Origin of the sequence: Acidovorax sp. LjRoot66, from assembly GCF_964253305.1 — a bacterium.
Classification (GTDB): domain Bacteria; phylum Pseudomonadota; class Gammaproteobacteria; order Burkholderiales; family Burkholderiaceae_C; genus Acidovorax.
This window is the reverse complement of sequence record NZ_CAXUQU020000001.1, coordinates 1,107,267-1,560,496: the sequence shown is the minus strand read 5'-3', so window position 1 is coordinate 1,560,496 and position 453,230 is coordinate 1,107,267. Positions and strand designations below refer to the sequence as shown.

At 65.9% G+C, this 453,230-nt stretch carries 397 protein-coding genes, 1 tRNA gene, 1 other RNA gene, 2 pseudogenes and 1 riboswitch (2 of these 402 cut by a window edge); of the genes and pseudogenes, 147 read left to right on the top strand and 254 right to left on the bottom strand.

What is annotated here, in order from left to right; all coding sequences use genetic code 11:
* From pilB to ACSQ3Y_RS07230, 6 genes are all read left to right on the top strand, one after another.
* Window positions 1-475: the final stretch of a type IV-A pilus assembly ATPase PilB gene (gene pilB / locus ACSQ3Y_RS07255; protein WP_305741963.1), read on the top strand. The gene continues 1,262 nt to the left of window position 1, outside the view; only the last 475 of its 1,737 coding nucleotides appear in the window; its start codon lies beyond the left edge, outside the window; its stop codon occupies window positions 473-475.
* A 28-nt stretch (window positions 476-503) separates the two neighbouring features.
* The gene (locus ACSQ3Y_RS07250) at window positions 504-1,721 is read left to right on the top strand and encodes a type II secretion system F family protein (protein WP_436176852.1); all 1,218 of its coding nucleotides are present in this window, start codon (window positions 504-506) and stop codon (window positions 1,719-1,721) included.
* Window positions 1,721-2,629, top strand: a complete 909-nt coding sequence (locus tag ACSQ3Y_RS07245) for a prepilin peptidase (protein WP_436176851.1) — start codon at window positions 1,721-1,723, stop codon at window positions 2,627-2,629. The genes ACSQ3Y_RS07250 and ACSQ3Y_RS07245 overlap by 1 nt, the downstream gene beginning before the upstream one ends.
* Window positions 2,630-2,632: 3 nt before the next feature.
* Window positions 2,633-3,232, top strand: coding sequence for a dephospho-CoA kinase (coaE, locus tag ACSQ3Y_RS07240; RefSeq protein ID WP_436176850.1), 600 nt, complete (start codon window positions 2,633-2,635; stop codon window positions 3,230-3,232).
* A gap of 89 nt (window positions 3,233-3,321) precedes the next feature.
* Window positions 3,322-4,077 carry a cell division protein ZapD gene (zapD, locus tag ACSQ3Y_RS07235; RefSeq protein WP_057204989.1) on the top strand — a complete coding sequence of 252 codons (756 nt, stop codon included), beginning with the start codon at window positions 3,322-3,324 and terminating at the stop codon, window positions 4,075-4,077.
* A 14-nt stretch (window positions 4,078-4,091) separates the two neighbouring features.
* The gene (locus ACSQ3Y_RS07230; RefSeq protein WP_057205235.1) at window positions 4,092-4,313 is read left to right on the top strand and encodes a DNA gyrase inhibitor YacG; all 222 of its coding nucleotides are present in this window, start codon (window positions 4,092-4,094) and stop codon (window positions 4,311-4,313) included.
* 23 nt (window positions 4,314-4,336) lie between these two features.
* Here the strand turns inward: ACSQ3Y_RS07230 and ACSQ3Y_RS07225 are convergent, their stop codons facing one another.
* From ACSQ3Y_RS07225 to ACSQ3Y_RS07205, 5 genes are all read right to left on the bottom strand, one after another.
* The gene (locus tag ACSQ3Y_RS07225; protein WP_436176849.1) at window positions 4,337-4,795 is read right to left on the bottom strand and encodes an NUDIX domain-containing protein; all 459 of its coding nucleotides are present in this window, start codon (window positions 4,793-4,795) and stop codon (window positions 4,337-4,339) included.
* Window positions 4,788-5,660 carry an ATP-binding protein gene (locus ACSQ3Y_RS07220; RefSeq protein ID WP_436176848.1) on the bottom strand — a complete coding sequence of 291 codons (873 nt, stop codon included), beginning with the start codon at window positions 5,658-5,660 and terminating at the stop codon, window positions 4,788-4,790. The genes ACSQ3Y_RS07225 and ACSQ3Y_RS07220 overlap by 8 nt, the downstream gene beginning before the upstream one ends.
* A 19-nt stretch (window positions 5,661-5,679) precedes the next feature.
* Window positions 5,680-6,909 carry a bifunctional glutamate N-acetyltransferase/amino-acid acetyltransferase ArgJ gene (gene argJ / locus ACSQ3Y_RS07215; protein ID WP_436176847.1) on the bottom strand — a complete coding sequence of 410 codons (1,230 nt, stop codon included), beginning with the start codon at window positions 6,907-6,909 and terminating at the stop codon, window positions 5,680-5,682.
* Between the two features lie 101 nt (window positions 6,910-7,010).
* A complete protein-coding gene (secA, locus tag ACSQ3Y_RS07210; protein WP_436176846.1) occupies window positions 7,011-9,776 on the bottom strand; it encodes a preprotein translocase subunit SecA in 2,766 nt (921 codons plus the stop codon).
* A gap of 139 nt (window positions 9,777-9,915) precedes the next feature.
* Window positions 9,916-10,896 carry a M23 family metallopeptidase gene (locus ACSQ3Y_RS07205; protein ID WP_179681915.1) on the bottom strand — a complete coding sequence of 327 codons (981 nt, stop codon included), beginning with the start codon at window positions 10,894-10,896 and terminating at the stop codon, window positions 9,916-9,918.
* Window positions 10,897-10,928: 32 nt separating this feature from the next.
* Between ACSQ3Y_RS07205 and ACSQ3Y_RS07200 the strand changes: the two genes are divergently transcribed.
* Window positions 10,929-11,228, top strand: a complete 300-nt coding sequence (locus tag ACSQ3Y_RS07200) for a hypothetical protein (RefSeq protein ID WP_057205002.1) — start codon at window positions 10,929-10,931, stop codon at window positions 11,226-11,228.
* Between the two features lie 56 nt (window positions 11,229-11,284).
* Here ACSQ3Y_RS07200 and ACSQ3Y_RS07195 read toward each other — a convergent pair.
* The 6 genes from ACSQ3Y_RS07195 to petA all read right to left on the bottom strand — a co-directional run bounded on the left by ACSQ3Y_RS07195 (window position 11,285) and on the right by petA (window position 15,516).
* Window positions 11,285-11,360: transfer RNA gene (locus ACSQ3Y_RS07195), tRNA-Thr, on the bottom strand.
* 62 nt (window positions 11,361-11,422) lie between these two features.
* Entirely contained in the window at window positions 11,423-11,962 is a 540-nt protein-coding gene (locus tag ACSQ3Y_RS07190) for a ClpXP protease specificity-enhancing factor (RefSeq protein WP_057205238.1), read from the bottom strand.
* A 41-nt stretch (window positions 11,963-12,003) separates the two neighbouring features.
* Window positions 12,004-12,615, bottom strand: coding sequence for a glutathione S-transferase N-terminal domain-containing protein (locus tag ACSQ3Y_RS07185; protein ID WP_007854512.1), 612 nt, complete (start codon window positions 12,613-12,615; stop codon window positions 12,004-12,006).
* Window positions 12,616-12,719: 104 nt separating this feature from the next.
* The gene (locus ACSQ3Y_RS07180) at window positions 12,720-13,475 is read right to left on the bottom strand and encodes a cytochrome c1 (protein WP_057205004.1); all 756 of its coding nucleotides are present in this window, start codon (window positions 13,473-13,475) and stop codon (window positions 12,720-12,722) included.
* Window positions 13,476-13,491: 16 nt separating this feature from the next.
* Complete coding sequence (locus ACSQ3Y_RS07175) at window positions 13,492-14,907, bottom strand: cytochrome b (RefSeq protein ID WP_057205007.1); 1,416 nt, start codon at window positions 14,905-14,907, stop codon at window positions 13,492-13,494.
* A gap of 12 nt (window positions 14,908-14,919) precedes the next feature.
* A complete protein-coding gene (petA, locus tag ACSQ3Y_RS07170; RefSeq protein ID WP_057205009.1) occupies window positions 14,920-15,516 on the bottom strand; it encodes a ubiquinol-cytochrome c reductase iron-sulfur subunit in 597 nt (198 codons plus the stop codon).
* Window positions 15,517-15,661: 145 nt separating this feature from the next.
* Between petA and mscL the strand changes: the two genes are divergently transcribed.
* The gene (gene mscL, locus ACSQ3Y_RS07165; protein WP_057205012.1) at window positions 15,662-16,099 is read left to right on the top strand and encodes a large conductance mechanosensitive channel protein MscL; all 438 of its coding nucleotides are present in this window, start codon (window positions 15,662-15,664) and stop codon (window positions 16,097-16,099) included.
* A gap of 12 nt (window positions 16,100-16,111) precedes the next feature.
* Here the strand turns inward: mscL and pdxA are convergent, their stop codons facing one another.
* The 3 genes from pdxA to ACSQ3Y_RS07150 are packed head-to-tail and all read right to left on the bottom strand — an operon-like array spanning window position 16,112 to window position 19,267.
* The gene (gene pdxA, locus ACSQ3Y_RS07160; RefSeq protein WP_436176845.1) at window positions 16,112-17,143 is read right to left on the bottom strand and encodes a 4-hydroxythreonine-4-phosphate dehydrogenase PdxA; all 1,032 of its coding nucleotides are present in this window, start codon (window positions 17,141-17,143) and stop codon (window positions 16,112-16,114) included.
* Window positions 17,140-17,898 carry a Nif3-like dinuclear metal center hexameric protein gene (locus ACSQ3Y_RS07155; protein WP_082604372.1) on the bottom strand — a complete coding sequence of 253 codons (759 nt, stop codon included), beginning with the start codon at window positions 17,896-17,898 and terminating at the stop codon, window positions 17,140-17,142. Before ACSQ3Y_RS07155 ends, pdxA begins: the two co-directional genes overlap by 4 nt.
* Before the next feature lie 40 nt (window positions 17,899-17,938).
* Window positions 17,939-19,267: an MFS transporter gene (locus ACSQ3Y_RS07150; protein ID WP_428002410.1), complete on the bottom strand. Its 1,329-nt coding sequence runs from the start codon at window positions 19,265-19,267 to the stop codon at window positions 17,939-17,941.
* A gap of 314 nt (window positions 19,268-19,581) precedes the next feature.
* On the opposite strand from ACSQ3Y_RS07150, the gene ACSQ3Y_RS07145 reads away from it, so the two are divergent.
* Window positions 19,582-20,745 (top strand): Do family serine endopeptidase, encoded by a 1,164-nt coding sequence (locus ACSQ3Y_RS07145; RefSeq protein WP_436176844.1) that lies wholly within the window; start codon window positions 19,582-19,584, stop codon window positions 20,743-20,745.
* Window positions 20,746-20,912: 167 nt separating this feature from the next.
* Here the strand turns inward: ACSQ3Y_RS07145 and tatC are convergent, their stop codons facing one another.
* The 9 genes from tatC to ACSQ3Y_RS07100 all read right to left on the bottom strand — a co-directional run bounded on the left by tatC (window position 20,913) and on the right by ACSQ3Y_RS07100 (window position 27,018).
* On the bottom strand, window positions 20,913-21,713 hold the full coding sequence (tatC, locus tag ACSQ3Y_RS07140; RefSeq protein ID WP_057205022.1) for a twin-arginine translocase subunit TatC: 801 nt from the start codon (window positions 21,711-21,713) through the stop codon (window positions 20,913-20,915).
* 62 nt (window positions 21,714-21,775) lie between these two features.
* A complete protein-coding gene (tatB, locus tag ACSQ3Y_RS07135) occupies window positions 21,776-22,237 on the bottom strand; it encodes a Sec-independent protein translocase protein TatB (RefSeq protein WP_436176843.1) in 462 nt (153 codons plus the stop codon).
* Window positions 22,238-22,259: 22 nt separating this feature from the next.
* The gene (gene tatA, locus ACSQ3Y_RS07130) at window positions 22,260-22,502 is read right to left on the bottom strand and encodes a Sec-independent protein translocase subunit TatA (RefSeq protein ID WP_057205028.1); all 243 of its coding nucleotides are present in this window, start codon (window positions 22,500-22,502) and stop codon (window positions 22,260-22,262) included.
* 106 nt (window positions 22,503-22,608) lie between these two features.
* Entirely contained in the window at window positions 22,609-22,965 is a 357-nt protein-coding gene (locus ACSQ3Y_RS07125) for a histidine triad nucleotide-binding protein (protein ID WP_057205242.1), read from the bottom strand.
* 41 nt (window positions 22,966-23,006) lie between these two features.
* Window positions 23,007-24,047 (bottom strand): patatin-like phospholipase family protein, encoded by a 1,041-nt coding sequence (locus ACSQ3Y_RS07120; protein WP_436176842.1) that lies wholly within the window; start codon window positions 24,045-24,047, stop codon window positions 23,007-23,009.
* On the bottom strand, window positions 24,040-24,426 hold the full coding sequence (locus ACSQ3Y_RS07115; RefSeq protein ID WP_436176841.1) for a DUF4870 family protein: 387 nt from the start codon (window positions 24,424-24,426) through the stop codon (window positions 24,040-24,042). The genes ACSQ3Y_RS07120 and ACSQ3Y_RS07115 overlap by 8 nt, the downstream gene beginning before the upstream one ends.
* A complete protein-coding gene (locus tag ACSQ3Y_RS07110) occupies window positions 24,423-24,800 on the bottom strand; it encodes a phosphoribosyl-ATP diphosphatase (RefSeq protein ID WP_057265158.1) in 378 nt (125 codons plus the stop codon). Before ACSQ3Y_RS07110 ends, ACSQ3Y_RS07115 begins: the two co-directional genes overlap by 4 nt.
* 7 nt (window positions 24,801-24,807) lie before the next feature.
* Complete coding sequence (gene hisI, locus ACSQ3Y_RS07105) at window positions 24,808-25,206, bottom strand: phosphoribosyl-AMP cyclohydrolase (RefSeq protein ID WP_428003736.1); 399 nt, start codon at window positions 25,204-25,206, stop codon at window positions 24,808-24,810.
* 120 nt (window positions 25,207-25,326) lie between these two features.
* Complete coding sequence (locus ACSQ3Y_RS07100) at window positions 25,327-27,018, bottom strand: RCC1 domain-containing protein (RefSeq protein WP_082604373.1); 1,692 nt, start codon at window positions 27,016-27,018, stop codon at window positions 25,327-25,329.
* A 162-nt stretch (window positions 27,019-27,180) separates the two neighbouring features.
* Between ACSQ3Y_RS07100 and ACSQ3Y_RS07095 the strand changes: the two genes are divergently transcribed.
* Together ACSQ3Y_RS07095 and ACSQ3Y_RS07090 are read left to right on the top strand one after the other, a co-directional pair.
* The gene (locus ACSQ3Y_RS07095) at window positions 27,181-27,870 is read left to right on the top strand and encodes a response regulator (RefSeq protein WP_428002418.1); all 690 of its coding nucleotides are present in this window, start codon (window positions 27,181-27,183) and stop codon (window positions 27,868-27,870) included.
* Between the two features lie 37 nt (window positions 27,871-27,907).
* Window positions 27,908-29,914, top strand: coding sequence for a sensor histidine kinase (locus ACSQ3Y_RS07090; RefSeq protein WP_436176840.1), 2,007 nt, complete (start codon window positions 27,908-27,910; stop codon window positions 29,912-29,914).
* 12 nt (window positions 29,915-29,926) lie between these two features.
* Here ACSQ3Y_RS07090 and ACSQ3Y_RS07085 read toward each other — a convergent pair whose 3' ends face one another.
* The 9 genes from ACSQ3Y_RS07085 to ACSQ3Y_RS07045 all read right to left on the bottom strand — a co-directional run bounded on the left by ACSQ3Y_RS07085 (window position 29,927) and on the right by ACSQ3Y_RS07045 (window position 36,790).
* Entirely contained in the window at window positions 29,927-30,448 is a 522-nt protein-coding gene (locus tag ACSQ3Y_RS07085) for a hypothetical protein (RefSeq protein ID WP_436176839.1), read from the bottom strand.
* 56 nt (window positions 30,449-30,504) lie between these two features.
* Window positions 30,505-31,308: an imidazole glycerol phosphate synthase subunit HisF gene (gene hisF / locus ACSQ3Y_RS07080; RefSeq protein ID WP_057205046.1), complete on the bottom strand. Its 804-nt coding sequence runs from the start codon at window positions 31,306-31,308 to the stop codon at window positions 30,505-30,507.
* Between the two features lie 37 nt (window positions 31,309-31,345).
* On the bottom strand, window positions 31,346-32,086 hold the full coding sequence (gene hisA / locus ACSQ3Y_RS07075; protein WP_057205049.1) for a 1-(5-phosphoribosyl)-5-[(5-phosphoribosylamino)methylideneamino]imidazole-4-carboxamide isomerase: 741 nt from the start codon (window positions 32,084-32,086) through the stop codon (window positions 31,346-31,348).
* A 62-nt stretch (window positions 32,087-32,148) separates the two neighbouring features.
* Window positions 32,149-32,817, bottom strand: coding sequence for an imidazole glycerol phosphate synthase subunit HisH (hisH, locus tag ACSQ3Y_RS07070; protein WP_057265166.1), 669 nt, complete (start codon window positions 32,815-32,817; stop codon window positions 32,149-32,151).
* Window positions 32,818-32,871: 54 nt separating this feature from the next.
* Window positions 32,872-33,507, bottom strand: a complete 636-nt coding sequence (gene hisB / locus ACSQ3Y_RS07065) for an imidazoleglycerol-phosphate dehydratase HisB (protein ID WP_057205054.1) — start codon at window positions 33,505-33,507, stop codon at window positions 32,872-32,874.
* A complete protein-coding gene (hisC, locus tag ACSQ3Y_RS07060; protein WP_057205057.1) occupies window positions 33,504-34,616 on the bottom strand; it encodes a histidinol-phosphate transaminase in 1,113 nt (370 codons plus the stop codon). The genes hisB and hisC overlap by 4 nt, the downstream gene beginning before the upstream one ends.
* A complete protein-coding gene (locus tag ACSQ3Y_RS07055; protein ID WP_057265168.1) occupies window positions 34,613-35,068 on the bottom strand; it encodes a PIN domain-containing protein in 456 nt (151 codons plus the stop codon). The genes hisC and ACSQ3Y_RS07055 overlap by 4 nt, the downstream gene beginning before the upstream one ends.
* The gene (locus tag ACSQ3Y_RS07050; RefSeq protein ID WP_057205247.1) at window positions 35,065-35,289 is read right to left on the bottom strand and encodes a hypothetical protein; all 225 of its coding nucleotides are present in this window, start codon (window positions 35,287-35,289) and stop codon (window positions 35,065-35,067) included. The genes ACSQ3Y_RS07055 and ACSQ3Y_RS07050 overlap by 4 nt, the downstream gene beginning before the upstream one ends.
* A gap of 49 nt (window positions 35,290-35,338) precedes the next feature.
* Window positions 35,339-36,790 carry a PLP-dependent aminotransferase family protein gene (locus tag ACSQ3Y_RS07045; RefSeq protein ID WP_057265170.1) on the bottom strand — a complete coding sequence of 484 codons (1,452 nt, stop codon included), beginning with the start codon at window positions 36,788-36,790 and terminating at the stop codon, window positions 35,339-35,341.
* 153 nt (window positions 36,791-36,943) lie between these two features.
* On the opposite strand from ACSQ3Y_RS07045, the gene ACSQ3Y_RS07040 reads away from it, so the two are divergent.
* Window positions 36,944-37,327, top strand: a complete 384-nt coding sequence (locus ACSQ3Y_RS07040; protein WP_436176838.1) for a DUF2917 domain-containing protein — start codon at window positions 36,944-36,946, stop codon at window positions 37,325-37,327.
* Window positions 37,328-37,337: 10 nt separating this feature from the next.
* Here the strand turns inward: ACSQ3Y_RS07040 and hisD are convergent, their stop codons facing one another.
* From hisD to ACSQ3Y_RS06915, 25 genes are all read right to left on the bottom strand, one after another.
* Entirely contained in the window at window positions 37,338-38,720 is a 1,383-nt protein-coding gene (hisD, locus tag ACSQ3Y_RS07035) for a histidinol dehydrogenase (RefSeq protein ID WP_057205069.1), read from the bottom strand.
* A gap of 41 nt (window positions 38,721-38,761) precedes the next feature.
* Window positions 38,762-39,406 carry an ATP phosphoribosyltransferase gene (hisG, locus tag ACSQ3Y_RS07030; RefSeq protein ID WP_369818120.1) on the bottom strand — a complete coding sequence of 215 codons (645 nt, stop codon included), beginning with the start codon at window positions 39,404-39,406 and terminating at the stop codon, window positions 38,762-38,764.
* 43 nt (window positions 39,407-39,449) lie between these two features.
* A complete protein-coding gene (gene murA, locus ACSQ3Y_RS07025; RefSeq protein WP_057265299.1) occupies window positions 39,450-40,742 on the bottom strand; it encodes a UDP-N-acetylglucosamine 1-carboxyvinyltransferase in 1,293 nt (430 codons plus the stop codon).
* Window positions 40,743-40,789: 47 nt separating this feature from the next.
* The gene (locus tag ACSQ3Y_RS07020) at window positions 40,790-41,032 is read right to left on the bottom strand and encodes a BolA family protein (RefSeq protein WP_436176837.1); all 243 of its coding nucleotides are present in this window, start codon (window positions 41,030-41,032) and stop codon (window positions 40,790-40,792) included.
* Between the two features lie 76 nt (window positions 41,033-41,108).
* The gene (locus tag ACSQ3Y_RS07015) at window positions 41,109-41,864 is read right to left on the bottom strand and encodes an ABC transporter permease (RefSeq protein WP_057265180.1); all 756 of its coding nucleotides are present in this window, start codon (window positions 41,862-41,864) and stop codon (window positions 41,109-41,111) included.
* Complete coding sequence (locus ACSQ3Y_RS07010) at window positions 41,861-42,823, bottom strand: ABC transporter ATP-binding protein (protein ID WP_428002427.1); 963 nt, start codon at window positions 42,821-42,823, stop codon at window positions 41,861-41,863. Before ACSQ3Y_RS07010 ends, ACSQ3Y_RS07015 begins: the two co-directional genes overlap by 4 nt.
* A 68-nt stretch (window positions 42,824-42,891) precedes the next feature.
* Complete coding sequence (locus ACSQ3Y_RS07005; protein ID WP_057205081.1) at window positions 42,892-43,203, bottom strand: STAS domain-containing protein; 312 nt, start codon at window positions 43,201-43,203, stop codon at window positions 42,892-42,894.
* Window positions 43,184-43,831, bottom strand: a complete 648-nt coding sequence (locus tag ACSQ3Y_RS07000; RefSeq protein ID WP_057265301.1) for an MlaC/ttg2D family ABC transporter substrate-binding protein — start codon at window positions 43,829-43,831, stop codon at window positions 43,184-43,186. The genes ACSQ3Y_RS07005 and ACSQ3Y_RS07000 overlap by 20 nt, the downstream gene beginning before the upstream one ends.
* 123 nt (window positions 43,832-43,954) lie before the next feature.
* Window positions 43,955-44,722, bottom strand: coding sequence for an MlaA family lipoprotein (locus ACSQ3Y_RS06995; protein WP_436180095.1), 768 nt, complete (start codon window positions 44,720-44,722; stop codon window positions 43,955-43,957).
* Between the two features lie 62 nt (window positions 44,723-44,784).
* Window positions 44,785-45,273 carry an outer membrane lipid asymmetry maintenance protein MlaD gene (gene mlaD, locus ACSQ3Y_RS06990; RefSeq protein WP_057265185.1) on the bottom strand — a complete coding sequence of 163 codons (489 nt, stop codon included), beginning with the start codon at window positions 45,271-45,273 and terminating at the stop codon, window positions 44,785-44,787.
* A gap of 42 nt (window positions 45,274-45,315) precedes the next feature.
* Complete coding sequence (mlaE, locus tag ACSQ3Y_RS06985) at window positions 45,316-46,098, bottom strand: lipid asymmetry maintenance ABC transporter permease subunit MlaE (RefSeq protein ID WP_057265187.1); 783 nt, start codon at window positions 46,096-46,098, stop codon at window positions 45,316-45,318.
* A complete protein-coding gene (locus ACSQ3Y_RS06980; RefSeq protein ID WP_436176836.1) occupies window positions 46,095-46,913 on the bottom strand; it encodes an ABC transporter ATP-binding protein in 819 nt (272 codons plus the stop codon). The genes mlaE and ACSQ3Y_RS06980 overlap by 4 nt, the downstream gene beginning before the upstream one ends.
* Before the next feature lie 309 nt (window positions 46,914-47,222).
* The gene (locus ACSQ3Y_RS06975) at window positions 47,223-48,701 is read right to left on the bottom strand and encodes a glutamate synthase subunit beta (protein WP_428002429.1); all 1,479 of its coding nucleotides are present in this window, start codon (window positions 48,699-48,701) and stop codon (window positions 47,223-47,225) included.
* Between the two features lie 53 nt (window positions 48,702-48,754).
* Complete coding sequence (locus tag ACSQ3Y_RS06970) at window positions 48,755-53,491, bottom strand: glutamate synthase-related protein (protein ID WP_436176835.1); 4,737 nt, start codon at window positions 53,489-53,491, stop codon at window positions 48,755-48,757.
* 179 nt (window positions 53,492-53,670) lie between these two features.
* Window positions 53,671-54,375 (bottom strand): transposase, encoded by a 705-nt coding sequence (locus tag ACSQ3Y_RS06965; RefSeq protein WP_436176834.1) that lies wholly within the window; start codon window positions 54,373-54,375, stop codon window positions 53,671-53,673.
* Window positions 54,376-54,502: 127 nt separating this feature from the next.
* Window positions 54,503-55,447: a class I SAM-dependent methyltransferase gene (locus ACSQ3Y_RS06960; RefSeq protein WP_436176833.1), complete on the bottom strand. Its 945-nt coding sequence runs from the start codon at window positions 55,445-55,447 to the stop codon at window positions 54,503-54,505.
* The gene (locus ACSQ3Y_RS06955) at window positions 55,444-56,076 is read right to left on the bottom strand and encodes a DUF1415 domain-containing protein (RefSeq protein WP_436176832.1); all 633 of its coding nucleotides are present in this window, start codon (window positions 56,074-56,076) and stop codon (window positions 55,444-55,446) included. The genes ACSQ3Y_RS06960 and ACSQ3Y_RS06955 overlap by 4 nt, the downstream gene beginning before the upstream one ends.
* Before the next feature lie 101 nt (window positions 56,077-56,177).
* Window positions 56,178-57,350, bottom strand: coding sequence for a deoxyguanosinetriphosphate triphosphohydrolase (locus ACSQ3Y_RS06950; RefSeq protein WP_436176831.1), 1,173 nt, complete (start codon window positions 57,348-57,350; stop codon window positions 56,178-56,180).
* 66 nt (window positions 57,351-57,416) lie between these two features.
* Window positions 57,417-58,568: a 3-dehydroquinate synthase gene (aroB, locus tag ACSQ3Y_RS06945; RefSeq protein WP_436176830.1), complete on the bottom strand. Its 1,152-nt coding sequence runs from the start codon at window positions 58,566-58,568 to the stop codon at window positions 57,417-57,419.
* Between the two features lie 170 nt (window positions 58,569-58,738).
* Window positions 58,739-60,259 (bottom strand): putative Ig domain-containing protein, encoded by a 1,521-nt coding sequence (locus ACSQ3Y_RS06940; RefSeq protein WP_436176829.1) that lies wholly within the window; start codon window positions 60,257-60,259, stop codon window positions 58,739-58,741.
* 10 nt (window positions 60,260-60,269) lie between these two features.
* The gene (gene pilQ, locus ACSQ3Y_RS06935) at window positions 60,270-62,408 is read right to left on the bottom strand and encodes a type IV pilus secretin PilQ (RefSeq protein WP_436176828.1); all 2,139 of its coding nucleotides are present in this window, start codon (window positions 62,406-62,408) and stop codon (window positions 60,270-60,272) included.
* The gene (locus tag ACSQ3Y_RS06930) at window positions 62,405-62,950 is read right to left on the bottom strand and encodes a pilus assembly protein PilP (RefSeq protein WP_436176827.1); all 546 of its coding nucleotides are present in this window, start codon (window positions 62,948-62,950) and stop codon (window positions 62,405-62,407) included. The genes pilQ and ACSQ3Y_RS06930 overlap by 4 nt, the downstream gene beginning before the upstream one ends.
* Window positions 62,947-63,639 (bottom strand): type 4a pilus biogenesis protein PilO, encoded by a 693-nt coding sequence (locus ACSQ3Y_RS06925; protein ID WP_436176826.1) that lies wholly within the window; start codon window positions 63,637-63,639, stop codon window positions 62,947-62,949. Before ACSQ3Y_RS06925 ends, ACSQ3Y_RS06930 begins: the two co-directional genes overlap by 4 nt.
* 3 nt (window positions 63,640-63,642) lie before the next feature.
* Complete coding sequence (locus tag ACSQ3Y_RS06920; protein ID WP_436176825.1) at window positions 63,643-64,251, bottom strand: PilN domain-containing protein; 609 nt, start codon at window positions 64,249-64,251, stop codon at window positions 63,643-63,645.
* The gene (locus tag ACSQ3Y_RS06915) at window positions 64,248-65,327 is read right to left on the bottom strand and encodes a pilus assembly protein PilM (RefSeq protein WP_057205121.1); all 1,080 of its coding nucleotides are present in this window, start codon (window positions 65,325-65,327) and stop codon (window positions 64,248-64,250) included. Before ACSQ3Y_RS06915 ends, ACSQ3Y_RS06920 begins: the two co-directional genes overlap by 4 nt.
* Before the next feature lie 266 nt (window positions 65,328-65,593).
* On the opposite strand from ACSQ3Y_RS06915, the gene ACSQ3Y_RS06910 reads away from it, so the two are divergent.
* Entirely contained in the window at window positions 65,594-68,005 is a 2,412-nt protein-coding gene (locus ACSQ3Y_RS06910; RefSeq protein ID WP_436176824.1) for a penicillin-binding protein 1A, read from the top strand.
* A gap of 70 nt (window positions 68,006-68,075) precedes the next feature.
* On the opposite strand, the gene cyaY is transcribed toward ACSQ3Y_RS06910, so the two are convergent.
* Window positions 68,076-68,405, bottom strand: coding sequence for an iron donor protein CyaY (gene cyaY, locus ACSQ3Y_RS06905; protein WP_057205126.1), 330 nt, complete (start codon window positions 68,403-68,405; stop codon window positions 68,076-68,078).
* On the opposite strand from cyaY, the gene lptM reads away from it, so the two are divergent.
* Window positions 68,379-68,627 carry an LPS translocon maturation chaperone LptM gene (lptM, locus tag ACSQ3Y_RS06900; RefSeq protein ID WP_436176823.1) on the top strand — a complete coding sequence of 83 codons (249 nt, stop codon included), beginning with the start codon at window positions 68,379-68,381 and terminating at the stop codon, window positions 68,625-68,627. The genes cyaY and lptM overlap by 27 nt on opposite strands.
* A gap of 118 nt (window positions 68,628-68,745) precedes the next feature.
* Complete coding sequence (locus ACSQ3Y_RS06895; RefSeq protein WP_436176822.1) at window positions 68,746-69,570, top strand: MBL fold metallo-hydrolase; 825 nt, start codon at window positions 68,746-68,748, stop codon at window positions 69,568-69,570.
* 5 nt (window positions 69,571-69,575) lie between these two features.
* On the opposite strand, the gene ACSQ3Y_RS06890 is transcribed toward ACSQ3Y_RS06895, so the two are convergent.
* From ACSQ3Y_RS06890 to ACSQ3Y_RS06870, 5 genes are all read right to left on the bottom strand, one after another.
* Complete coding sequence (locus ACSQ3Y_RS06890) at window positions 69,576-70,232, bottom strand: sulfite oxidase heme-binding subunit YedZ (protein WP_436176821.1); 657 nt, start codon at window positions 70,230-70,232, stop codon at window positions 69,576-69,578.
* Between the two features lie 29 nt (window positions 70,233-70,261).
* Window positions 70,262-71,260 carry a protein-methionine-sulfoxide reductase catalytic subunit MsrP gene (msrP, locus tag ACSQ3Y_RS06885; RefSeq protein ID WP_436176820.1) on the bottom strand — a complete coding sequence of 333 codons (999 nt, stop codon included), beginning with the start codon at window positions 71,258-71,260 and terminating at the stop codon, window positions 70,262-70,264.
* Window positions 71,261-71,404: 144 nt separating this feature from the next.
* Window positions 71,405-72,745 carry a c-type cytochrome biogenesis protein CcsB gene (gene ccsB, locus ACSQ3Y_RS06880; protein WP_436176819.1) on the bottom strand — a complete coding sequence of 447 codons (1,341 nt, stop codon included), beginning with the start codon at window positions 72,743-72,745 and terminating at the stop codon, window positions 71,405-71,407.
* Window positions 72,742-74,895, bottom strand: coding sequence for a cytochrome c biogenesis protein ResB (locus ACSQ3Y_RS06875; protein ID WP_436176818.1), 2,154 nt, complete (start codon window positions 74,893-74,895; stop codon window positions 72,742-72,744). Before ACSQ3Y_RS06875 ends, ccsB begins: the two co-directional genes overlap by 4 nt.
* A gap of 154 nt (window positions 74,896-75,049) precedes the next feature.
* Complete coding sequence (locus ACSQ3Y_RS06870) at window positions 75,050-75,691, bottom strand: c-type cytochrome (RefSeq protein ID WP_057265215.1); 642 nt, start codon at window positions 75,689-75,691, stop codon at window positions 75,050-75,052.
* 73 nt (window positions 75,692-75,764) lie between these two features.
* Here ACSQ3Y_RS06870 and yihA point away from each other — a divergent pair, with 73 nt between their 5' ends.
* Both yihA and ACSQ3Y_RS06860 read left to right on the top strand, forming a co-directional pair.
* A complete protein-coding gene (yihA, locus tag ACSQ3Y_RS06865; RefSeq protein WP_436176817.1) occupies window positions 75,765-76,514 on the top strand; it encodes a ribosome biogenesis GTP-binding protein YihA/YsxC in 750 nt (249 codons plus the stop codon).
* 56 nt (window positions 76,515-76,570) lie between these two features.
* Window positions 76,571-77,476 carry an alpha/beta fold hydrolase gene (locus tag ACSQ3Y_RS06860; RefSeq protein ID WP_436176816.1) on the top strand — a complete coding sequence of 302 codons (906 nt, stop codon included), beginning with the start codon at window positions 76,571-76,573 and terminating at the stop codon, window positions 77,474-77,476.
* 14 nt (window positions 77,477-77,490) lie between these two features.
* Here ACSQ3Y_RS06860 and ACSQ3Y_RS06855 read toward each other — a convergent pair whose 3' ends face one another.
* Together ACSQ3Y_RS06855 and ACSQ3Y_RS06850 are read right to left on the bottom strand one after the other, a co-directional pair.
* Window positions 77,491-78,357, bottom strand: a complete 867-nt coding sequence (locus ACSQ3Y_RS06855) for a lysophospholipid acyltransferase family protein (RefSeq protein WP_057205145.1) — start codon at window positions 78,355-78,357, stop codon at window positions 77,491-77,493.
* The gene (locus ACSQ3Y_RS06850; RefSeq protein ID WP_436176815.1) at window positions 78,354-79,223 is read right to left on the bottom strand and encodes a lysophospholipid acyltransferase family protein; all 870 of its coding nucleotides are present in this window, start codon (window positions 79,221-79,223) and stop codon (window positions 78,354-78,356) included. The genes ACSQ3Y_RS06855 and ACSQ3Y_RS06850 overlap by 4 nt, the downstream gene beginning before the upstream one ends.
* Before the next feature lie 132 nt (window positions 79,224-79,355).
* Between ACSQ3Y_RS06850 and metK the strand changes: the two genes are divergently transcribed.
* From metK to ACSQ3Y_RS06835, 3 genes are all read left to right on the top strand, one after another.
* Complete coding sequence (gene metK / locus ACSQ3Y_RS06845; protein WP_305741902.1) at window positions 79,356-80,537, top strand: methionine adenosyltransferase; 1,182 nt, start codon at window positions 79,356-79,358, stop codon at window positions 80,535-80,537.
* A gap of 272 nt (window positions 80,538-80,809) precedes the next feature.
* Window positions 80,810-80,995 (top strand): DUF1328 domain-containing protein, encoded by a 186-nt coding sequence (locus ACSQ3Y_RS06840; RefSeq protein ID WP_305741901.1) that lies wholly within the window; start codon window positions 80,810-80,812, stop codon window positions 80,993-80,995.
* Window positions 80,996-81,032: 37 nt separating this feature from the next.
* Window positions 81,033-81,488, top strand: coding sequence for a hemerythrin domain-containing protein (locus ACSQ3Y_RS06835; protein WP_428002449.1), 456 nt, complete (start codon window positions 81,033-81,035; stop codon window positions 81,486-81,488).
* A 28-nt stretch (window positions 81,489-81,516) separates the two neighbouring features.
* On the opposite strand, the gene ACSQ3Y_RS06830 is transcribed toward ACSQ3Y_RS06835, so the two are convergent.
* Window positions 81,517-82,758 carry a diguanylate cyclase gene (locus ACSQ3Y_RS06830; RefSeq protein WP_428002450.1) on the bottom strand — a complete coding sequence of 414 codons (1,242 nt, stop codon included), beginning with the start codon at window positions 82,756-82,758 and terminating at the stop codon, window positions 81,517-81,519.
* A 331-nt stretch (window positions 82,759-83,089) separates the two neighbouring features.
* Between ACSQ3Y_RS06830 and ACSQ3Y_RS06825 the strand changes: the two genes are divergently transcribed.
* The 4 genes from ACSQ3Y_RS06825 to ACSQ3Y_RS06810 are packed head-to-tail and all read left to right on the top strand — an operon-like array spanning window position 83,090 to window position 87,925.
* Window positions 83,090-83,944, top strand: a complete 855-nt coding sequence (locus ACSQ3Y_RS06825) for a cysteine hydrolase (RefSeq protein WP_428002451.1) — start codon at window positions 83,090-83,092, stop codon at window positions 83,942-83,944.
* A gap of 10 nt (window positions 83,945-83,954) precedes the next feature.
* Window positions 83,955-85,145 carry a nicotinate phosphoribosyltransferase gene (gene pncB, locus ACSQ3Y_RS06820; RefSeq protein WP_436176814.1) on the top strand — a complete coding sequence of 397 codons (1,191 nt, stop codon included), beginning with the start codon at window positions 83,955-83,957 and terminating at the stop codon, window positions 85,143-85,145.
* 19 nt (window positions 85,146-85,164) lie between these two features.
* Window positions 85,165-86,865: an NAD+ synthase gene (locus ACSQ3Y_RS06815; RefSeq protein WP_436176813.1), complete on the top strand. Its 1,701-nt coding sequence runs from the start codon at window positions 85,165-85,167 to the stop codon at window positions 86,863-86,865.
* 13 nt (window positions 86,866-86,878) lie between these two features.
* The gene (locus tag ACSQ3Y_RS06810; RefSeq protein WP_057205167.1) at window positions 86,879-87,925 is read left to right on the top strand and encodes a bifunctional nicotinamide-nucleotide adenylyltransferase/Nudix hydroxylase; all 1,047 of its coding nucleotides are present in this window, start codon (window positions 86,879-86,881) and stop codon (window positions 87,923-87,925) included.
* A gap of 58 nt (window positions 87,926-87,983) precedes the next feature.
* On the opposite strand, the gene ACSQ3Y_RS06805 is transcribed toward ACSQ3Y_RS06810, so the two are convergent.
* The 6 genes from ACSQ3Y_RS06805 to ACSQ3Y_RS06780 form a co-directional block, all read right to left on the bottom strand.
* Entirely contained in the window at window positions 87,984-89,507 is a 1,524-nt protein-coding gene (locus ACSQ3Y_RS06805; protein WP_057265236.1) for a methyl-accepting chemotaxis protein, read from the bottom strand.
* A gap of 250 nt (window positions 89,508-89,757) precedes the next feature.
* Window positions 89,758-91,014 (bottom strand): Zn-dependent hydrolase, encoded by a 1,257-nt coding sequence (locus tag ACSQ3Y_RS06800; RefSeq protein WP_057205173.1) that lies wholly within the window; start codon window positions 91,012-91,014, stop codon window positions 89,758-89,760.
* Window positions 91,015-91,036: 22 nt separating this feature from the next.
* Window positions 91,037-92,488, bottom strand: a complete 1,452-nt coding sequence (gene hydA, locus ACSQ3Y_RS06795) for a dihydropyrimidinase (protein ID WP_057205176.1) — start codon at window positions 92,486-92,488, stop codon at window positions 91,037-91,039.
* An 82-nt stretch (window positions 92,489-92,570) separates the two neighbouring features.
* A complete protein-coding gene (locus tag ACSQ3Y_RS06790) occupies window positions 92,571-94,028 on the bottom strand; it encodes an NCS1 family nucleobase:cation symporter-1 (RefSeq protein WP_057205178.1) in 1,458 nt (485 codons plus the stop codon).
* Between the two features lie 195 nt (window positions 94,029-94,223).
* Window positions 94,224-95,531: an NAD-dependent dihydropyrimidine dehydrogenase subunit PreA gene (preA, locus tag ACSQ3Y_RS06785; RefSeq protein WP_057205180.1), complete on the bottom strand. Its 1,308-nt coding sequence runs from the start codon at window positions 95,529-95,531 to the stop codon at window positions 94,224-94,226.
* 45 nt (window positions 95,532-95,576) lie between these two features.
* Window positions 95,577-96,926 (bottom strand): NAD(P)-dependent oxidoreductase, encoded by a 1,350-nt coding sequence (locus ACSQ3Y_RS06780; protein ID WP_057205182.1) that lies wholly within the window; start codon window positions 96,924-96,926, stop codon window positions 95,577-95,579.
* A 310-nt stretch (window positions 96,927-97,236) separates the two neighbouring features.
* Between ACSQ3Y_RS06780 and ACSQ3Y_RS06775 the strand changes: the two genes are divergently transcribed.
* Complete coding sequence (locus ACSQ3Y_RS06775) at window positions 97,237-97,974, top strand: TetR/AcrR family transcriptional regulator (protein ID WP_057205185.1); 738 nt, start codon at window positions 97,237-97,239, stop codon at window positions 97,972-97,974.
* 9 nt (window positions 97,975-97,983) lie between these two features.
* On the opposite strand, the gene ACSQ3Y_RS06770 is transcribed toward ACSQ3Y_RS06775, so the two are convergent.
* Window positions 97,984-98,700 (bottom strand): Crp/Fnr family transcriptional regulator, encoded by a 717-nt coding sequence (locus tag ACSQ3Y_RS06770; RefSeq protein WP_057205186.1) that lies wholly within the window; start codon window positions 98,698-98,700, stop codon window positions 97,984-97,986.
* A gap of 218 nt (window positions 98,701-98,918) precedes the next feature.
* Here ACSQ3Y_RS06770 and ACSQ3Y_RS06765 point away from each other — a divergent pair, with 218 nt between their 5' ends.
* From ACSQ3Y_RS06765 to ACSQ3Y_RS06735, 7 genes are all read left to right on the top strand, one after another.
* Window positions 98,919-99,443 carry an ester cyclase gene (locus ACSQ3Y_RS06765; protein ID WP_057205188.1) on the top strand — a complete coding sequence of 175 codons (525 nt, stop codon included), beginning with the start codon at window positions 98,919-98,921 and terminating at the stop codon, window positions 99,441-99,443.
* Complete coding sequence (locus ACSQ3Y_RS06760; RefSeq protein ID WP_057205189.1) at window positions 99,440-100,225, top strand: SDR family NAD(P)-dependent oxidoreductase; 786 nt, start codon at window positions 99,440-99,442, stop codon at window positions 100,223-100,225. The genes ACSQ3Y_RS06765 and ACSQ3Y_RS06760 overlap by 4 nt, the downstream gene beginning before the upstream one ends.
* A gap of 11 nt (window positions 100,226-100,236) precedes the next feature.
* Window positions 100,237-101,328: a hypothetical protein gene (locus ACSQ3Y_RS06755; RefSeq protein ID WP_436176812.1), complete on the top strand. Its 1,092-nt coding sequence runs from the start codon at window positions 100,237-100,239 to the stop codon at window positions 101,326-101,328.
* Between the two features lie 50 nt (window positions 101,329-101,378).
* Window positions 101,379-102,716: an MFS transporter gene (locus ACSQ3Y_RS06750; protein WP_436176811.1), complete on the top strand. Its 1,338-nt coding sequence runs from the start codon at window positions 101,379-101,381 to the stop codon at window positions 102,714-102,716.
* Between the two features lie 75 nt (window positions 102,717-102,791).
* On the top strand, window positions 102,792-103,154 hold the full coding sequence (locus ACSQ3Y_RS06745) for a hypothetical protein (RefSeq protein ID WP_436176810.1): 363 nt from the start codon (window positions 102,792-102,794) through the stop codon (window positions 103,152-103,154).
* Between the two features lie 123 nt (window positions 103,155-103,277).
* Entirely contained in the window at window positions 103,278-103,928 is a 651-nt protein-coding gene (locus ACSQ3Y_RS06740; protein ID WP_436176809.1) for an SCO family protein, read from the top strand.
* A gap of 28 nt (window positions 103,929-103,956) precedes the next feature.
* A complete protein-coding gene (locus ACSQ3Y_RS06735) occupies window positions 103,957-104,433 on the top strand; it encodes a copper chaperone PCu(A)C (RefSeq protein WP_057205199.1) in 477 nt (158 codons plus the stop codon).
* A 136-nt stretch (window positions 104,434-104,569) separates the two neighbouring features.
* Here the strand turns inward: ACSQ3Y_RS06735 and ACSQ3Y_RS06730 are convergent, their stop codons facing one another.
* Window positions 104,570-106,069 (bottom strand): RCC1 domain-containing protein, encoded by a 1,500-nt coding sequence (locus tag ACSQ3Y_RS06730; protein ID WP_436176808.1) that lies wholly within the window; start codon window positions 106,067-106,069, stop codon window positions 104,570-104,572.
* Between the two features lie 570 nt (window positions 106,070-106,639).
* Between ACSQ3Y_RS06730 and ACSQ3Y_RS06725 the strand changes: the two genes are divergently transcribed.
* Window positions 106,640-106,930, top strand: coding sequence for a co-chaperone GroES (locus tag ACSQ3Y_RS06725; protein WP_057200209.1), 291 nt, complete (start codon window positions 106,640-106,642; stop codon window positions 106,928-106,930).
* Between the two features lie 167 nt (window positions 106,931-107,097).
* Window positions 107,098-108,750, top strand: coding sequence for a chaperonin GroEL (gene groL / locus ACSQ3Y_RS06720; RefSeq protein WP_007854022.1), 1,653 nt, complete (start codon window positions 107,098-107,100; stop codon window positions 108,748-108,750).
* Between the two features lie 134 nt (window positions 108,751-108,884).
* Here the strand turns inward: groL and ACSQ3Y_RS06715 are convergent, their stop codons facing one another.
* The 3 genes from ACSQ3Y_RS06715 to edd all read right to left on the bottom strand — a co-directional run bounded on the left by ACSQ3Y_RS06715 (window position 108,885) and on the right by edd (window position 111,729).
* On the bottom strand, window positions 108,885-109,184 hold the full coding sequence (locus ACSQ3Y_RS06715; RefSeq protein WP_305741878.1) for a DUF805 domain-containing protein: 300 nt from the start codon (window positions 109,182-109,184) through the stop codon (window positions 108,885-108,887).
* A gap of 128 nt (window positions 109,185-109,312) precedes the next feature.
* Window positions 109,313-109,969, bottom strand: coding sequence for a bifunctional 4-hydroxy-2-oxoglutarate aldolase/2-dehydro-3-deoxy-phosphogluconate aldolase (gene eda / locus ACSQ3Y_RS06710; RefSeq protein WP_436176807.1), 657 nt, complete (start codon window positions 109,967-109,969; stop codon window positions 109,313-109,315).
* Window positions 109,960-111,729 (bottom strand): phosphogluconate dehydratase, encoded by a 1,770-nt coding sequence (gene edd / locus ACSQ3Y_RS06705; RefSeq protein WP_436176806.1) that lies wholly within the window; start codon window positions 111,727-111,729, stop codon window positions 109,960-109,962. The genes eda and edd overlap by 10 nt, the downstream gene beginning before the upstream one ends.
* A gap of 103 nt (window positions 111,730-111,832) precedes the next feature.
* Between edd and ACSQ3Y_RS06700 the strand changes: the two genes are divergently transcribed.
* Window positions 111,833-112,750, top strand: a complete 918-nt coding sequence (locus ACSQ3Y_RS06700) for an SMP-30/gluconolactonase/LRE family protein (RefSeq protein ID WP_436176805.1) — start codon at window positions 111,833-111,835, stop codon at window positions 112,748-112,750.
* Between the two features lie 9 nt (window positions 112,751-112,759).
* Here ACSQ3Y_RS06700 and ACSQ3Y_RS06695 read toward each other — a convergent pair whose 3' ends face one another.
* Both ACSQ3Y_RS06695 and pgi read right to left on the bottom strand, forming a co-directional pair.
* A complete protein-coding gene (locus ACSQ3Y_RS06695) occupies window positions 112,760-113,974 on the bottom strand; it encodes an AGE family epimerase/isomerase (protein WP_057200205.1) in 1,215 nt (404 codons plus the stop codon).
* A gap of 85 nt (window positions 113,975-114,059) precedes the next feature.
* Window positions 114,060-115,619, bottom strand: a complete 1,560-nt coding sequence (pgi, locus tag ACSQ3Y_RS06690) for a glucose-6-phosphate isomerase (protein WP_436176804.1) — start codon at window positions 115,617-115,619, stop codon at window positions 114,060-114,062.
* A gap of 191 nt (window positions 115,620-115,810) precedes the next feature.
* Here pgi and zwf point away from each other — a divergent pair, with 191 nt between their 5' ends.
* Complete coding sequence (zwf, locus tag ACSQ3Y_RS06685) at window positions 115,811-117,265, top strand: glucose-6-phosphate dehydrogenase (protein ID WP_057200203.1); 1,455 nt, start codon at window positions 115,811-115,813, stop codon at window positions 117,263-117,265.
* A gap of 148 nt (window positions 117,266-117,413) precedes the next feature.
* Here zwf and ACSQ3Y_RS06680 read toward each other — a convergent pair whose 3' ends face one another.
* The 9 genes from ACSQ3Y_RS06680 to ACSQ3Y_RS06640 form a co-directional block, all read right to left on the bottom strand.
* Window positions 117,414-117,707, bottom strand: coding sequence for a DUF4148 domain-containing protein (locus tag ACSQ3Y_RS06680; RefSeq protein ID WP_436176803.1), 294 nt, complete (start codon window positions 117,705-117,707; stop codon window positions 117,414-117,416).
* A 63-nt stretch (window positions 117,708-117,770) separates the two neighbouring features.
* Window positions 117,771-118,064: a DUF4148 domain-containing protein gene (locus ACSQ3Y_RS06675; RefSeq protein WP_436176802.1), complete on the bottom strand. Its 294-nt coding sequence runs from the start codon at window positions 118,062-118,064 to the stop codon at window positions 117,771-117,773.
* 257 nt (window positions 118,065-118,321) lie between these two features.
* Entirely contained in the window at window positions 118,322-118,735 is a 414-nt protein-coding gene (gene gloA2, locus ACSQ3Y_RS06670; RefSeq protein ID WP_436176801.1) for an SMU1112c/YaeR family gloxylase I-like metalloprotein, read from the bottom strand.
* A 3-nt stretch (window positions 118,736-118,738) separates the two neighbouring features.
* Window positions 118,739-119,710, bottom strand: coding sequence for a glucokinase (gene glk / locus ACSQ3Y_RS06665; RefSeq protein ID WP_436176800.1), 972 nt, complete (start codon window positions 119,708-119,710; stop codon window positions 118,739-118,741).
* Between the two features lie 172 nt (window positions 119,711-119,882).
* Window positions 119,883-120,944: an ABC transporter ATP-binding protein gene (locus tag ACSQ3Y_RS06660; protein ID WP_057266197.1), complete on the bottom strand. Its 1,062-nt coding sequence runs from the start codon at window positions 120,942-120,944 to the stop codon at window positions 119,883-119,885.
* Window positions 120,945-120,956: 12 nt separating this feature from the next.
* A complete protein-coding gene (locus tag ACSQ3Y_RS06655) occupies window positions 120,957-121,826 on the bottom strand; it encodes a carbohydrate ABC transporter permease (protein WP_057266200.1) in 870 nt (289 codons plus the stop codon).
* A complete protein-coding gene (locus ACSQ3Y_RS06650) occupies window positions 121,816-122,700 on the bottom strand; it encodes a carbohydrate ABC transporter permease (protein ID WP_436176799.1) in 885 nt (294 codons plus the stop codon). Before ACSQ3Y_RS06650 ends, ACSQ3Y_RS06655 begins: the two co-directional genes overlap by 11 nt.
* A gap of 169 nt (window positions 122,701-122,869) precedes the next feature.
* Complete coding sequence (locus ACSQ3Y_RS06645) at window positions 122,870-123,988, bottom strand: carbohydrate porin (RefSeq protein WP_057266204.1); 1,119 nt, start codon at window positions 123,986-123,988, stop codon at window positions 122,870-122,872.
* A 91-nt stretch (window positions 123,989-124,079) separates the two neighbouring features.
* A complete protein-coding gene (locus ACSQ3Y_RS06640) occupies window positions 124,080-125,330 on the bottom strand; it encodes an ABC transporter substrate-binding protein (RefSeq protein ID WP_436176798.1) in 1,251 nt (416 codons plus the stop codon).
* 244 nt (window positions 125,331-125,574) lie between these two features.
* On the opposite strand from ACSQ3Y_RS06640, the gene ACSQ3Y_RS06635 reads away from it, so the two are divergent.
* Both ACSQ3Y_RS06635 and ACSQ3Y_RS06630 read left to right on the top strand, forming a co-directional pair.
* Window positions 125,575-126,303 carry a response regulator transcription factor gene (locus ACSQ3Y_RS06635; RefSeq protein ID WP_057200196.1) on the top strand — a complete coding sequence of 243 codons (729 nt, stop codon included), beginning with the start codon at window positions 125,575-125,577 and terminating at the stop codon, window positions 126,301-126,303.
* Between the two features lie 40 nt (window positions 126,304-126,343).
* Window positions 126,344-127,753 (top strand): sensor histidine kinase, encoded by a 1,410-nt coding sequence (locus ACSQ3Y_RS06630; RefSeq protein ID WP_057266559.1) that lies wholly within the window; start codon window positions 126,344-126,346, stop codon window positions 127,751-127,753.
* A gap of 182 nt (window positions 127,754-127,935) precedes the next feature.
* Here the strand turns inward: ACSQ3Y_RS06630 and tal are convergent, their stop codons facing one another.
* From tal to ACSQ3Y_RS06610, 4 genes are read right to left on the bottom strand one after another with little or no spacing between them, the layout of a single operon-like run.
* Window positions 127,936-128,883, bottom strand: a complete 948-nt coding sequence (tal, locus tag ACSQ3Y_RS06625) for a transaldolase (protein ID WP_436176797.1) — start codon at window positions 128,881-128,883, stop codon at window positions 127,936-127,938.
* Between the two features lie 25 nt (window positions 128,884-128,908).
* Window positions 128,909-129,973: an ABC transporter ATP-binding protein gene (locus ACSQ3Y_RS06620; RefSeq protein WP_436176796.1), complete on the bottom strand. Its 1,065-nt coding sequence runs from the start codon at window positions 129,971-129,973 to the stop codon at window positions 128,909-128,911.
* A 31-nt stretch (window positions 129,974-130,004) separates the two neighbouring features.
* Complete coding sequence (locus ACSQ3Y_RS06615) at window positions 130,005-132,239, bottom strand: ABC transporter permease (RefSeq protein ID WP_436176795.1); 2,235 nt, start codon at window positions 132,237-132,239, stop codon at window positions 130,005-130,007.
* Complete coding sequence (locus ACSQ3Y_RS06610) at window positions 132,239-133,252, bottom strand: ABC transporter substrate-binding protein (protein ID WP_436176794.1); 1,014 nt, start codon at window positions 133,250-133,252, stop codon at window positions 132,239-132,241. Before ACSQ3Y_RS06610 ends, ACSQ3Y_RS06615 begins: the two co-directional genes overlap by 1 nt.
* 270 nt (window positions 133,253-133,522) lie before the next feature.
* Here ACSQ3Y_RS06610 and ACSQ3Y_RS06605 point away from each other — a divergent pair, with 270 nt between their 5' ends.
* Entirely contained in the window at window positions 133,523-134,368 is an 846-nt protein-coding gene (locus ACSQ3Y_RS06605) for a MurR/RpiR family transcriptional regulator (protein ID WP_057200264.1), read from the top strand.
* A gap of 12 nt (window positions 134,369-134,380) precedes the next feature.
* Here the strand turns inward: ACSQ3Y_RS06605 and fabF are convergent, their stop codons facing one another.
* Window positions 134,381-135,706: a beta-ketoacyl-ACP synthase II gene (fabF, locus tag ACSQ3Y_RS06600; RefSeq protein ID WP_200961063.1), complete on the bottom strand. Its 1,326-nt coding sequence runs from the start codon at window positions 135,704-135,706 to the stop codon at window positions 134,381-134,383.
* Window positions 135,707-135,816: 110 nt separating this feature from the next.
* Here fabF and ACSQ3Y_RS06595 point away from each other — a divergent pair, with 110 nt between their 5' ends.
* Complete coding sequence (locus ACSQ3Y_RS06595; protein ID WP_428002490.1) at window positions 135,817-136,422, top strand: TetR/AcrR family transcriptional regulator; 606 nt, start codon at window positions 135,817-135,819, stop codon at window positions 136,420-136,422.
* Window positions 136,423-136,505: 83 nt separating this feature from the next.
* On the opposite strand, the gene ACSQ3Y_RS06590 is transcribed toward ACSQ3Y_RS06595, so the two are convergent.
* The 8 genes from ACSQ3Y_RS06590 to ACSQ3Y_RS06555 form a co-directional block, all read right to left on the bottom strand.
* Window positions 136,506-137,534: an ABC transporter ATP-binding protein gene (locus tag ACSQ3Y_RS06590; RefSeq protein WP_057200191.1), complete on the bottom strand. Its 1,029-nt coding sequence runs from the start codon at window positions 137,532-137,534 to the stop codon at window positions 136,506-136,508.
* Window positions 137,531-138,511 carry an ABC transporter ATP-binding protein gene (locus ACSQ3Y_RS06585; protein ID WP_057200190.1) on the bottom strand — a complete coding sequence of 327 codons (981 nt, stop codon included), beginning with the start codon at window positions 138,509-138,511 and terminating at the stop codon, window positions 137,531-137,533. Before ACSQ3Y_RS06585 ends, ACSQ3Y_RS06590 begins: the two co-directional genes overlap by 4 nt.
* Window positions 138,512-138,538: 27 nt before the next feature.
* A complete protein-coding gene (locus ACSQ3Y_RS06580; RefSeq protein ID WP_007856606.1) occupies window positions 138,539-139,450 on the bottom strand; it encodes an ABC transporter permease in 912 nt (303 codons plus the stop codon).
* A 112-nt stretch (window positions 139,451-139,562) separates the two neighbouring features.
* Window positions 139,563-141,140, bottom strand: coding sequence for an ABC transporter substrate-binding protein (locus tag ACSQ3Y_RS06575; protein WP_057200189.1), 1,578 nt, complete (start codon window positions 141,138-141,140; stop codon window positions 139,563-139,565).
* Between the two features lie 70 nt (window positions 141,141-141,210).
* On the bottom strand, window positions 141,211-142,428 hold the full coding sequence (locus tag ACSQ3Y_RS06570) for a M20 aminoacylase family protein (protein WP_057200188.1): 1,218 nt from the start codon (window positions 142,426-142,428) through the stop codon (window positions 141,211-141,213).
* A gap of 1 nt (window position 142,429) precedes the next feature.
* Window positions 142,430-143,410: an ABC transporter permease gene (locus ACSQ3Y_RS06565; protein WP_057200187.1), complete on the bottom strand. Its 981-nt coding sequence runs from the start codon at window positions 143,408-143,410 to the stop codon at window positions 142,430-142,432.
* Window positions 143,411-143,543: 133 nt separating this feature from the next.
* Window positions 143,544-145,124, bottom strand: a complete 1,581-nt coding sequence (locus ACSQ3Y_RS06560) for an ABC transporter substrate-binding protein (RefSeq protein WP_057266218.1) — start codon at window positions 145,122-145,124, stop codon at window positions 143,544-143,546.
* A 496-nt stretch (window positions 145,125-145,620) separates the two neighbouring features.
* The gene (locus ACSQ3Y_RS06555; RefSeq protein WP_436176793.1) at window positions 145,621-146,673 is read right to left on the bottom strand and encodes a porin; all 1,053 of its coding nucleotides are present in this window, start codon (window positions 146,671-146,673) and stop codon (window positions 145,621-145,623) included.
* Window positions 146,674-147,002: 329 nt separating this feature from the next.
* Here ACSQ3Y_RS06555 and coq7 point away from each other — a divergent pair, with 329 nt between their 5' ends.
* The gene (gene coq7 / locus ACSQ3Y_RS06550) at window positions 147,003-147,620 is read left to right on the top strand and encodes a 2-polyprenyl-3-methyl-6-methoxy-1,4-benzoquinone monooxygenase (RefSeq protein WP_436176792.1); all 618 of its coding nucleotides are present in this window, start codon (window positions 147,003-147,005) and stop codon (window positions 147,618-147,620) included.
* Between the two features lie 36 nt (window positions 147,621-147,656).
* Here coq7 and ACSQ3Y_RS06545 read toward each other — a convergent pair whose 3' ends face one another.
* A complete protein-coding gene (locus tag ACSQ3Y_RS06545) occupies window positions 147,657-148,106 on the bottom strand; it encodes an OsmC family protein (RefSeq protein WP_179682021.1) in 450 nt (149 codons plus the stop codon).
* Between the two features lie 380 nt (window positions 148,107-148,486).
* On the opposite strand from ACSQ3Y_RS06545, the gene ilvA reads away from it, so the two are divergent.
* Genes ilvA through ACSQ3Y_RS06530 form a run of 3 tightly spaced genes read left to right on the top strand, consistent with a single transcriptional unit; the run spans window position 148,487 to window position 151,458 of the window.
* A complete protein-coding gene (gene ilvA, locus ACSQ3Y_RS06540; RefSeq protein WP_179682022.1) occupies window positions 148,487-150,046 on the top strand; it encodes a threonine ammonia-lyase, biosynthetic in 1,560 nt (519 codons plus the stop codon).
* Between the two features lie 28 nt (window positions 150,047-150,074).
* On the top strand, window positions 150,075-150,881 hold the full coding sequence (locus ACSQ3Y_RS06535; protein ID WP_436176791.1) for an adenosylcobinamide-GDP ribazoletransferase: 807 nt from the start codon (window positions 150,075-150,077) through the stop codon (window positions 150,879-150,881).
* 10 nt (window positions 150,882-150,891) lie between these two features.
* Window positions 150,892-151,458, top strand: a complete 567-nt coding sequence (locus tag ACSQ3Y_RS06530; protein WP_436176790.1) for a histidine phosphatase family protein — start codon at window positions 150,892-150,894, stop codon at window positions 151,456-151,458.
* Window positions 151,459-151,721: 263 nt separating this feature from the next.
* On the opposite strand, the gene ACSQ3Y_RS06525 is transcribed toward ACSQ3Y_RS06530, so the two are convergent.
* The gene (locus tag ACSQ3Y_RS06525; protein ID WP_057200182.1) at window positions 151,722-152,177 is read right to left on the bottom strand and encodes a type II secretion system protein N; all 456 of its coding nucleotides are present in this window, start codon (window positions 152,175-152,177) and stop codon (window positions 151,722-151,724) included.
* A 47-nt stretch (window positions 152,178-152,224) separates the two neighbouring features.
* Here ACSQ3Y_RS06525 and gspG point away from each other — a divergent pair, with 47 nt between their 5' ends.
* The 10 genes from gspG to ACSQ3Y_RS06475 all read left to right on the top strand — a co-directional run bounded on the left by gspG (window position 152,225) and on the right by ACSQ3Y_RS06475 (window position 162,307).
* A complete protein-coding gene (gspG, locus tag ACSQ3Y_RS06520) occupies window positions 152,225-152,689 on the top strand; it encodes a type II secretion system major pseudopilin GspG (protein WP_057200181.1) in 465 nt (154 codons plus the stop codon).
* Window positions 152,690-152,967: 278 nt separating this feature from the next.
* Window positions 152,968-153,393, top strand: a complete 426-nt coding sequence (locus tag ACSQ3Y_RS06515; protein WP_057200179.1) for a prepilin-type N-terminal cleavage/methylation domain-containing protein — start codon at window positions 152,968-152,970, stop codon at window positions 153,391-153,393.
* Window positions 153,390-153,764 carry a type II secretion system minor pseudopilin GspI gene (gene gspI, locus ACSQ3Y_RS06510; RefSeq protein WP_436176789.1) on the top strand — a complete coding sequence of 125 codons (375 nt, stop codon included), beginning with the start codon at window positions 153,390-153,392 and terminating at the stop codon, window positions 153,762-153,764. The genes ACSQ3Y_RS06515 and gspI overlap by 4 nt, the downstream gene beginning before the upstream one ends.
* A gap of 17 nt (window positions 153,765-153,781) precedes the next feature.
* Window positions 153,782-154,498, top strand: coding sequence for a prepilin-type N-terminal cleavage/methylation domain-containing protein (locus ACSQ3Y_RS06505; RefSeq protein ID WP_436176788.1), 717 nt, complete (start codon window positions 153,782-153,784; stop codon window positions 154,496-154,498).
* Window positions 154,498-155,496: a type II secretion system minor pseudopilin GspK gene (gspK, locus tag ACSQ3Y_RS06500; RefSeq protein ID WP_436176787.1), complete on the top strand. Its 999-nt coding sequence runs from the start codon at window positions 154,498-154,500 to the stop codon at window positions 155,494-155,496. Before ACSQ3Y_RS06505 ends, gspK begins: the two co-directional genes overlap by 1 nt.
* Before the next feature lie 50 nt (window positions 155,497-155,546).
* Window positions 155,547-156,800, top strand: a complete 1,254-nt coding sequence (gene gspL, locus ACSQ3Y_RS06495) for a type II secretion system protein GspL (RefSeq protein ID WP_057200176.1) — start codon at window positions 155,547-155,549, stop codon at window positions 156,798-156,800.
* The gene (gene gspM / locus ACSQ3Y_RS06490; RefSeq protein ID WP_436176786.1) at window positions 156,797-157,471 is read left to right on the top strand and encodes a type II secretion system protein GspM; all 675 of its coding nucleotides are present in this window, start codon (window positions 156,797-156,799) and stop codon (window positions 157,469-157,471) included. Before gspL ends, gspM begins: the two co-directional genes overlap by 4 nt.
* A 17-nt stretch (window positions 157,472-157,488) precedes the next feature.
* Window positions 157,489-158,307, top strand: coding sequence for a type II secretion system protein N (gene gspN / locus ACSQ3Y_RS06485; protein ID WP_057200258.1), 819 nt, complete (start codon window positions 157,489-157,491; stop codon window positions 158,305-158,307).
* A gap of 4 nt (window positions 158,308-158,311) precedes the next feature.
* Window positions 158,312-160,915, top strand: coding sequence for a type II secretion system secretin GspD (gene gspD, locus ACSQ3Y_RS06480; protein ID WP_436176785.1), 2,604 nt, complete (start codon window positions 158,312-158,314; stop codon window positions 160,913-160,915).
* A 3-nt stretch (window positions 160,916-160,918) separates the two neighbouring features.
* Window positions 160,919-162,307: a GspE/PulE family protein gene (locus ACSQ3Y_RS06475; RefSeq protein ID WP_057200174.1), complete on the top strand. Its 1,389-nt coding sequence runs from the start codon at window positions 160,919-160,921 to the stop codon at window positions 162,305-162,307.
* A gap of 112 nt (window positions 162,308-162,419) precedes the next feature.
* On the opposite strand, the gene ACSQ3Y_RS06470 is transcribed toward ACSQ3Y_RS06475, so the two are convergent.
* The 9 genes from ACSQ3Y_RS06470 to ACSQ3Y_RS06430 all read right to left on the bottom strand — a co-directional run bounded on the left by ACSQ3Y_RS06470 (window position 162,420) and on the right by ACSQ3Y_RS06430 (window position 171,972).
* Window positions 162,420-164,102 carry a methyl-accepting chemotaxis protein gene (locus tag ACSQ3Y_RS06470; protein WP_436176784.1) on the bottom strand — a complete coding sequence of 561 codons (1,683 nt, stop codon included), beginning with the start codon at window positions 164,100-164,102 and terminating at the stop codon, window positions 162,420-162,422.
* Window positions 164,103-164,276: 174 nt separating this feature from the next.
* Window positions 164,277-166,172: a phosphomethylpyrimidine synthase ThiC gene (gene thiC, locus ACSQ3Y_RS06465; protein WP_436176783.1), complete on the bottom strand. Its 1,896-nt coding sequence runs from the start codon at window positions 166,170-166,172 to the stop codon at window positions 164,277-164,279.
* A 115-nt stretch (window positions 166,173-166,287) separates the two neighbouring features.
* Window positions 166,288-166,411: riboswitch (TPP riboswitch) on the bottom strand.
* A 132-nt stretch (window positions 166,412-166,543) separates the two neighbouring features.
* Window positions 166,544-166,717, bottom strand: coding sequence for a hypothetical protein (locus ACSQ3Y_RS06460; RefSeq protein ID WP_164470706.1), 174 nt, complete (start codon window positions 166,715-166,717; stop codon window positions 166,544-166,546).
* A 9-nt stretch (window positions 166,718-166,726) separates the two neighbouring features.
* Entirely contained in the window at window positions 166,727-167,650 is a 924-nt protein-coding gene (gene lpxC, locus ACSQ3Y_RS06455; protein WP_057200171.1) for a UDP-3-O-acyl-N-acetylglucosamine deacetylase, read from the bottom strand.
* Between the two features lie 57 nt (window positions 167,651-167,707).
* The gene (locus ACSQ3Y_RS06450; RefSeq protein WP_436176782.1) at window positions 167,708-168,442 is read right to left on the bottom strand and encodes an anti-sigma factor; all 735 of its coding nucleotides are present in this window, start codon (window positions 168,440-168,442) and stop codon (window positions 167,708-167,710) included.
* Complete coding sequence (locus ACSQ3Y_RS06445; protein WP_436176781.1) at window positions 168,439-169,032, bottom strand: sigma-70 family RNA polymerase sigma factor; 594 nt, start codon at window positions 169,030-169,032, stop codon at window positions 168,439-168,441. Before ACSQ3Y_RS06445 ends, ACSQ3Y_RS06450 begins: the two co-directional genes overlap by 4 nt.
* Window positions 169,029-170,633, bottom strand: coding sequence for a DUF4384 domain-containing protein (locus tag ACSQ3Y_RS06440; protein WP_436176780.1), 1,605 nt, complete (start codon window positions 170,631-170,633; stop codon window positions 169,029-169,031). Before ACSQ3Y_RS06440 ends, ACSQ3Y_RS06445 begins: the two co-directional genes overlap by 4 nt.
* 91 nt (window positions 170,634-170,724) lie before the next feature.
* Window positions 170,725-171,549, bottom strand: coding sequence for a hypothetical protein (locus ACSQ3Y_RS06435; protein ID WP_436176779.1), 825 nt, complete (start codon window positions 171,547-171,549; stop codon window positions 170,725-170,727).
* Between the two features lie 60 nt (window positions 171,550-171,609).
* Window positions 171,610-171,972, bottom strand: coding sequence for a COG4315 family predicted lipoprotein (locus ACSQ3Y_RS06430; RefSeq protein WP_057266246.1), 363 nt, complete (start codon window positions 171,970-171,972; stop codon window positions 171,610-171,612).
* 296 nt (window positions 171,973-172,268) lie between these two features.
* On the opposite strand from ACSQ3Y_RS06430, the gene ACSQ3Y_RS06425 reads away from it, so the two are divergent.
* Window positions 172,269-172,964 (top strand): response regulator, encoded by a 696-nt coding sequence (locus tag ACSQ3Y_RS06425; protein ID WP_436176778.1) that lies wholly within the window; start codon window positions 172,269-172,271, stop codon window positions 172,962-172,964.
* A 13-nt stretch (window positions 172,965-172,977) separates the two neighbouring features.
* The gene (locus ACSQ3Y_RS06420) at window positions 172,978-174,831 is read left to right on the top strand and encodes a sensor histidine kinase (protein ID WP_436176777.1); all 1,854 of its coding nucleotides are present in this window, start codon (window positions 172,978-172,980) and stop codon (window positions 174,829-174,831) included.
* A 77-nt stretch (window positions 174,832-174,908) separates the two neighbouring features.
* Here the strand turns inward: ACSQ3Y_RS06420 and ftsZ are convergent, their stop codons facing one another.
* From ftsZ to lepB, 22 genes are all read right to left on the bottom strand, one after another.
* Window positions 174,909-176,168: a cell division protein FtsZ gene (ftsZ, locus tag ACSQ3Y_RS06415; RefSeq protein ID WP_322595431.1), complete on the bottom strand. Its 1,260-nt coding sequence runs from the start codon at window positions 176,166-176,168 to the stop codon at window positions 174,909-174,911.
* 154 nt (window positions 176,169-176,322) lie between these two features.
* Window positions 176,323-177,552 (bottom strand): cell division protein FtsA, encoded by a 1,230-nt coding sequence (ftsA, locus tag ACSQ3Y_RS06410; RefSeq protein WP_057200162.1) that lies wholly within the window; start codon window positions 177,550-177,552, stop codon window positions 176,323-176,325.
* Between the two features lie 61 nt (window positions 177,553-177,613).
* Entirely contained in the window at window positions 177,614-178,408 is a 795-nt protein-coding gene (locus tag ACSQ3Y_RS06405; protein ID WP_057266254.1) for a cell division protein FtsQ/DivIB, read from the bottom strand.
* Entirely contained in the window at window positions 178,408-179,397 is a 990-nt protein-coding gene (locus tag ACSQ3Y_RS06400; protein WP_057200160.1) for a D-alanine--D-alanine ligase, read from the bottom strand. Before ACSQ3Y_RS06400 ends, ACSQ3Y_RS06405 begins: the two co-directional genes overlap by 1 nt.
* Window positions 179,394-180,836, bottom strand: a complete 1,443-nt coding sequence (gene murC, locus ACSQ3Y_RS06395) for a UDP-N-acetylmuramate--L-alanine ligase (RefSeq protein WP_436176776.1) — start codon at window positions 180,834-180,836, stop codon at window positions 179,394-179,396. The genes ACSQ3Y_RS06400 and murC overlap by 4 nt, the downstream gene beginning before the upstream one ends.
* Window positions 180,833-181,900: an undecaprenyldiphospho-muramoylpentapeptide beta-N-acetylglucosaminyltransferase gene (gene murG / locus ACSQ3Y_RS06390; protein ID WP_436176775.1), complete on the bottom strand. Its 1,068-nt coding sequence runs from the start codon at window positions 181,898-181,900 to the stop codon at window positions 180,833-180,835. The genes murC and murG overlap by 4 nt, the downstream gene beginning before the upstream one ends.
* On the bottom strand, window positions 181,897-183,177 hold the full coding sequence (gene ftsW / locus ACSQ3Y_RS06385) for a putative lipid II flippase FtsW (protein ID WP_057200157.1): 1,281 nt from the start codon (window positions 183,175-183,177) through the stop codon (window positions 181,897-181,899). The genes murG and ftsW overlap by 4 nt, the downstream gene beginning before the upstream one ends.
* Window positions 183,177-185,261 (bottom strand): Mur ligase family protein, encoded by a 2,085-nt coding sequence (locus ACSQ3Y_RS06380; protein WP_436176774.1) that lies wholly within the window; start codon window positions 185,259-185,261, stop codon window positions 183,177-183,179. Before ACSQ3Y_RS06380 ends, ftsW begins: the two co-directional genes overlap by 1 nt.
* A 2-nt stretch (window positions 185,262-185,263) precedes the next feature.
* On the bottom strand, window positions 185,264-186,442 hold the full coding sequence (gene mraY, locus ACSQ3Y_RS06375) for a phospho-N-acetylmuramoyl-pentapeptide-transferase (RefSeq protein ID WP_057200156.1): 1,179 nt from the start codon (window positions 186,440-186,442) through the stop codon (window positions 185,264-185,266).
* 48 nt (window positions 186,443-186,490) lie between these two features.
* Window positions 186,491-187,930 (bottom strand): UDP-N-acetylmuramoyl-tripeptide--D-alanyl-D-alanine ligase, encoded by a 1,440-nt coding sequence (locus ACSQ3Y_RS06370; RefSeq protein ID WP_436176773.1) that lies wholly within the window; start codon window positions 187,928-187,930, stop codon window positions 186,491-186,493.
* Complete coding sequence (locus ACSQ3Y_RS06365; protein WP_436176772.1) at window positions 187,921-189,417, bottom strand: UDP-N-acetylmuramoyl-L-alanyl-D-glutamate--2,6-diaminopimelate ligase; 1,497 nt, start codon at window positions 189,415-189,417, stop codon at window positions 187,921-187,923. Before ACSQ3Y_RS06365 ends, ACSQ3Y_RS06370 begins: the two co-directional genes overlap by 10 nt.
* Window positions 189,417-191,162: a peptidoglycan D,D-transpeptidase FtsI family protein gene (locus ACSQ3Y_RS06360; protein ID WP_436176771.1), complete on the bottom strand. Its 1,746-nt coding sequence runs from the start codon at window positions 191,160-191,162 to the stop codon at window positions 189,417-189,419. Before ACSQ3Y_RS06360 ends, ACSQ3Y_RS06365 begins: the two co-directional genes overlap by 1 nt.
* Window positions 191,159-191,485 (bottom strand): cell division protein FtsL, encoded by a 327-nt coding sequence (gene ftsL, locus ACSQ3Y_RS06355; RefSeq protein WP_305741819.1) that lies wholly within the window; start codon window positions 191,483-191,485, stop codon window positions 191,159-191,161. The genes ACSQ3Y_RS06360 and ftsL overlap by 4 nt, the downstream gene beginning before the upstream one ends.
* A complete protein-coding gene (gene rsmH / locus ACSQ3Y_RS06350; RefSeq protein WP_436176770.1) occupies window positions 191,482-192,411 on the bottom strand; it encodes a 16S rRNA (cytosine(1402)-N(4))-methyltransferase RsmH in 930 nt (309 codons plus the stop codon). Before rsmH ends, ftsL begins: the two co-directional genes overlap by 4 nt.
* Before the next feature lie 9 nt (window positions 192,412-192,420).
* Window positions 192,421-192,849 (bottom strand): division/cell wall cluster transcriptional repressor MraZ, encoded by a 429-nt coding sequence (gene mraZ, locus ACSQ3Y_RS06345; protein ID WP_436176769.1) that lies wholly within the window; start codon window positions 192,847-192,849, stop codon window positions 192,421-192,423.
* A gap of 252 nt (window positions 192,850-193,101) precedes the next feature.
* Entirely contained in the window at window positions 193,102-194,436 is a 1,335-nt protein-coding gene (hslU, locus tag ACSQ3Y_RS06340) for an ATP-dependent protease ATPase subunit HslU (protein WP_436176768.1), read from the bottom strand.
* Between the two features lie 105 nt (window positions 194,437-194,541).
* Window positions 194,542-195,105: an ATP-dependent protease subunit HslV gene (hslV, locus tag ACSQ3Y_RS06335; RefSeq protein WP_057200150.1), complete on the bottom strand. Its 564-nt coding sequence runs from the start codon at window positions 195,103-195,105 to the stop codon at window positions 194,542-194,544.
* Window positions 195,106-195,182: 77 nt separating this feature from the next.
* The gene (locus ACSQ3Y_RS06330; RefSeq protein ID WP_436176767.1) at window positions 195,183-196,904 is read right to left on the bottom strand and encodes an STAS domain-containing protein; all 1,722 of its coding nucleotides are present in this window, start codon (window positions 196,902-196,904) and stop codon (window positions 195,183-195,185) included.
* Between the two features lie 53 nt (window positions 196,905-196,957).
* Window positions 196,958-197,743 carry an RNA polymerase-binding protein DksA gene (dksA, locus tag ACSQ3Y_RS06325; RefSeq protein WP_082604010.1) on the bottom strand — a complete coding sequence of 262 codons (786 nt, stop codon included), beginning with the start codon at window positions 197,741-197,743 and terminating at the stop codon, window positions 196,958-196,960.
* 220 nt (window positions 197,744-197,963) lie between these two features.
* A complete protein-coding gene (locus ACSQ3Y_RS06320; RefSeq protein ID WP_057200148.1) occupies window positions 197,964-199,043 on the bottom strand; it encodes a CobW family GTP-binding protein in 1,080 nt (359 codons plus the stop codon).
* 219 nt (window positions 199,044-199,262) lie between these two features.
* Window positions 199,263-200,498 (bottom strand): class I SAM-dependent rRNA methyltransferase, encoded by a 1,236-nt coding sequence (locus tag ACSQ3Y_RS06315; RefSeq protein ID WP_057200147.1) that lies wholly within the window; start codon window positions 200,496-200,498, stop codon window positions 199,263-199,265.
* Window positions 200,499-200,550: 52 nt separating this feature from the next.
* Window positions 200,551-201,216, bottom strand: coding sequence for a signal peptidase I (gene lepB, locus ACSQ3Y_RS06310; RefSeq protein WP_057200146.1), 666 nt, complete (start codon window positions 201,214-201,216; stop codon window positions 200,551-200,553).
* A 288-nt stretch (window positions 201,217-201,504) separates the two neighbouring features.
* Between lepB and ACSQ3Y_RS06305 the strand changes: the two genes are divergently transcribed.
* Entirely contained in the window at window positions 201,505-203,856 is a 2,352-nt protein-coding gene (locus tag ACSQ3Y_RS06305) for a putative bifunctional diguanylate cyclase/phosphodiesterase (RefSeq protein ID WP_436176766.1), read from the top strand.
* A gap of 16 nt (window positions 203,857-203,872) precedes the next feature.
* Here ACSQ3Y_RS06305 and ACSQ3Y_RS06300 read toward each other — a convergent pair whose 3' ends face one another.
* Genes ACSQ3Y_RS06300 through dapF form a run of 3 tightly spaced genes read right to left on the bottom strand, consistent with a single transcriptional unit; the run spans window position 203,873 to window position 206,466 of the window.
* Window positions 203,873-204,871: a tyrosine recombinase XerC gene (locus ACSQ3Y_RS06300; RefSeq protein WP_436176765.1), complete on the bottom strand. Its 999-nt coding sequence runs from the start codon at window positions 204,869-204,871 to the stop codon at window positions 203,873-203,875.
* A 21-nt stretch (window positions 204,872-204,892) separates the two neighbouring features.
* Complete coding sequence (locus tag ACSQ3Y_RS06295; RefSeq protein WP_436176764.1) at window positions 204,893-205,591, bottom strand: DUF484 family protein; 699 nt, start codon at window positions 205,589-205,591, stop codon at window positions 204,893-204,895.
* Window positions 205,588-206,466 carry a diaminopimelate epimerase gene (gene dapF, locus ACSQ3Y_RS06290; RefSeq protein WP_428002509.1) on the bottom strand — a complete coding sequence of 293 codons (879 nt, stop codon included), beginning with the start codon at window positions 206,464-206,466 and terminating at the stop codon, window positions 205,588-205,590. The genes ACSQ3Y_RS06295 and dapF overlap by 4 nt, the downstream gene beginning before the upstream one ends.
* A 127-nt stretch (window positions 206,467-206,593) precedes the next feature.
* Between dapF and ACSQ3Y_RS06285 the strand changes: the two genes are divergently transcribed.
* On the top strand, window positions 206,594-207,298 hold the full coding sequence (locus ACSQ3Y_RS06285) for a glutathione S-transferase N-terminal domain-containing protein (protein ID WP_428002510.1): 705 nt from the start codon (window positions 206,594-206,596) through the stop codon (window positions 207,296-207,298).
* Between the two features lie 10 nt (window positions 207,299-207,308).
* Here ACSQ3Y_RS06285 and ACSQ3Y_RS06280 read toward each other — a convergent pair whose 3' ends face one another.
* Complete coding sequence (locus tag ACSQ3Y_RS06280; protein WP_057200141.1) at window positions 207,309-208,193, bottom strand: LysR family transcriptional regulator; 885 nt, start codon at window positions 208,191-208,193, stop codon at window positions 207,309-207,311.
* A 114-nt stretch (window positions 208,194-208,307) separates the two neighbouring features.
* Between ACSQ3Y_RS06280 and ACSQ3Y_RS06275 the strand changes: the two genes are divergently transcribed.
* A complete protein-coding gene (locus ACSQ3Y_RS06275; protein WP_057200140.1) occupies window positions 208,308-209,510 on the top strand; it encodes an MFS transporter in 1,203 nt (400 codons plus the stop codon).
* 40 nt (window positions 209,511-209,550) lie between these two features.
* Window positions 209,551-210,363 carry a 2,5-didehydrogluconate reductase DkgB gene (gene dkgB, locus ACSQ3Y_RS06270; protein WP_057200251.1) on the top strand — a complete coding sequence of 271 codons (813 nt, stop codon included), beginning with the start codon at window positions 209,551-209,553 and terminating at the stop codon, window positions 210,361-210,363.
* 9 nt (window positions 210,364-210,372) lie between these two features.
* On the opposite strand, the gene ACSQ3Y_RS06265 is transcribed toward dkgB, so the two are convergent.
* A complete protein-coding gene (locus tag ACSQ3Y_RS06265) occupies window positions 210,373-211,242 on the bottom strand; it encodes a LysR substrate-binding domain-containing protein (protein WP_057200139.1) in 870 nt (289 codons plus the stop codon).
* 99 nt (window positions 211,243-211,341) lie between these two features.
* On the opposite strand from ACSQ3Y_RS06265, the gene ACSQ3Y_RS06260 reads away from it, so the two are divergent.
* From ACSQ3Y_RS06260 to ACSQ3Y_RS06235, 6 genes are all read left to right on the top strand, one after another.
* On the top strand, window positions 211,342-212,304 hold the full coding sequence (locus ACSQ3Y_RS06260) for a Bug family tripartite tricarboxylate transporter substrate binding protein (RefSeq protein ID WP_436176763.1): 963 nt from the start codon (window positions 211,342-211,344) through the stop codon (window positions 212,302-212,304).
* Window positions 212,305-212,397: 93 nt separating this feature from the next.
* Window positions 212,398-213,150 (top strand): maleate cis-trans isomerase family protein, encoded by a 753-nt coding sequence (locus ACSQ3Y_RS06255; protein WP_436176762.1) that lies wholly within the window; start codon window positions 212,398-212,400, stop codon window positions 213,148-213,150.
* Window positions 213,151-213,223: 73 nt separating this feature from the next.
* The gene (locus ACSQ3Y_RS06250) at window positions 213,224-214,891 is read left to right on the top strand and encodes an MBL fold metallo-hydrolase (protein ID WP_436176761.1); all 1,668 of its coding nucleotides are present in this window, start codon (window positions 213,224-213,226) and stop codon (window positions 214,889-214,891) included.
* Complete coding sequence (locus ACSQ3Y_RS06245; protein WP_057200135.1) at window positions 214,884-215,672, top strand: rRNA pseudouridine synthase; 789 nt, start codon at window positions 214,884-214,886, stop codon at window positions 215,670-215,672. The genes ACSQ3Y_RS06250 and ACSQ3Y_RS06245 overlap by 8 nt, the downstream gene beginning before the upstream one ends.
* Window positions 215,673-215,774: 102 nt before the next feature.
* Window positions 215,775-217,040, top strand: a complete 1,266-nt coding sequence (locus ACSQ3Y_RS06240) for a YjgN family protein (protein ID WP_057200134.1) — start codon at window positions 215,775-215,777, stop codon at window positions 217,038-217,040.
* Window positions 217,040-218,275, top strand: coding sequence for a M48 family metallopeptidase (locus ACSQ3Y_RS06235; protein ID WP_436176760.1), 1,236 nt, complete (start codon window positions 217,040-217,042; stop codon window positions 218,273-218,275). The genes ACSQ3Y_RS06240 and ACSQ3Y_RS06235 overlap by 1 nt, the downstream gene beginning before the upstream one ends.
* A 73-nt stretch (window positions 218,276-218,348) precedes the next feature.
* Here ACSQ3Y_RS06235 and rnpB read toward each other — a convergent pair.
* Window positions 218,349-218,785: RNase P RNA component class A (gene rnpB / locus ACSQ3Y_RS06230), an RNA gene on the bottom strand.
* Between the two features lie 10 nt (window positions 218,786-218,795).
* The gene (rtcR, locus tag ACSQ3Y_RS06225; RefSeq protein WP_436176759.1) at window positions 218,796-220,427 is read right to left on the bottom strand and encodes an RNA repair transcriptional activator RtcR; all 1,632 of its coding nucleotides are present in this window, start codon (window positions 220,425-220,427) and stop codon (window positions 218,796-218,798) included.
* 721 nt (window positions 220,428-221,148) lie between these two features.
* Here rtcR and ACSQ3Y_RS06220 point away from each other — a divergent pair.
* The 13 genes from ACSQ3Y_RS06220 to ACSQ3Y_RS06160 all read left to right on the top strand — a co-directional run bounded on the left by ACSQ3Y_RS06220 (window position 221,149) and on the right by ACSQ3Y_RS06160 (window position 234,895).
* Complete coding sequence (locus tag ACSQ3Y_RS06220) at window positions 221,149-222,288, top strand: slipin family protein (protein WP_057200131.1); 1,140 nt, start codon at window positions 221,149-221,151, stop codon at window positions 222,286-222,288.
* A gap of 24 nt (window positions 222,289-222,312) precedes the next feature.
* Complete coding sequence (locus ACSQ3Y_RS06215) at window positions 222,313-223,050, top strand: hypothetical protein (RefSeq protein WP_436176758.1); 738 nt, start codon at window positions 222,313-222,315, stop codon at window positions 223,048-223,050.
* Between the two features lie 49 nt (window positions 223,051-223,099).
* Entirely contained in the window at window positions 223,100-223,912 is an 813-nt protein-coding gene (locus ACSQ3Y_RS06210) for a hypothetical protein (RefSeq protein WP_057200129.1), read from the top strand.
* Window positions 223,913-223,951: 39 nt separating this feature from the next.
* Window positions 223,952-225,169 carry an RtcB family protein gene (locus ACSQ3Y_RS06205; RefSeq protein ID WP_057200128.1) on the top strand — a complete coding sequence of 406 codons (1,218 nt, stop codon included), beginning with the start codon at window positions 223,952-223,954 and terminating at the stop codon, window positions 225,167-225,169.
* 70 nt (window positions 225,170-225,239) lie between these two features.
* The gene (locus ACSQ3Y_RS06200) at window positions 225,240-226,097 is read left to right on the top strand and encodes a nucleotidyltransferase domain-containing protein (RefSeq protein WP_436176757.1); all 858 of its coding nucleotides are present in this window, start codon (window positions 225,240-225,242) and stop codon (window positions 226,095-226,097) included.
* Window positions 226,091-227,143, top strand: a complete 1,053-nt coding sequence (rtcA, locus tag ACSQ3Y_RS06195; protein ID WP_436176756.1) for an RNA 3'-terminal phosphate cyclase — start codon at window positions 226,091-226,093, stop codon at window positions 227,141-227,143. Before ACSQ3Y_RS06200 ends, rtcA begins: the two co-directional genes overlap by 7 nt.
* A gap of 88 nt (window positions 227,144-227,231) precedes the next feature.
* Window positions 227,232-228,149 carry a cysteine synthase A gene (gene cysK, locus ACSQ3Y_RS06190; protein ID WP_057200123.1) on the top strand — a complete coding sequence of 306 codons (918 nt, stop codon included), beginning with the start codon at window positions 227,232-227,234 and terminating at the stop codon, window positions 228,147-228,149.
* 171 nt (window positions 228,150-228,320) lie between these two features.
* Window positions 228,321-229,088, top strand: a complete 768-nt coding sequence (locus ACSQ3Y_RS06185) for an endonuclease/exonuclease/phosphatase family protein (protein ID WP_200961061.1) — start codon at window positions 228,321-228,323, stop codon at window positions 229,086-229,088.
* On the top strand, window positions 229,085-230,314 hold the full coding sequence (clsB, locus tag ACSQ3Y_RS06180; protein ID WP_057200122.1) for a cardiolipin synthase ClsB: 1,230 nt from the start codon (window positions 229,085-229,087) through the stop codon (window positions 230,312-230,314). Before ACSQ3Y_RS06185 ends, clsB begins: the two co-directional genes overlap by 4 nt.
* A 10-nt stretch (window positions 230,315-230,324) precedes the next feature.
* Complete coding sequence (locus ACSQ3Y_RS06175) at window positions 230,325-231,383, top strand: lysylphosphatidylglycerol synthase transmembrane domain-containing protein (protein ID WP_057200121.1); 1,059 nt, start codon at window positions 230,325-230,327, stop codon at window positions 231,381-231,383.
* Window positions 231,384-231,436: 53 nt separating this feature from the next.
* On the top strand, window positions 231,437-232,519 hold the full coding sequence (locus ACSQ3Y_RS06170) for a hypothetical protein (RefSeq protein ID WP_057200120.1): 1,083 nt from the start codon (window positions 231,437-231,439) through the stop codon (window positions 232,517-232,519).
* A gap of 89 nt (window positions 232,520-232,608) precedes the next feature.
* Window positions 232,609-234,339 (top strand): NAD(P)/FAD-dependent oxidoreductase, encoded by a 1,731-nt coding sequence (locus ACSQ3Y_RS06165; protein WP_436176755.1) that lies wholly within the window; start codon window positions 232,609-232,611, stop codon window positions 234,337-234,339.
* A gap of 13 nt (window positions 234,340-234,352) precedes the next feature.
* Window positions 234,353-234,895, top strand: a complete 543-nt coding sequence (locus ACSQ3Y_RS06160; RefSeq protein ID WP_436176754.1) for a VUT family protein — start codon at window positions 234,353-234,355, stop codon at window positions 234,893-234,895.
* 3 nt (window positions 234,896-234,898) lie between these two features.
* Here the strand turns inward: ACSQ3Y_RS06160 and ACSQ3Y_RS06155 are convergent, their stop codons facing one another.
* Window positions 234,899-236,242: an amidohydrolase gene (locus ACSQ3Y_RS06155; RefSeq protein ID WP_436176753.1), complete on the bottom strand. Its 1,344-nt coding sequence runs from the start codon at window positions 236,240-236,242 to the stop codon at window positions 234,899-234,901.
* A 106-nt stretch (window positions 236,243-236,348) separates the two neighbouring features.
* Between ACSQ3Y_RS06155 and ACSQ3Y_RS06150 the strand changes: the two genes are divergently transcribed.
* Window positions 236,349-237,395 carry a GlxA family transcriptional regulator gene (locus tag ACSQ3Y_RS06150; RefSeq protein WP_436176752.1) on the top strand — a complete coding sequence of 349 codons (1,047 nt, stop codon included), beginning with the start codon at window positions 236,349-236,351 and terminating at the stop codon, window positions 237,393-237,395.
* A 31-nt stretch (window positions 237,396-237,426) separates the two neighbouring features.
* On the opposite strand, the gene ACSQ3Y_RS06145 is transcribed toward ACSQ3Y_RS06150, so the two are convergent.
* Entirely contained in the window at window positions 237,427-238,995 is a 1,569-nt protein-coding gene (locus ACSQ3Y_RS06145) for a methyl-accepting chemotaxis protein (protein ID WP_436176751.1), read from the bottom strand.
* Window positions 238,996-239,168: 173 nt separating this feature from the next.
* Window positions 239,169-239,819, bottom strand: coding sequence for a TetR/AcrR family transcriptional regulator (locus tag ACSQ3Y_RS06140; RefSeq protein WP_436176750.1), 651 nt, complete (start codon window positions 239,817-239,819; stop codon window positions 239,169-239,171).
* 13 nt (window positions 239,820-239,832) lie between these two features.
* On the opposite strand from ACSQ3Y_RS06140, the gene ACSQ3Y_RS06135 reads away from it, so the two are divergent.
* Window positions 239,833-240,966 (top strand): thiolase family protein, encoded by a 1,134-nt coding sequence (locus ACSQ3Y_RS06135; protein WP_436176749.1) that lies wholly within the window; start codon window positions 239,833-239,835, stop codon window positions 240,964-240,966.
* Window positions 240,967-241,025: 59 nt separating this feature from the next.
* Window positions 241,026-241,724: an SDR family oxidoreductase gene (locus ACSQ3Y_RS06130; RefSeq protein ID WP_436176748.1), complete on the top strand. Its 699-nt coding sequence runs from the start codon at window positions 241,026-241,028 to the stop codon at window positions 241,722-241,724.
* A gap of 85 nt (window positions 241,725-241,809) precedes the next feature.
* On the opposite strand, the gene htpX is transcribed toward ACSQ3Y_RS06130, so the two are convergent.
* From htpX to ACSQ3Y_RS06105, 5 genes are all read right to left on the bottom strand, one after another.
* On the bottom strand, window positions 241,810-242,682 hold the full coding sequence (htpX, locus tag ACSQ3Y_RS06125) for a protease HtpX (protein ID WP_057266312.1): 873 nt from the start codon (window positions 242,680-242,682) through the stop codon (window positions 241,810-241,812).
* A gap of 319 nt (window positions 242,683-243,001) precedes the next feature.
* Window positions 243,002-243,691, bottom strand: a complete 690-nt coding sequence (locus ACSQ3Y_RS06120) for a DUF3025 domain-containing protein (protein WP_436176747.1) — start codon at window positions 243,689-243,691, stop codon at window positions 243,002-243,004.
* 56 nt (window positions 243,692-243,747) lie between these two features.
* Complete coding sequence (pyrC, locus tag ACSQ3Y_RS06115) at window positions 243,748-244,794, bottom strand: dihydroorotase (protein ID WP_057200109.1); 1,047 nt, start codon at window positions 244,792-244,794, stop codon at window positions 243,748-243,750.
* Between the two features lie 46 nt (window positions 244,795-244,840).
* Window positions 244,841-245,830: a Bug family tripartite tricarboxylate transporter substrate binding protein gene (locus ACSQ3Y_RS06110; RefSeq protein ID WP_436180094.1), complete on the bottom strand. Its 990-nt coding sequence runs from the start codon at window positions 245,828-245,830 to the stop codon at window positions 244,841-244,843.
* A 47-nt stretch (window positions 245,831-245,877) separates the two neighbouring features.
* A complete protein-coding gene (locus ACSQ3Y_RS06105; protein ID WP_436176746.1) occupies window positions 245,878-247,047 on the bottom strand; it encodes a M20 family metallopeptidase in 1,170 nt (389 codons plus the stop codon).
* Window positions 247,048-247,148: 101 nt separating this feature from the next.
* On the opposite strand from ACSQ3Y_RS06105, the gene ACSQ3Y_RS06100 reads away from it, so the two are divergent.
* The gene (locus tag ACSQ3Y_RS06100) at window positions 247,149-248,069 is read left to right on the top strand and encodes a MurR/RpiR family transcriptional regulator (RefSeq protein WP_436176745.1); all 921 of its coding nucleotides are present in this window, start codon (window positions 247,149-247,151) and stop codon (window positions 248,067-248,069) included.
* 171 nt (window positions 248,070-248,240) lie between these two features.
* Here ACSQ3Y_RS06100 and ACSQ3Y_RS06095 read toward each other — a convergent pair whose 3' ends face one another.
* The 6 genes from ACSQ3Y_RS06095 to ACSQ3Y_RS06070 all read right to left on the bottom strand — a co-directional run bounded on the left by ACSQ3Y_RS06095 (window position 248,241) and on the right by ACSQ3Y_RS06070 (window position 253,580).
* Window positions 248,241-248,978 carry an amino acid ABC transporter ATP-binding protein gene (locus ACSQ3Y_RS06095; RefSeq protein ID WP_428002538.1) on the bottom strand — a complete coding sequence of 246 codons (738 nt, stop codon included), beginning with the start codon at window positions 248,976-248,978 and terminating at the stop codon, window positions 248,241-248,243.
* 30 nt (window positions 248,979-249,008) lie between these two features.
* Entirely contained in the window at window positions 249,009-249,674 is a 666-nt protein-coding gene (locus ACSQ3Y_RS06090) for an amino acid ABC transporter permease (protein WP_057200105.1), read from the bottom strand.
* 3 nt (window positions 249,675-249,677) lie between these two features.
* Complete coding sequence (locus ACSQ3Y_RS06085) at window positions 249,678-250,436, bottom strand: amino acid ABC transporter permease (RefSeq protein WP_436176744.1); 759 nt, start codon at window positions 250,434-250,436, stop codon at window positions 249,678-249,680.
* A gap of 109 nt (window positions 250,437-250,545) precedes the next feature.
* Window positions 250,546-251,445, bottom strand: a complete 900-nt coding sequence (locus ACSQ3Y_RS06080) for an amino acid ABC transporter substrate-binding protein (RefSeq protein ID WP_305741771.1) — start codon at window positions 251,443-251,445, stop codon at window positions 250,546-250,548.
* A gap of 111 nt (window positions 251,446-251,556) precedes the next feature.
* Entirely contained in the window at window positions 251,557-252,450 is an 894-nt protein-coding gene (locus ACSQ3Y_RS06075) for an amino acid ABC transporter substrate-binding protein (RefSeq protein ID WP_436176743.1), read from the bottom strand.
* Window positions 252,451-252,653: 203 nt separating this feature from the next.
* Window positions 252,654-253,580, bottom strand: a complete 927-nt coding sequence (locus ACSQ3Y_RS06070; RefSeq protein ID WP_057200101.1) for a LysR family transcriptional regulator — start codon at window positions 253,578-253,580, stop codon at window positions 252,654-252,656.
* A gap of 222 nt (window positions 253,581-253,802) precedes the next feature.
* Between ACSQ3Y_RS06070 and ACSQ3Y_RS06065 the strand changes: the two genes are divergently transcribed.
* The 6 genes from ACSQ3Y_RS06065 (at window position 253,803) to ACSQ3Y_RS06040 (ending at window position 263,067) form a co-directional block, all read left to right on the top strand.
* Entirely contained in the window at window positions 253,803-254,366 is a 564-nt protein-coding gene (locus ACSQ3Y_RS06065; RefSeq protein WP_436176742.1) for a TRAP transporter small permease, read from the top strand.
* A complete protein-coding gene (locus ACSQ3Y_RS06060) occupies window positions 254,363-255,661 on the top strand; it encodes a TRAP transporter large permease (RefSeq protein ID WP_436176741.1) in 1,299 nt (432 codons plus the stop codon). The genes ACSQ3Y_RS06065 and ACSQ3Y_RS06060 overlap by 4 nt, the downstream gene beginning before the upstream one ends.
* A 65-nt stretch (window positions 255,662-255,726) precedes the next feature.
* On the top strand, window positions 255,727-256,764 hold the full coding sequence (locus ACSQ3Y_RS06055) for a DctP family TRAP transporter solute-binding subunit (protein WP_436176740.1): 1,038 nt from the start codon (window positions 255,727-255,729) through the stop codon (window positions 256,762-256,764).
* A 247-nt stretch (window positions 256,765-257,011) separates the two neighbouring features.
* Window positions 257,012-258,307: an efflux RND transporter periplasmic adaptor subunit gene (locus ACSQ3Y_RS06050; protein WP_436176739.1), complete on the top strand. Its 1,296-nt coding sequence runs from the start codon at window positions 257,012-257,014 to the stop codon at window positions 258,305-258,307.
* A gap of 60 nt (window positions 258,308-258,367) precedes the next feature.
* The gene (locus ACSQ3Y_RS06045; RefSeq protein WP_436176738.1) at window positions 258,368-261,538 is read left to right on the top strand and encodes an efflux RND transporter permease subunit; all 3,171 of its coding nucleotides are present in this window, start codon (window positions 258,368-258,370) and stop codon (window positions 261,536-261,538) included.
* A 44-nt stretch (window positions 261,539-261,582) separates the two neighbouring features.
* On the top strand, window positions 261,583-263,067 hold the full coding sequence (locus ACSQ3Y_RS06040) for a TolC family protein (protein ID WP_436180093.1): 1,485 nt from the start codon (window positions 261,583-261,585) through the stop codon (window positions 263,065-263,067).
* Between the two features lie 21 nt (window positions 263,068-263,088).
* On the opposite strand, the gene ACSQ3Y_RS06035 is transcribed toward ACSQ3Y_RS06040, so the two are convergent.
* The 21 genes from ACSQ3Y_RS06035 to ACSQ3Y_RS05935 form a co-directional block, all read right to left on the bottom strand.
* A complete protein-coding gene (locus ACSQ3Y_RS06035) occupies window positions 263,089-264,021 on the bottom strand; it encodes a 2-hydroxyacid dehydrogenase (RefSeq protein ID WP_436176737.1) in 933 nt (310 codons plus the stop codon).
* Between the two features lie 242 nt (window positions 264,022-264,263).
* Window positions 264,264-265,931, bottom strand: coding sequence for a glycosyltransferase (locus ACSQ3Y_RS06030; protein WP_436176736.1), 1,668 nt, complete (start codon window positions 265,929-265,931; stop codon window positions 264,264-264,266).
* Between the two features lie 21 nt (window positions 265,932-265,952).
* On the bottom strand, window positions 265,953-266,399 hold the full coding sequence (locus ACSQ3Y_RS06025; protein WP_436176735.1) for an SPASM domain-containing protein: 447 nt from the start codon (window positions 266,397-266,399) through the stop codon (window positions 265,953-265,955).
* Complete coding sequence (locus ACSQ3Y_RS06020; RefSeq protein WP_436176734.1) at window positions 266,386-268,062, bottom strand: radical SAM protein; 1,677 nt, start codon at window positions 268,060-268,062, stop codon at window positions 266,386-266,388. Before ACSQ3Y_RS06020 ends, ACSQ3Y_RS06025 begins: the two co-directional genes overlap by 14 nt.
* A 189-nt stretch (window positions 268,063-268,251) precedes the next feature.
* Window positions 268,252-270,273 carry a glycosyltransferase family protein gene (locus ACSQ3Y_RS06015; protein WP_436176733.1) on the bottom strand — a complete coding sequence of 674 codons (2,022 nt, stop codon included), beginning with the start codon at window positions 270,271-270,273 and terminating at the stop codon, window positions 268,252-268,254.
* Entirely contained in the window at window positions 270,270-271,592 is a 1,323-nt protein-coding gene (locus ACSQ3Y_RS06010; protein ID WP_436180092.1) for a glycosyltransferase, read from the bottom strand. Before ACSQ3Y_RS06010 ends, ACSQ3Y_RS06015 begins: the two co-directional genes overlap by 4 nt.
* 129 nt (window positions 271,593-271,721) lie before the next feature.
* On the bottom strand, window positions 271,722-273,950 hold the full coding sequence (locus ACSQ3Y_RS06005; protein ID WP_436176732.1) for a hypothetical protein: 2,229 nt from the start codon (window positions 273,948-273,950) through the stop codon (window positions 271,722-271,724).
* A gap of 53 nt (window positions 273,951-274,003) precedes the next feature.
* Complete coding sequence (locus ACSQ3Y_RS06000) at window positions 274,004-275,977, bottom strand: glycosyltransferase (protein ID WP_436176731.1); 1,974 nt, start codon at window positions 275,975-275,977, stop codon at window positions 274,004-274,006.
* Between the two features lie 9 nt (window positions 275,978-275,986).
* A complete protein-coding gene (locus ACSQ3Y_RS05995) occupies window positions 275,987-277,687 on the bottom strand; it encodes a CgeB family protein (RefSeq protein WP_436176730.1) in 1,701 nt (566 codons plus the stop codon).
* Window positions 277,688-277,780: 93 nt separating this feature from the next.
* Window positions 277,781-279,043, bottom strand: a complete 1,263-nt coding sequence (gene wecC / locus ACSQ3Y_RS05990; RefSeq protein ID WP_436176729.1) for a UDP-N-acetyl-D-mannosamine dehydrogenase — start codon at window positions 279,041-279,043, stop codon at window positions 277,781-277,783.
* Window positions 279,044-279,048: 5 nt separating this feature from the next.
* Complete coding sequence (gene wecB, locus ACSQ3Y_RS05985) at window positions 279,049-280,194, bottom strand: non-hydrolyzing UDP-N-acetylglucosamine 2-epimerase (protein WP_436176728.1); 1,146 nt, start codon at window positions 280,192-280,194, stop codon at window positions 279,049-279,051.
* Window positions 280,195-280,208: 14 nt separating this feature from the next.
* Window positions 280,209-281,651, bottom strand: coding sequence for a hypothetical protein (locus ACSQ3Y_RS05980; RefSeq protein WP_436176727.1), 1,443 nt, complete (start codon window positions 281,649-281,651; stop codon window positions 280,209-280,211).
* Between the two features lie 13 nt (window positions 281,652-281,664).
* Window positions 281,665-283,650, bottom strand: a complete 1,986-nt coding sequence (locus ACSQ3Y_RS05975) for a hypothetical protein (RefSeq protein ID WP_436176726.1) — start codon at window positions 283,648-283,650, stop codon at window positions 281,665-281,667.
* A complete protein-coding gene (locus ACSQ3Y_RS05970) occupies window positions 283,622-286,039 on the bottom strand; it encodes a hypothetical protein (protein WP_436176725.1) in 2,418 nt (805 codons plus the stop codon). Before ACSQ3Y_RS05970 ends, ACSQ3Y_RS05975 begins: the two co-directional genes overlap by 29 nt.
* A gap of 27 nt (window positions 286,040-286,066) precedes the next feature.
* Window positions 286,067-287,509 carry a mannose-1-phosphate guanylyltransferase/mannose-6-phosphate isomerase gene (locus ACSQ3Y_RS05965; RefSeq protein ID WP_436176724.1) on the bottom strand — a complete coding sequence of 481 codons (1,443 nt, stop codon included), beginning with the start codon at window positions 287,507-287,509 and terminating at the stop codon, window positions 286,067-286,069.
* A 51-nt stretch (window positions 287,510-287,560) separates the two neighbouring features.
* Entirely contained in the window at window positions 287,561-288,838 is a 1,278-nt protein-coding gene (locus ACSQ3Y_RS05960) for a tetratricopeptide repeat protein (RefSeq protein WP_436176723.1), read from the bottom strand.
* 65 nt (window positions 288,839-288,903) lie between these two features.
* Window positions 288,904-290,025 (bottom strand): glycosyltransferase, encoded by a 1,122-nt coding sequence (locus ACSQ3Y_RS05955; protein WP_436180091.1) that lies wholly within the window; start codon window positions 290,023-290,025, stop codon window positions 288,904-288,906.
* A gap of 85 nt (window positions 290,026-290,110) precedes the next feature.
* Window positions 290,111-292,198 (bottom strand): glycosyltransferase, encoded by a 2,088-nt coding sequence (locus ACSQ3Y_RS05950; protein ID WP_436176722.1) that lies wholly within the window; start codon window positions 292,196-292,198, stop codon window positions 290,111-290,113.
* 80 nt (window positions 292,199-292,278) lie between these two features.
* Entirely contained in the window at window positions 292,279-293,337 is a 1,059-nt protein-coding gene (locus ACSQ3Y_RS05945; protein ID WP_436176721.1) for a hypothetical protein, read from the bottom strand.
* A gap of 193 nt (window positions 293,338-293,530) precedes the next feature.
* Complete coding sequence (locus ACSQ3Y_RS05940; protein WP_436176720.1) at window positions 293,531-294,733, bottom strand: helix-turn-helix transcriptional regulator; 1,203 nt, start codon at window positions 294,731-294,733, stop codon at window positions 293,531-293,533.
* A 174-nt stretch (window positions 294,734-294,907) separates the two neighbouring features.
* Window positions 294,908-296,749: an ABCB family ABC transporter ATP-binding protein/permease gene (locus ACSQ3Y_RS05935; RefSeq protein WP_436176719.1), complete on the bottom strand. Its 1,842-nt coding sequence runs from the start codon at window positions 296,747-296,749 to the stop codon at window positions 294,908-294,910.
* Window positions 296,750-296,877: 128 nt separating this feature from the next.
* Between ACSQ3Y_RS05935 and ACSQ3Y_RS05930 the strand changes: the two genes are divergently transcribed.
* Window positions 296,878-297,321, top strand: a complete 444-nt coding sequence (locus tag ACSQ3Y_RS05930) for an acyl-CoA thioesterase (RefSeq protein WP_057200093.1) — start codon at window positions 296,878-296,880, stop codon at window positions 297,319-297,321.
* A gap of 44 nt (window positions 297,322-297,365) precedes the next feature.
* Here the strand turns inward: ACSQ3Y_RS05930 and ACSQ3Y_RS05925 are convergent, their stop codons facing one another.
* From ACSQ3Y_RS05925 to ACSQ3Y_RS05915, 3 genes and pseudogenes are all read right to left on the bottom strand, one after another.
* Window positions 297,366-297,959, bottom strand: coding sequence for a bactofilin family protein (locus ACSQ3Y_RS05925; protein ID WP_057266322.1), 594 nt, complete (start codon window positions 297,957-297,959; stop codon window positions 297,366-297,368).
* Between the two features lie 157 nt (window positions 297,960-298,116).
* Window positions 298,117-298,602 carry a thioesterase family protein gene (locus ACSQ3Y_RS05920; RefSeq protein ID WP_436176718.1) on the bottom strand — a complete coding sequence of 162 codons (486 nt, stop codon included), beginning with the start codon at window positions 298,600-298,602 and terminating at the stop codon, window positions 298,117-298,119.
* A gap of 104 nt (window positions 298,603-298,706) precedes the next feature.
* A pseudogene (locus ACSQ3Y_RS05915) lies at window positions 298,707-299,503 on the bottom strand (crotonase/enoyl-CoA hydratase family protein).
* 174 nt (window positions 299,504-299,677) lie between these two features.
* On the opposite strand from ACSQ3Y_RS05915, the gene ACSQ3Y_RS05910 reads away from it, so the two are divergent.
* From ACSQ3Y_RS05910 to ACSQ3Y_RS05880, 7 genes are all read left to right on the top strand, one after another.
* A complete protein-coding gene (locus ACSQ3Y_RS05910) occupies window positions 299,678-300,553 on the top strand; it encodes a branched-chain amino acid ABC transporter permease (RefSeq protein WP_057266325.1) in 876 nt (291 codons plus the stop codon).
* Between the two features lie 4 nt (window positions 300,554-300,557).
* Entirely contained in the window at window positions 300,558-301,634 is a 1,077-nt protein-coding gene (locus tag ACSQ3Y_RS05905; protein ID WP_436176717.1) for a branched-chain amino acid ABC transporter permease, read from the top strand.
* A 17-nt stretch (window positions 301,635-301,651) separates the two neighbouring features.
* Window positions 301,652-302,491 (top strand): ABC transporter ATP-binding protein, encoded by an 840-nt coding sequence (locus tag ACSQ3Y_RS05900; RefSeq protein WP_436176716.1) that lies wholly within the window; start codon window positions 301,652-301,654, stop codon window positions 302,489-302,491.
* A complete protein-coding gene (locus ACSQ3Y_RS05895; RefSeq protein WP_436176715.1) occupies window positions 302,488-303,306 on the top strand; it encodes an ABC transporter ATP-binding protein in 819 nt (272 codons plus the stop codon). The genes ACSQ3Y_RS05900 and ACSQ3Y_RS05895 overlap by 4 nt, the downstream gene beginning before the upstream one ends.
* 5 nt (window positions 303,307-303,311) lie before the next feature.
* Complete coding sequence (locus ACSQ3Y_RS05890; RefSeq protein ID WP_436176714.1) at window positions 303,312-305,168, top strand: AMP-dependent synthetase/ligase; 1,857 nt, start codon at window positions 303,312-303,314, stop codon at window positions 305,166-305,168.
* Window positions 305,169-305,264: 96 nt separating this feature from the next.
* Window positions 305,265-306,428, top strand: a complete 1,164-nt coding sequence (locus ACSQ3Y_RS05885; RefSeq protein WP_436176713.1) for an ABC transporter substrate-binding protein — start codon at window positions 305,265-305,267, stop codon at window positions 306,426-306,428.
* Between the two features lie 118 nt (window positions 306,429-306,546).
* A complete protein-coding gene (locus ACSQ3Y_RS05880) occupies window positions 306,547-307,710 on the top strand; it encodes an acyl-CoA dehydrogenase family protein (protein WP_436176712.1) in 1,164 nt (387 codons plus the stop codon).
* Between the two features lie 35 nt (window positions 307,711-307,745).
* Here the strand turns inward: ACSQ3Y_RS05880 and ACSQ3Y_RS05875 are convergent, their stop codons facing one another.
* Complete coding sequence (locus ACSQ3Y_RS05875) at window positions 307,746-308,051, bottom strand: hypothetical protein (RefSeq protein ID WP_057200082.1); 306 nt, start codon at window positions 308,049-308,051, stop codon at window positions 307,746-307,748.
* Window positions 308,052-308,314: 263 nt separating this feature from the next.
* Between ACSQ3Y_RS05875 and ACSQ3Y_RS05870 the strand changes: the two genes are divergently transcribed.
* The 3 genes from ACSQ3Y_RS05870 (at window position 308,315) to ACSQ3Y_RS05860 (ending at window position 312,475) form a co-directional block, all read left to right on the top strand.
* Entirely contained in the window at window positions 308,315-308,938 is a 624-nt protein-coding gene (locus tag ACSQ3Y_RS05870; RefSeq protein ID WP_436176711.1) for an outer membrane beta-barrel protein, read from the top strand.
* A 142-nt stretch (window positions 308,939-309,080) separates the two neighbouring features.
* Window positions 309,081-310,286 (top strand): acetyl-CoA C-acetyltransferase, encoded by a 1,206-nt coding sequence (locus ACSQ3Y_RS05865; protein ID WP_436176710.1) that lies wholly within the window; start codon window positions 309,081-309,083, stop codon window positions 310,284-310,286.
* A 23-nt stretch (window positions 310,287-310,309) separates the two neighbouring features.
* Window positions 310,310-312,475, top strand: a complete 2,166-nt coding sequence (locus ACSQ3Y_RS05860) for a 3-hydroxyacyl-CoA dehydrogenase NAD-binding domain-containing protein (RefSeq protein ID WP_436180090.1) — start codon at window positions 310,310-310,312, stop codon at window positions 312,473-312,475.
* Between the two features lie 787 nt (window positions 312,476-313,262).
* On the opposite strand, the gene ACSQ3Y_RS05855 is transcribed toward ACSQ3Y_RS05860, so the two are convergent.
* The 21 genes from ACSQ3Y_RS05855 to ACSQ3Y_RS05755 form a co-directional block, all read right to left on the bottom strand.
* Window positions 313,263-314,039, bottom strand: a complete 777-nt coding sequence (locus tag ACSQ3Y_RS05855) for an enoyl-CoA hydratase (RefSeq protein WP_436176709.1) — start codon at window positions 314,037-314,039, stop codon at window positions 313,263-313,265.
* An 89-nt stretch (window positions 314,040-314,128) separates the two neighbouring features.
* Window positions 314,129-315,010 (bottom strand): acyl-CoA thioesterase, encoded by an 882-nt coding sequence (locus tag ACSQ3Y_RS05850; RefSeq protein WP_436176708.1) that lies wholly within the window; start codon window positions 315,008-315,010, stop codon window positions 314,129-314,131.
* A gap of 27 nt (window positions 315,011-315,037) precedes the next feature.
* Complete coding sequence (locus ACSQ3Y_RS05845) at window positions 315,038-315,925, bottom strand: alpha/beta hydrolase family protein (RefSeq protein WP_436176707.1); 888 nt, start codon at window positions 315,923-315,925, stop codon at window positions 315,038-315,040.
* Window positions 315,926-316,131: 206 nt separating this feature from the next.
* Window positions 316,132-317,331 (bottom strand): acetyl-CoA C-acyltransferase, encoded by a 1,200-nt coding sequence (locus ACSQ3Y_RS05840; RefSeq protein ID WP_428002555.1) that lies wholly within the window; start codon window positions 317,329-317,331, stop codon window positions 316,132-316,134.
* 15 nt (window positions 317,332-317,346) lie between these two features.
* On the bottom strand, window positions 317,347-317,862 hold the full coding sequence (locus ACSQ3Y_RS05835; protein WP_436176706.1) for a DUF4442 domain-containing protein: 516 nt from the start codon (window positions 317,860-317,862) through the stop codon (window positions 317,347-317,349).
* Between the two features lie 12 nt (window positions 317,863-317,874).
* Complete coding sequence (locus ACSQ3Y_RS05830) at window positions 317,875-320,295, bottom strand: 3-hydroxyacyl-CoA dehydrogenase NAD-binding domain-containing protein (protein WP_436176705.1); 2,421 nt, start codon at window positions 320,293-320,295, stop codon at window positions 317,875-317,877.
* 90 nt (window positions 320,296-320,385) lie between these two features.
* Window positions 320,386-320,826 (bottom strand): DUF2147 domain-containing protein, encoded by a 441-nt coding sequence (locus ACSQ3Y_RS05825; protein WP_436176704.1) that lies wholly within the window; start codon window positions 320,824-320,826, stop codon window positions 320,386-320,388.
* A gap of 47 nt (window positions 320,827-320,873) precedes the next feature.
* Window positions 320,874-322,670 (bottom strand): acyl-CoA dehydrogenase C-terminal domain-containing protein, encoded by a 1,797-nt coding sequence (locus ACSQ3Y_RS05820; protein WP_436176703.1) that lies wholly within the window; start codon window positions 322,668-322,670, stop codon window positions 320,874-320,876.
* 5 nt (window positions 322,671-322,675) lie between these two features.
* Window positions 322,676-323,410, bottom strand: a complete 735-nt coding sequence (locus tag ACSQ3Y_RS05815) for a TetR/AcrR family transcriptional regulator (protein WP_436176702.1) — start codon at window positions 323,408-323,410, stop codon at window positions 322,676-322,678.
* A 136-nt stretch (window positions 323,411-323,546) separates the two neighbouring features.
* Window positions 323,547-324,215 carry a nucleoid occlusion factor SlmA gene (gene slmA / locus ACSQ3Y_RS05810; protein ID WP_436176701.1) on the bottom strand — a complete coding sequence of 223 codons (669 nt, stop codon included), beginning with the start codon at window positions 324,213-324,215 and terminating at the stop codon, window positions 323,547-323,549.
* 178 nt (window positions 324,216-324,393) lie between these two features.
* Window positions 324,394-325,845 (bottom strand): ATP-binding protein, encoded by a 1,452-nt coding sequence (locus tag ACSQ3Y_RS05805; protein ID WP_436180089.1) that lies wholly within the window; start codon window positions 325,843-325,845, stop codon window positions 324,394-324,396.
* Between the two features lie 69 nt (window positions 325,846-325,914).
* Window positions 325,915-326,607: a response regulator transcription factor gene (locus ACSQ3Y_RS05800; RefSeq protein ID WP_057200070.1), complete on the bottom strand. Its 693-nt coding sequence runs from the start codon at window positions 326,605-326,607 to the stop codon at window positions 325,915-325,917.
* Between the two features lie 16 nt (window positions 326,608-326,623).
* A complete protein-coding gene (argB, locus tag ACSQ3Y_RS05795; protein WP_057200069.1) occupies window positions 326,624-327,514 on the bottom strand; it encodes an acetylglutamate kinase in 891 nt (296 codons plus the stop codon).
* A 164-nt stretch (window positions 327,515-327,678) separates the two neighbouring features.
* Entirely contained in the window at window positions 327,679-328,779 is a 1,101-nt protein-coding gene (locus ACSQ3Y_RS05790) for an MraY family glycosyltransferase (protein ID WP_057200068.1), read from the bottom strand.
* Window positions 328,780-328,975: 196 nt separating this feature from the next.
* Window positions 328,976-330,361: a TolC family outer membrane protein gene (locus tag ACSQ3Y_RS05785; RefSeq protein ID WP_436176700.1), complete on the bottom strand. Its 1,386-nt coding sequence runs from the start codon at window positions 330,359-330,361 to the stop codon at window positions 328,976-328,978.
* Between the two features lie 4 nt (window positions 330,362-330,365).
* Window positions 330,366-331,727 carry an HlyD family type I secretion periplasmic adaptor subunit gene (locus ACSQ3Y_RS05780; RefSeq protein ID WP_057266345.1) on the bottom strand — a complete coding sequence of 454 codons (1,362 nt, stop codon included), beginning with the start codon at window positions 331,725-331,727 and terminating at the stop codon, window positions 330,366-330,368.
* A 57-nt stretch (window positions 331,728-331,784) separates the two neighbouring features.
* Window positions 331,785-333,539: a type I secretion system permease/ATPase gene (locus ACSQ3Y_RS05775; RefSeq protein WP_436176699.1), complete on the bottom strand. Its 1,755-nt coding sequence runs from the start codon at window positions 333,537-333,539 to the stop codon at window positions 331,785-331,787.
* A gap of 19 nt (window positions 333,540-333,558) precedes the next feature.
* A complete protein-coding gene (locus ACSQ3Y_RS05770) occupies window positions 333,559-335,319 on the bottom strand; it encodes a type I secretion system permease/ATPase (RefSeq protein WP_428002561.1) in 1,761 nt (586 codons plus the stop codon).
* The gene (locus ACSQ3Y_RS05765) at window positions 335,316-335,924 is read right to left on the bottom strand and encodes a hypothetical protein (RefSeq protein ID WP_057266348.1); all 609 of its coding nucleotides are present in this window, start codon (window positions 335,922-335,924) and stop codon (window positions 335,316-335,318) included. Before ACSQ3Y_RS05765 ends, ACSQ3Y_RS05770 begins: the two co-directional genes overlap by 4 nt.
* 166 nt (window positions 335,925-336,090) lie before the next feature.
* Window positions 336,091-337,407, bottom strand: coding sequence for a M12 family metallo-peptidase (locus tag ACSQ3Y_RS05760; RefSeq protein ID WP_436176698.1), 1,317 nt, complete (start codon window positions 337,405-337,407; stop codon window positions 336,091-336,093).
* Window positions 337,408-338,143: 736 nt separating this feature from the next.
* Window positions 338,144-339,253 carry a carboxypeptidase regulatory-like domain-containing protein gene (locus tag ACSQ3Y_RS05755; RefSeq protein ID WP_057266349.1) on the bottom strand — a complete coding sequence of 370 codons (1,110 nt, stop codon included), beginning with the start codon at window positions 339,251-339,253 and terminating at the stop codon, window positions 338,144-338,146.
* A 313-nt stretch (window positions 339,254-339,566) separates the two neighbouring features.
* Here ACSQ3Y_RS05755 and ACSQ3Y_RS05750 point away from each other — a divergent pair, with 313 nt between their 5' ends.
* Genes ACSQ3Y_RS05750 through ACSQ3Y_RS05715 form a run of 8 tightly spaced genes read left to right on the top strand, consistent with a single transcriptional unit; the run spans window position 339,567 to window position 348,937 of the window.
* Entirely contained in the window at window positions 339,567-340,295 is a 729-nt protein-coding gene (locus ACSQ3Y_RS05750) for a TetR family transcriptional regulator (protein WP_436176697.1), read from the top strand.
* A gap of 3 nt (window positions 340,296-340,298) precedes the next feature.
* Complete coding sequence (locus ACSQ3Y_RS05745; RefSeq protein ID WP_436176696.1) at window positions 340,299-341,210, top strand: SDR family oxidoreductase; 912 nt, start codon at window positions 340,299-340,301, stop codon at window positions 341,208-341,210.
* Window positions 341,207-342,820 (top strand): acyl-CoA carboxylase subunit beta, encoded by a 1,614-nt coding sequence (locus ACSQ3Y_RS05740; RefSeq protein WP_436176695.1) that lies wholly within the window; start codon window positions 341,207-341,209, stop codon window positions 342,818-342,820. The genes ACSQ3Y_RS05745 and ACSQ3Y_RS05740 overlap by 4 nt, the downstream gene beginning before the upstream one ends.
* Window positions 342,821-342,874: 54 nt before the next feature.
* A complete protein-coding gene (locus ACSQ3Y_RS05735) occupies window positions 342,875-344,056 on the top strand; it encodes an acyl-CoA dehydrogenase family protein (RefSeq protein ID WP_436176694.1) in 1,182 nt (393 codons plus the stop codon).
* A gap of 14 nt (window positions 344,057-344,070) precedes the next feature.
* The gene (locus tag ACSQ3Y_RS05730; RefSeq protein ID WP_436176693.1) at window positions 344,071-344,886 is read left to right on the top strand and encodes an enoyl-CoA hydratase/isomerase family protein; all 816 of its coding nucleotides are present in this window, start codon (window positions 344,071-344,073) and stop codon (window positions 344,884-344,886) included.
* On the top strand, window positions 344,876-346,861 hold the full coding sequence (locus ACSQ3Y_RS05725) for a biotin carboxylase N-terminal domain-containing protein (protein WP_436180088.1): 1,986 nt from the start codon (window positions 344,876-344,878) through the stop codon (window positions 346,859-346,861). Before ACSQ3Y_RS05730 ends, ACSQ3Y_RS05725 begins: the two co-directional genes overlap by 11 nt.
* Window positions 346,862-346,865: 4 nt before the next feature.
* Window positions 346,866-348,032: an acyl-CoA dehydrogenase family protein gene (locus ACSQ3Y_RS05720; protein ID WP_436176692.1), complete on the top strand. Its 1,167-nt coding sequence runs from the start codon at window positions 346,866-346,868 to the stop codon at window positions 348,030-348,032.
* An 11-nt stretch (window positions 348,033-348,043) separates the two neighbouring features.
* Complete coding sequence (locus ACSQ3Y_RS05715; protein WP_436176691.1) at window positions 348,044-348,937, top strand: 3-keto-5-aminohexanoate cleavage protein; 894 nt, start codon at window positions 348,044-348,046, stop codon at window positions 348,935-348,937.
* 55 nt (window positions 348,938-348,992) lie between these two features.
* Here ACSQ3Y_RS05715 and ACSQ3Y_RS05710 read toward each other — a convergent pair whose 3' ends face one another.
* The 9 genes from ACSQ3Y_RS05710 to ACSQ3Y_RS05670 form a co-directional block, all read right to left on the bottom strand.
* Entirely contained in the window at window positions 348,993-349,538 is a 546-nt protein-coding gene (locus tag ACSQ3Y_RS05710) for a hypothetical protein (protein ID WP_436176690.1), read from the bottom strand.
* A 165-nt stretch (window positions 349,539-349,703) separates the two neighbouring features.
* Window positions 349,704-351,275 (bottom strand): hypothetical protein, encoded by a 1,572-nt coding sequence (locus tag ACSQ3Y_RS05705; RefSeq protein ID WP_436176689.1) that lies wholly within the window; start codon window positions 351,273-351,275, stop codon window positions 349,704-349,706.
* Between the two features lie 257 nt (window positions 351,276-351,532).
* Window positions 351,533-353,068, bottom strand: coding sequence for a class I SAM-dependent methyltransferase (locus ACSQ3Y_RS05700; protein WP_436176688.1), 1,536 nt, complete (start codon window positions 353,066-353,068; stop codon window positions 351,533-351,535).
* A 91-nt stretch (window positions 353,069-353,159) separates the two neighbouring features.
* Window positions 353,160-355,526 carry a tetratricopeptide repeat protein gene (locus ACSQ3Y_RS05695; RefSeq protein WP_436176687.1) on the bottom strand — a complete coding sequence of 789 codons (2,367 nt, stop codon included), beginning with the start codon at window positions 355,524-355,526 and terminating at the stop codon, window positions 353,160-353,162.
* Between the two features lie 179 nt (window positions 355,527-355,705).
* Window positions 355,706-357,490, bottom strand: a complete 1,785-nt coding sequence (locus ACSQ3Y_RS05690; RefSeq protein ID WP_436176686.1) for a bluetail domain-containing putative surface protein — start codon at window positions 357,488-357,490, stop codon at window positions 355,706-355,708.
* A 491-nt stretch (window positions 357,491-357,981) separates the two neighbouring features.
* Window positions 357,982-359,658: a hypothetical protein gene (locus ACSQ3Y_RS05685; RefSeq protein ID WP_436176685.1), complete on the bottom strand. Its 1,677-nt coding sequence runs from the start codon at window positions 359,656-359,658 to the stop codon at window positions 357,982-357,984.
* Between the two features lie 407 nt (window positions 359,659-360,065).
* Window positions 360,066-361,619, bottom strand: a complete 1,554-nt coding sequence (locus ACSQ3Y_RS05680) for a tetratricopeptide repeat protein (protein WP_436176684.1) — start codon at window positions 361,617-361,619, stop codon at window positions 360,066-360,068.
* Window positions 361,620-361,674: 55 nt separating this feature from the next.
* Entirely contained in the window at window positions 361,675-363,747 is a 2,073-nt protein-coding gene (locus tag ACSQ3Y_RS05675; RefSeq protein ID WP_436176683.1) for a CHASE2 domain-containing protein, read from the bottom strand.
* A 93-nt stretch (window positions 363,748-363,840) separates the two neighbouring features.
* The gene (locus ACSQ3Y_RS05670; RefSeq protein WP_436176682.1) at window positions 363,841-365,289 is read right to left on the bottom strand and encodes a FecR family protein; all 1,449 of its coding nucleotides are present in this window, start codon (window positions 365,287-365,289) and stop codon (window positions 363,841-363,843) included.
* A gap of 319 nt (window positions 365,290-365,608) precedes the next feature.
* On the opposite strand from ACSQ3Y_RS05670, the gene ACSQ3Y_RS05665 reads away from it, so the two are divergent.
* The 9 genes from ACSQ3Y_RS05665 (at window position 365,609) to ACSQ3Y_RS05625 (ending at window position 374,633) form a co-directional block, all read left to right on the top strand.
* Window positions 365,609-366,307, top strand: coding sequence for a Crp/Fnr family transcriptional regulator (locus tag ACSQ3Y_RS05665; RefSeq protein ID WP_162261372.1), 699 nt, complete (start codon window positions 365,609-365,611; stop codon window positions 366,305-366,307).
* 120 nt (window positions 366,308-366,427) lie between these two features.
* Entirely contained in the window at window positions 366,428-367,180 is a 753-nt protein-coding gene (locus ACSQ3Y_RS05660; protein ID WP_436176681.1) for an ABC transporter permease, read from the top strand.
* Window positions 367,170-368,507 carry an ABC transporter ATP-binding protein gene (locus ACSQ3Y_RS05655; protein WP_436176680.1) on the top strand — a complete coding sequence of 446 codons (1,338 nt, stop codon included), beginning with the start codon at window positions 367,170-367,172 and terminating at the stop codon, window positions 368,505-368,507. The genes ACSQ3Y_RS05660 and ACSQ3Y_RS05655 overlap by 11 nt, the downstream gene beginning before the upstream one ends.
* The gene (locus ACSQ3Y_RS05650; protein WP_436176679.1) at window positions 368,504-369,514 is read left to right on the top strand and encodes a hypothetical protein; all 1,011 of its coding nucleotides are present in this window, start codon (window positions 368,504-368,506) and stop codon (window positions 369,512-369,514) included. Before ACSQ3Y_RS05655 ends, ACSQ3Y_RS05650 begins: the two co-directional genes overlap by 4 nt.
* Window positions 369,515-369,591: 77 nt before the next feature.
* Window positions 369,592-370,452, top strand: a complete 861-nt coding sequence (locus ACSQ3Y_RS05645; protein ID WP_436176678.1) for an LpxL/LpxP family acyltransferase — start codon at window positions 369,592-369,594, stop codon at window positions 370,450-370,452.
* Between the two features lie 15 nt (window positions 370,453-370,467).
* Window positions 370,468-371,229 (top strand): hypothetical protein, encoded by a 762-nt coding sequence (locus ACSQ3Y_RS05640; protein WP_436176677.1) that lies wholly within the window; start codon window positions 370,468-370,470, stop codon window positions 371,227-371,229.
* Window positions 371,226-372,410 (top strand): class I SAM-dependent methyltransferase, encoded by a 1,185-nt coding sequence (locus tag ACSQ3Y_RS05635; RefSeq protein ID WP_436176676.1) that lies wholly within the window; start codon window positions 371,226-371,228, stop codon window positions 372,408-372,410. The genes ACSQ3Y_RS05640 and ACSQ3Y_RS05635 overlap by 4 nt, the downstream gene beginning before the upstream one ends.
* Entirely contained in the window at window positions 372,401-373,534 is a 1,134-nt protein-coding gene (locus ACSQ3Y_RS05630; protein ID WP_436176675.1) for a glycosyltransferase family 2 protein, read from the top strand. The genes ACSQ3Y_RS05635 and ACSQ3Y_RS05630 overlap by 10 nt, the downstream gene beginning before the upstream one ends.
* 268 nt (window positions 373,535-373,802) lie before the next feature.
* On the top strand, window positions 373,803-374,633 hold the full coding sequence (locus tag ACSQ3Y_RS05625; RefSeq protein ID WP_436176674.1) for a hypothetical protein: 831 nt from the start codon (window positions 373,803-373,805) through the stop codon (window positions 374,631-374,633).
* A 252-nt stretch (window positions 374,634-374,885) separates the two neighbouring features.
* On the opposite strand, the gene ACSQ3Y_RS05620 is transcribed toward ACSQ3Y_RS05625, so the two are convergent.
* From ACSQ3Y_RS05620 to ACSQ3Y_RS05560, 13 genes are all read right to left on the bottom strand, one after another.
* Window positions 374,886-375,992, bottom strand: a complete 1,107-nt coding sequence (locus tag ACSQ3Y_RS05620; RefSeq protein WP_436176673.1) for a hypothetical protein — start codon at window positions 375,990-375,992, stop codon at window positions 374,886-374,888.
* A 136-nt stretch (window positions 375,993-376,128) separates the two neighbouring features.
* Window positions 376,129-377,301 (bottom strand): hypothetical protein, encoded by a 1,173-nt coding sequence (locus ACSQ3Y_RS05615; RefSeq protein WP_436176672.1) that lies wholly within the window; start codon window positions 377,299-377,301, stop codon window positions 376,129-376,131.
* A gap of 373 nt (window positions 377,302-377,674) precedes the next feature.
* Complete coding sequence (locus tag ACSQ3Y_RS05610) at window positions 377,675-378,190, bottom strand: hypothetical protein (RefSeq protein ID WP_436176671.1); 516 nt, start codon at window positions 378,188-378,190, stop codon at window positions 377,675-377,677.
* A gap of 33 nt (window positions 378,191-378,223) precedes the next feature.
* Window positions 378,224-380,020, bottom strand: coding sequence for a methyltransferase domain-containing protein (locus ACSQ3Y_RS05605; protein ID WP_436176670.1), 1,797 nt, complete (start codon window positions 380,018-380,020; stop codon window positions 378,224-378,226).
* Between the two features lie 57 nt (window positions 380,021-380,077).
* Complete coding sequence (locus ACSQ3Y_RS05600) at window positions 380,078-383,950, bottom strand: glycosyltransferase (RefSeq protein WP_436176669.1); 3,873 nt, start codon at window positions 383,948-383,950, stop codon at window positions 380,078-380,080.
* Window positions 383,951-384,301: 351 nt separating this feature from the next.
* A complete protein-coding gene (locus ACSQ3Y_RS05595) occupies window positions 384,302-385,198 on the bottom strand; it encodes a hypothetical protein (RefSeq protein ID WP_436176668.1) in 897 nt (298 codons plus the stop codon).
* Window positions 385,195-386,310: a DUF1972 domain-containing protein gene (locus ACSQ3Y_RS05590; protein WP_436176667.1), complete on the bottom strand. Its 1,116-nt coding sequence runs from the start codon at window positions 386,308-386,310 to the stop codon at window positions 385,195-385,197. Before ACSQ3Y_RS05590 ends, ACSQ3Y_RS05595 begins: the two co-directional genes overlap by 4 nt.
* The gene (locus tag ACSQ3Y_RS05585) at window positions 386,307-387,278 is read right to left on the bottom strand and encodes a glycosyltransferase (RefSeq protein ID WP_436176666.1); all 972 of its coding nucleotides are present in this window, start codon (window positions 387,276-387,278) and stop codon (window positions 386,307-386,309) included. The genes ACSQ3Y_RS05590 and ACSQ3Y_RS05585 overlap by 4 nt, the downstream gene beginning before the upstream one ends.
* A 32-nt stretch (window positions 387,279-387,310) precedes the next feature.
* Window positions 387,311-387,874, bottom strand: a complete 564-nt coding sequence (gene rfbC / locus ACSQ3Y_RS05580; protein WP_057200028.1) for a dTDP-4-dehydrorhamnose 3,5-epimerase — start codon at window positions 387,872-387,874, stop codon at window positions 387,311-387,313.
* Between the two features lie 18 nt (window positions 387,875-387,892).
* Window positions 387,893-388,777, bottom strand: a complete 885-nt coding sequence (gene rfbA / locus ACSQ3Y_RS05575; protein WP_436176665.1) for a glucose-1-phosphate thymidylyltransferase RfbA — start codon at window positions 388,775-388,777, stop codon at window positions 387,893-387,895.
* Between the two features lie 11 nt (window positions 388,778-388,788).
* A complete protein-coding gene (gene rfbD, locus ACSQ3Y_RS05570) occupies window positions 388,789-389,679 on the bottom strand; it encodes a dTDP-4-dehydrorhamnose reductase (RefSeq protein WP_057200026.1) in 891 nt (296 codons plus the stop codon).
* A complete protein-coding gene (rfbB, locus tag ACSQ3Y_RS05565; protein ID WP_436176664.1) occupies window positions 389,676-390,764 on the bottom strand; it encodes a dTDP-glucose 4,6-dehydratase in 1,089 nt (362 codons plus the stop codon). The genes rfbD and rfbB overlap by 4 nt, the downstream gene beginning before the upstream one ends.
* Window positions 390,765-390,875: 111 nt before the next feature.
* Window positions 390,876-392,861, bottom strand: coding sequence for an SDR family oxidoreductase (locus tag ACSQ3Y_RS05560; RefSeq protein ID WP_057200242.1), 1,986 nt, complete (start codon window positions 392,859-392,861; stop codon window positions 390,876-390,878).
* 206 nt (window positions 392,862-393,067) lie between these two features.
* Here ACSQ3Y_RS05560 and ACSQ3Y_RS05555 point away from each other — a divergent pair, with 206 nt between their 5' ends.
* From ACSQ3Y_RS05555 to ACSQ3Y_RS05545, 3 genes are all read left to right on the top strand, one after another.
* On the top strand, window positions 393,068-393,682 hold the full coding sequence (locus ACSQ3Y_RS05555; RefSeq protein ID WP_057200024.1) for a phasin family protein: 615 nt from the start codon (window positions 393,068-393,070) through the stop codon (window positions 393,680-393,682).
* A gap of 246 nt (window positions 393,683-393,928) precedes the next feature.
* Window positions 393,929-394,591 (top strand): TetR/AcrR family transcriptional regulator, encoded by a 663-nt coding sequence (locus ACSQ3Y_RS05550; RefSeq protein ID WP_057200023.1) that lies wholly within the window; start codon window positions 393,929-393,931, stop codon window positions 394,589-394,591.
* Between the two features lie 59 nt (window positions 394,592-394,650).
* Entirely contained in the window at window positions 394,651-395,424 is a 774-nt protein-coding gene (locus tag ACSQ3Y_RS05545; RefSeq protein ID WP_057200022.1) for a tetratricopeptide repeat protein, read from the top strand.
* A 24-nt stretch (window positions 395,425-395,448) separates the two neighbouring features.
* Here ACSQ3Y_RS05545 and ACSQ3Y_RS05540 read toward each other — a convergent pair whose 3' ends face one another.
* Window positions 395,449-396,216, bottom strand: a complete 768-nt coding sequence (locus tag ACSQ3Y_RS05540; protein WP_057266383.1) for a type III pantothenate kinase — start codon at window positions 396,214-396,216, stop codon at window positions 395,449-395,451.
* A gap of 192 nt (window positions 396,217-396,408) precedes the next feature.
* Here ACSQ3Y_RS05540 and lysM point away from each other — a divergent pair, with 192 nt between their 5' ends.
* Window positions 396,409-396,891, top strand: a complete 483-nt coding sequence (lysM, locus tag ACSQ3Y_RS05535) for a peptidoglycan-binding protein LysM (protein WP_057200020.1) — start codon at window positions 396,409-396,411, stop codon at window positions 396,889-396,891.
* Between the two features lie 63 nt (window positions 396,892-396,954).
* Here lysM and ACSQ3Y_RS05530 read toward each other — a convergent pair whose 3' ends face one another.
* From ACSQ3Y_RS05530 to ACSQ3Y_RS05495, 8 genes and pseudogenes are all read right to left on the bottom strand, one after another.
* Complete coding sequence (locus ACSQ3Y_RS05530; protein ID WP_369818153.1) at window positions 396,955-397,365, bottom strand: rhodanese-like domain-containing protein; 411 nt, start codon at window positions 397,363-397,365, stop codon at window positions 396,955-396,957.
* 201 nt (window positions 397,366-397,566) lie between these two features.
* A pseudogene (locus ACSQ3Y_RS05525) lies at window positions 397,567-398,067 on the bottom strand (MBL fold metallo-hydrolase); the annotation flags it as partial.
* 66 nt (window positions 398,068-398,133) lie between these two features.
* Window positions 398,134-399,078, bottom strand: coding sequence for a YgjP-like metallopeptidase domain-containing protein (locus tag ACSQ3Y_RS05520; RefSeq protein ID WP_436180087.1), 945 nt, complete (start codon window positions 399,076-399,078; stop codon window positions 398,134-398,136).
* Window positions 399,079-399,096: 18 nt separating this feature from the next.
* Entirely contained in the window at window positions 399,097-399,855 is a 759-nt protein-coding gene (locus ACSQ3Y_RS05515) for a lysophospholipid acyltransferase family protein (RefSeq protein WP_057200240.1), read from the bottom strand.
* Between the two features lie 69 nt (window positions 399,856-399,924).
* Window positions 399,925-400,494, bottom strand: coding sequence for a D-glycero-beta-D-manno-heptose 1,7-bisphosphate 7-phosphatase (gene gmhB, locus ACSQ3Y_RS05510; RefSeq protein ID WP_436176663.1), 570 nt, complete (start codon window positions 400,492-400,494; stop codon window positions 399,925-399,927).
* 35 nt (window positions 400,495-400,529) lie between these two features.
* Window positions 400,530-402,662: a glycine--tRNA ligase subunit beta gene (gene glyS / locus ACSQ3Y_RS05505; RefSeq protein WP_436176662.1), complete on the bottom strand. Its 2,133-nt coding sequence runs from the start codon at window positions 402,660-402,662 to the stop codon at window positions 400,530-400,532.
* 23 nt (window positions 402,663-402,685) lie between these two features.
* Window positions 402,686-403,606, bottom strand: coding sequence for a glycine--tRNA ligase subunit alpha (gene glyQ, locus ACSQ3Y_RS05500; RefSeq protein ID WP_057200239.1), 921 nt, complete (start codon window positions 403,604-403,606; stop codon window positions 402,686-402,688).
* Window positions 403,607-403,919: 313 nt separating this feature from the next.
* The gene (locus tag ACSQ3Y_RS05495) at window positions 403,920-404,990 is read right to left on the bottom strand and encodes an asparaginase (RefSeq protein ID WP_057200016.1); all 1,071 of its coding nucleotides are present in this window, start codon (window positions 404,988-404,990) and stop codon (window positions 403,920-403,922) included.
* 154 nt (window positions 404,991-405,144) lie between these two features.
* On the opposite strand from ACSQ3Y_RS05495, the gene ACSQ3Y_RS05490 reads away from it, so the two are divergent.
* A complete protein-coding gene (locus ACSQ3Y_RS05490; RefSeq protein WP_057200015.1) occupies window positions 405,145-406,056 on the top strand; it encodes a LysR family transcriptional regulator in 912 nt (303 codons plus the stop codon).
* 51 nt (window positions 406,057-406,107) lie between these two features.
* On the opposite strand, the gene fabB is transcribed toward ACSQ3Y_RS05490, so the two are convergent.
* The 9 genes from fabB to ACSQ3Y_RS05445 all read right to left on the bottom strand — a co-directional run bounded on the left by fabB (window position 406,108) and on the right by ACSQ3Y_RS05445 (window position 414,865).
* Entirely contained in the window at window positions 406,108-407,322 is a 1,215-nt protein-coding gene (fabB, locus tag ACSQ3Y_RS05485; RefSeq protein WP_057200014.1) for a beta-ketoacyl-ACP synthase I, read from the bottom strand.
* Window positions 407,319-407,849 (bottom strand): 3-hydroxyacyl-[acyl-carrier-protein] dehydratase FabA, encoded by a 531-nt coding sequence (fabA, locus tag ACSQ3Y_RS05480; protein ID WP_057200013.1) that lies wholly within the window; start codon window positions 407,847-407,849, stop codon window positions 407,319-407,321. The genes fabB and fabA overlap by 4 nt, the downstream gene beginning before the upstream one ends.
* A 168-nt stretch (window positions 407,850-408,017) precedes the next feature.
* Window positions 408,018-409,649: an apolipoprotein N-acyltransferase gene (gene lnt, locus ACSQ3Y_RS05475; protein ID WP_436176661.1), complete on the bottom strand. Its 1,632-nt coding sequence runs from the start codon at window positions 409,647-409,649 to the stop codon at window positions 408,018-408,020.
* Window positions 409,649-410,524 (bottom strand): HlyC/CorC family transporter, encoded by an 876-nt coding sequence (locus tag ACSQ3Y_RS05470; RefSeq protein WP_057266387.1) that lies wholly within the window; start codon window positions 410,522-410,524, stop codon window positions 409,649-409,651. The genes lnt and ACSQ3Y_RS05470 overlap by 1 nt, the downstream gene beginning before the upstream one ends.
* A gap of 122 nt (window positions 410,525-410,646) precedes the next feature.
* Entirely contained in the window at window positions 410,647-411,378 is a 732-nt protein-coding gene (locus ACSQ3Y_RS05465; RefSeq protein ID WP_057200010.1) for a GNAT family N-acetyltransferase, read from the bottom strand.
* A gap of 278 nt (window positions 411,379-411,656) precedes the next feature.
* Window positions 411,657-412,613: a hypothetical protein gene (locus ACSQ3Y_RS05460; RefSeq protein ID WP_436176660.1), complete on the bottom strand. Its 957-nt coding sequence runs from the start codon at window positions 412,611-412,613 to the stop codon at window positions 411,657-411,659.
* Window positions 412,610-413,443, bottom strand: coding sequence for a hypothetical protein (locus ACSQ3Y_RS05455; RefSeq protein ID WP_436176659.1), 834 nt, complete (start codon window positions 413,441-413,443; stop codon window positions 412,610-412,612). The genes ACSQ3Y_RS05460 and ACSQ3Y_RS05455 overlap by 4 nt, the downstream gene beginning before the upstream one ends.
* Entirely contained in the window at window positions 413,440-414,339 is a 900-nt protein-coding gene (locus tag ACSQ3Y_RS05450) for an ATP-binding cassette domain-containing protein (RefSeq protein ID WP_436176658.1), read from the bottom strand. The genes ACSQ3Y_RS05455 and ACSQ3Y_RS05450 overlap by 4 nt, the downstream gene beginning before the upstream one ends.
* 43 nt (window positions 414,340-414,382) lie before the next feature.
* Window positions 414,383-414,865, bottom strand: a complete 483-nt coding sequence (locus tag ACSQ3Y_RS05445; RefSeq protein ID WP_057200007.1) for an Lrp/AsnC family transcriptional regulator — start codon at window positions 414,863-414,865, stop codon at window positions 414,383-414,385.
* Between the two features lie 166 nt (window positions 414,866-415,031).
* Here ACSQ3Y_RS05445 and ACSQ3Y_RS05440 point away from each other — a divergent pair, with 166 nt between their 5' ends.
* From ACSQ3Y_RS05440 to ACSQ3Y_RS05430, 3 genes are all read left to right on the top strand, one after another.
* Complete coding sequence (locus ACSQ3Y_RS05440; protein ID WP_428002602.1) at window positions 415,032-415,973, top strand: esterase/lipase family protein; 942 nt, start codon at window positions 415,032-415,034, stop codon at window positions 415,971-415,973.
* Between the two features lie 19 nt (window positions 415,974-415,992).
* Entirely contained in the window at window positions 415,993-416,988 is a 996-nt protein-coding gene (locus ACSQ3Y_RS05435; protein WP_436176657.1) for a lipase secretion chaperone, read from the top strand.
* Window positions 416,989-417,118: 130 nt separating this feature from the next.
* A complete protein-coding gene (locus ACSQ3Y_RS05430; protein WP_057200006.1) occupies window positions 417,119-418,087 on the top strand; it encodes a Bug family tripartite tricarboxylate transporter substrate binding protein in 969 nt (322 codons plus the stop codon).
* A 33-nt stretch (window positions 418,088-418,120) separates the two neighbouring features.
* Here the strand turns inward: ACSQ3Y_RS05430 and ACSQ3Y_RS05425 are convergent, their stop codons facing one another.
* Window positions 418,121-419,017 carry an esterase/lipase family protein gene (locus ACSQ3Y_RS05425; RefSeq protein WP_436176656.1) on the bottom strand — a complete coding sequence of 299 codons (897 nt, stop codon included), beginning with the start codon at window positions 419,015-419,017 and terminating at the stop codon, window positions 418,121-418,123.
* Window positions 419,018-419,117: 100 nt separating this feature from the next.
* Here ACSQ3Y_RS05425 and ACSQ3Y_RS05420 point away from each other — a divergent pair, with 100 nt between their 5' ends.
* The 11 genes from ACSQ3Y_RS05420 (at window position 419,118) to ACSQ3Y_RS05370 (ending at window position 432,360) form a co-directional block, all read left to right on the top strand.
* Window positions 419,118-419,858 (top strand): FFLEELY motif protein, encoded by a 741-nt coding sequence (locus ACSQ3Y_RS05420; RefSeq protein ID WP_057266393.1) that lies wholly within the window; start codon window positions 419,118-419,120, stop codon window positions 419,856-419,858.
* 64 nt (window positions 419,859-419,922) lie between these two features.
* Window positions 419,923-421,611 carry an AMP-binding protein gene (locus tag ACSQ3Y_RS05415; RefSeq protein ID WP_057200003.1) on the top strand — a complete coding sequence of 563 codons (1,689 nt, stop codon included), beginning with the start codon at window positions 419,923-419,925 and terminating at the stop codon, window positions 421,609-421,611.
* Between the two features lie 283 nt (window positions 421,612-421,894).
* A complete protein-coding gene (locus tag ACSQ3Y_RS05410; RefSeq protein WP_436176655.1) occupies window positions 421,895-422,848 on the top strand; it encodes a sugar ABC transporter substrate-binding protein in 954 nt (317 codons plus the stop codon).
* 39 nt (window positions 422,849-422,887) lie between these two features.
* Window positions 422,888-424,486 (top strand): sugar ABC transporter ATP-binding protein, encoded by a 1,599-nt coding sequence (locus tag ACSQ3Y_RS05405; protein WP_436176654.1) that lies wholly within the window; start codon window positions 422,888-422,890, stop codon window positions 424,484-424,486.
* A complete protein-coding gene (locus ACSQ3Y_RS05400; RefSeq protein ID WP_436176653.1) occupies window positions 424,483-425,478 on the top strand; it encodes an ABC transporter permease in 996 nt (331 codons plus the stop codon). The genes ACSQ3Y_RS05405 and ACSQ3Y_RS05400 overlap by 4 nt, the downstream gene beginning before the upstream one ends.
* 43 nt (window positions 425,479-425,521) lie before the next feature.
* The gene (locus ACSQ3Y_RS05395; RefSeq protein WP_057266397.1) at window positions 425,522-426,535 is read left to right on the top strand and encodes a LacI family DNA-binding transcriptional regulator; all 1,014 of its coding nucleotides are present in this window, start codon (window positions 425,522-425,524) and stop codon (window positions 426,533-426,535) included.
* Window positions 426,532-427,485: a ribokinase gene (gene rbsK / locus ACSQ3Y_RS05390; RefSeq protein WP_436176652.1), complete on the top strand. Its 954-nt coding sequence runs from the start codon at window positions 426,532-426,534 to the stop codon at window positions 427,483-427,485. Before ACSQ3Y_RS05395 ends, rbsK begins: the two co-directional genes overlap by 4 nt.
* The gene (rbsD, locus tag ACSQ3Y_RS05385) at window positions 427,482-427,871 is read left to right on the top strand and encodes a D-ribose pyranase (protein ID WP_436176651.1); all 390 of its coding nucleotides are present in this window, start codon (window positions 427,482-427,484) and stop codon (window positions 427,869-427,871) included. The genes rbsK and rbsD overlap by 4 nt, the downstream gene beginning before the upstream one ends.
* A gap of 121 nt (window positions 427,872-427,992) precedes the next feature.
* Window positions 427,993-428,928 carry an MBL fold metallo-hydrolase gene (locus ACSQ3Y_RS05380; RefSeq protein WP_436176650.1) on the top strand — a complete coding sequence of 312 codons (936 nt, stop codon included), beginning with the start codon at window positions 427,993-427,995 and terminating at the stop codon, window positions 428,926-428,928.
* A 328-nt stretch (window positions 428,929-429,256) separates the two neighbouring features.
* A complete protein-coding gene (locus ACSQ3Y_RS05375; RefSeq protein WP_436176649.1) occupies window positions 429,257-431,596 on the top strand; it encodes a catecholate siderophore receptor Fiu in 2,340 nt (779 codons plus the stop codon).
* 86 nt (window positions 431,597-431,682) lie between these two features.
* Window positions 431,683-432,360 (top strand): Fe2+-dependent dioxygenase, encoded by a 678-nt coding sequence (locus ACSQ3Y_RS05370; RefSeq protein WP_057199994.1) that lies wholly within the window; start codon window positions 431,683-431,685, stop codon window positions 432,358-432,360.
* Window positions 432,361-432,390: 30 nt separating this feature from the next.
* Here the strand turns inward: ACSQ3Y_RS05370 and ACSQ3Y_RS05365 are convergent, their stop codons facing one another.
* Window positions 432,391-434,373 (bottom strand): lytic transglycosylase domain-containing protein, encoded by a 1,983-nt coding sequence (locus ACSQ3Y_RS05365; RefSeq protein WP_057199993.1) that lies wholly within the window; start codon window positions 434,371-434,373, stop codon window positions 432,391-432,393.
* 14 nt (window positions 434,374-434,387) lie between these two features.
* On the opposite strand from ACSQ3Y_RS05365, the gene ACSQ3Y_RS05360 reads away from it, so the two are divergent.
* Window positions 434,388-434,960 (top strand): 5-formyltetrahydrofolate cyclo-ligase, encoded by a 573-nt coding sequence (locus tag ACSQ3Y_RS05360; RefSeq protein ID WP_057266404.1) that lies wholly within the window; start codon window positions 434,388-434,390, stop codon window positions 434,958-434,960.
* A gap of 34 nt (window positions 434,961-434,994) precedes the next feature.
* Here ACSQ3Y_RS05360 and ACSQ3Y_RS05355 read toward each other — a convergent pair whose 3' ends face one another.
* Complete coding sequence (locus ACSQ3Y_RS05355) at window positions 434,995-436,179, bottom strand: hypothetical protein (protein WP_436176648.1); 1,185 nt, start codon at window positions 436,177-436,179, stop codon at window positions 434,995-434,997.
* Window positions 436,180-436,292: 113 nt separating this feature from the next.
* A complete protein-coding gene (locus ACSQ3Y_RS05350) occupies window positions 436,293-438,017 on the bottom strand; it encodes a diguanylate cyclase (RefSeq protein WP_235514235.1) in 1,725 nt (574 codons plus the stop codon).
* Window positions 438,018-438,287: 270 nt separating this feature from the next.
* Here ACSQ3Y_RS05350 and ACSQ3Y_RS05345 point away from each other — a divergent pair, with 270 nt between their 5' ends.
* The gene (locus ACSQ3Y_RS05345; RefSeq protein ID WP_057266407.1) at window positions 438,288-438,974 is read left to right on the top strand and encodes a glutathione S-transferase family protein; all 687 of its coding nucleotides are present in this window, start codon (window positions 438,288-438,290) and stop codon (window positions 438,972-438,974) included.
* 10 nt (window positions 438,975-438,984) lie between these two features.
* On the top strand, window positions 438,985-439,293 hold the full coding sequence (locus tag ACSQ3Y_RS05340; RefSeq protein WP_057199988.1) for an NIPSNAP family protein: 309 nt from the start codon (window positions 438,985-438,987) through the stop codon (window positions 439,291-439,293).
* On the opposite strand, the gene ACSQ3Y_RS05335 is transcribed toward ACSQ3Y_RS05340, so the two are convergent.
* A complete protein-coding gene (locus ACSQ3Y_RS05335; RefSeq protein ID WP_057266408.1) occupies window positions 439,290-439,745 on the bottom strand; it encodes a hypothetical protein in 456 nt (151 codons plus the stop codon). The genes ACSQ3Y_RS05340 and ACSQ3Y_RS05335 overlap by 4 nt on opposite strands.
* An 85-nt stretch (window positions 439,746-439,830) precedes the next feature.
* On the opposite strand from ACSQ3Y_RS05335, the gene ACSQ3Y_RS05330 reads away from it, so the two are divergent.
* A complete protein-coding gene (locus ACSQ3Y_RS05330; protein ID WP_436176647.1) occupies window positions 439,831-441,060 on the top strand; it encodes a multifunctional CCA addition/repair protein in 1,230 nt (409 codons plus the stop codon).
* Window positions 441,061-441,069: 9 nt separating this feature from the next.
* Here ACSQ3Y_RS05330 and ACSQ3Y_RS05325 read toward each other — a convergent pair whose 3' ends face one another.
* Both ACSQ3Y_RS05325 and ACSQ3Y_RS05320 read right to left on the bottom strand, forming a co-directional pair.
* Window positions 441,070-441,711 (bottom strand): DUF1109 domain-containing protein, encoded by a 642-nt coding sequence (locus tag ACSQ3Y_RS05325; protein WP_057199985.1) that lies wholly within the window; start codon window positions 441,709-441,711, stop codon window positions 441,070-441,072.
* Window positions 441,708-442,253, bottom strand: a complete 546-nt coding sequence (locus ACSQ3Y_RS05320; protein ID WP_082608005.1) for a sigma-70 family RNA polymerase sigma factor — start codon at window positions 442,251-442,253, stop codon at window positions 441,708-441,710. The genes ACSQ3Y_RS05325 and ACSQ3Y_RS05320 overlap by 4 nt, the downstream gene beginning before the upstream one ends.
* A 205-nt stretch (window positions 442,254-442,458) precedes the next feature.
* On the opposite strand from ACSQ3Y_RS05320, the gene ACSQ3Y_RS05315 reads away from it, so the two are divergent.
* The 4 genes from ACSQ3Y_RS05315 to ACSQ3Y_RS05300 are packed head-to-tail and all read left to right on the top strand — an operon-like array spanning window position 442,459 to window position 444,865.
* Window positions 442,459-442,746 (top strand): BufA1 family periplasmic bufferin-type metallophore, encoded by a 288-nt coding sequence (locus ACSQ3Y_RS05315; RefSeq protein ID WP_057199983.1) that lies wholly within the window; start codon window positions 442,459-442,461, stop codon window positions 442,744-442,746.
* A 27-nt stretch (window positions 442,747-442,773) separates the two neighbouring features.
* Window positions 442,774-443,613, top strand: a complete 840-nt coding sequence (gene bufB, locus ACSQ3Y_RS05310; protein WP_057199982.1) for an MNIO family bufferin maturase — start codon at window positions 442,774-442,776, stop codon at window positions 443,611-443,613.
* A complete protein-coding gene (locus tag ACSQ3Y_RS05305; protein ID WP_436176646.1) occupies window positions 443,604-444,386 on the top strand; it encodes an HvfC/BufC N-terminal domain-containing protein in 783 nt (260 codons plus the stop codon). The genes bufB and ACSQ3Y_RS05305 overlap by 10 nt, the downstream gene beginning before the upstream one ends.
* The gene (locus tag ACSQ3Y_RS05300) at window positions 444,383-444,865 is read left to right on the top strand and encodes a DoxX family protein (RefSeq protein ID WP_057199980.1); all 483 of its coding nucleotides are present in this window, start codon (window positions 444,383-444,385) and stop codon (window positions 444,863-444,865) included. The genes ACSQ3Y_RS05305 and ACSQ3Y_RS05300 overlap by 4 nt, the downstream gene beginning before the upstream one ends.
* Before the next feature lie 24 nt (window positions 444,866-444,889).
* Here ACSQ3Y_RS05300 and trxC read toward each other — a convergent pair whose 3' ends face one another.
* On the bottom strand, window positions 444,890-445,327 hold the full coding sequence (gene trxC, locus ACSQ3Y_RS05295) for a thioredoxin TrxC (protein ID WP_428002616.1): 438 nt from the start codon (window positions 445,325-445,327) through the stop codon (window positions 444,890-444,892).
* 236 nt (window positions 445,328-445,563) lie between these two features.
* Between trxC and otsB the strand changes: the two genes are divergently transcribed.
* The 3 genes from otsB (at window position 445,564) to otsA (ending at window position 449,559) form a co-directional block, all read left to right on the top strand.
* Window positions 445,564-446,301 (top strand): trehalose-phosphatase, encoded by a 738-nt coding sequence (otsB, locus tag ACSQ3Y_RS05290; protein WP_057199978.1) that lies wholly within the window; start codon window positions 445,564-445,566, stop codon window positions 446,299-446,301.
* Window positions 446,298-448,118, top strand: coding sequence for a glycoside hydrolase family 15 protein (locus ACSQ3Y_RS05285; RefSeq protein WP_057199977.1), 1,821 nt, complete (start codon window positions 446,298-446,300; stop codon window positions 448,116-448,118). The genes otsB and ACSQ3Y_RS05285 overlap by 4 nt, the downstream gene beginning before the upstream one ends.
* Window positions 448,119-448,179: 61 nt before the next feature.
* On the top strand, window positions 448,180-449,559 hold the full coding sequence (gene otsA / locus ACSQ3Y_RS05280) for an alpha,alpha-trehalose-phosphate synthase (UDP-forming) (protein WP_057199976.1): 1,380 nt from the start codon (window positions 448,180-448,182) through the stop codon (window positions 449,557-449,559).
* A gap of 6 nt (window positions 449,560-449,565) precedes the next feature.
* Here otsA and ACSQ3Y_RS05275 read toward each other — a convergent pair whose 3' ends face one another.
* The 5 genes in view from ACSQ3Y_RS05275 to ACSQ3Y_RS05255 are tightly spaced (at most 57 nt apart) and all read right to left on the bottom strand, a layout consistent with a single transcriptional unit that may run on beyond the window.
* A complete protein-coding gene (locus ACSQ3Y_RS05275; protein ID WP_057199975.1) occupies window positions 449,566-449,760 on the bottom strand; it encodes a DUF2905 domain-containing protein in 195 nt (64 codons plus the stop codon).
* 30 nt (window positions 449,761-449,790) lie between these two features.
* Complete coding sequence (locus ACSQ3Y_RS05270) at window positions 449,791-450,666, bottom strand: ABC transporter permease (RefSeq protein WP_436176645.1); 876 nt, start codon at window positions 450,664-450,666, stop codon at window positions 449,791-449,793.
* Window positions 450,663-451,676: an ABC transporter ATP-binding protein gene (locus ACSQ3Y_RS05265; RefSeq protein ID WP_436176644.1), complete on the bottom strand. Its 1,014-nt coding sequence runs from the start codon at window positions 451,674-451,676 to the stop codon at window positions 450,663-450,665. Before ACSQ3Y_RS05265 ends, ACSQ3Y_RS05270 begins: the two co-directional genes overlap by 4 nt.
* A 9-nt stretch (window positions 451,677-451,685) precedes the next feature.
* Window positions 451,686-452,726, bottom strand: coding sequence for an ABC transporter substrate-binding protein (locus ACSQ3Y_RS05260; protein WP_057200235.1), 1,041 nt, complete (start codon window positions 452,724-452,726; stop codon window positions 451,686-451,688).
* Window positions 452,727-452,783: 57 nt separating this feature from the next.
* Window positions 452,784-453,230, bottom strand: the 3' portion of a protein-coding gene (locus ACSQ3Y_RS05255; protein WP_436176643.1) for a TauD/TfdA dioxygenase family protein. The gene runs 480 nt beyond the window's last position; only the last 447 of its 927 coding nucleotides appear in the window; its start codon lies beyond the right edge, outside the window; its stop codon occupies window positions 452,784-452,786.

Below are 453,230 nucleotides of genomic sequence, written 5' to 3'. Positions count from 1 at the left end.
CCAAACGGGTCACTTGGTGCTGTCCACGCTGCACACCAACGATGCCCCCACGACGCTCACGCGCATGCGCAACATGGGCATCGCACCTTTCAATATCGCGTCCAGCGTGATCCTGATTACTGCGCAGCGATTGGCACGGCGACTGTGCCCCGTGTGCAAGGTGCCTGCAGACATTCCTCATGAGGCGCTTGTGGATGCGGGCTACTCCGAGGAAGAGCTGGATGGATCCTGGGTCCCCTACCGTCCGGTTGGTTGCTCTGCCTGCAACAACGGATACAAAGGCCGCGTCGGGGTCTACCAGGTGATGCCTATCTCCGAGGAAATCCAGCGCATCATTCTGCGCGACGGCAGCGCCCTGGAGATCGCCGAGCAAGCCAGAGCCGAAGGCGTGCGGTCCCTGCGTGATTCGGCACTCCACAAGGCCAAGCTGGGTCTGACCTCGCTCGAAGAGGTGCTGGCCGTGACCAACGAATAAACATTACAGAATAGCGACGGGGAATACCATGGCGACAGCAGCAGCTAAGGACATCAAGGATTTTGTCTTTGAATGGGAGGGCAAGGACCGCGCCGGCAAGATTGTGCGCGGAGAACTGCGTGCGGGGGGCGAAAACCAGGTCCAGGCCACGCTGCGCCGCCAGGGCGTGTTCCCAACCAAGATCAAGAAACGGCGGATGAAGTCGGGCAAGAGGATCAAGCCCAAGGACATCGCCCTGTTCACGCGCCAGTTGGCCACCATGATGAAGGCCGGTGTGCCCCTGCTGCAGTCGTTCGACATTGTCGGCCGCGGCAACACCAATACCAGCGTGACCAAGCTGCTCAACGACATCCGCACCGACGTGGAAACAGGGACCTCGCTGAATGGGGCGTTCCGCAAACATCCACTGTATTTCGACACCCTCTACTGCAACCTGGTCGAGGCCGGTGAGGCGGCAGGTATTCTGGAAGCCCTGTTGGATCGGCTGGCCACCTATATGGAGAAGACGGAGGCCATCAAGTCCAAGATCAGATCGGCATTGATGTACCCCATTTCCGTGTTGATTGTTGCCTTCGTGGTGGTCACAGTGATCATGATTTTCGTGATCCCGGCCTTCAAGGAAGTATTTACCTCTTTTGGAGCAGATCTGCCCGCCCCTACCCTAATGGTGATGGGTATCAGCGAGGTCTTTGTTAAATGGTGGTGGCTGATTTTTGGTGTCATTGGCGGCGGCTTCTATTTCTTCATGGAGGCATGGCGCCGCAACGAGAAGATGCAGAAATTAATGGACCGCGCCCTGCTGAAGATGCCCATCTTTGGCGCGTTAATTGACAAGTCCTGCGTGGCTCGCTGGACGCGGACATTGGCCACCATGTTTGCCGCCGGCGTTCCGCTGGTGGAAGCCCTCGACTCCGTCGGCGGTGCCTCGGGCAACTCGGTCTACGCAGTTGCCACCGAAAAAATCCAGCAGGAAGTTTCGACCGGCACCAGCCTCACGGCAGCCATGGGCAATGCGAATATCTTTCCTTCGATGGTGATCCAGATGTGCGCGATTGGCGAAGAGTCCGGCTCGATCGACCACATGCTGGGCAAGGCAGCGGACTTCTACGAAGCCGAAGTGGATGAGATGGTGGCCGGACTATCCAGCCTTATGGAGCCCATCATTATCGTGTTCCTAGGCACGCTGATTGGCGGTATCGTGGTGTCGATGTACCTGCCCATCTTCAAGCTCGGCCAGGTCGTTTAATGCTGCTGGATCCGTGGTGGAGCGCCGCGCTGGTCGGCGTCCTGGGCTTGTTGATCGGCAGTTTCCTGAACGTCGTAATTTACCGGTTGCCCAAGATGATGGAGCGGCAGTGGGATGCTGAAGTCACCGCATACGCCGCAGAGCAGACGGCGCGGCAGGCAACTGGCAGCGAGGCGGAAAGAGCCGTCGAAGGACATCAGCCACCCGCAGCAGAGCCATTCAATCTCATGGTTCCCCGGTCACGCTGCCAAGCCTGTGGGCACATGGTCCGGTGGTACGAAAACATTCCCGTCCTGAGCTATCTGTTCCTGCGCGGCAAATGCTCTTCCTGCGGGGCTCGCATCAGTGTGCGCTACCCCTTGGTGGAACTGGGCACCGCAGCCCTGTTTGCCTTCCTGGGCCACTGGGGAGGGTTGTCGGCGCCGACCCTGGTCTGGTGTGTCTTCGCCGCTGCCATGGTGGCGCTTGCCCTGATCGACTGGGATACGACCCTGTTGCCCGATGACATCACCCTGCCCTTGCTCTGGGCTGGACTGATTGCCTCTACCGTGGGGTGGACAGGCATACCGCCTGCGGCCTCGGTGGCAGGTGCCGCTGCCGGCTATCTGTCCCTGTGGCTCGTCTACTGGGGCTTCAAGCTGGTCACCGGCAAGGAAGGCATGGGCTACGGCGACTTCAAGCTGTTCGCCGCACTCGGCGCCTGGTTTGGCTGGCAGGCCCTGGTGCCCATCATCCTCATGGCCTCGGTGATCGGCGCCATCGTGGGCCTGGTCATGAAATTCAGGAACCGCTTGCGCGAAGGTGGCTACATTCCTTTCGGCCCCTTCCTGGTCGGCGCGGGCCTGGTGTCCATGGTGTTCACACCCGAGGCCATCTTCCAGGCGGTGCTGGGCCTGATGGGCCTGTAACCCATGCGCATCGGCCTGACCGGGGGCATCGGCAGCGGCAAGAGCACCTTTGGCCAGTTGCTGGCCTCTCTGGGCGCCGCACTGATCGATGCCGACCAGATAGCGCGCATCGTCACAGGTCCCGGCGGTGCGGCCATCGAAGCGATCCGGCAGACGTTTGGCCCCGACTATGTCGATGCGGCCGGAGCGCTCGACAGGGCCCGCATGCGCGCCCTGGCCTTCTCGGATGGCGATGCGCGGTTGCGGCTGGAATCCATCGTGCACCCCCTGGTGACACAGCGCAGCGCTGAAGAAGCCCGGCAGGCCCTGCAGGACGGCAGGCGGCTGATCGTGCACGACATTCCCTTGCTGGTGGAGTCGGGGCGCTGGGCCCGGCAGCTCGACGCCGTGGTCGTGATCGACTGCCCTCCCGAAACCCAGATCGAGCGCGTGGTGCAGCGCAGCGGGCTCACCGGGGAGGCCGTGCAGGCCATCCTTTCTCACCAGGCGAGCCGCCCGGTGCGCCGCGCGGCGGCGGATATCGTGGTGTTCAACGGCCCGCACTGCACATTGACGCAATTGCAGGCCCAGGCCGCGCAGCTGGGGCAGCTGTTCGGGCTATGATGCACGCGCAGCCTGTTGCGCCCTGTTTCTGCAGAGTGCACGCCAACGGTGCCACAGAATACCCCTGAGAGCCCCGGGAACCCGCCAGCGTGATCCTTTACGAATACCCTTTCAACGAGCGCCTCAGAACGTACCTGCGTCTGGAGCAGCTGTTTCGCCGGCTCGGCGAACTGATCCCGCGCTCCCACGCCCTGGACCACCATTTTGCGCTGGTCACGATCTTCGAAATCATGGATGTGGCCGCCCGGGCCGACCTGAAGTCGGACGTGCTCAAGGACATCGAAAAGCACAAGCACCAGCTCGACAGCTACCGCGGCAACCCCTCCATCTCCGAGGCGGCGCTGGACGCCGTGATCGCGCAGCTCGACCACTGCTTCACCGCCCTGAACACCCAGAACGGCAAGTCAGGCCATGCCCTCACCGAGAACGACTGGCTGATGAGCATCCGCAGTCGCGTCGGGATTCCAGGCGGAACCTGCGGGTTCGATCTGCCTGCCTACTACGCCTGGCAGCACCGGGACGTGGCCTACCGCCAGAACGCCCTGCAGGAATGGGCCTCCACCCTCGCGCCCATGGCCGAATCCATCTACGTGCTGCTCAAGCTGCTGCGCGACTCGGGCGTGCCGCAGAAGGTGGCAGCCGAGCGCGGCCAGTTCCAGCAAAACCTGCCCCAGGGTCGCACCTTCCAGTTGCTGCGCTTGCGCATGGACCCATCGCTGGGGCTCATTCCGGAGATCAGCGGCAACCGCCTGATCGTCTCGGTGCGGCTCATGCGCCAGGAGGCCGATGGCCGCCTGCACTCCTGCGCGGAGGATGCCGCGTTTGAACTGACCCTGTGCGCGTGAAGGAGACGCCCACCATGGCCCCCAAAACACCCCTTGGCAGCACCACTGCCCGCATCGTTGTCTGCCCCACCTGCGGGGGCGACAGCATCTACAGCCCCGCCAACGCCTACCGGCCGTTCTGCAGCGAACGCTGCAAGCAGGTGGACCTGGGCGCCTGGGCCAGCGAAGACTTCCGCATGCCCGCCGAAGCACCGCCAGCAGACGCGCAGTACGGCGACCCCAAGCTACAGCACTGAGCTGCGGGTCGGGGCCCTTGGCCTCAGGCTTTCGGAAGTTCCGGCACCACGAACGCCAGGCCGCGCTCCTCGGACAGCCATTGCAGCACCGGGTAAGCCCCTGGCAACACGGGGCTGACCTCCAGGGGCAACTGCTGCCAGGCCATCTCCTGGCCTTCGCGCATCTCGAATTCCCCGGTCCATGCGTGCACCTTGCACCAGTGCAGCCGCACCAGCGCGTGCGGGTAGTCGTGCTCGGTGACCTTCCAGACCTCAGCGGGCCCGATGGTCACGCCCAGCTCCTCGACCAGCTCGCGCCGCAGTGCCTGCTCCACCGTCTCGCCAGCTTCCAGCTTGCCGCCTGGAAACTCCCAGTATCCCGCATAGGGCTTGCCTGGCGGCCGGGTGGACAGCAGCAGCGCGCCATCCGGCCGCACCAGGATGCCCACCGCTACCTCGGTGTGCTTGCGCACCCCCGCCTCGCCGGCCACGGACTCAGCCACCCTGGCGCCCCGCGTAGTCGCGCGCGAACTGGTAGGCCACGCGGCCGCTGCGCGAGCCCCGCTCCAGCGCCCACACCAGGGCCTGGGGGCGTGCCGCTGCAATCTCCTGGGCATCCACGCCCAGCGACGAGAGCCACTGTGCCACGATGGCCAGGTACTCGTCCTGGCTGAACGGGTAGAAGCTCACCCACAGGCCAAAGCGTTCCGACAGCGAGATCTTCTCCTCGACCACCTCGCCGGGGTGTACCTCGCCGTCCTCACTGTGCGTGTAGGTCAGGTTCTCGGTCATGTACTCGGGCAGCAGGTGGCGGCGGTTGCTGGTGGCATAGATCAGCACGTTCGGCGTGGCTGCGGCCACCGATCCATCGAGGATGGACTTGAGCGCCTTGTAGCCCGGCTCGCCCTCTTCAAAGCTCAGGTCGTCACAGAAGACGATGAACTTCTCTGGCCGTGCCGAGACCACGTCCACGATGTCGGGCAGGTCTGTCAGGTCGGCCTTGTCCACCTCGATCAGGCGCAGGCCCTGTGGCGCGTAGGCATTCAGGCAGGCCTTGATCAGCGAGGACTTGCCCGTGCCGCGCGCGCCCGTGAGCAGCACGTTGTTGGCCGGCTTGCCCTGCACGAACTGGCGCGTGTTGCGCTCGATCTTGTTCTTTTGACCATCGATCTCCTTGAGCTCGGTGAGGGCCATGGCCGCCACATGGCGCACGGGCTCCAGCGTGCCATGGCCGCTGCTGCGCTTGCGGTAGCGCCAGGCGATCGAGGCCGTCCAGTCCGGCGCGGACAGCGGCTGCGGCAAGGCCGCCTCAATGCGGGTGATCAGTTGCTCCGCGCGCGCGATCAGGTGTTCCAGTGCTTGGTTCATGTGCCAGAGGCTCGCGTGTTCAGGAGCGGTAATCCGCGTTGATGGTCACGTACTCGTGGCTGAAATCGCAGGTCCACACGGTGTCGGCCGCATCACCCCGGCCCAGCAGCACGCGCACGGTGATCTCGCTTTGCTTCATCACGCGCTGGCCGTCTTCCTCGCGGTAGGCCGGGTTGCGCCCGCCCTTCACGGCCACGTGCACGTCGTCCAGGTACAGATCGATCCCGGTCTGGTCCAGGTCGTCGATGCCGGCGTAGCCCACTGCCGCCAGGATGCGGCCCAGGTTCGGGTCGCTGGCGAAGAAAGCCGTCTTGACCAGGGGCGAATGGGCGATGGCGTAGGCCACCTTGCGGCACTCGTCGCCGGTCTTGCCGCCTTCGACGCGCACGGTGATGAACTTGGTGGCACCTTCGCCATCGCGCACGATGGCCTGGGCCAGCTTCTGCGCCACATGCAACATAGCGGCCTGCAGGGCCTTGCCTTCGGCACTGGCCAGATCGGTGATTGGAGCGTGCGCCGCCTTGTTCGTGGCCACGACCACAAAGGAATCGTTGGTCGAGGTGTCGCCGTCGATGGTCACACGGTTGAACGAGCCGTCAGCCAGCTCGCGCGCCAACTGCTGCATCACCGAGGGGTGCACGCAGGCATCCGTGGCCATGAAACCCAGCATGGTGGCCATGTTCGGGCGGATCATTCCGGCGCCCTTGCTGATGCCGGTGATGGACACCGTCGTGCCCGCAATCTGCACCTGGGCCGAAAAAGCCTTGGGCAGCGTGTCGGTGGTCATGATGCCTTCAGCGGCGCGCGCCCAGTGGTCGGGCTGCGCATCGGCAATGGCAGCGGGCAGGCCGGCCTCGATGCGGTCAACGGGCAAGGACTCCATGATCACGCCGGTGGAGAACGGCAGCACCTGTTCGGGCGCCACGTCCAGCTGGCGCGCCATGGCCACGCAGGTGGCACGCGCACGCGCAAGACCGTCGGCACCGGTGCCGGCGTTGGCATTGCCGGTGTTGATCAGCATCGCGCGGATGCCCTGCCCGCCGGCCAGGTGCTCGCGCCCGACCTGCACCGGCGCCGCGCAAAAGCGGTTCTGCGTGAACACGCCCGCCACGCTGGCGCCTTCGTCGAGCAGAAACACCGTGAGGTCCTTGCGGTGGGCCTTGCGGACACCGGCTTCGGCGACACCAATGCGGACACCGGCAATCGCATGCAGATCGGCGGCAACGGGGGCAAGAAGATGGACAGGCATGGGAGGAGGCTCTTTCGTGAAAAACTGCGTCCGATTATGCGGAAAACCGTGGCGCGCCAATGAAAACACGGGCCGAAGCCCGTGTTGCAATCGTCAGAAGATCAAGCCAGCTTGCCGTGGCATGCCTTGTATTTTTTGCCGCTGCCGCAAGGGCAGGGGTCGTTGCGCGACACGCGCATGCCTTCGGGCAAAGGCAACTCCTGGGCACCTGCGGCCTGGCGCTGCTCCAACGTGGTTTCCACATCGCCGGTTTCGGTGGGCGCCGTGTAGGTCACGTTGGCAATGCTTTCAGCACGGCTTTCCATGTCCTGGGCGGCCTGGTCCAGCAGGGCCTGCGACTGCACCTGCACGGTCATCAGCACCTTGGTGACTTCGTTCTTGACCTGGTCGATCAACTGGCGGAACAGCTCGAAAGCTTCGCGCTTGTATTCCTGCTTGGGCTGCTTTTGCGCGTAGCCGCGCAGGTGGATGCCCTGGCGCAGGTAATCGAGCGAGCTCAGGTGGTCGCGCCAGTTGGAGTCGAAGTTCTGCAGCAGCACCACGCGTTCGAACTGCGTGAAGTTCTCGCGGCCGACCTGCTCCACCTTGGCGTCGAACGCGGCCTGGGCAGCCTGCACGACCTTTTCCAGGATCTCGTCGTCGGTGATGGCGCTTGAGCCTTCCACCAGTGCCTTGAGGTCGATATCGACCTGCCACTCGTCGGCCAGCACCTTCTGCAGCGTGGGGAGGTCCCACTGCTCTTCCACGGATTCGGCCGGCACGTACTGGCGCACCAGGTCGGTCATGCAATCGTCGCGCATGGCGGCAATCACGTCCGACAGCTCCGAAGCATCGAGGATGTCGTTGCGCTGCTGGTAGATCACCTTGCGCTGGTCGTTGGCCACATCGTCGTATTCCAGCAGCTGCTTGCGGATGTCGAAGTTGCGGGCCTCCACCTTGCGCTGGGCCGACTCGATGCTGCGGGTCACGATGCCCGCCTCGATGGCCTCGCCATCGGGCATCTTCAGTCGGTCCATGATGGCCTTGACGCGGTCGCCTGCGAAGATGCGCATCAGCGAATCGTCCAGGCTCAGGTAAAAGCGCGAGGAACCTGGGTCGCCCTGGCGGCCCGAACGGCCACGCAGCTGGTTGTCGATGCGGCGCGACTCATGGCGCTCGGTGGCGATGATGCGCAGGCCACCCAGGGCCTTGATCTTCTCATGGTCCACGGACCAGTCGGCGCGCACCTGGGCGATCCGGGCTTCGCGCCCGGCTGCGTCCAGCGACTCGTCGGCTTCGACCTCGGCGATCAGCTTTTCGATGTTGCCGCCCAGCACGATATCGGTACCGCGCCCTGCCATGTTGGTGGCGATGGTGATCATGCCGGCACGCCCCGCCTGGGCCACGATGTCGGCCTCACGGGCATGCTGCTTGGCGTTGAGCACCTGGTGCGGCAGGCCTTCCTTGTTGAGCAACTGGTCGATGATTTCGGAGTTCTCGATCGACGTCGTGCCCACCAGCACCGGCTGGCCACGCTCGTGGCATTCGCGGATGTCCTTGATGGCGGCTTCGTACTTTTCGCGCGTGGTCTTGTACACGCGGTCGAGCTGGTCGTCGCGGCGGCTCGGGCGGTTCGGCGGGATCACCGTGGTTTCAAGGCCGTAGATTTCCTGGAACTCGTAGGCTTCGGTGTCGGCCGTACCGGTCATGCCCGCGAGCTTGTTGTACAGGCGGAAGTAGTTCTGGAAGGTGATCGAGGCCAGCGTCTGGTTCTCGGCCTGGATGTTCACGCCTTCCTTGGCTTCCACGGCCTGGTGCAGGCCTTCGCTCCAGCGGCGGCCCGACATCAGGCGGCCGGTGAACTCGTCCACGATCACGATCTCACCGTTTTGCACCACATAGTGCTGGTCGCGGTGGTACAGGTGGTTGGCACGCAGTGCTGCGTACAGGTGGTGCATCAGCGTGATGTTGGCCGGGTCGTACACCGAGGCGCCTTCGGCAATCAGGCCATGGCTGGCCAGGATGCGCTCGGCGCTCTCGTGGCCCTGCTCGGTCAGGAACACCTGGTGGGTCTTCTCGTCGAGCGTGAAGTCGCCTGGCTTGGTCACGCCCTCGCCGGTGCGGGCATCGGCTTCGCCTTCCTGGCGGATCAGCAGCGGCACCACCTTGTTCATGGCGATGTACATGGCCGTGTGGTCCTCGGCCTGGCCGCTGATGATCAGGGGCGTGCGCGCCTCGTCGATCAGGATCGAGTCCACCTCGTCGACGATGGCGAAATTCAGGCCCTGCTGCACGCGGTCTGCGGCCTCGTAGACCATGTTGTCGCGCAGGTAGTCGAAGCCGTATTCGTTGTTCGTGCCGTAGGTGATGTCCGAGCGGTAGGCAGCCTGCTTTTCCTCACGGGGCATGTTGGGCAGGTTGATACCCACCGACAGGCCCAGGAAGTTGTACAGACGGCCCATCCACTGCGCATCGCGGTTGGCCAGGTAGTCGTTCACGGTCACCACGTGAACGCCCTTGTCGGACAGCGCGTTCAGGTACACCGGCAGCGTGGCGGTCAGGGTCTTGCCTTCACCGGTGCGCATTTCGGCGATCTTGCCGAAGTGCAGCGCCATGCCGCCCAGCAGTTGCACGTCGAAGTGGCGCATCTTCATGATGCGCTTGGAGCCTTCGCGCACCACCGCAAACGCCTCGGGCAGGATGTCGTCCAGCGACTCGCCCTTGGCCACCCGGTCCTTGAACTCCTGCGTTTTGGCGCGGAGCTGCTCGTCCGTCAGCTTCTCGTAGTCGGGCTCCATCGCATTGATGTGAGTCACCGTCTTGCGGTATTGCTTGAGAAGCCGGTCATTGCGGCTGCCGAATATTTTGGTAAGGAAGTTGGTGGCCATGCGAACAGGACCGCCTCACCCGCTGCAATCAGCGCGCAAAGCGACCGAAACCCCTAAGATGAATTGTGATCAGGTGGGTCCGCCGCCGGGTATTGCAAGGACTGCACTACCGTGGGCTGCGAACGCCGGACCCGCGATTTTACCTGCCTGCCGCAGGGCTGCCGGAAGCAGCCACCAGGCCCGGCCTTTGCGCCGTGGCAACCTGGCCTCCCGCGACTGCGCTGCCGGCACTGAGAAACTTCTGCGGGTCCTGGAAAACCCCTTGCACCAGCACTTCAAAGTGCAGGTGCGGGCCCGTGGAACGCCCGGTGGTGCCCACCTCGGCAATCTTCTGGCCACGCCGCACGATGTCCCCTTGTTTCACCAGGGTACGCGAGGCGTGGGCATAGCGCGTCACCAACTGGTTGCCATGGTCCACCTCGATCATGTTGCCGTAGGCCGGATGGTATTCCTGCGTCACGACCACACCCCCGGCAGCGGCCAGGATGGCCGTCCCCGTATCGGCCTGGAAGTCCAGCCCCGTGTGCAGTGCCGACTGCCCGGTAATGGGGTCGATGCGCCAGCCAAAGGACGACCCCGGCGCTTTGCCGGCCACAGGCGCATGCGTGGGAACCATCTTCTTGCGGATGTGCTGATCGAACAGGCGCGACTCCATCACCGTCATCAGGTCCACGCGCTGGTTGGTCAGGCGCTCCAGGTCATCGAGCGTGGCCTGCAGCTCTTCCATGCTCAGGTTGTGGGCGCTCACCAGCGCACCGCCACGCCCGTCGCTGCGCAACTCGGTGGCCGGCATGCCTGCCAGGCCCAGCACGCGCTCACCCAGGGACTCCAGTTGCACCATGCGCGCCTGCATTTCGCCGACCCGCCGCGCCATGGCATCCAGGTTGGCGCGCATGAAGCGGTCGCGCTCGGCGAATTCATCCTTCACCACCAGGCGCACCAGGGCGCCGAACACCGGCCAGCCCTCGCGCGCGCCCTTGAGGAAGACCCAGTGGTACAGGCCGGCGGCCGTCACCATGAGTCCGAGGGAAAGAACCAGGCCCGCCAGCAGAAGGCGAACCCCGGAAAGGTGAATGGCGCGGCTGCGCGCCAAACGGGCGTCCGTGATAATCAGGTGCACTACGACATCTCCACGCCCACCGGCGCATCCCCATGACCCGCCGCCACCACGCCGTCACCCTGCAGCAAGCCAGCGCGGAATCTCCCACGCTGCACATGCTCACTGCATTGACACGCGACTCCAGCGAACGGCTCAAGGCCATTGAATTGTTGATACCTGCCGGCCTGCGCCAGTCCGTCCAGGCAGGGCCCATCGATGGGTCCACCTGGTGCCTGCTGGTCAAGAGCAATGCCGCCGCGGCCAAGATCCGGCAACTGCTGCCTGCATTGCAGGCGCACTTGCGCAGCCGGGGGTGGGAGGTTAACTCCATTCGGCTGAAAGTTCAAACCTGAAAAACAGGCGATAGGCCTGACAGGTGCAGCGAATGGACGAAAAAAGAGGCGAAAGATGGTGCCGGTTATCGGAATCGAACTGATGACCTACCGCTTACAAGGCGGGTGCTCTACCAACTGAGCTAAACCGGCGAAGGCTGGATTTTATCCTGCAAAAACAACCCGAAAAATGAACCGGGAAGGTGTGCGCTGGCTTATTTCACCCGCTTGAGCGCGGGGCGGCCACCGCCAGCGGGCGAAGGACGCGGCGGGTTGCCGTCTCCACCATCGGCGGCTGGGGACTCCCCTGGCACCAGATGCACCACCCGGTCGTCCGCAGGCGACGCCGACGGCACGGCCATCGGCACCTGGGACAGCTCGGCGGGAGCCGAGGACGGCAGGATCTGTGGCTGGGCACCGCCCGCCAGGTTGTCCACCGGCGGGGGAAACGCCATGCCCTGCCCGTTCTCGCGGGCGTAGATCGCGATCACCCGGCCTACAGGCACCAGGATCTCGCGCGGCTTGCCGCCAAAACGGGCCTTGAACTCGATGAAGTCATTGCCCAGTTGCAGCGAGCTGGTGGCGTCGTAACTGATGTTCAGCACGATCTCGCCATCGTTCACATACTCGCGCGGCACCTGCACGGAATCGTCCACGCGCACCGCCACGTAGGGCGTGAGCCCGTTGTCCGTGCACCACTCATAGAGAGCGCGGATCAGGTAGGGGCGTGTGGACGTGGATTCCGTGGCATTCATGGGCAAATGGCGATCAGGGACAGGCTAGGGACGCACGCGCATTACTTGCGCATGACCTTTTCGGAGGGCGTCAGCGCTTCGATGTAGGCAGGGCGCGAGAAGATGCGCTCGGCGTACTTGAGCAGCGGGGCGGCATTCTTGCTCAGGTCGATGCCATAGTAGTCCAGGCGCCACAGCAGCGGGGCAATGGCCACGTCCAGCATGGAGAAGTTGTCGCCCAGCATGTACTTGTTCTTGAGGAACACGGGGGCCAGCTGCGTCAGGCGGTCGCGGATGTGGGCCCGCGCCTTTTCCAGCGCCTTCTCGTTGCCCTTGGTCGCACGCGACTCCAGGATGTTCACGTGCACGAACAGTTCCTTCTCGAAGTTGAGCAGGAACAGGCGCACGCGGGCACGGTCCACCGGGTCGCCGGGCATCAGCTGCGGGTGCGGGAAGCGCTCGTCGATGTACTCGTTGATGATGTTCGACTCGTACAGGATCAGGTCGCGCTCGACCAGGATGGGCACCTGGCCGTAGGGGTTCATCACGCTGATGTCTTCGGGCTTGTTGTACAGGTCCACATCGCGGATTTCGAAGTCCATGCCCTTTTCGAACAGGACAAAGCGGCAGCGGTGGGAGAAGGGACAGGTCGTTCCCGAGTAAAGCACCATCATGGTGGGAGGCTCCTAAAAATCAAAAGAGTGGGGGCTAAAAGCACCCACTCTGTAAAGACCCCGCCCCATCCCGGCAAAGGGGTGGGGCATATGGATCTGGCGTGTTATTTGACGTCTTTCCAGAACGACGCGTTCAGTCTCCAGGCAATGACCGTGAACACACCCAGGAAGAGCAGCACCCAGACACCGACACGGATGCGTGTGTTCTGCGCGGGCTCACCCATCCATTGCAGGTAGTTCACGAGATCGCCGATATTCTGTTCGAACTGCAAAGGCGTCACCGTTCCAGGGGTCACCTGCTGCCAGCCCTTGAAGACCTGGGTCTTGTGGCCATGGCTTTCGTGCTCCTCGAAGACCGGGCGGCGGTCGCCCTGCATTTCCCACAGCACGTGGGGCATGCCGACGCTCGGGAAAGCCAGGTTGTTCCAACCCGTGGCCTTGGTCTCGTCGCGGTAGAAAGTGCGCAGGAAGGTGTACAGGTAATCGGCACCGGTGCCGCCATGGCCGGCACGCGAACGCGCGATCACGGTCAGGTCGGGCGGATTGGCGCCGAACCACTCCTTGGCCTGCTTGGGATCGATGGACGCCTTCATGGTCTCGCCGACCTTGTCGGTCGCGAACAACAGGTTGTCCTTGATCTCCTGCTCGGTCAGGCCGATGTCGCGCAGGCGGTTGTAACGCATGAACGCCGCCGAATGGCAGCTCAGGCAGTAATTGACGAAGATCTTGGCACCGTTTTGCAGCGATGCGAGGTCATTGGTCTTGTTGGGCGCCTTGTCCCATGCAATGCCGCCTTCTGCGGCCTGCGCACCCGAAACAATGCCCAGGGCTGCGATCAGCGTGAGAATGAGTTTCTTCATTGTTCTTGTCTCCCGCTCAGTGCGCGGCAAAGGTCACACGGTCAGGCACCGGCTTGGGCGTACCCAGGCGGCTCCACACGGGCATCAGGATGAAGAAGCCGAAGTAGAACAGCGTACCGACCTGCGACACGCGCTCACCGATGGCCGATGGCGGCTGCACGCCCAGGTAACCCAGGATCAGGAAGTTGATCACGAAGATGCCGTACAGGTACTTGTGCCAGTCGGGACGGTAGCGGATCGACTTGACCGGGCTGTAGTCCAGCCATGGCAGAAAGAACAGGATGATCACGGCACCGCCCATCACCACCACACCCCAGAACTTGGCGTCGATGGCCAGCATCAGCGCGGCGACCACCAGGGAGGCCACCACGGCACCGGCCTTGATGAAGCTTGGCAGCTTGAGCTTGACCGAAGCCAGCACGGCACCGCCCACCACGCACAGGATCAGCGCATACATCATCTCGCTGGTGATGGCACGCAGCATCGAGTAGAACGGCGTGAAGTACCAGACCGGCGCAATGTGCGCAGGCGTCTTCAGCGGATCTGCCGGGATGAAGTTGTTGTATTCGAGGAAGTAGCCGCCGAACTCGGGGGCGAAAAAGATCACCGCCGTGAAGGCCATCAGGAACACGCAGACACCGAAGATGTCATGCACCGTGTAGTAAGGGTGGAAGGGCACGCCATCCAGCGGCTTGCCATTGGCATCCTTGGGCGCCTTGGGGCCCTTGATCTCCACGCCGTCGGGGTTGTTCGAGCCCACATCGTGCAGCGCCAGCAAGTGGGCGACCACCAGGCCCAGCAGCACCAGCGGCACCGCGATCACGTGGAAGCTGAAGAAGCGGTTCAGCGTGGCATCGCCCACCACGTAGTCGCCACGGATCAGCAGCGCCAGGTCGGGGCCGACAAAAGGAATCGCGGCGAACAGGTTCACGATCACCTGGGCGCCCCAGTACGACATCTGGCCCCATGGCAGCAGGTATCCCATGAAGGCCTCGGCCATCAGGCACAGGAAGATCGCACAGCCGAACACCCACACCAGCTCACGCGGCTTGCGGTAGCTGCCGTAGATGAGCCCGCGGAACATGTGCAGATAGACCACCACGAAGAAGGCCGAGGCCCCTGTGGAGTGCATGTAGCGGATCAGCCAGCCCCAGGGCACATCGCGCATGATGTACTCGACCGACTCGAAGGCCTTGGCCGCATCGGGCTTGTAATGCATCACCAGGAAGATCCCGGTGACGATCTGGATCACCAGCACCAAGAGCGACAGCGAGCCGAAGATGTACCAGAAGTTGAAGTTCTTCGGAGCGTAGTACTCCGACATGTGCACGCGGTAGGCATCAAACGCGGTCGGAAACCGGTTCTCGAACCAGTTGGTGACCTTCGCGCCTGCCGAGGCGTTGGGGGAGAGTTCCTTGAATTCGTGGGCCATTTTTTATTTCCCTCAAGCCTTGTCTTCACCGATCAGGAGGCGGGTCTCCGACAGGTACATGTGGGGAGGCACTTCCAGGTTATCGGGAGCCGGCTTGTTCTTGAAGACACGGCCCGCCATGTCGAACGTGGAGCCGTGGCAGGGGCACAGGAAACCGCCCTTCCAGTCGTCGGGCAGCGAGGCCTGTGCACCGGTCTGGAACTTGTCCGACGGCGAGCACCCCAGGTGCGAGCAGATGCCCACAGCCACCAGGATTTCGGGCTTGATGGAACGGCCTTCGTTGCGGGCGTATTCGGGGGTCAGCTCCGAGGGCTTGCGCTCGGACTTGGGATCCGCCAGTTGGCCATCGAGCTTGGGCAGTTCGGCGAGCTGCTCCGGCGTGCGCTTGACGATCCAGACAGGCTTGCCACGCCACTCCACGGTGACTTTTTCTCCGGGCTTGAGCGCGGAGATGTCCACCTCGACGGCCGCACCGGCAGCCTTGGCCCGCTCGGAAGGCTGGAAGGTACTCACGAAAGGAACGGCGGTTGCCACGCCGCCCACCGCACCAGCACAGCCGGACGCAATCAGCCACGTCCGCTTGCTGGAGTCGATTGGGGTGTCACTCATGGGGATCCTCGATGTACATCGCTATTGGGGTCAACCGCGAATTGTAGCGGAGTGAAAAGGGTCATTGCAGGCGGACAGTCCGCCTTGACAGGGCACAGACCTGGGCAATACTCGGCTTCTTGTCTATTATCAAGAGGGGTTATCCATGGGCATTGCACAAGAGTTCCGGGAATTTGCGGTCAAGGGCAACGTGATCGACCTTGCCGTGGGGGTCATCATCGGCGGCGCCTTCGGCAAGATCGTGGATTCAGTCGTGTCCGACCTGATCCTGCCCGTGGTGGGGCTGGTGTTTGGCAAGCTCGATTTCTCCAACCTGTTCATCGTGCTGGGCAACGTGCCAGCCGGCACGGCCATGACGCTCGACGCCCTGAAAAAGGCCGGGGTGCCGGTGTTCGCCTACGGCAACTTCATCACCGTGGCGGTGAACTTCATTATCCTCGCGTTCATCATCTTCATGATGATCAAGCAGATCAACCGCTTGAAGCGCGAAACCCCGGCCGCACCCGCTGCGCCCGCCGCACCGCCCGAAGACATCGCACTGCTGCGCGAAATCCGCGACAGCCTGAAGAACCGTCAGCCCTGACCGCCCCTGGCACTACCGCGCCAGCTGCCGCGCCATGCGCACGGCCTCCACCAGACTGGAGGCATCCGCGATGCCCTGGCCGGCGATGTCGAAGGCTGTGCCGTGGTCCGGGCTGGTGCGCACCAGCGGCAGGCCCAGGGTCACGTTCACGCCCTTGTCCACGCCCAGGTACTTCACCGGGATCAGGCCTTGATCGTGGTACATGGCCACCACCACATCGAATTCGCCCGGGTGGCGAGGGGCGTGGCGCGCGCGCATGAAGACCGTATCGGGCGCGAAGGGGCCATGCACATCCATGCCCTGCGCCCTGGCTGCGGCAATCGCCGGGGCGATGGAGTCCATCTCCTCGCGGCCGAACAGGCCACCCTCCCCCGCGTGCGGGTTGAGCCCCGCCACGCCGATGCGCGGCGCACGGCCCAGGGTGCGCCGCAGGGCCGCATGGGTGATCTGCAGCGTCTGCGCCACGTTGGCAGGTGTCACGGCCTCGATCGCATCGCGCAGCGAAACGTGGATGCTGACCAGCACCGTACGCAGTTCGTCGCTGGCCAGCATCATGCGCACCGGCATGGCAGCCAAAGGCACGCCCTGGTGCCGGGCGGACTCGGCCTGCAACAGCTCGGTATGGCCGGGGTAGTCCACACCGGCGGCCGACATCGCCTCCTTGTGCAGGGGGGCCGTCACCAGCGCCGCCACTTCGCCGCGCAGCGCAGCACGCGCCGCCCACACCACGCAGTCCGCCGCGGCGCGACCGGCCTCGGCGCCTATCTGCCCCCAGGGCTGCGGCCCCGGCAGGCCTGGCAACGGCAACACCGGCACACAACGCGCCAGCGCCTGCAGGGCCTGCGCCGGTGTATCGATTACCGCCACCGGCAGGGACGGCATGCCAGGGCGCTCGATGCATTGCGCAGCACGGCGCAGCGTGGCCACGTCACCCACTACGAAGCAGCCGCACAGGTCGTGCGGCGCATCGCGAAAAGCCTTGGCAATGATTTCGGGGCCGATTCCGGAGGGATCGCCCTGGGTAATGGCGATGGCGGTGCTCATGCGGGGTTGTCCACCTCGATGAAGACATGCTCCACACCCGCCTGCTGCGCCACATGCGCGGCCACCGCCGGGGCGCCGTAGCGCTCCGTCGCATGGTGCCCCGCCGCAATGAAACAGACACCCGTCTCACGCGCCAGATGGGCCTGGGGTTCGGAGATCTCGCCCGTGATGAAGGCATCGGCCCCGGCGGCAATGGCCGGCTCGAAATAGCCCTGCGCCCCGCCCGTGCACCAGGCCACGCGGCGGATGGGCCGCCGCAGGACTCCTTCAGGCTGGACCAGGGTCACGGCACGGCCCAGGGCGCCGGCCACATGGTCGGCCAGGGCCTGGCCATCGGCAAACTGCGCGCTGGCCACACAGCCCAGCTCCTGCTCGCCAAAGCGCGCATCGGCCGCCAGGCCCAGCACCCGGCCCAGTTGCGCGTTGTTGCCCAGCTCGGGGTGGGCATCGAGCGGCAAGTGGTACGCAAAGAGGTTGATATCGTGCGCCAGCAGCAGCTGCAGACGCTGCTTCATCCAGCCGACCACGCGGCCGTCCTGCCCACGCCAGAACAGGCCGTGGTGCACGAAGATCGCGTCCGCGCGCGCGTCGATGGCCGCCTCGATCAGGGCCCGGCTGGCCGTCACGCCGCTCACGATGCGGGTGATGGTTTCCTTGCCCTCGACCTGCAGGCCATTGGGACCATAGTCCTTGAAGCGCGCGGGCTGCAGCAGCCCATCCAGAAGGGCCAGGAGTTCTTGTCGCTGAATGCTCATGCCCCGATTGTGCCCAAGGGCAGCGCCGCGTGTCAGGCCTTCAGGCCTTGGCGGGCTGCCACCCCTTGGCAGCCAGGGGCCAGAACAGGCCGATGGCCGCGCCCAGCACCCCCATGGCGGCCACGTAGTGGGCCGGTGCCAGCACATCCGCCTGCTGCCAGGTGGCGACCAGCATGGGTGTGAGACCGCCGAACACGGCATAGGCCATGTTGTAGGCAAAGGAAAGGCCGGTGAAGCGCACGGGCGCAGGGAAGGCGCGCACGCCCACCACGGGCAGCAACGAGATACTGCCGACGAAAAAGCCCACCAGGGCGTAGGACCCGACCAGCGAGGCTTCGGTGCCCGGCAGGCCCATGTAGAACAGATAGGCAGTGGCGGTCATGCCACCCCACCCCAGCACCATGGCCGTGCGCGTGCCGGCCTTGTCGGACAGCCAGCCCCAGAACACACAGCCGATGGTCAACGTCACCGTGGCCACGGCGTTGGCCTTCATGGCGGCTGCGGGCACGATGTGGAACACCTTCTGCAGGTAAGAGGGCGTGAACAGCACCACCACCACCACGGCCGTGGACAACACCCAGGTCATCAGGGCCACGAGCACACAGGCTTCACGGTGGTCGCGCAGGATGGTCTTGAGCGGCATCTCACGGTCTGCGGCCTTGCGGGCCTGCATCTCGCGGAAGATGGGGGTCTCCTCAAGGAATTTGCGCAGGTACACCGACACCAGGCCGAACACGCCGCCCAGGATGAAGGGAATGCGCCAGGCCCAGTCATGCACCTCGGCCTGGCTGTAGGTCGTGTTGAGCCACACGCCCATGATGGAGCCCAGGAAGATACCGCCGGTGATGCCCGAGGTCAGCGTGCCGATGGCAAAGCCGTAGTTCCTGGCTGGCGCGTGTTCGGCCACGAACACCCAGGCGCCGGGCATCTCGCCGCCGATGGCCGCGCCCTGCAGCACGCGCATGGCCAACAACAGCAGCGGCGCAGCGATGCCGATGGTGGCGTAGGTGGGCAGAATGCCGATGACCAGGGTGGGCACCGACATCAGGAAGATGGACAGCGTGAACATCTTCTTGCGGCCCAGCTTGTCGCCATAGTGGGCGATCACGATGCCGCCCAGCGGGCGCGCCAGATAGCCGGCGGCGAAGATGCCCAGGGTCTGCAGCTGGCGCATCCATTCCGGCATGTCGGCCGGAAAGAACAGCGAGCCGATGACGTTGGCGAAGAAGACGAAAACGACGAAGTCGTAGAACTCCAGCGTCCCGCCCAGCGCGGACAGACCGAGGGTCTTGTAATCGCTGCGGTTCAGTGGACGATGGGAGGGACTGGCGGACGCGGACGCGCCGTCCGCCGCGGTGATCGAGGTCATGAGGGGAAAGCTCCAGAAGATGCGTGCACAGGACTGCGGGGTGCGGCGGCAGCGGTGGCGTGCCGCAGGCCATCGTTCGTCGGCAGTTTCCGGATAGGGGAGATTGTCGCGGGTGGCCAGGCGGGTAGCGGGCCACAAGAGAACACAGGCAGCAGGGGCAGTCGTGCACAATTATAGGGTTTTCCCTAGGATTTCGTCAGCGTGCTCCGCGATTCCCCTGCCCGCAAATCCAGGCGCCGAGTGGCCTGCGCGGCGGCGCTTCGCAGGCGATGACGCACAATGGCGGTCTTTGCTGACCCCTTGACTCCCACTCCATGAAACGCATCTGGCTGCTGTTTTCCCAGACCGTGACGGTGCTCGTCGCGGCGTACTTCGTCGTGGCCACCCTGCAGCCCGGCTGGCTGGGGCGCGGCAACGTGCGCTCGGGCGCGGGCATCGCGCTGATCGAAGCGCCCGCCAATACACCCTCCGCCGGCCAGCAGCCGACCGCCGGCAGCTTCAGCGGCGCCGCGCGCAAGGCCGCGCCGGCCGTGGTGAGCATCAACACCAGCAAGGCCGTGCGCCACCCGCGCAGCAATGACCCGTGGTTCCAGTTCTTCTTCGGCGACCAAGGCAACAACAGCCAGCAACAGCAGGCGGGCCTGGGCAGCGGCGTGATCGTCAGCCCCGATGGCTACATCCTCACCAACAACCATGTGGTGGAAGGCGCCGACGAGATCGAGGTCACCCTCACCGACAGCCGGCGCGCCCGCGCCCGCGTGATCGGCACCGATCCCGACACCGACCTGGCCATCCTCAGGATCGAGCTCGACAAGCTGCCCGTGATCGTGCTGGGCAACTCGGACGCCCTGGACGTTGGCGACCAGGTGCTGGCCATCGGCAACCCCTTCGGCGTGGGCCAGACGGTGACCAGCGGCATCGTCAGCGCCCTGGGTCGCACCCAGCTCGGGATCAACACCTTCGAGAACTTCATCCAGACCGACGCGGCCATCAACCCCGGCAACTCCGGTGGGGCCCTGGTGGACGTCAATGGCAACCTCATGGGCATCAACACTGCCATCTACTCCCGCTCGGGCGGCAGCATGGGCATTGGCTTTGCCATCCCGGTCTCCACCGCGCGCCTGGTGCTGGACGGCATCGTCAAGGACGGCCAGGTCACGCGCGGCTGGATCGGCGTGGAGCCCAACGAGCTCTCGCCCGAGCTGGCCGAGACCTTTGGCGTGAAGGCCTCCGAGGGCGTCATCATCACCGGCGTGCTGCAGGACGGCCCCGCCGCCCAGGCCGGCATGCGCCCTGGCGACGTGATCGTCAAGGTGGATGGCAAGAACGTGGGCAATGTCTCCGAACTGCTCACCGCCGTGGCGGCCCTCAAGCCCGGAGCGGCCGCCCCCTTCAACGTGAAGCGCGCCGATGCCCTGGTGGAACTGAACATCACCCCGGGCGTGCGCCCCCGGCCGCAGCGCAACGTGAAGAGATAAGCCCCTGAGGCGCTTCGTGCGCCCAGGGGGCCGCAACCCCCTGGCCTGGCAAATCCTGAATGCCGTTTTCTGAAGGCGCCTTTCGCTGGCGGCCCCATGAAAAAAGCAACTGGCGCTTCGAGCGGCAGTTGCTTTTTTCGCCCTGAGGCTGCAGGTCGGTTTTCTGATCAGGAAGACGACGAGGACGCAGCTTCATCGGCATCTTCCGGCGCCTTGGTGTGCTTGATGAAGATCTGCGCGGCCCAGATGCCCACCTCGTACAGGATGCACATGGGCACGGCCAGCGCGAGCTGCGAGACCACGTCCGGTGGCGTCACGATGGCCGCCACGACAAAGGCCCCCACGACGAAGTAGCCGCGAAAGCTTTTGAGCTTTTCCACGCTGACGATGTTCATGCGGGCCAGCACCACCACCGCGATAGGCACCTCGAATGCCATGCCGAAGGCCAGGAACATCGAGAGCACGAAGCTCAGGTAGGCCTCGATGTCAGGCGCGGCCGTGATGCTCTTGGGCGCAAAGCTCTGGATGAAGGCAAACACCTGCCCGAACACGAAGTAGTAGCAGAACGCCACGCCGATGAAGAACAGCAGCGTGCTGGACACCACCAGCGGCAGCACCAGCTTCTTCTCGTGCGAGTACAGGCCCGGCGCCACGAAGGCCCAGACCTGCCACAGCACGACGGGCAGCGCCAGCAGGAAGGCCGACATCAACAATATCTTGAGCGGCACCATGAAGGGCGAGATCACCGAGGTGGCGATCAGCGTGGCGCCCTTGGGCAGGTGGGCCACCAGGGGCGCCGCCAGGAAGTCATAGAGCGCGCCAGGGCCGGGAAAGAAGAACAGGATTGCCGCCGCGATAGCGATGGCAATGATGGCCTTGACCAGCCGGTCGCGCAGCTCCATCAGGTGCTGCACAAACGGCTGCTCGGTACCGGCCAGCTCGTCTTCTTTGGGGGGAGTTTCGGACATGTTGGATTTTCAGGGGCGTGGGGGCCGCCCATGCAGCGCGCACCAAAGGCTGCGCGGCATCGTCAATGGAATTTCTGGGGCCGGTACCGGGCGACGCGCGCCGCGCCGGACTGCGCCTTGGTGCGCACCCCGCTGCGCGACTTGTACCACTGGGGCGTGGCGCCACGCTTGAGGCGCCAGTTCTTGCCGGGGTTCTTGTAGGCGGGCACCACCACCGAAGTCTCGAAGGACTCGGGGGTGGTCATGTCCGTCGCTGCAGCCCAGTCCTTTTCGAACTCGCTGGCACCGGTCTGGATGGACTGCTGCACGTCGCGCGCGGCGCCTTCCACCGTGTCCTTCATCTTGCGCAGCTCGTCGAGCTCCATGGACCGGTTGACCTCGGACTTGACGTCGGCCACGTAGCGCTGCGCCTTGCCCAGCAATGTGCCCACCGTGCGGGCCACGCGCGGCAGCTTTTCGGGGCCGATGACGATCAGCGCCACGGCGCCGATCAGCGCCATCTTGGACAGGCCAATATCAATCATGAAGCAGGTGTCCGCTCAGCGGTCAGCTCTTTTGCTTGGCTTCGACATCGATGGTGGTCTTGTCGGCCGCCTGGCTGCTGGTCACCTGGCCAGCGGGGGGATTGACAGCACCGCTGTCAGCCGTGGAACCGTCCTTCATGCCGTCCTTGAAGCCCTTGACGGCGCCTCCGAGGTCGGAGCCCATGTTCTTGAGCTTCTTGGTGCCGAACACCATGACGACGATCAGCAGCACGATCAGCCAGTGCCAGATGGAAAAAGAGCCCATGGAATATCTCCTAACGAATTGCAATCATTTTAGACCCCGGCCGTGACCGGAGTTCACACCCCCTGTCGCGAACCAGGGGTCTATCGGCCCCGGACGTCAGCCAGGGTCAGCCTTTGAGCCAAGGACGGGGACCGCCCATCACGTGGATGTGCAGGTGGTGGATTTCCTGGCCGCCTTCAAGCCCCGTGTTTACCACGATGCGAAAGCCGCCTTCCGGGTAGGGGTTGCAGCCCTGCTCCTGGGCCAGCTTCGGCGCCAGCGCCATCATGCGCCCCAGCACCCCGGCATCCGCCTCGGTGACCTGGGCCATGGAAGGGATATGCACCTTGGGCACCATCAGGAAGTGCACCGGGGCCCACGGATGGATGTCATGGAAGACGAACATGTCATCGTCTTCATGGACCTTCTTCGATGGAATCTGGCCCGCGATGATTTTGCAGAAAAGGCAGTTCGGATCGTGCATGGTGAGAAAAAAGGCGGTGTTGTCGTTGCCAGGCGGCACATTCACGCATTGTCTGCGATCTTGATGCTCGGGCGCACGCCCACGTCCTTGCGGTGGGCCTTCATCCAGCTTTTACCCGCCTGGCGCCCCAGCTCGAACAGCTGGCGCACGAAGGCGGTGTCGGCACGTGCCTTGCTGTCCGCACCCAAGGGTGCGAGCACCGCGCCCCCGTCGATGCGGTGCATCAGCACGTTCTTGTAGCGGCGCGCGTCGAGCTTGCCCTCGGCCAGCAGCCGGCGCACGAACTCGATGGCGCGCAGCTCGGCCAGCAGGCTGGCGTTGAAGGTGACCTCGTTCATGCGCTCCACAATTTCATGCGCGCTGTCGGGTACGGAGAGGTGCTCGATCGGGTTGATCTGCACCAGCAGGATGTCCGAGGTTTGGGTCTGGTAGATCAGCGGGTGCAGCGCCGGGTTGCCCGAATATCCACCGTCCCAGTAGTGCTCGCCATCGATCTCCACCGCCTTGAACACCATGGGCAAGCAGGCCGAGGCCATCACGGCGTCGGCACTCAGCCGCGGGCCCGAGAAGATCTCACCGCGCCCCGTGCGCACGTTGGTCGCGCACACGAACACCTGCGGCACCACGCTCTCGATGCTGGAACGGGCCGAGCACAGCAGGCCAAAATCCACCTCGCGCTCCAGTAATTGGCGCAAGGGATTGAACCCGAGCGGGTTGGTCTGGTAGGGCGATAGCCACTGGGCCATCATGCCCACCAGCGGGTTGGCTGCCGACAGCGGCGTGCCCCAGGTCAGGCTGCCCAGAGACCCCACGCCCTCCCACAGCCGGGTGAGCGACTCGCGTGCCAGGGCGCAGCCAGCAAGGCGCGCTTCCTCGGGGTCCTTGTGGGCCTGCGCCGCCTGGGCAAAGCCATGGGCCAGGGCCACGGCGTTCATCGCGCCGGCGCTGGTACCGCTGATGCCGTCGATCTGCCAGCGCCCGTCTTCCAGCAAGGCATCGAGCACGCCCCAGGTCAGCGCGCCGTGCGAGCCCCCGCCCTGCAACGCCAGGTTCAGGCGCCGCAGCGCAGGCGGTTCAGCCATCCACCGCCTGGTTCTTGCTCATGGCCAGCATGCCGCGCACGATGCGGTACAGGAACCACAGCGAGATGATGCCCCAGGCGATCCAGCCGGGCAGCAGGAACAGCAGCCACAGCGGCGCAGTCACCGCGTACAGCGCGCCGGCCCAGAGGACGGAGCGGATGCGCCAGGAAAAATGGTTCTCCTGCCAGGTGCCCTGGGCATCGCCGCGCTTGACCAGGTCGAGCACCAGGGCGATCACCAGCAGCAACGCGCTGGCCTGCGTGCCCGGCAACACGGCGCCCAGGGCCACGATCAGGTGCAGCGCATAGCTGATCCAGCCGATGTTCTTGAGGCTTCCGGCCTTCTGGTCATTGGTTCGCACGTCGATGATGTCGCTCATGGGGATCCTTCTTCGTGGGCTGCACGCGCAACGGCCTTGCGCAGGGCTTTCTCCTCGATGCCGCTGGTACCCTCGCGGCGCTCCAGCTCGGCGATCACGTCGGCGGGCGTCAGGCCATAGTGGGCCAGCGCGATCATGGAGTGGAACCACAGGTCGGCCACCTCGTAGACCAGCTTGCTGGCATGGGCCCCATGGTCCACGTCCTTGGCGGCCATGACCACCTCGGTGGCCTCTTCGCCGATCTTCTTGAGAAAGGCATCAGGCCCCTTGTGCAGCAGGCGCGAGACGTAGCTCTTCTCGGGGTCGCCCCCGTTGGCGGGTTTGCGGCTTTCGATGACGGCCGCCAGGCGCGCCAGGGAGTCATTGGAACTCATGGTCTTGTTACTTGTAGATGGATTCGGGGTCTTTCAAGACCGGATCGACGGCTTTCCATGCACCGTCGCTGAGCACGCTGAAGAAACAGCTGTGTCGGCCCGTGTGGCAGGCGATGCCGGGCTCGTGGCCCAACTGGGTCACCTTGAGCAGCACCACGTCGTTGTCGCAGTCCAGGCGGATCTCGTGCACCGTCTGCACGTGGCCCGACTCCTCGCCCTTGAACCACAGCTTGCCACGCGAGCGGCTGAAGTACACGGCGCGGCCGAGTTCTGCGGTCTTTTCCAGCGCCTCGCGGTTCATCCACGCAAACATCAGCACGTCGCCCGTGCCCTGCTCCTGCGCGATCACGGGCACCAGGCCCTGCGCATCCCATTTCACTTCGTTGAGCCAGTTCATGGCCCGGATTGTCGGCGATTTGAATGACCGACCCCAGGCAGGGCATTGCACGGGCCTCCCGACGCAAGCGGTCCACGCCCGCCCGCACGGATCCGGGCGAAGGCGTGGACCGCGTGGAGGCAGGACCGCTCAGCGCAGTGTCAGCACGTTGGAGAAGCGCCCCGCGCGCAGCATCTCGTTCACGGCGGCCTGGGAATTCACCCCGAGGCCATAGCCCAGGAAGATGCTGCTGCCGACCAGCGCACTCAGGTCCATGCCGTTGATGTTGAGGATGGGCGCCGACACCGGCAGCGCCCCCACGTACAGCGCAGCGGTCGCGAAGGGGTTGTAGGGCACGAAGGTCGACTGCGCCCCGTCCAGCATGAGCACGCGGCCATCCGCCAGCGCCAGAACCACGAAGATCGCGCCCGGCTGGCCCGCGTGCGCCGCAGGCAGGGTCACGCCGGCCCGGGCCGTCAGGTTGTTCAGCGGGCCGCTCTGGGCGGTGCTGAAGGCGGGCTCGGTGCCCGGCGCGGGCGTGCCGGTGCCAGGGCCACCGGTTCCCGGAGTCCCTGGATTGCCGGTGTTGCCAGGGTTGCTGCTGTTGTCCACCCCGGCGTTGAGCGCGATGCGCGTGGGCGTGCTCACGACGCCGTTGGAGGTGGTGACCCCGTTGCCCAGCACACCTCCGTCGGTGCGGCCCCAGGTGTAGACCGCGCCATCGGGCATGAGCGCCGCCGCAGCGAAGGCGCCCGTGAAGACGTACGACACCGGGCCGGGCAGGCCCTGCACCCGCACCGGGCCCGCCTTGGCGTTGGCCGGCACCGAATCCCACTTGGTGGAGGCCGTCGTGCCGTCGCCCAGCAGGCCATTGCTGCCCTGGCCGCAGGCAAACACGCTGCCGGCCCCGTCGACGAACAGCGCGGAGCCCCCGCCTGCAGCGATCTGGCGCAGGTTGGCCAGGTTCTTGATGGTGTAGGGCTGGGCCGCCGTCTGCGCGTTCTCCTGGCCGCAGGTCAGCATGCCGCTGTTGGTGTCGCCCCAGGCCAGCGCCTGGCCGTTCTTGATGCCGTAGTACAGACCGGCCGCGTTGCCCGTGGCCGTCGCGTCAATGAAGGCCAGACCCGTGGGCTTGAGCGCCGTCACGCCCAGGGGATCCGTGGCGGCCGCCACCGCCTGGATGGGGTTGTCGCGCACGGCGTTGCTGCCCCAGCCGATCAGGCTGCCGTCCTGGCGGCGGCCGATCATTTGCGTGCCTGTCACCGCCAGCTGCACGATGCCGGTGGCGCCGGCAACGGGCTGCGGCTGGCCCCGCTGCTGCGGCCCACCGGGGCCCAGGCCCAGGTTGCCGTAGCCATTGTCGTAACCCCAGGCCCAGATCTGGCCATTGCTGTCCGTGGCATAGAGCGAATAGCCGTTGGTGGCGGCGAGCACCGAGACGATGCCCGACAGCCCGGGCACCTGGACGGGCTCGTAGCGGAACTGCCCGCCCGAGGTGTTGGAGCCGATCAGCCCGTCGGAGACATTGCCCCAGACCCAGACGCTGCCGTCGCGCTTCACGGCTGCGGACAGTTGTCCCCCGGCGGTCAGGGCCACCACCTCCGTGCCCAGCGATGCGATCTTCGCGGGCGCGGGGTTGCTGCGGTCGGCCTGGCCACGGCCCAATTGCCCCGAGTCCCCGCGCCCCCAGGAGGTGACGCTGCCGTCCGCGTTGAGCAACAGCATGTGGTAGTCGCCGATGACGACATGCGGAATGGCGGCCAGCGCCGGACAGGCCAGCCCGGCAAGGACGCCTGCCAGCACGAGGGCCCGGCGCAAGAACCTGTTCAAGGAATCAGACATGGAGCAACTCCTGCTAGCAGTGAAGGTGCATGGATTCTTCCGCCACGCGCCGCGCGCGTCTGTCCCTCGAACAAGGGACAAAACGGTTCATATGCAAGCAGCTGTGACAGCAGGCCGCGCGTATCATGAAATCCACCGCCGAGCTTCCAAGGCCCGCCCCCCATGTCCGCTTTGCTCTCCGTGCTCGTGATCGAGGACGACCCCCCGTTCAGGCAGCGCCTGTGCGACAGCATTGCCGCCGCGCCCGACCTGCGCCTGGTGGGTGCCGCCGGTGACGCGGCCTCGGGCCTGGCCCTGCTGGCCCGGCACCAGCCCCAGGTGCTGCTGCTGGACCTGGGCCTGCCCGACCTCAACGGCATCGAGGTGATCGCGCGCAGCGCGGGCATTGCGCCCCACTGCGAGGTGGTGGTGGTCACCGTGTTCGGCGACGAGGCCCATGTCATGCAGGCACTGGCAGCCGGCGCCACGGGCTACGTGCTCAAGGACACACCGGCCCTGGACCTGGCCGAGATGGTGCGCGCCGTGCACGCAGGCGGCAGCCCCATCAGCCCGGTGATCGCCCGGCGCCTGCTGACCCGGCTGGCCCCTGCGGGCAGCTCGCGCCAGCGCGCGCAGGCCAGCCTGCCGGATACCGTCGCCAGCGAGGCCGACGCAGGCCTGCTCAGCGACCGCGAATGCGAGATGCTCGGCCTGGCCGCCAAGGGCTACAGCTACCGCGAGATCGCACAGATGATGGGCGTGAGCCAGCAGACCGTGCTCACCTACGTCAAGCGCAGCTACCGCAAGCTGCAGGTGCACTCCCGCTCCGAGGCGGTCTACGAAGCCCGCAAGCGCGGGCTGATGGGCGACTGACGGCCCCAGCCCAGCCCAGCACTGCACCGGCATTTCCGTGGCCCGCCCCTCCCGCACCCTGCAGCCCGGCACGCCAGCCCCAGGCCGACAGGGTTGGCGCTGGATGGCATCTGCCTGCCTGGCCCTGGCGCACTTGCTGGATTGGGCCCCATCGCTGGCGCATGCAAGCCTGCTGGAACCGGCCACCGACATCACCAATGCCATGGTTTCGCGCGTGGAGCGCTGGGAGCCCGTGCCGGGGTCCGAGCCCTCCATCGGCCCGCCGGGGGAGGGAGCGCAGGGGCAGTGGCACCCTGTCGACCTGCCCCAGGCCATACAGCGCAAGGCCACCACACGGGCAGCCGTCAATCTGCCCCTGCCCACGGTCTGGTACCGCACGGCATGCCCTGTGCCGGCAGCCCAGGAGACGCTGGCCCTGTACCTGCCCCGCGTGAACGGCGGCCCCCTGCAGGTATGGCTGCGCAATGCACAGGCCACGCGCCAGTTGCTGGACAACAGCCCGGCCTGGCCCTCGCAGTGGAACCAGCCCATCCTGCTGCGGCTGCCCAGCGCCGCCGCCCAGCCCCACGGCAGTTGCCTGCTGTTCCTCGCGCTGCCACCGCGCGCCGACGGCAGCTATGCACTGAGCCGTCTGTGGCTGGGCGCGGAGACTGAACTGCAGAGCCTGTGGTCGGCACGCCAGCGCTGGGTCGTCACCGTGCCCCTGGCGGCCAGCACCACGCTCGTCATGCTCGGGCTGTTCTCGCTGGCGTTCTGGTGGCACCGCCGCAAGGACACGGCCTACCTGTACTTCGGCCTGGCATCGCTGGCCTGGTGGCTGCGCAACCTGCACTACGGCATCGAGCTGCCACAGAACCTCGACGCCCTGCGCTGGTTCTGGTGGGCCACCGATGCCTCGATGACCTGGGTCATGCTGCTGGTCTACCTGTTTTCGCTGCGTTTTGCCACGCGTCGCTTTCCGTGGGTAGAGCGCCTGCTGCTGGGCTTTGCGGTCCTGGTATCGGCCATGTCCATGCCGTTCCTGCCCTGGGCTCTGGATACGCCGCTGCTGCTGCATGCCGCCAATACGCTGGTCGCCATGGGCGTGACCCTGCTCATCGCCGGGTCGGCCTGGCGGGGCAGCCGCGAGTTGCGGGTGCTGGCGCTGGCGCTGTGCATCTGCCTGGGCCTGGGCGTGCACGACCTGGCGCTGCTGCAGCTGCGCATATCGCCCGAGAGCCTGTACCTCATGCCTTACGCGATGGTGCTGGTGCTGGGCGCTTTCCTGTACGCCGTGAACCGCCGCTACATCGGCGCGCTGGAGCACGCGGAAGGCGCGGCCCAGGTGCTGCAGGACAAGCTCTCGGAGCAGCAGCGCGCGCTGCAGGGCAATTTCGCCCTGCTGGCCGAGGTGGAAAACGAGCGCGTGCGGCTGACGGAGCGCCAGCGGCTCACGCGCGACATGCACGATGGCCTGGGTGCCATGCTGGTGTCGTCGCTGGGACAGATGGAACAAGGACGCCTGTCGCAGGGCGATGTGGCCCAGGTGCTGCGCGACTGCCTGGAAGACTTGCGCCTGACCATCGATTCGATGGAGCCCATCGACCAGGACCTGACCACCCTGCTGGCAACCCTGCGCCAGCGCGTAGGCCACCGGCTGGCACAGGGCGGCATCACCCTGCACTGGCACATGGACGACCTTCCGCCGCTGCCCTGGCTGGATGCGCCTGCGGCGCTGCACGTGCTGCGCATCGTGCAGGAGGCGCTGGCCAACGTGGTCAAGCACTCCGGGGCGGCCAATGTCACGCTATCGGCCACTGTGGACACGGGGCCGGGGGTCTGCGTTCAGATCGAGGACGATGGCCGCGGGCTGCCCTCCCTGGCAGGCAACACCCCGGGGCGGGGGCTGAACCACATTGACGAACGTGCGCGCCAGTTGGGTGGCCATGCGCGGATACTTCCGGGTCACCTGGGCGGCACGGTGGTGCAGCTGTGGCTGCCGCTAGAAGGCCCGCCGCCCCCTGCCACCGATGGATTCAGGCACTCACGCTGGCCTGCACCCTAGCCACTCAGCCCCTCAGGGCTTTGCCACCGTGAGGAAGACCCGCTTGCGGTCCCAGTTCTTGCGGCCCAGGTACTTGATGGCGATCACGTAGCGGCCGGGAGGCAGAAAGTCCTGCGTCAGCGTCTCTTGCTGCGTGACGACCGGCTGGCCGTTCACGCGCACGCTCTGTTGCGCCACCATTTCAGTCTCGCTCTCCAGATCCTGGCCATCGAGCCCGTAGACCGTGACGTCGGGCTCTTCCTTTTCTTCGCCCACATGGGCCAGGCCCATGGCGTTGGGGCGTGTGAGCACGTCGAGCGCCACCTTGCCGTCCACCGGTTCGCGCACGATCCAGTAGACCTCGCGCACGTTGTCGTTGAGCTCGGCCAGGAGGGCCTTGAGCTTTTCGTACTCGGCCTTGTCGGCAATCACCTGCACCGCCTTGCCGCCGATGGTCGCGTCAAAGCAACGACCGATGCGGTCCACGCAGGGAATGCGGTCGAAATAGCCGCGCGCATAGGACGGCGCCGGCACCTGCTGTGCTGCGGCTGGCATGGCGGCAAAACCGGCTCACAGGGCCATGGCAGCGGCCAGGGCCCGCAAGGAGCCCCTCATAACAGCCGCACCGGGATGCCCCGCCCCGCCATGTGCTGCTTGGACTGGCCCACGGTGTACTCACCATAGTGGAAGATGCTGGCGGCCAGCACCGCGTCGGCGCCGCCGATCTGGATGCCGTCGGCCAGGTGGTCGAGGTTGCCCACGCCGCCCGAGGCGATCACGGGCACGCTCACCGCATCACTCACCGCACGCGTCAGCGCCAGGTCGAAGCCGGCCTTGGTGCCGTCGCGGTCCATGCTGGTGAGCAGGATCTCGCCCGCGCCGCGGCGCGCCATCTCGGTGGCCCAGGCCACGGCGTCCAGGCCGGTGTTCTTGCGCCCACCATGGCTGTACACATCCCAACCCGGGCCCACGGCCTTGCCGTCGGCCCCGGTGCGCTGCGCATCCTCTTCAGAGCGGCGCTTGGCATCGATGGCCACCACGATGCACTGCGCACCGTACCTGTCCGATGCCGCATTGATCACGCCGGGGTCGGCAATCGCGGCCGAGTTGAAGCTGGTCTTGTCCGCGCCCGCATTGAGCAGGCGGCGCACATCGGCCACCGTGCGCACGCCTCCGCCGACGGTGAGCGGAATGAACACCTGGCTGGCCACGGCTTCGATGATGGGCAGGATCAGGTCGCGCCCATCGCTGGTGGCGGTGATGTCGAGAAAGGTCAGCTCGTCGGCGCCCTGCGCGTTGTAGCGCGCGGCGATCTCGACGGGGTCGCCCGCATCGCGCAACTCGACGAAGTTGACGCCCTTGACCACGCGGCCTCCGGTCACGTCCAGGCAGGGGATGATGCGTTTGGCAAGCATGTCAGTCAAAGGTAGTCGTTGGGGCGCGCTTTACGCGTCAGCCATTGAGTTCATCGGCACGCGCCTGCGCTGCCGCGAAATCGAGGTCCCCACTGTAGATGGCGCGCCCGCAGATCACGCCTTCGACGCCCTCACCCTCGACCGCACAGAGCTTCTCTATGTCGGCCATGTTCGACAGGCCGCCCGAGGCGATCACGGGGATGCTCAGCGACTGCGCGAGCTTGACGGTGGCTTCGATGTTAATGCCCGAGAGCATGCCGTCACGGCCGATGTCGGTGTAGATGATGGACTCGACGCCCCAGTCCTCGAACTTCTTGGCCAAATCCACGACCTCGTGGCCGGTGAGCTTGCTCCAGCCATCGGTGGCAACCTTGCCGTCCTTGGCATCGAGGCCGACGATGATGTGGCCGCCGAAGGCACTGCAGGCGTCCTTGAGGAAGCCGGGGTTCTTCACCGCCGCCGTGCCGATGATCACGTAGCGCAGGCCGCCATCGATGTATTTTTCGATGGTGTCCAGGTCGCGGATACCGCCACCGAGCTGCACCGGGATGTCCTCGCCCACTTCCTGCAGGATGGACTTGATCGCGCTGAAGTTCTTGGGCACGCCGGCAAAGGCGCCGTTCAGGTCCACCAGGTGCAGGCGGCGTGCGCCGGCCTCCAGCCACTTGCGCGCCATGGCGGCAGGGTCTTCACCGAAGGTGGTGGATTGGTCCATGTCGCCTTGCTTGAGGCGTACGCAGTGGCCGTCCTTGAGGTCGATGGCGGGAATGAGCAGCATGGTGGGTTCGGGTGAAAAAGGGCGAGGCCGGGCTCGGCCCGAACAGGGTTGGAAATGAAAACTCAGGGGTTCCAGTGCAGGAAATTGCGGTACAGCGCCAGGCCGTGCTCCGCACTTTTCTCGGGGTGGAACTGCGTGGCAAAAATATTATCGCGTGCAATCGCTGCGGCGAACACACCGCCGTAGTCGGCCTCGCCCGCGCAGTGCGCTGCATTCTGCGGCCGGGCATAGAAACTGTGCACGAAATAGAAGTAGCTGCCGTCAGGCACGCCGGACCATACCGGATGTACCGCACCGCCGTGCGCCACCTGGCGCACCTGGTTCCAGCCCATCTGCGGCACCTTGAAACGGCTGCCATCGGGCTGGTTGCGGCCGGCGAGGTCGAACTTTCGCACCTCGCCAGGGATCAGCGACAGGCCGGGCGTGTCGCCCTCGGCGCTGTGGTCCAGCAGCATCTGCATGCCCACGCACACTCCGAACATCGGTTTGCTGGCCGCAGCTTCGAGCACGGACTCCGAGAGGCCCGAGTCGCGCAGCTCGCGCATGCAGTCGGGCATGGCGCCCTGCCCCGGCAGCACGATGCGCTGGGCGGCGCGCACGTCTTCGGGGCGCGAGGTGACGACCACGGTCCAGCCCGAGCCTTCGGCCGCAGCCTGCACGGCCTGCGACACCGAGCGCAGGTTGCCCATGCCGTAATCAACCACGGCGACGGTTTTTGCTTCCATATTCATAGCTATCGGCGCTTGGCGAAAAATCGGTAGCGGCCTTTTTTCAGCGTGTGGGAATCAGAGACTGCCCTTGGTGGACGGAATGGTGCCGGCGGCGCGCGGGTCGCGCGTGAGGGCCGAGCGCAGCGCGCGGGCAAAGGCCTTGAACACTGTTTCGCACTGGTGGTGCGCGTTGATGCCCTTGAGGTTGTCGATGTGCAGCGTCACGCCCGCGTGGTTCACGAAGCCCTGGAAGAATTCGTAGGTGAGCTGCGTGTCGAAGCCGCCGATGCTGCCCGCCGTGAACGGGATGTGCAGGTGCAGCCCGGGGCGGCCCGAGAAATCGACCACCACGCGGCTCAGCGCCTCGTCCAGCGGCACATAGGCATGGCCGTAGCGGGTGATGCCCTTCTTGTCGCCCACGGCGCGCGCGAAGGCCTGGCCCAGGGTGATGCCCACGTCTTCCACCGTGTGGTGGCCGTCGATGTGCAGGTCGCCGTCGCAGTCGACCTCCAGGTCGATCAGGCCGTGGCGGGCGATCTGTTCGAGCATGTGGTCGAAAAAGCCGATGCCGGTGTGCAGCTTGGCCTGGCCGGTGCCGTCGAGGTTGATGCGCACGGTGATGTGCGTCTCGGCGGTGTTGCGGCTGACCTCGGCGGTGCGGTCGGCCTGTGGGTCGGTCGAGGCGGAGGGAACGAGTGCAGAAGAAGTCATAGGGAGGCTTGGAGCGCAGCAAGCATCTGCGCGTTGTCGTCGGCGTTGCCCACCGTGAGGCGCAGGCAGTTCACCAGCATGGGGTGCATTGTAGAAACGTTCTTGACGAGGACCTTGCGCTTTTTCATGCCCTCGCAGGTTGTGGCGGAATCGGCCACACGCACCAGCACCATGTTGGCCTCGCTGTCCCAGCACTTTTCGATGCCCGGCAGGGCCCTGAGGGCCTGCACCAGCAGTGTGCGCTGGGCGCGCAGCTCGGCGGCCTGGTCGGCGAATACGTCGGCATGCTCCAGCGCGAACAGCGCTGCCTCGCAGTTGAGCACGCTCACGTTGTAGGGCGGGCGCACCTTGTCGATCTCGGTGGTCACGGCCGCTGGCGCGATGAGGTAGCCCAGGCGCACCCCGGCCAGGCCGAACTTGCTGAGCGTGCGCATGAGCAGCACATGGCCGTTGCGCGCCGGTTCGGCGCGCATGCGGTCGATCCAGGTGCGGCTGGCGAAGGGCTGGTAGGCCTCGTCCATCACCACGAAGCCGCCCTGTGCGCCCACCGCGTCGATGATGCGCTGCACCGCGCCCTCATCCCACAGCGTGGCCGTGGGGTTGTTGGGGTAGGCGATGTAGGTGATGGCCGGGCGGTGCTGGGCGATGGCGGCCAGCATGGCCGGCTCGTCGAGCTCGAAATCGGCAGTGAGCGGCACGCCCACGAAATCCAGGCCCTGCAGTTGCGCGCTCAGCGGGTACATCACGAAGCCGGGCATGGGCGCCAGCATGGTGGCACGCTCGCCGGGCTGGGCGCAGGCCAGGGCCAGCAGGGTGATGAGTTCGTCGGACCCATTGCCCAGCACGATGCCGTGACCCTCGGGCATGCCGGCGTACTTCGCCAACGCGGCCTTCAGGTCGTTCAGGCGCTCGCCCGGGTAGCGGTTGAGCGCCAGCGCGCCCAGGCGCTGGCCCAGCGCGGCCTGCAGGTGGGCGGGCAGGCGAAACGGGTTTTCCATCGCGTCCATCTTGAGCATGCCGGTGGACGGCTGCACGGCATAGGCATGCATGGCGCGCACGTCGGCACGGATGCGGTTCAGGGCGGCCAGAGGCGGGGCAGTGGTGGTCATTCGGCGGTGTCCAGTTCGTTGGGGGCGACAAGAAAGGGGTTGATGCAGCGCACGGCGTCCAGCACCTGATCGTGCGGCAGCGCCTCGGTGAGCAGGTAGCGGCAGCCCTGCTGGTGGGCCGAGGAGACGATGAGCGCGTCCCAGTAGCCCAGACCATAGCGGTCCTGCAGGTCCCAGGCGCCGTCCACGGTGTAGGCGTCGAGGTGCGGCGGCAGCCACACGCGCAGGCGCCGCACCTGGGCGCGCACCAGGGGCACGGTGCGCGGGCCCTCGAAGCGCTGGATGGCCTGGTTGTACAGCTCGTTGAGCACCTGGGAGCTGATGCGCCCGCTGCGCGTCTGCCAGCAAAAGCCCAGCCACTCGCGGGCCCGCGCCTGGCGCACTGGGTCGCGGTCGTCCACGCTGGCCAGCAGCAGCTCGGTGTCGACGAACAAGGGCACGGTGCTGCTCATCGCTGGAACAGGATTTCGCGCGGCACATAGGGGCCGCTGGAAGCGCCCCAGCTCTCGAAGCCCAGCGCCTCGCGCATGGCCTGGGCGTAGGCGTCTTCCTGGCGCATCTTTTCGGCCAGCCACTCGCCCACCAGGCGCGACACGCTGCTGCCGCGCTTGGCGGCTTCGATGCGCACCCATTCGGCGGCGGCGTCGTCCATGGTGATGGTGACGTTTTTCATGGGATCCATATTACACGAAGTTCGTGCTCCACGAAGTTCGTGTAGAAATTCAGGCGACCTTGCGATCGGTGGCCTGGAGCACGCGGCAGGCCATCTCGCCCACGGTGCGCAGGGCCACCAGGTGTTCCGGGGTCCAGTCGCCCCCCACGCCGATGCGCAGGCAGTTGCGAAAGCGCCCGCTGGCGCTGAACACGGTGCCGGGGGCGATCAGGATGTGTTCGGCCAGGCAGGCTTCATGCAGTTGCACCGAGTCGAGCGCGCGCGGCAGCTCCACCCACAGCAGCATGCCGCCGGGCGGGTCGCTGACCCGCGTGCCCGGCGGAAAGTGCGCGCCGATGGTGTGGCGCACCTCGTCGAGCCGGGCCGCAGCCGCCGCGCGCAGCTGGCGCATGGCGGCCGCATGCCCGCTCTGGTTGATGAGGTCGGCCAGCGCCAGCTCCAGCACGGCCGACTGGCCGCCGGCCTGCATGTCCTTGATGCTGCGCAGTTGCTCGGTCCAGCGCCCGGCCTCGACCCAGCCCAGGCGCAGGCCCGGGGCCAGGGTCTTGGAGAACGAGTCGCAGAGCATCACGTGGCCCGTGGTGTCGTAGGACTTGACGGTGCGGCGCATCTCGTCGGACTCGGCCAGGTCGGCGTAGATCGCGTCCTCGATCACCGCCATGCCGTGGCGCGAGGCCATCTGCGCCAGCCGGCGACGCTCGGGCTGGGGCATGCAGCTGCCCAGCGGGTTGCTCAGCGTGGGCACCACCATCAGGGCCTTCACGGGCTGCGTATCGAGCGCAAGCTGCAGCGCATCGAGCGAGATGCCGTGGCGCGGGTGCGTGGGGATCTCCAGCGCCTTGAGGTGCAGGCCTTGCAGCACTTCGAGGAAGGAAAAGTGCGTGGGCGACTCCAGCGCCACCACGTCGCCCGGCTGGGTGACGGCGCGCAGGCACAGGGCGATGCTGTCCATGCAGCCTCCGGTGATCACGATGTTCTCGGGGTCCAGGCTGCAGCCCAGGCCCACGGCATAGCGCGCCAGGGCGCGCCGCGCCTCCTCCTGCCCGGCCGACGAGGGATAGGTGCACAGCAGCTGACGGTTGCGCTGCACGGAGCGCACCACCGCGCGGCGCACGCGGTCGGGGTTGAGCATGTCGGGCCCCGGGGTGCCGCTGCTGAACGAGAGCATGTCCGCCGGCTGGGCACGGCCCATGATGCGCTGGCCCAGCCAGTCCACCGACACCTCGCGCGGGCGGCGCAGCGGGCGTGGGGTGGTGGGCTCGGGCAGGTTGACAGGGCGCGCCGCCACGAAGAAGCCCGAGCGCGGGCGCGCCGTGATCAGCCGCGCGTCCTCGAGCCAGTGGTAGGCCTGCACCACGGTGCTCTGGGCCACGCCGCGCTGGCGCGCCAGTTCGCGCACCGAAGGCATCTTCTCGCCGCGCGCCAGGGTGCCGTTGCGCACCAGTTCGGCCAGTTGGGCCGCGATCTGCAGGTAGAGGGGGGTGGTTTCCACGGCGTCCATGGCTTCATTCTGTACTGGCAGGGCCAGCGGTGGCCAGTACAGATTGACCCCAGTCAATACGACACAGAGCCCCGCAGCGGGGGATCTGTACTGCACCAGCTCGCGCCGTGCTGTGGCTGGTGGCCCAGGGCGCGGGCGCGCACAGTGCAAGGCATGAACTCACTGCACACCCCCTCCCCCGCTTTGCCCACTGTCCCACCGCTGCGGCCACAGGCCCTGGCGCTGCAGTGGAACCGCCAACCCTTGCCGCCTCTGCAGGCCGTGCAGGCGCTCGAATTCCGCACGGGCGAAACCGGCCTGCTCGAAGTCGAGCAGGGCCGCGTCTGGGTCACCTGCGATGGCCTGCTGGAAGACTATTTCCTCGATGCAGGCCAGCGCCTGTCGTTCGCCGGGCCGGTGCGGCTGCGCGTGAGCGCCGAGGGTGGCCGCCCGGCGCGCCTGAGCTGGGCGCGGCACCGGAATTCGGATGTATTGGACCGTTCAGCGGCGGCCGATGTGCCCGCGCCGGGCGCGTCCATCCGCCTGCAGGCGGCCTGAAAAAAGGCTATCAGCCCCGGGCTGGCGGCACGGGCTTGAGCCGCAGCTCGGCGGCGCGGGCATGGGCCTGCAGGCCCTCGCCATAGGCCAGTTCGGCCGCGATGGTGCCCAAGGCCTGAGCGCCGGCCTCGCTCACCTCGATGAGGCTGCTGCGCTTCTGGAAGTCGTAGACGCCCAGTGGCGAACTGAAGCGTGCCGTGCCGCTGGTGGGCAGCACATGGTTGGGGCCTGCGCAGTAGTCGCCCAGGCTTTCGCTGGTATAGGCCCCGAGGAAGATGGCGCCCGCGTGGCGCAGCAGGGGCTCCCAGCGGTGCGGTTCGTTGCTGCTCACCTCCAGGTGCTCGGGGGCGATGCGGTTGCTGATGGCGCAGGCCTCTTCCATGCTGCGCGTGTGGATCAGGGCGCCCCGGCCGTTCAGGCTCTTGGCGATGATCTCGGCGCGGGGCACGGTGGGCAGCAGGCGGTCGATGGCCTCCTGCACGGCGTCGATGTAGGCCGCGTCGGGGCACAGCAGAATGCTCTGCGCCAGCTCGTCGTGCTCGGCCTGGGAGAACAGATCCATCGCCACCCAGTCGGCCGGGGTGCTGCCGTCGGCCAGCACCAGGATTTCGCTGGGGCCGGCGATCATGTCGATGCCCACGGTACCAAACACGCGCTTCTTGGCGCTGGCCACGTAGGCGTTGCCCGGGCCGGTGATCTTGTCGACCTTGGGCACGGTGTCGGTGCCATAGGCCAGCGCGGCCACGGCCTGCGCCCCGCCGATGGTGAAGGCGCGCGTGACGCCAGCCACGTAGGCCGCCGCCAGCACCAGCTCGTTGCGTTCGCCCTTGGTGGATGCCAGCTGCGCGCCCGAGCCGCCGGTGGCGACGCTGCCGCGAACGGGCGTGGGCACCACCATGATGATCTCCTGCACGCCGGCCACGTGGGCGGGGATGGCGTTCATGAGCAGGCTCGACGGATAGGCCGCCTTGCCGCCGGGCACGTAGATGCCCACGCGGTCGAGCGGGGTGACCTTCTGGCCCAGCAGGGTGCCGTCCTCGTCGCGGTAGCTCCAGCTCTCGCCCGAGGCCTTCTTCTGCGCCTCGTGGTAGCTGCGTACGCGCCTGGCGGCGGCCTGCAGGGCATCGCGCTGGGCCGCGGGAATGGCGTCGAACGCGGCCTTGAAATCGGCCTGCGTGAGTTCGAGCCCGGCCATGGAATCAGCCGCCAGGCCGTCGAAACGCGCCGTGTAGTCGAGCACGGCGGCATCGCCACGCGCCCGCACATCGGCCAGGATGTCGGCCACGCGCTGCTCGATGGCCGCATCCGTGTCGGCGGACCAATGCAGGCGATCGCGGAAGGCGGCTTCGAAATCGGCGCTATCGGTGCTCAGGCGTACGGGCTTGGCTTGCATGGCTTTCGGGTCTCTGTCGCTGTGGGAAATCGGTGATTCGTTCAGGCGCGCGCTGCGGTGGCCGCAGCAAAGGCATCGATGATGCGGCGCAGCGGGGCCTGCTTGAGCTTGAGCGCGGCCTGGTTGACGACCAGGTAGGAGCTGATGTCCATGATGCGCTCGACCTCCACGAGGTGGTTGGCCTTCAGAGTATTGCCCGTGGACACCAGGTCGACGATGGCGTCGGACAGGCCGATCAGCGGCGCCAACTCCATGCTGCCATAGAGTTTGACCATGTCCACGTGCACCCCCTTGGTGGCGAAGAAGTCGCGCGCGATGGAGGTGTACTTGGTGGCCACCTTCAGGCGCGAGCCCTGCTTGACGGCGCGCTCGTAGTCGAAGTCGTTGCGCACGGCGACGCTCACGCGGCATTTGGCGATCTGCAGGTCCAGCGGCTGGTACAGGCCCTGGCCGCCATGCTCGATGAGGGTGTCCTTGCCGGTCACGCCGATGTCGGCGCCGCCGTACTCCACGTAGGTGGGCACGTCGGTGGCGCGCACCAGCACCACGCGCACGTCGGGCTGGTTGGTGGGCAGGATGAGCTTGCGCGATTTTTCGGGGTCTTCGAGCACCTTGATGCCGGCAGCGGCCAGGAGCGGCAGGGTCTCGTCGAAGATGCGGCCCTTGGACAGGGCGAGGGTGATCATGGTCATACGGGTTCTCTGAAAAGGGGCGCGGGCGGTGTGGCGGTCAGGACATCCGCTCGATGTCCGCTCCGATGCCGCGCAGCTTGGCTTCCATGCAATCGTAGCCACGGTCCAGATGGTAGATGCGGTCCACCACGGTCTCGCCGTCGGCCACCAGGCCGGCAATCACCAGGCTGGCCGACGCACGCAGGTCGGTGGCCATCACGGTGGCGCCCGACAGGGGTGGATTCACGGCCTCGGCGTTGCCCAGGCCCTCGATCACGGCCACCTTGCCATCGGTCTGGATGCGGGCACCCAGGCGCACCAGCTCGTCCACATGCATGAAGCGGTTTTCGAAGATGGTCTCCGTCACCGTGGAGGTGCCCTGCGCCACGCAGTTGAGTGCCATGAACTGGGCCTGCATGTCGGTGGGAAAGCCCGGGTATTCGGTGGTGCGGAAACCCTGGGCGCGCAGCTTGCCGGCGCCGGGGCTCTGCACGCGGATGCCGCCATCCACAGCCTGCACCTGCACGCCGGCCTCGCGCAGCTTGTCGATCACGGCATCGAGGTGGTCGGCGCGGCCATGGCGCAGCACCACGTCGCCGCCGGTGGCGGCCACCGCGCACAGGAAGGTGCCGGCCTCGATGCGGTCGGCCACCACACGGTGGGTGCAGCCGTTCAGACGCTCCACGCCCTGGATGCGGATGCGGCTGCTGCCGTGGCCTTCGATCTTCGCGCCCATGGCGATCAGCATCTCGGCCAGGTCGATGATCTCGGGCTCCTGCGCGGCGTTTTCCAGCACCGTCTCACCCTCGGCCAGCGCCGCGGCCATGAGGAAGTTCTCGGTGCCGGTCACCGTGACCATGTCGGTGGTGATGCGCGCGCCCTTCAGGCGCGTGGCGCCGGCGGGCAGCTTGGCGATCATGTAGCCGTGCTCGACCACGATCTCGGCCCCCATGGTGGCCAGGCCCTTGATGTGCTGGTCCACCGGGCGCGAGCCGATGGCGCAGCCGCCGGGCAGCGACACCGTGGCCTCGCCGAAGCGCGCCAGCAGCGGGCCCAGGGCGAGCACCGAGGCGCGCATGGTCTTGACCAGCTCGTACGGGGCCTCGGGCGTGTTCAGGCCACTGGCGTCGATGCGCACGGTGCCGTCGGGTGCACGCTCGGCCGCCACGCCCATGTTGCGGATCAGGGTCAGCATGGTGCTCACGTCCTGCAACTGGGGCACATTGAGCAGGGTGACCGGCTCGGCCGTGAGCAGCGCGGCGCAAAGTTCGGGCAGCGCGGCATTCTTGGCGCCGGAGACCAGCACCTCGCCCTGCAGGGTGCGGCCACCACGGATGAGGAGTTTGTCCATCACGAAACCAGTGAAAAAGTAGTGGGAGGTGCCGGGGTAGCAGCGGCTCAGCGCGGCTGCACTGCCCATTCGGCGGGCGTGAAGGTCTTCATGGACAGGGCATGCACCTCGTCCGTCTGCATGCGCGTGCCCAGCGTGGCGTACACGCGCTGGTGGCGCTGGATGAGGCGCTTGCCCTCGAACTCGGCCGAGACGATGGTGGCGTACCAGTGGCGGCCATCGCCCTGCAGGTCGATGTGCTCGCAGGCCAGGCCGGCGGCGATGAGGTCTTTGAGTTGGTCGGCGGTCATGGGTGGGGCGTGGTTGTCTGCATCCGGGGCGGGCGGCAAGGGTACCGCGAACCGCTCCCGGGCGGTTCAATATCGGTCAATGGCGGATCTTGTAGCCGGTGCGCAGCAGGTGCACGGCCAGCCAGCTGACCGCGAGCCAGGCCAAACCCACGATACCGAGGCTGAGCCAGGGCGAGGTGTCGCTCTGGCCGAAGAAACCGTAGCGGAAACCGTCGATCATGTAGAAGAACGGGTTCAGGTGGCTCACGATCTGCCAGAACGGCGGCAGGGACTGGATGGAGTAGAACACGCCGGACAGGAAGGTCATCGGCACGATCACGAAGTTCTGGAACGCGGCCATCTGGTCGAATTTGTCGGCCCACAGCCCGGCGATGAGCCCGAGCGTGGCCAGAAGGCCCGCCCCCAGCACGGCAAATGCAATGATCCACAACGGCGCTGCGAACTCCGGTCGCGCGAAGGCGACCGTGACGATGAACACCCCCAGCCCCACGGCCAGCCCGCGCACGATGGAGGAGCCCACATAGGCCACGAACCAGGCCCAGTGCGACAGGGGCGTGAGCAGCACGAACACCAGGCTGCCCATGATCTTGCTCTGGATCAGGCTCGACGAGCTGTTGGCGAAGGCGTTCTGCAGCACGCTCATCATCACCAGGCCGGGCACCAGGAAGGCTGTATAGCTGATGCGGTCATAGACCTTCACATGGTCTTCGAGCACGTGGCCAAAGATCAGCAGGTACAGAACGGCGGTGAGCACCGGCGCGGCCACGGTCTGGAAGCCCACCTTCCAGAAGCGCAGCAGTTCCTTGTAGAACAGGGTTTGCCAGCCGGTCATGCGTGGGCTCCCAGGGCTGCGGGAGCGGCAGAGGCCGCAGGCGGCGGGTGCGACGCCGATGTGCCGGCCATCACCTGCAGGAACACATCCTCCAGGTCGGGGCGGCGGATCTCCATGTCATGCACCTCCACACCCGCCACGCGCAGCGCGGCCAGGTGCTCCTCGATCTCGCGCGCGTCGTGCGCCGGCATCTGCACGATGCGGCCGGTGACGCGCGCCAGGCGCGCCAGTGCGGGCGGCAGCTCCACGTCGGCCTTGAACTGCAGCACATTGCCCGAGGCGGCCTTGAGCAGTTCGCTGGTATCGGCCAGGGCCACCACCTGCCCGGTCTTGAGCATGGCAATGCGGTTGCACAAAGCTTCTGCCTCCTCAAGGTAGTGCGTGGTGAGCAGCACGGTGTGCCCTTCCTTGTTCAGGCGGGCGATGAATTGCCACAGGGTCTGGCGCAGCTCCACGTCCACCCCGGCGGTGGGCTCGTCGAGCACGATGATGGGCGGCTTGTGCACCAGGGCCTGGGCCACGAGCACGCGCCGCTTCATGCCACCCGAAAGCTGGCGCATGTTGGCGTTGGCCTTGTCCGTGAGGCCCAGGTGGTGCAGCAACTCGTCGATCCAGGCGTCGTTGTTCTTCACACCGAAGTAGCCTGACTGGATGCGCAGCGCCTCGCGCACGTTGAAGAAGGGGTCGAACACCAGCTCCTGCGGCACCACGCCGAGCTTGCGCCGGGCCTCGGCGAACTGCGCCTGCACGTCGCTGCCCTGCACCAGCACACGGCCGTTGCTGGGCCGGGCCAGGCCGGCGAGGATGCTGATCAGGGTGGTCTTGCCGGCACCATTGGGGCCGAGGAGTCCGAAGAACTCCCCTTCCTCGATGTCCAGGCTGACCTGGTTGAGTGCCTGGAAAGGGCCTTTGGGCGTATCAAAGGTCTTGGAAACGGCTTGGAATGAGACTGCGGGCATGAGCCGCTGATTTTAAGGCCTGGTGCACAAACCTGCTGCGCCGGCCCCGGTAGCCCCTGCCAGACGGGTCAGGCTGCAGGCAGCAGATCTGCAACGCCGTACAGCCCAGCCATGCTGGTCAGCGCTGCGGGCAGTCCCTGTACGGCAAAGGTCTTGCGGTCCGAGAGCGCCTCGCGCCGGCATTCGAGCAGCACCGCCAGCGCGGAGGTGTCGAACACGGACAGCGCCTGGGCATCCACCACCACGCCCGGCTCCTTGTGCACCTTCAGGCCCTGCAGCAGCATGCGCAGGCACGCCGGTGCCTGGCGGTGCGTCAGTTCCTGCGGAAGGACCAGGACAGGCACGGTGGAAGGCCCTGTGTCAGCCCTTGGTGCCGGCATTGGACTTGTTGCGCGCTTCCAGCGAGGCAATCAGGCCATCCACGCCCTTGGCGTTGATTTCCTGCGCGAACTGGCCCTTGTAGGTTTCCACCAGCCACACGCCGAGCACGTTGAGGTTGTAGATCTTCCAGCCGGCGCCATCGCCCGGGGTCTTCTCCAGACGGTAGTCGAGCTGAATCGGGTCGCCGCGGCCCACGATCTCGGTGCGCACCACCACGTCCTTGTCGGCGGGATCGCCGCGCAGGGGCTTGACCTGGATGGTCTGGTCATTCACCTGGGCCAGCGCACCCGCATAGGTGCGCACCAGCAGAATCTTGAATTCGTCCTGCAGGCGCTTTTGCTGCTCAGGCGTGGCCTGGCGCCAGCCCGGGCCCACGGCGGCGGCGGTCATGCGGCGGAAATTCACGTTGGGCATGACCGTCTTGTCCACCAGCGCGATCACCTTGGACAGGTCTCCGCCCTGGATGGCCTTGTCCGCCTTGACGGTGTTCAGCACGTCGGTGGACAGGCGCTTGATCAAGGCGTCGGGGGCTTCATCTGCGGCCAGGGCCGACAGGGGCAGGCCCAGCGTTGCGGTGGCCGCCAGGGCCAGGGCGATATGGCCCACGAGTCGTCGATTCATCATCATGTCATCTGCTTTCATTGGGGCGGGCAAGGCACCCTTGATTTCATTGTGGGCCCGAGGGGCCATCCATATGCTTCGGCCAGGTTGCGGTGTGCAAGCAAGTGCAACACCTACCCGGCGGGAAAATCAGCGCTTCCTGGCGTCCGCAGGGGGCTCCTCGGGCAGCATGCCGTCCTTGGAGTCCTGGGCACCATCATCCTTGTCCTTGTCGTACGGCGCCTCGCCGGCCTGGCTGCGCACCTGCAGGAACACGTCGCGCGTGAAGCTGTACTTGTCGAGCGCAGCACTGTCGAGCACGGAACCCGCACGCAGCAGGTTGGCACGCACATCCACCGCGCGCAAGGCATACAGCGAATTGCGGGCCGAGGTCGGGTCCACGTAGCGCACGGGGTTGCCCATCATGTCGACCGGCAGGGCAAAGGTATCGCGCACCGTGGAGGGCCCGAAAATGGGCAGCACCACATAGGGACCGGTGTCCACGCCCCAGCGGCCCAGCGTGAGGCCGAAGTCCTGGCGGTAACGGTCGATACCCAGCTCGCTGGCGACATCCAGCACGCCCCCCAGGCCGAGGAAGGTGTTCACGTTCACGCGCATGAAGCTGGAAGCGGCACCTTCGAGCCGGAACTGCAGCACGTTGTTCACGAAGGACCAGACGTCGGTCAGGTTGGCGAAGAAGTTGCTCACCCCGGTGCGCACCGGAGCCGGCGTGACTTCCTTGTAGGCCGTGGCCACGGGCTTGAGCACCAGGGCATCGACCTGTTCGTTGAACTTGGTGACCCCGCGGTTGTAGGGTTCCAGCGGGTCGCGCGGGTCGTTGCGGGGGCCGCTCGCGCAGCCGACCAGCAAGGCGAGCCCCAGCACGGCTACCAGGGCCCGGCCGGTGCGCCGCAGCATTGCAGCGCCATTCGCGGGGTGGTTTTCATCGTCGCGGGCCGTGCCCGCTTGCGTCCTGTTCATCATTTTTTGCTACCTGCCCCTGCGGGCTTACTGCCGTCTTCGGCTTTGCTGTAAAGAAATTGTCCAATCAGGTTTTCCAGCACCACGGCGGACTGCGTGGCGGTGATCATGTCGCCCGCCGCGAGGTTCTTCTCATCGCCGCCGGCCTCGATGCCGATGTACTGCTCGCCCAGCAGGCCGCTGGTGAGGATCTTGAGCGAGCTGTCCTTGGGGAACGCATAGCGGTCCTGCATGGCCAGCGTGACGCGCGCCTGGTAGGTCTTGTCATCGAAGGCGATGGACTCGACCCGGCCCACGACCACACCGGCGCTGCGCACGGCAGCCTGTGGCTTGAGGCCCCCAATGTTGTCAAAGCGCGCGGTGAGCTGGTAGCCGCGCTGGAAATTGAGGGTCAGCAGGTTGGCCGACTGCAGGGCCAGGAACACCAGCGCCGCGATGCCCAGCATCACGAACAGGCCTACCCAGACATCATTCTTGGAGCGTTGCATCGTTAAGGTCTCTTTTCTTCGTCTGCCGGTGGTTGCCCGGCATCAGATACTGAACATCAGGGCGGTGAGGAGGAAGTCCAACGCCAACACTGCCAGCGATGCCATCACCACCGTGCGTGTGGTCGCGCGCGACACGCCCTCGGGCGTGGGCTTGGCGGCATAGCCCTGCAGCAGCGCCACGAAGGTGACGGTGACACCGAACACCGCGCTCTTGAGAACGCCGTTGCCGACATCCTTCCACACATCCACCCCGCCCTGCATCTGGCTCCAGAAGGCGCCGGGGTCGATGCCGATGAGCACCACGCCGACCACCCAGCCACCGATCACACCGACGGCGCTGAACACGGCGGCCAACAGCGGCATCGTGATGACACCCGCCCAGAAGCGCGGCGCCAGGATGCGCCGCACCGGGTCCACGGCCATCATCTCCATGGCGCTGAGCTGCTCGCCCGCACGCATGAGGCCGATCTCGGCCGTGAGCGAGGTGCCTGCACGTCCTGCAAACAGCAGCGCCGTGACCACGGGCCCGAGCTCGCGCACCAGCGACAGCGCCACGAGCATGCCCAGTGCCTCGGACGAGCCGTAGCGCTGCAGCGTGTAGTAGCCCTGCAGGCCGAGCACAAAGCCCACGAACAGGCCCGAGACGGCGATGATGGCCAGCGAATAGTTGCCCAGGAAGTGCACCTGGTCGCGCACCAGCGACGGCCGCAAAAAGGTGGCACCGAACAGTCGCACCAGGCGCACGAACAGGTGCGCCGCAGCGCCGATGTCGGCCAGCTGCTGGCGCACGGCCAGGCCCACATCGGAAGGTTGGTACCAGCTCACAGGCCTATCCCCCCGGCAGGGCCGTAGTCCTGCTCCGCCGTCGGCCCCGGGTAATGGAAGGGCACGGGCCCGGTGGGCAGCGCGTGCACGAACTGGTGCACCAGCGGGTCCTTGCTGGCACGCACCTCGTCGGGCGTGCCCTGCGCGGCGACCACGCCTTCGCCGAGGATGATCACGTGGTCGGCCAGGCGGAAGGTCTCCTCCAGGTCGTGCGAGACCACGATGCTGGTGAGCCCCATGGCATCGTTGAGCTGGCGGATGAGCTGGGCGGCAGTGCCCAGCGAAATGGGATCAAGCCCGGCAAAGGGCTCGTCGTACATGACGAGTTCAGGGTCGAGCGCGATGGCGCGGGCCAGCGCCACGCGCCGGGCCATGCCGCCGGATATCTCGCTGGGCATGAGGTCGCGCGCACCGCGCAGGCCCACGGCATTGAGCTTCATGAGCACCACATCGCGCACCAGCGCCTCGGGCAGATCGGTGTGCTCGCGCAGCGGAAAGGCCACGTTCTCGAACACATCGAGGTCGGTGAACAGGGCACCGAACTGGAACAGCATGCCCATGCGCCGCCGCGCTGCATAAAGGCCGGCCGCGTCCATCTTCCCCACATTCTGGCCATCGAACAGCACCTCGCCCTGCTGCGCCTGCTGCTGCCCACCGATGAGGCGCAGCACCGTGGTCTTGCCCCCGCCCGAGGCCCCCATGAGCGCCGTGACCTTGCCGCGCGGCACGGTCAGCGACACGTCGCGCAGGATGGCACGGTCACCGTAGGAGAACGTGACGTTGCGCAATTCGGCAAAGGGCGAGGGCTCAGGCATGCAGAAGAAAAAAGGGGTGGTATGCAGAAACGATGGTCCGCGCGCACGGCAATCCCCGCGCGCAATACAGCAGCGATGGTAGCCGAATCCGCAAACATACATGCATGTATGTTTGCACTTTCCCGATACGGGTTGTGCAGACCTGTCCAGTACACCAGTGTCTGGTATTCCCGGAGAGACATTGCTTCCAATTGTGCCTATATCCAGCGTCGCGCGTGCGCAACGGTCTTTCCTGGATGGGCACCCTGCTGCACGCCATGAAAAACGGCGCCACCAGGGCGCCGCTCTCAGCCGTTGCCTTGCCAGCAATCAGCGCGGCAGATCCGAGTAGCCCATGAGGAACTCATCGACCGAACGCGCGGCCTGGCGGCCTTCGCGGATGGCCCAGACCACCAGGGACTGGCCACGGCGGATGTCGCCTGCGGCAAACACCTTGGGGGCGCTGGTGGCGTAGCCGCCATCGAACTCGGTGGTGGCGCGGGCGTTGCCACGGGCGTCCTTGTCGACACCGAAAGCTTCGAGCACGGCCGCCACGGGGCTCACGAAGCCCATGGCCAGCAGCACCAGGTCGGCCTTGAGGATCTGCTCGGAGCCGGCGACCTCGACCATCTTGCCGTCCTTCCACTCCACGCGCACGGTCTTGAGGCCGGTGACCTTGCCCTTCTCGCCGATGAACTCCTTGGTGGAGATGGCGAATTCGCGCTCGCAGCCTTCTTCATGGCTGGAGCTGGTGCGCAGCTTGATCGGCCAGTAAGGCCAGGTCATGGGGCGGTTCTCGACCTCGGGCGGCTGGGGCATGAGTTCGAACTGCGTGACGCTGACGGCACCATGGCGGTTGCTCGTGCCCACGCAGTCGCTGCCGGTGTCGCCGCCACCGATCACGATGACGTGCTTGCCGTCGGCGCGCAGCTGGTTCTTGAGCTTGTCGCCGGCGTTGACCTTGTTCTGCTGGGGCAGGAACTCCATGGCGAAGTGGATGCCGTCGAGGTCGCGGCCGGGCACGGGCAGGTCGCGGCTCTGCTCGGCGCCGCCGGTGAGCAGCACGGCGTCGAACTCGGCCTGCAGTTGCTCGGGGGTGACGGTTTCCTTGGCCCAGTTGGTGACCTTGGAGCCCTTGCCCAAGCCGTCCTTGGCGGCGCCGACGAAGACGCTGGTGCGGATGGTGACGCCTTCGGCCTTGAGCTGGTCGGCACGGCGGTCGATGTGAGTCTTTTCCATCTTGAAATCGGGGATGCCGTAGCGCAGCAGCCCGCCGATGCGGTCGTTCTTCTCGAACAGGGTCACGTCGTGGCCCACGCGCGCCAGTTGCTGGGCTGCGGCCATGCCGGCCGGGCCGGCGCCGATCACGGCGACCTTCTTGCCGGTCTTGTGCTTGGATGGCAGCGGCTTGACCCAGCCCTCTTCCCAGGCGCGGTCGATGATGGCGTGCTCGATGGACTTGATGCCTACGGCGTCGTCGTTCACGTTGAGCACGCAGGCCGCCTCGCAAGGTGCGGGGCAGATGCGGCCGGTGAACTCGGGGAAGTTGTTCGTGCTGTGCAGCACGGCGATGGCGCTCTTCCAGTCGGCCTGGTAGACCAGGTCGTTGAAGTCCGGAATGATGTTGTTCACAGGGCAGCCGCTGTTGCAGAACGGCGTGCCGCAGTCCATGCAGCGCGCGCCCTGCACCTTGGCCTGGGATTCATCCAGGCCGATGACGAATTCCTTGTAATGCTTCAGGCGCTCGCCGACGGGCTTGTAGCCCTCTTCGATGCGCTCGTACTCCATGAAGCCGGTGGTCTTTCCCATGATTGCGTGTCCTTGTCTATGAATGCTGTGCAGGTGTTCGGTGGGGCAGCGCCTTACTTGGCGGGCACGGCCACGTTCTTGGAGGCCGGGGCCACCGCGGGGGTGGCAGGCTCCTCGAGCACCTTGCGTTCATAAATCTCGGCCAGCGCGCGCTTGTACTCGGTCGGGAAGACCTTGACGAACTTGCTGCGCGATGCCGCCCAGTTGTCGAGCAGTTCGCGCGCGCGCTTGCTGCCCGTCCAGCGGTTGTGGTCTTCCAGCAGCTTCTTGAGCTGGGCTTCGTCGGTCTGGCCGTTGTGCCAGATGGCGCGCGGCACGGTGGATTCCTGCTCGGACGAGGGCAGGATGCGTTCGAGCGTGACCATGGACATGTTGCAACGCGTGTCGAACTGGCCGTCTTCGTCGTAGACGTAGGCCACGCCGCCGCTCATGCCAGCCGCGAAGTTGCGGCCGGTCTTGCCCAGCACCATCACGGTGCCGCCGGTCATGTATTCGCAGCCATGGTCGCCCGTGCCTTCGACGACCGCCGTGGCACCCGACAAGCGCACGGCAAAGCGTTCGCCGGCCACGCCGCTGAAGAAGGCTTCACCCGTGGTGGCGCCGTACATCACCGTGTTGCCCACGATGGTGTTGCGCACCGAATCGCCCCGGAAGTCGATGCTGGGGCGCACGACGACGCGGCCGCCCGACAGGCCCTTGCCGGTGTAATCGTTGGCGTCGCCGATCAGGTACAGCGTGATGCCGCGCGTGAGGAAGGCGCCGAAGGACTGGCCGCCCGTGCCTTCGAGCTGGATGCGGATGGTGTCGTCCGGCAGGCCTTCGGGGTGGGCACGCGTCACGGCCCCCGAGAGCATGGCGCCCACGGAGCGGTTGACGTTGCGCGCCACCTCGATGAACTGCACGCGCTCACCCTTGTCGATGGCCGGGCGGCTGCGCTCGATGAGCTTGCGGTCGAGCGTGTTCTCGATGTTGTGGTCCTGCACGTCCACGTGGAAACGCGGCACGTCGGCGGGCACGTTGGGCTGGGCGAAGAGGCGGCCGAAGTCGAGGCCGCGGGCCTTCCAGTGGGCGATGCCAGAGCGCGTGTCCAGCAGGTCGGAGCGGCCGATCAGGTCATCGAACTTGCGGATGCCGAGTTGGGCCATGATCTGGCGCACTTCTTCGGCGATGAAGAAGAAGTAGTTGACCACGTGCTCGGGCTTGCCCGAGAACTTGGCGCGCAGCGCGGGGTCCTGCGTGGCCACGCCCACCGGGCAGGTGTTCAGGTGGCACTTGCGCATCATGATGCAGCCTTCGACGACCAGAGGCGCCGTTGCAAAGCCGAATTCGTCGGCTCCGAGCAGCGCGCCGATGGCGACGTCGCGGCCGGTCTTCATCTGGCCGTCGGCCTGCACGCGCACGCGGCCGCGCAGGCGGTTGAGCACCAGGGTCTGCTGGGTTTCGGCCAGGCCGATTTCCCAGGGGCCGCCTGCGTGCTTGATGGACGACCAGGGCGATGCACCCGTGCCGCCGTCGTGCCCGGCGATCACGATGTGGTCACTCTTGCACTTGGTGACGCCTGCAGCAATCGTGCCCACACCGACTTCGGACACCAGCTTGGTGCTGATGCTGGCGTGCGGTGCCACGTTCTTCAGGTCGTGGATGAGCTGGGCCAGGTCTTCGATGGAGTAGATGTCATGGTGCGGCGGGGGCGAGATCAGGCCCACGCCGGGCACGCTGTGGCGCAGCTTGCCGATGTAGTTGGAGACCTTGCCGCCGGGCAGCTGGCCGCCTTCGCCAGGCTTGGCACCCTGGGCCATCTTGATCTGGATCTGGTCGGCCGAGGACAGGTACTCGGCCGTGACGCCGAAGCGGCCCGAGGCCACCTGCTTGATGCGGCTGCGCAGGGAGTCGCCATCCTGCAGGGGCAGGTCGACTTCGACGTTCTCGGCGCCGATGACGCTCTTCAAGGTGTCGCCGAGCTTGATCGGGATACCCTTGAGTTCGTTGCGGTAGCGCGCGGCGTCCTCGCCGCCTTCGCCGGTGTTGCTCTTGCCGCCGATGCGGTTCATGGCCACGGCCAGGGTGGCATGCGCCTCGGTGGATATGGAGCCCAGCGACATGGCGCCAGTGGCGAAGCGCTTGACGATCTCCTTGGCAGGCTCGACCTCGTCCACGGGGATGGCCTTGGCAGGGTCGATCTTGAACTCGAACAGGCCGCGCAGCGTCATGTGGCGCTTGCTCTGGTCGTTGATGATCTGCGCGTATTCCTTGTACGTATTCCAGTTGTTGGCACGCGTGGAGTGCTGCAGCTTGGCAATGGCGTCGGGGCTCCACATGTGCTCTTCGCCACGCGCGCGCCAGGCGTATTCGCCGCCGGCGTCGAGCATGGTTTCGAGCACCGGGTCGTCGCCGAAGGCGGCCTTGTGCATGCGGATGGCTTCCTCGGCGATCTCGAACACGCCGATGCCTTCAACGCGGCTGGCGGTGCCCGTGAAGTACTTGCCCACGGTGTCGGTGTTCAGGCCGATGGCCTCGAACAGCTGAGCGCCGCAGTAGCTCATGTAAGTGCTCACGCCCATCTTGGACATGATCTTGGACAGGCCCTTGCCGATGGCCTTGACATAGTTGTAGATGGCCTTGTCCGGCGACAGGTCGCCGGGCATGTTCTTGTGCATCTCGGCCAGGGTTTCCATCGCGAGGTAGGGGTGCACGGCTTCGGCGCCGTAGCCGCCCAGCACGGCAAAGTGGTGCACTTCGCGCGCAGTACCGGTCTCGACCACCAGGCCGGCCGTGGTGCGCAGGCCAGCGCCCACCAGATGCTGGTGGATGGCCGACAGGGCAAGCAGTGCGGGGATGGCCACCTGGGTAGCACTCACGGCGCGGTCGCTGACGATCAGGATGTTGGCGCCGCCCTTGATGGCGTCCACGGCCTGCGCGCACAGCGAGGCAAGCTTGGCTTCCACGCCCTCACGGCCCCAGTCCAGCGGGTAGGTGATGTCGATGGTGGCGCTCTTGAACTTGCCCTGCGTGTACTTTTCGATGTCGCGCAGCTTGGCCATGTCGGCGAAGTCGAGCACGGGCTGGCTCACTTCGAGCCGCATGGGCGGGTTGACCTGGTTGATGTCCAGCAGGTTGGGCTTGGGGCCGATGAAGCTGTTGAGCGACATCACGATGGCTTCGCGGATCGGGTCGATCGGCGGGTTGGTCACCTGGGCGAACAGCTGCTTGAAGTAGTTGAACAGCGGCTTGTTCTTGCCCGAGAGCACGGCCAGCGGGCTGTCGTTGCCCATGGAGCCGATGCCCTCCTCGCCATTGCGGGCCATGGGGGCCATCAGGAACTTGATGTCCTCCTGCGTGTAGCCGAAGGCCTGCTGGCGGTCAAGCAGTGGCAGCGTGGAGGCTTCGGGCGCAGGCGCGTCGGCTGCGGCGTCGATGCTGTCGAGCTTGATGCGCAGGTTTTCGATCCACTGCTTGTAGGGCTTGGTGTTGACGACGTTGGCCTTGAGCTCCTCGTCGTCGATCATGCGGCCCTGCTCCAGGTCGATCAGGAACATCTTGCCGGGCTGCAGGCGCCACTTGCGCACGATCTTGTTCTCGGGGATGGGCAGCACGCCCGATTCCGAGGCCATGATGACCAGGTCGTCGTCGGTGATGCAGTAGCGCGAGGGGCGCAGGCCGTTGCGGTCCAGCGTGGCGCCGATCTGGCGGCCATCGGTGAAGACGATGGAGGCCGGGCCATCCCAGGGCTCCATCATCGCGGCATGGTATTCATAGAAGGCGCGGCGGCGCTCGTCCATGGTGGTGTGCTGCTCCCAGGGCTCGGGGATCATCATCATCACGGCCTGGCTGATGGGGTAGCCGGCCATGGTCAGCAACTCGAGGCAGTTGTCGAACGTGGCGGTGTCGGACTGGTCGGCGAAGCTGATGGGGTAGAGCTTGTGCAGGTCGGCCGCGAGCACGGGCGAGGCCATCACGCCTTCGCGCGCCTTCATCCAGTTGTAGTTGCCCTTGACGGTGTTGATTTCACCGTTGTGCGCCACGTAGCGGTACGGGTGGGCCAGCGGCCATTCGGGGAAGGTGTTGGTGGAAAAACGCTGGTGCACCAGACCGATGGCCGAGACGCAGCGCTCGTCCTGCAGGTCCATGTAGTAGGTGCCCACCTGGTCGGCCAGCAACAGGCCCTTGTAGACCACGGTGCGGCTGGACATGCTGGGAACGTAGTATTCCTTGCTGTGCTTGAGCTTGAGGTTCTGGATGGCGGCGCTGGCGGTCTTGCGGATCACGTACAGCTTGCGCTCCAGCGCGTCCTGCACGATCACGTCGTTGCCACGGCCGATGAAGACCTGGCGCAGGATGGGCTCCTTCTTGCGCACGGTGGGCGACATGGGCATGTCGACGTTCACTGGCACATCGCGCCAGCCGAGCAGCACCTGGCCTTCGGCCTTGATGGCGCGTTCCATCTCCTGCTCACAGGCCAGGCGCGAGGCATGCTCCTTGGGCAGGAAGATCATACCCACGCCGTACTCGCCGGCCGCAGGCAGCGTGACGCCCAGCTTGGCCATCTCTTCGCGGTACAGCGCGTCGGGGATCTGGATCAGGATGCCTGCGCCGTCGCCCATGAGCTTGTCGGCACCCACGGCGCCACGGTGGTCGATGTTCTCCAGGATCTTCAAGGCCTGCGTCACGATGTCGTGGCGCTTGACGCCCTTGATATGGGCGACGAAACCGAGGCCGCAGGCGTCGTGTTCGTTGGACGATGAATACAAACCGTTTTGTTGGAGATGCTGGATCTCGGCAGCCGTGGTCATGGCGCACTCCTCATGAATTTTCGCAGGGAGTTCAAGATTAGTGCATTGCAACATGCAAGGCAAGCACATTAATTGGGGTCAGATTCTTATTAAATTAACCAACTGAATAAGTCGGATTTAATTGGGGACATATCAAAATACACGAATTCGAATGGAGGTGAGCGCTTTGGCAGGCAGGCTCAGGCCTCCTCGGAATCTGCTGACATTGCGGGTCGACCCGGCTTGGCCTTGGCCACCCTGCGGGGAGTCAGCTTTTGCAGGTCGGCCACGAAGTCGGGCTCGCCCATGGCCCAGCCGCTCAGCGCGGATTGCGTGATGGACTGGATCTGCTTGTCGCCCAGGCCCGACTGCACCAACGCCGCGTAGGCAGCTTCACGCGCAAAAGGCGTGTTGCCCAGCGCCCAGTACAACGCATGGGTGGTGAGCAGCTTGTCGGTGCGCAGCCCCAGCCAGTGGCCATGGCTGGACCAGGGGTAGTCCGCTGCGCGCGCAGCCATGCCGGCGCGCACGGGGTTGAGGTCGATGTAGACCATGCAGGCCAGCAGGTAGCGCTCCGACTGGATGACGGTGGAGCGGTAGCGCCCCTCCCACAAGGTGCCCGTGCGGCCATGGCGCTGGTTGAAATAGCGCACGTAGCTGCGGCCGATGGACTGCATCATCTGTGGCAGACCGTCGCCAGTGGACGGAGTGGCCAGCAGGTGGAAGTGGTTGTCCATGAGCACATAGGCATGCAGGGCCACCTGGAACTTGCGCGCGTTTTCGTCCAGGAGTACCAGCATGGCCTCGAAGTCGGCCCGGTCCAGGAAGATCGCCTGGCGGTTGTTGCCCCGCTGGATCACATGGTGGGGAAAGCCGGGCAGTGTCAGTCGGGGCAGGCGGGCCATGGAAGGCAGATGGTCGAAAAGATGGTGCGGGATAGGCATGATATACCTGTCCCCATTTCCGTCGCCATGCCGCGAGGGCCGCCAACTGGCCGACGATGCCCGCGCTCCACGGGCATCCGGCGAGGCGCTAAGGCGCAGCAGCTTCGGCGCTATCCACCTGTGCCTCGGCCAGGGGCTGCAGCCCGAACCGCCCGGCCATCGCCTGCTCCAGCCCCATTTCGCGCAGGATGGCGCGCAGCCGCTCGGCCGCGCTACGCTTCTTCTGGCCGGTGTAGCGCGCGACGATGAGCTCATTCTTCATGCTGTGCTCCCATCCGACGAGCTCGGTCACCGTGACCTGGTAGCCACTGGCCTCCAGGTACAGGCAGCGCAGCACGTTGGTGACCTGGCTGCCCAGCTCGCGCGTGTGCAAGGGGTGACGCCACAGCTCGGCCAGCGGCGTGCGCGCCAGCTGCAGCGCCTTGCCCTGGCGCAGGCAGGCCGCCATCTCGGCCTGGCAGCAAGGCACCAGAACCATGGCGCGGGCCCGCTTTTGCAGGCCGAAGGCGATGGCATCGTCGGTGGCGGTATCGCAGGCGTGCAGCGCGGTGACGACGTCGACCTGCGCGGGCAGTTCGGCGGCATCGGCCGATTCGGCCACCGACAGGTTCAGAAAGGACATGCGGCCAAAGCCCAGCCGCTGGGCCAGCGCGCGCGACTTATCCACCAGCTCGCTGCGCGTCTCGATGCCATAGATGTGGCCGCGCGAGAGCGCCTTGAAATACAGATCGTAGAGGATGAAGCCCAAGTAGGACTTGCCCGCCCCATGGTCGGCCAAGCTGGGGCTGTGCCCTTCGACCGACAGCTCGGTGAGCAGGGGCTCGATGAAGTTGAACAGGTGGTACACCTGCTTGAGCTTGCGCCGCGAATCCTGGTTGAGCCGACCATCGCGCGTTAGGATGTGCAGCTCCTGCAGCAGCTCCAGCGACTGGCCAGGGCGCAGCTCGGACAGCAGGTCGGCATGCGGCGCTGCCGCGCCCTTGCCCTTATTTGCAGGCTTGCTGGCTCCCGGTTTGTTGTGAGGCGCATTCATGCTGCACCTCCCGTCGCAGGCGCAGCCGTGCAGCCCGCACCGACCTGCAGCGCCTCCCACCCCGGCATGCCCAGTTTTTCAAGCACTTCGATATTGCGTTCGTAGATGGTCTCGGCCTCTGGAAAGACTTCCACCGCGCGGTCGATGCTTTCTTCGCGCAGCAGATGCAGTGTGGGGTATGGGGAGCGGTTGGTGCAGTTGGTCACGTCGTCCGCACCGGTGCCAGCAAACTGGAACTGTGGATGGAAGCTAGCGATCTGCAGTGTGCCGTCCAGCTCGAGTTCGTCCAGCAGGTCTTCCGCCTCGCCGAGAAAGTCGTTGAAATCCAGGAAATCCGCCAGCAGCGGCGTGGGCACGACCAGCAAGGTGGTGTCCCTGACGGCAGCGTCCATCCCTGCCAAAGCAAGCAGCTCTTCTCGCAGATCGGCCAGCAGCTGCTGCGCATCGACGGCGGCACTCACCACATAGTGGATCTGCCCCTTGGCGTGCACGCCCTTGGCAAAAGGGCACAGGTTCAGGCCGATGACGGCGCGTTCCAGCCATTGCACCGTGTCGCGAACGGCCGGGTGCGCGGCAAGGGACGAAGGGGCCTCGATCGATGGCGAGGCCGCAGAAGAAAAAGAGTTCATGCAAAGGCGCTGGGCGCGCGCGTGGGGTGGCTGGCAATTTTAACGGGCAGGCCCCAATCAGGTCTTTTGGTCCCCTTTCGACCCGATCCAGTGCCCATCCGTCAGTCGAGCAAGCGTTGCCCCGTCAGGCGCTCGTGCTCGCGCGCCGCGAAGCGGTCCGTCATGCCCGCGATGAAGTCGGCAACCGCTCGCGCCTTGACCGCGCCATCACTGGTGTTGGCCTGCTGCGCGAAGGCGTGGTTCATCTCTTGCGGCGCCTGCACATAGGCGGCGAAGAGGTCCCGCACGATCTGCTGCGCACGCCCGGTGGTCTCCATCACCTGGGGGTGGCGGTACAGGTTCTTGAACAGGAAGCGCTTGAGCACCGTGGACTGCTCCCGCATGGCGTCGCTGAACATCACCAGCGGCGCACAATGCCGCACCGCGTCGGCGCTGTCCGGCGCCGCCTGCACGAGCGCCGCCGAGGTGGCGTCGATCACGTCGTACACCTGGGCGCTGAGCATGAGGCGGATGGCCTCGAACAGCAGGCGGCGGTGCATGGCGGCATCGTTCAGGTGCGGGTGCGCGGCCTGGGCCGAATGGCGGTACCGGTCGAACAGGGGCACCTCGCCCAACTGGGCCAGGCTGATGAGACCCGAGCGCACGCCGTCGTCGATGTCATGGGCGTTGTAGGCGATCTCGTCAGCGAGGTTGCACAGTTGCGCCTCCAGCCCGGGCTGCTCGCGGCGCAGGAAGCGCCCACCGACCCCACCGGGTTCCGCGTCTTCGAGCTGCTGTGCGTGTACACGCGAACAATGCTTGAGGATGCCCTCGCGCGTCTCGAAGCTGAGGTTCAGGCCGTCGAACTGGGGGTAGCGCTCCTCCAACTTGTCCACGACCCGCAGGCTTTGCAGGTTGTGCTCGAATCCACCGTGGTCGGCCATGCAGCCGTGCAATGCGTCCTGCCCGGCATGGCCAAAGGGCGTGTGGCCCAGGTCGTGGGCCAGCGAGATGGCCTCGACGAGGTCTTCGTCGAGGCGCAGCGAGCGCGCAATCGACCGGCCCAGTTGAGCGACTTCCAGCGAGTGCGTCAGGCGTGTGCGGAACAGGTCGCCTTCGTGGTTGAGAAACACCTGGGTCTTGTAGACCAGCCGGCGAAACGCCGTGGAATGCACGATGCGGTCGCGGTCGCGCTGGTACTCCGTGCGGGTCGGTGCCGGCGCCTCCGGATACCGCCGCCCCCTGCTCTGCGACGACAGGCTGGCATAGGCGGCAAGGCCGGGCCTACTGGTCAAAGTGCCTGTTGCCACTTGATAGGTAATGGTGCAGCTGCGCGGACAGGACAGAGGCCCGCCACGCCGTTACCGGCAGCACGCATCAATCACCTCCCGGACCAACTTGTCGGGAGCGGCGCGGACAATCGCCTTGCCGGGACCATCGATGAGCACGAAGCGAATTTCACCCGCCTCGGATTTTTTGTCGATGCGCATGAGTTCCAGGTAACGGCCGGCATTGTCCGCCGCGTCGAGGACAGGACCCCTGATAGGCAGCCCCGCACGCTCGATGAGCGTGATGAGTCGCTGCACGAATGCACCATCGACCAAGCCCAGCCGGAGCGAGAGTTCGGCTGCCATCACCATGCCGGCACCCACGCCTTCGCCATGCAGCCACACGCCATAGCCCATGCCCGCCTCGATGGCATGGCCAAAAGTGTGGCCGAAATTCAGGATGGCCCGCAGGCCTCCTTCGCGTTCGTCCTGGCTGACCACCCAGGCCTTGATCTCGCAGCTACGGCGCACGGCATGGGCCAGCGCGACCCGGTCACGGGCGCGCAGCGCATCCACAGAGGATTCCAGCCACTGCATGAACTCCATGTCTGCAATGGGCCCGTACTTGAGCACTTCAGCCAGCCCAGCGCTCATCTCGCGCGCGCTCAGGGTGTCGAGCGTGGCCAGGTCGCACACCACCAGCCGGGGCTGGTAGAACGCACCCACCATGTTCTTGCCCAGCGGGTGGTTGATAGCTGTCTTGCCCCCCACCGATGAGTCCACCTGCGCGAGCAAGGTGGTGGGAATCTGCACAAACGGAACGCCGCGCATGTAGGTCGCGGCGGCAAAGCCAGTCATGTCGCCAATGACACCGCCGCCGAGCGCAAACAGCACGACCTTGCGGTCGCAGCCATGGGTCAGCAAGGCATCGAAGATGCGCTGGAGGGTTTCCCAGCCTTTGAACTCCTCGCCATCCGGTAGTTGCACCGTGTGCACGACTGGGTAGCGCTTGCGCAATGCCTCCACCACCTGCGCCCCATACAGAGGGCCCACCGTATCGTTGGTGACGACCAGCGCCGATGTTCCACTGGGGAGCACCAAGCCTTCTTGGAGGCGGCCGAGCAGACCCGCACCGATTTCGATGTCGTAGCTGCGATCGTCCAGGTCGATGGAGACTCTGTGCGAGGCGATCTCTGCAGGAGATGCAAACCGTGAAGCGGGGACCAGATCAACTGTTTCAGACATAGGGCCCTAGTTTACGCAGAATGGCGCCGGGACCGCCAAGGTGACGGCATGCCGGCAAGCCTTCAATAGGAAAAACCCCGTGGGTCCAGGACCCACGGGGTTTTTCAATTCAGCAGAGATGCACTCAACAGATCCGAAAACTTCGAACCTTGCCGAGCGCCCCTTGCATATTACGAAGTGCAAGCCGCCGTGTTGGCACCAATCTGCACAGACACCTGCTGGGTGACGGTAACTGCACCACGCGTTGCCGTCACGAGGAACCTGGCATTGCACGATGCAGTGGGAGTACCGCTGATCACGCCATTGTTACCAGTACTGCCACCCACCAAACCTGCAGGCAAAGGAGTGGGGGCGAAGGTCCAGACCACGGGGTCAGTTGCGTTTCCACCGGAAACGGACAGGCTGTAAAGGTAGGCTTCACCAACATTTGCTGCGGGCAGAGAGCACGTGGCGCTGCCGTTGCTCACACAGCCGTTGATCGCCAGGGGATTCGGGACTACCGCTCCGCCACTGGCGGCAACAGTAAACTTCACATTGCCAAATACCTTGGTGCCTGCAGCATCGACCACGGTAATCACGCCACTGTAAACACCAGCAGGTCCCTGAGGCGAGCCACTCACGATGCCATCATTGCTGATGCTCAGGCCCCCTGGCAAGGCTACTGCCGACCATGTATAGGGTGCAACGCCCCCTTGTACACCGAAGGCGGTTGCAAACGGCAGGCCAATAGTTACGTCCTGATCATCCAGTGCTGGCAAGGCTAACGGTGCCGCTGCGACCTGGTCGTTGACCTGAATCGCTTGAAGCGACGTCACTGGATCCTGGATGCCGTTGGTGATGTCATTATCGAAGCGGTCGGTGACATACTGCAGCATGATCGGACCGCTAGTTGGGCCGCTGGAAAGCGAGAACAAACCCACGCCGCCAATAGTGCGCACTTGCAACACACTTCCCGACTGGTTGGCTTGGAGCAAGCGTGCGCCGACCGCAGCAGGCCCCATAGGGCGGATACTTACCTGAAGGTTGGGAGCAGAAGGCGTAGGAATCGGCTGATTGGCATCATCCATGACAAATGCCTGAACACTGATATTGTTGCGGTAGGGCAGTCGCGCGCTGGCGTCTCGCGACAGCAGCACGAAAGGTGAATTGGCAATACCCACCACGCTAGCAACCTTACCGGTGGCGGCGCCCACCACAATATCCACACTGGCGCTGTAAACCTTGTTATCGCGGGGATCCGTCACCGAGCACACCACACGTGCCGTACCTGCTTGATTAGCTGAGTGGAAGTGGAACGAAGCGCCGCCAGAATTTGCACCCAGAACTACAGACCTGAACGGCAACTGATTTCCGTCATCGTCTTCGTGTTCGTCATCTCCATCGAGATAATACAAGGCACCGGAATCGAGGCCCTGCACGATATTACAGCCGAAAATCTCCTCGCCACCTGGAATTGGATTAGAACCGACCCGAGCATCCACGTACAAGGTAGTGGTAAACGGGGCGAAAGCACCGCTATCGGCTCGTGCATTTGCGATATTTATAGGCAACTGGGACTTTGCAGCAGTCAAAGTAATGCGGTACTGGAGATTAGACTCTCCGCCGCTACCTCCACCACCGCCACATGCGGCCAGCAGAGCAGCCGAGGACAGGAGAAAGGCTTTCCATAATTTCTTCATTTTCTTTCCCATTTCAAAAACTTTAACGGAATGCCGAGCGATCAGTGATGACCTTGGGCGTAATGAAAATCAACATTTCCTGCTTGTTAGCTGATTTCGAGCGTGTCTTGAATAGGTTCCCGACGCCTGGAATATCACCCAAGAAAGGTACTTTAGTCTCGGTGTTGTCCTCAAAGAGCTCAAAAATACCACCAATCACAACGGTTCCGCCATTTTCCACCAGCACTTGTGTCTTGATGTGTTTGGTGTTGATTGCCCGAACATTGTTCAAAACTTCACCAGGACTGTCTTTATTGACATCCAGATCAAGAATAATATTCCCTTCAGGCGTGATCTGTGGGAGCACTTCCAATTTAAGAACAGCTTTCTTAAACGCAATCACTGTACCGCCGTTCGGTGCCGTCACTGGGTAAGGAAACTCTGTACCTTGCTCAATGGAGGCTTTCGTCTGATCCGCTGTTACAACACGCGGGCTGGAAACAATCTTGCCCTTGCCATCAGCCTCCAAAGCAGAAATCTCAAGATTCAAAAACCGATTGGCAGCGGAATTGAAAATAGATATTGCAAAACTGGATGGATCGTATCCACCAATGGCGGTCGCAGGCAGATTGACAAAGTTACCATTTGTATTGACTGCACCACCAGCAGACGTAGATGCTACCGCATTGCTGTAGTTGGTTCCAAAGCCAATGCGGTTGCCACTGGTTCCCAACGAGTATCCACCGTCTCCACCGCGCGCAGCGCGGAGATCGGTGGCACCCAATCGCACACCGAGAGAGCGCCCGAAGGTATCAGAAGCCTCCACGATTCGCGCTTCGATCATAACCTGACGCACTGCTACATCCAAAGTGGAAAGAAGCTGGCGCACCTCCTCAAGCTTGTTTGCAGTATCGGTCACAAACAGTTGATTGGTACGCGGCTCAGCAATGGCACTTCCACGCTCGCTCAAAAAGCGATTTGAGGTGCTACCGCCACCCCCAGCATTAGTGGAAAGCTGCACAACCATATCTGCAGCTTTGGCATAGTTCATCTGAAACGCTTGTGTTCTTAACGGCTCCAGCTTCTGGATGGCCAACGCGGCCTCAAAGTCCTTCTTGGTTCGGTCATCGATTTCATCTTTGGGAGCAATCCAAAGCACGGAACCATTCTTTCTCATGCCAAGACCCTTGGCGTCCATGATGATCTGCAAGGCCTGATCCCAGGGCACATCTTTAAGTCGCAACGTCAGAGCGCCAGTGACAGTGTCGGAGGTCACGATATTGAAGTTGGTGAAGTCGGCAATCACCTGTAGCAAGGAGCGCACTTCGATATTCTGGAAATTCAGCGACAATTTTTCACCACTGTATCCAGGCCCCTGCGTCAGCTTGGTCAGATCAACTTTTTTCTGGCGCACTTCCACCACGAACTGATTGTCGCTCTGGTAAGCGCTGTGCTCCCACTCGCCCACCGGTTCGATCACCATACGGACTCGCTCACCCTGCTGAGTAGTCGATATGATCTGCACGGGCGTTCCGAAGTCAGTAACATCCAAGCGCCGCCGCAGCCCTTCGGACAAAGAAGACTTCAGGAAATCCACGGTCAAGCCTTTGCCAATAGGCCGCAAATCTACCCCAACCTGATTATTGGGCAGTGTGACAACAACCCTGCCAGAGCCATCAGCACCCCGCCGAAAGTCAACATCTTTGATGGCCATTACTTCGGCATTTGCGCTTTCTGCAAAACTCACAGGCTGCGAGGTGGTGGCGACCACGGGGGATGCGGTGGCATCCAGGTAGACCAGCACGGACTTTCCCTGGAGTTCCGTACGGTAGGAAGACGCCTGCTTCAAATTCAGCACCACCCTCGACCGCCCAGGAGCCTGGACAAGATTCGCCGAGCGGATATTCCCTTGATTGATCTGGACTGTCGATTTCCCCAAAGCACTGGTCGTGTCCGGGAAATCCAATGCAATGCGCGCAGGCGATTGGATCACAAAGCCGGTTGGCAATGCTGCCACGGGCTCTGAAAAATCAATGCGGACAATCTCGACCCCACCTTGCATAGCGCCCGAGATATTTTCAATGGAGCCTTGCGCCCATGCCAGCGAAGACGCTGTTACCGACATGGCAAAAAGTATGCCTCGATTCATCAATCGAATCATCCCGAAATTGTTTTGCTTCATTTTGTTACCCCTTCTTGCAACTCAAGCGACGTCGTCCGTTCAATCCAGTCACCAGTCGCATCCTGCACGATCTCACGCAGTTGAATGGCTGTTTCATTGATGGAAGTAATTCGCCCATAACTCTGCCCAAGGTACTGGCCTACCGCGACCTGGTACAGCAACTTGTCGGCCGTGACCAAGGCGGCGGGTTGACCTTTCTTTTGCAGACTGCCAACCATCTTGATGGTGTCCAGCGGGTACGCCTCCAAGGGTTCTTTGCGGCGAGCCATCTCCGGTGCAATCAATGCCGCGTTCGACGCAAGTTGCGTCGAGTCCCTGCGCAGAGCCTGGGTCAGCTTTAACGGATTGAAGGGCTCCAATTTCACGTCCGCTGTGTATGCTTCTGGCTTGAATTGCTTGGGCTCGGCGATAGGAGTGACACGCGGCTTGGCCTGTGCCCGCTCTTCACTGATCCATTGCCGCACTTCGTCCTCACCCGAAGAAACACACCCGGCCAGAACTGCAACGCAAAAGAGGATCAAACTGCTTTTCAGAACTTTCATTGTGCAGCCCCCTTCGCCACCGTGCTGCGCTGAGCCTGAATCTCCTCGGCATCCAGATAACGGAACGTGCGGGCTGTGGCATCCATGACCAGAACGGGATTTCCCATGTCCTTCTCTTTACCCTGAGGCACAGCAATCGCCACATCGTTCAACGTAACGATACGTGACAAATGGGCAATATCAGAAGCAAAAGCCCCCATGTCATGGTACCGCCCTGTTACTCGAACAGCGATAGGCAGCTCTGCGTAATATTCACGCACAACGACCTGCCCTGGCCGAAAGAGCTCAAACTGCAAGCTTCTCCCCAAGCCAGATTGATTGATATCGGAGAGAAGAGCCGCCATCTCAGCCTTGCTAGGGAGTTGTTTTTCCAATTGAATCACGTATTGCTGAACCTGCTCGCGCTGCTTCTTCAAAGCATCCAGGCTCACTGCTTTTTGGAGCTTGTTTTTGTAATCCTCGCGCAGTGTCAACTCGGTCGTTTTTTCTGTTTGCAGTTCCGCCTCATAGTCCGCCAGCTTGACAAACCAGAGCGCAGTAGCAACCGCTATAGCGATGAACAAACACAGGATATACCGGGGCAGCGGTGGCCACAGCGAAGGGTCCTTGGTGTCCAGATTGGTGAACTGGCGTCGCAGATTCGCAAACTGCTCAGACACATCGACTTTTTGAATTTTGTTTTTTGCCATGGGTCAGCCTTTAGCAGAACTCGCCGCTGTTTCCATCGCCTTGCGGGCTTCGCTGGATTTCACCAATTGGAAGCGAAGGTTGAATGATGCCACCCGCCGGATATCCCGTGAAGTCAGCTCCACATTGCTCGCCACAATTTCCACTAGTTCAGGTTTTGACAACCAGGGCGTGTTGTTGGAAAGATTGCGCAGCATTTCCGAGATGCGCTCATTGGACTGCGCAACGCCCTTGATTTCGATCGACTGGTTGGTCTGCTTCAAACTTGTCACATACACCCCGTCAGGCAGTTGCTTGACCAGCTCCGTCAACAAGTGAACCGGCAGATTGCGGTCCGCCTGCAGATCTTCCACGGCTTTCTGGCGGGCGCGCAGCGCAGCGATTTCTTCTTCGATCGTGGCGATTTCCTTGATCTGGCCTTCAAGCACCTGAATTTCAGCCTTGAGAACCCCATTTTTGGCCTGCTGGTCCGCAATCAGCGTTTGCAGAACCCAGTAAATCAGCCCGGCGATCAGCAAGCCGACGATGGCAGAAGCCACCATCGTCGCCTGAAATCCTTCACGGCGGCGCTTTCTGGCGGCTTCCCGGTGGGGGAGTAAGTTAATCAATATCACTGCAGAAACCTCCGCATGGCAAGGCCGCACGACGTCAGATAGGACGGTGCCTCGCGCACCATCTTCTTGAGCCGTACCGAGCTCCCGATTTCCATGCCATCAAAAGGATTGGCCAGACTGCAGGCGAAACCTGTTTGCTGGGTGACCGCTTCCGTCAAGCCGGGCAGCGGAGCAGAACCGCCTGCCAACACGATGTGATCGATGCGGTTGTGCGGCGTGCTGGTGAAAAAGAATTGCAATGCCCGGGCGATTTCCTGGGCCATGTTGTCCACAAAGGGGCGCAACACGGCCGCCTGGTAATCCTCGGGCAGATCGCCATTGCGCTTCTTGTTCTCAGCCTCTTCGACCGAAAAACCATACTGCCGGACAATCAGCTGGGTCAGTTGCGCGCCGCCGAATGCCTGGTCGCGGTCATACACCACCTCGTCATTGCGAATGACCTGCATGCTGGTGGTCACGGCGCCCACCTCGAACAGTGCCACCAGGGCGTCCGTACCCTTGTTGGGCAAGGCTTCGATCAGGCGGCTGGCCGCCAGGCGGGAGGCATTCGATTCAATGTCCACCACCACCGGCTTGAGCCCGGCGGCTTCTGCCAGCCCCTGCCGGTCCTGCACTTTTTCCTTGCGGGATGCGGCAATGAGCACTTCCACATCACCTGGGGAACTCTTGCTGGGTCCTATGACACAAAAGTCCAGACTCACCTCGTCCAGAGAGAAAGGAATGTACTGATTTGCTTCAGACTCCACCTGCACTTCCAGCTCCTGCTCGGTCATGCCGCCTGGCAGCGTGATCTTTTTGGTGATCACGGCCGAGGGCGGTAAAGCGAGCGCCACATTTTTGGTGCGAGTGCCGCTTTTCTTGACGAGGCGACGCAGGGCTTCCGCCACTTCGTCGAACTTTTCGATATTGCCATCAGTGATCCAGCCGCGTTCCAGCGGCTCGATGGCGCAGCGCTCAAGGACCAGGCCTCCCGCCTTGTCCCGCCCCAACTCGACCAACTTGACGCTGGATGAGCTGATGTCGATACCCAGCAGAGGCGCAGCCTGGCGACTGAACAAAGATCCCGTTGAGATCAAGATGGGTCCCCTGTAACTTGTCTAAATGACGCAACAAAACTTAACACTTCACATGAATGCTATCAGTAAGATAGTTCACCGGCAAAGAATTTTCCCCATCTGATCCGTTCGGAGCGTTGCCAAAACCACACGATCTCCTGAGTGGCTTCTGCGCAATTGCAAGACCGCAAAGCGGCTGCCATGACCGCCGGTCGGGGCCTTTTGGTCGTTTGCACTGAAAGAGGCTCCGACATTTTTATAATGCAGGCTCCACCAATCGGAGCGATATGCCGCCGCCATCTTCTTCACAGCAAAAGCCAACCGACCCTTCGACCGCCGCTTCCGCGCCCTCCCGCCCCACTTGGCTTCGCTGGTTGATTCGCTTCGTGCTGTGGACCACGGGTCTTGCCGTCGCGGGCGCTCTTGGCCTGCTGCTGACCATTGCGGTGGCACTGTCGGTGGCCTACCCCAACCTGCCGGACATCTCCGATCTGGCGGACTACCGCCCCAAACTGCCTCTGCGGGTCTACTCCTCCGAGGGCGCGTTGCTGGGTGAATTCGGCGAAGAGAGGCGCAACCTCACACCCATCCAGGAGATCCCCAAGGTCATGAAGGACGCGGTGCTGGCCATTGAGGATGCGCGCTTCTTCCAGCACGGTGGTGTGGACTACAAGGGTGTGATTCGCGCCGCGCTGGCCAATCTGGGCCGCGTCAAAAGCCAGGGGGCTTCGACTATCACAATGCAGGTGGCGCGCAATGTTTATCTGTCATCAGAAAAAACATTTACTCGCAAAATTTACGAAATATTACTGACATTCAAGCTGGAGCATATGTTGACCAAGGACCAGATCCTTGAGATTTACATGAACCAGATTTACCTGGGCAACCGCGCCTATGGATTTTCTGCAGCCGCAGAGGCTTACTTCGGTAAACCGCTCAAATCCATTTCGATTGCCGAAGCCGCCATGCTGGCTGGCCTGCCCAAGGCACCTTCGGCCTACAACCCCATCAGCAACCCCAAGCGTGCCCGCTCGCGCCAGCTGTACATCATCGAGCGCATGGAAGAAAACGGCTTCATCACCTCCCAGGAAGCCATCGCCGCCAAGAAGGAAGACCTCAAGATCCGCAGCGGCCCGGATGCCACTCGCATCCATGCCGAGTACGTGGCCGAAATGGCGCGCCAGCTCATTTTCACGCAGTATGGCAACGAGGCCTATACCCGGGGCCTGAACGTGTACACCACCCTGAATGCGGGGGAGCAGGAAGCTGCCTACACCGCGCTGCGCCGAGGCATCATGGACTATGAGCGCCGCCAGCAGTACCGCGGCCCCGAAAAGTTCGTGGCACTGCCCACCGCCGCCCAGGAAGTCGAAGATACCGTGGACGATGCACTGGCCAACCACCCCGACAACGGTGACGTGCTGGCAGCCGTGGTTCTGGAAGCCGGGCCGCGCAAGATCGTTGCCGCCAGAGCCAATGGCGACAATCTGGAGATCACGGGTGACGGCCTGAAGCCAGCCCAGTCTGGCCTCAGCGACAAGGCACCGCCCAATATCAAGATCCGCCGCGGCGCCGTGATCCGCGTGGTCAAGACCCCCAAGGGCGCCTGGGAGATCACCCAGTTGCCCGAGGTCGAGGGTGCGTTCGTCGCCCTCGACCCCCGCAATGGATCCATCCGCGCGCTGGTGGGTGGCTTTGACTTCGACAAGAACAAGTTCAACCATGCGGCCCAGGCCTGGCGCCAGCCCGGCTCCAGCTTCAAGCCGTTCATCTACTCGGCGGCGCTGGAAAAGGGCTTCACCCCTGCCACGGTGATCAACGACGCCCCGCTGTTTTTTGACGCGGGCACCACCGGCGGCCAGCCCTGGGAACCCAAGAACTACGACGGCAAGTACGACGGCCCCATGACCATGCGCACGGGCCTCGCGAAGTCCAAGAACATGATCTCCATCCGCATCCTGCAGGCCGTGGGCCCCAAGACCGCGCAGGAATGGGTGTCGCGCTTCGGCTTCGATGCCGAGAAGCACCCCGCCTACCTGACCATGGCCTTGGGCGCGGGCTCGGTCACACCACTGCAGATGGCCTCGGCCTACTCGGTGTTCGCCAACGGCGGCTACCGCGTGAACCCCTGGCTGATCGCCAAGGTCACGGACCACAAGGGCCGCGTCATCTCTGAAGTCACGCCACCAGCAGTGTCCGAATTGCCGCGCGCCATCGACGCACGCAACGCCTTCGTGATGAACAGCCTGCTGCAGGAGGTCACCCGCTCCGGCACCGCCGCGCGCGCGCAGGGCACGCTGAAGCGCCCGGACATCGGCGGCAAGACGGGCACCACCAACGATTCGGTGGATGCCTGGTTCGCCGGTTACCAGTCGACCATCGCCGCAGTGACCTGGATCGGCTACGACACGCCGCGCAACCTGGGAAGCCGCGAAACCGGCGGCGGCCTGAGCCTTCCGGTGTGGATCAGCTTCATGGAACGCGCGCTCAAGGGCGTTCCAGTGAGCGAACCGGTCGTGCCGCCCGGTGTGGTGAACGTCGGCGGAGAATGGTTCTACGAGGAATATGCGCGCAACGCAGGCATTGCCAGCGTGGGACTGGAAGAGCAGCAGCGCACCAGCGGTGGACCCGATGTGGCGCCGCATGCGCCGCCACCGACGGAAGAGCGCAACCGCATCCTCGACCTGTTCCGCAATTGATAGCCACCGCTTGAGATCAAGGGCCGCCGCGTGCGGCCCTTTCCCATTGCGCGCGGCTGGTTCGCGCGCGTCAGGCGGAAAAGGCCAGCGGCATCCCCGACTGGGTGCGCGCATCCTCGGTCAGCCGCGCAAAGAACTCGCCACCCCCCTTGGTGTCCTGCCATGCCGAGCCATCGAACTTGTAGTGGTAGCCGCCGGACTTCGCAGCCATCCACACCTCGTGCAGCGGTTTTTGCAGGTTGATGACGATCTGGCTGCGGTTCGCGAAGCTCAGCGTGATCATGCCGCCCGAGCGCTGGTTGTCGATGTCGGCGTCTGTGGTGTCATTGAGTTCATCGCAACTGCGCTCAACGGCCGCCAGCAGTTTCTCGGCATGGTCCTGAAATTCAAGGTCAGTCATTACAATTCGCGCATGTTGAAAGCATCCCAAATTCTAGTCAGGACGCTTGTCCTTGCTGCCAGTGCGGCGGCCATCGTGGGTTGCGGTCAGCGCGGCCCGCTGTTCCTGCCCTCCGGTCCCGCGGCCGCGCAGCGCGCCACTCTGCCCGAAACCCTCACGCCTGGCGCCACTCCCTCGACGGCCACATCGGCGCCCCAGCCCCCCGCCTCTACGGCACGCTGACCCCGTCTTAGCCAACAGGGCATCCCCTGGCCCCTGATTGACAATGGCTTGATTTCCATCAAGCCGCTTGGCCATGCGCCATCCTACAGTCGGTTTTTCACTGCACTGCGGCATTGCCATGGCCATCGAACTGTACCGAGACAAGAACCACGCCTGCCTGATGTTCACCGATCTGATCGAGGAGGATGGCCAGGCGGTACAGGCCAACCAGTTCCTGATCGTCGACGACGGCACCGGGGCCATCATCGACCCCGGCGGCAACCTCGCGTTCAACGAGCTGTTCATGGGCATGACCCAGCACTTCCCGCCGCACAAGCTGTCCTACCTGATCGCCTCGCACGCCGACCCGGACATCATCGCCTCGCTGGACCGCTGGATGACCAGCACCAAGGCCTCGCTGGTGATCTCGCGCGTCTGGGAGCGCTTCGCACCGCACTTCACCAAGGTCGGCAAGACCGAGAACCGGGTGATCGGCGTGCCCGACAGCGGCGGCCGGCTGCCGCTGGGCCGCAGCGAGCTGGTGCTGCTGCCCGCGCATTTCCTGCACTCCGAAGGCAATTTCCACTTTTACGACCCCATCAGCCGCATCCTCTTCACGGGTGACCTGGCCGTGTCGATGACCTCGGGCGCGCAAGCGGGTATTCCGGTCACCGACCTGGCTGCGCACATTCCGCGCATGGAGGGCTTCCACCGCCGCTACATGGTCTCCAACAAGATCCTGCGGCTGTGGGTGCGCATGGCGCGGCAGATGGACATTGCCATGCTCGTGCCGCAGCATGGCGCCCCCATCCTGGGCAAGAAGGCCATCAACGACTTCTTCGACTGGGTGGAGAACCTGATGTGCGGCATCGACCTCTTCGACGACCGCGCCTACCAGATCCCGACGGCCTTCATCGACCCCGTCACCCGCCAGATGCGGCCTGCGCTGCGTACCGTCGGCTGACGCCGCTAGCGCTGCGCCGCGGCACCTTGCCGCGTTGCTGCGACGCCGATAGCCGCCTTGGCTGCCCGCTTGCGCAAGGCCTGCCACACACGCCAGCCCAGCAGCGCCGCCAGGATGGCCGCGTACACCGCCACCTCGCCGAAGTCGTTCTTGCCAGCGCGCATCCAGAAGAAGTGCAGGATCGCCAGGCCCGCCACGGCATACACCGTGCGGTGCAGCACCTGCCAGCGCTTGGCACCCAGCGCGCGGATGGCGCGGTTGAACGAGGTGGCCGCCATCAGGGTGAGCAGCACGAACGCCAGGAAACCCACCAGGATGAAAGGCCGCTTGGCAATGTCCACGGCAATGTCGTTCACCTCGAAGCCCATGTCGAACCAGCTGTAGCTCAGCAGGTGCAGCAGCGCATAGAAGAACACGAACACCCCCAGCATGCGCCGAAAGCGCGCCAATTGGGGTGTGGACGTCATGACGCGGACAGGCGTCACCGCCAGCACCAGGCACAGCGCACGCAGGGTCCAGTCACCCGTGGCGCGGATCAGCGCCTCGGCCGGATTCGCACCCAGTTGGTTGGCCACAGCGGCATACACCAGCCACGCCAGCGGCAGCAGGCACAGCACGAACACCACAGGCTTGGCCAGGGGGTGGAGCAGGAACTTTCGCATGGCGGCGAAGGGGTCGGTTTCTGGCAGGCTCAGAAAAATTTCTTGAGGTCCATGCCCGCGTACAACTGGCCGACCTGGGCCTCGTAGCCGTTGAACATCAGCGTCTTGCGCTTCTTGGCGAACAACCCATCCTCGCCAATGCGCCGCTCGGTCGCCTGGCTCCATCGGGGGTGGTCTACCGTGGGGTTCACGTTTGAATAGAAGCCGTACTCCTGCTGCGCCGCCTTGTTCCAGGCCGTACCCGGTTCCTTGTCCGTGAAGCGGATCTTGACAATGCTCTTGGCGCTCTTGAAGCCGTACTTCCATGGCACCACCAGGCGCACCGGCGCGCCGTTCTGGTTGGGCAGCACTTCGCCGTACATGCCGAAGGCCAGCAGGGTCAGCGGGTGCATGGCCTCGTCCATGCGCAAGCCTTCCACATAGGGCCAGTCGAGCACGCGCGAGCCCACAAAAGGCATGGTGGCCTTGTCCGCCAGGGTGACGAACTCCACGTACTTGGCGCTGCCCTGCGGTTCCACGCGCTTGATGAGTTCGGCCAGCGAATAGCCCACCCACGGGATCACCATCGACCAGCCCTCCACGCAACGCAGGCGGTAGATGCGCTCTTCCTGCGCACTCAGCTTGAGCAGGTCTTCGATACCGTACTTGCCCGGCTTCTTGACCAGCCCCTCGACCTCCACCGTCCAGGGCGAGGTCTTGAGGGTGTGCGCATTGCGCGCCGGGTCGGCCTTGTCGGTACCGAACTCGTAGAAATTGTTGTAGGTGCTGGCGTCCTTGTAGTCGGTCACCTTCTCCATCGACACCGCGCCCGCCACGGACGATTTGCTGCCCGCCAGCGCTGCCAGCTTGCCGGGCCGGGCGGGGGCCTGCGCCAGGGCTTCGCGGCCGGCCCAGGCGGCCATTGCCGCACCGGCTGCACCACCGGCCATCAGGCGCAGCATGTCGCGGCGCCCTTCGTAGGCTGCGCGTGGCGTGATGTCGGAAGAGTGCGGGTGGTTGAAACCCGAGTCGCGGGAGTGAAATGGCATGGGGGGCTCCGGTCAGGCGGTGATGGAATCGTCTACGGGTAGAGCGATACCACCCCTAGTTCGTTCCAAATACGGATAAGGTTACACCGTGGATGCAATCTTTGCAGGGCCCGCTCCCCGTATCCGCCGCCTCGCGTGCTCGTCCTACAGCGTACCGTAGCTGTGCAGCCCACTCAGAAACATGTTGACCCCGAGGAAGGCGAAGGTCGTAACCGCCAGGCCCACCAGAGCCCACCAGGCCGACACTGTGCCACGCAGGCCCTTCATGAGGCGCATGTGCAGCCAGGCGGCGTAGTTGAGCCAGACGATCAGCGCCCAGGTCTCCTTGGGGTCCCAGCTCCAGTAGCCGCCCCAGGCCTCGGCCGCCCACAGGGCGCCCAGCACCGTGGCGATGGTGAAGAAGGCAAAGCCCACGGCGATGGCCTTGTACATCACATCGTCCAGGATCTCGAACGAGGGCAGGCGCTCGGCAATGCGCTTGCGCCCCAGCAGGATGCCGGCCACGATCAGCGCCGAGATGCCGAAATACACCATCCAGTAGCTGCCGCCGCTCTCCGTCGCGCCCTGGCGGAACACGATGGGCTCGAAACACAGCACCACGCCCAGCAGCCACAGCGGCGCCAGCTTGTACCAGCGCGTCTCCGTGGCCTGCTGCTTGATCAGGTAGGCAAATGCCACCATGGCCGACAGCGCGAAAGTGCCGTAGCCGATGAAGTTGGCTGGCACGTGCAGCTTCATCCACCAGCTCTTGAGCGCAGGCACCAGCGGCTGGATCTCGTGCGCCTCACGCACCACCGTGTACCACAGCAGAAAGCCCACGGCTGCACTCACCACCAGCATCACGAAGCCACCCAGGGCGCGCGTCTTGTACTGGGCTTCGTAGTACAGGTAGAAGGCGGCCGTCATCCAGCAGAACAGCACGAACACCTCGTACAGGTTGCTCACCGGGATGTGGCCGATGTCGGGCCCGATCAGGTAGCTCTCGTACCAGCGCACCAGGGTACCGATCAGCGCCATGCCCACCGCCACCCATGCCAGGCGCGAGCCGATCAGGTTCATGGTGTGGCCCTCGCCACGCGCGAACATGCCAATCCAGTAGAACGCAGTGCTCATGAAGAACAGCATGCTCATCCACAGAATGGCCGACTGGCTCGACAGGAAGTACTTGAGTCCGAACACCGTGTCGGCGCGCGCCAGGCTGCCCACCCCGTCGACCTGGTACAGGCCGATGGCCATCAGCGCCACCGCGGTCACCACCAGCATCAGCGTGCGCAGCGGGCGCCAGAACCAGCCCAGCCAGATGGTCGAGGGAATGGCCCCGAGCAGGATTCCCTTTTCGTACACATCCATGAAGCTGCCATAGCGCTGCAGCGCATACAGCGCCCCCACAGCGACGATGGCCGCAAAGGCCCAGTCCAGCCAGTTGCGGCGGGAGAAGAAGCCTTCGTTCAGGGTGATCGTGGTGTTGCGGGTGGCCGTGTTCATGGGTTGCCTTGCAGGGGCGGTGCCCCGATCAGTTTTTCTGCGAGCTCTACAAACTCCCGGTCGCCGTCCATGGTCTTGCGGTTGGTCGAGAGCGCCATCATGGCATGCGTGCCATCACCCTGCGGCGCCACCCAGACCCAGATGCGGCGTTCGCGGATGTAGAGCATGGCAAAAACGCCCAGAATGAGCAAGGCACAGCCCAGGTAGACGATGTTCCTGCCGGGCGCGCGGGCCACCTGGAACACGCTGGCCTGCACCTGCGTGAAGTCCTTGAGCTCGAAGGCAATGGCCGCAGGGTAGATCTGCGCATCGCTCAGCGACAGCACGGCCTGCGTCATGAAGCCGCGCGTCTTGTCGTCCGGCGGCAGTGGCTGCAGGCCCGCATTCTTGCGCGACAGTTGCGCCAGCTCGAACAGGGTGCCGTTCAGGATGCGGATCAGCACCTCGCCTGCGCGACCCCGCTCGGCCTCGGGCACGTTGGATTCCATGAAGTCGGAAATCGCCTGCAGCCCGCCCGTGGGCTTGCCGTCCACGATGCCATTGCCGGCAAACAGCGCCAGCGCGCGCAAGGCCGATTGCGCCAATTGCTCACCCACGTCGGGCCGCGATGGATCGATGGCCTGCGCCACATAGCTGCGCACCGCCTGTTCGCGCGCCGCCGGGTCGGCCAGCGCCACGCGCAGGCGCAGGAAACCGTCCATCCCGCCCTGGTCATCGGCAGGCACCCGCAGGTAGCGAAACGGGTCTGCCGGCATCTCACGCACACCCAGCAGGTACACCGGCACGCCATCGCCCGTGTCCACGGGCAGCATGTAGTTGTGGAACTCGCGCGCCTGGCCTGCCGCATCGCGCAGCTTGTAGCTCACGCTCGGGCCCACGTTGCGCAGCTCCTTCTTGGTCACGGTCTTGTTCGCGGCGCCCAGGCGCGACTCCACTGCCTCGCGCAGGTCGACCTTGCGCACGTCGACGCCCGTGGCGCCCGGGCCGGCACCGCCGAAGTTCTCGACGTTGATGGTGCGCAGCGCCGTGAACTCCAGCGTCATGGTGTCGCTACCCGCCACACCGCCCTTGTTGGTCAGTTGGGTCGAATCGCCCACCACCCCATCGACGTCGAAGGCCTTGGCGCCCGGCGCCATGGGCACGGCGCGCAGTTTCAGGTGCGATCCGCCATCGTCGAAGCTCGACTGGTAGATCTCCACGCCCTTGTAGCTGGCCGGGTGGTTCACCTCCACGCGGGCCGGCGTCTTCTCGCCCGTGGCCTTGTCGTGGATGATGATCTCGCTGGCAAACAGCTTGGGCATGCCCGTGGAATAGTGCTCGACGATGAATTTCTTGAGCTCGATGGCGAACGGCAGGTCCTGCAGCAACACGCCATCGGACTGGTTCAGGAGGGCCGTGCTCGATTGCGTGCCCTCGGCCACCAGCAGGTTGCCACGAAAGGTCGGGTTGCGCTCGGACAGCCGGTGCTCGGGCTTCACGTCCGCGATCAGTCCGCCACCGGTATAGGGCGTCTTGCCGCCCAGCAGCATCTGCGCACGCACGATCAGGTCCCCATCGAGCAGCCCGCCCACGCACACCAGCACGATGGCGCTGTGCGCAGCGATGTAGCCGATCTTGTTGGCCGCGCCGGCCTTGGCCGCCACCATCCAGCCCGTGCCAGCGCCGGCCGGCGTATCGCGCTGCTGCAGGCGCACCTTCCAGCCGCCACCGGCCAGCAGGGCGCCGATGCGCTTGGCCTCGGCCTCGGGGCCCTCGGGCAGATCGGCCTCGGCCTTGTGGTGGAAGGCCTTGAGGCTCTGCTCACGGATGTTTTCCTTGTAGACCCGGATGTCCACCAGGATCTTGGGCGTGTTGCGGGCGATGCACAGCGAGGTGCTCAGCACCAGAAACGCCAGGATCAGCAGGAACCACCAGGCGCTGTACACCGCATTGAGTTGGATGGCGCTGAACAGCGCTGCCCAGAAGGGGCCGAACTGGTTCACATAGTTCGCCGCCGGCTCGTGCTGCTTGAGCACGGTGCCGATCACCGAGGCGATGCAGATCACCGTCAGCAGCGAGATCGCGAAGCGCATCGAAGACAGCATCTCGATCACGGCGCGCAAGGCCTTGGAGCCGTACTGGACGCGAACGCCTTGGGTGTTGTCAGACATGGAGGAAAGAGGGGCGATGGGGCAGGCAAAGAAAAAGGACGGGACCATCTGCTCGATGGACCCGCCCTTTTTGGGTTTGTTATTGGCGGTTGGTTCCGGTCGGCCCGCGCTGTGTGAGCCTTGCTTGAGAAAGATCAGTCGTTCAGTCGATTCATCAGCGCAGGCCGGCGATGTAGTCCGCCACAGCCTTGATCTCGCGGTCATTCAGCTTGGCAGCCACCTGCGTCATCTGCAGGCTGTTGGCGCGCTTGCCATCGCGGAAGGCGACGAGCTGCGTCGCGGTGTAGTCGGCATGCTGGCCGGACAGGCGCGGGTACTGGGCCGGGATGCCGGAGCCATTGGGGCTGTGGCAGCCGGCACAGGCGGCGATCTGGCGGTCGGCAATGCCGCCGCGGTAGATGCGCTCGCCCATGGAGACCAAGGCCTTGTCCTTGGCGAAGCCGGGCTTGGCCGCCTTGGCGGTCACCCAGTACGCAATGTTCTTCATGTCCTCGTCCGACAGGGCCGAGGCAAAGCCCTTCATCACGGGATCGTTGCGCTTGCCGGACTTGAATTCCTGCAGTTGCTTGACCAGGTACTCGGGGTGCTGCTGCGACAGCTTGGGATTGGCAGCGATGGCCGAGTTGCCGTCCGCGCCGTGGCAGGCAGCGCACACCGCAGTGAAGCTGGCCTCGCCTTTGACCAGGTCGGGCTTGGCGGCCTTGGGTGGCGCAGCGGGAGTCTCGCCCGCAGAAAAAGCCGGGAAAGCGGGCACTGCCAGCACGGCAGCCATCAGCATAGAGGCGAGCAACTTCATATCGAGGGTCTGTGTTTATGTGCGCGAAACCGCACGATTCTACAATGAGGCCCCGCAAGCACCTCAACCCCCCATGACGACCACTCCTTCTGCGCCAGTTGCTGGCTCTCTCCCGCCCGCACCCGACGCCAAAGTCGCCATGGGCTGGATGCACACGGCAAGATTCCTCACCACGGCGGCGCAACTGCACCACCTGCCCCCCATCGTGGTGCCGGAGATTGCCTTCGTGGGCCGTTCCAATGCAGGCAAATCCACCTGCATCAACACGCTGACCCAGCAAAAGCAGCTCGCATTCGCCTCCAAGAAGCCCGGTCGCACCCAGCACATCAACCTGTTTTCCCTGGGAAAACAGGGGGTGATGGACGCCGTGCTGGCCGATTTGCCCGGTTATGGCTATGCCGCCGTCTCGCGCTCGGACAAGGTGCGCTGGCAACAGGTGATGGTCAATTACCTGGTCAGCCGCCCGGGCCTCACGGGCATCGTGCTGCTGTGCGACCCCCGCCTGGGCCTCACGGGGCTCGACGAAGCGCTGCTCGAAGTGGTGCGCCCCCGGGTCGAGGAAGGGCTCAAGTTCCTCATCGTGCTCACCAAGGCCGACAAGCTCACCCGTGCAGAGCAGGCCAAGATACTGTCGATCACGCGACTGCACGCCGGCGGCGGCGACGTCAAGATGTTCTCTGCCCTCAAAAAGCAGGGGGTAGACGAGGTGGCCCAACTGCTGTGGCAGTGGGCACACCCGGTGCCTGGTGCCGAGCTGGCGCAGGGCGACGAACCTGCGCCGGACGCCGACAGCGCCGACGACCAGGAACCCGAGGAAGATTGAACGCCAGTGCTGGACCCATGCGCGCTGGCAGCTACACAAACGATAGCAATAGCGCCATGATCAGCAACCGCACCATTCCCCTGTCCCACGGCACGACCCTGCACTGCCGCGAAAGCGGCGCCGCCGGGCGGCCCGTGCTGCTGTTCCTGCACGGCTTTCCCGAAGGCGCCTTCATCTGGGATGCCATGCTGTCGCACTTCGCGCTGCCCGAAAACGGCGGCTACCACTGCGTGGCCCCGTATCTGCGCGGGTTTGGCGAATCGAGCAGCCCCGCAGCCGTCGATGCCTACCGGGCCAAGCACCTGGTGCAGGATCTTGCGGCACTGATCGAGATCGTGAGTCCCGGCCAGCCGCTCGAATGCCTGGTGGCCCACGACTGGGGCGGGGCAGTAGCCTGGAATCTGGCCAACCAACAGCCGCAGCGCATGAAGCGCTTGGCCATCGTCAACTCACCCCATCCCGGCAGCTTCCTGCGCGAACTGCAGCACAACGCCGCGCAACAGGCCAGCAGCCAGTACATGCACTTCCTGTGCAGGCCGGACGCCGAAGCCCTGTTGGCCGAGAATGATTTCGCGCGCCTGTTCGCGTTTTTCGACAACCCCGAAGGCCGGACGCCGCAGTGGTTGACCGACGGCGTGCGCGCGCAATACCGCGCCCTGTGGCAGCACGGCCTGACCGGCGCCTGCAACTACTACCGCGCCAGCCCCCTGCGACCGCCGCGAGGGGACGACAACGCCATCGCCGGTATCACCCTGCCCGACAGCATGCTCAGCGTGTCGGTGCCCACCCTGGTGGTCTGGGCGTTGGACGACCCCGCCCTGCTGCCCGGACTGCTCGACGGCCTGCCGGGCTGGATTCCCCAACTGCAGATCGACAAGATCGAAGGCGCATCGCACTGGGTGGTGCATGAGCAGCCGGATCGGGTAGCGAGCGCGCTCGCGGGCTTTCTGCGCGGAGGCTGAGCCCCCGCTTCGCTTCAATAGATCGAAGGCTCGCCCTCGGGCCGGGTCTTGAAGCGCTTGTGTACCCAGTAGTACTGCCCCGGCGTCACGTCGATGTACGACTGCAGGTACTGGTTCATCAGCGCCGTGTCGGCCTCGGCGTCGTCGGTGGGGTATCCGGGCCAGGCGGGCGACAGCTCGGCCACATAGCCCGCGGGCGTGATGCGCGTGACCATGGAGATCACCTTGGCACGCCCCAGCCGGGCGAAGCGCGACAGCGACGGCACCGTGGCTGCTGTCACGCCGTAAAAGGGCACGAACAGCGAATCGTTGCGTCCGAAATCCATGTCGGGCAACAGGTACAGCAGGCCGCCCTTGCGCAGCCCGCTCAGGATGGGCTTGACGCCATCGCCCCGGTTGAGCATGCGCACATTGCCAAAGCGCTGGCGCCCGTTGCGGATCCAGACATCCACCGCCGGATCGGGCTGGGGCGTGAAGATGGAGGTGAAGGCCCGGTCGGTGTGCAAGGTGAGCGCGGAGCCTCCGGCATCCATGCCGTAGAAATGCGGCGCAAAGATGATGGTCGGCGTGTCCCCCAGCAACTCGTCCAGCGCGCCTTGCAGCTTCACACGGTCCAGCACCACCTCGCGCGGGGCGAACCACAGCCAGCTGCGGTCCAGCCAGGTCTGGCAGAAACCGACGAAGCTTTCGCGCGCCCACTGGCGCCGCTGGGCCTCGGTGGCATCGGGAAAGCACAGCGCCAGATTGCGCAGCGCCACCTTGCGCCGCGGCGCCGCCACCAGGTACAGCGCCTGGCCGATGAACCAGCCCATGCCCCGCAGCACGCGCAGCGGCAGCAAGGCCAGCAGGCGCATGAACAACACCCCCAGGCGCCCGGTCATGCGGCACCTCCGGCAGGCGTTGCAGCAGCGGCAGCGGCTTCCACACGGGGCTGCTTGTAGCGGCCATAGCCCCAGAGGTACTGGCCTGGGGATTGTCGTATCAGATGTTCCATGGCCTGGTTGATCTGCAGCAGTGCTGCGTCGGCGTCCTGCGCCAGCGGTGCGGCGGGCAGGGGTTCGAAATGCACCACGTAGCCACGGCCCCAGGACAGGCGCTCGCAGCGCGCCAGGACGACCACCGCGCCCGTCTGGTGGGCAAGGCGCACGGCCAGCGTCATGGTGTAGGCGTCCTTGCCGAAGAAAGGGCTCCACTGGCCCTGGCCCTGTGGCGGCACCTGGTCAGGCAGCAGGCCCACGGCCTCGCCCCGGCGCAGCGCCTTGATCATCTGGCGCACGCCAGAGAGGTTGGTGGGCACGGCCTGCATTCCGGGCCGGTTGCGGGCCGTCTCCATCACCTTGGCGAGCCAGGGCTGGCGCGCAGGGCGGTAGAGCACGGTGATGGGGCCGTGGTCGGCACTCCAGCGCAGGGCGGCCGCCTGGGCCGAGAACTCGAAGCAGCCCAGGTGGGGCGTGAGGTACAGGATGCCACGGCCCTGGGCATAGGCCGCCTCCACGCAGGCCCCGCCCTCGATGCGAAACGGCAGCGGGGCCCCCAGCCACAGGCGCGGCAACTCGGCCACCATGCGGCCTGCATGGCCCACGGCGGCGCTCACATCACCGAAGCGGTAGCCGGCCTGCGACGCATTGGCCCGAAAGCGCCTGCGGTAGATGGGAGAGGCCAGAAATGCCACCCAGCCCATGGCCGCGCCCAGGCCATGGAGCAGCCACAGTGGCAACACGGAAAAGAGACGGAACAAAGATGGCATTAAAATGACGGGGTCGCTGAGTTAAATGAGCAACTTGCAGGGCGACGTTAAATAAATCTGCTAAAGCGTTCGCCAAAGCTCCTTCGGGGTGAGGGCAACGCCCCAAATGCCGGAACACAGGAGTTTATTCAAATGGCGAACGACTTTCTTTTTACCTCGGAATCCGTCTCCGAAGGCCACCCCGACAAAGTGGCCGACCAGATCTCGGATGCGATCCTCGATGCGATCTTCAAGCAGGACCCCCGCAGCCGCGTCGCCGCCGAAACGCTGACCAACACCGGCCTCGTGGTGCTGGCGGGTGAAATCACCACCAACGCCCACGTGGATTACATCCAGGTCGCGCGCGACACCATCAAGCGCATCGGCTACGACAACACCGACTACGGCATCGACTACAAGGGCTGTGCCGTGCTCGTGGCCTACGACAAGCAATCGAACGACATCGCCCAGGGCGTGGACCAGGCCAGCGACGACCACCTGAACACCGGTGCCGGCGACCAGGGCCTGATGTTCGGCTACGCCTGCGACGAAACGCCCGAGCTGATGCCCGCGCCTATCTACTATGCGCACCGCCTTGTGGAGCGCCAGGCCCAGTTGCGCAAGGACGGGCGCCTGCCCTTCCTGCGCCCCGATGCCAAGAGCCAGGTGACCATGCGCTATGTGGACGGCAAGCCACACAGCATCGACACCGTGGTGCTCTCCACCCAGCACCACCCCGACCAGAGCGAAACCGCCAAGACGATGAAGGCCAGCTTCATCGAGGCCGTGATCGAAGAGATCATCAAGCCCGTGCTGCCCAGCGAGTGGCTCAAGGACACCAAGTACCTGATCAACCCCACCGGCCGCTTCGTCATCGGCGGCCCGCAAGGCGACTGCGGCCTGACCGGCCGCAAGATCATCGTCGACACCTACGGCGGTGCCTGCCCCCACGGCGGCGGCGCCTTCAGCGGCAAGGACCCAACCAAGGTGGACCGCTCGGCCGCCTACGCCGCACGCTACGTGGCCAAGAACATCGTCGCCGCCGGCCTGGCGCGCCAGTGCCAGATCCAGGTGGCCTACGCCATCGGCGTGGCACGCCCCATGAACGTGACCGTCTACACCGAAGGCACGGGCGTGATCCCCGACGACAAGATTGCCGCACTGGTGCAGGAGCATTTCGACCTGCGCCCCAAGGGCATCATCCAGATGCTGGACCTGCTGCGCCCGATCTACGAAAAGACCGCCGCCTACGGCCACTTCGGCCGCGAAGAACCCGAGTTCACCTGGGAGAAGACCGACAAAGCTGCTGCACTGCGTGCAGCAGCAGGGCTGTAAGCCCTCCGCGCGACAGCGCGACTTTCCGTACGTGGGCGAAGCTCAATGGCGCGCCGATGTGAAGGCCAAAGGGCCAGCCGAAACCAAGGTACGGACAAAGCCGCAGCGCTCACCGCGCTGCGGCTTTGTCGTTTCCGGGCCCGAGCTCCATCGGATCGGCGCTCTCCTACACCCACACTCCGCACCTGCCGACGCTCCCAGCACGGCCACTCCGGTATCTTTCAGTCACATCTAATTCGCAGCAGATGCTGCCCCTACTGCAAGGAACCAACATGCTCAAGTACGCCATCATTTTTGCCCTGATCTCGCTGGTTGCCGGTGCACTGGGCTTCACCGGCGTGGCGGCGGGCACGGCAGGCATTGCCAAGATCCTGTTCGTGTTGTTCCTGGTGCTGGCCGTGATTTTCGTGGTCCTGGCGGCCATCGGTGTCGGTGCGGCCCGCAAGGCCCTCAAGTAAGCCGCATTTCCTGCACCCCTCACTGCCAAGGATCCCCATGAGCCAACAGAATATCTTTGAAGCCCTGCGCGAGAGCCACGAGCTGCAGCGCGACCTGTACCGCCGCCTGACAGAAACCAGTGGCGATACGCCCGAACGGCAGGAACTGTTCCTGCAGCTCAAGACCGAACTGGCAGCCCACGAGCTGGCCGAAGACCGGAATTTCTATGCGCCGCTGATGCAGCTCGACGCCGGCATGGACCTGTCGCGCCACGCGATTTCGGAGCACCACCAGATCGATGAGCTGGTGGAATCCCTGGAAAAAGCCGACCCCGCCACCCCTGCCTGGCTGCCTCTGGCGAAAAAACTGGCCGAGAAGGTGGAGCACCATCTCAAGGAAGAGGAACACCGCTTCTTCCAGATGGCCGGCAAGCTGCTGACCGAAAAGCAGAAGACCTCGCTCGCTGGCGACTACCTGACCGACTACGACGAGGCCAAGGCAGCCACGGCCTAATCTGGCCGTGGCGCTGCGAGCCCTGGTTTCAGACCGCGTCCTTGGCCTGCACCACGCAGTTGCGGCCGCTGGACTTGGCCACGTACAGGGCCGTGTCGGCGCGTTTGATCAGTGCGTGCGCGTCTTCGACCTGGTTCCAGGTGGCCACACCGAAGCTGGCACTCACATGGCCCACCGCGTCGAAAGGCACGGTGGCGATGCGTGCGCGCACGGCTTCGGCCATGGCCATGGCTGCGTCAACCGGCGTTTCCTTGAGCAGCAAAATGAACTCCTCGCCACCGAAGCGCGCAGCGCAATCGGACGAGCGCAGCAGCTCGCGCACCCGCAAGGCCGTGGCCTTGAGCACCACATCGCCCGAATCGTGGCCGAAGGTGTCATTGATGCGCTTGAAGAAGTCGATGTCGAACATCACGACCGAGAGGCTGCTCTTCTTGATGCGCGTGTCGGCCATCTCGGCCTCCAGCCGCTCGAAGAATTTGCGGCGGTTCACCAGGTCGGTCAGAAAGTCCTTGGTCGCCAGGTCTTCGAGCTTGCGGTTCATGCGCGCCATGGGTTCGATCACCAGCGACGACAGCGACAGGTTCAGTATCGCGAACAGCAGCAAAAAGCTGCCCGCCAGCGCCGTCATCACGGTGTTGAAGGTCGTGCGCGCCTTCTCGAGCGGGTAGAACATGGGCACCCGCACCACCTGGATGCCGATGGTTTCATTCATCTGCCAGCCAAAGCCGTTCTTGTCGCCGTAGATCTTGAGCATGGTTGGGGGCGCAGCAGCGGGCGTGCTGTGGCAGGCCAGGCACTGCGCCTGCTTGATCGTGATGGGGCGCGCCACGTACAGCGTGCGGTGCATGCCCTCGCCCACCTCACCGGTCACTTCCTTCTTGAGGTCTGCACGGCCTTCGCGGAAATCCTTGACGATGCGCTCCTCCCACTCGTTGGCACGGTCGCGCACATTGGTGGGGTTGAGCACCGCCTCCTTGTACTCGTAGCCCGGAAAGCGGTTCTGCAGCCGGCGCAGCGTTTCGGTGGCGGCAAAGGCCGGCACCGTCTGCGGTAGGAACTGCTCGGCCAGCGTTACATCGAGGTGCGGCTTGACCAGTTCGGTCGTGTAGTCGCGGATGGCCATCGCTGCGTGCATCATCAACTGTGAGTTGTGCTGCACCTCCTCGATGGCCGTCTTCTGCAGAAAGCGGTGCACGTACAGGCCCGTGCCTGCCGCCGCCACCAGCAGCACGCAGGCCAGCACCAGATTGAATTTGAGCCGCAATGACATGGATAACCCTCGTAGCCGACTGTAGCCAGCATGTATGACGGATGGCAAGCAAGCCTTGGCAGCCCGCGGCGCACCCCATCGTGGTGGTGTCGTGCGCATCCCAGGACCGAAAGGCCCATTGCACCAAGACACAAAGTTTTCGTTTGTGCCAGATTTTGCACGCCCGGTCCAATGAAATTCGCCCAGGGGCGTGCTGGGTGGAACACCCTCTCCACCCTGGGGCGCGATCCGGTCATCCGGCCACGCATTCGGAATTGGCTTTAAGCAACTTAGTTGCACAGTTGAATTAACTGATTTACACTGGCGCCACCGACAGACAAGGACAAGAACCATGGCACACACCACCCAGTTTCTGGTGATCGACCCGCAAAACGATTTCTGCGACCTGCCCGCTGCCTGGCAACCCGCCCACCCGGTCACCGGCATACGCAGCGCCCCCTCGCTGCCGGTCGCGGGGGCCCATGCCGACATGCAGCGCACGGCCGCCTTCGTCCGTGCCTGCGGTGCACTGCTCGACGGCATCACCATCACCCTCGATTCACACCAGCAGTTCGACATCGCCCACCCCGGGTACTGGCAGCAGACGGATGGGCAGGCCGTAGCGGCGTTCACACCCATCACGGCAGCCCAGGTGCGCGCCGGCGCCTTCTCGCCCCGCGACGGTGCCCTGCTGCCGCGCACCCTGCAGTACCTGGACGCGCTAGAACAGCAAGGCCGCTATATCCACATGGTGTGGCCCGTGCACTGCGAGATCGGCAGCTGGGGCCACGGCGTGCACGCCGAAGTGCTGGCTGCCTGCGGCGAGTGGCAGCTGCAACGCCAGCGCGCGGTGCGCAACGTGTTCAAGGGCACCAATCCCTTCACCGAGCACTACAGCGCCATCCAAGCCGAGGTGCCCGATACGGACGACCCGGACACCGCCCTGAACACCCGCCTGCTTGCAGCGCTGGGCACTGCCGACCGGGTGTTCATCGCCGGCGAGGCCAGCAGCCACTGCGTGCGCGCCACCACCGAACACATCGTGCAGCAGCTGCCGCGGCTGCAGCCAGGCTGGACGCCCGCGCGCATCACCCTGCTGACCGACTGCATGAGCCCCGTGGGCGGCTTCGAGGCCGAGCACACCGGTTTTCTCGACGCCATGCGCGCGCAGGGCGTGCAGCTGGCGCATAGCACCGACCATTTCTGAGGATCCAACCATGTCCGACCACGTCATCCACAGCCTGCTCGATACCGACCTCTACAAATTCACCATGTGGCAGGCCCTGCTGCACGGCCACCCGCAGACGCAGAGCGAGTACCGCTTCGTCTGCCGCAACCAGAGCGCCTACCCGCTCACCGAGCTGCTCGCCGAGGTAAACGCCGAACTCGACCACCTGTGTACGCTGCGCTTTGCCCCCGACGAGCTGGCCTACGTGGGCGGGCTGCGCTACATCAAGAGCGACTTCATCGATTTCCTGCGCATCTTCCAGTTCCAGCGCAACTTCATCGAAACCTCTGCCGAGGATGGCCAACTGCACATCGTGGCACGCGGCCCGCAGGTGCACGTGATGGGCTTCGAGATCTTCGTGCTGGCCATCGTCAACGAGCTGTACTTTCGCCGCTTCGACCCGTCCGCAGCCCTCGCCGAAGGCCGCCGCCGCCTGGCCGCCAAGGTGCAGACACTCAAGGACCTGGCGCAACAGGCCACGCGGCAGCACCCGTTCGAGCTGTTCGACTTCGGCCTGCGCCGGCGCTACAGCGGCGCCTGGCAGCGCGAGGTGGTGCAGACCTTTGCACGCGAGGCACCGCAGTGGTTCAAGGGCACGTCCAACGTGCTGCTGGCGCGCGACCTGGGCCTGGTGCCCATCGGCACCATGGCCCACGAGTACCTGCAGACCTACCAGGCCCTGGGCGTGCGGCTGCGCGACTTCCAGAACACGGCCCTCGAAGAGTGGGTGCAGGAATACCGGGGCGACCTCGGTATCGCCCTGACCGACACCGTGGGCATGGACGCCTTCCTGGCCGACTTCGACCTGTACTTCGCCAAGCTGTTCGACGGCCTGCGCCATGACTCGGGCGACCCGGTGGCCTGGGGCGAGAAGGCGCTGGCCCACTATGCGCGGCTGCGCATCGATGCGCACACCAAGCGCCTGGTGTTCTCCGATGGCCTGGACCTGCCGCGCGCCCTGGCGCTGTACCAGCACTTCGGCGACCGCACGCAACTGGGCTTCGGCATCGGCACCAACCTCACCAACGACATGGGGCAGACGCCGCTGAACATCGTGATGAAGCTCACGCGCGCCAACGGCCAGCCCGTGGCCAAGCTGTCGGACACGCCCGGCAAGACGCTGTGCGACGATGAGACCTTCCTTGCTTATCTCCGCCAGGTCTTCAACGTGAAAGCGTAAGCAATCCCGAGGATTTTCCATGCTCCGCATCACCCTTGCCCAACTCAACTTCACCGTCGGCGACATCGAAGGCAATGTCGCGCGCATGGTCGCCGCCGCGCGCCAGGCCGCCAGCGAGCAGGCCGATCTGGTGGTCTTCACCGAGCTCGCGCTGTGCGGCTACTACCCGGGCGACATGCTGGACGAAAGCGCCTTCCAGCAGCGCGTGGCCGCCGGGCTGGCAGCGCTGCAGCAGGCATCGGCCGAGCTGCCCGGCCTGCACTGGGTGGTGGGCGCGCCCACGCCCGCGCAGGGGCCCGGCAAGCGGCTGCACAACAGCCTGCTGGTGCTGCAAGCCGGCGAGGTGCGCCTGCGCTATGCCAAGCAGCTGCTGCCCACCTACAACATCTTCGACGAACGCCGCCACTTCGAGCCGGGCCCCGACGTGGCCAAGGTGCTGCGCATCGGCAATGCCCAGGTGGGCCTGCTGATCTGCGAGGACGGCTGGAACGACAGTGGCGCCGACTACGCGACCAACCCCTTCGACCGCATGCGCGATGCCGCGCCCGATCTGGTGGTGAGCATCAACGCCAGCCCCAGCCACATCGCCAAGCGCGAGCAGCGCCACCAGATCTTTGGCGACGCCTCGCGCCGCAACGGCCTGCCCATCCTGTACGTGAACCAGATCGGTGGGCACGACCAGATCGTGTTCGACGGCGCATCGTTCGCGGTGGAGCCCGAGGCCGGCATCGTCTTCGAGGCCCGGCGTTTCGTGGAGGACGTGCGCACCCTGCAGTTCGACAACGGGCGCTTCCTCACCGCCGAAGGGGAGACGCCCGAGCCCGTGCCCGCGCAGGGCCTCCCCACCATGGAGTTCTACCGCCAGCAGATCATGCTGGGCCTGTCGGACTATGCGCGGCGCTGCGGCTTCAAGCAGGTGGTGGTGGGCAGTTCGGGCGGCATCGACAGCGCGCTCACCCTGGCGCTCGCTGCCCAGGCGCTGGGCCCCGAGAACGTGGTGGGCATCACCATGCCCTCGCGCTTTTCATCCAGCGGCTCGGTGGACGACTCGGTGGCCCTGTGCCAGAACCTGGGCGTGCAGTTGCTTACCCACCCCATCGCCGACCTGGTGGCCGTCTATGCGCAGCAGTTCGAAGCCAGCTTTGGTCAGGTGCTGCAAGGCCTGCCGCTCGAGAACCTGCAGGCGCGCATCCGCGGCACGGTGCTGATGGAGTATTCCAACGCCTTCGGCCACCTGCTGCTCACCACGGGCAACAAGTCGGAGATCTCGGTGGGCTACTGCACGCTGTACGGCGACACCAACGGTGGCCTGGGGCTGATTGGCGACCTGTACAAGACGGAGGTCTTCGCCCTGTCGCGCCACATCAACGCGCATGCGGGCCGTGAGCTGATACCCGAGGCCATCATCGACAAGGAGCCCTCGGCCGAGCTGGCCCCCAACCAGCGCGACGTGGACAGCCTGCCGCCCTACCCGGTGCTCGACGAGGTCCTCAAGATGCTGATCGAGGGCGACCGCCTGGCACCTGCCGAGTACGATGCCGCCCTGGCCTTCGTACAGCAACTCGAACAGGGTGACGACGGCCGCACGCTAGTGCAGCGCGTGCGCATGATGGTCGCCCGCAACGAATACAAGCGCCGCCAGGCGCCCCCCATCGTGCGCGTGCGTGCGCGCGCCTTCGGCAGCGGGCGGCAGATGCCGATCGCTGCCCGCTACGTCTGATCCAATGCACCCCATGTACGACACCGCCCTCTATATCGGCCGCTTCGAGCCCGTCCACCAGGGCCACATGGCCCTTTTGCAGCACGCGCTGGACAGCGCGCGCCAGGTCATCGTGGTCATGGGCTCGGCCTGGCAGGCCCGCTCGCCCAAGAACCCCTTCACTGCCGGCGAGCGCGAGCAGATGCTGCGCGAGGCCCTGCCCGAGGCCGACCGTGCCCGTGTGCAGGTGCTGCCGGTGCGCGACTACTACAACGAAGCCGTGTGGGTGCAGGCTGTGCGCGAGGGCGTCGCCCGCATTGCGCCTGCGGCCGGCCGCATCGGCCTGGTGGGCCACTTCAAGGACGCCACCAGCAGCTACCTGGGCGCCTTCCCAGGTTGGGAATTGATCAACATGGAGCGCCAGGGCCGCATCGACGCCACCGCCATCCGCGACGCCTACTTCGGCGCCACGCCGACCACCGTGCGCACAGAGCTCGACGATCTGGCGGGTGAGATGCCTGCAAGCACGCTGGACTTTCTTGAAAGCTTTGCACTGACGCCACACTTCGAGGCGCTGCAGGAAGAATGGCGCATGCTGCGCCGCTACCGCGAGGCCTGGTCTGCAGCGCCCTACCCGCCCGTGTTCGTGACCGTGGACGCCGTGCTGCGCTGCCAGGACCATGTGCTGCTGATCCGCCGCGCCCATGCACCAGGCAAGGGGCAACTGGCCGTGCCCGGCGGCTTCATCGAGCAGCGCGAGACGGTGTGGCAGTCGTGCCTGCGCGAGCTGGTGGAAGAGACCCACTGCAAGCTGCCCGAAGGCACCATGCGCGCCGCGCTGCAATCCGTGGCCGTGTTCGACCACCCCGACCGCAGCCAGCGCGGGCGCACGCTCACGCATGCGCACTACTTCGACCTGGGCCAGGCCCCGTTCCCCACCGTGCAGGCCGATGACGACGCCCAGCAGGTGCAGTGGACGCCGATTGCCGAACTGGCGGGCATGGAAGAGGAGTTCTTCGAGGACCATTTCCACATGCTGGACCATTTTCTGGGGCTGACCGGCTCCGCCCGGCCCGCATAGCACCTGGAAACGAAAAAAAGGCAGGGCGAACCCTGCCTTTGTGAGGGCCTGCCCCGGATCAGGCCACGCGGAACTGCCCCACGGTCTGCGCCAACGCCACGGCCTGCTGGCTCAGCGACTGGGCCGCCGCCAGGGCCTCCTCGACCAGCGCGGCATTCTGCTGCGTGCCCTGGTCCATCTGCGAAATGGCCTGGTTCACCTGGGCGATGCCGGCGCTCTGCTCGGCGCTGGCAGCGCTGATCTCGGCCACCATGGTGGTCACGTTCTTCACACCGTCGACCACCTCGCGCATGGTGGAGCCGGCCTGCTCCACGAGCTGGGTGCCCACACCGACCTTGGCCACGGAGTCGTCGATCAGGCCCTTGATCTCCTTGGCGGCGGCGGCACTGCGCTGCGCCAGGCTGCGCACTTCGCTGGCCACCACGGCAAAGCCACGGCCCTGCTCACCCGCGCGCGCCGCTTCCACGGCGGCATTCAGCGCCAGGATGTTGGTCTGGAAGGCGATGCCGTCAATGACGCTGATGATGTCCACGATCTTGCGCGAGGACTGGTCGATGGAGCCCATGGTGCCCACCACCTGCTGCACCACGTCGCCACCACGCACAGCCATGTCGGAGGCAGCACGCGCCAGCTCATCGGCGCGGCGTGCGTTGGCCGCGTTCTGCTGCACGGTGGAGGTCAGCTGCTCCATCGATGCCGCCGTCTCCTGCAAGGCACTCGCCTGTGATTCGGTGCGGCCCGAGAGGTCGCCGTTGCCGGCAGCGATCTCGGCCGAGGCGGTGTTGATCGAATCGGTGCTGTCGCGCACCTGGCGCACCAGGTGGGCCAAGTTGTCGCGCATGGCGCGGATGGCGTGCAGGATGCTGGTCTGGTCGCCTGGCTGGGTGATGACCTCCACGGCCAGGTTGCCCTCGGCGATCTGCGTGACCACGTCGGCCGCATACTGCGGCTCGCCGCCGAGCTGGTGCACCAGCGTGCGCAGCATCTGCCAGGCCATGAGCGCGACGATGAGCATCAGCACAGCGCCGATGGACAGCAGGATGGCCGTGTTGCGCCAGAAGGCCTGGTCGATGTCGTCGATGTAGTCGCCAAAGCCGATGGTCCAGTCCCAGGGCTCGAACTTGATGATGGCGTAGAGCTTTTCCACCTCGTCCTTGGCACCGGGGCGCGTGCCCTTGGCGATCACCGTACCGATGGTCTTGCCCTGCAACGCGGCGCGGTAGCGCACGCCGGCTTCCTTGCCGCCCTTTTCATCGACGATGCCGATGCGCTTGGGGTTGGGGTGCACGTAATTCACGTCGTCGGTGAAGCCCCGCACGAAGAAGTACTTGTCCTTGTCGACGAAGCTGCCGATGTTGCGCTTGGCTTCCTTCTGCGCGTCCTCCTTGGAAAGGGCCCCGCTCTTTTCCTGGTCATGGGCATTTTGCGCCGCCGCATGGGCCAGCACCACCAGGTTGGACAGCTGCGCCGTGCGCTCCTTCATCATCGACTGGTACAGCGTGGTCAAGGCCACGGCGGAGAGCACGACCAGGCCCAGCAGGGTGGCCGCGCACAGCCATAGGATTCGGGTTCGCAATTTCATGGGCAGGCTTTCTCTCTCAGGATACGGAACAAGACGTAACCAGAAGATACACCCGCGCTGCCCGATTTTTAATCAAAACCTCGATTTGTCACGGTTTTGTCACATTTGCACGGCAGGCGCCTCTGCCTGCGCAAGCCGCTGGCACCGGGGCAGGAGGCCAGGCAGCCTCCCACCGGGGCCCGCTCCAACGACAAATGTAAAACCCGCCCGGCGTGTCGCGCAGCCACAACGCGGGCGAGGGTGGGCATGCTCAGGTGCCTGCGCGCTCCAGCATGGCATGCAGCAGCACGTTGCACCCTGCCGTGATGTGTTCCGGCTTGGCATCCTCGATCTCGTTGTGGCTGATGCCGTCCTTGCACGGAATGAACACCATGCCGGCGGGCGCCAGGCGCGCCATGTAGACGGCGTCGTGCCCCGCGCCCGAAACGGCAGGCATGTTGGAGTAGCCCAGCTTGGCGGCAGCGCGCGCCACGGCGTCCACGCAGTCGGCGTGGAACACCTGCGCCGGGTAGGCCGAGACCTGCTCGATCACGATCGGCAGGCCGGTGTCGGCGCTGAGCTTGGCGGCCACGGCGCGGATGTCCTGGTCCATGCTCTCGCACAGCGCATCGGTGGCGTTGCGCAGGTCGATGCTGAACTTGACCTGGCCCGGGATCACGTTGCGGCTGTTGGGGTGCACGTGCACCATGCCCACGGTGCCGCGCCCGTGCGGCGGGTGGCGGTGGGCGCAGGCCACCACCTCCTGCATCAGGTGCGTGGCGACCTGCAGCGCATCCTTGCGCAGGGCCATGGGCGTGGGGCCGGCATGGGCCTCCATGCCGGTCACGGTGCAGTCGTACCAGCGGATGCCGAGCACGCCGGTGACCACGCCGATGGTCTTGTCGTGGTCCTCCAGCACCGGGCCCTGCTCGATATGGGTCTCGAAGTAGGCGCCGATGGGGTGGTCGCCTGGTACCTGCTCGCCGATGTAGCCGATGCGTTCGAGCTCGCCCTTGACGGTCTTGCCCTCGGTATCGGTGGCGGCGTAGGCATGCTCCAGCGTGAAGGCCTTGGCGAACACGCCCGAGCCCATCATCACCGGCACGAAGCGCGAGCCTTCTTCGTTGGTCCAGAAGGCCACCTCGATCGGCGCCTCGGTCTCGATGCCGTGGTCGTTCAAAGTACGCACCACTTCGATGCCGGCCAGCACGCCGTAGTTGCCATCGAACTTGCCGCCCGTGGGCTGGGTGTCGATGTGGCTGCCGGTCATGATGGGCGGCAGGCTGTTGTTGCGCCCCGGGCGGCGCATGAAGCCGTTGCCGATCTGGTCGATGGTGACCGCCATGCCGGCCTCGCGCGCCCAGCGCGTGACGAGGTCGCGGCCCTGCTTGTCCAAGTCGGTCAGCGTCAGGCGGCACACGCCGCCCTTGGGCGTGGCGCCGATCTGCGCCAGCTCCATGAGCGAGGCCCACAGGCGCTCGCCGTTGATGCGCAGGCTGTCGATGTCAGTCTTGACTTTGGTGTCCATGGTGTTCTCCGGATCGGTTCTGTCAGCGGGCCACCGCAGTGGGTGCCAGGTCCTGGGCGCGCTTTTGCACGGCCTGGAAGTTGGCGCCGAAGGCCGGGCGCTTGAGGTAACGGCCCTGGCCCTGCTCGGCGCGCAGGTCGCCGTTGGCGTACACCACGCGGCCCTGGCTCACGGTGTGGCTCGGAATGCCGCGCACGGTGCGACCCTCGAAGATGTTGAAGTCGCCCTTGCTGTGCTGGGTCTTGGCCGAGAAGGTCTTGGTGCCCTCGGGGTCCCACAGCACCAGGTCGGCGTCGGCGCCCTCGCCGATGAAGCCCTTGCGCGGGTAGATGTTGAACAGCTTGGCCGCGTTGGCCGAGGTGATGGCCACGAACTCGCTGGGCGTCAAGCGCCCGGTGTTGACGCCGCCATCCCAGATGGCGGCCATGCGCTCTTCCACACCGCCCGTACCGTTGGGGATCTTGGCAAAGCTTTCCTTGCCCATGGCCTTCTGAGCGGCGCAAAAGGTACAGTGGTCCGTCGCCGTGGTGTGCAGTTGGCCCGACTGCAGACCGCGCCAGAGCGCCTCCTGGTGCCCTTTGGGGCGAAACGGCGGGCTCATCACATAGGCGGCGGCCTTGGCAAAGTCGGGGTCGCGGTACACGCTGTCGTCGATCAACAGATGGCCGGCCAGCACTTCGCCATACACCCGCTGGCCGCGCGCGCGGGCACGGGCAATGGCGTCAGCCGATTCCATGCAGCTCACATGCACCACGTAAATGGGCACCCCCAGCACGTCGGCAATCGCAATCGCGCGGTTGGCGGCCTCGGCCTCGACCATGGGTGGGCGCGACAGCGGATGGCCCTCGGGGCCGGTGATGCCCATCTTGGCCACCTCCTGCTGCAGCAGGTACACGAGCTCGCCGTTCTCGGCATGCACCGTGGGCATGGCGCCCAGCTCCAGCGCGCGCTTGAAGCTGTTCACCAGGGTTTCGTCGTCGCACATGATGGCGTTCTTGTAGGCCATGAAGTGCTTGAAGCTGTTCACGCCCTCCTCCTGCACCAGCGTGCCCATGTCGGCGCGCACCTGCTCGCTCCACCAGGTGATGGCGACATGGAAGCTGTAGTCGGCCGCCGACTTTTCGGCCCAGCCGCGCCACTTGCGGTAGGCGTCCATGATCGACTCCTGCGGGTCGGGGATCACGAAGTCGATGATGCTCGTGGTGCCACCCGCCAGGGCCGCGGCCGTGCCGGTGAAGAAGTCGTCCATGGTGACGGTGCCCATGAACGGCAGCTGCATGTGGGTGTGCGGATCGATGCCGCCGGGCAGCACGTACTGGCCGCTGGCGTCGAGCACCTGCGCGCCCGCAGGCGCCTGCGCGGCCGCCCCCTCCCCGACGGCCACGATGCGGCCATCCACACACAGCACGTCTGCGCGCTGCTCGCGGTCTGCATTGACCACGGTGCCACCGCGGATCACAAGGGCTTGGCTCATGGGGTTCTCCTTCAGGGGTTGCTGGGGTGGCCGAGGCCGCAGGCCCGCAGCAGGCCGGGTGAGGCCGCTGCAGGGCAGGACGTCATTTCTTCTTCGCGGTCAGGTAGTAGTAGGTGCCGGCGACAGCCAGGCTGAAGAACCAGCCAAAGTCGAACAGCGACTGCAGCAGGCCCGGGACGGAGCCCTTGTCGAGCACGCCCGACACCGCCAGGTAACCGGGCAGGCAGGGCAGCACGCCCAGGAAGAACGCGACCAGCGCATGGATGTTCCAGCCATTGCTGTACTCGTATTCGCCACCACGGCGGTACAGGTCGTCCACCTTGAGCTCGCCCTTGCGCACCAGGTAGTAGTCCACCAGCAGGATGCCGGCGATGGCACCCAGCAGCGTGCCGTAGCCGCCGAGCCAGGTGAACAGGTAGCCGCCCGAGGTGGCCAGCAGCTTCCAGGGCATGAACAAGAGGCCGATGAGCGCGGCGATCATGCCTCCCATGCGAAAGCTGATCTTCGATGGCGCGATCTGGCTGAAGTCGTACGAGGGCGAGACCAGGTTGGCCGCCACGTTGGTGGTCAGGTTGGCCAGCAGGATGACCAGCAGGCCGATGCCGGCGGCCACGCTGCCCATCTGCGTGAGCAGGCCGTCAGGGAACAGCTGCGCCTTGCCGTAGAGGATGGCCGAGGCCGAGAAGCCGATGACGCCCACCATGGAGAAGAGGGCCATGGGAATGGGCAGGCCGATGGCCTGGCCGATGACCTGGTCCTTCTGCGAACGCGCAAAGCGCGTGAAGTCGGGGATGTTCAGGGCCAGCGTAGCCCAGAAGCCCACCAGCCCGGTCAGCGCCGCCCAGGTCTTGGGCCCGCCCTCCACCACCTTGGCGGGCAGGTTGAACAGTTGGCCAGCGGGCACCTTCATCATCAGCACCACGACCAGCAGCAACGAGGCGCCCACCATCAGCGGCGCGGCGATCACCTCCAGCAAGCGGATGGATTCCGGCCCCTTCCAGATGAACCAGAGGTGCACCGCCCAGAACGCCAGGAAGCACGTGAACTGCGAGGTGCTGATGGTCTGCCCGTCGGCCGGCCCCGCGAGCCCCATGCCCAGGATGTTCAGGAAGCCGTGCAGCGCCAGCGCGCCGAAGTAGCAGTTGATGGAGAACCAGCCGCAGGCCACCAGCCCGCGCAGCACGGCCGGCAGGTTGGCGCCTTTGACGCCGAAAGAGGCGCGCGCCAGCACCGGGAACGGCACGCCGTAGCGCGGCCCCACGCGGCCGATGAGCACCATGGGAATCAGCACGATGCAATTGGCCAAAAACACCAGCCACACCGCCATCTGCCAGGTGAAGCCCTGGTCCAGCATGGAACTGGCCATGGTGTAAGTGGGCACGCAGACCACCATGCCCACCCACAGGGCGGCATAGTCCTTCCACGCCCAGTGGCGCTGCGCCTGCGTGGTGGGGAGCAGATCTTCGTTGGCCAGCGGATTGGACGCTGCGCCGGGCAGATGCCCCGCCCCATGGGCGGCGCTGCCGGTACTGTGGTTCATGCCTTTACTCCTCTGTGAAATATTTACTTCTTGGGGTTGCACACAAGCCGCTGCCGGATCCGGCGTTCCGGTGGGAGGCAGATGGCGGGACGGAGCAAGTTCACGCTCCAGGGGAAGCGAGCGATGCTACCGGCGCACAGCGCACTGCGCCAGATGCAGCGCAGCACCGGGGTGCGCTGTCCGCCAGGCACTGCATCACGCAGCAACCCGCTGGGGGTTGTTGGGGTGGGTCGTCCAGTTCGCGTACTCGCCTGTGACCACCTTGCCCGTGCGCGCATCCACCTCGCCGGGCGCGAGGCTGCGCAGCGTGATGCACTCGGGCACGGGGCAGATGGAGACGCACAGGTTGCAGCCCACGCACTCGGCATCGTTGACCTCGAATTTGCGCACGCCGCCCTCCTTGGTGAAGGTGATGGCCTGGTGCGAGGTGTCCTCGCAGACCACGTGGCAGCGGCCGCATTGGATGCAGGCGTCCTGGTTGATGACGGCCTTGTCGATGTGGTTGAGGTTGAGGTTCTTCCAGTCCTTGACGGTGGGCACGGCCTGGCCCTTAAAGTCTTCAATGGTCTTGTAGCCGCGCTCGTCCATGAAGTTGGACAGCCCGTCGCACATGTCCTGCACGATCTTGAAGCCGTACACCATGGCCGCGGTGCACACCTGCACCGTGCCGCAGCCCAGCGCGATGTACTCGGCCGCATCGCGCCAGGTGGTGATGCCGCCGATGCCGCTGATGGGCAGGCCGGCGGTCTGCGCGTCGCGTGCGATCTCGGCCACCATGTTCAGGGCGATGGGCTTGACGGCCGGGCCACAGTAGCCGCCGTGCGAACCCCAGCCGTCGGTGCTGGGGCTCATGGTCATGCGGTCCAGGTCCACGCCCATGATGGAGTTGATGGTGTTGATCAGCGACACCGCATCGGCCCCACCGGCCTTGGCCGCGCGCGCGGGGTGGCGCACGTCGGTGATGTTGGGCGTGAGCTTGACGATCACCGGCAGGCGGCTGTAGTGCTTGCACCAGGCCGTGACCATCTGGATGTACTCGGGCACCTGGCCCACGGCGGCGCCCATGCCGCGCTCGCTCATGCCGTGCGGGCAGCCGAAGTTCAGTTCGATGCCATCGGCCCCGGTGTCCTCGACCAGGGGCAGGATGCTCTTCCAGCTCTGCTCCTCGCAGGGCACCATGAGAGAGACGATCATGGCCCGGTCGGGCCAGTTGCGCTTGACGCGCTTGATCTCTTCGAGGTTGGTGTGCAGCGGCCGGTCGGTGATCAGCTCGATGTTGTTCAGCCCGATCACGTGCCGGTCCTGCGACATCAGCGTGGCGTAGCGCGGGCCGTTGACGTTGACCACCGAGGGGTCCTCGCCCAGGGTCTTCCAGACCACGCCGCCCCAGCCCGCCTCGAAGGCACGGGTGACGTTGACTTCCTTGTCGGTGGGGGGCGCCGAGGCCAGCCAGAAGGGGTTGGGGCTGCTGATGCCCAGAAAATTGCTGCGGATGTCGGCCATGGTGTGGTGCTCCGGTGATGTGCGGTGATGGCGGCTGAACGGCGCTCAGGCGGCCAGTGCGGCGTGGATCGAGATGGCGGCCACCTTGCCGTGCTCCACGGCTTCCACGGTGAGGTCGCGCCCCCCGGCCCGGCAGTCGCCGCCGGCCCACACCCGGGCCAGGCTGGTGCGGCCGTCCGCGTCGGTAGCGATGCGCCCGCCGGTGAGCGCGATGGCCTGGCCCACGGGCTCGGGCACATAGGTCTGGCCAATGGCCTTGAGCACCATGTCGGCCGGGATCACGAAGTTCTCACCGGTTTCAATGAGCCGGCCGCCTTCCAGTGCCGTGGCGGCAAAGCGCACCCCGGTCACAGCGCCATCGGCACTGAGCACCTCCTTGGGCGCAGCGAAGTGGCGGATGGTGACGCCGTTGGTCTGCGCCCATTCCTGCTCGACGTGCGAGGCGGACATGCTCTCGGCCCCGCGGCGGTAGGCAATCGTCACCTCCTCGGCACCGAGCTTGCGCGCCTGCACGGCGGCATCCACCGCCGTCATGCCGCCGCCGATCACGACCACGCTGCGCCCCACGGGCAGGGTTGACAGGTCAGCCGTCTGGCGCAGCTCGGCAATGAAGTCCACGGCATTGCGCACACCGGTGGCCGTGGGCTCGGCGATGCCCAGGGCGTTCACGCCCGACAGGCCCAGGCCGAGGAACACTGCGTCGTGGCTGGCCAGCAGGCTGTCGAGGGTCATGTCGCGGCCCAGCAACTGGTGCGTGCGCACCTCGATGCCGCCAATCGACAGCAGCCACTCGACTTCCTTCTGGGCGAAGTTGCCGGTGGTCTTGTAGCTGGCCAGCCCGTATTCGTTGAGGCCGCCGAGCTTGGTGCGGGCGTCGAACAGCACGACGTCGTGGCCGCGCACCGCCAGGCCGTGGGCGCAGGCCAAGCCTGCGGGGCCGGCCCCGACCACGGCGATGCGCTTGCCGGTGGATGCGGCACGCTGGAACAACGGGGCACCGGGCTTGGCGAAGAAGGCATCGGTGGCGTAGCGCTGCAGCGAGCCGATCTCGACCGGCTTGTCCTCATTGGTGTTGCGCACGCAGGCCTGCTCGCACAGCACCTCGGTGGGGCAGACGCGGGCGCACATGCCACCCAGGGGGTTGGCCTCCAGGATGGCGCGGGCGGCGCCCCGGTTGTTGTCCTGCGCGATGCGGTGGATGAAGGAGGGGATGTCGATGCCCGTGGGGCAGGCCGTGGCGCAAGGCGCATCGTGGCAGTAGTAGCAGCGTTCGGCCTCGATCAGCGCCTGCGGGCGCGTCAGCGGCGGGTGGGCGTCGCCGAAGCGGGTGGCGTAGTCGGCCAGGTTCAGGCGTGCGGCATGAATGCCGCAGGCGTGGCTTGCGGGTGTGTCCATCAGATTTCCTCCGGCAGGGTCAGGGTGGGGGCAGGGGCGCTGCACGCCGGCAACGCAGCGGCGTGGCCCGATCCGCACGGACGGCGGCAGGGGGCTGCGCAAACAGTGCATGCACAAGGGCATGCAGCCGCAAATTCCGGAGGTTTCATCGTGGGCCTCGCTAGGGGTTGCAGGTGCCCGGTGCTTTGGCTGCACCGGTGCCCTGCTGGCTGTTGAATTTACCAACCAGTAAAAATTTACCAATTAGTAAAATCCCTACAGCAAGCCGCATGCCAGGCTTTTGCCAGCCACATTGACACACAATGGTGCAATGACCGACGCCCGACAGCCCCCCTCCGCCTCCGCCCGGCGGCGCCCGGAAGCCCCCAGCCCCCCGGCGACCGCCCCCGCTGCGGAAACCGCCGCCAAGGCGCCCACCGCGTCGCGCCTGCTCAAGGAGCAGGGCATCCTGACCGAGGCGGAGAACCATTTCGCGCAGTTCGGCTTCGAGGGCGCCTCTCTGGAGAACATCGCGGCGGCCATCGGCATCAGCCGGCACAACCTGCTGTACTACTTCCCGAACAAGGAAGCGCTGTACCAGCGCGTGCTGGACGACGTGCTGACCCAATGGCTCGCGGGGATGGAAGACCTGTCGCACAGCGACGACCCCCAGCAGGCACTGCGCCGCTACATCCGCGCCAAGCTGCGCTACTCGCGCGAGCGCCCCAATGGTGCAAAGGTATTCACCAAAGAGGTGATTGCCGGTGCACCACGCTATGGCAAGGCCATCGCCGCGCGGGTGGGGCCGCTGCTAAAGGCCGAGGTGCGTACCTTCGAGCGCTGGGCACGCGAGGGCCGCATCGCGCGCGTCAACTTCACGCACCTGATGTTCATCATCTGGTCGGTGACCCAGGCCTATGCCGAGCAGGAAGCCCAGTTCGCCTTGCTGCTGGGCAAGCCGGCGCTGACCGAGCGCGACTACGGCAAGGCCGAGGAGCTGATCTGCCGCATGGTGATCAAGGCACTGGAACCTGACGCGGCGCGGGACAACCCGCCCGGGGCAGACTGACGGACGGCATCACGCGGGCTGTGCGGCATAGCAGGCCAGGCGTTCGCGGTCGAGCAGTTCGACCACGCGGTAGCCCACACGCAGCATCCCCTCTTCTTCCCATTGCTTGAGCTGGCGGTTGATGCTTTGGCGCGAGACGCCGAGCATGAAGGCCAGATCCTCCTGCGACACGGCCAACACCACCGTGGTGGATTCCGCGCTGGCGGGCCGGCTGTCCAGCATCACGAGCCGGTGCGCCAGCCGCACGGACAGCGGCTGCAGGATGGCGTCGTCGATCCAGGCCAGGGCCTGGCGCAGCCGCAGGCACACCAGCCGCGTGAAGGCCATGTGCAGCGCCGGCTGCGTGGCGATCAGGTGGTGGAAATCCGCCGCCTGGACCACGGCCACCTCCGACGGCTCCACCGCGCAGGTGTCGTACACGCGCTGCTGGCCCACGAACAGCGAGACCTCGCCGAACCAGTGGCCCGGCTCCAGCACGGCGATGACGGCCTCGCGCCCGTCCGGCGCGGCCACGCTCACGCGCAGCGCGCCCTGCACCATGCCGAACAGCGCGTCGGGAGCCGACCCCTTGAGGAACAGCGAATCCCCACGCTGCAGTTGCCGGCGGTGCGCCACCTGCAGCAGGGCGTCCTGCACCTCCTGCGGCAAGCGCAATCGCTCGTCGGCGCGGTGCCCGAGGTGGGCCGGAAGGTCGGTATCGGGTGCCGGTTCGGGCTGGGAAGGCATGGAGTGCACCTGGGGGCGAGATGGCTGGCGGCAGCCATTGTGTGGGCAAGGGAGGTCGCCATGGCGACGCGCAGCGGACATCCCCGGGTTTGTACCACCCCCCAATTGCCAACACCGGACAGTCTCGCCAGTGCGGCCTGCGGATAGTGGACCGGCGCGCGGCAGGCCCCTCGGGTCGCCGCACTCCTTGAACCGCCATCGACCTGAAGGACGCCCCCATGACCACCCCCACCACCGAACGCAATGCCCGCCGCGAGAAGACCGTGCTCGACCACTTCGCCGACGAAACCCGCCAGGATTTCGATGCCGTGCTCGGCACCTTTCCGCACCCGCACTACGAACTGATCCCCACCGGCGAAGTGCACGACGGCAACGAGGACGTGCGCCGCTACTACACCGCCACGCGCCAGGCCTTCCCGGACCAGCGGCACGAAATCATCGAACTGCGCCATGCCGGCGACTCGGTCATCGTGGAGTTCTGGCTGCTGGGCACGCACAAGGGCCCGCTCGCTGCCTTGCCCCCCACAGGCAACACCTTCCGCTGCCGCATGATCGCGCTGTTCATCTTCGACGAGGCCGAGAACCTGGTCTGCGAGCGGGTGTACTTCGACACGCTGACCATGCTGCGCCAGTTGCTGGTGGGCGTGCCACCGGCCGCGCTGCCCGGCATCATCGGCTCGCTGCTCGGCGGCCAGGCAGCCACCTCCGGCAAGACATCGGTACCCGAGCAGGCCACGGCATGAGCGGGCGCCTGCAGGGCCACCACGCGGTGGTGACCGGCGGGGCCCAGGGCATTGGCCTGGCGATTGCACGCCGCTTCCTGCACGAGGGCGCCAGCGTCTCGCTGTGGGACATCAGCGACCGCCAGTTGCAGGGCGCAGCGCAGGCGCTGGACGCCCCGGGTCGGATGTTCACCGCAGCCGCCGACGTGCGCGACGAGGCCGCCGTAACGGCTGCCGCCCAGGCCAGCGCCACAGCCCTGGGCCCGGCCACCGTGCTCGTGAACAACGCCGGCGTGCTCGGCCCGCTGGTGCCCACCTGGGAGCACAGCGCGGCCCAGTGGCGTGCGGTGCTGGACACCAACCTCACCGGCGCCTTCCTGTGCTGCCGCGCGCTGGTGCCGCAGATGCTGGCAGATATCGCCGGTCAGCGCGCGCCCGCGGTCGGGCGGCGCGTGGTCAACATCGCCTCGGTCGCGGGCAAGGAAGGCAATGGCCTGAACGCTGCGTACTCGGCCTCCAAGGCCGGGCTGATCGCGCTGACCAAGTCGCTGGGCAAGGAGCTGGCCACCACCGGGGTGCTGGTGAACTGCATCACCCCGTCGGCGGCCGAGACCGGCGTGTTCGACGGCGTTCCCGAAGAACACCGCGCCCAGCTGCACCAGGCCCTGCTGTCGCGCGTGCCCATGGCGCGCTTCGTCGAGCCAGCCGAGGTGGCTGCCATGGCGGCCTGGCTGGCGTCTGCCGATTGCTCGTTCAGCACCGGGGCCGTCTTCGACATCTCCGGTGGCCGTTCCCTGTATTGAGGAGATTCCCCATGAACATGATGACCGAACCCCTCTCGCCGGTCCGCCTGCTGCTGCAGCCGATCACCGACTTCGACGGCGCACGCAGCGCCCCCACGCCGCAGGACCGGCTGCGCGCGCTGCGCCGCGCGGGCGAGCAGTTCCGCGAGCGCTTTCTCGGCGAACCTGCCGTGCGCTATGCGCGCAGCTTCGACCTGCTGCGCATCCCCTACCCGGCCTGGTATGCCTTCAACGGCGTGTACTCGCAGCAGTTGCTCAAGCCTCACATGGTGCACCTGCTGGCACGCATGGTGCTGGTGCAGTTAGAGGATTTCGAGGGGCACCTCAGAAACCTGCTGTTCACCCCCGCCGATTTCGAGACGGGCAGCGAGACACCCTATTTCAAGCGCCTGAGCGAGCAGACCCCGAAGTTTTTGCACGGCGTGATCGCGCCGGTCTACGGCACGGTGCTGCAGGCCCTGGCCTCGGTGGGCGTGGCGCCGGAGCAGATCGATTTCATCACCTACGACCACCTGCACACCCAGAACCTGCGCCGCTGGCTGGGCACGGGCAGCGAGCGCGGCCTGCTGCCCAACGCCCGCCTGTTGGTGCACCGCCAGGAGCTGGCCAGCGTGGCCGGCCTGCTGCCCACGCAGGCCGACTGGTACTGCCCCGAGGGGTTGCAAGGCGTGGCGCCCGAACGCATCGTGCCCTTCGACGGCAGCGTGCAACTGGGGCGCGGCATCGCGCTGGTGCACACGCCGGGCCATACCGAGGGCAACCACTCGCTGGTGTACCGCACGGGCGACGGCATCCGCGTGAGCAGCGAGAACGGCGTGAGCGCCGACAGCTGGGCGCCCGAGGCCTCGCGCCACAACGGCATACGCCGCTACGCGAAGGCCACCGGCTCCGAGGTGGTCCTGAACGGCAACACCCAGGAGGGCAGCGTCGACCAGTACCTGTCGATGGTGCTGGAGAAGACCATCGCCGGCATGTCGGCCACGCACGGTTTCAGCAACGTGGTGCCGTCCAGCGAATGCTCACCGCACTGGCTGTTTCCCGGGGCGCCCACCAGCCATCTGTGGGGCGCCACCGCCTCGGGCGCGCTCCAGCGGCCCACCTGAGCCGGTTCGCTGATCTCCATCCAAAAAACAGACAACACGAGACAAACGCCATGAACTCCCCCGCCGCCATCTTTCCCGCTGATGCGGGCGCCTCGCACGCGCCCGCCACCGCTGCAGACGACGCCACCTATCGCCAGATTGCCTGGCGCTTGATCCCGGTGCTGTTCGCCTGCTACGTGTTCAACTACCTGGACCGCACCAACATCGGCTACGCCCAGCTGCAGATGAAGAGCGACCTGGGTTTCAGCGACGCGGTGTTCGGCCTGGGGGCAGGCATCTTCTTCATCGGCTACGCGCTGTTCGAGATTCCGAGCAACATGCTGCTGGCGCGCGTGGGCTTTCGGCTCACGCTGCTGCGCATCATGGGGTTGTGGGGCCTGGCCTCGGCCGCCACGCTGTGGGTGACCACGCCGGCGCAGTTCTACGTGCTGCGCTTCCTGGTGGGGGTATTCGAGGCGGGCTTTGCGCCCGGCGTGCTGTTCTACCTCACGCTGTGGTTTCCCTCGCAGCGGCGGGCCAAGGTCACGGCGTTGTTCTTCATGGCCTACGGCGCGGCGCCCATCGTCGCCGGGCCGCTGGCGGGCGCCAGCATGACCTACCTGGACGGCCTGCTGTCGCTGCGGGGCTGGCAGTGGCTGTTTCTCGTGGAAGGGGTGCCCTGCGTGCTGTTGGCCGTGCTGGCGTACAAGCTGCTCGACGACGGGCCACAGGCCGCCCGCTGGCTCACGCCCGCGCAAAAGCGCCAGGTGCAGGACGATCTGGCACGCGACCAGGCCGCCAGCGGCGCGGATGCGCGCAGCAGCTTTGGCAGCGCATTGCGCAACGGGCAGGTGTGGCTGCTGGGCTTCATCTCCTTCCTGGTGATCCTGGGCATCTACGCCATGTCGTTCTGGCAGCCCACCATGCTGCAGTCCATGGGCCTGTCGGTGATGCAGATCGGCCTGTACTCGGTGGTGCCGGCAGTCACGGGCATCGTGGCCACGCTGCTCATCGCCGGGCATTCCGACCGACGGCAGGAGCGGCGCTGGCATTTCGCGGTGACGGCCTGCATCGGCGCGGCCGGGCTGTCGCTCACCACCCTGTTCATGCAGAGCCCGGTGGCCGCAGTGGCATGCCTGTCGCTGGCCTCGGTCGGCATCTCCAGCGCCTTCGCCATCCTCTGGGCCGTGCCCGGCAGCCTGCTGAGCCGCAACGCTGCGGCGATGGGCATCGCCCTCATCACGACCATTGGCGGCACGGCCGGCGTGGTGGCGCCGGTGATGGTGGGCGCCATCAAGACAGCGACCGGCGGCTTCACGCTCAGCCTGTACCTGCTGAGTGGCGCCCTGGTACTGGCAGCGGTGCTGATGGTGCTGGCCGTGGGGCGCGGCAGGCAGGCAGCGCGCTGAACCCATCTCCCTCGGGGCCTGGGACAAATTGCCCCACCCCACCCGCGCACAGGGGGCCGGGACGATAATGCGGCCATGTACGCGCTGCGCACCTCGTCACTGCTGGCCCGCCTGATCCTGGCGTGGTTCGTGCTGACCGTGGGCGCGGCGATCGCGTCGCCCATCGTCCACCCCCAGGCCCTGCAGATGGTCTGCACCACGGGCAGCACCGTCAAGCTGGTGGCGGTCAGCGAAGATGGCGGTGCCACCGAACTGGGGCAGCACACCCTCGATTGCGCCATGTGCCTGGGCGCCAGCGCACCGCCGCCACCCGTGCAGCAGCATGCACAGCGCCATGGGCCCCTGGCGCACATGCTCGCGCCCACTGTGGCTGCCGCCATCGCTGCCATCGTTGGCGCCCCCCTGCCCGCCCGCGGGCCACCGACCTCGCTCGCCTGACACCTGCGCTGCTGCATGCCAACCAAGGGCATGCGCGCGCTTTGAGCGGTAGCCACCGCGCCTTGGCGGCGCCGGTGCGCGCCTCGGCGGTAGCCCGCCGTCCCATCCTCGATACGTACCCCCATGAACACCCCATCGACACCACCACGCCTGGCCGCTGCCGCAGCGCCGGGCCCCTCCCACCACCGCCGCGGCCTGCTGGCCCTGGCGCTCGCGCCCCTGCTGGCGGCATCGCTCGCCGGCTGCAAGAAGGCGCCAGTGGCCTACAAGGGCATGGACATCACCGGCGCCGAGTACGCCCGGGATTTCCAGCTCAAGGATGCCCAGGGCCAGGTGCGCACACTGGCCGACTACCGGGGCAAGGCGGTGATGCTGTTCTTCGGCTTCACGCAGTGCCCCGACGTGTGCCCCACGGCCCTCACCCGTGCGGCAGAGATCCGCCGCCTGCTCGGCGACGACGGCCATCGGCTGCAGGTGGTCTTCATCACCATCGACCCCGAGCGCGACAACCCGACCGTGCTGGGCGCCTACACGCAGGTGTTCGATCCGAGCTTCATCGGCCTGTATGGCGACCTGGAGCAGACGGCCGCGGCAGCCAAGGAGTTCAAGGTCTATTACAAGAAGGTGCCCACGGGCGCGTCCTACACCATGGACCACTCCGCGTTCAGCTATGTCTTCGACCCGCAAGGCAAGCCGCGCCTGGTGCTGCGCCACGAACAAAGCGCCAAGGACTGCGCCGACGACCTGCGCCAGTTGCTGCAGCACTCCGCCTGAACCCCTTCCATCCACAGAGACCACTCCCATGCATTCCATCCAACGATCCATTCTGGCTGCCGCTTGCTTCGCCGCGCTCGCCATCCCGGCCTTCGCCCAGGTCACCGTCAAGGACGCGTGGGTGCGCGCCACCGTGCCCCAGCAGCAGGCCACGGGCGCCTTCATGCAGATCCAGGCCGCCAAGGACAGCAGACTGGTGTCTGCCAGTTCCCCGCTCACGAGCGCCGTCGAGGTCCATGAGATGGCCATGCAGGACAACGTCATGCGCATGCGCCAGGTGCCCGCCGTCGAGCTGCCCGCCGGCAAGGCAGTGAACCTCCAACCCGGCGGTTACCACGTGATGCTGATGAACCTCCAGCAGCAGGTGAAAGAGGGCGACACGGTGCCGATCACCCTGGTCTTCGAGGGCAAGGACGGCAAGCGCGAATCGGTGGAGGTCAAGGCCCCCGTGCGACCGCTCAACGCCGCAGCGCCAGCTGCGGCCCAGGGTGCGCACAAGCACTGAACGCCATGGCAAAGCGGACAGTGGGTCCGCCGCCGCTCTGGTACGGATTTGCATCCAATCGAACAATCCGACGGAAAGCCGCTGACGGCGCTTGCTACAGCGCCGCAGGGCGACCCAACGAGCGACGGTGTGCCGCTCAGTTCAGCGTGTGGACGACCTTGTAGCGGCCGGCACGGACCATCTCCGCTGCGGCCGTGGCATCGTCACCCACACCGTACCCCACCACCAACTGCACACCCTCCAGCCCGCTGAAGTTCAGGCCGGACGCAATGTTCACGGGCACCGTGCGGGGCAGCGGGCCACGTCCGTACGCCGGGAAGACGCCTCCGGTGTAGGGCGCCCATCCGTTCGGGCCCAGGAAGAGGGCCGTCGATCCGGCGAGTGCGGCCACATAGACCCGCCCCGTCTTGCCGCGGTGCAATGGCGATATCAGGGCGCCCACGTCCACCGTGACGTTGCTCAGGGGGCCATCCTGCCCTCCGGCAAAGGTGCCGGGGGCTTCACCCACCCGGCCAGCATCGAATGGTGCCCCATTGGCCAGCGTCACCCGCACGGGAGTCGTGGATTTGTCCGGGGCGCCTGTGGCCAGGTGGGTGGTCTTGCCCCACACCCAGACGCTGCCGTCCACGCCGATCGCCGCGGAGATCGCCGAGCCCGCTGCTGCGGCCACGACAGGCGGCAGGCCCGCAATGTGCGCGATCTTGGGTACTTCGGTCGAGGGGTTCACCAGGGTGCCATCGCCAAGCTGGCCGGCGCTGTTGACGCCGCAGGCATGCACGGCGCCATCGGCATCGACGAACAGGGTGTGGCCGTCGCCGGGCTCGATCTGCTGGATGCGCGCCAGACCCTGGATGGGCGAGATGTCGATCAGCGCATAGCCTCCATTCTGGATGCCCTTCTGGCCGCAGTAGGGGGCGTTGGTCGATGCCTGGCCCCAGACGGCGACGGTGCCGTCGCTCTTGAGGGCGTAGTACTGACCGGCGATGTTGATGGAGGTCGAGGCCACGGCCTGTACGCTGCCCAGGGCGTCGATCACGACCGGGGCCGTGGCGGTCCCGGCAACAGGGGCCAGTGCCTTGTTGCCGTTGGATCCCCAGGCGACCACCTTGCCGTCCTGGCGCAGCGCGAGCACGGCTGCGTCCGATGCGCTCACCGCCACGGCGCCCTGCGCGCCGGCCACCAGGCGGGGCACGGGGTTGCCGCCGCCACTGGTCTGCCCGGTGCCCAGTTGCGCCGTGCTGTTGCTCCCCCACGCAAAGACCTGGCCAGACACGTCGGTTGCAAAGGCCGCCGCCGTGTTGGTCCCGGCATTGATGCTGACGATGTTCGACAGGCCGTTGATCTGCACCGGCACGCTGGTGCCACTGCCGCCGGTGCGGCCACCCGAGTTGTCACCCCAGGCCCAGACGGTGCCGTCGGCCTTGAGCGCCATCGAGAATGAGCCCCGTGCCACCACCTGGACCACGTTCTGCAGCGAGGGGATCTGCGTGGGCGACGTGCGGGTGCTGGAATTGCCAAGGCCCAGTTGCCCGCCATTGCCGTAACCCCACGACCAGACCGTGCCGTCGGCACGCAACACGAGGGCATGGTCGTAGCCCATGGAGATGGCGGGCTGCACAGCGTGGGCAGAAGTCATCGCAAAAGCACAGCACAGGGCAGCAGCACCCAGGGCAACGGCAGTGCTCAAAGGCTTTTTCGTCATCAGATGTTTCATCGGTTCCCTCAAAAAAGTAAAAAAGAAAGATTGGCTGGACGCTTGGCGCCTGATCGCGTGGGGCGGGAAAAGCCGTACCGCAACCTCCGGGAGCCGGACCGTGGCGGGATGCGCCCCGTGTGCCCCTCAGCCAGCCAGCGGCGCCAGGGGCACGAAGCGGCAAGCCGCAATGCGATGGCGACGAGCGTCAAGACAGCGCAAGGTACCCATGGATGGCTTCCTGCGCCCCACCCCGCAGGGGTGAGGGATTTCCCTGCTCCTGCGCAAAAATGGGGTGGATCGGCCCGACCCCTTGCAAGCCATCGGCACAACTGGAAGCGTGTTTGACACCCTTCCAATCACCCCATGTCTTGAAACGGCAACAAATGCCCGTATCATTAGCACTCACTGCAACGGAGTGCTAACACTCCCTTGTTGGATGGAGTTTGGTAGCGCCTGGCCCTGTTCAGGCGCTTCGTACTGTCGGTAATTTTTTGACCCAGGAGCAATGCAATGAATCTTCGCCCCCTGCACGATCGCGTGATCGTCAAGCGTATCGAAAGCGAAACCACGACCGCCTCCGGCATCGTGATCCCCGACAACGCCGCTGAAAAGCCCGATCAAGGTGAAGTGCTGGCCGTCGGCCCCGGCAAGAAGAACGACAAGGGCGAACTGCTCGCCCTGAACGTGAAGGTCGGCGACCGCGTTCTGTTCGGCAAGTACTCGGGCCAGACCGTCAAGATCAAGGGCGACGAGCTGCTGGTCATGAAGGAAGACGACCTGTTCGCCGTGGTGGAGAAGTAAAGCTACTGCGCAGGCGCCATGCGTCGTTGCGCGGTGCTCGCAATCCTCACGTACAGGAAGTACGTTCCGGTTGCTGTGCTCCGTGCGCCTAGCCTGGCACCTGCTCGCTACGCTTTCCCCTCTCCCCCAAGCCAGTAATTGATTCAGTTAAATTTCAGGAGCTCCAAATGGCAGCAAAAGACGTAGTTTTCGGCGGCGAAGCCCGCGCACGCATGGTTGAAGGCGTGAACATTCTGGCCAATGCGGTCAAGGTGACCCTGGGCCCCAAGGGCCGCAATGTGGTGCTGGAGCGCTCGTTCGGCGCCCCTACTGTGACCAAGGACGGTGTGTCCGTGGCCAAGGAAATCGAACTCAAGGACAAGCTGCAGAACATGGGCGCCCAGCTCGTGAAGGAAGTGGCCTCCAAGACCAGCGACAACGCTGGTGACGGCACCACCACTGCCACCGTGCTGGCCCAGGCCATCGTGCGCGAAGGCTTCAAGTACGTGGCCGCCGGCATCAACCCGATGGACCTGAAGCGCGGTATCGACAAGGCCGTGACGGCCCTGGTGATCGAGCTGAAGAAGGCTTCCAAGCCCACCACCACCTCCAAGGAAATCGCACAGGTCGGCTCGATCTCGGCCAACTCCGACGAAACCATCGGCAAGCTGATCGCTGACGCCATGGACAAGGTTGGCAAGGAAGGCGTGATCACCGTGGAAGACGGCAAGTCCCTCGACTCCGAACTGGACGTCGTGGAAGGCATGCAGTTCGACCGCGGCTACCTGTCGCCCTACTTCATCAACAACCCAGAAAAGCAATCGGCCATTCTGGACAACCCCTTCGTGCTGCTGTTCGACAAGAAGATCAGCAACATCCGCGACCTGCTGCCTACCCTGGAGCAAGTTGCAAAGGCCGGCCGTCCGCTGCTGATCATTGCCGAAGAAGTCGAAGGCGAAGCCCTGGCCACGCTGGTGGTCAACACCATCCGCGGCATCCTGAAGGTCGTGGCTGTGAAGGCCCCTGGCTTCGGCGACCGCCGCAAGGCCATGCTGGAAGACATCGCCATCCTGACGGGCGGCAAGGTCATCGCTGAAGAAGTGGGCCTGACCCTCGAGAAGGTGACCCTGGCCGACCTGGGCCAGGCCAAGCGCATCGAAGTGGGCAAGGAAAACACCATCATCATCGACGGCGCCGGCGCTGCTGGTGACATCGAAGCCCGCGTCAAGCAAGTGCGCGTGCAGATCGAGGAAGCCACGTCCGACTACGACCGTGAAAAGCTGCAGGAACGCGTGGCCAAGCTGGCCGGCGGTGTGGCCGTGATCAAGGTCGGCGCTGCCACCGAAGTCGAAATGAAGGAAAAGAAGGCCCGCGTGGAAGACGCACTGCACGCTACCCGTGCAGCGGTGGAAGAAGGCGTTGTGGCCGGTGGTGGCGTGGCCCTGCTGCGTGCCAAGCAAGCTGTCGGTGACTCGGTCAAGGGCGACAACGCCGACCAGGAAGCCGGTATCAAGCTGGTCCTGAAGGCCATCGAAGCGCCCCTGCGCGAAATCGTGAACAACGCTGGCGGCGAAGCCTCGGTGGTGGTGAACGCTGTGTTGGCCGGCAAAGGCAACTACGGCTTCAACGCTTCGAATGACACGTACGGCGACATGCTCGAACTGGGCATTCTGGACCCCACGAAGGTCACCCGCACGGCCCTGCAGAACGCTGCCTCCGTGGCTTCCCTGCTGCTGACGACCGAAGCCATGGTTGCAGAAGCACCCAAGGACGAGGCCGGTGCCGGCGGCGGCATGCCCGACATGGGCGGCATGGGTGGCATGGGTGGCATGGGCATGTAATTGCCCGGCCCGGCGCGGTGACCCGTTCACTGCGCTGTCAACCAGCAAAAAGCCCGCAGGCCTTACGGTCTGCGGGCTTTTTTCATGGTGCGCGGTTCTGGTACCGCGCGCTGACATCCCTCATGCGGAATCGATCACTCTCCGCTGGGCTGCACCCACCAGTACAGCAGCACCAGGCCGCCGATGCCAGTCAGCGACAGCAGTTGCCACCAGCCCGAACGGCCAATGTCATGCAGCCGGCGGGCGCCAACGGCCAGTACGGGAAGCAACAGCGCCAGCGCCGCGATGGCGTAGGCGATCTCGCTGATGAAGGCGGTAACCAGCAGCACCAGAATCTGGAACAGGGCGAACCACCAGAACTCGGAGCGTGGCGCCCGGCCGGTGAAGCCCGCGTACTGGCTGAAGCACGACTTGATAGCTTGCGCAAAATCCATGGAGAAGCCCTCTCTTGGTGAAATATTGAGTACTTGCTGATTGCGGAGCGAATGCCCCCGCTCCATGATAAGCGGCAAGGATGACCTCCCCCAAGCACGCCTCGGGCAGCGATCGAAACCGGCTTGCTTCAGCTGGCTTGCCGCAGCGCCTGCGTGGCCTGCGCCAGCTGCGTGATGCGCGCCCAGTCGCCCGAGCGCACGGCGTCGGCCGGCGTGAGCCACGAGCCGCCCACGCAGCGCACATTGGGCAGCGCCAGGTAATTCGGCGCCGTGGCATTGGTGATGCCACCGGTGGGGCAAAAACTTACCTGGCCGAACGGGCTGGCCCAGGATTTGAGCAGCGGGATGCCGCCCACGGCCTCGGCCGGGAAGAGCTTGAGGAACTGGAAGCCATCGGCCAGCGCCTGCATGATCTCGCTGGAGGTGGCCACGCCCGGCAGCAGGGGCAGGTTCAAACCCTTGCAGGCCGAGCCGACTGCCGAGGTGTAGCCCGGGCTCACGGCAAAACGGGCACCGGCCTCGCTCGCGCGGCGCGCATCCTCGGCATTGAGCACGGTGCCCACGCCCACCACGGCCTCGGGCAGCTGGCGAGCAATCGCCTCGATGGCGGGCAGGCCTGCGGGCGTGCGCAGCGTGACCTCGAGCACCTTGACGCCACCGGCGAGCAAGGCCTCGGCCAGCGGAATCGCATCTTCGACACGATCAATCACGATGACCGGGATCACCGGGCCGTAGCTGGCAATATCGAGGGGGTTCAGGGCGGGGGTGGGGGCATTCACAGCCATGTACAGGCTCCTTGTTCAGCGCCGCCCGCATGGCGGCGAAAGTTGGAAAACAGTTCACGCCCGAAGCCGGTGGCCGCAGGCGCCTTGCATTCGTCAGGGGTGCGCGCGACCCATTCGGCATCGTCCACCAGCACGTCGAGCGTACCCGCCACGGCGTCCACGCGCAGCAGATCGCCGTCGCGCACCTTGGCCAGCGGGCCGCCGCCCAGCGCCTCGGGCGTCACGTGGATGGCGGCCGGGACCTTGCCCGAGGCACCGCTCATGCGGCCATCGGTCACCAGCGCCACCTTGAAGCCCTGGTTCTGCAGCACGGCCAATGGCGGCGTGAGCTTGTGCAGCTCGGGCATGCCATTGGCGCGCGGGCCCTGGAAACGCACCACGGCCACCATGTCCTGCTGCACTTCGCCCGCAGCGAAGGCCGCGAGCAACTCCTCCTGCGAGTCGAACACGCGCGCAGGCGCCTCGATGATGTGGCGGTCTTCCGGCACGGCCGAAACCTTGATCACGGCACGGCCCAGGCGCCCCTGCAGCAGGCGCAGGCCGCCCGTCGGCGAGAACGGCTCGACCACCGGGCGCAGCACGGCCAGGTCGCCCGAAGTGGCGGGCGCCGGCGCACCACCGGCCGCGATGCCGCCCTCGTTCACGCTCACCACGTCGGGGTGCATGAGGCCGTTGGCAAGCAGCTCGCGCAGGATCCAGGGCGGGCCGCCTGCGGCCTGGAACTGGTTCACGTCGGCATCGCCATTGGGGTAGACGCGGGCCAGCAGCGGCACCACGGAGGACAGGTCGTCGAAATCGGTCCAGTCGATCAGGATGCCGGCGCTGCGCGCGATCGCCACCCAGTGGATCAGGTGGTTGGTGGAGCCGCCCGTGGCCAGCAGCGCGGCCATGGCGTTGACGATGCAGCGCTCGTCCACCACATGCGCGATGGGCGTGAAGCGCTTGCCGCGCTTGCCGATGTCGAGCACGGTGCGCATGGCCTGGCGCGTGAATTCCTCGCGCTCACCAGTCCCTGGCGGGGCGAACGCCGCATCGGGCACGTGCAGGCCCATGGCCTCGAGCAGCATCTGGTTGCTGTTGGCCGTGCCGTAGAAGGTGCAGGTGCCGGGGCTGTGGTACGCGGCCGATTCGGCCTTGAGCAGCTCGTCGCGGCCGACCAGGCCCTGCGCGTAGAGCTCACGCACCTTGGCCTTGTCCTTGTTGGGCAGGCCCGAGCCCATGGGGCCGGCGGGCACGAACACACAGGGCAGGTGCCCGTAGTGCAGCGCGCCGATCAACAGGCCCGGCACGATCTTGTCGCACACGCCGAGCAGCAGCACGCCGTCAAACACGTCGTGGGACAGCGCTACCGCAGTGGCCATGGCAATGGCGTCCCGGGAGAACAGCGACAGCTCCATGCCGGGCGTGCCCTGCGTCACGCCGTCGCACATGGCAGGCACACCGCCGGCCACCTGGGCCATGGCGCCGTGGCGCGCGGCCTCGTCGCGCAACAGCGCCGGGTAGCTCTGGTAGGGCTGGTGGGCCGACAGCATGTCGTTGTAGGCCGTGACGATGCCGACGTTGGGCGCCTTCTCGACCGTGACCTTGAATTTTTCGGAGCCCGGCAGCGCCGCGTAGGCATGGGCCAGGTTGGCGCAGCCCATGCGGTCCTGCGGCGGCTTGCGCTGAATCATGGCGTCGACCGTGGCCAGGTAGGCGGCGCGGGTCTCCTTGCTGCGCTCGATGATGCGGGCCGTCACGCGCGCTACGACTGAATGCATGGGATGCTCCATCGGGGGTGGACTTGGATAGTGGGGAAAAAGAGATTACAGCTCCAACGGGAGCCTCTAGAATGTAACTCGATAACCACCCCGGATCAAGCCAATGTCCCTGCAGACCCTGCCTTTGCCGCCCTCGGAACTGGGCGAATCGCCGTTCTGGCATCCCCATGAAACATCCCTTTACTGGTGTGACATCCAAGGAAAGCGGGTGAACGCCTGGGCGCCGGCCAGCGGGCAACTGTGCACCTGGGACATGCCCTCCGAACCAGGTTGCTGCGCCCCTGTGGCAGGCAAGAAACTAGTAATCGGGTTACGGGATGGTTTCTACCTGCTTGACACCACCAGCAGCGCCCTTGCCTGCCTGGCGCTGCTACCCCCCGACGTACATGACACCCGCGTGCTGCGCCTGAACGATGGCCGCTGCGATTCGGCGGGCCGGTTCTGGGCTGGGTCGGTGATCAGCCCGCGCACGGCGCCCGACGCGGCACTGTGGCGGCTGGAGGCGGCACCCGGCGGCTTTCGGGTGCAGAAGATGGCGGGCGAGAACTTCACCGCCAACGGCCTGGCCTTCAGCCCGGACGACCGCTGGCTCTACTGGTCCAACACACCCGAGCACCGCATCGACCGCTTTGCGTTCGATGCCGCCACCGGCAGCATCGAAAGCCGTGCGCCGTGGGCGACCTTCCCGCCCAAGGTGGCGGGCGAGCCCTATGGCGGCCGCCCCGATGGCGCGGCCGTGGACGTGCAGGGCAACTACTGGGTGGCCATGTACGAGGGTGCCTGCGTGCTGCAGCTCTCTCCCGCAGGCCAGGTGCTGCAGCGCGTTGCCATGCCAGTGCCATGCCCCACCATGGTCTGCTTTGGCGGCGACGACCTGCGCACGCTGTACATCACCTCGGCGCGCGCCGGCCGGCCGCAAGCGGAACTGGATGCGGCCATTCCGGCGGGCTCGCTGTTCAGCCTGCCCGTCGAAGTGCCGGGCCTGCCCGTGAACTTCTTCCAGGCCAGCGCGGCGATGTAAGACCCGTGCTCAGGGTGCGCGCTGCGCGCCCAGCGCCAGCAGCACGTCGTAGCAGGCGCCCATGTTGTGGTAATCGACCTTGCCGGCATTGCTCTTCTCGCGCGTGTGGTTGAGGTTGCGCCCGTCGAGGATGCGGAACCAGGCACCGTGCTCGTGGTCCACGAAGTGCTGCCAGCAGTAGGCCCAGATGCGCTCGTACCAATCCCAGTAGCGCGGCTCTCCGGTGTGCACGGCCAGCACGGCTGCGGCGGCCATGCTCTCGGCCTGCACCCAGTGGTACCTGCCGTCGTCGCAGATGCTGCCGTCGGGCGCCATGCCGTAGACGATGCCGCCATGGGCGGTGTCCCAGCCCTTGTCCATCGCTGCGTCGAACAGGAAGCGGGCACACGGCAGGTGCCAGGGCGCGGGCGCCAGCGCATCGAGCTGCAGCAGCAGCTTGGCCCATTCGGTCTGATGCCCGATCTGGTAGCCCCAGGGGCGGAAGATGTTGCTGCGGTCGTGGCGGTTGTAGTCCCAGTCCACCGACCAGTCGGCACGGAAATGCTCCCACACCCAGCCGCCCGACAGTGCTGCCTGGCGCTGGCAGATGCCCTGCGCGAGCTGCTCGGCACGCTCGATGTAGCGTCGCTCGCCCGTGGCGCGGAAGGCCGAGATCATGGCCTCGCAGGCGTGCATGTTGGCGTTCTGGCCGCGGTAGTCCGACAGTGCCCAGTCGCGCGCGGCCTCGTCGGCATACAGGCCCTCTGCCGGCTGCCAGAAATGCTGCTCGGCGGTATCAAAGGCCTCGGCCAGCCACTGCCGCGCCTCGGGCACGCCGGCTTCGTGCGCACGGGCATACGCCAGCATCACGAAGGCCATGCCGTAACAGTGGCGCGTGGCGTCGAGCAAGGTGGCGTGGCCGCCATGCCAGTCGATCAGCCAGGCGTAGCCGCCAGTGGCCGGGTCAAGGAAGGCCGTGCGCAGGAACTGCAGCGCATGCTCCACGCCCTGGCGGTAGCGCGCCTCGCCGGTGGTCTTGAACAGCATGGCATGCGTGACCACGAAGCGCGTGGCGCTCACCAGGTGGCGCGTGCGCTCGTCATAGACGGTGCCGTCGTCGAGGAAGAAGTGGTACATGCCGCCCCCCGCATCGGTGGCCACGGGCTCGTAGAACGCCATGGTCTGGCGGATGTGCGCGTGCAGGAATGCGGGCGAGCGGAAATCGGGTGGCTGCGGTGCGGTCATGTGTTTGTCTCCTTCATGGGCCGCATCTGCGGCACCGGCACCTCAAGGCGCCTTGTTATCCAGTCGTGTGCCGCTGCGCGGTGGCTCACCCGCGCAGGCGCGCCAGCAATCCCGCCGTGGAGCCATCGAGTCCCCCGGCATCGCCCGATGCCAGGCGCGCCTCCAGGTCGCGCGCCAGCACCTTGCCCAGCTCCACTCCCCACTGGTCGAAGCTGTTGATGCCCCACAGGCTACCGCTCACGAACACACGGTGCTCCTGCAGCGCGATCAGCGCACCCAACGATGCCGGGGTCAGCGATTCGAGCAACAGGAAGGTGCTGGGCCGGTTGCCCGGAAAGTGGCGATGACCGTCGTCAAGGCTGGCCTTGCCCACCATCAGCGCCTGGGCCTGGGCCAGGGCGTTTGCGAGCAGCTTGTCCTGGTGGCCCGGCAGCGGGTGCGCAGCCTGGCGCACGGCAACGATCTCCAGCGGCAGCACGTCCGTGCCCTGGTGCAGCATCTGGAAGAAGGCGTGCTGGCCGTTGGTGCCGGGCTCGCCCCAGAGCACGGGCGAGGTGGCATAGGGCAGCTCCTGCCCGTCGGCGCCCACGCGCTTGCCATTGCTCTCCATCTCGAGCTGCTGCAGATAGGCCGGCAGCCGGCCCAGCGCGGCATGGTAGGGCGCGATGCAGCGGCTGGTGAAGCCGTGGAAGTTGCGGTACCAGACATCGAGCAGGCCCAGGCGCACCGGCAGGTTGGCGGCCAGCGGCGCGGTGCGGAAATGCTCGTCCATGGCATGCGCGCCAGCCAGCAACTCGCGAAAACCCGCCGCACCGATGGCGATGGCGATGGGCAGGCCGATGGCCGACCACAGCGAGTAGCGCCCGCCCACCCAGTCCCAGAAGCCGAAGGTGGTGGTGATGCCCAGGGCACCTGCCGCTTCCACGTTGGTGGTCAGCGCCGCAAAGTGGCGTGCCACGTCGCTGCCGCCCTCTGCGCCGAACCAGGCCAGCGCGGAGCGCGCATTGGCCATGGTCTCGGCGGTGGTGAAGGTCTTGGAGGCGATCAGGAACAGCGTGCTCTCCGCCTTGAGCCCCTGGAGCACGCCATGCAGCTCGTGACCATCGACGTTGGAGACGAAATGCAGGCGCTTGCCCGCAGCGCGAAACGCATCGAGCGCGAGCACCGCCATGTGCGGCCCCAGGTCCGAGCCGCCGATGCCGATGTTCACCACGTCGGTGATGGCGGCATCGCCGCGCACCTGCTCGGCGTATTGCAGCATGGCGCCCTGCGTGCCATGCACCTCGGCCAGCTTTTGTGCGATATCGGCGCCGTCACCGGGCAGCGCCAGGCCCCGGGGGCGGCGCAGCAGCGTGTGCAACACGGCGCGGCCCTCGGTGTGGTTGATGGGCTGACCCGCGAACATGGCATCGCGCTGTGCAGCAAGGCCACAGGCCTCGGCCATGGCCAGCAACAGGGCTTCGGTGGGCCGGTCCCACAGGTTCTTGGAGAGGTCGGCGAACACCTCGGGAGCGGACTGGCTGAAGTGCGCAAAGCGCTCTCCATCTTCGGCGAAAGCCTGCCGGAGGTCCAGCGCGCGCCCTTGCGCCTGGAACAAGGCCTGCAGCGCGGGCCACTGGGAAGTCTGGTCACAACGGAGGGGCATGGGAGAGCTACCTGGACAGAAAAATGGAAAACGGCGAAATAGTAACTTGATTACCAAAACAGGCTGGTACTTTTTTGTTGCAGACACAGCTTGGAACGCCAGTTGCTCTGCAGTCCTACACAAATCGATGTAACGTGATTACAATTTCGAGAGCAACGCACGACGACCAATGCACTGAATACGGAGACCCCATGAGTTTTGACCTTGTCCTGTTTGGCGGAACGGGCGACCTGGCCTGGCGCAAGCTCATGCCGGCGCTGTTCCAGGCGTTCCGCCACGGAACGCTGCCCGAAGGGGGCCGCATCATCGCAGTGGCCCGTGACGAGCTCAGCCATGAACAATACCGCAGCCTGATCCAGTCGCGCTTCGATGGCGTGGACCTGGCCAAGCGCCCCACGCCCGACGAATTCGCACGCTTCGGCGCCCTGCTGCACTACCTGCGCATGGACCTGTCGCAAACCCAGGACTATGCCCGCCTGGCGGACATGCTGCACGAGCGCAATGCCGAGTCGGTGGTGATGTACGTGGCCACGGCGCCGAGCCTGTTCACCAATGTCTGCGAGCAGATCGCCGCCGTGGGCCTGAACGGCCCGACCACCCGCGTGGTGCTCGAAAAGCCCCTGGGCCACGACCTGCGCTCCAACCAGGCCATCAACGACACGCTGCGCCGCGTGCTCAAGGAAGAGCAGGTCTTTCGCATCGACCACTACCTGGGCAAGCCCTCGGTGCAGAACCTGTTCGCCATGCGCTTTGGCAACGCGCTGTTCGAGCCCCTGTGGCGGCGCGAGACCATCGCCAACATCCAGATCACCATTGCCGAGGAACTGGGCGTGGAGACGCGCGGCGCCTTCTACGACCAGACCGGCGCCCTGCGCGACATGGTGCAGAACCACGCCCTGCAGCTCTTGTGCGCGATCGGCATGGAGCCGCCCATCAACGCCAGCGCCAATGCCATCCGCGACGAGAAGCTCAAGGTACTGCAGTCGCTCAAGCCCTGGAGCGTGGAAACCATCGGCCAGCACGTGATCCGCGGCCAGTACGTGGCCGGCAAGACGCACGGTGCCAGCGTGCCCGGCTACCTGCAGGAAAAAGGCGTGGCCGCCGGCAGCACCACCGAGACCTTTGTCGCGCTGCGCACCGAGATCTCCAACTGGCGCTGGGCCGGTGTGCCCTTCTACATCCGCACCGGCAAGCGGCTGGCGGGGCGCGACGCGCACATCGTCGTCAACTTCCGGCCCGTGCCGCACCCGATTTTCCGCACCTCGGCCGGCGCAGCCAACCGCCTGGTGATCAACCTGCAGCCCAAGGACGGGCTGGAGCTGCACCTGCTGGCCCAAGGTGCCGCCCAGCACCAGACCGAACCAGCCCTGTCGCAGGTGTACCTGAACCTCGACTTCGACCAGCGCTTCGGCACAGAGCGCGTGGGCGCCTACGAACGCCTGCTGCTCGACGTGATCGCCGGCCGCCTGAACCTCTTCGTGCGCAGCGACGAGCAGGAGGAAGCCTGGCGCTGGGTAGAACCCATCCTGCAGCACTGGCGCAACGATGCACTGGGCCCACGGCCCTACACGGCCGGCAGCTGGGGCCCGAGCGCCGCCAGCGCGATGATCGCGCGCGACGGCTACTGCTGGAGTGAGGAGGTCTGACGCTCTTCGCGCTGCCCCACAACGAAAAAGGCTCCCGTTGGAGCCTTTTGTCATTCATGCCGGGTTGCGGCATTGAGGGGAAACACTTCCACATGGTGGCGGCACCCACGACCGTGAGATACCACCACCATGGGAAGGCCCGCATTCTTTACATGGCGCTGATTTCGCCCGAAGGGATCTGGCCGGTGCGAACAGCTTCGGCAGCAGCGGCACGCACGGCAGCACGGTCAGCCGTCGACTTGTAGGTCACGACGCGCGAACCAGCGGGTTCGGTGCTGCGGGTCTGTGCCACGGTAGCGGCTTCAGCAGCCACTTCGGCACGGGTGCGGTTCGTGTCGAACTTCAGGGCGAACTGCGAGCTGTCGGCTTCGTCAGCGTGGGCACCGAAGGAAACGAAAGCGGCAACAGCGGCCAGGGAGAGGAAACGTGCGGTCTTGTTCATGGTGATCTCGATTCTTTGATTAGTTAGGGCAGGGGGGCGGTTCGGTTCAGTCCGGGGCGCCGCTTACAGGGTGCCGACTTCGCCGGAGGAGATCTGGCCGGTGCGCACGGCATCGGCAGCCTGGGCACGCACGGCAGCGCGGTCGGCGGTGGACTTGTAGGTCACCACACGCGAACCAGCGGGCTCGATGCTGCGGGTCTGTGCCACGGTAGCGGCTTCAGCGGCCACTTCGGCGCGGGTGCGGTTGGTTTCGAACTTGGTGGCGAATTGCGAAGCATCGGCTTCGTCGGCTTGGGCACCGAAAGAAGCGAAAGCGGCAACAGCGGCGATGGAGAGGAAGCGTGCGGTCGTGTTCATGATGAAATCCTTGGAAGAAAAAAGTGACTCAAAAAACCGGAGCAAAAACACTCTGAACCGGGTTCGGTGAGTCGCCTTGCGGGTTCGGCTCATCGATGGGTTGAACTGTACGCCGCAGGTGATCAAAGAAAAACCACCCAGTCGCGAACTGACTGTTCCAGTTTTGAAAACAATGCTGCGAAAGACGCCCGGCACACGCCCCAAGAAAAATGCCGCCCAGGTTTCCCTGTGCGGCATGGCGTTGGAGCGGCGCCTGACTACGCTGGCCGTGGGCCGACTAGTTCGATGGGCAGGCCATCGGGGTCTGCAATAAACGTGAAGGGGCAACCCGTGAAAGGATCCATGCGCACGGGCTCGGCAGCGACACCATGGGCGGCCAGGGCCTGCAGGCTGGCGTCGAGGTCGCTCACCCGCAGCGCGAGGTGCCTCAGCCCGCAGGCCTCGGGGTAGGAGGGGCGCGGCGGCGCCTCGGGAAACGAGAACAGCTCGATCTGTGTGCCATCGGGCAGCGCGAGGTCGAGCTTGTACGACTGGCGCTCGGCGCGGTACGTCTCGTTCACCACAGCCAGGCCCAGCACCTCGGTATAGAAGCGCCTGGAGCGTGTGTAGTCCGAGCCGATGAGGGCCACATGGTGCACGCCCGCAAGCGCCAGCGGTGGCAGGCTCGCCACGGCTCAGACGCCCGCGATGTCGAGCGCGCGCGAGGCACCGTAGAGCGCCGGGGTGGCACTCGGGTCGATGATCCAGCACGGAATCGACGCCAGGTATGGCGCAAAACGGCCCTTGGCTTCAAAGCGCTGGCGAAAGGAAGACTGGTCGAACCACTCGCCCAGGCGCGGCACCATGCCGCCGCCGATGTACACCCCGCCGCGCGCGCCCAGCGTGAGCGCCAGGTTGCCGGCCACACTGCCCAGAAAGCCGCAGAACAGGTCCAGCGCCTGCAGTGCCAGCGGGTCCTTGGCCTGCAGGGCCATCTCGGTCACCTGCGCGGCCGAGCTGACCTCGGTGCCACCGGCGTGCGCCACGGTGCACACCGCGTGGTACAGGTCCACCAGGCCCGCGCCCGAGACGGCGCGCTCGGCCGACACATGGCCATAGCGCTCGTGCAGCACGCGCAGCACGTCGAACTCGTGCTGCGTGTCGGCCGCCAGCGTAACGTGCCCGCCCTCGCCCGACAGCGGCACGCCGGCCGGCGAGTGGGGAGGGAAGACCAGACCCGAGACACCGAGGCCGGTACCCGCCCCCACGAGGCCGATGGCCTCACCCGGCACGGCCTGGCCGCCGCCCACCTGGCGCAGCAGGTCGGGCGTGAGCAGGGGCAGCGCCAGGGCCAGCGCAGTGAAGTCGTTGATGACCACCAGCCGCGCAAAACCAAAGGCCTCGCGCACCGCCTTCTGCGAAAAGCTCCAGCTGTGGTTGGTCATGCGGATGGCGTCACCCGTCACGGGGTTGGCAATGCCGAAGGCCGCCTCCTGCGGCGCGGCAATGCCCACCTCGGCCAGGTAGGTGCGGATGGCTGCATCCACCGTGGGGTACTGGGCGCACTGCAGCACGCGCGTGTCGTGCAGCGTGTCGTCGCCCGGGGCCTGCCAGGCCAGGCGGATGTTGGTGCCGCCGATGTCGGCGAGAAGGCGTGTTGCGGGCATGGTCGATGGGGCAGCGTCCACCACAAGGCAGCGGACCGCTCACCCGAAAGTGGATGGCTGAAAACGGCAGAGCCGACGCAAACAGGTTTTTAACCCAGAACGCCCACAGCAGCCGGGTCAAAGCCCCCATACAGCGAGGCCGAAGGCAGGCGGGGGTTGCCGCCTTGCGGGATCAGGCAATGCGCTGCTCGGTACCGGTGTCGAACCAGTGCGCGTGCGCTGGCGCCACGGCCAGGCCCACGCGGTCGCCGGGCTTCACGCGCGTCTGCGCGTCGGTGCGCAGCGTCATGCTGCCGGCGGCGGTGTCCACCATCACGTAGGTGTCGGGGCCGGTGGGCTCGACCACACTGACCTCGCCACGCCAGGGCGAGCTGTCCTGCATCACCAGGTGCTCGGGGCGCACGCCCAGCAGCACCTCGGGGGCGGCCAGAGGGGCCGCCAGGTCCAGCGACACGCCCTGGATGGCGAAGTGACCGGCCGCCTGCGTACCGCGCAGCAGGTTCATGGTGGGCGAACCGATGAAGGTCGCCACATAGGTGTTGGCCGGGTGGTTGTAGATCTCGTCGGGCGTGCCCAGTTGCTGCACCACCCCGCCCTTCATCACGGCAATGCGCGAGCCCAGCGTCATGGCCTCGACCTGGTCGTGCGTCACGTAGACGCTGGTGATGCCGCTGGCCTGGTGCAGGCGCTTGATCTCGGCACGCATCTCCACGCGCAGCTTGGCGTCAAGGTTGGACAGCGGCTCGTCAAACAAAAACAGCTGCGGCTGGCGCGCCAGGGCCCGGCCCATGGCCACGCGCTGGCGCTGCCCGCCTGACAGCTGGCTGGGCCGGCGGTCCAGCAGATGGGTGATCTGCAGCATGGCGGCTACCTCGTCGATGCGCTTCTTGCGCTCGGGCTTGGGCATCTTGCGCATCTCCAGCGCAAAGCCGATGTTGTCCGCCACGCTCAGCGTGGGGTACAGCGCATAGCTCTGGAACACCATGGCGATGTCACGGTCGCGCGGGGGCATGCCCACCACGTTCTTGTCGGCGATGCGGATCTCGCCCTCGGTCGGCTCATCGAGCCCCGCGATGATGTTCAGCAGGGTCGATTTGCCGCAGCCCGAGGGCCCCACCAGGATCAGGAACTCGCCCGGTGCCACGTGAATGTCGATCTTGCGCAGCACCTCCACGCTCTTGTCACCCTTGCCGAAGCGCTTGTTGATGCCCACTATGTCCAATGAAGACGCCATGATTTCTTACCTCTAACCTTTGACCGCGCCAGCCGTCAGGCCGCGCACAAAAAACTTGCCTGCGAGAACGTAGATCACCATGGTCGGCAGGCCCGCGATGATGGCGGCCGCCATGTCCACGTTGTAGGCCTTCACGCTGGAGCTGGTGTTGGCCAGGTTGTTCAGGCCCACCGTCACGGGCTTGGAGTCGGTGCCCGAGAAGACCACACCGAACAGGAAGTCGTTCCAGATGTTGGTGAACTGCCAGATCAGCGTGACCATGATGATAGGCGTGGACAGCGGCAGCACGATGCGCCAGAAGATCTGGAAGAAGCTCGCGCCATCCATGCGCGCCGCGTTCACCAGCTCCTTCGGTATCGCCGCGTAGTAGTTGCGAAAGAACAGCGTGGTGCCGGCCAGGCCCGCCAGGCAGTGCACCATCACCAGGCCCGTGATGGAGCTCGACAGCCCGAGCCAGCCCAACACCTGGCTCATGGGCAGCAGCACCACCTGGAAGGGCATGAACACGCCGAACAACAGCATGCCGAACAGCGCATCGCTGCCGCGGAACTTCCACAGGCTGAGCACATAGCCATTGAGCGCACCCCAGACGGTGGAGACCATCACGGCCGGCACAGCCATGGCCACCGAGTTCCAGAAGAAGGGGCGCAGGCCGTTGCAATCGACCCCCGTGCAGGCGCTGGACCACGCCGTGCTCCAGGAAGACAGGTTGAGCGCAGCGGGCAGCGCCAGCAGCGAGCTGCTGCGGATCTCCTCGGCATCCTTGAACGAGGTGACCAGCATCGCGTACAGCGGCAGCAGAAAGAAGGCGGTGGCCAGGGCCAGCACCGCATAGACCAGCAGGCGGCCCATGGAAGGAAAAAAGGAGGGCTTAGCGGTCATGGGGTTTGCTGCGCAATTCGCTGTACAGGTAGGGGATGACCAGGGCAGCCACGGTGGCCAGCATCATGGTGGCGCTGGCCGCGCCCAAGCCGATCTGGCCGCGCGAGAACGACATGGTGTACATGAAGGTGGCGGGCACGTCGGTGGCATAGCCGGGCCCGCCGGCCGTGAGCGCCATCACCAGATCGAAGCTCTTGATCGCCAGGTGCGACAGCACCATCAGCGTGGAAAAGAACACCGGGCGCAGCGCCGGCAGCACGATGCGCCAGTAGATGCGCGGCAGCGAGGCGCCATCGACCTGGGCGGCCTTGATGATGCTGTCGTCGATGCCGCGCAGGCCGGCCAGAAACAGCGCCATCGCAAAGCCCGCGCTCTGCCAGATACCGGCGATCACCACGCAGTAGATGGCCATCTCGGTGTCCACCAGCCAGCCGAACTCAAAATTGGGAAAACCCCAGTCGCGCACCATTTTTTCGATGCCCAGTCCCGGGTTGAGCAGCCACTTCCATGCCGTGCCCGTGACCACGAACGACAGTGCCATGGGGTACAGGTAGATGGTGCGCAGCGCGCCTTCGGCGCGTATCTTCTGGTCCAGCAGCACGGCCAGCAATACGCCGATGGCAAGGGAGCCACCCACGTAGCCGACGCCGAAGATGCCCAGGTTCTTGAGGGCGACCCACCAGCGGTCCATCTCCCAGAGCTTTTCATACTGCGCCAGGCCCGCCCATTCGTAGTTGGGCAGCATGCGCGATGCGGAAAGGCTCAGCACCCCGTTCCACACCATCAGGCCGTAGATGAAGGCAAAACCCAGCACGAAGGCCGGTGCCACGACCAGCTTGGGCAGCCAGAATTCAAAGGAGTTCTTGGTCGTCATTGCAAAAGAGGAATCGGGTGCATACGCTGGCTGGGACATGGGCGACGGCCACGCAGTCCATCATCACGTCAACAGGAAAAACAACAAGGAAAAAAGGGGGGCACACAGGGAGTGCCCCCCAAGAACAAAGTCACCTCTGACTTAACTCGCTTTCACACTCACTCCCTCCTTACCACCAGATCTCATACTGCACACCCACCAGAGTGCGCGAGGTCTTGCCGTTGGCGCCGAAGGTCGCGGCATTCGCCACGGCGGCGGCCTGGTTCCAGTTGGCCTTGGTCACGTACAGACGCAGCTCGGGGCGCGACCAGAAGTCCTCGTTCATGGCCAGAGCGCCAGCCAGCGTCACCTTGCTCAGGCGCTGGTCGGGACCGGTCCCCTTGCGCGTGGTGGTCGACACTTCGGCCAGGGCCTTGAAGTTCTGCGTGATGGCGTACGAGCCGCGTCCGCCCAGCGAGAAGTCCTTGGTCTCCACATTCGTCAGGTCGGTCTTGTTGGTCTGGTAGCCAATCAGAGCCTGACCACCGAAGGGACCACTTTGCCAGTTGATGGAGTCGGCGATGCGCGTGGAGCGCCGGCCGGCACGGGTGCCGTCGATGGCCTCGAACTCGCCATCGATGCGGGCATGGCCCCGCGAACCCTGCAGGTACAACGTGTTGCTGATACTGGGCAGCAGGAATTCCTTTTGCGTGTGCATGAAGGAGATGCCCGAGCCCGAACCGCCGTTGACCTGGTTCTTGCCGCCCACCGCGGTCAGCAGCACGCGCAGCTTGCCGTTCGGGTTGGTGTTGATCTCGGACAAGTCGACATTCAGGCGCTGGGCCTTGACGTCGTTGGGCAGGTTGCCATCGAATTTGTCGCCACTGAACAGGCCCACGCCGAGCTTCATGCCGCCAATCGGCATGTCGGTCATGCCGGCACCGACGTTGTCGCCGTAGTTCAGCAGGAAGTAGTCGACGATGTGCACGTCCTGGATACGCAGACGGCGCTGGCCGACCCAGAACTTGGCTTCGGGAGAGAACGAGAAGCCGCTCATTTCCACGTAGGCCTGCTCGGTGCTGATGTCGCCACTGCCCCACTTGGCGGGCATGTAGTTCAGCTTCCACTTGATGCCGCCAGCCTCGAAGCTGCGGGCGAAATTGACTTCGATGCCGTTGTCGCCTTCGTTGCCCAGGCGGTACTTCTGCAGCTCGCCGCCCAGGGCCAGGTTGCCCTTGACGCCGTCGGAGTGGTTGAACACCGGGCCACCCCGGGAGTAACCGTTGAACTCGAAGCCGGCAACATCCATTGCCATGGCACTACTCATCGCGCATGCGGCGGCCAAAGCCACCGCCGTGAGGCGGTTTCTTTTCATCATGATGGGATCCCTCAGTGGTGGTTTACTTGGTTTTCGCGGCGGTCGCGATCTTCTTCATGGCGTCGGCGACGCTCACCTTGTCGTCATTCCAGAACTGGCTGACGGCGTCCTTGATGGCGCCTTCCGTGGCGGGCGCAATCGCCATGCCGTGGGCCACGCTGGGCAGCAGACTGCCGCTCTTGGCGGTGTCGGCGAAGTCCTTGGCGGAGGCCTTGGCGCAGTCGTCGAATTTGTCCATCTTCTGGCCGGCGCGCACCGGGATGGAGCCCTTGTTGAGGTTGAACACCTCCTGGAACTCGGGGCTCATGATGGAGCTGGCCAGGTCGCTTTGCGCCTTCTGGGCGGAAGCATCCTTGAGCTTGAACAGGATGAACGAGTCCACGTTGAAGGTGTACGACGTGGTCGTGCCCGGTGCTGCGGCGCACATGAAGTCCTTGCCCGGCACCTTGTTGGCCGCCAGGAACTCGCCCTTGGCCCAGTCGCCCATCAGCTGAAAGCCCGCCTTGCCCTGGATCAGCATGGCCGTGGCCAGGTTCCAGTCGCGGCCGGGAGCGCCCGGGTCGGTGTACGACTTGATGCGGCGCAAGGTCTCGAGCGACTTCTTCATGGTGTCGCTGTTGAGGGCCTTGTCATCGAGCTTGACCAGCGCGTCCTGGTAGAACTTGGGACCACCGACGCCGAGCACCACGGATTCGAAGGTGGTGAAGTCCTGCCAGTTCTGGCCACCGTGGGCCACGGGCACCAGGCCTGCGGCCTTGAGCTTGTCGGCTGCGGCAAAGAACTCGTCCCAGGTCTTGGGCATGGCGGCAACGCCGGCCTTCTTCAGGGCCTCGGAGCTGCCCCACATCCAGTTGACGCGGTGCACGTTGACCGGGGCGGCCACATAGGCGCCCTTGTACTTCATGATGTCGGCGACCACCTTGGGCAGCAGGTCGTCCCACTTCTCGGCCTTGGCCAGTGCGTCCATGTTGGCCAGCACGCCTTCGGACGCCCATTCCTGGATCGCCGGGCCCTTGGTCTGGGCTGCGGACGGCGGGTTGCCCGAGATCACGCGGCTCTTGAGCACGGTCATGGCGCTGTCGCCACCGCCGCCGGCCACGGCGAAGTCACGCCAGGTGTGGCCCTTGCCCTGCATGATCTTCTTGAGTTCGGCCACCGACTTGGCTTCTCCGCCCGAAGTCCAGTAGTGCAGGACCTCCACTTCCCCTGCACCGGCGGACGCCGCTGCCGCCAGAACCGCCGCGACGGCGGCGACTTGTGTCAACTTCCACATACCCTTGTCTCCTCGTTTGTGTGAATCCGTTTTGTGCGCCGGCTTACCGGTGGCGTTCAGCGCAGTCGGTACTTTAATTACAATAATTAATGAACATATCAGGGCTTTCCCGAGTGTGTGGGTTACGTGCCAATGGAATTTGGCTGTTATCGAATTACCACCCTGTTTTCCTGCGTCTCGGTGCTTTCCCTGCTGTGCGCTCCTGCGACAGGCTCGCCGCAATGCCCTTTGTTATCCTCTATCCATGCCCACCATCCTGATAGTCGAAGACGATGCACTGCTGCTGGACGCACTGACGGGCCAGCTCCAGCAACTGGAGTTCAGCGTGTACACCGCCTCCAGTGTGGCCGAGGCCACCACCTTGCTGCAGGGCCAGGCGGTGGACGGCATCATCCTCGACCTGGGTCTGCCGGGCGGTGCGGACGGCATGGAGCTGCTGACCTGGGCGCGCACCCACATTGCCGGCCTGCCGGTGCTGATTCTGACCGCACGCGACGGCATCGACGACCGCATCCACGGCCTGAACGCCGGGGCCGACGACTACATCACCAAGCCCTTCAACATGCAGGAGCTGCAGGCCCGCCTGCAGGCCATGCTGCGCCGCGCGCGGCAGCCCGCATTCACACAGGCCAGCAGCGCCTCCGGGGGCCCCAGCACGGCCATCGGCAGCCTGCAGATCGACCATGGCAACCGCAGCGCGGTGCTCGGCGGCGAGCCGCTGGAGCTCACGCAGCGCGAATGGGAGCTTTTGGAGCTGCTGGTGAACCGCTGCGGCGAAGTGGTCACGCGCGACGATGTGCTCGCCGCCTGGCGCGCGGGCCCGCCCGAGCCCGGGCAGGCCGCAGCAGCCCCGCTCAACTCGAATGCGCTGGAGGTGTATGTGCACCGACTGCGCAGAAAACTCGATGCATCGAACCTGGTGATCCGCAACATCCGCGGGCTGGGCTACATGCTGGCCAAGCCTGCGGAATGAACGCGACCGCCGCGCTCGTGCCCACCCCCGGATGACCATGATGCGCCCGATTCCCGGCGTCTCCCTGCAACGCAAGCTGCTGCTGTGGCTGCTGCTGCCGCAGCTCGTGCTGTGGCTCTCGGGCGGTTTTCTGGCCTGGCGCATCGCGCTGCAGAACGGCGAGAAAGGGATCGACCAGACGTTGACCCAGTCGGTGCGCGCACTGGCGCGGCAGATCAAGCCCATCGGCGACGGCCTGCTGGTCGATTTCCCGAAGGCAGCGCAGGACATCCTGGAGCAGGACCCGGCCGACCGCCTCACCTACATGGTGTCTTCGCCGCCCGGTCGCTTCCTGCTGGGCAATGCCCAGTTGCCCCCGCCCCCGCCGGTGAGCGTGGACGTGGGCGAACCCTTTCTGTACCAGGCGCATGTAGATGACCGCCCGGTGCGCGTGGCGCTGCTCGACGTGGACTACGGCACGCCACAGACGCGCCAGCGCCTGCGCGTGCAGGTGGCGCAAAGCCTCACGGTGCGCGAGCGCATCGCACAGGAACTGCTCGCGCAGATGCTGCTGCCCATGGGCCTGATGGGCCTGGCACTGAGTGCCGTGGTGTATGCCGGTGTGCTGCGCGGCCTGCAGCCCCTGAAGCGCCTGGAAGCGCAGATCGAGAAGGCCGGCGCACGCAAGCACAACACGGCCGACCCGCTGCCGCCCATCGAGCTCACCTCGGCCCCGCAGGAAGTGCATTCGCTGGCCAGCACCATCAACGGCCTGCTGGAGACCGTGGCGCGCGGCCAGCAAAAGGAAAAGCGTTTTCTCAACGATGCGGCCCACCAGTTGCGCACGCCCCTGGCCGGCCTGATCGGCCAGACCGAGCTGGCGCTGCACGAGAGCCGCGAGCCGGCCGTCCAGGAGCGGCTGCACAAGGTGCTGTCGGCCGCCAGGCGCAGTGCCCACCTGGTGCACCAGCTGCTGCAGTTGGCGCGTTCGGAAAGCAGTGTGGCCATGCAGACGCTGGACCTGCCAGCCCTGGCACGCGAGGTGGCCCGCGACTGGGCCGCACGCGCCGTGGCCAGCGGCGTGGACCTGGGCTACGAGGGCGAGGAACAACTGGCCGTGCAAGGCCACCCGCTGCTGCTGCGCGAGGCCCTGAACAACCTCATCGACAACGCCCTGCACTACGCAGGCCACGGCGCCACCGTGACGGTGCGGGTGGACATTGCGGGTGCGGGCATGGCCACCCTGGCGGTAGAGGATGACGGACCCGGCATGGAGCCTGCCCACCTGCGCGACATGTTCGCGCGCTTCTGGCGCGGATCGGACAAACCCGGCGGCTGTGGCCTGGGCCTGTCCATCGTGGAGGAGATCGCGCTGCAGCACGCCGGCCAGACCTTCGTCGACCCGGTGCTGCCGCATGGCCTGCGCGTGGGCCTGAAGGTGCCGCTCAGCGCGGCGGCGCCTCGAACCTGAATAGTGACTCCGGGTTTTCGCGGACTGCGCAGTCTGCCCGCACGACGCAACTGGCGCGGCCCAGGCCAGAACCACTGCGCAAGGGCCGCCCCGCCGCGCTAGTGGTGTCCCCCTTCCCGAATCGCACAGCGATTCGAGAGAAGGGGTGAAGGCGCGTCAGCGCCTCAGGGGGATGTACCTGCTTATGCCGACAGGATCAGCTTCTCGAGCTTGATCGCATCCACGGCAAACCCGCGAATGCCTTCTGCCAGCTTCTCGGTGGCCATGGCGTCTTCGTTGAGCGCGTAGCGGAAACCCGCCTCGTCGTAGTTCACCGCCGGCAGGTCCATCGCCTTGGCGGCTGCGGCATCGAGTGCGGACGCCAGCGGCGCATCGCTGGCCGCCAACTGGGCCAGCAGGTCGGGGGCGATGGTGAGCAGGTCGCAGCCGGCCAGCGCGGTGATCTGGCCCGTGTTGCGAAAGCTCGCGCCCATGACTTCGGTGGCGATGCCAAAGTGCTTGTAGTGGTGGTAGATCTGCGCGACGGACTGCACGCCGGGGTCGTTGGCGCCCGAACGCGCGGCTTCGTCCCACTGGGCGCCGGCCTGCTTCTTGTACCAGTCGTAGATGCGGCCCACGAAGGGCGAGATCAGCTGCACCTTGGCCTGGCCGCAGGCCACGGCCTGGCAGAACGAGAACAGCAAGGTCAGGTTGGTGTGGATGCCGCGCTGCTCGAGCTTCTCAGCGGCCTGGATGCCTTCCCAGGTGGCGGCGACCTTGATCAGCACGCGGTCGATGTGGATGCCCTCGGCCTGATACAGCTCGATGATGCGCTCGCCGCGGGTGATGGTGGCCTGCGTGTCGAAGCTCAGGCGTGCATCCACTTCGGTGGAGACGCGGCCGGGGATGGTGGCCAGGATCTCGCGGCCAAAGCGCACGATCAGGCGGTCGATGATCTCGTCCATCGGGCGGCCACGGAACTGGTTCACCGTGTCGGTGAGCAGTGGCGCGTACTCGGGCTTTTGCACGGCCTTGAGGATCAGCGACGGGTTGGTCGTCGCATCCTGCGGCTGGAACTGGGCCAGTTGCTTGAAGTCGCCGGTGTCGGCAACCACGGTGGTGAACTGTTTGAGGGCGTCGAGTTGGTTCATGCCCCCATTATTCCGCATCGCAGTGTCAGGCACCTGTACTTTCAACCACCGATACGCCATGCACGCCCAGGCCCAGTTGCACCTGGTCGCCCACGGCCAGCACGTCGTCGAGGTCTGCCGAGGCGACGAAGATGCTGCCGAGCGCGGTGTCGAAGGTGTACTCGTGCACCGCCCCCAGGTAGGCGCGCTTGCGCAGCGTGGCCGGCAGCAGGCCCATCCCCTGGCGCTGGATGCTCCAGGCCTCGGGCCGCACCGCCACCTTCACCGGGCCCGGCGCGGCCGCGGTGCGCGGGCGAAGCGCCAGCGGGCCAAGCTGTACCGTGCCATCGGCCAGGGCGATTCCCGGGAACAGCATGGCCTCGCCCATGAAGCCCGCGACGAACTCGGTGCGTGGGGTCTCGTACAGGGCCTGGGGCGTGCCTGCCTGCGCGATCAGGCCCTGGTCCATGACGATGATCTGGTCGCTCACCGCCATGGCCTCGGCCTGGTCGTGCGTGACATAGGCCACTGTGAGCGACAGGCGCTGCTGCAGCGCACGGATCTCCTCGCGCATCTCGCGGCGCAGCCGGGCATCGAGGTTGGACAGCGGCTCGTCGAACAGCAGCACCTCGGGCTCCAGCACCAGGGCGCGCGCCAGGGCGACGCGCTGCTGCTGGCCGCCCGAGAGTTCGCTGGGCAGGCGGTCGTCGTACCCCACCAGGCCCACGCCGCGCAGCGCCTCCACGGCCCTGGTACGCGCCACGTCCTTGGCCAGCCCGGACATGCGCAGGCCGTAGGAGACGTTCTCCACCACACTCATGTGCGGGAACAGCGCGTAGCTCTGGAACATCATGCTCACGTTGCGCTGGGCCGGGCCCAGGGTGGTGACGTCCTTGCCGCCGATGAAGATCTCGCCCGAGGTCGGCGACTCCAGCCCCGCGATCATGCGCAGGGTGGTGGTCTTGCCGCAGCCCGAGGGCCCCAGGATGGTGGTGAGCGTGCCGCGCGGCACCTCGAAGCTGATGCCCTTGACCGCCAGGGGCGCAGATGCGTCGGTCCCGTAGCGCTTGGTGATGTCGCGAAACACGATGCCCGCGCCGCTGTTGTTCATGGTGTCGTTTCTCTCCGCATTCAGCATGGGTTCAGTGGGGGGCGGGCATGGCGGCCGCGCCGGAGCGCCGGCCCAACTTGCGCTCGCCCACCAGCCACTGGATGAGGGCAATGGCCAGCGACATCAGCACGATGAGCACCGTGCAATAGGCCAGGGCCACGCCATAGTCGCCGTTGCCCACGCGGCCGATGATGTATGTGGTGGCCAGCTCGTTCTCGGCCGTGACCAGGAAGATCACCGCGCTCACAGTGGTGATGGCGCGCACGAAGCTGTAGACCAGCGCGGCCACCAGGGCCGGCTTGAGCAGCGGCAGCACCACATGGCGCAGCGTCTCCACGCTGCCGGCGCGCAGCATCAGCGAGGCTTCGTCGAGCGAGCGGTCGAGCTGCTTGAATGCCGCCGTGCCGGCGCGCACCCCCACCGGCAGGTTGCGGAACATGAAGCACAGCACGATGATCAGCGCCGTGCCCGTGAGCTCGAATGGCGGCACGTTGAAGGCCAGGATGTAGCTCACGCCCAGCACGGTGCCGGGGATGGCAAAGGCCAGCAGCGCCGAGAACTCGAACAGCCCCTGCCCCCGGAACTCCGTGCGCGCCAGCAGCCAGGCGATGCCGATACCCAGCGTGGCAGTGAGCGGCGCCGACAGCGCGGCCAGCTTGATGGTGGTGAAGAACGAGTTCCAGGCCGTGCCGGCCCAGACCACACCGAACTCGCCCCACTCCACGTTGAACGCAGTGCGGAAGTGGTTCAGCGTGACGGTGTAGTCGCGGCCCCAGGTCTGCACGAAGCCGCCCGCTAGCGCGAACAGGTAGACGACGAGGGTGAAGGCCATCCACGGCAGCGCCACCGAATGCACCACGCGGCGCACGCCGGTGGGCAGCGGCATGGCAATGCCTGCATCGCCCTTGCCCGAGACGGTGGTGAAGTTTTGCCGTCCGAGCAGCGCGCGCTGGATGGCGAACACCGCCAGCGCGAACAGCGTGAGGATCCACGCCAGCGAGGCCGCACGCCCCTGGTCGTACTGCGCCCCGACGATGGCAAAGAAGATCTCGGTGGACAGCACCGAGAACTGCCCGCCCACGACGATGGGGTTACCGAAATCGGCCATGCTCTCGATGAAGCCCACCAGGAAGGCGTTGGCCAGCCCGGGCTTGAGCAGCGGCAAGGTCACCGTCATGAAGGTCTGGTGCGGGCTGGCGCGCAGGGTCTGCGCCGCCTCTTCGAGGCTGGGCGCCACGCCCTGCACCACGCCGCGCATGATCATGAAGGCGATGGGGGTGAAGGCGAAGGTCTGCGCCACCCACACGCCGAGCCAGCCATAGAACCAGCGCGAAGGCGTGATGCCGAAGGCGTATTCGAGGAACTGGTTGAACACGCCCGCGCGGCCGAACAGCAGGATCAGCCCCAGGCCCACGACGAAGGGCGGCGTGATGATGGGCAGCAGCGCCACGATGTTCAGTGGCCGTGCATAGCGGCGCGAGGCGCGCTCGGCCATCAGCGCCATGAAGGTACCGAGCAGCGTGGTGCTGGCCGCCGTCATGAGGCCCAGGAACAGCGTGTTCCAGGCCACGCCGCAGCGCTGCCCGCCGGCCAGGCACGCGAGGCCAAAGTTGCGCTCGTGCGCCACGCGCTCCCACAGCACGGCCAGCGAGAACGGGCCGTCTTCGAGGAAGAAGGCGCCACTGAGCGCCTTGAGCACCGGAAACACGATGAACAGCGCCAGCAGGCTGCCCATGCCGAGCACAGCCGCAGCCACGAACAGGTCGCCCTTGAAGTAGCCGCGCCGCGCCACGCCGAACGCTGCCAGCACCAGCAGGGCCGTGAGGACCACGAAGCCGCCCCAGCCCACGCCGGGCTGGCGCATGGTGAGTTCGCCAAAGCTGGCATTGAGCCCATCGAAAGCCCAGCCGCGTGCGCCGATGGCAAAGCCGCTGACCAGCAGGGACACGAGGCCCAGGCCGCCACCCAGCACCAGGAAACCGCCCTGCCTGCGCCCGGCGGGCAGCAATGCGCCGAAGCCGGCGATCACCAACCCCAGCAGCGCCAGCCAGAGCCAGGGCCGCCCGAAGGCAGCGGCCTGCATGAGGCCGCTGCCCGTCTGCGCCTGGCTGAAGACCTGGCCCAGCACGGTGAGGCCATTGGCGTCCTGCTGGGCATACCAGGGCAGCGCCACATAGCCCGCGAGGCCGAGGGCCAGCCACACCCACAAAGGCTGGTTGACTGCGGGCCTGCCGGCCGGCGGTGCCTGCAAAGCGTGCGCCGACATCAGCGCCCGGCGTTCTGGACGTCTTTTTCCCAGCGGGCGATCAGTCGGCGGCGCTCGGTGCTGGCGCCGTACTTGGCATAGTCGTAGTTGATGAGCTTGATCTTCAAGGGGTCCGTCATGCGCGGATCCTTGGGTACCAGCGTGTTGCTGGGCAACTGGAACTGTTTGGCCGCCAGGCCGAACTGCTGGCCTCCGGGCGTGAGCGCCCATTCATAGAACTTCTTGGCCGCCTCGGTATTGGGGCCGTTCTTGACGATGCTCATGGAGCCCACTTCGGCGCCCGTGCCTTCGGAGGGCGTGACCGAGCCCACGGGGAAGCCGTTCACGGCCTCGGTGGTCACATCGTGCACGAAGCTGACGGACACCGTGGTCTCACCGCGCGCCGCCGCCTTGACCGGCGCCGTGCCGGAGCGGGTGTAGGCACTGATGTTGGGGTGCAGTGCCTTGAGGTAGTCGAAGGCCTTCTCCTCGCCCATGATCTGCACCAGCGTGGCAATCATGGTGTAGGCGGTGCCGCTGGAGGCGGGGTTGGCCATCTGCACCTCGCCCTTGAACTCGGGCTTGAGCAGGTCGGCCCAGGACTGGGGCGGGTTGAGCTTGCGCTTGGCCAGCAACTCCTTGTTGTAGCCAAAGCCCAGCGGGCCCAGGTAAACGCCCACCGTGCGGTATTTGGAGTCGGCCGCCTGCTTCTGTGCCCAGGGGTACAGCTGCGTGAGTTGCTGCGACTTGTACTCGAGCGTCAGGCCCTGCTCGGCCGCCTGCAGGTGCGGGTCGCCCGTGCCGCCGAACCAGATGTCGGTCTTGGGGTTGGCCTTCTCGGCATTGAGCTGGGCCAGGGCCTCGCCCGAGCCCTTGGCCGTCATGTTGACCTTGGTGCCCGTGGTCTTGGCGTACACGGTGGACATCAGGTTGCACCACTCGGCCTGCACGGAGCAGATGATGTTGACCTGGCCCTGCGCCATGGCGCCGGAGGCCGCCAGGGCCAGCGCAGTACCCGCGAGAAATTTCTGCATGGAGGCTCTTTCTGTGATCGTCTGTTATGTGTCAATTTGATGACAAACATCGTAGTGAACTCCCTTGCCAAGGGCCAGGGGGATAACGAGAAGTGCGATTCACATCCCGAGGTTGAACCGCAGTTACCAAAATTGAAGGAACCCAGTTACCATCAATTCTTGTCACACAGGCATTCATGAACACACACGCTCCAACTACCGCACCTGGGCGCCTTGCCGGATCTTCCGGCACCGGGCGCCGTTCGGCCTGTGGCCGCGGGGGCTGCTGACATGCTGGACCGCATCACCGCCTCCCTGACCTCCCTGGCCCCGGCCGAGCAGCGCGTGGGCAAGCTCGTGCTGGCCGACCCGCGCAGCTTTGCGCGCCTGCCCGTGCGCGAGCTGGCAGAGCGCGCCCATGTGAGCAAGCCCACGGTGGTGCGCTTTTGCCGCAGCATGGGCTATGACGGTTTGGCCGACTTCAAGCTCAAGCTGGCGGGCAGCGTGAGCGAGGGCGTGCCCTTCATCCACCGCAGCGTGGATGCCGACGACAAGACCGGCGACGTGCTGGTGAAGGTGGTGGACAACGCCGTGGCTGCCTTTTTGCAGTACCGCAATGCCGCCAGCACCGTGGCGCTGGAGCGCGCCGCGGAAGCCATCGCCGCCACCTGGAAGACGGGGCGGCGCATCGAGTTCTATGGCGTGGGCAATTCGGGCATCGTGGCCCAGGATGCGCAGCACAAGTTCTTTCGGCTGGGCGTGACGTCCATCGCCACCAGCGACGGCCACATGCAGGTGATGAGCGCCACCCTGCTCGGCCCGGGTGACTGCCTGGTGATCATCTCCAACTCGGGCCGTACGCGCGACCTGATGGATTCGGCCGACATCGCGCGCAAGAACGGCGCCACCACCATCGCCATCACGGCCAGCGGCTCGCCACTGGCCAGCACCTGCCAGATCCACCTGGCCGCCGACCACCCCGAGGGCTACGACCGCTACAGCCCCATGGTGTCGCGGCTCATGCACCTGCTCATCATCGACGTGCTGGCCACCTGCGTGGCCCTGCGCATCGGCGCGCCGCTGCAACCCATCCTGCAGCAGATGAAAGAGAACCTGCGCGCCAAACGTTACGCGTAGCACTTCCTTCTCTTACGCAGCGGCCGGTGCCCAGCGCTTGAGTACCAGCGTCGCGTTCACACCACCAAAACCAAAGCCATTGAGCATGGCATGCTCCAGCGCCATCGGGCGGCTCTTGAGGGCCACCATGTCCAGCCCCTCGGCCAGTTCATCGGGCTGCTCCAGGTTCAGCGTGCCGGGGACGATCTGGTCGCGCAAGGCCAATGTGGTGAAGATGGCCGCCACGGCGCCGGCTGCGCCGAGCAGGTGGCCCGTGGCCGCCTTGGTGGAGGCGATGGCTACCGATTTGCCGGTGCCGAACACGCGCCGGATGGCAGCGAGCTCGCCCCGGTCGCCCACGTAGGTGGAGGTGGCATGGGCGTTGAGGTGCTGCACCTCGCTGGCCGCCAGGCCCGCCTGGGCCAGCGCGATCTCCATCGCGCGCCGCGCGCCATCGCCGTCCTCCGGGCCGGAGGTGATGTGGTGGGCGTCGGCCGAGGTGCCATAGCCCACGACCTCGGCCAGCGGCGTGGCGCCGCGCGCCAGCGCATGCTCCAGCGATTCGATCACCAGCATACCCGCGCCCTCGCCCATCACGAAGCCATCGCGGCCCGCATCGAAGGGGCGCGAGGCCTGCTCGGGATGCTCCGCGAAGCCGGTGGACAGCGCCTTGGCCGCAGCGAAGCCGCCCAGGCTCACGCGGTCGATGGTGGCCTCGGTGCCACCGCAGACGGCAATGTCGGCCTCGCCGCAGCGGATCATGCGTGCGGCGTCGCCAATGGCCTGCACGCTGGCCGCGCAGGCCGTCACGGGGGCACCGATGGGCCCTTTGAGCCCATGGCGTATGGAGACCTGGCCGGCCGCCAGGTTGACCAGGAAGGACGGTATGGTGAACGGCGACAGGCGCTGCGGACCGCGCGTGTCGGTGGTGCGCACGGCCTCGGCAATGGCACCGAAGCCCCCTATGCCCGAGGCGATCACGGTGGCCGTGCGCTGCTGCTCGCGCTCTCCTGTCGGCGCCCAGCCGGCCTGCGCCAGAGCCTGCTGTGCGGCGCCCAGGGCGAAGGGGATAAAGCGGTCCATCTTGCGCTGGTCCTTGGAGCTAGCGACGGTATCGGGGTCCCAGCCGCCTTCGGGGTCCTGCTCCTTCGTGGGCACCGCGCCACCGACCTTGGCCGCCAGCCCCTCCACCACCGCATCGGGCAGGCGGCGCAGGCCCGAGGCCCCTGCCAGCAGGCGGCGCCAGGCCAGTTCCACCCCTACTCCGAGGGGCGAGACCAGGCCCATGCCCGTGATCACCACACGCGGCAGGCGCATGCCCTGGCCCGGTTCCTGGGTTCCCTTGAGTTCATTCACCATCGCTTACCCTTTCAGTGCGCGGCGCAGGCCACGCATTTATGATTGCGGGCGTCATCATAAGTGTGTTGGCGCATTTTGCGTACGACCATCATCAAAAAGAGGTTTCCACCATGAAAGTCTCGAAGGCGCGGGCCGCAGAAAACCGCCAGGGCATCCTGGATGCAGCGGCGCGCCTGTACCGCGAGCATGGCCTGTCGGGCGTGGGAGTGGCCGACATCACGCGCGATGCGGGCCTGACCCACGGCGGCCTGTACCGCCACTTCGAGAACAAGGACGCGCTGGTGCGCGAGGCCTGCGCACGTGCCTTCGACTGGACGATCACACCGCTGGACGGCATGGAAAAGGACATGGGCAGCGGTGACGCGGGCCTGGCCGCGCGGGTGACAAGCTACCTCTCACCGCAGCACCGCGACCACCCGGGCGAGGGCTGCCCCGCTGCAGCGCTGGCGGTGGACGCTGCACGGGCCGGGGGCGAATTGTCCGAAGTGTTCGCGCAGGGGATCGAGCGCAACATCGACCGCTTCGCGCGCATGCTCGAGGGCCTGGAACACGGCGAGCCCAGTGCCGAAGGCCGGGCGCGCGCCATGCAGATACTGGCCACCATGGTCGGCGGCCTGGCGCTGGCGCGCGCCACGGCCGCCGGGCGGCCAGCCCTGTCCGACGAGATTCTGGCCACGCTGCGCGAGCACCTGATTGCACAACCCGGGCGGTCCTGAAAGACCGGCACCGCAGGAGCGGGCCTGCATTGGAAAGGGCTCCCGAAGAAGCCCTTTGATTCACCGGCACGGCGTGCCAGCACTTACTGGATGCGCCCCTCTTCCACCGCATGGCAGGCAATGCGGATGCCGCCGATGTTCAGCAACTGGGGGCGCTCGGTGCGGCAGCGGTCGTTCACATGCGGGCAGCGCGGGTTGAAGGCACAGCCGGGTGGCGGATTGAGCGGGTTGGGCACCTCGCCCTGCACGGGGGTGCGCGCCTTGCCGGTGTCGTGCATCTTGGGGATGGCGTCGAGCAGCATGCGCGTATACGGGTGGCGCGGGTGGTCGAACAAGGTGTGCTTGTCGGCCAGCTCCACCAGGCGGCCCAGGTACATCACGCCGACCTGGTCGCTCACGTGGCGCACCACGGCCAGGTTGTGCGAGATGAACAGGTAGGTCAGGTGGCGCTCGCGCTGCAGGTCCTTCATGATGTTGAGCACCTGCGCCTGCACCGACACGTCGAGCGCCGAAGTGGGCTCGTCGCACACCAGGAACTCGGGCTCGGTGGCCAGGGCGCGCGCAATCGAGATGCGCTGGCGCTGCCCGCCCGAGAACTGGTGCGGGTACTTGACCATGTCCAGCGGCGACAGGCCCACCGACTTCAGCAACTCGCCCACGCGCTGCTTGAGCTCGGCCTTGTCGGTGATCAGGCCGTGCTCGCGCAGCGGCTCGCCAATGATGTCCTCGACCAGCCAGCGCGGGTTCAGGCTGGCGTAGGGGTCCTGGAAGATCATCTGGATGCGCCGGCGCATGGCGCGCGCATCGTTGCCCTTGAACGCGGCGTGGGCGTCCTGGTTGTCGAAGGTGAGGCCACCGCGCGTGGGCTCATACAGGCCCACCAGCAGGCGGGCCACGGTGCTCTTGCCGCAGCCCGACTCGCCCACCAGGGCCAGGGTCTTGCCCTTTTCGATCTCGAAGCTCACGCCGTCCACCGCATGCAGCAGGGTGCGCGGCTTGCGCTCGATCATGCGGTTGAGCCAGGGGGCGGAGACGTCGAAGGTCTTGGCCAGGTCGTGCGCCTGCACGAGCGGCTTGCCGGGGCTTGCGGTGGTGGAAGGCACGGCGCTCATGCGGACACCTCCGCCGTGGCAGGGGCGTGCAGCCAGCAGGCCGCACGGGTGGAACCGGCAGGCATCAGGTCGGGGCGGTCGACCATGCAGCGGTCGAAGGTCTTGGGGCAGCGCGGGTTGTAGGCGCAGCCCTTGGGGATGGCGTTGAGGCGGGGCATGGCTCCGTCGATCTGGTTCAGGCGTTCACGGTCCACCGCCATGTCGGGGATGGAGGCCATCAGGCCGCTGGTATAGGGGTGGGAGGGCTTGTTGATGACATCGTGCACGGGGCCGATCTCGGCCACGCGGCCGGCGTACAGCACGGCCACGCGGTCGCAGGTCTCGGCGATCACGCCCATGTCATGCGTGATCAGCATGACGGCGGCACCGCGCGATTTGCAGATGTTCTTGAGCAGCGTGATGATCTGCGCCTGGATGGAAACGTCCAGGGCCGTGGTCGGCTCGTCGGCGACGATGAGCTTGGGCTCGGCCGCCAGGGCCAGGGCGATCACCACGCGCTGGCGCATGCCGCCCGAGAACTGGTGCGGGTAGTGGTCAATGCGCTCGGCCGCAGCCGGGATGCCGGTGTCCTGCAGCAGCGCGATGGCGCGCTGGCGCGCCTCGGCGGCATTCACGGGCAGGTGGGCGAGGATGGTCTCGGTGAGCTGGCGGCCCACGGTGTACAGCGGGTTCAGCGAGGTCAGCGGGTCCTGGAAGATGGCGCCGATGCGCCGCCCCCGGATGTGCCGCATCTGGTCGTTGCTGAGGTTGTCGATGCGCTGGCCCTCCAGCAGGATCTGGCCGGAGGCCACGCGGCCCGGCGGTTCGAGCAGGCCGATGATGGCCGCGCCGGTGAGCGACTTGCCCGCGCCGGACTCTCCCACCACGCCCAGGATCTCGCCGGGCGCAATGGAAAAGGAGATGTCGTCCAGGGCGCGCAGGGTACCGCGGCGGCTCGGGAATTCGACAACGAGGTTTTTGACTTCTAGAAGACTCATGGGAATATCGCTTTTCTTTTTTCTGGCTCAGCGCAAGCGGGGGTTGAGTGCGTCACGCAACCAGTCGCCCAGCAGGTTCACGGACAAAGCGATCAGCACCAGCATGGCGCCGGGGAACACCGTGATCCACCACTCACCGGAAAACAGGTAATCGTTGCCGATGCGAATCAGCGTACCCAGCGATGGCGAGGTGGGCGGGGCGCCCACGCCCAGAAAGGACAGCGTGGCCTCGGTGATGATGGCGGTGGCCACCTGGATGGTGGCGAGCACCATCACCGGCCCCATGACGTTGGGCAGCACGTGCTTGCGCATGATGCGCAGCGAAGAGACCCCCGTCACGCGGGCAGCCTGCACGTATTCCTTGTTGCGCTCGACCAGGGTGGAGCCGCGCACGGTGCGCGCGTACTGCACCCAGCCGGTCAGCGAGATTGAGATGATGAGCACCCCGAAGGCCAGCGACTCGTGCGCGTTGGGGAACAGCGCCCGGCCGACGCCTGCGATCAAGAGCGCCACCAGGATGGCGGGGAAGGACAGCATCACGTCGCACAGGCGCATGAGCACCGCGTCGATCCAGCCACCGCGAAAGCCGGCCAGCAGGCCGAAGGCCACGCCGACGACCACCGACAGCAGCACCGAGGCGAAGCCCACCACCAGGGAGATGCGGGCGCCGTAGATCAGCGCCGAGAGGATGTCGCGCCCCTGGTCGTCGGTGCCCAGGGGGTATTTCATGGAGCCCTCCGCGATCCAGGCGGGGGGCAACCGGGCGTCGCCGAGTTCCAGCGTCGCCAGGTCAAAGGGGTTGTGGGGGGCGACCCATCCTGCAAACAGGGAGCAGAACAGGCATATCAGGGCGATCACTGCCGCAACGATGGCCATTGGCGATGTGCGAAAGCTGTAGCCAACGTCGCTGTCAAACCAGCGGGCAAGGGTTGTTTTCATTGTGGGAAACCAGTGGGCAGACAGCACGCACGGCGCGGGTAGCGGTCGTGGTGGCTGTCTGCTGAAATGTCCGTCTCTAACTAACTCACTAACTCGGTCAACTGCAGCGGGCTTACTTGATGCTCATCCACTTGAAGGGCATGAAGTTGTCGGCCAGTTGGACCAGCGTGACCTTCTTGCTCACGCCCCAGGCCAGCGCCTGCTGGTGCAGGGGCAGCGTGCCCACGTCGGCGGCATGGATGTCGAAGGCTTCCTTGATCATGGCGTTGCGCTTGGTCTTGTCGGTCTCAGACTGGATCTTCTTGGTCAGCTCGTCCACCTTGGGGTTGCAGTACGAGCCCAGGTTGAACTGGCCCGTGCCCTTGTCGTCCACGCAGGCCACCAGCGCATTGAGGGCGTTGTGCGAGTCGTAGGTGGCAGGCGTCCAGCCCAGCATGTAAAAGCTGGTGTCGCGGCGCAGGATCTTGGGGAAGTAGGTGCCCTTGGTCTCGGCCTGCAGGTTGATCTTGACGTTGATGCGCGAGAGGTTGGCAGCCACGGTCTGGCAGATGCGGCCGTCGTTCACGTAGCGGTCGTTGGGGCAGTTCATCGACACTTCGAAGCCGTTGGGATAGCCGGCTTCGGCCATGAGCTTCTTGGCGGCTTCCACGTCGTAGGGCAGACGCTTGGCATCGGGCTGGAAGCCGTTGATGCCGGGGCCCACCAGCAATGCGGACGGGTTGGACGCACCACGCATCACGGTCTTCTTGATGCCTTCGATGTCAATGGCCTGGTAGAAGGCCTGGCGCACGCGCTTGTCCTTGAAGGGGTTCTTGCCCTTGACGTTGGAATACAGCAGCTCGTCGCGCTTCTGGTCCATGCCCAGGAAGATGGTGCGCAGCTCGGGGCCGGTGATGGCGCGGGTGTTGGCGCTGGTGTTGACGCGGTCGATGTCCTGCACGGGTACCGGCTCCATCACGTCCACTTCGCCCGACAGCAAGGCCGCCACGCGGGTGGCATCGTTGCCGATAGGGGTGAACACCACTTCGGTGGCGTTGCCTTCGATCTTGCCCCAGTAACTGCCGTTGCGCGTGAACACCGAACGCACGTTGGGCTGGCGCTCGCGCAGGCGGAAGGGACCCGTGCCGTTGGCCTTGAACGATGCGGCGTTCTCGACACCCTTGCGGCGGTCCACGGGGACGGTGGCCTGGTTGGTCTCGCACCACTTCTTGCTCATCATGTACACCAGCGAGACAACGTCGGGCAGGATGGGGAAGGGGCTTTTGGTTTCGATCTCGACGGTGTGGTCGTCGATCTTGCGCACTTCCTTGAAGTCGTTGGTGTAGCTCTTCATGTCCGAGCCTTCGACCTGGGTGCGGGCGAAGCTGAACAGCACATCGTCGGCCGTGAAGGGGGTGCCGTCATGGAATTGCACGCCCTTGCGCAGCTCGAAGCGCCACACGGTGGGGGAGGTCTGCTTCCAGCTGGTGGCCAGGGCCGGGGCCAGGCTCAGGTCCTTGTTGCGGCCGACCAGCGGCTCATACACATTGCCGGTGACGCTCAGCTGCAGCGATTCGTTGAGCGAATGCGGGTCCATGGACAGCGAGTCGCCCTGGTTGGCCACGCGGATGGTCTGCGCATGGGACACCACGCTGGATGCAGCCAGCGCGGCAAACAAGGCCGTCATGGCGATTTTTTTCTGGAATGTCATGCAATGCTCCTGGTGGGTGAAAGGGGGGTGGCGGTACAAGGGGAAAAAGGCGCCAGCACCTGCTGCTACGTCAGAGCGTGGGCAGGGGCATGGCCTGCTCGATCAGGCTGGCATGCAGTGCCGAGCCCAGCGGCAGGATGTCGTCGTTGAAGTCGTAGCGGCTGTTGTGCAGCGCGCTGCCGCTGGCGCCCGTGCCCTGCCCTATGCGCAGGTAGGCCCCGGGTTTGTCCTGCAGCATGAAGGAGAAGTCCTCGGCGCCCATGCTGGGCTCCAGGTCGCGGACAACATGGTCCGCGCCCAGCAGCGATTCGGCGACGTTGCCGGCGAAGAGCGCCTCGTCCTCGGAATTGATGGTGGCCGGGTAGATGCGTTCGTAGTGCACGGTGGCCGTGGCGCCGAAGCCCAGCGCAATCGCGCTGCACAGCTCCTTGAGGCGCTTTTCGACCATCTCCTGCACCAGCGGATTGAAGGTGCGCACGGTGCCCACCAGCGTGGCAGAGCCCGGCAGCACGCTGAAGGCCCCGAGGTCACCGGCCTGCATGGCGCACAGGCTGACCACCGCGCCATCGAGCGGGCGCACGTTGCGCGAGACGATGGTCTGCGCGGCGGTGATGATGTGTGCGGCCACCAGCATCACGTCCACCGTCTGGTAGGCGTGCGCGCCATGGCCGCCGCGGCCGGTGATCTCGATGGTGATGCGGTCGGCCGCCGCCATCATGGCGCCAGAGTTCAGGCCCACCGTGCCGGGCGCCATGGCCGGCCAGTTGTGCATGGCGAAGATCGACTGCACGGGAAAGCGCTCGAACAGGCCGTCTTCCATCATCACGCGGGCGCCGGCAAAGCCTTCCTCGCCGGGCTGGAACACCAGCACGGCCTTGCCGTCGAAATTGCGGGTTTCGGCAAGGTAGCGGGCGGCGCCCACCAGCATGGCTGTGTGGCCGTCGTGGCCGCAGCCGTGCATCAGGCCCTGCTTGCAGGACTTCCAGGAAAAGTCGTTGTGCTCGGTGAGCGGCAGCGCGTCCATGTCGGCACGCAGGCCCACCATGGAGCCGCTGGCCGTGCTGCGCCCGCGGATCACCGCCACCAGCCCGGTGCGGCCGATGCCGTCGTGGATCTCGTCCACGCCGCAGACCTTGAGCGCCTCCTTGACCCGGGCACCGGTGTAGACCTCTTCGAAGCCCAGTTCGGGGTGCGCGTGCAGGTCGCGGCGCAGGGCCGTCAGCTCCGGATGGAACTGGGCGATGTGCGCAAAGGCACGGCCGCCCGCCTTGAGTCGAGGCACTTGCATTTCAATGGCCTCCCGCCTTGCCCACGCGCAGACGCGGGTCGACCGCGAAGTACAGCAGATCGACCACCAGGTTGATGACCACGAAGATCAGGGCAATCAGGCACAGGTAGGCGGCCATCACGGGGATGTCGGCAAAGGTCACGGCCTGGATGAACAAGAGGCCCATGCCAGGCCACTGGAACACGGTCTCGGTGATGATGGCAAAGGCGATCAGGCCACCCAGCTGCAGGCCGGTGATGGTCATCACGGGCACCAGCGTGTTCTTGAGCGCATGGCCGAAGTGGATGGCCCGGTTGGACAGGCCGCGCGCGCGCGCGAATTTGATGTAGTCGGTGCGCAGCACCTCCAGCATTTCCGCGCGCACGAGGCGCATGATCAGCGTGAGCTGGAAGATCGCCAGCGTCACCGCCGGCAGGACGATGTGGTGCCAGCCCTTGGCCTTGAGCAGGCCAGTGCTCCACCAGCCCATCTGCACCACCTCGCCACGACCGAAGCTCGGGAACCAGCCCAGGTGCACGGCAAACACCAGGATCAGCAGGATGCCGATCAGGAAGGTGGGCAGCGAGACGCCCAGCAGCGACAGCGTCATGAACAGCTGGCTGGTGAAGGTGCCGCGCTTCAAGGCCGCGTACACGCCCATGGGCACGCCGATCGCCAGGGCCATCACGGCCGCTACCAGCGACAGCTCCAGCGTGGCGGGAAAGCGCTCGGCGATCAGGCGCGAGACCTTGGCGCCCTGGCGCAGGCTCAGGCCGAATTCGCCCTGGGCCGCATTCACGAGGAAGTGGCCGAACTGCACGAAGAAAGGTTTGTCCAGGCCCAGCGCCACGCGCAATTCTCGGATCTGGTCGGGGGTTGCGTCCTGGCCCAGCAAGAACACCACGGGGTCTCCGACGTACTGGAACAGCATGAAGGAGATGAAGGCCACGGCGACCATGACGATCACGGCCTGGATCAGGCGGCGCAAAATAAAGGCAAGCATCAGAGAGTCGAGTGTGTATTCGATGGGACGCCTTGGCCACTTTTGGTGGCGGGGCGCTCGTGGGGATCGTGTCGAAAAAAACCAGGGAGAGCAAAGGCCCCTGAGGCCCTTGCCCTCCCTCTGCAAGGATAGATCAGTTCACCTTGACCGTACGCATGTCCACGCGGTTATCGGCGCGGTGGACGACCTCGATGTTCTTCTTCATGGCCCATGGGATCACCTGGTCATACAGGGGAATGTGCGAGACGGTGTCGTTGGACAGTTGCAGCGCCTCGGTCAGCATGCGGGTGCGCACGGGGGCATCGGTCTCGGCCTTGATGCGGTCCACCAGGTAGTCCATGCGCTGGTTGCTGTAGCGGCCCACGTTGTAGTTGCCGTCACCGCCCTGGCCCACGGTGCGCACCAGCGATTGCAGGCTGTACAGCGCGTCGAAGGTCGGCACGCCCCAGCCGAGCATGTAGATGCTGGCTTCGTAGCGCTGGATCATGGGGAAATAGGTCACCAGCGGCAGCGTGCGCAGCTTGGCCTTCACGCCGATGCGCGACCACATGGCGGTCACGGCCTGGCAGATGGCTTCGTCGTTGATGTAGCGGTTGTTGGGGCAGGCAAAGTCCACCTCGAAGCCATCGGGGTAGCCGGCTTCTGCCAGCAGCTTCTTGGAGGCATCGACGCTGTAGGGGAAGCGCTTGCCCACGGCTTCGGTGTAGCCTGCCACCTGCGGTGCCACGAGCGTGCCGGTGGGCTTGCCCAGGCCGCGCAGGGTGACGCGCTCCAGCGCGGCCGTGTCGATGGCCTGGTACAGCGCCTTGCGCACCTTGACATCCTTGAGCGGGTTCTTGCCCTTGATGTTGGAGCCGGGCAGCTCTTCGCGGAACTGGTCCATGCCCAGGAAGATGGTGCGGTTTTCGAGGCCGTCGATCACCTTCAGGTTGGTGTCCTGGCGCAGGCGGCCCAGGTCCTGGGGTGCGGGGTCGAGCACCATGTCCACCTCACCCGAGAGCAGCGCGGCGATGCGGGTAGCAGCCGACTTGATGGGGGTGTAGACGATCTCCGTCACGTTGCCGTCCATCTTGCCCCACCAGTTGGGGTTGCGCTTGAACACCATCTTCACGTCGGGCTGCCAGGAGTCGAGCGTGTAGGGGCCCGTGCCCATGGCATTGCGGTGGGCAAAATTCTCGTCCGTGCCCTTGATGTCCTTGGGTTCCACGGACTTGTTCTTTTCGGCCCAGGCCTTGCTCATCATGCGCAACTCGGTCATCTGGCGCAGCAGCACGGGGTTGGGAGCCGACAAGATGATGTCAACGGTCTGTGCATCGACCTTGTTGACCTTGCTGATGCCCTGCACGTAGGGTGTGAAGTTGGAGGTCTTGGCCATGGCCCGCTGCAGCGAGTACACGGCATCGTCGGCAGTGAACGCCGAGCCATCATGGAACTTGACGCCCTGGCGCAGCGTGAAACGCACCTGCGTGGGGGTCACTTCCTTCCAGGCGGTTGCCAGAACGGGCTCCACCTCGAAAGTCTTGCTGTTGTAGTACACCAGGCTTTCATACACATTGGCATGGATGCCGTTTTGCAATGCATTGTTTTGGGAATGAATATCCCACGTAGCGATTTCGCCCTGGCTCGCCCATTTGAATGGTTTGGCATGCGCTCCCGTGGCCATCAGCATGGCGGCAGCTGCGGCAATCGACAGCAGGCTGAGATTGAGTTTCATGAAACCTCTTCAACAATGTAAAAGTTTTACTATGCAGTAAATAGCGGCCATCGGCCAACGGGAAATCCCTGAATCCCGCCCCCTCGCGAGGGACTATTTGTGCCCCGGTGAAGCCCATTGGCATGCAAGTAAGGTGCCAGCCCCATGCCGCCCTTCACGACCACTGGGTGATCGGTCGGCAGGCCTTGCAGGGCCTGGATCCGGGCATTTGCACCACGGCAGCCCACGGCTTGGGGGTTTCCGCTCTGCCGGGCCGAGGCAAGGCCGCCACCGCCCCCCCTGCACAAGCCACCCTCCACCCGCGCAATCACCCTTGCGCCACGTGGCCAGGGGAGATACTTGTCGGCCCATTCAAAATGCCCGACCAGTGCAACCCATTTGCCAATCGATGGCGGCGCGCAATAAAAACAATGAGCGTCGGAAATAAAAAAAGCCGCCCGAAGGCGGCTTTTTTGTATTCATCCATTGATGGCTGGCATATAGCCAACCGTCAATATCAGAAGCTGTGGCGAATACCGAAGTCGTAACCGCTGGAGTTGCGGCCAGCTGCAGTCACGGAACCGTTCAGAGCTTGAGCGGCGCCGTTCTTGTTCTTCACAGCAGCTGCGGTAGCGTACACAGCGGTGCGCTTCGACAGGTTGTGCACGTAGCCCAGAGCAAACTTGTTGCTACGTGGGTCAGCTGCGTTGGCAACATCGATTTCGTACGTGGAGTACGAAACGCGGATTTCGCCAGCGCCCACTGGAACCAGAGCGCCGATCAGCCAGCCGGTACCTTCGTTGCCGTTCTTGATGTCGTCGCGGTTCACGTGAGCCATCGCCTTGGCAATGCCGAAGTCGTACTGGATACCGATGTTCGCAGCCTTGATGTCTGCGTTCAGGTACTTCGTTTGCGACAGGGCACCAGCCACGTTCAGGGGGCCGTTGGCCCAGCCAGCACGCAGAGCCAGACCATTGCCGTCCTTCTTGTTGGCAACGTTGCTCAGGTTTTCACCCATGTAGTACTGCACTTGGCCGTAGAAACCGCCCAGGTTGCCTGGCAGGAAGTAGCCAATGGCGTTCGAAGCGCGGATGGTGGTTGGGCCACCCAGGCTGGAGTTCAGCGTTTGGGTCGTGCCAACACCGTTCGTGCCGAACGGATCGAACACGGTCAGGTTCCAGAATTGTGGGGTGTAGTCACGGCCCAGACGCACTTCACCGAAGCCGCCGTTCAGGCTGACCGTCGAACGACGGTTGAACACCAGGCCGCCGGAACCGTTAGCACCGGTGGTTTGGTTGTTGGTGTTGGTCGAACCGCCACGGCCGTCGTCGTTGGTCAGGCCGGCTTCCAGCCAGAACGAAGCAGACAGGCCACCGCCCAGATCTTCAACGCCGCGGAAACCCAGACGGCTGCTGTTGTAGCCGGAGTTCGTCAGTTGCGAACGGTTGGCCACGCTGCCGTTGCCGTAGGCGTAGGTTGCGTCAACCACGCCGAACAGCGTCACGGACGATTGAGCCATTGCAGCGCCGGAAGCAGCCAGCACAGCCAGGGCAATCAGGGATTTTTTCATTGCGAGTTACTCCAAGGTTAAACATAGGGCGCCGGTACGGGGGGTCTAGGAGTGCCTTGCACCTGCTCAGTCCCGCCGGTTCCCCGGGCCAACCTCCTGGTGGGGAAGTTGTTCTTATTGCACCAGAGCCCGACCCGTTTCGCAAAGGAATTCACCCACAATTGGCCCGAAAGGGAGATTTCGTTGCAGTGTTGCAACATTTCAGTGCACCCCGGCAAAATCCCCCACCTGTGCACCAGCAAAGTGCCTTCCGGCCGTTTTTTGGCATGGCGGCATTTGTGTCCATATGCAACACCTGTTTCCACATCCATCCTCCCCTCACACCCGCCATGGACGCCTTCCTGACCGCCGCCGACAACGCATTGCGCACCCTTTTTGCAACACCCCGCGCATCGCAGGCATCCCCCGCCGCCGCACATGCCGAGGCCGCACTGACCCCGGCACAGCGGAAGCTGACGGGGTCGCTGATGCGCGTCAACCACGTGGGCGAAGTCTGTGCGCAGGCGCTCTACACCGCCCAGGCAGCCGTCACCCGCGATGAACCGCTGCGCCAGCACCTGCTCGCGGCGGCACGGGAAGAAACCGACCACCTGGCCTGGACCCAGGAGCGGCTGGACGCCCTGGGCGCCCGGCCGAGTGTGCTCAACCCCCTGTGGTTCGCGGGGGCATTCGCCCTGGGCCTCGTGGCGGCCAAGGTCAGCGACCAGGTCAGCCTGGGCTTTGTGGCAGAAACCGAGAATCAGGTGGCCGCCCACCTACAGAGGCACCTGGCACGCCTGCCTGCTGAGGACCTGGCCTCGCGCGCCGTGGTGGCGCGCATGAAGGACGACGAGGAGCGCCATGCCGCGCAGGCCCTGGCCGAAGGCGCCACCGTGCTGCCGGCACCGGCCCGCGCCCTGATGCGGGCCGCCGCCAAGGTCATGACGACCACGGCACACCACATCTGACGCTGGCGTCTGCGCGGGTGCCCAGGAAAAGAGGCTTCAGCCCTCCAAGACCTCGAAGCCGGTGGTGATCTCGGCCGTCTTGCCCAGCATGATGCTGGCCGAGCAGTATTTTTCGTGGCTCATGGCGATCGCGCGCTCCACGGCGGCGGGGGGAATGCCCTTGCCGGTCACGGTGAATTGCATGTGGATCCTGGTGAATACCTTGGGATCGACCGGCGCGCGCTCCGTGGTCAGCTTGACGCTGCAGCCGCGCACGTCGTGGCGCCCGCGTTTCAAGATCAGCACCACGTCATAGGCGGTGCAGCCGCCGGTGCCGGCCAGCACGGTCTCCATGGGGCGCGGTGCCAGGTTCTGCCCGCCATTGGCCGGGTTGGCCGCATCGGGCGCGCCATCCATGGTCAGGACGTGGCCGCTGCCGGTTTCCGCCACAAACCCCATTCCCGAGCGGGTACCGGCGCCGCCGGTCCAGCTGACTGTGCATTCCATGTGTGTTTCTCCTCAGTAGTTCATCAAAAAACGTGGCTTTTTTCACGAAATGGACGGGCCACTCCAAAAAATGCGTTGGATTTTGCTGCATCGCAGCATCCTCTGCGCTAATATTGCGTCATGCGTTGCCCTTTTATCGAAAAGGGACAGGTTCTGGGGAGATATCTCCACCACCTCCAACGCGCCGATTGTCTCCTCCATCTCCTCAAAGGATGGATTCAGCCCCGGGCTTTGCGGCCTGGGGCTTTTTTTTGCCCGGACGGGACCATCGGCACCGCCTGCATCCCGGGCGGCAAGGACCAAGAGCCTGAACAGGTTCTAACACCTATGATGTGTGCCCCGCCCGCATGGGCGGCTCGCGCCACAGCCTGCCCCTTGCCATGACCCACGACCTGACCCCCGCCGACTACCTCAAGAAAATCCTCACCGCCCGTGTGTATGACGTGGCGATCGAGTCGGACCTGGAGCCGGCCCGCGACCTGAGCCGCCGCCTGAAGAACCGCGTGCTGCTCAAGCGCGAGGACCAGCAGGCGGTGTTCAGCTTCAAGCTGCGCGGCGCCTACAACAAGATGGCGCACCTCACCCCCGGCCAGCTGCAGCGTGGCGTGATCTGCGCCTCGGCCGGCAACCATGCCCAGGGCGTGGCCATGAGCGCCAGCAAGCTCGGCGCCCGCGCCGTGATCGTGATGCCCACCACCACGCCCCAGGTCAAGGTGGATGCCGTGCGCACGCTGGGGGGTGAGGTGGTGCTGCATGGCGAGAGCTATTCCGACGCCTACCAGCACGCTGCGGAGCTGCAGGCCAAGGAAGGCCTGACCTTCGTGCACCCCTTCGACGACCCGGACGTGATCGCCGGCCAGGGCACGATTGCCATGGAGATCCTGCGCCAGCTGCAGCGCCTGGGCAGCAACCGCCTGGACGCGGTGTTCGTGGCCATCGGCGGCGGCGGCCTGGTGAGCGGCGTGGCCAACTACATCAAGGCCGTGCGCCCGGAGATCAAGGTCATCGGCGTGCAGATGAACGACTCGGACGCCATGATCCAGTCCGTGCGGGCGCATGAACGCGTCACGCTGGCCGACGTGGGCCTGTTCTCCGACGGCACGGCCGTCAAGCTGGTGGGCGAGGAAACCTTCCGCATCGCCAGCGGCCTGGTGGACGAGTTCATCACGGTGGATACCGATGCCGTCTGCGCGGCCATCAAGGACGTGTTCGTGGACACGCGCAGCATCGTCGAGCCCTCGGGCGCGCTGGCCGTGGCGGCCATCAAGCAGTACGTGGAAACGCACCAGACCGAGGGCGAGACCTACGCCGCCATCCTGTGCGGCGCCAACATGAACTTCGACCGCCTGCGCTTCGTCGCCGAGCGCGCCGAGGTGGGCGAGGAGCGCGAAGCCCTGCTTGCCGTGACCATCCCAGAAGAGCGCGGCAGCTTCCGGCGCTTTTGCGAGGTGGTGGGCGCCCTGCCCGGCGGCCCGCGCAACGTGACCGAGTTCAACTACCGCATCAGCGACTCGGCCGAGGCCCATGTGTTCGTGGGCCTCACGGCCCAGGGCAAGGGCGAATCGAAAAAACTCGCGCAGATCTTCACGGAGCACGGCTTCGGTGCGCTGGACCTCACGCACGACGAACTGGCCAAGGAGCACCTGCGCCACCTGGTGGGCGGACACTCTTCGCTGGCCCAGGACGAGCGCCTGCTGCGCTTCGTGTTCCCCGAGCGGCCGGGCGCGCTGCTCAAGTTCCTGAGTTTGATGCAGCCGACCTGGAACATCAGCCTGTTCCACTACCGCAACCAGGGCGCGGACTACGGCCGCATCCTCGTGGGCATGCAGGTACCGCCCGAAGATTCGGCCACGTTCGACGCCTTCCTCTCCACCCTGGGCTACCCGTATGTGGAAGAAACGCTGAACCCGGCCTACCGCCTGTTCCTGCGCGCCAAATAGGCGCAGAGGGCAAGCACCGCGCCACCCCATGCAAGCCCTGCGCCACTACCTGCTGGCCGTGCAGTTCTTCACCCGCATCCCGGTCACCGGGCGGCTGGCCGGCTGGGTGGGCTTCAGCCCCGCCATGCTGCGTGCCAGCGCCGCGCACTTGCCCGGCGTGGGCTGGCTCGCTGCGGCTGTGGCGGCGGGGGTGTATGCGGCCCTGGCATTGGCCCTGGCGCCCAACCCGCTGGCCCCGGCCGTGGCAGCCGTGTTCTGCACCGTGGCCACGGTGCTGCTCACCGGGGGCTTCCATGAGGATGGCCTGGCCGACGTGGCCGATGGCCTGGGCGGCAGCTACGACCGCGAGCGGGCGCTGGACATCATGAAGGACTCGCGCGTCGGCGCCTTCGGCGCCATGGCGCTGGTGCTGGCCCTGCTGGCCAAGGTGAGCTTGCTGGCGCTGCTCGGCGTGCACAGTCTGGCCACGGCGCTGGCGGCCCTGGTGGGCGGGCATGTGCTGTCGCGCCTGTGGCCGCTGTTCATCGTGCGCCGCCTGCCGCATGTGGGCGACACCGCCCGATCCAAGAGCAAGCCGCTGGCCGACCAGATCACCGGCGCGGCACTGGTGGTGGCGGCGGCCTGGTGCCTGGCCCCGCTGGCGCTGGCCTGGTTCTGGAGCTCCACGGCCATCACCCTCGCCGCCGTCACGCTGAGCGCTCTGGGCGCGGCCTGGATGGCCCGGTGGTTCGCACGGCGCCTGCAGGGCTTTACCGGCGACTGCCTTGGCGCCACGCAGCAGATCGGCGAGATCGGCTTTTACCTGGGTGCCGCGCTGGCCCTGGGGCCGGGCTGAGGGCCTGGCCGTGCAGCTCTGGCTGGTGCGGCATGCGCCGCCCGTGATCGCCACTGGCACCTGCTACGGCATGCTCGACATGCCGGCAGAGAGTGCCCCCACCCTGGCCTGTGCACAGCGCCTGGGCCAGGCCCTGCCCGGCCCGGCACTGGTCTGGCACTCGCCGCTGCAGCGGTGTGCGCAGCTCGCCCAGGCCGTGCAGGCCAACCGCCCCGACTGGCAACCCCGGCCCGACGCCCGGCTGCGCGAGATGGATTTCGGCGCCTGGGAGGGCCGCGCCTGGAGCAGCCTGGCCAAGGCCGACATCGATGCCTGGACCGCCGACTTCGCCCACCACCGCCCGGGCGACGGCGAGCCGCTGGCGGACATGCTGGAGCGCGTGGCCCAGGCCCTGCAAGACACGCAGGCGGCGGCGCGGGCCGCCGGCCTGGCCCATGCGGTGTGGCTCACCCATGCGGGCGTGGCCCGCTGCGTGGACTGGCTGCTGCGCCAGGGCGACAACGCCACGCCATACGCCGACCAATGGCCCGTGCATGCCCCCGCCTGGGGTGAATGGGATACCGTCGACCTGGGATGAAGGCATTCATTGGCAAAATACCAACAGCCCCGCAGGGTAAGCAGAAGCAAACCATGAAAGCGCGGGCGTCCACGCCCGAGGCCTGCTGAGCCCCGGAAGGGTCAGAGGCTGGGAATTTTTTGGCCTTGCCCGAAGGGCGCGTCAAAACGCCCCGGATCTAGGCGCAAAGCACAGCCATAGCTCGGGCTATGGCGAGCATTTGCAACGACGAGCCGGGGTGTTTTGGCGTGCAAGGCGGGCATGGGCGAAAGATTCTCAGCCTCTCAGTTCTTGCGCGGCATGTCCAGCGTGAGCATGGCCGGGCCGCCCACATCGGCACCCAGTTGCGCCTGGCGCGGGCCGAGGGACTGCAAGACCATGCCGGAGTCCACCAGGGTGCCCACGCGGAAGGTTTTGGGCGGCTTGCCATCTACCGCGATCAGCGCGGCACCGCCTCCACTCTGGCGCCCGGACAGCACGCCAATCAGGGCAAAGCGGCTGGCCAGCGAGGCCACTGGCGCCGCCACGGCGGCCACCGCGCCGGCCGGCACGGCGCCCAGCACCCGGGCGACCGCCTGGGCATCGGGCACCGCCGCCATGGACGCCATCGCCGGAACGGCTTGCGCGACCGGCCGGTTCGACAGGCGCAGGCCCCAATAGGCCACGCTGGCGCCCGCGGCGACCCAGAACGCCAGAGTCCCCAGGCGCACGCCCCATTTGCTGTATGAATTGGTCACCATGCGGGGATTATGATTCACCCGATACGACCCTAGCGAGACCGCCTGCAGTGAACACTCTTTCTTTCCTGTCTTCCTCCGCCTCCCTGGGCTCCGCACGCCGCAGCCTGGCCCGGGGTTTCACCCTGATCGAGCTGATGGTGGTGGTGGTCATCATCGGCGTGCTGGCCGCGCTGATCGTGCCCAACGTGCTCGACCGCGCCGACGACGCGCGCAGCACCGCCGCCAAGACGGACATCACCAACATCATGCAGGCGCTCAAGCTGTACCGGCTGGACAACCAGCGCTACCCCACGCCCGAGCAGGGCCTGCAGGCGCTGGTGGCCAAGCCCACGTCCGGCCCGGTTCCCGGCAACTGGAAGCTGTACCTCGAAAAGCTCAACAACGACCCCTGGGGCCGCCCTTACCAGTACCTGAACCCCGGCATCAAGGGCGAGATCGACGTGATGTCCTTCGGTGCCGATGGGCAGTCGGGCGGCGAAGGCAAGGATGCCGATATCGGCAGCTGGCAGTAAGGATGTTGGCCCCCACGGTCGCGCACTGCGTGTCGCTCCCTGCCCCCCAAGGGGGCCGGGCCTTGCTTGGGGCGGCCCGGCGCAAGGCCGGTGCCCCCACGCTCCCGCACTTCGTGTCGTCGCTGCCCCCCGAGGGGGCCGGGCCTTGCTTGGGGCGGCCCGGCGCTGCGGCCGGCCGCCCTCGGCTGGTGCTGTGACCGTTGCAACGGCGCCCCATGCACACCGTTGACGCCTGCGATGATGCTGCGAGCACTGTGTGCCCGGCATTCCAAACACCCATGACACGCCGTGCACGTGGATTCACGATGCTCGAATTGCTGGTGGTCATCAGCATCATGGCGCTGGCGACGGCGGGTATTTCGCTGGCGCTGCGCGACAACGGGCAGACGCAGCTGGAGCGCGAGGCGGCGCGGCTGGCTGCCCTGCTCGAATCGGGGCGGGCGCAGTCGCGGGCCAGTGGCGTGCCGGTGCGCTGGCGCGGCGGGCCGCAGGGTTTCAATTTCGAGGGGCTGCCGCCCGAGGCGCTGCCGCACCAGTGGCTGGCCACCGGCACCCTGGTGCGCGGCAATGCCATCCTGCTGCTCGGGCCCGAGCCGGTGATCGGGGCGCAGCAGGTGCTGCTCACGCACCAGGACCATCCCGACCAGGCCCTGCGCGTGGTGACGGACGGGCTGCGGCCTTTCAGTGTGGAGTCGGTGCAATGACCCGCACTCCCACGAACACGCACCAGCAGGGGTTCACGCTGGTGGAGGTGCTGGTGGCCCTGAGCATCGTGGCGATTGCGCTGATGGCGGGGCTGCAGTCCACGAATGCCCTCACGCGCAATGCGCTGCGCCAGTCCGACATCGTGCTGGCACAGCTGTGCGCCGAGAACGAACTGGTGCGCACGCGACTGTCGCGCCAGATGCCCAGCGTGGGTGACAGCACCCAGCCCTGCGAGCAGGCGGGCCGGCGCTTTGACGTGCGCCTGATCGTGCGGCCCACGCCCAACCCGAGCTTTCGGCGGGTGGATGCCCAGGTGCTCGACGGCGAAAACTCCGTCCTGCGCATATCGACCATCCTGGGGCGCTATTGACAATGCGCTCCAGGCCCATGACCCACCCTGCGCGCCTCGCTGTGCCACCAGGCCGCGAGCGCAGCCCGTTGGCGGCGGCATCGGGCGGCTTCACGCTGATCGAACTGCTGGTCGCCATTGCGCTGATGTCCATCCTGGCCATCATGAGCTGGCGCGGCATCGACGGCATGGTGCGCGCTCAGGAGCAGACGCGCCTGCGCGCCGACGAGATGCTGGTGATCCAGTCGGCCCTGGGGCAGTGGGGCGCCGACCTCGATGCCATCCTGCCGCTGGCCAGCACCACCCCGATGGACTGGGACGGGCAGGTGCTGCGCATCACCCGCCGCACCACGGCCGTGCCCGACGAAGGCGCGCTGGTGGTGGCCTGGACCCGGCGCGACGCGCCAGGCGTGGAGGGCGGCGGCCAGTGGGTGCGCTGGCAGTCCCCGCCCGTGCGCAACCGCACCGAATGGCAGCAGGCCTGGCAACAGGCCGAGCAGTGGGCGCGCACACCCGACGAACAGGCGCGGCGCTACGAGATCAGCCTGGTGCCCATCACCAACTGGCAGCTGTTCTATTTCCGCGGCGGCGCCTGGTCCAACCCGCTGTCGAGCGCCGGGCAGACCGCAGGCACCCCGGCCTCCACTCTGCCCGATGGGGTGCGGCTGCAGATCACGCTGTCACCCGGCCAGGCACTGAGCGGCGCCATCGTGCGCGACTGGGTCAACCCGACGCTGGGTGGGGGACGCACCTGATGCGCCGCACACCGAACATCCGGCAACGGCGAACGCTGGCCCAGCGCGGCGCGGCGCTGCTCGCGGCCATGCTCACCGTGACGCTGGTGGCCACGTTTGCCGCCGCCTCCCTGTGGCAGCAGTGGCGCGCCATCGAGGTCGAGACCGCCGAGCGCGCCCGCGTGCAGGCCTCCTGGATACTGGTGGGGGCGCTGGACTGGTCGCGCCTGATCCTGCGCGAAGACGGCCGAGCCGGCGGTGCCGACCACCTGGCCGAGCCCTGGGCGGTGCCGCTGCAGGAAGCCCGGCTGTCCAGCTTCCTCGCGGCCGAGCGCGGCGTGGCGCAGGTGGAAGACGCCAGCACCGACACCACCGATGCCTTTCTCTCGGGGCAGATCACCGACCTGCAGTCGCGCCTGAACATCACCAGCCTGGCCGAAGGTGGGCAGGTGCAGGCCGGGGCCTTGAAGCAGTTCACCCGGCTGTTCGAGCGGCTGGGGCTGCCCTCGCAGGAGCTGGCGCTGCTGCTGGAAAACCTGCGCAAGGCCCAGGCCCGCACGGGGGCCGATGGCAGCGCCCCGCTCATGCCGCAGACAGTATCTCAGCTAGGCTGGCTGGGGCTGTCGCCGCCCACCGTGGCGGCGTTGCTGCCGCATGTCACCATCCTGCCGGTGCGCACACCGGTCAACCTCAACACGGCGGGCATCGACGTGGTCTGGGCCAGCATCGACGGGCTGGACATGGCCGGTGCCCAGAAGCTGGTGCAGGCCCGCGAATCGAAACATTTCCGCTCCATGGCTGAAGTGGTCGAGGTGCTGGGCAAGGTCCCGTTCGACACCAATGACCTGGCCATCGCCTCGGCCTATTTCGAGGTACGGGGCCGGCTGCGCATGGACAACACCACTGTGGACGAGCGCTCCCTGGTCCGCAAGCTGGGCCTGGAAGTGACGACGCTGTGGCGGGAACGCGGCGCTTTCGACCGGGACACTGCCGCCCCGGCGCAACAGGGCCTGCGCTGAATGCGCGCAGCCCTCCCAGCACACCCTAAAATGGCCCGCACTACCCGCCCATGAGCACGCTGATACTTTCCCTGCCGCCCTCCCTTCCGGGGATATCGACCCAGTACGGCTATACGCTGACTGCGGACGGGCACACCGCACAGCGCCACGCGCTCACCGAGGCCGCCCTGCTGCCCGAGACCGCGCGCCCCGGCGAGGTCGTGGCCGTGGTGCCGATAGAGGCGCTGTCCTGGCAAAAGGTGCAGTTGCCGCCCGGACTGCCCCTGGGGGCCAGCCAGCAGACACCGCGCCTGCGCTCGGTGCTGGACGGCCTGCTCGAAGACCGCCTGCTCGACGACACGGCCCAGCTGCACTTTGCGCTGCAACCGGGCGCCCAGGCCGGCGTGCCGGTGTGGGTGGCTGTGTGCGACCGTGCCTGGCTGCGTGCCCACCTGCAGGCCCTGGAGGCCGCAGGCCGGCGCGTGTCCCGCGTGGTGCCCGAGTTCGCGCCCGGCCCCACGGCCAGTGGCGGCCCCGAGGTGTCGGCCATCGGCACGGCGGACGACCCCCAGTTGATCCTGTGCGGACTGGGCGCCGACCAGGGGATTTCGGTGCTGCCGCTGACGCCGGCCACGCTGGCCTTGGCAGGCCTAGGCGCTGCCGGCAGCGATGCGCCGCCCACCCCCTTGCGCGCCGACCCGGCCGTGGCGGAACTGGCCGAACGCGCACTGGGCCACCCGGTGGACCTGCACACGGCCAGCGCCCGCGCCCTGGACGCCGCCCGCGGCGACTGGGACCTGGCGCAGTTCGACCTGTCCAGCACCAGCCGTTCGCGCGCCCTGCGCAAGGCCGGCGGCGTGCTGAGCGCCCTGCTGTACGCCCCCCAGTGGCGCGCAGCGCGCTGGGCGCTGGGCGTGCTCGTACTGGCGCACCTGGCGGGCCTGAACGTCTGGGCCTGGCAAGAGCGGCAGGCCCTGGCCGCCAAACAGACCAGCCTGCGCAGCACCTTCACGCAGACCTTCCCGCAGGTGCAGGCCGTGATCGCCCCCCTGGAGCAGATGGAACGCGAGATGGCGCTGCTGCGCCAGGCGTCCGGCAGCTTCTCGCCGCGCGACCTGGAGCCCATGATGGCCGCTGCGGGCAGCGTGCTGCCCGATGGCCGCATCCCTACCGGCCTGGAATTCACCACCGGCGAGCTGCGCCTGCGCGGCCTGCCGCTTGCACCCCAAGAGGAACCCGTGCTCACCACCCGACTGCGGGCCGCCGGCTACACCGGCCGCCTGGACGATGGCAGCCTGGTGCTGCGTGCGGAGACCGCCCCATGAGCCAGCTCGCCCCCTTGAAAACCCAATGGCAGGCCATGGCCCCGCGCGAACAGAACTTCGTGCTGGGTGCTGCCGCCCTGGTGGGCCTGGCCCTGGTGTGGTGGGTGGCCATTTCACCGGCCCTGCAGACCTTGCGCAGCGCCCCCAAGCGCCACGCCGAACTGGACACGCAGCTGCAGCGCATGCGCAGCCTGCAGGCCGAGGCCCAGCAGTTGCAGGCCGCACCGCGCAGCAGCACGGGCGACCCCACCGGCGCCCTGCGCAACGGCCTGACCCAGCGCATGGGCACGGCCGCCCAGCTCAACGTGACCGGCGACCGTGCCACCGTGACGCTCAAGGCCGCCCCTGCCGATGCCCTGGCGCAGTGGCTGGCCCTGGCGCGCAGCAATGCCCGGGCCGTGCCCATCGAGGCACGCCTGACCCGCACCGCCAACCCGACCACTCCCGCAACGACAGGCAATGCCCGCCCGGGGCCGCAAGTCCCCGCCGCGGCGCCGGTCTTGCCGGCAGCGGGTGCGGGTGCGCCCCCTTCGGGCCCTCTGATGCCCCCTATTCCCGGCAGCATGCCGGCCATGGGTGCCAACCCTGTACAGGGCAATGCGCCTGAGGGCGCGGCCCCCGGAACCCCGCGCTGGGACGGCACGCTGGTGCTGGCCCTGCCTGCACGGTGACCCCCACGGAACGCCCCGTGTCACCAGCCCGCAGCACACGCACCTCCTCGCGCACCACCGGTGCCGTACCGCGCTCGCCCTGGGGCTGGGCGGTGGGCGGCGCCCTGGCCGGCCTGCTGCCTGCGCTGGTGGTCTTTGCCCCGGCGCAATGGCTGGCGCAGGGCCTGGCCCGGGCCACGGGTGGGCAACTGCTGCTGTCGGAAGCGCGTGGCACGGTCTGGAGTGGCTCTGCTCAATTGGTCCTGACCGGCGGCACCGCCAGCCAGGACCGCACGGCGCTGCCCGGGCGCCTGCAATGGACATTGCGCCCCACCCTGAATGGCGTGCGCGCGCAGGTGCAGGCCCCCTGCTGCACCGTGCAGCCGCTGCAGGCGCGGCTGGCGCTGGGCCTCTCGCAACTGCGCCTGACGGTGGGCGACGGCCAGAGCAACTGGCCCGCCGCATTGCTATCGGGCCTGGGCACGCCCTGGAACACGCTGCAGCCGCAAGGCCAGCTGGTGCTGCAGACCCAGGGGCTGCAAGCCGCCTGGCAGGCCGGCCGCATGGTGCTGGACGGCAAGGTGCAGCTCGATGCGCTGGACATGTCCTCGCGCCTGTCCACCCTGCGCCCCATGGGCAGCTACCGGCTGGCCGTGCAGGGTGGCGAGGTGCCCATCCTGACCTTGACCACCCTGAGCGGCCACCTGCAATTGAGCGGCACCGGCCAATGGGTAGGCCAGCGCCTGCGCTTTGCGGGCGAGGCCAGTGCAGCGCCCGACCGCGAAGCGGCGCTCACCAATCTTCTGAACATCATCGGACGGCGCAACGGCGCGCGCTCCCTCATCACCGTGGGTTGACCCTATGACGACTTCCGCATCCTCCCTTTCGCCGCACCTGCAATGCGCCGTCAGCTCGATCACCCTGGCCGCCATGCTGCTCACCAGCAGCCCGCTGGCGCTGGCGCAGACAGCCGTTGGCACGGGCACCAGCAGCGTGCGCGGGAACGAACCCGTCACGCTGAACTTCGCCAACGCCGAGATCGAGGCCGTGGCCCGCACCATGGCCACCATCACCGGGCGCAACGTGGTGGTCGACCCGCGCGTGAAGGGCCAGCTCACGTTGATCACCGAGCGCGCCGTGCCCCCCTCGGCCGCGTTCCAGCAGTTCCTGGCCGCACTGCGCCTGCAGGGCTTCACGGTGGTCGAATCGGCCGGCCTGTACAAGGTGGTGCCCGAGGCCGACGCCAAGCTGCAGAGCGGCAGCGTGGGCGTGAGCGAGTCGGGCTCTGCCCGCGGCACGCCTGGCGGCGGGCAGATCGTGACGCAGATCTTCAAGCTGAATTACGAAAACGCGGGCAACCTGGTGCCGGTGCTGCGCCCGCTGATCAGCCCCAACAACACCATCAACTTGAACCCCGGCAACAACTCGCTGGTGATCACCGACTACGCCGACAACCTGCAACGCCTGGGCCGCATCATCGCGGCGATGGACGTCTCCAACGCCAGCGATGTGGAGATCATCCCGCTGCGCAACGCCCTGGCGGTCGACCTCGCGCCCCTGGTGGCTCGCCTCATCGATGGCGGCAGCGGCGCCGCGCCCGCCGCGGCCCAGGGCCAGGCGGATACCTCGTTCAAGACCACGCTGCTGGCCGAGCCGCGCAGCAATTCGCTGATCCTGCGTGCGGCCAACCCTGCACGGGTGGCCATGGTGCGTGCCCTCGTCGACAAGCTCGACCAGCCCCCGGTGCCGGGCAGCAGCGCCTCCACGGGCAACATCCATGTGGTCTACCTCAAGAACGCCGATGCCACCAAGCTCGCCACCACCCTGCGCGCAGCCATGGCCAGCATGGGCGGCAACTCCAGTGGCGGTGCCGGCGCCAGCACGCCGGCGATTTCCGGTGGGGGTGCACCGTCCAGCTCACTGTCGGGCGGCGGCAGCAACAGCGGCGGCCTGAGCGGCGGCTCCAACAGCAGCAGCAACAGCAGCCTTGGCGGGCTGGGCAGCAGTTCCGGCATGGGCGCCGGCTCGGGCATGGGCAGCGCCAACAGCAACCAGCCCTCCACCGGCGGCCTGATCCAGGCCGACCCCACCACCAACTCGCTGATCATCACGGCGCCCGAGCCGCTGTTCCGCCAACTGCGCGCAGTGATCGACCAACTCGACGGTCGACGGGCCCAGGTGCTGGTGGAAAGCATGATCGTAGAGGTCTCGGCTACCAAGCTGGCGGAGTTCGGCATCCAGTGGCAAGGGGTTTTGGGCAAGCAGGGCGATGGCACCGTCGGCGTCATCGGCACCAATTCGGTCCAAGGTGGAGGTGCGAACATCCTGAATGTCACAGGAGCACTGGCCAGTGGAAGCACCAGCGCCATCACCTCGGCAGCCAGCACGCTGAGCAAGGGCCTGAACCTGGCCCTTGCACCGCGCATCAATGGCCAGTACTACCTGGGCGCCCTGGCCAACTTCCTGCAGAACAGCGGTGATGCCAATGTGCTGTCCACCCCCAACCTGATGACGCTGGACAACGAGGAAGCGCGCATCGTGATCGGCAACAACGTGCCCTTCCCGACCGGCTCGTATGCCAACACCGGCGGCAGCAACACGGTGAACCCCTTCACCACGGTGGAGCGCAAGGACGTGGGCCTGATGCTCAAGGTGCGCCCGCAGATAAGCGAGAACGGCACCGTCAAGATGTCGATCTACCAGGAGGTCTCCAAGATCGACCGCGCGACCCTCTCTGACGTGAACGGCCCCACAACGAGCAAGCGCTCCATCGAGTCGAACGTGGTGGTGGACGATGGCAACATCATCGTTCTCGGCGGTCTGCTCGAAGACAGCTACTCCCAGGGCGAGGACAAGGTGCCGGTGATGGGCGATCTGCCCCTGGTTGGCGGCCTGTTCCGCAGCGAAAACCGCACGCGCAACAAGACCAACCTGATGGTCTTCCTGCGCCCCGTGGTGGTGCGCGATGCGGCCACCAGCGAAGCCCTGATGGCAGACCGCTACGACGCGATCCGCGGGCTGCAGCAGGTGACGCAACCCGCGTCGAGCCTGCCACTGCGGTCGATATCGGGCGCTCCTGTCTTGCCGGAACTGCCCCAGCGCAGCGCCCCGGCAACGCGCGTACAGCCTGCCCCCCTGCAGGACCTGGTGACGCCTGTGCAACCAGCACCCCGGTTGACGCCTTCGGGCGTACCCATCAGCGAAGCCCCTGTGCCCGCTGCGGCCACTGCACCGACCTACTACGTGCGTGCCGGCGTGTTCGGCGATGACTCGGCCTCGCAGGCCGCACTGGCCAGGCTGCGCAATTCGGCGCTCCCCATCTCGGAGCAGCCGGTGGACACCAGCCAGGGCCCCCGCACCAGCGTGCGTGTAGGCCCGTACCACAACCCGGCTTCGGCCGATTCCGCTGCCGCGATGGTGCGCGAGCTCGCGCCCGCCGCCACGGTGACCCGCCAGACGCTCTGACCCATGCGCCACCCCCTGCCCTATGCGTTTGCCCGCACCTCGCAGCTGCTGCTGGAGGACGATGGCCAGCAGCTCGTGCTGTGGCACGGCCCTGCACCCGACGTGACCGCGCTGTCGGAAGTGATGCGCAAGCACAAGATCCGCCACCTGCAGTCGCTGGCGGCCCCGGCCCTGGCCCAGCGCATCAGTGCCGCTTATGCCCAGGGCGAATCGAGTGCCGCCACCGTGGTGAGCGAAGTCGAGTCCGACGCCGACCTGTCGCGCATGATGCAGGACCTGCCGGCGGTGGAAGATTTGCTGGAGACGGCCGACGACGCGCCCATCATCCGCATGCTCAACGCCCTGCTCACGCAGGCCGCACGCGACGGCGCGAGCGACATCCACATCGAGCCCTACGAGCGGCATTCGAGCGTGCGCTTTCGCGTCGACGGCTCGCTGCGCGAAGTGGTGCAGCCCAACCGCGCCCTGCACGCCGCCCTGATCTCGCGCCTGAAGATCATGGCCGACCTCGACATTTCGGAAAAACGCCTGCCGCAGGACGGGCGTATCAGCCTGCGCCTGGGCACGCGCGCCATCGACGTGCGCGTCTCCACCCTGCCCAGCGCCCATGGCGAGCGCGCCGTGCTGCGCCTTTTGGACAAGAGCGAGAGCAAGCTCAGCCTGGAAGCCGTGGGCATGCAGGGCGACACGCTGCGCCGCTTCGAGGGCCTGATTGCCCAGCCGCACGGCATCATCCTCGTGACCGGGCCCACAGGCTCGGGCAAGACCACCACGCTGTACGCGGGCCTGGGGCGGCTCGATGCCACGCGCAACAACATCATGACGGTGGAAGACCCCATCGAGTACGAACTGCCCGGCGTGGGCCAGACCCAGGTCAACAGCAAGATCGAGCTGACCTTCGCCAAGGCCCTGCGCGCCATCCTGCGCCAGGACCCGGACATCATCATGATCGGTGAAATCCGCGACTTCGAGACCGCGCAGATCGCCATCCAGGCCTCGCTCACGGGCCACCTGGTGCTGGCCACGCTGCACACCAACGACGCGGCCAGCGCCGTGACGCGCCTGACCGACATGGGCGTGGAGCCTTTTCTGCTGTCGTCCTCATTGCTCGGCGTGCTGGCCCAGCGGCTGGTGCGCAAGTACTGCAGCCACTGCCAGGGTGCCGGCTGCGAGCACTGCGGCCAGACCGGCTATACGGGCCGCACCGGCCTGTTCGAGCTGCTGGTGACCAACGACGCCATCCGCGCGCAGATCCACAACCAGGCCTCCGAGGCGGACATCCGCACGGCGGCCCTCGCGGGCGGCATGGCGCTGATGCGCGAAGACGGCGAGCGCCTGATTGCCGCGGGCATCACCAGCCGCGAAGAAGTGCTGCGCGTCACACGGGATTAGCAGCCCCTCGCAACGCAAGCGCCAAGCGCCCCAAGAAAAAAGCCCCCGTCACCAACCGGCGACAGGGGCTTTTTGCTGGGCGTAGCCAGGGGCTCTACCAGCCGGCAGACCGTCAGCGGATCTGCAATGCCTGCTTGGGCGCACGCACCGGAACGGCAGGCCGCTGGGCCGGCGCAGGGATGCCCTGGCGTGGGGTCGGCATGCTGCCGCCCGCACCCGGGCTGGCGGCCCTGGCTCCCGGCTGCAGCTTGAACTGGCTCACGGCCTGGGTCAGCTGCAGTGCCTGCTCGCGCAGCGACTCCGAGGCTGCGGTGGACTGCTCCACCAGCGCGGCGTTCTGCTGCGTCATGTTGTCCAGCTGGCTCACCGACTGGCTGATGTGGCCCACGTTGTCGCGCTGCTCGGCGGACGATGCCGTGATCTCGCTGATGATGTCCGAGACGCGGCGCACGCTGCCCACGATCTCGTTCATGGTCGCTCCCGCCTGGCTCACCAGGCGCGAGCCGTCTTCGACACGCTCCACCGAGGAGCCGATCAGGCCCTTGATCTCCTTGGCAGCCGCTGCCGAGCGCTGGGCCAGGCTGCGCACCTCGCTGGCCACCACGGCAAAGCCCCGGCCCTGCTCGCCGGCACGGGCGGCTTCCACCGCCGCATTGAGGGCCAGGATGTTGGTCTGGAAGGCAATGCCGTCGATGACACCGGTGATGTCGGCGATCTTGCGCGAGCTGGTGGTGATCTGGTCCATGGTGGTCACCACCTGGGAGACCACCACACCGCCGCGCCCGGCCACCTCGGCGGCCGACGAAGCGAAGTCGCTGGCCTGGCGTGACGATTGGGCGCTCTGGCCAATGGTGCTGGTGAGCAGCTCCATCGACGAAGCGGCCTCTTCGAGGTTGGCTGCGGTCTGCTCGGTGCGGTGGCTCAGGTCGTGGTTGCCCGAGGCGATCTCGGTACTGGCCGTGGAGATGTTGCTGGCCGCCTCCTGCACTTGCTGCACCAGGCCCCGCAAGGCGTCCTGCATGCGTGCCATGGAGGCCACGAGTTGGCCCACCTCGTCCTGCGAGGTGACCTGCACGTCCTGCGACAGGTCACCGCCGGCAATGCGTTCTGCCAGCTCGCTGGCCTGGGCAATCGAGCGGGTGATGGAGCGCACGCTGAAGAAGGTCAGCGGGATGAGCACGGCCAGTGCGAGCACCAGCACGATGCCGATCAGGCCGGACATGGTGGTGGTCAGCGTGTTCACGCCCTCGCGCGCCTCGTCCATCTTGGTGCGTGCCGTCACGGAGAGGTCGGACAGCAGCTTGTCGGTGGCCTCCATGTGCTTCTTGAGGCGGTCGGCATAGGCACCGCCCACGGCGCCGTCGATCTGGGCGCGCTCGATCTGCTCGAACACGGGAGAGATGCCGGCCTCGTATTCCTTGACCTCGGCCAGGGACTTGTCGATGGACTCGACGAAGGCCGCATCGCCCGACTGCACCTGGCGCACTTCGGCCATGCCCTTGTTCAGCGCGGTGAGCGATTTCTTCCAGCTCTCGCGCAGGGCTGCGACCTCGACGGAGTTGTTGAAGCTGATGATGATGTCTTTTTCGGACCGGCGCAGGTCACCCAGGGTGGTGCGCAGCTCGGCCACATCGGTCAGGGTCTGCACCCGCTGGGAGAACAGCTGGTCCAGGGTGCTGCGGGTGCGCTCCAGCGCCAGATACCCCATGGCACCTATGACCACGAGCAGAACCAGGGAGAAAATCGTGCCGAAATAAAGACGTGCGCGGATGGAAAGACGGCTGAGCAGGTTCATCGCTCTTCCTTACATTTTTTGACAACTCAAGCATAGCAACTTTGGTGCCATAGGGTGACTTGTCCCTACGGAGCGTGTGTGGGCGCGACTGTATGCGCCCCGCACGCTCCACCCCAGAGGGTATGTACCGCCCCCCTGCCCCCAGCAGCCAAACTGCGGGGGCAGTAGCCACGCTTATTTCACCGGGTGGATGGGCACATACAACTCGCCACCGCCGCGCTGGAATTCCACGGCCTTGGCTTCCATGCCATTTGAGAGCGCTTCGCTCTCTGCCAGGCCCTTCTGCGCCGCGAATTCGCGCACTTCCTGCGTGATCTTCATCGAGCAGAACTTGGGCCCGCACATGGAGCAGAAGTGCGCCACCTTGGCACTGTCCTTGGGCAGGGTTTCGTCGTGGTATTCCTTGGCAGTCTCGGGATCCAGGCCCAGGTTGAACTGGTCCTGCCAGCGAAAATCGAAGCGCGCCTGGCTCAGGGCATCGTCGCGCGCGCGCGATCCCGGGTGCCCCTTGGCCACGTCGGCCGCATGCGCCGCGATCTTGTAGGCAATGATGCCCTGCTTGACGTCGTCGCGGTCAGGCAGGCCCAGGTGCTCCTTGGGTGTCACGTAGCACAGCATGGCCGTGCCCATCCAGCCGATCATGGCGGCGCCGATGGCCGAGGCGATGTGGTCATAGCCGGGGGCGATGTCGATGGTCAGCGGGCCCAGGGTGTAGAACGGTGCCTCATGGCAAGTCTTGAGCTGCTCGGTCATGTTGGCCTGGATCATGTGCATGGGCACGTGGCCCGGGCCTTCGATCATGGTCTGCACGTCGTGCTTCCAGGCCACCTGGGTCAACTCGCCCAGGGTGTGCAGCTCGGCAAACTGCGCCTCATCGTTGGCGTCCGATGCACAGCCGGGGCGCAGACCGTCGCCCAGGCTGAAGGACACGTCGTAGGCCTTCATGATGTCGCAGATGTCCTCGAAATGCTCGTACAGGAAGCTCTCGCGGTGGTGCGCCATGCACCACTTGGCCATGATGGAGCCGCCGCGCGAGACGATGCCCGTGCGCCGCGCCGCCGTGAGGTGGATGTAGGCCAGGCGCACGCCGGCATGGATGGTGAAGTAATCCACGCCCTGCTCGGCCTGTTCGATCAGCGTGTCGCGGAAGATCGCCCAGGTCAGGTCTTCGGCCACGCCGCCGACCTTCTCGAGTGCCTGGTAGATGGGTACGGTGCCGATGGGCACCGGGCTGTTGCGCACGATCCAGTCGCGCGTGGTGTGGATGTTCTTGCCGGTGGACAGGTCCATCACGTTGTCGGCCCCCCAGCGGATGGCCCAGACGAGCTTTTCGACCTCCTCCTCGATGCTGGAGGTGACGGCCGAGTTGCCGATGTTGGCGTTGATCTTGACCAGGAAATTGCGCCCGATGGCCATGGGCTCCACCTCGGGGTGGTTGACGTTGGCAGGGATGATGGCGCGCCCGCGCGCCACTTCGTCGCGCACGAACTCGGGCGTGATGGTGCGCGGGATGCTCGCGCCCATGGGGTTGCCCGCCAGGCGCTGCTCGCGCCCGGCATCGGCCAGGTACTGCGCCATCCACTCGCGCTTGCCGTTCTCGCGGATGGCCACGTACTCCATCTCGGGCGTGACGATGCCTTGGCGCGCGTAGTGCATCTGCGTCACGTTGGCACCGCTGCGCGCGCGCAGGGGCTTGCGCTGCAGCGCGGCCGCTTCGGCGCGCAGCTGGGCCAGGCGCACGGCGTCCTCGCTCTTCTGGCCGTCGTCCAGCGCCAGAGGCGCGCGGCCCTCGTAGTGCTCCACGTCGCCACGGCCGGTGATCCAGCCGCCGCGCACACTGGCCAGGCCGCGGCGCACGTCGATCACGGCGTCGGGATCGGTGTAGGGGCCCGAGGTGTCGTAGACGCTGACCTGCTCGCCGTTGGTCAGTGCGATGTCGCGCACGGGCACGCGCAGCTCGGTGTGCAGGTGGCCTGGCAGGTAGGCCTTGCGCGAGGCCGGGAACGGCTCGCGCGTGGCGGCCAGCAGCTCGGCGAATTTTTCACGGGCGAGGGGATCGGGTGCATTCATGGGGCGGGTCTCCAGTTCCGGTGGCAAAGGGAATTGCTCCGGAATGGACCTGCGCCCCGCACACGCGCCATGGCGCATGTACAGCCCACCCTGCGGGCCAGCAGGGGCGCGCACGGGCATAGAGGTCGGCTCTTCTTCCGCCGGTATGAACCGGATCAAGTTCGTCGGGTTCGCAGGCAGCCTGATTGTTGGTCAGGCCCCATGCATCTCAGCGCTTTCGCACACCCCGGAGCAGGTGCCAGTATATCGATACCGGCCTGCGTTGTTTCTACGGATTTGCATTCGATCGTATGACTAGGCGGGAGCCGCAGACAGTGCTGTAGCACGGCAAGGCGAACCAACGACGTTAGACGGTTGAAGGCAAATCCGTATCAGATGCGCCCGATGATCGCCACGGCGAAGAAGAACACAGCTGCGATGACGGTCCACTTGAGCACCACCAGGCCCCAGCGCTTGTAATGGGGCTGACCGGTGCCCGCGTAGAACGCGAACGATACGGCGGCTGCCAGCAGCAGCGCCATGACGGCCCAGCGAAAGAGCACCATGGCGGGTGCTTACCAGGCGCGCGCCGGCTGCGCAAAGCCGCGCGGTGCCTGGCGCTCATCCTCGAAGGTAACCTCTTCCCAGGCATCGGGCTGGGACAGCAGTTCGCGCAGCAGCAGGTTGTTCATCGCATGGCCCGAGCGGAAGGCGCTGTAGGCCGCCAGCAGAGGCTTGCCGATGATGTACAGGTCGCCCATGGCGTCGAGGATCTTGTGCTTGACGAACTCGTCGTCGTAGCGCAGCCCGTCGCTGTTGAGCACCTTGTAGTCGTCCATCACGATGGCGTTGTCCAGCCCGCCGCCCAGGGCCAGGCCGTTGGAGCGCATCATCTCCACGTCGCGCGTGAACCCGAAGGTGCGCGCCCGCGCGATGTCGCGGCTGTAGTTGCCCTCGCCCAGGTCGAACTCGACGCGCTGGCCGGTGGAGTCCACCGCAGGGTGGTCGAAATCGATCTCGAAGCTCAGCTTGTAGCCATGGTAGGGCACGAGGCGCGCCCACTTGGCCTGGGCACCAGTGCCCTCGCGCACCTCCACCGGGCGCTTGACGCGGATGAAGCGCTTGGGGGCTTTCTGTAGCTCGATCCCCGCGCTTTGCAGCAGGAACACGAAGGAGGACGACGACCCGTCGAGGATGGGCACCTCTTCAGCCGTGATGTCCACGTACAGGTTATCGAGCCCCAGGCCGGCGCACGCCGACATGAGATGCTCCACGGTATGCACCTTGGCACTGCCGACCCCGATGGTGGAGGCCAAGCGCGTGTCCGTCACCGCGTCGGCCCGGATCGGGATGTCCACGGGCTGGGGCAGATCGACCCGGCGGAACACGATGCCGGTGTCGGGCTGCGCAGGCCGCAGGGTCAGCTCGACCCTCTGGCCACTGTGCAGCCCCACGCCGACGGCGCGGGTCAAGGTCTTGAGGGTGCGTTGCTGGAGCATTCTCGCATTGTAAAAGGGCGGGCCCGTCCCTGCTCGCCGCAAGACCATGGCAAGGCCTTACGGCACCCGCCACAGTTTCCCGCAAAGGCCCCGATACACATAGGCACTGGAGGGTATTGCGGGGCTGCTGCCCTCTGGCTCCACGCTCACCGCCAGCTCCACCGCCTTGGCAAACACGGTTTCAGACGAGGCGCCCAGTTGCAGGTGCACGAAGGCCCCTTGCGGCAGCGGCGCCACGGGGCTGGCCTTGCCCGCCGCATCCAGCGACCACAGGTACAGCACCTGGCCGGCAGGCACCGGCACTGCGGCCACGCGCTTGATGTCCACCGTGCGGCCCTGCCGCAGGCTGGAGACGATGAGCCCTGGGCGCCCGTCGGTCAGGCCCAGCACCCCCACATAGCTTTCGGGCAATTGGGTGGAGGCCGGTGCATCCGGCCCACCATACTGGGCCTGCCAGAACGACGGCAGCAACACCCCCACCATCAGACCCAGTGCCAACGCGCCCGCAGGGGCTGGTTGCAGCAACCGCCTCCACCACGGTACCGGCACCGCAGGGCCCCGGAACCCCAGGCGCTGCTCGATGGCACGCCAGGTAGCGGGTGCCGGCGCCTGGGGTGGCAGGGCCAGCAGCGCGGGCGCCATGCACTCGTTCCAGCGCGCCACGGCTTCGGCCAGATCGGGCCGCCGCGCGAGCAGCTTCTTGAAGCGGCGGCGGGCGCCCCCCTGCAGCGTGCCCAGGGCGTACTCGCCTGCCAGCAGGTCCACGAGCCGGGGGTTCTGGTGCCATGTCATGCGCAGGACTCCATGCAGTCGCGCAGGCGCGCCAGGCTGCGGCGCATCCAGGCCTTGACCGTGCCCAGGGGGCGGGCCAGGCGCTGGGCCAGCTCGGCATGGGTGAGCCCTTCGTAGTAGACCAGCAGCAGCGCGCTGCGCGGTTCGCTGTCGATCTGGCCCATGCAGCGCCCCAGGCGCGAGCCGTCTTCCTCGGCCAGCAGCAGCTCCAGCGGCGAGCCGCCTTCGGCTGCGGCATCGTGCACCTGTTCCTCGCCATCGGCATCGCGCCAGTGCAGCGGCGTTTCGGGGCGGCGCTTGCGCAGTGCGTCGATGGCGCGGTTGCGTGTGACCACGCACAGCCACGACAGGCTCAGCGCCTGCCCCGGCGCACCGGTCTGCGGCCGGTTCCACAGGTGCACGAAGACCTCCTGCAGCACGTCTTCGGCCAGGGCGCGGTCCTGCACCACACGCACGGCCACCGCCAGCAGCCGGCTGGCCACCAACTGGTACAGGCGCTGGAAGGCCGATGTGTCGCGCAGCACCACGCGCGACAGCAGCTGCGCCACGGCCTCGGGCAGCCCATCGGCGGGCAATGTAGCGGCAGTCATCGTGGCACCGCGAAGAGCTGCACAGGCATACCCGAAGCCTGTGCAAAGCCGGCACGGATCTCGTCGAAGGTCCCCACGCGGATGTCTTCGAAGTCACCCCAGCGCAGCGGCGGCGGCAGGTCGCCATAGACCTCGCTGGGCGCATGCAGGCAGGCGTATTCGGCCGCGGGGTTGAGCACGAAGCGCTCGTTGCCCGGCAGGCGCTGCGGCTTGCCCGGCACCATGCGCGGGTCGCGCGTGAAGCGGTTGGGAAAGATGCGCTGGATGCGCCGCGTCACCGGGTCCTGCGAGTAGCAGTACACATAGCCGGGGCGCAGCACCGCAATGTCCAGGCTGGCGCTGCCGCGCTGCGGTACCCCCAGCGCCACGGCAAGGGCCGCAACCTCGGGCGCAGCAGCGGGTGCAGGCGGTGGCGTGGCTGCGCTGGCGTCGCCGGGCGCTGGTGCTGCGCCGGGCACGGCGGCCAATGCGGCGCCCGATGCGCGCGTGGAGGCATTGCGCGGCAGCGCCTTCAGCGGGCCGCGTGGCACCTTGGCGAGCACGAAGGAGCGAAAAAAACCCTCGTCCAACGCGCCTTGGGCAGGCAGGCCGAGCGCCTGGCGGTAGCTGCGCAGCGCCGTGGCAAAGGCGGCGTCGGCCTGGTCGTCGATGGCGCCGTCGTAGTAGCGCCGCTCGCGCATGCGCTCCTTGTAGAAGGCGATGCGTTCGGCCTCGTCCATGGACAGGAACCAGTCGGCCAGTTCGCGCTGCACCTCGGCATCGCTGTCCGTGGTGCCCAGGCACTGCCAGTAGGGCGCGCGCAGCAGCTTGCCCACCAGCTCCACGGCGGCCAGCTCGACCATGTTGCGCGCCGCCTGCGAGGGGCCGTCGGCGCGCGAGGTCGAGAACGAGAACACCACGCCGATGCCGGGGTTGACCAGTTGCGCCTGGCCATCCGCCGCGCTGGCGTCACGGCTGGCCAGCACGGTGGTGTTCTTGGACGACACGCCGGGCAGCAGCGTCATGCTTGCAGTCTCCACCACGGCGGCGTCCAGGCCCAGCACCGAAAATTTGGTCTCGCTGCCGAAGCGCACGCCGAACACCGATTGCGCCAGCGTGGCGCCAAAGGAGCTGCCGTTCTTGAGCACCGACTCGTCGAGCTGGCTCACCGTGCCCCGGATGTTGTAGGCCGGCACCACACCGAAGGCGCTGGTGCGCTGCGCCTGCGCCAGCACCTGGGCCAGGTTCTGCTGGTCACTGCCGAAGACCGACAGGCGCACCCCGCGCGAGCGCCGCGTCATGTCCGACACGGCCGAGGTCAGCATGTCGCGCGCCGAGATGGGCACCATCTGCGTGGCGTCGCGAAACTCTTCCATCATCATGGTCACGTCGCGCGTGCCCATGTCGAACATCATCTCGTCCATGCAGCGCAGCGCGGGCGTGAAGTTGGTGATGGTGCGCTGCGCCTTGTCCGTCGGGTTGGCCTGGGCGCGCACCTCATTGAGGGCGGCGCGGTCGGGTGCGCCGGCACAGCCGGCCAGAGCCGCCGCCAGGGCCAGTACGGCGGCCGCAGCGGCCGCGCGGCGTGCACGGCTGTGCACGGGGGAGTGGTTGAAGGTCATGGCAATCTCGGCAAAGGGGATGGGCGTGCACAGGCCAGCCCGCGGTGCGCACCCAAGCCGGTGCACGCACAGCGCGGGCTGGTGCGGGATGTCAGCGGCCTACGGGGCGGGTGTAGGAAACGCGCACCCAGCGGTCCTCGTTGCCGACGGCGTCGGTGTCCAGGTCCCAGTCATTGCCGGGGCCGGCATGCTCGCCCTCGGGCTTGGTCGGGCCTTCGGTGGGGCCCTGGCAGCGGTCTTCACCGCGCTTGACCTCCAGGCGCCAGCCAATGCCGTTGACGTTCTGGCACATGGGCCTTTTCTTCTCGATCCTTTCGCAGCCCAGGCTGTCCTGGCTGCGGCCGGTGACGTCGTTGTAGCCATTGGGACAGCTCACGCCGTTGGCCGGGTTCTTGCCCAGGGTGTAGTGCACTGGGTAGCTGGCGGGCCACAGGTGAACGATCTTCTCGGCCACGAACTTGTCGGCACCGCCGGGGTTGACGACGCGCTGGTAGCGCCCTTCGTCAGGCCCGAGCAGCGCGGCCGGACCGACGGCCGTGAGGTAGCCCATGATGTCGCCCGGCAGACCCGACTGGCCCTTGAGCTTGGGGGGCCCGGCCACCGGGTTCATGGCCGACGGCACGCTGACCACGTCACCCGTCACGGCGGGCAGGCATTTGTCGGCGCCCGCCATCTGGATGGTCACGTAGTTGGGTTTGTTGGCAGGCGGGCAGATCGAGCCGCGCTCGAACACCAGGGTCACGCTGCACTTGAGCACGCCGCCGCTGCGGTTGACCTCGGTGTTGGCCGGGCATTCAGCGCGCTCTGGCACGTTTCCGGTGGCGCGCAGCAGGGAGGCCTTGTCGGCCCAGGCGGAGGTGGAAACGGCGGCACCGGCCAGGGTGAGGCAGGCGATGGCGATGGAAGAGAACTTCATGGGGGTGTCCTTCGGGAAATGGGGGAGTGCAATCGGTGAAAGGCCTTGGGTGGGAACAGGTCAGGGCTTGGGCACCACGTGCCATGCGCCGCCCATGCCGTCGCCCAGGCGGTCGCCGGCCTTGGCATCGCTGGCGTAGTAGTACAGGGGCTTGCCCTTGAAGCTCCACTGGCGCGCACCACCGGCCTCGATGACGCCGAAGTCGCCCTCGGCCTTGGCACCGGCCTTGGCTGCAAAGGCCGGCCATGCGGCCAGACAGCCGCCGCTGCAGTTGCTCTTGCCAGCAGCGTCCTTGTCGAAGGTGTAGACCGTGCGGCCGGCGGCGTCGGTGAGCACGCCCTGCTGAAAGACGGGCTGCGCCTGCGCGGTCAGCGTGGCCAGGCCCAGGAGCAGTGCGGGTGCGAAGTACTTGAGCTGTTTCATGTTGGTTCCTGTATCTCGGTAGGTCCGGTTGAAGAGCGCCACATGGCGTCCTGCTTGTGGAACGGCGCGGTGCAGCGTTTGGATGCAGGGGGCAGAAACTTTTTTTCCTGATCTCGACCTGCATCCATGCCGAGGCCCTGTGGCTCCTGCAGCACCGGGAAAATCGTAGGTTCCGCGCGCTTTGCCCGCACCCCATGAACATGGGAGGGGCGCCGCCGCGAAGATGGGATGACGCGGCGCAGGCGGGCGCTAAGATGGCGCGACGCACCCCCGCCGACCTCCCTACCCTGCCATCCATGAGCACACCCCGCTGGCGCGTCGTACTGATAGAGGACGATGCCGAGATGCGCAGATTCTTCGAAGGCTGCGTCACCGCCCACCCAGATCTGGAGCTGGCCGCTTCCTTCGGCATGCTGGCGCCTGCGCGCCGCTGGCTGGACGAGCACCCTGCCGACGTGCTGCTGACCGATCTGGCGCTGCCCGATGGCCATGGCCTGGCACTGCTGCAGCACGTGGTGCGCACGCAGCCGGCGTGCGAGGTGCTGGTGGTGTCGGTCTTCGGCGACGAGGACACCGTGATCGCCTGCGTGGAGGCCGGTGCCGTGGGCTACATACAGAAGGACTCCACCCCGGCGGACGTGGGCAGGATCATCGTCGGCGTGAAGCACGGCGAGTCGCCCATATCGCCCATGATCGCGCGCAAGCTGCTGGCCCGGCTGCGCCAGCGTGGCACGCGCGCGGAGCCTCAGCCCCAGCCCATGGACCCGGCGTTGCCCAGCCTGGAACTCACGCCGCGCGAGTCGGACGTGCTGGAGCTGATCGCGCGCGGCTACTCGTACGCCGAGATCGCGCGCCTGCAGGACATCTCCAAGCACACGGTGCAAAGCCACATCAAGAACCTGTACAGCAAGCTCGCCGTGCACTCGCGTGGCGAGGCGGTCTTCGAGGCCAGCCGCATGGGCCTGCTGGACCGCCACCGTCGCGCTCCCTGACAGTTCACCGGCCATGCAGCGCACCCTGGGCCTGCCCGCGTCGTTCATCGGCCACCTGCTGTGCGGCCTGGTCCTTTGGAACCTGCAGGTTCTGCCGGCGCTGGCGCAGGACGCCGCCCCGCCCCCGGGCGTGCAGGTGCTGCGCGACGCCGAACTGACGGTGCGCCTGCGCCAGAGCGCCGCCCAGACCACGACGGCCCACACACTTCCGCTGCACTGGGACGTACTTCACCGGCGCAAGGCCGGCTGGGCCACCGCCACGCTGCGCTTCGACGCCATGGATGCTCAGCGGCTGCAGCCGCAGGCCCTGCTGATCCCCCGGCTGGGCAATGCCTACCGCATCTCGCTCAACGGGATGGAACTGGCCACCGGCGGAGAACTGCTGCTGCCCAACGACGGCTGGACCGGCCGGCGCCCGCTGTGGATCCGGCTGCCGGGCACGCTGCTGCAGGCGCACAACGTGCTGGAGATCAGCATACGCGCGGACTATCTGCGGCGCGCCGGCATCTCCCCCGTGCAGTTCGGACCCGAGGCGGCGCTGCAGGGCACCTGGCACGCGCTGGAGTGGCAGCGCGTGACGCTGCCGCGCGCCGTCTCGCTGTTCAGCCTGGTGGTGGGCATCTTCTGCCTGCTGCTGTGGTGGCAGCAGCGCCAGGCGCTGTATGCGTTTGCGGCGCTGTGCGAGCTGGCATGGGCCTGCCGCATCACCGCAGCCTGGCTGGAGGAGATCTTTCTGGCCTGGCCGGCCTGGTTCCAGGCCGTGCAGGGCCTGTTCTGGGCCGGCTGCCTTGCCACCTACTGGCTCACGCGCACCGTCTGGGGGCCCCGGCCACGGGCAGAGCTGTATGTCGCGTCAGCGATCTTCGTGCTGTGCCCCTTTGCCGTGGCAGGCGGCGCCGACTGGGTGCTGGGCTGGACCGTGGTGCTGGTCGTGGCCTGGGCGGCACTGATCCTGCGGCTGGCCTGGGAGTGCAGGCACACCCGCGACAGCCCGCAGCTGTGGATGCTGGTGGCCCTGTGCGTCTGCTGGGCGGCCCTGGTGCGCGACATCGCGGCGGCCCGCCTGGCGCCTGCGCAGTACATGGATGGCGGCTGGACGCAATGGGCAGCCGCCTTCGCTGGCGTGGCCGTGCTGGCCATCGTGGGGCAACGCTTTCAGCAGGCGCGCAATGCGCTGATCGACCTCACGGCGTCGCTGGAGCAGCGCGTTCTGCAGCGCGAGGAAAAGCTGGCCGAGCAGCACCAGGCGCTGCGCAAACTGGAGCGCATCAGCGCCAAATCCGAAGAGCGCGCACGCATCCTGCGCGACATGCACGATGGCGCAGGCGCCCACCTGATCACGGCCATGCGCCAACTCGAAGGCGGGGTGGCATCGCAGGCCGAGGTCATGCAGACGCTGCGCGAGTCGCTGGACCAACTGCGCCTGTCGGTGGACGCGATGTCCTTGCCCAACGGTGACGTCAACGCACTGCTGGCCAGTCTGCGCTTCCGCCTGGAGCAGCGCATCCGCGATTCGGGTCTGGAACTGCTGTGGGACGTGGCGCTGCTGCCCCTTTGGCCCGGCAGCAGCGAGGAGGCCATGCGCCACCTGCAGTACATCGTGTTCGAGGCCATCTCCAACGTGCTGCAGCACGCCCGCGCGCGGCAGCTGGCACTGACCGCCTGCGCCGACGGCCAGGCCATCCACATCCACCTGCGCGACGATGGCGTGGGCAGGCAGGACGGCGCCTGCGGCAATGGCCTGCGCACCATGCACGAACGGGCTGGGCTGATCGGCGCGGCGCTGGAGCTGCGCCTTGAAGACAGCGGTGGCACCACGGTGTGCCTGTCATTGCCGCTGGATGCACCTGCGCTCACGGCGGCCTGATATCGCCCAGGAGATCGGCCATGAAAAAGGGGCCCGAAGGCCCCTGAAGAGTCAGGACCTGGCGGTCCCCTACTCCATCAATCCGCCTGCTTGCGCAGGAAGGCCGGGATTTCCAGGTCGTCCATGCCGCCCGAGGACAGCGCGTCCACGCGGGCGGCTGCCTGCGTGCGGTTGGTGCGCCACACGCTGGGCACCGACATGCTGCCGTAGTCGGCCTGCGAGCTGCCGCCGCCGCCATGGCCGGTCTGGCCCGAGGGCACGCCCATGGCATTGCCCATCGCACCGGCAACGCCTGCCACGGGGATCTGGTATGCCATGTTGTCGGTGCCGGTGCGCAGGCCGCCCTGCACCACCGAGATGGGCTGGCGGCGCGCGTTCTGGCGCGACAGGCCGGTGGCGACCACGGTCACACGGATCTCGTCGCCCAGGGTGTCGTCGTAGGCGGCGCCGAAGATCACGTGCGCATCCTTGGACGCGTAGGCGTTGATGGTGTTCATCGCCAAGCGCGACTCGGACAGCTTGAGGCTGCCCTTGCTGGCCGTGACCAGCACCAGCACACCCTTGGCACCCGACAGGTCGATGCCTTCGAGCAGCGGGCAGGCGATGGCCTGCTCGGCTGCGATGCGGGCGCGGTCGGGGCCGCTGGCCGTGGCCGTGCCCATCATGGCCTTGCCGGGCTCACCCATCACGGTGCGCACGTCTTCGAAGTCGACGTTCACCTGGCCGTACTCGTTGATGATTTCGGCAATACCGCCAACGGCGTTCTTGAGCACGTCGTTGGCGTGCGCGAAGGCTTCGTCCTGGGTGATGTCGTCGCCCAGCACTTCCAGCAGCTTCTCATTGAGCACGACGATCAGCGAATCGACGTTGGCTTCGAGTTCGGCCAAGCCGTTGTCGGCGTTGGTCATGCGGCGCCCGCCCTCCCAGTCGAAGGGCTTGGTGACCACGCCCACGGTGAGGATGCCCATTTCCTTGGCGATGCGCGCGATTACGGGCGCTGCGCCCGTACCCGTGCCGCCGCCCATGCCGGCGGTGATGAACAGCATGTGCGCGCCGTCGATGGCCGCGCGGATGTCCTCGGCTGCGGCTTCGGCTGCATCACGGCCCTTGTCGGGCTTGCTGCCGGCGCCCAGGCCGCTGGCACCGAGCTGGATCACGCTGTGCGCGGAGCTGCGCGTGAGGGCCTGCGCATCGGTATTGGCACAGACGAATTCCACGCCCTGCACACTGCGGGCGATCATGTGTTCGACGGCGTTGCTGCCGCCGCCGCCCACGCCGATCACCTTGATCTGGGTGCCCTGGTTGAAAGTTTCGGCTTCGATCATTTCGATGGACATGTTGGAGCTCCTGGTTCTGTCTTCGTACGCAATTGCAAAATGGGGTTCGGTGTTGTCTGGTGGCGCGGGCGGCATGGCGGTCCTGTGCATCGCCATCGCCCGCCGGGCATTCGGGGGCCTGCGCGCGCAAATCGGTGGCATTGGTTCATGGTCATCAGAAGTTCCCCACGATGAAGTCCTTGAACCGGCCGAACGCGGTCTTCATGGAGCCGCTTTTCTGGGCCACCTTGAAGCCGCGCAGGCGCGCCAGGCGCGCCTCTTCGAGCAGGCCCATGACGGTGGAGGCACGGGGCTGGGCCACCATGTCCGACAGCGCGCTCGAATACTTGGGGATGCCGCGGCGCACGGGCTTGAGGAAGATGTCTTCCCCGAGTTCGATCATGCCGGGCATGACGGCACTGCCGCCCGTGAGCACGATGCCCGAGGACAGCACTTCTTCATAGCCCGACTCGCGGATCACCTGCTGCACCAGCGAGAAAATCTCCTCCACCCGCGGCTCGATCACGCCGGCCAGGGCCTGCTTGCTCAGCATGCGGGGGCTGCGGTCACCGAGGCCTGGCACTTCCACCTGGCTCTCGGGGTCGGCCAGCAGCTGCTTGGCGTAGCCGCTCTCGACCTTGATGTCCTCGGCGTCCTTCGTTGGCGTGCGCAGCGCCATGGCGATGTCGCTGGTGATCAGGTCGCCCGCGATCGGTATCACCGCCGTGTGGCGGATGGCGCCCCCGGTGAAGATGGCCACGTCAGTCGTGCCGGCACCGATGTCGACCACCACCACGCCGAGCTCGCGCTCGTCGTCGGTCAGCACGGCCTGGCTCGATGCGAGCGGGTTGAGCAGCAGTTGCTCGACCTCCAGCCCGCAGCGGCGCACGCACTTGATGATGTTCTCGGCCGCGCTCTGGGCACCGGTCACGATGTGGATCTTGGCCTCCAGGCGGATGCCGCTCATGCCGATGGGCTCCTTGACGTCCTGCCCGTCGATCACGAACTCCTGCGGCTCCACCAGCAGCAAGCGCTGGTCGGACGAGATGTTGATGGCCTTGGCCGTCTCCACCACGCGGGCCACGTCGGCCGAGGTGACTTCCTTGTCCTTGACGGCCACCATGCCGCTGGAATTGAGGCCGCGAATGTGGCTGCCGGTGATGCCGGTGTACACGCGCTGGATCTTGCAGTCGGCCATCAGCTCGGCCTCCTTGAGCGCCTGCTGGATGCTCTGCACCGTGGCGTCGATGTTGACCACCACGCCACGCTTCAAGCCATTGCTCGGGGCCACGCCCAGGCCTGCGAGCTTGAGCTCGCCATTGGGCAGGACTTCGGCCACCACCGCCATGATCTTGGCTGTGCCGATGTCCAGGCCGACCACCACGTCTTTGTATTCTCTAGCCATATTCAGTCACTGCCCTTCGTTGTTCTGTTGCGCCGGCTGCGGGTTCGTTCATGCATGGTGGCTACCTCCGGGGGGCGGCAACTGCGGCCGCCTCCGTGGTGGTCACGCCCTTGAGGCGCAGCGCATACCCCCCCGCGTGCCGCAGGTCCGCCGATTCGAGGGCGTCCACCCGGCGCTTGTACTGGGCCGCCACCTGGGTCAGCGTGCGCGCAAAGCGCTTGGCACGGGCCACCACCTCTTGCGGTGTGCCGCCTCCCAGCTCCACCACCGCCCCGGTGTCCAGCGTGGCGCGCCAGCCGCCCCGGCCGGTCAATGCCAGCTCTTCCATGTCCATGCCCAGCGGTTCGAACACCGGCTGCAGCAGGCCGTACATCTGCAGCACCTCGCCCGAACTGCCGCCCGGCCCCTGCAGGCGCGGCAGGCCGTCCTGGTCCACGTCGCCGACATTGGCCTCGAACACCTCGCCCTGCGTGTTGACCATGGCCGAACCCGACTCGGGCCCCCAGTACGCCACGGCGTCGTGCTCTTCGAGCACCACGTGCAGGCTGCCCGGGAACTCACGCCGTACCGACGCCTTGCGCACCCAGGGCACCTGCTCGAAGGCTTCGCGCGCCTTGCGCAGGTCCACCGTGAAGAAGTTGCCCACCAGGTGCGGCGCCACGTTGGCCCGCAGGGTGACGGCGTTGTTGTGCACCAGCTCGCCCTGCACCACGATGCGGGCGATGGCAAAGCCCGGGTAGCGCAGCACCCACCATGCCCCCGCTGCCAGCACGAGCATGGCGCAGCCCACGAACAGGACCGATGCGGTCATGTTCATGAGCTTGACGTCCAGCGGTGCGGGCAGCGTGTTGTTCATCAGGTTCCCAGGGTGCTGCCGGCGGGCGTGTCCATGGTGGCCGTGGCCAGCACCCCCACGCACAGGTCTTCGTAGCTGATGCCCGAGGCACGTGCCGACATGGGCACGAGCGAGTGCCCGGTCATGCCGGGCGAGGTGTTGATCTCCAGCAGGAAGGGCTGGCGGTCGCTGGCGCGGATCATGATGTCCGCACGCGCCCAGCCGCGGCAGCCCAGCGAGCGGAATGCGGCCACCACCAGGCGCTGGATCTCGCGCTCTTCGGCCTCGGGCAGGCCGCTGGGGCAGTGGTACTGGGTGACGTCGGTGAAATACTTGTTCTGGTAGTCGTAGTTGCCTTCGGGCGCCACGATGCGGATCACCGGCAGCGCATAGGCGCCAGCCCCCTCGCCCAGGATCGGGCAGGTGGTTTCCTCACCCTCGATGAACTGCTCGCACAGCACTTCAGGGTCGTAGCGCGAAGCCAGGGCATAGGCCTGTGCACACTGCTCAGGCGAGGTGACCTTGGTCAGGCCGATGGTGGAGCCCTCGCGCGAGGGCTTGACGATCATCGGGGCGCCCAGCGCCGCCAAAGCGTCCGTGGTCTCGGCCACGCTGCCCACCAGGCGCCAGTCCGGCGTGGGCAGGCCCTCGGCGCGCCAGATGCGCTTGGTCATGATCTTGTCCACCGCGATGCTCGAGGCCATCACGCCCGGGCCGGTGTAAGGGATGCGCAGCAACTCCAGCGCGCCCTGCACGGTGCCGTCTTCGCCATGGCGGCCATGCAGCGCGATGAAGCAGCGCGCATAGCCGTCTCGGCGCAGCTCGCCCAGGTCGTTCTGCGAGGGATCGAAGGCATGCGCGTCCACGCCGCGCGAGCGCAGCGCCTGCAGCACACCGGTGCCGGACATCAGCGACACCTCGCGCTCGGCGGACGCGCCGCCCATCAGCACGGCGACCTTGCCCAGTGCCTTCACGTCGATGTTGGAACCCAGTTTCGTCGTCATCGTCATGTCGCGCTCCCCGCCAGCGCCTTGTGCTTGGATTGGTTGTTGTTCTGCAGCATGTCGACCACCTTGGCCGGCACGGCACCGATGGAGCCTGCTCCCATGCACATCACCACGTCGCCGTTGCGCGCGTTGTCGGCAATGGCCTGCGGCAGCTCGGCCACGTCGTCCACGAAGACCGGCTCCACACGGCCGGCCACACGCAGCGCGCGTGCCAGCGAGCGGCCATCGGCCGCCACCACGGGGGCCTCGCCTGCGGCATAGACCTCGGTGAGCAGCACGGCATCGGCGTTGCCGATGACCTTCACGAAATCCTCGAAGCAGTCGCGCGTGCGGCTGTAGCGGTGCGGCTGAAAGGCCAGCACCAGGCGCCGCCCGGGGAAGGCGCCACGCGCCGCCGCCAGCGTTGCGGCCATCTCCACCGGGTGGTGGCCGTAGTCGTCGATGACGGTGAAGCTGCCGCCGTCCCTGGCGGGCAGGTCGCCATAGCTCTGGAAGCGCCGGCCCACGCCCTTGAAGCCGGCGAGCGCACGCTGCACGGCCTCGTCGGGGATGTTGAGCTCCACCGCCACGGCAATCGCCGAGAGCGCGTTGAGCACGTTGTGCTCGCCCGCGAGGTTGAGCACGATCTCCATGTCGGGCAGGGTGACGCCGTTGCGCCGCTGCACGGTGAAGCGCATCTGGCCCGCCTCGGCGCGCACGTTGATGGCACGCACCTGGGCGTCCTCGGAAAAGCCGTAGCTCGTGATCGGGCAGGTCACGCTCTGCAGGATGTCGCGCACGGCCGGGCTGTCCACACACAGGATGGCCGTGCCGTAGAACGGCATGCGGTGCAGGAAGTCGACGAAGGCGCCCTTGAGCCGACCGAAGTCGTGCCCGTAGGTCTCCATGTGGTCGGCATCGATGTTGGTCACCACCGCCATCACCGGCAGCAGGTTCAGGAACGAGGCATCGGACTCGTCGGCCTCGACCACGATGTAGTCGCCGCTGCCCAGCTTGGCGTTGGCACCGGCGCTGTTCAGGCGCCCGCCGATCACGAAGGTGGGGTCCAGCCCCGCCTCGGCCAGCACGCTGGTGACCAGGCTGGTGGTGGTGGTCTTGCCATGGGTGCCGGCAATCGCGATGCCTTGCTTGAGGCGCATCAGCTCGGCCAGCATCAGCGCGCGCGGCACCACCGGGATGCGCTTGTCGCGCGCGGCCAGCACCTCGGGGTTGTCGGCCGTGACGGCGGTGGAAGTGACCACGGCGTCGGCACCGTCGATGTGCGCGGCCGCGTGGCCCAGGCAGGTCTTGATGCCCAGGCCCTGCAGCCGGCGCAAGGTGGCGCTGTCGGCCAGGTCCGAGCCGGAGATGCGGTAGCCCAGGTTGAACAGCACCTCGGCGATGCCGCTCATGCCGGCGCCCCCGAGGCCTACGAAATGGATGTGGCGAATGGCGTGCTTCATGGTGTTGCAAGCTCCTCGCAGGCAGTCACCACCTCATGGGTGGCGTTGGTTTTTTGCATCTTCTTGGCTTCTGTGGCCCGGTGCAGCAGCTCCGGGCGCTCTGTGTTGCGCAGCACTGCGGCCAGGCCCTGGGCCGTGAGCTCGCGCTGCGGCACCAGCCAGCCGCCCTCATTGGCCACGAGGAACCGGGCATTGGTGGTCTGGTGGTCGTCTACCGCCGAGGGAAAAGGCACGAACAGGGCGGCCGCGCCCACGGCGGCGATCTCGGTCACGGTGCTGGCGCCCGCGCGGCAGACGATGATGTCGGCCTGCGCAAACGCGCTGGCGGTGTCGTCGATGAAGGGGGTCAGTTCGGCCTCGACGCCTGCGGCGGCATAGTGGGCGCGCAGCGCGTCGATCTGTGTGGCACCGCTCTGGTGCGTCACCACGGGCCGGTTCTCGGCCGGGATAAGGGCCAGCGCCTGCGGCACGATCTCGTTGAGCGCACGCGCGCCCAGGCTGCCCCCCACCACCAGCAGGCGCAGCGGGCCGCTGCGGCCGGCAAACCGCTCGGCCGGCTCGCTCTGGCGGGTGAACGGGGCGCGCAGCGGGTTGCCCACCCACCGGCCCTTCTTGAAGACATTCGGGAAGGCGGTGAACACCCGGTCGGCCACGCCGGCCAGCACCTTGTTGGCCATGCCGGCCACGGAGTTCTGCTCGTGCAGCACCAGCGGCTTGCCGCACAGCACGGCCATCATGCCGCCCGGAAAGGTGATGTAGCCCCCGAGGCCCACCACCACGTCGGGCTTCACGCGGCGCACCACCTGCAGCGCCTGCCAGAAGGCGCGCAGCAGGCGCAGCGGCAGCAGGGCCAGGGTGACCAGGCCCTTGCCGCGCACGCCCGAAAAGTCGATGGTCTCCAGCGCAAAGCCCTGCGCGGGCACGATGCGCGACTCCATGCTGCCGGGCGCGCCCAGCCAGTGCACGCGCCAGCCGCGCGCGCGCAGTTCTTCGGCCACCGCCAGGCCAGGGAAGATGTGGCCGCCGGTGCCACCGGCCATGATGAGGGCGGTCTTGGCGGTCATACGCGGCCTCCGCGCATCATGTGCTTGTTTTCGTAGTCCACCCGCAGGACGACCGCAATGGCTACCAGGTTCATCAGGATGGCCGAGCCGCCAAAACTCATCAGCGGCAGGGTGAGCCCCTTTGTGGGCAGCGCCCCCAGGTTCACGCCCATGTTGATGAAGGCCTGAAATCCGATCCAGATCGCCACGCCCTGGGCAACCAGGCCGGCAAACACGCGGTCCAGCGCGATCGCCTGGCGGCCGATGTGCATGATGCGGCGCGTCATCCACAGGAAGAGCACGATGAGCACCAGCACGCCCACCAGGCCGAATTCCTCGCCGATCACAGCCAGCAGGAAGTCGGTGTGTGCCTCGGGCAGCCAGTGCAGCTTCTCGACGCTGCCGCCCAGGCCCACGCCGAAGATCTCGCCGCGCCCGATGGCGATCAGCGAGTGCGACAGCTGGTAGCCCTTGCCCAGTGCATGCTGTTCGCTGAAGGGGTCGAGGTAGGCGAACACCCGCTCGCGCCGCCACGGGGAGCTGGCGATCATCAGGGCAAAGGCACCTACCAGCACGCCCGCGATCAGGAAGAACATGCGCGCGTTGACGCCGCCCAGGAACAGGATGCCCATGGCGATCACCGCCACCACCATGAAGGCGCCCATGTCCGGCTCGGCCAGCAGCAGCACGCCCACGATGGCCACGGCAGCGCCCATGGGCAGCACGGCGCGGAAGAACCGTTCCTTGACCTCCATCTTGCGCACCATGTAGTCGGCGGCATAGATGAGCACGGCGAACTTGGCCACCTCGGAGGGCTGAAAGCCCACTGGCCCGATGGACAGCCAGCGCCGGGCCCCGTTGACCACCTTGCCCACGCCCGGAATCAGCACGGCCACCAGCAGCAGCAGCGCCGCCACGAAGAGCCAGGGCGCCGCGCGCTCCCAGAGCTTCATGGGCACCTGGAAGGTCAGCAGCGCCGCGACAAAACCCACCACGAGGTACATCACATGGCGGGTAAGGAAATGCGTGGGCGCGTAGTTGGCGAAGCGCGGGTTGTCCGGCATGGCAATCGATGCCGAATACACCATCACCAACCCCCAGGCGAGCAGTGCCACCACCACCCACAACAGGGCCTGGTCAAAACCCAGCACGCTCGCGGGTGTGGTGGTCGACTGGCGGTATTCGGTACCGCCCACGCGCACGGGCAGCACCTCGCCGGCCTTGCCGCTGAGGCGGCCGAGCCAGCCGGCCAGGCGTTGCGGGAAGCTAATGGGGGCGCTGGCGCTGCTTGCAGCCATCACATGCCCTCCAGGGATTGGCCGGCGTCTTGCGCCATGGCCAGCACCGTGTCGCAGAACACACGCGCACGGTGTTCATAGCCGGTGAACATGTCGAAGCTCGCGCAGGCAGGCGACATCAGCACCGCATCGCCCGAGCGGGCGCGCTGCGCAGCCTGGTGCACGGCCTCGGGCAGCGTGGCCGCATCAAGCAGCGGCACGCCGGCCTCGTGCAGGGCCGTGCGGATCAGCGGCGCATCGCGCCCGATGAGCACCACGGCACGGGCATAGCGCGACACGGGCGTGGCCAAGGGCGCGAAATCCTGGCCCTTGCCGTCGCCGCCCAGGATCAGCACGATGCGCCGGTCGGCCCCCAGGCCGTTGAGCGCGGCCACGGTGGCACCCACGTTGGTGCCCTTGCTGTCGTCGAAATACTCCACTCCGTCGATCAAGGCCACGGGCTCCACGCGGTGCGGTTCGCCCCGGTACTCGCGCAGGCCGAACAGCATGGCCGACAGCGTGCAGCCTGCCGACGATGCTAGCGCCAGCGCCGCCAGCGCGTTGGAGGCGTTGTGGCGCCCGCGGATGCGCAGGGCGTCGGCGGGCATCAGGCGCTGGATGTGCAGGTCTTCCTCGTCCATCACAACAGCGGCGGCCGCTGCATCGCCCTGGGCCGGCACCACGGCACGGCGGCGCGTGCTGCGCTTGCGCGTTTCGTCTGCCTCCAGGGCGCGTACCAGCCAGGGCATACCGCCCACGATCTCCATGCCGAAGTCGCCCGGACGCCGGGGCATGTCGATGCCGAAGCTCAGGTGTTCACGCAGCGGCACCTTCGCGGGCAGCTTGCTGCGCGAGGTCGGGGCGGGCTTGCCGGATGCCGCCAGTGCAGCAGCCTGCGCTGCCTGGGCCGCAGCAGCAGAAGCCGAGCCCAGCATGTCCATGACGGTGGGGTCGTCCCGGTTGAGCACCATCAGCGCCGTGTCGCCGAAGATGCGCGCCTTGGCGCCAGCATAGGCGGCAATGTCGCCATGCCAGTCCAGGTGGTCCTGCGTGATGTTGAGCACGGTGGCGGCGGTGGGCTCGAAGCCGGTGGCGCCATCGAGCTGGAAGCTCGAAAGCTCGAGCACCCAGACTTCGGGCAGGGTATCGGCGTCGATGTGCCCGGCCAGGGTGTCGAGCAGCGTGGGGCCGATGTTGCCGGCCACGGCCACGGTCTTGCCGGCGCGCTCCACCAGTTGGCCGGTGAGCGAGGTGACGGTGGTCTTGCCGTTGGTGCCGGTGATGGCCAGCACCGCCGGCGCGTAGCCGTGCGATGCGCGCAGGTACTGCAGCGCTGCGGCATACAGGCCCAGCTCGCCGCCGGTGGCCAGGCCGATGGCCTGCGCCGCCGCCCAGACCGGTGCCACCGTGGCCGGGCTCAGGCCGGGCGAGCGGTAGACGGCGTGCACGCCAGCGCTGCCCTCGACGAGGTTGGCATCGAACGGACCGGACACGAAACGCACGCCCGGCAGTTCCTGCTGCAGCACCGCCAGTTGGGGAGGTGCGGCGCGGGTATCGGCCACGGTGACGGTGGCGCCGCAGCGCACGCACCAGCGTGCCATGGCCAGGCCCGAGGCGCCCAGGCCCAGCACCAGAAAGTGCTTGCCCTCATAGGGCAGCATGCCCTCACCCGGCCGGCCCAGGGGTTGCGCTGGCTCGGCCTCGCCATCGGGCGCGTCCACGGGCATGGCCAACAGCGGCGATGGCTCTGTCGTGTCTGGCGCATTCACCTCGGCAAAGATCTGTGCCACGAAATCAGCGGCTGCCTTGGCGGCCGAAATGGCGGGGGCCACATAGCCATCGGCAGCTGGCACCGCAGAAGGCGCAGGGACGGCTGCGGCGTCCGGCGTAGGTTCGGGCTCTGCGGCGGGTTCGTCGCCGTGAACCGCTTCGACCGGCGTTTCTCCGGGCAAGGCAACCGACTCGGCACCGGCCTCATCCACGCGCTCTTGCGGCACAACAGCCTCCTCACCGCCTGGCACAGGCAGGCCATCGCCTGCCGATGGGGGCAGGTGATCGACGGGCTCGGTGCCGCTGGCGTGGGGATCGTGGGGCGTGGTCGTCATGGTCAGCGCAGCTTGAGCGTGGACAGGCCGATCAGGCACAGCAGCATGGTGATGATCCAGAAGCGCACGACCACCTGGGTCTCCTTCCAGCCACTCTTCTCGAAGTGGTGGTGCAGGGGCGCCATCTTGAGCAGGCGGCGGCCTTCGCCGTAGCGCTTCTTGGTGTACTTGAACCAGACCACCTGCAGCATCACCGACAAGGCCTCGACCACGAAGATGCCGCCCATGATGGCCAGCACGATCTCCTGGCGCACGATGACGGCGATGGTGCCCAGCGCCGCGCCCAGCGCCAGCGCGCCCACGTCGCCCATGAACACCTGCGCGGGGTGGGCGTTGAACCACAGGAAGGCCAGGCCCGCACCCGCCATGGCGGCGCAGAAGATCAGCAGTTCGCCAGCCCCCGGGATGTTCGGGAAGAACAGGTACTTGGAGTAGACCGAGCTGCCGGTGACGTAAGCGAACACACCGAGGGCCGAGCCCACCATCACCACCGGCATGATGGCCAGGCCATCGAGCCCGTCGGTCAGGTTCACGGCGTTACTCGAGCCCACGATGACCAGGTAGGTCAGGATCACGAAGCCGAGCACGCCCAGCGGGTAGCTCACTTCCTTGAAGAAGGGCAGTTGCAGGCCGGCCTTGGGCGGCAGGTCCAGCGAGAAGCCCGACTGCACCCAGGTCATGAACAGCTCGAAGACCTTGGCGTTGGAGCTCTCGGAGATACTGAACACCAGGTAGACGGCCGCAATCAGGCCGATGACGGACTGCCAGAAATACTTCTCGCGCGAGCGCATGCCCTCGGGGTCCTTGTTGACCACCTTGCGCCAGTCATCGACCCAGCCGATGGCGCCAAAGCCCAGCGTCACGATGAGCACGATCCAGACGAAGCGGTTGGACAGGTCGAACCACAGGATCGTGGAAATCGCGATCGACAGCAGGATAAGCACCCCACCCATGGTGGGCGTGCCGCTCTTGGACAGGTGCGACTGCATGGCGTAGCCCCGGATGGGCTGGCCGATCTTGAGCGAGGTGAGCACGCGGATCACCTTGGGGCCGGCCACCAGGCCGATCAACAGCGCCGTGAGCGCGGCCATCACCGCGCGGAAGGTGAGGTACTGGAACACGCGGAAAAAACCGAGCTCGGGCGACAGCCCCTGCAGCCATTGCGACAGGATCAGCAGCATGCGGCACCTCCCTGCAAGAGGCAACGTGCCCGGCGAGCGCTTGTCGATTCAGTGCGTTGCGTCATGGGTTCCCTCGGACTTTCCTTGTTGTTCTTGTTGTGTTGCTTGCGGGGCGGCGGCAGCGGCAATGGCCTGCACCACCCTTTCCATCTTCATGAAGCGCGAACCCTTGACGAGCACACTGCCCACCGTGGGCAGCGCGGCACAGACCGCAGACTGCAGCTGTTCCATGCCCTCGAAATGCGTGGCAGCCCCGTGGGCCCGCGCGGTGTGTGCCGACAGCGTTCCCAGCGCATACAGGGTGGCGATGCCGGCCGCCTTGGCTTGGGCGCCTGCCTCGGTGTGGAACTGCGGCCCTTGCTCGCCTACCTCGCCGATATCGCCCACCACCAGCAGGTGCGGGCCGGGCAAGGCCGCCAGCACGTGGATGGCGGCCTGCAGCGAATCGGGGTTGGAGTTGTAGGTGTCGTCCACCACGGTGATCTCGCGCCCGGCGTGCTGCACGCTGAAGGCGCGCGAGCGGCCCTTGACCGGCACGAAAGCATCGAGCCCCCGGGCGATGGCGGCCAGCGGCACACCGGCGGCCAGGGCGCAGGCGGTGCCCGCCAGTGCATTGGTCACGTTGTGGCGGCCGGCGATCTGCAGGCGGCAATCGAGGGCCCCGGCGGGTGTCTGCACCTGCACAACCCAGGCGCCCTGTGTCCATTCGGCAGACGCGCAGGCCACATCGCCCCCCTCGCCGAACGCGAGGCAGCGGCGTGCTCCGGCTAGCTCGCGCCACAGCGGCGTGAAGGGGTCGGCAGCGGGAAACACGGCCACGCCATCGGCGGGCAGCGCCGCGAACACCGAGCCGTTCTCGCGCGCCACGGCTTCCACCGTGTGCATGAACTCCATGTGTTCACGTTGCGCGTTGTTCACCAGGGCCACCGTGGGTTGGGCCATGGCGGCCAGCACGGCGATCTCGCCGGGGTGGTTCATGCCCATCTCGATCACGGCGGCGCGGTGCGATTCGCGCAGGCGCAGCAGCATCAGCGGCACGCCGATGTCGTTGTTGAAATTGCCCTCGGTGGCAAAGGCGGCATCGCCCTGCCAGGCGCGCAGGATGGAGGCGATCATCTGCGTCACCGTGGTCTTGCCGTTGCTGCCGGTCACGCCGATCAGCGGCAGGCGCAGTTGCGCGCGCCAGCCGGTGGCGAGCGCACCCAATGCGGCCAGGCTGTCGGGCACCTCGATACCAGGCATGCCGGCCGCTTCGAGGCCGCCATGCGCAATCGCTGCGGCAGCCCCGCCCGTACGGGCCTGGTCCAGGAAGGCATTGGCATCGAAGCGTTCGCCCTTGAGCGCCACGAACAGGTCGCCCGCCAGCAGGCTGCGGGTATCGGTGTGCACGCGCTGCAGCGCCACATCGCCATCGCCCACCAGGCACGCCGAAGCGATGCGCGGATGGATGAGGGCGTGCGCCTGGCGCAGGTTCATCATCATGCCCATGTGCGGGCTCCTCGGGCCTGCAGCGCAGCCTGCGCATGGGCCATGTCGGAGAACGGCAGGCGCACGCCGGCCGTCTCCTGGGTGTCTTCGTGTCCCTTGCCGGCGATCAGTACCACGTCCAGGGCATCGGCTTCACCGATGGCGGCCGCGATGGCGGCGGCGCGGTCGGGCTCGGGCAGCACCGAGGCGCCGGCAATCGTGCCTTGCAGGATCTGGTGGATGATCAGGGCGGGGTCTTCGCTGCGCGGGTTGTCGCTGGTCACCAGCACGCGGTCGGCCTGCTGCTGCGCCACGGCGCCCATCAGCGGGCGCTTGCCGGCGTCGCGGTCGCCGCCACAGCCGAACACGCACCACAACTGGCCGCCGCGTTCCTCCGCCAGGGGGCGCAGCGCGCGCAGCGCCTTGTCCAGCGCATCGGGGGTGTGGGCGTAGTCCACGGCCACCAGGGGTTGCCCTGGCGCCACCAGGCGCTGCATGCGCCCGGGCACCGGCTGCAGGCGGCTGCAGGCATCGACGGCATCGGCCAGGGACACGCCCAGGCTGCGCAGCGTGGCCAGCACGCCCAGCAGGTTCAGGATGTTGTACTGGCCGATCACGCGGGTCTGCAGGACCTGCCGCTCTGCGCCCTCCACCACGGTGAAGCGCAGGCCCTGCTCGCCCAGTGCCACGTCGCGGGCGACCAGGCGGGCGTCGGCTTCAAGGGCTATGCCCCACAGGTCCAGCGCCGTGCCCGCCAGCTCGGCATGCAGTTGCGCGCCGGCCGGGTCGTCCACGTTGACCACAGCGGCCTGCAGGCCGGCCCAGCCGAACAGCTCGCGCTTGGCCAGCCAGTAGTCGGCCATGCTGCCGTGGTAATCCAGGTGGTCCTGCGTGAAGTTAGTGAACACGGCCACGCGGATGCGCGTGCCGTCCAGGCGCCGCTCGGCGATGCCGATGGACGAGGCCTCGATGGCGCAAGCGCCCATTCCCTCCTCCGCGAACTGCGCGAAGGCGCGCTGCAGGCGCACGGGGTCGGGCGTGGTCATGCCGGTGTAGGTGAGTGCCGGTGGCCGCCCGAGCCCCAGGGTGCCGACGATGGCGCAGCCCTTGCCGTACTGCGGGCCCGCCAGCAGGTTGAGCGCATCCGCCAGCCAAGAGGCGGTGCTGGTCTTGCCGTTGGTGCCCGTCACGGCAAGCACATCGAGCCGCTGGGTGGGATGGTCGAACCACTCGGCCGCCATCGGGCCGGTGGCGGCCTTGAGGCCCGGCAGTGCGGCGATATGCTCACCCTCCAGCGCAAACACCTCCACGCCCGCCTGCTCCACCAGGCAGGCCGTGGCACCGCGCACCAGGGCATCGGACACATGGGCACGCCCGTCGGTGGCCGCACCGGGCCAGGCAATGAAGCCGTCGCCCGGGCCGATCAGACGGCTGTCGGTCTGCAGCGTGCCGGTGACGCGGCTGCGCAGCCACTGCACGGCGTCGCGGGAGGAGTTGAGCACCTGCATCACAAGGACTCCTCGACCGGGTTGGCCACGATCTGGGGCTTGACGGCCATGTCGGGCTGCACGCCCATCATGCGCAGCGTCTGCTGCACCACCTCGCTGAACACCGGCGCGGCCACGGCGCCGCCGTAGAACACGCCGTTGCTGGGCTCGTCGATCATCACCGCGACGATGATGCGCGGCTTGTCGATGGGCGCCATGCCGGTAAACCAGGCCCGGTACTTGCCGGAGGCGTAGTTCTTGCCCACCTGCTTGCGCGCCGTGCCGGACTTGCCACCCACCGAGTAGCCCAGGGTCTGCGCCTTCTGCCCGGTGCCGCCAGGGCCGGCGGCCATCTGCAGCATCTTGCGCACCTGGTCGGCCGTGCGCTCGGAGAACACGGGCACGCCGATGGCGGGCTCATCGGTCTTGAACATGGTGGCCGGGATCACGCGGCCGCCGTTGGCAAACACGGTGTACGAGCGCGCCATCTGGAACAGGCTGGCCGACAGGCCATAGCCATAGGACATGGTGGCCTGCTCCACAGGGCGCCATGTCTTGTAAGGACGCAGCTTGCCGGTGACGACCCCAGGAAAAGTGATTTGCGGCTTCTGGCCAAAGCCCGCGGCCGAGAAGGTCTCCCACATCTCGCGCGCAGGCATCTGCATGGCGATCTTGGTGGTGCCCACGTTGCTCGACTTCTGGATCACGCCCTCGACCGTGAGCAGGCCGTAGTTGTGCGTGTCAGAGATGGTGGAGCCGGTGATGGTGATGCGCCCGGGATTCGTGTCCACCGGCGTCTCGGGGCGCACGCGCCCGCTCTCCAGCGCCAGGCCGATGGTGAAGGGCTTCATGGTCGAGCCCGGCTCGAAGACGTCGGTCAGCGCGCGGTTGCGCAACTGCTCGCCGGTCAGGTTCTGGCGCTTGTCGGGCACATAGCTCGGGTAGTTGGCCAGGGCCAGCAGTTCGCCGGTATGCGCGTCGAGCACCACCACGCTGCCAGCCTTGGCCTTGTGCAGGGCGACCTGGTCGCGCAGCTTCTGGTAGGCGAAGAACTGCACCTTGCTGTCGATGGACAGCTGCATGTCGCGTCCGTCCACGGGCGGTACGGTCTCGCCCACGCCCTCGACCACGCGGCCCAGGCGGTCCTTGATCACGCGGCGCGAGCCGGCCTTGCCGGCCAGCTCCTTGTTGAAGGCCAGCTCCATGCCCTCCTGGCCATGGTCCTCGACGTTGGTGAAGCCCACCACGTGGGCCGCGGCCTCGCCCTCGGGGTACTGGCGCCGGTATTCCTTGCGCTGGTAGATGCCCTTGATACCCAGGGCGGCAATCTGCTGGCCCACGTCCCAGTCGAGCTGGCGCTTGATCCAGACGAAGGTCTTGTCCTCGTCGGCCAGTTTGGCGTTGAGTTCGGACAGCGGCATTTCCAGCAGCTTGGCCAGTTGCTTCATCTTGGCCTTGACCTCGGGCTGGTCCTGTTCCACGTCCTCGGGGATGGCCCAGATGCTGGCGGCCGGCACGCTGGAGGCCAGGATCAGGCCGTTGCGGTCGAGGATCTTGCCGCGGTTGGCCGGCATCTCCAGGGTGCGGGCAAAGCGCACCTCGCCCTGGCGCTGAAAGAACGCGTTGCCGAACACCTGCACGTAGGCAGCCCGCGCGCCCAGGCCCAGGAAGCCCAGCGCGATCATGGCCACGATGAACTTGCTGCGCCAGACCGGCGTCTTGCTGGCCAGCAGCGGGCTGGAGGTGTACAGAACGCTGCGGCTCATGGCTGCGTTCCTGCGGCGGGTGGCGTTGCCGGCGACGGCGAGGCGGCAACGGTGACACCGGCCGGGTCGGACACGTACTGAGTGATGGCCGGCGTGGCCGTGCGCATCTGCAGTTGTGCGCGCGCGAGCTTTTCCACGCGCAGCGGCGTGGCCTGGGCGCGCTTTTCCACCTGCAGGCGCTGGTGCTCGGTTTCCAGCCGGCGGGCCTCGGCCGTGGCGCGGTCGAGCTCGGTGAACAGGCGGCGCGACTGGTACTGGGTGTGCACCAGGAACAGCGCGCTGGCCAGCACCGCCAGCAGCAGCACCAGGTTCAACCGGGTCATGCGGGCACCTCGGTGCGCTCGGCCACGCGCATGATGGCGCTGCGCGAACGGGGGTTGCCGGCCACTTCGGCCGCGCTGGGCTTGATGCGGTCCAGGGCCACCAGCTTCATGGCCTGGGGCACGGCAAACGGTGCGCGGCGGTCGTAGACCTCCTTGGAGTGCCTGGCGATGAACTGCTTGACGATGCGGTCTTCCAGCGAATGGAAGCTGATGACCGCCAGGCGCCCGCCCGGCTGCAGCACCGAGAGGCTGGCCTCTAGCGCCTGTTGCAGCTCTTCAAGCTCGGCGTTGATGAAAATCCGAAGAGCCTGAAATGTGCGCGTTGCAGGGTTCTGGCCCTGCTCGCGGGTTTTGACCGTGCCAGCCACGAGACTGGCCAGTTCACCGGTGGTTGCAACAGGCCCCCGCTCTTCGCGCCGCGCAACAATCGCCTTTGCAATGGGGCCAGCAAACCGTTCTTCACCGTAGTCACGTATCACCTCCGCAATCTGTTGAACCTCGGCAGTTGCCAACCACTGGGCCACGCTTTCGCCGCGCGTGGTGTCCATGCGCATGTCCAGCGGGCCATCGAAACGGAAACTGAAACCCCGCTCGGGGCTGTCGATCTGGGGCGAGCTCACGCCCAGGTCCATCAGCACGCCTGCGGCACTGCCCGCAGGCAGTTCACCGAGGTGGCGAAATCCTTCGTGCCGAATGGAAAAACGCGCATCGTTGATGCGCGTTGCTTCGGCGATGGCTTCGGGGTCCTTGTCGAATGCCACAAGACGCCCCTCTGGCCCCAGCCGCAGCAGGATCCGGCGCGAGTGCCCCCCGCGCCCGAAGGTGGCGTCCACAAAGGTGCCGGACGGCTCTGGGCCCGCGCCGCCGAGCAGCGCGTCCACCGCTTCTTCGAGCAGGACGGTCGTATGTTGCAAAGCCTCGGTCACCGCGCGCCTTTAGAAAGAGAAGTCCTTGAAGACGTCGGGCATCTCACCCTGCATGGCCTTGGCCTCCTGCTCGTCATAGGTGGCCTTGTCCCAGAGTTCGAAATGGTTGCCCATGCCCAGCAGCATGGTCTCGCGCGAGATCCCTGCGGCCCCGCGCAGTTCGGGCGACACCAGCACCCGGCCCGTGCCGTCCATCTCCACATCCTGGGCATTGCCCAGGAAAATGCGCTTCCACCACTGGGCGGACATGGGCAGCTCGGCGATGCGCTCGCGGAATTTTTCCCACTCGGGGCGGGGGAAGACCATCAGGCAGCCATGGGGGTGCTTGGTGATCGTGAGTTGCCCGGCGGCCGTCGCGGCGAGGACGTCACGATGCCGGGTCGGCACGGACAGCCGACCCTTCGCATCGAGACTCAGCGACGAGGCACCTTGGAACACGAAAAAAATCCCCACTCGGTATGGATCCACTCAACCCGTGCAAAGGGTCTTCGAGGGCACTTTTCACCACTTAATTGCACTTTTTTGCACTGTAGCAGGAAAAGCACACCGAGCAAGGGGGTGCACAACAAACTTTTGCAATGAAATCAAGGACTTAGGCGCGACTCCGAAGGAGCCAAACAAGCAAAAGTCGTTGAGAAAGAACCACTTAGCGCGGCCTATGCAAGTGATACCTCAAGGCAGGGCCCAAGGTCACAGGATGTAGCGCGAGAGGTCCTCGTTCTGGCTCAGGGTTTGCAGCCGGGCATCGACATAGGCCGCATCGATGGTGACGGTCTGACCCGACAGGCGCGTGGCGTCGAAACTCACCTCATCGAGCAGCCGCTCCATCACGGTGGACAGGCGGCGCGCGCCGATGTTCTCGGTGCGCTCGTTGACCTCGAACGCGATGTGCGCCAGGCGCGTGATGCCCTCGGGGGCGAACTCCAGCGTCACCCCTTCGGTGGCCAGCAGCGCCTGGTACTGCTTGACCAGGGAGGCATGGGTCTGCACGAGGATGGCCTCGAAGTCCTGCACCGAGAGCGAGCCCAGCTCCACCCGGATCGGAAAGCGCCCCTGCAGTTCGGGAATCAGGTCACTGGGCTTGGCCAGGTGAAAGGCGCCCGAGGCGATGAACAGGATGTGGTCGGTCTTGACCATGCCGTACTTGGTGGACACGGTGGTGCCCTCCACCAGCGGCAGCAGGTCGCGCTGCACGCCCTGGCGCGAAACATCGGCGCCACTGCTTTCCTGGCGCGACGCTACCTTGTCGATCTCGTCGATGAAGACGATGCCGTTCTGCTCGGCGTTGGCGATGGCGCGGGCCTTGATCTCTTCCTCGTTGACGAGCTTGGCGGCTTCTTCCTCGATGAGCAGCTTGAGCGCCTCGGCGATCTTGAGCTTGCGCGTGCGCCGCTTGTCCTGGCCCATCTGGCTGAACATGCCGCGCAGCTGCTCGGTCATCTCCTCCATGCCCGAGGGGCCCATGATCTCCAGCGCTGGCCGGCTCTCGGCCACGTCGATCTCGATCTCCTTGTCGTCGAGCGAGCCTTCGCGCAGCTTCTTGCGGAACACCTGGCGCGCCGTGCTGTCGTTGGCCGGGGGTGCTGCTTCACTGCCTGCGGCCGACCGGGCCACGGGGATCAGTACGTCCAGGATGCGCTCTTCGGCTGCATCCTCGGCACGCGCGCGCACCTTGCGGGTCTCGGCATCGCGGGTCTGCTTGACGGCGATTTCGGCCAGGTCGCGGATGATGGAGTCGACATCCTTGCCCACATAGCCTACCTCGGTGAACTTGGTGGCCTCGACCTTGATGAAGGGCGCATCGGCCAGGCGCGCCAGGCGCCGGGCGATCTCGGTCTTGCCGACGCCCGTGGGGCCGATCATGAGGATGTTCTTGGGAGTGATCTCGTGGCGCAGCGCGCCCTCGACCTGCTGGCGGCGCCAGCGGTTGCGCAGCGCGATGGCCACCGCACGCTTGGCACTGGCCTGGCCGACGATGTGGTGGTCGAGTTCGGAGACGATTTCTTGGGGGGTCATGGACGACATGGAGATCCGCCTGGGTTCGGTGGGGGAACCGGCCGCCGCATCACACTGCAGCCGGCACCATGAAAGGGAGGGCCCGGTCGCGCGGTCGCGCACCGGGCAAAGCCATCAAAGCGTCTCGATGGTGTGGTGCATGTTGGTGTAGATGCACAGCTCACCCGCGATCTCGAGGGACTTCTTGACGATCTCCTGCGCCGGCAGGTCGGTGTGGTTGAGCAGCGCCTTGGCGGCCGAGTGGGCGTAAGCACCGCCCGATCCGATGGCCACGATGCCCTGCTCGGGCTCCAGGACGTCGCCGTTGCCGGTGATGATGAGCGAAGCCTCCAGGTCGGCCACGGCCAGCATGGCCTCCAAACGGCGCAGCACGCGGTCGGTGCGCCAGTCCTTGGTCAGTTCGATGGCGGCACGCACCAGGTGGCCCTGGTGCTTGTCGAGCTTGGCTTCGAAGCGCTCGAACAGGGTGAACGCATCGGCCGTGGCGCCCGCAAAGCCGGCCAGCACCTTGCCATGGTGCAGCTTGCGCACCTTGCGGGCCGTGCCCTTGACGACGATGTTGCCCAGGGTGACCTGGCCGTCACCGCCAATGGCCACCTGCACGCCGGCAGGGGTCTGGCGGCGCACGCTCAGGATGGTGGTGCCGTGAAACACCGGGTGGTTGTTTGAGGAATCCATAGCTGCCGCAGATGGGGGCGCCGGCACTGCTTTCAAGCCAGGGCAGCGCCCGCCGCCTGGCACGGGCTCGCAGTCCGTCAGTTCTTGCGCGGCATCACCCAGGCGTGCTCGTTGATACCGATCACGTTGAAGAAGATGGCCACCAAGCGCTGCAGGTTGTGGAAATGCACCTCATGGCCTTGGCCCTGCTGCTCTGCGGCCCAGTTGAGCACCGAGCCGGCCGCAGCGAAGTCGACGCGGATCAGCTTGTCGCAGGACACCGTGAGCGGTACCCCGGGGCGCATCAGCGCCTGGAAGGGCTCGAGCAGCGGGGTGGCATCGCCATCGATGTGCCCGCTGAGCGAGGCCACAGGGGTCGCGTCCAGCGTAGCGGGAATGGACGCATCAAAACCGAAGTCCGACGCCAGCATGTCACGTTCGGCGGGCGCTGCAGCCTGGCTGCTGGCCGAGGTGGCATCGTCCGAATAACCCATCTTGGGCGCCACCCAGGAGGGCGGCGACACCTCATAAGTCACGCAGTAGTCAAGCGCCACCAATTCGAACTCGTCAGGCCGCCCCATCAGGCGCAGCGCTGCCATGCGCAGGCGCCACCACTCGGGGCCCGAGGCACGGTCACCCGACTGGGTCATGATCTCCATCAGCGTCGTGAGCCGGTCAACGCCCGAGAACACGAACTGGCCCGCACGGTCCGCCCACTTGGTGAACTGGTCCGCCAGCAGGGGCACGGCGGCATCGTCGATGCCGGCGATGCGCGTCCAGGCCAGAGTCCAGGGCGCAGCAGAGCGCTCGATGGAGGCCTGCAGCGCCGCTACCGACGATACCGTGAGCCGTGGGGGCGCATTCCAGCTGAAATCCCGGCGGGCCGCACCCGCTGCGGGCGCCTGCTCCTGCACCAGACCGAGCTGCTCGGGCATGGAGAACCACAAGGGCGCCGAGCGGCTGAATCCGGCGGCAAAATCGATGGCCAGGGTGTCGAAGCGGTCGTGCTGGCCCGTCGCGCGGTACAGGTCGAACAGCGTCATCCAGATTTCCAGCTGCTGCGCCGGCTCGTCCTGCTGGTGCTGTGCCAGCACATCGAGCAAGCCGGACTCCGCCCCTGCGTGATCGCCGTTGGCGAAGCGGATGGCGGCCTCTTCAAGGTCGGGTTCGTGCACGAATTCCTCCGGTGCGGATGCGGTTTCGGGCGTTGGTGCCGGACTCGGGTCAAACGATGCCAGTACGTCCTGCCGCGGCGGCTCCCCCCGCATGGTCGCATCGATGCCGCCAAACTGGCCGATCGCCATGCTGTCGTCATCAAAAAGGGGCTTGACCGCCGCAGGGGCGGCGGCAATGGGCGCGGCCAGGCTGACGGGCGCGGTGGGCGCGAAGGCGCGTGCAGCGGCCTCGTCCTCCCCGCGAAAATCCGCAGGCTGGGTGGGGGCGTCGGCGTTGGCCTTGCTCTTCCACCACTGCTGCGACATCTGCGCCTCGATCTCGTCGATCTTCTTGAGCGTCACGGCGCGCTCGTCGGGCGAGGCCATGCTGCTCTGGAAGAACGAGGGGCGTGCGGTGGGGTCTTCGGTGCGCTGGCCTTGCAGCACTTCGCGCTGGCGCAGCTTGCGCAGCTGATCGAACTCGCGGCGGCGCACGAAATCGTTGCGGCGCTTGCGCTCGATCATCTCCTTGAGCATCTGCTTGCTGTACTGGCTCTCCCGGTCGTCCTGAAGCGAGTCGAGCTCGGTCCAGTTTGTCGTCGGGTTGCGCACAAACCGCACCATCTTGGACAGCAGGCCGCCGGGCGTGGTTTCTTCCTTGCTCATGGGGTAGGCGAGAGAGGGTGCGTGCGCATGGGTGCATTCAGGCCGGGCGGACTTCAGTCACCGAACATTTTCTGCTTGAGTTCACGGCGCTGTTGCGCTTCGAGCGACAGCGTGGCTGTGGGGCGGGCGATCAGGCGGCCGACACCGATGGGCTCGCCCGTCTCGTCACAGTAGCCATAGTCGCCAGCGTCGATGCGGGCGATGGACTGCTCGATCTTCTTGAGCAGCTTGCGCTCGCGATCGCGCGTGCGCAACTCCAGGGCGTGCTCTTCCTCGATGGTGGCACGGTCGGCAGGGTCCGGCACCACCACGGTGTCTTCACGCAGGTGCTCGGTGGTTTCACCGGCACTGTTGTGGATGTCCTGCTTGAGCTGGACCAGCTTCAGGCGAAAGAACGCCATCTGCTTTTCGTTCATGTATTCGCTGTCAGGCATGGCCAGGACTTCAGCGTCGGTCAGCTCCTGGGCCGTCTTGGCTTTCCAGTTGTTGGCCAGCTTGGGGTCTTTTTTGGCAGCAGTGAAAGTGGGATGCACTTGCGCGGTCGTGGGCATGGTCTGTTGGTAGCTGGCTTTGGCAGCGGTGGAAGCCGTTGCCTGTGCCATGGATGGTACGGTCAATTGGGCCAATCGGGAAGAAGGCCGGGTCGTGCGCACGGGTACATGGGATCCCGCCTGCAGAACAGGTTCGGGGGCGACGGGCACCGGGGCGGCTGTCGCCTTGGGAGCAGCCTTGGCAGGGGCCTTTGCAGCAGCTTTGGCTGCCGCTGGTGCGGCAGCGCTTTTACCCGCGCTCGGGGCTGCTTTCGCAGCCGCCTTGGATTTGCTGGTTTCGGCTTTCACTTCCTGGTCTCCTCGCTATACGGGCGGGCCCAGGCTGCGCTGGCAGCCAAGGGCGGATGGCAAGCCTTCCGGGGTTTTACCGGGGCGCGATTGTATCGACCTGGGCTGACGCAAACGAAAACGTTGCAGATACGACACATCTTGCCAGCCATATCGCGGTTTTCCGAGGCAAATCGCGAAGGGGACGCTTGTTGACAATCCCCAACCAGCTCAGCGCCCGTCAAGCCACAAGGCTTTGTTCCAGCCCTTGCAGGAGGATGTCCTTGGGCAGGTCGATGCCGATGAAGACCATCTTGCTCAGGCGCTCCTCGCCCTCGGCCCACTGCGGCCCCAGGTCGCTGCCCATGAGCTGGTGCACGCCCTGGAAGATCACCTTGCGCTCGGTGCCCTTCATGTACAGCACGCCCTTGTAGCGCAGCATGCGCGGACCGTAGATGTTGACGATGGCGCCCAGGAAGTCCTCGAGCTTGGCCGGATCGAAAGGACGCACCGAGCGGAAAACGAAGCTCTTGACGTCGTCATCGTGGTGGTGGTGGTGCCCACCGCCTTCGTGGCCATGCTGGTGCGAAGGGTGGTCGCAGTGCTCACCATGTTCATGGTCATGGTGGTCATGGCCATGGTCATGGTGGTCGTGATCGCCCTCTTCCTTGAGGAAGTCGGGGTCGATGTCGAGCTTGGCATTGAGGTTGAAGCCACGCAGGTCCAGCACTTCCTTGAGCGGCACTTCGCCGAAGTGCACGGCCTTGATGGGCGCGCGCGGGTTCATGTGCTTCAAGCGATGGATCAGGGCATCGGTCTCCTCGGCGCTCACCAGGTCGGTCTTGGACAGGAAGATCTGGTCGGCAAAGCCCACCTGGCGGCGTGCCTCCTGGCGGTCGTTGAGCTGCTGGGGCGCGTGCCTGGCATCCACCAGCGTGATGATGGAGTCGATCAGGTAGGTCTCGGCAATCTCCTCGTCCATGAAGAAGGTCTGCGCCACCGGGCCGGGGTCGGCCAGGCCCGTGGTCTCGATCACGATGCGGTCGAAGTCGAGCAGGCCCTTGCGCTTCTTGGCGGCCAGCAGTTGCAGCGTCTCGCGCAGGTCCTCGCGGATGGTGCAGCAGATGCAGCCATTGCTCATCTGCACGATCTGCTCCTTGGACTCGGTCACCAGGATGTCGTTGTCGATGTTCTCTTCGCCGAACTCGTTTTCGATCACGGCGATCTTCTGGCCGTGGGCTTCGCTGAGCAGGCGCTTGAGCAGGGTGGTCTTGCCCGAGCCCAGGAAGCCGGTGAGGATGGTGGCAGGTATGAGGGACATGGAGAAAAGCCTAGAAAAGGATGCGGGTGCCAGGGGGACGACTTGCGGCAGTTTAGCCACGAAATCAAGACCCCACCGAACCCCTGCACCAATGGGGATCCCGCATTTTTGAGCTCAATCGCATACCAGTCTTTGCCTTGAAGCTATGGATCAAGGAGCAAAAAAGCATCTCTTGACGAAAGGAAGTTGCGTTAGTGCCCGGACAGGAGGCTGTGGACTTCAGGATTTGCGCATCACCACCAGCCCCTTGAGGTACTCGCCTTCGGGAAACTCCAGCGTCATCGGGTGGTCGGGAGCCCCTGCCAGGCGCTCGACGATGTAGCCGTCCACCCCGGCATCGGCCCCGGCCGAGGCCACGATCTTGTGGAACAGGTCGGCGCTGATGCCCCCCGAACACGAGAAGGTGAACAGCACGCCGCCGGGCGTGAGCAGCTGCAGCGCCAGGCGGTTGATGTCCTTGTAGGCGCGCGCGGCGCGTTCTGCGTGCGCTGCGGTGGGCGCGAACTTGGGCGGATCGAGCACGATGGCGTCAAAGCGCTGGCCTTCCTTGAGGAACTGGCGCAGCGAGGCGTTCACATCGGCATCCAGGAAGCTCGCGCGGTTCACGTCGAAGCCGTTGAGCGCCACGTGGGCGCGCGCCCGCTCCAGCGCGGGGCCGGAGGAGTCAATGGAAGTCACGTGGCCGCCTCCCGGGCCGCCCGCCGCCTCGGCCGCACGCATGCCGGCCAACGCTGCCACGCTGAAGCCGCCGGTGTAGCAAAAGCAGTTGAGCACATGCTGGAAGCCCAGCCGGCGCGCATAGTCGGCAAAACGCTTGCGGCTGTCGCGCTGGTCCAGGTAGAAGCCGGTCTTGTGGCCTTCGGCAATGTTGAGCGTGAGCTGCCACTGGTGCTCGTGGATGGTCAGCTCCACCGGCGGCACCTCGCCACCGGCCACCGGGCCGCCGCGCAGCCAGCCCGTGGCGGGCTCCAGCCCCTCCAGAGCGCGCACGCTCGCATCCGAGCGCTCGTACAGCCGGGTGAGGCCGGTCTCGCGCAGCAGGGCATCGGCCAGCACATCTTTCCAGCGCTCGGTGCCGGCACTGGTGAACTGCGCCACCAGCGTATCGCCGTAGCGGTCCACGATCAGGCCGGGCAGGCCGTCGGACTCGCCATGCACCAGGCGGATGCCGTCGCTCTGCACATCGAAGCGCGCGCGGGCGATGATGGCGCGCGCGCAGGCGGCGATGAAGAAGGGCTCGTCGATGCGCTGCGCCTCGTCGAAGCTCCACACCCGGGCCCGGATGCGTGAGCTGGGGCTGAACGCGGCCCAGGCCAGGAACTGGCCCTCGTGCGACTCGACACGCACCGTCTCGCCGCTGTCGCCGCCGCCCTTGGCGATGGCCGATTCGAAGATCCAGGGATGGCGGCGCAGGAGCGAGCGCTCCTTGCCAGGGCGAAGGCGAAGGGTTTTCATGGCCCCGATTGTCGCGCCGTTGGAGCGCTCCCCCGCCAGACGGGCGGCTGGATTACAGCTTCTGGCCGAAGCGCTCGAAGCGCGGCATGAAATACCGGTCGGTATCCGCCGACACCAGCACGCCCAGGGCCCGGCCGATCAGCAGATGGCGCGGCACCAGGCCGATGTAGCGTGAATCGGCGCTGTTGTCGCGGTTGTCGCCCAGCACCAGGTACTCACCCTCGGGCACGGTCACGGGGTCAAAGCTGCTGCGCGCCGTCACGCCATGCAGCCATTGCACGCGGCGCTCGTGGCCCTGCACCTGCTCCGTCAGGCGCGTGGCGTCGACCGTGCGGCCCAGGCCCATGGCTTCCTGTAGCGCCTGCGGTGCCTCGTAACGGGCGGCTTCGCCATTGATGATGAGCACTTCGTCGCGCATCTCCACCGTATCGCCTGGCACTGCCACCAGGCGCTTGATGAGGCGCGTGCCGTCCAGCGGCGAAGAGAAGGTCACCACGTCACCGCGCCGCGGCTCGCCCATCGGGGCCAGCACCACGTCGGTCAGCGGAATCTTCACGTTGTAGGCCAGGCGGTTGACGAACACCACGTCGCCCTCGACCAGGTTGGGCCGCATCGAGCCCGAGGGAATGGGGTTCCAGTCCGCCACGGCCGTGCGAAACAGGCCGAAGCACATCAGCAGCACCAGAAATCCCTTGTTGGCCTTGATCCAGCGTCCCATCGATTCTTCTCCTCGGGTTGTCCCTTGAACGGCTTATCGTGTGGCCCTGCGCTGCACGGCCACAGCGCTCGGAGCCCGCCACCGCGCCAAAGGTTCCCGGCCACCATGCGCATGCAGCCCGAACGCCGTGCGGTCGGCGCAACGGACCGCGCGCCCCCTGGGTTGACCCCTGGGCAGGCACACAGCCGAGGGTGCACAATGGTTGCAAAGTGTGTTTTGCCGAAACCTGTGTGATGACGCAGCCGCCCGAGCGCAGAGGCCGGAGGCTGCCCCAACGGACCCGCCTGCATGGCAGAACCCCGCCTTTTGACACTCCTGCCCGCGCGCGTGCAGCAATGGCTAGCCCCCTACGAGGCAGACGAACCGCTGGCCGCGAGCTTTCGCGCCCAGCAGTTGCAGGCCATGCTGCGCCTGACCCCGCTGGCCATGGCGGTCAATGTCTTCAACGGGTGTTTCATCGCCTGGCGGCTGGCCACGGTGCCGCCCTGGCTCTGGGCCTGGATGCTGGCGCTGCTGTTTGTGGCGGCACAGGGACTGCGTGCCTGGCAGCGCGCACGCAACCACCCTCCTCGACTGCTGGCGTCGAAGAAGGCCATCCGGCGCGCCGCCCGCCACGCCGGCGCGCTGGGCCTGCTGTGGGGCGCCATACCGGCTGCGCTCTTCGCCTCGGCCACGGCGCCGGACCAGATGATGATCCTGGCGATCAGCTGCGGAATGATCTGCGCGGGGGGCTTTGCGCTGGTGACGGTGCCCGAGGCGGCCCTGAGCTACGTGCTGCTGCTCGCGGGAGGCTCGGCCGTGGGGCTGGCGCGGGCTTCAGACCAGCCGGGCACGGTGACACTGCTGGTGCTGCTGATGACCTATGGGCTGGTGGTGATCGCCTCGGTGCGCGTGATGGCCCGCTCCTACGGATCGCGCCTGGCGGCCGAGGCCGATGCCGCCCACCAGCAGCAGATCGTGGGCCTGCTGCTGCGCGATTTCGAGGAGAACACCAGCGACTTCCTCTGGGAGGTTTCCAGCGAAGGCACGCTGCGCCACTCCTCCAACCGCCTGGACCAGGCCCTGCGCTACAGCCGCCAGGACGACCCCGACCTGGGCCTTGTGGAACTGATCGCCCGCACCCACCAGGGCGCCACCCATGGTGTGGACCCGGCCGGCCACCTGCAGGCACTGCAGGCCGCGCTCAGGGGCCCGCAGCCGTTTCGCGACCTGCCCGTACCCATCGTGATCGAGGGCCAGTTGCGCTGGTGGGCGCTTACCGCCAAACCCATCTGGCGGCTGGACCAGAGCCTGCAGGACTGGCGCGGCGTGGGGGTGGACATCACCCACAAGAAACACGCAGAGGACGAGATGCACCGCCTGGCGCACTTCGACTCGCTGACCGGTCTTGCCAACCGGCGCCACTTCCAGCATCGGCTGCAGTGTGCGCTGGACAGTGCCGGCACCAGCGCTGCAGCCCTGCTGTGCCTGGACATGGACAATTTCAAGCGCATCAACGACGCCTATGGCCACGGCAACGGAGACCTGCTGCTCAGGACCGTGGCGCAGCGCATGGACCAGGAGATCCGCAGCCGCGACCTGGTGGCCCGACTGGGTGGGGACGAGTTCGCCATCCTGCTCGACGGTGCCAGCACACGGGCCGAGGTGCAGGTGTTCTGCGACCGGCTGATGCGCGCCGTAGAGCAGCCCTGCGACCTCTCGGGCCTGGCCACCACCCCGCACCTGAGCATCGGCGTGGCCTTCCTGCCGCGCGATGGCACCCACGTGGACGCCCTGCTGCACCATGCCGACCTGGCCCTGTACGAAGCCAAACAGCGCGGCCGCAGGCAGGTGCAGTTCTTTTCCATCGAGATGGACCAGCGCGCCCACCGGCGCATTGCGCTCGAGGACGGCCTGCGCACCGCCCTGGCCCAGGGCGAACTGCACCTGGCCTTCCAGCCCCAATGGCACCTGGCCTCGGGCCGCATCGCGGGGCTGGAGGCCCTGCTGCGCTGGAACAGCACGCGCTTTGGCAGCGTGTCGCCCGTGGAATTCATCCCCGTGGCCGAAGAGGCAGGCCTGATCCGCGACATCGGGCTGTGGGTGCTGGAACACGCCTGCCTGGCGGCGCTCCAGTTGCCGGGCGAGCTGGTGATGTCGGTCAACCTCTCGGTGTGCCAGTTCGACGATGCCCTGCTGGCCGACAAAATCCTGGAGGTGGTGGAGCGCTGCGGCCTGCCGCCCGAGCGGTTGGAGCTGGAGATCACCGAATCCGTCTTCCTGCAGGACACGGACGACGTGATGGCCACACTGCACCGGCTGCGCCATGCGGGCGTGCGCATCGCGCTGGACGATTTCGGCACGGGTTACTCCTCGCTGGCCTATCTGCGCAGCTTCCCGTTTGATCGGCTCAAGATCGACCGCTCCTTCATCGCGCCCATAGAGGGCAGCTCTGAGTCGAAGGCCATCGTGCACTCCGTGATCGAACTGGCGCAGGCGCTGCACATGGAGACCACGGCCGAGGGCATCGAGACCGCTGAACAGGCCCATCTGCTGCAGGGCCTGGGCTGCGTGACCGGCCAGGGCTTCTACTTTGCGCGGCCGCTGGACCTGGCGGCGGTCACCGCCTTCATCGCTGCGCAGCCGGCCATCGCCGCCTGACGACCCCCGGACCGATTTATTCAGCGCCTGGCTTGCGCCTGGCCCTCGGGTGCGCCGCGTCGTACACCTTGGCCAAATGCTGGAAATCCAGGCGCGTGTAGACCTGAGTGGTAGTGATGTTGGCGTGGCCGAGCAACTCCTGCACCGCTCGCAGGTCACCGCTGGACTGCAGCAGGTGGCTGGCGAACGAATGACGCAGCATGTGCGGGTGCACAGGGGTGGTCAGCCCGGCCTGCTGGCTGCGCTGGCGCAGCCGCAGCCAGATGGACTGTGCCGTGAGCCGCGCGCCGCGCTGGCCCAGGAACAACGCGGCATCCAGGCGCGCCGATCCGTCGCCGCCGAACGGCCCGGCGCGCAGCGCCAGCCAGGCCTGCAGAGCCTCCAGGGCCGAGCGGCCCACCGGCACGCTGCGCCGCTTGCTGCCCTTGCCGAACACATGCGCCTCGCCCGCCTGCAGGTCGATCCAGCCGCGGCCCTGGCGCTGGGTTTCGGCACTGGGCACGGCATCAAGCCCCGCGAGCTCGCCCACGCGCAGGCCGCAACCGTACAGCAGCTCCACCATGGCGGCGTCGCGCGTTTCCAACCAGGGGTCGGCGCCGGTGTTGTCGAACTCGGCCAGGCGCACGGCGTCGTCCACCCCCAAGGCCTTGGGCAGGGGTTTGGGTGCCTTGGGGGCGCGCACGTCCTGCACCGGGTTGTGCGGCACCAGGCCCTGGCGCCCGGCCCAGATAAAAAGGCCGCGCCAGCCCGAAAGGATGAGCGCAATGCCACGCCCGCTGCGCCCGCCGCTGTGCATCTGCGCGACGAAGCGGCGGATGTGCGCCGTCTGCAGCTGCAGCAGGGGCAGGCCCACGCCGGCTGCGAACTGCGCGAGCTTCTCGAGGTCCAGCGTGTAGAGCGTGAGCGTGCGCGCCGCCAGGCGCTTTTCCACGCGCACATGCTCCAGGTAGCGCAGCACCAGCGGATCTGGCGCCAAGGTGCCGGGCTCAGGGGCGACGGGTGCGGTGGTAGTCACGTGCAGCCGTCCGCCAACAGGTCAGCGCAGGCGCACCAGCGCCGAGCTGGCCAGCTCGGCAATGCGCGAAAGGAATTCGGTGCCCATGGTGGCATCGAAGCGCTGGGGGTCGTGCGAACCCAGCACCAGCAGCCCGAAGGCCGGCGTGGCGCTGTCGATGGCGCCCTGGCGCAACGGCAGCAGGGCCAGCGACTGGGCCTGCACGCCATCGATTGCGCTGAGCCAGCCGGCGGGCTCGAAGCCCAGGTTGGGGCCGCAAAAGGGCATGGTCAGCGACGAAGCGAAGGCCCGCGCGTCTTCACTGGCGCCCTGGGCGAAGTCGGCATCCACGTAGGGGCCGGCCACTTCCCACACGCGCACGGTGGCCTGGGGCACGTCGAACAGGGTGCGGATGCCCTCCACCACTGCTTCGGGCAGGTCGAACGGGTCCTTGACCTGCAGCAGTGCGCTGGTCCACTGGTGCACCTTGGCCGCAATGGCGGTGTTCTCGCCGCTGTTGCGCACCATGTCCATCACGCGGTGCTCCAGCCCCTTGATCTTCTCGCGCAGCATCTCGGCCTGGCGCTCCTGCAGGCTCACGGCGCGCGCGCCATGGGGGCTGGTGATCTGCACGCTGGCCAGGACCTCGGCATGGCGCTCGAAAAAGCCGGGCGTGTTCTCCAGGAACTGGGCGATGTCGTCTTCGGTGATGGGCGGGATATGGGTGCTGGGGTTGGTCATGCTGCGTCCGGAATGTCGATCTGGCCTTCGAATACGGTGGTGGCCGGGCCGGTCATGAAAAGGGAATCGGTATCCTGCCCGCTCCAGGCGATGGTCAAGCGCCCGCCATGCATGTCCACATGCACCTCGCTGTCGAGCAGCCCAAGGCGAATTCCGGCGGCCACGGCCGCACAGGCGCCCGAGCCGCAGGCCAGGGTCTCGCCCGTGCCACGCTCGAACACCCGCAGGCGCACGTGGCCACGGCCCACGATCTGCATGAAGCCCGCGTTCACGCGCTCCGGAAAGCGCGAGTGGCTTTCGATCAGCGGGCCCCACAGGCCCACCGGGGCTGTGTCCACGCTGTCCACCAGTTGCACGGCGTGCGGGTTGCCCATGGAGACCACGGCCACCGGCACGGTGACGGGAATGCCCTGCACATCGAACGCCAGGGGCCAGGTGCGGCCGTTGCCCTGCACCGTGGGGGCCAGGGCCGTGGTATCGAAAGGCACCCGGGGCTCGTCGAGCACGGGCACGCCCATGTCCACCGTGACCCGGCCATCGGCATTGAGCTTTGGCGAGAGCACGCCGCTCAGGGTCTGCACGCGGATGGTGTCCTTGTCCGTCAGGCCTTTGTCGCGCACGTAGCGTGCAAAGCAGCGCGAGCCATTGCCGCACTGGCCCACCTCGCCGCCGTCGGCGTTGTGGATCACGTATTCGAAGTCGATGCCCGCGGCAGGCGAGGGCCGCACGGTGAGGATCTGGTCGGCGCCCACGCCGAAATGGCGGTCCGCCAGGTAGCGGTACTGGCCGGCGGTGAGATTCAGCCGCGAGCGGGTCTCGTCGAGCACGACGAAGTCGTTGCCCGCGCCCTGCATTTTGGTGAAGTGGATCTTCATGCCCGGATTATCGTCGGTGCAGGGCCGGCCTTGTCAGACACCGTGGCAATGGCAATACCCCCATCCGGCACAGGGCGGCCAAGCGGTTTAGGCTAACGCGTCTTTGAAAACAACGAACGAGGAGCCCATGGCAGACATTTCCGCCTTCCCCATCACCCGCAAGTGGCCCGCCCAGCACCCCGACCGCATCCAGCTGTACTCGCTGCCCACGCCCAATGGCGTGAAGGCCTCGATCGCGCTGGAAGAGATGGGCCTGCCCTACGAGCCGCACCTGGTGAGTTTCGAGACCAACGACCAGACCTCGCCCGAGTTCCTGTCGCTCAATCCCAACAACAAGATCCCCGCCATCCTCGACCCCGACGGCCCCGGCGGCAAGCCACTGGCGCTGTTCGAGTCCGGTGCCATCCTCATCTACCTGGCTGACAAGACCGGCAAGCTGGTGCCCCAGGACGCAGCGGCCCGCTATGAAACCCTGCAGTGGGTGATGTGGCAGATGGGCGGCGTAGGCCCGATGTTCGGCCAACTCGGCTTCTTCCACAAGTTCGCCGGCAAGGACTATGAAGACAAGCGCCCGCGCGACCGCTATGTGGCCGAGTCCAAGCGCCTGCTGGGCGTGCTGGACCAGCGCCTGGCCGGACGCCAGTGGGTGATGGGCGACACCTACACCATTGCCGACATCGCCATCCTGCCCTGGGTGCGCAACCTGGTGGGCTTCTATGGCGCGGGCGAGCTGGTGGAGTTCGACCAGTTCAAGGAAATCAAACGCGTGCTGGACGCCTTCGTGGCACGCCCGGCCGTGGCCAAGGGGCTGAACATTCCCGCGCGCGGCTGAGCGATCGAGCTCAGCCCATTCTCTCCTGGAGAAAGTCCAGGAAGCACGCAATGCGCGCGGCCAACTGCGTGTTGCGGTAGTACACCGCATTGATGGGCTGGCGCACGTCCACCGTGTCGCGCGCCAGCACCTGCACCAGGCGGCCGGCCTCGCGGTCGCCTGCGGTCATGAAATCCGACAGGCAAACCAGCCCCACATGTTCCAGCGCCAGCTGGCGCAATGTTTCGCCGCTCGACGCGGTGAGGCTGGGCACGATCCGCCATTCGTCTCCGTGCGTGCCGCGCAGCGGCCAGCGGTTGAGCGACTCTGGCTCGTTGAAGCCCAGCAGCGTATGCCCGGAGAGTTCGGCCACGCCCTTGGGCTTGCCGGCGCGCGCCAGGTACTCCGGGCTGGCCAGCACGCGCAGGCGGCTGGTGCACAGGGGACGCGCGTGCAGGGTCGAGTCCTGCAGCCGGCCTATGCGGATGGCCACGTCCGTGCGCTGCTCCAGCAGGTCGATGTACATCTCGTCGGTATTCAGTTCCAGCGTGATCTGCGGATAGGCGGCTCGGAACGCCGGCACCAGCGGCACCACGGCGTGCAGCATGAAAGGCGTGGCCGCATTCACGCGCAGCCGGCCGGCGGGCTGCTGGCGGCGTGCCGCCATGCTTTCCTCGGCATCGTCGATGGAGGCCAGGATGGCGCGCGTGCGCAGAAGGAAGGCCTGGCCCTCCTCGGTCAGCTCGGTGCGGCGCGTGGTGCGGCGCAGCAGCGTAGTCTCCAGCTTCTTTTCCAGGCGCCCAAGGGCCCGGCTGATGCCCGAGACCGTCTGACCCAACTGGTCCGCCGCCGCAGTGATGGAGCCGCCGTCGACCACGGCCACGAAGGCCTGCAACTCTTCCAGGGTGGATTTCATGGGCGCAATGCTCGCCGATTGTTGATTCCAAATCAACTATCTATGGCGTAGAACCCTCTTTTTCTGCAAGGCTACAAACCCGACACTTCCCTGCATCCACACAGGAGTGTTTCCATGCCCATTGCCTTGCTCGCGCTGACGCTCAGCGCATTCGCCATCGGCACGACGGAGTTCGTGATCGTTGGCCTGCTGCCCACCGTGGCGGCCGATCTGTCCATCAGCATCCCTTCGGCGGGCCTGCTGGTGAGCCTGTATGCCCTGGGTGTCGCCGTCGGCGCCCCGGTGCTCACCGCGCTGACCGGCAAGCTGCCGCGCAAGGCGCTGCTGCTGTCGCTGATGGCGCTGTTCACCGCCGGCAACCTGCTGGCCTGGCAGGCACCGAGCTATGAATCGCTGGTGGCCGCGCGCATCCTCACCGGCCTGGCGCACGGGGTGTTCTTCTCCATCGGCTCAACCATCGCCACCGGTTTGGTGCCGCGCGAGAAGGCGGCCAGCGCCATTGCCATCATGTTCACCGGGCTCACCGTGGCGCTGGTCACCGGCGTGCCGCTGGGCACCTTCATCGGCCAGCACTTCGGCTGGCGCGAGACCTTTTTGGCCGTCTCGGCCCTGGGCGTGGTCGCCTTCATCGGCAGCGCACTCTTCGTGCCGCGCAATATCGCCCATACCCCACCCGCCTCGCTGCTGCAGCAGGCCAAGGTGCTGGCCGAGCCACGCCTGCTGCTGGTCTATGCCAAGACGGCCATCGGCTACGGTGGCACCTTCATTCCCTTCACCTTTCTTGCACCCATCCTGACCGACATCTCGGGGTTCAGCGCCGGTGCGGTGGGCTGGGTGATGCTGGTCTACGGCGTGTCGGTGGCCGTGGGCAACATCTGGGGTGGCCGGCTGGCCGACCGGCTGGGCCCGATCCCGGCGCTGCGCATCGTGTTCGCCCTGCTGGCCGCCGTGCTTTTGCTGCTGCAGTTCACCGCGCCGCACCCCTGGCTGGCGCTGGTGACCGTGCTGCTCTGGGGCGCCGTGGCCTTCGGCAATGTGCCGGGGCTGCAGGTCTACGTGGTCAAGCAGGCCGAGCGCTTCACGCCGCAGGCGGTGGACGTGGCCTCGGGCCTGAACATCGCCGCCTTCAACCTGGGCATTGCCGGTGCCGCCTGGGCCGGTGGCCTGATCGTGACGCACCTGGGCCTGATGCACACGCCCTGGATCGGTGCCGTGGTGGTGCTGGGCTCCCTGGCCCTGACGCACTACAGCGGCGTGCTGGACCGCCGAGCCGGCATCCCCGTGCGCTCCAGTGGCCCGGTCCCCGTCGGCCACTGATCACCCTTTTTTCCTGCACATCCACACGGAGTCTTTCTTCATGCATTCTTCTACCATCCCCGCCTTCGGCCTCGGTACCTTTCGCCTCAAGGACCAAGTCGTCATCGACTCGGTGCGCAACGCGCTCGACCTGGGTTACCGCGCCATCGACACCGCGCAGATCTACGGCAACGAGGCCGAGGTCGGCCAGGCCATCGCAGAAAGCGGTGTGCCACGCAGCGCGCTGTTCCTCACCACCAAGGTCTGGACGGAGAACCTGGCGGCGGACAAGCTCATCCCCAGCCTGAAGGACAGCCTCGCCAAGCTGCGCAGCGAGCAGGTGGACCTGGCGTTGATCCACTGGCCTTCGCCCAGCGGTGCCGTGCCCGTGGCCGAGTTCATGGGTGCACTGGCCGAAGCCAGGGCCCAGGGCCTGGCGCGGCAGATCGGTGTCTCCAACTTCACCGTGGCGCTGATGCAGGAGGCCATTGCCGCCGTGGGCGCGGGCGCCATCGCCACCAACCAGGTTGAGCTGCACCCCTACCTGCAGAACCGCAGCGTGGCCGACTTCGCGAGAAGCCAGGGCATCCCCATCACCTCGTACATGACGCTGGCCTACGGCAAGGTGCTGAACGACCCGGTGATCGAAGCCATTGCCCGCGCGCATGGGGGCACCACGGCCCAGGTGGCATTGGCCTGGGCGCTACAGCTCGGCTACGCGGTGATCCCCTCGTCCACCCGGCGCGAGAACCTGGCCAGCAACCTCAAGGCGCAGCAGCTGCGCCTTACCGATGCCGATATGGCGCAGATCGCCAGCCTGGACCGTGGCGGCCGCCTGGTCGACCCCGACGGCCTTGCCCCTGCCTGGGATTGACCGATCCTCTCAGCCGGTCACCACGCGCACGAAGGCCGGCACCACCCCCAAGGCATCGTCGCGCCGCTGCAGCGCATGCACGTCGGCACGCGGTGCCCTGGCCCCCAGGGTCTTGAGCACCACGCGGGCGCCGAACAGGCTGCCGAGCGACGACGGCACCAGCGCCACGCCCAGCCCTGCGGCCACCAGGCTCAGCAAGGCCGCCAGCTCCACCGTGGTCTGCGCCACCCGGGGCGCAAAGCCGGCCTGCACGCAGCACTGCACCATGTGCTCGGCGTGGGCCGATGAATCGCGGCGCAGCATCACGAAGGCCTCGCTGCGCAGGTCCTTCAGGGCCAGCGCCTTGCGCGCCGCCAGCGGGTGGCCGGGCGGCAGGGCCGCCACCACGGGGTCGGGCCACAGCAGGGTGCTCGCGAGCTGGTCGTCGTTGACCGCCGTGCGCGAAATGCCCACGTCGATGCGCTTGTCGCGCAGGGCCGCCTGCTGCAGCGAGGGCTGCATCTCGTGCAGCACCACGTCCACGCCCGGGTGGCTGTGCCGGTAGCGCGCCAGCGCTGCCGGAAACGGCCCGAGGAAATGCGAGCCCGACAGCCCCACCTCGATGCGCCCCGCCTGCCCCTGGCCGATGGCCGCCACGCGCTGGCGCGCCGTGTCCAGCCGCTCCAGCACCGCACGCGCATCCACCAGGTAGGCCTGGCCTGCCAGCGTCAGTTCCACACGCCGGCTGGTGCGCACGAACAGCTGGGCGCCCAGCTCCGCCTCGAGTTGCGCGATCTGCAGGCTCAGCGGCGGCTGCGACACATGCAGGCGCTGCGCGGCGCGCGTGAAGCTCAGCTCTTCGGCCAGGGCGATGAAGTAACGCAGGTGCCGCAGTTCCATTGATACTTTTCAAGTCTTGATCAAGACCAACAATATATTGGACTGTTGGTTCGCTTGTTTCCACAATACCCTGACTACAACATCCAGGCGGAGACAAACATGACGATCAAGCACAGCCTGCTGGCTGCCACGCTGGCCCTTTCGGGCCTGGCCACGGCGCAGGACAACTACCCCAGCAAGGCCATCACGCTCACGGTGCCCAACCCGCCCGGCGGTGTGGTGGACACCTCGGCCCGGTTGCTCAACGAACCCCTGGCGCGCGTGCTCGGCCAGCCGGTGGTGATCGACAACAAGGCCGGCGGCAGCGGCAACGTGGCCTACGGTGCCGTGGCCCGCAGCAAGGCCGACGGCTACAACCTGCTGATCTCGTACTCGGCCTACCATGTGGGCAACCCGGCACTGACCCCCAGCCTGCCCTGGGAGGCCAAGGATTTCGCGCCCGTGGCCCTGCTCACCGTGGCCACCAACGTGATCGCGGCCCACCCTTCGGTGCCGGGCAACAACCTCAAGGAGTTCATCACCTACCTCAAGGCGAACCCCGGCAAGGTCAACTACGCATCGCAAGGCAACGGCTCGCTCTCGCACATCGGCACCGAGATCTTCAAGCAGCAGAGCGGCACCTTCATGACCCACATCCCCTACCGCGGCTCGGGCCCGGCCGTGGCCGACGTGCTGGCCGGCCAGGTGCAGGTGTTCATCACCACGCCGCCGTCGGTCATGCAGCATGTGGTCAGCGGCAAGCTCAAGGCCTTTGCCGTGACCGGCACCAAGCGCCACCCGGGCCTGCCCAACGTGCCGACGGTGGCCGAGGCCGGCATGCCCGACTTCAAGCTCGAAGCCTGGGTGGGCCTGTTCGCCCCGGCGGCCACGCCACCGGCGGTGATCAGCAAGCTCACGGCCGACGTCAAGAAGGCCCTGGAGATGCCCGAGACGCGCCAGCGCGCCGACGCCGCCGGCATCGAGCTGCGCTACCTGCCGCCCGAGGCACTCGGCGACCTCGTGAAGACCGAGACCGCCTACTGGGCCAAGACCATCAAGGGCGCCGGCATCAAGGCCGACTGACCCGCCAGCCACTCCCCCGTGTGATCCCATTCCCGGCGGCCCCTGTGCGCCGGGCAGGGCAGCGCTGTGCCCATTTTTTCCCGAAAGACCGCCATGCAACGCACCTACCGCATCGGGCAGATCGTGCCCAGCTCCAACACCACCATGGAGACCGAGATCCCCGCCATGCTGCGCGCCCGCGAGCAGATCCTGCCCGAGCGCTTCAGCTTCCATGCCAGCCGCATGCGCATGCAGAAGGTCACCCAGGAAGAGCTGGCCGCCATGGACCGCGACTCCGACCGCTGCGCGCTGGAGCTGTCCGACGGGAAGATGGACGTGATGGGCTATGCCTGCCTGGTGGCCATCATGAGCATGGGCCTGGGCTACCACCGCACGTCCGAAAAGCGGTTGCACGAGATCACGGTCGCCAACGGCAAGCCAGCGCCCGTGGTGTCGAGCGCTGGCGCGCTGGTCGAAGGCCTGAAGGCCATGGGCGCGAAGAAGGTCTCTGTGCTCACCCCTTACATGAAGCCGCTCACCCAACTGGTGGTGGATTACATCGAACACGAAGGCATTGCCGTGCACGACAGCCTGTCGCTGGAGATCGCCGACAACCTGGAGGTGGGCGCACAGGACCCCGCAGCCCCAGCGCAGATCGTGCAGCGCCTGGACACGCGCGGGGTGGACGTGGTGGTGATCTCGGCCTGCGTGCAGATGCCCTCGCTGGCGTCGGTGCAGGTGGCGCAGGACCGGCTGGGCATCCCCGTGGTGTCGGCGGCGGCTTGCACCACCTGGGCCATGCTCAGGCGCCTGGGGCTGGAGACCCGGGTGCCCCATGCCGGCGCCCTGCTCTCGGGCAAGTACTGATCCGCGGGAAAGCCCCGCGCTTTCCCGCATGACGCGCCCGGCGGGCTGCGGGTCAAAGCCGGATAATGGCCCCATGCCCCGCATCAGCCAGCAACTCCATCCCCACCGCGAACCCGTTCCCACCCGCCTGGCCGCCACCGTGCTGCTGCTGCGCGACGCCGAAGGCGACGGGGCGCTGGAGGTGCTGATGACGCGGCGCTCGCCCAACGCGAGCTTTGCCCCAGGGGCCTACGTTTTCCCGGGCGGCGGCATCGATGCGCTCGATGCCCAGTCGCACCAGGTGGCGGACCGCCGCCCGGCCCAGAGCGACCTGCACCTGACCCAGGCGATCGCCGCCATCCGCGAGAGCTTCGAGGAACTGGGCGTGCTGCTGGCGCGCCACGCCGACGGCCGCATGGCCGATGCCGCCGACATTGCCGCGCTGGACCGCGGCGCGCCGTTTGCCGCGCAGTGCGAAGCCAGGGGCCTGCGCCTGGCGGCCGACAGCGTCTACCTGCTGGCCTACTGGACGGCCGACCGCGACCTGCCGCGCCGCTTCGAGGTGCCCTTCCTGGCCGCGCGCATGCCCGAGGGCCAGACCCCGGTGGCCGACGAGGCCGAGCAGTTCGAGCCCGTATGGGTGCGCCCGGCCGACGCGCTGGCGCGGCACGATGCGGGCCAGTTCTTCATGATCTTCCCGACCATCCGCACGCTGCAGCGGCTGGCGAAATTCAAGAACACCGACGCCGTGCTCGGCGCCCTGGCCAACGAACAGCCCCTGTGGGTGAGCTGCCCGCGCGCCGGCCTGCTGGGTGGCAAGGAAGCGCGCTACATGGAAGACGAAATGCCGTTCGGCGAACTGGCGCTGGTCTGCCCCGACGGGCAGATCGTGCACCCGCTCGACTGGCAGACCGACCACCCCGTGCCCCTGCTCAAGAACGTGCAGCGCCTCACGGCCCCCAATTCGGGCGTGATGACCGGCCCAGGCACCAACAGCTACCTGGTGGGCGACCCGGCCACGGGCTATATCGCCATCGATCCCGGCCCGGCCGACCCCGAGCACCTGGAGAAGCTCTGGCGCGCCGCCGGTGGCGACATCCGCTCCATCGTCTGCACGCACTCGCACCCCGACCACTCTCCCGGCGCGGCGCCGCTGCAGGCACTGTGCGTGCAGGCCGGGCAGCCGGCGCCCCCCATCCTGGGCCTGCGCTCGGCCCCCACAGCCCGCGTGGCCAGCGCCTTCACGCCCGAGCGCGAGCTGGCCCATGGCGAGCGCCTGGTGCTGTCCGCCCAGGTGGCCGATGCCGCCAACAGCCACACCCTGCAGGTGGTCCACACCCCCGGCCATGCGGCCAACCACCTGTGCCTGCTGCTGGAGGAGGATGGCCTGCTGTTCAGCGGCGACCACATCCTCAACGGCAGCACCACGGTGGTCGACCCGCCGGACGGCAACATGGCCGACTACCTCGATTCGCTGGACGCGCTGGACGCGGCCTGCGAGAAGCAGGGCGTGAACTTCATCCTGCCCGCGCACGGCTACGTATTGGGCGAGGCGCGCAGCGCCATTGCCCGCCTGAAGGCCCACCGCCTGGCGCGCGAGGCCAAGGTACTGGCCGCCATGCAGGCACTGCCCCAGGGCAGCATGGACGACTGGGTGCGCCACGCCTACGACGACGTGCCCCCGCGCATGTGGCCCGTCGCCCAGCGTTCGCTGCTTGCACATGTAGAGCGCATCCGCGCCATGGAACCCGGTAATGACTGAAAAAAACCCTGAAGCCGGCCATGTCCGGCTGGCCAAGCGCGTGGCCGAGCAACTCAACTGCTCGCGCAGCACGGCCGAACAATTCATCGAGGGCGGCTTCGTGAGCGTGGAGGGCGCCGTGGTCGAGGTGCCTGGTGCACGCGTGGCACCGCACCAGAGCGTGGCGGTGGACCCCGATGCGAGCCTGCTGGAGCTGACCCCCGTCACCCTGCTGCTGCACAAGCCCGCCGGTTTCGAGGCCGGCCTGGGTGCGCCGGGGCAGGCTGGCGCCGCCCATGCGAGCCGTAGCCAGGGTGCAACGCCCGCCGTCACGCTGCTGGCCCTCGCCTCGCACCTGCCCGAGGATGCCTCGGGCATCCGCGTGCTGCAACGCCATTTCCGCCAGCTCGAATGCTTCACCCCCCTGCCCACAGAGGCCAGCGGCCTGGTGGTCTATACGCAGGACAAGCGAATTGCACGCAAGCTGGCCGAGGACATCGAATCGCTGGAGCAGGAATGCATCGTGGAGGTGGCCGGCGAAATCGCACCCAACGGCCTGCAGCGCCTGTGCCACGGCCTGTCATTCAATGGCCGCGCGCTGCCCCCCATCAAGGTGAGCTGGCAGAACGAGACGCGGCTGCGCTTTGCGCTCAAAGGCATTCGTCCGGGGCAGATTCCTGCCATGTGCGAGGCCGTGGGCCTGCGCGTGGTGGCCATCAAGCGCATCCGCATCGGCCGCGTGCCACTGTCCAAGGTGCCCGAGGGACAGTGGCGCTACCTGCAGCCCTGGGAGCGATTCTGAACGGCACTCGCTAGCTATCAAAAGGTGAGCAATAGGCGTTTTGAGGGAAGGCGATCCGCCACAGGCCGCTGATACACTGCCCTCCATAACAGGAGGGAGTCCATGGACCATCAGCAATCAGGGGCAGGAGCGGCGCCCGCATCGAACTTCGCGCAGGAGATCGATGCGCATCCGCTTGAATTCACCGGCAGCGGCGGCGAGTACTTCCGGGTATGGATCGTCAACGTGCTGCTGACCATCCTCACCCTGGGCTTCTACACCCCCTGGGCACGGCGGCGCACCGCCCAGTATTTCTATGGCCACACCCTGGTGGCCGGCAGCCCGCTCGAATTCACGGCGCAGCAGCGTCGGATGGTGATGGGCTTCGTCATGCTGGTGATGATCACCATCGCCTACAACATTGCCGTCAACACCGGGCAGGACACGGCGGTGTCCCTCTTCCTGCTTGCCGGCGCCCTGCTGGCCCCGTTCATCTGGGGCAGTGCCATGCGTTTTCGCCTGGGCTCCACGCGCTGGCGCGGCCTGCGCCTGCAGTTCACGGCCTCCTGGCGCGAGGTGTACGTGGCCAGCTGGCCCGTGTTCGCCATCGCCCTCGTGTGGATCGGCGTGTTCTTCGGCATCCAGTACCTCGCGCCCGAATCGGCCGGGGCGCTGCAGGAGCTGGCTGCCGACGAAAGCGGCGAGGCCGACCTGCCGACCATGACCGCCGCCATCTGGGGCCTGGTGGTGCTGGGCCTGCTGCTGTCGGTGCTGTGCTTCATCCGCCTCGAATACAACTACAAGAGCCTGCTGGTGCTGCGCGCCCAGGTAGGGGCCGAATCCGGTCGCTGGAAACCCGTGTACATGGATTTCATCAAGGTCTGGGCGGCCACGGTGGCCGTTTTCCTGCTGTTCGTGGTGGGCATCTCGGCAGGGCTGGCGGTACTGGCAGGGGGGTCGTTCGCGCTCATCGCCGGCTTGAAGGACAAATGGGGCGCCCTGATTTTCGTGGTCTTCGCGGTGGCGTTCATCGCAGGCATCTTCCTGATGTTCCTGGCCTCGGCACCGGCGCGCGCCTACCGCGAGGCCCGCATGTTCCAGCTCATGTGGGACAACATCGGCCTGAGCCAGGTGGCGCGCTTCAAGTGCCAGCTGCGCACGGGCCGCTACGTGCTGCTGCGCATCAAGAACCTGTTCCTGACCCTGCTCACGCTGGGCCTGTACCGCCCGTTCGCACGGGTCAGCGAGTACCGCATGAAGGTCGAATCCGTGACGCTGCACGTCAAGGGTGGCGTGGACCAGGTGGCCGGTGCCATGGTGCGCCAGCAGCAGCAAGGCGGCATTGGCGATGCACTGGCCGACGCGGCAGGGCTGGACCTGATCGGCTGATGAACGCACCCCCCTCCTCTGCTGCTGCGCCCCCCGGCACCCTGGTGCCAGGGCGCTGGTTCGATGGGCTGAGCAGCCAGGCCAAGCCGGTGCTCGTGGGCCTGCAGCGCACGCCCAAGGGCCCGTCGCTGGCGCTGCACCCGCTGTCCCAGCCTGGTGCGGCCCCCACCGTATTCCCCTGGGGCGAGGTGGGCTGGCCCGAGGCCTGGAGCGAGCGCCGCCCGCAGCAGCGGGTGGTGGTGGACCTGCGCGACCAGGGCAGCCTGGAGATCGACGCCGTGGCCCAATGGCATGCTGCGCTGGCCGAAGCGGGTGCCCGCCCCAGCCTGGCCGAGCGCATGCAGACGCGCTGGCCCGTGCTACTCGGCGTCACAGCGGTCGCCGTCGTCGGACTGACCCTGTTCTACCGCTACGGCACGCCCTGGGCGGCCACGGAACTCACGCGCTTCGTCCCCCTGTCCTGGGAAACCAGCGTGGCCAGCAATGTGCTCACGCAGATGGACAAGGGCACGCTCAAGCCGAGCAAGCTGCCCCAGGAGCGCCAGGCCGCACTGAAGGCACGCTTCGACACGCTGGTGCAAGCGTTGCCCACCCAGTTGCAGCGCTACCCTGGCTACGCCCCCACCTACACGCTGTCGTTCCGCTCCGGCATGGGGGCGAATGCCTTCGCCCTGCCTGGCGGCACGGTGGTGATGACCGATGGCCTGGCCAAGGCGGCAGAGAAGAAGGGGCTCAGCGACGACGCCCTCATCGGCGTGCTGGCCCACGAGATCGGCCACGTGGCCAACCGCCACACCACGCGCATGGTGGTGCAGCAAGGCGTGCTGCAGATGGGCATGGGGCTGGCGCTGGGCGACGTGTCGGGCATCGTCTCCACCGGCGCATCGGTGCTCACCGGCCTGGCCTACAGCCGCAACCACGAGCGTGAGGCCGACTGCTTTGCCATCGCCGTCATGTCCCATGCGAAGCTGCCCACGGCGCCCATGGGCAAGCTGCTGCTGGCCATTGCGCAGGACGAGGACGATGAGGAAAAGGCGGCCAGGAAGAAGGCCGCCACCGCAGCCAAGGAAGGCGCCAGCGCACCGGCCGAAGGCTCTGCATCCACCACCGCAGAACCCAAGGCGCCGGAGGCACTGGGCCCCGTGTGGTCCTTGCTCAGCAGCCACCCCGACACCGTGGAGCGCGCCACCGAACTGGAACAAGGGCATGCCATGCATTGCCCCAAGCGGGGTTGATCCGCGTATCGCTTGCACAGGGCAGGCCTGAGCAGCATTGACGACCGCCGTCGCCGCGGATTTGAATTCAAAAGTGTGAAGCGCGCCGATAAGCCGGATTCTGTGCACCACGGTTGCCCGCGGCGTGACCGCCATTACTCTGGGCCGGGTGTCGCCACCACGGCTCGATGCTACCTACCCGCCAACTCTGCGGAACCACATCAACGTTGGCCTACTTGGTATTGCTGCGCGTAGAGATTGCCCGTTTCACCTTGGGCTCGGAACGCGCCCAAGGTGGCTGTGGGCTTTCCCGGCTTTCGCCGGGAACCGTCTGGCTTGCGCCATCCGGCACCAGCTTTCGCTGGCGACCCACAGAACACCCCAGGGTGGTCCGTACCCAAACTCGTCTCTGTTGCTCTGATCCTCACCTCACGGTGGGCAGCCGTTAGCTGCTACGCTGTCCTGTGCAGTCCGGACGTTCCTCCAGTGCCTGGTTTCCCAGATTGCACCAGCGGCGGTCTGGCGCGCTTCACAGGGCAGATTATCGTTCACCGGAGCTGGCGCGTTCCCATGTAAGGTCAAAGCGCGCCAGGTATTTGCGCAGCCGGTCTGCATCGTTGACCACCGTGCGCTGCGCGCGCGAGGCCTGGAACAGCTGACGCCCCGCATCGGACAGGGTGCGCGCCTGGCAGCACACGCGCAGCACGGCGGCCAGTTGCAGCTGGTCGAACAGGTCCATCGCGTCCAAGGCGTCTTCGCCCAACAGGGCGCGCAGATTGATGGCATCGGCAGCCTGGGCACCCGAAAGGCCATCGCGTGCATCTTTTGCCGGCTGCCACAGCCACTGCAGGCGCGCGATCTCGGCCTGCACCAGGGGCAGGCCGATGCGGCCGCTGTCGGCCAGAGTGGCCAGGCGCGTGGCGCTGGCCGAGAGGTCGCGGAAGTTGCCGCTCCACAGCGCATCGGGCGACTGGGCGTAGCGCAGGTAGGCCGTGCGCGCCTCGGCCGACAGGCGCACCGTGCGGCCCAGCTCCGTGCCGGTGCGCGCCAGCAGGTGATCGAGGTTGGGCTCGATGTCCTCGGGGCGCTGGGCCAGGCCCGGCAGCTGGTAGCTCCAGAGGTTGATGCGCGCGTACAGGTCTTCGCGAAAGCGCCCGGCCGCCACCTCGGTGCGCAGGTCGCGGTTGGTGCCGGCGATCAGCTCGAAATCACTGGCCACCTCGCGGTCGCTGCCCATGGGGTAAAAGCGCTTTTCCTCCACGGCCTTGAGCAGCATGGCCTGCTCGTCCAGGCCCAGCTCGCCGATCTCGTCAAGGAACAGCACGCCCTTGTGCGCCGTGCGCAGCAGGCCCGCGCGGTCGGCCGCAGCGCCCGTGAAAGCGCCCTTCTTGTGCCCGAACAGCGTGGATGCGGCCCCATCGCCATGCAGGGTGGCGCAGTTCACTTCGACGAATTCGCCCTCGACCTGGTGGCGCGCCTTCTTGAGCTCGTACATGCGCCGCGCCAGATGCGATTTGCCCGCTCCGGTGGGCCCAGTGAACAAAATGGGCGCGCGCGAGCGCACCGCCACGCGCTCCACCTCGTCGATCAGCGCGTTGAAGCGCGCATTGCGCGTGGCGATGCCGCTCTTGAGGAAGTCCACCGCATCGCGCTGCTCGGCGCCAAAACGCTGGGCGATCACGTCGTAGCGCGACAGGTCCAGGTCGATCAGCGCATAGCTGCCCGCATCGCCCATCTGCTGGCGCCGGGGCGGCGAGGTCTGCGCCAGCACGCCTGGGATGCGCCGCGACTCCACCAGCAGAAACAGGCAGATCTGCGCCACGTGCGTGCCGGTGGTGATGTGGGTCCAGTACTCCTCGCGCTCGGTGTCGAAGCGGTAGGCCTGCGTCCAGTCGAACAACTTGGCGTAGACCTCGCCAAAGTCCCAGGGGTCGGCGATCTCCATGGGCACCAACCGCACCGTGGTCTCGGGCGAGGCGATGGCGATGTCGTTGCGCACCTGGTGCGCCAGCTCCTGGTGGGCCGGCGTGTACAGCAGCTCCATGCGGTGCACCACCATGTCCTCGTGCTGCACCAGCGACACGGTGGGTCGCCACTTCTCCCAGCGCCCCGCGCCCTTGCCCGAGTCGAGCTGGGTACCGATAAAACCAATCACTACCCTGTTCTTGCGCATCGCCAATGATCTATAAAACTAGCCTACATTCTATTTAGTACAGAATCCATCATGTTGCGGAATTTTCTTCATTTGCATTAATTCCTTTCGAATCAATGGGTTGGGATATTTCAACCGCCAAATCGCACGGCTGGCACGCAATTCGCAAATACCAAGGCACTCGGCGCAGACAGCGAACGCTCACAGGCCAGGGTTGGGGCCAACGCCCGCCCTGCCGGTGCCGGGGATCCAGGGCCTTGGGGTCCGTCGGATTCCCTGCATGCCGCACGCTGCGAGCGCCGGGTGACTGCAGGGCTGTGGAAGCCAGCTCCGAAAGGGGTTGCCGGGTTCGACTCCCGGCCTGCACCACTGGTAGCTCAGTCTGGTAGAGCACCCCTGAAAAGGGACTGTCGCAGGTTCGACTCCTGCCCATTCTTCCGGCCTTCGGGCCGGCTATCGAAGACGGTCGAAAGACCACCCGCCGGACGCGGGGTGAAGGACCAAAGGTTGCGCCGCAGCCTGCAAGCCATTGCCCCGTCAGCGGTGGCGGTTTGTGCCAGTACCCGGCACCGCCCGCGCCCGCAGCCAGCCCAAGCGAAAGCCCCTCGGGGCAACCGCCACGGCGCACTGCAGGGCCCGAGCCGCGCCCCCTGGAACCACTGCCCCGCTGTAACGGCCCCTCTGCAAGAAGTTTGATGCGGCGACCAACGACATTGAAAAAAGAAAGAACGAGGGTAGACACATGCTGAAGATCCAACGCACCACCGTCAAGAAGAACGAACGCGCACTGTTGCTGCGCAATGGCGATTTCGACCGCATGCTGCACAGCGGGACGCACTGGCTGTTCGCCGGCCTGGACCAATTGCGCGTGGAAACTTTCGCGCTGGAGCAAGCCGCCTTCACCCACGGCCTGGCCGACTACCTGATGGCCCGTGAGCCCGAGGTGGTGGCCACCGAGTTCGTGCGTGTGGAGCTGGCCGAGAACGAGGTCGGCCTGCGCAGCGAGAACGGCGTGCTGGTCGAGATCCTGCCCCCTGGCACGCGCCGCCTGTACTGGAAGGGCCTGGTGGACGTGTCCGTGCAGGTGGTCGACCTGAACGCGGGTGCCGAACTGCCTGCTGCACTGGTGGCGCGCCTGACGCAGCCCCAGCTGCGCCATCGCACGGTGACCGGCCTGGCCGGCTTGCTGCAGGTGCAGGTGCCCGAGTCGTCCTGCGGCCTGCTGACGGTGGACGGCAAGGTGGAGCGGCTGCTGGCCGCAGGCTCGTACGCCTTCTGGAAGTACGGCCGCACGGTGGCGGTGGAGCAGGTGGACCTGCGCCTGCAATCGGTGGAAGTCTCGGGCCAGGACATCATGACCCGCGACAAGGTGGGTCTGCGCATCAACCTGAGCGCCACCTTCCGCTACACCGATGTGCTGCGCGCCTGGAGCCAGCTGCAAAAGCCCGCGGAGCACCTGTACCGCGAGCTGCAGTTCGCACTGCGCGCCGCCGTGGGCACCCGCACGCTCGATGAGCTGCTGGAGAACAAGACAGTGATCGACGACGTGGTGGGCGCCCACATGGCCGCCAAGCTCGCACCCTACGGCATTGCGCTGGAGAGCGCCGGCGTGAAGGACATCGTGCTGCCCGGCGACATGAAGGCCATCCTGACCCAGGTGGTGCAGGCGGAAAAGCAGGCCCAGGCCAATGTGATCCGCCGCCGCGAAGAGACGGCCGCGACGCGCTCGCTGCTCAACACCGCCAAGGTGATGGAGGACAACCCCGTCGCACTGCGCATGAAGGAGCTGGAAACGCTGGAACGCGTGGCCGAGCGCATCGACAAGATCTCGGTGTTCGGTGGCCTGGACCAGGTGCTCAACGGCCTGGTGAAGATGCGCTGAGCAAGGGAAAGAACGAAGAACACCATGAAGCAGACCGCACGTGAGAAACGCCTGGCCACGCAGACGCCGTTGCCGCTGACACCCGAGTCCGTGGGACTCGATGCCACGCTGTATGCCGACGCCGTTCGCTACCTCTTCGACCGGCCTGTGCCGGGCAAGAAGGAGCAGGAGTGGTACTGGGACAACGACGAGCCGGATTTCACCGCCACGCCTTTGCAATGGACGCACATCCAGACCGTGCTGTTCGCCAACGCGGGCACCGACCTGGCGCCCTACAGCGATGAGCAGGTGGGCATGGGCCTCACGCATGTGATGAGCAACAACGCCGGCGACATACCGTCCATGGCGCTCGACCCCTCGGTCCCGCTGGCCGATGCGATGCGCATGATGCAGGCCTTCCCGCGCCTGTGGAGCGACTGCTTCGCACCGCGCATGGCCCACGTGCACGAGACCATCGGCAGCGGCAGCGACCGGCTGCACTTTGCCTGCTACATGTGGTTCGACGTGTGGCCCACGTTCTGGAATGTCAAAGATATTCCTGAATGGCGCGATGCGATGTGGGCGGTGTTCTGCCACATGCTGGAGGTGCCCTGTCGCGAGGTGCAGGTCTCTGCCCTGCATGGCATCGGTCACGAGGGCCGCCACCTGCAGCGCCCGAGGGAATTGCCGGAACGGGTGGAGCTATTCATCCGCAGCGTGCCGGCGCACGACGAGGAACTGAAGAACTATGCACGCGCTGCCGCCCAGGGAATGGTGCAGTAGATGCGATGGATGACAGAACGGCGCACAAGACGCCACGGAGAGTACGACGATGAAAGCCCATCAAACCGCTGAAGAGGAAGCCACCGCCCTGCCACCCGCGCTGCGTGCGGCGGTGGATGCTGCGTACGCCGCCTTCCAGCACCGCAGCGCCCCCACGCAGACGCTGGACGTTTGCATGCCTTGCTGCGTGGACGAAGCCACGGAGCGCGAACTGCGCCGCCTGCCGCTGCGCCAGCTCACGGCACGCCACCTCTACGAGTACAACGGTTCGGCCAAGGGCAGCGAGCAGCCTGCGGATGAACTGCTGTACTTCCTGCCCCGCATGCTGGAGCTGCTGGCCCAGGGCAAGGAGTTGCACCACTCGACCGAGCTGTACCTGGACCGGTTGGGAAAATGCCCGGCTGGCGACCTGTCGGCCGGGGAGAGAGCTGCTTTGGACGCCTTCGCACTGGCCTTCTTCCGCGAGGGCCTGGGCTCTGCCGGGCGCGAGGCCAGCCCGTTCGATGGCGCGAACGCGTTCGATATCCTGCTGATGTTCCACAAGGGCGGCGTGCCCATCACCCCGTTGCTGGCCCATTGGCTGGAGGACGAGCGGGATAGCGCCGTGCTGCACTATGCGAATGCCAGCTACTGGGATTTCTGGTCCAGCCGCGAGATCGAGAATGCCTTCGCAGAGGACCACCCGGAGTTCCGGGAGGCGATGAAAGCCTGGCTGCTTGACCCCGCCAACCGCGCGCGTTTCGTGCAAGGGATCCTGGCCGTGGACACCAGCGCCATGGGCCCGCCCGCGCACTGCACCTGTGGCGGCTGCATGGGCGACAGGCAAATCCTCGAAGCGGTGTTCGACCTGGCCAGCGAATAGAAGAACCACTGAAACAGAACCAAGAACAAGGAAAGAAAAATGAGCTACCTGCAACGCAACGTGGAAAACGGCGTCCCCATCAAGATGTGGACCCAGGGCGTCCCTGTGGAAGAAGAGGCCCAGAAGCAGCTGGAAAACGCGGCGCGCCTGCCCATCGTGTTCAAGCATGTGGCGGCCATGCCCGACGTGCACTACGGCATCGGCGCCACGGTGGGCTCGGTGATCCCCACCTTCAAGGCCATCATCCCGGCCGCAGTGGGCGTGGACATCGGCTGCGGCATGATGGCCTGCAAGACCTCGCTGCATGCCAACGACCTGCCCGACAACCTGGCGCCCCTGCGCTCGGCGATCGAGAAGGCCGTGCCGCACGGCAGCAACCCGCGCCGCATGGGCCGCGACAAGGGCGCGTGGGAAACGCCGCCCGACGAGACCGATGTGGCCTGGGCCGCGCTCAAGGGCGAGTTCGACGCGATCTGCGAGGACTACCCGCGCTTTCGCAACACCAACAACCACAAGCACCTGGGTACGCTCGGTACCGGCAACCACTTCATCGAGGTGTGCCTGGACGAGAACGGCAGCGTGTGGTTCATGCTGCACTCGGGCTCGCGCGGAGTGGGCAATGCCATCGGCACCCACTTCATCGAGCTGGCCAAGAAGGACGCCGAGCTGCACCAGCGCAACCTGCCCGACCAGGACCTGGCCTACTTCGAAGAGGGGGCCAAGTATTTTGGCGACTACGTGCGCGCCGTGGGCTGGGCCCAGAAGTTCGCGCGCGCCAACCGCGAGGTGATGATGCAGCGCGTGATCGCTGCCGCCCGCAAGGTGATCACCAAGCCGTTCGAGGCGCATGTGGAGGCGGTGAACTGCCACCACAACTACGTGAGCCGCGAGACGCACTTCGGCGAGGACGTGCTCATCACCCGCAAGGGTGCCGTGAGCGCCAAGGCCGGCGAACTGGGCATCATCCCGGGCAGCATGGGCGCCAAGAGCTTCATCGTGCGCGGCAAGGGCAACCCCGAGAGCTTCATGAGCTGCAGCCATGGCGCGGGCCGCAAGATGAGCCGCACCAAGGCCAAGAAGATGTACACCATCGCCGACCAGATCGCCGCCACCGAGGGCGTGGAATGCCGCAAGGACGCCGACGTGATCGACGAGATCCCGATGGCCTACAAGGACATCGACGCCGTGATGGCCGCGCAGCAGGACCTGGTGGAGGTGGTCTACACCTTGAAGCAGGTGGTGTGCGTGAAGGGATAGGCCCCTTTGCACCTCCACGGCAACCATTGAACGGAACCGGCGCTGGCCAGACCAGCGCCCGCATCAGCACATGCACCAAGAACAGCAACAAGAAGAATTTCTGCAATCGGCCCACCCTATCGATCCCGCCATGCGCGCGCAGATCATGGAGAACCTGGGCGCCATCGAGGCGCAGCACCAGGTCACCATCCTCTTTGCCTGCGAGTCGGGCAGCCGGGGCTGGGGCTTTGCCTCGCCCGACAGCGACTACGACGTGCGATTCATCTACGTGAACCGCCTGCCCTGGTACCTCACGGTCACGCCAGGGCGCGACGTGATCGAAGTGCCCATCAGCGGCGACCTGGACATCAACGGCTGGGACCTGCGCAAGGCGCTGGGCCTGATGCGCGAGTCCAACCCCACGCTGCTCGAATGGCTGCGCTCGCCTGTGGTCTACCGCGAGGACGGGCCCACCATGGATCGCTTTCGCGCGCTGGCCGAGACCGTGTTCTCCAACGCCAAGGGCTGGCACCACTACGCATCCATGGCCAAGAAGAACTTCCGCGAGCACCTGCAGGCCGACGAAGTGCGCTACAAGAAATACCTGTACGTGCTGCGCCCGCTGCTGGCCGCGCGCTGGATACGCACGCGCCCGGGCGTGCCGCCCATGCGCTTTGCCGAACTGGCCCAGCACACGCTGGACCCGGCGGGCGACGCCACGCTGATCGCCGAGATCAACGCGCTGCTGGAGGTGAAGATGCGCGCGGGCGAGGCCGCGACCAGCCCGCGCTGGCCCGGCATCCACGCCTTCATCGAAGCCGAGCTGGCACGCAACGCGGCCGAGCCGGTGCAGCCGTTGCCCGTGCCGGGCCATGCCGCGCTCGATGCATTGCTGCACGACACGGTGCTGCGCTTCAACGCGCCCCCAGCCAAGGAGGCACCATGCTGACGCTCGACGGCTCCCAGGGCGAAGGCGGTGGCCAGATCCTGCGCACGGGGCTGGCCCTGTCCATGGTCACCGGCCGGCCGCTGCGCATCGAGCGCATCCGTGCCGGGCGCGCCAAGCCGGGGCTGATGCGCCAGCACCTGGCCTGCGTCCAAGCCGCCGTGGAGGTCAGCGGTGGGGAGGCCGAGGGGGCGGAGCTGGGCTCGCAGTCGCTGCAGTTCACGCCCGGCGCGGTGCGTGCGGGCGACTACACCTTTCGCATCGCCGGCGCCGGCAGCTGCCTCTTGGTACTGCAGACCGTGCTGCCCGCACTGATGCTGGCCGATGCGCCCAGTCGGATCCAGCTGGCGGGCGGCACGCACAACCCGATGGCGCCGCCGTTCGACTTTCTGCAGCGTGCCTACGCACCACTGCTCGCGCGCCTGGGCGTGGGGCTGGCGCTCACGCTGGAGCGGCGCGGTTTTTACCCTGCGGGCGGCGGCCTGCTGCAGGCCGTGATCACCCCTGCGACGCAGGCGCTCACGCCATTTGACCTGACCGAACGCGGGGCGGCCCTGGCTGCCTGGGCCGAGGCGCTGGCCCCCGGGCTGGCGCGCAGCGTGGCTGCGCGCGAACTGGAGGAACTGGGCCGGCGCCTGGGCTGGACGCACGAGGCCGATCAGTTGCGCGCGCCTGGCGTGCGCCAGCACGAAGGGCCTGGCAATGTGCTGCTGGCCACGCTGGAATATGCGCAGGTGACCGAAGTGTTCTGCCAGTTCGGCGAACGCGAGGTGTCGTCCGAACTCGTGGCACGCCGGCTGGCCGACGAGGTGCAGGCCTTCCAGCGCAGCACGGCGGCCACCGGCCCGCACCTGGCCGACCAGTGGATGCTGCCGCTGGCACTGGCCGTGTGGCGCACTGGCAGGGAGGCCAGCTACACGGCCAGCGAGCTCACGGACCATACGCGCACGAACGCGGCGGTGATCAGCGCCTGTCTGCCGGTGCGGGTGGCGACCGAGGTCATGGACGGTGCCAGCCTGGTGCGCATTGAGCCCCTGCCCGTGCACTGAAGGCCCAGCAGTGCCCATGGGCTCCGGACTGGGCCAAAATGGCTCTTTTGCATTTCCCCTTCCATCCTTCGCCTGACCAGGAGACGCCATGAAAGTCGACACCATTCTGCAGACCATCGGCAACACGCCGCACGTGCGCATCAACCGCCTGTTCGGCAGTGCCGCCAACGTCTGGGTCAAGGCCGAGCGCGCCAACCCCGGTGGTTCGATCAAGGACCGCATCGCCCTGTCGATGGTGGAGGACGCCGAGCGCTCGGGCGCGCTGCAGCCGGGCGGCACCATCATCGAGCCCACCTCGGGCAACACCGGCATCGGGCTGGCCCTGGTGGCGGCCGTCAAGGGCTACAAACTGGTGCTGGTGATGCCCGACAGCATGAGCATCGAGCGCCGCCGCCTGATGCTGGCCTACGGCGCGACGTTCGACCTGACCCCCAAGGAAAAGGGCATGAAGGGCGCCATCGCCCGCGCGCAGGAACTGCTGGCCCAGACACCCGGCGCCTGGGTTCCCCAGCAGTTCGAGAACCCCGCCAACATCGACGTGCATGTGCGCACCACGGCGCAGGAGATCCTGGCGGACTTTCCCGATGGGCTCGATGCCATCATCACCGGCGTGGGCACCGGCGGCCACCTCACGGGTGTGGCGCGCGTGCTCAAGGCGAAGTTCCCCGCTCTCAAGGTGTTTGCCGTGGAGCCCTCGGCCTCGCCCGTGATCTCGGGCGGCGCGCCCTCGCCGCACCCCATCCAGGGCATCGGTGCAGGCTTCGTGCCCAAGAACCTCGACACCACCCTGCTCGACGGCGTGATCCAGGTCGATGCCGAACCGGCCCGCGAGTACGCACGCCGCTGCGCACGCGACGAAGGCATGCTGGTGGGCATCTCCTCGGGCGCCACGCTGGCCGCCATTGCCCAGAAGCTGCCCGAGCTGCCGGTGGGCGCGCGCGTGCTGGGCTTCAACTACGACACGGGCGAGCGCTACCTGTCGGTTGAAGGCTTCCTGCCTGCCTGAACGCACCCCGCACGGCGGGTAAGCGCTGCACGCGCTGACGGCCAACCGTCCTACAGCATGCCCGGCCTGCGGCCGGAACAATCAAGGTGACACGCCACCACCCCGGTGCCCAGCGCATCCGGGGTGGTGCACCGCACCACCAGGGTGCGACACCTCTTTCCGATTGCTTGCATGGCCCACGCTTCCACCACCCAGCCCATTGCCTTCAAGGTATTGACCGTGAATGTGCACAAGGGCTTTACCACCTTCAACCGGCGCTTCATGCTGCACGAGTTGCGCGATGCCGTGCGCAACGTGGCGGCGGACCTCGTGTTCCTGCAAGAGGTGCTGGGCACGCACCACCGCCATGCAGGGCGGGTGGAAAACTTCCCCCAGGAGCCCCATTACGAGTTCCTGGCAGACACCATCTGGACCCAGTTCGCCTATGGCCGCAATGCGGTGTACGACAACGGCCACCATGGCAATGCGCTGCTCTCCAAATTCCCGATCACGCACTACGAGAACCACGACATCTCGGTGAGCGGACCCGAGCGGCGCGGCATGCTGCACTGTGTTTTGCAGCCGCCCAACCACCACAGCCCGGTGCATGCCATCTGCGTGCACCTGGGCCTGCAGGAGGCCCACCGCCAGCGCCAGTTGCGCAGCGTGTGCGATCTGGTCAACAGCTTCGATCCCGACGAGGCCGTGGTGGTGGCCGGCGACTTCAACGACTGGCGTGGCCGCGCCCACGAAGTCTTGCGCGAGCGTGCCAACCTGCATGAAGTGTTCGTGCAGTCCACCGGCCGTGCGGTACGCACCTTTCCCGCATCGATGCCCTTGCTGGCGCTGGACCGCATCTACGTGCGCAATGCCTCTGTGCACACCCCCTTGAACCTGCCGAAGAAGCCCTGGGACAAGCTCTCGGACCACGCGCCTTTGGCTGCGGAGATTTCTCTATGACCCGCGCATCACAGTCCTCTCGATGGGTACCTGGCAACCATTTCGAACTGCTCGAGAACGGGGAGGACTTCTTTCCCCGCGTGTTCGATGCCATTCGCAAGGCACGCCGCGAGGTCATGCTGGAGACCTTCATCCTGTTCGACGACAAGATCGGCCAGGAACTGCATGCCGTTCTGCTCGCTGCGGCACAGCGCGGGGTGCAGGTGCATGTGCTGGTGGATGGCTTCGGCTCACCCGACCTGTCGGACCAGTACCTGGGTGCATTGGTGGAAGCCGGCGTTCATTTTCGCGTTTTCGACCCCGGCAAGCGCGTGATGGGCCAGCGCCTGAACGTCTTGCGCCGCATGCACCGCAAGATCGTGGTGGTGGATGGCGAACTCGGCTTCATCGGGGGCATCAACTACTCGGCCGACCATGTGGCCGATTTCGGGCCGGAGGCCAAGCAGGACTACGCCGTGCAGGTGCGTGGCCCCATCGTCGCCCAGATGCACCATTTCACCCGTGAAGCGGTGCTCGACCCCGATGACCGCCGCCGCAACAAGGCGTCCAACACGCGCGGGTTGCCTTACGAGGGCACGGCGCATGCCATCTTTGTCACGCGCGACAACCACGGCCATACCAACGACATCGAGCGCCACTACCGCATTGCGCTGCGCTCGGCGCGCAAGCGGGTGGTCATCGCCAACGCCTATTTCTTCCCCGGCTACCGCTTCATCCGCGAGATGCGGCGCGCGGCGCGCCGTGGGGTGGACGTGCGCCTGATCCTGCAGGGCCAGCCCGACATGCCCATCGTGAAGACGGCAGCAGGCCTGCTCTACGACCACCTGCTGCGCGCCGGGGTGCGCATCTACGAATACTGCGACCGGCCGCTGCACGGCAAGGTGGCACTGGTGGACGACGAATGGTCCACCGTGGGATCGAGCAACCTGGATCCGCTGAGCCTGTCGCTCAACCTCGAAGCCAATGTCATCATCCGGGACCGGGCTTTCAATGCCAACCTCTACGCGCGCCTTGCACACCTGATGGAGAACTCCTGCAAGCAGGTGGAGCCCACGCCCAAAAGCCGCTGGGAAGGCCTGCGCCTGGTGCGCAGCTACTGCGTGTTCCACCTGATGCGCTGGTTCCCGGCCTGGGCCGGTTGGCTGCCGCGCCACGAGCCCACCATCTCGCTGGTCAAGGCCAATGCGCTGGCAGCCGACAATCCCCAGGCGGCTTCGGCCACCTAGGATACAGCCCATGAGCGCTCCCGCCACCCACCCTTTGCGCGGGACTGCCACGCCACCCTCCACCGCAGCCCCGCACAAGGGCACTGGCCGCTGGAGCACCGTGCGCAACAGCCGCTGGTGGCCGTGGGCCATCACGCTGGTCACCGGCGCGTTCGTGCTGCTGATCGGCGCGCTGCTGTTCCGGCAGGCACGCAGCGTGGACTGGGGCGCCGTGTGGAATGCGCTGATCGACCTGCCCATGGCCGCGCTGCTGGGTGGCGCTGCGCTGGCGTTCGCCAGCCACGGCATCTACAGCAGCTTCGACCTGTTCGGGCGCTACTACACCCGGCATGGCCTGCCGGTGGCACGCACCGTGGGCACCACGCTGATCGCCTACCCGTTCACGCTGAACCTGGGATCCCTCATCGGCGGGGTCACGGTGCGCTACCGGCTGTACTCGCGCCAGGGCCTGTCGGTGGGCGACATCGGCCAGGTGGTGGCCATCAGCATCATCACCAACTGGCTCGGCTACTTCGTACTGGCGGGCGCGGTGTTCTGGCTCTGGACGCCGCACCTGCCCGAGGGCTGGGACATGGCCTCCGGCCAGCTGCGCTGGATTGGCGGCGCCATGGCGACCGTCACCGCAGCCTACCTGGTGGCCTGCGTGTGGCGCCGGGGCCAGCCGCTCACGCTGCGGGGCCACAGCTTCCCCATGCCGCACTGGTCGGTGGGATTGCTGCAGGTGGCAGTGTCTGCAGTGAACTGGATGGTGATGGGCGCAGCGATCTGGCTGCTCACCCAGCAGCAGGCGCCCTATGTGGCGGCCCTGGCCACGGTGTTGCTGGGTGCCGTGGCCGGCCTGATCTCGCGCATCCCCGCCGGCCTGGGCGTGCTGGAGGCCGTGGGTACGGCCGTGCTGTCAGCCTATATGCCGGCGCCCCAGGCGCTGGCCGCCATCCTCGCCTACCGCACGCTCTACTTCTTTGCGCCGCTGGCCGTCGCCGCGTTGGCCTTCGGGGTGGTGGAACTGCGTTGGCGCAACGGTGGGACAAGCACACCGGCACCAACCTCGGGGACATCCTCGAAGTGAGCAGCCCCCGTGCGGGCAAAATCGGGGGCCTTTTGCCCCTGCCACGCGCCTTCATGTCCTCTTCCCTCCCCGCCACCCCGCTGCGCATCACCGCGCAGCAAGGCCAGGCGCCGCTCTCGCTGGCACAACAGTCGTTCAACGGCTTGCTCGCGCAGATCGCAGAACAGCGCGAGATCCTGGCTGCATGGAACCAGGCCATCGACGCCTACCACCAGCGCTACGCCAAAGACGTCGCCCCCCTGCTCGACAGGTACTACGCTGCGCACGCCGGCCTGGTGAACGCCCTGGTGGAGGCCTCGGCGCGCAAAGGCCTGGGCCGCACGCTGCTGCGGGACCTGCATGCAGTGATCGCCCGGCTCGCTGGCGACCTGGCCCACAACGTGCGCGATGCCGCCACGCGCGCAACGATGCAGGCGCTGCACGCCCAGTACACCGAGGAGCCGCTCGACACCGAGGAAACACCCGACAGCACCGACGCGCTGCGGCTGCCATCCGCAACCGAGCCGGAATCCCCCGAAGACATCGTGCGCCGGGTGGAGGAGGAAATGCAGGCCCGTCAGGCACGCGCGCAACAGGAGCGCGAGCGCCACCGTGCCGGCCGTGCCCGCAAGCCCAGTGCGCAGGAGCGTGCGCAGCAGGAAGCCGCCCAGGAGGCCAGCCAGTCGGTGCGCGCGGTGTACCGCAAGCTGGCCAGTGCCCTGCACCCCGACCGCGAGCCCGACGAAGCCGAGCGCCTGCGCAAAACCGCCCTCATGCAGCGCGTGAACCTGGCCTATGCCGCCAACAGCCTGCTCGACCTGCTGCAACTGCAGCTGGAGGTGGAGCAGATCGACGCGCAGCACATGGCGGGGGTAGGCGACACGCACCTGCAGCGCTACAACCAGGTCCTCACCGACCAACTGGCAGAGTTGCGCCAGGAGGTGGTGACGCTGGAGAACACGATGCGGCTGCAGTTGGGCCTTGCATCCAAGCGCAAGCTGCAGCCCGGCCAGCTGATGGCCCAGTTGCGCAGCCAGATCCAGGCACTGGAGCACGACATTCCGCTGCTGCAGCGGGAGGTGCAGGCGGTAGCCGACAACGACTACCTCAAGCAATGGCTCAAGGCACAGGCCGCCGACATGCTGGACCCGGACTGAGCACCCTGGCGGGCATGGCAGCACCGCCTCCTTTAAAATACCAGCCCCACGACATTGCCACCGCCCGATCGACACGGGCCTGCAAGACCATGATCCGCCTTTCCGAAATCAAGCTGCCGTTGGCCGCCGTGCCGGCCGATGCCGCCGAGCACCCGCTGGACGCATTGCGCGCCCAGGCCGTCCAGGTCCTGGGCATCGCCCCGGCCGACATTGCCGCCGTGCACGTGCACAAGCGCAGCTTCGACGCGCGCAAGGCCGACCTGCTGGCGGTGTACATCATCGACATCACGCTGGCCGACCCAGTGCGCGAAACCGCCCTGCTCGCCCAGCATGCCGGCCGCCCGCACATCCAGCCCACGCCCGACATGGTGTGGCAGCCGGTGGGCCAGGCGCCCGCCGACCTGGCGCTGCGGCCAGTGGTGGTGGGCTTCGGGCCCTGCGGCATCTTTGCCGCGCTGGTGCTGGCGCAGATGGGCTTCAAGCCCATCGTGCTGGAACGCGGCAAGCCGGTGCGCGAGCGCACCAAGGACACCTGGGGCCTGTGGCGCAAGCGCGAGCTGCATGCCGAGAGCAACGTGCAGTTCGGCGAAGGCGGGGCCGGCACCTTCAGCGACGGCAAGCTCTACAGCCAGATCAAGGACCCGCGCCACCTGGGCCGCAAGGTCATGGGCGAGTTCGTCAAGGCCGGCGCGCCCGAGGAAATCCTCTACGTGGCGCACCCGCACATCGGCACCTTCAAGCTGGTGAAGGTGGTGGAGAACCTGCGCGAGCAGATCATCGCACTGGGCGGCGAGATCCGCTTCGAGCAGCGCGTGACCGACGTTGTCGTCGAAGGCACGGGCGAGAGCCGCCACCTGCGCGGCCTCACGGTGCTCAACCAGGCCACGGGCGAAACCACCGAACTGCGTGCCGACCATGTGGTGATGGCGCTGGGCCACAGCTCGCGCGACACCTTCGCCATGCTGTACCAGCGCGGCGTGGCCATGGAGGCCAAGCCTTTTTCCATCGGCTTTCGGGTAGAGCACCCGCAGGGCGTGATCGACCGCGCCCGCTGGGGCCGCCATGCCGGCCACCCGCTGCTGGGCGCGGCCGACTACAAGCTGGTGCACCACGCGGCCAACGGGCGCGCGGTCTACAGCTTCTGCATGTGCCCCGGCGGAACGGTGGTGGCCGCCACCAGCGAGCCGGGCCGCGTGGTCACCAACGGCATGAGCCAGTATTCGCGCAACGAGCGCAATGCCAATGCCGGCATGGTGGTGGGCATCGACCCCACCGACTACCCGACCGATGCCGAGGCCTTCGCGCTGCACCTGGGCGCGACCTATGGCGCCGAAGCGCAGCCGGCCGGGCACCACCACCCTCTGGCGGGCATCGTGATGCAGCGCCAGCTCGAATCCAATGCCTATGTGCTGGGCGGTAGCGACTACAGTGCGCCCGGCCAGTTGGTGGGCGACTTCATCGCCGGGCGCGATTCGAAGCAGCTGGGCGACGTGGAGCCTTCGTACAAGCCCGGCGTGGCCTTGGGCGACCTGCATGCAGCCCTGCCCGGCTACGCCATCGAGGCACTGCGCGAGGCACTGCCGGCCTTTGGCCGCAAGATCAAGGGCTTCGACATGCACGACGCGGTGCTCACCGGGGTGGAGACGCGCACCTCGTCCCCCCTCAAGATCGGGCGCGGCGAGAACCTGCAGAGCCTGAACACTGGCGGGCTCTACCCGGCGGGCGAGGGCGCGAGCTACGCGGGCGGCATCCTTTCAGCCGGGGTCGATGGAATCAAGGTCGGCGAAGCCGTGGCCCGCGCGCTGCTGGGCACGGCCTGAGGCCACCGCCCCTATGGCCCTCCTGCTTACAGCGCCCACGCGCGCACAGTTCATCGCTGCGGCGCTGGCGATGGCCACCGTGGTGCTGGCCTCCAACATCCTGGTGCAGTTTCCGATCAACGACTGGCTCACCTGGGGTGCCATCACCTACCCGGTGGCCTTCCTGGTGAGCGAGCTGGTCAACCGCCGCCATGGCCCGCAGCAGGCGCGGCGGGTGGCATGGGTGGGTTTCGCGGTGGCGGTGGTGGCCTCGCTGGTGCTGGCGCCGGCCCGCATTGCCGTGGCCTCGGGCACGGCCTTCCTGCTGTCACAGTGGCTGGACATTGGCGTGTTCGACCGCCTGCGCCACGGCAGCTGGTGGCGCGCGCCGCTGGTGGCCACGCTGCTCGCGGCCGTGCTGGACACGGCGGTCTTCTGGAGCATCGCGTTTGCAGGCACCAGCGACCCGTGGGTCACCTGGGCCCTGGGCGACCTGGCCGTGAAGCTGGTGCTGGGCGTGGCGCTGCTGCTGCCCTTTCGCCTGCTCATCGGCAACCGGGCAGCGCAGCTCCACTGAAGCTTACTTGCGCTGCAGGAAGTCGACGGCCAGCGCAGCCAGGGTACGGGCACCCACGGGCATCTGGTCTTCGTCGATGTCGAACAACGGCGAATGGTTGGATGGTGCCTTGGTGAAGTCCGCACCCTTGGGTGGCGCGCCCAGGAAGTAGAAGAAGCCAGGGGCCACCTTCTGGAATTCGGAGAAGTCTTCCGAACCGCTGACCTTGGGGATGATCATGGCCTTGCCGCCGGTGGCCAGCTTGAGCGCAGGCAGCGAGGCTTCGGTCAGCGCCGCAGGGTTGGAGGTCACGGGGTAGGCCACGGGGCCGAAGCGCACCTTGGCCTTGGCACCGCTCGATGCCGCGATGGACTCGGCCGTGGTGGTGATGCGCTTGAGTGCCTCCTGGCGCATGCCTTCATCGAAGGTGCGCAGCGTGCCCAGCAGTTCTACATTGTCGGGAATGATGTTGTAGCGCGTGCCGCCATGGATGGAGCCGATGGTGATCACGGCCGGCTCCTGGCTGATGTTGAGCTGGCGGCTCACCACCGTCTGCAGGCCCAGTACCACCTGGCTGGCAGCCACCACCGGGTCCACCGCGTTCCAGGGCGACGAGCCATGGCCGCCGCGGCCTTCGACCTGGATGCTGATGTTGTCCGAGCCCGCCATCAGCGGGCCGCTGCGGTAGCCCACCACGCCGGATGGCAGGTTGGCCGTGATGTGCAGGCCGTAGATGGCCTGCACGTCTTTCAGCGCGCCCTCTTCCACCATGGCCTTGGCGCCGAAGCTGGGGACCTTGCCGCTGGCGTCGGCCTCCACCGGCGCGCCTTCCTCGGCGGGCTGGAAGATGAACTTGATGGTGCCCGGCAGCGTGGCCCGCATGCCCGCCAGGGCCTCGGCCGCGCCCATGAGCATGGCCACGTGGGCATCGTGCCCGCAGGCATGCATGACCGGCACTTCCTTGCCCAGGTAGTTGGCCTTCACCTTGGAGGCAAAGGGCAGCTTGGTGTTCTCGGGCACGGGCAGCGCATCCATGTCGGCGCGCAGGGCCACCACCTTGCCCGGCAAGCCGCCACGCAGGATGCCGACCACGCCAGTACCGCCCACGCCGGTCTGCACCTCCATCCCCAAGCGCTTGAGGTGCTCGGCCACCAGCTTGGCGGTACGCACTTCCTGGCCCGACAGTTCGGGGTGGGCGTGGATGTCGCGGCGCCAGCCGACCATCTTGCCGGCCACGCCGTTCACGGCGGTATCGATGGCCTGAAGGCCAGCGGCATCCAGGGCCTGGGCATGGGCGGAAGAAACCAGGGCCAGGCTGCCGGCCACGAGGCCGGCGGCAATGGCGATCGACGAGAGGGTTTTGTGCATGAGGCGGAGTCCGTGCAGGGGGATTAAAAACAACGAGCGTTCATGCTACGGGTGCCCAGATGTTTCATGACAAGCGAAAATCGCCATCTACAGAGCCGATACCGCCATGCCCGCCCCCACCTTCCGCATCGATATTCCGCTGGTGCCTGAATCCTCCTTGGGCACTGCCCTGCATTTCATCGACCTGTTGCGCAGCGCCAACCTGCTGGCCCGCCTGCGGTCGGGGAACCAGGCGCCGCGCATGGACTGGCGGCTTCTCGATGCCAACGGCCAGCCCCTGCCCGCCCTGACCGGACCGTGGGCGCACTACACCGCTGCCGGACCGTCCACCGACGTGCACAGCGGCCCGGCACAGGCGGTGTTCATTGCCTCGTTCCTCGCGGCCGACATTCCGGCCATACGCCAGGTGGTGGCGCGCCACCCCGCGCTGGTGCGGCAGGTCGGCATTGCAGTGGATGCCGGGCAAAAGCTGCTGACCATGGGCGATGGCGCCTGGCTGGCTGCGGCCAGCGGCCGCCTGCAGGGGCGCACGGCCAGCCTGCCCTGGTTCTACATGGCTGGCTTTGCGCGGGACTTCCCGGGCATCACGCTGGTGCCGGGGCGGGACTGGACCGACGATGGCCCCTGGCTGAGCGGCGCCCTGCCCCACAACCTGGTGGACCTGGCCATCGCCCTGGTGCGCCATGCCTTTGGCGAGGAAATGGCCCGGGCCTGCGCCACGGTGATGGCGCCCGACCACCAGCGCGCGCAGGCCGCCCTGCAGGCCAATGCACAGCAGCACATCCCGGCCACGCGCGACAGCACCCTGGCGCGCGCCATCGCCTGGATGGAGGCCCATCTGGAAGAGCCGTATTCACTGGAACGCCTGGCGCAGGCCGCATCGGTGAGCGCGCGCACCCTGCTGCGGCATTTCCAGGCCGAGCTGGCGCAGTCGCCGCTCGACTACCTGCATGCCCTGCGCTGCGCGCGCGCCAAGGTGATGCTCGAAGTGACGCTGGAGAGCGTACCCAGCATCGCCGTGGCCTGCGGCTATGCGGACCCCGCGGCCTTTCGCCGTATCTTCGTGCGGCACACCGGCATGCCGCCGGCCGAGTACCGCAAGCGCCATGCCTTGCGCGCTCCGCGCAGGCGCTGGCGGGTGGAAGTGGGTTGAGACGGCTGCGGCGGAGTTGCCTGGGCCGTGCCTATCGCAGCATGCCTGTCGAGGGCAGGCGAAACGCCTCCACCAGTTCGGCCAGTTGCTGCGCCTGTACGCGCAGGCCCTGCGCGGCGGCCGACGATTCCTCCACCAGCGCGGCGTTCTGCTGCGTCATCTGGTCCAGTTGGGACACGGCCTCGCCCACCTGGCTCAGGCCCGTGGTCTGCTCGCGCGCGGCGGTGCTGATCTCGCCGATGATGGTCGCCACCTGTTTCACCGAGTCGACGATCTCGCCCATGGTGCTGCCAGCCGCATGCACCAGCGCCGAGCCTTCGTCCACCTGGCGCACGCTATCGCTGATCAGGCCGCCGATCTCCTTGGCGGCCGTGGCCGAGCGCTGGGCCAGGCTGCGCACCTCGCTGGCCACCACGGCGAAGCCCCGTCCCTGCTCACCGGCACGGGCGGCTTCGACTGCGGCATTGAGCGCCAGGATGTTGGTCTGGAAGGCGATGCCATCGATCACGCTGGTGATGTCGGCAATGCGGCGGGACGACTGGGCGATGCCCTCCATGGTGCCCACCACCCGGTCCACCGCGTCGCGCCCGCGCTGGGCCACGCCGCTGGCACCCGTGGCCAGGCTGCTGGCCTGCGCGGCCGCGTCGGCGCTGTGGCGCACGGTGGCCAGCAGCTCTTCCATGCTGGCGGCGATTTCTTCGAGGTTCGAGGCCGTCTGCTCGGTGCGGGCCGACAGGTCGCTGTTGCCCGCAGCGATCTCGCCGCTGGCATCGGCTACCGAGGCGCTGGCCCCGCGCATGCCCACGACCAGCGCCGCCAGACGTGCCTGCATGTCGCCCAGGCGGGCCACCAGGGCCTGCAGTTCATCGCGGTTGCCGGTGTCTGCGGCGGGCACGTGCGAGGTCAGGTCGCCCTCGGCGATGCGGTCGGTCACGTCCGATGCCCGTGCCAGGGGCCGCAGGATGGAGCGCGACAGCAACCAGGCACACACCAGGCTCAGCAGCAGCCCCAGCGCGGAGCCCGCAGCCAGCAGCAAGGTGCCCATCTTCTCGCTGCGGGTGGCCGCAGCGCGCGCATCGGCCACGCGCTGGCGCTGGTATTCGGCCAGCTCGTCGACCGCCTTGGCATAGGCATCCGCCGCTGGGCGCAGGGTGCCGGCAATGGCATCTGCAGGCAGGGCCTCGCCGGCCTTGCGGCGCTTGACCAGATCGTCGCGCACGCTGCGGAACTGGTTGCCTGCCTTGTCGATGGTGTCGAAGATGCGTTGCGATGCGGGGTCTTCGGTCAGCTCGTCGAGCCGTTTGCGCACCTCGCTGGAGCGCGCCGACGTGACCTTGCGGTCGGCGTCGATGCGCGCTGTGTAGGCCGGGTTGTCGATCTCCAGCAGGGTCTCGGCCCGCACCGAACTGAGCACCACGATGGCGTGCAGCTCGCGGGCCAACAGGGCCCGCTCGGAAGAGGCGCCGCCCAGGTCATCGGCGATGTCCTGCAGCTCCGCCAGCCGCCAGATCCCCACGGCTGCCGACAGGAACATCACAAGGCATACGACGCCAAAGGCGAGGGCCAGGCGGAACGCGACACGCGTTTGGGTGAGGGACATGGTGCAGGCCTGTTGGTGGGGTCAGTGAATACTGGATCTGTAGCAGATTGCAACAAATCCGGGTTTTCCCTTATATCGTCAATATGGGACGAATACTTGAACCCGGCGTGCCCCCTGCCAGCCCCATACCAGCCTCACTCCAGCCAAATGGCAGGAAAGGGCCTTTCTCAAGTTCACCCTGCCGCCGCACCCCTCAGCACGCTCGCCCCTGCTGCGGCACGCAGTTCGCCGGAAAGCTCCGGGCTGCGGACGGCGCGTGACAGCACCAGTGCCCCCACCAGTTGCGACAGCGCAGCCAAGGCCTGTTCGCGGCGCTCGGCGGGTTCGTCACCCTGCATCAGCGGTTCCAGCACCCGCAGGAAATTGTCGATCCCGGTCTCGAACGTGCCCTTCAGCGCCGGACCAGCGCGGGCCACGTCACCGGCCAGCGCCGCCATCGCACAGCCTTTGGCGGTGTGCCGGCAATGCAGATCCGAAAGGTAGAAGCCCACCAGCGCCTGCAGCGCCTCGGCCGGCGGCTTGGCGGACAGCTCCTCCCAGTAGTCCTGGTTGGCCATGAGTGCGCGCTCACATGCCAGGCCGGCCAGTTCATCCTTGGACTCGAAATGGCCGTAGAAACCGCCCCGGGTCAGCCCGGCGGTCTGCATCAACTCGTTCAGGCCGATGCCGTCGAACCCTTTTTCACGGAACAACTCGCCTGCCACATCCACGATGCGTTCGCGGTTGGCCTCGGCCTGCGCCCTCGTCACTTTCATGGCTTCTCCTTGTGCTTGACTTATTTTACATGTTGATCGACATTTATATTTATTCATGTCGATCAACATTTAAAGGCATCTCATGAAAGCATTGATTACCGCCTATGCGCGCACTCCGTTCCACTTCGCACGCAAAGGCGCCCTGGCCCAGGTGCGGCCCGACACGCTGGCCGCCGAACTCATCAGGAGCCTGGTGCAGCGCACCGGCATCGACCCGGCGACGCTGGAAGACGTGATCGCCGGCTGCGCCTACCCGGAGGGTGCGCAGGGCAACAACATCGCGCGCATCGCGTCGCTGCTGGCGGGGCTGCCGCACGGGGTCAGCGGGATGACGGTGAACCGCTTTTGCGGCTCGTCGATGTCGGCCGTGCACATTGCGGCCGCGCAGATCGAGGCCGGACTGGGCGATGCCTACCTGTGCCTGGGGGTGGAGTCCATGACCATGGTGCCGCAGGGCGGCCTCACCTTCTCGCCCCACCCTGTGCTGTTCGAGCAGACCGATGCCTACATGGCCATGGGCGAGACGGCCGAGAACGTGGCCGAGCTCTACGCGGTGTCGCGCACCGACCAGGAGCAACTGGCCCTCGGGTCGCACCGCAAGGCGGCCGCCGCGCGCGAGGCCGGCCTGCTGCGCAGCGAGATCGTACCCATCACCCTGCCCGATGGCCAGGTGGTGGCCGAGGACGGCTGTATCCGCCCTGCCACCTCGCTCGAAGCCCTGGCCGGCCTCAAGCCCGCTTTCCGCGAGACCGGCACCGTCACGGCCGGCACCTCATCGCCCCTGACCGATGGCGCAGCCGCCGTGCTGGTGACCAGCGAGGCCTACGCCGCGCGCCATGGCCTGCAACCGCTGGCCCGCATCGTGGCCATGGCCACGGCGGGCGTGGACCCGGCCTTCATGGGCCTGGGCCCCATCCCTGCATCGCGCAAGGCACTGGCGCACGCAGGCCTGGCCGCGGCCGACATGGATGTGGTCGAGATCAACGAAGCCTTTGCCTCCCAGGCCCTGGCCTGCATCCGCGAACTGGGCCTCCGGCCCGAGGCCATCAACCTCGATGGCGGCGGCCTGGCCATCGGCCACCCGCTGGGCGCCACGGGCGCGCGCATCACCGGCAAGGCGGCGGCGCTGCTGCAGCGCCAGCGCGGGCGCTACGCGCTGGCCACCCAGTGCATCGGCGGCGGCCAGGGCATTGCCACGGTGCTGCAGGCGCTGTGACCGCCACCAACCATTTCTCCCACCCCCAACCCCACCCTCTTGCTCCAAGGACTGCTTCCATGAACATCCAGAACTCCGTCGTCTTCATCACCGGTGCCAACCGGGGCCTGGGCCTGGCCTTTGCCCAGGCCGCCCTCGCCGCAGGTGCCCGCAAGGTCTACGCGGCCGCGCGCGACCCCGCCACCGTCACCTTGCCCGGCGTCGTTCCCGTGCAGCTCGACGTCACGAACCCCGCCCAGATCGCGGCCGCCGTGGCCGCCTGCCCCGATGTGACGCTGCTGGTGAACAACAGCGGCATCTCGCGTGGATCGAGTTTTCTGGGCACGCCCGATGCCATGGCGGCCGCGCGCGCCGAGTTCGAGACCAATTTCTTCGGCCCCTGGGCCGTGGCGCAGGCCTTCGCGCCGGTGCTCCAGGCGAACGGTGGCGGCGCGGTGCTCAACGTGCTGTCGGTGCTGAGCTGGCTCACGATTCCGGGAGTGGCCACCTACAGCGCCTCCAAGGCCGCCGCATGGTCGCTGAGCAATGGCCTGCGCAATGAACTGCGTGCCCAGGGCACGCAGGTGACCAGCCTGCACGTGGCCTACATGGACACCGACATGACGCGCGGCCTGGACGCCCCCAAGGCAGCGCCGCTCGACGTCGCGCACCTGGCGCTGCAGGGTGTGGAGGCAGGCCTCGCCGAGGTGCTGGCCGACGACACCACGCGCCATGTCAAGCAATCACTCTCGAGCGCCACTCCGGCCTACACAGGCTGAGGCAAGTCCCCCAAAAAGAAAGCCGCCGGGTTCACACCCGGCGGCCTTTTTACGGAGCGATACGGCCCCGGGGCCGTTCAAAGCATCACGCCTTGTTCTGCAGCGCGGCAATGCGCTCTTCGATGGGCGGATGGGTGCTGAACAGCTTGCCGATGCCGCCGGCGATGCCCATGGCGGCCACGCTCTTGGGCAGCTCGCCCGGATGCATGCCGCCCAGGCGCGCCAGGGCATTGATCATGGGCTGGCGGCGGCCCATCAGTTGGGCGGCACCCGCATCGGCGCGGAACTCGCGCTGGCGGCTGAACCAGGCCACCACCATGGCGGCGGCAAAACCCAGCACGATGTCGAGCACGATAGTGGTCACGTAATAGCCGATGCCGGGGCCCGAGCTGTTCTCGTCGTTCTTGCGCAGAAAGCTGTCCACCGCATAGCCGATCACGCGCGACAGGAACACCACGAAGGTGTTCATCACACCCTGGATCAGCGTCATGGTCACCATGTCGCCATTGGCGATGTGGGCCACCTCGTGGCCGATCACGGCCTCGACCTCTTCACGCGTCATGCCCTGCAGCAGGCCGGTGGACACTGCCACCAGCGCCGAGTTCTTGAACGCGCCCGTGGCGAAGGCGTTCGGGTCGCCTTCGAAGATACCGACTTCGGGCATGCCGATCTTGGCCTCGTCGGCGAACTTGCGCACCGTCTCGACGATCCAGCGTTCATCGGCCGAACCCGAGCCGTCGATCACTCGCACGCCCGAGGTCCACTTGGCCATGGGCTTGCTGATCAGCAGCGAGATGATCGCGCCGCCAAAGCCCATGATGAGCGCAAAGCCCAGCAGCGCGCCCAGGTTCAGGCCGTTGGCCGTGAGGTAGCGGTTGACGCCCAGCAGGCTCGCCACCACCCCCAGCACGACGACGACGGCCAGGTTGGTCAGTACAAACAAAAATATCCGCTTCATGTTCTCTCCGTGGGGTAAACAAGGAACTGCGGCCGGTGGACCGCAACAGTCGATTCGGGAGTGAGAGCCGCACCTGCGGTGTGCAGGGCTAGGCGCAAAGCGCAGCCATAGCCGAAGCTATGGCGAGCATTTGCAACGACGCCCTGCGCATCGCAGGCGTGGCAAGCACTTCTGAATTGGCTGTTACGGTTCACTATATGGGGGGTGGGTCGGCGCGATTCAAGCACCGCCACCCCGGGGCCCGCAGCCGCAGTTTCCCTTTGCGGTATGGTAGGGCGAATTGCCTGGAGGGGCCTTATCACACAGTCGCTGACGGGAATTAGAGCGTCTTGTCCGATGCGGTGCGGGAAGGCCGGAACACCTGCGGATCGTCGTAGAAGCACAGGTCTTCGTTGGCCAGCCACCAGCCGGGCACGCCCAGCACCGGCAGCGGCGTGAAGGGCTTGTTGGCCCAGCATTCTGGCTGCATCTGCTGCGCCAGCCAGGCATCGGCCTGTGCCAGGGAGGCCATGGGTGCCGCCGCCCGGTACACGTGCGCCACGATGGGCTTGCGCGGGGCCACCAGCTTCTCCAGCAGCGCATGGCCGAACAGCACCAGCCGCGCTTCCCGCCACAGCGGGCGCAGATCGACAAACAGGCGCTGCCACTGGCGCGCATTCAGCGCGTCCCACAAGGGCGCAGGCGCATCGAGCAGGGCGCCGTTCTCATCGAACACCGTGAGCGCATCGCGCAGCGGGCCGCGCACCGCACCAATGCCGTGCGTCGCGATGGCACCGGCCTGCAGTTCGTTGAGCCGCCGCTTGGCCTGCGGAAACTGCAGCCACACCAGGCCGTTGAAGAAGTCGTGCAGGTTGTCGCGCGTGGGCACGCGGCGCGTGTCGAAGATGTGCTGCTCGTAGGCCGCGCCTTCGGGCAGGTCGCCCTGCGGGACAAACTGCACGGGCGCTGCCCAGGCGCACTGCAGCGCGCGGTGCACCGGCGCGCCGTGCAGCAGCACCTGCTGCGCCATGGCTTGGCCAGTGGCCTGCCACGGCGCTAGCCAGGCGGCAGCCCAGTCAATCGCCTCTAGACCAGCCGCCACGGCAGCGCTTCACCCGCGCGCAAAGGCTTGAGTTCGGCTTCGCCAAAGGCAAAGCTGTCGGGCGGCGTCCACGACTCGCGGCGCAGGGTGATGGTGCCGGTGTTGCGCGGCAGGCTGTAGAAGTCCGGGCCGTTGAAGCTGGCGAAGGCTTCGAGCTGGTCGAGTGCGCCCGCGTTGTCGAAGGCCTCGGCGTACATCTCCATCGCCGCGTGGGCGGTGTAGCAGCCGGCGCAGCCGCTGGCGTGCTCCTTTAGGTGCGCAGGGTGCGGCGCGCTGTCGGTGCCCAGGAAGAACTTGGCGCTGCCGCTGGTGGCGGCCTGCACCAGGGCCAGGCGGTGCGTCTCGCGCTTGAGCACGGGCAGGCAGTAGTAGTGTGGGCGCACGCCGCCGATGAAGATGGCGTTGCGGTTGTACAGCAGGTGGTGCGCGGTGATGGTGGCCGCCGTGAAGCGGTCGGCCGCCTGCACGTAGTCGGCCGCATCCTTGGTGGTGATGTGCTCGAAGACGATCTTGAGCTCGGGGAAGTCGCGGCGCAGCGGGATCAGCTGCTGCTCGATGAACACCGCCTCGCGGTCGAACAGGTCGATGTCGCTGCTGGTCACCTCGCCGTGCACCAGCAGCAGCATGCCGCTTTTTTGCATGGCTTCGAGGGTCTTGTAGGTCTTGCGCAGGTCGGTCACGCCCGCGTCGCTGTTGGTGGTGGCGCCCGCAGGGTAGAGCTTGGCAGCGACCACCCCGGCTTCGCGCGCGCGCACGATCTCTTCGGGCGGCAGGTTGTCGGTGAGGTACAGCGTCATCAGCGGCTCGAAGGCCACGCCCTCGGGTACGGCAGCGAGGATGCGCCCCTTGTACGCCAGGGCCTGCTCGGCCGTGGTCACGGGCGGGCGCAGGTTGGGCATGATGATCGCGCGGCCGAACTGGGCGGCCGTGTGCGGCACGACGGTGAACAGGGGCTCTCCGTCGCGCACGTGCAGGTGCCAGTCGTCGGGGCGGGTGATGGTGAGGGTGTTGGTGGGGGCGGCTGCAGTCATGGGCGATATTCTCCCATTCCCCGCATCACCCCCCTGCCGGTACCGCTCATTCGGCGGTGATGCCGGCCTTGCGCACCACGTCGCCGAACTTCACCAGGCGCTCGGCCATCATCTTCTCGAAGGCGGCAGGCGGCATCTCCTCGGGCACGATCACGCCGCGCTCCTTGAGGTTGGCCACCATGGCAGGTGCCGTGGCGGCCTGGCGTACCGCCTTGTACAGCGTCTGCACGATGGCGTCGGGGGTGCCCCCAGGGGCGGCCAGGCCGGTCCAGGAGCTGAGGTTGAGCTCGGGATAGCCGACCTCGGCCATGGTGGGCACATCGGGCAGTTGCGGCAGGCGCTGCTCGGAGGCCACAGCCAGCGCGCGCACCTTGCCGGCCTGCACATGGGGCAGCATGATGACCAGGTTGTCGAGGATGAACTGCACCTCGTTGGCCAGCACGGCCGTGATCAGCGGCGTGCCGCCGCGGTAGGGGATGTGCGTGGTGTAGATACCGGTGACCGCCTTGAACATCTCCACGTTGAGCTGGCCCATGCTGCCCACGCCGCCGCTGCCGTAGTTGAGCTTGCCGGGGTTCTTCTTGGCGTAGTCCACGAACTCCTTGACGGACTTGAGGGGCAGGCTCGAGTGCACGACCAGTGCATTGGGCTGGCGGCCCAGGATGGCGATGTTCTCGAAGTCCTTGATCGGGTCGTAGCCCACCTTGGGCTGGGTCAGCGGGTTGGCCAGGTGGCTGCTCTGCGAGGACACCACCAGCGTGTAGCCATCGGGCTTGGCGCGCGCCACGCCCAGTGATGCGACCGAGCCACCGGCACCTGCGCGGTTTTCGACCACGATGGGCACGCCCAGGATGCGCGACAGCGGCTCCGAATACTGGCGCGCCATGATGTCCACCGATCCCCCGGGAGGAAAGGGCACCACGAGCGTGATGGGACGCGAGGGATACCTGTCCTGGGACTGTGCGGCCAGCGGTGCCAGGCCCGCGAGGCCCAGCCCGAGGCCGGCGTTGAGGATGTGGCGGCGATTGGGTTGCATGAAGGAGTTCACGGGGTCTTCTCTCAAGGTCTTGCAGGGATCGGAAATCAGGGATGGTCGAGAACGGCCAGCGCCACGGCCTGCGCGCGCGGCACCAGGGTGGACAGCTCGCAGTACTCGCGCTCGGTGTGGGGGTGGCCACCCACGGGGCCGGTGCCGCACAGCGTGGGTGCGCCCACCGAGGCGGTCAGCCCGCTGTCGGCCGCGCCGCCGGTGAACTCGCCCTCTACCGAAAAGCCCAGCGACTGCGCGCCGCGCTGGTACAGCGCCAGCAGTGTCTCGGGAGTGGGTTTCATGGGCAGGGTGCGGCGCATGCCGGTCACGCGGCCCTGGGTGCGGGGAAGGCTCTCGGCCTCGACGATGGCGCGCACGCGCTCGAAGAGTTCGTCGGGATCGGTCTCGGCGGTGTAGCGCACGTCCAGTTCGGCCTTGGCGTGCGGCGCCACCATGTTCGGCACGATGCCGCCCTGCACCACGCCGACGTTGGTGGTGATGCCCGCAGCCACGTCGGTCAGTGCATCCAGCGCCAGGATCTTGTGGGCCAGCGCCCCGATGGCGCTGGCGCCGGCCGCATGGTTGATGCCGGCATGGGCGGCCACGCCCTGCACCTCGAATTCGATGGCCATGGAGCCCTTGCGGCTGGTGACCAGGTTGCCGCTCACGCGGCCGGGCTCGGCATTGAACACGGCACGGGCGCCGCGGGCCGCGGCCATGATGTGCTCGCGTGTGGCGGGCGAGCCAATCTCCTCGTCGCAAGAGAAGAACAGCCGCAGCGGCGCCGTGAGCCCGCCGCAGCGCGCAAAGGCCTCGGCCACGAAGGCGTTCATCACCAGGCCCGACTTCATGTCGGCCACGCCGGGGCCGTAGGCACGGCCATCCTCCACGCGGAAGGGGCGGCGCGCCACGGTGCCGGCCGGGTACACCGTGTCCATGTGGCCCATGAGCAGGATGGGCGCGCCCTCGGTGGGGCCGGGCACCTGGGCCTGCAGCAGCACGCCATAGCCGGGTACGGGCACCAACTCCACCGCCACGCCGGCGGCCACGAGCCGCTCGCGCAGGGTTGCGGCCACCGCCGTCACGCCCGCTTCGTCGCGGCTGCCGCTGTCGATGTCCACCACCTTCTGCAACAGGTCTTGCATCGCCTGTTGCTGGCCGGCCAGCCAATCGAGGATGCGCGTGCGTACCTGCACGCGGCTTTCTTCAAGGGTATCCTGCATGTTTTCCTTTGCTCCCACGCCCGGGGACGGCTGGGCGATGGAGTGAAAGTGTTGCATGCAGCGGCCTTGTTTGCAATACATTTTTCATAAAATGGACATCAATGAAATTATCATTGCAGAACTCAGACGGACTGCTGCCCGAGCGCCTGGCCCGCCAGGGCGCGGGCCTCACGGCCAGCGAGCGCGCGCTGGCCGAGTCGCTGGAGCGCGATTACCCCCATGCGCTGCTCGAATCGGCCACCGCCCTGGCCGCCCGCACCGGCACCAGCGCCTCCACCGTGGTGCGGCTGTTCGCCAAGCTGGGCTATGGCAGCTACGCCGAGGCCCAGCGCGAGGCCCGCGCCGAGGTCACGGCCCTGCTGCAGACGGCCGGGCAGCGCGCGCCCGTGACCATCGGCACACGGCGCAGCCTGCAGCAGTGCGTGGACGACGCCCTGCTGCACGACCAGCACAACATAGGCGCCACGCGCGACGGGCTGGACATGGCGGCCTTCGAGGCCATCGCTACGCGACTGGCGCAGGGCAAGGGCCGCGTCTTCGTGCTGGCACAGATCAACAGCGCGCCCGTGGCGGCGTGGCTGGCGCTGCACCTGAACATGTGCCGCCCCGGTGTGCACGAGTTGGGCGCGGGTGCCGTGGCGGCCACCGACCAGTTGCTATGGGTGCAGCCCGATGACGTGCTGCTGGCCTTCAGCATCCGCCGCTACGCGAGCGGCCCGGTGAAGGTGGCGCAGCGCTTTCGCGAGGCCGGTGGCCAGGTGCTGACCATCACCGACAGCGCCTCGGCCCCGCTGGCCGTGCTGGCCCATGAACGCCTCCTGGTGCGCACCTCCAACGCCTCTCCGTTCGACTCGTACACCGCCGCCTTCTTCCTGTGCAATGCACTGGTGTCGGCCGTGGCGCAGTTGCGGCACGAAGCCGTGTCGGAAGCACTCAAGCGCCGGGATACGCTGTGGAAGGATGTGGAGGAGCAGCAGCTCATCGTGGAGGGAACTCCAGCGCGCAAGCCCGTCCGGAAATAGGCAGGAGCCTGCGACTCAGCGCGCCGAGGTCATCGGGCGCGGGAAGCCGCGAACCCAGCTTGGGACCCCCGACGCTTTGCGCTGCCGCCACGAACAAAAAAGGCGCCCGAAGGCGCCTTTTGTGAAATCCTGCACGCCGTGCCCCGCAGGGCACAGGCATGCATGCACCACTCAGTGCGCCAGGATCTTGTTGAGGAAGTCCTTGGTGCGCGGCTGGCGGGCTTCGGGGTGGTTGAAGAAGTCGTCCTTGGAGCAGTCCTCCAGGATCTTGCCACCCACGTCCATGAAGATCACGCGGTTGCTCACCTTGCGGGCGAAGCCCATTTCGTGGGTCACACACATCATGGTCATGCCTTCGTTGGCCAGGCCCACCATCACGTCCAGCACTTCGCCGACCATTTCGGGGTCGAGCGCCGAAGTGGGTTCGTCGAACAGCATCACGATGGGGTCCATGCTCAGGGCACGGGCAATCGCCACACGCTGCTGCTGGCCGCCCGAGAGCTGGCCAGGGAACTTGTCCTTGTGCGCCATCAGGCCCACGCGCTCCAGCATCTTCAGGCCGCGCTTCTTGGCATCGTCGGGGCTGCGGCCCAGCACCTTGACCTGCGCAATAGTCAGGTTCTCCGTCACCGACAGGTGGGGAAACAGTTCGAAGTGCTGGAACACCATGCCGACGCGGCTGCGCAGCTTGGGCAGGTTGGTCTTGGGGTCGTGCAGCTTCACGCCATCGACCGTGATCTCGCCCTTCTGGAAGGGCTCGAGCGCGTTGATGGTCTTGATCAGCGTGGACTTGCCCGAGCCCGAAGGCCCGCACACCACCACCACTTCACCCTTGTTGATGACGGCCGAGCACTCGTTGAGCACCTGCACGGGGCCATACCACTTGGATACGTTCTTGAGTTCGATCATTTCTTGTTCCTCAATCCAATCTCTTTTGCATCAGCGAATGATCGCGATCTTCTGGTGCAGGCGTTTGACCATCCAGGACAGCGCATAGCACATCACAAAGTACAGAACCGCTGCGGCCAGGTAAGCCTCGATGGGGCGGCCAAAGTTCTTGCCGGCCACTTCAAAGCCCTTGAGCATGTCGTAGGCACCGATGGCGTAGACCAGCGACGTGTCCTGGAACAGGATGATGGTCTGCGTGAGCAGCACCGGCAGCATGTTGCGAAACGCCTGGGGCAGCACCACGAGCTTCATGTTCTGCCCGTACGTCATCCCGAGCGCCTGGCCGGCATGGACCTGTCCACGCGCGATGGACTGGATGCCGGCGCGCATGATCTCGCTGAAGTAGGCGGCCTCGAAGGCGATGAAGGTCACCACTGCAGACACTTCCGCGCCGATCGGCCGGCCAATGATGGCCGGTACCAGCAGGAAGAACCACAGGATCACCATCACCAGCGGGATGCTGCGCATGCCGTTGACGTAGATGGTCGCAGGCACGTCCAGCCACTTCTTGCCCGACAGGCGCATGAGCGCCAGCACGGTCCCGAAGAGTACGCCACCGATCGTGGCCACCACCGTGAGGAAAAGGCTGAAATACAGCCCCTTGAGCACGAAGTTGGAGATCAGGTCCCAGTTGTAGAAGGAAAAATCGAGATTCATTGCTCAGTGCCCCCCACCTGCGCCGCTGGGCACAACCACCCCGGGAATGCGCGCACGCTTCTCGATGAACGCCATGATGCGGTTGATGGCAAACGCCGAGATGACGTAGAGCGCCGTCACGGCCAGATAGACCTCGATGCCGCGCGAGGTTTCCTCCTGCGCCTGCATGGCAAACATCGTGAGCTCAGCCACCGACACGGCGAACGCGACGGAGGAGTTCTTGAAGATGTTCATCGTCTCGCTGGTCAGCGGCGGGATGATGATGCGAAACGCCATGGGCAGCAGCACGTAGCGGTAGGTCTGGAAGGTGGTGAAACCCACCGCCAGACCCGCATAGCGCTGGCCACGGGGCAAGGTATTGATACCCGAGCGCACCTGCTCGGCAATGCGCGCCGACGTGAAGAAGCCCAGCGCCAGCACCACCAGCGTGAAGCCGGGAACGCCCTTCATGACCGGAAAGAGGCTGGGCAGGACGTGGTACCACAGGAAAATCTGCACCAGCAGAGGAATATTGCGAAACAGCTCGACCCAGGCATTGCCCAGGCGCACGATCATCGGCCGGTCCTGCAAGGTACGCAGCGTGCCGATGACGGAGCCCAACACGAGAGCCAGCACCAGGGCCAGCAGCGAAACAGACACCGTCCAGCCCCAGGCCGACAGCATCCAGTCCAGGTAGGTGATGTCGCCGCCCTTGCCGAAGCAGCTTTGCACGACTTCCCTGTCCATGGTGTCCTGGCAGAACACCTGCCAATCCCAACTCATAGGATCACCCCTTTATTTTTTGGTATTGCATTGGGCGCAATCCTTTGCCCACCCAACAAAAAAGCCCCTTCAAACCGTCGTGGCCGAAGGGGCGCAAGCATCCCGAAGATTACTTCTTGGCGTAGTCTTCCATGGGCTTGTCGTTCGGGGTGGCCCAGGCAGCCTTGGTGGCGTCGGACATGGGCAGGCCGATCTTGGTGTTGGTTGGAGGCACAGGTTGCATGAACCACTTGTCGTACAGCTTGGTCAGCGAGCCGTCGGCGATCTGGCGCTTGATGCTGTCATCCACGGCCTTCTTGAAGGCCGGGTCGTCCTTGCGCAGCATGCAGGCGATAGGCTCCACCGACAGCACTTCGCCAACGATCTTGTAGTCGGCAGGTGCCTTGGACTTGGAGATGTTGGCGGCCAGGATCGAGCCGTCCATCACGAAGGCGTCGGCACGGCCGGTTTCCAGCATCAGGAAGCTGTCCGCATGGTCCTTGCCGAAGACTTCCTTGAAGTCGACGCCACCAGCGCGCTCATGCTTGCGCAGGGTCTGCACCGAGGTGGTGCCCGTGGTCGTGGCCACGGTCTTGCCGTTCAGGTCCTTGATGGAGGTGATGCCCGAGTTGGCCTTCACGACGGTGCGAACTTCTTCGACGTAAGTGGTCACGGCAAAGGCCACATCCTTCTGGCGTGCGGCATTGTTCGTGGTGGAGCCGCACTCCAGGTCCACCGTACCGTTGGTCACCAGGGGAATGCGGTTTTGCGAGGTCACGGGCTGGTACTTGGTTTCCAGCTTGGCCAGGCCCAGTTGCTTCTGGATGTCGGCCAGGATGATTTCACCCATTTCGGTGTGGAAACCCACGTACTTGCCATTGCCCAGAGTGTAGGAAAGACCCGATGACTCGCGCACACCCAGTGTCACGCTGCCCGATGCCTTGATTTTGGCCAGGGTGTCGGTGGCTTGGGCGAATGCGCTGCCTGCAGCCAGGGCGGTCACGGCAACCGCGAGCAAATGCTTCTTCATTGGGATCTCCTTGTGTGAAACGAAAAAAGGGGGGATTTTAGAGATTTACCCAACCGGAAGCACCGGCGGGCAAACAACCAAAAAAGGGAACCACGCGACCAGCGATATTAGTCAGAACGGGACCTGGTCGGTAGGGTATTTCCAGAAGTCCCGCAACAGATAACTGACCGGAAGGTTCAGCGTGGTGTTGTTCGGGGGAATCGGTTTGGCAAACCACTTCTCATATATGGGGTAGATCTCCCGGCTGGTAATGAGACGGCGCATCTCCTCGTCCACCAGCTTCTTGAATTCGGGGTCGTTCTTGGGCAGCATGATGGCCAGCGGCTCGGTGGTCATGAAACGGCCCACCACCTTCAAGGCGCTCGGGTTCGGCCGGCCAGCGGCCAGGCCGTACAGCAGCACGTCGTCCATCACGAAGGCATCGGCCTCGCCCTTCTCCACCATCTCCACGGCCTTGGCATGGTCGGGCGCTTCCAGGATGGTGATGCCCATCAGGCGTTCGCGGTTGGCCTGGTCGGCCGCCTTCAGCGGCGTGGTCCCCTTGGTGGACACCAGCTTCTTGCCATTGAGGTCTTCCACGCGGTCGATGGTGCTGGCGGATTTCACCAGCAGGCGCGCGCCGGTGATGAAATGCGGCACCGTGAAGGCCACCTTCTGGCGCCGCTCGGCATTGTTGGTGGTGGAGCCGCATTCCATGTCGGCCTTGCCCTGCTCGATCATGGCGATGCGGTTGGCTGGCGTAACCGCCAGGAACTCGACCTGCATGTCCTTCTTGCCGGTCTTCTTCCTCACCACGTCGGCCAGGCGCAGGCACAGGTCCATGGCGTAGCCCACCGGCTTGCCGGTCTTGGTGTCGATGTAAGAGAACGGCACCGACGACTCCCGGTGCGCAATCACCATCTTGCCGCCGCCACTGACGCGCTCGAGCACCCCCTGTGCAGACGCTGCGGATGCGCAGCACAAGGCAGCGATGCCCCAGGCCAATCCCCAATGCTGAACTTTCATGCGGTGTCTCGGTTAAGGAAGTGGAATCAGAACTGCAATCTTCGTGCCACCGTGGGGCCCTCAGTGGCAACCCTTGCTGCTCCTGATCCATCGATGGCGCCGACTGTACGTGTCGTTACCATGAAATTCCAATGCCGTTTGCGCGGACAACTATGCAAACTGTTTATATCCGTATTTACCCTAGGCATGAAAAACCCGGCCATTCACGCCGCCTGAGCCTGCAGATAAGTCCACAGGGCCTGGGCGGTGCCCTTGGGCGCTTCCTTGCCCGAGGGCTTTTCACGGTAGGCGCGCACGTCCATGGTCATCTGCAGGCCTTCGGTATCCGGCGGGGCAGCACTGACCAGCTTGCGCGTGCGCAGCTCTTTCTTGACCGCACTGTGGGGCAGGAAGGCCACACCATGCCCCTCCAGTGCCATGGCCTTGAGTCCTTCGGCCATGTCGGTCTCGTAGACCCGGTCCAGGTGGATCGCCGTGCCCGACTCCTTGAGGATCAGCTCCGTCACCCGCCCCAGGTAGGCACCGGGCGCATAGCCCAGGTAGGGCAGCGGCTGGCCCACCCGACCCGGTAGCCGGAACAGGGGCTGCCCGTCGGCGTCGGCCTTGGAGTACGGGGACAGCACCTCCTGGCCCAGGCTCACCATCTCGTAGCGGTCGGCATCGAGCTGGAAGGGCTGCGAGGGGTGGTGGTAGGCGATCAGCAGGTCACAGCCCCCTTCCACCAGGCGCATCACGGCGTCGTGCACGTTCAGGGCGATCAGCCGGCTCTTGAAGGGGCCGAACTTGTCGTGCAGGCTCGACACCCAGGCCGGAAAGAAGGTGAAGGCCAGCGTGTGCGGCACCGCGAACTCGATCATGTCCTTGCCCGCACTGGTGTGCGCGCGCAGCATGGCCCGGGTGTTCTGCAGCGCCTGCAGCATCTCCAGCGCCTGGTCGTACAGGGTCTTGCCGGCCGGCGTGAGGCGCGTGGGGTAGGAGCTGCGGTCCACCAGATCGGTGCCGGCCCAGGCCTCCAGGGCCTGGATGCGCCGCGAAAAGGCAGGCTGCGTCACATGCCGCAACTGGGCGGACCGGCTGAAGCTGCGGGTTTCTGCAAGACTGACGAAATCTTCAAGCCACTTGGTTTCCATCGCTGCATTATCGTTTCCAGCCCTGCGGCGTGCCGGCCGGTCATGGAAAGCCTGTACAAGGGTTTATCCATAGCGCACCATTGGTGTGCACACATAGCAACGCACCGCATAATAGGGAAAGCTGCGTCCAAAGCGCGCTCCCGCGTCACGGCCCCAGGTGCACAACACCGGCGGGCAGAGCGACCGGCCCTGTCCTGTTTGTTCTCCTGTACCGCCGCTCCCATGTCCTCCACCCCTCCCCAAGGGCCGGTGACCGACGCCTCCGTGCCTGTCGCCGCCCCTGCCTCCGAAGAACCCCGCTCCCTGCGCATCGAGGACTGGCTCACCGTCATCGTCATGGCAGCGCTCGCGCTGATCACCTTTGCCAACGTGCTGGTGCGCTACTTCACCAGTTCCTCCTTCGCCTGGACGGAAGAGATCTCCGTCTTCCTGATGATCGTGCTGGCCCTGGTGGCGGGCTCCGCCGCCGTGGCACGCGACCAGCACATCCGCATCGAATACTTTGCCGAAGGCGGCTCGGCCGCCCGCCGCAAGCGCCTGGCGCAGCTGGGCGCCGTGGCCGTGGCCCTGCTGTTCGGGCTGATCGCCGTGCTCAGCGTGCGCGTGGTCTGGGACGACTACCGCTTTGGCGAGACCTCGCCGGGCATTGGCGTTCCGCAGTGGTGGTACTCCATCTGGCTGCCCGTCATCTCGGCGCTGATCGCCGCGCGGGCCGTCGGCCTGTTGCTGCGCCGCAGCCGTGAAGCGCTGCGGCCCGAAGGCCCCGCCGAGGACGCCCAGCCATGATCGCCACGCTCCTGTTCGTGGCCTTTCTGGGCCTGATGTTCGTAGGCGTGCCGATCGGCGCCGCCTTGGGCTTGGCCGGGGCGGCTGCCATCGCCTTGGCCAATGCCGACAGCCAGTGGTTCGGCCTGCTGGCCGTGCCGCAGAACTTCTACGCCGGCCTGGGCAAGTACCCGCTGCTGGCGATTCCGATGTTCGTGCTGGTCGGCTCCATTTTCGACCGCTCGGGCGTGGCCCTGCGCCTGGTGAACTTCGCCGTGGCCGTCATCGGGCGTGGCCCGGGCATGCTGCCGCTGGTGGCGATTGCCGTGGCCATGTTCCTGGGGGGCATCTCGGGCTCGGGCCCGGCCAACGCCGCCGCCGTGGGCGGCGTGATGATCGCTGCCATGTCGCGCGCGGGCTACCCGCCTTCGTTCTCGGCCAGCGTGGTGGGGGCGGCCGCCGCCACCGACATCCTGATCCCACCGTCGGTGGCTTTCATCATCTACTCGATGCTGGTGCCCGGCGCTTCGGTGCCCGCGCTGTTCGCGGCCGGCATGATCCCCGGCATCCTGGCCGGCATCGCGCTGATCGTGCCCGCCGTGTGGATGGCGCGCAAGCACAAGATGGGTGCGCTCGAATCCACCATGCCCCGCCCGCCGTTCTGGAAGAGCCTGCGCGAAGCCCTGTGGGGCCTGGCCGCTCCGGTACTGATCCTGGGCGGCATGCGCGCCGGCTGGTTCACCCCGACCGAAGCCGCCGTGGTGGCGGTTTTCTATGGCCTCTTCGTGGGCATGGTGATCCACCGCACGATCAAGGTGCGCGACCTGTTCCCCATCCTGCGCGAATCGGGCGAGCTCTCGGCCGTGATCCTGCTCGTGGTATCGCTCGCGGGCATCTTTGCCTATTCGCTGTCGACCCTCGGGGTGATCGACCCGGTGGCCAAGGCCATCGTGAACTCGGGCCTGGGCGAATATGGAGTGCTGGCTTTGCTGATCGTGCTGCTCATCACCGTGGGCATGTTCCTTGACGGCATCTCCATCTTCCTGATCTTCGTGCCCCTGCTCCTGCCCATCATGCAGCACTACCAGTGGGACCCCGTCTGGTTCGGCGTGATCCTCACGCTCAAGGTGGCGCTGGGCCAGTTCACCCCGCCGCTGGCCGTGAACCTGATGGTCTCGTGCCGCATTGCCGGCGTGCGCATGGAATCGACCGTGCGCTGGGTCGGCTGGATGCTGTTCGCCATGTTCCTCGTGATGGTGCTGGTGATCGCCTTCCCGCAGTTGGCCCTGTGGCTGCCGGCGCGCCTGGGCTACTGACCCGTAGTAAACCCCGAGACCGATTTGCCTTCCACCCTACAAAATTGACCCAGGAGACTGACCCCATGAAACTGCGCACCTTTCTGACTTCCGCCGTGGCTGCCGCTGCCGCGCTGGCCTTCACCGCCCCGGCTGCCATCGCGCAGACCGCCTACAAGAGCGAGTACCGCATGTCGCTGGTGCTGGGCACCGCCTTCCCCTGGGGCAAGGGCGGCGAGCTGTGGGCCAACAAGGTGCGCGAGCGCACGCAGGGCCGCATCAACATCAAGCTGTACCCCGGCGTATCCCTGATCCAGGGCGACCAGACGCGCGAATTCTCGGCGCTGCGCCAGGGCGTGATCGACATGGCCGTAGGCTCCACCATCAACTGGTCGCCCCAGGTCAAGCAGCTGAACCTGTTCTCGCTGCCCTTCCTGATGCCCGACTACGCGGCCGTGGACGCACTCACCCAGGGCGAAGTCGGCAAGAGCATCTTCAGCACGCTGGACAAGGCCGGCGTGGTGCCCCTGGCTTGGGGCGAGAACGGCTACCGCGAGATCTCCAACTCCAAGAAGGCCATCAAGACCCCCGAGGATCTCAAGGGTCTGAAGATCCGCGTCGTGGGCTCGCCCCTGTTCCTCGATACCTTCACCGCGCTGGGCGCCAACCCCACGCAGATGAGCTGGGCCGACGCCCAGCCCGCCATGGCCAGCGGCGCCGTGGACGGACAGGAGAACCCCATTGCCGTGTACATGGCGGCCAAGCTGCACACCGTGGCGCAAAAGCACGTGACCATGTGGGGCTACATCAATGACCCGCTGATCTTCGTGGTGAACAAGGACATCTGGAATTCCTGGACCCCTGCCGACCGTGAAATCGTCAAGCAGGCTGCCATCGACGCCGGCAAGGAAGAGATCGCCATCGCCCGCAAGGGCATGGTCGAGGCCGACAAACCCCTGCTCAAGGACATCGCCGCCAATGGCGTGACCGTGACCCAGCTCTCTCCCGCCGAGCGCGAGGCCTTCGTGAAGGCCACGCGCCCCGTGTTCGAGAAGTGGAAGGGCCAGATCGGTGCCGACCTCGTGACCCAGGCCGAGAAGGCGATTGCCGCGCGCAAGCAATAAACGCATAAGCACATACCGGCAGCCGATAACGGCCGCCGGCACCATCCGAGGCGCTCCCTGTGACAGGGGAGCGCCTTTTTCGTGGACGGCCACCGGCTGGCCCGATGCTTGCGAGCGCTGCATGCAGCGGTGGGGGAAATGCGTGTCCAGCCAAAAAAAGCCCATCAACGGGCTCCGGCTTTGCCAACTTTATCGTGCGTACACATATGGCCCCCACAATGCCTTCAACTCTGACTCACCGTCTCCCATGCCGTTCCTTCTGAATGCTGGCCGCCCGGCTGCCACGGGCTCGCTGACGCTGGCCTCCTCCCCTGCCCGCCCCGCCCTTCCCATGTCCCGGCTGAACCCGGCCTGGGTGCGAACCTGCATGGCGGCCCTGTGCATCAGCGGCCTGGTGGCCTGCTCCGGCAAGGACCAGCCGGCCCAGGCCGGCGCGGGCAAGCCCGCCGGCGAGCCGGCGGTGGGCGTGGTCGTGCTGGCCCCCGAGAGCCAGACGCTGAGCACGGAGCTGCCGGGCCGCACGGCGGCGTTCCAGAACGCCGACATCCGCCCGCAGATCAACGGCATCATCCAGAAGCGGCTGTTCACCGAGGGCGCGCTCGTCAAGGCCGGCCAGCCGCTGTACCAGGTGGACCCGGCCACCTACGAAGCCGCCCAGGCCAGCGCCCAGGCGGCCCTGGCCAAGGCGCAGGCCACGGCGCGCACGGCCCAGGTCAACGCCAAGCGCAATGCGGAGCTGGTCGAGATCGACGCCATCAGCCGCCAGGTCTTCGACGAAAGCCAGGCCGCGGTGCAGCAGACGCAGGCCGACGTGGGCGTGGCGCAGGCCGCACTGGACGCGGCGCGCATTAACATGCGCTACACCCGCCTGCTGGCGCCCATCTCCGGGCGCATCGGGCTGTCGTCCGTGACGGCCGGCGCCCTGGTCACGGCGAACCAGGCCAATGCCCTGGCCACCATCCAGCAGCTCGACCCGATCCAGGTGGACATTACGCAGTCCAGCGCGGACCTGCTGCAGTTGCGCAGACAGTGGCAAGAGGGCAAGTTTACGCGCGTGGATTCCAACCAGGCCAAGGTAAAGCTCATTCTGGAAGACGGGTCCACCTACGAAAAGGAAGGCACCTTGCAGTTCACCGGCACCGCCGTGAACCCGACCTCGGGTGCGATCACCCTGCGGGCGACCTTCCCCAACCCCGATCACTTCCTGATGCCCGGCATGTACGTGCGCTCCCAGCTGGCCACCAGCGTCGCACCGCAAGCGCTGCTGCTGCCCCAGGAGGCCGTGATCCGCAATCCTGCCGGCGAGCCCAGCGTGCAGGTGGTGGGAGAGGACAACAAGCTCACCAAGCGCCCGGTGGAACTCGGTCAGGCCGTGGGCAACCGCTGGCTCGTGATCTCGGGCGTCAAGGCCGGGGAAAAAGTGATGGTGGACGGCTTCCAGAAAGCCCGCGTGGGCCAGACGGTCAAGCCCACGGTGGTCAAGCCACGCGACAAGGCCGCGCCCGCGGCGGCCACGGCCTCTTCGGCCGCAGCCAGTTCCTGAGGCGCGCTGCGCGCACCGACCCCACCCGACCGACCTGCGACCCCACCCCCACGCTGATCCATGGCCCAGTTCTTCATCAACCGCCCGGTCTTCGCCTGGGTGCTGTCCATCGTCATCATGCTGGCGGGGGCGATGTCCATCTTCACGCTGCCGCTGGAGCAGTACCCTGACATCGCGCCACCGCGCGTGACCATCAACACCACCTACACCGGTGCCTCGGCCGGCACGGTCGACAACTCGGTGACCCAGGTGATCGAGCAGCAGCTCAAGGGCATCGACAGCCTGCTGTACATGGGTTCAACCAGCGACTCCGCCGGCCGCTCGCGCACCACCCTGACCTTCGCCCCCGGTGCCAACATCGACGTGGCCCAGGTGCAGGTGCAGAACAAGCTGCAGGCGGCCATGAACCGGCTGCCTGAGGCCGTCAAGAGCCGCGGCGTGTTCGTGAACAAGGGCGGCCAGGACTTCCTGGTGACCTACGTGTTCACCTCGCCCGACCCCACCGTGACCCAGGTGGCCATTGGCGACTACATCTCCAGCAACGTGGTGGACGTGATCGCCCGCCTGGACGGCGTGGGCGACGTGACCGTGTTCGGCACCTCCTATGCCATGCGCATCTGGATCGACCCGGCGAAAATGGAGAAGTTCGCGCTGATGCCGTCGGACCTGATCACCGCGCTCAATGCCCAGAACGCCCAGGTCTCGGCCGGCCAGCTCGGCCAGCAGCCCGCACCGGCGGGGCAGATGCTCAACGCCACGATCACTGCACGCACCAAGCTGCAGACAGTGCCCGAATTCGAGGGCATCGTGCTCAAGTCCGGCACCGACGGCTCGGTGGTCACCATGGCCGACGTCGCCCGGGTGGCGCTGGAGGCGGACAACCTCACCGTGAAGTCGCGCCTGAACGGGCAACCGGGCGCCGGTATCGGCATCGTGCTGGCCGACGGCGCCAACGCCATGGACGTGGCCGACGCCGTGGCGCGCAAGATGAAGGAACTCGAACCCTTCTTCCCGGACGGCATCAACGGCGTGGTCAGCTCGGACTCCACCCCCTTCGTGCGTGCCTCCATCGAGGAAGTGGTCAAGACGCTTGCCGAGGCCATGCTGCTGGTGGTGATCGTGATGTTCATCTTCCTGCAGAACTTCCGCGCCACGATGATCCCGGCGATTGCCGTGCCCGTGGTGCTGCTGGGCACCTTCGGCGTGCTCTCGGCGCTGGGCTACTCGATCAACATGCTGACCATGTTCGCCATGGTGCTGGCCATCGGCCTGCTGGTGGACGATGCCATCGTGGTGGTGGAGAACGTGGAGCGCGTGATGAGCGAGGAGGGCCTGTCGCCCAAGGAGGCCACGCGCAAGTCGATGAAGGAGATCACGCCCGCGCTGGTGGGCATCGGCCTCACGCTGTCGGCCGTGTTCATCCCCATGGCCTTCTTCACGGGCTCCACCGGGGTTATCTACCGCCAGTTCTCCATCACCATCGTCTCGGCCATGGCGCTGTCGGTGTTCGTGGCGCTGACGCTGACGCCGGCGCTGTGCGCCACCCTGCTCAAGCCCATCGAGAAGGGTCACCATGCAGCGCACGACGGCCCGCCACGGCGCGGCCTGCTGGGCCTGAGCGACCGCTTCTTCGCCTGGTTCAACCGCACGTTCGACAGCACGGCCAACCGCTACCAGCGCGTCGTGGGCGGCCTGCTCAAGCGCAGCCTGCGCATGGTCGTGATCTACCTGGCGATCCTGGTGGGCGTGGGGCTGCTGTTCAAGGTACTGCCCACCTCCTTCCTGCCCAATGAGGACCAGGGTTTCGTGACGGCCTCGATCACCTTGCCCTCTGGCGCCACCGACGAGCGCCTGGGTGTGGTGCTCGATGAAATCAAGGACTACTTTCTGGCCAAGCCCGAAGTGCTGCGTGTGAATTCGATTGCCGGCAACAACGGCAACCAGAACTCCGGCAACATGTTCATCCGGCTCAAGCCCTGGGCGGAACGCCCGCTGCGCAGCCAGTCGGCGGAGGTCATCGCCAGCCAGGCCACCAAGGACCTCGCCAAGATCCGCGACGCACGCATCTTCGTCTCGCTGCCGCCGGCCGTGCGTGGCCTGGGGTCGAGCGCGGGCATCAACTTCATGATCAAGGACCTCAATGGCCTGGGGCAGGATGCTCTCGTCGCCGCCAAGGACCAGTTGATCGAACTGACCCGCCAGAACCCGATCCTCACCAATGTGCGGACCACCAATTTCGACAACACCTCGGAGCTCAAGGTCACCATCGATGACCGCAAGGCCGCGGCCCAGGGGTTGACCACGGCGGACATCAACGGCGTGCTCTCCAGCGCCATGGGCGGCACCTATGTGAACGACTTCGTGCACCAGGGCCGCGTCAAGCGCGTGTACGTGCAGGGCGATGCGCCCTACCGCATGCTGCCGCAGGACATCGGCCACTGGAGCGTGCGCAACCGCAATGGCGAAATGGTGCCTTTCTCGACCTTTGCCAGCACCTCGTGGACCAACGGCCCGCCCCAGCTCATGCGCTACAACGGCAGCCCCGCCCTGGAATTGCAGGCCGAAACCGCGCCAGGCGCCAGCTCGGGCGACGCCATGGTGGCCATCGAGGAGATCATGAAGAAGCTGCCGCCCGGCATCGGCATGGAGTGGACGGGCGCATCGCTGCAGGAGCGCCGCTCAGGCTCGCAAGCGCCGCTGCTCTACGCCGTCTCCATCCTCTTCGTGTTCCTGTGCCTGGCGGCCCTGTACGAAAGCTGGAGCGTGCCGTTCTCGGTGATGCTGGCCGTGCCGCTGGGCGTGATCGGGGCCCTGCTGGCCACCTACACGCGCGGCATGACCAACGACGTGTACTTCCAGGTGGGGCTGCTCACCACCGTGGGGCTGGCCTCCAAGAACGCCATCCTGATCGTCGAATTTGCGGTGCAATTGCAAACCCAGGGCAAGAACCTGTATGACGCCACGGTGGAAGCCGTGCGCATGCGCCTGCGCCCCATCCTCATGACCTCGCTGGCCTTCGGCTTCGGCGTGCTGCCCCTGGCCATCGGAACGGGTGCCGGCGCGGGCGGCCGCCAGGCCATCGGCACCGGCGTGCTCGGCGGCATGGTCGCCTCCACCGTCCTGGGGCTGTTCTTCGTGCCTGTGTTCTTCCTGCTGGTGCGCTCGTGGTTCGCCTCGCGCAAGCCCACCCCACCCCACCTGCCAGCCGAGGTGAAGGAGGTGCAGGCATGACATTGCGTACCGCCCTTGCATTCCCCCCTGTTGTGTCCTCCGGCATGTCCAAAGCCCTGCTTACCCCGCTGTGCGCCCTGCTGCTGGCCGGTTGCACCAACCTGGCGCCCCGCTATGACCGCCCCGCAGCCCCGGTTCCCGAGGCCCTGGATAACGCCGCCACGGTCGCGGACGCCAGCGCGGCCACCTATGCCCCGCTCGGCTGGGATGCCGTGGTGCAGTCCGGCCAGTTGCGCGACGTCATCACCCTGGCGCTGCAGAACAACCGCGACCTGCGCTCCGCAGCCCTGGCCATCGAGCGCGCCCAGGCACAGTACGGCGTGAGCCGCGCCGACCGCCTGCCCAGCGTGGGCGGCACGGCCCAGGGCAACCGCAGCCGCACCGCCGCCGACCTGACCACGGCCGGTCGCTCGCAGATCGGCGAGCAGTACAGCGCACAGCTGGGCATCACCAGCTACGAGCTCGACTTCTTCGGCCGCGTGCGCAACCTCAACGAGGCCGCCCTGCAGGAGTTGCTGCGCGTCACCGACAGCCAGCGCAGCGTGCAGCTGAGCCTGGTGGCCGAGGTCACCAGCGCCTGGCTCAACCTTGCCGCCGACCAGGCGCGCCTGGAACTGGCCAAGGAAACCCTGCGCTCGCGCGAAGCCTCCTACTCCCTGACCGAGCGCACGCACCGCCTGGGGGGCACCTCGGGCCTGGTGCTGGCGCAGAACCAGACCACGGTGGACAGCGCGCGCGCCGACGTCGCCGCCTTCACCAGCCAGGTGGCGCGCGACCGCAATGCGCTGCAGTTGCTGGTGGGTTCGCCCGTTCCGGCCACCCTGCTGCCCGCGGTACAACCCGCGCCCGCTGTGCCGACAGCCGCCAAGGTGCCCGACGAACGGCGCAGCGAGCGCGTCACACAGGCGGCCGCACCGGTGCCCATGCTGCGCGAAAGCGCCCTGCAACTGCTGGCCGTGCCCGCGCAGATTCCCTCGAGTGTGCTGCTGTCGCGCCCCGACGTGATGGCCGCCGAGCGCAGCCTGCAGGCCAGCTACGCCAACATCGGCGCCGCGCGTGCGGCTTTCTTCCCCAGCATCTCGCTCACGGCCAGCGTGGGCACGGCGAGCACGGAGCTCTCGGGCCTGTTCGGCAGTGGCAACCTGCTGTGGAGCTTCGTGCCGCAGATCCGGCTGCCGATCTTCGACGGCGGCCGCAACCAGGCCAACCTGGACGTCGCCCAGGCCAACCAGCGCATCGCCCTCACGCAGTACGAGAAGGTCATCCAGACCGCCTTCCGCGAAGCCGCCGATGCCCTGGCCGAGCGCGCCACCCTGACGGACCGCATCACCGCGCAGACCTCGCTGCTGGCCGCGACGGAGCGCGTCTACGCCCTGTCCGAAGCCCGCTTCAAGGCCGGGGCCGACAACTACCTCACGGTGCTCGACGCGCAGCGCTCGCTGTACGCGGCGCAGCAGACCCTGCTGAGCCTGCAGTTGGCCGAGCAGACCAACCGCATCACCTTGTACAAGGTGCTCGGCGGGGGCTGAGCCCCCTCCTACAGCGCGCGTTCAGACAGGCGAAACCGGCGACTCGCCCGCGAGGTGCCGGCGCGCATTCTCGACGAAGCGGTCCACAGAGGCCTGCACCGCCTCGGGCGACCAGCCGCCCACGTGGGGTGTGAGCACCACGGTGTCCAGATCCAGCAATTCGGCCGGTGGCGCAGGCTCGCTCTCGTACACGTCCAGGCCCGCACCTGCCAGGCGCCCCTCGCGCAGCGCCAGGGCCAGCGCTGCGGTGTCGATCACGCTACCGCGTGCGATGTTGACCACATAGCCGCGCGGCCCCAGGGCATCTAGCACCGGGGCGTTGACTAGGTGCTGTGTGCCCGGGCCGCCGGGCGTGGCCACGACCAGGAAATCAGCCCACTCGGCCAGCGATTTCACGTCGCCGAAGTAGCGGTAGGGCACGTCCGTGCGCTCGCTGCGATTGTGGTAGCCCACTTGCAGGTCGAAGCCCAGCGCACGCTGGGCGATCTTCTTGCCGATGGTGCCCAGGCCGATGATGCCGAAGCGCTTGTGTGACACATTGGGCGGCAGCGGCAATGCCGTGCGCCACACACCGGCACGCGTGGCGGTATCCAGCTTGGGGATGCCACGCACGGCCGCGATGAGCAGGCCAAAGGCATGGTCGGCCACGCAGTCGTCGTTGGTGCCGGCGCCATTGGCCACCACGATGCCGCGCGCCTTGGCATGCGCCACGGCGATGTTCTCGTAGCCCGCACCCAGGGCGCAGATCAGCGTGAGGGCCGGCAGCGCATCGATCTGCGCGGGCGTGATGCCGATGGAGCCGATGGTGAGCACCACCCGCACGCGGCTACCATGCTCGGCGATGGCAGCCTGGTGCTGGGGCGCATCCGGCACGTAGACCAGATCGAAGGTTTCCGACAATTGGGCGCAGTGTTCTTCCGAGAGAAACGGCAGGGCAAGCAGGACAGGTTTCATGGGCAGCGTTCTGCAGAAATGGGGAAGAGAAGAATTTTCCAGTTGCGGCCAACGGGCCGCACATGGAGCGCATCGATAGCGTGCGCACCGTCTGCGGCTCAACTGCGCTCCGGCACACCGCAGTGACTGGCATGGGGTGATTCTGTCAAAGGTTCAGCATCAGGCTCCAGCAGGCCAGGAATGCTCAACCCCGACGCGAGGCTATTGGCTATTTGCGCGGCACAGATCCGCGCTTAGACGCCTCAGGCAAGTGCCGATGCAACGCCGCGGAGCCGTTCATGGATATGTGCAAGGTGTGCCGCATATCGATGGCCCACCTCTTTCGCGCTGAACACATCCCACCCAGTATCGGGGGTCTTGTGCGGGCGGCCACGGCCCCGCCCCGGTGGACATTGCTGTACAAACGCCTGCATGCACGATGCCGCATGGGCCAGGTCTGCATTTGCCCATACCTGCCCATCCCCAAACGGGTACTGCCCTGGCTTCACCGTCACCAGCCGGTGCCTGACCAGATCCACCATGCCCTCGAACTCAGGCAGGCTGCAGAAATCCACATTGCCGCTGTAGCCGGTGGTGATCACATGCAGCCCCAGTTGCAAGGCCTCGGCAATGCCCCGGCCAAAGCCTTCCGCCCGGTGCAGCGACACGAACACATCGCATGCGCGGTACAACGCCAGCAGCTCTGGTCTCGGCAACGTCTGTTCGATGATGTGCAGCCGCTCATCCTGGGTGGCCAGCTGTTTCAACCGCTCCCACGCCGGGTGCCTGCGCTTCGGCGGGTGCACCTTGATCACCAGACCTACCTGATCGCGCGACCACTCCTGCGCTGGGAACGCGCGCAGAAATGCATCCACTGCCGCCTGCGGGTTCTTGCGGTGGATAGATGAATTCAGGTCGAACGTGAACACCATCAACCGCGCCTGCGGCGGCAAACCCCAGCGCTTGCGCACCTGCGCGCAGCTGCCGCCTGCCACGGACCCCAGCTCCACCGCCATCGGCATCACATGCACCGGCACGGGCGTGGGCACTGCTTGGCACGCTGGCGCCACCGCATCGCGCGTGTGCCGGGTCGACACCCACACCTCGTCCACCAGTTGCACCAGCTGCGCCCACGGCGCTGGCCACTCGCCCAGTTCCCAAGGCCAGTAGCCAATGTTGTAGCGCCCCTCCAGTTGGGCCATGCCCCGCTCGGCAAAGAAGCGCCCATGCTCACCCGCCGTCAGGCAGAACACATTCACCGCATAGGGCCCCACACCATCCACCACATGCGCCGCCATGCTGTGGTCGTTTTGTGGAATATCCTTGCCTGGCGCAAAGTCCACCATGCACATCGGCACCCCGTCAGCCAGCAGGGCACGTGCGGCCATGCGCACATCTTCACCAATGCCCAACTGACCGTGCGCGTAACCGATCAGGTTGACGCCCCATGGGCGCTGCTGCACCGCCGGCACCGGCTCTGCCATCAGGTCATTCACCGCATGCTGGTGCAATGCTGTCTGCCAAGGGCCCTCTGTGCCCAGTGCCCTTCGCTTCTGGGCTTTGGTCAGGAACGGCCAAAGGCCATGCTCGCCTACGGCATGCGCCCAGAACCAGGCCTCGAAGGCATCCGAGTCACGCGGCAGGTCAAAAGCCTCCTGCACATCGGGGCGCGCTAGCAGGATGCAAGATTGCAGCCCCCATGGCGCACAGCCGTCACCATCCGGGAGCTCCGGCAGGCCCCACAGCGCTTGCAGGCTTGCGTCGAGCCCGGCCTGAAAAGGCCCGTATTCCGCCAGCGCGCGATACTCCTTCAACCCTGCGGTCAAGAGCCATGCCATGTACTGCCGGCGCCGCAACGGTGCGCCAAAGTCTTTTGTCACGGCCAGATCCTGGCGCAGCGTGAGGATCAATGCCGCCAGATCAATGGCCATGGGCAACCCCGCTCCGATCCATCAACCTTGCACCGCCACCACCGGTATGGGAAACACCGGGTTCCTGCAGCGCGCCTCACGCGCCTCCACACGCCCAAAGCTGCGGTAGTGCGCCCAGGCCGACTCTACGGTGCCCTGCGCCACCGCCTCGGCCACATCGGGGTACTTCGATAGATACCATTTCCCGTCGAACTCGCGTTCCTGCTCAGGTGTGCGCTGCAGTGCTGCAGGCTCTCCAGGCATGTTCTGCACATACTTGCACGGTGCGCTCCTGCAGATATCGTGCACCCGGTCGGCCTTGATGAAAGCGCGCAACTCCATCGCCAACACGCCGTTCCATATGGCATCGGCACTCGCCTCGTTCAGATTGCCCAACCGGCCCGACGCAAAGCAGCACGGCGTCACCGCGCCATCGGCAGTCACCATCATCCAGGTCCAGGGGTGGTGGCAATCCTTAACCGTTTCCATGCAGCTGCTCCTGAGGCTCATCGAAAAACACGGACTTGTTGTGGTCCAGGTAAAGCTGTACGCCCAGCTTCTTGCCCAGCGCCTGTGCCTGGCGCAGGTAATCATTGGACAGCTCGGGAAAATTCCACAGCCCCTCGGCCTTGTAATCGAACACCCAGTCATCGCGTTGCACCACGTAGCGGGCCATTTCTGCGTCCGACCACCGGTTCAGGTGCCACAAGCACACCACGTCCACGCCCATGTCATGCGCCAGCTGCACCAGGGCTGGCACTTCTTCGATGTTGGTGCGCATCAGCGTCATGTTCAGGTACACCAGCGGAAACCGCGCGCCACGTTCATTGCGCGCGGCAACCAGGCGCCGCAGGTTGCCCAACACCGTGTCGAAGTCGAATCCGCGAATTCGCCAGTACGTTCCCGCCGTGGCTGCGTCCAGCGAGACATTGATGATCCGCAGGTTCGAATCCAGCAGCCGCTGCAGGCGCTTGTCATCCAGCACCGTGAGGTTCGTGTTGATCGACGACTCGCACACCGCCTGGTCCGGCAAGTGCTGCAGCGTAGACCAGAAAGCCGGGCTGTTCAGCGGCTCGCCAATGCCGTGCAGCTGGATGCTCGTAGCCTGCTGCACAAAGCGGCCGAGTTCTTCCACCAGGCTCTCCTCCAGGTGCTTGGGCCGTGTCACGGCTCCAATGGCGTGCGGGCACATCACGCAGCGCAGGTTGCAGCGCGAGGTCGTCTCCAGCGTCAGCAAATGCGGCGTGCTCTGCACCTTGGTGACACCGTTCCTGAACTCCTGCAGGGCCAGGTCGTAGTTGGCCTTGGGCGTGCGAGTGGACGCCCTGGCAATCTCCTCGTGCCCGTCCACCCAGGTTCGCATCGCCTCTTGATCGGCTGGGCCAAGCCAAGCCTGGCCCGCATCGATCAAGGCCATCAGGTGCTGCAGCAGGTTTTCGCCCGCAGGCAACAGCGACGGCTGAGCCAGCAGCAGGCGCGCATAGCCCCGCACCCATTGCGCCGCCGCCATGCCCGGGTGTCGTGCCAGCACTTGTGTGCACTCGGCCAACCAGGCCTGCAACGCATGCCCGCCTTGCAACAGCCCCCCCGCTTGCTGCGGCGGTTGCGACAACAACGGTCGCACGTAACCCACCCTGTCAGGCACCGCCTTCAACATGCGCAGCGCCAAGTCGAGCCCGTAAGCACTGGCCAGCCCTTCATCCAATGGGCCCAGCAGCAGCAGCAAAGTACGCCGAAACAACAAGGCGGACAAACCGGCGCCTTGCGGGCCACCCACAGCTTCGTCGAGCAAGCCATCCCAGCATGCCGCCTCTGTGCCGCACACTGCCAGCAAATCTGGCGTGCGGAGCAGGGTCTGCATCGCATCGTGAATGGCATCGGCCCGGTACACATCACCTGCCTGCACAACCGCCACGAAGGTGCCACGTGCGCTGCGCACAGCCGCATTCATCGTGCCGACCACACTACGGCCCGGCTGGGCCATCCATCGCACCCGCGGGTCATCGACCGGCATGGGCGCGCTCGCTTCACCGCCTACCGCCAGGTGCGCCAAAATCAATTCGATATGCGGATAGCTTTGTAACAGCACACTGCCAACCGACGCCGTGCAGGCGTTATCCGTAGCGTGGGTGCACACCACCACCACCGACACCAGGGGCAGGTCGAGAGGCTGGGGTGATGTACTGAGAGTGGGTGAATGCATCGATATGGACCGGCGGAGCTCTAAAGTATTTTTGGGGTGTACAGGAAAAAGGGTGGAACTGTATTGCCACTGTTGTGCAGAACGGAAGAAGACGAAGCACGCGGCAAGGGCCTGCACAGCCTGCCTGCGCGGGCCGGGTCAGTCATGCTCTGCCTCCAAAGGGCCCAGCAGCGCGGCCCAGCGCAGCTCTTGCCGCACAAGCAGCGCCTCCGCAATCCGCATCGACGCCAGATGGGGAGTCTCCAGCAAATCCCTGTCGACCAGCGAGGTCGGTGGCTCGGGGTAGGGGCCGTTGTGTTCAAGCAGCGCCCGCCACACGTCGGCGAGCTCTCGCTTGAACTCTGCACGCCAGCGGTGGAACAGCAACCGGCTGTTGCGCTCATCGTTCAGCGATGCCGGCCCCCGGCTCAGGCTCACATGATGGCCCACGCAGCTGCTGCGCGCCACATAGGCACGTTGGCCACGCGCACGCAGCTTCATGCACAGGTCAATGTCCTCCGCCCCATTGCGGTAGCGCTCGTCAAATCCTCCGCACGCCCAAAAATCAGCGCGCCGCAGCACTACGCACGCCCCCGTCACCGCGAGTGAGCGCACTGGCGGGGCCATACCACAATCAGGCCCGCCATCGTTCAGGTCCCGCATGTGCGCGAGTTGCCCTGCAGCAGTCAGCTGCACGCCCACGTGGTCCAGTGCGCCATCGTCTACACGCCGCTGCACATTGCCCACAATGCCAGCCTTCAGTGCGGGGGCCAGCAGCATCTCCAGCATGGGCTCCAGCCAGCCAGGTTGCAGCACCAAGTCATTGTTCAGCAGGCACAGCAGTTCCCCCCGCGCTGCCTTGGCGCCCGTGTTGCAGGTTCTGGCAAAGCCCTGGTTGAGGGGGTTGCAGATCACTTGGATTCTGCGGTCCTCCAACGTGGCCAGCCAGGCGCGGGTTCCATCGGTGGAGGCGTCGTTCGCCAGAATGATTTCGTACTCCAGGCCATCGGGCCACGAGGTGGTGAGCGACAGCAGCATCGCCTGCGTTTGTAGCAGATGATTGAACAAAGGCACCACTACACTTACCAGAGGCTTGCCTTGAAAAGGCGCAGATCCCGTTGGAGGTTGAGTACCTTTCTGGACTGACACGGCTGCCGGGGCAGGTAATTGTGGCAACGGAGCGCAGTGGATTGCCTCTACGATTTGAGACCCTTTCTTGCTCAATTTGTGCAGATTCCACCCGAACTCCATCGCTCGGTGTGCGTAGGTATGGCGGGCACGCACCATGGCGTGCAATTCATTTGACAGCCCCTTACGTTCTTCATGATGGGTCAGATACCGCTCTATCAGCTGCGCAAGGTCCGCTGGGGTGTCGTACACAGGCAGGCGGCCTTGAAAGACTTCGTCAGAAACGGCCCTCGAATTCGTAATTACTAGGCAACCAGCGGCCAAGGCGTCGAATACGCGGCTGTTCGCCGCCGCCCATTCCTTGGTCACATGATTGGCATCATCGACCACGATGCTCGCACTTTGATAGACCTTGTGAATTTGGCAATACGGAACAAAGCCTTTGTGCAGATGGCGCAATTCAGGCACCTGCTCCCAATGCTTGCCGTAAATTGCTCCACGAAAACCTGAGGGCAGCCCAGCAAGGGCTTGCACCACATCGCGTTTTGCTTGCCAATAGCTACCTGTGAATACATAGTCCAGCGTTGAGAAGTCTGCTCGCTGCTTTTGATTGAAGCGGCCCACATCAGTTGCAATGCGCAGCAACAGCGCGCGTTTGCCAACGCATTCGCTCATGTAGCCAACCGCCTTGCGTGAAGATGCCAGATGCAAGTCATAAGCGGCGATCCATGCATGGCTGCACCAGCGTTCAAACCAGTTGCGCGCCCATGCGATGGTCACAAGATGCGACGACGCGCGCTGAATTGCAGGAAGCTCGTACTCGTCGACCATTACAACCAGCAGGTCAACGCCAGCTAGGTCGTACCAACCTTCCCCTTTGGGAAGATAGGCAACTTGCCAACCAAAACGGGCTGCTAGTGCTGTTCCGAGTTCCAGAGCGCTGAAATAGTCACCCGCCGCCGCATCGAGGCCCACTTCGGTCACTGCGAAAGCCAATCTCACGGGTACATTGCGCAGCCCCCACGGCCCCATCCCTGTCAACTCTTGGGTCATGGAAGTTGCTTTCGCAAATGTGGCAATCTGGCCCCAAACGCACGAATCCCTTCCACCATGGGAGCCACATGCTTCTCCCAAGTACAGCTATCCAGCGCGGTGGATTGCGCCAATGGTGGCTGCGGCGTTTGCAATAGGTCGACGAGCTTATTCGCTAGGTCATTCACACTGCCTTTGGCAAAGTAACTGAAATAGGACCACAACCCAGCCAAATCAGCCAAAGGGGCCACATCCGACATCAACACCCGTTTGCCATGCGCCGCCGCCTCCAAAGGCTTTATGGGCGAGACCAACTCACTCACCGCCAATGGCCGACGTGGAATCACTACGACATCCAGCAGTGAATAATACGCAGATACCTGCGCTGCCGCAACCCGGCCCGGCATGTGCAAAAAATCACTGACGCCCAGCGTCTGCGCCAACCGGCGATAGCTTGCCGTGACTGCACAATCATCCGGCTCGCCCACCCCAAATCCACGCGGCTCGCCCGAGCCTACCAGCAGCAAGGCTACATCTATCCCACGCTGCCGCGTCAAGGCCAGCGCCTCGATCAGCTCCTCTATCCCCTCATAAACACTGAACGAACCGACATAGCCCACCACCCGCGGCGAAGAGATACCAAGATCCACCCGCGAAACCGATACCGCTGGTACCGGCGCACACCCCGCAAAACCATTGGGCACCAGATCAATTCGCTCGGTGGCTACCCCGCGCCGCACGAGTTCATCGCGCATAAATCGATTGAGTGTAAAAACACGCTGCGATGCTTTTGCTACCTGCGTTTCTCTCGCCACCTCCATTAAAAAGTCAGGCGATTGCCCCCAACCAGGATCACGGGCCGCTTGTGACACTTCCCAAAAACCCCGCACCTCGTAGAAAAACGGAACGCCCATTTCACGCGCCGCAATCGCCGCTGGCAAGGCATTTCGCCAGTTGGATGCCGCCATAATTACTGCTGGCTTGAACACTCGGACCAATTCGCAAAATGCGTCTGCCGAGCGGGACAAATACTCCTGTAGCTCGAAGGCGTGCTCACTAGGTGTGTGTGTATGTACATACCGCACTCCATCAATGTCATGGCTTATGCCCACGCGTGAATCCGCAAGTCCCGGCTGGTCCCACGGCACTCCCGGGCGCGAAGCAGCGACCACCTGGCACCCAGCGCGCACCAGACCTGTCGCCACGCCATGTGTGCGCACCGCGTAGCCGTTGGAAGAGAATGGAAATGAATGACTTACTATATACAGAACGCGCCCCCACAAGCGGCACCCGGAATGGGCCCTAAGCCGAGTAGATATTGGCCGTTCGAGCCACTGCATCAAGTCGATCATTTTACAAATCCGGCGAATACCAAGTGCCACGCATAAATCATAGAATTTCTTAATAGTGTTTTATCAATAAATTTGCCAAATATATTTCACCAGGGCAATACCAAGGAGCCAAGAATATTACCCCCCATCACACAAATCTACATCAAAATGGACAATTTCATTATCATTTTTATTTATATATTGATACCAAAAATTACCTGATTCCGACCAAGAAAATTTTTGCACCGGCTTACTTTCTGGTTGATTTTTTACTCCAATTAGAAAAGTGCCATCTCTATTTGAAGTATTGATGAAATAAAATTCCACACTCACTCTACCCTTGGCATTTAATATCTCAAGCCCGGTTTTTTCTATCGCATAAAATCCAAGCAAAAATAACTCGTCTGTCAATTTTTTGCGATCATCTATAATTATTTCTGTCAATTTTTTTGCAATGCGATAATCAATTGCAGCTTGCTGCCTCGTATCCATAAGACGATCACGCTCTGCCACATGAGCAATCGCCTCTTCGTACTGAATTATTTTATCCTCATACACCGATCCGGCAGCTTTGTGCGAATTAGCTTGAGGCCTTTTTTCTATTAAATTGGAAACCAGCTCCGCAATTGAGTTTTCATTCGAAAATTGAAAGAGCAGCCCTCGCTCGTTGAAGTAATGGACCATACACGCTTTGAGCAAGGCAAGACGAAAATATATATCAGATATTCGCAATGCAGCATCATTCTTGGCAAATAGAATCTCCAGTTGCGAAATATCGATAAAATCAAAAAATGTATTTTGCCGAACATAATCCATCGTGAATTTTTTTGTCCGAATTATGAGATCCAACCTCCAAGAGTATCCACCAAACACTTTTTGAGATGGGAAATAATCCCTAAATACATAAGGGCGCTGGGGTTGCGATCTAAAAGGATGACCTATTTTTGCTGCAAAATCAAGGGTTCCCTTTGGCCATGCATCTGACGCGAAGGGCAAACTCTCTATCTGGAAAGATGATTGACGCATCATTAAATAATGAATGACTTGGCTATCAAGTGCTTCCGAAGAGACGCCAAATAATAACCGAACCATTCTTCCATCCAGAAATGGATGGATTTCACTCCTCGACACATGTGTATTGGAATGCGCCCCAGTTACACGAGTTCCAATAACGTACACTAAAGACTCAAGTTGCGGGTACCGATCCTCGGGAGCATTCACCAGCAGTTTCGCCAGGTCGCCACGAAATTTTCGATATATATTTTCATAAATATCTTTTTCAAGTATATTTTGATTGTCAGGCCAATATTTTCTCGAATCTAAATATTCATTTAAATTCATTTTGTTGGGAGGGACTTTATAACCACTCTCATGCCCTCCAATTATTAGCAAATCCGAATCCGGTATTGATCTAAAATCCGCAAAAGATCCTCCAGAGCAGTCCGACAATAAATCTTTCGCAATCGCCCTCGGAAAATCCACGCCAACCTCAGTCAAAGAGCTGCGAGCAACAGAATGCTTATCCAATACTCCGAGCTCGTGTGCGACCAGAGTAGCGGCCATTACATCAGGTGAAAATTTTTCACCATGCGTATGGAAAGTAATATCAGAAAAACGATCAGCGCCTGATAACAGCCCCGCTATTGCGCGACTGTCTTTTCCTCCACTTAGCCAAAATCTGCATTTGGCATCACTTCCGTCAATAATATTGCAAAAATTCTTTTTAAGCGCGTCCACGTGATGATTTATCTCAAAATCATTGATGGGAGAAAAAAGATTTGAATAATTTACATCAATTTCACTAAGCCTTCGACCATCATATTCATACAAACTACCGGGGCGAGTTTTTTTGATTTTTTCCCAATACGTTTCAAAACCTCCTATATGTCCCCGGCCTACCATCCAAGCCAATGATTCTCTATTGAGCGATAAACGATTTGCCCAAGGACCCAAAGGATTGTGCCTGTTTGTAACAATAATTTGCTCATCGTCACGATAGTAAAAAATGGGATCCGCGCCGACAGCTGAACCTACAAACTGCAAGCCCTGCCGATGCACCTTTAGTGCACAAAATGCTTCTGGGAAATTTATTAAATCGAATGATTTACTTTGCGCAAAATTATTTTGCACTCTATTTTCCAGAGTTTTATCACCGTATCCGTGACAAAATATTATTTTGTCGTTATCTGCAAAAAACCTCCTGTCTAGCGCTGCATTAAAATAGAAAAACAACACTTCGGAATTTCCAATTTTGAAATACTGATGTTCGCTAGGGCGCCGAGGTAAGTATTCGGAGCAAACTCCAATATCATTATTAAGACTTACTCTCTCGATGTTCAAGGAATGTCTTGCGACAAATATAGACATGACGATAGTTCCAATATACGACAAAAACAAATTTCTCTCACTTAACAATGCACCTAGCTCAGGAGCTCGCGATAAACATCAATCACGGATTGAGTGAATTTCATTAATGGATACCTCAACTTAATCGCCTCGCGTCCATCCCTTGCTGCCTTGTGAAACTCCTCAGCGTTCTTCGAAAAATGAAGGATGCGCTCAACAATTTCCGACACATTGCTTACAAGAAATTGAGACGGCCACAGATATTCAGCACCGGGCCATCGAATTACGAGAGATACACTTAGTGAGGCAAAAGCATCTGCCACCGCCAAATGAAAACTTTCAAAACCCGGGAACCCAAAATCGGAATCGCTAACGGACAATACATAGCCGACGCGACGCCCTGCCAAAGCTTGCTTTACGTCAACATGACCATTAAAATGCACTAAATCTTGAAGTCCATACATCTCAATAAATTTTTCACACTTTTTGAAATAGGCCATTTCTTCCAGATTTTCAGCAATCCAACTAATATCCTCAGGGCGATATCCAAAAACTTCGAGCCTAAAACGGCAATCTTCAGTGTGCAATTTTTTCAAGACCTCCAACGCCCGCAGATACCCCTTACGTAGAGGCAGAATACCGATAATGCCTAGCGTGAACATCCGGTCGGGATGCCAATCCGAAATATAGTCATCTACGGAAACATAATTTGGAATCATCCTGGCTTTGCTACGCGGAATATTTGAATATCTTTCCAATAGACGTTCAAAGAACAATGGGGAAACAGCAATCACAGCATTTACATTGCGTATTTCCAGTTTTTCCCCATGTTTTCGGCCTAGTTCCATTCGGTGCATACGTATTACCAATTGCTGCTCTGGTCGTTTACGCAAAGAGTACCATTCAGCATTCCCGAGAAGCCACTCACACCAAATGCATTCAGCCCAATTCAAGAGTGCTTCGCTCTGCTTTTCGTCGTGCAGTTGATGGCCACGCCACTCATCAAAACGAATATCGAAATGCGCTTCCAGAGTAAGTGCGGCATCGCGGATGAACTTCAGGTCATGGCCTGCGATCAGCAATCTTGGGCGACAAAGTGCACGAAAACGAGCCCAATCGCCTGCGTTTACCACTTGCAGAAGCTCTTTCAAGCGCCAGGTATAGTTAAAGCGGCTGATCAGGTCCCAGTGCGACGTTATGAAGTCATGGAATTCCCTGAAGTCAACATCTTCCACATCACCACGGTTACGGAAGATCAGTGAATCAAGTGCCACGCGTAGACCGACCGGAAGCCGCCCCTTGAGATAATCAATTCCGAAAGGCTGTAGCAAGCGCTGCACGTTAGTCCAGACATGGAGATGGTCTTGCAGTTCACGCCGGCCGTAGCGTTGAGTGCTAGAAGGCGTCAACGAAGGGAGTTTATAATACACATACGTTGGTTCTGGGAGGAACTCGATACGCTGAGATTTGGCCAGCACCTCAGCCAAGAATAATGAATCCTCGCCCATGCGAAGATGATTTTTCCAACGAATATTGTGAAGCACCAGCAAACTGCGCTTCACAAAGCTATTAACGACAGTACTGGTGCGCGTGATGATTAATTCGCGACGCCGGGTCTGCGTTAACGTATCGGTCCATTCGGGTATTTCGTTCATCCGTTGGCGCTCATGGCCATTATCAACCCACAACTCCGAACGCACAACGCAGGCGTCCGTAGTGCAAGCGCGGTGCACAAGATTTTTCAAGGCGCCAGGGAGAATTTCATCGTCACAATCCAGGAAATAAAGGTAATCTCCCTGGGCTGTCTCGATGCCGTAGTTGCGTGGTCTTGATGGCGAGCCGCTATTTCGCTCTAACCGCAGCGCGCGCCAATTGGTGTGTTCAGCACACGCACGTTGGATTAGCGCATAGGTGCCATCGGTGGAGCAGTCGTCCACGAAGAGCACTTCATACTCCGTAGTGTCCAGTTCGATGGCTCGTAAGGAAGCCAGGCATCGACCGAGTTTGTCTGCTGCATTGAAGCTTGGAATGATGACGGAGATCTTCATGACGGCGATTCAAACAAAATAGGCGTCGCGGTGCCGCTCAGGCTGTTGTAGCCACTGTCCAAAGCGGCCCCGCAGATCAAGCAATGGGGCATCGGTCTCCGCGAGTCCAGTGCTGTAACGTCGAGTGGCTTCGGAGGCTGGTGTTAGCGGTTGTGCGGTGGCGTATTGCAAGTGCAACCCGGCACGCGCCAACCAGTCGGCTGGCGGCGGATTGCTGGGGTTGAATGCCAAGAAATGGCTGGTTTCGACCGGCTGGTAGCGGTCAAGCATGGCGTAGCGGCTGGCGTGGCTGCTGGAGGTGACGCTAATGCCGTGGCGATTAAACTGGCGATATAGTTCCGCAACCTCAAGGTCGGGCATGTGCGCGCTAGCAACCAGCAGAAGATGAGCGCCCGGCTGGTTCTGACCATATTGTTGGAACCAAGCAATAGCCCCCATCGCGTCAGCCAATTGGTTGACCAAGCAGGTGGCTGTAATGGTGAATTCGCGCGCCGCGTGTGGGATGCCGATGTTCCGCAGTACTTGGAGCCATCGATGCCGGTAAGTGTGCTCGCCGAGTACCTTGTGCAGAGCGCGGTCCCGGAGTGCATCAATGTCTGCATCGCTGAGCGAGCGCAAGCGGTCGGGCTGCTTGTCTGGATAAACGATGAGGTCACCGAACATCTCCTCTGTGCCTCGCGAATAGTTGGAGAGCACCAAGGTGTTGCTCGACATCAGCTCAAACACGCGACGCGCGAACATGGTAGGTGAATCGGTAACGGTGTTGAAGTTCACACCAAAACGACTGGACTTGTAGACGCTTGGCATGCACTCGTGCGGCTGCGAGGGATGGAGGAAAGGGTGGTAACGCTCTGGCCAGATGTGCAACGGGTCGGGATCGCCGTGATAGCGGTCATAAATATCCAATTGGTAGCCATCAGCGCGGATAGCATCAAGGATATGCTCCATGTCCATGCTGCGCTGAACGTGGTTGGCATACCAACTGCCCGCGAATACAACGCGCGAGGATCGTAGGCCGCTCTCCACGGGGTTGAAAAGGCGCGGGTTGGTGGCGAATGGCAGAGCAAATGCGCGCGAAACACCGTTATCGCGCTGATAGCCGTCCACACATTCCGCCGCTGTAGTGAATACGAAGTCGAATTCCTTTGCGGTCTTCACAAAGTCGTGGACGCGATCCGTGAAGTGCGTGGGATCTTCTTTGTTCCAGAAAACTGTCGGAATCCCATTCTTCCTACAGTGCATCAAAATCTCCAGGAGGACAGTCCGGTTTTCCTTGGAAAAATTTTTACTAGCGTAAATTTTCCCCTTCCACGGTCGGCGCTTGATGTCCGCGCCGCTCCAGGCCGACTCACAGAAGAATATTTCTGGCTGGAACTCCTCAAAACACGTCCGCCAGTCGCTGGGTTCGATAGGAATAGTAACAAATTCGTCAGCAAAGCTGTTGGTCGTGAACTCGTCGGCAATGAGGGCAACCCGGAAACGATCCGCATACTTGATGCGCTTGTCGGTATCGGAAAACTCACTTTGGCGAAATTCTTGCGCAGCCTTGTCGGCTTGAACACTGTGAAAGCGGGTTTGGCACAACCGCAGATTGGCTTCAAACAGATTTGAACCTAGGAAATCGCCGGCTTGCCGGTAAAGCTGGAGCGCCTGCGCGTAGTCTTTGTTACGGAAGGCTTGGTGCGCTCTAAGAACTAAGAATTCACTCATTTATTCCCTTGCAGGAGCAGCAATACTAAGAATTGCCAGCCATTTTTTGTATGAAAAAACTTGTTCGCTTGATGTAATAGACTGCGCGCCCGTTTAGGCAAAAAGGCCAGCTGCATCGATGACCTGGCTGTGGCGACGAACGCCTTCCACAGCTTCGATAAACGGTTTGTGTTTGACGAGCACGCACACCACATCCGCATTGCCAAGCGCATCCTCCAACACCGTCAGCCCGAGATTGCTGCTGGTCATTTTTCCCGGTAGCGCCTTGATATTTGGCTCGACTGCCATTACTTTGCAGCCTAGCTGGACGATGTGCTGGGTGATTTCTAGCGCAGGGCTTTCGCGCAGGTCGTCAATGTCTGGCTTGAAGGCAAGCCCCAAACAAGCCACCTTGATGTCTGCCATGGTGCTGCCAGGTTTCTTGGCCAGCACATCCACAATCGCAGCCTTGACTTTATGCAGCACCCATTCGGGCTTGTGGTCGTTCACCTCGCGGGCGGTCCTGATAATGCGGGCTTCGTCAGGAGTGGTGTCCACAATAAACCAGGGGTCTACCGCGATACAGTGTCCGCCGACGCCGGCACCGGGCTGCAGGATGTTGACGCGCGGGTGGCGGTTGGCCAGCGCGATCAGCTCCCACACGTTGATGCTGAGCTTGTCGCAAATCATCGAGAGCTCGTTGGCAAAAGCGATATTTACGTCGCGAAAGCTGTTCTCGGTTAATTTGCACATTTCTGCAGTGCGGGCATTCGTGGCTACGAGGTCGCCTGCTACAAAAATTTTGTAAAGGGCTGCTGCCATATAGGTAGCGGTGCGTGTCATGCCCCCGATGACACGGTCGTTGGACACAAGCTCATGCACAACCCTGCCGGGTAGCACGCGCTCTGGGCAATACGCAATTTGAATGTCGGCTGCCTCGGCAGCCTGCTGCGGGAACGACAAATCAGGTCGCGCCTGGGCCAACCATTCCGCCAATTTTTCAGTGGTGCCTACGGGTGATGTCGATTCCAGAATGACCAGGTTGCCTTTGGCAAGCACTGGCGCTATGGCTTGCGCTGCAGCTTCGATAAAACTAAGGTCAGGCTTGTGGCCGTCCGTGAACGGTGTTGGCACAGCGATCAGAAAGGCTTCCGCTGGTTCAGGTTTGGTAGTCGCACGCAAGTTGCCGGCAGTAACCGCCGCCTGTACCAGCATGTCCAGTTCGGGCTCAACAATGTGGATTTTTCCTTGATTTATGGTGTCCACAGTGTGTTGATTAATATCAACGCCAATGACTTTTTTTCTTCGCGATGCAAAAAGTGTCGCAGTGGGGAGGCCGATGTACCCCAAGCCGATCATGGAAATAGTGTCGAACATAAATTCTAGTTCCTAAACTTTGTTTCTGTATAGCGAGAAGCATTTTTGAGAAGGGCTGCTATTCGACCGGAAGCCATTCCATCACCGTAAGGGTTGTGTGCACGGGCCATGGCGTTGTATTCCGTTGTATCTTCAAGTAGTCGAGTAGTTTCTCGCACGATGATGGCTTGGCTTGTGCCCACAAGCTTGACAGTGCCTGCATCTACAGCCTCAGGGCGCTCAGTGGTGTCACGCATCACCAGCACTGGCTTTCCAAGCGAAGGAGCCTCTTCCTGGACACCACCGGAATCCGTGATGAGCAATGTGCTTTGGTCCATCAGGTACACAAAGGGCAGATAGTCTTGTGGCTCAATAAGCTTGACATTCAGGACGTTGCCGAGAATGCGGCGTACAGGCTCTTGGACGTTCGGGTTGAGGTGCACCGGGTATACGATTTGAACGTCGGCACGCTGGGCCAACTGCGCCAGTGCTTGGCAGATATTTTCAAAACCACCGCCAAAGTTCTCGCGACGGTGGCCGGTCACCAAAATCATGCGTTTGGTGGGATCAATGAAGCTGAACTGCGCCTCGAAGCGCTGTTTCAGCGCAGCGTCATTTCGTACGCGTTCGACGACGCCCAATAGTGCATCAATTACTGTGTTGCCTGTCACGTGAACGGCATCTTCGGCCACTCCCTCGCGCAACAAGTTGGAGCGCGCTCTCTCGGTGGGGGAAAAATGAATTTCGGTGATAGCCCCGGTCAGTTGGCGGTTCATCTCTTCAGGCCAAGGCGAGTGCCTGTTATGGGTGCGCAGACCAGCCTCCACATGCCCCACTTTGACCTTGGCGTAATACGCAGACAAGCTGGCAGCTAAGGTAGTGGTGGTATCGCCATGCACTAAAATAATGTCGGGTGTCCATTGCCTATAAACCTCGCGCATGCCCAGCAAAACATTGCTGGTGATATCACTCAGGTCTTGACCTGGCTTCATTACATTGAGATCAAAGTCTGGTTTAATGGAAAAAATATCCAATACTTGATCAAGCATTTGCCTGTGCTGCGCTGTGACGCAAACTTTGATCTCAAATGCGGTGTCAGATGCGAGCGCTTGGATCACCGGTGCCATTTTTATTGCCTCAGGGCGAGTACCGAATACCGTGAGAACCTTCATTGAGTACCCTGAGGTTATTTTACCGAAATCAAGCAAGCATCTTTCTCCAGCCTGCGTTGCGTGGTAATTTGCGTAAGACCAGCATTATCAATATCTTTTTGCCACAGTTGGGCAATTTCCTTTTCGTCCTGCCGGACGTAATCATCCAATAGAAAATCTATATGAGCACCGGCAAAGTGCTCCAGAACGAGCGGTGCGGCCGGATAACGTGCATGCCTACCAGTAGCGGCAGGGGGGCCATCAACGATGACCAATATACGAAGGCCCGCTTTGGGGTACTTTTGCGCCAAAGCTCGCAAAGTAGGCAAGCAACTGTAATAGGAGTAGGTGCTACCGTTGGGTGCCTCCCAAGCTTTCAGAGGAGCCAGAACGATTTTGGCAATGTCTTTCAACCCAGCTTGCTCAATATGAGAGCAAGATTTTTGATAAAATACATCCAGATGATCGAACGAAACAAGCTCAACCGGGGATTTGCCCATTCTTTTCGGCATCATTTTGGCTATTGTTTTTGCAACTACAACTGTGGATATGCCAGATCCAAATTCTATGATGAGGTCGTAGTCGTTGATTTCAATCAATTCAATCAAGTAAATGGCAAAATCAGGACTAATGGGCCAACTATGTCGTTCCGTATTGATACTGGGCAGTTCCCCAGTGGCAAAGTAACTCTGCAGACCCACGACAGCTTCAATTTGCTTGGTGGCATTAGCAATTTCACTTTTCAGGCTGGAATCGAGAAACTTGCGTACACGGATGAGTTCATCCTCCTGCTTTTTAAGTTGCGCGTCGAACTCCAGCGTCTGCTGCTCCAGGGTTCGAGTTAAGACGTCGATGCTCGTGGGGAGACGCGAGTCCGTGGGAGCGGTTATCGATGCCCTGCCAGCAAACCCGCTCCCGTTGCTGGCAGGCAATCCCAACTGCGGCAGCTGTTGCCCAATACGTGCCTCTGCCAAGAGGCGCGAATTTGCGCCAGGCGTCTCCATGGCGATGGCCGACGCAAAGTGTGCAACGGCGCGGGGTTGGTCGCCAGAAATAGCGGCAGCACGACCCAAAGTGTTGTGGACACCCGCAGCAAGAACTTGGCTCGCAAGTTTTTTGCTGACCCCCCAGTCTTGCGCAAGGCGAATAAACTGCCTTGCCTCGACAGCTTTGCCGGCCCGCAGCGATCCAGCCCCCACCAGCAGTGCGAGTTTGGCACGGTCGGGGTGGTGTTGCAGAGTGTCGCGGCTCAGCGCAGACAAGCTTTCCCAATCACCAAACTGCCATTGGGCACGAGACCGCTCCAGGAGTTTTTCGTCATATGGGAAAACCTGCCCCAGACTGGTATAGCTGTCTATTCCCCGAGCCTCGGCTGAGGTATCTGCGCCCATGGCTTGAACCACAGGCTCACCACTGTTCCGTTCCTCGTTCGTGTCGCCAAAAAGGCGAACGAACCACAGGTGCAAGTTGTGGAGCATTAACCAATACCTTTCACAGCCCAGGCTCCCGCAGCAGCAGATCTTTGATGAGTTCGATTTGCGCCTCGGCCTTGATGAGTTCTTCATGCAGCAGTTGCTGGCGATGGGCCTGTTCCTGGTACTCAGACTCCATGGCTGGAAGGCGCTTTTCCAGCTCGGCGCTCCTGCTTTGCAGGCCTCCTAGCTTGATAGTCAGGTCCGTCTTCTCCTTGTTAAGTACGTCCTTTTCTGCGACCAGTACGTCTCGCTTTTGTTGCGCTTCAGTTTTCGCCCTTTTTTCCACAGTCACACTGGCTTCTGCCGTTTGTTTGGCTTGGGTTTCCTGTTGCAGTTTCTGCGTAAGGTCGGCTTTGGCTTTGCTCTCCGTATCTAGCTTGCTTTGAAGTTCTGCCCTGTTTTTGCTTTCTGCGTCCAGCGCAGCTTTCAGTTCTACGCTGGCTTGTGCAGCGCCATCCAGGGCGCTGGTCAGCGCCGCTTTGTCCTGGGTCAGTTGCTCGACCTGTGCTTGCGCTGCCAGCAGCTCCTGGGCGTGTGTTTTGGCCTGATCGACTTTGGCCTGGGTTTCTGCCGCCAAACTAGTCAGCGTCGATTTCGCGGTCTGAGTCTCTTGATGCAGTTTCTGTGCAAGCTCAGCGTTGGCTTTAGTCTCTGCATCCAGCCTGCCTTGCAGCTCCGCAAGGGCTTTGGTCTCTGTAACCAGCGCGGCTTTCAGTTCGGCGTTGGCCTGGGCCTCGCCTTCGATGGCACTGGCCAATGCTGCCTTGTCCCGGGTCAGTTGCACAGCCCGGGCCTGCGCCGCCTGCAGCTGATCGGCATGTTGCTGGACTTGCTCGGCCTTGGCCTGGGCTTCCGCAGACAACATGGTTTCTGCCGCCCGTCTACCCTGGTTTTCTTGCTGTAATTTTTGCGCCAGTTCGGCCTTGGCTCTGCCTGCATCCTCCAGCTTGGCGTTCAGTTCCACCGTGGCTTTGGCATTTGCATCCTGGGTACGTGCCTGGGCTAGGTTGTCCTGAGCCAGCTGCTCAGCCTTGGCCTGCGCTTGCTGCAGTTGCTTGGTGAGTTCGGCCTGGGCCTGGATTTCGTATTGCAGCTTCTGCGTCAGTTGCTCGTTGGATTTGGACTCGGCGTCCAGCCTGGATTGCAGCTGCGCCCGTGCTGTCGCCTCGTGGTCCTTTGCACTGACAAGATCTGCTTGCTGTTTTGCCAGTTGCTCCGCCCTTTCCGTTTCTTCCTGCTGTTGCTGGGCCAGTTGTCGCCCATGCTCCTGCCCGGCCTTGGCCAGGGCTTGCGCAACCAGCTTGGCGCCTGCCTCTTTCATAGCTTGGGCTGCTTGCTGCAGACGGTGCGCCCAACTGCGGGTGAAGAGGGCCAGGCCGATGCCGGGATGATGGGTCTCGACCACTGCACAGCACACAAAACCTGAAGCATCGAGAAACGCAGTTACCGCTGGTAGTTCGCAATCTGCCAGCCCTGGTTCCTCAGCCGCCACCAGCAGTACCACGCGCAAGCAAAGCACCTGCACACCAGCCAATAGCTGCACAGCCCCCTGCAACACGGGCAACGCGGTTAGCTGGTCAATCAGCAGCCAGTTGGGGGGGGGGTGGCCGGCAGGCAACCCGGCCCACAGGTGGTCCAGCGTAGCCACGGGGCGCGCTTCTATGGACAGGGTTCTGATGCTGGGCCAAAGGCGCTGGAGCAGCTCAGGGCGCAGCCCACCGCTTTCCGCCGGCAGATTTGCTCTGTGAAAGGCAGCGGTAGCTTGCTCTGCCGCACCCAATACAGCCCCACTATGGAGCCAGCCTCGCGGCAAGTGAGTGGGCTGGCTGGTGGCCTGCGGGTCTACCACCAGCGCATGCGGCACAGCCCACTGTTGCCAGATTTTGCTGGGGTAGTTGGCCGGTTGGCTGCTGGCTTGCACCACGCTGTGTGGAGGATGCAAGCGTGCCAGCACACCCAAGGCGGCGGGCCAGTCAGACGGCGGTTGCGGCAGCAATTTCATGGCGGGATGTATCGGTGCTGAGGTTCAGGCATGTGGCCAAGGCATGTTGCATGCCGGCGGCCAGGTTGTGCCAGTCAGCCCACGGGCGGTGGATGTGTGTACCTGAAGCCTCCAGCAAGCCCAGAAACCTGGGCAACTGCTCAATCAGCTCTGTGGCTTGCGCCTGGTCCTGCGGGTTGAGGGAATTCCAGCATCCGATGTCCATGGCCGGGGCCTTGATGTCAAAGCGCAGCTCAAACTTGGGGCCTTTGTCGTCTTCAGATTCTTCAAACCAGCTTTCAAACTGTTTGGGGCCGCCATGCTCAGGCAGCGGAAACTCCAGCTTGGGCTGCTTCGAAAATTGAGCCTTGCGAACGTTCGAAGCACTGAGTCGAAACTCAAATAGCGGCCAGTTGCGGGCGCCATACTGCGCGTTGGCAAAGCGCAGCCACAGGTGCTCGTAGTCGGGGTTGACCTGCTCGTGCCGCAGGCTGATGGCGTCAAACCGCCAGGCCGCTGGCAGCAGGTCAAAAGCGGCCGCGGCAGTTTGCCAGTACCCTACCCACGCTGGGTGGTTAGGAGTGTTGGCGGGCAGATTGGCGGCAATGGCTTTGCAGGTGGCCTTGAGCAGGTGCAGATCAGACGGGGCCAGTTGGGCCCAGGCGATGGCGTCTGGCGTGCCTGGGACGGCATGCAGGTTGAGAGCCAGTTCAGCAACAGGGTTGTTCGTTCCGCCAGTGCCCGATACCTTGGGCCAACTGAGCAGGGGGGGCGGCTGATCGGCCTGCCGGGTGAGCACCAACGTGTGGAGCTTTTGGGTATGGTTGAGCCCAAGCCGCACCTTGCCCAATGCCCGACTACCGTGCTGAAGCCCGCTGATGAGCACGCTCTGCTGGCTGGCCTGGGTGTCAGGTAGGACGGCCAAGCCGTCCCATTCGCAATGGTCGGGGTTGCGCAAGGCCCATTTGTCTAGGCGAGTTTGAAGCCGAGCGTTGTCCTGCTGCAGTTGCTGGTATTGAAGGAAGTAGCGTTCCAGCTCTTCCTGCACTTGGTGCAATTGCAACAGCAGCAATTCTGCCTCTTCGGCTGTTTCGATTCTGGCATTCGCTTCGGCATCCAGCCTAGCTTGTAGGGCGGCCTTTGCTTTGGCTAGATGTTCGATTTGCGAGTGTGCCTGCTTGTATTTGTCTTGATCTGCGTTGGCCAAGGCCTGCGCTTTCAACCGCGTCTCTACAGCAAGCCGCGCATTCTCGACGTGTTGTAGTTTCTGCTCCAGCTCGGCTTGAGCTTTAGTCTGCATATCGTGCTTCTGTTGCAAGCGTGCGGACTGGGTAAGGGTCTTCTCCAGTTCACCTTGCACTTGGTTAAGCTGGTTCAGCAGCACTTCAGCTTCTTCGGTGGCCTCGCTTTTTGCCTTGGACTCAACAGAGTTGGCCTGACTCAGGGCCGCGTTTTCCTGTGCCAGTTGCTCTGCCCGCGCCTGCGCGTGCTGCAGTTGCAGCACCATCTGCTGCGACTGCTCGGCGTGCGCCTGGGCCTGTGCGGCCTGCAGGGCCTCTGCCGCGGCACGGGCCTGCTGCGCGTGCTCGCGTTGCAGTTCGGCGTCCAGGCGCTGGCTGGCAGCCAGTTGGCTGATCTGCTCCAGCGCCTGCGCTGCATCCAGCGCTGCAGCAGGGGTGGCCGCCTGGAGGGGCCATTCGGTACTCTTCGGCAAGGTTGCCAGCAATTCGCTTTGCAGCGCCTGGGTCTGCTCGCTCTGCTGTACGGCCTGCACCGAGAGAGATTGCAGCAAGGCAAAGTGCCCGGCCTGCTCGGGTTCAGCCTGCTCTTCCAGTTGGAAAAGCGCAAGTGCAGAGTCGGGGGCATTCAAACCCCATTCGGCCGGTAGCGTGGGCAGCCAGGCGTCTGGCTGCTGGTGCGCATGGTCCAGGATCCAGGCACACCGGTCGCGGTGGCGGTGGTAGAACTTCAGCATCTGGCCCTGGTAGGCGGACCAGGTCTGCAGTACTTCGCTGGCACTAAAGACGCCTTCGGACGCTCGCGATGCCACTTTGGCCAACACCTGTGCGGCAGGGGTATGCACCAGCAAGAACCGGGTCTGCGGGTCGAAATGCAGCCAGAAGTCGAGCAGCCAGGTGCTGCGGTGGTCGGCCCAACCCCACAGGGGCTGATCCCAGTTCGCCAGAAAGATCTCGCTGGCGGCCAACTCCCACGCCTTGCCTGGCTGCACCTGCTGCTGGGGGGGGGCCAGGCGCATCCTGCCTGCCAGCAGCCTTTCGTGCCAAACGGTCGGGGTGGTGACGCTGCCAGAGACAGCCACATTGGCAGGGCTCAGCCCAGCTGACTCAAGCGTCGCCTGGATCTTCGGGGTATCGCACCAGGGGCTGCCGCAAACGATGATGGTGTGCATTGGAATGGCGAGGTAGCTGGTAGGTATTTATTGCGGAGCGCATGCGAGGAGCACACGCTGGTAGCTGTCTTCAAAGCGGACAATGTCGTCCTCTCCGAGATACGTTCCTGACTGCACCTCTATCAGGTGCAAGGGGACCTTGCCGGGGTTCTCTAACCGGTGCTTGTGGCCCAACGGGATATAGGTGGACTGGTTCTCGGCCAGCAGTGCCTCCACGCCTTCGACAGTGACTTTGGCTGTGCCGCTGACCACGACCCAGTGCTCCGCACGGTGGTGGTGCATTTGCAGGGACAGCTTGGCGCCGGGGCTGACCATGATGCGTTTGACCTGAAACCGCTCACCCGCATCAATGCCTTCGTACCAACCCCAGGGGCGGTGAACGCGCAGGTGCTCCAGGTGCTCTTTGCGGCCTGCCAGCTGCATGTGGTCCAGGGCGGCCTTGATGTTCTGCGACAGGTCTTTGTGCATGACCAGCACGGCATCGGGAGTCTCCACCACCACCACGTCGTCGAGGCCCATCACGGCCACCAGGCGGCTTTCGGCACGGATATAGCTGTTGGACGTGTCGGCCACATAGGTGTCGCCCACGCAGACGTTGCCCTGCGGGTCCTTGTCTGCCAAGGCCCACAGGCTGGCCCAGCTGCCTACGTCGCTCCAGCCGAACTGGGCAGGCACGGTGGCTGCCCGCTGGGTGGTCTGCATGATGGCGTAGTCGACTGATTCAGAGGGACACGCTCGAAACGCCAGCGCATCGGGCCGCAGGAAGTCCGCGTCGTGCGTGCGCCCCCGCCAGGCGGCGCGGACCGCGGCAAGTATGTCGGGCCGATGCAGCCGCAGCTCTTCCAGGTAGATGCTGGCGGAGAAAACAAACATGCCGCTGTTCCAGGCGTAGGTGCCCTGTGCAAGGTAGCTCTGCGCCATGGCCAGGTCGGGCTTTTCTACGAACTGCTTGACGTGATGGGCCAGCGGGGCGTCAGAGAGTGCCTGGCCCGCCTGTATGTAGCCGTAGCCTGTCTCGGGGGATGTGGGCGATATGCCAAAAGTGCACAGGTACCCGGCCTTGGCCGCCCGCAGGCCCGCCTCCACGGCTTGTGCGAACGCCGGCTGTTCATCTACTACGTGGTCTGCTGGCAACACCAGCATCAATGCCTGGGGGCTGGTTTCCACGAGCAGCAGGGCTGCCAGCGCAATGGCCGGGGCAGTGTTGCGCCCGTAGGGTTCCAGCAGGATGGCCGCGGGCTCGTGGCGCAGGGACTGCGCCTGTTCGCGCACCAGGAAGCGATGGTCTTCGTTGCACACCAGCACCGGGGCTTGCGCCCCGGGCAGGGCGGCGGCCCGCAGCAAGGTGTCTTGCAGCAGGGTATGCTGGCCAGTGAGTGCTAGCAGTTGCTTGGGATAGGACGCGCGCGACAGCGGCCATAGGCGAGTGCCGTTACCCCCGCAAAGGATGACTGGATGCACGTGGGTCATGGGGCGAGGTCAATGCGCAGCAGGGGAGGCTGAATGAGGCTGCTGGCGGAGTCAGGCCGCACGCCGGGTTTTTGCGGGCGGGCGGCTCGCCTTGGTGGGCGCCGCTGCTGCGGTGGGCTTCTTGCGCGCCGTTGCACTGGCTGCTGCGGGCGCTGGCTTGGCTGCCGGCTTTGAGCGGGCCTTTGCCGGCGCAGCCTTGCTGGCAGCTGCGGCCGGCTTCTTTGCCGTGGCTTTGGCTGCTGGCTTCTTTGCCGCCGCCGGTGGCGCCTTGGTGGCCGCATTCTTGGCGGGGGCGGTTTTGCTGGGGGCCTTCTTGGGCGGAGTTGCCACCTTCTTTGCTGCGGCCTTTTTTGCCGGGGCTTTCTTGGCCCGCGGGCCCAGTGCCAGGGTGACGGCGTGCAGGTTGGCTTGCGCGTCGGAATAGCCGGGGCGCAGGGTCAACGCACGTTCCAGGTGGACCTTGGCGTTGGCGAGGTCGCCCGCTATGCGCAGCAGGTTGCCCAGGTTGTTGTGGGCCTGGGGCGAGTCGGGCTCCAGCGCCAGGGCCGCGCGGTAGGCGGCAATGGCTTCGTCCGTGCGGCCCAGCCGCTTGTAGGCCACGCCCAGGTTGATGTGGGCAGAGGTAAAGCGCGCATCGACCTTGATGGCACGTTGGTGAAAGGTGGCTGCCTTCAGCAGGTCGCCGCGGTCCTGGAAAACCAGGCCCAGTTCGTTGTAGAGCTCGGGCCGGTCGGGCGCCAGCACCAGGGCCTTTTGTAGTGGAGCCAGGGCTTCGTCGGCGGCGCCGCGCTGGCGCTGCAGTGCGGCCAGGCCTCGCAGGGCCTCGATGTTGTCGGGCTGCATCTGCAATGCTCCGGCATACACCTGCAGGGCTTCATCGAGCCGGTTGCTGGCGACCAATTGGTGGGCATGCATCAGCAGTTGCTGGATGGGCTCGGGTTTGGTGACCAGGGGGCGAATCTGGTTGATGCTGCGCTGCAGGTCCGGGCTGTCCGCCAGCAGCTGCGCCTGGGTGAAGGTCTCCAGTGCGGTTTGCAGCTGGCCCAGCTGCTGTTGGGCCACGCCCATTTGCGCCAGGACGGCGGCCTTGAATCGCTTGGCGTCGGGGCCTTTGGCGGCCTGGGCGGCAGGCCACAGCCTGTGCAGCAGCGCCAGGGCATCACCGGGTTTTCCCACGCGGTTGAACACCATCACCAGGCCCATCGCGGCGCCCGCGTTGTTGGGCGCAAGCGCCAGGGCCTTCTGGTACAGCTGGATGACTGATCCATAGTCCATCTGGGCCAGCTTCTTTGCGGCCTGTTGCATCAGTACGGCCAGTTTGGTTGACATGGCTGGATTCCTGGGTTCGGTAGTGGTTGGGCTGTGATGGCGGTGCTGCAGGTGTCGGCGGTGGGTCAGCAGCCCAGCAGGGTTCGGTAGGCGGGCAAGCTCACGGTTTCGAAGTCGAACCGCTCCTGCGCGCGTTCGCGTGCGGCCTGGCCCAGGTGGACGTGGCGGGCCGGCTCTGCCAACGCGGCAATGGCAAGGCGCGCCAGGCTGGCGTGGTCCCTGAACGGAAACATCAGGCCGTGTTCACCGTCTTCGATGACCTCTTGCACGGGCGCGGTATTGGATGTGAGGAGCACGCAGCCCACGGACATGGCTTCGATCAGCGACCACGACAGGATGAACGGATAGGTCAGGTACACATGGGCGCGCGAGATCTGCAGTGCACGCAGATAGTCGGCATGGGGCAATGAGCCCGTGAAGTGGACGCGTGCAGGGTCGATGTGCAGCCCGTGAGCGTCCAGCTCGCGCAGGCAAGCCTCCTTCCAGTGGCCGCCGTGGGCTGGCGGCGAGCCGTAGCTCACCCCCTCCAGCGCGCCGACGATGACCACTCGGCACTGCGGCCGCGCCCGCAAGATGGCGGGCAGTGCGCGCATGAAGACGTGGAAACCCCGGTAAGGTTCCAGGCTGCGGCTGACGAAGGTAAGTACCTCGTCACCCTGGCGCAGCACCGTGCCGTCTGGTAGCGCGAAAGTGGCACCGGGGTCGGGCCGCGCTTGCCGGGTGTCGATGCCTTCGTGCAGCACCTGCAGCTTGTCGCGGTACGCCTGGGGGAAGCGGCTCTTTTGCCACGCGGTGGAGCAGATCGCGTCGTCGCACGACTCCAGTGCCAGCAGCTGTGTGGCATTGCTCGCATGCAGCCGGAAGATATCGCTGAACTGGGTGGGAAACTCCGGGTCGAAACCCACGTCTGCCCCGCGAGCATGATAGAAATACTCGAAAAGACCCACCACGCGTGCACCAGGGAAAAAGTCGCGCACGAAAAAGGCGTCGCCCCAACCGGGGTGGGCGACGATGACGTCGGGCTCCAGGCCCTGGCGTTTGTACTCGGACAGAGACACAACCACCTGCTCGCCTCGGCGTATGGCCTGCTCGAAGCCTCTGGCCATAGGGTGCACTGCATCGTTCGCGGGAGAAATAGCCGGGTAGGCAAGCACCTGCACCCCATCGACCGGTTGGCCTTGAGCCATCTGGCTGGCGTCGCCCATGCCCCATACGCGAAGCGCAGGGTCCCGCGCCAATGCAGCCGCCAGGCGCCGGAACTGCCCGGGAAAGTTAGGATGCAAGAAAAGTATGTCCAACACGTTTCTCTATGGCTTGCTGCAGCTCGGCCAGCCGCGGTATTCCGCGCAGCCACAGGTCGGGTTGCGCAGAGCTTTTTGTCAGTGGAAATGTCCTTTTGCTACCGGGTGCCTGCTGGCACACCACGTTGAGGCATGCGTGGTCCAGCATTGCCGCCGGCAGGGTTTTGGAGCCATGGCCACCCAGGGCGATGATGCAAACGTCCGCCAGGCGTTGGAGTGGCTGCCGGGCTTCATCCGCCCACTGGATCCAGCAGGCTGCGCCCTCTTGCTTGAGCGACTGCCGCAGCGCCTGGGCATGCGCCCACGCGGTAGCGGCTGAAGATGGCCGAGTTGCCGCGCTGGCAGCAGTCATGGAAAGGCGGATGGCAATCCGTAGCATGGTGCCCGCAGGGCCCTCGCTGCTTTCTGCGCGAAGCCATCTGCCAAGGGGCGCCTGGTAGTTGCTCTCATCGATCACGACGCCGCTGGATTCTGCCCACGATTGGTAGAGGACGCTGCTTACGGCTATGTAGCCATCGAAATCCAGCCACCAAGGGGCTTTGCTCCATGGTTCTGCGGCTCCATGCACGTAGGCGATGCAGCGAACATCGGGGCGGGCATTGCGCAGCAGCCGTATGTCGTACTGAGAGGATGTCACCACCACTGCATGCATGCCGCGCACATCGTAGGCATCGCCACCAGAGTGCAGTAGCACAACCCGGACGGATGGGAAACGCGCCTCAAGCTGCGTACCCAGCCGGGCCATGTCGCTCAGCAGCTTCTGGCTTGCGCGGGTACCACGCTCACGCCGCCCTGGCTCGGGCAGCTTGCCGACCAGCAAGCCGATGGTCAGGCGTTCGGAGCACATGATTCCGTCTGCGCGCAGGAGGCTGCGCCACCAAGCGACCTTGGCCCACAAGCCCATTTGACGATTGAGCACCGTGGCGTTGTGCTGAACTCTGTCGAAGATCGGGGCTTCACGCCCGGTCAAACGAGTATGGCCATGCCGGTGCAGGGCCGTCAGGTCGTTGCGGCACACCACGCGCTTGCACAGCCGATGGGCCAGGCGCAGGCACAGCTCGACATCTTCGAACCCGTAGAAGTACGAGGTATCGAAGCCCCCCACCGCCATGAAGTCCGCCTTGCGGCACAACAGGACGGCGCCAGTGACGACCGGCACCTGCTGGGGGCTGTACTCGGCTTCGCGGCGGGTAACGGAGGGTGCTGCCTCATAGGGCCAATAACCTTGGTCATGCTGCTTGAATCGCACGCCCAGATGCTGCACGTCGGTTACCGGCATGCCCGCGCTGCTTTCGCCGATGGCTTTGAGCAGCTTGATGCCAACAATGCCTGTGTCCGGGTCGCTCCGCAGGGTCTGCAACATCTGAGGCAGCGCGTCATGAAGCCAAACGATGTCATTGTTCAGGAACAGGAGGTGCTGGCCTTTCGCCATGCTGGCCCCGAGGTTGCAGGAGGCGGAGAAAGAGTCGTTGATTGGCAGAGCCTGGACACGCAGATCCAACCTCTCCTTCCACGACTCCAGCAGTTCCAGGCTGCCGTCGGTTGAGGCATGGTCTATCACGACCCATTCCACCGAAGTGGATTGGTTGTAGATCTCCCAGCTTTCGAGCAAAGCCTGCAACACGACACGGCCGTTGCGGTTGAGCACGACCACCGTGACCTCGGGGTCGGCCTGCAGCGCCGCTGCCGATATGCCTAACGGCTGTATGCGGGCCAGCGGCACGTGCGGGTCGAAATACTGGACAGTGCTTGCAGAGCTGGGAAGCACCGCCCCGGTCGGGGCATGCACGACTTCCACCCGGTGCGGGCGTCCATCCGCCAACACTTCAGGCGCGGGGATGTCGAAAGCAGTCGGCCCAAGCGAACTGGCAGACATACCCAAATACTGCGCGATCGAGTCCGCCCGCAGATGAGGACGAAACCATTGGACCGCCGTACCGTCGACACGCAAGACAAGATCCAGCGCGAGATCCGGCCTGGCCCGATCAAAGGCCCAGCCCTGCACCCGAAAAGGTGTCAGTTGCTCTACCAGGCCGAGAGGCTCGTGTTGTATGTTCATCGGTCAGCGCCACGCAAGAAATGGGGCCCGCGATTGCGAGCCCCATTCCAAACCTGCCTTGTAGCAGTTCAACTATCGGTTTAGAACTTGAACTGGAGCAGGTCCAAGGTCAGTTGCTCGGGCGACACGCCCACCAGCGTGATACTGAGGTAGTCGCCGAAATTCAGCTTCGCTGCGCCAGACGCATCCACGGTCAATCCTGTGAAATACGGCGCCAGGTCGGTAGCCTTGGTGAAGCCGGGCACGCTGAACGCCAGCTTGTCCTGACCCACATTGAAGTCGGTGATGGTGAGGTGGCCCAACGCGTTGAGGCCGAACACATCCTTGCCGGAACCGCCGGTAATCGTGTCGCGGCCACCGCCCCCCACCAGTGTGTCGTTTCCAGCGCCGCCGGTGATGACCTGGCTGTTGCTATCTGCATTGAGGAAGGCTGCTGTAGCGCCGTCTACGCGCACCGTACCAGCGCCAATGATCAGAGCGTTCTGCACCTCCTTGAGGACCAGCGTCTTGTTAGTGCCCAACTGTTCGGTCATGAAGGTCAGCAACTCTTTGGTGCCGGCCTTGCTCTGTGCCGTGAACACCACTTCGTTGGGCGCCGCAGCCGCCTGGCTGCTGTATGCACTACCGTCCGTCAGGTAGGGGCGGGCGTTGCTGGTGGTATTGCTGTCCGTCAGCGTCACCACCCGCACCGTGACTGTCCCGGGGGTTGAGCCCCCTGTCAGGCTTTGGGTGATGGCATCGATGGCTGCAACAAGACTGTAGCGTGCGGCTTGCACGGCGGGATCAGTGGAGTTTGCGGGGTAAGCCGCATCCACAATGCCGGTGATGTGCGCGTTGGCCTGTTCCGCAGTCAAAGCGGTACCCGGGCCTTCGAAAGTCAGACTCACGCCACCGGGCAGCGCAATGGAAAGCGTGAGGTCGCCCGACACGATTTCGCCGGTAACCGCTTGGCCCGTGGGAGAAATCACAGCGCCTTGGAGCACTCCACCAGAGCCTGTTGCGGTGATCAAAGTGCCGCCACCTGGCAGGGTTGACGTGACCGCCGAGCCGCCAACCGTGTCGCCGAGAATGCGATCGAGCAATTGTTGCGTCGCAGGCGTCAAGCTGCTGTACGCGCCGCCCACCAAAGATTCAGACATGTCAGTTCACCTGCAAAAAGGTTAAAAATTGCCCCAAGAGAAGTTGTAGCAACTGCAGCTTGTGGATAGTTGAAATCTATTTGCAGACTGTAAAAGGCGTCTCGCTTGAAGGCCATCCCACGAATTGGGGGTATTGCTGTAAATCCGAAAAAAAAATTGCAACCCGCCTGCAGTCGCGGCAAATCACATAAGGTCACACAGCAGCAGTGGCGAGCGACAAGACTAGGCGCGTGAGCACCGCTTTCTGATTGATCCGCGTCTTTGCATATATGTTTTTCACATGACTACGAGCGGTTTCTTCCGCGATGCTCAAGGTGTCGGCCAGCGCCCGGTAGGTAGATCCTTGCGCCAGGAGCAGCGCGACTCGCGACTCCGAAACAGTCAACCCCAACTTGCGTTGAAGTACCTCAGGAGATGGCCAGACCGCGTGATCTGGATCGGTGATGAACACAACGTACTTCGCGTCCTCGGTGCCTCCGAGCTCACTGTCGATTTCCAGAGGGCAGCATTGCACGCTGTAGCGCGAGCTTGGCGCCGACCGAGGTACGTTTAGCGTGTCTCCCAGCTCGGCCAGGCGCGCAGGCGGTGCAGAACACAGCACGGCAAGCCAGGCTTCCAGTTGCTGCTCGCTGCCCTGGGATGGCTGGCGCGACATGAGCCGGCGACTTCGTAAAAACAAGCCGTCGTCGCGCTCAAAAACTGCTTGTGCCACGCGGTTGGTGAATACTACTTCCAGTGCTTCATTGAGCAAGACAACACCCACGGAAAGGCGATCCAATGCGATGCGCAGGGACTGCAGGCGATGACGCTTGAATGACAGCCGTTGCGTGAGGCCGAGGGCACGAGACAGATGTGGAAGCACTAGACTTATCCAACGCCGCTCTATGGCGCCGAAGATTGGGTCGTCCGGACTCCGAAACACCGACAGGCTCGTAGCGGGCATTCCCGGCTCGCCCTCAGAAATGATGCCTCCGCACATCTGGCCTATTCCGATCAGGCTGAGAAACTCCACATAGAAAGCGGATTCGCGAAACGCTTTCGTTGGCACGAGGTCTTGGTCGGTGTAGACGCTGCCGTTGCGCATCAGCCCTTTTTGCACCACTGTGTGGGCCCAGATATCGTGATCAAGATATTTGGTGGCCCACAGTCCCAGATGAGCTTCGGGAATTTGCCAGGGGTATGCCATGCCACCGTCTTGCGGCCTGGCGAAGGGAGTGAAAAGAAGCGCTTTGTCTGCGCCTAAAGAACGTGCAACCGCGCCGACAACCTGAGTCCATAAATCAGGGTTGGCTACCGCGCTGTAGATGAGGTGGATCAGAGCATCGAACTCTTCGAGCCTCTCTTCAAACGGCGAAGACACTGCACTGCGAGGTAGCGGGACGTAAGATTCCGACATTTTGATACATATGTGAAAAAATGCATCATTTATGGTTCTTGCCGTTTAGTCTTCCCCCAAATGGGGGATTTCCGCTATTGGACAGTGGGTTTGAGCCTGGTTCCAGAAAGGTTGATACGCGTATCTGAGCCACCGATGCACGCTACGAAGATCGTGGACCAAGCTGGGCCCGTTTCAAACCGCGCCGTCACTTTGCTGCAGTGCCCACATGCTGGCGTAGCGCCCACGCTGGGCCAGCAGTTCGGCATGGGTGCCGCGCTCGATGATGCGGCCGGCGTCCATGACCAGGATCTCGTGCGCATCGACCACGGTGGACAGGCGGTGCGCGATCAGCAGGGTGGTCTTGTTCTGGGCCGCGCTCTGCAGTTCGGCCTGGATGGCGCGTTCGTTCGCCGAGTCGAGCGCCGAAGTGGCTTCGTCGAAAATCAGGATGGGTGGGTTCTTGAGCAAGGTGCGGGCGATTGCCACGCGCTGTTTTTCGCCGCCCGAGAGCTTGAGCCCGCGCTCACCCACCATGGCCCCATAGCCAGCCGGCGTGCCGGCGATGAAGTCGTGGATGCGCGCCGAACGCGCTGCGCCCTCCACCTCGGCCTGGCTGGCGCCCGGGCGGCCGTAGGCGATGTTGTAGGCGATGGTGTCGTTGAACAGCACCGTGTCCTGCGGCACGATGCCGATGGCCTGGCGCACGCTGGCCTGGCTGACCGAGCGGATCTCCTGCCCGGCGATGGTGATGCGCCCCTGCTGGATGTCGTAGAAGCGGTAAAGCAGCCGCGCCAGCGTGGACTTGCCCGAGCCCGAGGGCCCGACCACGGCCACCGTCTTGCCGGCGGGGATCTCGAAGCTCACGCCCTGCAGGATGGGCCGGCCACGGGCAACGCCCTCCCCCTTGCGCGTGTCGTAGGCGAAATGCACGTCCTCGAAACGCACCGTGGCCTGGTCCAGGCCCGCAAGTGGCTGCGCGCCGGGGGCATCGGCCACCTCGCGTTCCTTGTCCATCAGCACGAACATCTTGTCCAGGTCGGTCAGGCTCTGCTTGATCTCGCGGTAGATCACACCGAGGAAGTTCAGCGGAATGTACAGCTGGATCATGAAGGCGTTGACCATGACCAGGTCACCCAGCGTCATGCGGCCGTCGACCACGCCCTGCGTGGCGCGCCACAGCATGGCCACCAGGCCGATGGCGATGATGAGCTGCTGGCCCGCGTTGAGCATGGACAGGGTGGTCTGGCTCTTGAGCCGTGCATGGCGCAGCCGCTCCAGGCTTTCGTCGTAGCGCCGGGCCTCGAAGGCTTCGTTGTTGAAATACTTGACGGTCTCGTAGTTCAGCAGCGAATCGACCGCCTTGGTGTGCGCGGCCGAGTCGAACTCATTGGCCTCGCGGCGAAACTGGGTGCGCCATTCGGTGACCAGCACCGTGAAGGTGATGTAGAACGCCAGCGCTGCCAGCGTGATCCAGGCGAACCAGGCGTCGAACTTGACGGCCAGCACCGTGAGCACCAAGGCCACCTCGACCAGCGTGGCCACCACGTTGAACAGGGTGAAGGAAATCAGCGACTCGATGCCGCGCACGCCGCGCTCGATGTCGCGCGTCATGCCGCCGGTCTGCCGCTCCAGGTGAAAGCGCAGGCTCAAGGCGTGCAGGTGCTCGAAGGTTTGCAGCGCAATGGAGCGCGCGGCGCCCTGCGTGGCCTTGGCAAACACCAGTTCGCGCAACTCGCTGAAGATCGAGGTGGACAGTCGCAGCGCCCCGTAGGCCAGCAGCAGGCCCACCGGCACCACCAGCAACGTGGCCGGGTCGCCCAGCTTCAGGTCCATGGTGTCGACCAGGGTCTTGAGCAGGACGGGCACGCCCACGTTGGCCACCTTGGCACCCACCATGAAGACGATGGCCGCGACCACGCGCCATTTGTACTGCCACAGATAGGGCAGCAGGCGGCCGATGGTGGCCCAGTCAGAGGGGGCGGTGGCTGCGGAAGCCGGTGTTTGGAGCGGGGTGGGTTCGCCGACAGGGCGCATGGGGGACAATTCCGGTTGTTGTTCTTACCGACCCGGCTGGCGCCCGGAGGGTTTTTCTTTGGGTTGGCCCTGGAAACCACCCATGGTGTCCTCCAGCATCCGTGCCAGCCCCAACCGAGATTGTGCCCATGTCCGCGACTTTCAGCCCACCCGCCGCCCTATTGCCCACAGACAAGGAGCTGGTGCTCAAGGTGATCCCCATGCCGGCGGACACCAACGGCAATGGCGACATCTTTGGCGGCTGGGTAATGGCGCAGGTCGACCTGGCCGGTTCGGTGCTGCCGGCGCGCTACATGCAGGGCCGCATGGCGACCGTGGCGGTCAACGAATTCATCTTCAAGCAGCCCGTGCGCGTGGGCGACATCCTGTCGTTCTTCTCGTCGATCACGCGCGTGGGCAACACCTCGGTCACCGTGCAGGTGGAGGTGTATGCCGAACGCTTTTCCGACCAGGGGCGCTACGTCAAGGTGACGGAAGCGCGCCTGACCTATGTGGCCATCGACGACGAAGGCCGCCCGCGCCCAGTGCCGCGCCCCAAAAAGGAAGGCGATCAGGCCGGATCGGCGGACTGAAGGAAACCGGGACCTGCGCGGCCCCGGTCAGGGCGTGCAAGCGTTCAGGCGGCCACGGCCATCGCCGTGGGCTCGGCCCGAACGGGCTGCTGCGCCGGCGCGCTGCGCAATGCCGAGGACGATGAGCTGCCCGAGCCGATGCCCGACTCGATCTCGCCCGCCAACTGACCGCCCTCTTCCACCACCAGCTTGCCGTAGCGGATCTTGCCGTTGACCTTGCCGGTGCTGTAGATCACGAGCTTCTGGCGCACGGTGAGCGTTCCGTTGAACTCACCGTGGATTTCGGCGATGTCGATCTCGGCCGAGCCGCGGAAAGCCCCGTGCTCGGAGATCTGGATCACGCGCGAATCCATGGTGGCTTCCACGGTGCCCTCGACCACGAGGGTGTCGCAGTCGGTGATCTCCACGCCCTTGAGCTTGATGTTGGGGCCCACCGTGAGCTTGCTGCCGGTGGAATCCGAGGCCGGGGAGGGCTTGGCCAGGGCCGGGCTGGCGGGGGCCGATGCCGCCGCAGCGCTGGTGGCAGCTGCAGAGGAGTTGGCCACCGAACTGTTCAGGCCGGTGGAATTGGAAGGACTGTGGCGGGGCTGAAACGACTCGGGTTCACGCTTGCCAAAGAAGGGGTTTTGCACGGCCATCGGTACTCCTTGAAAAGAGGCTTCATCGTAGGAGGGGGCCTACGCGATGGATGCGCGCTTTACGCAAGAACGGTAACCAAACGGTTCACCCGTAGCATGCACTTGCAAGGCTTGCGGGATCACACATGCGTCTGTTACATCCTTGGCCGACAGATGTTCAGGAGACGATGTAGGCGGCAGCCCCCGCCGACATGATCTCGCCGTTGGGCCCCTTGAACTCCATGCGCGTGGTCGCCACCCGCGAGCCCAGGCGCAGTACCTCGGCATGCAGCGTGAAGTGGCTGCCGATGCCCGGGCGCAGGTAGTCGATGCGCAGGTCGATGGTACCGAGCTTGGCAAAGCGGTGCAGGCGCTGGTCGGGCGCCTCGTCCATGTGGCGCGCACCGATGGCGGCCATGACGGCCAGGCCGCCCATGGCATCGAGGCCTGCGCTGATCACGCCGCCGTGCACGCGGTTGTAGGCATAGTGGCCCACCAGCTCGGGCTTCATCTCGATGCGCCCCTCCACCCGGTCGGGTTGCAGGCTGGTGATCTTCAGGCCCAGCACCTGGTTGAAGACGATCTTTTCCTCGAAGATGGATTTCAGGCCGGCCACGAATTCGGGCTCGAATTCCTGCGGCAGTGCGGTGGAGGTCTTGCTCATGGTGTGGGTTGTTCCTGTACGGTCCGCCAGCGCCCTCGGCGCTGGCAGCCCATGCGCTTGCGCTCACGCGCTCTTCAAATGATAGCAATAGCAGCCATTCTGACTCAAAACGCGCCATGGCGCCCCTGGCCTGCGCTGAAACGGGCCGCGCCCCGCAGCGCATCAGCCAGGCGGCACGGCCGCCCTGCCACTCCTGCAGCAGCGCTTCGGGCAAGGGCAGGCCCTCCTGCGCCAGCGCACTGGCACGGTCGGCCCGCAGCGTGGCCTGCGGAAAGGCGGCGATCTCGCGCGCCAGTTGCAAGGCAGCCGCCAACGCCTGGCCCGGCGGCACCACCCGGTTGCACAGGCCCATGCGCAGCGCCTCCGGCGCCTCCACCTTGCGGCCCGTGAGGATCAGATCGAGCGCCTGCGACAGGCCGATGAGGCGCGGCAGGCGCACCGTGCCGCCGTCGATCAGCGGCACACCGAAGCGGCGGCAGTACACGCCGAAGTAGGCGTCCTCTTCCACCACGCGCAGGTCGCACCACAGCGCCAGCTCCATGCCGCCGGCCACGGCCGCGCCGCTGATGGCGGCCACCACGGGCTTGGACAGTTGCAGCCGGCTCGGGCCCATGGGCCCCGGTGGATGGTGCGTACCGGCCGCGTAGTCGAGCCCCTCGGCCAGGGCCTCGGGCGAGGTGCCTTCAGCCTGCAGCCGGGCACCTGCCTGCAGGTCCCAGCCGGCGCAGAAATGCCCGCCGGCACCATGGAACACGGCCACGTCGGCGCCATCGTCGCGTTCGAAATCCAGAAAGGCCGCATGCAGCGCCTGGGCGGTGGCGGGGTCCACCGCGTTGCGCACGCCGGGGCGGCGCAATGTCACCAGCGTGACACGGCCTTGCTTCTCCACCTCTATGGCCATCGGTTTCTCCTGGCGCCGCATAGGACGCAACCCTTATTGCGCGCACGCCGGCAAAGGGACAACATGCGCCTTGATCCCCCCATCAGGGTTAGCCCCGAGTGCGGTACGGGCCGTGCACAGGCACCATTATTTATGCAAAGCAATTGCTTTGTATAAATATTCTGGAGAGCCAGTGTGCAATTCGTGCAACTGTTGATCAGCGGGGTCGCCCAGGGGTGCATCTACGGCCTGATCGCGCTCGGCTTCGTGCTCATCTACAAGGCCACCGAAACCGTGAGCTTCGCCCAGGGCGAGCTGATGATGCTGGGCGCCTTCTGCGGCCTGGCGCTGATGACGGTGCTCGGCTGTCCCTTCTGGGTGGCGGTGCTCGCGAGCATCGCAGCCATGGGGTTGTTCGGCACGGTGCTCGAACGTGCCGTGATCCGCCCCATCCTGGGCCAGCCCGCGTTCTCCATCGTCATGCTGACCATCGGCATCGGCTATGTGCTGCGTGGCCTGGTGACCATGATCCCCACCATCGGCACCGAGACGCACACCCTGCCCGTGCCCTACAAGGACCTGTCGTTCCGCCTGGGCACCCTGGTGGTCAACGCCGAGCAACTGGCCGTGATCGGCGCCACCGGCGTGCTGTGCGTGCTGCTGTTCGCGCTGTTCCGCTACAGCAAGCTCGGCATCGCCATGCAGGCCTCGTCGCAGAACCAGCTCGCGGCCTACTACATGGGCATCCCCGTGCAGCGCCTCAACGGCCTGGCCTGGGGCCTGGCGGCCGCCGTCGCGGCGGTGGCCGGGCTGCTGCTGGCGCCCATCACCTTCGTGCACGCCAACATGGGGCTGATCGGGCTCAAGGCCTTCCCGGCCGCTGTGGTCGGTGGTTTCGGCAGCCTGCCGGGTGCCATCGTCGGCGGCCTGGTGATCGGCATCGTCGAATCGTTCTCGGGCTTTTACCTGCCCGATGGGTTCAAGGACACCGCCGCCTACATCGTGGTGCTGGTCATGCTGATGGTGCGGCCCAACGGACTGTTTGGCGAAAAGCTGAGAAAGAAAGTCTGACCCCATGCGCTTTCTTTTCAAGACTTCCTACGAGCAGGACCTGCGCCTGGCCAAGCATGGCGGGCACCTGTTCTGGTACGGGTTGCTGGGCCTGGCCCTGGTGGTGGCGCCCTGGGTGGCACCCGAGTACTGGCTGGCGCAGCTGACCTTCGTGCTCATCTACGCCATCGTCGGCCTGGGGCTGATGCTGCTGGCCGGTTTCACGGGGCTGTTCTCGCTCGGGCATGCGGCCTTCCTCGGCGTGGGGGCGTACACGCAGGCGGTGCTCACGGGCATGGGCTGGCCGTTTGCGCTGTCGCTGGCCTGCGCGGCAGGGCTCTCGGCCGCCGTGGGCGTGGTGGTGGGCCTGCCGGCGCTGCGCGTGAAGGGCATCTACCTGGGCATGGCCACCTTGTCGTTCGGCTTCATCGTCGAGGAAGTGTTTGCGCGCTGGGAGTCGGTCACGGGCGGCAACTCGGGCAAGCACCTGGTGCCACCCGAGATCTGGGGCTTCAAGTTCGAATCCACCGAATCCTTCTACTTCCTGTGCCTCGTCATCGCCGTGGTCAGCACCCTGGCCATTCTGAACCTGCTGCGCTCGCCCACGGGCCGGGCCTTCGTGGCCATCCGCGATTCGGAGATCTCGGCGCAGAGCATGGGCATCCACCTGGCGCGCTACAAGACGCTGTCGTTCTCGCTCTCGGCAGCACTCGCCGGCATCGGCGGCGCGCTGTATGCGCACAAGCTGCAGTTCATCTCGCCCGACCAGTTCAACATCCTGCAGTCCATCGACTTGCTGCTGATGATCGTGATCGGCGGGCTGGGCTCGGTGCATGGGGCCTTCCTGGGCGCGATCTTCCTGATCTCGATGCCGCAGCTGATCTCGCTGGGCAAGGACTGGCTGCCGGCCAGCATCGGCCAGGCGCCCGGCCTGCAGGCCGTGGTCTACGGCGCCGTGCTCATCCTCTTCGTGCTGTTCGAGCCCATGGGCCTGTATGGCCGCTGGCTCAAGGTGCGCACCTGGCTGCAGCTGTTTCCGTTCTACCGCAAGGGCCTGTTCAAGCGGCAGAAGTCTTTTCAGAAATCGGACCGCTTGAAATGACCGGCACCGCTTCTCCCATGACCGACGACATCCTGCTCAGCGCGCAGAACCTCAGTGTGCGCTTTGGCGGCGTGCTGGCCGTGAACAACGTGGGCTTCGAGGTGCGCCGCGGCGAGGTGTTCACCCTGATCGGCCCCAACGGCGCGGGCAAGACCACGGTGTTCAACCTGATCAGCCGCATCTACACGCCCACCACCGGCACCATCCACTACGCCGGCCCGGACGGCATGCTGCCGCTGACCGACCAGCCGCCGCACAAGGTGGCGGGCCTGGGGATTGCGCGCACCTTCCAGAACATTGAGCTGTTCGAGCACGCCAGCGTGCTGCACAACCTGTTGATCGGCCGCCACACGCGCCGCGAGACGGGCCTGTGGGCCGACATGCTGTTCACCCGCCGCGTGCGTGACGCCGAGGTGCGTGCGCGCGAGAAGGCCGAGGAGGTCATCGACTTCCTGGACCTGCAGCACTACCGCGACACCCTGGTGGCCGGCCTGCCCTACGGCGTGCGCAAGGTGGTGGAGCTGGCCCGCGCGCTGTGCACCGAGCCGCGCCTGCTGCTGCTGGACGAGCCCTCGTCGGGACTGAACGTGGAGGAGACCGATGACATGGCCTTCTGGATCCAGGACATCCAGCACGAACTCGGCATCACCGTGCTGATGGTGGAGCACGACATGTCGTTGGTGTCCAAGGTCTCGGACCGCGTGCTGGCCATGAACCAGGGCGAGGTGGTGGCCATGGGCACGCCGCGCGAGGTGCAGTCGCACCCCGGCGTGATCGAGGCCTACCTGGGCACCATCGACGACGTGAGCAACCTGCGCCGCCCGGCGGGCAGCGCACCGGCAAGGATGGCACGATGACCGTCATTCCATTTCCCGGACCATCCGGCGCCAGCGCTGCCGAGGGCACGCCGCTGCTGCGCCTGCAGAACGTGGAGAGCGCCTACGGCCCCATCAAGGCCATCCGCGGCGTGAGCCTGCAGGTGCAGCGCGGCGAGATCGCCGCCGTGCTGGGCAGCAATGGCGCGGGCAAGACCACCATCCTCAAGACCATCTCGGGCATCATCGATCCGCGCCGGGGCACCATCGAGTTCCAGAGCGCCCACATCGCGGCCACCGATCCGGCCGCCATCGTGCGCCGGGGGCTGGTGCATGTGCCCGAAGGGCGCGAGGTGTTCGCACTGCTCTCGGTGCGCGACAACCTGCTCATGGGCGCCTACACGCGCAGCGATGCCGACGCCGTGGCACGCGACCTGGAGCTGGTGTACGGCTACTTCCCCATCCTCAGGGAGCGCGCCGGGCAGGACGCGGGCCTGCTCTCGGGCGGGCAGCAGCAGATGCTGGCGATCTCGCGCGCGCTCATGGCCGCCCCCGAGCTCATCCTGCTCGACGAGCCCAGCCTGGGCCTGTCGCCCAAGCTCACCAAGGAGATCTTCGAGATCGTGGTGCGCATCAACCGCGAGCGCGGCACCACCATCCTGCTGGTGGAGCAGAACGCCAACATGGCGCTCAACGCCTCCGACTACGGCTACGTGCTGGAGAACGGCCGCATCGTGATGGAAGACAGCTGCGAGCGCCTGCGCGAAAAGGACGACATCAAGGAGTTCTACCTGGGCATGAAGGACGCCGGCGTGCGCGGCGAGCGGCGCTGGAAAAAGAAGAAGAACTGGAGGTGACCCGCATGTCCAATCTATGGGACCTCTCCCACATCCAGCCGGCCGGCGCCGACGTGCTCGCGGGCGACACCATTGCCGCGATGTTCTGGAACGGCGTGGCCCAGCGCGGCCCGCGTGTGTGGATGCGCCAGAAGCAGCTCGGCATCTGGAAGAGCTGGACCTGGAACCAGACGGCCGATGCCGTGCGCGAGATCGCAGGCGGCCTGATGGCGCTGGGCTTCGCGCCGGGCGAATGCGCCTCCATCCTGTCCAACACCAACATCGAGTGGGTGCTGGCCGACCTGGCCGTGCTCAGCTGCGGCGGTGTCTCCAACGGCATCTACCCCACCGACGCGGCCAGCCAGGTGCACTACCTGAGCGAAGACTCGCGCACCAGCGTGCTCTTCGTGGAAGACGATGAACAGCTGGACAAGGCGCTGGAGGTGCGTGGCGCCCTGCCCCTGCTGCGCAAGATCGTGGTCTTCGACATGGAGGGCCTGCGCAGCCTGGAAGACCCCGGCATCATCAGTCTGCAGGCCTTGCGCGCGCTGGGCCGCGAGTGGAGCCAGGGGCATGCGGGCGAGCTGGAGCGCCGCGTGCAGGCCTGCCGGCCCGAGGACGTGGCCATTCTGGTCTACACCTCGGGCACCACCGGCAAGCCCAAGGGCGCCATGCACACCCATGGCGCCCTGACCTACACCGTGCGCGGCTACAACACCCTGATCTCGCGCACCGAGGACGACGAAGCCATGTGCTTCCTGCCGCTGTGCCACATCGCCGAACGCATGGGGGGCGAATACTTTTCGCTGTACACCGGCTCGCGCCTGAACTTCGTGGAAAACCCCGACACCGTGCCCGAGAACGTGCGCGAAATCGCCCCCACGGTATTCACCGCCGTGCCGCGCGTGTGGGAGAAGTTCTATTCCGGCGTGATGATCGCGCTCAAGGAATCCACGGCGCTGCAGCAGGCGGCCTACGCCTGGTCCATCGGCGTGGGCACGCGCATTGCCGACCAGGTGCTGGCCGGGCAGCCTGTGGGGGCTGTGCAGAAGTTGCAGTTCCAGCTGGCGCGCTGGCTGGCGCTCAACAACGTGCGCAAGCTCATCGGCATCCACCGCGCGCGCTTCCTGGTCACGGGCGCGGCGCCCATCTCGCCCGAGCTCGTGAAGTGGTACCTGGCGCTGGGCGTGCCCATGCTCGAGGTGTGGGGCATGACCGAGACCTGCGGCGCCGCCACCGGCGTGCCCGCCAGCCGCATCAAGCCCGGCTCCATCGGCCCGGCCGCCAGCTACAACGAGGTGCGCGTGGACCCGGGCACCGGCGAGATCCAGGTGCGCGGCCCGAACGTGTTCAAGGGCTACCTGAACCAGCCCGAGAAGACGGCCGAGACCATCGATGCCGATGGCTGGCTGCACACCGGCGACGTGGGGGTGATCGACGCCGACGGCTACCTGCGCATCACCGACCGCATGAAGGACATCATCATCACCGCCGGCGGCAAGAACATCACCCCGAGCGAGCTGGAGAACGAGCTCAAGTTCAGCCCCTATGTGACGGACGCAGTGGTGATCGGCGATGCCCGCCCCTACCTCACGGTGATCATCATGATCGACCAGGAGAACGTGGAGAAATACGCGCAGGACCACGACGTACCGTTCTCCAACTACGCCAGCCTCACGCGCGCCCCCGAGGTGCAGGCCCTGATACAGGCCGAGGTGGACCGGGTGAACACCCGCTTCGCGCGCGTGGAGCAGATCAAGAAGTTCTTCTTGCTCGACACGCAGCTCTCGGCCGAGGACGAGGAGCTGACCCCCACCATGAAGCTCAAGCGCAAGCTCGTGCAGCAGAAGTATGCGGAACGCATTGAGGCCATGTACCGCTGAGCCGTGCCGGGCCCCGGTTCCATAGGGAAAGTGCTGGTGCCCGGTACCGGGCATCGTTCTATAACGACGAATCCGATCCATCCAAGGAGACGTGCCATGAAACTTCATCCCATTGCCGTGCTGGCCATCGTGGCCATGTCCGGCGGCGCCGCGCAGGCCCAGGCCCCGCAGGGCGTGGCCAAGGACACCATCACGCTGGGCTCCATCCAGGATCTGTCGGGGCCGCTCGCGGGCTTCGGCAAGCAGGTGCGCCTGGGGATGATGCTGCGCGTGGACGAGGCCAACGAGCAGGGCGGCGTCAACGGCCGCAAGCTCGACCTCAAGGTGGAGGACTCGGGCTACGACCCCAAGAAGGCAGTGCTGGCGGCGCAGAAGCTCGTCAACCAGGACAAGATCTTCATGATGGTGGCGCACATCGGCACGGCGCAGAACCTGGCGGCCATGCCGGTGCAGTTCAGCAAGAACGTGATCAACTTCTTTCCGGTGACGGCCGCACGCGAGATGTACGAGCCCTTCCACAAGCTCAAATACTCGTTCGCCGCGACCTACTACGACCAGATCCGCCTGGCTGCGCCCAAACTCATCAAGGAAAAGGGCGCCAAGAAGATCTGCACCATCTACCAGGACGACGAGTTCGGGCTGGAGGTGATGCGCGGCGGTGAAGCGGCCCTGAAGGCCATGGGCACCGACTTCGCCGAGAAGACCTCGTACAAGCGCGGCGCCACCGACTTCTCGTCCCAGGTCGCAAAGATGAAAGCGGCGGAGTGCGACTTCGTGGTCCTGGGCACCATCATCCGCGAGACCATCGGCACCATCGGCGAGGCACGCAAGACCGGCTTCAACCCCACTTTCCTGGGTTCGAGCGCAGCCTACACCGACCTGATCCACAAGCTGGGCGGCAAGCCCATGGACGGCCTGTACGCCACCATGACGGTACAGCACCCCTACCTGGACGAGGCCTCGCAGCCGATCCGTTTCTGGGCCACCAAGTACAAGACCAAGTTCAATGAAGACCCGACAGTGTTCTCGGTCTACGGCTATGGCGCCATCGATGCGTTCATCCGCGCGGCACAGAAGGCCGGCACCTCGCTGACCACCGAGAGCTTCATCAAGGCCATGGACACCATGGTCATCCCGCCCGACATGTTCGGCAGCGCCGAGGCGAGCTACGGACCGCAGAAACGCCTGGGCAGCGACCTCTCGCGTCTGTCGCAGATCCAGGAAGGCAAGTGGAAGGTGGTGTCGGACTACGTCAAGTAAGCAGCGCCCGCGCTTGCCTGCCAGGCCGCCCCCCATGGGCGGCCTTTTTACTGTGGCAAACCCATGGCAGAATTTTGAAAAGCACCCGCTTTTCAAAATTACGCTGGATACGAACACCATGATCGAACGCACCCTCTTCAACGCCGACCACCAGGCCTTTGCCGAGAGCTTTGCGCGCTTTCTCGACAAGGAGGTGGCACCCCACCATGCGGCCTGGGAGGAACAGGGCTATGTGGACCGCGCCGTGTGGACCAAGGCCGGTGAGAACGGCTTTCTGTGCATGGCCCTGCCCGATGAGTACGGAGGCGCGGGCGCCGACAAGCTCTACTCGGTGGCGCAGATGGAGGCGATTGCGCGTGCCGGCTTCACCGGCATCGGCTTCGGGCTGCACAGCGAGATCGTGGCGCCCTACCTCCTGCACTACGGCACCGAGGAACAAAAGCGCCGCTACCTGCCGCAGCTGGCCAGCGGTGCCATGGTGGGCGCCATCGCCATGAGCGAGCCGGCCGCCGGCAGTGACCTGCAGGGCATCAAGGCCACGGCCGTGAAGAGCGCCGACGGCTCGCACTATGTGCTCAACGGCAGCAAGACCTTCATCACCAACGGCTGGCATGCCGACCTGGTGATCGTGGTCGCCAAGACCGACCCGGCGGCGGGCGCCAAGGGCACCAGCCTGTTCCTGGTGGAGCGCGGCATGCCGGGCTTCGAGAAGGGCCAGCGCCTCAAGAAGCTGGGCATGAAGGCACAGGACACCTCCGAACTGTTCTTCACCGATGTGAAGGTGCCGGCAGACAATCTGCTGGGCGGCCCGGCCATGGAGGGGCGCGGCTTCATCTGCCTGATGGAGCAACTGCCCTGGGAGCGCCTGCAGATCGCCATCACCGCTGTGGCCGCTTCCCAGGCGGCCATCGACTGGACGGTGGACTACGTCAAGCAGCGCAAGGTCTTCGGCCAGCCCGTGGCCAGCTACCAGAACACCCGTTACACGTTGGCCGAACTGCAGACCGAGGTGCAGGTGGCCCGGGTGTTCGTGGACAAGTGCTGTGAACTCATCGTGACGAGCCAGCTCGACACTGCCACGGCCAGCATGGCCAAGTACTGGACCACCGACCTGCAGTGCAAGGTGATGGACGAATGCCTGCAGCTGCACGGGGGCTATGGCTACATGTGGGAATACCCCATCACCCGGGCCTATGCCGACGCCCGCGTGCAGCGCATCTACGGCGGCACCAACGAGATCATGAAAGAAGTGATCACCCGCGCGATGGGGCTGGGCAAGTAGCCGCGCCCCTCGACATCAGAGGCCTGCTTGTCGTCCTAGAGCAGCCAGGTCTCGCGGATCTCTTCGGGGCTGAGCTTGCGCGGGGCCGGCGCGGTTCCGCGCACCTGCAGCCAGTCGCGCACGCCATCGCGGCCGCTGAGACCGCGCACCAGCAAGAGTCCCGCAGCAATCCCGCGTGCGGCTGCTGCACCGCGGCTGGGGGCCATGAATGCCGACACGGCCAGCCCTGCGCCTGCGGCCAGCGCCAGATGGTGCTCCAGGAAAAAGCCCGAGCGCGCGTCGTCGTACTCGATGGCGTCGCGCGCCAGGAGTTGCAGGGATTCAGAAAGGGTTTTTGCCATGTTCTGGATTGTCGAGGATCAGAAAGCAGCCAGTGTCCACAGGGTACGGCACGATCCGCCAATGTCGGCAGCGCGTCCCCTGCAGGCCCGGCCCGGAAGACAACAGGATAGCGCGTTGGCAGCGCAGTTCCCTGCAGGCCAAGTCCTACAAACTCCGCTTACCAAATCCCACTTGCTGTTACAGATGGGCCGCATAAATTGGGAAGTGAGGCGCCCTGCGCGTGCGGGCGCCGAGAACGGTGTCCTCTTTCCAGGAGACTTCCATGAGACATGTACGGCGCAGCACTTCCCCTTGGCTCATTGCCGCCATCAGCGGCGCCCTCTTCGGCGTGGTGTGCGGCATGGCCCGCGCGCAGGCGCCAGCCGATGCGCCGATGTCCTCGCGCTCGGTGCTGCCCTTCACCCAGTCCGGCTATATCGGCCTGTCGGGCGGGCGTTCCCAGTACGACCTGGCGACGGGGCCCGCAGGCCTGGCCTACGATGACACCGACACGGCCTGGAAGCTCAGCGCCGGCGGGTACTTCCACCGCAATATCGGGGTCGAGGTCGGCTACCTCGATTTCGGCCGCGCTTACCGGCTGGACGGCCGCACCAAGGCCCAGGGCATCAACCTGAGCCTGGTGGGGCGCGCACCGATCGGCGAGCGCCTGGAGCTGTTCGCCAAGGCCGGCACCACCTACAGCCGGACCTCCACTTCCGCGCAGCCCGTGTACGGCCTGCGCGCCGGCAAGAACAGCGGCATGGGCCTGTCCTACGGCGTCGGCGCCAGTTGGGGCTTCACACCGAACATTGCCGCCGTGCTGGAATGGGAGCGCCATCGCCTGCGCTTCTCGGACGACACCGCCCCCGCCGACATGGCCACCGTGGGCGTGCGCTACAAGTTCTGAACCCCGGCACACCGGGCGCCGCGCTCCGCCCCAGCAGCGGCTGTCGTCCCCCTGCGTTCTCCAGCTGTCACCATTTATACAAAGCGGGTGATCTGTATAAAGCTGTCCCGCCCTATACTGCGGCGACAACTGGAGACACGCCATGACACAAGCCTATGTGTTCGATGCCATCCGCACGCCGCGGGGCAAGGGCAAAAAGGACGGCAGCCTGCACGAGGTCAAGCCCATCAGCCTGCTCACCGGCCTGCTGGCCGAGCTGCACCGCCGCCACCGCTTCGATACCGCTGCGGTGGACGACATCGTGATGGGCATCGTTTCACCCGTGGGCGAACAAGGCTCGGTTTTGCCCAAGGTAGCAGCACTCAAGGCGGGTTGGGACTTTCGCGCTTCGGGCCTGCAGGTCAACCGCTTTTGCGCGTCTGGACTGGAGGCCGTGAATCTGGCGGCACAAAAGGTGCGCTCGGGCTGGGAAGACTTGGTGGTGGCCGGCGGCGTGGAGAGCATGAGCCGCGTGCCCATCGGCTCGGACGGCGGCGCCTGGGCGCAGGACCCCGACACCAACTCGGCCACCCTGTTCGTGCCCCAGGGCATCGGCGCGGACCTGATCGCCACGCTCGACGGTTTCACGCGCTCCGACGTCGATGCCTATGCCGTCGAATCCCAGCGCCGCGCCGCCGCCGCCCGTGCAGCAGGGTACTTCAAGCAATCCGTGGTGCCCGTCCAGGACTTCCTGGGCCTGCCCATCCTGGAGGAAGACGAGTTCATCAAGCCCCAGACCACGCTGGAGGGGCTGGCGGCGCTCAAGCCCTCGTTCGAGCAGTTGGGCGGCATGGGCTTCGATGCCGTGGCGCTGCAGCGCTACCCCGAGGTGGAGCGCATCCACCATGTGCACCATGCAGGCAATGCCTCGGGCATCGTCGATGGCGCGGCGGCCGTGCTGATCGGCAATGAGGCCGCAGCAGCGGCCCACGGCCTCACTCCCCGGGCGCGCATCGTGGCCACGGCGCTCAGCGGCGCCGACCCGACCATCATGCTCACCGGCCCCATGCCCGCCGCGCGCAAGGCGCTGGCACGCGCCGGCATGACCATCGACCAGATCGACCTGTTCGAGGTCAACGAGGCCTTTGCGGCCGTGCCCATGCGCTTCATGCGCGAGCTGGGCGTGCCGCACGAGAAGGTCAACGTCAACGGCGGCGCCATCGCCCTGGGGCACCCGCTGGGGGCCACGGGCGCCATGATCCTGGGCACGCTGATCGACGAGTTGCACCGCCGGCAATTGCGCTATGGCCTGGCCACCCTGTGCGTGGGCGGCGGCATGGGCATTGCCACCATCGTGGAGCGCGTGTGATGACGATGACGACGGAGAACACCATGCAGACCATCCGCTACGAACTCCTCGACGCCGCCGACGGCAAGGTGGCGCTCATCACCTTCGACGAACCGGACTCCAGCGTCAACACCATGTGCCGCCAGTGGCAGGCCGACCTGGGCGAGGCCACCGCGCGTGTGCTGGCCGACCGCGCCCAGCTCAAGGGGGTGGTGCTGGCGTCGGCCAAGACCAGCTTCTTCGCGGGTGCCGACCTCAAGGCCACCATGCGCCTCACGCCGGCCGATGCACCCACGGCCTTCGGCGACATCGAGCGCATGAAGCAGCACTTTCGCACGCTGGAGACCCTGGGCATCCCGGTGGTCAGCTGCCTCAACGGTGCGGCCCTGGGCGGCGGCTGGGAGGTGGCGCTGGTGGGGCACTACCGCATCGCGGTGGACAACCAGCGCATCCAGTTCGGCCTGCCCGAGGTGACTTTGGGGCTGATGCCGGGCGCCACGGGCATCACCAAGATGACGCGCATGCTCGGCTTGATGGGTGCGCAGCCCTACCTGCTCGAAGGCAAGCTCTTCAACCCGCGCGAGGCGCTGGAGCTGCAGTTGGTGCACGAGTTGGTGGCCACGCCCGAGCAATTGCTGCCCGGCGCGCTGGCACGCATCGCCACGCACCCGCATTCTGTGCAGCCATGGGACGACAAGAACCACAGGATGCCCGGCGGCACGCCCGCCAACCCCAAGGTGGCTGCAGCGCTGAGCGTGGCGCCCGCCATGCTCAAAAAGACCACGCGCGGCCGCTACCCGGCGCCCGAGGCCATCCTGGCCACCATGGTCGAAGGCGCCATCGTCGACTACGACACCGCGCTGCGCATCGAAAGCCGCTACCTCGCGCGCCTGATGACCGGGCCGGTCGCGCGCAACATGATCAACACGTTCTTCTTCGACATGAACGCGATCAAGAGCGGCCAGTCGCGCCCCGGCCAATCCCCGCGCTACAAGCCGCAGAAGGTCGGCATCCTGGGCGCCGGCATGATGGGTGCCGGCATCGCCTGGGCCCAGGCCAGCCGGGGCATTGCCACGGTGCTCAAGGATGTCACGCAGGAGAAGGCCGACGCCGGCAAGGCCTACAGCGCCAAGCTCTCGCAGGCGCGCGTGGACAAGGGCCGCATGGAGGCCACGGCCCAGCAGGCGCTGCTCGACAAGATCACCTCTACCGCCGATGCCGCTGACCTGGCCGGTTGCGACCTGGTGATCGAGGCCGTGTTCGAAAGCCGTGATCTCAAGGCGAACGTGACGCGCGAGGCCGAACCGCAACTGGCAGAAGGTGGCTTCTTCGCCAGCAACACCTCCACCCTGCCCATCACGGGTTTGGCGCAGGCCAGCCGCCGGCCCGCGAAGTTCGTGGGCATCCACTTCTTCAGCCCTGTGGATAAGATGAAGCTGGTGGAGATCATCCGCGGCCAGGAAACCGACGACGAGACCGTGGCGCGTGCGTTCGACTACGTGCAGGCCCTGGGCAAGGTGCCCATCGTGGTCAACGACTCGCGTGGCTTCTATACCAGCCGCACCTTCGGCACCTACGTGATGGAGGGCGCGGCCCTGCTCGGCGAGGGCGTACCCGCCGCGCTGATCGAGAACGCGGCGATGCAGGCCGGCATGCCGGTGGGGCCGCTGGCCGTGCTGGACGAGACGGCGCTGACCTTGAGCGTGCATGTGCTCGACCAGACGCGCGCGGACTACGCAACGGAAGGCCGCAGCTACCAGGCCACGGCCGGGGAGTTGCTGGTGGAGCGCATGGTCAAGGAGCTGAAGCGCCCTGGCCGTGCGGGTGGGGGCGGGTTCTATGACTACCCTGCGGGCGGTCGCAAGCAGTTGTGGCCTCAGCTGCGTTCGCTGTTCGAGAAGGCGCCTGCTGCAGATTCCGAGGTTCTGGGCGTGCAGGAGATCCAGGATCGGTTGCTCTACCGGCAGGCGGTGGAGACGGCGCGGTGCCTGGCGGAGGGGGTGCTCACGAGTGTGCACGATGCGAACATCGGGTCGATCTTCGGGATCGGGTTTCCGGCGTGGACTGGGGGGGCGATGCAGTTCATCTATGGAACCGGGATCGAAGTTTTCCTTGCGCGGGCGGATGAGTTGGCGCAGCGGTTCGGGCCTGGGTTTGCGCTGGATGCTGCGGCGCGCTCGGCCATTGAGCGGTTTCAGCCTCGGTATTGAGTGTCGTTTTCCAGCCGCTTGCCTTTGCTGAGGGCGGAGGCCGGGGTGTGCGCCCGGCGGCGCACCCACCTTCTTTTGCGTCGCCAAAAGAAGGTGGGCCAAGAAAAGGCGACCCCCAGTCTGCGTCCCCCATCGCCCTGTCGGGCGATGGGGGCAACCTGCGATGCTCGGATCTGGGGTGGTGCCGCAGAACTCGCTGCGTTCTTCGAACTCCGCTCAAACAGCTGCGGCAAGTCAGTTCACGAAGCGTGTGTGTCCTTCGGCACACACGCCCACCCCAGCTCCTGCGCTTCTCGGCGCAGCCAGCAGGGGTGGGGAGCGGGTACCACTCGGCTGCTGCTGCGCAGCGGCGCCGGGTGTCGGTTCGCGCTGTGCGCTGCCGACATGTTGGGCGATCGCCCTGGCGAGCCGAGCGCAGCGAAGGACCACAAGCCGAGCGAAGCAATGGCCCGTATGGAGCCCGTTCCCACCCCCTTCTGACCGTGCCGAGAAGCGCAGGGCCTGGGGTGAGCGCGTGCCGAAGGACACGCGCCTCGTGAACTGACTCACCGCGGTTGTCCGAGCGGAGTTCGCCCGAAGGGAGAACGCAGCGAGTTCCGCGGAGCACCCCAGGACCGAGCATCGCAGGCTGCCCCACTCGCCCACCGGGCGAGTGGGGACACGGGCAGCGGGGTCGCCTTTCTTTGGGGTACCTTTCTTTGGCGACTCAAAGAAAGGTACCTCGGCCGCCGGGCCGAGACCCGGCCTCCGCCCTCAGAAAAGCGCAGAAGCAACCACCATCACAACATCAGGCCTTGCTGAAGTCAGGCTTGCGCTTTTCCATGAACGCCGAAAACGCCTCCCGCGCAGCAGGCTCGCGCAGCATGCGCCCAAAGCTCGCGCCCTCTTCCGCCATGCGCTCCAACACCGGCTGAATCTGCCCCTTCTTCATCAACCGCTTGGTCTCGATCAACGCAGACAAGGGCTTGGCAGCCAGCTTCTTCGCCTGCGCCTGCGCGATGCCATTGCACTCCGTCGGCGGCACCACGCGGTTCACCAGCCCCACTTCCAGAGCAGCCTCGGCCATGAAGGGCTCGCCCAGCAGCAAGGCCTCTGCGGCACGGTGGTACCCCATCATCTGCGGCACCAGCAGACTCGACGCCGCCTCGGGGCACAGGCCCAGGTTCACGAAGGGCATGGAGAACGCCGCGTTGTCACCCGCGTAGACCAGGTCGCAATGGAACAGCATGGTCGTGCCGATGCCCACCGCCGGGCCGCAGACGGATGCGATGACGGGCTTGGGAAACGCGGCAATGCCGTGAAGGAAGCGGAACACCGGCGAATCCTGCGTGGCCGGTGGCTGCTGCAAGAAGTCGCCGATGTCGTTGCCCGCGCTGAAGATCGCCACATCGCCCTGGAACACCACCACGCGCACAGCAGCGTCCGCTTCGGCAGCAACCAGTGCATCGGCCATGGCCGCGTACATGGCGGTGGTGATGGAGTTTTTCTTGTCCACCCGGTTGAAGGTGATGGTGGTGACACCGGCTTCGGTGTGGACGAGGATGTCTTGGGTGGATGCAGTCATGGCGGGAATCTCGGGGTTTGGGATGAATGGGGCATCGAAGGACGGATGCGGGCGCAGGATGCTAACGCCCCCTGCCCGCCTTGCATCCATCATTCCTTGTAGTAAACGATCTGGTGGCTCGTGGCCAGCATGGTGCCGGCCTCGTTCCACAACTGGGCGGTCTGGTCGAAGAAGCCGTTGCGGAACTCCTGGCCGCGCGCCTGGCCCAAAAGGTGGCCGGTGCCGGTGGCTTGCAATTGCTCCGCACTGGCGTGGAAATACACGGTGATGGACACCGTGCCCGCCGGCACGCGGCGTGCGCGGCGCAGCCAGACGCGCGGGTAGAACACATCGGCCAGGGCGGCGAGCGACAGAAAATCCAGCGGCCGTGGTGGCGCATCGCGCATCCACAACTGCGTGGTGCTGTGGTCTCCGCTGCCATCCCAGGTGTTGGGGATGGGACCTTTCAACGGGCGCATTTCATAGCGGTTGATCCACTCCACCCCTTGCCGGGCAATGGGCGCCAGCTCGCCGGGCGGCGTCACCTCGGGCATGGGCAGATCGCCCACGCTCCAGGTCTCGCGGCGCACGGCCGTCACCGCCGTGCCGGTGGTGGTGACCACCAGCGCACCTTCGGCATCGGCCTGCAGGATGGACAGTGTCCAGTGCTGGGTGGAGCGGTTGGTGCGCACGGGCACGGCCTGGATGGTGAAGGCGCCCTCCACCAGGGCCCCCGCGTAGTTGACCGTGAGCGACAGGGGATCGCCCAGCCGGTCCGGGTGCAGCAGGATGGACTTGAGCAGGCTGGCCGCCGTGATGCCGCCAAACGGACCGACCATGTTCCAGTAACCGGGGTGGGTTTGACCCTGGTACTGCCCCGGGGCATCACCGCTGGTGGACAGCTGAAGCGCTTCGTCGAGCGGGTGGCGGTGTTGGTCGGCGGGTGTTGCCGAAGCGTCGTCGCTGACGTGCGGGGTCTTGGTGCTGGTCATGCGCTGAGTGTGCCGCGAATTACGGGACTACACCGTCGTGCCGGTGACTGCGGCCGCGCCCAGCCCGGCCAGCAAGGCCGCCGCGGCGCGCGGCCACAGGCTGCTGCTGAACTGGTCGCGAAAGAAACCGAAATGCCCGATGCGGCGCACCTGCAGGTCCGCAGGGGTGATGCTCTCCACCCGGCGCTCGGTGTTGGCATACAGGTTCACCAGGTTGTGCGTGCCGCGCAGCGTCATGAGCTCGTCGTCGCTCATCGACAGCGCCAGCACCGGAAAGCGCACGGCCCCATAGCTCTGCGCCACCGCAGCCCCTTCGGCCCCCACGCTGTAGGCCGGGTTCAGGCACCAGCGGCGCCACTGCAGGATCACGCCAGCCGGCAGGTCGCCCACCTTCTTGAGCGTGCGCCCCGGAAAATAACCGCACAGCCGCGTGGCCAGCGGCACCAGCACCCACCAGAAATATGGAACGATGCGCTTGAGCTGCGGCGCGTTGTCGCGCCAGTAGCCGCTGCCCGCAGCGACGCTGAGCAGCCCATCGACCTGCCCCGGGTTGCGCAGCAGCCCTGGCAACTGCGCACCCAGGCTGTGGCCCAGCAGGTACAGCGGCGACGCCGGCAGCGCCGCCTTGGCGGCCGAAATCACGGCCTCGTAGTCCTGCGCCCAATCGAACAGATCCGCCTTCACGGCCCGCATAGGGCCCTGCAGCGAGTCCCCATGCCCCCGGTAGTCGAACGTGGTAACCCGAAACCCCTGCTGCGCCAGCCAGCGCGCAAACGCCTCGTAGAACGCCTGCCGCACCCCCATGGCCCCGCCAATGACGACGCTGGCGCGAGCGGCACTGGTGCCACCCTCGGGCTCGTACACGCGCAGTGCCAAGGGCACGCCACCATCCACCTGCAAAGTCTGCTTGTCCATGCCTGTCTCCTGTGAAGACCGATCTGCGCCGGTTCAATGGAAAACACTTCAAACAACGCGCTCTTCAAACCCCGCCCTCAAGGGCGTAGCGAGCGGGATGAGCTGCTAGGCGGACGGAGCGGAGCCACCGGAACGTACTTGAGGTACGTGAGGATGGCGAGCACCGCCCAACGACGCAGATCGCCCGCTCGGTAGCCAGCCAACCATCAAACGGATTCGAAGATGCCGGCGGCTCCCTGGCCCATGCCTACGCACATCGTGACCATGCCGTACTTGAGCTTGTTGCGCTTGAGCGCATGCACCACCGTGGCCGAGCGGATCGCCCCCGTCGCCCCCAGCGGATGCCCCAGCGCAATGGCGCCCCCCATCGGGTTGACCTTCGATGCATCGAGCCCCAGCGTGTTCATCACCGCCAGCGACTGCGCCGCAAAGGCTTCGTTCAGTTCGAACCAGTCGATGTCCTCGTGCTTGAGGCCGGCGTAGCGCAGCGCCGCAGGGATCGCCTCGATCGGGCCGATGCCCATGATGTGCGGCGGCACGCCCTTGGCGGCATAGCTCACGAAGCGCGCCAGCGGCGTCAGGCCGAAGCGCTTCACGGCGGCCTCGCTGGCCAGGATCAGCGCACCGGCGCCATCGCTGGTCTGCGAGCTGTTGCCGGCCGTGACGGAGCCGCGCGCGGCGAACACCGTCTTGAGCTTGGCCAGGCCTTCGAGGGTGGTGTCGGGGCGGGCGCCCTCGTCCAGGCTCACGGTGCGGCTCTTGGCAATCGACTCGCCGGTTTCGAGGTTGGCCGTGCGGTCGGTCACTTCGATGGGCGTGATTTCGTCGGCGAAGTAGCCCGCCTTCTGCGCGGCCAGGGCCTTCAAGTGCGACTGCAGCGCAAACTCGTCCTGCGCGTCGCGGCTGACCTTCCACTGCTGGGCCACCTTCTCAGCCGTGAGGCCCATGCCGTAGGCAATGCCCACATCGCCTTCGCGCTCGAAGATCGAGGGCGACAGCGAGGGCGAGTTGCCCATCATGGGCACCATGCTCATGCTTTCCACACCGGCGGCGATCATCACGTCGGCCTCGCCGACGCGGATGCGGTCGGCCGCCATCTGCACGGCCGACAGGCCCGATGCGCAAAAGCGGTTGACGGTGATGCCACCCACGCTGGTGGGCAGGCCGGCCAACACGGCGCCGATGCGCGCCACGTTCAGGCCCTGCTGGGCTTCGGGGATCGCGCAGCCGCAGATGATGTCCTCGATGGCCTTGGGATCAAGGCCGGGCACTGCGGCCAGCGCTGCATTGAGCGTGGTCGCCAGCAGGTCGTCAGGCCGGGTGTTGCGGAAGAAGCCGCGGTGCGAACGCCCGATGGGCGTGCGCGTGGCAGCAACGATGTAGGCTTCCTGGACTTGTTTGGCCATGGTGGTGAAACTCCTTCAATTCTTGGCTGGGCGGCTGGAGGGAATCCAGGCCCAGGTAAATGCACATTCGACCGGCTCGGCGCCGGCCTCATCGGTCACGGTGACGGTGACCTGGACCTCGCCCTTGTCACTGGCCTGCATGGCGGCGCGCTGCTCGGCGCTGAGCACGGCCACGGCCTTGAGGCCGCCCGTGGCGCGCTTGCGAAAGGCCATGCTGAGCTCCTTGGCCAGCGGGATGCAGTCGTCGCGCACGTTCATGCCCACGACCATGCCGGTGGCCGTCTCGGCCAGCAGGTTCATGGCCGAGGCGTGCACGCCACCGATGTGGTTCTGCACCCGGTGGTCGTTGGCCAGGTGCACCTCGACCCGCTCGGGCGTGAGCGACACGAACTTCACCCCGGCCGTGCCCGTGAAGGGCACGGCGCGGCGCAGGATGATGTTCTGCACGAAGCCGCGCATGAAGGCCGGGGCTTCGTCCAGCCGCATCAGCGAGCGCTGCAGCTTGTTCGGGGGGCGGGTAGCGTCGTTCATGGAGGCGGCCGGTCAGTTGCGCACGGGCTTGCCGGTGGACAGCATCCCGAGGATGCGCTCCTGCGTCTTGGGGTGCTCGATGAGCGCGCAGAACGCCTTGCGCTCCAGCGTCATCAGGTACTCCTCGCTCACCAGGGTGCCGGCATCCACGTCGCCGCCGCAGACCACTTCGGCGATCAGGCTGGCGATGTGGAAGTCGTGCGGGCTGATGAAGCCACCGTCGCGCATGTTGACCAGCGAGCCCTTGATGGTGGCGATGCCGCTGCGGCCCGCCACCGGGAACAAGCGCTTGGCGGGCGCACGCCAGCCGCCCTTGGCCAGGGACTTGGCCTCGTTGATGGCCACGAACAGCAGCTCATCCTTGTGCGGCACGATCACGTCGCTGTCAAGCAGGTAGCCGAGCTTGCGCGACTCAAGCGCGCTGGTGCCCACCTTGGCCATGGCCGCAGCGGTGAAGCCTTCGGTCAGGAAAGGCAGGATGTCCTTGCCCGTGGAGGTGGCGGCGTTCTCGGCCGCGCGGCGGGCAATGTAGGTCAGGCCGCCGGCACCCGGCACCAGACCCACGCCGACTTCGACCAGGCCGATGTAGCTCTCCATATGCACCACGCGGCGGGCCGAGTGCACGGCCAGCTCGCAGCCACCGCCCAGTGCCAGGCCGCGCACGGCAGCGACCACCGGCACGTTGGCATAGCGGATGCGCAGCATGGTGTTCTGCAGCTCGGCTTCGGCCCCTTCGATGGCGCTCACGCCGGCCACCATGAAGGCGGGCAGCATGGCCTGCAGGTCGGCACCGGCGCTGAAGGGTTCGTCGCCCGACCAGATCACCACGCCTTCGTAGTCCTTCTCGGCGATGTCCACGGCCTGGGCCAGGCCTTCGGCCACGTCGGGGCCGATGGCATGCATCTTGGTCTTGATGCTGGCGATGACGATGCCGGTGCCAGGGGCCCGGTCAGCGCCTTCCAGCGTCCACAGGCGGATGGCATCGTCCTCGTGCAGCGTGGTGCCGGCGGTGGCGAAATCGGGCAGCGCCTCACCGAGCAGCTTCTCGGGGAAGTGCTGGCGCTCGTACACGGGCAGCGCGCGGCGCGCGATGAACTTCTGCGCCGATGCGCTCCACGAACCTTGCGCGGTGTGCACGCCACCGGCCTCGGCCACGGGGCCCTTGAATACCCACTCGGGCAACGGCGCCTTGGACAGGGCCTTGCCGGCGTCGATGTCCTCCTGGATCATCTTCGCCACGTCGAGCCAGCCGGCTTCCTGCCAGAGCTCGAAGGGGCCCTGCTTCATGCCGAAGCCCCAGCGCATGGCCTGGTCTACGTCGCGCGCATTGTCGGCGATGGTGCCAAGGTGCACGGCGGCGTAATGGAAGCTGTTGCGCAGGATGGCCCAAAGGAACTGGCCCTGTGCGCCCTCGGCGTTGCGCAGCAGGCGCAGGCGCTCGGCGGCGGGCTTCCTGAGCATGCGGCCGTACACCTCGTCGGCCTTCTGGCCGCCGGGCACGTACTCTTCGCTCTCCAGGTCAAAGCGCAGCACATCGCGCCCGACCTTCTTGTAGAAGCCGGCCTTGGCCTTCTGGCCCAGGTTGCCCAGTTCGAGCAGCTTCTTGAGCACGGCGGGCGTGCCGAAGCTGGCGTAGAACGGGTCGCTCTTGTCGTCCAGGTTGTCCTGCAGCGTCTTGATGACGTGGGCCATGGTGTCGAGGCCCACCACGTCAGCGGTGCGGAAGGTGCCGCTCGACGCGCGGCCGAGCTTCTTGCCCGTGAGGTCGTCCACCACGTCGTAGGTCAGGCCGAAGTTCTCGACTTCTTTCATGGTCGCCAGCATGCCGGCAATGCCCACGCGATTGGCCACGAAGTTGGGGGTGTCGTGGGCGCGCACCACGCCCTTGCCCAGGCCGCTGGTGACGAAGGCTTCGAGCTGGTCGAGCACTTCGGGCGAGGTCGTGGGCGTGTTGATCAGCTCCACCAGCACCATGTAGCGCGGCGGGTTGAAGAAGTGGATGCCGCAAAAGCGTGGCTTGATGCTTTCGGGCAGGGCCTCGGAAAGCTTGGTGATCGACAGGCCCGAGGTGTTCGATGCCACGATGGCATGCGGTGCGACGAAAGGCGCGATCTTCTTGTACAGGTCGAGCTTCCAGTCCATGCGCTCGGCGATGGCCTCGATGATGAGGTCGCAGTCGCGCAATTGCTCCAGGTGCTCTTCGTAGTTGGCCTGGCCGATCAGCGAAGCATCGTCCGCCACGCCCAGGGGCGAGGGCTTGAGCTTCTTGAGGCCTTCGACGGCACGGGTGACGATGCCGTTCTTCGGGCCTTCCTTGGCCGGCAGGTCGAACAGCACCACGGGCACCTTGACGTTGACCAGGTGCGCAGCGATTTGCGCGCCCATCACGCCTGCGCCCAGCACGGCGACTTTCTTCACTTGGAATCTTGACATCGGTATTTCTCCTGGAGGGCGGCAGCGTCGTGGCGCCTCCGTTGTTGCACACGCCGGCGGGGGCCGGTGCGTGCGGTTGTCTTTCTTTGCTTACTGGACCCGCACCCAGGTCTGCGTGCGGCCGAAGGGGCCGACGGAGCCGCGCACCTCGAGCTTCTTGCCGCCCTCGATGGGTGCCATGCGCAGCGTGTAGTTGCGGCCGTTCTCGGGGTCGAGAATCTTGCCGCCCTCCCACACGTCCTTGCCGTCGGCCTTCTTCGCGCCGCGAATCAGCTCCAGGCCCAGCAGCGGCTTGCCCTTGCGGTCGTCGCTGCACTCCGCGCACACCTCGTCGGGCTTGGCGTCCTTGGCCAGGCGCTTTTCGAGCACGCCGGTCAGGGCACCGCCACCCGCGTCGCGGATGCGGATCTCGGCCTTGGCCTCGCCGGTCTTGTCGTCGATGTTGCGCCACAGGCCTTCGGGCGTCATCTGCGCCCAGGCCGGTGCCGCGAGGGCGACGAACGCAAGGGCGGCTGTTGCTGCTTTGTACATGGACGCTGCTCCGTGGTTCAAGGGGTCGGGATCCGCAGGCCAGCGACTCAGGCCAGGGCCAGGTCGGTGTCCATCAGCACCTTGCTGCCGGCGCGGGCCGTGCGCATCAACGTCGCCGTCTCGGGGAAGAGCTTGGCGAAGTAAAAGCGTGCTGTCTGCAGCTTGGCCTGGTAGAACGGGTCGGTGTTGCCGGCAGCGATCTCACGCAGGGCGACCTGGGCCATGCGGGCGAACAGGTAGCCGAACACCAGGTGGCCGGCCACGCGCAGGTAGTCCACGGCGGCGGCGCCCACTTCGTCGGGGTTCTGCAGGCCCTTGAAGCCGATCTCAGTGGTGAACTTGGTCATCTGGTCGGCCAGGTAGGCGACGGGGTTGATGAATTCGGCCATCTTCTCGTTCACGCCTTCTTCTTCGACCAGCTTGCCCACCAACTTGCCGAACTTCTTGAGCGAGGCGCCGTTGTTGCCCAGGATCTTGCGGCCCAGCAGGTCCAGCGACTGGATGGTGTTGGTGCCTTCATAGATCATGTTGATGCGGTTGTCGCGCACGTACTGCTCCATGCCCCATTCCTTGATGAAGCCATGGCCGCCGAAGACCTGCATGCAGGCGTTGGTGGCGATGTGGCCATTGTCGGTGATGAAGGCCTTGACGATGGGCGTGAGCAGGGCCACGAGTTCCTCGGAGTCCTTGCGCACTTTTTCGTCGGCGTGGCCGTGGGCCTTGTCCAGCAACAGCGTGCAGAAGATCTGCAGCGCGCGGCCGCCTTCGGCATAGGCCTTGGCCGTGAGCAGCATCTTGCGCACGTCGGGGTGCACGATGATCGGGTCGGCGTCCTTGTCCTTGGCCTTGGTGCCCGACAGGCTGCGCATCTGGATGCGGTCCTTGGCATAGGCCAGGGCGTTCTGGTAGGCCACTTCGGTCAGGCCCAGCGACTGGTTGCCCACGCCCAGGCGGGCGGCGTTCATCATCACGAACATGGCGGCCAGGCCCTTGTTGGGCTGGCCCACCAGGGTGCCGATGGCGCCGTCGATGGCGATCTGCGCCGTGGCGTTGCCGTGGATGCCCATCTTGTGCTCCAGGCCGGTGCAGAAGATCGGGTTGCGCTCGCCCAGCGAGCCATCGGCATTGATGTTGAACTTGGGCACCACGAACAGGCTGATGCCCTTGCTGCCCTTGGGCGCATCGGGCAGGCGTGCCAGCACCAGGTGGACGATGTTGGCGGCCATGTCGTGCTCGCCGGCCGAGATGAAGATCTTGTTGCCGGTGATCTTGTAGCTGCCGTCTGCCAGGGGTTCGGCCTTGGTGCGCAGCAGGCCCAGGTCGGTACCGCAGTGGGGTTCGGTCAGGCACATGGTGCCGGTCCACTCGCCGCTGGTGAGCTTGGGCAGGTACAGGGCCTTTTGCGCGTCGGTGCCGTGCGCGTGCAGTGCCTCATAGGCGCCGTGCGACAGGCCGGGGTACATGGTCCAGGCCTGGTTGGCCGAGTTCATCATCTCGTACAGGCACTGGTTGAGCACGAAAGGCAGTCCCTGGCCGCCGTAGGCGGGGTCGCAGGAGAGGGCTGCCCAGCCGCCTTCGACGTACTTGGCGTAGGCGTCCTTGAAGCCCGTAGGGGTCTTCACCTCATGCGTGGCCTTGTCCAGCACGCAGCCTTCGGTGTCACCGCTGATGTTGAGCGGGAAGATGACCTCGGCAGCGAACTTGCCGGCTTCTTCGATCACGGCATTGATGGTGTCCACATCCACTTCGGCATGGGCCGGCAGGGCCTTCAGTTCGTCGCTGACCTTGAGCACTTCGTGCATGACGAATTGCATGTCGCGCAGGGGCGGCGTATAGCTGGGCATGGGGGTTACTCCTTGGATATGGTGGTTTGGTTGGAAACTTTGCGGCGTGCCGCAGCGGGTGCTGCGGCCACAGGTGCGGATGCCTGCGCGCTGTAGCGCGCCAGGATGTTGCGAAAGCCCGTGACGGAGCGCGCCATGGAGCCGGGGGTTCGCAGAAAGCGCGCCTCGTAGTGCAGCGCGAGGATCAGGCCGTGGATCTCGAAGAGCATCTGCTCTTCATTGGTGTCAGGGCGCAGCTCGCCGCACTCCTTGCACTGTTCGATGGCCCGGCGCATGGCGGCCAGCCAGGTGAGGACCGAGCTGGCCAGCGCGTCGCGCACGGGGCCGTTGCGGTCATCGAACTCGACTGCACCGCTGATGTAGATGCAGCCCGAATCGATCTCGATCGAGGTGCGCTTCATCCAGTTGTCGAACAATGCACTCAGGCGCGCCACGCCGCGCGGCGCCGACATGGCGGGGTAGAACACTTCCTGCTCAAAGCGCGTGTGGTATTCGCGGATGACGGAGATCTGCAGCTCCTCGCGCGAGCCGAAGTGGGCGAACACGCCCGACTTGCTCATGCCCGTCACGTCGGCAAGGGCGCCAATCGACAGCCCTTCAAGCCCGATGTGCGTGGCCAGACCCAGCGCGGCCTCGACGATGACCGCCTTGGTATGCTGGCCTTTTTGCAGGGCGCGCCCCGTACCGCTGCGAGCGCGGGGGATGCGGGTGACCGCAGGAGAGTCGGAGGTGGCGGGCATGCGTGCAAATAAAAACGAACGTTCGTACTATTCTGCAGCAAATTCGCTCCACCGCCAAAAGCCTCTCCAAAAATAGGGAGACCGCACCAAAACTCTGTTGCACCGCAGCGACCGGCGGGTGCTGCGCCAATGGCGCTTACTTCTGGATCATCAGCGCCAGGCTGGCGTCGAGGTGTTCGGTGGGCATGCGGCGAAAGCCCGAGCGTGCATAGCGCTGCAGGCGCCCCAGCGCAAATGCGGTGAGCACGCTGGCGGCCACCTGGGCATCGACGGTGGGCGTGGCGGATGCTGCGCTGGCCGGCCGCAGGCACTGGCGCAGCGTGGACTCGATGCGGTCGAAGAACTGGTTCATGCGCTGCTGCAGGCGCTCGTGCTCGAACACCAGCGCATCGCCCACCATCACACGCACCATGCCCGGATTGCGCTCGCCGAACTGCAAAATCACCGCGACGATGCGGGCCGTCTGGCGCAGGCCCACTTCGGCCGGCTGGTCCGGATCGGGCACGTCGCGACCCGTGATCTGCTGCACGAGTGTGAACACGGACTGCTCGATGAAGTCGATCAGCCCCTCGAACATCTGCGCCTTGCTGGCGAAATGGCGGTACAGCGCGGCTTCGCTGACGGACAGCCGTGCCGCCAGTGCTGCGGTGGTGATGCGCTCCGCCCCTGGCTGCTCCAGCATGGTGGCCAGCATTTGCAGGATCTGCACCCGGCGCTCGCCGGGCTTGGGCCGCTTGCGCGTGGCAGGGCTGTCCCCTGCATCGGCGGTGCTGGCTGGCTCGGGAGGCGTGAAAAGATCGGACATGCGCAAAGAGGAAGTGAGTACGCCCCGGGGCTGGCAGCCCCAGAGCCCTGGGGCCTGTGGTCCCCACCACCTGGAACGCATGCCGGGGTAACAGCATGCCCAGTCTGCGGCAGGGCGTAAATCATGTGTGGAAATGATTCTCGCACAGCCCCTGGGGAGCCCCAGGCAAGCAGCCCCGCTAGAGCGGAAACACCACAGTCACCACCAGGCCACGGCCCTGCGCGCCGGTGCTCAGGGTCAGCGAGGCGCGGTGTACGCGGGCAATCTCGTCGGCAATCGCCAGGCCCAGACCCGTGCCCTCCCCCACCGTGCCCGGCACCCGGTAAAAACGCTGCATCACCCGGGTGCGCTCGGCATCGGGTACGCCGGGGCCGTCGTCTTCCACCTGCAGAAAGACACGCGGCGGCCCGCTCTTGCCCTGGCGCATGCCACAGCGGATGGTGACGATGCCCGAGGGCGGGGTGTACTTGATGGCGTTGTCCACCAGGTTCGACAGCAACTCGCGCAGCAGCCAGCCGTGACCGGTGGCATGCACCGGTTGCACCTCCAGGCCCAGGTCCAGGCCCTTGCCGGTGGCGGGGTCGAGAAAGGTTTCGAGCAGGGTCTCGCACAGGTCCTTGAGGTCCACGCGCTGCGGCTGCTGGGCATCGAGACTGCGCGCATCGGCGCGCGAAAGGGCGAGCAACTGGTGCGCCAGCTGCGAGGTGCGGCGCGTGGCATTGCGCAGCTTCTCGATCTGGTCCACGCCCAGCACGATGGCGCCCTGGGTCCGGCCGTCGGTGGACACCGGGCCCTTCTTGTCCAGGCCGGTCGATGGCTGGCGCTGGGGCGCAGCTGCCTTGGCCATCATGGCCCAGGCCTCGACCTGGGCCTGCAGGCCCGCAAGCGGCGTGCGCAACTGGTGTGCGGCGTCGGCCACGAAGCGGCGCTGCCCTTCGGCCTGGGCATTGACCAGGGCGAACAGGCGGTTGAGCGAGTGCACGAGTGGCCGCACCTCGGACGGCGAGGAGGCTTCGTCGATGGGGCTCAGGTCGCGCGGCGAGCGGTGCTCCACGGCTTCGGCCAGGTCCACCAGCGGCTTGAAGGCCTGGCGCACGGCCCAGTGGATGGCCAGCGCGGCGGCGGCCACCAGCACCAGGTTGGGCAGCAGCACGCGCAGCAGCAGTTGCTGTGCCCACTGCTGGCGCGGGTCGGAACCATCGGCCAGGGCCACCACCATCTCGCCGGCCCCCGTGCGCCCGCGCTGCACGGCAACGCGGTAGGTCACGCCGCCGTACTCCATGCTGTGGAACTCGGGCGCCTGGGTGGTGGGCACGGCGCTGTGCACCCAGTCGTCGCCCAGCAGCAGCTTGCCCGCAGGGTCGCGCACGCTGTAGCCCGAGAAGCCCGCGTTTTGGCGCAGAAAGTCCTCCAGCGGCGGGGCGAGCAGCAGCAGGGGCGGATCGTTGTCGCGAATGGCCGGGGCCAGCACCGAATCGGACAGGGCGGGCAACAGGCGCAGCAGGCGCTGGTCGTGCTGGCCGGCGGCCTCGTCCGCCGAGCGGTAGTCCAGCCAGACGCCAATGGTCGCCAGCACGCACAGGGGCAGCACCAGCAGCAGCAGCAAGCGGTTGCGCAGGTCCGAGGTCATGGCACGCAGCCCGGGCCGACGCGCAGGAGGGAGCCGGGGTTCCATGGTCGGGGCTGTGAAAGAAGGGGTTCAGCCGGCCTGGAGTTCGAGCCGGTAACCGAACCCCCGGATGGAGCGCAGGGCCACGCCATGCGGCTCCAGCTTGCCACGCAGGCGGGAGACATACACCTCGACCGCGTTGGGCGTGATCTCCTTGTCCCAGCCGGTGAGCGCCTGCAGCAGCTTGTCCTTGCTGGCGGGCTTGGGCGCATTGATGAGCAGGTACTCCAGCACCGTCCATTCGCGCGGACCGAGTTCGATCACCTGCTCACCGGTATCGGAGCGGATGCTGGCGCGCCGGCCTGCCGTATCGAGCTCCAGGGGCCCGAAGCTGAGCACGGCGGTGGTGGCAGCCTGCGAGCGGCGCAGCAGGGCGCGCAGCCGCGCCAGCAGCTCGGGCAGTTCGAAGGGCTTGACCATGTAGTCATCGGCCCCCAGATCCAGCCCCTGCACCCGATCATGCAGGGCATCGCGCGCAGTGAGGATGAGCACGGGCATCGAAGGGCTGGCCATGTCCGGGCGGCGCAGGCGCCGCGTGAGCTCGAGCCCGTCCATGGCGGGCAGGCCGATGTCGATGATGGCCGCATCGAAGGATTCGACGCGCAGCACCTCTTCGGCGCGCTCGCCGCTGCCAACCCAGTCCACCGCGTAGCCGGCGTCAGACAGCCCCAGCTTGATGCCGCTGGCCACCATCACGTCGTCTTCGACCAGCAGCAGTCTCATTCCGTCACCAGGACCATCAATGGCTGCGGATCATCGTGCCGTAGGCCTGGTCGGTCAGGATCTCAAGCAGCATGGCATGGGGTACGCGGCCGTCGATGATGTGCACGGCGTGCACGCCGGCCTTGGCTGCGTCCAATGCGCCGGCGATCTTGGGCAGCATGCCGCCGGAGATGGTGCCGTCGGCAAACAGTGCGTCGATCTCGCGCGCTGTCAGGTCGGTGAGCAGCTTGCCCTGCTTGTCCAGCACACCGGGGGTGTTGGTCAGGAGCATCAGCTTCTCGGCCTGGAGCACGGTGGCCAGCTTGCTGGCGACCACGTCGGCATTGATGTTGTAGCTCTCGTTGTTTTCGCCGAAGCCGATGGGGCTGATCACGGGGATGAAGGCATCGTCCTGCAGTGCCTTGACCACGCTGGGGTCGATGGAGAGGATGTCGCCCACCTGGCCCACGTCGTGCTCGATGCTCGGGTCCTTGGTATCGAGCAGCTTGAGCTTTTGCGCGCGGATCATGCCGCCATCGCGCCCGGTGAGGCCTACGGCCTTGCCGCCGGCCTGGTTGATCAGGCCCACGATGTCCTGCTGTACTTCGCCGGCCAGCACCCACTCCACCACTTCCATGGTTTCGGCATCGGTCACGCGCATGCCCTGGATGAACTCGCCCTTCTTGCCCAGGCGGTTCAGGGCCGTCTCGATCTGGGGACCGCCACCGTGGACCACCACAGGGTTCATGCCCACGAGCTTGAGCAGCACCACGTCTTCGGCGAAGTCGGCCTGCAGGGCCGGGTCGGTCATGGCGTTGCCGCCGTACTTGATGACAATGGTCTTGCCATGGAACTTGCGGATATAGGGCAGCGCCTGGGCCAGTATTTCAGCCTTGTCGCGGGGCGCAATCGAGAGAAGATCGGTCATGGGGGCGTGCCATCAAGAGAAAACGAGGATGCGCAAATTGTGCCGCATTCGCGGGCCGGTCTGGCAAGCAGTGCCTGCGCGCCGTCCAAGGAACTGGCGCGGCCCATGCCACACCCCTTGCAAAGCCCCCGGGGAAGACGCGAAGCGTCTCAGGGGCCAGCCGGCTATCTACGCAGCCAGTCAGGTACCTTGAAGCGCACGATGGCCAGATAGGCCACCACGTAGCTGATGACGAAAAGCCAGCAGAAACCCATCAGCACCAAGGTGTTGTTCCAGAACAGGATGGCGGGCACCACGGTGAGCAGCGTGAAGCCCCACAGATAGGGCGAGGTGCGGTTGTTGCGCATGAGCACGCGGCGCGACTCGTCGTCGTGGAACACCCCGCGCACGATGCGCCGGTAGATCAGTTGGTGGAAATGCAGGGCGTCGGCCACCCCGGGCGAAACGCCGCGAACCGCCTTGCGGTAGATCGAGAACACGGTCTCCCAAACCGGGTAGATCAAGAGCAGCATGGGGAACCAGGGAGAGACATCGGCATTGCGCTGTACCAGGGAGATACTGGCCAGGGCAATGACGACGCCCCATACATAGGCCCCGCCATCGCCGGCAAACAGCATGCCTCGCGGGTAGTTCCACACCAGGAAGCCCCCTGTGGCGGCGGCGGTTGTGACCAGTAGCGCCGCCAGGGAGCGGTCCCCGACCTGCAGGGCCACGTGCGCCAGGGCCAGGCAGACGATGATGGCGACCATGCCGGCCAGGCCGTTGTAACCGTCGATGATGTTGAAGGCATGGGGCAGGCCCGCCACGGCCAGCACCACGATGGCCAGGCCCAGCCAGGGGCAGGCCGATAGCAGCATGTCAACCCAGGGCAAACCGATGCGGGGAACGGAAAGATCCAGCAGGAAGATGGCCAGGAGCCCCGAGGCGCCGGTCAGCGCCAGGCGGTAGCGCACGGCCAGCCGCTGGGTCATGTCCTCGGCAATGCCGCCGAGCACGGCAGGCAAGAGCACCAGCAACCAGCTGCCAACCCACCAACCGAGCCGCAGGGAACCGGGGTCCCCCAGGAAAGACTGCAGCATGCCCAGGCCCCAGGCGCTTGCCAGGCCCAGCAGCAAGGCTGCGCCCCCCAGGCGCGGTACGTCCCCCATGTGGAAACGCTGGGGCATGCCATTGCCATACGCAGATGCATGACCCCGCACCCAGCGTACGACGAACCCTGCAGCCATCGCCGCCACCAGAAAACCCACCACAGACAACCAGATCATGAGGCGCCAATCGTAACTGCAGGGACCGTGTCGTTGCGTAACCTCATGTACCCCGGCGTGCCGCCGGTCACACAATCCGTCCGGGCACCAGACAATAGAAATGCGTCTCGCTTCGGATGAGGCACGCCGCGAGGAACCTCGCCCACTCGCCAGGGAAGGCAGGCAAGCGAGGCATTTGCGGGGCTACGGCTGCGGGTCAGAGGGCCAGCCAGGCATTGATTTCCGATACGCTGGCCGCACGCTCGTCCCCCGCCAGGGATTGCAGACGCAGGCGGGAGGCCACGTACAGATAGCGGGCCTGGGCCAGATCGCGCAGCGCCGTGGTCTTTTGCTGCTCGGCGTTCAGCACGTCGAGCGTGGTGCGGGCGCCGGCCTTGAACGACATCTGGTTGGACAGCACGGCCTGCTCGGCCGAGCGCACGGCCTGCTCCAGGGCACTGATGCGCAGTACGCCCTCGGTCATGCCGCGGAATTCGCGGTGCACCCGCACGCTCAGGTCCAGGCGCGTGGCCTCCAGCAGCTCACGGGCCCGCTCTGCACTGGCGACCGCCTGGCGCACCGTGGAGTTGACATAGCCACCGGAATAGATCGGAACGGTCAGTTGCAAGCCTATGGACTTGTTGTCATAGCGCGAATTCACGTTGGTCACGCTGTCGCTGCTGTTGCGCGACCACTGCGCCACCGCATCCAGTGTAGGCTTGTGCCCGGCCTTGGCCTTGTCGATCTCGAAGGTCGCAGCCTCCAGCCGCGCTCGCAGGGCCTTCACATCAGGGCTGGCCTGCTCAGCACGGGCAATCCAGTCTTCCACCAGGCTGGGGGTGGGCGCCCCTGGCGTGAAACGCGCCAGATCCAGCCGCGCTAGGGTTCCCAGCGGCTGCCCCGTGATGGTCTCCAGCTTGCGGCGGGTGAACTCCACGTTCTGCTGGACTTCCAGCTCCTGCGCATAGGTCAGGTCCAGCCGGGCCTGGGCCTCGTCGATGTCGGTGCGCGTGCCACTGCCTGCCGCAAAGCCCTTCTTGGCCGCATCGAGCTGGGTGGTGTAGGTGCTTTTCTGCGAGCTGACAAGAGCGAGTTGCTCCTCGGCCAGCAGGGCTTCGAAATAGGCTTCGCCCACACGCACCACGAGACTCTGCTCGGCGCTTTCCAGCGTGGCATCTGCATCCTTCACCACCGCCTCGGCCTGCTTGACCAGCGCGCCGATGAACGGGCGGTACAGCGGCTGGCGAATGGTCAGCCCCTGGTTGCCGCTGTAGTACTTGTTATCTGTTGTGACCGGCTGACCCAGAATGTTCTGGGTTTCGCTGGTGAGGTCGTTCTTGTTGCGGCCCGCAGAGAAAGAAACGTTGGGCAGCCGCTGCGCCTTCGCCTGGGGCAGTTGTTCGCGGTTGGCATCGGCCGCGGCACGCGAGGAGCGGATGGTCGCATCGTTGGCCAGCGCGGCCTCATAGGCCTGGCGCAGGTCGATGGACCAGGCGGGCGCTGCCGCCAGCAGCCCGGCCACGGCAGCGGCCATGCAGGTCAGGCGGGATGCATATCCGCGCCGGGCGCAGCCCGCAGGCAGGATGGCATATTGCAAAGTCATTGCATCACTCCTCGGTCATGGACGCCGCCAGCCGCTTGGTCAGCGGGTGCAGCAGGTAGGTCAGCATCGAGCGTTCGCCGGTCTTGAAGATGACCTCCACGGGCATGCCGGGCTGCAACTGGCGCTTGCCCAGCTTCTTCATGCCTTCCGGCGTCACCTGGATGCGCGCCAGGTAGTAGCTCACATTGGTCTGCGGTTCGGCCAGCAGGTCGGCGGAGATGGACACCACCTTGCCGTTCACAACCAACTGGGGCGAGTGGGCAAAGGACGAGAACCGCACATCCACCGGCAGCTCGGAATGCACGCGGTCAATCAGGTGCGGGGCCACGTGCGCCTCCAGCAGCAGCGAGGCATCCTTGGGCACGATGTCCATGAGCTTTTGCCCGGGTGCAATCACACCGCCCACGGTCTGGATGGCCAGACTCACCACCTGGCCAGAGGCTGGTGCCTTGATCTCGGTGCGCCCCAGGTCGTCGGTGACGGCATGCAGCTTTTCATTGTCCGAGAGCACTTCGCGGCTCACTTCAGCCAGACTGCTTTCGACTTCCTTGCGGTATTCCTGCTGGCGCGACAGGGCGCGCTGGCGCAACTCACCAATGGTGCGGCGCGCACGGATGGTATTGCCCTGAAGATCGGCAATCCCCGTCGTGGAGTCGGCGACCATGCGCTCCATCTCCAGCTGGCGGTTGCGTGGTGCATAGCCTTCCTTGACTAGGCCACGCAGATTGCCCAACTCTTCATTGATCAGCGACAACTGGCTCTTGCGACTGGCCAGCATGCCGTCATAGGCCTGCAGCAGGCCTTCCTGGCCCTGGATGCTTTCCTCAATGGATTGCAGGTCGGAACGCAGCAGGCTGCGCCGCGTCATGAACAGCTGTTCCTGGTTCTGCATCTGCTGGCGGATCAGCGGGTCGGAGCCTGCGGCCTGCAGGTCGGCATGGAAGCTGATACTGGCCAGGCCGCCCTGCTCTGCGAGCAGGCGCCCCTGCATGGCGCGCAGTCCCAGGTAGCGTTGGCGCACGGACTCGTAGTTGGCCCGCGCCACGGCCGAGTCCAGGCGGATCAGCAACTGGCCTTCCTTCACCTCATCGCCTTCGCGCACCAGCACCTCCTTGACGATGCCGCCACTCAGGTGCTGTACCGCCTTGCGCTTGGTATCGATGGCAACGATACCGGCAGCCGGCACCCCTTCGTCCAGCGGTGCCAGAGATGCCCACAGCAGGAACCCGCCAAAACCGATGGCCAGCGCCCACAAGCCCATGCGCCCGGCACGGCCGGAGTCCCCGGCTGCGGGAAGCGCCACGGCGTCGTTGCCGTCCAGCGATGGATCCGGCTTCTTATTCAAAGGAAACAATGATTTGACCATGTCAGTATCCGACAGAAAGAGGCATCAATAAAACGAAGTGCAGCGTTGGCGCCGCGCTCATGCGGGCACGGGCTGCAGCCCGCCCGAGGTCGCAGCCGGAGGCGAAGGCTGCGCAGCGGCGGCAGCATGGCCCGCGCGCAGGGCGTCCAGCACCGCGTCACGCGGCCCGTCGGCCACCACCGCGCCGTCCTGAAGGACCAGCAGCCGGTCTGCAACGGCCAGGATCCCGGGCCGGTGCGTGATCAGGAATACCGTGCACCCCTTGGACTTGAGTTCCTGCACCGCGCGAACCAGGGCGGCTTCGCCCACGTCGTCCAGATTGGCGTTGGGTTCATCGAGCACCACCATCACCGGGTCGCCATACATGGCCCGCGCCAGGCCCACGCGTTGGCGCTGGCCGCCGGAGAGGAGATTGCCCGCCTCGCCGATGGGCGTGTCATAGCCCTTGGGAAAGCGCAGGATCATTTCGTGCAGGCCCGCGCTGCGCGCTGCGGCAATGACTCTTTCGGGATCGACCTGCCCGAAGCGCGCAATATTCTCGGCAATGGAGCCCTCGAAGAGCTCGATGTCCTGCGGCAGGTAGCCCAGGTACGGCCCCAGCTCCATGCGGTCCCAGCCATCGATGGGCAACCTATCGAGCAGCACCTCACCCGACGCACCGGGCCAGATGCCCATCAGGCAGCGCGCCAGGGTGGACTTGCCCGACCCCGAAGGGCCCAGGACCACGGTCACCGTTCCCGCTGGGGCTGCCGTACTCACGCCCTTGAGAATGGGCAGCGGCCGACCGGGGGCCGTTGCCACCAGCCCGCGCACCACAACATCCCCCTTGGGCGCAACACGAGACAGTGCCGCATCACGCTCGGGGTGTGTGCGCAGCAGATCCTCCAGGCGCTCGAAAGCGCTGCGCGCACCGATGAAGCTGCGCCAGGTGCTGACCAGCATGTCGATAGGCGCCAGTGCACGCCCCATGAGCACGTTGGCGGCAATCATGCCCCCTGGCGACAGCTGGCCGTCAATCACCAGCAAAGCGCCAATACCGAGTGCAAGCGACTGCTGGCTGTAGCGGATGAGCTTGCTCCAGGCACTGATACGGTGCGTGAGCGCCTGGGCTTGGCCATGCAGCTCCAGAGCCTTGGCATGGCGCTTGGCCCAGTGGGGGCGCAGGTTGTGCACCATGCCCATGGACTCCAGCGCCTCCGCATTGCGCAGCTTGCTTTGCAGATAGGCACCCGACTCCGATGTGGCCTTGGATGCGGCTTCCGATGGCGCTACGGTGTGGCGGTGGCCAAACCATGCCAACGCACCCTGGATCGCGGCGAAGACCAGTGCCGCATAGCCCAGCACGGGGTGCAGAAAGAACAGCACGGCCAGGTAGATAGGAGCCCACGGAATGTCGAAGAACGCCAAAATGCCATTGCCCGTGAGGAACTGGCGGATCTGGATGAGGTCGGTGAATGCGCGCACCACCGAGGCCCCGGTCTGGCTCAGGCGGGCCTCGAAACTGGCGTTGAAGACGCGGGTGCTGAGCACCCCATCCAGGCGCAGGCCGGCATGCACGAGCACGCGCGATCGCATCCACTCGGCAAACGCCATCACGATGAAAAAGAACAGCGTGATGAGCGACATGACGATCAAGGTCAGCTCGCTGCGGCTGGACATGACGCGGTCAAAGACCTGCAGCATGTACATGGTGGGCGCCAGCATGAGCACATTGGCCACCATGCTGAAGATGCCAACCACGATGAACTCCCGCCGGAAGGTCCACAGCGCCTCGGTGAGCTCGCTGCGGTGGAAAAAACCAGTTTTCTTCATGAATGGACTCGCGTGGATATCAGGATGCAGCCAGCGCAGGCGCCGAACCTTGCGGCGTTGCCTGCCGTGCTTGTGCCGGCTGGGCCTGCTGTTGTGCAGCCTGGTTCAAGGCAGCAATGACCTCGTCGCGCGGTCCGAAGACCTGCTGCAGCCCGTCGCGCAGCACCAGCATCTTGTCGGCCACGGCCAGCACGCTGGTGCGGTGGGTCATGATGACGAAGGTGGTGCCGCGCGCCTTGGCCGCCTGGATGGCCTGCGCCAGCGCCGCATCGCCCTGTTCGTCGAGACTGGAATTGGGTTCGTCCAGCACCACGAACACCGGGTCGTCGTACAGTGCGCGGGCCAGCCCCACACGCTGGCGCTGGCCACCCGATAACCGGGCACCATCAGAGCCCACGGGGTTGTCGTAGCCGTGCGGCAGGGAAAGGATGAACTCGTGCAGGCCGACCGCGCGGGCGGCAGCTTCCACCTTGACCATATCGACCTTGCCAAACCGGGCGATGTTCTCGGCCAACGTGCCCTCGAACAGTTCCACGCCTTGGGGCAGATAGCCCATGTACGGGCCCAGTTCCGCCTTGTTCCAGGTGTACACGTCAGCGCCATCGAGCCGCACCTTGCCCCCGGCCGCAGGCCACAAGCCCACCAGCAAGCGGGCCAGCGTGGTCTTGCCCGAGGCCGATGGCCCCACCACCACCAGAACTTCGCCGGGATTCAATGCGAACGCCACTCCACGCAGGATATGGGCAGGGTTGCCAGGCGCCGATGCAATCAGTTGCTCGACCTGGAGCGCGCCCCGAGGCGCAGGCAGGGCCATGTTCACTGAAGCAGCAGGCAGGGCTGTCAGCAACTGGTCCAACCGCATCCAGGCATCCCGCACGTTCACGACCGTCTGCCACTGCGTCACCACCTGGACCAAAGGGGCCAGCATGCGCCCGCCCAGGATGGACGCGACGATCATCATCCCCGCGCCGCCATTGAGTTCGTTGCGCAAAAGCAGCCAGGCACCCAGCCCCAGCAGCAGCGAACTCAAGGTGTTCTGCACGAACTTGGAGAGCGCCTGAAAGCCGCCTGCGCGCTCCGATGCCAGCGCCTGCAGGCGCAGGAAATCACGCTGCTTGTTCTGCCAGCGCTTGTGCGTGTCGCGCAGCATGCCCATGGACTCGATCACCTCGGCATTGCGCAGTGCGCCGTCGGCGTATTGCTGCGCAGCAATCGAGCTGCCATTGGCCTGCATCAGCGGCGGCTTGGTGGCACGTTCGTTGAACCAGGCCACGATCACCTGCAATACCCCGAAGGCGAGCGCCGCCCAGCCCAGCACCGGGCTGATCATGAACAGGAGCACCATCATCACCAGCGCGATGGGTGCTTCCATCACGGCCAGCAGTGCTGGCGAGTACAGGAAGTCGCGCACCATACGGAAGTCATTGAGCGGCTGCTGAGACCCCCCGGGCAGGCGCTTGAGGCTGGCTTCGAAGATGGCGCCGAAGACACGCCCGCTCATGCGGTGGTCGAGCTCTACGCTGGCAGAGCGCATCACCTCACTGCGCGCCCATTCCAGCACCTCCATCAGCACGTAGGCCCCCAGCACCAGCAGCGTGAGCATCACCAGCGTAAGGTGGTTGCGCGTGTTCACCACCCGGTCATAGACTTCCAGCATGTACACAGAAGGCGCCAGCACCAGCAGACTGGAGAAGACGCTGAACCAGCCGGAGCGCACGAAAAAGGGCCTCAGCGAGGAAATCGCCTGACGCAGTTCAGAGGGAGGAAGGTTGGGTTTCATACTGTCTCGTGGACCATGATGTATTCGGGGATCTCGCCGTCGGGCAGGGCCTGGTCGGGCGCTGGTGCAGCGCCGTCGGACTCGCTGCCCAGCAAAAAGGACAGTTCATAGACACCGTCGGCCCGCTGCGACAGGACGATCTCGCGCAGCTTGCGTTCGTGAAAGCTCGCCTCGTCCTCCGGACGCAGCGCCAACTCGAAGCGCATGCGTCCATCCAGCGTGAACATGGACAGCTGCCCGCCCTTGACGCTCAAGGTGTGGCGGTCGAAATACACCGGGCAGGTGTCTGCGAATTGCAGCAGGGGCAGCGGCTTGTCGCCCAGGCGCGCCAGATTGAAGGGACTGGCGGGGTGCTGAAAAATCAGGCGCCCGGTGCGGGACACCGAGTAGATGGCGTTGCACACCATTTGCGATCCCATCTCGGGAAACTGCTCGCGCAACTGCCTGTACGTCAGGTGATGCAGCGCCACCCGATTCCACACCCGCGTCTGCTGCACGACCGGTGCCAGCGCATTGCAGACATTGGCAAATCCCGTCTGCAATGCACGCAGCCGCCCCACCTGGTCGGGCGTGGCGTTGAGCGGAATGCGCAGGAGGGAATTCATATAGGAAGCGGAGTGTAGCAGTTCCTATATGAATTTTTCTCCCCCAACCAAAGGCACTCGCCGCGCCGGAGTGACCTGAATCACAGTCAATAGAAGATGCAGCCCAGGCACACGCCACCCTGGGCGGAGAAAAACCCAGCGTCAGGGCATCGAGCGCCCGGCGTGGTCAGACGTAGTCGAGCCCCCGTGTGCTCAGCCCTACCAGGTCGATATGGGTCGCATTGATGTCCAGGTTGGCCACTGCCACCGTGAACGAGGCATTGGTGTAGGTACCCGATCTGATCAGGCCGGCCAGCGACTGCACCGTGGCGGCGTCGGCCGACGCCCCCACCACGTTGCCGAACAGCAGTACCACCACCTGCTCCGGCGTTGCCGAAGCACCCAGCACCGCATTCAGGCCCAGTTGCGCCAGTTGCAGCTGCGACGTGCCCGAATCCACCACACCGAGCACCGCCCCCACAAGTTCGCGGCTGCCCAACCCTGCCGGACCGACCAGCGCCCCCAGCAGGCGCGCCGTCGTGCCCGCCGCGCCATCCAGGTCCAGCGCCACCGAGCGGTCCGAAAAGCGCACGCGCTCGATCTGCACCAAGGTGTCCGTACCATCGCGGCCCGCAGTGCCATCCACCAGTTGCCAGCCACCATCCTTGCGGGTGAGCGAGTAGCCGCTGCGCGCGCCGTGGGCCACCAAGGTGTCTACACCTCCCGCACCGTTGAATGTCTCGCTGGCCTGCGTGCTGGTAAACACGTCCGGCCCCGCAGTACCACTGGGCTGGCTGGCGAAGTTCAGCGTCGGGCCGTTCGTGGAATTCATGCCCCAGGTCCCGCCCAGGCCATCGCGCCCGTAGATCCAGTCCAGCGCCAGTAGATCAAATGCCTGGAACGTGGTCTTGTAGGGGCCAGCACGTGTGTACGACATGACGGTGTTGTTGGTGTTGTCCTGCGCCGATGGCAACGGCCGCGAGGAGTCGAACGGGTGCGCCAGCCCCAGCGCATGCCCTACCTCGTGCAGCAGCACCTCGTAGCCGGCACCGCCCGCCGTGGGCTGGTTGTTGATGCCGGCATGCTCCACGTTGTCCAGGTACACCACCGACTCCGCATTCAGCTGGGTCAGCGTCTGGCTGCCGTTGTAGCTGTAGTTGTAGAACGTCGATGCCAATCCCGCCGTCGATGCCCCCGGGATATTCGTCGCAACAAAATGGAGGTCCGCCTGGGCCGAGCTGCCCACCTCGGTGAACACGATGCCCGTGACCGCCGCCGCATGCTGCAGTATCTGCCGGGTGGCCTGCTGCTGCGCTGTGTTGAATGCCGTGATCGGACGCCCCGCATCGGAAGCCGCCACGCTGCCGGGGCTTGCGTCAAACGTGTAGTAAAGCACCTTGCGGCCATCGGGGAAGAAGTTCCACGGCGACGGGTTGTCCAGCAGGGCATCGGCCTGCGGATTGCCGGAGTACACGATGCGCTGGAGATCGGAGACGGTGGCCATGGCGGGGCTTTCTTGCGTGTGGTCATCTCCTTCCAAAACCGCCCCAGCCCGCCGTGAAGCAGGCTGCAAGTCAGTGTGAAAAGGCAGGATCTGGCCGCAGGGTGAATCGCTGCACCACTGTATCACCGGCGCCCACACGCCGTTGATACAGAAAACCAATGATCACCATCCGGTGGTGCAGCGAAGTTATCACCCACCGGAGTGCAGACCACCAAAGCAAACGCCGCCCATCCGCAAGGCGGATGGGCGGCGTGAATGCGGTTTTCGGTGCCTTACTTGCCTGCGGGCTTGTCGGCAGAAGGCTTGCCCGGCTGCGGCACAGCCTGGCGAAACAGGTTCTCCAGATCTGCGCGTACCTTTTGGGGGTCCAGACCGGAGGGCGAAGGCGTAGGGGTTTGGTTCGGTGTATTCATGCGCTTACGTTATCACCGTGGCCAGCGTGCCGCCGCATTAACCCTGCAAATGTCTCTGTTAAACGGGCACTGCGGATTGTGAGCCAGGCTAACCCATAGGGCTCAAAAGCAGGGCCAAATTGCTGGAAGACTTCGCCGAAATTGCCTCCATCGCTATCAAAAGCATTGCAAACCTGGCGAAGAGCCACATGGTTGCGAAGAACAATCTGTCACCCCTCAGACAATCGCGACGCAATGCAAAAAGCCCCGGCACCTTGGGTGCCGGGGCTCGAATTGGGCAGGACGCGGACACTTCAAGCGCCTTGCGGCGTCTGCCTGCGCAGTTATTTCGCCAGGTTCCGGAACACCGAAGGGCTCTCCGCCTGGCCCAGGCCGGTGCCTTCGGCAATCGGCAGTTCGCGGGCCACGCTGCTCGACGATACGTTCGCCATCACCGAATTGACCGGCGCCACGCCCACCGACCCATCGGCCAGCACCGTCAGCTCATAAACCGTCCAGACATTGTTGGAGCCGGTATAGGGTGCTGCTGGCGGCGTGAAGGTGTAGGCCTGGCCATTGGAAAGCTCCAGCCGCACGTTGGCATTCGACGTGCCGAGGTTGCCAGAGCCCGCATAGTGGTGCACCGAATAGCGGTAGACGCCCGGGCGCAGCGCGCTGGCTGCGCTGGCCGTGGGCGGGCAGGTCACCGTTTCCGGGCCATAGGACGAGATGTCATCCACATCGAGCGCGCACATGTCGCCGGATGTCTTGGCGCCAAAGTACACATGCCAGCGCGAATTGGCGCTTGCAGCAGGGCCCGTCAGGTGCGAATCCAGGTCGCGCGGGTTCTCACCCCAGGTCAGGATGGTGCGGAACTGGCCGGCAGCCAGCCCGCCCGCGCTGCCGCTGGCCGGCGACAGGGCCACTGCCACCTGGTTGGGGGCGGAGCAGTTGAGCAGCACCGTCTGGTTGGCGGGTGAGTAGTTGGGCGCCGTAGTGGTCACGGTGAAGAAGCCTTGCGCCAGCCCCGCGAAAGAGGCCACGCCCTGTGCATTGGTGGTGGCCGAGCGCGTGCCCAGCGTCACCGACGCATTGGCCAGGGGCTGGTTCGCGCCCCGCAGCGCATCGAACACCGTCACCTGGGCCGTGGCGCACTGCACCGAGCCCGACCCGCCGGTCTGCTGCAGGCCCACCGGCACCAGGTGCAAGGTGGCAGGGTCGAAGCGGAACAGGATGTTGTAGTTGGATTCCACCGTGGTCGTGGTACCCGGCTGTTGCGGGTTGGGAACCGGCACCAGCAGGCGCAGGTTTTCCAGCAGCACGTCCGTCTGGTTGACGCCCGCGCCACGCGTGCCGGAGAAATCGATGACCTGTGCCTGCGCACCAAGCGCCAGGGCGGCGGACGCGGCGACCACTGCGCAACGCGCCCAGCGGGCAATGCCGTATGTGTTCATGAAACCTGCCTCTCGTTGAATGGATCGCGGAGCGTAGGAGATAACTGCCGCCGTGCCAAATCACCGCCAATGCGCAAAAGAACACTTTTACGAACATTAAACCGACAAAGCGTGACAGATTTCGCAAAAACCGCCATTTTTGCAGCGCGGCCTGTTTCAACTTGATGGATGAATCAACGATTGGGAACAATTTTGTGGGCGTCGTCCGTGCACTCTGTCCATACACCGGAACCACGAACGCCAACAACCTGATCCGTTATTTTTACAAAGCACTTGCTTGCTAAAAATAAAGTGTTTTGCTATCGTGCAGAGCATGGAAACCCCCGCTGTCCGGCGCAAACGTCCCTCGCCCCCCCGCCCCCCTGAAGCCCCGCCCACACCTGCCGCCCGCATCCGCAAAACCGCCGTCGGGGTGGCAGAGGAACCCCGGCGCCCGCGCGGCCGCCCGCGCAAGACCGCCGAAGAAGTGGATGACGGCAACCGCCGCCGCAAGCTCATGGACGGCGCGGCCAAGCTGTTCCTGACCAAGGGCTTTGCGGCCACCACCACGCGCGACATCGCTGCGGCGGCGGGCATGCACAGCGGCTCGCCGTTCTACCACTTCGAGAGCAAGGGTGCCCTGCTCCATGCGGTCATGAACGAAGGCATGGTCATGGCCCTGCAAAGCCAGCAGCAGGCGCTGGCCGCCCTGCCGCCCGGTGCCACACCCCGCGAGCAGTTGCAGGTGCTGATCCGCCACCATTTCGAGATATTGCTTGGGCCGCGCAGTGGTTTCATCCCGGTGATGCTGTACGAATGGCGGTCGCTGACGCCCGCGCAGCGCAAGGGGATCGCCCGCGTCAAGGACGCCTACGAGGCCGCCTGGATGCCCACGCTTGAAGCGCTGTCCCGGCTGGGCGCACTGCAGGCCGCCCCCCCAGTGGCACGCCTGTTCCTTTTTGGCGCACTGAACTGGGCCGTGCAGTGGTTTGCCCCCAAGGGTGGCAAGTCGCTGGACGAGTTGACCGGCGAAGCGCTCGCATTGTTCATACGGGAGGCATGAGCCATGTACCAGAGCGTGTTCGCACCAGGACTGCTCGTGGGGCAGGTGGTGATCGTCACCGGCGGCGGCTCGGGCATAGGCCGCTGCACGGCGCACGAGCTGGCGCGGCTGGGTGCGCAGGTGGTGCTGGTCGGGCGCAAGGCCGACAAGCTGCAGGCGGTGCAGGCCGAGATCACGGCGGACGGCGGGCGGGCCTCCTGGCATGCCTGCGACATCCGCTCCGAAGAGGCCGTGGCCATCGTGGTGCAGCAGGCCCTGGCGGAGCATGGCCGCATCGATGCGCTGGTGAACAACGCGGGCGGCCAGTTCATGGCGCCGCTGGCAAGCATCTCCGCCAAGGGCTGGGAGGCGGTGCTGAACACCAACCTCACCGGCGGCTTCCTGATGGCGCGCGAGTGCCACCGGCAGTGGATGCAGGCCCAGGGCGGCAGCATCGTCAACATCGTGGCCGACATGTGGGGCTCCATGCCGGGCATGGGGCACAGCGGCGCAGCGCGCGCCGGCATGGTCAGCTTCACCGAAACCGCCGCCCTTGAATGGGCCGCAAGCGGTGTGCGCGTGAACGCGGTGGCGCCCGGCTACATCGCATCGAGCGGCATGGACAACTACCCGCCCGCCGCTGCCGACATGCTGCGCGCCATGCGCCATACCGTACCCCAGGGGCGCTTCGGCACCGAAGCCGAGGTCTCGGCAGCCATCGTCTTTTTGCTCAGCCCTGCGGCCAGCTTCATCAGCGGCACCACCTTGCGCGTCGATGGCGCACGGCCCCAAGCGCGCCTGGGCTGGCCCATGCAAGTGCCCGATGTGGCAACGCAGCGGCGGCCCGCCGTGCGGCCATTCGAGGGCTTTCACCGCGCGCAAGTGCCGCGCGTGTTTGCAGAGCAGCAGCAACAGCCCCCGGAGGCAGCGCCATGACGGCTTTCGCCTCGCGGTTCAATGCCTCCGCTCCCGACGTGCAGCGGCGGCGCAGCGCCCAACTGGCGCGCCTGGACGCCCTGCGCGCCCTCGAAGACCGCGCTGCGGCCGCCTCGGCCCGCTCGCTGCCGCAGTTCGAGAAACGCGGCCAGTTGCTGCCGCGCCAGCGCGTGGCGCTGCTGCTCGATGCGGGCACGCCCTGGCTGCCCTTGGCCACGCTGGCAGGCTACCTGCAGGACACGAAAGACCCGTCCAAGTCCGTTCCTGGCGGCGGCATCCTCGCCGGCATCGGCATGGTGTCGGGTGTGCGCTGCATGGTGGTGGCCAGCGACTCGGGCATCGAGGCGGGCGCCATCCAGCCCATGGGGCTCGACAAGATCCTGCGGGTGCAGGAGATCGCGCTACAGAGTCGCCTGCCCTTCGTGCACCTGGTCGAAAGCGCGGGGGCCAACCTCATGCGTTACCGGGTCGAGGGCTTCGTGCATGGCGGCAGCCTGTTTCGCAACCTGGCACGGCTGTCGGCAGCCGGCATCCCGGTGATCACCGTGCAGCATGGCTCGGGAACGGCAGGTGGGGCCTACATGCCCGGCCTGTCGGACGTGGTGATCATGGTGCGGGGCCGCTCGCGCGCCTTCCTGGCCGGGCCGCCGTTGCTCAAGGCTGCCACGGGAGAGATCGCCACCGAGGAGGAGCTGGGCGGTGCCGAGATGCACACCAGCATCTCGGGCCTGGGCGAGTACCTGGCACTGGATGACCGCGAGGCCATTGGCATGGCGCGCGCCATCGTCGAGGCATCGGGATGGGCGAACCCTGCTTCAACGTCTGCGGCCCCAGGCCCGACGCTGGCTGCTGATGACCTGCTGGCCCTGATGCCCGACGACCTGCGCCAGCCCGTGGACATGCGCGAGGTGATCGCGCGCCTCGTCGATGGCTCCGAGCTGCTTGAATTCAAGGCGCGGTACGGCATGGCCACCGTCTGCGCCCAGGCGCGCATCGACGGCCGCCCCGTGGGCTTCATCACCAACAACGGGCCCATCGACGTGGCCGGCGCCAACAAGGCGGCGCACTTCATACAGTGGATGTGCCAGCTGGGCCACCCCATCGTCTACCTGCAGAACACCACCGGCTTCATGGTGGGCAAGGACAGCGAACAGGGCGGCATGATCAAGCACGGCAGCAAGATGATCCAGGCCGTGGCCAACGCCACGGTGCCGCAGATCACCATCCAGTGCGGCGCCAGCTTCGGCGCTGGCAACTACGGCATGTGCGGGCGCGGCTATGCGCCGCGCTTCCTGTTCAGCTGGCCTGGCGCCAAGACGGCCGTGATGGGCGGCGAGCAGGCCGCACGCACCATGCAGATCGTGACCGAAGCAGCGCTGGCGCGCAAAGGCATCACACCCGACCCGGCCGAGTCGCAGGCCCAGTTCGACAAGATCGTGGCCATGTTCGAGGCCCAGGCCGATGCCTTCTACACCAGCGGCCTGCTGCTGGACGATGGCGTGATCGACCCGCGCGACACGCGCGCCGTGCTGGCCCTGTGCCTGGCCACCTGCGCCGACGCACAGGCGCGCAGCCTTCATCCCATGCAGTTTGGGGTCGCACGCATGTAGACACCCATCCCCCTTTTTTGCACTGGTCCACACAAAAATCAACGGAGACAAACCATGCAGTTCACGCACGAGCACCGCGAGATCCAGAAGACCCTCAAGCGCTTCATCGACGAGGAGATCAACCCCCATGTGGACGAGTGGGAGGCGGCCGAGATCTTCCCTGCGCACGAGGTCTTCAAGAAGATGGGCAAGCTCGGCCTGCTGGGCCTGTGCAAGCCCGAGGAATACGGCGGCTCGGGCCTGGACTACTCCTACTCTGTGGCCATGGCCGAGACGCTGGGCCACGTGCACTGCGGCGGTGTGCCCATGGCCATCGGTGTGCAGACCGACATGTGCACCCCGGCACTGGCGCGCCACGGCAGCGAGGAGCTCAAGCGCGACTTTCTGGCCCCTGCCATTGCGGGCGACACGGTGGGCTGCATCGGCGTGAGCGAGCCTGCTGCCGGCAGCGATGTATCGGGCATCAAGACCACGGCGCGCAAGGATGGTGACGACTATGTGATCAGCGGCCAGAAGATGTGGATCACCAACAGCCTGCAGGCCGACTGGATGTGCATGCTGGTCAACACCGGCGAAGGCCCTGTGCACCGCAACAAGAGCCTGGTGATGGTGCCCCTGCGCGACGGCCCTGGCGGCCAGCTCACCAAGGGCGTGGAGGTGGCACAGAAGATCCGCAAGATCGGCATGCACAGCAGCGACACGGGGCTGCTCTACTTCGACGAGGTGCGCGTGCCGCAGCGCTACTGCATTGGCGCCGAGGGCCAGGGCTTCATCTACCAGATGCAGCAGTTCCAGGAAGAGCGCCTGTGGTGCGCCTCCAGCACGCTGGAAGCGCTGAACAACTGCATTGGCTGGACCATCGAGTGGGCGCAGGAGCGCAAGCTCTTTGGCGGCGCGCTGGCCGACCAGCAGTGGGTGCAGTTCAAGCTGGCCGAGCTCAAGACCGAGGTGGAGGCCCTGCGCGCCCTCACCTACCGCGCCTGCGAGCTCTACGTGGGCGGGCAGGACGTGCTGGAGCTCGCCTCCATGGCAAAGCTCAAGGCCGGCCGGCTGAACCGCGAGGTGCCCGACACCTGCCTGCAGTTCTGGGGCGGCATGGGCTTCACCCTGGAGAACAAGGTCTCGCGCATGTACCGTGACGGGCGCCTGGCCTCCATCGGCGGCGGGGCCGACGAGGTGATGCTGGGCATTTTGGCCAAGACCATGGGCATTGCCAAGCGGCCCATGGCCCACTGAGCGCAGGCCCAAGCATGCACGACGCCCTGTTGATCGACCGCGCGCCGCTGGGTGCCGGCCTTTTTTGCGAGACCTGGACCCTGAACGACCCGGCCAGCCGCAATGCGCTGACCGATGCCCTGGTGGACGCCCTGCTGAACGCCTGCACACACGCCCAGAGCGACACCGCACTGCGCGGCGTGGTGCTGCGCGGCGCAGGCGGGCATTTCTGCGCAGGCGGCAGCCTGGGCGGCTTTGCCAAGGCCATCGGCCAGCCGCTCGATGCCGGCGTGCCCGACCCGCTGGTGCCACTCAACCGCCGCTTCGGCAACCTGCTGCAGGCGCTGTGCGACCTGCCCCAGTGGCTGGTGGTGGCCGTAGAAGGTGCGGCCATGGGCGGCGGCCTGGGCCTCGCCTGCTGCGGCGACCTGGTGCTGGCGGATGCGGGCGCCCAGTTCGGTGCGCCTGAAGTCACCCTGGGGTTGGTGCCCGCTCAGATTGCGCCCTTCGTGGTGCGGAGGCTCGGGCCTGCGGCGGCCCGGCGCTGGCTGCTGTCGGGCGTACGCAGCGGGGCGGCCGCCGCACAGCAGGCGGGTCTGGTAGATGAAGTCATCGAGGGCGCGATGGATGGCGCTGTGCAGGCCGCCGTGCAGCGCCTGGCCACCACCGCACCCCAGGCCATTGCGGCCACAAAGCACCTGCTGCTGCAGGTGCAGAGCGCCCTGCCGCTGCCCGCCCTGCTCGACGATGCCGCCCACCTGTTTGCCCGCGCCTTGCGCGGACCGGAGGCCCCGCAGGGCCTGGCCGCCTTCACGGCCCGCAAGGCACCACCCTGGAACCCTGCGGCATGAAAAAATACTGATTGCCAATCGCGGAGAGATCGCCAGGCGCATCACACACACCGCACACGCCATGGGCATCGCCACCGTGGCCGTGTACTCCGAGCCCGATGCCCATGCCCTGCATGTGCGCGAGGCCACGCAAGCCGTGGCGCTGGGCGGCAGCGCCAGTGCCGACAGCTACCTGCGCATCGACAAGCTGCTGGCGGCAGCACGAGCCACCGGTGCGGACGCCGTTCACCCGGGCTATGGCTTTCTCAGCGAGAACGCAGAGTTCGCGCAGGCTGTTGCCGATGCGGGCCTGGTCTGGATTGGCCCATCGGCCGGCGCCATACGCGCGCTGGGCAGCAAGGCTGGCGCCAAGGCGCTGGCCCAGGCGCAGGGCGTGCCCTGCCTGCCGGGCTACGCGGGGGACGACCAGAGCGACGAGCGCTTTGCTACCGAAGCCGCGCGCATCGGCTTTCCCCTGATGGTGAAGGCCGTGGCCGGTGGCGGCGGGCGCGGCATGCGGCTGGTGGTCGACGCCGCCCAGTTGCCCACAGCCCTGGCCAGCGCACGCTCCGAAGCGCTGGCGGGCTTTGGCAATGGCGACCTGCTGATCGAGCGCGCACTGCTCAATCCGCGCCATGTGGAGGTGCAGGTGTTTGCCGATGCGCAGGGCCACTGCATCCACCTGGGCGAGCGCGATTGCTCGGTGCAACGGCGCCACCAGAAACTGATCGAAGAATCGCCGAGCCCCGCTGTGGACATGGCCCTGCGTGAGCGCATGGGCGCCTGTGCTGTGGCGCTGGCCCAGGCGGCAGGGTACGTGGGTGCCGGCACCGTTGAGTTTCTGCTCGACGATTCAGACCAGCAAGGCAGCTTCTACCTGATGGAGATGAACACCCGCCTGCAGGTGGAGCACCCCGTGACCGAGGCGCTCACGGGCCTGGACCTGGTGGAGTGGCAGATCCGCGTGGCACGTGGCGAGCCGTTGCCGCTGGCGCAGCACCAGGTGGCACTGCAGGGCCACGCCATCGAAGTGCGGTTGTGCGCGGAAGACGCGCACTTCACGCCTCACACCGGGCGCGTGCTGCACTTCGCCGCGCCGTCGGCCACCTCTTTCGAACGTGCGCTCCTGGGCGGGTTGCGCTTTGACCATGCGCTGGAGGAAGGCACCGAGGTCACGCCCCACTACGACGCCATGCTGGGCAAGCTCATCGTGCATGCCGCCACGCGCGGCGAAGCCATCGATGCACTGGTGCGTGCGTTGGAGGGAACCGCGCTGCTCGGGTTGCCCAGCAACCGCGCCTTTCTGGCAGCGTGCCTGGGCCACCCGCAGTTCCGCGCCGGGCAGGCACGCGTGCCCTTTCTCGCGCACGAGGGCGATGCACTGCGCGCCGCACTGCGCCTGCAGGCACAGGCCGCCTTGTTGCCCAGCGCCATGGCCGCCTTGTTCCCGCCCCGCACTACCACCCTGCCCTGCAGCTTTGCGCGCCCCATGCGGCTGCGCCACCAGGGCGAGGTGCTGCCGCTGGCCGTGCGTGAATTGGGCCCTGGAAAGCTGCGCGTTGAACAACCAGGTACTGGGCCGGAATCCGTCGGCATGCACCTCACGCCGCTGCCCGACGGGCGCGTGCAATGCGCCGTGGAGGGCGTGGCACACACCGTGCGCATGGCGGCGGTGGGCCCGCACCGGTGGCACTGGCAAGCTGGTGGTGTGGATGGCTGGGTGGAAGATGCCTCTTGGGAACCCGCCGCACGCGCAGGCGCGGCAGGCGGTGCCAACGAACTGCGAGCCCCCTTCAACGGGCGCGTGGTGGCAGTGCCCGTGTCTGCTGGCGAGGCCTTGCAGGCAGGTGCCACGGTGGTGGTGCTCGAATCCATGAAGCTCGAACACAGCCTGGCCTGCCCCACGGCAGCCACGGTGGCAGAGCTGCTGGTGGCGCCGGGCCAGCAGGTGGCGCCAGGCCAGGTGCTGGCGCGTTTTGCAACGCAGGAGGCTTGAGACCATGCGTGTCCCGACGGCTGACGAGCTGCGCGCAGACCGCGCCGCGCTGACCGGCACAGTCACGCGCTTTGCCCGCACCGAGATCGCCCCGCATGTGGACGCCTGGGACGCGGCGGGTGAATTCCCCCGCACGCTATACCGCCGCGCGGGAGACCTCGGCCTGCTGGGCCTGGGCTACCCCGAGCAGTACGGCGGCACACCCGCCAGCTATGCGCTGCGCCTGCCGCTGTGGCAGGCCCTGTGCCGCTATGGCACCAGCGGGGGCGTGCTGGCCAGCCTGCTCTCGCACAACATCGGGCTGCCCCCCGTGCTGGCGCATGGCAGCGATGCCGTGCGCAACGAAGTGATCCCGTCCGTGCTGGCGGGCGAGCGCATTGCGGCGCTGGCCATCACCGAGCCGGGCGGTGGTTCCGACGTGGCGCAACTGGCCACCACCGCGCGGCGCGAGGGCGATGAGTACGTGGTCAATGGCGAAAAGGTGTTCATCACCTCGGGCATGCGCGCCGACTGGATCACCGTGGCGGTGCGCACGGGCGAGGCCGGCAGCCGGGGCAGCGGCGGCATATCGATGCTGCTGCTGCCCGGCGATAGTGCCGGCCTGTCGCGCAGCGCCCTGGCCAAGATGGGCTGGCTGTGCTCCGACACCGCGCACCTGCGCTTTGACAACGTGCGCGTGCCAGCACGCTACCTGCTGGGGGCCGAGGGCGACGGGTTTCGCATGATCATGGGCAACTTCAACGCCGAGCGCTTTGGCCTCGCCGCATCGGCCCTGGGCTTTGCCGAGGCTTGCTACGACGAGGCTTTGGCCTGGGCGCGCCAGCGCAAAACCTTTGGCGCGCCGCTGGTGGCGCGCCAGGTGATACGCCACAAGCTGGTGGACATGCAGATGCGCATTCACTCCACTGCCGCCTGGCTCGAATCGGTGGCTGCGCAGGCCGATGCGGGCCACACCGGCGCCGAATGGGTGGCCCAGGTCTGCATGCTCAAGAACCACGCCACGCAAACCATGCAGTTCTGCGCCGACCAGGCCGTGCAGATACTGGGCGGCATGGGCTACATGCGCGGCACCGTCAGCGAACGCATCTACCGCGAGGTCAAGGTCATGATGATCGGCGGCGGTGCCGAGGAAATCATGAAGGACCTGGCGGCCCGCCAGCTCGGAATCTGAGGACCCCAACCATGACGACGACCCGCTCCGACAAAGCCATCATCACCTGCGCCATCACCGGCGTGCTGACCGACCCCATGCAGCACCACGTGCCTGTGACGCCCGAGCAACTGGCGCGCGAGGCGCGCCGCGCGGTGGATGCCGGCGCCGCCGTGGTGCACGTGCATTTTCGCCAGCAGGAGGCCGGCAAGGGCCACCTGCCCTCTTGGGACCCACAGGTTGCCCGCGACTGCGTGCAGGCCATGCGCGAGGAATGCCCCGGCCTCATCATCAACCAGACCACCGGCGTGGTGGGCCCGCACTACCAGGGCCCGCTGGACTGCCTGCGCGCCACCCGGCCCGAGATGGCCGCCTGCAACGCCGGCTCGCTCAACTACCTGAAAGTGCGCAGCAACGGCACCTGGGCCTGGCCACCCATGCTCTTCGACAACCAGCCCGCCAAGGTGAAAGACTTCATCGATGTGATGCTGGAGACAGGCACCCTGCCCGAGTTCGAATGCTTCGACGTGGGCATCGTGCGCTGCGTGGAGATGTATGTGCAGACCGGCATGTACACCGAGCGCCTGCCCGAATACAACTTCGTGATGGGGGTCGAATCGGGCATGCCGGCAGACCCGGACCTGCTGCCCATATTGCTCAAGCTCAAGATCAAGGATGCGCCCTGGCAGGCCACCGTGATCGGTCGGCAGGAGATATGGCCGGTGCACCAGCGTGTGGCCGAGCTGGGCGGCCACTTGCGCACGGGGCTGGAGGACACGTTCTATTTACCCGATGGCAGCAAGGCCACCTCGAACGGGCCGCTGATCGCGCAACTGGCCCAGGCGGCACGCAATGCAGGGCGCAGCGTGGCGTCGCCGCAGGAGGCGCGGGAGCTACTGGGCTTGCAAGCGACGACCACTGCTTGACGTGGGCCGGCTGCCCACGGCCTTAGGCCAGCGGCCCGGCAGCGATGTGCCGTCCTCAGACCAGCAAAGCACCGGCGTCGACGCCCACCAACTGCACGATGGCTGCGTCGATCGGCTGGTGCTCCGCCGCCGAACTCCAGGCTGCGGCGCCTGCAGGCGCACCCTTGGGCGAAGGGACGCCGTTGGCCGAGTTGGTCGAGTACATGTAGGCCTCTGCGATCTCCTTGGCCCATGCCGCGGCGGGGGCGTTGTAGACGGCCAGGTCGCCGGTGGCGTTTTCCAGGCCGAGCAGGGCATGGCCCAGTTGCACGGCCACGATGCCCACATTCTCCTTGCCTATGGCGTCGAGGTAAGAGACCAACGCGCCTTGCAGGCCAACGTCGTACGACATACCCATGTTGGTCACGATCTTCAGCGCCAGGGCCCCCGTCGTCAGGTGCTGGTAGTTGGCGCCGAACTGGAAGGCGTAGGCCTCCCAGCTTTGCGGCGTGGCACCAGCAGCCATCTTCTGCTGGTAGAAAGTCGTGCTCGAAGGGGACTGGTCGTTGAACGCACGGTTCAGAATGCTGACTTCGAGTTCGGCAGAGAGGACAACGGCCACAAACAGCTCCCAATTTGGTGAAATGCGCAAAGCATAGGGCCTATGTGCCGGCGGTTACAAGAAAACATTGCTCGCCAATTTGGGCAATGGACATTCCTCCGCGTAGTCGCCCCAACCCTTGGAGATGGGGCTTTTGCAGATGCCGCATGCCGCCCCCACCCTGACCTAACCCGCCAACCCTCCCAGGATGGCCGAATTGCCAACCGCTACACCACGCGTTCCGGGGGGAACGGCAGTTCGCCTGTCGAAGGCCGGGCCGCTGAACGACTGCGTCGAGAGAAACTTCCCGGTAGTCGCGACACGCACCACCGTGCCCGCAGCAATGGTCTCCTGGGCAATGCCAAGAATGGAGGCGGCTTGGGGAACGGATAGATGGATCGTTGCCGCGCCGGTGGATGGTTGCCCGCACACCACACTCCCAAGCATCCCGTTGGACAGGACTTCGGTCCAGGCATACGACAGAGGGTATGAACTGGATGTGCTCAAGGTGAGCGTGTTTTCGACGGTCGACAGGTCGGCACTCCAACTGCTCAGCACGACGGTGAACCCGCCGCCGACCAGATGCGAAACCATGACCGGCCCATTGCCCGCACGGTCAATCAGCATGAACGGTGCAAAACCGGCCGCCACGGACTGCCGCAGGCTGGCCCCCGCATTGTCGTACTCGTACAACTGCCCTCCCACCGCCAGCCAGAAGCCGCCAAACTGGCGGGGGCAGATGCACACCGCGTTCGGCATCCCCGCAGCACCTGTGGCCACCAATAGCGTAGAGAGAAAATTGCCAATAGCGTCGTACAAGCGCACCGCCGCGCTGGTATTGATAGCAGGATCAACAAAGACCAGATTGCCATTGCTCAATTCCATGGCATTGCGCTCGGCGGGACTCACCGAACGATTGGGGGAACCCGTTGCCAACGTATTCAGTTCCCCTTGCTGCGTGCCATTGGCCGCAAAGCGTACAAACTTGTAGGCAGTCGCGGCCGCGTACCTGTAGTAGTGCAGTACAAAGCCGCCCGACGCCAGTGCCAGTACACCGACGTGCGTGGACGATGACCCCGCTTCCACCACGACCTCAGCGCCCTGCAGCAAACCTGCCGCGTTGAAGCGTTTGAAAGCGAAATCATTGGACCCGCTCTTGCCATAGGCCAACACGACGTCACCCCCGTTCAAGGTGGCAACGTTCCAAGTGGATATATCGCTGTTCGCCAGAGGGGCGACAGTCACCTCGGGTGCCACGACTGCCCCGGTGGCCGCCGAATGGATTGCCAGCTTGAGCGTTGCACCCTCGACCCACAACACGGCAATGTTGTCGGCGCCTGCCCGCGCAAGCCGAGTTCCCACAACCCCCGTCGCCGCCGCCACCACCACCCGAGATGACAAAGGCACTCGGAGGGGGCCGTAGATACGCAGGTTGACCCCCGTGTCCGACTGGGAGCCGTTTCCGCTATACACCACCGCAAAATTGCCATTGTCCAGGGCGACTATCGAGCGGAACATCTGCGCATTGAAACCGCTGCGCCCCCATGCGGTACCGCTGGCCTCCACAGCCGCTGGTGGCACCAGCGCAGTCACGCCGCTGGCAGAGTTTTGCAAGGCCAGCGGCACACCGTCGGCGGCGCGCCGCACAAACCCACCCGTTCCCAGCTTGGCATAGTCGCCAGCGGCCAATGCCGTTTCGGCCATGACCGTTACCGCCTGGTTTTGCGCATCTACACCCGATACGAGATGACGTCCCATGCTGCACATTTCCTTTCCAGGGCATTGCCCGCAATCCGGGCACACCGCCCGTAAGGCAATGTCCGCGACGGCGCGTTGCGTTGAAAGGAGGGGCATATATGCGGCACCGGGCCCAGGGCCCGAATTTGCTGCCCGCCATGCCTGGCAGGCGCGCAGCCGTGCCACCGCCTCTCTGGACGGGCTCGGTGCTGCGCCGATGAAGCTATGGGCCCGGTTGATCGCCGCGGACCGGCTACCCACCTGCCACCGCGTCTCGGTCAGATCACCTGCAGAGCCTTGAGCATGGGCACCTGCTTTTGCGCGAAGGCGTTGGCCAGCTCAATCAGCTCGGCCAGATTCTCCTCCGGGGTTTCCAGCGCCTGTCCGGACTTGACCAACTTTTGCCCTTGCAGGCTCAGAATCTGCCACGCCAGTTGCGCCCACTCGGCCGGTTGCTTCTTGCCCTGGGCCAGCGCGAGCAAAAAGAACTGGTGCGTACGGCTGACCGCAATGCCACCGCCCGTCACCGGGCTGGCCAGAAAGCCCACATCGTTGCTGCCCCGCGACTGATTGGCCAGCCAGGTGTTGAGCTTGTCGGTGGCCTTGCGCAGCTTGGGCGCCACCGTGTCGTCCTGCGCGGGGGCCAGATGCCCGGCGCCGGCCAGAACCATCACGCTCTGCTGAATTTGCGCAAAACTGATGCCCTTGCCCTGCAGGGCTTGCTCAATTTGCCCCAGCGTGCGCGGCTTGTGGTCGGCCAGCAGGTCGAGCAGAGGGGCATAGATTGCTTCAGTCAGCGTAACCTCGCCCACCCCGCCCGTCATCGTGAGGGACACATCCGGGCGGTAGGCCACCAGCACCACCTTGATCAGGCGCAGCGCTTCGGCCTGGTCAATGGCATTGAGCTTGCGCGCGCCCTTGACCCAGTAGTCACGCCGAAACTGCTGGTTGACGATGAAATCCCGCGTGCTCTCGCGCAGGTTGGCATCGGGGATACTCTTCAAAAACTGCTGCTGCTCGGCATTGAGGTTGAGCGCGTCGACCTGCTCCGACGGGTGGGCCGTGCAGGCAAACTGCAGCTTGGCAGGCTCCAGCCACTCGGCCATGGTGGCAAAGTGCATGGGCATCCAGTCGCGGTTGAAATACTCATGCGCAAGGTACTGCTTGGGCATGGTCTTGAGGCGGGTCATGCGGTCCGCGATGCTCGTGTTCACCCGGCTGTAGAGCGGGTTGGTGGCCAGCAGCTTCTCGGCAAAATCCACCGCACCGTCGATGCGGTTCAGGGTGCCATTGCCCTCGGCACCCATCACGGCCGCATGCTGCGACAGCAGGTGCCGCATGGGCGCAAAGGCCGCCCAGCCGGGCAAGGTGTTGTAGCTGATGTACAGAACGCCGCCCACCTTGAGCCGCGCGCGGATGAACTCCACAATCACGGCCCGGTTCTCGTCGCTGATCCAGCTCCAGATGCCGTGCAGGCCGATGTAATCGAACTGCGGCAGGTCGGTGCGGCGGGCAAATTCGTCAAAGGCCTGGTCGTACAGGCGCGCCCCCGAGCCGGACACAGCGGCCAGTTGCTGGGCATAACCGGCTTGCGCAGGGTTGAAGTCCGTGCCATGCCACTCGACCACGCTGGCCGCCGCATGCATGCCCACGCTCAGGCCCTGGCCAAAGCCCAGCTCGCAGGCGGTGCCCACGTCGGGAAACACCAGGCCCTGGTTCAGAAATGCCAGTTTGACCCGCAGCGGGTTGAGCTCGGGGTAGTAGCCATAGGTATAGCCAATGTCGGCCACGTAGCCGGCGGTCCAGTCTGACATGCGGTGCCACTCCTTGTTGAAGGCCTGCATTTTTACACGCGCCATCGCGCCCCATGCGAGGCTGCAGCAACGATACGTGCGCAAGCAACGTTCAACGCATCGCGGCGTCAGGCCAAAAGCCACTTTCAGCCCGCACGCCTTGACCACGGCTTTCGAGCATACAGGTGTACGCCTCCTCCACCGAGCGGGCAAAGCCGGCCTCGTCCATCAGGGGGCTGGCCCCCATTTCGTCGCGCAAGCTGGCGCGCACCTGGGCCAGCCTGGGCAGGTCGCTGGCCAGCGCCACCGCCTTGTCCACATACTCCTGCACGGTGTGGGCCACCCACTCGGGCCGCCCCACGCCGTGCAAAATGGCAGCGCCCAGGCGCCCCACGCCAGGCCGCCCGCTCAGCGTCACATAAGGCACGGCCATGTACAGCGACTCGAACAGCGTGGTGCCGCTGTTGTGCGGAAAGCAGTCCAGCGAAATGTCCACCCCGCGCAGCACGTCCCATGGCGGGCTGCGAAAACCGCACTGAATGCGCTCGGCCGCAATGCCCCGCGCCGCGAACCGCGCCTGGGTTTGGTGCACCAGATCGGCATCGCCCATGTTCTTGCTGTCCAGCAGCAGCACCGAGCCCGGCACCCGTGCCAGCAGCTGTGCCCAGGCGTCGAGCAATCCGTCATTGAAGCGAATGGACCGGCTGAGCGAGGCAAACGTCACATGGCCGTTGGCCAACGCGGGCAAAGGCCCGGGGTCGCCCATGCCCGGCGCCGGCCGGTAGGCCAGGTAGGGTCGGTCCAGCCGCCAGGGTGTCTCGGCAAAATAGGCACTATCCTGTGCTGGCACGGCATGCCTGTCGGTCAGGAAGTAGTCAATGGCGCTAAGGCCCGTGGTAGAGCCAAACCCCATCCACGACACGGCCACCGGCGCCGGTTTGAGCGCGAACACATCGAGCCTGTTGCCTCCGGTCTGGCCCGAAAGGTCCACCAGCACATCCACTCCGCTGGCGCGCACCAGCTCGGCCACCTCCTGGTCGGTCATGCCCTTGATGAAATGCCAGTGCTCTGCCATGCCTTGGTAGGCCGGCAGCACCTCGGTCGGGCCCGACATGTTGGCAAAGGCCGATACCTCGAAGCGGCTGCGGTCATGGTGGGCCAGCAAGGGCAGCAGAAAGTGGCGTACCGCGTGCTGCGTGAAATCGGCTGACACATAACCAATATGCAGGCGCCGACTCATCGCCATCTCTATCCCCTGCGCGGGCAGTGGGTTGGCCACGGGCTGTGGCACCGGGGCAAAGCAATGGGATTCAAAGGCCTGGTACTGCGCCATGATCTGCTGCGGGCTTTTGTGCGGGTGGTTGTTCAGGGCAAAAAGCCATTTGCTCCAGTACTTGCGCTCGCGAGGTCTGGCGGCCAGCACCTGCATGAACAGCGCTTCGGCCCCTTCATGTTCACCCAGCGTGGCGTGCAGGGAAGCCAGCTCTACCATGGCATCAAGCTTTTGCGCGGGGCTTGCAGAGGGGCTCGCCACCGCGTCGCTGAGGTAGCGGCGCGCGCTCGCCAGGGCTTGCGATTCATGTGCCTGCAAGCCCATGGCGATCAGTGCGGTCACGTTGCCGGGCTCGAGCGACATGGCCCTATCAAAAGCTGCGGCCGCCTCGCCGGGGCGACCCTGTGCGCGCAGCACGTTGCCCAGATTGATCCAGCCGCTGACATCGTGCTCCAGGAGCGCCAGCTTGCGGCGTATCAATGCCTCGGCCTCGGCCAGCAAGCCCAGGTTCTGGCTGGCAATGCTGAGGTTGTTGAGCACCATGGTGTCCTCGGGCTGCAGCGAAAGGGCCTGCGACAACGCGGCGTGGGCCTGCCGGTGCGCCCCGAGCTCCATGAAGACAGCACCCAATGCAGATTGCACCTGTGCAGGCGGGTGGCCATGGGCCAAGGCCTGCGCCAGCGGTGGCTGTGCTTCGGCATACTGGCCCAACGCCATGTGGGCAATGCCCAGATGGAACCACGCCTGGCCAAAGCGCGGAGCGAGGTGAACCGCCTGCGCAAAGGCTTTGTGTGCCTGCTCGAATTGCCCCTGTGTGTAGAGCACGTCGCCGACCTTGTTGGAAAGCACGGCAAGCACCGCCTGCGACTGGCCCGTGGGCGGCGCTACGGCAGACACCAGTTGCAGCGCGTGCTGAAAGACCACCAAGGCCTCGTCCAGTTGCCCCAGATGGCGCCGCACATCACCGAGTGTGGTCCAGGCCTGTGCATCGCCGGGCACCAACGCGCACACCCGCTGGGCTGCCCGCAGGGCCTGGGTGCCATTGCCCAGCGCGAAGGCAGAGCGCACCACCCAGCCCCAGGCCATGGCGTCCTGTGCGTGCTGCGCCACATGCGCCTGCGCCTGGGCCAGGCACGGTGCAAACGCGCGCTCCTGAAAAAGCTGTGCAAGGCGGGCGTAGATCGGATGGGCGGCGGTGGACGACATGGGCTGGAATCAAACGGCGAGGGTGCACAGCGTACCAGCCTCAACGGCAAACACCGGGCTACGGCTTCAGAGCCACCCATGAAAAAAGCCCCCCAGGCTTTCGCCTGGGGGGCTTTGAAGAAAGCCGCTTGCAGTGGTTCAGCGATACGCCAAGCCTTGCAGGCTGCCTTCTTGACCTATCAGACCGAGGTCCACGAAGCGCCCGACAGGGTGACCACGCCAGTCAGCTTGATCAGGCTGTCGTTGACAGACAGGCCAGCAGCAGCATCGTTCACCAGGATGTAGGTGTCAGCGCCGTACTGGAACGCGATCGACTTGGAAACACCAGCCGTGGTAGCAGCCAGTTGAGCGGCGGTCAGCAGCGACGACGAAGCTGCAATATTGGCCAATTCCGTGCCCGTAGGTGCAGCCTTGCCGAAACCTGCAGTCAGATTCAGCACATCGGTACCGCTCACGAAGTCGGTCACTTCCACTGCGGAAGCAGCCAGCTTGGAAGCCGTGCTGATGTCCAGGTCCTTGGCGCCAACGCCAGCCAGGCCCGTGATGTTCAGCGTGTCAGCGCCAGCACCCAGGGTGATCTTGTTCGCAGTTTGTGCGTTGATGTTGACCGTGTCAGCACCGTCGCCAGCAACCAGGGTCACCTTGGCATCCAGCGTGCCGGTGATGTTGAACGTGTCAGCGCCCATACCGCCGGTGACGGCCACAGCCGTCGTGCCGGTGGTGGTGAACGTCAGGCCCAGGGCCTTGGTCAGTGCCGATGCGTCGACAACGGTGGCATTGGCAGCGGTCACGGTGGCGGTCAGAGCGCCGGCACCCGTGATCGTCACCTTTTCGGCCAGGTTGGCTGCAATGACCACGTTGTTGGTGCCCGAAACGGAGTTCACCGTGAGGTTCTCGATGCTGCCCACCGTGAGGGTTGCGCCGCCCGTTGCACTGGCAAGGGCCACGGTGGCAGCATCGGCCGCGCCCGAGGCACCCGCGAAGTCGAAAGTTGCGGACGCCGAGCTACCGGTCACCCCGACTTGCATGCCCAGCTTGATGCCAGAGAATGTGATGCTGCCGGCGGCACCGCCAAGGCCTGCAATGCCGGCCTTGCCTGCTGCGGCGGTAGATCCGTCAGACCACAGTTCGGTCGTGCCAGTAAAGGCTGCGGCATTCACGATGATGTTGCCGCCCGCGCCGCCGTCGTCGCCGGCACCTGCATTGCCGGCGCCACCGCTCACATTGGCCTTGATGTAGACCTTCTCGACGTTGCTGAGCGTGGGCGCAATCGTGAAGCCCGCACCAGGAGTGCCTACGCCACCACCAGGGGCATCCGCACCGGCGGCTGTCAACGTGGCCTTCAGAGAGTCCACGCCCGCGCCTGCATCGATCACATCGCTGCTGCCCAGAAAGCCCGACGTGCTGGCCAGGATGGTGTCGTTGTTGGCCGTGGTCTTGAACTTGGCTTCCGAAGCGGCTGGCGAGATGAAGTCATCACCCGAGGTGAGCGACAGGGTCACGCCTGTCACCGCCGTGTCGGTGGAACCCACCGGAGAAGCGCTGGTGCTGGCCGGGTTGGCCGAGTAGGTGTACGAGGCGGTGACTTCGTTGTTCCACGCCACGGCAGCTGCGCTGAAGGCAGCCTGGTCGCCGGTCGCGTTTTCCAGGCCCGACAGGATCTGGCCCAGTTGAAGGGCAACGATACCAATGTTGGCCTTGCCCACTTGCACCAGGTAATCCTTGAGAGCCGTTTGCAAAGCTGCGTTGGGCAGCACGCCCAGGTTGGTGAGCAGCTTGGTGGACAGCTGGTCTTCGGTCAGCGTGGTGAAGCCGGTGCCGAACGACAGGGCAAACGCGCTGGCGCCCACCGAGGTAGCCTGTGCCACCTGGTTGTTGTACACGGCGTATGCGGGAGACTGGTCGTTGAGCGCACGGTTGAGCGTGGTGACGATTGCGTCGGTGCCAAAAATTTGGACGGGCATTGAATCCTCTGGGAACAGTGAGTGCAATAAAGAGTGGCGCAAACCTGGCTAAGCCGGTGGGCCGGCAGGCACTGAGAAGTCCTTTTTTGTTACAGGTTTGCACATTTATTATCGCACGTAATGATAACCATTCACATTTATATTCTTGTTGTCACGCCAGATAAGAATGCCCGCTGATATTCATGGCTGCGGCTCCGTGTCGCTTGTGAGCACCACGCAGCACACATCCAGGATGAGGCAACGCCGGAAGTGGAGAAAACGTTCTCGTACATCACAGGGCAACCCATCCACCTACGTGCCAGAACTGCAAGCAGCCGCGAAAGCCTGTTTCATAAAGCCGCGACGAATCGACCTGTGTTGACCAACACGCTGGCAAGCCAGCGCTAACCAAATGAAAAAGCCCCCCAGGTTTTCGCCTGGGGGGCTTTGAAGAAAGCCGCTTGCAGTGGCTCAGCGAAACGCCAAGCCTTGCAGGCCGCCTTCTTGGCTTATTAGGCCGAGGTCCACGAAGCGTCAGCCAGCGTAGTCACGCCGGTCAGCTTGATCAGGCTGTCGTTTGCATCCAGGCCTGGGGTAGCAAGATCCGTCACCAGGATGTAGGTGTCAGCGCCGAACTGGAACGCGATAGCCTTGTTCGTACCAGCAGTGGTGGCAGCCAGTTGAGCGGCGGTCAGCAGCGACGACGAAGCGGCGATGTTGGCCAGTTCCGTACCGGTAGGCGTAGCCTTGACGGTTGCAGCAGCAGCGGTCAGCTTGATCACGTCGGTACCGCTCACGAAGTCGGTGACTTCGATGGCGGACGAGGCCAGCTTGGCAGCCGTGCTGATGTCCAGGTCCTTGGCAGCAGCGCCAGCCAGACCACCAACGTTCACCGTGTCAGCACCGGCACCCAGCGTGATCTTGTGAGCGTTGTATGCACCGATGGTCACGGTGTCAGCGCCGTCGCCGCCCACCAAGGTCACCTTGGCGCCAGAAGCGTCATTGATGGTGAACGTGTCAGCGCCCACACCGCCGGTGATGGAAACAGCCGTCGAGCCCGTGGTAGCGAACGTCAGGCCCAGAGCCTTGGTCAGTGCCGATGCGTCGATCGAGGTCACGTTGGCGCCGGTCACGGTGGTGGTCAGGCCTTGGTCGCCGGTGATGACGATCTTTTCAGCCAGATCAGCAGTGATCTTGGCGTTGTTGACGGTCGTGGCGGCCACGGTACCAGCCGTGCTCTTCACGTTCAGGGTTTCGATGGCGGTCACTTGGACGTCGTCGTTACCGGTAGCATCAGCCAGCACGATGCTGGCCGAGTCAGCAGCGCCGGTAGCACCAGAGAAACCGACCTTCAGAACGCCGCCAGCAACGGAATTCTGGACACCAACGGTGGTAGCCAGGTTCACGCCGGAGAATTCGGCAGCGCCGCCAGCAGCGTCAACCCACAGCTCGGTCAGGCCGGTAGCGCCGGAAGCGGTGAACTTGGCACCAGCACCAGCGGTGACGAACACCTTTTCGATGTTTTGCAGCGTAGGAGCAACCGTAGCGGCAGCAGCCAGCGTGGCCTTCAGCGTGTCAACGCCAGCGCCGCCGTCAACCACGTCGGTAGCCGACAGGAAACCAGCGGTGGTTGCCAGGATGGTGTCGTTGTTGCCGGTGGTCTTGAACTTGGCTTCCGAAGCGGCTGGCGACACGAAGTCGTCGCCGGAAGTCAGGGACAGGGTCACGCCGGTCACTTGCGTGTCGGTTGGGCCGACAGGCGAAGCGCTGGTGTTGGCTGGGTTGGCCGAGTAGGTGTACGAAGCGGTCACTTCGTTGTTCCATGCCAGGGCAGCGGCGTTGAAAGCTGCTTGGTCGCCCGTGGCGGTTTCCAGGCCGGCCAGGATGTCAGCCAGTTGCAGGGCAACGATACCGACGTTTGCCTTGCCCACGGAAACCAGGTAGTCCTTGACTGCGGCTTGCAGGCCGGCGTTAGGCAGCACGCCCAGGTTGCCCAGGATCTTGGTGGACAGAGCGTCTTCCGTCATGCTGGTGTAGCCAGCGCCGAAAGTCAGAGCGAACTGGTTCGCGCCAACTGCAGTGGCTTGCGTCACTTGGTTGTTGTACACGGAGTTGGCAGGCGACTGGTCGTTGAACGCGCGGTTCAGCGAAGTCACAGTCGAGTCGATACCAAAAATTTGCTTAGGCATTTGAAACTTCCTATTAACAGTTGAAAAATGAAAACAAGTTGCTAAAGCAAGGCCAGCCCGTCTAGTGCACCACGCTTGTCTGCCGTGCGTGCCAGTTCAGCCCCATCTTTACAAGTTTGCTCTGGCATTATCACACGCACTTTTAAAAAAATGCCAGCGAATCAAGAGCAATGCCTAGCCAACTTGGGATGAAGTGTAGCAAGCAACCCACCGGAAGGGGCGTGACGCGGATCACAAGTACTGTGCGCTTGTGGGCGACGCCGCTGCGCGGCCCTCTATGTTGCAGCAGGCCAACAACCAGGGGCGGCTGGGCAGAGCACGCATGGGCGGCAACGCCCGGGTAACCAGACGCGCCGGCCATTACCCAGGGCACGCAGGGGGCAGCACCCCAAGCAGCCCCCTGCCAGCTACCACTGCCCGCGGATGGCGATATACGGCCCACTGCTACGGATGGCGAACAGAGGCAGGTTGGCGGTCTGCCGGAAGCCTTCGAAGCCGAATACCGCCACGGCACCCGGCGCCAGTTGGCGCAGGGGGTGCTGGTACTCGGCGCGCATGGACACGCGGGTGGTGTTGCGCACGCGCCCGTTGTCGAGGATGGCACTGTAGGCTGTGGTGTCGCGGTTGTGGCCCAGCTCGGCATCGACGTACCAGCGGGGCCCCAGGTGGGCGGCAGCGCGCAGGCTGTATTGCTGCTGGCGGCCGCCGGGGCGGGTGGCGTCGGTGGGCATGTCCACCCCGGCGCGCAGGCCTATCTGCCATTGGCTGACGCTCAGGCCCAGGCTGTCTGCGAGCACCTGCTGGGGCTGCGCATTGCAGCTCCACTGCAGGGCCACGCCGGCATAGCGCCCTGACAGCACGGGGTTGCTGTACAGGTTGCGCAGCTGCGCCTCTGCGCCCACGCGGGTGTTGCAGATGGACGACATTTCAGTTTTGCCAGCCAGGCCAGGGCCGTTGCTGGGCATGTATTTGTCTTGCAACTGCAGGCCCGAGCCCAGATGAAAGCTTGCGTAACGTGTGCCACCACGTGTGTGCAGGCTGGCCATGGCGGCACCTGTGTAGTGCTGCAGCAGGGTGGTGTCGCCAGCAGAGCCGATTTCTCCGGCCACGCGGGAGTATTCGCCCGCCAGTTCGGCCTGGGTGGTTTCAGTCTGCGGGGCACGGGGGCTGGAGCGGGAGAGCACGGCAGCGGCCACTTCCACGCGCTGGCCGTCGGCCCATTGGCGCGCCAGGTCCATGCGCACGTCGGCGCGGGTATAGATGCCGGGGCGCGGGAGGCTGGCTTCTTCCACCGGCAGGGTGACGTTGCCGGTGGGCAGAGTGAGCGTGAGGCTGGTGATGCCGGGGGCGCCGGCGAGGTTGCTGTCGCGCCCCAGCCGCAGGCCGGCGTGGCGGCGCCACTGCCAGCCGGTGCTGGCCCGGCCTGCGGCGGCATAGCGCTGCTGGGCCTGGGCCAGGCTGGCGCGCAGGGTGTCGGGCAGATCGGGGCGGGCCAGCCACTGGCCCAGCAACTGGGTGGCGCTGAGCAGGTCACCCACGCCAGCCAGGGCCACGGCGTAATCGAGCCCGGCCTGGATCTGGTCGGGCTCCAGCATGAGTGAGCGCTCCAGGTGCTCGGCGGCCTCGTCGTAGCGACCCTCCTTGTTGAGCAGGGCGCCCAGTTGGGCCAGCCATTCGGGCACCCGCTGGCAGGTGATCACATAAGGGGTCAGGCGGTCGGCAGGCGTACCGTCGGGCACGGGGACGCACACGGCAGCCGCAGCGGCCTGCGCGGCGCTGGGTTCTGCACCTGCTGGCGGCACCTGGGGGACGTTGAACGCAGGCGCCATCTCCTGCGCCGGTGCCGACAGCGGAGGCAGGGCACTGCCCTGCCCCTGTGCAAGAGGTGCCCGAGGCTGCTGTGCCTGCGCCGCCGCGGCGGCGCACAGGGCCATGGCAAGCATCCACACCGTGCGGGGCATTGAACCCGGGGGGGTGGATGCTGCGCAGGATTCGGCAGAGAAATGGAAGTGCCGCCTACGCTGTGCCATGGGCTGTGGGTTGGTCCGCCTGGTCATCCCCCGGTGCAGGCGGGTGCTCGGCCACCAGGGTGTCCAGGGGCACTGCATATATATGGTGGGGCACGCGCAGGCCTTCGAGCAGGAAGGTGCCCATGGACTGCAGGTGCTGGGTTTCCTGGGTGCCGCTGCCACCGGCCCGTGCGCCCAAAGAGAACTGCCCGCCCAGCTGCGCGGCCATGCCTTCGCCGACCAGGATGGGGTGCGCCAGGTCCACCGTCAGGTCGACCAGGCGGCTGGCAATGGTGATGGTGCGGCCCATGACCGTGTGGGTGCGGCGGCTGGCGAGGCCGAAGGAGCCCACCATGGCAGGGCCTGTCTCCAGACCCAGCCCCAGGCTCAGAGGTTCCAGGCCCGCAGGCGCGGGGTCGGGCAGCAGCTTGAGGGATTCCGTGAGCAGGTCGAGCGCGGCGGCGACTGCCTGCCGTGAGTGGATCTGGGCGTGCTGCTCGTCGGTGGCCGACGGCAGGGGGACGTCGTCTGCCCCATTCCACACGGCAAGGACGGCATCGCCCTGGAAGGACTCGATGACGCCCCCGTGCGCCTGCACGATGCGGCTGGCGGCAGAGAAGAAGGCGTGCAGCACGGCTGCAGCTTCCTCGGGCGGGCGGGCTTCGCAGTAGGCGGAGAAATTGCGAATGTCTGCCAGCAGCACGCTGACCTGCCGCGTGCTGGCGCGGATGGCGCTTGATGGCGGCTGCAGCGCCAACGCCGCGGCCACAGGTGCCGGCAGGTAGCTGGCCAGGTGCTGGTAGAGGCGGTCGCGCTCGCTGCGGCTGCGGGCGTGCTCGATGGTGCCGGCAAACACGCCCGCCAGCAGCACGAAGAGTGCGGGCAGCAGCCAGCCCACCCATACATCGGCCAGCCACAGGGCCAGGGCATGCGCAACGACCAGTGCCAGGGCAAAGGCCAGGGCTGCCAGGGGCAGCAGGTACACCGGCATGCGCAGCATGGGCGAGGGCGTGAGTGACTGGGCCTCGCGGGCAGCGCTGCCGCCCTGCCCGGCCAGCCGCACCAGCAACCACAACAGCAGCGCGCCCAGTGCCGCGGCCACCGCCTGCAGGGGCAGCGCGGCACGCGGGGTGTAGGGCGTGTGCCCGTCCACAAGGGCGCTCAGGATCTGGGCATGCGCAAGCAACCCGGCACTGGCACCGCTGTAGGGGGTGGCAATGGTGTCGTTCATGCCGAAGGCACTGGCGCCCACCAACACCCACGCGCCGGTCATGATGTCAGTCGGCACCCGGCCGGCCAGCACGTCGGCGGCAGGAATGCTCACGAAACTGTCGGGGTGCAGGCGCCAGGCCACACGCATGTTGCCCCGCTCATCGAGGGGTAGCGCAGGCAGCGCCTGGCCAGCGCTGCCCAGGGTCCAGGGCGCGTCCCACCAGCCGCCGCGCTGCAGCAGCAGGCTGGTTTCGGAGGTGGCGCGCATCAGCGAAGCGATGGCCAGCGAGGGGTAGGACTTGCCTTGCCAGCAGATGATGGCCGGCTGGTGGCGCACCACGCCATCGTCCGCAATGCGGGGGCTGATGTGGCCGGTGCGCCCTTGCGGCATGTCTCCCAGCGCGGCCAGCGCCGGGAAGTTGGACAGGTGCCCCAGCGCCTCGGAGAAAGGTGCCGGGCAGCTGGCCCAGTCGAGCGCGCCCGAGGGCTGACCCACGCGCGGAGCGGCCTGTTCGCTGAGCTGCGGCAGACCCGTGCCGGGACCAGATGCGCCCAGCGCAAACACCTGCGCCAGCACCGGCCGGTGCTCGGCCACGGCGGCAAGCAGCGAGGCGTCGTCGTCACGCGGGTCGGTGAAGACCACGTCCAGGATCTGCTCGCGCGCACCCAACTGGGCAATCTGTTCGATCAGGCGTGCCTGCGTGCTGCGCGGCCAGGGCCAGGGGCCGACTTCGGCGAGCGATTTTTCGTCGATGTCGACGACGAGGACGCGGCGCTCCTCGGTCTTCTGAGAACCCAGGCGCCAGACCCAGTCGCCCGCCCGCTCTTCAACCGCCTGCAGTGCAGGGCCAAAAAGCAGCGAGAGCAACAGGCTGACAATGGCAGCGGCTGCCAGACCTGCCAGCAGCGCCCGGTGTCGTCCTGCCGGACGTCTGTCCGCTGGCGGCTGGCGTGGCGTCAATCAGCGCCCCCAGAGGGTTACGCCACTGAGCGAACCTTGGGGCAGGGTTTTCTCAAAACCATAGGCGGCTTCAGTGCCGCTCGCATTGAGGGCGCCAGTGATGTTGGCGTTGGACGCAGTGGGGACGAACTGCCCCGTCGCGCCCACATTCCCCGAGGCCTGTATGTTTTGCGAGCCCACGCTCTTGCTGGCCATGAACAACGAGGTCTGGAACAGCGAGCGGCCGAAGTCCACCTGCAAGGCACCGCTCTGCACCGCCACCGATTCAATGGCGGTTTGGGCGTCCTTGTAGAACTGGGCACTGGCGTTGGCCAGGCGGAAGTTGACAATGCCCTCCTGGGGCAGCTTGCCCTGGGCGTCAGGCGCCTGGAAGAGAACATTGGATACGTTGCCCACCACGCGATTCCAGCCCGACTTCAATGCAGCTTCGTAGTCCACCACAAAACCATCACCCTCGACACGCGAGGTCCAGGACTGGCGCGCCCATGCCAGCTGTGTCACCTGGGGCGGCTGCACGGGTGCAGGGGGCTGAACCACCACAGGAGGAGGCGCCGGCGCGGGCGGTACGGGTGTGGGTGCAACCGTTACTGGAGGCTCGGGCGCGGGAGGAGGGGGTGGCGCCACAGGCGCTACCGGGGGCGTGTAGACAGCCACTTCCACCGCCTTCTGCTCGCTGGTGAGCGATTTGACGGGGGTGGGCTCGGCGCGCAGGTCGTCCAGTGCCTGGGACTGGGTCTTGTCCGTGCGTGCCGCCGTCATTTCCACCGCGCGGGCATTGCGCGTCACGGTGTCGGTGGCCACCAGCAGGGGCGTCGCGTCGCGCCGGCTGTACTCAAGAATCTGGCCCTTCATGTCGTCGGACAGCAGCTTTTCATGGCCGCTGATGCAGGGGCCGACACTGGCACCGCAGCCGTTGTTGGCCAGCGGAGTGAGCGTGATGGCGCCGGTGTAGACCGAGGCAGCCGTGCGCTCCATGTCGGAGCGCACGACGAAGTCCGTGCCCTTGACGCCAATGGCGGCCACGGGCGTGTTCAGACGGAAGCGCTCGCGCGCGGCCTCGCCCCAGCTGCCCGTGATGGAGCGCACCACGCCTTCATCGAGGCGGAACTTGATGGCACCCAACTGTGGCTGCTGGGCAGAATGGCTGTAGCTTTCAATGTGCAGGCGGCTGGCCGGCCGCACGCTCAGGCGTCCACCGTCCACAAAGCGCAGGTGCACATGGCCACCGGCCTTGGTTTCGATGCGGTCGCCCACGCGCACGGCGGCGCCGCGGTCCAGGGCACGGCTGCTGCCGTCTTCCTGGAGGATGGAGGCCGCGCCAATGACAAACGTGGCTTCGCCCACAACGGCGCCCAAGGGTTGCCCGGGCGTGGAGGCATGCACAGCGCCACCCATCCCCATCAAGGGAAAGGCAAGGCAGGCGGCAATGGGGAGCAATCGGTGGTTCATGGTGTGCCTTTCGGACAGCAGAGAATGCCTGGCGGCGCCAAAGAGGGGCGCAAGGCCAGGAAATGGCTCTGACGCTGTATTTTCGCTCATGTCTGTTTCACAGTGTGTGAGCGCGGTCACACACCACTTGCCGCAGCGCTGGCAATATGCTGGGAGCGTTGCCAGTGGTGTAATGCCGCCATGTGCTGCTTGGCGCAGCCCGGCACACTCCTACTGGTGCATGGCGCGATCCGCAGCGGATCGACACCTTCTGGCGCCCGTTTGGCACCGTGTTTCAGCGGCTTCGTATTATCGGCTCAAGCCGCGTTTTTCCCTATCTATGCCCGTTTCCGTTCAGTTGTTGAGCCAGTTTCCTTTGCTGCAGCCGTTGGCGCGCGAAGCCCTGGAACCACTGTCGGCGCGCATGGCATTGCGCTCGTTTCCCCGCCGGGCCATGGTGATGGGCAAGGAAAACCCGACACAGGAACTGGGTTTTCTGGTGGAAGGACGGCTGCAGGGGGTTGATTTCACGGTGGACGGCCGCAGTGTGGGCATGTACTTCGTCGATCCCGGTGACTATTTCGGCGAGTTGGCGCTGGTGGATGGCAAGCCTCCGTCCGAATTCGTCATCGCCGCTGTGAAGTCCACGGTGGCGTTTCTCGATGGCGCAGCGGCGCGCGAGCTGATCCTGGGCCACCCTGCGCTGGCGCAGGCGGTGATGGCCCGGCTGGCGCAGCGGGTGCGTACGGTGATGGCGCAGCGCACGCTGCTGAGCCTTCCCAACCCGTTTCAACGGCTTTGCGTATTGCTTTTACAATTACCGCAGCGCCCGGTCGACGGGGTGGCCGAGGTCGCCCAGGCCCCAACCCACCAGGAGTTGGCCATCATGATCAATGCCAGCCGGGAGACGGTCACCCGCGCGTTTCAGGTGCTGTTCCTGCACAAGGTTCTGGTGCGTGAAGGCAACATTCTCAAGCTGATGCAGCCCGAACTGATGCGCGATATCGCCGAGGGCCGGGCCGATCCGCCCAAAGCCTGACACCTCTTGCCACGGGTCTTTCCGCAGGAAACCCTGGTGGCCTTCCTCCCTGTTTTACGGTTACCGCCCTTGAGAGTCTTGTTGTCGTATTTGTGGCCCTGGCGCCACATGTCGCTGGTGATGCAACTAGCACGCCGCGAAGTGCATGCACGCTACCGCCAGTCGTGGCTGGGCATGGTGTGGGTGGTGCTCACCCCACTGCTGATGCTGGGGGTGTACACCCTGGTGTTCCGCCACGTGATGCGCGTGCGCTGGTATGGGGTGGATGAGGGCAACATGGCCTTCGCACTGCGCATCTACGCGGGGCTGGCGGTCTTCGGCTTTTTTGCCGAGTGCGTGAACCGCGCGCCCAACCTGGTGCTGGAGCAGCCGCACCTGGTCAAGAAGGTGGTGTTTCCCTTGGAGATCATGCCCTGGGTGAATGCGGTCAGCGCATCCGTGGGGCTGGGGGTGTCTGGACTGCTGCTGGTCGGCCTGGCATTGCTCAGCGGCCATGGGCTGTCCGTCACCATGCTGGCGCTGCCGCTGGTCTGGCTGCCCTTGCTGCCGCTGGTGCTGGGCCTGGGCTGGCTTCTGGCCGGGGTGGGCACTTACGTGCGCGATGTGGGGCAGTTGCTGGGCATGGTAGTGGCCGCGCTGATGTTCCTGAGCCCCATCTTCTTTCCGGTGGAGGCCCTGCCCGAGGCAGTGCGCCCCTGGCTGCTGCTGAACCCGCTGGCCTGGATCATGACGGGGACGCGCGAGGTGCTGCTGCATGGCCGCTGGCCCGACTGGCAGGCCCTGGCGCTGCTGCTGGCGGCCTGCACGGTCATCGCCGTTGCGGGCGCCGCTTTCTTCCACAAGGTTCGCACGGGGTTCTCCGATGTCGTTTGATACCCCCGCAGACGCCACCCCGGCGCTGGCCATCGAGGCCCGTGGCGTGGGTAAGCGCTTTTCGCTGTTCGAGCAACCCAGCGACCGGCTCAAGCAATTGCTCTGGGGCCGCTACAAGCAGTACAGCCGCGATTTCTGGGCGCTGCAGGACGTGAGCTTCGACATCCGCCGCGGCGAGGTGGTCGGGCTGGTGGGCCGCAATGGCGCCGGCAAGTCCACTTTGCTGCAGATGGTGTGTGGCACGCTGGCCCCAACCACGGGTTCGCTGGCAGTGCGCGGGCGTGTGGCAGCCCTCCTGGAGCTGGGTGCGGGCTTCAGCCCCGATTTCAGCGGGCTCGAGAACGTGTACATGAACGCCGCCATCCTGGGCATGGGGCGCGCTCAGGTGGACGAGCGGCTGGATAGCATCCTGGCGTTTGCCGACATCGGCCAGTTCATCCACCAGCCGGTCAAGACGTATTCCAGCGGCATGTTCGTGCGCCTGGCGTTTGCCGTGGCGACGAGCGTGGAGCCCGACATTCTGGTGATCGACGAGGCGCTGTCGGTCGGCGATGGCGCGTTTGCACGCAAGTCGTTCGACCGCATCATGGACCTCAAGGACAAGGGCGCCACCATCCTGTTCTGCTCGCATGCGATGTACCACGTGCAGGCCCTGTGTTCCCGCGCCCTGTGGCTGGAAGGGGGACGCATGCGCATGTGGGACGATGCACCACGGGTAACAGCGGCCTACGAGACTTCGCTGGTGATGGAAGCCCCTCCCAGCCAGCAGTCCACCCTGGGGGCACACGATGCCGAGCCGGCATCGCCCGCCACGGATGGCGACGCACCATCCAGCGACACCGATCGCTTTGAAGCCCGCATGAAGGCCGATGGCGCCCTGGTGCGCAAGGCGCCGGACGGCACTGCCGTGCTCACCGGCATCGAGGCATTGGCTGATGGCGTTGCCGCCAGCGAGTTGGCCATCCACTCCGGGGTGACCACGCTGGAGGTGCGCATTCGCTTTGCCAGCGACCCGGCATTGCCCTGCCCGTCGGTGGCCATCGGCATCGCCCACGCCAATGGCACCGTGGTGGCCAGCGCTGGAAGCGCCAACGATAAGGTGGAACTCTCCCGCAACGCCTCGGGCGCCGGCATGGGCGTGCTAACGCTGCCGCGCCTGCCGCTCCTCAAGGGCGATTACACGGTGTCCATCATCCTGGCGTGCGAGCGCGGCCTGCATGTCTATGAAGTCGTGGAGCGCGCGATCACGCTGCGCGTGGTGCAGACCGGGCTGGAGCAGGGATTGGTCAGCCTGCCCCACCAATGGAACAGCGGAGCCGGTGCGTGAGCGTGCGGCCATGGCATGCCGTCGAGCTGGGCGAATCGCAGATGGGCGAGACCCGCGCCCTGTTTGAGCAGGTGTTCGGCCATCCCATGAGCGAAGCGCTCTGGCGCTGGAAATACGACGGCGGACGGGGGTGCGCCACCGGCACGCGGGACGAAGATGGCGCCCTGCTAGCCCATTACGGAGGAACAGCCCGAACGCTGGTCTGCGAGGGGCAACCGCTGCAGGCCGTGCAATTGGGCGATGTGATGGTGAAAGTCCAGGCGCGCGGCATTCTGTCGCGCCAGGGGCCGTTTGCCACAGCCACCCAGGCATTTTTGCACGACCATATCGGCTCGCCCGGCGGGTTTGCATTGGGGTTTGGCTTTCCGAGCGCGCGCCACACACGCCTGGGTGAAAAGCTCGGCCTGTACACCCCGCTGGGCGAGGTGCTGGAGGTGCGGTGGAACACGCCCTCCTGCCCCACTCCATTCTGGAAACGCCCCTGGGTCTGCGCCCCCGTGGACTGGAGTGCAGCGCACACCGACGCCCGCCTTGATGCCTTGTGGGATGCCTTGCGCCAGACCGCGCAGGGCTTCGTGCTACCCCAGCGCGACGCGCGCTGGTGGCGCCACCGCTTTGCCAACCATCCTGATGGACCGTACCGGTGCTGGTGGGTGCGCGGCCGCTTTTCGCGCCGCATTCTGGGCGCTGTGGTACTGCGACCTGGGCAGGGCGCGGCGGCGGACTGGGAGCTGCTGGACTGGCTGGGTGCCGTGCAGGACACTCCCACCCTGCTGGCTGCCGCCCGCGAGCTGGCCGCGCACGGTGGCGCCAGGGCCTTGAACAGCTGGCTGAGCCAGCCCTTGGTACGCCACCTGCAGGCGCTCCCGCCCCCGCCGGATGGGGCACAGGCCTCCGAACAACCCGCCTGCCCCTACTGCGTGACGCAACGCACTGCACCAGCGGTGCCTGCTGCCCTGCGTAACCAGCCCTGGTGGCTGACGGGCGGCGATACGGACTTTCGCTGAGCATGTCGGCGGCCGCTGCATTGTCCCCATGGAGTCTCAGGGCGCAGGCGCCCGAGTACGGCTGGCTGGTGCCCGCCATGGCACGGTTGCCTGATGCCCTGGCCTATCCCATGGCCCGCTGGCGCGGCGCCATCAACGCGCGCCACGACCGTGACTGGGTCTCGCTGAGCCTGGGTCACCGGCATGTGGCTGCCATGGTCGAACAGGGCCTGGCACAGCTCCTGCCGCCCGAACAAGTGGCCGACGCAGTGGTGGAGCGCTTCGAAACCGTGGCCCGCGAAGAAATGGAAGCGCGGGCATTGCAATTGCGGGGTCTCTCGCATTTCGACATCGAGGCGGCGCAAGCGCTGGACACGCTGAACACCCGCCCACCGGGGCGCGGCCTTGTGCTGGTGACACCGCATCTTGAAACCTTCGTGCTGGGTATTGCAGCCCTGGCCAGCCGCGGCACGCGCGTCCACCCTGTCATGTCCATCGTGTCGGAAGACCCGCGTGTGCACCCTGCCATCAGGGCCCATTTCCGGCTGAAGTACAGCGGGCTGGAGCGCCACCTGCAAGGCGGCAAGCTGGCGGATGCAGAAACCTCGATGCGCTATTTTTACCGCATGTTGGCCCAGGGCGACGTAGTCGTGGTGCTGGCCGATGCCCCGGCACCGCCCGACGGCCCCGGCGTGTGCCTGCCTTTTCTGGGCGCGCAACGCAAGGTAGCCCAGGGCGCGCTGCGCCTGGCCACGCAGTCGGGCAGCCTGCTGGCGGCCTTTGCCTGCCATGCCCACGGTGGCCGTCGGCATTCGGTGGCCCTGTCACCGCTGTGGGACCCCCAGGACGATGCCCAGGCCGCCTATGCACGTGCCTTTGCGTTCATGGAGCAACACATCCGCGTGAACCCCGCGCGGTGGTGGGGATCTCACTTGCTACCGCTGTACCCGGCCTGCTGAAAGACACCTCCAACCATGACCTCTTCCGTGGATGATGATGAATTCCTTTTCCTGGCTTGCGTGAGCCGCTGGGATGTGGCCCGCGAGCGGCTGCTGACCTCCCCCTGCCTGCAGGCGGGCGAGCGCCCTCTTTGGCTGCGCTGGAATGCCAGCTCAGCGGCAGAGGCTTTCAACGACGTGATGGATGGGAGCCCTCCGCACCGCTGGGTGGTATGGCTGCACCAGGACGTGGTGCTGCCCGAGGGCTGGGACACATTGTTCAGCCAGGCCATCGCGCAGGCCGAACAGCGGCTGGGCCGGCTTTCCGTCGTGGGCGCATACGGTGTCATCGGCGCGGGCTTACAGGCACGCCACGCGGGCCACGTGCTTGACCGCGGCCATGTGCTGCGCGGCCCTGCGGAACTGCCCAGCCTGGTGGACAGCCTCGATGAACTGCTGGTGGCGGTGCGCAGCGACAGCGGCCTGCGCATGGATCCCGCGCTGGGATGGGACTTCTACGCCACCGACCTGGTGCTGCAGGCCCAGGCCGCAGGCCAGCAAGCGGCCGCAGTGGATGCTTTTTGCGAGCACTGGTCGGACACGCCTTCGCAGCCCCCCCTCCCACGCCCCACGGCCCAGCGGATTGCACACAGCGGCACGGCCTTCGAAGCCAAGTGGGAGTCCCACTTGCCTGTGACGACCACCTGTGTGGCGATTCAGCAGCGCGGCGACGTGCGCGCCATGGCGCAGTCGCTGCTGGGCGATGGTGTTGACCCCCTGGAACAGGCAGCCCCATGACCCCCATTGCCCTGGTCATCGTCTCCACCGCGTCGAGCCCGCTGTCGTCGGAAGAATTTCGCCATGGCTGGGACCAATTGCACCGCGTGCTGCCACCACCCACCGTGTGGCTGGAAACGCCCGCGCTGGCCAGCCCAGAGGCATGGCACCAGGCCTTGGACCAGGCGCCGGAGGCAGCACCGCTGGACGGGAACGCCCGCGTGCTGCTGCTGCGCCATGGCCACGCCATGATCGGCCCCGATGTGCTGGAGCGGCTGGGTCGGGCGCTTGACGACGCGCAAGATGCGCACACGGCGGTGCACGCTTTCGACCCGGGCTTTCCCCCGGCCCTGGCACCCGACTATTGCACGGTGCGCGGCATGGAGCGCTACCTTGAGCAACTGGGTGCCAGCGAGCTCCCCCTCCTCCCCGACAGTGGCCAGCATGTACCGCTGGTGACGCTGACCACGGTGGCCGCCGTGCGCGCCGGCACCGTGCGCAGCCACGCCCAGTGGGTACCCGGTGCCTTCGTGCACGACTTTGCCAGCTACCACCAGGCGCGGCGCGAGGACATGCTGCCCCTGCTGCCTGCCGGCGTGGCCCGTGTGCTGGATGTGGGTGGCGGTGAAGGCGGCTTCCTGCAGGCCATCAAGGAACTGCGCGGCTGCGAGACCCACCTGGCCGAGTATTCGCAAGAGGCCTGCCGCACCGCACGCACCCAGGTGGACCATGTTTGGCAGGGCGACTTTCTCACGCAGCCGTTCGCCGGGCTGCCGAGGCAAGGCCAGGGCGCGTTCGACTGCATCAGTTTTCTGGACGTGCTGGAACATGCCAACGACCCACGCGCCTGGCTGGCGAGGGCCCGGGGCCTGCTGGCGCCGGGCGGATCGGTGCTCATCTCCGTCCCCAATGTGGGCCACTGGGGCGTGATGGCCGACCTGATCGAGGGGCGCTGGGACTACTGCCCGCTGGGCATCCACTGCGTGACCCATGTGCGCTTCTTCACCTGGAAGACCCTGCAGGACATGCTGACCAGCGCAGGATTTGCGGTGGATCACCTGGAACGCGTCCAGGTGCCCGCCCCCGCAGACTGGGCCAGCCATTGGGCGCACACCCCGCGCCTGAAGGCGGATCCGGCAAGCTGGAATACCTATGCTTTCCTCGTTCGCGCCACCCCGCTCAAGGAGGGCCCATGGGCTTGAGCTGCTGCGCCGTTCTGGTGAACTACCGGGATGCCGCCGAAGTTGCGGCGGCAGTGGCGTCGGTGCTGGCGGATGCGCCGGGCATCGAGGTGCGCGTGGTCGACAACAGCGATGACGATGCCGAATGGGCCTTGCTGCGATCACTGCTCCCGCAGGCAGTGCAATGCCATCGCGCCGAGGGGAACATCGGGTTCGGCCGGGGCTGCAATCTGGCCGTGCGCGCCTCTTCGGCCGACTGCTTCTTTCTGGTGAACCCGGATGTGCGCCTGGTCAAGGGCTGCACGGCGGCACTGATCGAAGCACTTGCCCACGACCCCACGCTTGGAGCGATCGCCCCCCGACAGTTCCTGGATGCGGCCCTGCAGTGGCGCCTGCCGCCCAGCTGGCTGCCCACGGCCGTGCGCGCATGGGCCACCGAGCGCGCACGCAGGGAGCCCCCCATCCGGGATCGGGTTCGCCACGCCACGGGGGCTGAGGCCTTGCGCTACTGGCAAGCCAGCCATGCACCGCTGCGCCAGCGGGCGCTGTCCGGTGGCGCGGTCATGGTGCACCGCCGTGCACTGGACGCAGGCGGAGACCTGTTCGACCCGCGTTTCTTCATGTACTTCGAGGACTCCGATCTCAGCCTGCGCTTGCGCCGCCAGGGCTTGGGCATGGCCATGGCACCTGAAGCGCAGGCCATCCACGCCTGGCGCAACGCCCCCCACAAGCAGGGCCTGATGGAAGCCGGCGCCGCCATCTACTTCGCCAAACACCATGCCGATGACGGCTGGCTGCACAAGGCCCACCGTCTGCAGCAGGTACAGCCCGGGCCGCTCAGGGACATCAACCAGCCAGGCCAGCGGACCCTCGAAGGCATCGAGCTGGAGGTGCCCGCCCCTCTCCAGACAGGCTGGGTGCTGGAGCTCAGCCCCGATCCTTTGCGGCAGATCTGCGTCGGGCACCTGGGAACCGGAGCACGGGCATCGGCCTCTTACCAGACGCTGGAGCATTTCGGCTCCGGCACCGTGTTTGTGCGTCTGCGCAGCAGCCGGGTGGACGACCGCCATGGACCCGAAGTGATGGCCATGTTGGAGCCCCCCCATACCGCCCCAAGGGAGACAGTTGCAGGTTCCACAGGCTGAACGGAGCGCCACAGGCCCGGGACCTGACACATCCTGTAGCGCGATGCGCACCCGCCACTCTGCGAAAATCACACCCAACAGGGCGCGCAATCAGGTCGCCCCATGCCCCTTTGCAACCCAACGCCTCCATGCACTGACCGCCCCATCGGGCCGTGCCCCCAGCACTTTTCCCCGCCAGGCTTGCCCGGCTTTTCGACTTCTTGGGAGTGAGTACATGTCTACTCTTGGTTTCCTTTCACCCCCGCCGGGCAAACCGTCGCCAAGCGCCATGGCTATGCAGTTGGCAATGGCCGCCGCCGGCATCGCCCTGGCCGGGCAGGCACTGGCGCAGGTCGCCCCCCAGGGTACCGCTCCTGGCGCACTAGCGCGCCCAGGCACTGCAGTGGCTGCACCCCCGCCCGCGGCTGTGCCTCCAACAGCCACCTCCATCCAGGCGGGGGGCGCCAACCCCTTCGACGCCCAGCGCAAGGCATGGCCGGATCGCGTACCACCCGTCCCGCCACCACCACCACCGCCTCCGCCCGCCGTAGTGACCGACCAGGATCTGCAGCTGTACGGTGTTGTGATTGCAGGCAGCGTCAAAATGGCCAATGTGCGCCTGGGTCCGCGCTTTGCCAGCGCAGCCACCGAGGGGCGCCCATTCTCGACCTTCCGCGAGGGGCAGGCACTGGGCGAGTTCACACTGGCACAGGTCCACCCCACCCACGTGGTGCTGTCAGCACCCGGCGGGCAGCAGAGCATCTACTTCACAAAGAAGACGGACCGGGCTGCCGGCCCGGGGGCGCCAGCCCCTGTGGCGCAGGGCCAGGCCCCCGTTCAGGGCGCGACGCCGGTAGTGCAGGTGCCAGCTGGAGATCCCGCCGCCACGCAGGCAGCCGCCGCAGCGGTCGCGCCCCCACCAGGGGCCAATGCCGGGCAGGTTGCCCAGCAGCAGGCAGCGGCAGCCCCGGCGGCCCCACCGGCAGCCAACTCACCGAACTCAGCCAACACGGTGTTCAACAGCCTGTCCGAGGCACTGAATGCTGCACGCAACAATGCCAATATGCAGCAGAACCAGAGTGCCAACCCTTTCCAGGTTCCCAGCGCACCTCGGCAATGAAGCCTGCTTAGGAGGCTGCGCGGCAGAAAGCATCGAAGCGAAACGCTCCACAACCGAGGAACCGGTTTGTCGGGCGTTGCAGCCGTTGCTCCTTCTGCCCCGCAGCGTCTTGGCCCCGGCGCTGTGCGCGGGACCGGCAGCGGTGGCGAAGAGATAGCAGCAATCGATCCGACCCGCCGCGCGATCGCTTCATGGAATGAAAAAAGGCCCCTCGGGGCCTTTTTTACGTCTGAGCAAAGCGCTGGCTGGTGTTTACCAGATCTTGCCCTTGTTGACGAAGGAACCGTTGCTGTTCTTGAAGCCGAAATAGATTTCGACGTTGAACGCACGCAGGTCATCAGCCGTCAGATCCATGGTGGGTGTGAACTTGAGGGTTCCTGCATTGGCGATCTGACTGGAGTACGCAACGGTTTCAGGGTTGGGCAGTCCGAGCTGAACCCAGCTGTCAACCTTGCGGAAAAACCAGACATCGGTCGTGAAGAACAGGCCATTGGCTGGAATGCGCGCCGCGATCCACACGCTGGTCTTGTCACTGGCAGCGACGTCTGCAGTGGTCTGCGTCAACGTGACATCCAGCTTCAGAGGCTGACCGGTTGTAGACACCACGTTGGTGGTCACCGATCCTGCCGTCGTGGGCGTGGTGGGGACTGTCGGAATAGTCGGCGTGGTGGGAGTGGTAGGCGTCGTCGGCGTGGTGGGCGTCGTCGGGGTCGTAGGCGACGCAGCGTCCACGGGATCCGGGAAGGGGCTGGTCGTCCAGGAGATCTTGGCGTAGCCGGCCGCGTACTTGGGCATGTCGATGTCCAGGGCGCCCTGGTAGTCGTAGAGCGCGGCGCCGCTCAGCTGGCGCACGTAGAGCCACTTGCCCTGGTCGGTGCTGCTGCGGTTGGCATCGAGCTGTCCGCCCACGAAGCGCAGGGTGCCGCCACCGTCGTGCACGACGAAATGGTCGACGTCTTCGTTGACCAGGCGTGTGAACGAGGAGTCAATGCGCTCGCCGGTCTGCGCGGCCTGGTACTCTGCGCCGCTCAGGGGAGCGACACGGGTCGGCTCCTTGCCATAGCGCAGCACGAAAGCCGACTGGGTGGTTTGGGCCGCATAGCCCGAGAACAGGAACGAGCGCGTGCCTGCAGGAATGAAGATCTTGAATTCCTGGTTCTGCATCTGGAAGCCAGTGAACTCAGGCAGGGAGAGGGAGCCACCGCCAGGGAAGGCGCAGCCGCCGGTGCCAAAACCGATGGCGCAACCCGTCACGCCGGTAGGAGCGTATTGCTCCTTGAAGCCGACCTTGGTGTCGAAGGTATAGCTGCTGCTGCCGGACGGCAGAGACAGGGCAATTCTGTGCGCTGACTGGTGCATCGAAACAAAGTTTGCAGCCTGTGCAAACGTGCTCATTGCAGCCAAAAAAATAACAATTAGATACCGCATTGCATCCGCCCAAAAAAAAAAGGCCGCGAGCTCTCGCCGGCGGCCTTTTTACTAAAGTCGCAACTTCTTAGTTAGAAGGAGCGTAGTGCCACGTGACTTCTGGGCCAATCGTGTTGATGTAGGTAACAACGCCAGGACCGCCCGACTTGCCCAGGTTCACAGAAGGAGCCGAGGTTTGGCCAACGGAGACCGTTGGGTTTGCGTAGCGAACGTTAGCCCAGCCAGCGGTGAACGTGCCCACGCTGATCTGGCTACCGAAGGCCAGCCAGTCGTGTTCGAACACGCTGGTCGACGATGCTGGTGGCAGAGGCGAGATGTTGAACGTTGGACCGGCGATGGTGTTTTCGCTGTAATCGAACACATCAGCAGCGATCTGCACCTTCTGTTGGAAGGGGTACTGGCCGCTGATGACGTTACGGTACGTCAGCTTCGTGGGGAACGTGAAGGACACCAGCGAAGACTGGTTGCCACCAACAACGTAAGGCACGACGAACGAGGTCTTCCACAGTGCGTCTTCGATGTCAGCAACCGTAGCTTGCGAACGTGGAGCGCCCAGGCTGGAGTCAACACCGATGTTTTGCTTGATGCGGTTGTTGTAGTCAGCCAGTGCCAGGGTAGGCAGCGAAGCGTTCTGACCGTTCAGCGAGTTCGAGATGGTCAGGAAGCCAGCCAGCACGTTAGGCGTGTTGGTGTCAGCGACCACAGCTGGAGCTGCGTCAAATGCGGCCTTGATGGCAGCCTTGGCAACGCCAGGACGGTTAGGAGCGAGGTCGAATGCTTGCGATTCGATGATCGTGATGTAACCGATGTTGGTCAGTGGCGAGCGGCCTTCGCCAGCACCGCTCACGATCACTGCTGGGGTAGCAGCGGATGCGAAGGTGTTGGAGTTAGGCAGCAGGATCGAGTCGTCGCTGGACGTCACAACCGAACGCGTCGTTTGGCCGTTGGCGGCAGCGGCTTGGCTTGCCAGGGTACCGACCCACACGTCGCCAGGCGACAGGTAGATCAAGAAGTCCAGACGTTCTTCGGAGCGCTCGTTGTCGTGAATCACGACCTTGGCGACGACGGATTGCGTCAGGCTAGTGTTGATAACCTTCAACTCACTTTGCCATCCCCCACCGATGAAATACGAGGGAGCGACCAGCAAATCACCCAAACCAGCGTGATTCACGGTCACAGCGTTTGCAGCACCAGCAGCGAGCATGGCGCCCATTGCTACAGCAAGAAGTTTCTTCTTCATCACAGATTTCTCCATAAAAATTAAAAAAAGCACCTGAGCAAGCCCACACTCATAGCTTTACAAGTTTACACCAGATACTTCAACAATCCGCCCCGCGTACACAATCTAGACAAGCGGACTCTATGGACTGTTGATTCGCATCCTACACAATCGCCCCCCGGTTTGCGCAGGGGTGCGTAGATAAAATGTGTTTGGTGTCACAACTAGGGCGAAGGATGTTGCACCTCAGCAACAAGCGCCCGTTGTCCTTTTCCTGCACCCGACACGGCAAGCCTGCGGCCTGCCCTGCTGCGGCACAGCGGGCCAGAAGCAAGTCGCCAGAGAGCCGGCGGGCGTACCCAACTGACCCTTGCGGCGCTGCCACGGCCCCTCATCAGCGCGACTTCAGAACCGCGTCGAGATTGACGTGCTTCCACTGCCCATCCACGATCTCCCAGATATCGGAGGTGCGGAAATTGGAGTCAGACTTCTTCCCGGTCGGATCGACCAGTGTGAGCTCGACTTCCACATTGGCATTCTTGCCATCCTGGGTGACATCATGCACCTTGATGGATTTCAGGATCCAGGCTTTCGCATGGTATTCCGCATAGAACTTGGAATCCGTCCGCTTGGGGTCGATCCCATGCTCCAGATCGTAGCGCACGCCCCAGTTGCGGTCCACATGGGCTTGCCAATAGCGTTTGAAATTGGTAAGCACACCGATTTGCGCCATTTTGGGCTCGAGCGCAGGCGATTCGAACACCAGGTTCAGCGGCTTGGACTCCGTCGAAACCGTACTCGGTGCGACGGTTGCATTGCCTGCAGTCTGCGAGGTCGCGCAGCCGGCCAGCCATGGCAACACCGCGACCATGGCAGCGGCGAGCGTGATCTTTTGTGCAAAATTCTTCATGCGTGTCTCAAGATAGTGTGGAAGTTCAACGAATCACGGGTGGGCGACCCGCAGGGATGAGGGCTCTTGCAGCGTGTGAAAAAGCACCAATGGGATATGGGCAACCTGCTGATAGTTCACATCAATGATGCTGCGGCCACCATTTCGGCGCAATGCGTCACCCGCAAGCAGGACGCAAGGCGCCAAGACAGCAAAGGAACTGTCGGTCTGCGGCACCGGAGCGCTCAGGCAGCGCATGGGCGGCATCACGTCATCGCGCCCCAGGAAGGCGTCGTAGTCTGCCATGATGGCCCAGGTATCGGGGCGCACTTTGGCCAACGTGAACATCTCCTGCAGCGCGTTGAAGGAGAGCGTGGTGCCCTCCTGCAGCACCAGGCGATACTGTCCGAGCCAATCGTAGTCGCCTTCGGGATCCGTCCGCGCAACGATGGTCAGCCGCGAATCGAGCCGGGCAAAGTCTTCCATGGCTCTGCGCACTGCAGGTGACTGGTCGGGGTGCCCCAGCAGCAGCAGCTCCCAGCCCGAGTAGGTTTGGTGCACCAGCGAGAAGAAGGTGGCGGTGAGCGCCGCCACATCAAAAGGCTGCACCACGGCCGAGACGAACGGCGCGGCCACTGCCTGGGAATGGACTGTTTGCGCGCCCTGCGCGGCGCTTGCGCCAGACAATGCGCGCCAGCCATCCCTCATGAACCGCCACATGCCTGGCGGCACCACGGCGCGCACCATGTTCTTGGCGTGGAACAGGGCATGCGCTCGCCGCCCGGCCCCGAGGGATACCTCTTCGCCAGCATCGGCGATCAGGCGGTAGTACTGCGCCATGTAGCGCGCCTGGTCGTTGGCGAGCAACTGGCGCTCATGCGCCGTGGTCAGCTCCGAGCGCAGGTACTCCAGATCCATGCGCGCAGCCGCCAGCTTGCGGTCCAGGTCAGTCGCCACGACGGGAGACGCCCCCGCGAGGGATGGCATCGATGTCGAAGACAAGGTCTTGGGAGGATTGACCGCCCGGATGGACACCCCCGCGGCCAGCGTGCGCAGGTGGTGCTCGGGCAGCGCGCCGAGGGCATCCATGATGGCCACGTCCTGCGGATGGGCCGCCCCCGTGCCGGAACGCTGCAGGGCGTCGACCACCTCGCCCAGCGGCGTGGTGCGCAGCAGCGCTGCCGCATCGGCGGGCAGGCGGTCCAGGTAGACCCCGAGGAACCAGCTCAGCGACCACCGCGGGTGCTGGTGGGGTTCCACACCGCTCCAACGCAGGTCAAACTCGCGGAACCACTCGCGCAGGCCGGTTTCGGTGGCGTTGTAGAAATGGTGGGGGTAGCCGTGTTCGGGCTGCAGGAAGGCGGTGTCGATCTTGACCACGCCGCCCGGCTTGAGCACGCGGCGAATCTCCTCCACCGCCGCCTGAGGGTACTGCAGGTGCTCGAACACCGCCTGGCTGATCACCGCGCCAAAGCTGTTGTCCCGGAACGGCAGCCGGTCGGCAGAGCCGACCACGTCCGTCATGGGGTAGCGAAAGATGTCGATCTGCACCACGTTGTCCCAGCGCTGCAGCTTGCCGCCTGCGCCCAGGTCGAGCACCCATTCGTCCCGATGCTCCTCGATGATCCTGAGCGACTCCTGGCTGTAGGGGTGGCGCGATACCGGATCGTCCACCGAGGCCTCCCCCGTTCCCGCCTCCTCGATGGTCTCAGGCAGCAGCACGGGCACCCCATTGCGCAGGGGGTAGGCCGCCTCGCAGCCGCCACACACCACCCGGCTCTCGTGCTGGATCAGTCTGGAGCCGCAACGCGGGCAGGCCAGCAGGGGCAAAAGGGAGTCAAGTCGGCTCATACGGTGGATTTAAGGAAGGAAACGGGCAGGCAAGTGAGGACGGCGACAAGCGCCGTTTCAGGAAACGCGGGGGGGCCAGGCCAGCGAAAAATCTTCGGCGTCGATGGTCAGGTTGGGGTTGTAGCAGGGGTCGTTGGCCAGCAAGGCAGGCCAACGGGTCTGCAGGATCTTCACTTCCGAGTTGAAGCGCTTTTGCTTCTCGGGCGTGTCCTCATAGCCGCGCGAGACGGACTCGTGGTGGATCAGTTCGGCATAGGGCGTCCAGTGGTTGCGGTAGCCCGCCTCACGCACGCGCAGGCAGAAGTCCACGTCATTGAAGGCCACGGCCAGGCTCTCGTCCAGGCCGCTCACCTCTTCGTAGACCGACTTGCGCAGCAGCAGGCAGGCCGCCGTCACGGCGACGAAGTCCTGCGCCAGCACCGCGCGGCCCATGTAGCCATGCTGGCCCCGGGCCAGCAGCTTGTGCGCATGGCCGGCTACGCCGCAGACCAGCACCACGCCTGCGTGCTGGATGCGACCATCGGGGTACCACAGGCGGGCGCCCACGCAGCCCACGCCGGGCTCCAGCGCAGGGCCGACCATTTCATCGAGCCACTCGGGGTGGGTGGCCTCGATGTCGTTGTTCATGAGCAGCACGAACTCGCCACGCGTGGCTTCGTGCACCGCACGGTTGTTGATGGCCGAGAAGTTGAACGGGCCATCGTCGCGCAACACCCGGATCTGCCCCGACGCCGTGCGCTCGGCCAACAGCTGCAGCGAAGCCGCTTCGTCGCTGCCGTTGTCCATCACGATGATTTCGTAGTTGGGGTAGCGGGTCTGCACCAGGCTGTCGAGGCACTGGCGCAGGATCTTCTCGCCATTGCGGGTGGGAATGACGATGCTCACCAGCGGGGGGTTGGCCGGAATGCCCCAGCGCACACGGTACATGCCCGAGGCCTCGGGCGCCTCCAGCACCTCGCCTTGCAGGCCGCGGCGCTGCAGATGCTCCTGCAGCGCACGCCGGCCGGCCTCGAAGGCATAGCTCTTGTTGCCATGGCCCGAGGCCGTGCTGCCGGTTGCCGTTCGCCAGTGGTACAGAATTTGCGGCACGTGGAGCACGGCGGCAGCTTCCACGCTGTCAATGGCGCGCAGCGCCAGATCGTAGTCTTGCGCGCCCTCGAAGCCCACGCGCGGACCACCGAGCTGGCGCATGAAGTCGGCGTCATAAACCGCGAAGTGGCACATGTAGTTGTGCGAGCGCAGCAGGCCCAGGTTGAAATCGGGCTTGAAATACGGATCGAAGCGCCGGCCGGTCTGATCGATCTTGTCCTCGTCGGAATACAGCACCTTGCCCTGCGGGTGGCGCGCAAAGGCCTGCATGGCGCGCAGCAGCGCATGGGGCGTGAGCTCGTCGTCATGGTCGAGCAGGGCGATGTACTGACCCTTGGCCAAGCCGATGGCGGTGTTGGTCGCCACCGAAATGTGCTGGTTCTTTGCGTGGAAAGCCAGCCGGATGCGGGAGTCTTGCGCGGCCGCAGCCTCCAGCAGCTCGCGCGTGCCTGCCTTGGTCGAGGCATCGTCGCAGATGCACAGCTCCCAGTGCGGGTAGACCTGGTTCTTCACCGAGGCAATGGCACGGCCCACATCCTGCGGATCGGGGTTGTAGACCGGCATGACGATGGAAACCAGCGCCTTGCGCGGCAGCTCGGCCGCCTCGGCCACCAGGCGCGAGAGCTTGACCGGGTCAATGGTGTCGTATTTCGCCACCCAGTCGGCATAACTGCGTGGTGCGGCACCGGCCACCGGATCCGGCACGGGCGCACCGGCATCCAGGGCTTCCAGCTCATGGCCGGAGCCATGCAGCATGCGCCGCAGACGCTGGCGCACGCCCTGCACACCCTGGGTGCGCAGCACCGACACCGTGCGCTTGACCAGGTGCGACAGGCCCACACCCCGGCCGCGGGCGACCGAATAGGCCGCCACGACGCTCCTGGCGTACCGCGGCAGCCGGACCACCAGGCGCAACGGCCGGGTGATCTTCCACGAGCGCGATCCCGTCACCAGACGCAGCTGGTGCTGCGTGGCGTCCATCATGGTCTGCAGGTTGTGCGCATGGTTGCGCGCCAGGGCGATCTCGGCCTCCAAGGCCGTGGCAGAGGTCTCCAGGGAACCGATGCGCGCCTGGGCATCGGTGTACAGGTCCAGCACGTTCGCGCCGTGCTGGTGGGCCAGGTCACGCTCGCGCATTACAGCGTGGAGCTCGACGATGGTGGCATCACGCTCCTGCTGCACCACGTCGCGCGCAGCACATGCCAGGTCGTGCGCCTCGCCCAGGTGGTGCGCGTCCTGGCGGGCCTTGTCGGCTGCCTGCATGGCATCCATGGCGCGCTGCTGCTGGTCCATCAGGTCCTGCGCCAGCCGCTTCACATCCTTGTCGCGCTCGGCCAGCTGAGACAACACGCTGCGCCGCGACAGCGAGCGTGTCACCAGTTCCTCGAAGGTCTGCCTGGACTGCAGCACCTGCCATTTGGCATACAGCTGGGCCGTGGCATCGGCCGCGCGCTGACGGTCGGCCTGCACGCCCTCGCCCGCCCCGGCATGGATGCGGTAGGCAGCCGATACGCCGGGCACGAACTCGAACGGCGTGCGGCTTTCCACCTGCAGCCAGAAATCCCAGTCCTCGTACAGATCGAAGCGCTCGTCGAAGGCGGCGCCGCCGGCCTGCACCAGGCTGCGGTGGAACAGCACCGAGTGGATGGGCATGAAGTTGCCGTAGCGCAGCTCGCCCGAGGCATAGGGGAACTGGAAGATCTCGCCCACGGGCTCGCTCTTGGCATCGACGCATTCCACCGCCGTGTGCACCGCCTTCACCGTGGCGCTCTGGCGTACGGCCAGCACCAGCTTGGCAATGTGGTCCGGGTAGAACCAGTCATCGTCGTCCAGGAAGATGAGGTACTCGCCGGTTGCCGCTGCCATGCCGGCATTGGCCGCCAGCGCGCGGTTGAGCTTCCTGCCCTGGGAGACCAGGGTGACCGGCACGGGGCCGTCGGCCCACTGCGTACCAGGCAGGCCGTCGCCGGCGGCGTCCACCAGCACGATGTCCAGATGCGGGTAGGTCTGCAGCGCCACGGACCCAAGGGCCTTGGCCAGCGTGGGGCGGCCCATGGTGCGCACGATGACCGAGACCAGCGGCAGGTCCTGCGGCAGCACGGCCACGCCGCGGCCCAGCAGGCGCTGCCTTTCGCCCTCGATCAGCAGCGGGCCGCCGGCGCGCAGATCGGCCGAGGTATAGCTCTCGAAAGCCTCGGCGTATTCCGACGCCGGGAACAGCGTGAGCGCACGAAAACGGTTGAGCGCGGAGATGAAACTCGCATACGGCAGCTTCTTCTCCTGGCTGGCAAAGACCTGCATGGCCTGCTGCTTGAGCGCCCACACGGGCGTGATGTCCAACAGCCGGTTGGGCCTGAGCGGCGCGCTCACCTCGTACAGGTGCAGGCCCACGCCCTCCAGCCGGCGCACGGCCTCGATGGCGCACAGCGCCGTGGCGCGGTGGTCGGGGTGCAGCTCCCAGGGCGACGGGGCGTACACCACGTCGGCGCCGGTATCGGCCACCGCCTGGATGATCCTGTGCACCAGCGCTTCGCCATAGGTGACTTCACGGTCCTGAAGGCCCCAGCACTGGGGCGGCGGCAGGCCCAGCACACGGGCCGCATCGGTACTTTCGGAGAGGCGGGTGTCTGCATACCCCTTGGCCGCACCTTCTTCGCCATGCCCGCCAGCGGTCAGCAGGACGACATGCACGGAGTGCCCCGCCTGAACATGCCCGGTGATGGCCCCGCCGCATCCAAAGACTTCGTCATCGGGATGGGGCGCCAGGACGAGTACGCCCCCTGGGGCGGGAGGCACGGGTGAGGCGTGGTAGGGGATGATCTCAGCCTCGCTAGGGTGCATGTTGTGCATTCAGATCAGGAAAGGAACGTGGGAACGGTCTGTGGCGCATGGAAACCGGTGTGCTTCCGCAAAAAAGGCGCAGGCACGGCAAGGGCCGGTCCCTCGTCAACGAAAAGGACCGCCGTGGATGCCAGGCAGAGACCAGGTCTGTGGGATTTTTCGCTTGAAGCCCGCCGCAGCGGCCCTCAGAGCAGGTCTGCAATTCTATATTCTGTCGTATGCAGCCACGATCATGCGCTTATCCTGGCAATGGCAACGGATTGTTGCACCACAAGGCCCTCTTGCGTCCAAAATATTGCGCATTGGTGCGACACCGGTCACACCCGGCGGCATCTCCCTCGGCGCACGGCCCTACCCAGGCGGGCGTTGCAACAGCCCGTGCACCCCGCCCCGGACTGCGGCGAGCAGGCGCGCCAGCCGCCGCTCGGGCAGCAGTGGCTGCAGCAGCAGCTTGCGCGCCAGCGGGGCGAGCAGCTTGCGGCGCCAGCCACGGGGCACGTCATGGGAACGCATTAGCCACAGCGTGTTGCGCACCTGGAAGTAGATGCGCTGCGGCGGATGCGCCAGCACCTGGCGCCCCAGCACCTTCACGCCCGCCTTGCCGATGGTGTGCTGCAATACCACCGCCCCCGTCTGCATCACCGCCCATCCCCGGTGGCGCGCACGCCAGCACCACTCGGTATCGACCATGTCCACGAACCAGCCCCCTCTGAATGGGCCTACGGCGGACAACGCTGCAGCCGGGTACAGGCACCCGGAGGTGATTACATGGTCCACCGCCACCGTCTGCTGCGCGGACCAGGGGTCTGCGGACGGCACCAGGCGCTGATGCGCATCCACGCGCTGGACGGGCAGTGCCCGTCCCGTGGTTTCGTCGCGCACGGCGGGGCCGAGCGCCGCCCAGCCGCCAGCGGCATCACCGGCCCGCGCCCAGATGTCCAGCAGGCCGGTCAGGTACCCGGCGGGGGGCAGGGAATCCTGGTCAAAACTCAGCAGGAAGTCAAAGGCGCCATCCAGCGCCCGCTGGCGCGCCAGGTTGAGCGCGGCACCCACGCCCAGGTTGCCTGGCGCCAGGTGCCACTGCACGGCGGTCATGCCCGACCAGGGCCCCGCCGCCGGGTCGATGGTCTGGCCGTTGTCGATGACCAGCACCTGCGCCACATCCGGCAGCAGTCGCGCGATCAAGGCCGACAGCCTGTGGCTGTCCGGGTGGTACGCCACCACGCAGGCCAGAACGCGCGGCGTCATGGCGTGGCACCCGGCCCGCTGCACAGTGCCTCGTAGGCGTCGGCAATGGCCTCCCAGCGATAGCGCTGCGCCAGCGATGGCCCTGGCACCCACGCGCTCGCCTGCGGTCTTTGCAAATGCCGGGTGAGCATGGATACGTCGGCAAAGTAGCCCCCCCCGTCCCCCAGCGTGTAGCGATTGAAGACGCAATCGAAGGCCAGCAGCGGCCGCTGGTACGGCAGCATCTCGACCAGCGAGGGATTGGTGCCCCCCACGCTGTGCCCGTGCAAATAGATATGGCAACCGGCGCGCAGGGCCGCCAGCGCCTTGGGGTCGAACAGGGAATCGATGAAGCGCACGCGCGGCTCGCCCTGGTAACGCGCGAGCAGCTCACGCCCCAGCGGCGTGGCGCTGAAGTTGCCCACCAGCACATACAGCGGCTGGGGCGATGCCAGAAAGGCCTGCAGCATCTCGGCGATGTGGTTCTCGGGTTCGATGCGCGCCACGGTCAACAGGTAACCGCCGGGCGCCAGGCCAAAGCGTTCCTTGAGCAGCGCGTGCGCCTGGTCCGCAGGCAACTGCAGCACATGGTCGCAGCCATAGGCGATGACGCTGCTGGTGCGGCCATAGCGGCCCAGCACCATGTCGGCAATGCCCTGGTTGTCGCTGACCACCACATGGGCGTGGCGCACGGCCAGGGCCTCGCTGCGCTCGAGGAACCAGCGCTTGAACCCGGTCCATTTGTCGCGCCGGGTCTCCAGCCCGTCCACATTCACGATGATGCGCCGTGGGCCGGCCATGCGGCGCAGCAGGGGCAGGAAGATGCCGCCCGACACGCCCATCACCAGCATGGCATCCACCCTGCGCCAGCACACCAGGAAGTTGAGCAGGTCATAGGGCACCGACCACAGGCCGTTGGCACGCAATGGCAGGTAGCGGTGCGCCAGGCGCTCGCCATCCGCCGCCAATGCGGTGCGGCCCACAGAGGAACCGAAGACCAGTGTGGCATGCCCCCGCCGCGCCAGCCGGGGGGCAAGCTGATCGACGCAGGTCTCGAAGCCGCCATAGCGTGCCGGCAGGCCATCGGTACCGATGACCGCGATGCGCAGCGGTCCCCTGGAGGAATCGGTCATCGCTGCGTGCCTTGGGCCGGCGGGCGCAGCGCCTGCAGCACCAGAAAGAGCCCCATGGCCCGGCGCCGCCGCGTGGGCCCCGACACCAGCGCGTGCCAGGCCAGGTGCAGCGCCACCCGCACACGGCTGCGGCCAGCCCAGGGCATCGACAGCCAGCCGGGAACCTGGGCCGCCGGGGACGCCCCAGGCAGGGCGCCACCCTGCTGCGCCCGGGCCCAGGCCATGGACTGGACCAGCACCCGCTCGGCCAGTTGCATGCCGCGCCGCAGCTGCTCGCCCAGCGACCGCTGGCGCGATGCACCCAGCAGGTTGGCGCCGTGCTGGCGGTACAGCGACAGGCATTGCGGCACGCAGGCCAGGCGCTGCATGCGCTGCGCCACCAGCGCCACGGCCCAGTCGTGCATCACATAGGCCGAAGGCTCGGGCAGGCGGGCCACGCAGGCCAGCATGTCGCCCGAGAGCGCCAACGTGTGCCCGATCACCGGGTTGACCAGCAACAGGCGCCGGGCGTCGAGGTCACGGGGCACGGCATAGGGGTTGCCGGTGTAGAAAGTGGGCTGCAGGGGCGCGAGCGCCTCGTCCACCACCTGCACATCGTGGAACAGCGCCCAGGGCTGCGGCAGCCCGGCGGCGGCATCGAGCATGGCCGCCACCTTGCCAGGCAGCCATACATCGTCCTGGTCGGCCAGGAAAATGCAATCGCCTGCGCCCACCTTGGGGGCCAGTTGCGCCATGGCATTGAAGAAGGACAAGGCGGGGCCGGGGGCGTTGTCGACCCAGTGCAGTTCCAGCGGTGCCTCGCTTGCATCCTGCGCCAGCTGCGCCAGCACTTCACGCGTGCCGTCCTCCGATGCATGGTCGAAGACGTGGATCACGTCCACGGCCCGGGACTGGGCGCGGATCGAGGCAATCTGCTGTGCGATGAAAGGTGCCCCGTTGTGGCTGCACAGGAGCACATGCAGGGTCATGCCGGACTTTTCAGGTGCGCCACGGCCCGCCGTCAGCGGGCGGCGACAGCAGCGAAGACTTCCGCATTCTCCAGGGTCAGGCCCTGCTGGTCCTTGGCCGACAGCAAAGGGTTGGCACCGATGTCGGGCCACTCGATGCCGATGGAGGGGTCGTTCCAGATGATGCAGCGCTCGTGCGCCGGCGCGTAGTAGTCGGTGGTCTTGTACAGGAACTCCGCCGTCTCGCTGAGCACGAGGAAGCCGTGCGCAAAGCCTGGCGGCACCCACAGCTGGCGGTGGTTGTCTTCGCTCAGCTCTTCGCCGACCCACTGGCCGAAGGTGGGCGAGGCCTTGCGGATGTCCACCGCCACGTCGAACACGGCACCGCGCACCACGCGCACCAGCTTGCCCTGGGGCTGCTGGACCTGGTAGTGCAGTCCACGCAGCACGCCGCGGGCGCTGCGGCTGTGGTTGTCCTGCACGAACTGGTGGTCGGTACCGGTGGCCTCGTTGAAGGCACGCTGGTTGAAGCTCTCGAAGAAGAAGCCGCGCGCATCGCCGAACTTCTTGGGTTCGATCAGCACGACATCGGGAATGGCCAGGCGGGTTGCTTGCATGGAGTGAATTTCAGGAAATCAGTAGATCTTTTCTTTGAGCACGCGCATCAGGTACTGGCCGTACCCGTTCTTGGTCAGCGGCTGGGCCAGACGCTCGAGTTGGGCGCTGTCGATCCACTGGCTGCGCCAGGAAATCTCTTCAGGGCATGCGATCTTCAGGCCCTGGCGGTGCTCCAGCGTGGCGATGAACTGGCCGGCTTCAAGCAGGCTCTCGTGCGTGCCGGTATCCAGCCAGGCGTAGCCCCGGCCCATGATCTCCACATTCAACTGGCCGCGCTCCAGGTACAGGCGGTTGAGGTCGGTGATCTCGTACTCGCCGCGGGCCGAGGGCTTGAGCCCCTTGGCCAGCTCCACCACTTGGTTGTCGTAGAAGTACAGGCCCGTCACCGCATAGCTCGACTTGGGGACCTTGGGCTTTTCTTCGAGTGACAGCACCTTGCCCTGGGCATCGAACTCGGCCACGCCATAGCGCTCAGGGTCATGCACATGGTAGGCGAACACGCTGGCGCCACTCTGGCGCTCAGTCGCGTTGCCCAGCAGTTCGTGGAAGTCGTGGCCGTGGAAGATGTTGTCGCCCAGCACCAGCGCGCTGGGGGAATCGCCGAGGAAGGATTCGCCGATCACGAAGGCCTGGGCCAGGCCGTCCGGGCTTGCCTGCACCGCGTACTGCAGATTGATGCCCCACTGGCTGCCATCGCCGAGCAGTTGCTCGAAGCGCGGCGTGTCCTGCGGCGTGCTGATCACCAGGATGTCGCGGATGCCCGCGAGCATCAAGGTGCTCAGCGGGTAATAGATCATGGGTTTGTCGTACACCGGCAGCAACTGCTTGCTGATGGCCAGGGTGGCCGGGTGCAGCCGGGTACCGGAGCCTCCGGCGAGGATGATGCCTTTGCGTGCCGTCATGGTGGTCGTTCTCAGAGAATCTCGGTGAGCATGCGCGCCACGCCCGTCTGCCAATGCGGCAGGGTCAGACCGAAAGTGCTGCGCAGCTTGGTGGTGTCCAGGCGCGAGTTGTGGGGGCGCACGGCCGGGGTGGGGAAGGCGCTGGTCGGAACGGGCGCCACTTCCTTGGCAATGATCTTTTCAGCCACCGGGTGCCTGGCGGCCACCGCCAGCACGTACTTCGCGTACTCGTTCCAGTTGGTCTCGCCAGCCGCCACCAGGTGGTACAGGCCCGCATCTTCGGGGCGCTGCTGCAGGTGGCGGATGGCATGGGCCGTCACGTCGGCCAGCAGGTCCGCGCCGGTGGGGGCGCCCCACTGGTCGTCGATCACCGTCAGGCGCTCGCGCTCCTGGGCCAGGCGCAGCATGGTCTTGGCGAAATTGCCGCCGCGTGCCGCATAGACCCAGCTGGTGCGCAGGATCAGGTGCCTGGCACCCGACTGGGCGATCAGCTGCTCGCCTTCGAGCTTGGTGCGGCCGTAGACGCTCAGGGGCGCAGGGGCATCGGTCTCCACCCAGGGGCGGCTGCCGCTGCCATCGAACACATAGTCGGTGCTGTAGTGCACCAGCCAGGCGCCGAGCTTCGCGGCCTCCTGCGCAATGGCGCCGGGCGTGGTGGCGTTGAGGGTGCGCGCGAAGTCGACCTCGCTCTCGGCCTTGTCCACGGCGGTGTGGGCGGCAGCATTGACGATGACGTCAGGGCGCAGGGCGCGCACCGTCTCGGCTACGCCGGCCGGGTTGGCGAAGTCACCGCAGTGTTCCGTGCTGTCGAAATCCAGCGCCGTGACGGTACCGAACACCGACAGGCTGCGCTGCAGCTCCCAGCCGACCTGGCCGCCCTTTCCAAAGAGCAGGATGTTCATGCGCTGGCATCCGCCACGGCTGCGGGCTCCTGCGCATACTGGGTCTGCACCCAGTCGCGGTAGGAACCGGTCTGCACGCTGGCCACCCAGTCGGCATGGTCCAGGTACCACTGCACTGTCTTGCGGATGCCGGTGTCAAAGGTCTCGGCGGGCTTCCAGCCCAGTTCGCGCTCGATCTTGCGCGCATCGATGGCGTAACGGCGGTCGTGGCCCGGGCGGTCCTTCACATAGGTGATCTGGGTGCGGTAGCTCTGGCCGTCGGCACGAGGGCGCAACTCGTCGAGCAGGCCGCAGACCATGTTCACGATCTCGATGTTGGGCTTTTCGTTCCAGCCGCCCACGTTGTAGGTCTCGCCAGCAGTGCCGGCTTCCAGCACGCGGCGGATGGCGCTGCAGTGGTCCTTCACGTACAGCCAGTCGCGCACCTGCATGCCGTCGCCGTAGACCGGCAGGTTCTTGCCGGCCAGGGCGTTGACGATCATCAGCGGGATCAGCTTCTCGGGGAAGTGGTAGGGCCCGTAGTTGTTGCTGCAGTTGGTGGTCAGCACCGGCAGGCCATAGGTGTGGCGCCAGGCGCGCACCAGGTGGTCGCTGGCGGCCTTGCTGGCGCTGTAGGGGCTGTTGGGCTCGAAACCGCGCGTCTCGGCAAAGGCCGGGTCGGTGGGTGCCAGCGATCCGTAAACCTCGTCGGTGGAGACGTGCAGGAAGCGGAAGGCTTCGCGCTCGCCCTCGGGCAGCGCGCTCCAATAGGCACGCACGGCCTCCAGCAGGCGGAACGAGCCAACGATGTTGGTCTGGATGAAATCCTCGGGTCCGTGGATGGAGCGGTCCACATGCGATTCGGCCGCGAAGTTGACCACCGCGCGGGGTTGGTGCTCGGCCAGCAGGCGGGCGATGAGGGCGCTGTCGCCGATATCGCCCTGCACGAAGACATGGCGTGCATCACCCTGGATGCTGTCCAGGTTGTGCAGATTGCCCGCGTAGGTGAGCTTGTCGAGGTTGACGACAGGCTCGCTGGAGGCAGCAAGCCAGTCAAGAACGAAGTTGGCGCCGATGAAACCCGCGCCGCCGGTAACCAGAATCATAGGGTGGGCTGTGTGAAATGCCTGCTCGGCAGAACCCGCGATTATCCCACCCTGCCCGGTTACCCGGTAACAGAGTTCAACACGGGCTCCCCGGGGCGGGTTGAAAGGCCATCAGAAATGGATACCGCGCATCATCTGCTGCAGCGCCACCGCCTCGGCCGACAGCTGTGGCTTGGCGTCCTTGCTGCCCTTGGCGGCAGTGGAATCCGGGAACATGCGAAAGCTGGTGTTCATGGTGATCTGCGCCACGCGGGGCACCAGGGCATGCAGTAACTGGCCGGTGATGCCCAGGCGCGTGGCGATGCGCACCGGCTTGAAGATACAGGCCTGGGCGATCATGTCCGCCGCCTCCTCGGGGCTCAGCGTGGGCACGTTGTTGTAGATCTTGGTCGGCGCGATCATGGGCGTGCGCACCAGCGGCATGTTGATGGTGGTGAAGGTGATGCCCTGGTCGGCGAACTCGCTCGACGCGCAGCGCGTCCAGGCATCAAGCGCCGCCTTGCTGGCCACATAGGCCGAAAAGCGCGGCGCATTCGTCAGCACGCCGATGGAGCTGATGTTGACCACATGGCCCTTGCGCTTGGCCACCATACCCGGCAAAAAGCCCATGGTCACGCGCAGGCAGCCGAAGTAATTGAGCTGCATGGTGCGCTCGTAGTCGTGGAAACGGTCATAGCTCGACTCGATGGCGCGGCGGATGGAGCGGCCCGCGTTGTTGATGAGGAAGTCCACGCCGCCATGCTTGTCGACCAGGAGTTGCACGAAGCGGTCGCAATCGGCCATGTCGGCGATGTCGGCGGCGTAGGCGATGAACTCGTAGCCCTTGGCCCGGGCCTCGGCGCAAGCCTCGTCGAGCTTGTCCTGGTCGCGCCCGCAGATGACGGTGGTGGCACCGGCCTCGGCGAACTTGTGCGCCGCTGCCAGGCCGATGCCCGAGGAGCCCCCCGTCACCAGCACCACCTTGCCGGCCACCGTGCCCTTGAGGCTGCGGTCGATGAACAGCTCGGGGTCGAGGTTGCGCTCCCAGTAGTCCCACAGGCGCCAGGCGTAGTCCTTGAGATTGGGGCAGGTCACGCCCGAGCCCTTGAGCGCCGCCAGGGTCTCGCGGCAGTCAAAGCGCGTGGGGTAGTTCACGAAGGTCAGCATGTCCTCGGGCAGGCCCAGGTCCTTCAAGACAGCGTTGCGCACCCGGCGCACCGGCGCCATGGCCATCAGGCTCTTCTTGATGCCCTTGGGGATGAAGCCCAGCAGCGCGGCATTGATGAACAGGTTCATGCGCGGCGCATGCGCGGCGCGGCTGAAGATATCCAGCACGTCGCCCACGCGGTAGCCCACCGGGTCCACCAGGTGGAAGCACTTCTTGCCGATGTCCTTCTGGTGGCTGATGACGTTGAGCGCGTTGACCACGAAGTCCACCGGCACGATGTTCACGCGCCCGCCTTCCAGGCCCACGGTGGGCATCCAGGGCGGCAGCAGCTGGCGCAGGCGCTGGATCAGCTTGAAGAAATAGTAGGGGCCGTCGATCTTGTCCATCTCGCCGGTCGTGCTGTCGCCCACCACCATGGCCGGGCGGTACACCGTCCAGGGCACCTTGCAGTCCTGGCGTACGATCTTCTCGCTCTCGTGCTTGGTCTGGAAGTAGGGGTGATCGAGGCCCTCGGCCTCCTCGAACATGTCCTCGCGGAACACGCCCTCGTACAGGCCGGCAGCCGCGATGGACGAGACGTGGTGGAAATGCCCGGCGTCGATGGCCTTGGCAAGATCGACCGTGTTACGCGTGCCCTCGATGTTCACGGCCACTTGGGTCTCTTCGTCGGCACCGAGGTCGTAGACCGCGGCCAGGTGGTAGAAATGGTCGATCTGACCCTTGAGCTTTTTCACGTCCTCGGAGGCCACGCCGAGCTTCTTGGCCGTGAGGTCGCCGAACACCGGCACGGCCCGTGCGGCCGACACGCCCCAGTAGCTGCGCAGGTCGGCCACCTTGTCCGCGCTTTCTCGCCGGATCAGGAAGTGCACCACGGCGCCCTTTCGCTCCAGCAGCTTCTTTACGAGCCGCTTGCCAATGAACCCCGTCGCTCCCGTCACGAAATACTGCATGAAAAACTCCTGTGAGATCTGTTCATTCTTGCCCAAGCGCATCGCCGACCGATTCAGCACAAACCCGCGCAGCCTTAGACGCTGCGCTCTACGTTTTTAGGAGCGCGCGCCTACACCTGGCCTGCCGCGCGGCGTACAGTTCGGCCATGCGCCAAAGCCAACCGGCACTGGCAACCCCCACTATCCACCCGCATACCGGAGGCCCCATGGTCAAGAAACTGCAGAAACTCAGCGCCGACAACAAGAAGAGCAACGCCCAGCTGTCGAGCACCGTCAAGGACTCGGCCCAGCAGATCTGGCTGGCGGGCCTGGGTGCCTTCTCCAAGGCCCAGGAAGAAGGCGGCAAGGTGTTCGAGTCCCTGGTCAAGGAAGGCCTGTCCATCCAGCGCAAGACCCAGGCCGTGGCCGAAGAGAAGATCTCCGAAGCGACGAGCCGCGTGACCACCATGGCCAGCGACATCGGCTCCAAGGCCCAGGGCCAGTGGGACAAGCTCGAGAACATCTTCGAAGACCGCGTGGCCAAGGCCCTGTCCAAGCTCGGTGTCCCCTCGGCGCGTGACCTGGAAGCCCTGACGGCCCGCGTGGACGCACTCACCAAGGGCGCCGGCAAAGCGGCCGCGACCAAGGCACCTGCCAAGGCCGCCGTGAAGGCAGCAGCCCCCGCGAAGAAGGCCGCTGTCAAGAAGGCAGCCGCTCCCCGCAAGGCCGCCGCCAAGCCTGCAGCCAAGGCCGCGCCCGCCAAGAAGGCCGCAGCAGCCCCTGCCAAGAAGGCCAGCGCCAAGGCCGCAGCTTCCGCCTCGGCACCCGCCGCCTCCAACTGACCTTCTGCCAGCGGCCCGCCCGCTGCGGCAAGCGGCTGACACGCCTTGTGCGTGCCAGCCGCTTTTGCGTTGTGGAGCGCTTCGGGCCATGGGCCGCGCTCTCTGCGCGGGTGGCCGCAGCCGGAACGTCAACACGTTCCAAGGACATGCCAATATTGATGCAGTGCAGCATCTGCGGCTCGGTTAGAGTAGGCCCCAGAGACATACCAACACCGATCCAAAACGACGCGAAGAGGGCCCGCACACATGGTGAAGAAAGCGCCGCGACGCACCGCAGAACGCATTCTGGAAGTCACGCTGGACCTGTTCAACCGGTTTGGCGAACCCAACGTCTCCACCACCCTGATCTCGGCCGAGCTGCGCATCAGCCCCGGCAACCTGTACTACCACTACCCGGCCAAGGACGAGTTGATCAATGCGCTGTTCGACCGCTACGAACAGTCGCTGACCGAGCTGCTGGCTGCCGCCGATGGCGTGCGCAACGTGGAGGACGCCTGGTTCTTCATGCACACGCTGTTCGAGCTGATCTGGCAGTACCGCTTCCTGTACCGCGACCTGAACGACCTGCTGTCCAAGAACCGGCGCCTGGAAACGCATTTCCAGGCCATCCTCAAGAACAAGACGCGGGCCGTGCGCGCCATGCTGGACGGCATGGGCCGATCGGACGCGCTGCACATCGACACGCGTGAGCTAGAGGCCACCGCGACCAGCATGGTGGTGGTGCTGACCTACTGGCTGAGCTTCGAGTACGTGCGCGACCCGCGCCGCGCGCTGGAGCCCGAGAGCGCCCAGGCAGCCCTGCTGCGCGGAGCCCACCACGTGCTCAACCTGCTGATGCCCTACCTGGAAAGCGGGCAGCGCGCACACCTGCTGGAACTCGTCGGCGCCTATGCCACCGCGCCGGGCTAAGCGCCAGGGCGCCCTGTCCACACCCTACACCCGACCCCAAGAACCACAGGAGACACACCATGGCCAAATGGACCCCTTTTCCCCATGCGGGTGACTACAGCTTCGATGCCACGAGCGTGAAGAAGCACTGGGCGCGACTGCACAGCGGCGACGCCGAACCCTGCCCCAAGGATCCGGCCGTGCTGCAGGCCTGGGCGCTGTTCCACAGCGGTGATTTCGAGAAGGCGACGGCCGCCGGCCTGGCCGCTGGCGGCCCCGGCATCACCGTGGCCAACAAGGCCACGGCCATCTACGCCAACTACCTGGAGCAAAAGGAAAAGACCCGCCTGGACCTGTTCACCCAGGTGGCCGAGCGCGCCGAAGCCCAGGCCGGCGAAGACCCGAACAACGCCAACGCCTGGTACTGGCATGCCTATGCCCTGGGCCGCTACAGCCAGGGCATCAGCGTGGCCAAGGCCCTCGCCCAGGGCCTGGGCGGCAAGGTCAAGGAATCGCTGGAAAAATCCATTGCCCTGGCACCCAAGCATGCCGACGCCCGCATTGCGCTGGGCGCTTTCCACGCCGAGGTGATCGACAAGGTGGGCTCGCTGATCGGCGGCATGACCTATGGCGCCAAGAAGGACACGGGGCTCAAGCTGTTCCAGGAGGCCCTGAAGCTCAACCCCGGCTCGGCCATCGCCATGGTGGAATACGCCAACGCGCTGGTGATGCTCGAAGGCGACAAGAAGATGAAGGAGGCGACCCAGCTCTACGAGAAGGCCGCCGCCTGCGAGTCCGCCGACGCGATGGAACGCCTGGACGTGGAAATGGCGCGCGCTGAACTGGAAGATTGAAGCTGCCGGGCGACGCCCCGGCGCTCAGTTGGCGAAACGGCGCGAGGCGATCTCCAGCAGGCCGTCAAAGATCAGGTTGTCCACCAGCTCGAAGGGGCGCGTCATGCTCGGCGCCATCTTCCAGCCGGCGCCGCCGGTCATGATGCAGGCCGGCTCCTCGCCGCAGTGCTGGATGACATGCTGCACCATGCGCTCCACGGCACCGGCGATGGCGTAGGTGCCGCCGCTGGTCAGTGCATCGCTGGTGTTGGTGGGGAACATGCGCACGTCGCCCGTGGGCACGTGCAGGCCGGCGGTGCCTGTTTCGAGTGCGCGCAGCATGATGCCGTGGCCCGGCAGGATCAACCCACCCAGAAAGCGCCCGTGCGCATCGATGCACTCCACGGTGACCGCCGTGCCCACCATCACCACCACCAGCGGCCGCGCAGGGCCCTGGGCCAGCACGTGGTGGCGCGCACCGATCATGGCCACCCAGCGGTCCGAGCCCAGGCGCGAGGGGTGGTCGTAGCCATTGACCAGCCCCGCCTCTTCGTCGGATGAGACCACCCACTGGGCGCCCACATCCCAGAGCTCCATCTGCTCCTGCACGCGGCGCTTGGCGGCATCGCCCGCCACCACGCAGCCCAGCATGCGCTCGGGCGCTGGCAGGGCTGCCCAGCTGCCTTCGGCGAGCTTCTCGATATGGTCCAGGAACTCGGCGCCATGCGCCAACAGCGCAGCCCCGGGGCGGTGGGCGTCGTACAACGCCCATTTGAGACGGGTGTTGCCGACGTCGATGGCCAGAAAAGTCATGCGGCGGATTATCCCGAGTTTTGGCCATGCGCACTTGGTGCATTTGCCAAAGGCAGCAGCGCAGCTCGTCGCCCCGGCGACAGCGGTACCTGCCAATGTGAAAAATCGTGTCGCGCGCCCGTCTTACACCAGGGTGTCGCACTTTGCCGCTACAGTGGCCCTTCCTGTTTCTGCAACCTTAGGAGATACGACATGGGTCTTTTCAGTTTCATCAAGGAAGCCGGCGAAAAGCTGTTCGGTGGCAAGGAAGCACAGGCCGCCACGGCCGCCGCTCCATCGCCGGACGAACTCAACGCCAAGGCCGCCAAGGCCATCGAGACCTACATCGGCACGCAGAACCTGGGCGCGACCAACGTGCAGGTGGCGTTCGATGGCAGCCAGGGCAAGGTCACCGTCAAGGGCGACGCCCCCACGCAGGCGGCCAAGGAAAAGATCACCCTGTGCTGCGGCAACGTGGCCAGCGTCACCAGCGTCGAGAACCTGATGAACGTGACCAACCCCGAGCCCGAAGCCCAGTACCACGACGTGGTGCGCGGCGACACGCTCTCGGCCATCGCCAAGAAGTTCTACGGCGATGCCAACAAGTACCCCCAGATCTTCGAGGCCAACAAGCCCATGCTCACGCACCCCGACAAGATCTACCCCGGCCAGAAGCTGCGCATTCCGCCACTCTGAGCGCACAGCGCTCCCCAACGAACAGCGGGCCACATGGCCCGCTTTTTTCATGGAGCTGTGTCTTCAGCCCTGACGCCATGGCAGGCCGCGGTAGCGCCAGCCGCCCTTGCGCCCGCGGTGGGCTTGGCCATCGGCGTCGCCCTCGAAGCCTTCGAGAATGTTGTAGGCCGTAATGCCCAACTCCGTCGCACGCTTCGCGGCCGCCACGGAGCGCACGCCGCTGCGGCACAGCAATACAACGCGCCCGCCTTCGGGCACAGCCAGGCGAATCTGCGCATCGAAATCGGCATTCATGGCCATGCCGGGCCACTGCTTCCAGGCCACGGGCACGGCCCCCGGCACTTGGCCCACCCATTCGCGCTCGGCATCGCTGCGCACGTCGACCAGCACGGCCTGGCCGTCCTGCACCCACTGCCAGGCCAGCGCCGGTGACACGTCGCCGGCATAGCCCTCGGCCCCGCGCGGCGCCTGCAGCGCCGCGCCATCGGCGTCCTGGCGCTGGCCCGAGTGCTGGTTGGCGGGCACGGCCTCGTCCATGCGGCGCGGACGCGGCAGGTTGAGCGAGTCCATCAGGGCCACGAATTCTGCCTCGCTGCGGCCGGCCACGCGCGCATTGCCGGCCTTTTCGGCAGCGATGCTGCTGTGGCTACGGCCCTGGTAGTCATGGCCGGGCCAGACGGTGGTGTCGCCCGGCAGTGCGAACAGCACGCCGGTGATGCTGCGGTACAGCTCGGCCGCATCGCCCGACTGGAAGTCCGTGCGGCCGCAGCCGTTGATGAGCAGCGCATCGCCCGTGAACACATGGTTGCGCCAACGGTAGGACATGCTGCCAGCCGTGTGGCCGGGCGTGTGCAGCGCCTGCAGCGTCTCGCCGCCGAAGGCCAGGGTGTCGCCATGCTGCAGCTGCACGACCGCCGTGCCGATGTCGCAGCCTGCGGGCACCGCGGTCTGCGCGCCCGTGTGCTCCGCCAGGCGGGCGGCGCTCGTGATGTGGTCGGCATGGGTGTGCGTCTCCAGCGTCCAGCGCAGCGTGAGTCCCAGGGACTGCAGCGCGGCCAGGTCGCGGTCGAGCTGCTCGTCCACCGGGTCGATGATGACGGCCTGGCGGGTAGCGGGGTCATGCAGCACGTAGGTGTAGGTGCTGGAGGCGGGATCGAAGAGCTGCAGGGGAATCATGGTGGGCCTGAATGCGGTGGTTTCCGCCATTTTGCCGCGCCCGGTTTCGCCCCGCCCTGCGCGCGCTCAATCCCAGAGCGGTGCTGGCTCGTCGCGCAGGTGGTTGCGCAGGGCCGCATAGTCGGGCACCACGGTGGCCACCGTGTCCCAGAAACGCGGGCTGTGGTCCATCACGCGCAGGTGGGCCAGCTCGTGCGCCACCACGTAGTCGATGACCGCAGGCCGGTAGTGCAGCAGGCGCCAGTTCAGGCGGATGGAGCCGTCGGCCTTGGCGCTGCCCCAGCGCGTCTGCGCGCTCGACAGGCGCAGGCTGGTCCAGCGCACGCCCAAGAGCGGCGCAAAGTGCTCCAGCCGCTCGGTGAAGTGGCGCTTGGCATCGCGCATCAGCCAGGCCTGCACGGCATCGCGGATCTGCGCAGGCCCGGCGCTGTGCGGCAGGCCGATGTGCAGGCGCGAGGCCAGCGGTGCATCCGGGTCCTCGGCTGCGGCGATGGTTTTGAGCTGCCCACCACGGCCGCTGAAGCCGTGCGCGGGGTCCAGCACCACAGTGACCGGCCGGCCCAGGTAGGGCAGCACGGCGCCATCCGCCCAGACGATGCGTCCGCCTTCCATGCGCTGCTGGCGCTCACGCGCCTCGCCGAGCTTGCGCACGATCCACTCGGACTTTTCGCGCAGCGCCGCGTCGATGGCGCCCAGGGTGACCCAGCTGGGGGCGCGCACCGAGAGGCCGTCCGGGCCCACGCTGAAGCCGATGGTGCGCCGGCGCGCGCGCTGCAGCGCATACGCCACCACGGCGTCACCCAGCAGCAGTTCGCGTTTGGCCTCGGGGTGGCGGAATTCGGCGGGAGACAGCAGCGAAGGCAGCGGGACCGCAGGCGGACCCACGGGCCGGGGCGGTGCGGCCACGGGAACCCTGGCCGCCGGCGGTGGCTCGACCGCCTTGGGCGCCGGTGCGGGGCTGGCAGGCGGAGTGTCGAAGAAGTCCAACGCCAGTTGCACGAGCCGCTGCATCATGGGAATGGGGTCCGATCAGGGCGCCGTCAGTGCGGCTGCGGGATAGGCCTCGGGGTCGAGGCGGCGCATTTCGGCCTCGATCCAGTCCTCGACCTCGCGCATCAGCTCTTCCGGCTCGCGCCCCACGCTGGAGATCGGCTTGCCGATGGACACATCCACCACACCGGGGCGCTTGACGAAGGCCTTGCGCGACCAGACCTTGGCCGAGGTCACGGCAATCGGCACCACCGGTGCACCGGTGTCGATGGCCAGGCGGGTGCCGCCGGTCTTGTAGGTGCCCTTCTGCCCGCGCTCGATGCGCGTGCCTTCGGGGAACATGATGATCCAGATGCCCTTGGCCAGCAGGTCCTTGCCCTGCTCCACCACCTTGTTGAAGGCCTGGGCGCGCTGGCTGCGGTCAATGTGGATCATGTCCAGCCGGCCGATGGCCCAGCCGAAGAAGGGGACGTACAGCAGCTCCTTCTTGAACACGTAGGCCAGCGGGTGCGGCATGATCGTGGGCATCAGAAAGGTCTCGTAGGTCGACTGGTGCTTGACCAGCAGGATCGCCCCCTCGTGCTCGCCCTGCGGCAGGTTCTCCATGCCCGTCACCCGGGTGCGGATGTCCAGCAGCACGCGTGCGCCGCTGATGCACAGCGACAGCCATGCGGCCGCGATGCGGTACAGCGGCAGGCCGCGCACGCCGAAGAGCGTGCCCAGCATGATGGCCAGCGCATAGGGCATGACGGTGGTCGCCATCCAGAGCAGGTGAATGATGGAGCGGATCAGGGCCATGGTGAAAAGGTCTTGCGATGGGTGCCGCCGCAGCAAAGGCGTGTGGCAGGCACCAAGGGGCGCTGAGGGTCAGACCGCCATCAAAGGGATGGCGGCCGGCAGCAGCTGCTCGACGAAGGCCGCCAGGCTCGCATGCACCTGCGTGCCGGGGGGATAGCCGGGCGGCAGCGCCTGGCCCGGCACCACGCCGGCGGAGCTGCCCGTGCACACCAGGTGCACTTGCGCACCGAGCGCGGCGCCGGCCTGCAGGTGTGCCAGGCAGCTGCCCACCACCTGCACGTCATTGCGCTCCACGCCATAGCGGTCGCTGATCTGCTCAAGCAGGCCCGGGCCGGGCTTGCGGCAGGCGCAGTCTTCGTCAGGCGCATGGGGGCAATAGAACACGGCGTCGATGCGCCCACCCACGGCCGACAGCTGTTTGTGCATCTTGGCGTGGATGGCGTTGAGCGCCACCACGTCGAACAGCCCGCGCCCCAGACCCGGCTGGTTGGTGGCCAGCGCCACATGCCAGCCGGCGTGGTTCAGGCGTGCAACGGCCTCGAGCGCGCCGGGAACGGCCGTCCATTCCTCGGGCGAAGTGACGAAGTCCTCACCCAGCGGGTTCAACGTGCCGTCGCGGTCCAGGATGGCGAGTTTCATGGGGGTCCCCTTGTGACAGACGCCAGCCTAGCAGGTCACGCCGCCAGGCGGGAGAGGTCGGCTACCCGGTTCATCGCATCGTGCAGGCTCTTGAGCAGGCCCTGGCGGTTCAGGCGCAGGTCCATCTGCTCGGCGTTCACCATCACGTCGTCGAAGAAAGCGTCCACCGGGGCGCGCAGCACGGCCAGGGTCTGCAGCGATGCCGTGTAGTCGCCCGCGTCGAACTGCGCGTTGGCCTCGGGCACGAAGCGCTGCAGTGCCGCATACAAATCCTGCTCGGCCTTTTCCTGCAGCAGCTCGGGGTTGACGTGGGCATCCACCTCGCCGGCCTTTTTGAGGATGTTGGCCACGCGCTTGTTCGCGGCGGCCAGGGCCGGGCTTTCGGGCAGCGCGGCAAAGGCACGCACGGCGGCCAGCTGCTTTTCGACCAGTGCCAGGCGCTGCGGGCGCAGGGCCAGCACGGCGTCGACTTCCTGGGCGCTGTAACCCTGCTCGCGCAGGCTGCCGGCCAGGCGGTCATAGATGAAGTCGGCCAGGGCGGCCGAGGCATCGGTGATCTTGTCGCCGAAGGCCGGAACGGCGCCGGCCAGCAGGGCGCTCAGGTCCAGCGGCAGGTCTTTTTCGACCAGCATGCGGATCACGCCCAGCGCATGGCGGCGCAGCGCGAACGGGTCGCGGTCGCCCGTGGGCAGGTTGCCGATGCCGAACATGCCGACCAGGGTTTCAAGCTTGTCGGCCAGGGCCACCACCACGCCAGCGGTATTGCGTGGCAGCGTGTCGCCGGCAAAGCGCGGCTTGTAGTGGTCTTCGATGGCATCGGCCACCACCTCGCCCAGACCGTCGTTGAGCGCGTAGTAGCGGCCCATGGTGCCCTGCAACTCAGGGAACTCGCCGACCATGTCGGTCACCAGGTCGGTCTTGGCCAGCATCGCGGCCTGATCGGCCTGCGCCACCAGGGTGGCATCGCCCAGTTGTTCGGCAATGGCCTTGGCGATGGCACGCACACGCTCCACGCGCTCGCCCTGCGTACCGAGCTTGTTGTGGTAGACCACCTTGGACAGACCGTCCACGCGCGAGGCCAGGGTCTTCTTGCGGTCCTGGTCGAAGAAGAACTTGGCATCGGCCAGGCGCGGGCGCACCACGCGCTCGTTGCCGCCGATCACGAAGCTCGCGTCCTCGGGGCTGATATTGCTCACCACCAGGAACTGGTGCGTCAGCTTGCCTGCGGCGTCCAGCAGCGGGAAGTACTTCTGGTTGGCCTTCATGGTGAGGATCAGGCACTCTTGCGGCACGTCGAGGAATTCCTGCTCGAACGCGCAGGTCAGCACGTTGGGGCGCTCGACCAGGGCGGTCACTTCGTCGAGCAGCGCATCGTCCTCGATGGGGCGGGCACCGTTGCCCACCTGGGCGGCGGCGGCGGCCAGTTGGCGCGCGATCTCGGCCTTGCGCTCGGCGAACGAAGCGATCACCGCTCCGTCCTTGTGCAGCGTGGCGGCATAGCTGTCGGCATCCTTGAACACCACAGGCGACACGGCCGCCTCGAAGCGGTGGCCCAGGGTGCTGTTGCCGGCTTTCAGGCCCAGCGCCTTCACGGGCACCACGGTGCTGCCATGCAGCGCCACCAGGCCATGCGCGGGGCGTACGAAGTTCACGCTGGTCCAGCCGGGCAACTCGCAGTCGGACTCGAGCTGGTAGCTCATGACCTTGGGAATGGGCAGCTTGGCGATGGATTCCAGAAGTGCCTTCTGCAGCCCCTCTTCCAGCGTGGCGCCAGGCACCACGCTGTCATAGAACAGCGCCTCGGCCTTGCCGTCGGGGGCGCGCTTCAAGGCGGCCACGGCCGCTGCCGGGTCGGACAGGTCCGCGCCCAGGGCTTGCAGCTTCTTGAGCAGTGCGGGCGTGGCGTTGCCGCTGGCATCCAGGCCCACCGTCACGGGCATGAGTTTTTGCTGCACAGCCTTGTCGGCGGCCTTGCCGGCCACGGCCGTCACGTGCGCGGCCAGGCGGCGCGGCGAAGCGAATGCCGTCACGGCGGATGCGGGCGTGGCCAGGCCCTGGGCCTTGAGCTGCTCGGCCAGCACGCTGGCGAAGGCATCGCCCAGCTTCTTGAGCACCTTGGGAGGCAGCTCTTCCACAAACAGTTCGACCAGAAGATTTTGCGTTGTCATTTTTCAGGGGCTCCGGCGGTGGCTCAGGCGGCTTTCTTGGGCATTTGCTCCACCCACTCGCGGGGGGCCATGGGAAAGCCCAGGCGCTCGCGGCTCTCGTAGTAGCTTTGCGCCACGGCGCGCGCCAGGTTGCGGATGCGGCCGATGTAGGCAGCACGCTCGGTCACGCTGATCGCCCCGCGCGCATCCAGCAGGTTGAAGCTGTGCGCAGCCTTGAGCACCTGCTCGTAGGCCGGCAGGGCGAGCTGCTGCTCCATGAGGTGCTTGGCCTGCTTTTCGTGCGCATTGAAGGCGGTGAACAGGAAGTCGGCGTCGCTGTGCTCGAAGTTGTAGGTGGACTGCTCCACCTCGTTTTGCTTGTAGACGTCGCCATAGCTCAATTTCGAGCCGTCCGCTCCCTCGGTCCAGGTCAGGTTGTAGACGTTGTCCACGCCCTGCAGGTACATGGCCAGGCGCTCCAGGCCATAGGTGATCTCGCCGGTGGCGGGCTTGCAGTCGATGCCGCCCACCTGCTGAAAGTAGGTGAACTGCGTCACTTCCATGCCGTTGAGCCAGACTTCCCAGCCCAGTCCCCAGGCGCCCAGGGTGGGGTTCTCCCAGTCGTCTTCGACGAAGCGGATGTCGTTCTTCTTGAGATCGAAGCCCAGCGCTTCGAGCGAGCCCAGGTAGAGCTCCAGGATGTTGGCCGGTGCGGGCTTCAGAACCACCTGGAACTGGTAGTAGTGCTGCAGGCGGTTGGGGTTCTCGCCGTAGCGGCCATCCTTGGGGCGGCGGCTTGGCTGCACGTAGGCGGCTTTCCAGGGCTCGGGGCCAATGGCGCGCAGGAAGGTGGCGGTGTGCGAGGTGCCAGCGCCCACTTCCATGTCGTAGGGCTGCAAAAGGGCGCAGCCCTGCGCGTCCCAGTAGGACTGCAGCTTCAGAATGATTTGCTGGAATGTCAACATGGCGTCTGTGGCGCTGGCGGACCAGGGCCGGGCAAAGGGGGATGAAAAAGCCGAAGGCGCGCAGCAGACAGGCCCGAGGGGCTTTGCAGCGTGCGCGCAAAACCCGTGATTTTACGGCGCTGCAGCAAGCCTTCGCTCGCAAGGCTCCAGTAGGCCATGGCAGAGCAACAAAACCCCGCACCAAGTACAAAGGCCGGGGCCCTTTTGGAGCCCCGGCCTTTCCAACCAGTTGCGCGGGCAGTCAGCCGGTGCGCACCGGTGGCCGCCCATCAGGGCGACCGGTCAGCGCACGCGTGGTGCGCCAAGTCAAAAATCAGTATTCCCAGAAGATGCGTTGCAGCTCTTTGCTGTCGTTTGTTTTCGTCAAAGCGACCATGGCCAGGATGCGGGCCTTCTGTGGGCGCAGGTCGTGGGCCACCACCCAGTCGTACTTGTCGTCGGGCTGCTCGGCATTGCGCAGCACAAAACCATCGGGCACACGGGCCGAGCGCACGATCTGCACGCCCTGGGCGCGCAGCGCCTGCAACGAGGCCACGGCCTGGGCCGCCACCGAGCCATTGCCGGTGCCGGCATGGATCAGCGCCTTCACGCCGGCCTTGCCGTAGGCCTCGATGCCGGTGCTGTTCATGTTGCCGTAGCCGTAGACGATGTCCACTGCGGGCAGGGCCTGGATCTCGTCGATGTTGAACTCGGACGCCGTGGTGTGGCGCTTGACCGGCGCGCGGAACCAGTAGTTCTTGCCTTCCACCACCATGCCCAGCGGGCCCCACTGGCTCTTGAAGGCCTCGGTCTTGATGTTGATGGTCTTGCTGACGTCGCGGCCGCTCTGGATCTCGTCGTTCATGGTGACCAGCACGCCCTTGCCGGCGGCGTCCTTGCTGGCGGCCACGCTCACGGCGTCGTACAGGTTCAGCGCGCCGTCGGCCGAGAGGGCCGTGCCGGGGCGCATGGAGCCGACGACCACGATGGGCTTGGCGGTGCGCACCACCAGGTTCAGGAAGTACGCCGTTTCTTCGAGCGTGTCGGTGCCATGCGTGACGACGATGCCGTCCACGTCGGCCTGCTTGGCCAGGGCCGAGACGCGCTTGCCGAGTTGCAGCAGGTGCTCGTTGGTGAAGCTTTCCGAGGCGATCTGGAACACCTGCTCACCCGTGACACGGGCCACGCCCGTCAGTTCGGGCAGGCCGGCCAGCAGCTTGTCCACCGGCACCTTGGCCGCCGCATAGGTGGCGCTGTTGGCCGCCGACGCGCCGGCACCGGCGATGGTGCCACCGGTGGCCAGCACCACGACATGGGGGCGGGCGGCCTGGGCCATGGCCACAGCCGAGGCAGCGGAGAGCAGCAGGCCGGCAAGCCAGCGGTGCATGGGGTGGGAAATGCGCATGACGGAAATCTCCAGACAGTTGTTTTGAAGAGGCTTGCCAACAGACTTTGCTGCTGCGCCCTCACCCGCTCGTTGGCGGTGCCGGATCGTATGAGAGACTTGCGCACAGCAACAGGGAATAATCAGCCACCTCTTGTGAATTTCACTCATACCCATGAACCTGCGCCAACTCGAGGTGTTCCAGGCCGTGCTGCAAACCGGCAACATGAGCGCGGCAGCGCGCCTGCTGTGCATCACCCCCTCGGCCGTGAGCAAGGCCGTGGCGCACACCGAGCTGCAGCTGGGCTACCGCCTGTTCGTGCGCACGCCGGCTGGCCTGACGCCCACACCCGAGGCCCAGGTGCTGGCAGCCGAGTCCAGCGGCATCCACCGCCAGCTCGACGCATTGCGCCGCACCGCGCGCAACCTGGGCACCAGCGACACCGGGGACGTGCGCCTGGCGGCCATTCCCTCCATCACGCACGAATTCCTGCCCCTGGTGCTGCAGGAGCACGCGCTGCGCTACCCGCAGGTGGGTGTGGAGGTGCGCACCATCCACCAGGACCAGATGACGCAGGCGCTGCTCACGCGCAGCGTGGACTTCTGCCTGGGCTTCTACAAGCACCCGCATCCGCAGGTGCGCAGCGACCTGCTGGTCAGCGGCCGCATGTACCTGGCCGTGGCACAGTCGGTGTGGACGCGTGCGCCGCGCGCTGTGACGCCCGCAGCCCGGCTGGCCCAGGTGCCGGTGATCCGGCTCGTGGGCGACGATCCCATGCGCCAGTCCATCGACGAGATCGCCCAGCGCCTGGGCACACCCGCCGGCCCGGGGCTGCAGGTGCAGACCTCGCGCCTGGCGCTGGACCTGGTGCGCCGGGGCATGGGCTGGACGGTGGTCGACTTCCTCACCGCCACCCAACTCGACCCAGAGGCCATGGTGGCCGTGGAGCTGCACGAACTGCCGCCCATGTCGCTGTACTGCTACCACGCACGCGCCCTGCCCCCAGGCCTGCAGGCCACGCGCATGCTGGCAATGCTCCCCGGCTTGTTGCACCAAGCCCTGTCATCCCAGAACCAGAGGGCATGAAAAAACCCGCCCATCCCTTGCAGGATGGCGGGCTGCCGGAGATCGCGCGGATCAGTTATCCCACCGGCGCAAAACGAGGCTGGCGTTGGTGCCACCAAAGCCGAAGCTGTTGGACAGCGCGGTGCGGATCGGCGCATCGCGCGTCTCGCGCACCAGGGGCATGCCCTCGGCGGCGGGCTCCAGGTTGTCGATGTTGGCCGAGCCGGCGATGAAGCCCTGGCGCAGCATCAAAAGGCAGTAGATCGCCTCCTGCACACCGGTGGCACCCAGCGAGTGGCCGGTGAGCGACTTGGTGGACGAGAACGGGGGAATGGCGTCACCGAAGACTTCGCGGATCGCACGCAACTCGGGCACGTCGCCCACGGGTGTGGAGGTGCCGTGGGTGTTGATGTAGTCGATGGAGCCGTCCACCGTGGCGATGGCCTGGCGCATGCAGGCGATGGCGCCGTCACCCGAGGGGGCGACCATGTCGGCGCCGTCCGAGGTGGCGCCGAAACCGACGATTTCGCCCAGGATGGTGGCGCCGCGTGCCTGTGCATGTTCCAGGCTTTCGAGCACCACGGCACCGCCGCCGCCCGACAGCACGAAGCCGTCGCGGTGGGCGTCATAGGCGCGCGAGGCTTTTTCGGGCGTGGCGTTGTAGGCGCTGGACATGGCGCCCATGGCGTCGAACAGCAGGCCCATGCCCCAGCTGACTTCTTCGCCGCCACCGGCGAACATCACGTCCTGCATGCCCCAGGCGATCTGCTGGGCGGCTGCGCCGATGCAGTGCGCCGAGGTGCTGCAGGCCGAGGTGATGGAGTAGTTGATGCCCTTGATGCCGAAGTTGGTCGACAGGCAGGCGGACACGGTGGAGCTCATGCAGCGCGTGACCTGGTAAGGCCCCACGCGGCGGATGCCCTTGCTGCGCAGGATGTCGGCGGCCTCGATCTGGTTGGCGGGCGAGCCGCCCCCCGAGCCCATGATGAGCCCGGTGCGCGGGTGCGAGACCTGCTCGGGCGTGAGGCCCGATTCGGCAATGGCGTTGGCCAGCGAAATGTGGGCATAGGCCGCCGCATCGCCCATGAAGCGCAGCTGCTTGCGGTCGATCAGCTCTTCGAGGTTGATCTGCGGCACGCCGGCCACCTGGCTGCGCATGCCCAGCTCGGTGAACTGGGGCATGGCGCGGATGCCCGGACGGCTCTCGCGCAGCGACTCGGTGACGCTGGCATTGTCATTGCCAATGCACGAGACGATGCCCGTGCCCGTGATGACCACGCGTTTCATGCTGCCTCCCCTGGGGCTGCGCCGGCTTCCTCGCGCTTGAACAGGCCCACGCGCAAGTCGCTGGCCACGTAGATTTCCTTGCCGTCAGCATACAGGCGCGCGTCGCCGATGGCCATGACCAGTTTGCGCTTGATCACGCGCTTGATGTCGATCTCGTAAGTGACCAATTTGACGTCCGGGCCCACTTCGCCGGTGAACTTGACTTCGCCGGCGCCCAGGGCGCGGCCCTTGCCCGGCAGGCGCAGCCAGGTCAGGTAAAAACCGATCAGCTGCCACATGGCGTCCAGGCCCAGGCAACCGGGCATGACCGGGTCACCCTGGAAGTGGCAGGCAAAGAACCAGAGGTCAGGACGCACGTCCAGCTCGGCGCGGACCTTTCCCAGCCCGTGCTCGCCACCATCGCTATCGATGTGCGTGATGCGGTCGAACATCAGCATGGGCGGCAGCGGCAGGCGCCCGCTGTCAGCGTCGAACAGCCGGCCCTCGCCCGAGGCGATCAGTTGTTCGTAGGAAAAGGAATCTGCCATTTTCAGTCGTGCTCCAGAACAGCGGCCACACCGCTTCAAATCATCGTTGTATCCAACACAAGCCCCCGCTTGCGGGCTCTATTATCAAGGCACGGCGAGCCTGTGCCGCGCATTGGCCTGCCAGGGCACTGGGGCACCCCTGCCGCAGCTGACCAGGATCAAGGCCCGCTACTCCCGAAAACCACCGTTTTTCGACCGCACCGCCCGGCCACGCCGACCCGCCCCGAGGGCCGCCACCAGCACGATGGCGGCCGCCAGCAGTGCCAGGGGAACCAGGCCCCAGCGCGACACCCAGAAGGCGTAGGGCGTGATGGCCCAGCCCTGCTGCGCATCCATTCCCCGGCCGTGCACCGCGCCCAGCAGCACGCCACGGGTGTGGCGCTCCAGCTGGTGCGTGACCACGCCCCGATGATCGATGATGGCCGTGGCACCGGTGTTGGTGGCGCGCACCATCGGGCGTTCGAACTCCAGCGCGCGCATGCGGCTGATGTGCAGGTGCTGGTCGATGGCCACCGTATTGCCGAACCAGCCGATGTTGCTGAAATTGACGAACACCGTGGGGGCGCCGGCCGGATCGGCAAAGCGCGCTCCCAGCTCCTCGCCAAACAGATCCTCGTAGCAGATGTTGGGGGCGATGCGCTGGCCCGCAAAGGCAAACGGCGCCTGGCCCAAGCCCCCCCGGTTGAAGTCCCCCAGGGGGATGTTCATCATCTGCGTGAACCACTTGAAGAAGGGCGGGATGAACTCGCCGAACGGCACCAGGTGGTGCTTGTCGTAGCGGTAGGGTTCGGCCAGCCCCGCCCGTGCACCCAGCACCGAGTTGGTGTAGCCCTCGCGCTCATCCCCCAGCGGAATGCCCAGCAGTACCGCCTGCGAGCCGCTGGCATAGCGCTGGGAGATGCCTTCGAGGTAGCCCGGTATCAGCTGCTGCGGCAGCAGGGGAATGGCCGTCTCGGGCGCCACGACCAGGGGCGCGGTGGCACGCTCCAGTTGCTCGCGGTACCACTGCAATGCCATGGGAACACCCGAGCCCGGCTGGAATTTCTCGTCCTGCGGGATATTGCCCTGCAACAACGCCAGTTGCAGCGGGGCCGGTGCGCGCGCCGCAGGGGTGTGGCACAGCTCCACGGCGCAGTGGCGGTCCACCGTGGCCAGACCCAGCACCGCCAGCTCGCCCGCCACCAGGGCCCAGGCGCGCAGGCGGAGCAGATCGCTGGCGCGCGCCTGCACGAGCAGCATGGCGATGGCGGCCGCGACGAAGCACAGGCCGTAGACACCCACGTAGCGCGCCAACGCCGCCAGCGGGCCATCCACATGGGCATAACCGCCGGCGCCCCAGGGAAAACCGGTCCAGAGCCAGCCGCGCGCCATCTCGGCCAGCGTCCAGAGCGCTGCGAACAGCAGCGCAGCGCCTGCACGGTGCACCACGGCCAGCCGGCAGAAGACGCCGAGCGCGAGCGCGTAGTAGCTGGCCAGAAAGGCCGCCAGCCCCAGGATGGCAGCCACCGTGAGCGGCGCAGCCAGCCCGCCATAGGTGTGCATGGAGATATAGAGCCACCAGAAGGTGCCGCACAGCCAGGCGGTGGCAAAGGCAAAACCCAGCAGCGCGCCACGGCGCCCCGTGGGGGCTCCCGCGCGCACTTGCCAGGCCAGCACGGCCAGCGATGCGATCTGCAGCCACCATTGGGGCTGCCCATTCCAGGGCAAGGCCAGCGAGGCCGCCTGCGCGAGCCCCGCCAGCACGGCGATCAGCACGGGCAAGGCAAGTCCGGATCCCTGCGTTCGGTACGCCAACCCCATCAAGCGCCAGCCTGGCTCTCTTCGATCCGCGATACCTTGAACCAGCGCACGGCGCCGCCCTTGGTATGCAGCACCACGAAGTGCAGGCCACCGAGCTCCACCTGCTCGCCACGCTTGGGCACATGGCCCATCTCGTGGGCGATGAGGCCGCCAATGGTGTCGAATTGTTCCTCGGCATCGCTGCCCTGCAGCGTGACCTCGAAGGACTCGGCCACGCGTTCGATGGGCGTGTCGCCGCTCACGCGGTAGGTGCGGTCGGCCAGGGCGAAGATGTCGCCCGCATCCTCGGGGATATCGAACTCGTCCTCGATCTCGCCCACGATCTGTTCGAGCACGTCTTCGATGGTGACGAGCCCTGCCACGCGGCCGAACTCGTCGATCACGATGGCCAGGTGGTTGCGATTGCCGCGAAACTCGCGCAGCAGGTCGTTGAGGCCCTTGCTCTCGGGCACGAACACGGCCGGGCGCAGCAGCGCGCGGATGTTCAGCTCGGGCGCCCGCTGCAGCTTGAGCAGGTCCTTGGCCATCAGGATGCCGATGATGTTCTCGCGCTCGCCCTGGTACACCGGAAAGCGCGAGTGCGCCGTGTTGATGACCAGGTACAGGAGCTCATCGAACGGCGCATCGATGTTGACGAGGTCCATGCGGGGCGCGGCCACCATCACGTCGCCCGCCGTCATGTCGGCCATGCGGATCACACGCTCGAGCATCACGCGCGACTCGGCGCCAATGACGTCGTTGTCCTCGGCCTCGGCCAGCGTTTCGATCAGCTCTTCGGTCGAGTCCGGTCCGGGGTGGATGAACTCGGCGACTTTCTGCAGGAAGGTGCGCTTGTCTTCCTTTTCGGGCAATCGCCCGGGGTGCGGGTCAGACACTGTCTTGGAGTGCAGGACGTGCGGTAGTGGAACAGGCCCCTAGGATAGCGGATTGTTGTGACATCGCCTGTCGTCCTGAGGCCAATCGGCGGTTGCAGGACCGCCTGCCCACGCTGTCCGGCCTATTCGGCGGACTGGTGGCGCGCATGCTGCACGCCGCTGCGCACTTCCTGCACGCTGGCCAGGAAGTCCCAGAACTGCTTGGCCTGGCGCTTGAGCTGGTAGTCCACCTCGGCGAACTGCTGCTCGACCAGTTCGGCCATCCGGGTGTCCAGGCTGGCCGGTGCGATCTGCAGGTAGGCCTCGGACTCCGAGCCGTCGCGGCGCACCTGAGCGCCGGCATTGCGGGCGATCTTGAGCATGGCGGTGTTTTCGGACAGCGCATGGATGAACACCATGTTCACCCCCTCGTTGCGGGCGTGCATCACGGCGCGCTCGAACAGGCGTGCACCGAAGCCTCGGCCCCGGGCCTGCTTGAGCACGGACACGCCGAACTCGGCGCAGTGCTTGTACTCAGGGTGCTCGGAGAACGCCAGATGCGCCATGGCGATGAGCTCCAGGCGCCGGTTGTAGATGCCGAAGATCTCGTCGCGGTTGAAGTCGAGCTGGTCCGCATAGCGGCGGATCTGCTCGTCGTTGGCAGCGTAGCCGAAGCGCAGATAGCGGTCAGCGGGCTCCAGCTGCAGCAGGTGGGCCGTGATGCGCTCGCGGTAAGAAGGGCCGAGCGAACGGATGGGAACCATCACCGGTGGAGACATTTTGTCCTCGCTCTCATGCGGACGCCCCGTGACCGGGCGCAGCATTCCCCGGCCTGCGTCCCAGGATGCCTTGAGCCAGTTTTTGGTAGCGGTCATGCTGCAAATATAAGGGTTTTCCCTAGGAATTTCCAGTGATTTTTGCTGCATTGCAGCAAAATAGTGAGGTGCGTCGAATTCCTTCGAAAAGTGGGATGACATGAAACACAGCCGGCACGGGATGCTCTCCATTTAATAGCAAAACGACCGGCATGCCGGTTGCGCACCAGCCCTGCGAGCCATCCGCCCGGCAGCGCCACGTTAAGCCTGTGGCGCACAGGATGCAAGAGCAACACCCCTGGCCACACGGGGACTGCCCGCTGTTGGCAGCTCGCCGTTCAAGGCATTTGGCGGGCCGGTGTGTCCTCGGCCTGCGATGTATAGGCCGACGACACGGGCACGGGCCTGGGCGCCGCAGCCGGCACGCCGCAGGCGTCAGGCAGGCCAAGGGCATCATCCCTGGCGCTGCTGCGCGCCTTCTCCAGCACGCTCGCACGGTCGACCGACACTGCGACGGAGTCCCCCAGTTGCAGAACCGCGCTTTGGAGGCCCTGGGTCTCCGATAGATCCAGTTTCCCGGCGAGGGCGTCCACCCGCAGTGAACGCATGCCGGCCGCTTGCACCTCCATCGACGCCGTGCCCCGGCGGGTGCGTTCCGCGCACTGGGCCGGGTCCTCGGCCACTGCGGGCACCACCCAGGTGCCACAGGGCCGGCACTGCGTGGACCACAGGTCCAGGTGTGTGACGGTGCCGCGTACGGCGATAGCCTGCCCGGCCACTTCCAGCCGCTCCACGGGGGCTTGCGCTTCGATACGGGCGCGTGCGAGTGCCAGGTGCCTGAACTGGGTGGGCAGAACGATCTGTTCCATCCACACGGCGGGTTTCCCAGGCCGTCTGGGCTGCGCACCGGCAGGCGCCGGCACGTCAGTCCAGTGCAGGACCAGCGTGTCGCCTTCGCGGGTGGCGGTGAGCCCCGGGAATTTTCCGGGCAGCGTCTCCGGACCATCGCCGTCCCCATGGCGCGACTGCACTGTGATCCGCACATCGGGCACATCGTCCAGCACCACGCGCACCGACAACCGCGAGGCATTGTCGCCCGCCTCCTCCAGCCGCAGACCGTTCACGCCCACCAGCGCCCGGGCCTCGACGGTGTAGGCGACGGCGGTGGGCTCCGGCCTCTTGAAGCGATCCATGCCGCTCGTGAACAGCAGCGTCCAGAACAGCAGCAGGGTTCCCAGAAAAAGCCAGCGCCCGCGCCGGGGCGGGGCACGCCGTGGGGCCACGGGGGTGCTCACCGCAGCTCCTTTTCTTTCAGGTGCACATAGGCCTGCAGCCACAGCAGCGCGGGCAGGTCGATCCACAGCAGCGCGTTGATGGCATGGACGCCCGCATCCCGGGGCACGGCCCCGCTCGAAGACCACCAGGCAAACAGCACCTCACCCCGCACACCCGCCACGGAGCACACCAGCGCCGTGAGCACGAACAGCGCAAAGCCCAACGCCAGGGTCTTGAGCAAAGAGGCGCGCGCATAGTAGAGCGAGCCCGCCACGGCAAAGGCCTGCAGGGCCCAGAAAGCGACCAGAAAGCCTGCCTGCTGGGGCACCGGCATGGCCTGCCGGGCGGCCATCTTCGCCAGCGGCACGAAGAGCGCATAGTCCTCGGGCTTGAAGGTCTGCGGCTCCAGGGCCGAGCGCACTGCGATGACCATCTGCTGCACGGGCCAGGAGATCGCCAGGAACAGCAGGCTGTAGGCCAGCGGGTAGGCCATGGCCACCACCACGGCGCACAGCAGCCATTTCTCGAACACCGACGCGGGCCGCATCAATGCCAGCAAGGCCGACTCGCGCTGCGCCATGGCCCCGAAATAGCGCCCGGCGAACACGAAGCCCGTGAGAAACAAGCCCCCAAAGTACAGCGAGACCTGCACCGCGGTTTGGAACGCAGAAAAGCCTGAAACCCCCAGCAAGAACAGCAGCAGCGCGATGTAGAGCATTCCGCACACCAGCAGGTGCGCCAGGTACTGGGGCCGCTGCTCGGCCCACTGGGCCCGCGCAAGGCGCCACCAGCGCGCCCACGAAAAAGTGGGCGATTCCGGGGCGCGCACAGGGATGAATTCGATGTTCATGCCTGCTCCACGGACAAGCCCGTCTGCTGCGCCGGCACCAGCGCCGCCAGCATGCCATCGCGGTTGAGGCTCAGTGCCTTGTAGAGCAGCTCCAGCTGCATCGCCCCGCCAGCCAGCGGAGCCTCTGCATCGGATCGGCAATGCCGCGCCACATAGGCAGTCTGCTGGCCGATGCGCTCCTGGTACAGCAGGTCCTGCGCGGCAGGCAAATCCTGCGCGCCGCTCGCCACGCCGGTGCGCAGCACGCCGGCGAGATCGGCCATGCGCGCCGACAGGGCCAGTTGCCCCTGGTCAATGAACCAGATGTGGCTCAGTATGCTTTCGAGGTCGTGCGCCTGGTGGGTACTGATGAGCACGGCGCGCTCGGCATGCTCGGGGCGCTGCATCAGACGACGGAACTGGCCGCGGCCGACGATGTCCAGCCCGTTGGTGGGCTCGTCCATCAGCAGCAGCGGCGTACCCGTCGCCAGCGCGAAGGCGATCGCCGCCTTCTTCCTCTGCCCCAGGCTCATGGCCTCGAAGCGACTGGCGGTGGGCACCTCGAGCTCGGCCAGGTATTCGCCGAACAGCGCCGTGGAAAAGCGCGGGTAGAACACGCCTTGCGTGTCTGCCAACTGGCCCGTGGTCAGATTGGGCAGGTGGAATTCCTCGGGGACGATGTAGACACTGGCCAGGAAGTCCGCCGCTCGCTGGCGGGGCACCTGGCCCATCACCCGCACCTGCCCGCCCCAGGGCGTGAGCAGCCCGCACAGGAGCTTGAGCAAGGTGGACTTGCCACTGCCGTTGCGCCCGAAAAGGCCGTAGATGCCGGGCTGGCGCACCTCTGCGCAGAACCCCTGGTAGAGCGCGTTGCGGCCGTAGCCGAAGTGCAGGTCGTCGATGGCGATCATGGGCATCCGTGAAACACCTCCCCTGGCATGGGAGCAGGCCCGCGGATTCTCACACGGGCACGGCCGTGGTCGCCTTCACACGGTCCAGCACGAAGCTGGTCTTGCAGTCCTGCACGCTGGGGTGCTTGAGCAGCGTGTCCATGATGAAGCGGCTGTAGTGCGCCATGTCGGCCACCACCACGCGCAGCAGGTAGTCCATCTCGCCCGTGAGCGAGGCACATTCGACCACTTCGGGCCAGGTCTGCACGCTCGCGCGGAACACGTCCATGGGGTTGCGCTTGTGGCTCTCGGTGTGCTTTTCCAGGCGCACGTTGAGGTAGGCGGTGAGCCCCAGGCCCACGGCCTCGGGCGGCACCAGGGCCACGTAGCGCGCGATCACGCCGCTGTCTTCGAGCCGCTTGACCCGGCGCAGCACGGCGCTGGGCGACAGGCCCACCTGCTCGCCGATCACGTCGTAGGTTTCCCTGCCGTTTTCCTGCAAACGGCGCAGGATTGCTCGATCCAGCTTGTCAAGTGCGTTGAAAGCAGTCATGGCGCAGGATTCTACGAAATTGGCGTCGACCGCGATGGCCCTTCACCAAACTCGGGTATGTCCCGATAGTGACACCAGGGGCTGCCAAAGAACAATGAATACCGCAAAAACGAACGGTCGTTCTTTTTTGTGAGAACCAAAAATATCCATCAACGGAGACAAGCACATGACAGGTTTCTTTGGCCACCTTCTGCGGCGACTGGCGCTCGCCGCCACGGTATCAATACTGCTCCTCGGGGCCAGTGCCCACGCACAGGCCGGGTACACGCAGACGCGCTACCCCATCGTGCTGGTGCACGGCCTTTTCGGCTTCGACTCGGCGCTGGGCGTGGACTACTTCTACGGCATTCCCGACGCGCTGCGCCAGGGCGGAGCCAAGGTCTACGTGGCCCAGGTTTCGGCAGCCAACAGCACCGAAGTGCGCGGCGAGCAATTGCTGGCCCAGGTGAAGAACATCCTGGCCATCACCGGCGCAGCCAAGGTGAACCTGGTGGGGCACTCGCATGGCGGCCCCACCGCGCGCTACGTGGCCGGCGTGGCCCCGGGCAAGATCGCCTCGGTGACCTCGGTGGGCGGCGTGAACCGGGGGTCCCGCGTGGCCGACATCCTGCGCGGCGTGGCGCCCGCGGGTTCGGTGTCCGAAACCGTCGCCAGCGGCGCGGCATCGGCCCTGGTGGCGCTGATCAACCTGACCTCGGGCGGCTCAGGCCTGCCGCAGATGCCCACGGCTGCGCTCGATTCGCTCACCACCGCCGGCTCGGCCGCGTTCAACCGCCGCTTCCCGCAGGGCGTTCCCACCGCAGGCTGCGGCAATGGCGCCGAGCTGGTCAACGGCGTGCGCTACTACTCCTGGACGGGTACCAAGACCCTGACCAATGTGCTGGACGCCAGCGACGCGCTGCTGGGCGTGTTGGGCCTGGTCTTTGGCGAAGCCAACGACGGCCTGGTCTCGGCCTGCTCTTCGCGCCTGGGCACCCACCTGGGCGACTACCGCCAGAACCACCTCGATGAAGTGAACCAGCTCGTGGGCCTGCGCGACTGGTTCTCGACCGACCCGGTCACGCTGTACCGCCAGCAGGCCAACCGCCTCAAGGCGGCCGGCCTGTGATTTTGCGATGATCGCCGCCATGGACCGTTTCCCCCGCCCTGCCGTAACCGCTGCCATTGTGCTGGCATTGATGGTCGCGGCCGTGCTCGGGTGGCGTGCCTGGCGGGCCGAGGCGAGCCAGGACACCGGTCCTGGCGCCAGCGCGGCTTTGCCTGCGGCAGGCGCGGCGGCGCCCGCCGGCCACACGGCATCGGCAGCGCTCACACCGGCTTCCGCAGCCCTCGCCGCTGCCCCGGCCGCCTCTTCGACAGCCGGGGGGGCCGACCCCTTGCTGGTGCCCGGCCTGCGCAACACGCTGGAGGCCCTCCTCTTCGAAGCCGGCGAAGCCAGCGATCCCGAAGCGCTCAAGCAACGCCTGGCGCAACTGGTGGGCAAGCATTTCCCCGCCGAACTGGCCACGCGCGCCCTGGCCCTGACCGATCGCTATGTGGACTACCGCGTGGCACTGGGCGCCTTGTCGGCCCCCCGCGACCCCGGTGATCCGCGCGCATTGCGCGAGGCCATGGAGGCGCGCCAGAAGATCCGGCAGCAGCACTTCCAGGACGAAGAGTACGACGCCCTGTTTGCACAGGAGGCCGAACTCGACCGCTACACCCTGGCGCGCCTGGAGATCGCGCGCAATACCCAACTCACTCCGCAGCAGCGTGACAGCGCGCTGCGCGCCACCGAAGCCGAACTCGCTCCCGAGCGCCGTGCCGAGCGCGCTGCGGCCACGGCCCACATGGATGCCGCCGCGCAGACGGCCGCCTTCAATGCCCAGGGCGTGGGCGATTTCCAGCGCCACACGGCGCGCAGCGCACAGTTCGGGGAGCAGGCCGCCCATGCCCTGGCGCAACTGGACCGCGAGGATCAGCAGTGGCAAAGCCGGCTCGACGAACTCAGCCAGGCGCGCAACGGACAGGGCGAGGCTGCGGCGCAAGCCCTGCGCCAGCAGCTGTTCACGCCGGAGGAACTGCAGCGCGTGGATGCCGCCCTGGCGTTGCGTGCACTCCAGGGCGGAATTCCCGTCCGCTGAAGCGGGGCACAGCCAATCGCCTCTTAAGCGCGTTCCACCTGCACAGGCGGTTTGACCACTCGGTAAGTAACAAAGGGTAAACCCTGTACACGTGCATATACTGCGCACTCCGGAAATCAAGAGGATCCCGATGTCGCTCCGTAGCACCTTGTTCAGTGTGGCCCTGGCCATGGCGGCCACCGCCGCCATGGCCCAGACCCCTTCCGCCCCGATGACCATCGTGGTGCCCTACCCTGCGGGCGGCCCTCTGGACACCTCGGCCCGCATCATCGCGGAAGGCGCAGCTGCGCAACTGGGAGCCATCAAGGTGGAGAACAAGCCCGGCGCCGGCGGCGGCACCGGCGCCGACCTGGTGGCCAAGTCACCGGCCGGCAGCAACCAGTTGCTGATGGGCGCCGTGGCTACCCATGCAGTGAACCCCTGGCTGTACAAGAACTTCCCGTACAACGCCATCAAGGACTTCAAGCCCATCGCACTTGTGGCCCGCACACCCAACGTGCTGGTCGTGAACGCGGAGCAGGCAGCCAAGCTGGGCATCAAGACCACGCCCGACCTGGTGCAGTACCTCAAGAAAAACCCCGACCAGGCCAAGTACGGTTCGGGCGGCAACGGCAGCATCGGCCATATCTCGGCCGAGATGTTCAAGTCGCTGACCAACACCAAGATGGGCCACACGCCCTTCCAGGGCTCGAACCCGGCTCTGGCAGCGCTGCAGTCTGGCCAGGTGCTGATGGTGTTCGACAACCTCGCGTCGGCGCTGCCGCACATCCGCTCGGGCAAGCTGCACGCGCTGGGCGTGACCACCCTGAGCCGCAGCGACGCGCTGCCGCAGGTTCCCAGCATCAACGATGCCGTGCAGGGCTTCAACGTCTCGACCTGGTTCGGGCTGTTCGCACCGGCATCGCTGCCGCAAACCGATGCGCAGCGCTACGCGGCGGCCTTCACGGCCGCCATGCAGTCGGCGGCCGGCAAAGAGAAGTTCAAGCAGATGGGCATCACCCCCGAGGAGCTCACGCTGGACGGGTTCGCGCAGTTCGTGCGCTCGGAAAACAGCAAGTACGAGTTCCTGATCCGGGCCGCGAAGATCAAGATCGAATAAGCGGCTGGGCTGGCGCGCCGCGCCAGGGCCAAGTCAGTCCTTGCCGATCTCTGCCAGGCAGGCAGCCATCACTTCGGGGTGCAGTGCCATCTGCACATGCGCCAGGCCGTCGAGGAAGCGGTTGTCCGCCCCCACCAGGGTCGCGGTGCTGGCCGGGAAGACGATGTTGTCGCAGTTGGAGTACCAGCAAGTGAAGCGCTGCGCCCGCCCCTGCGGCTCCACGCTCAGCAGGCCCTTCACCCAGTCGCCTGCCAGGCTCATCTGGCGGCCGTTGACGGCGCGGCTGAAGCGCCCGAGCCACGTGCCGCCGTGCGGCGTACCCAGGGTCAGGATGCGGTGCACGCGCGCATCGGCCGCATGCACGCGCAGCCAGGCGCGCACCGCCAAGCCACCCATGCTGTGGCACAGCAACACCGGTGCCATGCCGGTGGCAGCCGTCACGCGCAGCACGGCGTCATCGATGATCGCGGCATAGTCGTCGATGGAGCCCATCACCGGCTCCAGGTTCACCGCCACATGGGCATGGCCCTGCGCCCGAAGCGGCGCATACCAGGGCAGCCACAGCCCCCGGTTGCACATGAAGCCGTGCACCAGCACCACGCCGCGGCGGCCCGTCGCCTGGCCCGGCAGCCAGTCCCCCACCGCCTGGTGGCGAAACGGCTGGCGCCAGCAGAACACCACCAGGGACACCCATATCTCGGCCCACCAGGCGCCGACCACCTGGGACAGGCGCGCCCGTGGTGCGACTTCGCGCCGATTGAGCCGGTGCATGAGCACGAATTCGATGGCCATCACCAGCCAGAACAAGGCCAGGGGCAACAGCGCACCGGCCAGCGCCCGCGCGGGGGATTGTGGCCACTGCCAGGCCAGCCAGGCGGCTTCAGCCAGCGCCAGAATCAGGAGAAGGATTTTTTGCCCGTGCGCAATCATGATTTGAATGGAGTTGTTTCCCGTCAACGACGCTGTGCAAGACCATTTTGAACAGGTTCTAATGGCGTCGCTGCATTGTGCGGCCTCAGGAGACGGACCTATGGACGCGGCCCAGACCATCCGCGACAGCATTGCCGATGTCAACGCGCTGCGCCTGCACCGCACGGGGGACGTGCCCCTGGGGGCGGTGGTGGCCACCGTCAAAACGCTGCAGGCGCGCCGCTTTGCCGGCACCTATGCCGACCTGATGGCGTCGCCCGCGTTTGGTCCGGCAGCGCGCTTCTTTCTGGAGGAGCTCTACAGCGACAAAGACTACACGGCCCGCGACCAGCAGTTCGCCCGCATCGCAGGGACACTGCAGACCATGTTTCCCCGCCCCGTGGTGGACACCGCCGTGGCGCTGGCCGTGCTGCATGCCCAGACCGAGAACCTGGACCAGGACATGGGCCGCGCCTGGCTGCAGGCCGATGCCGCCGCACCCGAAGCCCCCCGCTACGCCGCCGCATGGCGCGCCGTGGGCCAGCGCACCGGACGCGAGCAGCAACTGGCGCGGGTGCTGGCCATGGGGCGCGACCTGGCGCGCCTGACCCGCACGCCCGGCCTGCGCACCATGCTGCGCATGATGCGCGGGCCTGCCACGGCAGCCGGCATGGGTGCCTTGCAGCAGTTTCTCGAAGCCGGGTTCGACACCTTCGGCCAGCTGGCACGCCAGCGCGGCGCGGTCGAGCAGTTCCTGGCCACCATCGAGCAGCGCGAGCAGGCACTGATGCACCTGCTGTTCGACGGCGATGCTGTCACCTCGGGGACCGAACTGGCCCGCACCCTAGGACAAGCCCGATAGCTGATTGCCCCCTCGCGCTTTGACAATCTGTGCCCAACACTTACTGGCGAGCAAGGAAAAGCGCATGGAAAAGATCTGGCTCAAGAGCTACCCCCCGGGCGTCCCGCACGACGTGAAGCCCGAGCAATACCGCTCTGTGGCCCATATGCTGGAGGAGTCCTTCCGCAAGAACGCATCGAGCCCCTTCTCGGTCTGCATGGACCAGTGGATGACCTACGGCGAGCTTGATCGCCTGTCCGGCGCCATGGGCGCCTACCTGCAGGGCCTGGGGCTTGAGCCCGGGGCCCGTGTGGCCATCATGCTGCCCAACGTGCCCCAGTTCGGCGTGACCATGGCCGCCGTGCTGCGCGCCGGCTACACCTGCGTGAACGTGAATCCGCTGTACACCGCGCGCGAGCTGCAGCACCAGCTCAAGGACTCGGGTGCCACGGCCATCGTGATCCTGGAAAATTTTGCCCACACGCTGGCCGAGGTGATCGACAACACGGCCGTGAAGCATGTGGTCATGGCCTCGATGGGCGACCTGCTCGGCCCGTGGTTCGGCCGCTGGATCACGTTTGCCGTGCGCCACCTGGCGAAGATGGTGCCGGCCTACGAGCTGCCGCTGACCAACGGCCGCAAGGTGGTCCCGTTCAAGAAGGCACTCGCCCTGGGCGAGCGCCGCACGCTGGCGCCCAGCCAGGCCACGCTCGACTCGATCGCCTTCCTGCAGTACACGGGCGGCACCACCGGCCTGTCCAAGGGCGCGGTGCTCACCCACCGCTGCATCGTCGCCGCCACGCTGCAGGCCGAGGCCTGGTTCACCCCCGCCCTGTCCAAGGTCGGCGACCTCAGCCGCGCCAACAGCATTGCTGCGCTGCCGCTGTACCACATCTTCGCGCTCACGCTGTGCCTGCTGGCCATCCGCCAGGGCTCCAGCCTCACGCTGATCCCGAACCCGCGCGACATCCCCAAGTTCGTGGCCGAACTCAAGAAGCGCCCCTTCCACATGCTGCCCGCCGTGAACACCTTGTTCAACGCGCTGCTGCAGAACCCGCAGTTCCGCACACTCGACTTCTCGCACCTGTGCGTGTCGCAGGCCGGGGGCATGGCCGCGTCGGAGGGCACGGCCAAGCAATGGCAGAAGCTCACGGGCAGCACCATGATCGAGGGCTGGGGCATGAGCGAAACCTGCGCCATCGGCACCAACAACCCGGTGACCAACACCGAGTTCAGCGGCAGCATCGGCTTGCCGCTGCCGGGCATCGACATTGCCATCAAGGACGACGCAGGCAACAGCTTGGCGCAGGGCGAATCGGGCGAGATCTGCATCCGCGGCCCGAACGTGATGACCGGCTACTACAACCAGCCCGAGGAGAACGCCAAGGCCTTCACGGCCGACGGCTTCATGCGCACGGGCGACATCGGCATCATGGACGAACGCGGCTACACGCGCATCATCGACCGCAAGAAGGACATGATCCTGGTCAGCGGCTTCAACGTCTTCCCCAACGAACTCGAGCAGGTCGTCTCGCTGTGCCCCGGCGTGGTGGAGTGCGCGGCCATCGGCATCCCCGACGAGAAGCAGGGCGAGGCGATCAAGATCTTCGTCATCAAGAGCGACCCGGCCCTGAGCGAGGAAGACGTGGCCCGCTTCTGCCAGGAGAACCTGACCGGCTACAAGCGCCCCAAGTACATCGAGTTCCGCGACGAACTGCCCAAGAGCAATGTGGGCAAGATCCTGCGGCGCGAGCTGCGCGCGCCCACGGCATAGCACCTCGGCCGGCGCTGGCCACCCCATTTTCCAGGGCGCTTCGGCGCCCTTTTTTTCGGCTCCCCGGTATGCCCAGTGGATGCGTCCCGAGGCACCTCGACTGCGCTTCGCGCATCGCACTTTTTAGGGTAATCCCCGATTAGCAATCGTTTGCGCAAACGATTGCGGGCGCTATGATTGCCAGGCGACACAGCACTGGCTTGGTACGCCACCGGGGCTCTCGCGCAATTTCGCGCGGCTTTTCGGTGGCCGTGCCTTGCCCACCATTCCAACAGGAGACACCATGCAGTTCACCCGCCGTTCCGTTCAGACCGCCGCCGCCATTGCCGTGCTCGGCGGCATGCTTGCCAGCCCCGTCTGGGCGCAGGACAAGCCCAAGATCGCGCTGGTCATGAAGTCGCTGGCCAACGAGTTCTTCCGCACCATGGAAGACGGCGCCAAGGCGCACCAGAAGGCCCACGCCACCGAGTACACGCTGGTGGCCAATGGCATCAAGAACGAGACCGACACGGCTGCGCAGATCAAGATGATCGAGCAGGCCGTGGCGCAGAAGGTCAGCGCCATCGTGCTCGCCCCGGCCGACTCCAAGGCCCTGGTGCCGGCCGTCAAGGCCGCCGTGGACAAGGGCATCATCGTGGTCAACATCGACAACCGGCTGGACGGCGATGCCCTGAAGGAAAAGAACCTGACCGTGCCCTTCGTCGGCCCGGACAACCGCGCCGGCGCCAAGCTGGTGGGCGAGCACTTGGCCAAGTCCCTCAAGTCGGGCGACAAGGTGGGCATCATCGAGGGCGTGTCGACCACTTTCAACGCGCAGCAGCGCACCCTGGGCTACAAGGATGCCATGCAGGCCGCCGGCATCACCGTGGTGGGCGTGCAGTCGGGCCAGTGGGAAATCGAGAAGGGCAACACCGTGGCCGCCGGCATGCTGCGCGAGCACCCCGACCTCACGGCCCTGCTGGCCGGCAACGACAGCATGGCGCTGGGCGTGGTCGCCGCCGTCAAGGCCGCGGGCAAGGCGGGCAAGGTGCAGGTGGTGGGCTATGACAACATCGGCGCCATCAAGCCCATGCTGGCCGACGGCCGCGTGCTGGCCACCGCCGACCAGTACGCCGCCAAGCAGGCCGTGTTCGGCATCGAGCTGGCGCAAAAGGCGATTGCCGCCAAGACGCCCCAGGCCCAGTTGCCCGCCGAGGTGAAGACCGACGTGGTGCTGGTCACCAAGGGCAGCAAGTAAACGGCCGCTCTCAGCCGCCACTCCCAGCCGCTGGACGATATGAACAGACCTGCCTCCCAAGCCCCTGCCGCGCCGCTGCTGTGCATCGACGCAGTGGGCAAGGACTACACCGCCACCGTGCTCGACGGCATCACGCTCGCGCTCAACGCCGGCGAGGTGCTGGCGCTCACGGGGGAGAACGGTGCGGGCAAGAGCACCCTGTCCAAGATCGTCTGCGGGCTGGAATCGGCCACGCGCGGCGGCATGCGCTTGGCCGGCGAGACCTACGCCCCTGCCTCGCGCCGCGAGGCCGAGCGCCTGGGCGTGCGCATGGTGATGCAGGAGCTGGGCCTGGTGCCCACGCTCACCGTGGCCGAGAACCTGCTCATGGGCCGCCTGCCGCACCGCGCGGGCTGGTTGCGGCGCGATCCACTGCATACTGCTGCGCGCGCGCAACTGGCCAAAATCGGCCTGGACAGCATCGACCCCGCCACGCCCGTGTCGCAGCTGGGCATAGGGCAGCAGCAGATGGTGGAGATTGCGCGCAACCTGCAGGACGACACACGCATCCTGGTGCTCGACGAGCCCACGGCCATGCTCACCCCGCGCGAGACCAGCTACCTGTTCGACCAGATCGCGCGCCTCACGGCGCGCGGTGTGGCCATCGTCTACGTGTCGCACCGCCTGGAAGAGCTGCGCCGCATTGCCGACCGGGTGGCTGTGCTGCGCGATGGCCGCCTGGTGGACGCGCGCCCCATGGCCGGCATGAGCGAGGACGACCTGGTGCAGCGCATGGTGGGCCGCTCCGTCAGCGACCTGGAGCACCGCCCGCGCCGCGCCGCCGGCCCGGTGGTGATGAGCGCCCAGGGCATCGGCCGGGGCACGGCGGTGCAGGACGTGAGCCTGGAGCTGCGCGCTGGCGAGGTGTTCGGCATTGCGGGCCTGGTGGGCTCGGGCCGCACCGAACTCGTGCGGCTGCTGTTCGGCGCGGACCGCGCCGACCGGGGCAGCGTCACCCTGCACCCTGATCCTGACACTGCGGAAGGCGCCGCGCCGCGCGTACTGCAACGCGGCTTTGCCTCACCGATGCAGGCCATCGCGGCCGGCGTGGGCCTGGTCACCGAAGACCGCAAGTCCCAGGGCCTGCTGCTGGGCCAGTCCATCCGCATCAACGCCACGCTGTCCGATCTTTCCACCATCTCCCGCGCAGGCTGGCTGCAGCGCGCCAAGGAAAACCGCCTGGTGCAGGGATTCGTCCAGACACTGGGCATTCGCTGCCGCAGCCCCGAACAACCCGTGGGCACGCTCTCGGGCGGCAACCAGCAGAAGGTGGTGTTCGCACGCTGGCTGCACCGCGAAGGCCGGGTGCTGCTGCTCGACGAACCCACGCGTGGCGTGGACGTGGGGGCACGCGCCGAACTCTATGGCGAGCTCGACCGCATGGCCGCCAGCGGGCGTGCACTGCTCATGGTTTCGTCCGACCTGCGCGAGCTGATGGCCATGGCCGACCGCATCGGCGTGATGAGCGCCGGCCGCCTGGTGGCCGTGTTCGAGCGCGGGCAGTGGTCCGAGCAATCGCTGCTGGCCGCTGCATTCTCCGAGCCCGGTGGCCGCGAAGCCCCTGGCCACTCATCCTCTTCCAGTCCCGCCACCGTATGAACGCCCCCGCATCCCCTGCCGCTGTCGCTGTTGCAGCACCCCGCTCCACGCCCGCCTGGCGCAGCCAGCTGGGCACCTACCTCGGGCTGATGGCCGTGCTGGCGGGCATGGTGGCGCTGTTCTCCACCCTTTCCGACTACTTCTGGAGCGTGGAGACTTTCGTCACCATCGCCAACGAGATCCCGGCGCTGGCCGTGATGGCCGTGGGCATGACCTTCGTGCTGATCATCGCCGGCATCGACCTCTCGGTGGGCTCGGTGATGGCGCTGGCCGCCGCCACCTCGGCCGCAGCCATCGTGCAGTGGAAATGGAGCGTGCCTGCCGCCGCGCTGCTGGCGCTGGCCACGGGCCTGATTTGTGGCACCGTGACCGGGGCCGTGTCGGTGGCGTGGCGCCTGCCGTCCTTCATCGTCTCGCTGGGCATGCTCGAGGCCGTGCGCGGCGGGGCCTACGTGGTGACCGATTCGCGCACACAGTACGTGGGCGACGCGATCTCATGGCTGTCCGCGCCGATGCTCGGCGGCATCTCGGTGGCCTTTATGATCGCGCTGGCGCTGGTGGTAGTGGCGCAGTTGGTGCTCACGCGCACGGTGTTCGGCCGCTGCGTGGTCGGCATTGGCACCAACGAGGAGGCCATGCGCCTGGCCGGTGTGGACCCACGGCCCATCCGCGTCATCGTGTTCGCCGTGACCGGTCTGCTGGCCGGCCTGGCCGGGTTGATGCAGTCGGCACGCCTGGAGGCGGCCGACCCCAATGCCGGCACGGGCATGGAGCTGCAGGTGATCGCGGCCGTGGTGATCGGCGGCACCAGCCTGATGGGTGGGCGCGGCTCGGTGGTGAACACCGCCTTTGGCGTGCTGATCATTGCGGTGCTGGAGGCCGGCCTGGCGCAGGTGGGTGCCAGCGAGCCGAGCAAGCGCATCATCACGGGGGTGGTGATCGTCGCGGCGGTCATCGTGGACACCTTGCGCCAGCGGCGCGCGGCGGCCTGAACCTTCCATCTCCCCACGAATTCCCTGTCTCACCATTTTCTCCATGGCTACTATCAAGGACGTTGCGCGGCATGCCGACGTATCGGTCACCACGGTGTCCCACGTGGTCAATGGCACACGCCACGTGAGCCCCGAGGGGCGCGAGCGCGTCGAAAAAGCCATCCGCGCCCTGGGCTACGTGCCCAGCGCCATTGCACGCAGCCTCAAGAGCAACAACACGCGCACGCTGGGCATGCTGATCCCCAACAGCTCCAACCCCTACTTCGCCGAGATCGTGCACGCGGTGGAAGACCGCTGCTTCGGAGCGGGCTACAACCTCATCCTGTGCAACACCAACGACGAGGCGCACCGCCAGGGCAGCTACCTGCAGGTGCTGGCCGAACGCCGCATCGACGGGCTGATCGTCGTCTCCACCGGGCACGACGCCACGCTGCCCACGCAGCTGGCGGGCCTGTCCATCCCCACGGTGCTGGTGGACCGCGAGATCGAGCTGGCCGAGCAGCAGCCCTGCGACCTGGTAGAAACTGCCCACATGCAGGGCGGCCTGCTGGCCACGCGCCACCTGCTGTCGCTGGGCCACCGGCGCATCGCCTGCATCGGCGGGCCCGAGGGCATTGCGCCCAGCGAGCAGCGCATTGCCGGCTGGCGCGCCGCGCTGGCCGATGCCGGCTGCGGCACGGGCGAAGGCCTGCTGTGGCACGGCAACTTCACCAGCCAGGGCGGCTACGAGGCCATGCATGCCGTGCTGCGCGCACAGCAGCCGCCCACCGCCGTGTTCGTCTGCAACGACCTGATGGCCATGGGCGCGCTGTGCGCAGCGCACGAGCGTGACCTGCGCGTGCCCGAGGCCCTGTCCATCGTGGGCTTCGACGACATCGAGCTCACGGCCTTCACCAGCCCGCCGCTGACCACCGTGGCCCAACCCAAGCAGCGCATCGGCGCGCTGGCGGTGGACATGCTGCTCGAACGCATCGACGGCAAGCGCCAGGATGCGCGCAAGGTCATGCTGCAGCCGGAGCTGCGCGTACGAGCCTCCACGGCACAGGTCCAGCCATGACGGCCGCGGCAAAGCACGGCACACCCAACATCGCGGTGGTGGGCAGCCTCAACATGGACCTGGTGCTGCAGGTGGCACAAGCGCCAGGCCCGGGCGAAACGGTGCTGGCCCAGGCACTGCACCTGGTGCCTGGCGGCAAGGGCGGCAACCAGGCCGTGGCCTGCGCACGCCAGGGCGCCCGCGTGCACCTGTTCGGCCGCGTGGGCGGCGATGCCTACGGGCATACGTTGCGCACCAGCCTGGCACAGGACGGCATCGACCACAGCGGCGTGCAGACCGACCCCACAGAGACCACAGGTGTGGCGGCCATCACCGTGGAAGCCACCGGGCAGAACCGCATCGTCGTCGTACCCGGCGCCAATGGCCGCTTCGAACTCGACACGCAGGCCCTCGGCGCCGTGCTGGCCCAGGCCCACAGCCTGGTGCTGCAGTTCGAGACCCCCCTGCCCCAGGTGCTGTCCGCCGCGCGGCAGGCGTTTGCCGCCGGCTGCCGCGTGTTGCTCAACCCCTCACCCATCCAAAGCCTGCCCGAGGGCCTGTGGCCGCTGGTGCACACGCTGGTGGTCAATGAGGTGGAGGCGGCGGCTTTGGCAGGCACTGCCGTGGAAACCGTGGCCGACGCCGCCTTGGCCGCACAGACGCTGCGCGGCCTGGGGCCGGCGCAGGTGGTGGTCACGCTGGGCGCCGCCGGCGCCGTGGCCGCCGACACCCTGGGCAGCACGCACCACCCCGGAATGGCCGTGAAGGCCGTGGACACCACCGCCGCAGGCGACACCTTCCTCGGCGCACTGGCCGTGGCCCTGGCGCGCGGCGAGCCGCTGAACGCCGCCGTGCGGGATGGCATTCGCGCGGCCGCACTGTGCGTGACGCAGGCGGGGGCCCAGCCCTCCATCCCCACCCGGGCCGCCGTGGCGGCAAGCCCGCAACCACCCGACTGGATCCCGCTGTGAAACGCACCACCTTGCTGCACGCCGAACTCTCCCACGCCATCGCCTGCCTGGGCCATGGCGACATGCTGGTGATCGGAGACGTGGGCCTGCCCATCCCGCCTGGCCCCCGGCGCATCGATCTGGCGCTGACGCCGGGCATCCCGGCGGTGGCCGACGTGTTGCAGGCCGTGCTGTCCGAAATGCAGGTCGAACGCGCCTTGATCGCCAGCGAGGCCGTGGAGCGTGGCGCAGGGGCACTGCCCGGCTGGTGCACCCTGCCTGTGGCGCCCGAGGCAGTGCCGCACGAAGAATTCAAGCGCCTGTGCCGCGAGGCCCGCGTGATGGTGCGCACGGGGGAGTGCACGCCCTATGCGAACGTGATCCTGTGCGCTGGTGTGACGTTCTGATGCAATCTGCCCGGTAACGCACGGGTTTTGGATAACCCGGCAGACGCTTGCGCTGGGTTAGGCTGACAGATCGCAGCAGCGGGCCACCCGCTGCGCCACGCCATCTGCCAGTCCCCTCCTGATGCCCACGCCAGCCTCTGCCGCGCCCTTTCTGCCCCCTGAAATCGCCGTGCTGGAACGCGGCTGGCTGTCGGCCAACAACATCCTGTTCATCGGCCACTACGACACCGCCGTGGTGGACACCGGCTACTGCAGCCATGCCGAGCAGACCGTGGCCCTGGTGCAGGCGGCCCTGGGCGGCAGGCCGCTGGACCGGGTGCTCAACACCCATCTGCACAGCGACCACTGCGGCGGCAACGCCGCACTGCAAAAGACCTGGCCGCGGGTGCTCACTTCCATCCCCCCCGGGCAGGCCCGCCACGTGCGCCAGTGGGACGCCTGCGCGCTGAGCTACACGCCCACCGGCCAGCAATGCCCGCCGTTCCGTGCCGACACACTGCTGGATCCCGGCTCCTGCGTGCTGCTGGGCGACCGCACCTGGCAGGTGCATGCCGCGCCGGGGCACGACACGCATTCCGTCGTGCTGTTCGAACCGCGCGATGCGATCCTGATCTCGGCCGATGCGCTGTGGGAGAACGGTTTCGGCGTGGTCTTCCCCGAACTCGAAGGCGAGGATGCCTTCGCCCAGGTGGGTGCCACGCTGGACCTGATCGAGCGCCTGGCGCCGCGCACGGTGATTCCGGGCCACGGCCCGGTGTTTGCCGATGCACCGCGCGCCATCGAGGGCGCACGCCGGCGCCTGGACGGTTTCGTGCGCAACCCGCACAAGCATGCGCTTTACGCCGCCAAGGTGCTGCTCAAGTACAAGCTGCTCGAATGGCAGCAGATCAGCCTGGCCGACCTCACGGCCTGGACGCTCGCCACGCCGTACTTCGGCATGCTGCATGCGCGCCATTTTGGCGACCAGGGCCAGGACGACTGGCTGCAGGGCCTGATGGACGACCTGGTGCGCTCAGGCGCAGCCGTGCGCCGCGGCGAGTTGCTGCACAACGCCTGAAATTGACGCCTGGGTCACGTCGCACCCGTTGCCTTTGCCAGAGGAGGCGGCTCCTCAAGCCCTTCTGGGCCCCCTGCGCGTCACGCTGTTGCTGCATCGCCACATTTCTCGACCATCTTCAGGTGTCGGCAGGACTGGATGCAGCCATGTGCAACCTCGATCAAATGATAATTGTTATCATTTGATATTCCTGCAAGCCATCGGTACGTTCGGCTGCGCGGGTTCTCAGCCAGCCACCTTCGACCGACATTGCCACGCCGCATTCTCCGCGTGCCTGTTGTTCCTGCAGCCAGCCAAGTTCCGGTTTCTCACTCCTACGGATACTTTCATGGCGCACAACACCACCTACATCAAGAGCCGCAAACACCCCGTCGGCATGGCAGCAACGGCCGCCCTCGTGGCCCTGGGCATGCCCGCCCAGGCACAGACCGCCGCCAGCAGCGGCACGCTGCAGGAAGTCAAGGTCGAATCGGCCGCCGACAACTACAAGGCCAATGCCGTCTCCTCGCCCAAGTTCACCCAGCCGCTGCTGGACACGCCCCAGACCATTTCGGTGGTCAAGGAGCAGGTGCTGCGCGAGCAGGCCGCCTCAACCCTGACCGAAGCCCTGCGCAATACCCCTGGCGCCGGCACCTTCTATCTTGGAGAGAACGGCAACACCAGCACCGGCGACGCGATCTACATGCGCGGCTTCGACAGCTCCAGCAGCATCTTCGTGGACGGCGTGCGCGACCTGGGATCGGTCTCGCGCGACGTGTTCAACATCCAGCAGGTCGAAGTGGTCAAGGGCCCGGCCGGTACCGACACGGGTCGCACTTCCCCCACCGGTGCCATCAACCTGGTGAGCAAGCAACCCACGCTGGAGAACAGCTTCGGCGCATCGCTGGGCGCAGGCAGCGCCTCGTACAAGCGTGGCACGGTGGACTGGAACAAGGCCCTGGAGGCCTACCCAGGTGCCGCCTTCCGCCTGAACGTGATGAGCGAGGACTCCGGCGTCGCCGGGCGCGACCTGGTCAAGAACAAGCGCTGGGGCATTGCGCCGTCGCTGGCGCTGGGCCTGAACTCGCCCACGCGCGTGTTCCTGAACTACCTGCACGTCAACCAGGACAACGTGCCCGACGGCGGCGTGCCCACCATCGGCCTGCCCGGCTACACCTCGCCGGACGCCCTGGCACTGGCCAACCGCCGCACCTTCCTGAACACTGCAGGGCGCGTGGATTCGAGCAACTTTTACGGCACCAACTCGGACTTCGCGAAGGTGGAGATGGACATGGTCACGGCGCGCATCGAGCATGACTTCGCCTCGGGCACGAAGCTGCGCAACACCACGCGCTTTGGCCGCACGCACAACGACTACCGACTGACGGCCTTCATGGGCGGCGGCTTCCCCGCCACCGGTGCGCTCACCGCCGCGTCGGCCCTGCTGGCCACGCCCAACCCGAACGATCCCTCCACCTGGACGGTGACGCGCAACCTGCCGACCAACGTCAACCAGACCAACAAGATCGCCATCAACCAGACCAGCCTGACCACCACGGTCAACACCGGTTCGGTGCAGCACGATCTCGCAGCAGGCCTGGAGCTGTCGCGTGAAGAGCAGAGCAACCTGGGCTACTACGGCCAGGGCTTTGCCAGTGTAGGCACCACGTACGCGCCCGCAGGCTCCATGCCAGCGGCCAACCTGTACAACCCCAATCCGAACGTGACCGGCTTCAACCGCATCGCCAACGGCACATGGTCCAAGGGCGTGACCAACACCGTGGCGGCCTACCTGTTCGACACGGCCAAGCTGTCGCCAGAGTGGCAGATCACGGGCGGCCTGCGCGTGGACCGGTTCAAGACGGACTTCGATGCCGTGACGCAAGGCGCGCTGCCGGCCGGCGTGCTCACGCCGTCGGCGGTCAGCCTGTCCGACACCCTCATCGGAGCCAAGGTCGGCGTGGTCTACAAGCCCGCCAGCAACGGCAGCGTGTACGCCCTGTACGCCACGTCGGCACAGCCCCCGGGCGGCGCCAACAACCAGCTGAGCGTGGCCGTCAACAATGCAGCCAACCCCAAGTTCGACCCGCAGAAGGCCAAGACCATCGAGGTCGGCACCAAGTGGGAGGTGCTGGGCAACCGCCTGGCCCTGGCCGGCGCGCTGTACCGCACCGATGTCACCAACGACATCGAAACGGACCCCACCAACGCTGCCAACTTCGTGCAGACTGGCAAGAAGCGTGTGCAGGGCATCGAGCTGACCGCCATCGGCGCCCTCACCAACGACTGGTCGCTGAGTGCAGGCTACACCACCATGGATACCAAGGTGCTCAGCGGTGTGCCCAAGACGGCCGATGGCAGCACGGCACTGGCCTACACGCCCAAGAACGCCTTCACGCTATGGTCCACCTACCGCCTGCCCTTCGGCCTGACGGTGGGCGGCGGCGCGCGCTATGCCGGCAAGCTGCTGCGCGGCACCGACGGCGCCGTGGGCACACCCGCCTACACCGAGGCCTACTGGGTGTTCGATGCCATGGCCTCCTACCGCATCAACAAGAACCTGGACATCCAGCTCAATGTGTACAACCTGGCCGACAAGGACTACGTGGCGGCCATCAACAAGAGTGGCTACCGCTACACGCCGGGCATCCCCCGCTCGGCGCGCCTGACGGCCAACTTCACGTTCTGACCCAGCGCAAGGTGACAGGCTGAGTTCTGTCTACCATCAAGGCCCCGGCAACCCCGGGGCCTTCCCATTTTTGGAGACCTATCGCGATGATGCTGCACATCCCCAACGTCCTCACGCCCGAGCAGGTGCGCGCCATGCGCGCGGCCATCGATGCCGCCGACTGGGTGGACGGCCGGGCCACCGTGGGCGCGCAAGGGGCGCAGGTCAAGAACAACCGGCAGTTGTCCGAAAACTCCCCCGTTGCGCTGGAGCAGGGGCGCACCGTGCTGCAGGCGCTGGCCGCGCATCCGATGTACTTCAGCGCGGCGCTGCCGCTGCGCACCGTGCCGCCGCTGTTCAACCGCTACGCGGGCGGAGAGACCTATGGCCTGCACGTCGATGGCGCCGTGCGCCCCCTGCCCCACGGGGCGGCGCTGCGCACCGATCTGTCGTGCACGCTGTTCCTGTGCGAACCCGCGGACTACGAGGGCGGCGAGCTGGTGGTGGTGGACACCTATGGCACGCACGAGGTCAAGCTGCCTGCGGGCGACATGGTCCTCTACCCGTCCACCAGCCTGCACCGCGTGGAGCCGGTCACGCGCGGCGAGCGCGTGTGTTCGTTCTTCTGGGTGCAGAGCCTGGTGCGCGACGATGCACGCCGCGCCATGCTGTTCGAGATGGACCAGACCATCCAGAAGCTGCGTGCGCGCCTGGGCGAGACCGAAGAGACCGTGTCCCTCACCGGGCAATACCACAACCTCCTGCGCATGTGGTCGGAGGTATGAAGTGAAACAGCCCCTTCGGGGCTGTTTCGGTCAGGGCAGGTCCTTGTTCACCTCGGGGGCCGCCGCATCGCGCGGGCCGATGGTGCCCAGCCGGCTCTTGAGCGACTGCGGCTGGCCGGTGAGCATGGCGGCGTAGTTGGTGGTGTTGGCCAGCACCTTCTTCACGTAGTCACGGGTTTCGCCGAAGGGCACGTTTTCGGCCCAGATGGCGGCATCGAGCACCGGGCCGTTGCGCCAGCTGCGCGGGCGGCCGGGGCCGGCGTTGTAGGCCGCAGCGGCCATGGGCATGGAGCCCGCGAAATCGTCGAGGGCCAGCTTGAGGTAGGCCGTGCCGATGGCGATGTTGGTATCGCGGTCGTTGATCTGCTCGGCCGTGAAGTTGTTCATGCCGATCTTCTTGGCCGTCCAGCGCGCAGTGGCGGGCATCACCTGCATCAGGCCCGAAGCGCCCACGTGCGAGCGCGCGTCCATGATGAAGCGGCTCTCCTGGCGGATCAGGCCGTACACATAGGCCGGGTCCAGGCCGATGCCATTGGCGCGCTCCACCACGGCGTTGCGAAACGGCGTGGGAAAGCGCTGGCTGGTCTCGATCAGGCTGCGCGTGCGCTCGCTGGTGTTGATGCAGCGGTCCCAGACCTCGCGGGCGCAGGCGAAATCGGCGGCGGCCAGCAGCTCGCGGTCCGGCATGCCGCCGGGGATGTGCAGGTTGGTGGCGTAGTTCCACTCGCGCACGCCCTCGGTGCGCAGCCCCATGAAGATGGCATACAGCCCCCGGTTGAGCCCGGGGTTGGCGCGCGCAGCCGCCTTTTCCTCGGCCGTGAGCGGCGCAGGTGCTGGCGGCATGGTGATGCGCTGGCCCAGTTCTTCGGTGGCCAGTTGCTCGTAGAAGCCGCGCGTGCTGGCAATGCCTTCGAGCAGCTGGCGGGCTTCGGCGCGCTCGGCCTCGCTGGGCTTGCCGGCCAGCAGGGAGCGGGCCTTCCAGTACACCCAGGTGCTGTCCTGGCGGCCTTCCTCGCTCATGGCGTCGATGGCCTTGCGCACCACCTTCCACTGGCCGGCACGCAGGGCCGCGCGCACCTTCCAGCCGAGCAGGTCGTCGTTGAGATCGGCGTCCCGGGTGATCTTGGCGAAGTGGCCATTGGCGTCGGACGACAGCTTCTGGGCCAACTGCTTGCCGATCACGCCCCAGACCCAGTTGCGCTCCTCGGGCGAGAGGTGCACGCTCCATTTGCTGTCGAGCTGGGCGGCAGCGTTGTCCGGATCGCCCGAGGCGAGCTTGACGAGGGCTAGCGTCACCAGCTCCTGGCGCACCTGGCCCCGGGCCGTGGCGCGGCCCGTGAGGTACTTGGTGGGCGCGTCCATCAGCTCCTTGACCTGGGCCACGGCATCGGGTGCGACGATCTCCACGGCATTGCGCACCACGCGCGGCCGGTTGGCATCCACCGCGAAGCGGGCCTTGCGCCAGACGTCGAGCGCGCTGAGCTTCTTGTTGGCGTACAGCTGGCTGGCAGCGTGGGTGCAGCCGTCGTCGTTATCGCGCAGGGCATACCAGTTGCGCTTGACGTCTTCGGCCGCAGCCGCCGGCGCGCTGCCCTTGATGTCGTCGATCAAGAGGGCGTAGCAGCGCACCTCGCGGTCGTCGGACATGCGGTAGCTGGGGTGCTGCTCGGCAAACTGGGCCCAGTCGCGCCGCTGTCCCAGCAGCAGCAGCCAGTCGTTGCGCATGCGGTCTTCCTGGTAGCTGCCGGCATAGCGCTGCATGAAGGACTGGATTTCCGAGGGCGAGGCCTCGGCCAGGCGCAGCCTGAGCTCCCAGTAGGCGGCCCAGGGTTCCAGCACGTGGCCGCGCGCGGCGGGCAACAATTGCTCTAATTTCTTGCGGTCGCCCCGCTTGAACGCCTGCTGCATCTCCAACAGGGTATCGTCGGCCTTGGTTTGCGCCTGGACCAGGGGCGCGGCGGTGGCCAGCACGGCGCTGACCAGCAGCGGTGTCAAAATCTGAAGCAATTGCATGGGGGAATTATCTGATGGACAAAGCAGCCCTGCGGCGCGCATTGATAGAAGAACGCCTGAACCTGCCAGATCGCCTACAACGGGCCGACCTGTTACAACAGGTGATGCGCATCTGGCTCGTGAACCGGCCCGACACGGTGATAGGCGCCTACTGGCCCATCAAGGGTGAGTTCGACCCGCTTCCTGCCCTGCACCGCTGGAAGGAAGACGGAGAGCTGCTGGACGAGCCCCAGTTGCGCCGCATCGGCCTGCCGGTGGTCAACAAGCAGCACAAGACCCTGACCTTCCACGCCTGGTACCCCGGCTGCCCCATGGAGGAGGACGCCTACGGCATCCCCAAGCCCAAGGACACCGAGGTCATCGTGCCCACCCTGCTGTTCGTGCCCTGCGTAGGCTATGCGCCCGGCGGCTATCGGCTGGGCTATGGCGGGGGCTTCTATGACCGCACCCTGGCCACGCTGCAGCCCAAGCCCTTCACCGTGGGGCTGGGCTTCACCAATGGCTACCTGGACGATTTCGAGCCGGAGTCGTACGACCTGCCACTGGATGCGATCCTGAATGACAACGGGGTGGTCTGGCCGATTTGACCACCGCGGAAACACTGAGCCGTCGAAAAATGGCTCAGTAAAAGCCGCCGAACTGCATCAGCAGGGACGCATCGTCGCGTTCCTGCTTGCGGGCCAGCGCTGCCTGCTCGCGCAGCCAGCGCTTGAGTTCGGCCTCATCGCGCACCCGCTCCAGATCGTGCTGCATGACCAGCAGGGTGTCGGCCAGATCGTTCTGCAACAGCTTCAGCCGCAGCTGCAGCAAGGGTTCATTCATCCTGGCGGAAACCGCAACGCCCAGCTCATCGCCCAGGCGCTGCTCCGCGATGGCCAGCTCCTGCTCCAGCGACGCCACCTGCTCCTTCAGGAGCAAGGTCAGTTCGGCCAGCTTTTCGTCGGCCAGGCGGGAAATACTGTCCTCATCCATCCGATTGGCCTGCAACTGCAGGCGCAGCAAAGTGGTCAGGTCCCCACGTTCATACGCAGCATTGGCCTGGCCCATCAACACCGTCTTGCGCTCGCGTTCCGCCGCGTCCGGCTCCCGGTCGGGGTGCAAGGCACTGGCCAGTTGACGATAGATGCTGCGCATCGCGGCCTTGGCATCCTGCATCTGCTGGTCCACCTTGCGCTGCCGGGCCTGCTGCCCCGGCCGAGGGCGCGGCGGCTCCTGCTCGGACTGCATACGGCGCATCACGGCCTCCAGCAACTCCTGCGGAGAATCCGCGTGGTCAAAGGTTTCCCGGTCCAGGGGGCGCCCCAGAAAATCCTCCACTGCATCCAGAACGTCGTCCCTGGCCTCCTGCAGCTGCTGCGCCTGTTGTGCTTGCATCTCGGGCGGAAAGTATTCCGCAAACAGTGTGTCCCACTGTCCGGCGTCCATCTCCCCTCGCACTTGCGGCAACAGGCTCTGCACGATGGCACGCGCGGATTTTTGCTGCGGCACCGTCAAACCCTTGCGCTGAAGGCGCTCATGCAGGAACAGCAGCATGGCGGACTGCGTCAGCGCCATGCCATGTTCGAGCTTCGACATTTCCTCCAGATGGGGCCCCCGCAGCCGGCCAGCGACTTGTTCCAGATCTAGGATCTGCCGTCCCAGGTTGTCCACCCTTGCCAGCAACTTGTTGAACCGCTGCTGCGCCGGGCTGAGCGTTCCCTTGGCTGTCTTCTTGACCTTCAGGCTCGCCGGGCTGGTTTTCGCTGGCGTGCAAGCCGGGGCGATCGGGACTTCACCGAACAGATCGAATTCGGGAGCGGGGTTCATTCGCATTCCATTCAAAAAGACAAGGACAGCGCCTGCCCGAAAATGCCATGGGCAGGCGGTGCATTAGTTTAACGGCCCTGCAGCACACCGTGCCCCGGGGCAGGTGGCGCAGGTCATGGACTACCCGCAAGCTCCGACGCAAAAGCGTAGCAGTCTCCCCCGGCTGCACGGCGCTTGCAGGTGTACATGGCGCTGTCGGCGGCGCGCAACAGCTCAGCCAGGGTGCGGCCATCCGCCGGGTGGCAGGCAATGCCCAGGCTCATGCCGACCACGAGCGAGCGGCCCTCGAAGACCAGTGGCTCGGCGGCGCTGGCCGCCATGCGCCGGGCCATGGCGGCCAGCATGTCGCGCGACGGGCTGCCTGCGATCAGCACGGCGAATTCGTCGCCACCGAGCCGTGCCACCAGGTCACCCGTGCGCAGTTGGGTGCGCAGGCGGCGCACCATGGCCACCAGCACGGCATCGCCTGCGGCGTGGCCATAGGTGTCGTTGACGCCCTTGAAGCCGTCCAGGTCGAGCAGTAGCAGCGCGAACGGCTGGCCGCCGCGCACGGCGGCTTCGCCATGGCTGGTGAGACCCGCACGGTTGGCGGCGCCAGTGAGCGCATCGGTGCCCAGCGCCTCGACCAATTCCTGGGTGCGCACGGTCAGCGCCTCCTCGGATCGGCGCAGCAGGCGAACCCGGGAGGCCATGGCCGCAGCAAAGACGATGGATTCGGCCACCAGCACGGTCTGCGTCATGTCCATCTGCTGGGGCGTCCAGGCCACCCAGCCCCAACTGGCCACGACGATGGCGCAGATGCCCAGCAGCAAGATGGTCACCCCCGCGCTGTACAGCACCGCCGGCCAGTAGCGCCGCCGCATCGCCATCACGGCACCGACCGTGAGCACCACGGTGGAAGCCACTACCGAGCCCTGCACCATGCGGAACAGCCACAGCGGATGCGAGCCCAGAAGGCCGTAGACCGCAGCCAGCGCGAGCGCCGCCACCATCGCCAGCACCACCTTGTCCACCCGGGGCGCATAGTCCGCGAGGCGCAGCAGGCTGCGGCCGAACATCAGCTTGGAGATGGCCCACAGCGGTGGCGCCAGGCTGTAGAAGAAGCCCGCTGCGGCCGGCCAGTGGGCAAAGGGGTAGCGCAGCGTGTGCCCGTTGAAGCCCGCGAGCGCCAGCAGCGCACCGATGCACGACACCAGGTACCAGGCGTAGATACTCTCGCGAAACACCATCAGCATCACTGTGCTGAAGATCGCCAGGCCCATGAGCAGCCCGTAGCACACGCCGTCGAACATGCGCTTGTCCTGGGTGTCCTGCAGGTAGTCGGCCAGGTCCCAGACACGGGCCGCGTAGAAGCGCGCAAAAGTCGATTCGACACGGAAGTACACCGTGTAGATCTGGTCGTCAGGCAGGCTGAAGCGCCAGGCCATCTGCTCCGAGTCCGCGGGTCGCGTGGCCCAGGGGTGGCGCATGCCTGTGACCACAGGGGCAGCCAGCGCGCCGCCCTGGGCGTTGTAGGGGCCGTAAAAGCGCAGCTCGTGGGTGGAGACGGTCGGCACCAGCAGCAAAAACTCGCGCAGGGCATCCGCCGGGTCGGCCAGTTGCAGGCGCACCCGAAACCACAGCACGCGGTCCGACTCGGCGCCCTTCAGCGGGTTGTCGGGGTAGGCGAAACGGGCCTCGTTCTCCGGGGTGCGCACCTGCTCGATGTCCAGCACACGGCCTTTGTCCTCGAACATGCCCATGAATGGCACGATCAGCATGCCCCCGGCCTTCGACGAAACGAGGGCCGGCACATCGCGCTCTGCCGCAGCCTGGGCGGCCAGGGGCAGCGTAGCCACCAGAGTCAACAGGCACAGGGCCCTGAAGAAAAAGTACAAAAAAGACGACGACCGCATCACCCGCGCCGATCCGGATGGATCGAAAGAGAAAACTGCCCGCAAAGCGGCTAATTGTGCCGCACCCCCCGTTGCTATATGCACAAAAAAGAGGGGCAAGACTGGCTTTGATGCACGAATCGCATCAAAAGCCCCTGTATCAGTCATTGATGCGGGCGCCTGCGCAGGGTTAGCATGGAAGTCTTGCCCCTATTGCCACCACCTGAGGCCACCATGCCCAAGCTCTACATCGGTAACAAGAATTACTCCTCGTGGTCAATGCGCCCCTGGGTGCTGCTGCGCCAGGCCGGCATCGACTTCGAAGAAATCCGCGTGCGCTTCGACAGTTTCGACGCCGATTCGGAGTTCAAGCGGGCCATCGGCGCCGTGAGCCCCACGGGCAAGGTGCCGGTGCTGGTGGACGGCGACCTGCTCATCTGGGACACCCTGGCCATTGCCGAGTACGTGGCCGAAACCCATCCCGACAAAAAGCTCTGGCCCACGGATGCGAAGGCGCGTGCCCGCGCGCGCAGCGTGTGCGCCGAGATGCACAGCGGCTTCACTGCCCTGCGCGGCAACTGCCCCATGAACATCGAGGCCGATCTGGCCGAGACCGGGGCCCTGATCTGGCGCGACAAGGCCGGCGTGCGTGCCGACGTGCAGCGCCTGATGGACATGTGGAGCGCGCTGCTGCAGGAGCATGGCGGCCCGCTGCTTTTCGGCGAGTTCACCATTGCCGACGCCTACTTTGCCCCGGTGTGCATGCGCCTGCACAGCTACGCCCTTCCACTGCCCCCGCAGATCGCCGCCTATGTGCAGCGCGTGCGCGCCCTGCCCGGCGTCAAGGCCTGGATCGACGACGCCCTGGCCGAGAAGGATTTCCTCGATTTCGAGGAGCCCTACCGCCTGCGCCACGTTTGAGGAGCAGCGCATGGCCGTCACCATCTACCTGCGCTACGTGCTCGACACCCGCAAGCTCAAGGAATTCGAGCACTACGGCAAGCTGTGGATCCCGCTGGTCGAGAAGTTCGGCGGACAGCACCACGGCTACTTCATGCCCAGCGAGGGCGCGAACAACATCGCGCTGGCGTTGTTCACCTTCGACAGCCTGGCCTCCTACGAGGTCTATCGCCAGCGGTCCATGGAGGATGCCGAATGCCAGGCAGCCTTCCGCTATGCCGAGGAAACGGGCTGCATCATGAGCTACGAGCGCAGCTTTTTCCGGCCGGTGTTTTCCTAGCGGAACTGCTTGCGCAACAGGGCCCGGTGCCGCGCAATATGCGCCAACTGGGCCTCGGCGATGGTGCCGCCCAGGTTCTCGCCATCGCCATTGAGCACGTCGGTGGCATGGCGCATGGCGCGGGCCACCACCTCCTCCTCGCTCACGCCCTGCTGTGCAGCCAGGTCCAGCGCCACGCGCTTCATGGCGCGCTGGGACAGCATCCACATGGCGCCGAAGGAGTCCCAGGCGGCAGCGGCGTCCTTGAACTTCTCGCGGTCGGCCAGGATTTCGGTGAGCGGCTTGGCCAGGATTTCCTGCAACTCCTCCACCTGGGTCTGCAGGGCCTCGAACTGCGCCTCGCGCTGCAAGGCCTCTGCGGCCGCATTGGCTGCCGCGTCGGGCGGCGTGGGCACCGGCACGCTGCCGTCGGGATTGAGCTGGGCGATGGAGAGGGAGGAGGAGATGGACATGGTGCGGGCGCCGGGCGGGTGAGGGGCGCACTATACGGCGTGGCGCGCCGTCTTCACAATGCCGGGCCCCGCTAAACTCCGGCGCATGCAAATCTATATGGTGGGCGGCGCCGTGCGCGATGCCTTGCTCGGACGCTCCGTGAACGACCACGACTGGGTGGTGGTGGGCGCCACGCCCGAACAGATGCTGGCCGAAGGCTACCTGGCCGTGGGGCGGGATTTCCCGGTCTTCCTGCACCCCACGACGCGCGAGGAGTATGCGCTGGCGCGCACCGAGCGCAAGAGCGGGCGCGGCTACCGTGGCTTCGTGGTGGAAAGCTCGCCCGAGGTGACGCTGGAGGAAGACCTCTCGCGCCGCGACCTGACCATCAATGCCATCGCCCAGAGCCCCGAAGATCCGCACACGCTGATCGACCCGTACGGCGGACGCAAGGACCTGCAGGCGCGCCTGCTGCGCCATGTGACCGAGGCCTTTCGCGAAGACCCGGTGCGTATCCTGCGGCTGGCGCGTTTTGCGGCGCGCTTTACCGACTTCACAGTGGCGCCCGAGACCCTGGAGCTGATGCGCCAGATGGTGGCAGACGGCGAGGTGGACCACCTGGTGCCCGAGCGCGTGTGGCAGGAGCTCGCGCGCGGGCTGATGGAGGAAAAACCCTCGCGCATGTTCGAGGTGCTGCGCGACTGCGGCGCCTTGCAGGTGCTGCTGCCCGAGGTCGCGCGCCTGTGGGGCGTGCCCCAGCGCGCCGAGCACCATCCCGAGGTGGACACCGGCATCCACCTGATGATGGTGCTGGACATGGCGGCGCGGCTCGATGCCCCTCTCACCGTGCGCTTTGCCTGCCTGGCGCACGACCTGGGCAAGGGCACGACGCCGGCCGACATGCTGCCGCGCCACATCGACCATGAGCGGCGCAGCGCCGAGCTGTTGCACGACGTGGCCGAGCGCCTGCGCGTGCCCGTGGACTGCCGCGAGATCGCCGACGTGGTGGCGCGCGAGCACGGCAACATCCACCGCAGCGGCGAGCTGACCGCCGCCCCGCTGGTGCGCCTGCTGGAGCGCTGCGACGCGCTGCGCAAGCCGGGCCGGCTGCCCGACATTTTGCAGGCCTGCGAATGCGACGCGCGCGGCCGGCTGGGCATGGAAGAAAACCCCTATCCCCAGCGCCCGCGCCTGCTGGCGGTGCTGGCCGCAGCCCAATCGGTGGTCACGCGCGACATTGCAGCGAAGGGCCTTGCCGGCCCGCAGGTCGGCGACCTGATCCACCAGGCCCGGGTACAAGCCGTGGCGCAGTGGCTGGCCGCCAACCCCGCCTGAGGGCTTGCGCTACCAGCGCAGCAGGCGGGGGCCGAGCACGGCGCCCAGCGCCGTGGGCAGGGCCATGCCGGCCAGGTACCACACGGCGAGGAAGGGGCTGGCCATCTCGGGGCAGTGCAATGCATAGACCAGCGCCCCGAGCGCCCCGGACAGCAGGCCGGCCCCCGCACCGGCCCAGGCCAGGCGCGTGGGGGCCGCCCCTTTCAGGGCCCAGAAGCTGGCGATGAAAGCCGGCACCGACAGCAGTGCGATGTTGAACGGGCAACTGCGCCAGGTGCTGCCCAGGATCAGCGCCATGCGCTCGGCCGGCTCGGCCTGCGATAGGGTGCCCGCCGCCATGGCCCACAGCACCAACGGCGGTACGGCCAGCAACGCGGCCGCATGGCCCACCGCCATGCCCGGCCGCGCCATGCGCCGCAGCAGCGCCATGCCGGCGGCCGCCAGCGCGGCGGCAAACACCAGCTTGCCCCAAAACATGGGCAGGCCCATGGTCTGCACCAGATCGTGGCGCACGCCGAACACCGCAGCCATCAGCACGCCGGCCCCTGCGATGCCGGCCAGCGACGCCAGCGCAAAGCGCTGCTCTATGTCCCGTGCAGGCACAGGGCCGGCATCCGTGGCCAGCAACTGGATCAATTCTTCGGTTCTCATGCCATTCCCCTGATCTTGGCGGCCAGGGCCTTGAGTCCCCGGTGTACGCCGATTTTGACTGCCGACTCCGACAGCCCCGTGAGTTGTGCGGTCTCCACCACCGACAGGCCCTCCAGCTTCACGTGCAGGATGGGCAGGCGCTGGCGGTCGGGCAGCGTCTCCAGCAGTTTCCCCAGGTCGCGCCGGGCTTCGGCCGCCTCGCTGTCGCTGGTGGAGAAGAGTTCGCCCGCCTCCTCGTCCAACGTGTCATTCAACGCACCCTTCACCCGGTGCGAGCGCAGCCAGTCGATGAGCTTGTAGCGCGCGATCGCATGCGCCCAGGCCGTTACCGGCATGTCGGGCCGGTAGGTATGGCGCTGGTTGTGCACGGCCAGCAAGGTCTCCTGCACCAGGTCTTCCACCTCGTCGGGCCGCTGCGACAGCCGCCTGCGCAGAAAAGCCCGCAGGTGCGCGCTCAGCTCTTTCAAAAATCGCTGGTAGGCGACCGCGTCGGCATCCAGGCCCAGCAGCAGCAACCCACGCAGCCTCTCTTCGATCTCCATGTTTTCTCCCTCACAGGTATTCGCAATGCCAGACCTACGGGTTACAGCGGGTGCAAAAAAACTTTTTTTGATTTCTGATGCAGTTGGTGTAACCCGGCCGCCAGACAGCGCGAATTACAACGCAGATCGGTAGCCACGGCGCATCCGCACCCGGCAATCCATCCGGTCTGTTCCACAAACCCTTCAGCTTTACGGAGATTCCGACATGACCTCACGCACCCTCAGCCTTGGCGCCCTGGCCCTTGCGGCACTCGCATCCGGCGCAGCCATTGCACAGACCAAGCCCGCAGAAGCGGCCAAGCCCGCCATGGAGAAGTGCTATGGCGTGTCCATGGCCGGCAAGAACGATTGCGCCGCCGGCGCCGGCACCACCTGTGCTGGCACCTCCAAGGTGGACTACCAGGCCAATGCCTGGAAGTTCGTGCCCGCCGGCACCTGCGCCTCGATCAAGACGCCCAAGGGCATGGGCACGCTGACGCCCATGAAGAGCTGATCTTCGTTCACCACCAGACCCGCCGCCATGGCAGCCGCACACCTCACCGCCGGCCTGGGGCTCAAGCCCCAGCACTACGCGCAGGCCGTGCAGTGCACGGACCCGGGGCTGTGGTGGGAAGTGCACCCCGAGAACTACCTGGCCGACGGCGGACCGCGCCTGGCCTGGCTCGAAGCCATCCGTGCGCAGCACCCGGTGGCGCTGCACGGCGTATCGCTGTCGCTGGCAGCCGATGCGCCGCCCGACGAAGCGCACCTGGCACGGCTGGCCGCGCTGGCAAGGCGCATCGAGCCGGCCATCGTCTCCGAGCACCTGGCCTGGTCCACGTGGCGCGGACACTACCTGCCCGACCTGCTGCCCTTTCCGCGCACCCATGCGGCGCTGGCGCGCATTGCCGCCAACATCGCCCGCACGCAGGACGTGCTGCAGCGCCCCATCGCCGTCGAGAACCCCACGCACTACCTGCACATCGATGGCCATGACTGGGCCGAGACCGACTTTCTGGCCGAGCTGGTGCGGCGCACCGGCTGCCAGTTGCTGCTGGACGTGAACAACGTCTACATCAGCGCCCACAACCTGGGCACCCTCGCCGAGGACTACCTCGGCGCCTTTCCCCTGCACGCCGTGGCCGAGATCCACCTGGCGGGCCACCATGCCGACCCCGAGTTGGGCGAGGCCCTGCTGATCGACAGCCACGATGCCCCGGTGGCCGATGCCGTATGGGCCCTGTACCAGCGCGTGATCGCCACCACCGGCCCGCTGCCCACCCTGATCGAACGCGACGACCAGTTGCCGGCGCTTGAGGTTCTGCTCGCCGAGCGCGGCCGCGCCCACGCGGCGCTCACCGAGGCCCTGCCATGCAGCTGAGCACCTTCCAGGATGGAGTGGCCGCCGCACTGATGCCCCAGGGCGCCCACCCAGCGGACACCGCACCCTGGCTGTCCGCCCTGCGGTCCCAGCCCGGCTTCGCCGTGTACCGCAATACCGTGCACAAGGCCTGCATCGATGCGCTGCAGGCCAACTACCCCACCGTCTGCGCGCTGGTGGGCGAAGAATGGTTCCGCGCGGCCGCAGGCCTGTTCGTTCAGGCCCGGCCGCCGACGGATGGCCGGCTCATGGCCTATGGCGAAGGCTTTGCACACTTTCTGCAAGGCTTCGAAGCGGCCGCCGGCCTGCCCTACCTGCCTGCCGTGGCACGGCTGGACCGCTGCTGGACCGAAAGCCACCTGGCGGCCGATGCCCCCCTGCTGGACGCCGCCTGGCTGGCCCGGCAGTCCCCCGAAGCCCTGTCCGGCCTGTGCCTGGCCCCACATCCCGCCGCGCGCTGGGCCTGGAGCGAGGAGCACCCGGCCAGCACCCTGTGGCAGCGCCAGCGCGAGGGCACACCCCTGGATGCCGAACTGCCGTGGCAGGGCGACGGCGCCCTGCTCACCCGCCCCGAGGGGGCCGTGCAGTGGATGCCGCTGGCACGCGCGGGCATCGCCTTCCTGGACGCCTGCGCTGCGGCACTGCCCCTGGAGCCGGCTGCAGCCCATGCCCAGCAGGCAGAACCCGGCGCCGACCTGGGCGCGCTGATGGCGCAGCTGCTGCAGGCCGGCGCGCTGTGCGCCCCACCCCACCTTGACGAGGACACCCCATGAACACCACCCCCTTCCCCCAGGTCACGCCCACCGTATCCGCCACCGGGCCGCGCCACTGGCTGGGCCGGCTGGCCGATGCGCTGGCCTGGCTCACGCCCCACAGCCTGCTGGCCCTGGTGAACCGGGTGGGCATCGCAGCGATCTTCTGGATGTCGGCACGCACCAAGGTGGAGGGCTGGTTCACCATTTCGGACAGCGCCTACCTGCTGTTCCGCGAGGAGTACAAGCTGCCCCTGCTGCCGCCCGAGCTGGCGGCGCAGATGGCCACGGTGGCCGAACATGTGTTCCCGGTGCTGCTGGTGCTGGGGCTGTGCACACGGCTGTCGGCCCTGGCGCTGCTGGGCATGACACTGGTGATCCAGGTCTTTGTCTATCCCGATGCCTGGCCTACCCACCTGTCGTGGGTGGGGCTGCTGCTGTACATCGCAGGGCGCGGCGCGGGCAACATCTCGCTGGACCGGGTGCTCGGCATCCGCTGATGTCGCACCCCCGGCAGGGCAGGGTCAGCTGACGCTGCGCACCCAACGCGCAATGTCGCTGGCGTTCATCGCGCCGGAAATGCGTGCCGCCTCGCGGCCCTCCTTGAACACTATCATTGTGGGAATGCTGCGGATGCCGAAGCGGCCTGCAATCGCCTGGTGGGCCTCGGTGTCGAGCTTGGCCAGTTGCACCTGGGGCTCCAGGTCACGTGCTGCCTGGGCGAAGGCCGGCGCCATCTGCAGGCAAGGGCCGCACCAGGGGGCCCAGAAATCCACCACCACTGGCAGGTGGCTGCGGCCCACATGCCTGTCGAACGAAGCCGCATCCAGCGCCACGGGCGCTCCGGCGAAGAGGGGCTGGTGGCAGCTGCCGCAATCGGGGGCACTGCCAAGGTCTGCGCGCTGGACGCGGTTGGTGGTGTGGCAGTGGGGGCAGACGATGTGGGGGGCTTCTTCGGTCACGCAAAATCTCCATGGGTACGCTCAGCGTGCGCTGGCAACGGGGCACTTGCTTGTAAGACAAACACCCTTTTCATCTTGTGACAATGGGGCCCGAAAGCTCTCATTTCAAGCCCCTGGCAGCTGAACACCCCAATGCTGGCGCGGGTTTTCGGGCACTCTCTCAGGCCATCAGGTCCCTGCACACGCCACCCCCACGCGCTGGCAGGCCACCCAGCTGTCTGCTAAGGTGCCGCCACATGCAGCTGCTTCCCTTTTTGACAACGGCCCATGCGCTCTTTCTGGATTTCGATGGCACGCTCACCGAGATGGCACCCCGGCCCGAGGCCGTGCGCATCTCTGCGGGGCTGGTTCCCACCCTCGCTGCCCTGAGCACCCACCTGGATGGCGCATTGGCCATCGTGACGGGGCGGCGCGAGACCGACATCGACCACTTTCTCGACCCTCTGGTGCTGCCCCTGGCGTCCGAGCATGGCTCTCAGTACCGTCTGGCCGACGGCTCGCGCCCTGCCGTGGTGCCGCCGGACCTGGCGCCCGTGCTGCAGGCGGCCACCCAACTGGCCGTGCAGCACGCCGGCCTGCTGGTGGAGCCCAAGCGCGCCAGCGTGGCACTGCACTATCGCCTGGCACCGCATCTGGAGGACCTGTGCCGCGGCACCTTGCTGGCCGCCATGCAGCAGGTGCACGGCGTGGAGATGATGGACGGCAAGTTCGTGCTCGAGGTCAAACCGCGCGGCGTGCACAAGGGCCAGGCCATCACCGATTTCATGACGCTGCCGCCGTTCGCAGGGCGCATCCCGGTATTCGCCGGCGACGACGTGACCGACGAATCCGGCTTTGCCGCCGTGACCGCCTTGGGCGGCTGGGGCATCAAGGTGGGCGAGGGCCCGACGCTGGCACAACACCGCTGCATGACACCAGCCGCATTGCGTGGCTGGCTGTCGGCGGCACGAACCTCCTGGGAACGCGCACGATGACCACCGAACACCCCAACACCTCCGCCGTGGACCCGCAACAGGGCTCGCTCAACCTGGGCATGATCGGCAATTGCGCCATCAGCGCCCTCATCGACAACCATGCGCGCATGGTGTGGTGCTGCCTGCCGCGCTTTGACGGCGACCCGGTCTTCAACGCCCTGCTGCAGCCGGGGGACGAAGGCAGCCACTTCGCCATCGAGATCGAGGACATGGCCTCGGCCCACCAGTGGTACGAACCCAACACCGCCATCCTGCGCACGCAGCTGTTCGACAAGGCCGGGCATGGGGTCGAGATCACCGACTTCGCCCCGCGTTTTTACAGCCGCTCGCGCTACTTCAGGCCCATGACGCTGGTGCGCCGGGTGCGCCCCATCCAGGGCTCGCCGCGCATCCGCGTGGCCGTGAAGGTGAAGTACGACTGGGGCCAGACCGAGCCCCACATCACGCGCGGCAGCAACCACATCCGCTACGTGGGCGGCAGCATGGCGCTGCGCCTGTCCACCGACGCACCGGTGTCGCATGTGCTCTCGGGCCAGCCCTTCGTGCTCACGCGCGAGCACAACTTCATCCTGGGAGCCGACGAGAGCCTGCTCGACGGCATTGCCGACACGGCGCGCCTGTTCGAGCAGGAGACCACCGCCTACTGGCGCGGCTGGAGCCGGGCCCTGGCCGTGCCGCTGGAGTGGCAGGACGCGGTGATCCGCGCTGCCATCACCCTCAAGCTTTCGCTGTACGAAGACACGGGCGCCATTGTGGCGGCCATGACCACCAGCATCCCCGAATCGGCCCACAGCGGGCGCAACTGGGACTACCGCTACTGCTGGCTGCGCGATGCCTTCTTCGTGGTGCGCGCGCTCAACAGCATCTCCGAAGTGGGCACCATGGAGGACTACCTGCGCTGGCTGAGCAACGTGGTGGTGGATGCGGGCAGCGGCCACATCCAGCCGCTGTATGGCATTGGCCTGGAGCGCGAGCTGCCCGAATCGATGATGCCGCAGCTGGCGGGCTACCGCGGCATGGGCCCGGTGCGCGTGGGCAACCAGGCGGCCGAGCATTTCCAGCACGACGTGTACGGCAACATCGTGCTGGGTGCGGCCCAGGCCTTCCACGACCACCGGCTGCTGCACCGCGCAGGCCTGGGCGAGTTCACCCGGCTTGAACAGGTGGGCGAGAACGCGGTGCGCGTCTACGGCCAGCCCGATGCGGGCATGTGGGAGCTGCGCACGCGGGCGCGGGTGCACACCTCCTCGGCCCTCATGAGCTGGGCCGCCTGCGACCGCCTGGCCAAGATCGCCACCGCCCTCAGCCTGCCCGACCGGGCCGCCTACTGGCACGGCCATGCCCAACGCATGCGCGAGGAGATCCTCGCCAAGTCGTGGAGCGAATCGCGCCAGGCCTTTGCCGAGAGCTTTGGCGGCAACGAGCTCGACGCCAGCGTGCTGCTGATGGCCGAGGTCGGCCTGATCGACCCCAGGGACCCGCGCTTCGTGAGCACGGTGGAAGCCATGGAAAAGAGCCTGTGCGACGGCCCCTACATGCGCCGCTACGAGGCGGCCGACGATTTCGGCAAGCCCGAGACGGCCTTCAACATCTGCACCTTCTGGCGCATCGATGCGCTCGCGCGCATCGGCCGCAAGGACGAAGCGCGCGCCATCTTCGAGACCATGCTGGCAGCGCGCAACCCGCTGGGCCTGCTCTCGGAAGACACCCACCCCGAGACCCAGGAGATGTGGGGCAACTTCCCGCAGACCTACTCGATGGTGGGCGTGATCAACGCCGCCGTGCGCCTGTCGGCCCCATGGGACAGCGTGATTTGACGCACCAGTTCGCGGCCCTGTCCGACACGGCCCGCCGGCGATCTGCACGGATCATCGGGTGATGAGCCGTCTTGTTGTCATTTCCAACCGCCTTGCCGATCCCCGCAAACCCGCCGCCGGAGGCCTCGCGGTCGCCCTGGGCGAAGCCCTGAACCAGACCGGAGGGCTCTGGTTCGGCTGGAGCGGCACCGTGGTCGAGGGGGGCACGCCTGGCGAGGGCGAGATGCACACCCGCAGCGCCGGTGCCGTGACCCTGGCCACCGTGGACCTGTGCCGCGAAGACCACGATGCCTACTACCAGGGCTACAGCAACAGCGTGCTGTGGCCGGTGTTCCACTACCGGCTGGACCTGGCCGACTTCAACGCCAGCTACATCGCCGGCTACCGCCGCGTGAACCAGATGTTCGCGCGCAAGCTGCTGCCGCTCTTGCGCGACGACGACGTCATCTGGGTGCATGACTACCACCTGATCCCGCTGGCCGCAGAGCTGCGCGCCATGGGTTGCCGCCAGCGCATCGGCTTCTTCCTGCACATCCCTATGCCGCCGCCGCTGATCATGGCGGCGATACCGCAGCACGAGTGGTTGATGCGTTCGCTGTTCGCCTATGACCTGGTGGGGCTGCAGAGTGAGGCCGATGTGGCGCATTTCACGCGCTATGTACGCAACGAGGGCAGTGCCGAGGAAGTGGGCGCCCAGCGACTTCGTGCGTTTGGCGCCACGGTGCAGGTGCAGGCCTTTCCCATCGGCATCGACGTGGATGAGTTCACGCGCCTCGCCGAGGCCCCCGACGCCGTGGAAACCTACGAGAACATCCGCGACGAGTATTCGCGCCGCCGCCTGCTGCTGGGCATCGACCGGCTCGATTATTCCAAGGGCATACCGCACCGCGTGCGCGCCTACCGCGAGCTGCTGGACCGCTACCCCGAAAACCGCAACAGCGCCACGATGATCATGATCGCCTCGCCCTCGCGCGATGACGTGCATGCCTATTCGGATTTGCGCCAGGAGCTCGAAGGGCTGTGCGGCTCGGTCAACGGCGACTACGGCGAACTCGACTGGATGCCGGTGCGCTACATCCACCGCACCGTGGCACGCAAGCGCGTGCCTGGCCTGTGCCGCGCCGCCGCCGTGGGCCTGGTGACCCCGCTGCGCGATGGCATGAACCTGGTGGCCAAGGAATACGTGGTGGCGCAGGACCCCGAGGACCCCGGCGTGCTGGTGCTCTCGCGCTTTGCCGGCGCGGCCGAGCAGCTCAAGGAAGCGCTGCTGGTGAACCCCTACGACACCCAGGGCACGGCCGACAGCATCCAGCATGCCCTGCAGATGCCGCTGCCCGAACGGCAGGCACGGCACCAGAAGCTCATGGCGCGCATCCGCGAGCATGACGTGCATTGGTGGCGCAAGGCCTTCCTTCAAGCCCTGCAGGAGGCAGGGGACTGAGGGCAATCAGATGAATTTGGCGATCAGGCTGACGATGAAGCTCAGCAGCAGGGTCGACGCAAGAGGTATGTCCCACTCCCGTCCCCGCCATGTGAAGCGCAGGTCGCCCGGCAGCCTGCCGAAGCCGATGCGCCGCAGCATGGGCGACAGCCAGCTGATGCACATCAGCGCGAGAAAGACGACGAGGAACCAGCGGAGCATGCCCCGAGTGTAGGGTGGCCGGCGCTAACTTCAGCGCTGTACACCCCAGCGGCGCACGGTCAGGCGTTCGAGCGTATGAAAGCCCAGGCTCTCCACCGCCAGGCCGATCAGGATCACCAGCACCAGGCCCGCAAACACCTTGTCGGTATAGAGCTCGTTGCGGTTCTGGAAGATGTACCAGCCCAGCCCTCCCTTGCCCGACGACGCGCCGAACACCAGCTCGGCCGCGATCAGCGTGCGCCAGGCAAAGGCCCAGCCAATCTTCAGGCCCGACAGGATGGACGGCAACGCGGCGGGCACCAGAATCTGCAGCACGTAGCGGATGCCCGTGAGGCCGTAGTTGCGCCCGGCCATGCGCAGCGTCTCGGGCACGGACTGAAAGCCCGCGTAGGTGTTGAGCGCCAGCGGCCACAGCACCGAGTGGATGAGCACGAACACCAGGCTGCCCTGCCCCAGGCCAAACCACAGCAGCGCCAACGGCAGCAATGCGATGGCCGGCAGCGGGTTGAACATGGAGGTCAGCGTGGACAGCAGGTCGCGCCCGAACTGGGTGGACACGGCCAGTGTGGTGAGCACAAAAGCCCCGAAAATGCCCGCGAGGTAGCCCTTGAGCAGCACCGACAGCGATATCGCCGTCTTGGCCACCAACTCGCCCGAGGCCAGGCCCTCCACCAGCGCCTTGGCGGTGTGCAGGAAGGTGGGCAGCAGCAGGTCGTTGTCCTGCCAGCGCGCCACCACCTCCCACAGCACGGCCAGCACCGCCAGGATCACCAACTTGCGCACCCACGCCTGTTGCCAGATTCGCGCCGCCAGCGGCAAGGGCTGCACGGGCGCGATGCCGCCCAGCGGCTCCAGGCTGCGCTCGAAATCGGGGCGCACGGGAGGGGTCAGCAGGGAAGCGCTCATACGGAAATCTGGAAAGGCAGCGAACCCGCAGGCCGCTGTGGGGCAATGAGCGGCACGCCATCGCGGCGGCCAGGTGCCAGGGCCTCGGCATCGGCCTGCACCGAGCCCGGCACGGCCCCAGTTACGGGCTCGTCGAGCAGCAGGCGGTGGATGCGCTGCGCCGTGGCCTGGAAGTCGGCACCGCCCAGGCTGTGCAGCCCGAACTGGTGGCTGTTGAGCTCGGCGCGCAGCCGCCCCGGATGCGGCGAGAGGATGGCGATGCGGTTGCCCACCACCAGCGCCTCTTCGATGGAATGGGTGACGAAGATCAGCGTGAAGCGAAACTCGTCCCACAGCGAGAGCAGTTCCTCCTGCATGCGCCGGCGCGTGAGGGCGTCGAGCGCGGCAAAGGGCTCGTCCATCAGCAGCACCTGGGGCTGCATGGCCAGCGCGCGCGCAATGGCCACGCGCTGCTTCATGCCGCCCGACAGCTGGTGCGGGTGCACGTCGGCAAACTTTGTCAGCCCCACCTTGTCGATGTAGAGCGCTGCGCGCTCGGCGGCTTCCCTGCGGCCCACGCTGCGTGAGGCCAGGAGCGGGAACATCACGTTGTCGCGCACCGTCTTCCAGGGCGGCAATTGGTCGAACTCCTGGAACACCACCACCCGGTCGGGCCCGGGCCGCGTGACGGCGCGGCCGTTCAGCAGGATCTGCCCCTCGCTCGGCGCAATGAATCCGGCAATGGATTTCAGCAGCGTGGACTTGCCGCAACCCGAGGCACCGAGCAGCACGAAGCGGTCGCCCGCATGCACGTCGAAACCCACGCGGTGCGTAGCACGCACCACGCGTTCGCGGGTGCGGTAGTCGATGCTCACGCCCTGCACCTGCAGCAGTGCGGCAGGCAGCCCGGCAGCGCCCACCCCAACCGGCTCGGCATGGGTACCAAGGCCTTCAGCCGCCTCCTGCAGCGCGGCCCGCTCGCTCTGCAGCGGCGGCGAAAAGGGCCCCAGCCGGATGGCGTGCTCGTTCATGGTCTGGGCTCAGTTGCCAGACGCCGTGAGGGCGTCTTCAAAGAAGTAGTCCTTGAGCGCGGTCGGCTGGTTCTTGATGGCGCCCACGCGGTGCAGGAACTGGCCCATGCCCAGTGTGTTCTCCGGGCGCACCTTGAACTGCACCTCGGGGTTCTGGATGATCTTCAGCAACAGCGCGCGGTCGGTGTTGCCGCCGGCCACCTTGAGGTAGATGTCGGCCGCTTTCTCGGGGTTGGCGGCGACGAACTTCGCGGCTTCATCGAGTGCATCGACGAAGGCCTTGTAGGTCTTGGGGCTCTCGGCGCGGTATTTCTCGGTGGCGTAGAGCACGGTGGCCGATGCCGGGCCGCCCAGCACATCGTACGAATTGAGCACGATCTTCGCCTTGGGGTTGCCGGCCAGTTCCTGCTCCTGGAAGGGCGGGTTGCCGAAGTGGCCCGTGATCTCGGTGCCGCCCTTGATGATGGCCGCCGCCGCATCGGGGTGCGGCAGGGCCACCTGGTTCTTGTCCAGGCGGTTGAACTCCTTCTCGCCCCAGAGCTTGGCCGAGGCCATCTGCAGCACGCGCGACTGCACCGACACACCGACGGCCGGCAGCGCGATGCGGTCCTTGTCGGTGAAGTCCGCAATGGTCTTCACGACCGGGTTGTTGCTCACCAGGTAGTACGGGAAGTTGCCCAGCGAGGCCACCCCCTTGACGTTCTGGCGCCCCTTGGTGCGATCCCACAGCGTGAACAGCGGCCCCACGCCGGCACCGGCGATGTCGATGTTGCCCGACAGCAGCGCATCGTTGACGGCCGAGCCACCCGAGAGCTGCAAAAACTCGACCTTGATGTCCACGCCTGCGGCCTTGCCGTGCTTCTCGATGAGCTTGTTCTCCTGCGCCACGTTGAGCAGCAGGTAGACGATGCCGAACTGCTGCGCAATGCGCAGCTGGCCTTCGGCCGCGTGGACGCTGGTGGTCAAGCCCAACCCTCCAGCCAGCAGCCCGGCGGTGGCCAGGGCGGCGATGGTTTTGCGCACGATGCGGCGGCGGGTGGTCTGGAACATGGTCATGGAGTCCTGTGCGGTCAAGAAAAAGGAAGGGGCAAAACTGAGAGGGGTCGATCAGAACGGGCGATCACCCTCGATCGTTGTCCGATACAGCTTGCGGCGCTCGGTATCCGGCGTGCCCGCAGCCAGATGCGTGACCGAGCGGTTGTCCCAGAACACCAGGTCGTGCGGCTGCCACGGGTGGCGGTAGGTGAATTCGGGGCGCACGCTGGCGGCGAACAGTTCGGCCAGCAGGGCCTGACTCTCGTCTTCGGGCAGGCCGACGATGCGCGTGGTGAAGTGCTCGCTCACGAACAGTGCCTTGCGGCCCGTTTCGGGGTGGGTGCGCACCACGGGGTGGATGGAAGGCGCCACCTCGTCGATCTGCGCCTGGGTGAGCTTCGGGCGCCAGGGGCTGCGGGCGCGCAGTTCCTCGTACTTGGCCAGGTAGCTGTGCTCCGCCTGCAGCGGCGCGATGCGCGCCTTGAGCGCCTCGGGCAGGGCATCGTAGGCGGCATGCTG

Coding starts and splice junctions, on each gene's coding strand:
- ACSQ3Y_RS07250 (WP_436176852.1), top strand. CDS start 504: ATGGCGACAGCAGCAGCTAAGGACATCAAGGATTTTGTCTTTGAATGG.
- ACSQ3Y_RS07245 (WP_436176851.1), top strand. CDS start 1,721: ATGCTGCTGGATCCGTGGTGGAGCGCCGCGCTGGTCGGCGTCCTGGGC.
- coaE (WP_436176850.1), top strand. CDS start 2,633: ATGCGCATCGGCCTGACCGGGGGCATCGGCAGCGGCAAGAGCACCTTT.
- ACSQ3Y_RS07230 (WP_057205235.1), top strand. CDS start 4,092: ATGGCCCCCAAAACACCCCTTGGCAGCACCACTGCCCGCATCGTTGTC.
- ACSQ3Y_RS07220 (WP_436176848.1), bottom strand. CDS start 5,660: ATGAACCAAGCACTGGAACACCTGATCGCGCGCGCGGAGCAACTGATC.
- argJ (WP_436176847.1), bottom strand. CDS start 6,909: ATGCCTGTCCATCTTCTTGCCCCCGTTGCCGCCGATCTGCATGCGATT.
- secA (WP_436176846.1), bottom strand. CDS start 9,776: ATGGCCACCAACTTCCTTACCAAAATATTCGGCAGCCGCAATGACCGG.
- ACSQ3Y_RS07200 (WP_057205002.1), top strand. CDS start 10,929: ATGACCCGCCGCCACCACGCCGTCACCCTGCAGCAAGCCAGCGCGGAA.
- ACSQ3Y_RS07190 (WP_057205238.1), bottom strand. CDS start 11,962: ATGAATGCCACGGAATCCACGTCCACACGCCCCTACCTGATCCGCGCT.
- ACSQ3Y_RS07185 (WP_007854512.1), bottom strand. CDS start 12,615: ATGATGGTGCTTTACTCGGGAACGACCTGTCCCTTCTCCCACCGCTGC.
- ACSQ3Y_RS07180 (WP_057205004.1), bottom strand. CDS start 13,475: ATGAAGAAACTCATTCTCACGCTGATCGCAGCCCTGGGCATTGTTTCG.
- ACSQ3Y_RS07175 (WP_057205007.1), bottom strand. CDS start 14,907: ATGGCCCACGAATTCAAGGAACTCTCCCCCAACGCCTCGGCAGGCGCG.
- petA (WP_057205009.1), bottom strand. CDS start 15,516: ATGAGTGACACCCCAATCGACTCCAGCAAGCGGACGTGGCTGATTGCG.
- mscL (WP_057205012.1), top strand. CDS start 15,662: ATGGGCATTGCACAAGAGTTCCGGGAATTTGCGGTCAAGGGCAACGTG.
- pdxA (WP_436176845.1), bottom strand. CDS start 17,143: ATGAGCACCGCCATCGCCATTACCCAGGGCGATCCCTCCGGAATCGGC.
- ACSQ3Y_RS07155 (WP_082604372.1), bottom strand. CDS start 17,898: ATGAGCATTCAGCGACAAGAACTCCTGGCCCTTCTGGATGGGCTGCTG.
- ACSQ3Y_RS07150 (WP_428002410.1), bottom strand. CDS start 19,267: ATGACCTCGATCACCGCGGCGGACGGCGCGTCCGCGTCCGCCAGTCCC.
- ACSQ3Y_RS07145 (WP_436176844.1), top strand. CDS start 19,582: ATGAAACGCATCTGGCTGCTGTTTTCCCAGACCGTGACGGTGCTCGTC.
- tatC (WP_057205022.1), bottom strand. CDS start 21,713: ATGTCCGAAACTCCCCCCAAAGAAGACGAGCTGGCCGGTACCGAGCAG.
- tatB (WP_436176843.1), bottom strand. CDS start 22,237: ATGATTGATATTGGCCTGTCCAAGATGGCGCTGATCGGCGCCGTGGCG.
- tatA (WP_057205028.1), bottom strand. CDS start 22,502: ATGGGCTCTTTTTCCATCTGGCACTGGCTGATCGTGCTGCTGATCGTC.
- ACSQ3Y_RS07125 (WP_057205242.1), bottom strand. CDS start 22,965: ATGCACGATCCGAACTGCCTTTTCTGCAAAATCATCGCGGGCCAGATT.
- ACSQ3Y_RS07120 (WP_436176842.1), bottom strand. CDS start 24,047: ATGGCTGAACCGCCTGCGCTGCGGCGCCTGAACCTGGCGTTGCAGGGC.
- ACSQ3Y_RS07115 (WP_436176841.1), bottom strand. CDS start 24,426: ATGAGCGACATCATCGACGTGCGAACCAATGACCAGAAGGCCGGAAGC.
- ACSQ3Y_RS07110 (WP_057265158.1), bottom strand. CDS start 24,800: ATGAGTTCCAATGACTCCCTGGCGCGCCTGGCGGCCGTCATCGAAAGC.
- ACSQ3Y_RS07100 (WP_082604373.1), bottom strand. CDS start 27,018: ATGTCTGATTCCTTGAACAGGTTCTTGCGCCGGGCCCTCGTGCTGGCA.
- ACSQ3Y_RS07095 (WP_428002418.1), top strand. CDS start 27,181: ATGTCCGCTTTGCTCTCCGTGCTCGTGATCGAGGACGACCCCCCGTTC.
- ACSQ3Y_RS07085 (WP_436176839.1), bottom strand. CDS start 30,448: ATGCCAGCCGCAGCACAGCAGGTGCCGGCGCCGTCCTATGCGCGCGGC.
- hisF (WP_057205046.1), bottom strand. CDS start 31,308: ATGCTTGCCAAACGCATCATCCCCTGCCTGGACGTGACCGGAGGCCGC.
- hisA (WP_057205049.1), bottom strand. CDS start 32,086: ATGCTGCTCATTCCCGCCATCGACCTCAAGGACGGCCACTGCGTACGC.
- hisH (WP_057265166.1), bottom strand. CDS start 32,817: ATGAATATGGAAGCAAAAACCGTCGCCGTGGTTGATTACGGCATGGGC.
- hisB (WP_057205054.1), bottom strand. CDS start 33,507: ATGACTTCTTCTGCACTCGTTCCCTCCGCCTCGACCGACCCACAGGCC.
- hisC (WP_057205057.1), bottom strand. CDS start 34,616: ATGACCACCACTGCCCCGCCTCTGGCCGCCCTGAACCGCATCCGTGCC.
- ACSQ3Y_RS07055 (WP_057265168.1), bottom strand. CDS start 35,068: ATGAGCAGCACCGTGCCCTTGTTCGTCGACACCGAGCTGCTGCTGGCC.
- ACSQ3Y_RS07050 (WP_057205247.1), bottom strand. CDS start 35,289: ATGAAAAACGTCACCATCACCATGGACGACGCCGCCGCCGAATGGGTG.
- ACSQ3Y_RS07045 (WP_057265170.1), bottom strand. CDS start 36,790: ATGGACGCCGTGGAAACCACCCCCCTCTACCTGCAGATCGCGGCCCAA.
- ACSQ3Y_RS07040 (WP_436176838.1), top strand. CDS start 36,944: ATGAACTCACTGCACACCCCCTCCCCCGCTTTGCCCACTGTCCCACCG.
- hisD (WP_057205069.1), bottom strand. CDS start 38,720: ATGCAAGCCAAGCCCGTACGCCTGAGCACCGATAGCGCCGATTTCGAA.
- hisG (WP_369818120.1), bottom strand. CDS start 39,406: ATGATCACCCTCGCCCTGTCCAAGGGCCGCATCTTCGACGAGACCCTG.
- murA (WP_057265299.1), bottom strand. CDS start 40,742: ATGGACAAACTCCTCATCCGTGGTGGCCGCACCCTGCAGGGCGAGGTG.
- ACSQ3Y_RS07020 (WP_436176837.1), bottom strand. CDS start 41,032: ATGACCGCCGACCAACTCAAAGACCTCATCGCCGCCGGCCTGGCCTGC.
- ACSQ3Y_RS07015 (WP_057265180.1), bottom strand. CDS start 41,864: ATGACCGGCTGGCAAACCCTGTTCTACAAGGAACTGCTGCGCTTCTGG.
- ACSQ3Y_RS07010 (WP_428002427.1), bottom strand. CDS start 42,823: ATGCCCGCAGTCTCATTCCAAGCCGTTTCCAAGACCTTTGATACGCCC.
- ACSQ3Y_RS07005 (WP_057205081.1), bottom strand. CDS start 43,203: ATGCCGGCACCAAGGGCTGACACAGGGCCTTCCACCGTGCCTGTCCTG.
- ACSQ3Y_RS07000 (WP_057265301.1), bottom strand. CDS start 43,831: ATGATGATGAATCGACGACTCGTGGGCCATATCGCCCTGGCCCTGGCG.
- ACSQ3Y_RS06995 (WP_436180095.1), bottom strand. CDS start 44,722: ATGCTGCGGCGCACCGGCCGGGCCCTGGTAGCCGTGCTGGGGCTCGCC.
- mlaD (WP_057265185.1), bottom strand. CDS start 45,273: ATGCAACGCTCCAAGAATGATGTCTGGGTAGGCCTGTTCGTGATGCTG.
- ACSQ3Y_RS06980 (WP_436176836.1), bottom strand. CDS start 46,913: ATGCCTGAGCCCTCGCCCTTTGCCGAATTGCGCAACGTCACGTTCTCC.
- ACSQ3Y_RS06975 (WP_428002429.1), bottom strand. CDS start 48,701: ATGGGAAAGACCACCGGCTTCATGGAGTACGAGCGCATCGAAGAGGGC.
- ACSQ3Y_RS06970 (WP_436176835.1), bottom strand. CDS start 53,491: ATGACCACGGCTGCCGAGATCCAGCATCTCCAACAAAACGGTTTGTAT.
- ACSQ3Y_RS06965 (WP_436176834.1), bottom strand. CDS start 54,375: ATGGCCCGCCTGCCCCGACTGACACTGCCCGGCTTTCCCCACCATGTG.
- ACSQ3Y_RS06960 (WP_436176833.1), bottom strand. CDS start 55,447: ATGAATGCGCCTCACAACAAACCGGGAGCCAGCAAGCCTGCAAATAAG.
- ACSQ3Y_RS06955 (WP_436176832.1), bottom strand. CDS start 56,076: ATGAACTCTTTTTCTTCTGCGGCCTCGCCATCGATCGAGGCCCCTTCG.
- aroB (WP_436176830.1), bottom strand. CDS start 58,568: ATGTCTGAAACAGTTGATCTGGTCCCCGCTTCACGGTTTGCATCTCCT.
- ACSQ3Y_RS06940 (WP_436176829.1), bottom strand. CDS start 60,259: ATGGGAAAGAAAATGAAGAAATTATGGAAAGCCTTTCTCCTGTCCTCG.
- pilQ (WP_436176828.1), bottom strand. CDS start 62,408: ATGAAGCAAAACAATTTCGGGATGATTCGATTGATGAATCGAGGCATA.
- ACSQ3Y_RS06930 (WP_436176827.1), bottom strand. CDS start 62,950: ATGAAAGTTCTGAAAAGCAGTTTGATCCTCTTTTGCGTTGCAGTTCTG.
- ACSQ3Y_RS06925 (WP_436176826.1), bottom strand. CDS start 63,639: ATGGCAAAAAACAAAATTCAAAAAGTCGATGTGTCTGAGCAGTTTGCG.
- ACSQ3Y_RS06910 (WP_436176824.1), top strand. CDS start 65,594: ATGCCGCCGCCATCTTCTTCACAGCAAAAGCCAACCGACCCTTCGACC.
- lptM (WP_436176823.1), top strand. CDS start 68,379: ATGGTCCTGAAATTCAAGGTCAGTCATTACAATTCGCGCATGTTGAAA.
- cyaY (WP_057205126.1), bottom strand. CDS start 68,405: ATGACTGACCTTGAATTTCAGGACCATGCCGAGAAACTGCTGGCGGCC.
- ACSQ3Y_RS06895 (WP_436176822.1), top strand. CDS start 68,746: ATGGCCATCGAACTGTACCGAGACAAGAACCACGCCTGCCTGATGTTC.
- ACSQ3Y_RS06890 (WP_436176821.1), bottom strand. CDS start 70,232: ATGCGAAAGTTCCTGCTCCACCCCCTGGCCAAGCCTGTGGTGTTCGTG.
- msrP (WP_436176820.1), bottom strand. CDS start 71,260: ATGCCATTTCACTCCCGCGACTCGGGTTTCAACCACCCGCACTCTTCC.
- ccsB (WP_436176819.1), bottom strand. CDS start 72,745: ATGAACACGGCCACCCGCAACACCACGATCACCCTGAACGAAGGCTTC.
- ACSQ3Y_RS06875 (WP_436176818.1), bottom strand. CDS start 74,895: ATGTCTGACAACACCCAAGGCGTTCGCGTCCAGTACGGCTCCAAGGCC.
- ACSQ3Y_RS06870 (WP_057265215.1), bottom strand. CDS start 75,691: ATGAAGTTGCTCGCCTCTATGCTGATGGCTGCCGTGCTGGCAGTGCCC.
- yihA (WP_436176817.1), top strand. CDS start 75,765: ATGACGACCACTCCTTCTGCGCCAGTTGCTGGCTCTCTCCCGCCCGCA.
- ACSQ3Y_RS06860 (WP_436176816.1), top strand. CDS start 76,571: ATGATCAGCAACCGCACCATTCCCCTGTCCCACGGCACGACCCTGCAC.
- ACSQ3Y_RS06855 (WP_057205145.1), bottom strand. CDS start 78,357: ATGACCGGGCGCCTGGGGGTGTTGTTCATGCGCCTGCTGGCCTTGCTG.
- ACSQ3Y_RS06850 (WP_436176815.1), bottom strand. CDS start 79,223: ATGCCATCTTTGTTCCGTCTCTTTTCCGTGTTGCCACTGTGGCTGCTC.
- metK (WP_305741902.1), top strand. CDS start 79,356: ATGGCGAACGACTTTCTTTTTACCTCGGAATCCGTCTCCGAAGGCCAC.
- ACSQ3Y_RS06840 (WP_305741901.1), top strand. CDS start 80,810: ATGCTCAAGTACGCCATCATTTTTGCCCTGATCTCGCTGGTTGCCGGT.
- ACSQ3Y_RS06835 (WP_428002449.1), top strand. CDS start 81,033: ATGAGCCAACAGAATATCTTTGAAGCCCTGCGCGAGAGCCACGAGCTG.
- ACSQ3Y_RS06830 (WP_428002450.1), bottom strand. CDS start 82,758: ATGTCATTGCGGCTCAAATTCAATCTGGTGCTGGCCTGCGTGCTGCTG.
- ACSQ3Y_RS06825 (WP_428002451.1), top strand. CDS start 83,090: ATGGCACACACCACCCAGTTTCTGGTGATCGACCCGCAAAACGATTTC.
- pncB (WP_436176814.1), top strand. CDS start 83,955: ATGTCCGACCACGTCATCCACAGCCTGCTCGATACCGACCTCTACAAA.
- ACSQ3Y_RS06815 (WP_436176813.1), top strand. CDS start 85,165: ATGCTCCGCATCACCCTTGCCCAACTCAACTTCACCGTCGGCGACATC.
- ACSQ3Y_RS06810 (WP_057205167.1), top strand. CDS start 86,879: ATGTACGACACCGCCCTCTATATCGGCCGCTTCGAGCCCGTCCACCAG.
- ACSQ3Y_RS06805 (WP_057265236.1), bottom strand. CDS start 89,507: ATGAAATTGCGAACCCGAATCCTATGGCTGTGCGCGGCCACCCTGCTG.
- ACSQ3Y_RS06800 (WP_057205173.1), bottom strand. CDS start 91,014: ATGGACACCAAAGTCAAGACTGACATCGACAGCCTGCGCATCAACGGC.
- hydA (WP_057205176.1), bottom strand. CDS start 92,488: ATGAGCCAAGCCCTTGTGATCCGCGGTGGCACCGTGGTCAATGCAGAC.
- ACSQ3Y_RS06790 (WP_057205178.1), bottom strand. CDS start 94,028: ATGAACCACAGTACCGGCAGCGCCGCCCATGGGGCGGGGCATCTGCCC.
- preA (WP_057205180.1), bottom strand. CDS start 95,531: ATGGCCGACATCCGCAGCAATTTTCTGGGCATCAGCAGCCCCAACCCC.
- ACSQ3Y_RS06780 (WP_057205182.1), bottom strand. CDS start 96,926: ATGGACACACCCGCAAGCCACGCCTGCGGCATTCATGCCGCACGCCTG.
- ACSQ3Y_RS06775 (WP_057205185.1), top strand. CDS start 97,237: ATGACCGACGCCCGACAGCCCCCCTCCGCCTCCGCCCGGCGGCGCCCG.
- ACSQ3Y_RS06770 (WP_057205186.1), bottom strand. CDS start 98,700: ATGCCTTCCCAGCCCGAACCGGCACCCGATACCGACCTTCCGGCCCAC.
- ACSQ3Y_RS06765 (WP_057205188.1), top strand. CDS start 98,919: ATGACCACCCCCACCACCGAACGCAATGCCCGCCGCGAGAAGACCGTG.
- ACSQ3Y_RS06760 (WP_057205189.1), top strand. CDS start 99,440: ATGAGCGGGCGCCTGCAGGGCCACCACGCGGTGGTGACCGGCGGGGCC.
- ACSQ3Y_RS06755 (WP_436176812.1), top strand. CDS start 100,237: ATGAACATGATGACCGAACCCCTCTCGCCGGTCCGCCTGCTGCTGCAG.
- ACSQ3Y_RS06750 (WP_436176811.1), top strand. CDS start 101,379: ATGAACTCCCCCGCCGCCATCTTTCCCGCTGATGCGGGCGCCTCGCAC.
- ACSQ3Y_RS06745 (WP_436176810.1), top strand. CDS start 102,792: ATGTACGCGCTGCGCACCTCGTCACTGCTGGCCCGCCTGATCCTGGCG.
- ACSQ3Y_RS06740 (WP_436176809.1), top strand. CDS start 103,278: ATGAACACCCCATCGACACCACCACGCCTGGCCGCTGCCGCAGCGCCG.
- ACSQ3Y_RS06735 (WP_057205199.1), top strand. CDS start 103,957: ATGCATTCCATCCAACGATCCATTCTGGCTGCCGCTTGCTTCGCCGCG.
- ACSQ3Y_RS06730 (WP_436176808.1), bottom strand. CDS start 106,069: ATGACTTCTGCCCACGCTGTGCAGCCCGCCATCTCCATGGGCTACGAC.
- ACSQ3Y_RS06725 (WP_057200209.1), top strand. CDS start 106,640: ATGAATCTTCGCCCCCTGCACGATCGCGTGATCGTCAAGCGTATCGAA.
- groL (WP_007854022.1), top strand. CDS start 107,098: ATGGCAGCAAAAGACGTAGTTTTCGGCGGCGAAGCCCGCGCACGCATG.
- ACSQ3Y_RS06715 (WP_305741878.1), bottom strand. CDS start 109,184: ATGGATTTTGCGCAAGCTATCAAGTCGTGCTTCAGCCAGTACGCGGGC.
- eda (WP_436176807.1), bottom strand. CDS start 109,969: ATGGCTGTGAATGCCCCCACCCCCGCCCTGAACCCCCTCGATATTGCC.
- edd (WP_436176806.1), bottom strand. CDS start 111,729: ATGCATTCAGTCGTAGCGCGCGTGACGGCCCGCATCATCGAGCGCAGC.
- ACSQ3Y_RS06700 (WP_436176805.1), top strand. CDS start 111,833: ATGTCCCTGCAGACCCTGCCTTTGCCGCCCTCGGAACTGGGCGAATCG.
- ACSQ3Y_RS06695 (WP_057200205.1), bottom strand. CDS start 113,974: ATGACCGCACCGCAGCCACCCGATTTCCGCTCGCCCGCATTCCTGCAC.
- pgi (WP_436176804.1), bottom strand. CDS start 115,619: ATGCCCCTCCGTTGTGACCAGACTTCCCAGTGGCCCGCGCTGCAGGCC.
- zwf (WP_057200203.1), top strand. CDS start 115,811: ATGAGTTTTGACCTTGTCCTGTTTGGCGGAACGGGCGACCTGGCCTGG.
- ACSQ3Y_RS06680 (WP_436176803.1), bottom strand. CDS start 117,707: ATGAACAAGACCGCACGTTTCCTCTCCCTGGCCGCTGTTGCCGCTTTC.
- ACSQ3Y_RS06675 (WP_436176802.1), bottom strand. CDS start 118,064: ATGAACACGACCGCACGCTTCCTCTCCATCGCCGCTGTTGCCGCTTTC.
- glk (WP_436176800.1), bottom strand. CDS start 119,710: ATGCCCGCAACACGCCTTCTCGCCGACATCGGCGGCACCAACATCCGC.
- ACSQ3Y_RS06660 (WP_057266197.1), bottom strand. CDS start 120,944: ATGGCGTCTTCATTGGACATAGTGGGCATCAACAAGCGCTTCGGCAAG.
- ACSQ3Y_RS06655 (WP_057266200.1), bottom strand. CDS start 121,826: ATGACCGCTAAGCCCTCCTTTTTTCCTTCCATGGGCCGCCTGCTGGTC.
- ACSQ3Y_RS06650 (WP_436176799.1), bottom strand. CDS start 122,700: ATGACGACCAAGAACTCCTTTGAATTCTGGCTGCCCAAGCTGGTCGTG.
- ACSQ3Y_RS06645 (WP_057266204.1), bottom strand. CDS start 123,988: ATGGATGTTGCCGGCTTCGAGTTCAACGGTTACTCCCGGGGTGGCCCG.
- ACSQ3Y_RS06640 (WP_436176798.1), bottom strand. CDS start 125,330: ATGTGGAAGTTGACACAAGTCGCCGCCGTCGCGGCGGTTCTGGCGGCA.
- ACSQ3Y_RS06635 (WP_057200196.1), top strand. CDS start 125,575: ATGCCCACCATCCTGATAGTCGAAGACGATGCACTGCTGCTGGACGCA.
- ACSQ3Y_RS06630 (WP_057266559.1), top strand. CDS start 126,344: ATGCGCCCGATTCCCGGCGTCTCCCTGCAACGCAAGCTGCTGCTGTGG.
- tal (WP_436176797.1), bottom strand. CDS start 128,883: ATGAACCAACTCGACGCCCTCAAACAGTTCACCACCGTGGTTGCCGAC.
- ACSQ3Y_RS06620 (WP_436176796.1), bottom strand. CDS start 129,973: ATGAACAACAGCGGCGCGGGCATCGTGTTTCGCGACATCACCAAGCGC.
- ACSQ3Y_RS06615 (WP_436176795.1), bottom strand. CDS start 132,239: ATGTCGGCGCACGCTTTGCAGGCACCGCCGGCCGGCAGGCCCGCAGTC.
- ACSQ3Y_RS06610 (WP_436176794.1), bottom strand. CDS start 133,252: ATGCAGAAATTTCTCGCGGGTACTGCGCTGGCCCTGGCGGCCTCCGGC.
- ACSQ3Y_RS06605 (WP_057200264.1), top strand. CDS start 133,523: ATGCTGGACCGCATCACCGCCTCCCTGACCTCCCTGGCCCCGGCCGAG.
- fabF (WP_200961063.1), bottom strand. CDS start 135,706: ATGGTGAATGAACTCAAGGGAACCCAGGAACCGGGCCAGGGCATGCGC.
- ACSQ3Y_RS06595 (WP_428002490.1), top strand. CDS start 135,817: ATGAAAGTCTCGAAGGCGCGGGCCGCAGAAAACCGCCAGGGCATCCTG.
- ACSQ3Y_RS06590 (WP_057200191.1), bottom strand. CDS start 137,534: ATGAGCGCCGTGCCTTCCACCACCGCAAGCCCCGGCAAGCCGCTCGTG.
- ACSQ3Y_RS06585 (WP_057200190.1), bottom strand. CDS start 138,511: ATGAGTCTTCTAGAAGTCAAAAACCTCGTTGTCGAATTCCCGAGCCGC.
- ACSQ3Y_RS06580 (WP_007856606.1), bottom strand. CDS start 139,450: ATGAAAACAACCCTTGCCCGCTGGTTTGACAGCGACGTTGGCTACAGC.
- ACSQ3Y_RS06575 (WP_057200189.1), bottom strand. CDS start 141,140: ATGACATTCCAGAAAAAAATCGCCATGACGGCCTTGTTTGCCGCGCTG.
- ACSQ3Y_RS06570 (WP_057200188.1), bottom strand. CDS start 142,428: ATGCAAGTGCCTCGACTCAAGGCGGGCGGCCGTGCCTTTGCGCACATC.
- ACSQ3Y_RS06565 (WP_057200187.1), bottom strand. CDS start 143,410: ATGCTTGCCTTTATTTTGCGCCGCCTGATCCAGGCCGTGATCGTCATG.
- ACSQ3Y_RS06560 (WP_057266218.1), bottom strand. CDS start 145,124: ATGAAACTCAATCTCAGCCTGCTGTCGATTGCCGCAGCTGCCGCCATG.
- ACSQ3Y_RS06555 (WP_436176793.1), bottom strand. CDS start 146,673: ATGAAAAAATCCCTGATTGCCCTGGCTGTGCTGGCTGCTTCCGGCGCT.
- coq7 (WP_436176792.1), top strand. CDS start 147,003: ATGGACGCCTTCCTGACCGCCGCCGACAACGCATTGCGCACCCTTTTT.
- ACSQ3Y_RS06545 (WP_179682021.1), bottom strand. CDS start 148,106: ATGGAATGCACAGTCAGCTGGACCGGCGGCGCCGGTACCCGCTCGGGA.
- ilvA (WP_179682022.1), top strand. CDS start 148,487: ATGACCCACGACCTGACCCCCGCCGACTACCTCAAGAAAATCCTCACC.
- ACSQ3Y_RS06535 (WP_436176791.1), top strand. CDS start 150,075: ATGCAAGCCCTGCGCCACTACCTGCTGGCCGTGCAGTTCTTCACCCGC.
- ACSQ3Y_RS06525 (WP_057200182.1), bottom strand. CDS start 152,177: ATGGTGACCAATTCATACAGCAAATGGGGCGTGCGCCTGGGGACTCTG.
- ACSQ3Y_RS06515 (WP_057200179.1), top strand. CDS start 152,968: ATGACACGCCGTGCACGTGGATTCACGATGCTCGAATTGCTGGTGGTC.
- gspI (WP_436176789.1), top strand. CDS start 153,390: ATGACCCGCACTCCCACGAACACGCACCAGCAGGGGTTCACGCTGGTG.
- ACSQ3Y_RS06505 (WP_436176788.1), top strand. CDS start 153,782: ATGACCCACCCTGCGCGCCTCGCTGTGCCACCAGGCCGCGAGCGCAGC.
- gspK (WP_436176787.1), top strand. CDS start 154,498: ATGCGCCGCACACCGAACATCCGGCAACGGCGAACGCTGGCCCAGCGC.
- gspL (WP_057200176.1), top strand. CDS start 155,547: ATGAGCACGCTGATACTTTCCCTGCCGCCCTCCCTTCCGGGGATATCG.
- gspM (WP_436176786.1), top strand. CDS start 156,797: ATGAGCCAGCTCGCCCCCTTGAAAACCCAATGGCAGGCCATGGCCCCG.
- gspD (WP_436176785.1), top strand. CDS start 158,312: ATGACGACTTCCGCATCCTCCCTTTCGCCGCACCTGCAATGCGCCGTC.
- ACSQ3Y_RS06475 (WP_057200174.1), top strand. CDS start 160,919: ATGCGCCACCCCCTGCCCTATGCGTTTGCCCGCACCTCGCAGCTGCTG.
- ACSQ3Y_RS06470 (WP_436176784.1), bottom strand. CDS start 164,102: ATGAACCTGCTCAGCCGTCTTTCCATCCGCGCACGTCTTTATTTCGGC.
- thiC (WP_436176783.1), bottom strand. CDS start 166,172: ATGAATGCACCCGATCCCCTCGCCCGTGAAAAATTCGCCGAGCTGCTG.
- ACSQ3Y_RS06460 (WP_164470706.1), bottom strand. CDS start 166,717: ATGGTGCTCTTTCGCTGGGCCGTCATGGCGCTGCTGCTGGCAGCCGCC.
- lpxC (WP_057200171.1), bottom strand. CDS start 167,650: ATGCTCCAGCAACGCACCCTCAAGACCTTGACCCGCGCCGTCGGCGTG.
- ACSQ3Y_RS06450 (WP_436176782.1), bottom strand. CDS start 168,442: ATGACATGGCACCAGAACCCCCGGCTCGTGGACCTGCTGGCAGGCGAG.
- ACSQ3Y_RS06445 (WP_436176781.1), bottom strand. CDS start 169,032: ATGACTGCCGCTACATTGCCCGCCGATGGGCTGCCCGAGGCCGTGGCG.
- ACSQ3Y_RS06440 (WP_436176780.1), bottom strand. CDS start 170,633: ATGACCTTCAACCACTCCCCCGTGCACAGCCGTGCACGCCGCGCGGCC.
- ACSQ3Y_RS06435 (WP_436176779.1), bottom strand. CDS start 171,549: ATGAAGTTCTCTTCCATCGCCATCGCCTGCCTCACCCTGGCCGGTGCC.
- ACSQ3Y_RS06430 (WP_057266246.1), bottom strand. CDS start 171,972: ATGAAACAGCTCAAGTACTTCGCACCCGCACTGCTCCTGGGCCTGGCC.
- ACSQ3Y_RS06425 (WP_436176778.1), top strand. CDS start 172,269: ATGAGCACACCCCGCTGGCGCGTCGTACTGATAGAGGACGATGCCGAG.
- ACSQ3Y_RS06420 (WP_436176777.1), top strand. CDS start 172,978: ATGCAGCGCACCCTGGGCCTGCCCGCGTCGTTCATCGGCCACCTGCTG.
- ftsZ (WP_322595431.1), bottom strand. CDS start 176,168: ATGTCCATCGAAATGATCGAAGCCGAAACTTTCAACCAGGGCACCCAG.
- ftsA (WP_057200162.1), bottom strand. CDS start 177,552: ATGGCTAGAGAATACAAAGACGTGGTGGTCGGCCTGGACATCGGCACA.
- ACSQ3Y_RS06405 (WP_057266254.1), bottom strand. CDS start 178,408: ATGAACAACACGCTGCCCGCACCGCTGGACGTCAAGCTCATGAACATG.
- ACSQ3Y_RS06400 (WP_057200160.1), bottom strand. CDS start 179,397: ATGACGATGACGACGAAACTGGGTTCCAACATCGACGTGAAGGCACTG.
- murC (WP_436176776.1), bottom strand. CDS start 180,836: ATGAAGCACGCCATTCGCCACATCCATTTCGTAGGCCTCGGGGGCGCC.
- murG (WP_436176775.1), bottom strand. CDS start 181,900: ATGACCGCCAAGACCGCCCTCATCATGGCCGGTGGCACCGGCGGCCAC.
- ftsW (WP_057200157.1), bottom strand. CDS start 183,177: ATGGCTGCAAGCAGCGCCAGCGCCCCCATTAGCTTCCCGCAACGCCTG.
- ACSQ3Y_RS06380 (WP_436176774.1), bottom strand. CDS start 185,261: ATGACGACCACGCCCCACGATCCCCACGCCAGCGGCACCGAGCCCGTC.
- mraY (WP_057200156.1), bottom strand. CDS start 186,442: ATGCTGCTGATCCTGTCGCAATGGCTGCAGGGGCTGTCGCCCGAGCTC.
- ACSQ3Y_RS06370 (WP_436176773.1), bottom strand. CDS start 187,930: ATGGGCATGATGATGAACCTGCGCCAGGCGCACGCCCTCATCCATCCG.
- ACSQ3Y_RS06365 (WP_436176772.1), bottom strand. CDS start 189,417: ATGCAGGTGCTCAACTCCTCCCGCGACGCCGTGCAGTGGCTGCGCAGC.
- ACSQ3Y_RS06360 (WP_436176771.1), bottom strand. CDS start 191,162: ATGAGCCGCAGCGTTCTGTACACCTCCAGCCCGCTGCTGGCCAGCAAG.
- ftsL (WP_305741819.1), bottom strand. CDS start 191,485: ATGACCCGGTTGAACCTGGTGCTGCTGCTGGCGGTGCTGGCCAGCGCG.
- hslU (WP_436176768.1), bottom strand. CDS start 194,436: ATGTCGTCCATGACCCCCCAAGAAATCGTCTCCGAACTCGACCACCAC.
- hslV (WP_057200150.1), bottom strand. CDS start 195,105: ATGGATTCCTCAAACAACCACCCGGTGTTTCACGGCACCACCATCCTG.
- ACSQ3Y_RS06330 (WP_436176767.1), bottom strand. CDS start 196,904: ATGAGCAAGGAAGAAACCACGCCCGGCGGCCTGCTGTCCAAGATGGTG.
- ACSQ3Y_RS06320 (WP_057200148.1), bottom strand. CDS start 199,043: ATGTCCCTCATACCTGCCACCATCCTCACCGGCTTCCTGGGCTCGGGC.
- ACSQ3Y_RS06315 (WP_057200147.1), bottom strand. CDS start 200,498: ATGAAAACCCTTCGCCTTCGCCCTGGCAAGGAGCGCTCGCTCCTGCGC.
- lepB (WP_057200146.1), bottom strand. CDS start 201,216: ATGGGACGCTGGATCAAGGCCAACAAGGGATTTCTGGTGCTGCTGATG.
- ACSQ3Y_RS06305 (WP_436176766.1), top strand. CDS start 201,505: ATGGCAGAACCCCGCCTTTTGACACTCCTGCCCGCGCGCGTGCAGCAA.
- ACSQ3Y_RS06295 (WP_436176764.1), bottom strand. CDS start 205,591: ATGACCAACCCCAGCACCCATATCCCGCCCATCACCGAAGACGACATC.
- dapF (WP_428002509.1), bottom strand. CDS start 206,466: ATGAAGATCCACTTCACCAAAATGCAGGGCGCGGGCAACGACTTCGTC.
- ACSQ3Y_RS06285 (WP_428002510.1), top strand. CDS start 206,594: ATGGCAGACATTTCCGCCTTCCCCATCACCCGCAAGTGGCCCGCCCAG.
- ACSQ3Y_RS06280 (WP_057200141.1), bottom strand. CDS start 208,193: ATGAAATCCACCCTGGAAGAGTTGCAGGCCTTCGTGGCCGTGGTCGAC.
- ACSQ3Y_RS06275 (WP_057200140.1), top strand. CDS start 208,308: ATGCCCATTGCCTTGCTCGCGCTGACGCTCAGCGCATTCGCCATCGGC.
- dkgB (WP_057200251.1), top strand. CDS start 209,551: ATGCATTCTTCTACCATCCCCGCCTTCGGCCTCGGTACCTTTCGCCTC.
- ACSQ3Y_RS06265 (WP_057200139.1), bottom strand. CDS start 211,242: ATGGAACTGCGGCACCTGCGTTACTTCATCGCCCTGGCCGAAGAGCTG.
- ACSQ3Y_RS06260 (WP_436176763.1), top strand. CDS start 211,342: ATGACGATCAAGCACAGCCTGCTGGCTGCCACGCTGGCCCTTTCGGGC.
- ACSQ3Y_RS06255 (WP_436176762.1), top strand. CDS start 212,398: ATGCAACGCACCTACCGCATCGGGCAGATCGTGCCCAGCTCCAACACC.
- ACSQ3Y_RS06250 (WP_436176761.1), top strand. CDS start 213,224: ATGCCCCGCATCAGCCAGCAACTCCATCCCCACCGCGAACCCGTTCCC.
- ACSQ3Y_RS06245 (WP_057200135.1), top strand. CDS start 214,884: ATGACTGAAAAAAACCCTGAAGCCGGCCATGTCCGGCTGGCCAAGCGC.
- ACSQ3Y_RS06240 (WP_057200134.1), top strand. CDS start 215,775: ATGGACCATCAGCAATCAGGGGCAGGAGCGGCGCCCGCATCGAACTTC.
- ACSQ3Y_RS06235 (WP_436176760.1), top strand. CDS start 217,040: ATGAACGCACCCCCCTCCTCTGCTGCTGCGCCCCCCGGCACCCTGGTG.
- rtcR (WP_436176759.1), bottom strand. CDS start 220,427: ATGCGCAAGAACAGGGTAGTGATTGGTTTTATCGGTACCCAGCTCGAC.
- ACSQ3Y_RS06220 (WP_057200131.1), top strand. CDS start 221,149: ATGCTGAAGATCCAACGCACCACCGTCAAGAAGAACGAACGCGCACTG.
- ACSQ3Y_RS06215 (WP_436176758.1), top strand. CDS start 222,313: ATGAAGCAGACCGCACGTGAGAAACGCCTGGCCACGCAGACGCCGTTG.
- ACSQ3Y_RS06210 (WP_057200129.1), top strand. CDS start 223,100: ATGAAAGCCCATCAAACCGCTGAAGAGGAAGCCACCGCCCTGCCACCC.
- ACSQ3Y_RS06205 (WP_057200128.1), top strand. CDS start 223,952: ATGAGCTACCTGCAACGCAACGTGGAAAACGGCGTCCCCATCAAGATG.
- ACSQ3Y_RS06200 (WP_436176757.1), top strand. CDS start 225,240: ATGCACCAAGAACAGCAACAAGAAGAATTTCTGCAATCGGCCCACCCT.
- rtcA (WP_436176756.1), top strand. CDS start 226,091: ATGCTGACGCTCGACGGCTCCCAGGGCGAAGGCGGTGGCCAGATCCTG.
- cysK (WP_057200123.1), top strand. CDS start 227,232: ATGAAAGTCGACACCATTCTGCAGACCATCGGCAACACGCCGCACGTG.
- ACSQ3Y_RS06185 (WP_200961061.1), top strand. CDS start 228,321: ATGGCCCACGCTTCCACCACCCAGCCCATTGCCTTCAAGGTATTGACC.
- clsB (WP_057200122.1), top strand. CDS start 229,085: ATGACCCGCGCATCACAGTCCTCTCGATGGGTACCTGGCAACCATTTC.
- ACSQ3Y_RS06175 (WP_057200121.1), top strand. CDS start 230,325: ATGAGCGCTCCCGCCACCCACCCTTTGCGCGGGACTGCCACGCCACCC.
- ACSQ3Y_RS06170 (WP_057200120.1), top strand. CDS start 231,437: ATGTCCTCTTCCCTCCCCGCCACCCCGCTGCGCATCACCGCGCAGCAA.
- ACSQ3Y_RS06165 (WP_436176755.1), top strand. CDS start 232,609: ATGATCCGCCTTTCCGAAATCAAGCTGCCGTTGGCCGCCGTGCCGGCC.
- ACSQ3Y_RS06160 (WP_436176754.1), top strand. CDS start 234,353: ATGGCCCTCCTGCTTACAGCGCCCACGCGCGCACAGTTCATCGCTGCG.
- ACSQ3Y_RS06155 (WP_436176753.1), bottom strand. CDS start 236,242: ATGCACAAAACCCTCTCGTCGATCGCCATTGCCGCCGGCCTCGTGGCC.
- ACSQ3Y_RS06150 (WP_436176752.1), top strand. CDS start 236,349: ATGCCCGCCCCCACCTTCCGCATCGATATTCCGCTGGTGCCTGAATCC.
- ACSQ3Y_RS06145 (WP_436176751.1), bottom strand. CDS start 238,995: ATGTCCCTCACCCAAACGCGTGTCGCGTTCCGCCTGGCCCTCGCCTTT.
- ACSQ3Y_RS06140 (WP_436176750.1), bottom strand. CDS start 239,819: ATGTTGATCGACATGAATAAATATAAATGTCGATCAACATGTAAAATA.
- ACSQ3Y_RS06135 (WP_436176749.1), top strand. CDS start 239,833: ATGAAAGCATTGATTACCGCCTATGCGCGCACTCCGTTCCACTTCGCA.
- ACSQ3Y_RS06130 (WP_436176748.1), top strand. CDS start 241,026: ATGAACATCCAGAACTCCGTCGTCTTCATCACCGGTGCCAACCGGGGC.
- htpX (WP_057266312.1), bottom strand. CDS start 242,682: ATGAAGCGGATATTTTTGTTTGTACTGACCAACCTGGCCGTCGTCGTC.
- ACSQ3Y_RS06120 (WP_436176747.1), bottom strand. CDS start 243,691: ATGGCGCAGCAGGTGCTGCTGCACGGCGCGCCGGTGCACCGCGCGCTG.
- pyrC (WP_057200109.1), bottom strand. CDS start 244,794: ATGACTGCAGCCGCCCCCACCAACACCCTCACCATCACCCGCCCCGAC.
- ACSQ3Y_RS06110 (WP_436180094.1), bottom strand. CDS start 245,830: ATGCAACCCAATCGCCGCCACATCCTCAACGCCGGCCTCGGGCTGGGC.
- ACSQ3Y_RS06105 (WP_436176746.1), bottom strand. CDS start 247,047: ATGCAGGATACCCTTGAAGAAAGCCGCGTGCAGGTACGCACGCGCATC.
- ACSQ3Y_RS06100 (WP_436176745.1), top strand. CDS start 247,149: ATGAAATTATCATTGCAGAACTCAGACGGACTGCTGCCCGAGCGCCTG.
- ACSQ3Y_RS06095 (WP_428002538.1), bottom strand. CDS start 248,978: ATGATCGAACTCAAGAACGTATCCAAGTGGTATGGCCCCGTGCAGGTG.
- ACSQ3Y_RS06090 (WP_057200105.1), bottom strand. CDS start 249,674: ATGAATCTCGATTTTTCCTTCTACAACTGGGACCTGATCTCCAACTTC.
- ACSQ3Y_RS06085 (WP_436176744.1), bottom strand. CDS start 250,436: ATGAGTTGGGATTGGCAGGTGTTCTGCCAGGACACCATGGACAGGGAA.
- ACSQ3Y_RS06080 (WP_305741771.1), bottom strand. CDS start 251,445: ATGAAGAAGCATTTGCTCGCGGTTGCCGTGACCGCCCTGGCTGCAGGC.
- ACSQ3Y_RS06075 (WP_436176743.1), bottom strand. CDS start 252,450: ATGAAAGTTCAGCATTGGGGATTGGCCTGGGGCATCGCTGCCTTGTGC.
- ACSQ3Y_RS06070 (WP_057200101.1), bottom strand. CDS start 253,580: ATGGAAACCAAGTGGCTTGAAGATTTCGTCAGTCTTGCAGAAACCCGC.
- ACSQ3Y_RS06065 (WP_436176742.1), top strand. CDS start 253,803: ATGTCCTCCACCCCTCCCCAAGGGCCGGTGACCGACGCCTCCGTGCCT.
- ACSQ3Y_RS06060 (WP_436176741.1), top strand. CDS start 254,363: ATGATCGCCACGCTCCTGTTCGTGGCCTTTCTGGGCCTGATGTTCGTA.
- ACSQ3Y_RS06055 (WP_436176740.1), top strand. CDS start 255,727: ATGAAACTGCGCACCTTTCTGACTTCCGCCGTGGCTGCCGCTGCCGCG.
- ACSQ3Y_RS06050 (WP_436176739.1), top strand. CDS start 257,012: ATGCCGTTCCTTCTGAATGCTGGCCGCCCGGCTGCCACGGGCTCGCTG.
- ACSQ3Y_RS06045 (WP_436176738.1), top strand. CDS start 258,368: ATGGCCCAGTTCTTCATCAACCGCCCGGTCTTCGCCTGGGTGCTGTCC.
- ACSQ3Y_RS06040 (WP_436180093.1), top strand. CDS start 261,583: ATGTCCAAAGCCCTGCTTACCCCGCTGTGCGCCCTGCTGCTGGCCGGT.
- ACSQ3Y_RS06035 (WP_436176737.1), bottom strand. CDS start 264,021: ATGAAACCTGTCCTGCTTGCCCTGCCGTTTCTCTCGGAAGAACACTGC.
- ACSQ3Y_RS06030 (WP_436176736.1), bottom strand. CDS start 265,931: ATGGCCATTGATCTGGCGGCATTGATCCTCACGCTGCGCCAGGATCTG.
- ACSQ3Y_RS06025 (WP_436176735.1), bottom strand. CDS start 266,399: ATGGAAACGGTTAAGGATTGCCACCACCCCTGGACCTGGATGATGGTG.
- ACSQ3Y_RS06015 (WP_436176733.1), bottom strand. CDS start 270,273: ATGACCCAAGAGTTGACAGGGATGGGGCCGTGGGGGCTGCGCAATGTA.
- ACSQ3Y_RS06010 (WP_436180092.1), bottom strand. CDS start 271,592: ATGCAGTGGCTCGAACGGCCAATATCTACTCGGCTTAGGGCCCATTCC.
- ACSQ3Y_RS06005 (WP_436176732.1), bottom strand. CDS start 273,950: ATGTCTATATTTGTCGCAAGACATTCCTTGAACATCGAGAGAGTAAGT.
- ACSQ3Y_RS06000 (WP_436176731.1), bottom strand. CDS start 275,977: ATGAAGATCTCCGTCATCATTCCAAGCTTCAATGCAGCAGACAAACTC.
- ACSQ3Y_RS05995 (WP_436176730.1), bottom strand. CDS start 277,687: ATGAGTGAATTCTTAGTTCTTAGAGCGCACCAAGCCTTCCGTAACAAA.
- wecC (WP_436176729.1), bottom strand. CDS start 279,043: ATGTTCGACACTATTTCCATGATCGGCTTGGGGTACATCGGCCTCCCC.
- wecB (WP_436176728.1), bottom strand. CDS start 280,194: ATGAAGGTTCTCACGGTATTCGGTACTCGCCCTGAGGCAATAAAAATG.
- ACSQ3Y_RS05980 (WP_436176727.1), bottom strand. CDS start 281,651: ATGCTCCACAACTTGCACCTGTGGTTCGTTCGCCTTTTTGGCGACACG.
- ACSQ3Y_RS05975 (WP_436176726.1), bottom strand. CDS start 283,650: ATGAAATTGCTGCCGCAACCGCCGTCTGACTGGCCCGCCGCCTTGGGT.
- ACSQ3Y_RS05970 (WP_436176725.1), bottom strand. CDS start 286,039: ATGCACACCATCATCGTTTGCGGCAGCCCCTGGTGCGATACCCCGAAG.
- ACSQ3Y_RS05965 (WP_436176724.1), bottom strand. CDS start 287,509: ATGACCCACGTGCATCCAGTCATCCTTTGCGGGGGTAACGGCACTCGC.
- ACSQ3Y_RS05960 (WP_436176723.1), bottom strand. CDS start 288,838: ATGTCAACCAAACTGGCCGTACTGATGCAACAGGCCGCAAAGAAGCTG.
- ACSQ3Y_RS05955 (WP_436180091.1), bottom strand. CDS start 290,025: ATGGCTCAAGGCCAACCGGTCGATGGGGTGCAGGTGCTTGCCTACCCG.
- ACSQ3Y_RS05950 (WP_436176722.1), bottom strand. CDS start 292,198: ATGAACATACAACACGAGCCTCTCGGCCTGGTAGAGCAACTGACACCT.
- ACSQ3Y_RS05945 (WP_436176721.1), bottom strand. CDS start 293,337: ATGTCTGAATCTTTGGTGGGCGGCGCGTACAGCAGCTTGACGCCTGCG.
- ACSQ3Y_RS05940 (WP_436176720.1), bottom strand. CDS start 294,733: ATGTCGGAATCTTACGTCCCGCTACCTCGCAGTGCAGTGTCTTCGCCG.
- ACSQ3Y_RS05935 (WP_436176719.1), bottom strand. CDS start 296,749: ATGCGCCCTGTCGGCGAACCCACCCCGCTCCAAACACCGGCTTCCGCA.
- ACSQ3Y_RS05930 (WP_057200093.1), top strand. CDS start 296,878: ATGTCCGCGACTTTCAGCCCACCCGCCGCCCTATTGCCCACAGACAAG.
- ACSQ3Y_RS05925 (WP_057266322.1), bottom strand. CDS start 297,959: ATGGCCGTGCAAAACCCCTTCTTTGGCAAGCGTGAACCCGAGTCGTTT.
- ACSQ3Y_RS05920 (WP_436176718.1), bottom strand. CDS start 298,602: ATGAGCAAGACCTCCACCGCACTGCCGCAGGAATTCGAGCCCGAATTC.
- ACSQ3Y_RS05905 (WP_436176717.1), top strand. CDS start 300,558: ATGCGCTTTCTTTTCAAGACTTCCTACGAGCAGGACCTGCGCCTGGCC.
- ACSQ3Y_RS05900 (WP_436176716.1), top strand. CDS start 301,652: ATGACCGACGACATCCTGCTCAGCGCGCAGAACCTCAGTGTGCGCTTT.
- ACSQ3Y_RS05895 (WP_436176715.1), top strand. CDS start 302,488: ATGACCGTCATTCCATTTCCCGGACCATCCGGCGCCAGCGCTGCCGAG.
- ACSQ3Y_RS05890 (WP_436176714.1), top strand. CDS start 303,312: ATGTCCAATCTATGGGACCTCTCCCACATCCAGCCGGCCGGCGCCGAC.
- ACSQ3Y_RS05885 (WP_436176713.1), top strand. CDS start 305,265: ATGAAACTTCATCCCATTGCCGTGCTGGCCATCGTGGCCATGTCCGGC.
- ACSQ3Y_RS05880 (WP_436176712.1), top strand. CDS start 306,547: ATGATCGAACGCACCCTCTTCAACGCCGACCACCAGGCCTTTGCCGAG.
- ACSQ3Y_RS05875 (WP_057200082.1), bottom strand. CDS start 308,051: ATGGCAAAAACCCTTTCTGAATCCCTGCAACTCCTGGCGCGCGACGCC.
- ACSQ3Y_RS05870 (WP_436176711.1), top strand. CDS start 308,315: ATGAGACATGTACGGCGCAGCACTTCCCCTTGGCTCATTGCCGCCATC.
- ACSQ3Y_RS05865 (WP_436176710.1), top strand. CDS start 309,081: ATGACACAAGCCTATGTGTTCGATGCCATCCGCACGCCGCGGGGCAAG.
- ACSQ3Y_RS05860 (WP_436180090.1), top strand. CDS start 310,310: ATGCAGACCATCCGCTACGAACTCCTCGACGCCGCCGACGGCAAGGTG.
- ACSQ3Y_RS05855 (WP_436176709.1), bottom strand. CDS start 314,039: ATGACTGCATCCACCCAAGACATCCTCGTCCACACCGAAGCCGGTGTC.
- ACSQ3Y_RS05850 (WP_436176708.1), bottom strand. CDS start 315,010: ATGACCAGCACCAAGACCCCGCACGTCAGCGACGACGCTTCGGCAACA.
- ACSQ3Y_RS05845 (WP_436176707.1), bottom strand. CDS start 315,925: ATGGACAAGCAGACTTTGCAGGTGGATGGTGGCGTGCCCTTGGCACTG.
- ACSQ3Y_RS05840 (WP_428002555.1), bottom strand. CDS start 317,331: ATGGCCAAACAAGTCCAGGAAGCCTACATCGTTGCTGCCACGCGCACG.
- ACSQ3Y_RS05835 (WP_436176706.1), bottom strand. CDS start 317,862: ATGAACGACGCTACCCGCCCCCCGAACAAGCTGCAGCGCTCGCTGATG.
- ACSQ3Y_RS05830 (WP_436176705.1), bottom strand. CDS start 320,295: ATGTCAAGATTCCAAGTGAAGAAAGTCGCCGTGCTGGGCGCAGGCGTG.
- ACSQ3Y_RS05825 (WP_436176704.1), bottom strand. CDS start 320,826: ATGTACAAAGCAGCAACAGCCGCCCTTGCGTTCGTCGCCCTCGCGGCA.
- ACSQ3Y_RS05820 (WP_436176703.1), bottom strand. CDS start 322,670: ATGCCCAGCTATACGCCGCCCCTGCGCGACATGCAATTCGTCATGCAC.
- ACSQ3Y_RS05815 (WP_436176702.1), bottom strand. CDS start 323,410: ATGCCCGCCACCTCCGACTCTCCTGCGGTCACCCGCATCCCCCGCGCT.
- slmA (WP_436176701.1), bottom strand. CDS start 324,215: ATGTCCGATCTTTTCACGCCTCCCGAGCCAGCCAGCACCGCCGATGCA.
- ACSQ3Y_RS05805 (WP_436180089.1), bottom strand. CDS start 325,845: ATGACCTCGGACCTGCGCAACCGCTTGCTGCTGCTGCTGGTGCTGCCC.
- ACSQ3Y_RS05800 (WP_057200070.1), bottom strand. CDS start 326,607: ATGAGACTGCTGCTGGTCGAAGACGACGTGATGGTGGCCAGCGGCATC.
- argB (WP_057200069.1), bottom strand. CDS start 327,514: ATGACCGATCTTCTCTCGATTGCGCCCCGCGACAAGGCTGAAATACTG.
- ACSQ3Y_RS05790 (WP_057200068.1), bottom strand. CDS start 328,779: ATGATCTGGTTGTCTGTGGTGGGTTTTCTGGTGGCGGCGATGGCTGCA.
- ACSQ3Y_RS05785 (WP_436176700.1), bottom strand. CDS start 330,361: ATGACTTTGCAATATGCCATCCTGCCTGCGGGCTGCGCCCGGCGCGGA.
- ACSQ3Y_RS05780 (WP_057266345.1), bottom strand. CDS start 331,727: ATGGTCAAATCATTGTTTCCTTTGAATAAGAAGCCGGATCCATCGCTG.
- ACSQ3Y_RS05775 (WP_436176699.1), bottom strand. CDS start 333,539: ATGAAGAAAACTGGTTTTTTCCACCGCAGCGAGCTCACCGAGGCGCTG.
- ACSQ3Y_RS05770 (WP_428002561.1), bottom strand. CDS start 335,319: ATGAAACCCAACCTTCCTCCCTCTGAACTGCGTCAGGCGATTTCCTCG.
- ACSQ3Y_RS05765 (WP_057266348.1), bottom strand. CDS start 335,924: ATGAATTCCCTCCTGCGCATTCCGCTCAACGCCACGCCCGACCAGGTG.
- ACSQ3Y_RS05760 (WP_436176698.1), bottom strand. CDS start 337,407: ATGGCCACCGTCTCCGATCTCCAGCGCATCGTGTACTCCGGCAATCCG.
- ACSQ3Y_RS05755 (WP_057266349.1), bottom strand. CDS start 339,253: ATGAACACATACGGCATTGCCCGCTGGGCGCGTTGCGCAGTGGTCGCC.
- ACSQ3Y_RS05750 (WP_436176697.1), top strand. CDS start 339,567: ATGGAAACCCCCGCTGTCCGGCGCAAACGTCCCTCGCCCCCCCGCCCC.
- ACSQ3Y_RS05745 (WP_436176696.1), top strand. CDS start 340,299: ATGTACCAGAGCGTGTTCGCACCAGGACTGCTCGTGGGGCAGGTGGTG.
- ACSQ3Y_RS05740 (WP_436176695.1), top strand. CDS start 341,207: ATGACGGCTTTCGCCTCGCGGTTCAATGCCTCCGCTCCCGACGTGCAG.
- ACSQ3Y_RS05735 (WP_436176694.1), top strand. CDS start 342,875: ATGCAGTTCACGCACGAGCACCGCGAGATCCAGAAGACCCTCAAGCGC.
- ACSQ3Y_RS05730 (WP_436176693.1), top strand. CDS start 344,071: ATGCACGACGCCCTGTTGATCGACCGCGCGCCGCTGGGTGCCGGCCTT.
- ACSQ3Y_RS05720 (WP_436176692.1), top strand. CDS start 346,866: ATGCGTGTCCCGACGGCTGACGAGCTGCGCGCAGACCGCGCCGCGCTG.
- ACSQ3Y_RS05715 (WP_436176691.1), top strand. CDS start 348,044: ATGACGACGACCCGCTCCGACAAAGCCATCATCACCTGCGCCATCACC.
- ACSQ3Y_RS05705 (WP_436176689.1), bottom strand. CDS start 351,275: ATGGGACGTCATCTCGTATCGGGTGTAGATGCGCAAAACCAGGCGGTA.
- ACSQ3Y_RS05700 (WP_436176688.1), bottom strand. CDS start 353,068: ATGTCAGACTGGACCGCCGGCTACGTGGCCGACATTGGCTATACCTAT.
- ACSQ3Y_RS05695 (WP_436176687.1), bottom strand. CDS start 355,526: ATGTCGTCCACCGCCGCCCATCCGATCTACGCCCGCCTTGCACAGCTT.
- ACSQ3Y_RS05690 (WP_436176686.1), bottom strand. CDS start 357,490: ATGCCCGTCCAAATTTTTGGCACCGACGCAATCGTCACCACGCTCAAC.
- ACSQ3Y_RS05685 (WP_436176685.1), bottom strand. CDS start 359,658: ATGCCTAAGCAAATTTTTGGTATCGACTCGACTGTGACTTCGCTGAAC.
- ACSQ3Y_RS05680 (WP_436176684.1), bottom strand. CDS start 361,619: ATGCCCCGCACGGTGTGGATGCTTGCCATGGCCCTGTGCGCCGCCGCG.
- ACSQ3Y_RS05670 (WP_436176682.1), bottom strand. CDS start 365,289: ATGAACCACCGATTGCTCCCCATTGCCGCCTGCCTTGCCTTTCCCTTG.
- ACSQ3Y_RS05665 (WP_162261372.1), top strand. CDS start 365,609: ATGCCCGTTTCCGTTCAGTTGTTGAGCCAGTTTCCTTTGCTGCAGCCG.
- ACSQ3Y_RS05660 (WP_436176681.1), top strand. CDS start 366,428: ATGCAACTAGCACGCCGCGAAGTGCATGCACGCTACCGCCAGTCGTGG.
- ACSQ3Y_RS05655 (WP_436176680.1), top strand. CDS start 367,170: ATGTCGTTTGATACCCCCGCAGACGCCACCCCGGCGCTGGCCATCGAG.
- ACSQ3Y_RS05645 (WP_436176678.1), top strand. CDS start 369,592: ATGGCACGGTTGCCTGATGCCCTGGCCTATCCCATGGCCCGCTGGCGC.
- ACSQ3Y_RS05640 (WP_436176677.1), top strand. CDS start 370,468: ATGACCTCTTCCGTGGATGATGATGAATTCCTTTTCCTGGCTTGCGTG.
- ACSQ3Y_RS05635 (WP_436176676.1), top strand. CDS start 371,226: ATGACCCCCATTGCCCTGGTCATCGTCTCCACCGCGTCGAGCCCGCTG.
- ACSQ3Y_RS05630 (WP_436176675.1), top strand. CDS start 372,401: ATGGGCTTGAGCTGCTGCGCCGTTCTGGTGAACTACCGGGATGCCGCC.
- ACSQ3Y_RS05625 (WP_436176674.1), top strand. CDS start 373,803: ATGGCTATGCAGTTGGCAATGGCCGCCGCCGGCATCGCCCTGGCCGGG.
- ACSQ3Y_RS05620 (WP_436176673.1), bottom strand. CDS start 375,992: ATGCACCAGTCAGCGCACAGAATTGCCCTGTCTCTGCCGTCCGGCAGC.
- ACSQ3Y_RS05615 (WP_436176672.1), bottom strand. CDS start 377,301: ATGAAGAAGAAACTTCTTGCTGTAGCAATGGGCGCCATGCTCGCTGCT.
- ACSQ3Y_RS05610 (WP_436176671.1), bottom strand. CDS start 378,190: ATGAAGAATTTTGCACAAAAGATCACGCTCGCCGCTGCCATGGTCGCG.
- ACSQ3Y_RS05605 (WP_436176670.1), bottom strand. CDS start 380,020: ATGAGCCGACTTGACTCCCTTTTGCCCCTGCTGGCCTGCCCGCGTTGC.
- ACSQ3Y_RS05600 (WP_436176669.1), bottom strand. CDS start 383,950: ATGCACCCTAGCGAGGCTGAGATCATCCCCTACCACGCCTCACCCGTG.
- ACSQ3Y_RS05595 (WP_436176668.1), bottom strand. CDS start 385,198: ATGACGCCGCGCGTTCTGGCCTGCGTGGTGGCGTACCACCCGGACAGC.
- ACSQ3Y_RS05590 (WP_436176667.1), bottom strand. CDS start 386,310: ATGACCGATTCCTCCAGGGGACCGCTGCGCATCGCGGTCATCGGTACC.
- ACSQ3Y_RS05585 (WP_436176666.1), bottom strand. CDS start 387,278: ATGACCCTGCATGTGCTCCTGTGCAGCCACAACGGGGCACCTTTCATC.
- rfbC (WP_057200028.1), bottom strand. CDS start 387,874: ATGCAAGCAACCCGCCTGGCCATTCCCGATGTCGTGCTGATCGAACCC.
- rfbA (WP_436176665.1), bottom strand. CDS start 388,777: ATGACGGCACGCAAAGGCATCATCCTCGCCGGAGGCTCCGGTACCCGG.
- rfbD (WP_057200026.1), bottom strand. CDS start 389,679: ATGAACATCCTGCTCTTTGGAAAGGGCGGCCAGGTCGGCTGGGAGCTG.
- rfbB (WP_436176664.1), bottom strand. CDS start 390,764: ATGATTCTGGTTACCGGCGGCGCGGGTTTCATCGGCGCCAACTTCGTT.
- ACSQ3Y_RS05560 (WP_057200242.1), bottom strand. CDS start 392,861: ATGCAGTATTTCGTGACGGGAGCGACGGGGTTCATTGGCAAGCGGCTC.
- ACSQ3Y_RS05555 (WP_057200024.1), top strand. CDS start 393,068: ATGGTCAAGAAACTGCAGAAACTCAGCGCCGACAACAAGAAGAGCAAC.
- ACSQ3Y_RS05550 (WP_057200023.1), top strand. CDS start 393,929: ATGGTGAAGAAAGCGCCGCGACGCACCGCAGAACGCATTCTGGAAGTC.
- ACSQ3Y_RS05545 (WP_057200022.1), top strand. CDS start 394,651: ATGGCCAAATGGACCCCTTTTCCCCATGCGGGTGACTACAGCTTCGAT.
- ACSQ3Y_RS05540 (WP_057266383.1), bottom strand. CDS start 396,216: ATGACTTTTCTGGCCATCGACGTCGGCAACACCCGTCTCAAATGGGCG.
- lysM (WP_057200020.1), top strand. CDS start 396,409: ATGGGTCTTTTCAGTTTCATCAAGGAAGCCGGCGAAAAGCTGTTCGGT.
- ACSQ3Y_RS05520 (WP_436180087.1), bottom strand. CDS start 399,078: ATGCAGCGGCTCGTGCAACTGGCGTTGGACTTCTTCGACACTCCGCCT.
- ACSQ3Y_RS05515 (WP_057200240.1), bottom strand. CDS start 399,855: ATGGCCCTGATCCGCTCCATCATTCACCTGCTCTGGATGGCGACCACC.
- gmhB (WP_436176663.1), bottom strand. CDS start 400,494: ATGAAACTCGCCATCCTGGACCGCGACGGCACGTTGAACCCGCTGGGT.
- glyS (WP_436176662.1), bottom strand. CDS start 402,662: ATGACAACGCAAAATCTTCTGGTCGAACTGTTTGTGGAAGAGCTGCCT.
- glyQ (WP_057200239.1), bottom strand. CDS start 403,606: ATGTTGACATTCCAGCAAATCATTCTGAAGCTGCAGTCCTACTGGGAC.
- ACSQ3Y_RS05495 (WP_057200016.1), bottom strand. CDS start 404,990: ATGCGCATTTCCCACCCCATGCACCGCTGGCTTGCCGGCCTGCTGCTC.
- ACSQ3Y_RS05490 (WP_057200015.1), top strand. CDS start 405,145: ATGAACCTGCGCCAACTCGAGGTGTTCCAGGCCGTGCTGCAAACCGGC.
- fabB (WP_057200014.1), bottom strand. CDS start 407,322: ATGAAACGCGTGGTCATCACGGGCACGGGCATCGTCTCGTGCATTGGC.
- fabA (WP_057200013.1), bottom strand. CDS start 407,849: ATGGCAGATTCCTTTTCCTACGAACAACTGATCGCCTCGGGCGAGGGC.
- lnt (WP_436176661.1), bottom strand. CDS start 409,649: ATGGGGTTGGCGTACCGAACGCAGGGATCCGGACTTGCCTTGCCCGTG.
- ACSQ3Y_RS05465 (WP_057200010.1), bottom strand. CDS start 411,378: ATGACCGCTACCAAAAACTGGCTCAAGGCATCCTGGGACGCAGGCCGG.
- ACSQ3Y_RS05455 (WP_436176659.1), bottom strand. CDS start 413,443: ATGAACATCGAATTCATCCCTGTGCGCGCCCCGGAATCGCCCACTTTT.
- ACSQ3Y_RS05450 (WP_436176658.1), bottom strand. CDS start 414,339: ATGCCCATGATCGCCATCGACGACCTGCACTTCGGCTACGGCCGCAAC.
- ACSQ3Y_RS05445 (WP_057200007.1), bottom strand. CDS start 414,865: ATGACTGCTTTCAACGCACTTGACAAGCTGGATCGAGCAATCCTGCGC.
- ACSQ3Y_RS05440 (WP_428002602.1), top strand. CDS start 415,032: ATGACAGGTTTCTTTGGCCACCTTCTGCGGCGACTGGCGCTCGCCGCC.
- ACSQ3Y_RS05435 (WP_436176657.1), top strand. CDS start 415,993: ATGGACCGTTTCCCCCGCCCTGCCGTAACCGCTGCCATTGTGCTGGCA.
- ACSQ3Y_RS05430 (WP_057200006.1), top strand. CDS start 417,119: ATGTCGCTCCGTAGCACCTTGTTCAGTGTGGCCCTGGCCATGGCGGCC.
- ACSQ3Y_RS05425 (WP_436176656.1), bottom strand. CDS start 419,017: ATGATTGCGCACGGGCAAAAAATCCTTCTCCTGATTCTGGCGCTGGCT.
- ACSQ3Y_RS05420 (WP_057266393.1), top strand. CDS start 419,118: ATGGACGCGGCCCAGACCATCCGCGACAGCATTGCCGATGTCAACGCG.
- ACSQ3Y_RS05415 (WP_057200003.1), top strand. CDS start 419,923: ATGGAAAAGATCTGGCTCAAGAGCTACCCCCCGGGCGTCCCGCACGAC.
- ACSQ3Y_RS05410 (WP_436176655.1), top strand. CDS start 421,895: ATGCAGTTCACCCGCCGTTCCGTTCAGACCGCCGCCGCCATTGCCGTG.
- ACSQ3Y_RS05405 (WP_436176654.1), top strand. CDS start 422,888: ATGAACAGACCTGCCTCCCAAGCCCCTGCCGCGCCGCTGCTGTGCATC.
- ACSQ3Y_RS05400 (WP_436176653.1), top strand. CDS start 424,483: ATGAACGCCCCCGCATCCCCTGCCGCTGTCGCTGTTGCAGCACCCCGC.
- ACSQ3Y_RS05395 (WP_057266397.1), top strand. CDS start 425,522: ATGGCTACTATCAAGGACGTTGCGCGGCATGCCGACGTATCGGTCACC.
- rbsK (WP_436176652.1), top strand. CDS start 426,532: ATGACGGCCGCGGCAAAGCACGGCACACCCAACATCGCGGTGGTGGGC.
- ACSQ3Y_RS05380 (WP_436176650.1), top strand. CDS start 427,993: ATGCCCACGCCAGCCTCTGCCGCGCCCTTTCTGCCCCCTGAAATCGCC.
- ACSQ3Y_RS05375 (WP_436176649.1), top strand. CDS start 429,257: ATGGCGCACAACACCACCTACATCAAGAGCCGCAAACACCCCGTCGGC.
- ACSQ3Y_RS05370 (WP_057199994.1), top strand. CDS start 431,683: ATGATGCTGCACATCCCCAACGTCCTCACGCCCGAGCAGGTGCGCGCC.
- ACSQ3Y_RS05365 (WP_057199993.1), bottom strand. CDS start 434,373: ATGCAATTGCTTCAGATTTTGACACCGCTGCTGGTCAGCGCCGTGCTG.
- ACSQ3Y_RS05360 (WP_057266404.1), top strand. CDS start 434,388: ATGGACAAAGCAGCCCTGCGGCGCGCATTGATAGAAGAACGCCTGAAC.
- ACSQ3Y_RS05355 (WP_436176648.1), bottom strand. CDS start 436,179: ATGAACCCCGCTCCCGAATTCGATCTGTTCGGTGAAGTCCCGATCGCC.
- ACSQ3Y_RS05345 (WP_057266407.1), top strand. CDS start 438,288: ATGCCCAAGCTCTACATCGGTAACAAGAATTACTCCTCGTGGTCAATG.
- ACSQ3Y_RS05340 (WP_057199988.1), top strand. CDS start 438,985: ATGGCCGTCACCATCTACCTGCGCTACGTGCTCGACACCCGCAAGCTC.
- ACSQ3Y_RS05335 (WP_057266408.1), bottom strand. CDS start 439,745: ATGTCCATCTCCTCCTCCCTCTCCATCGCCCAGCTCAATCCCGACGGC.
- ACSQ3Y_RS05330 (WP_436176647.1), top strand. CDS start 439,831: ATGCAAATCTATATGGTGGGCGGCGCCGTGCGCGATGCCTTGCTCGGA.
- ACSQ3Y_RS05325 (WP_057199985.1), bottom strand. CDS start 441,711: ATGAGAACCGAAGAATTGATCCAGTTGCTGGCCACGGATGCCGGCCCT.
- ACSQ3Y_RS05320 (WP_082608005.1), bottom strand. CDS start 442,253: ATGGAGATCGAAGAGAGGCTGCGTGGGTTGCTGCTGCTGGGCCTGGAT.
- ACSQ3Y_RS05315 (WP_057199983.1), top strand. CDS start 442,459: ATGACCTCACGCACCCTCAGCCTTGGCGCCCTGGCCCTTGCGGCACTC.
- bufB (WP_057199982.1), top strand. CDS start 442,774: ATGGCAGCCGCACACCTCACCGCCGGCCTGGGGCTCAAGCCCCAGCAC.
- ACSQ3Y_RS05305 (WP_436176646.1), top strand. CDS start 443,604: ATGCAGCTGAGCACCTTCCAGGATGGAGTGGCCGCCGCACTGATGCCC.
- ACSQ3Y_RS05300 (WP_057199980.1), top strand. CDS start 444,383: ATGAACACCACCCCCTTCCCCCAGGTCACGCCCACCGTATCCGCCACC.
- otsB (WP_057199978.1), top strand. CDS start 445,564: ATGCAGCTGCTTCCCTTTTTGACAACGGCCCATGCGCTCTTTCTGGAT.
- ACSQ3Y_RS05285 (WP_057199977.1), top strand. CDS start 446,298: ATGACCACCGAACACCCCAACACCTCCGCCGTGGACCCGCAACAGGGC.
- otsA (WP_057199976.1), top strand. CDS start 448,180: ATGAGCCGTCTTGTTGTCATTTCCAACCGCCTTGCCGATCCCCGCAAA.
- ACSQ3Y_RS05275 (WP_057199975.1), bottom strand. CDS start 449,760: ATGCTCCGCTGGTTCCTCGTCGTCTTTCTCGCGCTGATGTGCATCAGC.
- ACSQ3Y_RS05270 (WP_436176645.1), bottom strand. CDS start 450,666: ATGAGCGCTTCCCTGCTGACCCCTCCCGTGCGCCCCGATTTCGAGCGC.
- ACSQ3Y_RS05265 (WP_436176644.1), bottom strand. CDS start 451,676: ATGAACGAGCACGCCATCCGGCTGGGGCCCTTTTCGCCGCCGCTGCAG.
- ACSQ3Y_RS05260 (WP_057200235.1), bottom strand. CDS start 452,726: ATGTTCCAGACCACCCGCCGCCGCATCGTGCGCAAAACCATCGCCGCC.